Source organism: Algoriphagus sp. CAU 1675, from assembly GCF_029222925.1.
Lineage (GTDB): Bacteria > Bacteroidota > Bacteroidia > Cytophagales > Cyclobacteriaceae > Algoriphagus.
The window spans coordinates 1-359,684 of the sequence record NZ_JARHUI010000006.1 but is presented as its reverse complement, the minus strand read 5'-3'; the positions used below and the strand labels follow the sequence as shown (position 1 = coordinate 359,684).

At 42.7% G+C, this 359,684-nt stretch carries 305 protein-coding genes, 3 tRNA genes, 4 pseudogenes and 1 riboswitch; of the genes and pseudogenes, 136 read left to right on the top strand and 176 right to left on the bottom strand.

Annotated features, from left to right (window positions below; all coding sequences use genetic code 11):
• Positions 1–306: 306 nt before the first annotated feature.
• The 6 genes from P2G54_RS15475 to P2G54_RS15450 all read right to left on the bottom strand — a co-directional run bounded on the left by P2G54_RS15475 (position 307) and on the right by P2G54_RS15450 (position 8,278).
• Positions 307–1,329: a type IX secretion system membrane protein PorP/SprF gene (locus P2G54_RS15475; protein WP_275872452.1), complete on the bottom strand. Its 1,023-nt coding sequence runs from the start codon at positions 1,327–1,329 to the stop codon at positions 307–309.
• Complete coding sequence (locus tag P2G54_RS15470; protein ID WP_275872451.1) at positions 1,326–3,653, bottom strand: PKD domain-containing protein; 2,328 nt, start codon at positions 3,651–3,653, stop codon at positions 1,326–1,328. Before P2G54_RS15470 ends, P2G54_RS15475 begins: the two co-directional genes overlap by 4 nt.
• A gap of 105 nt (positions 3,654–3,758) precedes the next feature.
• Entirely contained in the window at positions 3,759–5,030 is a 1,272-nt protein-coding gene (locus P2G54_RS15465; RefSeq protein ID WP_275872450.1) for an adenylosuccinate synthase, read from the bottom strand.
• Positions 5,031–5,191: 161 nt separating this feature from the next.
• Positions 5,192–5,533, bottom strand: a complete 342-nt coding sequence (locus P2G54_RS15460) for an STAS domain-containing protein (RefSeq protein WP_275872449.1) — start codon at positions 5,531–5,533, stop codon at positions 5,192–5,194.
• 3 nt (positions 5,534–5,536) lie between these two features.
• Positions 5,537–6,004: a transcriptional repressor gene (locus tag P2G54_RS15455; RefSeq protein ID WP_275872448.1), complete on the bottom strand. Its 468-nt coding sequence runs from the start codon at positions 6,002–6,004 to the stop codon at positions 5,537–5,539.
• A gap of 54 nt (positions 6,005–6,058) precedes the next feature.
• On the bottom strand, positions 6,059–8,278 hold the full coding sequence (locus tag P2G54_RS15450) for a bifunctional (p)ppGpp synthetase/guanosine-3',5'-bis(diphosphate) 3'-pyrophosphohydrolase (protein WP_275872447.1): 2,220 nt from the start codon (positions 8,276–8,278) through the stop codon (positions 6,059–6,061).
• Positions 8,279–8,440: 162 nt separating this feature from the next.
• Here P2G54_RS15450 and P2G54_RS15445 point away from each other — a divergent pair.
• The 4 genes from P2G54_RS15445 (at position 8,441) to clpX (ending at position 11,919) form a co-directional block, all read left to right on the top strand.
• Positions 8,441–8,522: transfer RNA gene (locus P2G54_RS15445), tRNA-Leu, on the top strand.
• A gap of 93 nt (positions 8,523–8,615) precedes the next feature.
• Complete coding sequence (tig, locus tag P2G54_RS15440; protein ID WP_275872446.1) at positions 8,616–9,944, top strand: trigger factor; 1,329 nt, start codon at positions 8,616–8,618, stop codon at positions 9,942–9,944.
• 74 nt (positions 9,945–10,018) lie between these two features.
• Complete coding sequence (locus P2G54_RS15435) at positions 10,019–10,693, top strand: ATP-dependent Clp protease proteolytic subunit (protein ID WP_275872445.1); 675 nt, start codon at positions 10,019–10,021, stop codon at positions 10,691–10,693.
• A complete protein-coding gene (gene clpX, locus P2G54_RS15430; protein ID WP_275872444.1) occupies positions 10,693–11,919 on the top strand; it encodes an ATP-dependent Clp protease ATP-binding subunit ClpX in 1,227 nt (408 codons plus the stop codon). The genes P2G54_RS15435 and clpX overlap by 1 nt, the downstream gene beginning before the upstream one ends.
• A 67-nt stretch (positions 11,920–11,986) precedes the next feature.
• On the opposite strand, the gene P2G54_RS15425 is transcribed toward clpX, so the two are convergent.
• The 3 genes from P2G54_RS15425 to P2G54_RS15415 all read right to left on the bottom strand — a co-directional run bounded on the left by P2G54_RS15425 (position 11,987) and on the right by P2G54_RS15415 (position 14,505).
• Complete coding sequence (locus P2G54_RS15425) at positions 11,987–13,480, bottom strand: trypsin-like peptidase domain-containing protein (RefSeq protein ID WP_275872443.1); 1,494 nt, start codon at positions 13,478–13,480, stop codon at positions 11,987–11,989.
• Between the two features lie 152 nt (positions 13,481–13,632).
• The gene (locus P2G54_RS15420) at positions 13,633–14,061 is read right to left on the bottom strand and encodes an Hsp20/alpha crystallin family protein (protein WP_275872442.1); all 429 of its coding nucleotides are present in this window, start codon (positions 14,059–14,061) and stop codon (positions 13,633–13,635) included.
• 252 nt (positions 14,062–14,313) lie between these two features.
• Complete coding sequence (locus P2G54_RS15415) at positions 14,314–14,505, bottom strand: cold shock domain-containing protein (protein WP_275872441.1); 192 nt, start codon at positions 14,503–14,505, stop codon at positions 14,314–14,316.
• 89 nt (positions 14,506–14,594) lie between these two features.
• On the opposite strand from P2G54_RS15415, the gene P2G54_RS15410 reads away from it, so the two are divergent.
• Positions 14,595–15,086 (top strand): histidine phosphatase family protein, encoded by a 492-nt coding sequence (locus P2G54_RS15410; RefSeq protein ID WP_275872440.1) that lies wholly within the window; start codon positions 14,595–14,597, stop codon positions 15,084–15,086.
• Here P2G54_RS15410 and P2G54_RS15405 read toward each other — a convergent pair.
• The 5 genes from P2G54_RS15405 to P2G54_RS15385 all read right to left on the bottom strand — a co-directional run bounded on the left by P2G54_RS15405 (position 15,083) and on the right by P2G54_RS15385 (position 22,661).
• Positions 15,083–15,817, bottom strand: a complete 735-nt coding sequence (locus P2G54_RS15405) for an SDR family NAD(P)-dependent oxidoreductase (RefSeq protein ID WP_275872439.1) — start codon at positions 15,815–15,817, stop codon at positions 15,083–15,085. The genes P2G54_RS15410 and P2G54_RS15405 overlap by 4 nt on opposite strands.
• A gap of 148 nt (positions 15,818–15,965) precedes the next feature.
• Entirely contained in the window at positions 15,966–17,363 is a 1,398-nt protein-coding gene (hslU, locus tag P2G54_RS15400; RefSeq protein WP_275872456.1) for an ATP-dependent protease ATPase subunit HslU, read from the bottom strand.
• A gap of 171 nt (positions 17,364–17,534) precedes the next feature.
• Positions 17,535–20,003, bottom strand: coding sequence for an endopeptidase La (lon, locus tag P2G54_RS15395; RefSeq protein ID WP_275872438.1), 2,469 nt, complete (start codon positions 20,001–20,003; stop codon positions 17,535–17,537).
• Positions 20,004–20,175: 172 nt separating this feature from the next.
• Positions 20,176–21,495, bottom strand: coding sequence for an RIP metalloprotease RseP (gene rseP / locus P2G54_RS15390; RefSeq protein ID WP_275872437.1), 1,320 nt, complete (start codon positions 21,493–21,495; stop codon positions 20,176–20,178).
• Positions 21,495–22,661, bottom strand: coding sequence for a 1-deoxy-D-xylulose-5-phosphate reductoisomerase (locus tag P2G54_RS15385; RefSeq protein ID WP_275872436.1), 1,167 nt, complete (start codon positions 22,659–22,661; stop codon positions 21,495–21,497). Before P2G54_RS15385 ends, rseP begins: the two co-directional genes overlap by 1 nt.
• A gap of 229 nt (positions 22,662–22,890) precedes the next feature.
• On the opposite strand from P2G54_RS15385, the gene P2G54_RS15380 reads away from it, so the two are divergent.
• Together P2G54_RS15380 and P2G54_RS15375 are read left to right on the top strand one after the other, a co-directional pair.
• Positions 22,891–24,336: a trypsin-like peptidase domain-containing protein gene (locus P2G54_RS15380; protein ID WP_275872435.1), complete on the top strand. Its 1,446-nt coding sequence runs from the start codon at positions 22,891–22,893 to the stop codon at positions 24,334–24,336.
• A gap of 91 nt (positions 24,337–24,427) precedes the next feature.
• Complete coding sequence (locus P2G54_RS15375; RefSeq protein WP_275872434.1) at positions 24,428–24,844, top strand: nucleotidyltransferase substrate binding protein; 417 nt, start codon at positions 24,428–24,430, stop codon at positions 24,842–24,844.
• Between the two features lie 12 nt (positions 24,845–24,856).
• Here P2G54_RS15375 and dnaA read toward each other — a convergent pair whose 3' ends face one another.
• The gene (gene dnaA / locus P2G54_RS15370; protein WP_275872433.1) at positions 24,857–26,281 is read right to left on the bottom strand and encodes a chromosomal replication initiator protein DnaA; all 1,425 of its coding nucleotides are present in this window, start codon (positions 26,279–26,281) and stop codon (positions 24,857–24,859) included.
• Between the two features lie 357 nt (positions 26,282–26,638).
• Between dnaA and P2G54_RS15365 the strand changes: the two genes are divergently transcribed.
• The 3 genes from P2G54_RS15365 to P2G54_RS15355 all read left to right on the top strand — a co-directional run bounded on the left by P2G54_RS15365 (position 26,639) and on the right by P2G54_RS15355 (position 32,130).
• On the top strand, positions 26,639–28,048 hold the full coding sequence (locus P2G54_RS15365) for a methylmalonyl-CoA mutase family protein (protein ID WP_275872432.1): 1,410 nt from the start codon (positions 26,639–26,641) through the stop codon (positions 28,046–28,048).
• The gene (gene scpA / locus P2G54_RS15360; RefSeq protein ID WP_275872431.1) at positions 28,045–30,165 is read left to right on the top strand and encodes a methylmalonyl-CoA mutase; all 2,121 of its coding nucleotides are present in this window, start codon (positions 28,045–28,047) and stop codon (positions 30,163–30,165) included. The genes P2G54_RS15365 and scpA overlap by 4 nt, the downstream gene beginning before the upstream one ends.
• A 78-nt stretch (positions 30,166–30,243) precedes the next feature.
• Complete coding sequence (locus P2G54_RS15355; RefSeq protein ID WP_275872430.1) at positions 30,244–32,130, top strand: TIGR00341 family protein; 1,887 nt, start codon at positions 30,244–30,246, stop codon at positions 32,128–32,130.
• Between the two features lies 1 nt (position 32,131).
• Here the strand turns inward: P2G54_RS15355 and P2G54_RS15350 are convergent, their stop codons facing one another.
• The 11 genes from P2G54_RS15350 to P2G54_RS15300 form a co-directional block, all read right to left on the bottom strand.
• Positions 32,132–32,437, bottom strand: a complete 306-nt coding sequence (locus P2G54_RS15350) for a hypothetical protein (RefSeq protein WP_275872429.1) — start codon at positions 32,435–32,437, stop codon at positions 32,132–32,134.
• On the bottom strand, positions 32,434–33,756 hold the full coding sequence (locus tag P2G54_RS15345; RefSeq protein ID WP_275872428.1) for an acyclic terpene utilization AtuA family protein: 1,323 nt from the start codon (positions 33,754–33,756) through the stop codon (positions 32,434–32,436). Before P2G54_RS15345 ends, P2G54_RS15350 begins: the two co-directional genes overlap by 4 nt.
• Positions 33,757–33,759: 3 nt before the next feature.
• Positions 33,760–35,049 (bottom strand): citrate:proton symporter, encoded by a 1,290-nt coding sequence (locus P2G54_RS15340; protein WP_275872427.1) that lies wholly within the window; start codon positions 35,047–35,049, stop codon positions 33,760–33,762.
• A 2-nt stretch (positions 35,050–35,051) separates the two neighbouring features.
• Complete coding sequence (locus P2G54_RS15335; RefSeq protein ID WP_275872426.1) at positions 35,052–36,584, bottom strand: carboxylesterase family protein; 1,533 nt, start codon at positions 36,582–36,584, stop codon at positions 35,052–35,054.
• Positions 36,585–36,651: 67 nt separating this feature from the next.
• Positions 36,652–37,029: a hypothetical protein gene (locus P2G54_RS15330; RefSeq protein WP_275872425.1), complete on the bottom strand. Its 378-nt coding sequence runs from the start codon at positions 37,027–37,029 to the stop codon at positions 36,652–36,654.
• 135 nt (positions 37,030–37,164) lie between these two features.
• Positions 37,165–37,485 carry a 2Fe-2S iron-sulfur cluster-binding protein gene (locus tag P2G54_RS15325; protein ID WP_275872424.1) on the bottom strand — a complete coding sequence of 107 codons (321 nt, stop codon included), beginning with the start codon at positions 37,483–37,485 and terminating at the stop codon, positions 37,165–37,167.
• A gap of 15 nt (positions 37,486–37,500) precedes the next feature.
• Positions 37,501–38,505, bottom strand: coding sequence for an NAD(P)/FAD-dependent oxidoreductase (locus P2G54_RS15320; protein ID WP_275872423.1), 1,005 nt, complete (start codon positions 38,503–38,505; stop codon positions 37,501–37,503).
• Between the two features lie 76 nt (positions 38,506–38,581).
• A complete protein-coding gene (locus P2G54_RS15315) occupies positions 38,582–39,028 on the bottom strand; it encodes a MarR family transcriptional regulator (RefSeq protein ID WP_275872422.1) in 447 nt (148 codons plus the stop codon).
• Between the two features lie 115 nt (positions 39,029–39,143).
• Positions 39,144–40,112 (bottom strand): ABC transporter ATP-binding protein, encoded by a 969-nt coding sequence (locus tag P2G54_RS15310; RefSeq protein WP_275872421.1) that lies wholly within the window; start codon positions 40,110–40,112, stop codon positions 39,144–39,146.
• Between the two features lies 1 nt (position 40,113).
• Positions 40,114–41,139, bottom strand: a complete 1,026-nt coding sequence (locus P2G54_RS15305) for an iron ABC transporter permease (protein WP_275872420.1) — start codon at positions 41,137–41,139, stop codon at positions 40,114–40,116.
• A complete protein-coding gene (locus P2G54_RS15300; RefSeq protein WP_275872419.1) occupies positions 41,126–42,331 on the bottom strand; it encodes an ABC transporter substrate-binding protein in 1,206 nt (401 codons plus the stop codon). Before P2G54_RS15300 ends, P2G54_RS15305 begins: the two co-directional genes overlap by 14 nt.
• Positions 42,332–42,373: 42 nt before the next feature.
• Positions 42,374–42,594, top strand: a riboswitch (cobalamin riboswitch).
• 128 nt (positions 42,595–42,722) lie between these two features.
• Between P2G54_RS15300 and P2G54_RS15295 the strand changes: the two genes are divergently transcribed.
• On the top strand, positions 42,723–44,573 hold the full coding sequence (locus tag P2G54_RS15295) for a TonB-dependent receptor (protein WP_275872418.1): 1,851 nt from the start codon (positions 42,723–42,725) through the stop codon (positions 44,571–44,573).
• A complete protein-coding gene (locus P2G54_RS15290; protein WP_275872417.1) occupies positions 44,570–45,622 on the top strand; it encodes a DUF5074 domain-containing protein in 1,053 nt (350 codons plus the stop codon). The genes P2G54_RS15295 and P2G54_RS15290 overlap by 4 nt, the downstream gene beginning before the upstream one ends.
• A gap of 82 nt (positions 45,623–45,704) precedes the next feature.
• On the opposite strand, the gene meaB is transcribed toward P2G54_RS15290, so the two are convergent.
• A complete protein-coding gene (gene meaB, locus P2G54_RS15285) occupies positions 45,705–46,709 on the bottom strand; it encodes a methylmalonyl Co-A mutase-associated GTPase MeaB (protein WP_275872416.1) in 1,005 nt (334 codons plus the stop codon).
• Positions 46,706–47,113, bottom strand: a complete 408-nt coding sequence (locus P2G54_RS15280) for a hypothetical protein (RefSeq protein ID WP_275872415.1) — start codon at positions 47,111–47,113, stop codon at positions 46,706–46,708. The genes meaB and P2G54_RS15280 overlap by 4 nt, the downstream gene beginning before the upstream one ends.
• A 52-nt stretch (positions 47,114–47,165) precedes the next feature.
• Between P2G54_RS15280 and P2G54_RS15275 the strand changes: the two genes are divergently transcribed.
• Genes P2G54_RS15275 through P2G54_RS15265 form a run of 3 tightly spaced genes read left to right on the top strand, consistent with a single transcriptional unit; the run spans position 47,166 to position 48,809 of the window.
• Positions 47,166–47,702, top strand: coding sequence for a CopD family protein (locus tag P2G54_RS15275; protein ID WP_275872414.1), 537 nt, complete (start codon positions 47,166–47,168; stop codon positions 47,700–47,702).
• Positions 47,703–47,706: 4 nt separating this feature from the next.
• Positions 47,707–48,360 (top strand): SCO family protein, encoded by a 654-nt coding sequence (locus tag P2G54_RS15270; protein ID WP_275872413.1) that lies wholly within the window; start codon positions 47,707–47,709, stop codon positions 48,358–48,360.
• The gene (locus P2G54_RS15265) at positions 48,357–48,809 is read left to right on the top strand and encodes a cytochrome c (RefSeq protein WP_275872412.1); all 453 of its coding nucleotides are present in this window, start codon (positions 48,357–48,359) and stop codon (positions 48,807–48,809) included. Before P2G54_RS15270 ends, P2G54_RS15265 begins: the two co-directional genes overlap by 4 nt.
• Here the strand turns inward: P2G54_RS15265 and P2G54_RS15260 are convergent.
• Positions 48,803–49,228: a hypothetical protein gene (locus tag P2G54_RS15260; RefSeq protein ID WP_275872411.1), complete on the bottom strand. Its 426-nt coding sequence runs from the start codon at positions 49,226–49,228 to the stop codon at positions 48,803–48,805. The genes P2G54_RS15265 and P2G54_RS15260 overlap by 7 nt on opposite strands.
• A 129-nt stretch (positions 49,229–49,357) precedes the next feature.
• Between P2G54_RS15260 and P2G54_RS15255 the strand changes: the two genes are divergently transcribed.
• Entirely contained in the window at positions 49,358–50,179 is an 822-nt protein-coding gene (locus tag P2G54_RS15255; RefSeq protein ID WP_275872410.1) for an aminotransferase class IV, read from the top strand.
• Positions 50,180–50,215: 36 nt separating this feature from the next.
• Here P2G54_RS15255 and P2G54_RS15250 read toward each other — a convergent pair whose 3' ends face one another.
• Genes P2G54_RS15250 through P2G54_RS15230 form a run of 5 tightly spaced genes read right to left on the bottom strand, consistent with a single transcriptional unit; the run spans position 50,216 to position 57,233 of the window.
• Positions 50,216–50,659, bottom strand: coding sequence for a hypothetical protein (locus tag P2G54_RS15250; RefSeq protein WP_275872409.1), 444 nt, complete (start codon positions 50,657–50,659; stop codon positions 50,216–50,218).
• A gap of 24 nt (positions 50,660–50,683) precedes the next feature.
• Complete coding sequence (locus P2G54_RS15245; RefSeq protein ID WP_275872408.1) at positions 50,684–51,937, bottom strand: FtsX-like permease family protein; 1,254 nt, start codon at positions 51,935–51,937, stop codon at positions 50,684–50,686.
• Positions 51,934–52,566, bottom strand: a complete 633-nt coding sequence (locus tag P2G54_RS15240; RefSeq protein WP_275872407.1) for an ATP-binding cassette domain-containing protein — start codon at positions 52,564–52,566, stop codon at positions 51,934–51,936. The genes P2G54_RS15245 and P2G54_RS15240 overlap by 4 nt, the downstream gene beginning before the upstream one ends.
• A 1-nt stretch (position 52,567) precedes the next feature.
• Positions 52,568–53,743, bottom strand: coding sequence for an ATP-binding protein (locus tag P2G54_RS15235; protein ID WP_275872406.1), 1,176 nt, complete (start codon positions 53,741–53,743; stop codon positions 52,568–52,570).
• A 46-nt stretch (positions 53,744–53,789) separates the two neighbouring features.
• Positions 53,790–57,233, bottom strand: a complete 3,444-nt coding sequence (locus P2G54_RS15230) for an ATP-binding protein (RefSeq protein ID WP_275872405.1) — start codon at positions 57,231–57,233, stop codon at positions 53,790–53,792.
• A gap of 113 nt (positions 57,234–57,346) precedes the next feature.
• On the opposite strand from P2G54_RS15230, the gene sucD reads away from it, so the two are divergent.
• Positions 57,347–58,228: a succinate--CoA ligase subunit alpha gene (sucD, locus tag P2G54_RS15225; protein ID WP_275872404.1), complete on the top strand. Its 882-nt coding sequence runs from the start codon at positions 57,347–57,349 to the stop codon at positions 58,226–58,228.
• Positions 58,229–58,327: 99 nt separating this feature from the next.
• Positions 58,328–59,959, top strand: a complete 1,632-nt coding sequence (locus P2G54_RS15220; RefSeq protein ID WP_275872403.1) for an ABC-F family ATP-binding cassette domain-containing protein — start codon at positions 58,328–58,330, stop codon at positions 59,957–59,959.
• 76 nt (positions 59,960–60,035) lie between these two features.
• Here P2G54_RS15220 and P2G54_RS15215 read toward each other — a convergent pair whose 3' ends face one another.
• The 22 genes from P2G54_RS15215 to P2G54_RS15110 all read right to left on the bottom strand — a co-directional run bounded on the left by P2G54_RS15215 (position 60,036) and on the right by P2G54_RS15110 (position 87,696).
• Positions 60,036–60,773, bottom strand: a complete 738-nt coding sequence (locus P2G54_RS15215) for an NIPSNAP family protein (protein WP_275872402.1) — start codon at positions 60,771–60,773, stop codon at positions 60,036–60,038.
• Between the two features lie 152 nt (positions 60,774–60,925).
• The gene (locus P2G54_RS15210; RefSeq protein WP_275872401.1) at positions 60,926–61,120 is read right to left on the bottom strand and encodes a DUF6728 family protein; all 195 of its coding nucleotides are present in this window, start codon (positions 61,118–61,120) and stop codon (positions 60,926–60,928) included.
• Positions 61,121–61,203: 83 nt separating this feature from the next.
• The gene (gene ispG, locus P2G54_RS15205) at positions 61,204–63,186 is read right to left on the bottom strand and encodes a (E)-4-hydroxy-3-methylbut-2-enyl-diphosphate synthase (RefSeq protein ID WP_275872400.1); all 1,983 of its coding nucleotides are present in this window, start codon (positions 63,184–63,186) and stop codon (positions 61,204–61,206) included.
• A 4-nt stretch (positions 63,187–63,190) separates the two neighbouring features.
• Entirely contained in the window at positions 63,191–63,895 is a 705-nt protein-coding gene (locus P2G54_RS15200) for an SDR family oxidoreductase (protein ID WP_275872399.1), read from the bottom strand.
• 64 nt (positions 63,896–63,959) lie between these two features.
• Positions 63,960–67,430, bottom strand: a complete 3,471-nt coding sequence (locus tag P2G54_RS15195; RefSeq protein WP_275872398.1) for a hypothetical protein — start codon at positions 67,428–67,430, stop codon at positions 63,960–63,962.
• A gap of 40 nt (positions 67,431–67,470) precedes the next feature.
• The gene (locus tag P2G54_RS15190; protein ID WP_275872397.1) at positions 67,471–71,175 is read right to left on the bottom strand and encodes a HAMP domain-containing sensor histidine kinase; all 3,705 of its coding nucleotides are present in this window, start codon (positions 71,173–71,175) and stop codon (positions 67,471–67,473) included.
• Positions 71,176–71,231: 56 nt separating this feature from the next.
• Positions 71,232–71,483 (bottom strand): hypothetical protein, encoded by a 252-nt coding sequence (locus P2G54_RS15185; RefSeq protein WP_275872396.1) that lies wholly within the window; start codon positions 71,481–71,483, stop codon positions 71,232–71,234.
• Positions 71,484–71,529: 46 nt separating this feature from the next.
• Positions 71,530–72,084: a DUF420 domain-containing protein gene (locus P2G54_RS15180; protein WP_275872395.1), complete on the bottom strand. Its 555-nt coding sequence runs from the start codon at positions 72,082–72,084 to the stop codon at positions 71,530–71,532.
• Entirely contained in the window at positions 72,071–72,739 is a 669-nt protein-coding gene (locus P2G54_RS15175) for an SCO family protein (RefSeq protein ID WP_275872394.1), read from the bottom strand. Before P2G54_RS15175 ends, P2G54_RS15180 begins: the two co-directional genes overlap by 14 nt.
• 70 nt (positions 72,740–72,809) lie before the next feature.
• Positions 72,810–73,139 carry a cytochrome C oxidase subunit IV family protein gene (locus P2G54_RS15170; RefSeq protein ID WP_275872393.1) on the bottom strand — a complete coding sequence of 110 codons (330 nt, stop codon included), beginning with the start codon at positions 73,137–73,139 and terminating at the stop codon, positions 72,810–72,812.
• Between the two features lie 19 nt (positions 73,140–73,158).
• Positions 73,159–73,935 (bottom strand): cytochrome c oxidase subunit 3, encoded by a 777-nt coding sequence (locus P2G54_RS15165; RefSeq protein WP_275872392.1) that lies wholly within the window; start codon positions 73,933–73,935, stop codon positions 73,159–73,161.
• Between the two features lie 27 nt (positions 73,936–73,962).
• Entirely contained in the window at positions 73,963–74,544 is a 582-nt protein-coding gene (locus P2G54_RS15160) for a cytochrome c oxidase subunit 3 (protein ID WP_275872391.1), read from the bottom strand.
• Position 74,545: 1 nt separating this feature from the next.
• The gene (gene cyoE / locus P2G54_RS15155; RefSeq protein ID WP_275872390.1) at positions 74,546–75,451 is read right to left on the bottom strand and encodes a heme o synthase; all 906 of its coding nucleotides are present in this window, start codon (positions 75,449–75,451) and stop codon (positions 74,546–74,548) included.
• Positions 75,452–75,453: 2 nt separating this feature from the next.
• A complete protein-coding gene (locus P2G54_RS15150; RefSeq protein ID WP_275872389.1) occupies positions 75,454–76,530 on the bottom strand; it encodes a COX15/CtaA family protein in 1,077 nt (358 codons plus the stop codon).
• Positions 76,514–78,400 carry a cbb3-type cytochrome c oxidase subunit I gene (locus P2G54_RS15145; protein ID WP_275872388.1) on the bottom strand — a complete coding sequence of 629 codons (1,887 nt, stop codon included), beginning with the start codon at positions 78,398–78,400 and terminating at the stop codon, positions 76,514–76,516. The genes P2G54_RS15150 and P2G54_RS15145 overlap by 17 nt, the downstream gene beginning before the upstream one ends.
• Positions 78,401–78,429: 29 nt before the next feature.
• Positions 78,430–79,449: a cytochrome c oxidase subunit II gene (locus tag P2G54_RS15140; RefSeq protein WP_275872387.1), complete on the bottom strand. Its 1,020-nt coding sequence runs from the start codon at positions 79,447–79,449 to the stop codon at positions 78,430–78,432.
• Positions 79,450–79,471: 22 nt separating this feature from the next.
• Positions 79,472–80,767 carry a quinol:cytochrome C oxidoreductase gene (locus tag P2G54_RS15135; RefSeq protein WP_275872386.1) on the bottom strand — a complete coding sequence of 432 codons (1,296 nt, stop codon included), beginning with the start codon at positions 80,765–80,767 and terminating at the stop codon, positions 79,472–79,474.
• Positions 80,768–80,772: 5 nt separating this feature from the next.
• The gene (locus P2G54_RS15130; RefSeq protein WP_275872385.1) at positions 80,773–81,396 is read right to left on the bottom strand and encodes a cytochrome c; all 624 of its coding nucleotides are present in this window, start codon (positions 81,394–81,396) and stop codon (positions 80,773–80,775) included.
• A gap of 13 nt (positions 81,397–81,409) precedes the next feature.
• Entirely contained in the window at positions 81,410–81,940 is a 531-nt protein-coding gene (locus tag P2G54_RS15125; RefSeq protein ID WP_275872384.1) for a DUF3341 domain-containing protein, read from the bottom strand.
• Between the two features lie 2 nt (positions 81,941–81,942).
• Positions 81,943–83,307, bottom strand: a complete 1,365-nt coding sequence (gene nrfD / locus P2G54_RS15120; RefSeq protein WP_275872383.1) for an NrfD/PsrC family molybdoenzyme membrane anchor subunit — start codon at positions 83,305–83,307, stop codon at positions 81,943–81,945.
• Between the two features lie 17 nt (positions 83,308–83,324).
• The gene (locus P2G54_RS15115; RefSeq protein WP_275872382.1) at positions 83,325–86,408 is read right to left on the bottom strand and encodes a TAT-variant-translocated molybdopterin oxidoreductase; all 3,084 of its coding nucleotides are present in this window, start codon (positions 86,406–86,408) and stop codon (positions 83,325–83,327) included.
• A gap of 34 nt (positions 86,409–86,442) precedes the next feature.
• Positions 86,443–87,696 carry a c-type cytochrome gene (locus P2G54_RS15110; RefSeq protein WP_275872381.1) on the bottom strand — a complete coding sequence of 418 codons (1,254 nt, stop codon included), beginning with the start codon at positions 87,694–87,696 and terminating at the stop codon, positions 86,443–86,445.
• 366 nt (positions 87,697–88,062) lie between these two features.
• Between P2G54_RS15110 and P2G54_RS15105 the strand changes: the two genes are divergently transcribed.
• Positions 88,063–88,136, top strand: a tRNA-Cys gene (locus tag P2G54_RS15105).
• A gap of 80 nt (positions 88,137–88,216) precedes the next feature.
• On the opposite strand, the gene P2G54_RS15100 is transcribed toward P2G54_RS15105, so the two are convergent.
• On the bottom strand, positions 88,217–88,819 hold the full coding sequence (locus P2G54_RS15100; RefSeq protein ID WP_275872380.1) for a hypothetical protein: 603 nt from the start codon (positions 88,817–88,819) through the stop codon (positions 88,217–88,219).
• Between the two features lie 109 nt (positions 88,820–88,928).
• Positions 88,929–90,689 (bottom strand): 30S ribosomal protein S1, encoded by a 1,761-nt coding sequence (gene rpsA, locus P2G54_RS15095; RefSeq protein ID WP_275872379.1) that lies wholly within the window; start codon positions 90,687–90,689, stop codon positions 88,929–88,931.
• A gap of 318 nt (positions 90,690–91,007) precedes the next feature.
• Here rpsA and P2G54_RS15090 point away from each other — a divergent pair, with 318 nt between their 5' ends.
• The 3 genes from P2G54_RS15090 (at position 91,008) to P2G54_RS15080 (ending at position 94,442) form a co-directional block, all read left to right on the top strand.
• Complete coding sequence (locus P2G54_RS15090) at positions 91,008–91,733, top strand: lysophospholipid acyltransferase family protein (protein ID WP_275872378.1); 726 nt, start codon at positions 91,008–91,010, stop codon at positions 91,731–91,733.
• Positions 91,734–92,173: 440 nt separating this feature from the next.
• A complete protein-coding gene (locus P2G54_RS15085) occupies positions 92,174–93,772 on the top strand; it encodes a hypothetical protein (protein WP_275872377.1) in 1,599 nt (532 codons plus the stop codon).
• Complete coding sequence (locus P2G54_RS15080) at positions 93,762–94,442, top strand: hypothetical protein (RefSeq protein WP_275872376.1); 681 nt, start codon at positions 93,762–93,764, stop codon at positions 94,440–94,442. Before P2G54_RS15085 ends, P2G54_RS15080 begins: the two co-directional genes overlap by 11 nt.
• 256 nt (positions 94,443–94,698) lie before the next feature.
• Here P2G54_RS15080 and P2G54_RS15075 read toward each other — a convergent pair whose 3' ends face one another.
• From P2G54_RS15075 to P2G54_RS15065, 3 genes are all read right to left on the bottom strand, one after another.
• Positions 94,699–95,361, bottom strand: coding sequence for a hypothetical protein (locus P2G54_RS15075; RefSeq protein ID WP_275872375.1), 663 nt, complete (start codon positions 95,359–95,361; stop codon positions 94,699–94,701).
• Between the two features lie 7 nt (positions 95,362–95,368).
• On the bottom strand, positions 95,369–96,736 hold the full coding sequence (locus P2G54_RS15070) for a pyridoxal-phosphate dependent enzyme (protein ID WP_275872374.1): 1,368 nt from the start codon (positions 96,734–96,736) through the stop codon (positions 95,369–95,371).
• Positions 96,737–96,935: 199 nt separating this feature from the next.
• Entirely contained in the window at positions 96,936–98,567 is a 1,632-nt protein-coding gene (locus P2G54_RS15065; protein WP_275872373.1) for a M28 family metallopeptidase, read from the bottom strand.
• Positions 98,568–98,671: 104 nt separating this feature from the next.
• Here P2G54_RS15065 and P2G54_RS15060 point away from each other — a divergent pair, with 104 nt between their 5' ends.
• Together P2G54_RS15060 and P2G54_RS15055 are read left to right on the top strand one after the other, a co-directional pair.
• Positions 98,672–99,781 (top strand): Gfo/Idh/MocA family oxidoreductase, encoded by a 1,110-nt coding sequence (locus P2G54_RS15060; RefSeq protein ID WP_275872372.1) that lies wholly within the window; start codon positions 98,672–98,674, stop codon positions 99,779–99,781.
• Between the two features lie 120 nt (positions 99,782–99,901).
• A complete protein-coding gene (locus tag P2G54_RS15055) occupies positions 99,902–100,348 on the top strand; it encodes an Hsp20/alpha crystallin family protein (RefSeq protein WP_275872371.1) in 447 nt (148 codons plus the stop codon).
• A 72-nt stretch (positions 100,349–100,420) separates the two neighbouring features.
• On the opposite strand, the gene P2G54_RS15050 is transcribed toward P2G54_RS15055, so the two are convergent.
• On the bottom strand, positions 100,421–101,785 hold the full coding sequence (locus P2G54_RS15050; protein ID WP_345795479.1) for a M28 family peptidase: 1,365 nt from the start codon (positions 101,783–101,785) through the stop codon (positions 100,421–100,423).
• Between the two features lie 137 nt (positions 101,786–101,922).
• Between P2G54_RS15050 and P2G54_RS15045 the strand changes: the two genes are divergently transcribed.
• The gene (locus tag P2G54_RS15045; protein WP_275872369.1) at positions 101,923–102,381 is read left to right on the top strand and encodes a heme-binding protein; all 459 of its coding nucleotides are present in this window, start codon (positions 101,923–101,925) and stop codon (positions 102,379–102,381) included.
• On the opposite strand, the gene P2G54_RS15040 is transcribed toward P2G54_RS15045, so the two are convergent.
• The gene (locus P2G54_RS15040; RefSeq protein ID WP_275872368.1) at positions 102,378–105,053 is read right to left on the bottom strand and encodes a carboxypeptidase-like regulatory domain-containing protein; all 2,676 of its coding nucleotides are present in this window, start codon (positions 105,051–105,053) and stop codon (positions 102,378–102,380) included. The genes P2G54_RS15045 and P2G54_RS15040 overlap by 4 nt on opposite strands.
• A 21-nt stretch (positions 105,054–105,074) precedes the next feature.
• Positions 105,075–105,914 (bottom strand): GLPGLI family protein, encoded by an 840-nt coding sequence (locus P2G54_RS15035; RefSeq protein ID WP_275872367.1) that lies wholly within the window; start codon positions 105,912–105,914, stop codon positions 105,075–105,077.
• 115 nt (positions 105,915–106,029) lie between these two features.
• On the opposite strand from P2G54_RS15035, the gene P2G54_RS15030 reads away from it, so the two are divergent.
• On the top strand, positions 106,030–107,574 hold the full coding sequence (locus P2G54_RS15030) for a HAMP domain-containing sensor histidine kinase (RefSeq protein ID WP_275872366.1): 1,545 nt from the start codon (positions 106,030–106,032) through the stop codon (positions 107,572–107,574).
• Entirely contained in the window at positions 107,571–108,251 is a 681-nt protein-coding gene (locus P2G54_RS15025; RefSeq protein ID WP_275872365.1) for a response regulator transcription factor, read from the top strand. The genes P2G54_RS15030 and P2G54_RS15025 overlap by 4 nt, the downstream gene beginning before the upstream one ends.
• 68 nt (positions 108,252–108,319) lie before the next feature.
• Here P2G54_RS15025 and P2G54_RS15020 read toward each other — a convergent pair whose 3' ends face one another.
• From P2G54_RS15020 to P2G54_RS14990, 7 genes are all read right to left on the bottom strand, one after another.
• A complete protein-coding gene (locus P2G54_RS15020) occupies positions 108,320–108,829 on the bottom strand; it encodes a family 16 glycoside hydrolase (RefSeq protein WP_345795478.1) in 510 nt (169 codons plus the stop codon).
• A gap of 303 nt (positions 108,830–109,132) precedes the next feature.
• Positions 109,133–109,717 carry a Crp/Fnr family transcriptional regulator gene (locus P2G54_RS15015; protein ID WP_275872363.1) on the bottom strand — a complete coding sequence of 195 codons (585 nt, stop codon included), beginning with the start codon at positions 109,715–109,717 and terminating at the stop codon, positions 109,133–109,135.
• Positions 109,718–109,758: 41 nt separating this feature from the next.
• The gene (locus P2G54_RS15010; protein WP_275872362.1) at positions 109,759–110,553 is read right to left on the bottom strand and encodes a sulfatase-like hydrolase/transferase; all 795 of its coding nucleotides are present in this window, start codon (positions 110,551–110,553) and stop codon (positions 109,759–109,761) included.
• A complete protein-coding gene (locus tag P2G54_RS15005; RefSeq protein ID WP_275872361.1) occupies positions 110,550–111,173 on the bottom strand; it encodes a sulfatase-like hydrolase/transferase in 624 nt (207 codons plus the stop codon). Before P2G54_RS15005 ends, P2G54_RS15010 begins: the two co-directional genes overlap by 4 nt.
• A gap of 41 nt (positions 111,174–111,214) precedes the next feature.
• Entirely contained in the window at positions 111,215–112,081 is an 867-nt protein-coding gene (locus P2G54_RS15000) for a sugar phosphate isomerase/epimerase (protein ID WP_275872360.1), read from the bottom strand.
• Positions 112,082–112,126: 45 nt separating this feature from the next.
• Positions 112,127–113,833, bottom strand: a complete 1,707-nt coding sequence (locus P2G54_RS14995; protein ID WP_275872359.1) for a GMC family oxidoreductase — start codon at positions 113,831–113,833, stop codon at positions 112,127–112,129.
• Between the two features lie 188 nt (positions 113,834–114,021).
• Positions 114,022–115,494, bottom strand: coding sequence for an arylsulfatase (locus P2G54_RS14990; protein WP_275872358.1), 1,473 nt, complete (start codon positions 115,492–115,494; stop codon positions 114,022–114,024).
• Between the two features lie 844 nt (positions 115,495–116,338).
• Between P2G54_RS14990 and P2G54_RS14985 the strand changes: the two genes are divergently transcribed.
• Together P2G54_RS14985 and P2G54_RS14980 are read left to right on the top strand one after the other, a co-directional pair.
• Positions 116,339–117,796 (top strand): mechanosensitive ion channel family protein, encoded by a 1,458-nt coding sequence (locus P2G54_RS14985; protein WP_275872357.1) that lies wholly within the window; start codon positions 116,339–116,341, stop codon positions 117,794–117,796.
• Positions 117,797–117,853: 57 nt separating this feature from the next.
• Positions 117,854–118,405 (top strand): GNAT family N-acetyltransferase, encoded by a 552-nt coding sequence (locus P2G54_RS14980; RefSeq protein ID WP_275872356.1) that lies wholly within the window; start codon positions 117,854–117,856, stop codon positions 118,403–118,405.
• A 7-nt stretch (positions 118,406–118,412) separates the two neighbouring features.
• Here the strand turns inward: P2G54_RS14980 and P2G54_RS14975 are convergent, their stop codons facing one another.
• The 4 genes from P2G54_RS14975 to P2G54_RS14960 all read right to left on the bottom strand — a co-directional run bounded on the left by P2G54_RS14975 (position 118,413) and on the right by P2G54_RS14960 (position 122,378).
• The gene (locus P2G54_RS14975; protein WP_275872355.1) at positions 118,413–119,420 is read right to left on the bottom strand and encodes an SMP-30/gluconolactonase/LRE family protein; all 1,008 of its coding nucleotides are present in this window, start codon (positions 119,418–119,420) and stop codon (positions 118,413–118,415) included.
• A gap of 90 nt (positions 119,421–119,510) precedes the next feature.
• Positions 119,511–120,788, bottom strand: a complete 1,278-nt coding sequence (locus tag P2G54_RS14970) for a TIM barrel protein (RefSeq protein ID WP_275872354.1) — start codon at positions 120,786–120,788, stop codon at positions 119,511–119,513.
• A gap of 10 nt (positions 120,789–120,798) precedes the next feature.
• On the bottom strand, positions 120,799–120,978 hold the full coding sequence (locus P2G54_RS14965; RefSeq protein ID WP_275872353.1) for a hypothetical protein: 180 nt from the start codon (positions 120,976–120,978) through the stop codon (positions 120,799–120,801).
• Positions 120,975–122,378: a hypothetical protein gene (locus P2G54_RS14960; RefSeq protein ID WP_275872352.1), complete on the bottom strand. Its 1,404-nt coding sequence runs from the start codon at positions 122,376–122,378 to the stop codon at positions 120,975–120,977. Before P2G54_RS14960 ends, P2G54_RS14965 begins: the two co-directional genes overlap by 4 nt.
• Before the next feature lie 267 nt (positions 122,379–122,645).
• On the opposite strand from P2G54_RS14960, the gene P2G54_RS14955 reads away from it, so the two are divergent.
• From P2G54_RS14955 to P2G54_RS14930, 6 genes are read left to right on the top strand one after another with little or no spacing between them, the layout of a single operon-like run.
• Positions 122,646–124,766, top strand: coding sequence for a bifunctional aldolase/short-chain dehydrogenase (locus tag P2G54_RS14955; protein WP_275872351.1), 2,121 nt, complete (start codon positions 122,646–122,648; stop codon positions 124,764–124,766).
• Between the two features lie 29 nt (positions 124,767–124,795).
• On the top strand, positions 124,796–125,830 hold the full coding sequence (locus P2G54_RS14950) for a GntR family transcriptional regulator (protein ID WP_275872350.1): 1,035 nt from the start codon (positions 124,796–124,798) through the stop codon (positions 125,828–125,830).
• Positions 125,831–125,851: 21 nt separating this feature from the next.
• Positions 125,852–127,177, top strand: a complete 1,326-nt coding sequence (locus P2G54_RS14945) for an FGGY family carbohydrate kinase (protein WP_275872349.1) — start codon at positions 125,852–125,854, stop codon at positions 127,175–127,177.
• 20 nt (positions 127,178–127,197) lie between these two features.
• Positions 127,198–127,956, top strand: coding sequence for a (Fe-S)-binding protein (locus tag P2G54_RS14940; protein WP_275872348.1), 759 nt, complete (start codon positions 127,198–127,200; stop codon positions 127,954–127,956).
• Positions 127,953–129,311: a lactate utilization protein B gene (locus tag P2G54_RS14935; RefSeq protein WP_275872347.1), complete on the top strand. Its 1,359-nt coding sequence runs from the start codon at positions 127,953–127,955 to the stop codon at positions 129,309–129,311. Before P2G54_RS14940 ends, P2G54_RS14935 begins: the two co-directional genes overlap by 4 nt.
• A complete protein-coding gene (locus tag P2G54_RS14930; protein WP_275872346.1) occupies positions 129,308–129,868 on the top strand; it encodes an LUD domain-containing protein in 561 nt (186 codons plus the stop codon). The genes P2G54_RS14935 and P2G54_RS14930 overlap by 4 nt, the downstream gene beginning before the upstream one ends.
• Before the next feature lies 1 nt (position 129,869).
• On the opposite strand, the gene P2G54_RS14925 is transcribed toward P2G54_RS14930, so the two are convergent.
• The 5 genes from P2G54_RS14925 to P2G54_RS14905 all read right to left on the bottom strand — a co-directional run bounded on the left by P2G54_RS14925 (position 129,870) and on the right by P2G54_RS14905 (position 133,711).
• Positions 129,870–130,250 carry a VOC family protein gene (locus tag P2G54_RS14925; RefSeq protein WP_275872345.1) on the bottom strand — a complete coding sequence of 127 codons (381 nt, stop codon included), beginning with the start codon at positions 130,248–130,250 and terminating at the stop codon, positions 129,870–129,872.
• A gap of 60 nt (positions 130,251–130,310) precedes the next feature.
• Complete coding sequence (locus P2G54_RS14920; RefSeq protein ID WP_275872344.1) at positions 130,311–131,351, bottom strand: 6-bladed beta-propeller; 1,041 nt, start codon at positions 131,349–131,351, stop codon at positions 130,311–130,313.
• A gap of 151 nt (positions 131,352–131,502) precedes the next feature.
• A complete protein-coding gene (locus P2G54_RS14915; RefSeq protein WP_275872343.1) occupies positions 131,503–132,462 on the bottom strand; it encodes an ABC transporter ATP-binding protein in 960 nt (319 codons plus the stop codon).
• Positions 132,459–132,809 (bottom strand): MmcQ/YjbR family DNA-binding protein, encoded by a 351-nt coding sequence (locus tag P2G54_RS14910; protein ID WP_275872342.1) that lies wholly within the window; start codon positions 132,807–132,809, stop codon positions 132,459–132,461. The genes P2G54_RS14915 and P2G54_RS14910 overlap by 4 nt, the downstream gene beginning before the upstream one ends.
• Before the next feature lie 266 nt (positions 132,810–133,075).
• Positions 133,076–133,711 carry a class I SAM-dependent methyltransferase gene (locus P2G54_RS14905; protein ID WP_275872341.1) on the bottom strand — a complete coding sequence of 212 codons (636 nt, stop codon included), beginning with the start codon at positions 133,709–133,711 and terminating at the stop codon, positions 133,076–133,078.
• Between the two features lie 185 nt (positions 133,712–133,896).
• On the opposite strand from P2G54_RS14905, the gene P2G54_RS14900 reads away from it, so the two are divergent.
• Positions 133,897–134,628, top strand: a complete 732-nt coding sequence (locus P2G54_RS14900; protein WP_275872340.1) for a CHAD domain-containing protein — start codon at positions 133,897–133,899, stop codon at positions 134,626–134,628.
• An 18-nt stretch (positions 134,629–134,646) separates the two neighbouring features.
• On the opposite strand, the gene P2G54_RS14895 is transcribed toward P2G54_RS14900, so the two are convergent.
• The 3 genes from P2G54_RS14895 to P2G54_RS14885 all read right to left on the bottom strand — a co-directional run bounded on the left by P2G54_RS14895 (position 134,647) and on the right by P2G54_RS14885 (position 137,273).
• The gene (locus P2G54_RS14895) at positions 134,647–135,009 is read right to left on the bottom strand and encodes a transmembrane 220 family protein (protein ID WP_275872339.1); all 363 of its coding nucleotides are present in this window, start codon (positions 135,007–135,009) and stop codon (positions 134,647–134,649) included.
• 39 nt (positions 135,010–135,048) lie between these two features.
• Complete coding sequence (locus P2G54_RS14890; RefSeq protein ID WP_275872338.1) at positions 135,049–135,576, bottom strand: gluconate 2-dehydrogenase subunit 3 family protein; 528 nt, start codon at positions 135,574–135,576, stop codon at positions 135,049–135,051.
• 269 nt (positions 135,577–135,845) lie between these two features.
• Positions 135,846–137,273, bottom strand: coding sequence for an amidohydrolase (locus P2G54_RS14885; protein WP_275872337.1), 1,428 nt, complete (start codon positions 137,271–137,273; stop codon positions 135,846–135,848).
• A 269-nt stretch (positions 137,274–137,542) separates the two neighbouring features.
• On the opposite strand from P2G54_RS14885, the gene P2G54_RS14880 reads away from it, so the two are divergent.
• The 8 genes from P2G54_RS14880 (at position 137,543) to P2G54_RS14845 (ending at position 147,138) form a co-directional block, all read left to right on the top strand.
• Complete coding sequence (locus tag P2G54_RS14880) at positions 137,543–138,526, top strand: c-type cytochrome (RefSeq protein ID WP_275872336.1); 984 nt, start codon at positions 137,543–137,545, stop codon at positions 138,524–138,526.
• Positions 138,527–138,724: 198 nt separating this feature from the next.
• Positions 138,725–140,401, top strand: a complete 1,677-nt coding sequence (locus P2G54_RS14875) for a 5'-nucleotidase C-terminal domain-containing protein (RefSeq protein ID WP_275872335.1) — start codon at positions 138,725–138,727, stop codon at positions 140,399–140,401.
• A gap of 296 nt (positions 140,402–140,697) precedes the next feature.
• Positions 140,698–141,369: a peptidoglycan recognition family protein gene (locus tag P2G54_RS14870; RefSeq protein ID WP_275872334.1), complete on the top strand. Its 672-nt coding sequence runs from the start codon at positions 140,698–140,700 to the stop codon at positions 141,367–141,369.
• A 3-nt stretch (positions 141,370–141,372) separates the two neighbouring features.
• Positions 141,373–143,016, top strand: coding sequence for a family 10 glycosylhydrolase (locus P2G54_RS14865; protein WP_275872333.1), 1,644 nt, complete (start codon positions 141,373–141,375; stop codon positions 143,014–143,016).
• A complete protein-coding gene (locus P2G54_RS14860) occupies positions 143,013–143,501 on the top strand; it encodes a GNAT family N-acetyltransferase (protein ID WP_275872332.1) in 489 nt (162 codons plus the stop codon). The genes P2G54_RS14865 and P2G54_RS14860 overlap by 4 nt, the downstream gene beginning before the upstream one ends.
• Entirely contained in the window at positions 143,488–144,750 is a 1,263-nt protein-coding gene (locus tag P2G54_RS14855; RefSeq protein WP_275872331.1) for an MFS transporter, read from the top strand. The genes P2G54_RS14860 and P2G54_RS14855 overlap by 14 nt, the downstream gene beginning before the upstream one ends.
• A gap of 41 nt (positions 144,751–144,791) precedes the next feature.
• On the top strand, positions 144,792–146,306 hold the full coding sequence (locus P2G54_RS14850) for a glycoside hydrolase family 3 N-terminal domain-containing protein (protein ID WP_275872330.1): 1,515 nt from the start codon (positions 144,792–144,794) through the stop codon (positions 146,304–146,306).
• Between the two features lie 157 nt (positions 146,307–146,463).
• Positions 146,464–147,138: a hypothetical protein gene (locus P2G54_RS14845; RefSeq protein WP_275872329.1), complete on the top strand. Its 675-nt coding sequence runs from the start codon at positions 146,464–146,466 to the stop codon at positions 147,136–147,138.
• Positions 147,139–147,396: 258 nt separating this feature from the next.
• On the opposite strand, the gene P2G54_RS14840 is transcribed toward P2G54_RS14845, so the two are convergent.
• From P2G54_RS14840 to gndA, 3 genes are all read right to left on the bottom strand, one after another.
• On the bottom strand, positions 147,397–148,533 hold the full coding sequence (locus tag P2G54_RS14840; protein WP_275872328.1) for an aldose epimerase family protein: 1,137 nt from the start codon (positions 148,531–148,533) through the stop codon (positions 147,397–147,399).
• Positions 148,534–148,561: 28 nt separating this feature from the next.
• On the bottom strand, positions 148,562–149,932 hold the full coding sequence (locus P2G54_RS14835; RefSeq protein WP_275872327.1) for an amidohydrolase family protein: 1,371 nt from the start codon (positions 149,930–149,932) through the stop codon (positions 148,562–148,564).
• A gap of 144 nt (positions 149,933–150,076) precedes the next feature.
• Positions 150,077–151,972, bottom strand: coding sequence for an NADP-dependent phosphogluconate dehydrogenase (gene gndA / locus P2G54_RS14830; RefSeq protein WP_275872326.1), 1,896 nt, complete (start codon positions 151,970–151,972; stop codon positions 150,077–150,079).
• 111 nt (positions 151,973–152,083) lie between these two features.
• On the opposite strand from gndA, the gene P2G54_RS14825 reads away from it, so the two are divergent.
• The 4 genes from P2G54_RS14825 to P2G54_RS14810 all read left to right on the top strand — a co-directional run bounded on the left by P2G54_RS14825 (position 152,084) and on the right by P2G54_RS14810 (position 158,130).
• Positions 152,084–153,538, top strand: coding sequence for a DUF294 nucleotidyltransferase-like domain-containing protein (locus P2G54_RS14825; protein ID WP_275872325.1), 1,455 nt, complete (start codon positions 152,084–152,086; stop codon positions 153,536–153,538).
• A gap of 237 nt (positions 153,539–153,775) precedes the next feature.
• Positions 153,776–156,103, top strand: a complete 2,328-nt coding sequence (locus P2G54_RS14820; RefSeq protein ID WP_275872324.1) for a glucosamine-6-phosphate isomerase — start codon at positions 153,776–153,778, stop codon at positions 156,101–156,103.
• Positions 156,104–156,192: 89 nt separating this feature from the next.
• A complete protein-coding gene (locus P2G54_RS14815) occupies positions 156,193–157,053 on the top strand; it encodes an ROK family protein (RefSeq protein WP_275872323.1) in 861 nt (286 codons plus the stop codon).
• Between the two features lie 123 nt (positions 157,054–157,176).
• Positions 157,177–158,130, top strand: coding sequence for a carbon-nitrogen hydrolase family protein (locus P2G54_RS14810; RefSeq protein WP_275872322.1), 954 nt, complete (start codon positions 157,177–157,179; stop codon positions 158,128–158,130).
• Positions 158,131–158,234: 104 nt separating this feature from the next.
• On the opposite strand, the gene P2G54_RS14805 is transcribed toward P2G54_RS14810, so the two are convergent.
• Complete coding sequence (locus tag P2G54_RS14805) at positions 158,235–159,605, bottom strand: Gfo/Idh/MocA family oxidoreductase (RefSeq protein WP_275872321.1); 1,371 nt, start codon at positions 159,603–159,605, stop codon at positions 158,235–158,237.
• 142 nt (positions 159,606–159,747) lie between these two features.
• Here P2G54_RS14805 and P2G54_RS14800 point away from each other — a divergent pair, with 142 nt between their 5' ends.
• From P2G54_RS14800 to P2G54_RS14750, 11 genes are all read left to right on the top strand, one after another.
• Positions 159,748–160,620 carry a geranylgeranylglycerol-phosphate geranylgeranyltransferase gene (locus P2G54_RS14800; protein WP_275872320.1) on the top strand — a complete coding sequence of 291 codons (873 nt, stop codon included), beginning with the start codon at positions 159,748–159,750 and terminating at the stop codon, positions 160,618–160,620.
• Positions 160,621–160,773: 153 nt separating this feature from the next.
• The gene (gene proB / locus P2G54_RS14795; RefSeq protein ID WP_275872319.1) at positions 160,774–161,856 is read left to right on the top strand and encodes a glutamate 5-kinase; all 1,083 of its coding nucleotides are present in this window, start codon (positions 160,774–160,776) and stop codon (positions 161,854–161,856) included.
• On the top strand, positions 161,849–163,090 hold the full coding sequence (locus P2G54_RS14790) for a glutamate-5-semialdehyde dehydrogenase (protein ID WP_275872318.1): 1,242 nt from the start codon (positions 161,849–161,851) through the stop codon (positions 163,088–163,090). Before proB ends, P2G54_RS14790 begins: the two co-directional genes overlap by 8 nt.
• Positions 163,091–163,180: 90 nt before the next feature.
• Positions 163,181–163,738, top strand: a complete 558-nt coding sequence (purN, locus tag P2G54_RS14785) for a phosphoribosylglycinamide formyltransferase (RefSeq protein ID WP_275872317.1) — start codon at positions 163,181–163,183, stop codon at positions 163,736–163,738.
• A 14-nt stretch (positions 163,739–163,752) separates the two neighbouring features.
• On the top strand, positions 163,753–164,295 hold the full coding sequence (locus P2G54_RS14780) for a dihydrofolate reductase family protein (protein WP_275872316.1): 543 nt from the start codon (positions 163,753–163,755) through the stop codon (positions 164,293–164,295).
• 50 nt (positions 164,296–164,345) lie between these two features.
• Positions 164,346–165,452, top strand: a complete 1,107-nt coding sequence (gene xerA / locus P2G54_RS14775) for a site-specific tyrosine recombinase/integron integrase (RefSeq protein WP_275872315.1) — start codon at positions 164,346–164,348, stop codon at positions 165,450–165,452.
• A 109-nt stretch (positions 165,453–165,561) separates the two neighbouring features.
• The gene (locus P2G54_RS14770; RefSeq protein ID WP_275872314.1) at positions 165,562–166,341 is read left to right on the top strand and encodes a hypothetical protein; all 780 of its coding nucleotides are present in this window, start codon (positions 165,562–165,564) and stop codon (positions 166,339–166,341) included.
• Between the two features lie 175 nt (positions 166,342–166,516).
• Positions 166,517–167,353 carry a hypothetical protein gene (locus tag P2G54_RS14765; RefSeq protein ID WP_275872313.1) on the top strand — a complete coding sequence of 279 codons (837 nt, stop codon included), beginning with the start codon at positions 166,517–166,519 and terminating at the stop codon, positions 167,351–167,353.
• Between the two features lie 184 nt (positions 167,354–167,537).
• On the top strand, positions 167,538–167,837 hold the full coding sequence (locus P2G54_RS14760) for a type II toxin-antitoxin system RelE/ParE family toxin (RefSeq protein ID WP_275872312.1): 300 nt from the start codon (positions 167,538–167,540) through the stop codon (positions 167,835–167,837).
• Positions 167,834–168,115 (top strand): addiction module antidote protein, encoded by a 282-nt coding sequence (locus P2G54_RS14755; protein ID WP_275872311.1) that lies wholly within the window; start codon positions 167,834–167,836, stop codon positions 168,113–168,115. The genes P2G54_RS14760 and P2G54_RS14755 overlap by 4 nt, the downstream gene beginning before the upstream one ends.
• Before the next feature lie 187 nt (positions 168,116–168,302).
• The gene (locus P2G54_RS14750; RefSeq protein WP_275872310.1) at positions 168,303–169,961 is read left to right on the top strand and encodes a hypothetical protein; all 1,659 of its coding nucleotides are present in this window, start codon (positions 168,303–168,305) and stop codon (positions 169,959–169,961) included.
• A 411-nt stretch (positions 169,962–170,372) separates the two neighbouring features.
• Here P2G54_RS14750 and P2G54_RS14745 read toward each other — a convergent pair whose 3' ends face one another.
• Positions 170,373–170,516: a hypothetical protein gene (locus tag P2G54_RS14745; RefSeq protein WP_275872309.1), complete on the bottom strand. Its 144-nt coding sequence runs from the start codon at positions 170,514–170,516 to the stop codon at positions 170,373–170,375.
• A 627-nt stretch (positions 170,517–171,143) separates the two neighbouring features.
• On the opposite strand from P2G54_RS14745, the gene P2G54_RS14740 reads away from it, so the two are divergent.
• From P2G54_RS14740 to P2G54_RS14690, 11 genes and pseudogenes are all read left to right on the top strand, one after another.
• A complete protein-coding gene (locus tag P2G54_RS14740; protein WP_275872308.1) occupies positions 171,144–171,752 on the top strand; it encodes a fibrobacter succinogenes major paralogous domain-containing protein in 609 nt (202 codons plus the stop codon).
• 30 nt (positions 171,753–171,782) lie between these two features.
• Positions 171,783–175,295, top strand: a complete 3,513-nt coding sequence (locus tag P2G54_RS14735; protein WP_275872307.1) for a WG repeat-containing protein — start codon at positions 171,783–171,785, stop codon at positions 175,293–175,295.
• A gap of 79 nt (positions 175,296–175,374) precedes the next feature.
• Positions 175,375–175,542, top strand: a complete 168-nt coding sequence (locus tag P2G54_RS14730) for a hypothetical protein (RefSeq protein ID WP_275872306.1) — start codon at positions 175,375–175,377, stop codon at positions 175,540–175,542.
• A 199-nt stretch (positions 175,543–175,741) separates the two neighbouring features.
• On the top strand, positions 175,742–176,689 hold the full coding sequence (locus P2G54_RS14725; protein ID WP_275872305.1) for an SUMF1/EgtB/PvdO family nonheme iron enzyme: 948 nt from the start codon (positions 175,742–175,744) through the stop codon (positions 176,687–176,689).
• Positions 176,690–176,699: 10 nt separating this feature from the next.
• The gene (locus P2G54_RS14720; RefSeq protein ID WP_275872304.1) at positions 176,700–177,413 is read left to right on the top strand and encodes an SUMF1/EgtB/PvdO family nonheme iron enzyme; all 714 of its coding nucleotides are present in this window, start codon (positions 176,700–176,702) and stop codon (positions 177,411–177,413) included.
• Positions 177,414–177,868: 455 nt separating this feature from the next.
• Positions 177,869–178,204 (top strand): annotated as a pseudogene (locus P2G54_RS14715) (type II toxin-antitoxin system RelE/ParE family toxin).
• Positions 178,205–178,208: 4 nt separating this feature from the next.
• The gene (locus P2G54_RS14710) at positions 178,209–178,508 is read left to right on the top strand and encodes a helix-turn-helix transcriptional regulator (RefSeq protein ID WP_009033879.1); all 300 of its coding nucleotides are present in this window, start codon (positions 178,209–178,211) and stop codon (positions 178,506–178,508) included.
• A 588-nt stretch (positions 178,509–179,096) separates the two neighbouring features.
• Entirely contained in the window at positions 179,097–179,582 is a 486-nt protein-coding gene (locus P2G54_RS14705) for a mechanosensitive ion channel domain-containing protein (protein WP_275872303.1), read from the top strand.
• Positions 179,579–180,157 carry a hypothetical protein gene (locus tag P2G54_RS14700; protein WP_275872302.1) on the top strand — a complete coding sequence of 193 codons (579 nt, stop codon included), beginning with the start codon at positions 179,579–179,581 and terminating at the stop codon, positions 180,155–180,157. Before P2G54_RS14705 ends, P2G54_RS14700 begins: the two co-directional genes overlap by 4 nt.
• 144 nt (positions 180,158–180,301) lie before the next feature.
• Positions 180,302–180,835: a DUF2490 domain-containing protein gene (locus P2G54_RS14695; protein ID WP_345795480.1), complete on the top strand. Its 534-nt coding sequence runs from the start codon at positions 180,302–180,304 to the stop codon at positions 180,833–180,835.
• 1,118 nt (positions 180,836–181,953) lie between these two features.
• Positions 181,954–182,688: an alpha/beta hydrolase gene (locus P2G54_RS14690; protein WP_275872301.1), complete on the top strand. Its 735-nt coding sequence runs from the start codon at positions 181,954–181,956 to the stop codon at positions 182,686–182,688.
• 778 nt (positions 182,689–183,466) lie between these two features.
• On the opposite strand, the gene P2G54_RS14685 is transcribed toward P2G54_RS14690, so the two are convergent.
• The 3 genes and pseudogenes from P2G54_RS14685 to P2G54_RS14675 form a co-directional block, all read right to left on the bottom strand.
• Positions 183,467–183,964, bottom strand: a complete 498-nt coding sequence (locus P2G54_RS14685) for a hypothetical protein (protein ID WP_275872300.1) — start codon at positions 183,962–183,964, stop codon at positions 183,467–183,469.
• A 701-nt stretch (positions 183,965–184,665) separates the two neighbouring features.
• Positions 184,666–185,286: a PAS domain S-box protein gene (locus P2G54_RS14680; RefSeq protein WP_275872299.1), complete on the bottom strand. Its 621-nt coding sequence runs from the start codon at positions 185,284–185,286 to the stop codon at positions 184,666–184,668.
• A 7-nt stretch (positions 185,287–185,293) separates the two neighbouring features.
• Positions 185,294–186,019: pseudogene (locus tag P2G54_RS14675) on the bottom strand (alpha/beta hydrolase); the annotation flags it as partial.
• A 723-nt stretch (positions 186,020–186,742) separates the two neighbouring features.
• On the opposite strand from P2G54_RS14675, the gene P2G54_RS14670 reads away from it, so the two are divergent.
• Positions 186,743–187,354 (top strand): alpha-ketoglutarate-dependent dioxygenase AlkB, encoded by a 612-nt coding sequence (locus P2G54_RS14670; protein ID WP_275872298.1) that lies wholly within the window; start codon positions 186,743–186,745, stop codon positions 187,352–187,354.
• A gap of 324 nt (positions 187,355–187,678) precedes the next feature.
• Here the strand turns inward: P2G54_RS14670 and P2G54_RS14665 are convergent, their stop codons facing one another.
• Positions 187,679–188,572, bottom strand: a complete 894-nt coding sequence (locus P2G54_RS14665) for a LysR family transcriptional regulator (protein WP_275872297.1) — start codon at positions 188,570–188,572, stop codon at positions 187,679–187,681.
• Between the two features lie 333 nt (positions 188,573–188,905).
• On the opposite strand from P2G54_RS14665, the gene P2G54_RS14660 reads away from it, so the two are divergent.
• From P2G54_RS14660 to P2G54_RS14590, 15 genes are all read left to right on the top strand, one after another.
• Positions 188,906–190,573 carry a proton-conducting transporter membrane subunit gene (locus P2G54_RS14660; RefSeq protein ID WP_275872296.1) on the top strand — a complete coding sequence of 556 codons (1,668 nt, stop codon included), beginning with the start codon at positions 188,906–188,908 and terminating at the stop codon, positions 190,571–190,573.
• A 27-nt stretch (positions 190,574–190,600) separates the two neighbouring features.
• Complete coding sequence (locus tag P2G54_RS14655) at positions 190,601–193,093, top strand: DUF2309 domain-containing protein (RefSeq protein ID WP_275872295.1); 2,493 nt, start codon at positions 190,601–190,603, stop codon at positions 193,091–193,093.
• A gap of 234 nt (positions 193,094–193,327) precedes the next feature.
• The gene (locus P2G54_RS14650; RefSeq protein WP_345795477.1) at positions 193,328–193,456 is read left to right on the top strand and encodes an alpha-ketoglutarate-dependent dioxygenase AlkB; all 129 of its coding nucleotides are present in this window, start codon (positions 193,328–193,330) and stop codon (positions 193,454–193,456) included.
• A 120-nt stretch (positions 193,457–193,576) separates the two neighbouring features.
• A complete protein-coding gene (locus P2G54_RS14645; RefSeq protein WP_275872294.1) occupies positions 193,577–194,254 on the top strand; it encodes a DUF4386 domain-containing protein in 678 nt (225 codons plus the stop codon).
• The gene (locus tag P2G54_RS14640; RefSeq protein WP_275872293.1) at positions 194,254–195,687 is read left to right on the top strand and encodes an amidohydrolase family protein; all 1,434 of its coding nucleotides are present in this window, start codon (positions 194,254–194,256) and stop codon (positions 195,685–195,687) included. Before P2G54_RS14645 ends, P2G54_RS14640 begins: the two co-directional genes overlap by 1 nt.
• Positions 195,688–195,890: 203 nt before the next feature.
• Complete coding sequence (locus tag P2G54_RS14635; RefSeq protein WP_275872292.1) at positions 195,891–196,721, top strand: AraC family transcriptional regulator; 831 nt, start codon at positions 195,891–195,893, stop codon at positions 196,719–196,721.
• Positions 196,722–196,808: 87 nt separating this feature from the next.
• Positions 196,809–197,600 carry a glucose 1-dehydrogenase gene (locus P2G54_RS14630; protein WP_275872291.1) on the top strand — a complete coding sequence of 264 codons (792 nt, stop codon included), beginning with the start codon at positions 196,809–196,811 and terminating at the stop codon, positions 197,598–197,600.
• Positions 197,601–197,618: 18 nt separating this feature from the next.
• Entirely contained in the window at positions 197,619–198,497 is an 879-nt protein-coding gene (locus tag P2G54_RS14625) for a pirin family protein (RefSeq protein ID WP_275872290.1), read from the top strand.
• Positions 198,498–198,509: 12 nt separating this feature from the next.
• Positions 198,510–199,397 (top strand): pirin family protein, encoded by an 888-nt coding sequence (locus P2G54_RS14620; protein WP_275872289.1) that lies wholly within the window; start codon positions 198,510–198,512, stop codon positions 199,395–199,397.
• 50 nt (positions 199,398–199,447) lie between these two features.
• Positions 199,448–200,281: a 4,5-DOPA dioxygenase extradiol gene (gene ygiD / locus P2G54_RS14615; protein WP_275872288.1), complete on the top strand. Its 834-nt coding sequence runs from the start codon at positions 199,448–199,450 to the stop codon at positions 200,279–200,281.
• Between the two features lie 238 nt (positions 200,282–200,519).
• A complete protein-coding gene (purH, locus tag P2G54_RS14610) occupies positions 200,520–202,046 on the top strand; it encodes a bifunctional phosphoribosylaminoimidazolecarboxamide formyltransferase/IMP cyclohydrolase (protein WP_275872287.1) in 1,527 nt (508 codons plus the stop codon).
• Positions 202,047–202,242: 196 nt separating this feature from the next.
• Positions 202,243–203,733 (top strand): cysteine--tRNA ligase, encoded by a 1,491-nt coding sequence (gene cysS, locus P2G54_RS14605; protein ID WP_275872286.1) that lies wholly within the window; start codon positions 202,243–202,245, stop codon positions 203,731–203,733.
• Positions 203,723–204,700 carry a M28 family peptidase gene (locus P2G54_RS14600; protein ID WP_275872285.1) on the top strand — a complete coding sequence of 326 codons (978 nt, stop codon included), beginning with the start codon at positions 203,723–203,725 and terminating at the stop codon, positions 204,698–204,700. Before cysS ends, P2G54_RS14600 begins: the two co-directional genes overlap by 11 nt.
• Before the next feature lie 90 nt (positions 204,701–204,790).
• Entirely contained in the window at positions 204,791–205,816 is a 1,026-nt protein-coding gene (locus P2G54_RS14595) for a LacI family DNA-binding transcriptional regulator (protein ID WP_275872284.1), read from the top strand.
• Between the two features lies 1 nt (position 205,817).
• Positions 205,818–206,963, top strand: coding sequence for a galactokinase (locus P2G54_RS14590; RefSeq protein ID WP_275872283.1), 1,146 nt, complete (start codon positions 205,818–205,820; stop codon positions 206,961–206,963).
• 83 nt (positions 206,964–207,046) lie between these two features.
• Here the strand turns inward: P2G54_RS14590 and P2G54_RS14585 are convergent, their stop codons facing one another.
• A complete protein-coding gene (locus tag P2G54_RS14585) occupies positions 207,047–209,380 on the bottom strand; it encodes a glycoside hydrolase family 3 N-terminal domain-containing protein (RefSeq protein WP_275872282.1) in 2,334 nt (777 codons plus the stop codon).
• 226 nt (positions 209,381–209,606) lie between these two features.
• Here P2G54_RS14585 and P2G54_RS14580 point away from each other — a divergent pair, with 226 nt between their 5' ends.
• Positions 209,607–213,050 carry a ThuA domain-containing protein gene (locus P2G54_RS14580; RefSeq protein ID WP_275872281.1) on the top strand — a complete coding sequence of 1,148 codons (3,444 nt, stop codon included), beginning with the start codon at positions 209,607–209,609 and terminating at the stop codon, positions 213,048–213,050.
• A 631-nt stretch (positions 213,051–213,681) separates the two neighbouring features.
• Entirely contained in the window at positions 213,682–213,915 is a 234-nt protein-coding gene (locus P2G54_RS14575) for a hypothetical protein (protein WP_275872280.1), read from the top strand.
• 23 nt (positions 213,916–213,938) lie between these two features.
• Here P2G54_RS14575 and P2G54_RS14570 read toward each other — a convergent pair whose 3' ends face one another.
• From P2G54_RS14570 to yiaK, 5 genes are all read right to left on the bottom strand, one after another.
• A complete protein-coding gene (locus P2G54_RS14570) occupies positions 213,939–215,234 on the bottom strand; it encodes a TRAP transporter large permease (RefSeq protein ID WP_275872279.1) in 1,296 nt (431 codons plus the stop codon).
• Between the two features lies 1 nt (position 215,235).
• The gene (locus tag P2G54_RS14565; protein ID WP_275872278.1) at positions 215,236–215,724 is read right to left on the bottom strand and encodes a TRAP transporter small permease; all 489 of its coding nucleotides are present in this window, start codon (positions 215,722–215,724) and stop codon (positions 215,236–215,238) included.
• Positions 215,725–215,742: 18 nt separating this feature from the next.
• Complete coding sequence (locus P2G54_RS14560; protein ID WP_275872277.1) at positions 215,743–216,726, bottom strand: TRAP transporter substrate-binding protein; 984 nt, start codon at positions 216,724–216,726, stop codon at positions 215,743–215,745.
• A gap of 180 nt (positions 216,727–216,906) precedes the next feature.
• The gene (locus P2G54_RS14555) at positions 216,907–217,941 is read right to left on the bottom strand and encodes a Gfo/Idh/MocA family oxidoreductase (RefSeq protein WP_275872276.1); all 1,035 of its coding nucleotides are present in this window, start codon (positions 217,939–217,941) and stop codon (positions 216,907–216,909) included.
• On the bottom strand, positions 217,938–218,951 hold the full coding sequence (yiaK, locus tag P2G54_RS14550; RefSeq protein WP_275872275.1) for a 3-dehydro-L-gulonate 2-dehydrogenase: 1,014 nt from the start codon (positions 218,949–218,951) through the stop codon (positions 217,938–217,940). The genes P2G54_RS14555 and yiaK overlap by 4 nt, the downstream gene beginning before the upstream one ends.
• Before the next feature lie 228 nt (positions 218,952–219,179).
• Here yiaK and P2G54_RS14545 point away from each other — a divergent pair, with 228 nt between their 5' ends.
• Positions 219,180–220,592 (top strand): tagaturonate reductase, encoded by a 1,413-nt coding sequence (locus P2G54_RS14545; RefSeq protein ID WP_275872274.1) that lies wholly within the window; start codon positions 219,180–219,182, stop codon positions 220,590–220,592.
• On the opposite strand, the gene P2G54_RS14540 is transcribed toward P2G54_RS14545, so the two are convergent.
• The 9 genes from P2G54_RS14540 to rpsT form a co-directional block, all read right to left on the bottom strand.
• Positions 220,581–221,345 (bottom strand): zinc-dependent peptidase, encoded by a 765-nt coding sequence (locus tag P2G54_RS14540; protein WP_275872273.1) that lies wholly within the window; start codon positions 221,343–221,345, stop codon positions 220,581–220,583. The genes P2G54_RS14545 and P2G54_RS14540 overlap by 12 nt on opposite strands.
• 62 nt (positions 221,346–221,407) lie before the next feature.
• Positions 221,408–222,973 carry a ribonuclease Y gene (gene rny, locus P2G54_RS14535; protein ID WP_275872272.1) on the bottom strand — a complete coding sequence of 522 codons (1,566 nt, stop codon included), beginning with the start codon at positions 222,971–222,973 and terminating at the stop codon, positions 221,408–221,410.
• A gap of 68 nt (positions 222,974–223,041) precedes the next feature.
• Positions 223,042–223,326 carry a cell division protein ZapA gene (locus tag P2G54_RS14530; protein ID WP_275872271.1) on the bottom strand — a complete coding sequence of 95 codons (285 nt, stop codon included), beginning with the start codon at positions 223,324–223,326 and terminating at the stop codon, positions 223,042–223,044.
• Position 223,327: 1 nt separating this feature from the next.
• On the bottom strand, positions 223,328–223,612 hold the full coding sequence (locus P2G54_RS14525) for a hypothetical protein (RefSeq protein WP_275872270.1): 285 nt from the start codon (positions 223,610–223,612) through the stop codon (positions 223,328–223,330).
• Between the two features lies 1 nt (position 223,613).
• Complete coding sequence (gene pheT, locus P2G54_RS14520) at positions 223,614–226,028, bottom strand: phenylalanine--tRNA ligase subunit beta (protein WP_275872269.1); 2,415 nt, start codon at positions 226,026–226,028, stop codon at positions 223,614–223,616.
• Positions 226,029–226,162: 134 nt separating this feature from the next.
• On the bottom strand, positions 226,163–227,203 hold the full coding sequence (locus P2G54_RS14515; RefSeq protein WP_275872268.1) for a 6-bladed beta-propeller: 1,041 nt from the start codon (positions 227,201–227,203) through the stop codon (positions 226,163–226,165).
• A gap of 355 nt (positions 227,204–227,558) precedes the next feature.
• The gene (locus P2G54_RS14510) at positions 227,559–228,176 is read right to left on the bottom strand and encodes a DUF1684 domain-containing protein (RefSeq protein WP_275872267.1); all 618 of its coding nucleotides are present in this window, start codon (positions 228,174–228,176) and stop codon (positions 227,559–227,561) included.
• A 3-nt stretch (positions 228,177–228,179) separates the two neighbouring features.
• Positions 228,180–228,875, bottom strand: coding sequence for a DNA repair protein RadC (radC, locus tag P2G54_RS14505; protein WP_275872266.1), 696 nt, complete (start codon positions 228,873–228,875; stop codon positions 228,180–228,182).
• 97 nt (positions 228,876–228,972) lie between these two features.
• Positions 228,973–229,227, bottom strand: coding sequence for a 30S ribosomal protein S20 (rpsT, locus tag P2G54_RS14500; protein WP_275872265.1), 255 nt, complete (start codon positions 229,225–229,227; stop codon positions 228,973–228,975).
• Between the two features lie 211 nt (positions 229,228–229,438).
• Here rpsT and P2G54_RS14495 point away from each other — a divergent pair, with 211 nt between their 5' ends.
• Both P2G54_RS14495 and P2G54_RS14490 read left to right on the top strand, forming a co-directional pair.
• Positions 229,439–230,374: a zinc dependent phospholipase C family protein gene (locus P2G54_RS14495; RefSeq protein ID WP_275872264.1), complete on the top strand. Its 936-nt coding sequence runs from the start codon at positions 229,439–229,441 to the stop codon at positions 230,372–230,374.
• 56 nt (positions 230,375–230,430) lie between these two features.
• Positions 230,431–230,802, top strand: a pseudogene (locus P2G54_RS14490) (four helix bundle protein).
• Positions 230,803–230,855: 53 nt separating this feature from the next.
• Here P2G54_RS14490 and P2G54_RS14485 read toward each other — a convergent pair.
• A complete protein-coding gene (locus P2G54_RS14485) occupies positions 230,856–232,172 on the bottom strand; it encodes a pyridoxal phosphate-dependent aminotransferase (RefSeq protein ID WP_275872263.1) in 1,317 nt (438 codons plus the stop codon).
• Between the two features lie 160 nt (positions 232,173–232,332).
• Complete coding sequence (locus P2G54_RS14480; RefSeq protein WP_275872262.1) at positions 232,333–233,493, bottom strand: hypothetical protein; 1,161 nt, start codon at positions 233,491–233,493, stop codon at positions 232,333–232,335.
• A gap of 427 nt (positions 233,494–233,920) precedes the next feature.
• Between P2G54_RS14480 and P2G54_RS14475 the strand changes: the two genes are divergently transcribed.
• From P2G54_RS14475 to P2G54_RS14455, 5 genes and pseudogenes are all read left to right on the top strand, one after another.
• Complete coding sequence (locus P2G54_RS14475) at positions 233,921–235,156, top strand: metallophosphoesterase (protein ID WP_275872261.1); 1,236 nt, start codon at positions 233,921–233,923, stop codon at positions 235,154–235,156.
• 248 nt (positions 235,157–235,404) lie between these two features.
• Positions 235,405–235,833 carry a hypothetical protein gene (locus P2G54_RS14470; protein ID WP_275872260.1) on the top strand — a complete coding sequence of 143 codons (429 nt, stop codon included), beginning with the start codon at positions 235,405–235,407 and terminating at the stop codon, positions 235,831–235,833.
• A 47-nt stretch (positions 235,834–235,880) separates the two neighbouring features.
• Positions 235,881–236,097, top strand: a pseudogene (locus tag P2G54_RS14465) (metallophosphoesterase); the annotation flags it as partial.
• Positions 236,098–236,189: 92 nt separating this feature from the next.
• Positions 236,190–236,711 carry an Imm40 family immunity protein gene (gene imm40 / locus P2G54_RS14460; protein ID WP_275872259.1) on the top strand — a complete coding sequence of 174 codons (522 nt, stop codon included), beginning with the start codon at positions 236,190–236,192 and terminating at the stop codon, positions 236,709–236,711.
• A 59-nt stretch (positions 236,712–236,770) separates the two neighbouring features.
• Entirely contained in the window at positions 236,771–237,373 is a 603-nt protein-coding gene (locus tag P2G54_RS14455; protein WP_275872258.1) for a hypothetical protein, read from the top strand.
• A 230-nt stretch (positions 237,374–237,603) separates the two neighbouring features.
• Here P2G54_RS14455 and ettA read toward each other — a convergent pair whose 3' ends face one another.
• On the bottom strand, positions 237,604–239,283 hold the full coding sequence (gene ettA, locus P2G54_RS14450; RefSeq protein ID WP_275872257.1) for an energy-dependent translational throttle protein EttA: 1,680 nt from the start codon (positions 239,281–239,283) through the stop codon (positions 237,604–237,606).
• A 130-nt stretch (positions 239,284–239,413) separates the two neighbouring features.
• Between ettA and P2G54_RS14445 the strand changes: the two genes are divergently transcribed.
• Complete coding sequence (locus tag P2G54_RS14445; RefSeq protein WP_275872256.1) at positions 239,414–240,661, top strand: DUF349 domain-containing protein; 1,248 nt, start codon at positions 239,414–239,416, stop codon at positions 240,659–240,661.
• Between the two features lie 78 nt (positions 240,662–240,739).
• Positions 240,740–240,961, top strand: a complete 222-nt coding sequence (locus P2G54_RS14440) for a DUF2795 domain-containing protein (protein ID WP_024284896.1) — start codon at positions 240,740–240,742, stop codon at positions 240,959–240,961.
• A gap of 67 nt (positions 240,962–241,028) precedes the next feature.
• On the opposite strand, the gene P2G54_RS14435 is transcribed toward P2G54_RS14440, so the two are convergent.
• The 5 genes from P2G54_RS14435 to queA all read right to left on the bottom strand — a co-directional run bounded on the left by P2G54_RS14435 (position 241,029) and on the right by queA (position 245,594).
• Positions 241,029–241,757 carry a LytTR family transcriptional regulator DNA-binding domain-containing protein gene (locus P2G54_RS14435; protein WP_275872255.1) on the bottom strand — a complete coding sequence of 243 codons (729 nt, stop codon included), beginning with the start codon at positions 241,755–241,757 and terminating at the stop codon, positions 241,029–241,031.
• Positions 241,754–242,794, bottom strand: a complete 1,041-nt coding sequence (locus tag P2G54_RS14430; RefSeq protein WP_275872254.1) for a histidine kinase — start codon at positions 242,792–242,794, stop codon at positions 241,754–241,756. Before P2G54_RS14430 ends, P2G54_RS14435 begins: the two co-directional genes overlap by 4 nt.
• Before the next feature lie 33 nt (positions 242,795–242,827).
• Positions 242,828–243,622, bottom strand: a complete 795-nt coding sequence (locus P2G54_RS14425) for a DUF5668 domain-containing protein (RefSeq protein ID WP_275872253.1) — start codon at positions 243,620–243,622, stop codon at positions 242,828–242,830.
• Positions 243,623–243,748: 126 nt separating this feature from the next.
• Complete coding sequence (locus P2G54_RS14420) at positions 243,749–244,435, bottom strand: 2-C-methyl-D-erythritol 4-phosphate cytidylyltransferase (RefSeq protein WP_275872252.1); 687 nt, start codon at positions 244,433–244,435, stop codon at positions 243,749–243,751.
• A gap of 109 nt (positions 244,436–244,544) precedes the next feature.
• Positions 244,545–245,594 (bottom strand): tRNA preQ1(34) S-adenosylmethionine ribosyltransferase-isomerase QueA, encoded by a 1,050-nt coding sequence (queA, locus tag P2G54_RS14415; RefSeq protein WP_275872251.1) that lies wholly within the window; start codon positions 245,592–245,594, stop codon positions 244,545–244,547.
• A gap of 134 nt (positions 245,595–245,728) precedes the next feature.
• Between queA and P2G54_RS14410 the strand changes: the two genes are divergently transcribed.
• The gene (locus P2G54_RS14410) at positions 245,729–246,982 is read left to right on the top strand and encodes an ABC transporter permease (RefSeq protein WP_275872250.1); all 1,254 of its coding nucleotides are present in this window, start codon (positions 245,729–245,731) and stop codon (positions 246,980–246,982) included.
• 60 nt (positions 246,983–247,042) lie between these two features.
• Here P2G54_RS14410 and recA read toward each other — a convergent pair whose 3' ends face one another.
• Positions 247,043–248,071, bottom strand: a complete 1,029-nt coding sequence (gene recA / locus P2G54_RS14405; RefSeq protein WP_275872249.1) for a recombinase RecA — start codon at positions 248,069–248,071, stop codon at positions 247,043–247,045.
• Between the two features lie 178 nt (positions 248,072–248,249).
• Here recA and P2G54_RS14400 point away from each other — a divergent pair, with 178 nt between their 5' ends.
• From P2G54_RS14400 to tsf, 8 genes are all read left to right on the top strand, one after another.
• Complete coding sequence (locus tag P2G54_RS14400) at positions 248,250–249,038, top strand: DUF3108 domain-containing protein (RefSeq protein ID WP_275872248.1); 789 nt, start codon at positions 248,250–248,252, stop codon at positions 249,036–249,038.
• 152 nt (positions 249,039–249,190) lie between these two features.
• Entirely contained in the window at positions 249,191–249,880 is a 690-nt protein-coding gene (locus tag P2G54_RS14395; protein WP_275872247.1) for a response regulator transcription factor, read from the top strand.
• A gap of 2 nt (positions 249,881–249,882) precedes the next feature.
• Positions 249,883–250,968, top strand: coding sequence for an ATP-binding protein (locus tag P2G54_RS14390; protein WP_275872246.1), 1,086 nt, complete (start codon positions 249,883–249,885; stop codon positions 250,966–250,968).
• A gap of 70 nt (positions 250,969–251,038) precedes the next feature.
• Positions 251,039–251,749 (top strand): pseudouridine synthase, encoded by a 711-nt coding sequence (locus tag P2G54_RS14385; RefSeq protein WP_275872245.1) that lies wholly within the window; start codon positions 251,039–251,041, stop codon positions 251,747–251,749.
• A gap of 176 nt (positions 251,750–251,925) precedes the next feature.
• Positions 251,926–252,369 (top strand): 50S ribosomal protein L13, encoded by a 444-nt coding sequence (rplM, locus tag P2G54_RS14380; RefSeq protein ID WP_275872244.1) that lies wholly within the window; start codon positions 251,926–251,928, stop codon positions 252,367–252,369.
• Positions 252,370–252,381: 12 nt separating this feature from the next.
• Positions 252,382–252,768 carry a 30S ribosomal protein S9 gene (gene rpsI, locus P2G54_RS14375; protein ID WP_275872243.1) on the top strand — a complete coding sequence of 129 codons (387 nt, stop codon included), beginning with the start codon at positions 252,382–252,384 and terminating at the stop codon, positions 252,766–252,768.
• A gap of 40 nt (positions 252,769–252,808) precedes the next feature.
• Complete coding sequence (rpsB, locus tag P2G54_RS14370; protein ID WP_275872242.1) at positions 252,809–253,570, top strand: 30S ribosomal protein S2; 762 nt, start codon at positions 252,809–252,811, stop codon at positions 253,568–253,570.
• Positions 253,571–253,770: 200 nt separating this feature from the next.
• A complete protein-coding gene (tsf, locus tag P2G54_RS14365; RefSeq protein WP_275872241.1) occupies positions 253,771–254,601 on the top strand; it encodes a translation elongation factor Ts in 831 nt (276 codons plus the stop codon).
• Positions 254,602–254,727: 126 nt separating this feature from the next.
• Here tsf and P2G54_RS14360 read toward each other — a convergent pair whose 3' ends face one another.
• The 12 genes from P2G54_RS14360 to P2G54_RS14305 all read right to left on the bottom strand — a co-directional run bounded on the left by P2G54_RS14360 (position 254,728) and on the right by P2G54_RS14305 (position 266,083).
• Entirely contained in the window at positions 254,728–255,927 is a 1,200-nt protein-coding gene (locus P2G54_RS14360; RefSeq protein WP_275872240.1) for a phosphoglycerate kinase, read from the bottom strand.
• 107 nt (positions 255,928–256,034) lie between these two features.
• Positions 256,035–257,000: an L-threonylcarbamoyladenylate synthase gene (locus tag P2G54_RS14355; RefSeq protein WP_275872239.1), complete on the bottom strand. Its 966-nt coding sequence runs from the start codon at positions 256,998–257,000 to the stop codon at positions 256,035–256,037.
• Complete coding sequence (locus tag P2G54_RS14350) at positions 257,001–257,693, bottom strand: tetratricopeptide repeat protein (protein WP_275872455.1); 693 nt, start codon at positions 257,691–257,693, stop codon at positions 257,001–257,003.
• 45 nt (positions 257,694–257,738) lie between these two features.
• Positions 257,739–258,188, bottom strand: a complete 450-nt coding sequence (locus tag P2G54_RS14345; protein WP_275872238.1) for a thioesterase family protein — start codon at positions 258,186–258,188, stop codon at positions 257,739–257,741.
• On the bottom strand, positions 258,188–258,739 hold the full coding sequence (locus P2G54_RS14340) for an NUDIX hydrolase (protein ID WP_275872454.1): 552 nt from the start codon (positions 258,737–258,739) through the stop codon (positions 258,188–258,190). The genes P2G54_RS14345 and P2G54_RS14340 overlap by 1 nt, the downstream gene beginning before the upstream one ends.
• Positions 258,739–259,332, bottom strand: a complete 594-nt coding sequence (locus P2G54_RS14335) for a hypothetical protein (RefSeq protein ID WP_275872237.1) — start codon at positions 259,330–259,332, stop codon at positions 258,739–258,741. Before P2G54_RS14335 ends, P2G54_RS14340 begins: the two co-directional genes overlap by 1 nt.
• The gene (locus P2G54_RS14330) at positions 259,325–261,247 is read right to left on the bottom strand and encodes an ATP-dependent DNA helicase RecQ (RefSeq protein ID WP_275872236.1); all 1,923 of its coding nucleotides are present in this window, start codon (positions 261,245–261,247) and stop codon (positions 259,325–259,327) included. Before P2G54_RS14330 ends, P2G54_RS14335 begins: the two co-directional genes overlap by 8 nt.
• The gene (locus tag P2G54_RS14325; protein ID WP_275872235.1) at positions 261,248–262,024 is read right to left on the bottom strand and encodes an enoyl-CoA hydratase-related protein; all 777 of its coding nucleotides are present in this window, start codon (positions 262,022–262,024) and stop codon (positions 261,248–261,250) included.
• Between the two features lie 65 nt (positions 262,025–262,089).
• Positions 262,090–263,916 carry a ComEC/Rec2 family competence protein gene (locus P2G54_RS14320; RefSeq protein WP_275872234.1) on the bottom strand — a complete coding sequence of 609 codons (1,827 nt, stop codon included), beginning with the start codon at positions 263,914–263,916 and terminating at the stop codon, positions 262,090–262,092.
• Positions 263,917–264,095: 179 nt separating this feature from the next.
• The gene (locus P2G54_RS14315) at positions 264,096–264,659 is read right to left on the bottom strand and encodes a DUF3575 domain-containing protein (protein WP_275872233.1); all 564 of its coding nucleotides are present in this window, start codon (positions 264,657–264,659) and stop codon (positions 264,096–264,098) included.
• Between the two features lie 31 nt (positions 264,660–264,690).
• Complete coding sequence (locus P2G54_RS14310) at positions 264,691–265,125, bottom strand: GNAT family N-acetyltransferase (protein ID WP_275872232.1); 435 nt, start codon at positions 265,123–265,125, stop codon at positions 264,691–264,693.
• The gene (locus P2G54_RS14305; protein ID WP_275872231.1) at positions 265,094–266,083 is read right to left on the bottom strand and encodes a PhoH family protein; all 990 of its coding nucleotides are present in this window, start codon (positions 266,081–266,083) and stop codon (positions 265,094–265,096) included. Before P2G54_RS14305 ends, P2G54_RS14310 begins: the two co-directional genes overlap by 32 nt.
• 104 nt (positions 266,084–266,187) lie before the next feature.
• On the opposite strand from P2G54_RS14305, the gene P2G54_RS14300 reads away from it, so the two are divergent.
• The 5 genes from P2G54_RS14300 (at position 266,188) to P2G54_RS14280 (ending at position 269,646) form a co-directional block, all read left to right on the top strand.
• Entirely contained in the window at positions 266,188–266,958 is a 771-nt protein-coding gene (locus tag P2G54_RS14300; RefSeq protein WP_275872230.1) for an SAM-dependent chlorinase/fluorinase, read from the top strand.
• Positions 266,959–266,961: 3 nt separating this feature from the next.
• Complete coding sequence (locus P2G54_RS14295) at positions 266,962–267,261, top strand: antibiotic biosynthesis monooxygenase family protein (protein ID WP_275872229.1); 300 nt, start codon at positions 266,962–266,964, stop codon at positions 267,259–267,261.
• Positions 267,262–267,343: 82 nt separating this feature from the next.
• Positions 267,344–267,427, top strand: a tRNA-Leu gene (locus tag P2G54_RS14290).
• Between the two features lie 511 nt (positions 267,428–267,938).
• Positions 267,939–268,580 (top strand): hypothetical protein, encoded by a 642-nt coding sequence (locus P2G54_RS14285; protein WP_275872228.1) that lies wholly within the window; start codon positions 267,939–267,941, stop codon positions 268,578–268,580.
• Positions 268,581–269,292: 712 nt separating this feature from the next.
• Positions 269,293–269,646, top strand: a complete 354-nt coding sequence (locus tag P2G54_RS14280) for a hypothetical protein (protein ID WP_275872227.1) — start codon at positions 269,293–269,295, stop codon at positions 269,644–269,646.
• 14 nt (positions 269,647–269,660) lie between these two features.
• On the opposite strand, the gene P2G54_RS14275 is transcribed toward P2G54_RS14280, so the two are convergent.
• Together P2G54_RS14275 and P2G54_RS14270 are read right to left on the bottom strand one after the other, a co-directional pair.
• Positions 269,661–270,356 carry an ABC transporter ATP-binding protein gene (locus P2G54_RS14275; protein WP_275872226.1) on the bottom strand — a complete coding sequence of 232 codons (696 nt, stop codon included), beginning with the start codon at positions 270,354–270,356 and terminating at the stop codon, positions 269,661–269,663.
• Entirely contained in the window at positions 270,353–271,840 is a 1,488-nt protein-coding gene (locus P2G54_RS14270) for a DUF5687 family protein (RefSeq protein ID WP_275872225.1), read from the bottom strand. Before P2G54_RS14270 ends, P2G54_RS14275 begins: the two co-directional genes overlap by 4 nt.
• A 97-nt stretch (positions 271,841–271,937) precedes the next feature.
• Between P2G54_RS14270 and P2G54_RS14265 the strand changes: the two genes are divergently transcribed.
• Entirely contained in the window at positions 271,938–272,663 is a 726-nt protein-coding gene (locus P2G54_RS14265) for a nitroreductase family protein (RefSeq protein WP_275872224.1), read from the top strand.
• A 33-nt stretch (positions 272,664–272,696) separates the two neighbouring features.
• On the opposite strand, the gene P2G54_RS14260 is transcribed toward P2G54_RS14265, so the two are convergent.
• The 12 genes from P2G54_RS14260 to P2G54_RS14205 form a co-directional block, all read right to left on the bottom strand.
• A complete protein-coding gene (locus P2G54_RS14260; RefSeq protein WP_275872223.1) occupies positions 272,697–273,692 on the bottom strand; it encodes an adenosine kinase in 996 nt (331 codons plus the stop codon).
• 95 nt (positions 273,693–273,787) lie between these two features.
• Entirely contained in the window at positions 273,788–274,951 is a 1,164-nt protein-coding gene (locus P2G54_RS14255; RefSeq protein ID WP_275872222.1) for a hypothetical protein, read from the bottom strand.
• 56 nt (positions 274,952–275,007) lie between these two features.
• Positions 275,008–275,898 (bottom strand): glycerophosphodiester phosphodiesterase family protein, encoded by an 891-nt coding sequence (locus P2G54_RS14250; protein ID WP_275872221.1) that lies wholly within the window; start codon positions 275,896–275,898, stop codon positions 275,008–275,010.
• 6 nt (positions 275,899–275,904) lie between these two features.
• Positions 275,905–277,224 (bottom strand): toxin-antitoxin system YwqK family antitoxin, encoded by a 1,320-nt coding sequence (locus P2G54_RS14245; protein WP_275872220.1) that lies wholly within the window; start codon positions 277,222–277,224, stop codon positions 275,905–275,907.
• A gap of 77 nt (positions 277,225–277,301) precedes the next feature.
• Positions 277,302–278,615 carry a 30S ribosomal protein S12 methylthiotransferase RimO gene (gene rimO / locus P2G54_RS14240; protein WP_275872219.1) on the bottom strand — a complete coding sequence of 438 codons (1,314 nt, stop codon included), beginning with the start codon at positions 278,613–278,615 and terminating at the stop codon, positions 277,302–277,304.
• Between the two features lie 361 nt (positions 278,616–278,976).
• A complete protein-coding gene (locus tag P2G54_RS14235; RefSeq protein ID WP_275872218.1) occupies positions 278,977–280,536 on the bottom strand; it encodes an arylsulfatase in 1,560 nt (519 codons plus the stop codon).
• 18 nt (positions 280,537–280,554) lie between these two features.
• On the bottom strand, positions 280,555–282,282 hold the full coding sequence (locus P2G54_RS14230) for a right-handed parallel beta-helix repeat-containing protein (RefSeq protein ID WP_275872217.1): 1,728 nt from the start codon (positions 282,280–282,282) through the stop codon (positions 280,555–280,557).
• 33 nt (positions 282,283–282,315) lie between these two features.
• The gene (locus P2G54_RS14225; protein ID WP_275872216.1) at positions 282,316–283,728 is read right to left on the bottom strand and encodes a sulfatase-like hydrolase/transferase; all 1,413 of its coding nucleotides are present in this window, start codon (positions 283,726–283,728) and stop codon (positions 282,316–282,318) included.
• An 87-nt stretch (positions 283,729–283,815) separates the two neighbouring features.
• Positions 283,816–285,351: a RagB/SusD family nutrient uptake outer membrane protein gene (locus P2G54_RS14220; protein WP_275872215.1), complete on the bottom strand. Its 1,536-nt coding sequence runs from the start codon at positions 285,349–285,351 to the stop codon at positions 283,816–283,818.
• Positions 285,352–285,446: 95 nt separating this feature from the next.
• Complete coding sequence (locus P2G54_RS14215) at positions 285,447–288,602, bottom strand: TonB-dependent receptor (protein ID WP_275872214.1); 3,156 nt, start codon at positions 288,600–288,602, stop codon at positions 285,447–285,449.
• Positions 288,603–288,749: 147 nt separating this feature from the next.
• Positions 288,750–292,775, bottom strand: coding sequence for a two-component regulator propeller domain-containing protein (locus tag P2G54_RS14210; protein ID WP_275872213.1), 4,026 nt, complete (start codon positions 292,773–292,775; stop codon positions 288,750–288,752).
• Between the two features lie 254 nt (positions 292,776–293,029).
• Entirely contained in the window at positions 293,030–296,899 is a 3,870-nt protein-coding gene (locus P2G54_RS14205) for a glycosyl hydrolase (protein ID WP_275872212.1), read from the bottom strand.
• A gap of 280 nt (positions 296,900–297,179) precedes the next feature.
• Between P2G54_RS14205 and P2G54_RS14200 the strand changes: the two genes are divergently transcribed.
• Positions 297,180–298,652, top strand: coding sequence for a sulfatase (locus tag P2G54_RS14200; protein ID WP_275872211.1), 1,473 nt, complete (start codon positions 297,180–297,182; stop codon positions 298,650–298,652).
• A 9-nt stretch (positions 298,653–298,661) separates the two neighbouring features.
• On the opposite strand, the gene P2G54_RS14195 is transcribed toward P2G54_RS14200, so the two are convergent.
• Positions 298,662–299,432, bottom strand: a complete 771-nt coding sequence (locus P2G54_RS14195; RefSeq protein WP_275872210.1) for a tRNA pseudouridine(38-40) synthase TruA — start codon at positions 299,430–299,432, stop codon at positions 298,662–298,664.
• A gap of 92 nt (positions 299,433–299,524) precedes the next feature.
• Between P2G54_RS14195 and P2G54_RS14190 the strand changes: the two genes are divergently transcribed.
• Genes P2G54_RS14190 through P2G54_RS14180 form a run of 3 tightly spaced genes read left to right on the top strand, consistent with a single transcriptional unit; the run spans position 299,525 to position 302,264 of the window.
• Positions 299,525–300,106 (top strand): hypothetical protein, encoded by a 582-nt coding sequence (locus P2G54_RS14190; protein ID WP_275872209.1) that lies wholly within the window; start codon positions 299,525–299,527, stop codon positions 300,104–300,106.
• A gap of 6 nt (positions 300,107–300,112) precedes the next feature.
• The gene (locus P2G54_RS14185) at positions 300,113–301,063 is read left to right on the top strand and encodes a hypothetical protein (protein ID WP_275872208.1); all 951 of its coding nucleotides are present in this window, start codon (positions 300,113–300,115) and stop codon (positions 301,061–301,063) included.
• Positions 301,064–301,070: 7 nt separating this feature from the next.
• Positions 301,071–302,264, top strand: coding sequence for a PQQ-dependent sugar dehydrogenase (locus tag P2G54_RS14180; RefSeq protein WP_275872207.1), 1,194 nt, complete (start codon positions 301,071–301,073; stop codon positions 302,262–302,264).
• 91 nt (positions 302,265–302,355) lie between these two features.
• On the opposite strand, the gene leuB is transcribed toward P2G54_RS14180, so the two are convergent.
• From leuB to ilvD, 9 genes are all read right to left on the bottom strand, one after another.
• Positions 302,356–303,423 (bottom strand): 3-isopropylmalate dehydrogenase, encoded by a 1,068-nt coding sequence (gene leuB / locus P2G54_RS14175; RefSeq protein ID WP_275872206.1) that lies wholly within the window; start codon positions 303,421–303,423, stop codon positions 302,356–302,358.
• Entirely contained in the window at positions 303,392–304,951 is a 1,560-nt protein-coding gene (locus tag P2G54_RS14170) for an alpha-isopropylmalate synthase regulatory domain-containing protein (protein ID WP_275872453.1), read from the bottom strand. Before P2G54_RS14170 ends, leuB begins: the two co-directional genes overlap by 32 nt.
• 93 nt (positions 304,952–305,044) lie before the next feature.
• Positions 305,045–305,635: a 3-isopropylmalate dehydratase small subunit gene (gene leuD, locus P2G54_RS14165; protein WP_275872205.1), complete on the bottom strand. Its 591-nt coding sequence runs from the start codon at positions 305,633–305,635 to the stop codon at positions 305,045–305,047.
• A gap of 18 nt (positions 305,636–305,653) precedes the next feature.
• The gene (gene leuC / locus P2G54_RS14160) at positions 305,654–307,054 is read right to left on the bottom strand and encodes a 3-isopropylmalate dehydratase large subunit (protein WP_275872204.1); all 1,401 of its coding nucleotides are present in this window, start codon (positions 307,052–307,054) and stop codon (positions 305,654–305,656) included.
• 2 nt (positions 307,055–307,056) lie between these two features.
• Positions 307,057–308,565, bottom strand: coding sequence for a 2-isopropylmalate synthase (locus P2G54_RS14155; protein WP_275872203.1), 1,509 nt, complete (start codon positions 308,563–308,565; stop codon positions 307,057–307,059).
• A gap of 21 nt (positions 308,566–308,586) precedes the next feature.
• Complete coding sequence (gene ilvC / locus P2G54_RS14150) at positions 308,587–309,630, bottom strand: ketol-acid reductoisomerase (protein WP_275872202.1); 1,044 nt, start codon at positions 309,628–309,630, stop codon at positions 308,587–308,589.
• 84 nt (positions 309,631–309,714) lie between these two features.
• Positions 309,715–310,215, bottom strand: a complete 501-nt coding sequence (gene ilvN / locus P2G54_RS14145; protein ID WP_275872201.1) for an acetolactate synthase small subunit — start codon at positions 310,213–310,215, stop codon at positions 309,715–309,717.
• A 9-nt stretch (positions 310,216–310,224) separates the two neighbouring features.
• Positions 310,225–311,919 carry a biosynthetic-type acetolactate synthase large subunit gene (gene ilvB, locus P2G54_RS14140; RefSeq protein ID WP_275872200.1) on the bottom strand — a complete coding sequence of 565 codons (1,695 nt, stop codon included), beginning with the start codon at positions 311,917–311,919 and terminating at the stop codon, positions 310,225–310,227.
• Between the two features lie 4 nt (positions 311,920–311,923).
• Positions 311,924–313,603 (bottom strand): dihydroxy-acid dehydratase, encoded by a 1,680-nt coding sequence (gene ilvD / locus P2G54_RS14135; RefSeq protein ID WP_275872199.1) that lies wholly within the window; start codon positions 313,601–313,603, stop codon positions 311,924–311,926.
• Between the two features lie 529 nt (positions 313,604–314,132).
• Here ilvD and ispE point away from each other — a divergent pair.
• Positions 314,133–314,942: a 4-(cytidine 5'-diphospho)-2-C-methyl-D-erythritol kinase gene (gene ispE, locus P2G54_RS14130; protein ID WP_275872198.1), complete on the top strand. Its 810-nt coding sequence runs from the start codon at positions 314,133–314,135 to the stop codon at positions 314,940–314,942.
• A 34-nt stretch (positions 314,943–314,976) separates the two neighbouring features.
• On the opposite strand, the gene P2G54_RS14125 is transcribed toward ispE, so the two are convergent.
• Genes P2G54_RS14125 through tgt form a run of 3 tightly spaced genes read right to left on the bottom strand, consistent with a single transcriptional unit; the run spans position 314,977 to position 318,094 of the window.
• Positions 314,977–315,888 carry a DMT family transporter gene (locus P2G54_RS14125; protein WP_275872197.1) on the bottom strand — a complete coding sequence of 304 codons (912 nt, stop codon included), beginning with the start codon at positions 315,886–315,888 and terminating at the stop codon, positions 314,977–314,979.
• A complete protein-coding gene (locus tag P2G54_RS14120) occupies positions 315,889–316,962 on the bottom strand; it encodes an LptF/LptG family permease (RefSeq protein WP_275872196.1) in 1,074 nt (357 codons plus the stop codon).
• 1 nt (position 316,963) lies between these two features.
• On the bottom strand, positions 316,964–318,094 hold the full coding sequence (tgt, locus tag P2G54_RS14115) for a tRNA guanosine(34) transglycosylase Tgt (protein ID WP_275872195.1): 1,131 nt from the start codon (positions 318,092–318,094) through the stop codon (positions 316,964–316,966).
• A gap of 122 nt (positions 318,095–318,216) precedes the next feature.
• Here tgt and P2G54_RS14110 point away from each other — a divergent pair, with 122 nt between their 5' ends.
• The 8 genes from P2G54_RS14110 (at position 318,217) to P2G54_RS14075 (ending at position 328,728) form a co-directional block, all read left to right on the top strand.
• The gene (locus P2G54_RS14110; RefSeq protein WP_275872194.1) at positions 318,217–319,356 is read left to right on the top strand and encodes a glycosyltransferase; all 1,140 of its coding nucleotides are present in this window, start codon (positions 318,217–318,219) and stop codon (positions 319,354–319,356) included.
• Positions 319,347–319,958 carry a sigma-70 family RNA polymerase sigma factor gene (locus tag P2G54_RS14105; RefSeq protein WP_275872193.1) on the top strand — a complete coding sequence of 204 codons (612 nt, stop codon included), beginning with the start codon at positions 319,347–319,349 and terminating at the stop codon, positions 319,956–319,958. The genes P2G54_RS14110 and P2G54_RS14105 overlap by 10 nt, the downstream gene beginning before the upstream one ends.
• Positions 319,958–320,602, top strand: a complete 645-nt coding sequence (rsmG, locus tag P2G54_RS14100) for a 16S rRNA (guanine(527)-N(7))-methyltransferase RsmG (RefSeq protein WP_275872192.1) — start codon at positions 319,958–319,960, stop codon at positions 320,600–320,602. Before P2G54_RS14105 ends, rsmG begins: the two co-directional genes overlap by 1 nt.
• A gap of 224 nt (positions 320,603–320,826) precedes the next feature.
• On the top strand, positions 320,827–325,113 hold the full coding sequence (gene dnaE / locus P2G54_RS14095; RefSeq protein WP_275872191.1) for a DNA polymerase III subunit alpha: 4,287 nt from the start codon (positions 320,827–320,829) through the stop codon (positions 325,111–325,113).
• Between the two features lie 130 nt (positions 325,114–325,243).
• The gene (trxA, locus tag P2G54_RS14090) at positions 325,244–325,564 is read left to right on the top strand and encodes a thioredoxin (RefSeq protein WP_275872190.1); all 321 of its coding nucleotides are present in this window, start codon (positions 325,244–325,246) and stop codon (positions 325,562–325,564) included.
• A gap of 138 nt (positions 325,565–325,702) precedes the next feature.
• Positions 325,703–326,740: a tRNA 2-selenouridine(34) synthase MnmH gene (gene mnmH, locus P2G54_RS14085; protein WP_275872189.1), complete on the top strand. Its 1,038-nt coding sequence runs from the start codon at positions 325,703–325,705 to the stop codon at positions 326,738–326,740.
• Positions 326,730–327,773 (top strand): selenide, water dikinase SelD, encoded by a 1,044-nt coding sequence (gene selD, locus P2G54_RS14080; protein WP_275872188.1) that lies wholly within the window; start codon positions 326,730–326,732, stop codon positions 327,771–327,773. Before mnmH ends, selD begins: the two co-directional genes overlap by 11 nt.
• A gap of 46 nt (positions 327,774–327,819) precedes the next feature.
• Positions 327,820–328,728, top strand: coding sequence for a DUF5050 domain-containing protein (locus tag P2G54_RS14075; RefSeq protein WP_275872187.1), 909 nt, complete (start codon positions 327,820–327,822; stop codon positions 328,726–328,728).
• A 59-nt stretch (positions 328,729–328,787) separates the two neighbouring features.
• On the opposite strand, the gene P2G54_RS14070 is transcribed toward P2G54_RS14075, so the two are convergent.
• The 9 genes from P2G54_RS14070 to cmk all read right to left on the bottom strand — a co-directional run bounded on the left by P2G54_RS14070 (position 328,788) and on the right by cmk (position 336,558).
• Positions 328,788–329,345, bottom strand: a complete 558-nt coding sequence (locus P2G54_RS14070) for a DUF502 domain-containing protein (protein WP_275872186.1) — start codon at positions 329,343–329,345, stop codon at positions 328,788–328,790.
• A 73-nt stretch (positions 329,346–329,418) separates the two neighbouring features.
• The gene (locus P2G54_RS14065; RefSeq protein WP_275872185.1) at positions 329,419–330,045 is read right to left on the bottom strand and encodes a DUF1080 domain-containing protein; all 627 of its coding nucleotides are present in this window, start codon (positions 330,043–330,045) and stop codon (positions 329,419–329,421) included.
• A 123-nt stretch (positions 330,046–330,168) separates the two neighbouring features.
• Positions 330,169–330,780: an NADH:ubiquinone reductase (Na(+)-transporting) subunit E gene (gene nqrE / locus P2G54_RS14060; RefSeq protein ID WP_275872184.1), complete on the bottom strand. Its 612-nt coding sequence runs from the start codon at positions 330,778–330,780 to the stop codon at positions 330,169–330,171.
• A 14-nt stretch (positions 330,781–330,794) separates the two neighbouring features.
• A complete protein-coding gene (locus tag P2G54_RS14055) occupies positions 330,795–331,478 on the bottom strand; it encodes an NADH:ubiquinone reductase (Na(+)-transporting) subunit D (protein ID WP_275872183.1) in 684 nt (227 codons plus the stop codon).
• A gap of 30 nt (positions 331,479–331,508) precedes the next feature.
• Positions 331,509–332,273 carry an NADH:ubiquinone reductase (Na(+)-transporting) subunit C gene (gene nqrC / locus P2G54_RS14050; protein WP_275872182.1) on the bottom strand — a complete coding sequence of 255 codons (765 nt, stop codon included), beginning with the start codon at positions 332,271–332,273 and terminating at the stop codon, positions 331,509–331,511.
• Positions 332,260–333,474 (bottom strand): NADH:ubiquinone reductase (Na(+)-transporting) subunit B, encoded by a 1,215-nt coding sequence (locus P2G54_RS14045; protein WP_275872181.1) that lies wholly within the window; start codon positions 333,472–333,474, stop codon positions 332,260–332,262. Before P2G54_RS14045 ends, nqrC begins: the two co-directional genes overlap by 14 nt.
• Before the next feature lie 5 nt (positions 333,475–333,479).
• Positions 333,480–334,835 carry a Na(+)-translocating NADH-quinone reductase subunit A gene (locus P2G54_RS14040; RefSeq protein ID WP_275872180.1) on the bottom strand — a complete coding sequence of 452 codons (1,356 nt, stop codon included), beginning with the start codon at positions 334,833–334,835 and terminating at the stop codon, positions 333,480–333,482.
• Between the two features lie 138 nt (positions 334,836–334,973).
• A complete protein-coding gene (locus P2G54_RS14035) occupies positions 334,974–335,870 on the bottom strand; it encodes a 4-hydroxy-3-methylbut-2-enyl diphosphate reductase (RefSeq protein ID WP_275872179.1) in 897 nt (298 codons plus the stop codon).
• Positions 335,854–336,558 carry a (d)CMP kinase gene (gene cmk / locus P2G54_RS14030; RefSeq protein ID WP_275872178.1) on the bottom strand — a complete coding sequence of 235 codons (705 nt, stop codon included), beginning with the start codon at positions 336,556–336,558 and terminating at the stop codon, positions 335,854–335,856. The genes P2G54_RS14035 and cmk overlap by 17 nt, the downstream gene beginning before the upstream one ends.
• Before the next feature lie 132 nt (positions 336,559–336,690).
• Here cmk and ade point away from each other — a divergent pair, with 132 nt between their 5' ends.
• The 3 genes from ade (at position 336,691) to P2G54_RS14015 (ending at position 341,233) form a co-directional block, all read left to right on the top strand.
• Entirely contained in the window at positions 336,691–338,322 is a 1,632-nt protein-coding gene (gene ade, locus P2G54_RS14025) for an adenine deaminase (protein WP_275872177.1), read from the top strand.
• 138 nt (positions 338,323–338,460) lie between these two features.
• Positions 338,461–338,661, top strand: coding sequence for a hypothetical protein (locus P2G54_RS14020; protein ID WP_275872176.1), 201 nt, complete (start codon positions 338,461–338,463; stop codon positions 338,659–338,661).
• 133 nt (positions 338,662–338,794) lie between these two features.
• Positions 338,795–341,233, top strand: coding sequence for a TonB-dependent receptor plug domain-containing protein (locus tag P2G54_RS14015; protein ID WP_275872175.1), 2,439 nt, complete (start codon positions 338,795–338,797; stop codon positions 341,231–341,233).
• Positions 341,234–341,297: 64 nt separating this feature from the next.
• Here the strand turns inward: P2G54_RS14015 and P2G54_RS14010 are convergent, their stop codons facing one another.
• Both P2G54_RS14010 and P2G54_RS14005 read right to left on the bottom strand, forming a co-directional pair.
• Positions 341,298–342,878, bottom strand: coding sequence for a peptide chain release factor 3 (locus P2G54_RS14010; protein WP_275872174.1), 1,581 nt, complete (start codon positions 342,876–342,878; stop codon positions 341,298–341,300).
• 118 nt (positions 342,879–342,996) lie between these two features.
• Positions 342,997–344,229, bottom strand: coding sequence for an ATP-binding protein (locus P2G54_RS14005; RefSeq protein WP_275872173.1), 1,233 nt, complete (start codon positions 344,227–344,229; stop codon positions 342,997–342,999).
• A gap of 145 nt (positions 344,230–344,374) precedes the next feature.
• Between P2G54_RS14005 and P2G54_RS14000 the strand changes: the two genes are divergently transcribed.
• The gene (locus tag P2G54_RS14000) at positions 344,375–344,845 is read left to right on the top strand and encodes a DNA starvation/stationary phase protection protein (RefSeq protein WP_275872172.1); all 471 of its coding nucleotides are present in this window, start codon (positions 344,375–344,377) and stop codon (positions 344,843–344,845) included.
• A 41-nt stretch (positions 344,846–344,886) separates the two neighbouring features.
• On the opposite strand, the gene P2G54_RS13995 is transcribed toward P2G54_RS14000, so the two are convergent.
• The 9 genes from P2G54_RS13995 to P2G54_RS13955 all read right to left on the bottom strand — a co-directional run bounded on the left by P2G54_RS13995 (position 344,887) and on the right by P2G54_RS13955 (position 352,927).
• Positions 344,887–346,194 carry an ABC transporter permease gene (locus P2G54_RS13995; RefSeq protein WP_275872171.1) on the bottom strand — a complete coding sequence of 436 codons (1,308 nt, stop codon included), beginning with the start codon at positions 346,192–346,194 and terminating at the stop codon, positions 344,887–344,889.
• A complete protein-coding gene (locus tag P2G54_RS13990) occupies positions 346,191–347,081 on the bottom strand; it encodes an ATP-binding cassette domain-containing protein (protein ID WP_275872170.1) in 891 nt (296 codons plus the stop codon). Before P2G54_RS13990 ends, P2G54_RS13995 begins: the two co-directional genes overlap by 4 nt.
• Positions 347,082–347,088: 7 nt before the next feature.
• Positions 347,089–347,976 carry a hypothetical protein gene (locus P2G54_RS13985; protein WP_275872169.1) on the bottom strand — a complete coding sequence of 296 codons (888 nt, stop codon included), beginning with the start codon at positions 347,974–347,976 and terminating at the stop codon, positions 347,089–347,091.
• 81 nt (positions 347,977–348,057) lie between these two features.
• Positions 348,058–349,164, bottom strand: a complete 1,107-nt coding sequence (dnaJ, locus tag P2G54_RS13980) for a molecular chaperone DnaJ (RefSeq protein ID WP_275872168.1) — start codon at positions 349,162–349,164, stop codon at positions 348,058–348,060.
• Between the two features lie 3 nt (positions 349,165–349,167).
• The gene (locus tag P2G54_RS13975; protein WP_275872167.1) at positions 349,168–349,737 is read right to left on the bottom strand and encodes a nucleotide exchange factor GrpE; all 570 of its coding nucleotides are present in this window, start codon (positions 349,735–349,737) and stop codon (positions 349,168–349,170) included.
• Between the two features lie 80 nt (positions 349,738–349,817).
• The gene (obgE, locus tag P2G54_RS13970) at positions 349,818–350,813 is read right to left on the bottom strand and encodes a GTPase ObgE (protein ID WP_275872166.1); all 996 of its coding nucleotides are present in this window, start codon (positions 350,811–350,813) and stop codon (positions 349,818–349,820) included.
• 76 nt (positions 350,814–350,889) lie between these two features.
• Positions 350,890–351,462 carry an adenylate kinase gene (locus tag P2G54_RS13965; RefSeq protein ID WP_275872165.1) on the bottom strand — a complete coding sequence of 191 codons (573 nt, stop codon included), beginning with the start codon at positions 351,460–351,462 and terminating at the stop codon, positions 350,890–350,892.
• A gap of 16 nt (positions 351,463–351,478) precedes the next feature.
• Entirely contained in the window at positions 351,479–352,015 is a 537-nt protein-coding gene (gene hpt, locus P2G54_RS13960; RefSeq protein ID WP_275872164.1) for a hypoxanthine phosphoribosyltransferase, read from the bottom strand.
• Between the two features lie 3 nt (positions 352,016–352,018).
• Complete coding sequence (locus P2G54_RS13955; protein ID WP_275872163.1) at positions 352,019–352,927, bottom strand: M20/M25/M40 family metallo-hydrolase; 909 nt, start codon at positions 352,925–352,927, stop codon at positions 352,019–352,021.
• Positions 352,928–353,098: 171 nt separating this feature from the next.
• Here P2G54_RS13955 and P2G54_RS13950 point away from each other — a divergent pair, with 171 nt between their 5' ends.
• The 4 genes from P2G54_RS13950 (at position 353,099) to P2G54_RS13935 (ending at position 356,602) form a co-directional block, all read left to right on the top strand.
• On the top strand, positions 353,099–354,388 hold the full coding sequence (locus tag P2G54_RS13950; protein WP_275872162.1) for an OmpA family protein: 1,290 nt from the start codon (positions 353,099–353,101) through the stop codon (positions 354,386–354,388).
• A 172-nt stretch (positions 354,389–354,560) separates the two neighbouring features.
• Complete coding sequence (gene upp, locus P2G54_RS13945) at positions 354,561–355,205, top strand: uracil phosphoribosyltransferase (protein WP_275872161.1); 645 nt, start codon at positions 354,561–354,563, stop codon at positions 355,203–355,205.
• Between the two features lie 3 nt (positions 355,206–355,208).
• Positions 355,209–356,147 (top strand): calcium/sodium antiporter, encoded by a 939-nt coding sequence (locus tag P2G54_RS13940; RefSeq protein ID WP_275872160.1) that lies wholly within the window; start codon positions 355,209–355,211, stop codon positions 356,145–356,147.
• A complete protein-coding gene (locus P2G54_RS13935; RefSeq protein WP_275872159.1) occupies positions 356,144–356,602 on the top strand; it encodes a hypothetical protein in 459 nt (152 codons plus the stop codon). The genes P2G54_RS13940 and P2G54_RS13935 overlap by 4 nt, the downstream gene beginning before the upstream one ends.
• On the opposite strand, the gene sdaAA is transcribed toward P2G54_RS13935, so the two are convergent.
• The gene (gene sdaAA / locus P2G54_RS13930; RefSeq protein WP_275872158.1) at positions 356,591–357,499 is read right to left on the bottom strand and encodes an L-serine ammonia-lyase, iron-sulfur-dependent, subunit alpha; all 909 of its coding nucleotides are present in this window, start codon (positions 357,497–357,499) and stop codon (positions 356,591–356,593) included. The two genes, P2G54_RS13935 and sdaAA, sit on opposite strands and share 12 nt — an antisense overlap.
• Before the next feature lie 373 nt (positions 357,500–357,872).
• Between sdaAA and P2G54_RS13925 the strand changes: the two genes are divergently transcribed.
• On the top strand, positions 357,873–358,601 hold the full coding sequence (locus P2G54_RS13925) for a hypothetical protein (protein ID WP_275872157.1): 729 nt from the start codon (positions 357,873–357,875) through the stop codon (positions 358,599–358,601).
• 59 nt (positions 358,602–358,660) lie between these two features.
• The gene (gene lipA, locus P2G54_RS13920; protein WP_275872155.1) at positions 358,661–359,539 is read left to right on the top strand and encodes a lipoyl synthase; all 879 of its coding nucleotides are present in this window, start codon (positions 358,661–358,663) and stop codon (positions 359,537–359,539) included.
• Positions 359,540–359,684 lie beyond the last annotated feature (145 nt).

The following is a 359,684-nucleotide window of genomic DNA, read 5'->3' as shown; positions in this document are numbered from 1 at the left end:
TAAAAATCAGAACCGCCAAACAGCAAGCCCCTCATCTCTTTACCCTGTAAACTTTCCCTCTACCAAAATTTCAACTTCCAAACCCGCCGTTCGCGTCGATTGGGAGTGCAAATATCCGGGAAATTATCGATCTAACAATAGCTAAAGCAAAAAATCAGTACAGGAACTTATAATTCTCTGATATTGAAGCTGAAAAATTTACCAAATTATCATCCGTTTTTATCCGACTTAGTGACAATCAATCAATAGTTTATCATAGAAATCATGAATTTTTCAGAATATTCGTCTTGAAAACTTCTGTAAAACCTAAAATCTGAAAGCAGGAAGGGCCGACAAATAACCTTTTCGATGGTCTTTGGATGAAAATACATATCGAACCGAAATTTCATGCGCCCCTCCAGAGTAGGATTGACCTAACTTGGAAACAGAAAAATCAAAACTATACCCAATATCTAGTCCGGAAGACAAGGCGACACCAATCAAAGCGACCAATGATTCATTATTAGGCAAATTATACTTTGTTGGTAAACCACGATACCACAAACCCAAAACCAAAGGCTCAAAATAAAATTCAAAGCCTAAATCCAATTGTGAAAAAACTCCTTGCTCCTTATAGTTGAATGCCAAAGCCATGGAACGCTCCTGGTCGGTATTATTGAAATAATCATTGATATCCCCAGGAGAAAGCAGAAAACGATATCCCCCATGAACTGAATACCTAATGGGCAATGAATTCCTGTCAATTTCCAAATAACTATTGGAAGGCTCCAATAGATGAAAGGCGGAAACCCCAAACCAAACTTTCTTCCCATAGAAAAGTAATCCTGCATGAAGATCAGCTGCACGGATTTTACTATCTTCTTCAAAACCAGCTCCCGGCTCACCAATGACCACTCCTCTGTCTATATCCAACTGAGATCCTAATATCACTTCGTCAAAAAAAGCATCTCTCATCAAAAAACTCCCCTGCATACCTGCCTGCAAGAAGTTATGTTCACCAAGATGTAATCTATAACTATAAACTGATCCAATTTCATTGTACTGAGTTTGTGTAAATGATTCTTTGGCTCCGGAGATCACCATTCCAAATCCAGAATTTATTTCCGGTGAAAAAAAATCAGCATAGGCCGTATAGGCAATAAAACTTTGATCCAACGCAGGCCATTGATTCCTGAAATTAATCCCCACTCTTCTTTCATCAGTACTTCCGACAAAAGCCGGGTTTATATAAAAAGGGTTGGCATAAAACTGCGAATACTGGACATCTTGAGCATTTGAAAAAGTCAAAGGCAACAATAGTAATCCCAAAACCCATAGTAACCTCTTCATCTTACCAATTTGAATTTACCGGTCTTGACAATCTTTTCCCCATCAACTGAAACCGCATTGAAGCGAAATACAAACCAACCCGCATCCAGCAATTTACCCTCAAGCTTCCCATCCCAACCTTGGCCATTTAATTCCTCTGATCTGAAAATCAGATCTCCCCAAAGATTAAACACCAATAATTCCACACATACTAAGCCCTTATACTTTGGAGTGAAATACTGATTCTCAGAATCATTTGGAGTAAAAGCATTGGGAACCATGATCCTGTAGCTTTTGGTAATGGAAAGCAGCTTGCTCACGGACTTTTGACATCCGTATTCATCCGTAATTGTCAAGGTAATTTCAAAGTCTCCTTTTTTTCCAAAAACATGAGTAGGATTCTTTTCTGAGGAAAAACTACCGTCTCCAAAATCCCAAAACCATTCTATTGCCCGGTCGTCTGACAAATCCATGAACTGCAGTATATCATCGGAAAAAATCCCGCCATCCTCATCATTCTGAATACCAGTACCTTGAACTTCAAATTCAAAATCCGCAAGTAACTCCCTTTCCAGAATCACAATTTCAAAAGGAAAAGGTTCGGAAAAACAACTCAAGTCCTTATGTTTCAACCTTAATTCATAAATACCTGATTGAAACAATTCTTCGATTTCCTCATTGACCCAGGTATTTACTCCATCGGACAATTGATAATCAAAAGCATTTAAATCAAAATTTAGAATCCCTGTTCTACCATCCACAGGCTCCCCAGGTACGCACCCAACTACTGGAAGCCTCAAGACTGGTTCAGGGAATTCGGGATATTCAATCTTGACGATATTTGATACACTGGGGCAATTTTTTCTATTATATACAACAGCATAATATTCTCCTTCACTGTCCAGTGTCAATATAGCGTCTTCTTCCCCTGCCAAAAGTTCTCCATCTTTATACCACTCAAATCGTTCATAAACTTCTTCTCCCCTAGCTTCCAAGGTGAAAGTTTCCTCAGGACAGAGTCTCACCAATTCTTTGAGCTCAGCGGCACCTTCCGGGAATACACTGACCGGCTCAGGAGATTCCTGAATCAGCAGAGTCATAGAATTTCCCTCAGAGGTCTTTCCATAGCTATCGGTGATGGTATAGAAAACTGTCACAGTTTGTCCAGTAAATCCTTCAAAGGGAAAAAAAGTGAAATCACCACCCACATCTCCAGCTCTAAAAATCCCCTGATCCAATACCAACTCCCTATTTTCTTCTCTGCACTTCCCTTGTGAACAAATGTCTGAGCTTTCTTCTTCAATATCATCTAGAGACTTGTAAAACTGTAGACAGCGGATCACGCTGTTTGGATTTGGCAGTACCACCTCCTCATCCGTTATAAAATAAGTGTTCTCCTGTCCCTCACAGGAAGCTATATCCGAAAAGTCCACTCCCTCGGGATCTAAAAGTCCCTCATCATTGGATACCTCCACTATCAAATTTTTGATTTCATGAAAATTAGTACTTCCTCCAGTTGAGGCAGAAAAGCCCACCTTCAAATTATCCGGAGCGCTAAACTGATAAGGTATTTTATCAAAAATCGTCACCAAACGAGGGTTATTTGGCTCAGTAGTCACTTCCATTTCTAAGGTAAGAAGGTAACCCACATCATTTGGGTTGGGCTCCAAATTAATGAACACCTTTCTATATCCTGCCTGATTAGGGGTTGTAATCCGGGAAGTTCCTGTTCCTCCCGAACTGATAGGAAACTGTTGATTAATGGGTAGTCCATTTACACCGTCTTCCATTGTCCTTTTACCCATTATGAAGTCATACCCCAAAAAACCATTTCCCGGGCCTCTTACTACAATGGCATCAGGGGCCAAACCATCTCCAACTCCGGGAAATCCTCCCGATTTTCCTTCTGAAGTATTTCCAAAATTCCCATATTCATCGAAGCCAATTCCTAAATAAGCTCCCGCCAACCCAGGTTCATTGCCCCTCTTGGAATAACCTAAAGAACCTCCGAATCCCCCAATTGCAAAATTTGGAACTGCAGCATCAAACAGAAAGAATGTCAATCCATCTGCTCCTGTTCCTCCATAACTGAAATACTCAAAGGAAGCCTTGATTCCAAAAAGTGAAGAAAAAGGAATATCCACATAAACGTAGCCCCTTTGACCAGTTTCATTGGAGGTCAATCTCAGAACTCCGGACACCAAAACCGCATCAGCACCATAGATGGTGGCCGATTGGGTAGTACTACCCCCAAAAGTCTCGCAATAGGGAAAGCCTACCTGACCATATGAATTGAGACTGATCAAGCACAGGAAGAAGGCTGAAAATAATATCCGAAAACTCAAGGAATAAAGGTCTGAATCTTCTTCCAAGATAGAGTTAAAAACTCCATAATTAAAAAAAAGCCTCCAAACTTGTGTTTAGAGGCTAAATTTTGAAACCCTTTTCAGTCAACGCTGAATAGTCTGGGTTCGGTCAGGACCCACAGAAATCAATTTGATTGGAACTTTCAATTCTGATTCCAAATAATCCACATAGGCTTTGAGCTCATCGGGAAACTCCTCATAAGAGCGGACGTTTTCCAATGAACAGTTCCATCCCTTCATTACTTTATAAATTGGCTTCACTTCTGATTCAGAAATTTCAAAACTTAAACGGTCTATTTTTTCACCGTTTGGCAATTCATAATGAGTACATATTTCGATTTCTTTAAAAATATTCAAAACATCAGCCTTCATCATAAACAACTGCGTAACACCGTTGATCATAATGGAGTATTTCAAAGCAGGCAAGTCCAACCATCCGCATCTTCTTGGACGTCCAGTTGTACTCCCGAACTCATTCCCTTCTTTCCTCATGTCTTCACCTGTCTTGTCAAAAAGCTCTGTAGGAAAAGGTCCGCTTCCAACACGGGTGCAATAGGCCTTGAAAATACCAAACACTTCACCAATTTTAGATGGAGCAACTCCCAAACCCGTACAAGCGCCTGCTGCCATTGTACTGCTACTGGTCACAAAAGGATAGGACCCAAAATCCACATCCAGCAATGAACCTTGCGCTCCCTCAGCAAGGATCCGCTTATTGGATTCCAAGGCATCATTAACTACGTATTCGCTGTCAATCAAATTGAGGGTTTTGAAAAACTCAATTGCGGCAAAAAACTGTTCCTCCATTTCCGCAAGGGCATCAAGCGGGTATTGATGAAATGAAAGGGTAGTTTTATGTTTTTCTACAAGAGTATTGTATTTTTCTTTAAAATCATTAGCCAAAATATCCCCAACTCTCAACGCTGACCTTCCAATTTTATCTTGGTAAGTTGGCCCGATCCCCTTCAGTGTGGAACCGATTTTTTTATCCCCTTTTGACTGCTCGTAGGCAGCATCGAGTAATTTATGGGTAGGAATAATGATGGTGGCTTTCTTGGAAATCACCAGGTTTTTCATGTAATCGATGGAAAACTTCCCGAGGCCTTCAATCTCCCTTTTCAAAACAATAGGATCCAAAACGACCCCGTTTCCAATGATATTTAGGATTTGGGATCTAAAAATCCCAGAGGGTATTTGATGTAGTACGTGCTTGATTCCATCGAATTCAAGTGTATGTCCTGCATTGGGTCCTCCCTGAAATCGAGCAACAATTTCATATTCAGGAGCCAAAACATCTACAATTTTTCCTTTTCCTTCATCTCCCCATTGGAGACCCAGAAGTACGTCCATCTTCATTTGAAGTGCGGTCTAATCAGTTATGCAAAGTCTTTTTGAAGGGCGAAATTTGCGATAAGCCCAAAGAAAACCAAGGGAAAAAGGCTATTTATTATTTCTGGTAGTTCAAGAAACAAAAAAAGCCCTCTTCCGAGAGCTCTCATTAATCAAGAGGTTTCCTTTCAAATGGCATCTTTAGCTGCCTGAATCGAATCATAAACCGTGAATATATTATTGAGCTTTGTGATGATTAGCAATTTTTTTACATGCTCTGAGGGAGAAGTCAGCAACACTTCCCCTCCTACATTTCTCATTTTTGTCAGCATGGTAATCAATAATCCAATTCCACTGGAACTGATATATCTAACTTCACTAAGGTCTACCACAAAATTCCTGACACCTTCCTGAACCGCATCAGACACCAACTCTACAAGTTTGGGTCCTACCTCATCTCCAATCAAATCTCCTTGTATATGTAAGTAATGAGCCTTTGGACTCTTTTCTAGCTGGTAAGTCAATTTCATGGGTTATTCACTTGGTCTGTTTTCACAATTTTCTTTGGAGCAGGCACCATACAAAATCAGGGAATGGTGCAGCACCTTGAAGTTTAAGATATCTCCTACGGTATTTTGGATATTTTGGATACGCGGATCACAAAATTCAAGTACTTGATTGCAATCAACGCAAATTAGGTGATCGTGCTGCTTATAGCCGTAAGATTTCTCGAACTGAGCCAGATTTTTACCAAATTGATGCTTGGTAACCAAATCGCACTCCACCAATAGATCCAAGGTATTGTACACCGTTGCCCTACTGACCCGGTAATTTTTGTTTTTCATGCTGATGTAGAGAGACTCTACATCAAAGTGTCCTGTACGACTGTAAATTTCTTCGAGAATCGCATACCGCTCCGGAGTTTTCCGGAGTTTTTGATTTTCAAGATATGCGGTAAAAATTTTTTTGACCTCTTCGAAAAGGGTGGCATTCAAAGACATTGCAGGCTATTTTTTTCAAATATAACTTTTGTTGGACAAAATTGATTCAAGCTTTTAATCAAAACGTGTAACCTTAATTATCCCTTCCACTTGGGAAAGGTTTTTCATCAATTGATCCAAATGACTGGTACTGTGTACGTACAACTTGATAGTTCCTTCAAAAACACCCGCATCAGAATCTACGGTAATAGAGCGCATATTTACTTTTAATTCATTGGAAATCACCTTGGTCAAGTCATTGATCAAACCAACCCGATCTGTACCAATTATATGAAGCCCAGCCAAAAAGGCAATTTCCTTTTGGCTAGTCCATCTAGCTTTGATCACTCTATTCCCATGATTGGACAAAAGCTCCAAGGCATTTGGACATGAAGTTCTGTGAATTTTAATCCCCTCGTTGACGGTTACAAAACCAAAAACATCGTCTCCTGGTATGGGGTTACAGCACTTTGCCAAAATATAGTCCACCACATCCATATCCTCTCCTATCAACAATTGATCATGATCAGGACCTTTGAGGCTTTTGATTTCCTTGGTAAAAGATAACTCGTCTTTTACTTTTTCCTGCATGGATTTTTGTCGGAGTTTTTGGGTATCCTTGAAGTCCTTAAAGGATTTGATTGAGGTAGAATCGATGATCCCTTTTCCAACCCGATAATAAAAGTCATTCGCGGTCTTCAGTTCAAAATAAGCTCTCAATTTCTCCACCGTTTCGGAGTTGAACTCCATCTTCATCTGCTTGAGCTTACGCTGGACAATCTCCTTACCATCCAAAATCGAAGATTTTTTTTCTTCCCTTAGCGCATCTTTAATCTTCGCTTTAGCCCTTGAGGTCACCACATTGTTTAGCCAGTCCTCTGTAGGCTTCTGCTTATTGGAAGTGAGTATTTCTACCTGATCTCCATTTTTTAATTTATGATTGATTGGGACAAGTCTCTGATTGACCTTGGCTCCTATACACTTGGCCCCCACCTCTGTATGGATCTCAAATGCAAAATCCAAAGCCGTGGCTCCGAAGGGCAAAACTTTCAAATCTCCTTTTGGGGTAAAAACGAAAACCTCCTCATGAAACAAGTTGCCCCTGAAATCATCCATAAACTCAATGGCATTCCCATCATTGGATTCCAGCATACTTCTTACCTGCCCGATCCAATCATCCAATCCTGAAGTGGATTTTCCTCCCGAGTCTTTTTCCTTGTATTTCCAATGGGCAGCATACCCTCTTTCTGCAATATCATCCATGCGGGTAGTCCTTATCTGAACCTCAACCCATTGGCCAGTATTGCTCATAACAGTCGTATGAAGAGACTCATAACCATTGGAACGGGGAGTACTGATCCAGTCTCTCAATCTGTCTGGATTAGGCCTATAAAAGTCCGTGACGATAGAATAAACCTGCCAACAATCTGCTTTTTCATTCTCTAAATCACTATCCAATATTATTCTTACTGCAAAAAGATCATATACCTCCTCAAAAGGAATTCCCTGTTTCTTCATTTTATTGTAAATGGAATAAACAGATTTGGGCCTTCCTTTGATGGTGAATTTAAAACCTTGCCTTTCCAACTCCTCTTCTACAGGTTGAACAAAACTTCTGATAAATTTATTTCTGTAGGATTTAGATTCGTTGATCTTTTGGACTATGTCCCTGTAACTTTCCGCTTCGGTATACTTTAGGTAAAGATCCTCCAGCTCAGATTTTATGGCATACAAGCCAAGTCTGTGGGCGAGCGGAGCATACAGGTACATTGTCTCAGATGCAATCTTCAACTGTTTATGCCTAGGCATTGAAGACAAAGTCCTCATATTGTTCAACCTGTCGGCCAATTTTATTAAGATCACCCGAACATCATCGGATAGGGTCAGGAGCATCTTCCTAAAGTTTTCGGCCTGTTGAGAACTTCCGTATTCAAACACACCTGCAATCTTGGTCAGTCCATCTATAATCGTCATGACCTTGTGCCCAAATTCTCTTTCGATGTCTTCAAGTTCCCAATCGGTATCCTCAACCACGTCATGCAGCAGTGCAGAAACAATGGATGTAGTCCCAAGACCGATTTCTTCCACACAAACCAAGGCCACCTCTAAAGGATGGTATATATAAGGTTCCCCAGATTTGCGACGCATGTGCCTATGAGCCTCCAAGGAAACATTAAATGCCTTTTTTATTAGCTTGGCATCACCATCTTTCAGAAAGGGTTTGGCTAACCGGAGCAATTTCCGATACCGTTTGAGAATCTCTTTTCTTTCTTCTTCTAAATCCACTTGAATCATACAATAGGAATTTACTACAAAAATGGGAAGGGGCAATCAAGGAAACATGCTTTTTGAAAATATTTTTTTTTCATCAGCACTTGCAAATTGTAAATTAGTATCTACCTTTGCATCCACAATTTGAAACCGGAAAATCAACTCGGCGAAAAATTGAGATTTATTGCGGATGTGGCGAAATTGGTAGACGCACTAGACTTAGGATCTAGCGCCGCGAGGCATGGGGGTTCGAGTCCCTCCATCCGCACAACATACCGAACCCTCAATCACTACACTGTCTTTGCGAAGCAGGAAAGAGATTGGGGGTTTTTAGTTCAACTCATCTTAAATTTTAAGCGCCTTGGAAATCACACTAGACAAGCATTCAGCAAATCAAGCTTCTATTAAAATTAAACTAACAGAAGCAGATTATCAACCTAAGGTTGATGCGAAACTGAAAGACTATGCCAAGAAAGCCAATATCAGAGGCTTTAGACCTGGCAAAGCGCCTGTTTCTATGGTGAAAAACATGTATGGGACTTCCCTTTTGGTTGAGGAAATCAATACCATTTTAGGAGAAGCTCTAAATGGATACCTTAAGGAACAAACTTTCAGAGTCTTGGGAGACCCTCTTCCTGTTGAGTCTACAGAGGACAAAATCGACTGGAAAAACCAGAAGGATTTTGAATTCGAATACAAAATCGGATTTATTGAGAATTTCGAACTTCCTTTGGATTCCAAAATCAAGGCGACCAAATATTCCATTAAAGTTGACGATAAGCTGGTCAATGAAACCATAGAAAACCTGAAGTCCCAGTACGGCGAAAGCAGCAATCCAGAGACCTCTGAAGCCGGTGACAACATCTATGGTGACTTGAAATCAACTGAAGGAGACTTCTCTAAAACCCTTTCTCTTCCTTTGTCAAAGGTCACTAAGAAATTTGCAGGAAAATTCATCGGAATCGGAAAAGATACCGTTGTGGAATTTGATGGCAAAGAGGTTAAAAAAGGAGAATGGTCTGAGGCATTTGGCCTTTCCAAGGATGAATTGGAACACACCAAAGGTGCTTTCACTTTTACCGTGAAAAACATCAACCGCACCAAAGAAGCCGAGATGAACCAAGAGTTCTTCGACAAAATCTTCGGTCCTGACCAAGTGAAAACTGAAGAGGAATTTACTGAAAAAGTAAGAGAGACACTTCAAGCCAGCTATGACAGAGAGTCAAAGGTGTTTACAGAGGAAGAATTGAAAAAGGTTTTGGTTGAAAAAGCAAACTTGGATCTACCTGAAGACTTTTTGAAAGAGTGGTTGTTCAAAGCGAATGAAGGTAAGGTTACCGAAGAAGATGTGGAAAAAGAATTCCCTATCTATGCCAAGCAACTAATCTGGTCATTGGTTTCCAATGAGCTTGCAAAAGCAAATCAAATCCAGGCAGAGCATGCTGATGTGATCGAAAAGACCAAAGAAATGATCCGAGAACAATTTGCTTCTTCTGGACTTGGATCCCAAATGGAAGAAAGCATGGATATGTTTGTTGACAATTACCTCAAAGGTAACGACGGTCAAAACTATATGAACATGCTGACATCTGTTCAAAATGACAAAGTTTTAGCCTTCGTTCAAGAAAAAATCGCGATGAAGGAAAAGGATATCAGTATTGATGATTTCAAGGAACTTTTAGAAAAGTAATCCACTTTAAAACATATAAAAAAGTCCTTATTTAAGGGCTTTTTTTATTTTTGTTTACCACAACAAACATTATCATGATCAATAAAGAAGATTTCAGAAAGTTCGCCATACACAATCAAGGCGTCAGCGGAACGGCATTTGACCAATATACGCAGCACATCGAAAACATGACACGTTCTGTGATCGAGGAAAGACCTTCCAATTTCCGTGAAATTGATGTGTTTTCCAGGCTTATCATGGACAGAATCATCTTTTTGGGGACCCCGGTAGATGACCATATCGCAAACATTATCATTGCTCAACTTTTGTTTTTGGAATCTGTTGACTCCAAAAAAGACGTCTTGTTGTACATCAACAGTCCGGGTGGCTCAGTTACTGCAGGGCTCGGCATCTATGACACTATGCAGTACATAGGACCAGATGTGGCTACCATCTGTACAGGTATCGCTGCTTCTATGGGTGCCGTATTGCTGGCAGGGGGCGCTAAAGACAAAAGATCTGCTCTTCAGCACTCAAGGGTTATGATCCACCAGCCATCAGGAGGAATGCAAGGTCAGTCCAAGGACATGGAAATATCCCTTAAGCTTATCCTTTCCATGCGTCAGGAACTGTATCAGATTTTAGCAAATCACACCGGCAAAACCTACGAGGAAATCGAAAGAGACTCAGACAGGGATTACTGGTTGAAGGCTCCAGAGGCCAAAGAATACGGCCTAATTGATGAAGTATTAGTTAAAAAACCAGTTTAATGGCTCAAGTTACCTGCTCATTTTGCGGTAGAAATAAAAAGGATGTGGACCTCATGGTCTCCGGTATATCGGCACACATCTGTAATTTCTGTATAGAACAAGCTCATACGATTCTTGGGGAAGAAGAAAAAACCAAGAAAAGCAGTTCTGGAAAACCGAAATTCAAACTTAAAAAACCAAAGGAATTGACTTCCTATCTAAACCAGTATGTTATTGGTCAGGAAGACGCCAAAAAGGTTTTGACAGTTGCCGTTTACAACCATTACAAGCGTCTTCAGCAGAAAGCTGATCCTGATGAAGTAAAGATTGAAAAATCGAACATCATCATGGTTGGAGATACCGGCACCGGAAAGACTTATTTAGCAAAAACCTTGGCAAAAACCTTGGAAGTACCTTTCTGCATTGCGGATGCAACAGTTTTGACTGAAGCAGGATATGTGGGTGAAGACGTGGAAAGTATTCTGACAAGATTACTTCAATCTGCTGACTACAATGTGGAAGCAGCGGAACGAGGAATTGTCTACATCGATGAGATCGATAAAATTGCCAGAAAATCAGATAACCCATCCATTACCCGCGATGTAAGTGGAGAGGGTGTTCAGCAAGCTTTATTGAAGCTTTTGGAAGGGACCGTTGTAAATGTCCCACCACAAGGAGGCAGAAAGCATCCTGACCAGAAAATGATTGCAGTTAATACGGAAAACATTCTATTTATCTGCGGCGGCGCTTTTGACGGAATTGGAAGACACATAGCCAAACGACTGAACACCCAACCTTTGGGCTTCAGCAAGGAAAAAGGCACGATAATCGCAGACCGCGAAAATCTTTTGCAATACGTGACAGCACAGGACTTGAAAGCTTTTGGTTTGATCCCTGAGTTGATCGGAAGACTTCCGGTCCTCACTCACCTTGATCCTCTGGATAGGGAAGCTCTTAAGAAAATCCTTACTGAACCAAAAAATGCTCTGGTAAAGCAGTATACCAAATTACTGGAAATGGAAGGTGTTAAACTGACCTTTGCAGAAAGCGGTATTGATTTTATTGTAGACAAAGCCGTAGAATTCAACCTTGGAGCAAGAGGGCTGCGTTCCATCTGTGAAGCTATCATCACTGATGCGATGTATGAGCTTCCATCTGATGAAAATGTAAAAGAGCTCATCATCAACGAGGAATATGCTCGTACAAAATTTGATAAATCTAAATTCAAGCGCCTTCAGGTAGCCTAAAGGTCTATAAAAAACAAAAATGCCCGGATTTTAACCCGGGCATTTTTTTTTATGCTTTTTTGAAACTTTACTCTAGTTCCACCTCAAAATAGTATTCAGTACCGTCCTGGAACATTCCCAAAACTACAATTTCTTGTCCGCTCAGATCATTGAGGGTTTCGATTAGACCTTCGGCATCGCTTACACGGATTCTACCGTCATTCCCAATCAGTGAAGTAACAATAAAACCAGGTCTTGCTCCTGCCCTTCTCCAGTTCATTCCATTTACTGAAGAAATCATCGCTCCACCAGAAATATCAAGTGACTCTTTTTGTTTGGCAGAGAGGTCTTCAAATATTACTCCCTCGAAGGAATAGGTTTTAGGAATTTCCCGCTTCACTATTTCTGTGTCTCCGGCAAAATTTTTCAGAGTAGCTCTGGTGCTGTATTTTTTACCGTCACGGATATATTCCAAGGAAACTTCATCCCCTGGCCGCTTTCTAGCCACCATTTCCTGAAGAGTAGCTACATTGTTGGTTTCTCTTCCATCTACAGACACAATCACATCTCCAATTTCCAAACCCGCTTCTTTTCCTCCACTGTTGTCATTAACCCCTGCTATATAAACGCCCTGATCCACAGGAAGCTCAATTTTCAGGCTTTCTTGCAACTCAGGAGACACATCCTGAATGCTAACCCCAAGAAGTCCTCTTTGTACAGCACCGTACTTCATCAGGTCATCCATAACTTTTTTGACCAAACTACTAGGAACAGCAAATGAATACCCTGCAAATGAGCCTGTGTTGGAGGCAATGGCTGTATTAATCCCAATCAATTCCCCGGCAAGGTTCACCAAAGCTCCACCTGAATTCCCAGGATTCACAACAGCATCTGTTTGGAGAAATGATTCAACCTGTAAGTTATTCTCGACCGAACCTCTCAAAATGCCGATATTCCGAGCTTTTGCAGAGATAATCCCGGCAGTTACTGTAGAGTTCAGGTTAAAGGGATTGCCCACTGCCAACACCCATTCTCCTACCTTCATGTCATCAGAGTTACCAAATTTTACAAATGGAAGATTCTCTGCATCGATTTTTAGAAGAGCAAGATCTGTGGTCGGATCGGTTCCAATCACTTGAGCTGTATACCTTTTGTTGTTTTCCAGAGAAATATCTATCTGAGACGCATCCTCTACCACGTGATTGTTGGTAACGATGTAACCGTCAGAAGAAATAATAACTCCGGAACCAGTGCTCATAGGCACCTGCATTCCCTGATTTCCCCTTGGAGGAAAGCCGAAAAGTTCCTGCATAGGGTCTCTTTCCGATCTACCTGAATAGGAAAGTGTACTTTTTACATGGACTACAGCCGGAGTGACAATTTCAGCAGAGGCAACGAAATTGATGCCGTCTGGTATATTGAAGTTTTCTCCAGACAATAAGTTGACAAAACTAGTCTGTTGTTTTTCATCAAAACTGCTTGCCTTTTGGGGTTGAATCAAAAAACTCAACCCTGCCAAAGCAATAAAACCTCCGATCACAGAGGCCAGTAGCATTCCAAGAAAGAATTGTTTTTTGCTCATAATGTATTTGTATCTAATTTAAGGTTCATAAGTTAAGACTCAAATAAAGTGCTTTAGGGTTAACCAATAGGTTCAAATTAACAAGAATTAACCGCTTTTTACTTCCCTTTAGAATAAAGCTAAAAAAGAAGAGTGGGTTCCTCCACTCTATATTATTTCACCTCGATTTTTGCCTTGGTGACTTTTTGTTCAGCCTTAGGCAGAGTGACTTTCAGAACCCCATCTTCATAGAAAGCTTCAACTTTTTCCACTAAAATATTATCAGGGACATAGAAGGATCTTGAAAATGATCCAAACTGGGTCTCCATACTATGATAGTTCTTACCTTCTTTTTTTTCTTCGAACTTTCGCTCACCAGAAATCGTCAATCTTCCATCCGTCAAGTCCACATTGAAGTCATTTTTTTTCATACCCGGAAGTGCCACTTCGATTTCAAATGCTTTTTCATCTTCGGAAATATCTACAGCAGGGCTGAATCTCCTACTCACATCATTGAAGGACTCATTGATAAACTTGTTTAAAATCCCATTGAATCCAGAAGGAAAAACTGGATCAAGTTGGTTAAATCTTGTAAGTTTCATGGTTTTGTTGGTTTAATGTTTACAGACTCTATTCAGAGAATTGCGTACCAAGCAGAAAAACAAGTCATTTTGTCTTCTTTACTTAAGAAAACTCTACAAAAACTGTCATTTTATCCGCAAAACCAGTTGTTTCTGCTGTCTTAGAACTTCATAAGAAAGCTCGAAAAAAGTCAGCAACAAGGAATCTAAAATAAAAAACCCCTGAAGGAAAACTTCAGGGGAATCACTAAAACAAGAACTTCAAAAGCGCAATTAGGCTTTTTTGACGTTGATGGCGTTTGGCCCTTTTTTACCATCCTTGACGTCATATGTTACTTTGTCATTTTGAGCAACTTTATCCACCAAGCCGGTTGCGTGTACGAAGACATCGTTTTGAGACTCATCGTCAACGATAAATCCAAAACCTTTGGCTTCATTGTAAAATTTTACTGTTCCGGTAAACATAATAAATTGTTATAAATTGTAATTGAAAGTGCATTAAATGTAAATATTCATTCAAAAAAAACAAAATAATCATTTTTTAATTTGAGAAAATGAAAAAAATTATTTTGATAAGACATGCGAAATCCTCCTGGGACAACCCTTGGGCCGATGATTACGAACGTCCACTTGCTGAGCGGGGACTTCGGGATGCACCAAAAATGGGGAAAAGATTAAAAAAAAGGCAGGTTTCACCTGACCTGATTTTAAGCTCTTCAGCGCTCAGGGCCATTCAAACGGCGGAAATAATCGCCAATGAATTAGGCTATCCTTCCCATAAAATCATTAAAGAAAAAAATCTGTATCACGCCTCCCCAAATACCATTCTTAAATACATCCACCAACAGAAAGACTCCATCAAAACCATTGTGCTAGTAGGACACAATCCTGGACTAAATGATTTGATTGCCTACCTAGGTGGAAATCTTGAAAATCTCCCCACAGCAGGACAATATGCATTTAAGCTCAAGGAAGATAGCTGGAGGAGGCTTTCACCTTCTACTGTGGATTTTTGGTTTTTGGATTATCCCAAATTAAAACCCTAAGCAACTTCAAAATTACGAACATCTTGAATTACCTCCGGGAATTTTTCCACATGGGAAAGCATGAATTCGATTTTAGCCGCTACATCCTGTGCTTTACTCAAATCGCCATTGGATTTATATTTTTGGAACTTATCCAATTCTGGAAAATCCTCCTTTGAGGCCTCTCGTATGTTTTGCTGCATATCGGTATCCACGACTCCGGGAGCCAAGCTGTAAAATTTAAAATTAGGACTTGAAGATTCCTTTGCAGCTACCATGGTAAACATAGCAAGGGCTGCTTTGGTACTGCAATAGCCTCCCCAACCAGAAACCGGCCTGCTTGCAGCACCCGAACTGATATTACAAACAACTTTTTTCCCTGCTGTTGTCTTGTAAGCTTTGATAAAAGCATTGGTAAGATACATGGGAGCCAATAAATTGAGATTTATTTGCTTTCTAAGCTCAGCAGGATGCAATTCCCCGATCGGCTTAATCTCTCCAATCCAACCTGCATTATTGATCAAAACAACCTCCTCAAAATCTTCTTGGGGAAAAATAGTCCTAAGGTTATTTTCCAAAACATCCAACTCAGAAAGATCAAGATCAAGCTGAGTCAGGTTCTCTGCAGAATTTTCCAGATTGGTCCTAGAAATAGCAATAACTTGAAATCCAGGTTTTTTCAAATATTGATCCAAGGTAGCTTTTCCCAAGCCTTTGGAATGACCAGTAAGAATAAGTAGAGATTTTTTCATGCAATTGGGTGATTTTGCAAATCTCTAACAAGATTCATCCCAATTTTTCATTTTTGGAGAAATAAAATGAAAAAAAATCAAAAAAGTGGATTTAAAAAGCAATAAACCCGATACAAAATGCATTGATTTCGGGTTTATCGCTTTTTATTTAAAGAATATATTGGGACAAATCCCTGTTTTTGACCAAGGTGTTTAGACGCTCCTCCACCATTTCCTTGGTTACCATAATCCTTGAATTTGGCTCAATTGTATCTGGAACCTCAAACAGAAAATCATTCAACAATTGACTCATTACCGTGTGCAGTCTTCTAGCCCCAATATTTTCTACTTCCTGATTAATCAAAAATGCCAATCGAGCAATTTCTTCAATGGCCTCCTCATTAAACTCCAAATACACCTTCTCTGCTTCGAACAAAGCTTGGTATTGTTTTGTCAGAGCATTTTTAGGTTCTCTTAAAATCCTGGAAAAATCTTCTTGAGTCAAGCTATTCAATTCCACACGGATCGGGAATCTTCCTTGGAGTTCAGGGATTAAATCCGAAGGTTTGCTAACATGAAAAGCCCCCGCTGCAATGAACAAAATGTGATCTGTATTGATTACTCCGTATTTGGTATTTACCGATGAACCCTCCACAATAGGAAGCAGGTCACGCTGAACCCCTTCCCTGCTGACATCGGGTCCCCCACCGTTTTTTCCGGATTTAGAAGCAATTTTATCGATCTCATCGATAAAAATAATCCCATTATTTTCAGCCAATCGAATCGCTTCTTCCTTTACTTCATCGAAGTCTATCAGCTTGGAGGTTTCCTCTTCCATTAAAACCTTCCTTGCCTCAGCAATACTAAGTTTTCTTTTCTTAGTTTTCTTGGGCATCATCCCTGAGATCATATCCTGCAAGCCTGCCATACTCGCATCATCGATCAACCCGTTTCCAATCATTCCGATTCCAACTGGTGAAGTTGCCTTTACATTGATCTCAATCTTTCTTTCATCCAGTTCCCCATTTCTTAATTTTTCTCGGAAACGTTCACGGGTCCTTTCATTCAACTCCGAATCAGAAGTAAGCTCTTCTTCTTGAGAAGCCGTCGAAGGAAGATTGCGGGTAATTCCGGAACCTTTGACAGGCGGAATCAAAATATCCAAAATAATCTCTTCAACCGATTCTGCCGCTTTGGTCTTTACCGCTTCATTCTTCACTTCCCTCACCAAATGAATAGACTGCTCAACCAAGTCCCTTACCATACTTTCTACATCTCTGCCTACGTACCCTACCTCAGTGAATTTGGATGCTTCAACCTTGGTAAAAGGAGCTTGGGCAACTTTTGCCAAACGGCGGGCAATCTCTGTTTTCCCCACCCCGGTAGAGCCAATCATTAAGATATTGTTTGGAACTATGTCTTTCTGAATTTCAGATTTCACCATCATTCTTCGAATCCTGTTTCTCAGTGCAATGGCTACATTCCTTTTGGCGTCATTTTGACCTATAATATATTTATCCAGTTCAGCGACTATCTGTCTTGGAGTAAGTGAGCTAATTTGATCCATCATTGAGTTGTTAAAATGATCTGTTTTTGATTTTCTGGGTGAATGATGCTGGCCGTTTAATATCTTGACTTCCACACCCAATATCAATTGAAGGCTTGAAGTCCGGATTATTGAAAAAAATCCTAATAAATGCGGGGAAATGCTAGTTGAAACACTTCCCCTGTTTTATTCTTATTTAGACTCCTGATTAAAGACAAACTGCAAGGGATTATCCACTTTCGACTTCAAAAGGGCAATATCCAAAACCTCATCTACCTTGTCCACAAAGTGGAAAACTATACCTTTCACATATTGAGGATCTATCTCTTCAATATCTCTGAGATTCTTTTTGCAAAGGATGATTTCCTTGATTCCAGCACGCTTGGCTGCAAGAATCTTCTCTTTGATCCCTCCAACTGGCATCACTTTACCGATCAAACTGATCTCCCCAGTCATGGCAAGTTTGGCTTTCACCTTCCGTTGGGTAAATACGGATGCCATGGCGGTCAACATGGTAATACCCGCAGAAGGCCCATCCTTCGGAACCGCTCCGGCTGGAACGTGGATATGAAGATCATATTGGTCAAAAACCCTATGGTCTATTCCCAAAGTTTGAGCCTTGGACTTCAAATAGGAAAGAGCTGTCATTGCAGATTCTTTCATCACATCCCCCAATTGGCCGGAAAGGGTCAATTTTCCTTTACCTCTGCTCAGACTTGATTCAATAAAGAGAATTTCGCCGCCTACACTGGTCCAAGCGAGTCCTGTTACCACTCCGGCTACAGAATTATCCTGATAAATCTCTTTATCGAATATCTCAGAGCCTAATATTTTGCGAACAGCTTCTGGGGTGATTTTTGGATCATATTCCTCTTCCAAGGCTATGGATTTGGCGATATTCCTCACCACTTTCCCGATCGCTCTCTCAAGACTTCGAACTCCAGATTCCCTCGTATAATCTTCAATGATCTTAACCAAAGCAGTTTTTTCAAAAGAAATCTGTTTTGCCTTCAACCCATGTTCTTTTCTCTGCTTGGGAACCAAATGTCTCTTTGCGATTTCTACCTTTTCTTCTTGAGTATATCCGGTTACTTCTATGATTTCCATCCTGTCCCGAAGTGCAGGCTGAATAGAATCCAAAGAATTGGCAGTTGCGATAAACAGAACTTTGCTCAAGTCATATTCCACCTCAAGGTAATTATCCATAAAAGCAAAGTTTTGCTCCGGATCAAGCACCTCCAAAAAGGCAGAACTAGGATCCCCTCTAAAATCTGAGGAAAGTTTATCGATTTCATCCAGCACATAAACCGGGTTGGAAATCTTCACCTTTTTCATGTTCTGGATGATTTTTCCAGGCATAGCTCCCACATAGGTTTTCCTATGGCCACGGATCTCAGCCTCATCATGTAGGCCTCCAAGAGACATCCGAATATATTTCCTTCCCAAAGCTGCAGCTATGGATTTTCCTAAAGAGGTCTTACCGACCCCTGGAGGGCCATATAGGCAGAGAATAGGTCCTTTCAGGTCATTTTTCAACTTGAGCACAGCCAGATATTCGATGATTCTATCCTTCACTTTTTCCAATCCAAAATGATCGGAATCAAGGATTTTTCTGGCATTTTTCAGGTCAAAATTATCCTGAGTAAACTCATTCCATGGCAGTTCAACCATGGTTTCAGCATAATTGAGCGCGATGGGGTATTCAGCCGCAGATGGATTGATTCTAAGAATTTTATCCAGTTCCTTTTCAAAATGCTTTGCTACTTCAGGAGGCCAGTTCTTCTTAGCTCCTCTCGCTCTGAGATCTTCAACTTCTTTTTCCGGTCCCTCTTCTCCCAATTCGGTTTGAAGAACTTTCATCTGCTGACGCAGGAAATAATCCCGTTGCTGCTGATCTATATCTGTATGAACTTTCTTTTGGATTTCAGATTTCAGCTCCAGCATCTGGATGTCTTTCATCATAAATTCCAAAAGAAGTGTAGCACGCTCAACTCCATCGTTGATTTCCAAAAGCCTCTGCTTGGATTCAACCGGTGCATTGATATTGGATGAAAGGAAATGTGTCAGAAATGGAGTATTGTCAATATTGTCCAAAGCCACCTGAGCTTCCCTTGGAATTTCTGGGTTAAGATGCAATATTCTGGTTGCCGCTTCCTTCAGAGACTCTTCCAAAGCTTGAATTTTTTTCGAACTCTTTGGGAAATTTTCATCCAAATAATCGACTTTGGCGATAAAATAAGGATCATCGGTGACTTGCTCTTTGATCCTAAATCGTTTTTTCCCCTGGATAATAATGGTGGTATTTCCATCTGGAAGGACAATCATTTTTATGATTTTGGCCAAAGTTCCAACCTGATAAATATCCTCCCAGGCAGGGTCATCATTATTAGGATTGATTTGGGCACAAACCCCAATCAGCTTATCACCTTTTTGGGCTTTTTTGACAAGTTTAATGGACCGTTGTCTTCCTACGGTAATCGGGATAACTACCCCTGGGAAAAGAACAGTATTTCTTACGGAAAGAACAGGAATTTCTTCCCCAAAAACCTCTTTACCCTGATCTTCACCTTCTTCATCAGTGATTAGTTGGATCAGATCTCCTTCTCCGGTATAATCACCATTCATTAGATTTTCAAACAAGGAATTTTCAAATTGACTCATATAGACAGATTGACAGACCAGCTGTCGGTTTAACTCAAAACATATTAATAACCTTCAAAATACAAAGGTTCTCCCTTAAAGTTCAATGCCTATGCCAAACCTACAATGGGTCAGAATGGCAGAAAAAAACCAGACTTCTCAGCCTGGTTTCAAAATTTATTCAGTTGAAATTTTACCAACCAGTAAAGAATTTCAAAATATCATTTCCAATCGCGAAAACCATTAGGGCCAATAGAATCACCATTCCAACTTTCTGCGCATTCTCCAGGAATTTGTCTGAAGGAGCTCTACCTGATACCATCTCATACAGCAAGAACATTACGTGTCCTCCGTCCAATGCCGGTATAGGCAACAGATTCATAAACGCCAGAATCATGGAAATCAAGCCTGTAATGCTCCAAAATTTAGTCCAGTCCCAAGTATGTCCATAAATTTTAGCCATACCGATCGGCCCACTGACGTTCTTGGCAGAAACTTCCCCCGTGAACATTTTACCCAGGGCTTTTGCATTGACAATGACTACTCCGAATGCACGGGCAGTCCCTTTGTTTAGCGCCTCACTTATCCCATAACTTCTTCTAACTGGCTCAATCAAGGCATTCACCCCAATATCAATGGTACCCCTATCAGTGACCGCAACAGTAGTAGAAGTGGTGTCTCCGTTGGAAAGCAAGGTAATCTCTGCATCCTGATTCTTTGATTTTGCCAAAGCGGACTGCAACTCGTCAAAATAAGTGACAGGTTGACCATTAACGGCTAGTATTTTGTCCTCAACTTTGATTCCAGCCTTTTCAGCTGCTCCTCCCTGGTCTATGGCACTAAGCTTAAAAGGGAAACGTACACTGATAAATTTATCGAAAGCTTCCTCATTGTTAAAAACATTGATAAAGCCTTTCGGAATTTCCACCTTAATCTGCTCCCCATCTCGATCAACGGTATAGTAAGCATTCTCTGTCAGCAGTACATTCCCACTACTGAGTTCATTTAGTCCCTGATATTCCTGCCCATTTACATTCAGGATTTTATCCCCGGTTTTCAATCCAATGGACTCCCCGTATTCATAGGCTACTATACCATTTTCTATGATCTGGTCTTTTGAGAAATAAGTTTCTCCATTTTGGTAAACCAAAAAGACAAATATGACAATCCCTGTAATCACATTCACGATAATCCCACCAAGCATCACAATAAGGCGTTGCCAGGCTGGTTTGGACCGGAACTCCCACGGTTGAGGCTCAGAGGAGAGCTGTTCGGTATCCATGGATTCATCCACCATACCTGATATTTTCACAAAGCCACCCAAAGGAATTGCTCCTATGGAGTACTCTGTTTCTCCCCACTGGAATCCTGCGATTTTCGGAGGAAATCCAATGGAAAATTTTTCCACTCTCATACCAAACAGCTTTGCTGTCAACAAGTGACCCAATTCATGCAAACCCACCAGAATTGACAATCCCAGGAGTAACTGGCCCACCATAATCAATGTATCCATTATACTTTACGCTTTATTAATTCTTTTGTAATCTCTCTCGCCCTCTGATCAGTCTCCACGTAGTCTTCCAAACTTGGATGACCTATAAATTCAATTTTAGTCAAAGTTTCCCCAATCAAGTCAGACATTTCCAAAAAGCCTATTTCTTCTTTCAGGAATGCTTCCACAACGATTTCATTGGCGGCATTCAACACACAAGGAGCATTTCCTCCCTTAGCTAAAGCGTCAAAAGCCAGCTGAAGGTTCCGGAACGTCTTTAAATCTGGTTGTTCAAATGTTAAATTGGGGTACTTGAGAAAATCAAATCTCTCAAAATCACTTTTCAATCTATGAGGATAACTCAGGGCAAACTGAATGGGAATACGCATATCGGGAAGTCCGAGTTGCGCTTTCATCGACCCATCCTCAAACTGCACCAAAGAATGAATGATAGACTGAGGATGAACAACCACTTCTATTTGTTCACTTTTTAACCCAAAAAGCCACTTTGCTTCAATCACCTCCAGGCCCTTATTCATCAGTGAAGCGGAATCTATGGTGATTTTGGCTCCCATGTCCCAATTGGGATGCTTCAAGGCCTGAGCCTTGGTGACATTTTGGAGAAAATCACGATCCTTACCCCTGAATGGTCCTCCTGAGGCTGTAAGAATGATCTTTTCTATAGGATTATGGAATTCCCCAACCAAGCATTGGAAAATTGCGGAATGCTCAGAATCTACGGGGTAAATATTCACTCCTTTTTCTTTTGCAATCGCAGTGATAATCTCCCCTGCAACCACTAGAGTTTCCTTATTTGCCAAGGCAATCTGCTTGCCTGCCTGAATTGCATTGACGGTCGGAATCAGTCCGGAATAGCCCACCAAAGCAGTTAAAACAACATCAATGGTCTCCATTTCAACGATTTGGGCAAGTGCCTTTTGTCCGGCAAAAACCTTGATATCATGAGGGATCAAAGCCTCTTTGACTTTTTGATAACTTGCCTCATTTCCGATTACCACAGCATTGGGCTGAAACTCCAAGGCCTGAGCAATCAATAAATCACAGTTGTTTTGGGCTGTAAGGACCTCCACCTCGAATTCCTCCGGGTGCTGACGAATTACCTCCAGGGTTTGAGTACCAATACTTCCGGTGCTGCCCAGGATGGCTACACGTTTCGCTTCAATCATTCATTTGGGATTTTGAGGATAAAAACTTCTGCAAGATGCAGAAGGTTTTCTCAATAAGCTGACAAAATTACAAGATGCCTAGACTTTTCCTTGCCCAATTCGTCAGTTTTTAGCCTTAGGATTAATTTTTGATGTTTGGACGCATGAGAGCAGTGATTCCAATCCTTAAAAGATGTGAAATTGAAAAACTGAACCTAAACTAAGTCGTCAAATTCTAAAAAATTCATCCATGAAGAATTTCCTAAAGAATATCGCGTCGGCCTTTCTGGCAGGTCTTGCAGGAGCTGCACTTTGGACATCTGTGGATTTCAATAAACAAGAAGCAGATTACCCTACAAATGAAAAGTTCTCGACTGCACCGACTCAATTTATCAGCCAAACCTCGGCAACCAACTCTGGTTTGAGCAGCGATTTACCGACCTCATTTGTGGAGGCTTCCGAAAAAAGCACAGGCTCTGTGGTCTTTATCAAGAATTTCTCCGGAACCGATCCTAGACGTTACAGCATGTTCGACTACTTCTTTGGAACCGGTCCCTCACAGCAAGTCAGTTCTGGATCAGGAGTGATCATTTCCGAAGATGGATTTATCATCACCAACAACCATGTCATCGATCGTGCTGAAATTTTGGAAGTAGTCCATCAAAAAAGAACCTATCAAGCCAGATTGGTTGGGACTGACAAAAACACAGATATAGCAGTACTAAAAATTGAAGCTGAAAATCTACCAGCCATTCACCAAGGAAGCAGCAGGGATCTTAAAATAGGAGAATGGGTTTTGGCCGTAGGAAATCCCTTCAATTTAACCTCCACTGTTACAGCAGGGATTGTTTCTGCCAAGGAACGCCAAATCAATATCTTAGGAGGAGACTTCCCTCTTGAGAGCTTTATCCAAACTGATGCCCCAATTAATCCTGGAAACTCAGGAGGTGCTTTGGTCAACATCAAGGGAGAATTGGTTGGAATCAACACCGCCATTTTATCGAGAACGGGTTCGTATACGGGATATGGTTTTGCTGTCCCTGTGGATATTGCCATGAAAGTGGCCAATGACCTCATCCAATATGGTGAGGTGCAAAAGGCTATTCCAGGAATTGAAGCTGTGGAAATCACTCCGGAACTAGCAGAAGAAATGAAAATTAAATCTTTAGACGGAGTTATCGTGACTCATGTCATTCGATCAGGAGCTGCAGAGCAGGCAGGAATCCAACGAAATGATGTAATTACCCGATTGGGTGACCAACCAGTGAAAGGAATGGGGAGTTTTGAGGAGGCCCTCTCCTATTATTACCCGGGAGATGAATTGGCCGTCACTTTCTTAAGAAATGGGGCACCTAAAACCACAACCCTTCTCCTCCAAAATCTGGAGGGAGGAACAGGCGTTCTGAAGAGAGAATATTACAGTTCAAGATTACTTGGAGCTAAACTTGAAGCCGTCAACACTATAGAAAAAGATAAATTAGGAATTACCCATGGCATTAAAATTACTGGCCTTACCCGAGGGTATTTGCGAGACCTCGGTCTGAGGGATGGATTTGTGATCACTCGGATCAATGAAAAGGATGCTCTGGATCCGGAGGCTGTAGGCAAGTTCTTGGAGGAGTTCAGCGGCCGGCTTCTTTTGGAAGGTGTAGCACCAAATGGTCAACCATTTATGCAAAGTTACTCTGTGAAATAATCATAAAAGGAAGCCTTTCGGCTTCCTTTTTTTTGCTTATATCACCACTTCTATTCCTTCTTTTGTCTAAATTGAAAGAAAAGAATTAGCTATGAAAACCTTACCTCAAACCTGTGAACAGTGCCTGGACGAGTTCAGTAACGCACTGGAAGATCTTCGCTCCTATGCTAACCGGAACAATCACAAACCCATGACTGAATCCCAATCCAGAGATTTAATCATCAGCTTTGAAGTGGCCCATGAAATTGCCATGAAACTGATCCGCAAATATTTTGAAAAACTGGGAAAAGGCCCCTTCTCTGGATCAAGAGACGCTACATTGGAGGCCTTTCATGCGGATCTGATTGACGATGGGAAAGCTTGGCTGGATATGATTATAGATAGGATTCAGTACAATCCGGTTTATTCAATTGATACCCAGGGAAAATTTCTGGAAAACATTCAAAAACAATACATCGGCCTTTTTGAAAAGTTTGAAGACACGATGGAAAAAAAGCTCAATGAATAAAAAGGGCTTGACTTAATAAGACCTCATTTTGAATTTTTTCTTCAGCTCGTTTACTGAATTTCTAAATGAGCTGTCTGTTTCCATCAGGTCATTAACTGTGTGTACAGCATGGATTACGGTAGAGTGGTCCCTTCCTCCAAAATGATATCCAATGGATTTGAGCGAATGATTGGTAAACTCTTTTGAAAAATACATAGCCACCTGTCTCGCCACTACGATTTCTTTCTTACGGGTTTTGGCTTTCAAATCTTCTGCTTCAATGCCATAATATTCAGAAACTGACTTCTGAATAAAATCTATTCCAACCTCGGTTTCAATATCCTTAATGATATTTTTCATCACCGTCTTGGCAAGTTCCAAGCTGATTTCTACCCGATCCAATGAAGCATAAGCTATAAGGGAAATCAATATCCCCTCCAACTCACGAACATTCGTGTCAACCGTGTAGGCCAAATATTCCACTACATCATCTGGAATAAAAATACCTTCTGACTGCATTTTTCTTCTGATGATGGCAACCCTAGTTTCAAAATCGGGCATTTGAAGATCTGCGGTCAAGCCCCACTTGAATCTGGACAACAATCGTTCCTCCAAACCTTTCAAGTCTCTAGGAGGACAATCAGAAGTCATGATAATCTGTTTCTTATTTTGATGCAGATGATTGAAAATATGGAAAAACATTTCCTGAGTTCGATCCTTTCCTGCAAGAAACTGGATGTCGTCAATAATCAACACATCCACCTGCATGTAAAAATTAGTAAAACTCTTTACGTTTCCATCCTTGATTGCATCCATAAACTGGTTTACAAACTTCTCGGAAGACACGTACAATACAAACTTGTTTTCAGGGCCATTTTTGATTTCGTTGCCAATGGCTTGAACCAAGTGGGTTTTACCGAGTCCAACTCCGCCATACACCATCAAAGGATTAAATGAAGTAATTCCCGGCTTGGTAGCTACTGCAAACCCGGCAGATCTGGCGAGTCGGTTACAGTCTCCTTCGATATAGGTACTAAAGGTGTAATTTGGATTTAAGTTGCTTTGCGTCAAGGCCTCGGCCCCCAAAGACTGCATTTCAAAAGGAGTAACTTTCTGTTCTACAGGTTGGGTTGCACTGTTTTTTTTCACCCCGTTGTTGCCCTGCGGGTAAGAAACCACGTAAGGCTGGTTTGACGAATTGCCACGGTCCACAACCACAGCATATTCCAATCTTCCACTTTGCCCTAAGGTAGTCTTGATGGCAAGTTTTAATTCCTGAACATAGTTATCCTCCAACCATTCGTAAAAAAACTGGCTTGGCACTTGGATAGTCAAACTTGTTCCCTCAAGTTTGACTGGATTGATAGGCTTAAACCAAGTTGAAAAGCTCTGCTCATTGACGTGCTGTTCAATAACACGTAAACATTCATTCCAAACTGCGCTAGCTTCTGAACTCATTTGAGAAGGTTTCTGAAAACAATGACCCGGACGGATTTCGCAAGGGTGTCAAATTTGAGTAAAAATCACTTAAATAAAAAATCCAAATCGGGTTGAAAATTTAAAAATTTCTACCTCTACAAAATCTTATCCACATAAACTTTTCCGCAGAAGTCTTATTAGGTTCCTACCTTCCGGAAAAACACACAAAACAACTACAAAAGCCTTGAATCGACTATTTTCACAGAATCCTTACTCCAATTGAGGAATTTCTGGCTATTCACCTATCAAATTGAAGCAAACTAACGCCATGACAATCCCCTTGAATTTTCTATTTTTGAATCTATAGATTAACGTTTAAAAACGTCGAACCCAAATATGACTAAACCAGACTTTTATCCCTTTACCGGCATTTCAAAATCCGAATGGAAAGCAAAGGCCGTGAAGGATCTCAAAGAAAAAGACTTTGAAAAGACATTGGTTTCCACCCTATGGAAAGAGCTGAAAATCCAGCCTTACTACGGTATAGAGGACAAACCTGCCGAAAAAACCGAAACCCTTTTTAACCCCGAATCCGGAATCCCAGGCTTACCTCCCCGTATTTGGAGCAATGCTGTTTCAATTTTCCCTACAGATCCCAGTTCTTCCAACAAAGAAATTCTCCATAACCTTGAAAACGGAGCAGACTCCCTAATCATCCATTTTCAAGGAAATGAAAACCTAGAAAAATTATTGGAGGGAGTATTCCCTGAATTTATAGAGATCAATTGGGTGATCGAAGGAAACTCAAACCAGGAGGCCTTTTCCCTAATCAAATCATGGGTTGAAAAAAAGTCCATTCAAAAAGAGCAATTGAAAGGATCAATCCTTTGGTCTCCATTTGACTTTGCTTTTTCAAATTCCGGAACCCTAGAAGAGGCTTTTGAATTAGCAGAAAAGCTGATCGAGGATTGGAAAGAATACCCAAATTTTCGCCCCATCACTCTTGATTTTGCCCGATATTCCAATTCTGGGGCAAATGGAATCCAAGAATTAACCTTTGGAATGGGGGAACTTATCGAATTGATAGATGCTCTCACGGAAAAAGGGATTCAACCTGAGAAAATCTTTCAAAATCTTGCTTTTCACACCACAGCCGGTCAGAATCACTTTGGGGAAATTGCCAAAATCAAAGCGCTAAGAAGATTTCTAGTCGAATTAGCTGCACAGTATAAGTTGGAAATTTCGCCTGAATCCATACACCTGGTTGTTTCAAGCAGCCTTTGGAGCAAAACACTCATGGATAAAAACTCCAATTTGATTCGTCAAACTTACGAAGCCATGGCTGCCATTCTCGGAGGTTGCAATACACTTTGGGTTCGACCGCTTGAAGAAACAACGGCCTCTGTAATGGAAAAGAGAATTGCGAGAAATGTTTCTTCCATACTGAAGGAAGAAAGCTATCTGGATAAGGTTATGGATCCTTCAGCAGGATCATATTTTTTGGATTCACTGGAAACTGAACTAATCCACCTGATCCGAAACAAGATCGTGGAGCTGGAAAAAAGAGGTGGCTGGATCTCCGATTTTTCCAGCCGAAGGATTCATCAAGAAATCCGTGAAACCCGAAAGGCAGTTCAGCTGGCAGTTTTAGAGGGAAAAGAGCTAAAAGTGGGTACCAATAAATTCCCAGCTAGCGGATCGCTTATCAACAACCTCCCTTTTGTGCACATTGAAGAAAAGGAGCAAGATCTGCAGCCCTCTCGAGCTAGTTATTTGGTGGAACTTCAAAATCTCGGAAAGCTATGAGACCTGATTTGAAAAACTGGGAATCCCCCGCCATAAAGGACATTGACTCTTCCGGATTTAAAAGCTGGAATGCACCCGAGCAGATTGAAATCCCTCCTGTTTTTGACAGCAAAAGAATCTTAAAACTCCCTCATCTCAATTTTGGTGCTGGGGTTCCGCCTTACCTGAGGGGTCCATATAGTACCATGTACGTCATAAGACCATGGACCATCCGACAGTACGCTGGGTTTTCTACTGCTGAGGAGTCCAATGCATTTTACCGAAGAAATTTAGCGGCTGGCCAAAAAGGTCTTTCCGTAGCCTTTGACTTAGCCACTCACCGAGGCTATGACTCAGACCATCCTCGAGTAGTGGGCGATGTGGGGAAAGCAGGTGTGGCCATCGATACAGTTGAGGACATGAAGGTACTCTTTGACCAAATTCCTCTGGACCAAATGTCCGTTTCCATGACTATGAACGGAGCAGTGATCCCCATTCTGGCTTTTTACATCGTCGCAGCGGAGGAACAAGGGGTGAAGCCAGAAAACCTTAGCGGAACAATTCAAAATGATATTTTGAAGGAGTTTATGGTGAGGAACACTTACATCTACCCTCCTCAAGCAAGCATGCGGATCATTGCGGACATTTTTGAATATACTTCCAAAAAAATGCCTCGTTTCAATTCCATTTCCATTTCCGGTTATCACATGCAGGAAGCAGGTGCCACGGCAGATTTAGAATTGGCCTATACCTTGGCAGATGGACTTGAATATCTAAGAACAGGAATCAAAGCAGGTTTGGACATTGATGACTTCGCTCCGAGACTTTCCTTTTTTTGGGCAATTGGAATGAATTACTTCATGGAAATTGCCAAAATGAGAGCGGGACGACTTCTTTGGGCCAAAATCGTCCAAGAGTTCAAGCCTAAAGACCCCAAATCCCTCGCTTTGAGGACGCATTGTCAGACTTCCGGCTGGTCCCTGACCGAGCAAGACCCTTTCAATAATGTGACCAGAACAGCAATTGAAGCTTTGGGAGCTGCCATGGGGCATACCCAATCTTTGCATACCAACTCACTCGATGAGGCCATTGCTTTGCCGACGGATTTTTCGGCCAGAATTGCGAGAAACACCCAGTTGGTTTTGCAGGAAGAAACAGGAGTCCCAAAAATTGTGGACCCCTGGGGAGGATCCTTGTATGTGGAATATTTGACCGATCAATTGGTGCAAAGAGCATGGACCTTGATCGAGGAAGTAGAAAATCTAGGCGGAATGGCCAAAGCCATAGAAGCAGGACTTCCCAAACTCAGAATTGAAGAGGCTGCAGCTAAAAAACAAGCCCGAATAGACAGCGGGAAGGACATCATCGTCGGAGTCAACCGCTATCAAATCGAAGAAGAATCCGAAATCGAACTACTTGAGGTCGACAACCAATCGGTTCGGGAATCCCAAATCAGAAGACTAGAAGAAGTAAAAGCCAAACGAGATTCCAAAGAAGTTGAAAAAACCTTGGATGCTATTACCCAAGCCGCAAAAAACCAAACCGGCAACTTATTGGATCTCGCAGTGGAAGCCGCTAGAAAAAGAGCTACTTTGGGAGAAATCTCAGAGGCTATGGAAAAAGCCTTTGGAAGGCATCATGCAAAGACACTTTCCATCACCGGAGTATATGCAGCAGAAGTGAAAAATCAGGACTCTTTCAAAAAAGCAACAGAGCTTTCGGATAAGTTTGCAGCTCTTGAGGGCCGTAGACCCAGAATCATGGTAGCCAAAATGGGCCAGGACGGACATGATCGTGGAGCCAAAGTAATTGCCACGGGTTTCGCGGATTTGGGCTTTGACGTAGATATAGGCCCCTTGTTCCAAACTCCTCAGGAAGTCGCAGAACAGGCCATAGAAAATGACGTCCACATTGTTGGAGCGTCCTCTCTTGCCGCTGGACACAAGACTCTGGTTCCACAACTCATCCAGGCACTCAAAGATCTGGGCAGACCGGATATCATGGTGGTGGCCGGCGGGGTCATACCCCCAAAGGATTATCAATTCCTTTACGACTCGGGAGTGGCTGCGATATTCGGCCCGGGCACGGTTTTATCAGAGGCCGCAACGGAAATCCTGGAAAAGTTACTGAACCAATAAACCTCAGCCCACCTTCGGGTGGGTTGTTGTTTCTGTAAAATCATCCTACTTTGATTCAAAGCTTCTGAACTACTTGGTATGGATAATTACCTACTTATATACGACCCAGGGATTCCTGAAACAGAAAGGAACAATTTTTTTGAAAAACTAAATCCTGCCCCAGCATCTTACATTTCTCTGGATGACTTTTCCTTGGAGCAACATCCCAAAGACGAGATCTTGCTTTTTTGGCTATCCGACTCACAAAGTCTATCGATTCTTGAACAACTCAACGAAAACAGCGCCGAAATTGCTTTTCTACCGCACCCGGAGCTAGTGCAATTGGCAAAAGGATTGGGCATCCCTGCTTCAAAGGAAGATGCCTTCTACCGATTCAAAGAATCAGAAAAATTCCAGGAAGTCGACCTTTTGGAAGTCAATGATCAACTAGTCCTGAATTCTTTGGTTATAGGAGAATCATTGGGAGTTTTTTATGATCCTCAATCAAAGGGATTTTTCAAAGGACTTCGGGAAAGAATCCTTCATTTTTCCAAACTTTTAAGAAAAGTGAGTCTTCAAAAATTCAGCATTTCCTTTGGAAAAATAAAAGAGGAAAAACGCAATCTGGATATCGCCGCAATGGGAATAATGGCAGTGGCTCACTGTGAAACAAATTTTGTATTTCGAAGATTAATTAAGGATTCCGGCCTCCATGATGGGCAAATCCACCTGTTGATATTGGCTCCCAAAAGCCTTTCGGATTTGATATACTTTGGATTGAAAAATTTGTTCTTCCCTTCCAAGAGCAATCAATTACCGGATTTTGTCAGCTATCTGGCTGTTGAGGAACTGGAAATCAAATCACCTGACCCCATTCATTTTGCATGTGATGGAAAAGAATCCCAAAGTCAGCAACTCCAATTGAAAATCTCTCCAAAAAAAGGGAGAATCCTGACTGGGTTTATTCCTTCGGAAGAAAGTGGAAAGCCTAAAAAGGAATTGAATTTGGGGATTTTGCCAACAGGAGACCTAAGAGAAGAATTGACAAAGGGTTACCTTCCTTGGACCCGGCATGCCACCACAGAGGAATTCAAGGAGCTTTTTCTTTTGCTGAAAGAAAACGCGCAAACCTCCTCCACTTTTTTGGTGCTCATGGCCCTTTCCACCTTGATTGCCACTTTTGGACTTTTCGCCAACTCCACACCTGTGGTAATCGGAGCCATGATTTTGGCTCCCTTGATGGGACCGATCATTTCCCTGGCAATGGGAATGCTCAGGCAAGACGGGACTTTGATTAAAAACAGTCTAATCACTGTTTTTTGGGGAGTTCTCTTTGGATTGTTTTTTTCAGTGATGATCACCTGGTTTACTCCCTTGAAAACCATGAATACCGAAATTCTTTCCCGGATCCGGCCCAATCTTCTTGATTTGGGAATAGCAGTGGCCTCCGGAATTGCAGGTGCCTATGCCCATTCCAAAGAAGAAATTGCCAAAACACTGGCAGGAGTGGCTATTTCAGTAGCTTTGGTCCCTCCTCTTGCAGTAGCAGGAATTGGTTTGGGTTGGAACAACTGGAATGTATTCGGTGGGGCCATGCTTCTCTGGGGCACCAACCTAGCTGGAATTGTAATGGCTGCGGCAGTCACTTTCCTTTTTTTGGGTTTTAGCCCCTTTAGACTTGCCCAAAAAGGGCTGCTCGTTAGCATTTTGATCCTAATTGGAATCACCACCCCACTTGCACTGAGTTTTCGGGAAATGGTTCGGGAAAATGCAATCATCCAAAACCTAAGTGGAAGAGAAATTCCACACGGCCTGCTCCGGGATGTAAATGTGATCAGTTTCAGACCTCTAAGACTGTCCGTAACCATCTTGTCCGAAAAAGAGCTAAATGCACAGGATTTTAAGGAAATCAAAACTGAAATCGAATCCAGAATCGAGGAACCAGTCCAACTGGAGCTGACCTTGGGTGCAAAAATTTTAGAATAAATCAAACCTCCATTTCCAGCAAGGCATAACTCAGACTTTTCCCATGGGAATCCATTGCTAAGGAGGTAGTGACTCCTCCTCCCAATGCATTAAAACAAGTAAACTGTATAGCTTTTAAATCCGGTAAAACATACCGGACCACTTCCCCATGAATTTGATGCACCAAATGTTCTTTCACTTTTTCAGTGGTTACCTTCTCCATCAAAAAATCGAAATCTGCCGGATCAAAGGGGATGAGAGATAGGATCAGGGTATTTCCCTTATCCCCTGCTCTGCTGTGTGCTATTTCTGCTAATTTTCTGCTCATGATTCAAAAATTTGGATTCCCAATTCGATCTTTTCCCTTTCCAATAAGGTAGAAATTACACCGATTACTTCCTGAATCGATTTTCTAGCTCCTCCACCTCCTGCAGGCCCATTGGTATAAAGCGCCTCCACCTCTTCCCCAATTAACCTGGCCAAGTTTTCCTCCCTGCTAATTCCTGCCACCCTTAATCTAACTTCATAGGGATTTGAATTTTTGGATAGCTCATCCCCATGCAAGGAATTCATCCCAATAAAGTCTACCCGAAGTTTTTCAAAAAGAGTCCCAATCCGTTTTCTAATAATCTCACCTGCCAGTTCAGCTCTTTCCAGGGCATGTGCTCCCCCGTATGAAATTTCCCCCTCTCCCAAAAACCCTGCATGATACCCCACGCTCACCTTAAGTTGCTCAGGCTTGCTCTTGCCTCCTCCACCAGTCACCTTGACCAGATCTTTTCCAACTTGCTCAAAGCCTACACTTGTAAAATCGGCAATCACATCGGGTGTATAATAATTGGATGGGTCGATGACTTCGTACAACAATTGCTCTTTAACGGTTTGTAGGGTGATGGCACCTCCGGTCCCCTCCACCTTGGAGATCAGCCCCGTTCCATCAGAAAACACATCTACAAAGGGATGACCAAGGATATGCATATCAGGTATGGGCTTGGAAAGGGGATCAGCAAAATAGCCTCCGGTAATCTGTCCTGCACATTCCAAAAGATGGCCCAAAACAGTCCCTTTGCCTAGTAAGTCAAAATCATCTTCTTTCCAACCAAATTCATGGATCATGGGAGCCAGAAACAAAGAAGGGTCAGCCACCCTACCGGTCAATATGATCTGGGCATCGGTAGCCAAGGCCGGCAAAATAGAAGACACGCCCAAGTATGCATTGGCAGAAATTATAGGTCCGTAACTCTCAAGAGCCTTATTTCCCTCCAAAGAGGGTTCTCCACCAGAAACAAATGAGGCCACATCATCTCCAAGGACTACTGCAACCTTTACTTTCAAACCCTTTGAGCGGGCTATCTCAAGGATTTTTTTTGCTCCTGCCATCGGGTTAGCTGCACCCATATTGGAAATAAGCCGGGTATCGTGTTTCAACAAAAGGGGCAAGAGACCTTCTATTCTTCTCTCCAAAAGAATATCAAAACCAGTCTCCGGATTTTGTTTCTTTCGTTTCTGCGCCAAAGCAATGGTACGCTCTGCCAGGCATTCCAATACCAAATAATCCAAGTTTCCCTTTTCGGTCAGTATCAAAGCAGGTTCCAACCGGTCACCCGAAAACCCAGCCCCACAACCAATTCTTAATTTCTGTTTCATTCGTCAAATGGATATAATTCCCATTAAAACCGATACCAACAATATCACCAAGGTTACCAAAAATGCCAAGGGAATGGTTTTCTTTTGGTGCTCACCCAAATCCACTCCTGCCAATCCGATGAGCAAAAATGTAGACCCTGTCAAAGGGCTGACTGGGAATCCCGTCGTCATTTGCCCCATGATTGCGGCCTTACCAACCTCAATAGAACTCACCTGAAAAGTCTCTGCTGTGGAAGCCAACAACGGTAAAATCCCAAAATAGAAGGAATCGGGATCAAAGACCAAACTAGCCGGCATGGCAAGAATTCCGGTCATTAAAGGCAATTGTGTCCCTATCTGTTCAGGAAGGAGGTTTTCTATACTACCCGCCATGGCCTCCATCATCCCACTTCCCTTTAAAATCCCAGTAAAGCACCCTGCAGCAAAAAGAATACTAGCCATGAGCATAGCCTCCTTTGCATGCGCATCTATCCGCTTTTTCTGATCCTCCACCTTGGGATAATTGATCATCAGCGCTAAGGCAAATGCTACCATGAAGACCACAAAGGGAGGTGCCCATCCCAAGACTATAGAACTGACTGCCAGCAGAATCAAGAGAATATTTATCCAAAAAAGCCTAGGTCTGTGAGTTTCCAATTGCTTACCCCTATCCTGATTCTCAATCTCACCTAGATTGACGGGATTTAAGGTGCTTCTCTCCTTTTTTCCCAGATAATACGCTATTCCAAATACCGTGAATAAACCTACAAGAAATGGAATAAAAATGGGATTAAACAATTCAGTAACAGAAACACTCAAAGCTGAAGCTGCCCGAATCGTAGGGCCTCCCCAAGGCAAGATATTCATGGTCCCTGCTGAAAGTGCCACCACGCTTGCCAAAGTAAGCCTACTCATTCCTAACCTGTCATAAACTGGCAGCAAAGCTGGAACAACCACTAAAAAGGTAACCGCACCCGACCCGTCCAAATGGATCATCATAGCCAATAAAGCTGTGGCAAGACTGATCTTAACGGGATCATTCCCGGCAAATTTCAATAGTTTAGATATTATGGGTTGAAATGTCCCTGCATCCAACAAAACCCCAAAAAACAAGATCGCAAATACAAACATGACCCCTGTGGGTGCGATGCTTGTAAGTCCTTGGGAAATCATAGCCGGCAATTCCTCCAGCTTTCCTGCTAAGACACCACTCATAACCGGCACCAGTACCAAAGCGATAACCGGAGAAGCTTTTTTGGAAATCACCAAATAAAGCAATAAGAGGATGGTAAGTAGACCTAATAATGCTAGCATGCTTATTGGTTCAGGCTTTCCATAAATTGCAATTGGGGCCAATACCGAACCGGTCTGGATTTTACCTCATCTCCCAATTCCATAACCATGGGGTTTTGAGGATCAAAAACCGGCCATTCCGGCCATCCATCTCCATTGGGATTTCCTGTTTTGATAAAATTGAGCCAGTATGAACTCATGGCTTTTTCCAAGTCATAGTCAACTTGCTCAAAGGGCCGGTTCCAATTCCTCAAAGTATGAAGGGCATAGCTAAACTCGGCAGAATGGAAAGCACCATAATTTGGCTCACCGGGAGGAATCCTAGTGAAATAATACAAATAGGCAGGGTAACTCCCCTTCTCGGTCTGCATTTTGGCCCAGGTATAATTTTGGAAACCAAATTGCAACTCTCCGATTATCCCTTGGGTTTCTTCTAATTCTACTTCATTTCCCGCAGGGAAAAGTTCGAGATATTCACCCGCTCTTCCTCCATATTGCTTCACAGCATTTTTACGGAATTCCTCAGGTGTTGGCTTTGGCCCAAAGGAAACATTATCATCCGCATTCCATCCTGTCAAAAGTGGAACATCGGATTGTGAAGATTGCTCAAAGGTTTCCCTGACAGAAGGAATAACTTTGCCATCAACCACAGGGCCGAATCTTCCTGGAATTTTCAACAGGCTGTCAGCGTCAAGAAGTCGAAAATCCTGAATGGATGCTATTCCCAAATCCTTCATCAGGGTTGCTCCCCTTTCTTCAGCTCCTGTGAATCCTGAGACCAATCCTCCACCACGGTTAAACATTCCTCCACTTTGAGCAATAGCTTTTTGAAAAAGACCTTTTGCCTGTGGGGACACCACAAGGGCATTGACACTGAAAGCTCCTGCGGACTGACCGGCAATGGTCACATTTTCAGGATCTCCTCCAAAAGTTGCAATATTAGACTTGACCCATTCCAAGGCTGCGATCTGGTCCAGGATTCCATAGTTTCCGGATACCGCATTATCACTTTCTTGAGAGAGTTCAGGATGGGCAAAAAATCCAAAAATCCCCAATCGATAGTTGATCGTAACTACAACGATACCTTCTTTGGCCAAATCCAATCCATCATACAATGGAACAGTTCCCGATCCCCCACTGAATCCTCCCCCATGGATCCACACCATGACGGGTCTTTTTTCATCACTCTTTTCCGCACCGGTCCATACATTCAAGTACAGGCAGTCCTCAGAAATCGGTTCTTTTGGGATTAGAAATTCCTCTGACCATGCAAAAAATGGAACCGGAGGATTTTGCATAGCTGAAGCAGGGTTTGCTACACAGGCTTTAATCCCGTCCCAAGGCAAAACAGGCTGTGGAGCCTTCCACCTCAATTCCCCAATTGGAGGAGCTGCAAAAGGAATTCCTTTGAAGATTTTGACTTGAGAAAGAGAGTCCTGAGTTCCTGAAACCTTTCCTCCTGTGACTTCAAGAGATTGGACTTGAATCAGATTTTCAGAAGAAGGTTTGGAACAGGCCAGTATTCCAAGAAATAGAATCAGATGCAGTTTTTTCATGGGATGCGGATTTGCATCCTGAAGAAAAAGAAAAAAAATATTGTATCAAAGTGAAACAATATTCCTGTCAGTACACGAACACAGGATTACCGTTTTCACAGACCACACTCTTAGGAGGCCCCACATACATGCAATCTGAATAGATTTTGTTTTTGATGTTGTATTCTTCCTGTAGCAGGTTGTATTGCCTCACTTTTTCCAAAAAATCCGGCACGTCTATTTTTTTGGAATAGGCAACATATTCCCAAGGACCTCCACATGGCTTACTTCCCAGGGCCACAAAGTCCCAATCTGAAGAATTGGAACAAGTTTGGGATCCTGCAAGGGATTTTATTTCTGCATAAAGTTCTTCGAGTTCATCAAGGGAATATTCCTTGGTATCGGATTCAAAAAGTTGACAACCCACCATCAGGAATAATAATACTGAAAAAAGGAAACGGTTCATGTTTTTCGGAGGCTTTTTCCAATTAACGAAAAATGGAAAGGTATCGCTACATCAGTTTTTGGGCAAGCACCAAAATCTTTGAAATAAAAAAGCCACCCAAATGGATGGCTTAAATTGAAAGCTAATCTTTATATCTTATTGATCTTCTCCTCTTAATTTTACTACTGCCCCTTCCAGCAAATCACTGATCCGGATTTGGCAGGAAAGTCTGGATGTGGGGAAATATTCAGGAAGGTTTTCCAACTGATCCAATTCTATATCGGTAGCGTGTTTCAAGTCATCATTTCCTTCTAGGATTTCAACATGGCAGGTAGCGCAAAGGGCCATTCCACCACAAGTTGCCAAAATCGGATATTCTGAGGCTTTCAGAATTTCCATAAGGCTAAATCCCATATCAACCGGAGCTTCGATTTCCTGTCGGTTTCCGTCGTGATCTTCTACTGTAAAGTTTACCATGGCGCAAAAATAGAATTAAAATGAATTGACACCGTTGACGGTAGTGTATTTGAAGCTTAATTTCTGATCCGGATACACAAACTTGAAGGCTGAGTGCATCATAATTGCCGCCTCATGGAAGCCACAAAGGATCAATTTCAGTTTACCCGGATAGGTATTGATATCTCCGATGGCATAGATTCTTTCCACTCCGGTAGAATAATCACGGGTATCCACTTCAATGGCATTTTTATCAATGGAAAGTCCCCAATCAGCGATCGGACCCAACTTTGGACTCAAACCGAAAAGCGGGATGAGGTAGTCGGTTTCAATCTTGATTTCCTCTTTGTCCTTTCCCTCCAATGTCACGGAATCAAGGCTTCCATTCCCATTTACACTTTTCAAGTTGGCAGAAAGAATCAAGTCTATCTTTCCTTTATTTGCTAAATCAAAGACTTTCGCAGCAGAATCAGGAGCTCCTCGGAACGTCTCATTTCTATGAACAAGTGTGACACGCTCTGCAACTTTGGAAAGGTAAAGTGTCCAGTCCAATGCAGAGTCTCCTCCACCAGCAAGGACCACTTTCTTTCCTCTAAAAGTCTCAGGGTTTTTCACCATATAGGTAATTCCCTTACCTTCAAAAGCCTCCAAATTTTCCAATACCGGCTTGCGTGGCTCAAAACATCCCAAGCCACCGGCAATGATGATCACCTTTGCGTGCACGTGGGTCTTATCGCTGGTGGTCACCAAATAACTTCCGTCTTCCTGCTTATCCAGATGATCCACTCGCTCTCCCAAAGTAAAGGTTGGCTTGAAAGGCTTGATCTGTTCCATCAGGTTGTCCACAAGTTCCTGAGCCTTTACTTCCGGATATCCAGGGATATCATAGATGGGCTTTTGTGGATAGATTTCCGAAAGCTGCCCTCCTACCTGAGGCAAGGCATCAATCAGGTGGCAGCGCATTTTGAGCAAACCTGCTTCAAAAACCGCAAATAGGCCCACTGGGCCAGCTCCGATGATGCAAATATCTGTGTGAATCATGCTATGTGAACTTTATGGGAAAATTCCCTGATTTTCAATTTTATTCTTCTTTGTAACTTAGAATCCTACCTATCTGTTATTCGATTCCCTGCCCGTCGAGATTTTGATAAATCGTATTCAAGATTCTCTTAAACTCCTCGAAATCTTGCTCGCTGAGGTTCTCCCAGGCTTTCTCACGAATTTCTAGAATTTTGGGGCGTAAGGATGTGACTTTCGATACCCCTGAATCTGTTAGATGCAACTGAAAACTCCTGCGATCCTGAGGATGAGGCACGCGTTCCACGTATCCTTTTTTACAGAGTAAGTCAATAATCCGAGTCAAGGTAGGATGGTCTTTAAAAACCAAATTGGCCAACTCAGTCTGACTCAAATGCCCGTTTTCAGAAAGGTTTTTGAGTACTAACCATTGATCTACTGTGACATCAAAGTCACCTTCCTTGAATTGCTGCTGAGCATACTGCTTCACCTTTCGCGCGGTGCGATCCAGTAGAAATGAATACTTGGCAAACTGCTCCTGTGTCATACAAATAATTAGTATGACAAATATATGAAAAATGTCAACATAATTACCAATACCCGAGTCAAATCCAAGGTTTAATAGAGTGGATAAATAATTTCAAACTGGAGATAGGGTTTCCTTACTTCAACAAAAACCGAATCAAATCATCGAGGGAATCGAAGCTGGTTCCATCATAAAAAATTGAAAATGGATCTTTCACCAATCGAATTGGTGAAGCTATCTGTTTAACTCCTGCTTTGTTCAAGGCCTTTTGAACCCAATAAACCATATCTCCAGGCCCCTCTATTTCCAACTCAGCCTGAGGATGTTGAAACTCAACCCTCCCTCTTTTCATACTAAAGTGAAATTGTCCCCCTGCTATCAGTTCGTTGATCTCACCGCTAAAAACCAAATCCTCTGGCCTCCCACTGATCAATGGAGTTCCACAGTTCATCAACCAGAATCGGTCTGCAGTTTCCAAGGCGATATCCAAATCATGAGTTACAACCAGTATGGCTTTTTTCTCCTTTTGGGCTATTTCTCTTAATAAGTACATAACCTCATATCGGTTGACCAGGTCCAAATGTGCTGTGGGTTCATCCAAAATCACTACATCACAATCCTGAGCCAAAGCCCTTGCAATCAAAGCTTTTTGCCTTTGCCCATCACTGATTTCCCCTAACCTTTGATCTCTCAAGTACTGAATTTTGGTATTTGATAACGCCTCTTCTACTGCTTCCTCATCCTGATTGTTCAAGGAGCCCATCCAGTCAGTATAGGGAGCCCTTCCCAAACCAACCAATTGATATACCGTCATCTGTGCTGGCAATACGGGTTCGGTCAAAACCACTGCCATTTCCCTGGCCAATTCCTCTCTGGGATAGTCCTCAATTCTTTTCCCATTCAGCAATATCTCTCCCCTCCAAGGTTCCAGCCTTCCCATAATGGATTTGACCAAAGTAGACTTCCCTACCCCATTTGGTCCCAACAAACAGGTCAATTCACCTGAATTCAAGCTGAAATTCAAACCAGACAGGACTTCCTTCCTGATTTTCCCTTGGGTATATCCCAGGCTTAGGTTTTTTCCTATCAAAGCGGGTCCTTTCATTTCAAAATTCCTTACTGAAGTTTTTACGAAGAACCAGACTTACCACAATAGGGGCTCCTACCAATGAGGTGACTGCATTGATCGGAAGAGTTTGAGCCGAACCAGGCAATTGCCCAACAGAGTCACAAAGCAATAACAAAACAGCTCCCATTACCGCTGATGCAGGAAACAACACCCTGTGATCGGGAGTTTTCCAAATCATCCTGGCCAAATGAGGAACCGCAATTCCGATAAACGCAATTGGACCGCAAAAAGCAGTCACTGCTCCGGCTAACAATCCTGTACTTAGAATCATTGACCAACGCAGGCGAATTGGATTTATCCCCATACTCTGAGCGTAGGCTTCACCAAGAAGCATCACATTGTAGGCCTTGACCGAAAAAATCATAGGAATCATCCCAATAAGCAGGATAAGTGACAGAATTCCGACTTGTGACCAACCCAAAGACCCAAGACTTCCCATAGACCAAACTGTAAACAATTTGAGGGCTTCAGCACCCGAAAAATAAGAAAGTAGAGAGATTACTGCTGAAACTGCCGACCCAAACATCAAACCGACAATCAAAAGGGTCATACTATCTTTTACCTTCCATGCTACAAGGCTCACTAAAAGCAGAACTGACCCTGCTCCCAGTGTTCCCGCAAAAGCAGTAGCCCAAGTATTGAGAATCCCAGCAGACAAGCCAAGCCCTGTCCCTGCAAGAATTAAAACTGCTACTCCCAATCCTGCCCCCGAACTGATCCCCAATACAAATGGTCCAGCAAGTGGATTCCTGAAAAATGTCTGCATCTGAAGGCCACTCAAACTCAAGCCAATTCCAGCAATCATAGAAACTACAGCCTTGGGAAGTCTGAAGTGAAGTACAATCTGCTCGTGGGACGGTCGTTCCCAATTACCGAATAGCAGTCCTTCAAAAATTTCCTGTACCGAAATATGCACTGAACCCAAACTGATATTCAGCATAAAAACCAGAACAAGGACCATTAGCCCTGTAAAAATCCAAATACCTGTTTTAGTGTTTTTCATCGAGTTGATTATAAAAATACAACTCATAATCAGGAAGTAATTCAGGGTGAAGGATTTTGATCAAATCTTTTAAAACCAAATCCGGTCTCATATAGCCCAATTCAAAATACTCCAAGCCTCCCTGGGGGCCTTTTTTTCCTGTATAAGTGTAAACCTCTCCTGATTTGAAAGCTTCGAAGGCCTGATACCTTGGCTCAGCTTCCCCCATACTTTTCAGACCTTCAAAGTCCGCCGAACCAATCCAAAATTCTGCATCCATGGCATTCTCAAGTACAAATTCATAACTCAACTGAAGACTACCCAATCCTTCCTGATCCCGGAACACATAATTGCCTCCTGCATTTTCAAGGATTTCGGTCCCCCAACTTTCACTTCCGGGAGCATACCAGATATCCTGGTACAAAACCCCGCTGAGCACCGTAGGTCGCTGAGTTTCTAAAAGGTTTTCCACCAATTTCCCCGCATTCAAATAAGAGCTTTCAATTCCTTCAAATATTGCTTTTGCTTCTTCGTACTTTCCCAAGAGCACCCCTGTAAACTTGATCCACTCAGCTCTTCCCAGGGGATGTTGCTCCACATATTCCCCGTTGATGGGGCAAGGTACACCGGCCTTTTGCAGAAGATCGAGATACCTCAGGTCATCCCCGAGTGTAGAAATCATCACCCAGTCAGGTTCCAAGTTCAAAATCATTTCAGGATTAGCCGAAGGACCGGAACCAAGGTCCTTGATCTTTCCTGCCTCGATCCTTTCCCAAACTTTATGGGAAGAAATCAAACTTAAATTTGGAAAGCCAACCAAAGCGGAAGTATTTCCCAATAGGTCCAAATGAGGGATTTGCGTAGTAGAAGTCAACACCACCCGTTCTATTGGCAACTGGACTACTGCATCAAAATCTCCTTCAGGTCCCTCAATTCCCTCTTCCAATACCAAATAGGAGAACCCCTCTTCCGCACCTATCCAGGGTTGGATAACATCCAGCCTCCAAAACCCTTCCCCCTTGTAAATGGAAAAACCTTTCGCATAAGCCAAAGAGATTTGCTCTACTGCATCCTCAGGTTTGTTTTCCTTTCCTGAACAGGAAGTCAAAAAACTGATAATCAAAAGATAAAGAAGAACACTAGGGCTAGTTGGCACTTGGAGAGGGATGATTTTTAAACCTTCAAAATAAAGGAGTCCTGATACTGAATCCAAAAAAGATTTTTTTATTCCCTTTTTTCCAAAACAAAATGCCCTATGTTTGTGGGAGAAATAGGTTCCCAATTCACATCGTGAATTTTGGGATTAAAAGGGAATCCGGTGAAATACCGGAGCTGTCCCCGCAACTGTAAGTCTTTCTTGATCCAATCGAGAATACGCTTTTGTCACCCCAAGCCATTGGTCAATAATCTTTCTGACTGAGAAGGCCGACAAAAGTAAGACAAGCCAGGAGACCTGCCTAATTCTATTGATTCTGTGCTTTCGGAGGAAAAGCGATGAAGACATGCATGCCAAGGCAGTGTTTTGAGTTCAAAACCTGCAACAGTTACATTTCTTCCCATTTCTCTTCAAGCCCGAGTCGAATTGACCATTAATTCGTTCAGGCATGATTCTATTTATTTGGGTTATTTCCCTTTTCAGCCAAGCGTCTGAAAAGCTGGACACTCTTGCATTGCAAGAGGTGCAAGTGAGTGCTCCTGCATTTGAGCGATTTGGTCAAGGACAGAAAGTCCTTTCTTGGAATACAACCCAATTGGCAAGACTGCAAAACCAAACCCTATCGGATCTCCTTTCAGAACAAAGTCCTGTTTTCGTCCGAAGCTATGGCCCAGGAATGTTGGCTTCCCCATCTTTCCGGGGTACTTCCGCTGGGCACACAGCCATTTACTGGAATGGTCTCCCCCTAAACAGCCCTTCTTTGGGACAAAGTGATCTTTCCCTTTTCCCTTTAATAGCCGTAGACCATGCCAGTCTGCAGTTTGGATCGGCAGGAGCATTAGTCGGCAATGAGGCGATTGGAGGAAGTGTTCACCTCAACTCCAAGATTCCTTTCAACCTTTCCAGCAAGCTTCTGTTTTCCCAGGAAATCGGAAGTTTTGGGCAATCCAATACCCATTTGAAATGGAGTCGCTCCTGGAAAAAAACAGCTCTTCAGAGCAAGTATTACCGTCATTTTGCAGAAAATGACTATCCCTTCAAAGACCTTTCCCTGCCAGGTACACCAGAAAAAACCCAAGAACATGCACGTGTCCTTCAAGAGGGCTTTGTTCAGGACTTTTCCTGGAGAATCAAACCCGACAAACTATTTAAATCCTCCTTTTGGTACAACCGGGCCGATCGAGAAATCCAAGCTCCCATGGGATCCTCCACTCAGGATCTACAAAAAGATGAGAGTTTCAGATGGGTAGCAGATTATGAAATCATCAAATCCCAATCCCAGTGGATTTTAAAATCCGGTTTGGTCAGTGAAAAGCAGTTTTTCAATCAATCGCTTAACCAAACCCGTCAATTCTTACTCTCCGGAGAATGGGATTATGCAAGCAAGGGAAATTGGTCCTTTCACATGGGATCGAGAATTTCTTTGATCAAGGGAGAATTAAGTACCTATTCAGCTACAGACCAACGAATTGAATTCTTCCAGTTTTCAAAATATCAGGCAAGTGAAAAACTCATTCTTTCTCTGAACTTGAGACAGCAGGTATTTGGAGACACATTTCAGCCATTTATTCCGGGCGCGGGACTGGACTGGAAAATCTGGAAAAAGGAAGAACAAGAACTTACGTTCAAATTCTCAGGTGGAAAAGGCTTCAAAGTCCCCACACTCAACGACCGCTTTTGGAGTCCAGGAGGCAATCCGGATTTACTACCCGAGAAAAGTTGGAGTGCCGAGTCAGGGTTTGAATGGAAAAAAAATAAGCTGGGTCAAACCCTAACTTTTTATACCCTGAATGTGGACAATTGGATCATCTGGCTACCCCAAGGTTCGATTTGGACTCCTCAAAACATCAAACAAGTCATTTCTAAAGGCATAGAATATTCGGGAAATACAGGATTCACTCTTGGTCAAAGCATTTGGGAAAGTAACTGGAGTTTCAGCTTTAATAAGGCAGTACCCATCCGGGGAACCTCTAAAAATGACGCTTCAATCGGAAAACAATTGCCTTATACCCCCATCCATCAAGCGGCCATTGGTCTAAAGGGAACCTGGAAACATTGGCTTTTATCCTTGCAAGGGAATTATACGGGACAAAGAAACATCACCGCAGATAGTCCCAAAACCATGGCTGCCTATAAGCTTTTTCATTTGGCAGCAAGTTTTAAAGGGTTGAAAATGGGGAGACTGCAAATTCCCATGCAATTCCGAGTTCAAAATATATTCAACACCGATTACCAAGCTATCTATCTGCGGGCTATGCCGGGAAGATCTTATCATTTTAATTTATCAATACAACTATGAAGTTTAATTACATTCGATTCAGCAAGGTTCTTGCACTTTTCTTTATTCTCTTTTCCTGTGTGGAAAATGAACCTGAAAGACCTTTGGGTGAATATGATTCAGGAATTTTAATTATGAATGAAGGTTCCTTTGGAGCAAATGACGGCGAAGTCTATCATCTGAACCCAACTACCGGAACACTCAAATCAGACATTTTCGAAGCGGCCAACGGAAGACCTTTCGCGGGTTTGCTCGAGGACCTAATTTATGAAAATGACAACATGTATCTCGTAGCAAATACCGGAAAGGTAGAGGTAGTCAACCCAGGAGATTTTACAAGTTTGGGTGCTGTCACTTCAGGTTTGGATCAGCCCCGGTCTTTAACGGTAAACTCAGGAAAACTTTTTATCTCAGACTATGGTCCCTATGACCAAAACTATGGAACTCCCGATTCCTACATCGCCGTAGTGAGAAACACTTTAGGTGGAAATGTCGCAAAAAAGATCTCCGTATCAAGAAAACCAGAAGACATGATCTCATTTGGAAAGTATATTTTGGTTGCGGGATCTGAGGAAAGTAAAGTCGAGGTAATCGATGCGGAAAAAGAGGAAGTCATCAAAACAATTGAAGTAGGAGGAAATCCTTCCGTATTTTATGAAGCTGCGGGGAAAATCTGGCTTTATTCCACTGGACTAAGCGAGGTGTATTTTTACAGTTTTCATCTAGACAATTTCACGCTGGCTACCACCAATATTTACCCAATTGCCAATGCTACTGGAAAAATTGCCTTTGGAAATGATGACATTATGTACCTCCTGACCAGCTCGGGGTGGCCAGATTACAATGACGGTATCGCTCAGGTATCTGTACTTGGTCCTGAACTAAATCCCAATTGGTACAGCGGATCCGGTTTTTACGGAATTGGGTTTGACAAAAACAGAGGAGAATTGTATTTGGCCAATTCCAATGGATTCCAAGGAAACGGCACCATTACCGTTTTGGATGAAAATGGTTCTGAACTTCGAAATTTAGATTCCGGAAGAGGGCCTTCTGGTTTCATGATGCGATAATCTTCTCTGAAAATCCAAAATGCCTCCTTTCCAAATAGAAAGGAGGCATTTTTAATTTAGTAGCTATGGAGAATTTCAATAGCTACGAGTTTTTTGGCTTAAAATTCTCAAAAAAGACATTCACCAGCTTTCTGGCAAAAGTCATTGGGTTTAGGGTTCCGTCTTTCACATGCTCCTTTTCATTTGCCAACAGATTTTGAACCTTCACTTGCTCATGAAAAGCTTTCCCCAATAAGTATTGCACATATTCATCCAACCACTTGAGTCGCTGCCCAGCACGGTTTTTTTCGAAGTACCCTGAACCCTGCATTTTTTCCTGATAATCCTGAATTTTCATCCAGCAATCTTTCAATCCCTCTCCAGTCAAAGAGGATCCTGTCATCACAGGAGGAGACCAATTATTTTCCCCTAAGGGAAATAAATGCAAAGCATTTCGATAATTCGCACGTGCTATTTTAGCCGCTTTCAAGTTATCCCCGTCTGCTTTATGAACCAGAATCCCATCGGCCATTTCCATAATTCCCTTTTTGATTCCTTGGAGTTCATCTCCGGCACCGGCCAGCATCAACAATAGAAAAAAATCAACCATGCCCTTCACGGCGGTTTCGGATTGCCCTACTCCAACGGTCTCCACCATGATCACATCAAAACCCGCCGCTTCACAAAGAAGCATTGCTTCCCGGGTTTTGGCACTAACTCCTCCTAAAGTGAAACCGGACGGACTAGGCCTGATAAAAGCTCTTTTGTCTGCCGAAAGCTTTTCCATCCGGGTTTTATCCCCGAGTATGCTTCCTTTACTTTGTTGACTGCTCGGGTCCACTGCCAGCACAGCTACTTTCTTCCCTTCCTCAAGCAATATTTTTCCAAAAGCCTCAATGAAGGTACTTTTCCCGACTCCAGGAACACCCGTAATCCCTATTCTTATTGATTTTCCAGAAAAAGGCAACAAGTCCTGAACCAATTTACCCGCAAGATGAATATCAGATTCCAGAGTACTCTCTACCAAGGTAATTGCTTGGGAAAGCAAAACCCGGTTACCAGAAAGTACTCCCTCTTTGTATTCTTCTAAGGATTTTCGCTTCATCATTGCTTCACACCTTTTGTAAACCTCACCTCCCCCATGGGCGTCTTTTCATAGGATCCCAAGAGGGAAGCATTGAGCTCAGCATCAAAAAACGGTTCTTTCGGGTTCAAGTCAATAGGACCCTTGACATCCTCAGAAAAGAAGAAAACCAAGGTCCTGCCATATTTGGTATGAGGCTGGGCATTTCCAAAATCCTCCATCCAATCTTCTTTGGAGTCCAAACACCTCACCGCATACACTCGAATTACCGGACCGGTATTGTTTTCATTTCTGAAAAATCCGATCTGTTCGTATTTTCCCTCAAATCGCTCCAATCCAGGCTGACTGAAGCTTTCCATGAAAATATAGGCGATCAAAACCACCAAACCGGCGGCAAGAATCAAGAAAATCAATTTAGAGCTTTTCAAAAACTTTAGGGGCTAATGGATTTAGAGTTTAATTTAGCCGAAAATTCTGAAAATGGGTTTCGAATATATCAAAGCACTTCACATCATATTTGTAGTCACCTGGTTTGCAGGGCTTTTCTACATCGTCCGACTTTTTATTTACCAAACAGAAGCAATGGAGAGGCCGGAAGAGGAGAAAAACATCCTAAAGCCCCAACTGGACTTGATGGCTTCCAGACTTTGGTACATCATCACCTGGCCATCTGCGATTCTTACGCTGATTTTTGGAGCTTTGGTCCTAAGCTACCGAATGGGATACCTGGAATTGGGATTCATGCAAGCCAAATTGGCTTTTGTAGTATTGCTTTATGCATATCATATTGGCTGCCACAAACTCTTCAAAGAATTGCAATCTGGACGAACTCGCTGGAGTTCTACTCAGTTAAGAATCTGGAATGAAGCCTCAACTTTGCTTCTTTTCGCCATTGTATTTCTGATCGTACTTAAAAATACCTTAAGCATGGTATGGGGTATCGCCGGTCTGATTGGATTGGCGATAGTATTGATGTTGGGAATCCGGATTTACAAAAAATACAGAACAAAATCCTAATCAAATGTTTAAACTCAAGTCTAGCTTAATTACCATTTTGGCCTCTGGTCTTCTTTTATTGAACTGCAAGCCAGCTTCCGAAGCAGAGTCTGAAACCTTACCCATATTAGGAAACTGGCATATCGAAGAGATCGAAATTGAAGGCAAGATTCTAAAGGACACAGTATACCACAAAATCGCTGACTTTTCTTTCACTAACCAGCTTGGTGAGACGGTGGACAATTCTGTTGTGGAAGGAAAGGTTTATGTGGCAGACTTTTTCTTTACAACCTGTCCGACCATTTGTCCTATCATGAAGAAGGAAATGCTCCGGGTATACGATGCCTACAAGGACAACCCTAATTTTAAGATTTTGAGTCATTCCATAGACCCCAGCCATGATACTCAGGAAGTATTGAAGGATTATGCTGAAAAACTGGGAGTAGACAATGCCGACACCTGGAACTTCCTCACAGGAGAAGCAGAGAAAATTTATGAAATCGGGCAAACCAGCTATTTGACCACAGCCATGGAAGACCAAAACGAGCCTGGAGGATTTCTTCACAGCGGTGCCTTTGTATTGGTTGATCAAAAAGGCAGAATAAGAGGAGTATATGACGGAACCAAAGCTGATCAGGTAGACCGCTTGATTCGGGACATTCCAAAGATTCTGAAATGATGCGCGTAATTACCCTAATTTTCGTATTGCTTGCAGCCTATTCCTGTGCACCAAAATCTTCAAATGAAGCTAATACCCTTGCCGGAATATCCGACCCAGAGGTGATGAAATTTGCCATCACTGGAAAAACCCTATACGAAAACTACTGTGGCAACTGTCATCAAAGTGATGGGATGGGATTAGGAAAGCTCATCCCTCCTTTAAAGGATTCGGACTACTTCAAAGAAAGTCTTCACCGAAGTGTTTGGATCATGAAGTATGGACAAACAGGAGAAATTGAGGTAAACGGTCAACTATACAACCAACCTATGCCTGCCAATCCCCAATTGACTCCATTGGATATAGCCCAAATCAGCACATATCTGTATAATATCTGGGGAATGGAAGAAGGGGTTATCACTTCCTCGGATGTAGAAAAATTATTGGGAGAAAGGCCGGAAGGTTATTGACCTTCCAGTACCTTTGAAGCCCTGTCAAGGGCATTTTTGATGTCCTCATTTACCTGATTGACCTGATCCATTTGGCCTTGAAGGTAGGTTTTGAGTTCTTCAGGGGACATATCTTCATCATCAACTTTGTACTGCCTCATCCAAACAAACATCCCCTCGTAGGCCTGACTGAGTTCCAAAGCTACGGCTTTCAACTCCTCGATTTGAAGAGAGTCCGGTTCTGGAGAAGATTCCAATTCTTTTACTTTTTCATTCGCTGCCTTTTCCAAGGACTTTAGTTTTCCCATAAGAGGCATCACCTCGTCATGAACAGCGATGACATCATCTCTAAGTTTTTGATTTTCTGAACTTGGGTTTGGACCACAAGCATTTAAAAATAAAGCTGTTATAATAATTAAAAATGAAGGTAATCTTTTCATAAATACTGTATTTAGTCTGTCAAAGATACTATTATTTCCTTTTTAAGTCTTATTGAATAGTATTTTTAAGTAGATGTATAAAATTCAACTATGCATTCTTAATTTTATCACATCTTAAAAATGCGCTTTATGAAACCATTTTGCTTTGCGGACGGCCAAATCATCCCAACAGAATCTGCAACCATACATCCTATGGATCTGGGATTAATCCGGGGGTATGGGATTTTCGATTTCTTTAGAACAGTCAATTACAAGGCTCTTTTTCTGGATCATTACCTAGATAGATTTATTGCCTCTGCAAAGAAGACCTACTTATCCCTGGACTATTCAAGGGATGAACTGAAGGGAATTATTCAGGAACTTATAGACAAGAACGACCTCAAGGAAGGTGGAATTCGCATGGTTTTGAGCGGAGGAATGTCGGAAAATCATTTCTCTCCGGGAAAAGGCAAACTATACATCTTTGCCGAATCCCTAATCTTCCCTTCCCAACAAAAATATGAGCAAGGGGTCAAGTTACTTTCCTTGGAATACGTCAGGCCCATCGCTGAAATCAAAACCACCAATTATGCTTTGGCGGTTTGGCATAGTGCACAATGGAAACAACAGGGAGCCGAGGATGTAATCTACCATCTCAATGGATACATCAGTGAGAGCTCCAGAAGTAATTTCTTCATCGTAAAGGATGGAGTCATAAGTACCCCTGACCGTCATATATTGATGGGGATTACCAGAAAGCACATTTTGGAATTGGCCGAAAATGTAGAAGTCCGCCCTATTACCATGCAAGAAGCTTTGGCAGCTGACGAAGCCTTTATAACCAGCACCACCAAAGTCTTACTGCCGGTAACCCAGATTGATGATCTTAAAATCGGAAATGGAAAAACCGGGCCTGTTTCTCTCGACTTGCTGGAAAGGTTCAAAAAAATGGAAAAAGAACTATGTGGATAATTAAAAACAAAACCCGGCTGAGACCGGGTTTTGTTTTTAATTATCCACTAATTGGGCATCTTTTAAAATGTACATCAGCTTCTCCGGATCGGAGGAATTTAGTGTAAGTTTTCCTCTGACTTTTACCCGCTTAGAGGTATATTTTATAGGACTGGAAAGCATGACTTCCATGACGGTTTCCGGTCCTCCTGACCCACAAAAAAAACATTCAGCCAGAGGCAAGCTGGAGAGGATAATATGCTCCGGCTTGAACATCCCCTCAAAAGGAATGATATAGCCATCTGCCTCCACCACTTTTCCTTCCAGTTTCTTGATGTTCTCAGAAAATACCGGAACATACAATTCCCCAAAATTATCCTCGCTGATTTTATAGCTTACTTCTGAGAGACTTTTCCATACATTGGTCTGCTGTGCTTGAAGGGAAACTGATCCCAAAACAGAAATCAACAGGAATAAGCCAAGGAATTTTATTCTTTTCATACGCTAATTAAATTTCGGCCCTAGTTAAGCCTTTGTCAGCTGCTTTGCAATACTTGTTTGATAAGCTGACCAAGCTGGGATAAGGGAGGCCACAATACCCACTAATAACGCATATACCACTATCCAAAGTTCTTGCTTTAGGAAAATCCATGCCTGAAGTGAGGATACAACCCCTTGATCATTATTGGAAATCAATACTGACAAAAAGGTATGCCCCAATAAAATTCCCAAAACAGCTCCCAAAAAAGTCAACATGATCCCTTCCAGAAACACCAAGATCAACAATTGAAATCTGGATGCGCCAAGCGTTCTTAAAATCGCTAAATCATATTTTCTCTCCTTTAAAGAATTATATAAGGCTATGAATATTCCCAATCCCGAAATAATAATCAGTACAAAGGCCAATCCCTGTAAAAGGCTAACGCCCACACCGAGCAGTTCGAATAAGCGTGACATTTCGAATGAAGGGGAAGCCGCTTGCATGGAAGTTCCGGAATTGATCATTCTTGGAAGTTGAACTGCTGCCATTGGGCTTCTGTATTGAACTAGAAGGGTGGTGATTTCCTTTCCTTCTCCATTTTCAGGGAATCCGGAAATAGCCACAGGGCTATGGTATTTTTCTTCATGAGAACTGGCCTCTAAACCAGCATCCTCCTCAGCCTCATCCTCGTGCATATACCAAACGGATTCTATACTGGTTATAATCAAGCGATCAAGCACTGTTCCCGTTGGCTGAAGTATTCCAGTGACCTGATAGGCATGTACCTCGTGCTCATGACTTCCAATACTGATTCCGTGGCTTCCTGTAAACTTATCTCCTACCCGAAGCCCTGACTTTTTTGCAAACTCAGCACCTAGTACCACCTCAAAGGGGAGCTCCCAAATTTTCCCCTCTGAAAATTCGACTTGATATAAATCCAGGTAATCGTAATTGGCTCCTACAATTCGGTAGCCTTGGAAATTATCCCCCAAAGCCAGAGGAATCACCCGTTTGACAAGACGGTTTCTGGATAGCTTTTTGGCCTCATCGATTGGAATATTACCGGTTGGAAAATCAATATGATACACACCAGATAGGATGAGTTGCAGGGGGCTCCCTTTGGCTCCGACCACCAAATCTATCCCTTCGGCATCCTGGGTCATTTTTTTCTCAAACTGATCCTGAACCAATATTAGCACAGTAATAATAGCCAGCCCCAGTGCAAGTAAAAACACATTCAAGCCTGTGGAAAGAGGCCTGAATGTCAAATATTTCCAGCTTAATCTAAAAAGATTCATAAGGTATTTACTTCTATGAAATTGGAAATATGGTTTTTTACCCGCTGATCGTGGGTTACGATAATTAAAGCCGCACCGATTTTTGCAGCCTGATTTTTAAGAAGTTGGATGACTTTTTCTGTATTTTCATCATCCAAGCTTGAGGTTGGTTCATCAGCGAGAATGAGTTTCGGCTTGGTGATGACTGCTCTGGCTATGGAAACACGCTGAGCCTCACCTTCACTTAGAGTTTGAACTCTTGAATTGGCCTTTTTTCCAATCCCCAACTCCTGAAGCAATTGAAAAATATCCTGTCCCTTATTATGAGAAAAATGACTGGCAACTTCAAGATTCTCTTTGACATTCAGGGGAGCCAATAAATGTGGCTTTTGAAATACAATCCCAATGTTTTTTCCACGGAACCGATCTGCCTCGGCACCTTTCAGGGAAGCCACATTTACTTGATCCAGAAGTACCTCTCCTGCTTCTGGCACAAGCAAACCTGAAAGCAGATTGAGCATTGTGGTTTTTCCGCTTCCGGATTTCCCCAACACAAGAATAGCTTCCCCTCCCTCCAGTCGGATATCAGGGAAAGTCAGGGGATTTTGTCCGGGATGGGAATATTTTAAATTTCGGGATTCAAACAGCATTTTACTTAGCAGGGATGGTAACTTCAAAGGTAGTACCTTTGCCTACCTCACTCACAAAAGTGATATCACCTTTGAGCACATCCAAACATTTTTTTACGATTGACAAGCCAAGACCAGAGCCTTCTACAATTCCCACATTTTTGGCACGAAAGAAACGGTCGAAAAGCTGTGGTTGTTCACTTTTGGGTATTCCGATTCCTTGATCACTTACCTTTCCTACAAGATTTCCGTCAACATAATCAAGTTCAAAAAGCACTTCCCCTCCATCCTTGGAGTATTTCACGGCATTGGATAGCAGGTTTTCAAAAACCTGATATAGAAGTTCACTATCTGAAGTGATGGTTTTCGGCAAGTTGCCAAACTTTGTTTTGATGGTGGCATCGTTTTCTATACCGGCTTTAACCGTGTCCAAGACCTCCTTAAGAAAAGCTCCCAAAAACATTTTTTTGGGCTTGTACTCCATCTTATTTGCATCCGCTTTTCCAAAGAACAATACACTGGTAAGAAGATTGTTCAGGGCACGAACGGAGTTTTCAATTTTAAGTGCATGCTTGGCGATCTTTTGCTTAAAAGGGTGCTCCTTCTCGGCATACATCTGCAGAAGTTGTGCTGAACTCAGTATAGAAGTCAAAGGGGTTTTGAATCCGTGGGAAACGTTAAGCACGATTCGGGATTTAAGCTCATTGATTTCTCTTTCCTTTTCAAGTGCCTTGGTCAGCTCTTTATTCGCTTCGTAGAGTTCAGCGGTTCTGATTCTTACCTTTTCCTCCAACTCATTATTGAGTTTTTGGAGTTCCTTTTCCTTTCTATCCTTATAGATGGCCAATTCGATCACCATATTCAACTCCCTGATATTGAATGGCTTGATCACATATGCACTGGGATTTGTGCCCACCACCTTATTGAGGGTCTCGGCATCTGAGCTGGCACTGAGGTAGACTACAGGAATATCATATTTTTCATTGATGATTTCAGTAGTTTTTATTCCATCCAGTTCACCTGCTAGATTGATATCCATCATGACAATGTCAGAATGATTTTCCTCTAACAGGTCCAAGGCCTTTTCCCCTGAATCGGCAATACCTATGATTTCATGATTGTTTTTTTCGAGGGCTCTCTGAAGTAAAAGTGCAGAAACGGAGTCATCTTCAACGATGAGAATTTTGAGACTAAACATGCAAAATAATCTGGTTAGCAAAGATTAAGGTCTGAAAATACAAAAATTATGATTCCGGCAATGGAATCTTTACAACAACCAAAGTCCCTTTGTTTTTTTCTGTCTCTACCCGAATCTCACCGTTCAATAGATCCACCAGGTTTTTAGTGATAGTCATTCCCAATCCAGTTCCTTCATATAATCTTTTGTTACCGGTACTTTCTTGCTCAAAGGGACTAAAAACCTTTCTTAAAAACTCCTCCGACATACCCACTCCCTGATCTTCAAGTTCAATTACAAGACTGGAGTTCTGAAGCGCTACAGAAAGTCTGATTTCTCCCTTTTCGGAATATTTGATCGCATTGCTCACCAAGTTATTGATGATCATCTCCATAAACCTCTTGTCAATATTTCCATGAATATCCTGGGCTGGGTACTCCTCCCGGAGTTTCAAACCCTTTCTCTCTGCCATAGATCGAAGCGGCGACATGATTTCCCTGAAAAACGCGAGAATATCCGTATCGGAATATACTACCTCCATTTTATTGGCCTCAATTTTAGCCATGTCCAAAATGGAGTTGATGGTTTTCAAAAGTCGTTCCCCACTTTGCAGGATGATGTCCAACTGGGAGATGAGCTTTGCATCATCCTGTCTCGTCATCATGATATGCTCGGTTCCGCCCAGTATACCATTGAGTGGAGTCCGGATTTCATGACTGATGTTTGAAAGTAAACTGGTCTTGAATCTGTTGGCCTGCTCGGCTTTTTCTTTGGCGTCACGTAATTTATTTTCAATTGCTTTTTCGGATGAAATATCTCGTACCACACTCAAAATAATTTTTCTTCCTTCACTATCCTTTTGAATAATCCGGTTGAAAATCTCCACTTCAAATGTTCCGGAAGGCCATGGAACGGTGGCCTCAAATGAAAACCCCTCCTCGTCTATTTCACTGATCTTTTCTCTAAAAACCGGAAAAAAGGATTCCTCAAATTCTTTATTCACGATGAGAGTGGTGACGTTCCTTCCCACGAGATCTTCCGGCTTCATTTTCAGCAATTTTGCAAATGCAGGATTCGCAGCAATCAGTTCTTCTCCGTCAAAACTCAGGACCAAACCGTCTTTAGAGCTATCCCACACGTTTTTAAACTGCTGTTCGGCAATGAGTTTTTCCTGGTTTTTCTTATCAAAGGCAGTTTCCAGCACTCCTACTTTTCGTAATTGGCGGTAAAAAATATTAATCAAAATTCCAGCGCCAATCAACAGAATGACCGTCAAGGCCAAAAACCAGAACTGTAGGTAAAAAGGTTTGGCAATCTTAAATCCGGAAAGTAAAACAGTGGATGAGAACACTTTTCCCCCATAGGATGCTTTCAGTTCAAACTGATAGGATCCCGGTGGAAGATTTCCATAAAAGATCCGTGTGGAATGAGGGTCTTTGACAATCTCCCAATCATTGGAATACCCTTTCAGCCTGTAGTGAACCCAAAGCTCCTCTTCCTCATTAAAGCCAATAGCTGAATAATCCACTTCCAGGAAGTTTTTCGTAAAGGGAGCTTCCAATCCCGGATTTTTCACCAAGGACTCTCCTCCCACGCTGGCAGACTTAATAAAAACATTGGGGCTGCCAAAGGCTTCAAAGCCCTCGTCCTCGAGAAAAATGGAAAAACCCTTCATGGTGCCAATCATGATCCTACCATGATTCCCTTCAACCAAGGCGCCTCTATTGACTTCATTCCCAACTAGCCCACTTGTTTCATTGTAATGTGTGAGTTGACCCTTTTCAATGACAAAAACCCCATCATCTGTTCCCAACCAAATCCGATCTTTACTATCCTCCAGTATCGCGTAAACGGGGCGGTCAATTTCACGGTCATTGATTAGGTATGGCGAGAGCTTTCCGTCTTTGATGATTTTGAAACCGGATTCGGCCCCCAACAAAATACCATTTTCAGTTTCCAGATAATCATAGCCTTCTACAATAATCATCCGCTCATTCTCCAATACCGGCTGTTGGTTTTCCAGCTTACTGGCTTGAATCACGATAATTCTTCCATCACTGAGTTTTGCAGCTTTCCTAAGGTAATAAAATGAGCCCCCCAATAAATCCTGAATTTCTTGGTCTAGGTTTTTTTGATAAAGCTGATCCCCTCTAGCTGTCACAGGTGCCACAAACAATGTTTTTGGACTGGTGATGTAAATACTATCCTGAACCACCACCGAAGAAATGTTGATTTCAGGAGGAGCTTTGTAGAATTCCAATTTTTCAGTCTCCACATCAAATCGTCCTACCCCTCCATAGGTGGCAGACAACCATACATCATTGGCCTTTCCTGCAGAAAAATTGACAATTCTCTGAGTCGGAATACCTCCCGGACTCTGATCATTGTAAATGGTTTTTATGTTGTTTCGGCTGGACTTCTGCACTCCATTGTTAAAGCCAAACAAAAATGTACCATCCGGAAGCTTATGGATTGCGGTAATTTCCTCAAGAAGAAATTCAGATTGCCAAACTCCATAATTTTGAAACTTCAGGCTGTTTAGATTTGCCAGACCGCGAACGGTGCCAATCCACAAAATCCCTTCCCTATCAATCAAAAATGATAAGATTGAAAATGAATTGAAAACATATTCCAAGTCGATTTCCAATGGCAAATTCCCTGAATAGGGAAGTTTCTGAAGTGAAGAATTGAAATGGTAAAAAACATTGCCACCAAAGAAATCCAGGCCAAATTCGTCATTGGCAAAGAAGAATTCCTTTTCAAAACCAGTAGCTATTATTTCACTGGGTTTTAGTGCAGCCTTCCCCCTTGCCAGATAATTTTTACCTAAAAAATAATAGTCCCCAGTTTCTGGGGATTTCCTAATCAAAACGGGTAGAGAGGGAAGTTTAATCCCTTCAAAATTCACATCCTCTAACCCCTTGCCTTTCCATAACTTGACCTCATATGTGAAATTCAACAAAACACCTTCTTCCAAAGGCGTAATGGAATTGAGAGGACCTGTGGATTCAGAATCCCTATCTATTTCAAAAGGAAGCTCATCATTACTCCAGCTAAAAAGCTGGAATCGGGTATCCAAAAAATATTGCTTCTCAGCACCTGTACCGTCCACAAACAATTTGATCCCTGAGCTATATCGGGGGTCTATTTTAAGATTTAACTCTACCTCTTCCCAGGAGCCATAGCCACCCTTAAACATTTTGGGCAAGCCTCTATCATTATAAAGCCAAATGCTTCCATCCGGATCCTTTAGAATAGAAACCTGAAAATCAAACTCTGAAAAAAGGGAATCCGGCAAGGAAAAAGTTTGTATTCCATCAGAGTAATACACTCCTCTTGGAGTGGAAAACCACATTCTACCCAAAGTATCCTGCTCAATTTCAACAATTGTCTGAACAGGAAGCTTTATCCCCTTGGGTTTTGTATTTACTTTGAAATTTTGAGCTGAAGCATTGAATATGAACAAACTACCCAGCCACACCCCTAAGATGAACCCCAATCGAAATCCCATAAAACGAATATAGAAAAAGAAACTACATGTCAAATTCCGAGTATAATGTTAATCAATTCTTTTGTCAGCGGTGGGTTTCTCTTATTTTTGTGGCAAACTTTAAAAACCGAAGCATGAGTGTACTAGTCAATAAAAATTCAAAGGTGATCGTACAGGGTTTCACCGGATCTGAAGGCTCTTTTCACGCACAACAAATGATTGAATATGGAACCAATGTTGTGGGTGGTGTAACTCCAGGAAAAGGGGGATCAACTCATCTGGAAAAGCCAGTTTTTAATTCTGTAGAAGAAGCCGTTCAAAAGACTGGTGCAGACACTTCAATCATCTTCGTACCACCTGCTTTTGCAGCTGACGCGATAATGGAAGCTGCCGATGCGGGAATTAAAGTGATCATTGCTATCACTGAGGGTATCCCTGTAGCCGATATGATGAAAGCCAAGCCTTACATCAAGGAAAGAGGAGCCATCTTGATCGGACCAAACTGCCCAGGGGTGATCACTCCGGGAGAAGCAAAAGTGGGTATCATGCCTGGCTTTGTCTTCAAAAAAGGAAGAATCGGTATCGTATCCAAATCCGGAACCTTGACTTATGAAGCAGCCGACCAGGTAGCAAAAGCTGGCTTGGGCGTGTCTACTGCGATCGGTATCGGAGGAGATCCTATCATCGGAACATCCACCAAGCAAGCTGTACAAATGCTAATGGAAGACCCTGAAACTGATGCAATTGTAATGATCGGTGAAATCGGAGGAAACTACGAAGCCGAAGCTGCACGCTGGATCAAAGAAACCGGAAACAAAAAGCCAGTTGTAGGTTTTATTGCAGGACAAACTGCTCCTGCCGGTCGTAGAATGGGTCATGCCGGTGCTATCATCGGTGGTGCAGATGATACGGCTGCTGCCAAAATGAGAATTATGAGAGAAAATGGCATCCATGTCGCAGAATCTCCTGCAGAAATCGGAGCTACAATGGCTAAGGCCCTGGGTATCGAAGCCTAATTCTCCATTCAATATATTTCAAAAGCCGTCCCGAAATTCGGGACGGCTTTTTTGATTCCAATCCGATATCCTACCTTTGCGCCTTCAAAAGACCAATTCATGATTTCAGTTGATAATGTGACCGTTCAACATGGCGGCACGGCCCTATTCAGTAATATTTCCTTTGCCATCAATGACAATGACAAAATCGCCTTGATGGGAAAAAACGGAGCAGGAAAATCCACCTTGCTCAAAATCATTGCCGGACAGAGCAAACCTACCTCCGGGGCGGTTTCCGCTCCTAAAGGCTATGTGGTCGCTTACCTTCCTCAGCATTTGCTGACTGCAGATGACTGTACTGTATTTGAGGAAACCGCCAAGGCCTTTTCCAGCTATCTGGGCATGAAAGAAGAAATTGAACGGATCAACGAAGAACTGACTGTCCGAACTGATTACGAATCAGAAGATTATTACAAACTGATCGAAAAGGTCTCTGAACTCAGCGAAAAATTTTACGCTATTGAGGAAATCAACTACGAGGCAGAAGTTGAGAAAGTTCTTCTGGGCTTGGGTTTCGTACGGGATGATTTTCAAAGATCCACTTCTGAATTTTCAGGGGGCTGGAGAATGCGAATCGAGCTGGCCAAAATCCTTCTTCAAAAACCAGACTTGATCCTCTTGGACGAACCAACCAACCATCTGGATATTGAATCTATCCAATGGCTTGAAGAGTTCTTGATGAATAAAGCAAAGGCAGTAGTGGTCATCTCTCACGACCGAGCATTTGTGGACAATATTACCACCCGGACCATTGAGGTCACCATGGGGAGGATCTATGATTATAAGGCAAAGTATTCCCATTATCTAGAACTTCGAAAAGAGCGCAGGGAACAGCAGCAGAAGCAATACGAGGAACAGCAAAAGTTCATCGCCGAAACCACCCAGTTTATTGAGCGGTTCAAAGGGACCTATTCCAAAACTCTCCAGGTACAATCCCGTGTCAAAATGCTCGAAAAATTGGAAATCGTCGAAGTGGATGAAGTGGATACCTCCGCTTTAAAACTCCGATTCCCTCCCTCTCCTAGATCAGGAAAATACCCGGTGATCGTCGATGAGATGAGTAAATCTTACGGAGATCATGTGGTTTTCAAAGATGCATCCATGACCATTGAGCAAGGACAAAAAGTAGCTTTCGTAGGAAAGAACGGGGAAGGCAAATCCACCATGATCAAGGCTATCATGGGAGAAATTGACTTCAATGGAAAATGTGAATTGGGACACAATGCCATGATTGGTTACTTCGCCCAAAACCAAGCCTCGCTACTGGATGAAAGCCTGAGCATTTTTGAAACAATTGATCAGATCGCAGTAGGCGAAATCCGAACTAAAATCAAGGATTTATTGGGAGCCTTCATGTTTAAGGGAGATGACATCAACAAAAAAGTCAAGGTCCTTTCCGGAGGAGAAAAAACCCGTCTCGCTATGATCAAATTACTATTGGAACCTGTAAACCTTTTGATCCTTGACGAACCTACCAACCACTTGGACATGAAAACCAAGGACATCATCAAGGATGCGCTGAAAGATTTCGACGGGACCTTAATTGTGGTTTCACACGACCGGGACTTCCTGGATGGTTTGGTGACCAAGGTTTTTGAATTTGGCAATAAACGGGTGAAGGAACATTTTGAGGACATCAATGGATTCCTCAGAAACAAAAAAATGGAAAGCTTAAAAGAAGTGGAAAGATAAACCCACCATTTTTTTTAGAATTGGTCAAAATGAAAAATCCCGGCAAATAACCGGGATTTTTTCTTGCAATGCTTTCTCATTTCATAGGTGAAAAAGGAAGAGTCTTCAGGAATTTGGCATCTACTTTTTCAACGATTTTCCCATCTGCCTCTGAAGCATCTCTAGCTTTGATCCATTCTGGGTCTTTGATGAATGCCTGGAATGCTTCCTCAAACTCCGCTTGGTTTTCGGCTCCCAGTAAATAAACCAATTTTGATTGGGCTCCATCCTTCTCAACCGTCAGAAAATATGGATAATTTCTCAATCCTTGCTTTTCAAAAAGTGCCTGAGTATGGTCTCTAAACCTCGCTACCAAATTATCAACCCTACCCTCAAAGCAATGATAAACACGGAGTTGAAAAACGCCGCTTGGAGAGGGCTTCGGTCTATTATTCAGGCCCGGAGCCAAAGTCATAAAGACCTCCTCGATGCTTTTTACCAAATTTCCGTCCTTGATAGACTCCTGGTATACTTTTTTCCATTCCGGATCGTTCAAAAACACCTCCCACATCGCATCTCTGGAAGCTTGATCTGGATAGCCTAAAATATAGGTCAGTGTATTATCCGTCTCATCCACTGGCAGAAAATAGCCTACATTTTCCATCCCAATTCTTTCAAATATGCCCGCAGTATGATTCTGAAATCGTTTGATCAGGTCTGGCATTTTCCCTTCGTGAGCGGTATAGGTCCGCATTTCGAAATAGGTAGACTGTTGCTGGCCCAAAGAGGGAAGAGCAAGAATTAAAGCAACAAGAAGGTTAAATAATTTCTTCATAGGTTGATTTTAGGTTTTAAGTGAAATTTTAACACTTAAAATACCGGATAAAAATCAATTCCTATACTTTTTATGAAAAAGGGGAGCTAAAAAATAAAGCCTGCTTACGGCATGGAAACCAGAAGCAGGCTCTTTAGTTTAAATAGGAACTATTAGATCAAGCGTTTGACCGTCCAAATGATCAGGGCTAGTAGAAAAACAATGATGGAAATCTTATTGATTCCATGCATCATCCTAAGATTGAGATTTGTCTTTTTATTTGGGTCGGGCTTTTGAAATACCCGGATGAAATATCCACCAACCTCACCGAGTTTGAAGAATTCCTTTAATTTATTTTCTGATGCCATAGTATCTGAATTTGCTTTAGAACAGAGACTCAGGAAAATAAGTTTACCACCTTAATCCAATTCCTCCTATTCATTGAATTTAATCAAATGGTTTCCGGTTCGATCCACATTCCGTCTTCCCTGATGATATTGATCAGCTCATCAACCGCTTTTTCTGAAGGGACCGATCTTTTCATAACCTCTTTTCCTTTATACAAGGTAATCTTACCCTTTCCTGAACCCACATATCCATAATCCGCATCTGCCATTTCTCCAGGGCCATTAACAATACAGCCCATTATACCGATTTTAACTCCTTTCAAATGATCGGTTCTCTTTCGGATCATAGCAGTAGTTTCCTGAAGATCAAACAGGGTTCTTCCACAGGAAGGACAGGATATATACTCTGTTTTAGACATTCGGGTGCGAGCGGCTTGCAAGACTCCAAAGGAAACGGAATTATGCAGTTTGATTTGATCCAAAAGCTCGGCGCGGCTGTGCTCTCCCTCCTTCTCGAGGGAAATAAAGATTCCGTCTCCCAAACCATCAACCAACAATCCTCCAACGTCCGTTGCGGCATAGAGCATAGTCAGGTCTTCCGATTGATCAGGATAACTCACCTTCACCACAACCGGGATGATACAGTCTGATTCCAACAATCTCACGAATGATCTTCTGACAGCCGGCATTGCATGTTGATTGGCTGTTTTTAAGATCAGCACGGTATCTTTTCTATCCTTCACCAAAGGAATAGCTTGCTCAATTTCAGTATCGAAAATCTCTAAAAAATTCAATTCAGAATGAAGCTTATTGGCTTCTTTGTAATCCGAAAGTGTAAACAGAGGGAACTTATTCAACTGATCTGGGGCCTGTCTCCAGATTTCAGAGTCTTGGATTTCCTTCATACCATTGGGAAGCATGAAAGGAATAGGGTTTGACCCAGAATAAACAAAATCACATCCCTGGTCATTCATTTTCCATTTATCCAGCTCTGGCAAATAGAAATGCCCTACCGCTTTCATTTCCTTCTCCGATATTTGTTGGATTCTGGAAATATCCGTAATCACTCGGGGCACATTGTGATCTCCGAAATTATATACTTCTGCCGCTGGCCTTTTGCTGTACTCAAAGGGATTAATCGGGTAATTGGAGATTTCAGGTATGGACTCATGGCCAGCCCTGTGGAGATAGCGATCAATCAATGCCTTGGCAACAGGTGCTTCAAACTCTGGATCTTCTGTCAGTGATACCCTAACTGTATCTCCTAATCCATCTTCCAATAGTGTCCCGATCCCAACAGCAGATTTGATTCTACCGTCTTCTGCCTCACCGGCTTCTGTGACTCCCAAATGAAGAGGATAAGGCTTGAATCCTCCTTCATCTAGTTTTTGAACCAACAACCTATAAGCCTGAACCATCACTTGTGTATTGGAGGACTTCATCGAAATCACGATGTCGTGGAAGTTCTCAGCTTCACAAATCCTCAAAAATTCCAAGGCAGATTCTACCATTCCAAGGGGTGTGTCCCCATAGCGGCTCATGATCCTGTCAGAAAGCGAACCGTGGTTGGTCCCAATACGCATGGCAGTACCATTCTCCTTGCAGATTTTCACCAAGGGAAGAAAGCGCTCTCGGATCCGTTCGAGTTCCTCCTGATAGCTTTGGTCCGTGTACTCAATTACCTCGAACTTTTTCTTATCGGCATAATTCCCGGGATTGATACGAACCTTTTCCACAATTCCCGCTGCGATTTCGGCCGCATTGGGAGTAAAGTGAATATCTGCCACCAAGGGCGTATTATACCCTCTTTTTCGGAGCTCAGCCTTGATGTTTCTTAGGTTTTCCGCCTCTTTTATACTTGGAGCCGTAATACGTATCAGCTCACATCCGCTATTGATCATTCGGATGCACTGCTCTACAGACCCCATGGTATCCATAGTGTCAACCGTAGTCATAGATTGAACCACAATTGGATTATCCCCTCCAATAATGACATCTCCCACTTTCACGGGAATGGTTTTTCGGCGGGAATAACGCGTAAGGCTATCGCAATAAAAAGAGTCAGCTGATTTGATTATTGGCTCCATGAACTTAAATATCTCCTAATTGGGGACGGACAATTAATTCTTCAACAACAGATTGGGGGGAAAGGTTATAAGCAGCCCAAACAGATTCTGCCACGTCATCTGCACGCATAAATCGCTCTTCAGGCAGATCTATACCCTCCCAGCTTGCCGTGAAGGTAGCTCCCGCCAAAATAGATGTGACTTTGACTCCATGAGGCTTCAGTTCCTCTCGCAGGCATTTGGTCATCCCCAACATAGCCCACTTTGAAATTGCATAGCTACCTCCGTTTGGATACGCTTTTGTACCTGCAACAGATCCCATACTAAAGATATGCCCGGATTTCCGTTGGATCATTTCTTTGACAAAACAACGGGACAAATAATAGGCAGAAAACAAATTGGTATGCATGATAAACTCAAAGTTTCCCTCGGGCTCATCGTGTATAGCTCCTGGAAGAAAAATGCCGGTATTGTTCACCAATACATCTGGGTTGGAAAAGCCCTTTACTTTTTCGGCAAAAGCATAAACCTCCTCTTTTTTGGATAGGTCAGCAACTTCAGCCAATACCTGAATACCCGGATAATGAGCCTCCAATTCTGCCTTCAGTTCTTGAAGTTCCTCTCCATTTCTGGAGCAGGTCGCAATATCAAACCCTTCCTTGGCAAAGCGCTTAATTATAGCTCTTCCAATTCCTTTTGTCCCTCCTGAGACAAGGATGCATTTCCGCATTTTTGTTCGTGTTTTAATAGTTAGTATGACAACTATCTAGCTTGGACAAAGTTACATTTTTTTATCAAAACGGTGCTGAAACCTGCATCCTTCCGATATGTACTATTCTATCCAATCCTTGGGAATTCCTTCCTTCGTATACCAAATTCAACTGAAGTCCTTCTCCGATCTTTTGCAGCCAATTCACAGTCCATGTGACATTACTTCCGGGAGTTAGTGCCTGGAGCATTTCGTAACCTACTGGAGAATTGCTCTTTCCATTGTAATCAATCTGGATCCATTTCACGTTCCCGTTAAGCGTTGTTCGGATTGCCTTGGCATAGCGTATCTCTATTCCAACCTGATGGATACTTGCCAACTCTTTAAATTCTTCATTAGCTATATTTTCCTTACCTGTAAAAGAGTAGGTTGCTGTGGTTCTAAAAAAAGGACTGGGTTGCCAAGCAAATTCAGGTCCCAGGGAACTCTGCTGAATGGTATAATTCCTGTTTTCGAAAAAATCAGAGGCGGACTCCCGTTCACCGGTTCCCGCCAGAATTCTCAAGGTAGTTTGAGAACTGAAGTTATATCGAGCGTTCAATTTCCAATCTTTTTGGATCAAGTCTTCAAAACCTCCCGACAGCAACTGCTTCAACTGGGAATCAAAAAGAGAAAGGTCAAATCCATAATTTGCTGATGCCCGGTTGAAGAAAAAGCTACTTCGGATCACCTGTCTTACCGAAAGAATATCGTCCCTACTAATCCCGCTTACGAAGGGATTGATTCTGTCTTTGAAATCCTCCGAAGTCACTTTTTTCTCCACACTCAAACTGCTGGTGTTTGAAAATTTGGACAGAAATGCCTTCAGCCCTCCCGACTCTCTCCAAGTCTCTGGAAGTTGTGCCTGAATCCGGTAATTCAGCAAGGAACTGTAAGCTTGAATGTAGGTATCAGTAGGAACAAAAATCTTGATGTATTGCTTCTCCTCTGGATTGATTGCAAGATAAAATTCGTTCAGTTGTTGAATACCATCCTCATTATCATCCCTCCAAGTATGGGTACCATCTCCGTTTGGGGCAGGTAAAAAAACAAATTCCCGCCGGAGCTCCCTCCCGTTCCCAATGGCATAGCTTAATTCATTTCGGATGAGATTTTTCCCCAAAGTTCCCGAATAATCCAACTTTCCCATGACCGTCAACTCGTTGGGCAAATCCCGCATGATATATTCCATTTCACGATAAGTAAAAGTGCTGGTTAAACTGTGTTGACTCCACCTCTTTTGAAAAGTGAAATTTGAAGTAAATGCTCTCGTGTCATTTTCCAACTTTCCATCATAAGGAGCCTTATCCTCTCTCCAAGCCGCATCTGCTCTAAATTTCAACCCAAGTGTGTCATTACTTTGGAGAAACACTAAATGCTCCTGAAAATTCATAGCTGTACTGATGACTGAGTCGGTCCTTGCCCTTTTTAGGATATTCCTATCCAATGAAAACTGGTAACCGGGAACCAGAATTTTGGATTGAAAGGAAAGATTGCCCAAATACCGGGTCCAATCCGAGTCTAGAGAATCGCGCCCACTGTTCATTCGGAAAAACTGCTGTCGAACCCTCCATCTTTTTCCAAGCTCCACATTCCAGTTGGCAGTATGCTGCGCCCCGTCCAAAACTTCCGCCCGATTTCTTAAATACAGTTGATAATCCAAGCGGTTTTTTTCATCCTTTTCCATACCCAAGCCGGCTTTAAAAAATCGCTCTGCCGCAGCCTGCCCCAATTCCTGGGCTGTCAATCCCCAATCCCGGTCAAACTCTATGTACCGGAAGCGGTCTATAAAATTGAAATTGGTGGAATTAAATTCGAACTCAGTCAAGCCTTTAAACTCATAGCCTTCCAAAAAGCCAACAGCCCTTTTTTCAGATTGAAGACCTATTTTCCAACCAAACCCCTCGTTGTTTTCATCTCCGATTTCTGAAAAGAGATTTTGATCCTTGGAGGAAAGGGCAAATTCTGTATATACTTTTTCATACTCCCCCAACTTTACCCTTGTTCCTGCCGTGAGCATTCTTTTGCTATCAGGAGTAGGCAAGCGGGTCAAAATCGAATAATCCCCCTGTGCTTGTCCATCCACCCTGGGGACATATTCATAGACTGTTCCGTTGGAAAGCTGGTTCAACCTTCTATAATCTCCCTGACCTGCCCCAACTTGAGTAAATGAAAGTGCAAAGTGTGCTCTTTCGGGATCAGTGGAATATTCGTAATAGACGACAGAATTGCCTTGGGAATCCATCTCGGTAACCCTTTTATAAAGAATTCTATTGGGATCATAGGCAACGCTATCAATTCTGGGAATTCTGGCATTATCGACTTGATCTCCAACTGAGGCAAGCAAGGCCAATTCTTCTTGGGTAAAATCAGTAAACAAAGGGCGGTTCCTGTTATCCTTTTCTTGATAAAAATTCAAATAGACATCTACTTTCCCATTGCTTTGCAAATGATTTGCTCCCAAAATAGACCGGGAATAGTTTCGCTCGGCATACTCAAAATCAACACGGACACGGGAATATTGGGTAATGAGCACCTTGGGAGTAAAGGTGATCTCAGCCTGATTGTAATCAATCACATAGTCTGCATTGAAGCCCCTTTGAAGAAGTTTTCCATCCAAAAACACACGTTCTGAATTTGCCATAATGATTACAAACCGTTCATTATTAGGACCACTCAGTCTGTAAGGCCCTAAAACTCCCTCAAGTATGGGAACCTGAATGGATGCGAATTTTCCTTTTGCCACCGAAGCAAATCCCTGGGAACTGGCACTCCAATTACCTTTCATCTTGTAATTGGAAGTAATTTGAAGCCCTTGGACATTCTTGTAATAGCGCAAAAATTCCGACTGCCTTTGCTGCAAGACTATATCCCCAGCTGCCAGCTTGAAATCATCATTATAAAGTTCGATCAACACATTGTCAAAATCCTGAATCTGTTGGGTGTTCCCTTCCGGTTGAAAGGGCACATTCTGGTCGGTGATACTTGCCCGAATATTAAGATTTTCGGCTATTTCTCCCTCCAACTGAAGGTTGAGTGCCGAGTTGACAAAGACATTTTGGGTATTCCCAAAAGATACCCCCCTAGTCAGACTTCCAGATTTATACAGATTGGTCGATGGAAACAATTCTTCCCTGTAATCAAAGGAGGGAGTTTCAACAAGTCTGTTGTCCCTAAACCGGGCAGTAGAATCATAATTCTCAACAAGAGTCCTTCTGGAAATACTCTTGTCAAACCGGATCCCAAATGTCCGATAGCATACCTGCAATGAATCAGGCATTTTTTCCCCCTGATCCAAAATTCTAAGTGTATTCCCGTTCAGGTTGAATTCATAAGAGTAAGTTTTTCCTGCTTGATCCTTTACCCGGATACTTTCTTCAATCACAGAAAGGGAATCGAGTTCTCTATTCTCCTTAAAAAAATCCGCTCTTACCCAACGGCATTTCTCCTGTGCCTGTAAGCTAGTGAGGCTAAGGAGCAATAAAAAACAGGAAATAAAAATTACGCGTATTTTCAAAGCGATCCCTCTTTTCAAAACAAGGTACTAAAAAGAGCTGTCATTCAGCCAAAGGAAAAGTCAAGTAAAAGGTGGTGCCTTTGCCGAGCTCCGTCTCAAACCAGATCTTTCCTCCTGCAGTTTCCACACCACTTTTGGCAATAGCCAAACCCAACCCAGACCCGGTTGATTTGGTACTGAAATTTGGAACAAAAATCTTGTCCCTCAATTCGGGGGGAATACCTTTTCCATTATCGGTGATTTCCAGGAAAACAGCTTTTTCGGTCAACCACAACCAAACCTTGATCGATGGCCGCACACCGGGGGCAACTGCCTGCACTCCATTGATGATCAAATTGGAGATCACCCGGCCAAACAATTTATCGTCTCCAAAAATTGGGATGTTATCAGTATAGGAGTCGTCTTGAAAAGACAGATCCAGTCTTTGGTCATTTTTAAACAAATCCAAAACCTTCCCCAATACCTCCTTGAAATTCATCAACTCATTTTTAGGGAGAGGCATTTTTGCAAAAGTGGAAAAAGAGGAAGCAATCCCACTCAAAGCGTCCACTTGATGAATGAGCGTTTCCAGAGATTTTTTCAGCTTTTCCAGATCGTCCAGCCTTCCTGCCTCCTGCAATCTCAAAAGATGCTGCAAGGTCAGTTTCATGGGAGTCAGAGGATTTTTGATTTCATGGGCTACCTGCTTTGCCATTTCCCTCCAAGCCGACTCTTTCTCTGTAGAAGCCAAGACCTTCTTACTAGCCTCAAGCTTGTACAACATGTTATTGTATTCATTGACCAGCAATCCAATCTCATCCTTGGAGTCCCAATACATGGGCTCGTTGTTTTCCAGATTGGTAGTTTTCAACTTTTGTGTCAAAAGCCTGAATGGGAAGGTCAGGTTTTGGGAGACAAAATAGGAAACCACCAAAAAGAGAATAAAAATGACCACAAACGCATTGAAAATATTGCTTAGCACATCCGCAATCAAGGTATTTAGTTCTGTTTCGGATTCAAAAAACGGAACAGAAAGAATAGCACTGTTCTGCTGTCCATTTGCGGAAGGGATGGATAAATAAACGGATTTATAATGAAGCTTACCCACGGTTTCATCAGCCAAGAACTGAATCTGGTTTTTTTCAACCAATTCCGACAAAGCTTCAGGGTTGATCCATTCCGATAGAATTTTCTTGTCAAAAATATTAGGTCGGTTGGTGGACTCAAGTTTGCCGGAGGCAGAATACAAATAAATATCCGAGCCGATGGTATTGGCAAGGTTGGACACCTCCTCATTTAGGGCATCTTGATCCACTTCCTCAGCTCCCCTATTCCCTAAAAAGCTAGCTAAGTTTCCTCGAATCAAGGCGGCTTTTTGGATATACTGCCTGTCCAAGTCTTCCCTGTAGCTATTGGCCAGAAGTCCAACCGTAATGATACTGATAATGATGATTGGAAAGAAAAAAGCAAAATTGAGGTACAACTGAAGCTTGGTTGAATAGTTGAACTCAAAATTTTGATAGCCCTTCAAAAGGGTATGGAGCAAAATTGAAATAAATGTTAGGAATACAAATACCACAAAAAACAGGGAGATATTCCCGAAGAAATAGGAAAAGGGCCTGTTTTCAGAAGAAATCACAATAATATCTCCTTCATTTTGGATTCCAAAATGATGAAACCCATTCGCGTGGATCCCTTCAGTGAGAAGTTTTTTCTCGGCAAGTCTTCCCTTCAGTCCAGCACTGAGATAATTAAAAGTACCGGAATTGCGGATGAGTTCTTCATCCTTGAAAATTGCATAATCAAATTGGATAGGGTTCAGCTTCTCGCTGTATTTCTTATCAAGTAAAAGCTTAGGATACACACTGCCGGGCTGAATCCTCAATTGGTTCAACTCTAAAAACAAGGTTCCCAAGGAACTCCCATCCTTTGTCAGATTGATAAAAGCAATAAACTTGTTTCCAATATTCCCTTCCCGACCTCGGATAAAATACAAATCCTTCACTCCAGTGAGGTAATCGGATTTGATGTATTTGTCCCTGAGTTCCTTTAGACCGGCACCACTCATGGCATTGAGATAATCCTGCCCTGTTGGAGAAAAGAGACTGACTTTCACTTCAAACTGATCAAAATAATTATCCAAATAAATTCTCCTGATTTTGGCATCTATAGGATCTTTGGAAAGAAGAGGATCGGCCATCCTGTTCTGGATGAATAGGTCACTTTTGATCCTGGTGAAAATTTCTCCCAAGAAAAACTCAGTCATTACATCGCTTTCGATGAGGTTTTGATTGGCAAAGCGGGTCTTGGCCTGTATGAGTTGTTCTTTTTCAGTTTGGAAAATTGCCATGCCTGAAATTCCGGCTGTGATCAGACCTGCAAAGAAAAAGGTCAAAAAAGTATTCAATCCCAACCTAAACACATTCTTGAAAAGGCTAAACTTAATTGTGAGAGCCAGAAACACAACATGAAGAAACCAGGCAATTCCTAGCCAAGTGTCAACCAATAAAAATAAAATCAATACCGGAAAACCCAATACTGCCAACCCTTTGAAGTACTCCTTTTTGTCCGCTCTGACTTCCAGCAAAAGGCTACTCAAAGTAATGCCCAGAAGGACATAAACTGCTGCCCACAGAAAAACGACAGTGAAACTTATCCCCTCAAAAAAACCAAATGTAGGGATGGCGCTGATGTCCAAAGGCCATTGGGAATTTCTGACTAAATCCCCTGGTAAATACCAAATAAGCCCAAAGCCAAGAGAAGAAATCAGGAAAGCCGCTCCAGAAATGATTTTAAACTCCTGGTCCTTATCAAAAATCTTAATCTTCTTATGGGTCTTAGGGGAAGCAAGTTGGAAAATTATCATCCCAAAAATGAAGACTCCACATATGGAGTTGATCAAGAGATCTCCCAGACTTGGGTTCAACCAAGAAGAGGCATAATTTGCCGGATCAAAAAGAGGAAAATTAAAATAGGTCCCTGGAAAATTGAGCACCAGCATAACCAATCTGAAGCCCAATAGAACCAAAGCTCCATAGCCTATGGCCTGCCACCGTCTACCTTTTCTCCATTTTTTAAGAACAAATCCTGAACTCAAAATAAAGTACAATAAAAAGACAGAGGTGAAGAATATCAAAATTGCAGGATTGGCAATTCTACCGGAAGGTAAATACCCCAGCTTGAAATCAATTCCGAAAAGCGGGATTCCTGCCGGGTTTTTCACCACAAAGGAGGCTTCCTCCTCTGGAGCTTTCAGCTCGAAAAGATTATTGCCAAAAACCAGTGGATTGGCCCCTGTTTCCAAAAAATCATTCTCTATTGATCCAGGCCAGATCAGACGAAAAGCATGAACCATCCAAAATGTCTTTCCATTCCGGCTGATTTTTCGATTTTTGACAAGAAAGGTACCATAGGGATCAGTGAGTAATTGATATTCTTTTCCTCCCTCAATGGTGGAAAAATCAAAGGACAGCGTGAAATCTGACCAAATGATCAATCTTTTCTCAGAATCCAGAATAAAAAAAGGATGACGGAATTGGTTGGATGAAACCGTTTCAAAAGTCACTGATTCTTCAGGCGAGACCGCCATAAGAAGCTGGATGTAATCCTCATCAAACTCTTTGTCAATTTCCCGAACAGTCTCCTGGATTTCTTCAAAGTATGATTCCTCATCACTTTTCTGAAAGAAAAAGAAATTAAGGATCAATACTGCCAGGAGAGAAAATGCACTGATCAAGATAATCAGGCGCCGATGGTCTTGGTTCATTTACCTTAAAAATAAAAAAAGCAAAGTCCGCTATCAAACTTTGCTTCTTGAATGCTTTAACGAATAGCCATTTTGGCCTTTCTTTTTTTTGCAGCCCTGTACCAAAGCACTCCAATAACAGTAGCAATCAGATACGGCATCGCAAAGAGGTAAAGAATGCCATTATTCAAGCCAGCACCTATGCTGGTGTCTCCATTGCTCACATTATTCTCTACCGAAGCCCTGCACATGGCACACTGGGCGAAACTCATTCCCTGAACAAGAAGTAAGAGTCCAATCGTCAAAACTATTCGAGTAATTCTTTTCATTTCAATCCCTCCTATCTTTTCAATAAATATTAGGACCAACCCCAGTTTAATGAACGTAATAAGGACTAATCATAAAATAGACAATCACGCCCGTTACCGAAACATACAACCAAATCGGATATGCAAATTTAACAACTTTTCTATGCTTTGTCCGCTGATCGGTGTAGCCATAATAGTACGCAAACAAAATGGGAAACAGTGCCACTGCTGCGAAAACAATATGCGTGATCAAAAGAAAATAATAAACAGAACGAATCCAGCCTTGACCTCCAAATGGAGTGCTCTCTGCGGCACCGTGGTATATCACATAGGAAACCAGAAAAATAGCCCCAAGCGTAAAGGCAACAGTCATCGTAGCACCGTGGTAACTGTACATTTTATTTTTAACAAAATACAAGGCTAGTAGTAGTGCCAGACTTGCAGCTGTGTTAATAACCGCATTGAGATGAGGAAGAAAATACACCCACTCAGCTCCGACATCAATTTTGGCAGGCATAAACAATAGGACAGCTACTGCTAATGGGATAATCACTGAAATAGCAATGATCCAATTTTTTACTTTGGCTTCATTCTGAAGCAAGCTTGTGTTAGTTTTTTCCATGTAATAATACTTTTGTTTCCAGCATTAACAAATCCACATCCTCTCTGTTCGTTCCGCTGTAATATCCACGGATTCTGCCCAACTCATCGATAAGGACAAATTTATCACTATGCACAAAATCATCCGGTACTCCGAAGCCATCCAAGGTAGGCAAAACAAAGCCACACCTGGCCAATTGATAGGTTTCCTCCTTAGGACCTGTTAGAAAATCCCACTTTCCTGCTTGAGCCCCATGTTCATTGGCATAGTCCATCAGGATTTTTGTTGTATCATATTCAGGATCAATACTTATGGACATAATTTGCACCATTGGTTCGTCCCGAAACATATCATTCACACGTTCCATCTCTTTGGACATAACCGGACAAATGCTGGGACAAGAAGTAAAGAAGAAATCAACAATAGTGATTTTCCCTTCCATTTGAGCCCTTCCTACAGGATTGCCTTCCTGGTTGGTAAAGGTGAATTCTGGAATAAAATGCTGTGTGGTGTCTGTAACAGGACATTCCTGAAAAGGATTATCCACACCGTGCTCAAAATAAATGGGTAGGTCGTAATTATTGGTCCCAAACCCCTTTAAAAAAAGGATGATCAAAATCGGGATTAATAAAATACAAACTAGTACCAACCCCTGAAGTATTCTTATGCCTCTCATGACTTACACAACAAAAAAGAAGGTTGAAGTGTCACACCTCAACCTCTTTTTTTTTGAAATATTTTTAATTCTACCAACGCATCATAAAGATGTCGGTACCTTCTTTTACTAGTGCGATTACCAACCACACCAAGAAAATCAAGGGAACAATAATGGAATAAAACAAAGGCTTTACTTCATCGCCCAAATGCATGAATTCCATCATGATGTACTTAGCTTTCCAAATAGTCAAAGCAATGAACAGGAAGTATAGCAACAATCCTCTGTCCATGGTGAATGCCATGATAAATTCGGCAACGGTAATTGCAAGTAGAATTCCTGCAGTTTTCCAGATTTTTTTGATTTTCTCGTTGTTTCTAGGGATTACCTCTAGGGTCGACTTGTTTTCCTGAATTTCCATATTACAAGATTTTAAATGCTTAGATCAAATAGAACAAGGTAAATACGAATACCCAAACCAAGTCTACAAAGTGCCAGTAAAGACCGATCTTTTCAACCATTTCATAATGTCCTCTTTTGTCGTAAACTCCGACAGCAGCTTGATAGAAGCAAAGGAACAACAACACTACCCCGATTGTCACGTGGAAACCGTGGAAACCGGTAATGAAGAAGAATAGCTGTGCAAAGGCTGCCGGTCCGTATTCATTCACGGTAAGATTAGCTCCGAATACAGTTTCGGTTACCTCTCTATTTAAGCTATTGATATAAGTTAAAACAGAGCCTCCGTCTGTACCATGGATAAAGTGGGACCATTCCCAAGCCTGACAACCTAGGAAGGTGATTCCTCCGACCATAGTCCAGAGCATCCATTTTACAACGTCATTTCTATCGTTTCTGTGACCGGCTTCCACTGCAAGCACCATGGTAACAGAACTTGAAATCAAGATGAAAGTCATGATCCCAACAAACACCAACGGAGCATGTACCCCATGTAAGAAAGGCACTGCCTCAAATACCAATTCAGGTATAGGCCAGTATTCGTTTGATCCCACAAAAGAATCAGCAGGACCAGCATATGCCGGATAGCTGACGCGAATTGCAAGATAGCTGATCAAAAACGCAGCGAAGGTGAAGATGTCGGAAAGCAAGAAAAACCACATCATGAGTTTTCCGTAGCTTGCTTTTAGAGGTTCATTACCACCTCCCCAAACTCCTCTTTTTGAGCTGACTCCTATAGCAGTAGAATGCGCAGACATAAATTATTGATTTGTACTAGGTTTATTTTAATGATTCAGAAGCAAAAACATGAACAGATAAATCCATAAGCCGCCTAGAAAATGCCAATAGGTTGTAGCCATTTCCATTGTATCCAAAGCTTTAGAATGGACTTTATATCTGAAAGTCGAAATTAACACAATAATCAGAAATATCACACCGCTGATTAGGTGTAAAGCATGCAATCCGGTGAAAACGTAAAGGAATGAGCCGGCTGGGTTTCCAACAAAGAAAACCTCTCTGTCTACCAAAGCTACCCAACTGTACCATTGGCCTACCAAAAACACCAATCCTAATATTACGGCCAAAACCATCCCTGTCCTGAGTTGGGCAAAGTTGTCTTTTTTAGCAGATAAGTAGGCCCAATGTAGAGCTATTGAACTAAGCACTACAACTCCTGACGTAAACCAAAAGATTTCTGGCAACTCATAATCCAACCAATTACCTTCTGCCTGGCGGACAATATAAGCACTGGTAAGTGCCGCAAAGATCATTACAACAGTCACCATGAAAAGCCACATCGCAAACTTCTTAGGATGCATTGAAATGGGCTGTTCAACTATATCAACGTATTTAAGCTCTTTCTCCATATTAAGGCATTTTGTCCAGTAAATAAGCAATTTGGACGATTGGCAAATAAAGGAATGAACCAAACATGATTTTCAAGGCTGACTTGCGCGAACAATCTCTCATCAAAGAGAATGTCTGAGCTAGAAACAAAACCCCGCAGACAGTTGCCACCACACCAGAATTCAACCCCGTCAATCCGAAATAACTTGGCAATAAACCCAAGGGAAGAAGGAATAGGGTATATATCATTATCTGAATGGCTGTATTGAGATCCTGTCCACCACCACTCGGAAGCAATTTGAATCCTGCACGTTTATAATCCTCATCACTTACCCAGGCAATAGCCCAGAAATGGGGAAACTGCCAAATAAACTGGATTCCAAAGATGATTAAAGCTTCATAAGTAATGGCACCAGTTGCAGCTGTCCAACCCAATAAAGGTGGCATAGCTCCGGGAATTGCACCAACAAAAACAGCAACCGGACCGACTCTCTTAAGAGGAGTGTACGCGAAAACATACAGGAGCATGCTCAGAATTCCAAGTCCTGTAGTCAATGGGTTGGTAAAAATCCAGAGAAGTACAATTCCTAAAATAGCAACAAAGGTGGTGAACCAATAAGCTTCAGAAAGAGATATAATATGAAGAGGAAGAGGACGGTTTTGGGTACGCTTCATCAACTTATCTAAATCACGCTCCATGATTTCATTTGCGGCACCAGATGCACCGGAAATCAAAAACCCTCCCAAGGCTAAACCTAAGAAACCAGACCAGCCAAAGCTTGCCCCACGATCCCCGAGTATATAACCAAAGACTGCTGAGAATGTAACCAAGGCTGACAATCTAAGCTTCAGGAGATCTGAATAGGCTTTGATTCTCCCGGTAACAAGGTTAATTATGTTATGGCCAGTTATTCCAACTGCACTCATTGTCAATTTGAATTAATCTTAAACTGAACACGGTCCCTGAGCTGAAGAATCAATCCAAATTGAATTCCTAAGATCAGAGATCCAAGTAATAAATGTATGGGTTGGAGAAATGCAGGAATACCAAAATAGGCCATCCCAACTCCAGTTGTTATTTCCAATAGGATCAATAGCAACAAAACCTGAGACCACAAGTTTACTTTTGATCTGCGGTCGCTAAACCTAAATGCCCAAAAGAAATACAGTACATGAAGCACAAGAAGAACCAAGGAAAATGATCTATGGATCAGAAAATCCATACCTACTCTTCCTATCCATTCTTCTCTCAGGAGATTTCCAAGTGAAAAGGAAATCTGATCTATCTGCTCCCTAACTTGAGTACCAAGAATAACCTGAACAAACATCAGTACGAACCCAAGGAAAAGGATACCTTGAACTTTGAAAGGAATCACTTCAGAGGTTTCCCCTGATGAAAGGAGTTTTACAGAACGGTGATTCACATACAATAGAAGCCCCACCAGAAGAAGAGCTAAAACCATATGGAATGTAATCATCCAAGGCAATAGATTGGTTGAAACAACCAAAGAGCCAATCCAGCCGGTAAACAAGACCACTATCAAAGAAGCAATGGATAGTACCGGGATGGATTTGTCAAATTTTGCCAATTTGAAGGATTTCCAAACCGTCAGGAGAATCAGTAATCCTATAGCCACACCTACAAGCCTATTGATATATTCAATCCAAGTTTTGGTAGCATTGAATTCCTCTTCTACCAAAATGGATTTGTCATTGGCTATTTCGTTAGCTGTTTTCTCAAAACCCATTTTTTCAAGTGTGGCTACGAACCTTTCGTTCTTAGCTAATCTTTTCTCAAGATAAATTTCTTGATAATTTTTTGGGAGCTGATCCACACTCGTTGGCGGAACCACACTCCCAAAACATTTTGGCCAGTCAGGACAGCCCATACCGGATCCGGTACTTCGAACTATTCCACCGACTAGAATAAGAAAATAAACAGCTATCACCGTCACCATAGAGGTACGGCGAAAGCTGTTTATAGTAGTATCACGCTTTTGATTCATTTGCTTCCAGAAGATCAGCCTCTTCTTTCATGATTTCCAATTCCAACTTCACTTGCTCTTGCTCATGTGGTAGGTTGGATTCAGGAGTAGCGGAAAGAGGAACAGTCTGTGGAATGAAATCCTCTTCAGCTCCTGGTTTGGAGTAATCGTAAGGCCATCTGTAAACAGTTGGAATTTCTCCAGGCCAGTTTCCATGACCAGGGTTGATTGGAGTAGTCCATTCCAAAGTAGTAGATCTCCATGGGTTTGCAGATGCTTTTCTTCCTTTGAACATGCTGTAGAAGAAATTGAACACAAAGATGAACTGCGCTGCGAAGGTGATGATGGCGGCTGCAGATACAAACATGTTCAAATCAGTATACATATCTGTAAAGGCAAAGTTTGTCCAGGAATAATATCTTCTTGGGAAACCTGCAATTCCAATGTAGTGCATTGGGAAGAATACCATATAAACACCCACAAAACTTATCCAGAAATGAACGTAACCCAATCTTGCATCCATCATTCTTCCAAACATCTTAGGGAACCAGTGGTAAATACCAGCCAACATACCAAAGAAGGAAGCTGAACCCATTACCAAGTGGAAGTGTGCAACTACGAAATAGGTATCATGCAATTGTATATCGATAGCTGAGTTTCCAAGGAAAATACCGGTCAGACCACCAGAAATAAAGAATGACACCAAACCAATTGAGAAAAGCATAGCTGGCGTAAACACCAAGTTACCTCTCCAAAGCGTGGTCAGGTAGTTAAATACTTTTACAGCAGATGGAATAGCAATAATCAATGTCAAGAACATGAAGATCGATCCCAAGAATGGGTTCATACCTGACACGAACATATGGTGCGCCCATACGATAAATGAAAGGATAGTGATACCCAACATGGAAATAATCATCGCCTTATAACCGAAAATTGGCTTTCTGGAATTAGTGGCAATTACCTCAGAAGTAATACCCAAAGCTGGTAACAATACAATATATACTTCTGGGTGTCCAAGGAACCAGAACAAGTGCTGGTACAATACAGGGCTACCTCCGGTATTTGGAAGAGCTTCACCTCCAATGTAGATATCTGCTAGATAGAATGAAGTTCCAAAACTTCTGTCAAAGACCAAAAGCAAAGCAGCTGCAAACAAAACCGGGAAAGAAAGCAATCCGATAACAGCTGTCAAGAAAAAGGCCCAGATTGTCAAAGGAAGTCTGGAGAAAGACATCCCTTTTGTACGCAAGTTGATAACAGTGGTAATGTAATTGATACCCCCCATCAAAGACGATGCAATAAAGAAAGTCATCGCAATTAACCAAAGGGTCATACCAAGACCAGATCCAGGAATCGCTTGTTCAAGAGCTGAAAGAGGAGGATAAACTACCCATCCACCTGCTGCAGGTCCTGTCTTGATAAATAGGGAAATGAACATGATTACACCCGAAATGAAGAACAGCCAATAGGATAGCATGTTCATAAAGCCAGATGCCATGTCCCGTGCTCCAATTTGCAATGGAATAAGGAAGTTTGAGAAAGTACCGCTCAAACCAGCTGTCAATACAAAGAATACCATGATGGTACCATGCATTGTCACCAAAGCAAGATAAAAGGTAGGATCAAGCTTACCACTCTCATCAATCCAACCTCCAAGAAGAGGACGCAGGAATTCAAGATCCATATCTGGGAAACCCAGTTGCAATCTGAAAAGAATGGAAAGGAAACCACCAATAACTGCCCAGAAGATACCTGTTACCAGATATTGCTTGGCAATCATTTTGTGATCGATACTGAAAATGTATTTGGTTACAAAATTATCATGATGCTCGTGATCGTGGTGATCGTGAGCTGCTGCGTCATGATTTGCGACAGTTGCTGTTGCCATAGTTTATAATTTTGTTTTTTGCTTTCGCCTTATTTAATCTCTGCCAGTTCCTTGGATTCAACCTCTCCTCCCTTTGCAAGGGCAGGGTTCATTTGAATAAAGGATTTCTGTTCCGTCAACCACTTTTGGTAAGCCGCAGGCTCTACCACTTCAATCACTTTCTTCATAGAGAAGTGTCCACGACCACAGATTTCAGTACAAGCAATTTCATATTCGAATTCCGGATCATCCAATTCAGCCCTCATCTCTTCAGTCGTCTTGGTAGGAACAAACCAGAAGCGCGTTGGCATACCAGGAACTGCATCCATTTTCAACCTCATGTGTGGAGCGAAAACAGAATGCAATACATCTCTCGCTCTGATCTTAAACAAGACAGGTTCTCCTTTAGGGATTACAATTTTCGGAGCAGGGAAATCATCCAGTGAGTTTTTATCTGTGAAATCAATACCATGTCCATTGGAAGCCGTGATCAATCTATAATCATGATCTCCCAAAACATTGTCTTTTCCAGCATAGCGAACATCCCAGGCAAATTGATATCCCATGATTTCAATCACATGGGCCTTTTCAGGAGCTGGTGCAGTAATATCAGACCATGCCATCCAACCGGAAATAACCAAACCAGCAAGCACAACCCCTGGAACAGCAGTCCAGATCACTTCTAGTTTGTTGTTATCAGGGTAGAAAGATGCTTTTCTTCCTTCCTTATACTGGTACTTATAAGGGAAAATGAAAAGAAGGACATGAGTAATAAGAAACACCACTCCGGTAACCGCCATGGTGATCCAAAACAAACGGTCAGTAACAACCCCGTGCTCAGAACCGATTGGCAAATGATAATTGTGGAATTCTTTGATAGAATACCAGAACATCAAAGCACCAATAGCCACAAGGAAAACGATAAACAAAATAGCATTAACCTTATTGCTTCCCGTAGCGATTTTCTTGTCTGAACCTTTTACTACTGAAACCAAGGTTTGGATTCGGTATACCATCCAAATGATGGACAGAAGCAAAAGAACCCCAACTGCAATTAGAAATCCGTACATATCTTAAACTTTTCGCCTTTAATTAAATGTGATGATGATAACTCTCTTCCAACATTGGGTGATTCTTTGGAATCAAGTTACCCTTGGCCAATCCACCCAAAACTACCATCGCAGCTGCTGAACCAAATACAAGGAACATTCCAACTTCCATCAAACCAATACCTCCGTTATGCCCCAAAGTACCTGGCTGAACCATCAGGAAGAAATCAACCCAATGTCCAACTAATAGTAGGGTACAAACCAATTTCAAGAAAACTCCATGTCTTTTAGCATCTCTAGTCATTAATACCAAGAAAGGCAGGAAGAAGTTCATTCCAATATTTACAAAAATAAAAGATCCATAAACATCACTGCTTAGTCTCTCGATGAAGTAGACCGTCTCTTCAGGGATATTTGCATAGTAGATCAATAGGAACTGGGAAAACCACAGATATGTCCAGAAAATAGAGAATCCAAACACGAATTTACCAAGATCATGAATATGGTTCTCATTTACCATTTCTAGATATCCTTTTCCTTTAAGGAAAATAGTGATCAGAGTGATGGCAGATAAACCTGCTACAAACCAAGATGAGAAAACATACCATCCAAACAGAGTGGAGAACCAGTGAGTATCAATAGACATCACCCAATCCCATGCACTTACAGAAGATGAAACTGCAAAGAAGATCAAGAAATAAGCTGACCAGCTTCTCATTTTGTACCAATAACCGGTTCCTCCCTGAATATCTTCAGCATAGGAAAATGACTTCAACTTATTGAAGAAGAACACCCAAAAACCAAAGAACAATACCATTCTCAAGATATAGAAAACGGGGAAGGATCCCTTTTCCATTGGCCAATAGAAAAACGCTCCCTTACCATCAATGATGGAATCGTACTCAGGAGAATTTTTGTCAAAAAGATAGCTATGAGTCCAGTGGAAAATATCGTGATTGGCAATAAAGAAAGTTACAATCATCAATACAGCAGCATAAGGAAGCCAGCTTCCCAAAGAAAGCATTACTCTTAGAATTGGTGTAGACCAACCTGCCTGAGCAGCATATTGAATTGCAAAAAAGAATACACCGATAATTGCAATACCTGTGAAATAAACATTGTTGATCCAAAGGTTGGCATACAGTCTTTCATACCAATGGAAGGCATGACCGGCAGCTTCTCCGCCTTCTTCATGATGCCCACCACCGAGCATAGCCATCACAATACCAATAGCAAGTAAAGCAGCACCAATAATCAATACAGTCATGATAGACTTTTTGATGCCCGCGTTGAAATCAAATTTTTGATCCAAATTATAATGTTGTGCGTCGTGAGCCATGATTATTACTTCTGAATTACTTGTTTAACATAGTGAACAATCTTCCATCGATTCTCAGGAGTAATTTGAGAGCCATGAGCACCCATTCTACCTTTTCCTTTGCTAATCACGTGGAAAATATGACCTTCTGGAAGAGTAAGGTAAGCACCACCTTTTAGGTTAGCTACACCTCCAATAACTTCACCGGCCTTGCCATCACCTTCACCGTTTTTACCGTGACAGGTTGAACAATACTGCTGAAACAAAACTGCTCCTTCTTCCAAAACAGCATCAGAAAGTTCAATTGGATTTTCTACAAGAGCAGCTTCTTCCAATTCAAAAGCCTTCAAACGATAAGGAAGATAACCATTTTTATTACGTGGGACCGTATTGGCTACAGGTTCACGCATATTCATATTGTGAGGGTTATAAATGTTACTGTTATAAAACTCACCTTTACCATCTTCTCTGTTGGACAGCCAGTCTCCTTGGGTTTCGTCTGTAATTTGAGTCAAAGGCTCATAGGCTACAGAGTGGTACATTTGAGGGGAATATTCCAACCCTTGGTTTTCGCCTCCGGCTCTACAGCCTAGCAAAGCAACACCAAAAGCGGCAATACCCAGAATACTAAGTGTTTTAGCAATCTTCATATCTCCGGAATTACTATTCAAAACTTTTATTATTAACCTCTGTAGCTCCAGAAGACTTCAAAATCTCTTTGATTTTTTCGACTTCCAGGGTACTGTTATTTGCGATATCGATAGCCATCACATGCTTGTCATCCGTGATTCTCAAATCAAAGATTCTCGGCTGAGCCCAAGGCTTCAGATCTGAACTGATCATAAACACTCCCACCATTCCGAAAGCAGCCAAAAGAACAGTCAATTCGAAAGAAACAGGAATAAAATCAGGAATAGCTGCGAAATCTTTACCACCAATAATCATTGGCCAATCAAACTTCATCATGTAAAGCTGCATGGTCAATGCGAGAGTTGTTCCCAACAAACCAAACAAGAACGCCGCAATAGGCAGACGGCTTCTCTTATATCCCAAAGCATGCTCAAGGCCGTGCACAGGATAAGGAGAATAAACTTCATGGATTTTTACACCACTTGTTCTTACGTCCTTCACAGCATGAAGCAGGACATCTTCGTCCTCGTACACTCCAAGAATAAAATGAGTATCTCTTTCCATGATTATTTAGCTGCTTTTTCAGATGAAGACTTCAATACAGATTTTACTTCAGCCATGTTGATTACCGGGAAGAACTTCGCAAACAAGAAGAACAGGGTAAAGAAAAGACCGAAGGTGAACAGATATACCCCAACATCAGCCCAGGTTGGATAGAACATAGCCCAAGATGAAGGAAGGAAATCTCTGTGAAGTGAGGTTACGATAATTACAAATCGCTCGAACCACATTCCTGTGTTTACTACCAAGGAAAGAATAAAGGTAGCCGCGATAGAAGTCCTGATTTTCTTAATCCAGAATAACTGAGGAGAAATCACGTTACAAGTCATCATAGACCAATAGGCCCACCAATAAGGACCAGTAGCTCTATTGATGAATGCATATTGCTCTGCTTCTACTCCTGAATACCAGGCGATAAAGAATTCAGTAATGTAAGCGATACCTACAATTGACCCAGTGATGATGATTACAATATTCATCAATTCAATGTGTCCCATGGTAATGTAATCCTCCAATTTGAAGACCTTACGGGTGATAATCATCAAGGTCAATACCATCGCAAATCCAGAGAAAATCGCTCCGGCAACGAAGTATGGAGGGAAAATCGTAGTATGCCAACCTGGAATAACCGAAGTAGCAAAGTCAAAGGATACGATTGTGTGTACAGAAAGTACAAGTGGAGTAGCCAAACCTGCCAAAATCAGCGAAACTGATTCGTATCTCATCCAAGTTTTTGCAGCACCATCCCATCCAAAAGAAAGCGCACCATATATTTTCTTTCTCAAACCCGTCGCTCTATCACGAATGGTAGCAAAATCAGGGATCAAACCGATGTACCAGAATACAAGAGAAACAGAGAAATAAGTAGAAATCGCAAACACGTCCCAAAGAAGAGGTGAGTTAAAGTTAACCCAAAGCGAACCAAATGTGTTTGGAAGTGGTAAAGCCCAGTATGCACCCAACCAAGGGCGACCCATGTGAATTACCGGGAACATGGCTGCACAGATAACGGCGAAGATGGTCATCGCTTCAGCTGCACGGTTGATAGATGTTCTCCATTTTTGTCTGAAGAGCAACAGTACCGCTGAGATCAATGTACCAGCGTGACCGATACCAACCCACCACACGAAGTTGGTGATATCCCAAGCCCAGCCAATTGTTTTATTTAGACCCCACATTCCAATTCCTTCCCAAAGTGTTGCAATCAATGCAATGGACCCAAGGACCAAAACACCAACTGCTGTTAGAAAGGCCAGAAACCAAGCCATCGTTGGCTTGCCTTCTACCTGTCGGGACACGTCATGTGTTACGTCATGGTAGGTTTTACCACCGGTAACTAACGGCTGACGTACGGATGAAGTAACCTGCATAGTTTATAAAATTATGATTACGCTTCGTTTTTGTCTTTATTTCTGATTTTGGTGAAGTACCAAACGTTAGGACTAACGTTGATCTCCTCCAATACGTGGTAGGCTCTTTCCTCATTCACTTCTTTCAAAGCTGAGGTAGTGTTCTCTTGAATCTGCAACAACTGAGAAACTCGGCTACCTGGATCGTTCATATCTCCGAATACCAAAGCATCGGTAGGACATGCTGTAGCACAAGCCACATTGATTTCTCCATCCTGAACCTTACGCTTCTCACGCTTAGCTGCCAGTTTACCGGCCTGGATTCTCTGCACACACATAGAGCATTTTTCCATTACTCCACGTACTCGAACCGTTACATCCGGGTTCAATACCATCTTACCCAAATCATCGTTTTGAGCTACGTTGACTCCAGCGAAGTCTTTGTTGTCATGATATTTGAACCAATTGAAACGACGTACTTTATACGGACAGTTGTTGGCACAATATCTTGTACCGATACATCTGTTGTAAGTCATCTGGTTCAAGCCTTCAGAGGAGTGAGTAGTAGCGGCAACAGGACATACAGTCTCACAAGGAGCGTTGTTACACTGCTGACACATCATAGGCTGGAAGGTAACCTCAGGATTTTCTGCAGCTACTTCCATTCCGCTCAAGTCATCTGCTGGTGCATCCGAAGAATAGTACCTGTCAATTCTTATCCAGGCCATTTCTCTTCTGTTCAATACTTCTTGCTTTCCAACTACCGCCACGTTGTTTTCAACCTGACAAGCAACCGAACAAGCAGAACATCCAATACAGGAGTTCATATCGATAGCAAGACCCCAGTGATGCTGAGAGTATTGATGGCCTTTCCAAAGGGAAATTTTGGAAGGTTTTACAAATTCACCGTCTTTATAAATTTTAGGATGGCTGCGTCCTGCAGAAGGATCTATTTGATATTCTGCCAAGGTAGCTTCCTGAATCACATTCTCACGTCCCATGAAGGTTTGGTGAGTCTGAGTTCTTGCAATCTTGTAGGAATCACCAGTTACTGCAATTTCAACTCCTGAAGTGATGTCAAAATTCACAAAGCCATTTGAAGCATCAAGAAGGTCAAATGCGTTTACACCTACACCGTCAGCAACTCTACCAGCTTTGGTTCTACCATAACCCAAAGCCAAACCGAAAGTACCATCTGCTTGACCTGGCTGAATTAGGATTGGAACAATAAGCGATTTTCCATTTACAGTGATGGAAGCTTTTTGGGTATTCTCCTCAACCATGGTCACTCCATTTTCAGAAGCCCATTTTTGAGAAACTGTCAGATAGTTATCCCAAGTTGCTTTGGTGATTGGATCAGGCATTTCCTGAAGCCAAGGGTTATTGGCAAATGTACCGTTACCGATACCTACTTTTGCATAAACAACCAATTCAGCTCCGGCATTGTCTGTCTTGTATGCTTTTGCAACAGCGGAAGCTGCAGCAGCTACATCACCAACTGGTGAAGGAGTAGTAGAAGAGGTTTCTACAGCAACAACCCCGTTGTAAAGAGATCTATCCCAGAACTCCTGGAAAGAAACTCCATTGCCAATAGCGGAATACAAAGTGCTATTCCAGTTAGCCTGAAGGAAGTCGTAGTAGTTGGTTGAAGCTCCAGCCCAAGTCAGGAAAGAATCCTGAGCCTGTCTTGTATCAAAAAGCGGAGAGATCGCAGGCTGAGCCAATGAATAATATCCTTGCTTTGGCTGGAAATCATTCCAGGACTCAAGGAAATGGTGATCAGGAGCAACCACTTGTACATGGGAAGCAGTTTCATCCATAGTTCCGTTCGTCGCCAAGCTGAATTTCGCCTTGGAAATACCTTCGGCAATTTCAGTTCCTCTAGCGTGATCATAAACCGGATTACAGTTATAGAAGATAACTGCACCTACTTGACCACCTTTAAGTTCGTTTACAAACTGGTTCATTCTAGCATCATCCCCTTTTCTGTAATAAGCAGGAGTCGAGAAGTCAACAGTTGAACCATTATTTCCGAGCAATTCGTTGATTGCGTTTATCACAACCTGAACGTTTGGATCATTGGATCCGGAAACAACCAAAGAAGCTCCTTTAGAAGCCCAAAGATCATTTGCTGCTTTATCAATATTAGCAACTTCCACAGCTGGAGCCGATACAGTTGCTGCGCCCGCCTTCTTTGCGATTGCATTATACAATGCCAAAACAGCCAATCCACTTTGAGAAGCCTTGATTGGTGTTCTGTAATCAGCATTGGCCCCAGTCAAAGATAGATTGGACTCAAACTGATAATGACGGGACATTTCCGGCTTATCCTTGCTAATTTTTCTGGTTTTGGCATATTGACCAGCAAATTCAATAGGAGAAATCCAGGTTCCTAGGAAATCAGCACCAAAAGAAACGATGGTCTTTGCCTTGTCAAAAGAATAAGAAGGAAGTACAGCAGCACCATAATAGGTTTCTGCTGCCTTGGTGATACCATAATTGGAAAGTGCATCATACATGATCACCTCAGCTCCACCAAAAGCATCAGCAAATTGCTGAATAGCCTTCTCTGTGGATGGAGAAAGGATGGTATTTGCAACAATCTTAATCGAACCTGCAGCAGCAAGTTTTGATTTTACCTGGGAATCAACTGTAGCCCAGTCAGATTTTTCACCATTTACATAAGGTCCGGCCAATCGCTGCTTGTCGTACAAGGAAAGTACGGAAGCTTCTACAATTGCATTGACTTTGCCTTTATTTATAGGAGACAATTCGTTACCGTCAATTTTGATCGGACGGCCTTCTCTGGTTTTTACTACCACAGAAGCATAATCTCCTCCTGATGCGAAGGTTGATGCGTAATAGTTTGGAATTGAAGGGTTGATGTCAACAGGCTTATTCACATAAGGAATAGCCTTTCTAACCGGAGCTTCACATGCTGCCAAAGATGCTGCGGCTAAGCTGAATCCCATCAATTTAAGAAAATCTCTTCTGGAAGCACTGCCATCCTCGCTCAAAGCGGAAGGAAGCTCAGGGAATTCCCTGTCGGCTTGCTTTACAAACTCTGGATCGTTTTTGAGCTGCTCAAGCCCTTTCCAGTACGTTTTTTTAGTTTCCTTCATTTTATGATATAGGAATGAATTAGCAATTGATGAATTAATAGTGGCACTTAGCACACTCTAGACCTCCGATGTCTTTTACTTTCAAAGCATCTTTGGAATCAGAGTGAAGTTGAACCAATTTATCGTAGTAAGCATTGCCATCAGCGGCAATCTCAGTTTGTCTGTGGCAATCAATACACCAGCCCATGGTTAGGGAAGAATGTTGGGATACCACTTCCATTTCCTGGATAGGTCCGTGACATGTTTGACACTCAATACCTCCTACCTTCACGTGCTGTGAGTGATTGAAGTAAGCCAAGTCAGGCAAGTTGTGAACTCTGACCCACTCAATAGGCTTATTTTGCTCAACAGCATCGTAGATTTTCTGAATTTCAGGAGAGATACCATCCTTACCGCCTACGTTTTGAACGTGCATGTGGCAGTTCATACAAATGTTAGCAGATGGAATGTTGGCTGATTTACCGATTTCAACTCCGGTATGGCAATACTGACATGCAATTTCCAACTGGCCTGCATGCAGAGCGTGGGAATATGCAATTGGCTGAGACGGAGCATAGCCCTGCTGCACACCTACTGAGTACAATCCATCAATTGCAGTTTTGGCAACCAACGCAACAACAAGAGCTGTTACGATGATCACAAAACCATCACTCTTCAAGATTTTACCAAATTGGAATTTTTGTGAAACAAATTCACGGTCATCTTCGTCCAAGTCTTGTTTGTTGACATATTTGGTCAAAACCGAAATGATCAGTCCCAAAACCACCAAGATCAACAATAGAACTACAACCAAAACAACTACAATGATGGTAAGGTATTCACTTGGAATTCCCCCTCCTCCACCAGCGGCGGCACCTTCAGTGGCAGCAGCTGCTGCAGGATCTACCTTGTCACCATACTCGATGTAGGAGAGCAAGTTGTTTAAATCATCATCACTCAAAAATTCATGAGACGGCATCACTATATTATTGTACTCCTTGAAAAGGGAGTTCGCATAGGAATCGCCGGAAGCTATTACAGCTTGTGAATTTTTAATGAAACTTTTAGCCCAATCTAAAGACTGTCTGTCTGTAATTCCTCTTAGAGCAGGACCGGTATATTTTTGGTCCAGCTTATGACACTGCTTACAGTTTGAATTAAATACTGTTTTACCTGCCGCAATTGCATCATCGGTTTGTGCAAGAGAAGGATCCACAGCAAAAGCCTGTGTTCCAATCAGCATAAAAAACAGCACTGCCAGTGTGTGGAATTTCGATCGAACCCCTACTAACGAGCGTTTGGATAACATATTATAGCTAATTAAATAGTTTAATCGGTTTTCAATAACCCCTGCAAAGGTAGTATGCGAAGCCAATTTTTCAAACAAGAGTTTATGGCAGATTTCTTTCTGCTAAATTCCCCCTAATTTATTTTATAATTTTGATTTACAACAACTTAGCCCCCATTAGATGCAATTAATTCAATTTAGAATCTTTATAAATAAATAGACGGTAATTATATGGGGTTGACTAGCATATCCCTTTAAAAAACCCTAGGATTTTAATAGAAAAAAAGCCCCTTATTATCAGCTAGATAAAGCCTATAGGGCAAAAATTAACTTCACTTTTTTGCTTCAAAATAGAATATCTCTACATTTGCAATCCGATTCAAAAACGGTCGCGTGGCCGAGTGGCTAGGCAGAGGTCTGCAAAACCTTGTACAGCGGTTCGAATCCGCTCGCGACCTCCACAAAAAAAGCATCCACCTTGGTGAATGCTTTTTTTTTTGAGCAACTATCTTTTTTACAATTCACATTACCTCGGAGCACCTTAAAAGCTATATCCTACCCCAAACTGCAATCCAAACTCCTGAAGAACCTCATTTGAAGTCAATGAATCCTCAAAAGGAATAACTCCATGCCTTTTATAATTCGGAAACAGAGAAAAGACAAAATCGCCCACCGGCACCTTTGCTCCTATTCCAGCGAGATAACCTATACCACTCTGATCCGAAAAATTATTCCATTCTGATTGCTGAAAATCCAAAACAGGGCCTGCTGCAAAGTAGAGGGCTTTGCCAATGGAGTATTCCAGATATACGGGTATTGAAATCATTTTAAAATTCTTTTCGTGTCGATAAAGAATTTGAGGCATAAAACAAGCTGGGCAAGATGGTGAAAATTTCACCTCTCCGTATGTATAACCTATCCCTGAGCTGATCCTAAACTTGGTGCCGATGGATTTGGAAACCAGTATCCCAAATTCATCTACCCGGTTCATTTCCGCATAGCCTATTCCGATGAAATCCACTTTTCTTGCTACACTCGATCCTGAGATGCCGTAAAAGGCTTTGACAGAAAGCCCTGATTGGGCAATTGCAGAAAATCCCGTAATCAAAAAGATTAGTATTAGATTATATTTCTTCATTCGCATGGAAGTTACGTTTTTACAATCACGAAAAAATTGCAAGTTCCGCTACAGGCACAAAAAAACGCCGACTTTTTAGCCGGCGTTTTCTATCTATAATGGGAGTTGGTTAGAATTACTTCTTTCCTTCCATTTTCTCTTTCAACTCTGCCAAAGCATCCAAATCACCTAGTGTGGATTTTTCTGCTGGAGCTGGCATGTCTACGCCATCTTCCTTCTTCTTGGAAGCTTTCTTTGCAGGCTTTGCTTCCTCACGGAACATTGCCGTGTGAGAAAGAACGATACGCTTGTCGTCCTTGGAGAATTCAGTCACTTTGAAATCCAAAGATTCACCAACTTCAACCTGAGAACCGTCTTCTTTCTCCAAGTTTTTAGAAGTAGCAAAACCTTCTAGACCATATGGAAGCTCAAGAACTGCACCTTTGTCGTTTTTGGAAACAACAGTACACTTATGAACAGAACCGATAGGGAAAACAGATTCGAACGTATCCCAAGGGTTCTCTTCCAACTGCTTGTGACCCAAAGCCAATCTTCTGTTTTCTACGTCAAGTTCCAAAACAGCTACTTCTAGCTCGTCTCCTACTTTCACGAATTCAGAAGGATGCTTGATTTTCTTAGTCCAAGAAAGGTCAGAAACGTGTACCAATCCGTCGATACCTTCTTCCAACTCAAGGAACAAACCGAAGTTGGTCAAATTACGAACCACACCTTTGTGCTTGGTACCTACGGCATACTTGGTAGCCATATCTTCCTTAGTCCAAGGATCTTCAGTCAATTGCTTGATACCCAAAGACATTTTTCTTTCTTCTTTGTCAAGAGTAAGAACTACAGCTTCGATTTCATCTCCTACTTTCACGAAGTCAGCAGGGTTTCTCAAATGCTGAGACCAGCTCATTTCAGAAACGTGGATCAAACCTTCAACTCCAGGAGCCAACTCCAAGAACGCTCCGTAGTCAGCTACGTTAACAATCTTGCCCTTCACTCTGGAACCTACTTCAAGGCTGGAAGCCAAAGAATCCCATGGATGAGCAGTCAACTGCTTCATACCCAAAGAAATTCTCTTCTTGTCATCGTCGAAGTCAAGAACCACAACCTGAACTTTCTGATCAAGCTGCAATACTTCTTCCGGATGGTTGATACGACCCCAAGAAATATCGGTAATGTGAAGCAATCCGTCTACACCACCCAAATCGATGAATACACCGAAATTGGTCATGTTCTTGATCACACCTTCCAATACCTGACCTTTCTCCAGGTTGTTCAGGATTTCTGCTTTTTGCTTCTCGAGATCCTTCTCGATCAACACTTTGTGAGATACAACTACGTTATCGTTGGTGTGGTTGATCTTAACCACTTTCACTTCCATCTTCTTACCTACATAAACATCAAAGTCTCTGATAGGCTTCACGTCAATCTGAGAACCTGGCAAGAAGGCTTCTACACCGTATATATCTACGATCAAACCACCTTTGGTTCTTCTCTTCACAAGACCTTCGATCACGCTGTCATTTTCAAGCGCACTCTCGATGTCCTGCCAAGCACGAACGATCTTCGCTTTCTTACGGGAAAGGATCAACTGACCCAAGGCATTTTCCTGCTCTTCGATGAATACCTCCACCTCGTCACCAGGCTTGATAGACTCTAGGTCACGGAATTCGTTCACAGGTACCAAACCGTCAGATTTGAAACCAATGTTGATGATGACATCCTTGTCATTCACACCAACAACTACCCCCTTGATCACTTCTTTCTCAGTGATCTCGTTCAATGTACCTTCGTACATTGCAGCCATCTGCTCACGCTGAGCTTTGGAGTAGCCTTCTCCGAACCCTTTGGTTTCGAAGTTTTCCCAGTTAAATTCTTCTTTGTTAGACATAATAATAAAACTCTGAATTTCAACAGCCCTAGAGTCATCAGGCTGAGGTTTTTTAGTTATGGATTTAGCCATTTGGACAAGCCAAAAAGCCCCGCTCACCCGAACGGACTGCAAAGGTACTGATTTTCTGCCATTTCATAATCATCCTGTTTAAAAATGAATATTTCTTTTCATGGACCTTTCTGGCCACAATTGGATAATAAAAAGAGATGGCTTAAAATTGATTTCAAATAAAAAGCCCCGAAACGCTTCGGGGCCTGTGCAAGCAAAGAGTTAAGAATTAATTATAAACCCAAAATTACACCATATTCTTAGCAAATGAAAATCCTGAGAATCCTTTACACCTGCTATGCCGCTATCCTCTTTGTCGCCCTAATGCTGGTTTTTGGGTTATTCATCGTCTTACCGGTTCTCCTCAGTCCGAAGGGTGGCAAACTTTCCATAAAATTCATTCGCTATTGGGCTGGAATATGGTCATTCCTATGTGGGATAAGATATGAGATATATGGAAAAGAAAATATCGATCCTTCCCAGCCCTATATCTATATATTCAACCACCGCTCTTTTTTGGATGCCCCTATTATTCCTATAGCGATCCCTCAGGAAATTAGAGCTTTGGGAAAGAAGGAACTTTCCAAAATTCCTGTCTTTGGGCAAATAGTTGGCCGCCTCGCGGTATGGGTAGACCGCTCCGATGCAGAGTCCAGGAAAAACAGTGTCAAGAAACTGGTAGGGATACTGGAAAAAGGAATATCTATTGTTGTAGCACCTGAAGGGACCCGAAACAACACGGATGCCGAATTATTACCTTTTCAAAAAGGAGCTTTCAGGCTCTCTGTGGAGACCGGAATTCCCATCATGCCTCTAATCGTCCTAGGAGCTGATAAACTCATGCAAAGAGGTTCTCTATTGTTGAGACCTGGGAAAGTCAGAATTTATTTTTCAAAGGCCATGAATCCACCCAAAGCATCGGATTCCGCAGTCAATGATTTTACTATGAATTGCCGATCACGGCTGGAAGCAATGATTCTTACTCATGAGTGATCAGATTATCAAGTGATTTGATTTATTAAAAAAATTTTCATCCTTTTACTAAGAGAATAGTAAATTTTAAAACTTTTATTACTTTAGGATCAATTATTTAATCTACTCAAAATCATTTTTATGAAAAACATTAGAAAACACTTTGCAATTTTCTCTTTTTTTCTCATCAGCGCTTGTACGGTAGAGAATCCCCCCCCCTTTTTCAAGCGGAGAAGAAGTAACCGGAAAAGGGGATCCTGAGAGTCTTATGGTCTTAGGGAAAAAAAAAAGAAAACCCATTTACGATTGAGAATGTAAAGGCTGCAATCGAAATTCTTGAAAAAGAATACCAAAAAGAGAATAAGAGGCTTAATTGTTCCAATTGCTCATCAAGTCTAAGTCCAACTCACAGATATGTCAAATTTAAGCCTCAAAATTATGACCAGCTTGCTGCTTTAGATTTGACTAATTATGATTTATGGGATTACCCATTAGATCAAGACGTGCAATTTATCGGGGATTATTACCATGACCCAGCGGTCGGACCGGACGGCATCACATATTTTTACACCTTAGTACCATTCCAATACCCGATATCAGTCAATGTTCCATACGACATAATTTCTGATGTTTATTTATATCATGAGGACGATGGCGATATTCAGGATGCGGATCCATGGGATCCAACAGGTCCAGGATGCTATGATCCTGCAGACACGGATCCTGCTTGTGCTGTAGCTAAGAAAAAATCAGTCAACAACACATTGGAAGCCACAAAAGCACTAGATAACATGGGAATTGACCGGATAGAACTTTACAATGTAATGATGGAACTGTCTGGAAACAAGGATGAAATCCTGGATCCAACCGAAGTAAAAGCAAGAATTAATACAACCAATACCGCTGCTGGAACTATAAAAATCAGGGATAATTCAATTAATGTAGATGTACCATTGGGAGGACTTTTGGTCAAAACCAGAAGATGGTTTAAACTTCGAAGAGCGCTGACTAGATCCAATGGGCAATACTCAATCTCTGTCAATTATCGAAAAAAAGCAATTGTTTCAGTTCACTTTACTGATGGGTCCAAAAAAATTAGAGGGCTTAATAATCTCTGGAAATTTTGGCAGTTTGCTATTCCTGTTAAAAAGACTTTGGGAGAATTCAGTACGGCAGAGCTGGAGAATGTTTCTTATACATTCCCATATAATTCCGACCCCAATAGCAACGCGGCTGCACAGTGGGTAGCAGGTCATACTTGGAATACAATTAGAGGTGCCAGCCTCAAAAACGGCCAATTTGGAATAAACTATGCGACTGATGCTTTAAATATCTGGATCTCTTCTCGAATTACAAGTTCGGCTTCAGCCCCTATGCTTAGAACTTTATTCAATACTTCCTTAATATCTAGTGGTATTGATTTTTTCTTGTTGGGCACAAGCGGATCAATGGGGGTAGCTGCAAAACAAATCCTGCAAAACCTATTACCTGATATCACCTTAAGATACGGTGATAGTGAAACTCAAACTAGATCTGCTGCCCAAATAACAGAAACCATATACCATGAAATGGCTCATGCTACCCATTATACCCTTGTTGGGAACGGTTATTGGACAGATTATATTTCCTACATTATATCCAATGGAGGATATGGTACCAAAAATTCAATAGGTAGTGGCCGAATCGCTATTGCGGAAGCCTGGGGAGCTTATATTGGAGGGCTATATGGAAGTATGTATTATGGAAGTTTTACTGGAAATAGTAATGCCCAGTTTGTGTATAATAATTTACTAAACAACTTAGAATCACAGAAACCATCAGACACATCCAACTCAAACTATTGGATCCCTAGAGGGTTGTATTATGATCTCACTGACACAGGTGAACCTTCAAGCACAGGAGTTGTAGACAACGCCAATCTTTATACTCCTGCTATGATTTTCCAAAGTCTAAATAGTGAAGTGCTTTCAGTCGGACAGTTTAAAACAGACCTTTTGAGTAGAAACAATAATCTGCAATCCACTCAGGTAAACCAATTAGTACAAAGCTATGGGTACTAGCAAAATAATAAAAAAGGCTGGGCTAATTGCCCAGCTTCTTTCCTTATTAATGCTGGCTTCATTTTCTTGCGCAGATGAGGATACACTGTATCTGAGCAAAGAATTTCAGTTGCCAGTGGAAGTTATGCCCCAAAAAGAGATTTACAAAGTTGGTGATACCATCATTGTTAATATAAATTTCTCCAAGATCTTATCGGATAGAGAAAACACTATAACATACCTCTTTGAAGAATATGATTTTGGTACTTCCGTAAGGATAGTTGAGCTTATTGATAAATCTCAACCCTTAGGTGGACAACCAGGTGCAATTGAATCGTTTCAGTTTATTAATCAAATTGGAGGAATTTATCCTTTCGGATCTGGAGGAGGAGAACTAGAACTTGTTTTTACTGGCGAAAATTATGTCTTCTCAGGTAAAATGATCGTGAAAAAACCGGGAGTATTTAATATTTCATTTTTATGTGACTTTTCAAAACCTGCTATTGCATTAGATGCTCCCTCTGGCTACAAAAATATAGTTGCTGGTGTTGGTCCAAGTTTCACTTTGGTAAATTCTGGTATTCCATTTAATTATCACTTATTTCCCAAATATACAGCTTCCCAATTTGATACATCTGATAATTCAAGCTCGCAAGCTAGAAGCTTTTTCCCTTTTGTGGTTGAAGAATAACATAATAAATAAGTATATATTAAGCCAATTCAAAGTTAACCTTTTAGGTAGAAATAATAATTTACAATCCACCCAGGTAAATCAATTGGTACAGAGCTATGTTTACTAAATCAATAAAACCCGTTTTTGTTAAATTTGTCAATCTATTTTTATTGCTTGGGTTGTTTTCATTTTCCTGCACCGAGGAGGACACCTTATACTTGAACAAGGAATTTTCTTAATATTTAGAGTAAAAAGCCAATGGAGGCAATGATTCTTACTCATGAATAATCTGAGGTGCTTCGGGCTCTTCAACCAAAAGATCCCCCGTCAAATCCTCAAATGCCACATATATCGCCATATAAGAAAAAGGTCCCGTAATCAGCAGGCCAACTCCCAAAAAGAGTAATCCAACAATATTAATCACCAAAAGCAATAAGAGGAAGGCAAAAAACCTCCACCATATTTTAGTAATCAGCTTTCGGCTCAACTCCATGGAAGTCCAAAACTCCGTTCCTGCAAAAAGCACAAAGGGCATGGCAAAGCTATAGGCAACGCCCAGATAAATTCCCGGTAAAATCAAGGCTAAAGCTCCCAGAACGGTAATAATTCCCACTACGATATTTACCCCAACTACAGGCAACCAAAACTTGAAGCCGTCAAAGCAATTCCCAAATTGAACTTCCTCTCCCCTACTGATCCGGTTGGCTACCAAATAGAACCCCGCCGTAAGTGGAGGACTAACCAAGAGACTGATTATTGTGGAAAAGTCCTCTAAAAAAAATGCAGACCCCGCAGAAATTGCCACAATCAGCACAAAAAAGGAAATCAAAATCAGGGGCTGGGCTTTAAATAATTCCCAACCCCTCTTGAGGGTATGATCTATATCAAAATTAATCGGTGAATTGAGCAATTGCTCTACTTTTCTGGGATTGACCAATGCTTTATTATTTGGTGAATACTTCTAATATATCGTGCTTGGTAATGATATGAATTTTTTCGTTTGAATCACGGACCAAAACGGCTTTTTCTTTTTCTATCATGGAAGAAAGCACATCCAAAGTACTATCCAAAGCCACAAACTGCATGGATGGCTCCATGATTTCCTCTACTTTTCCATCCTTCAATTCGGGACTTTCTATGATTTTGGAAAGCAACTTGGTATCTGTCAGACTACCTACTACTTCCTCTCCATCTACGACTGGGATTTGGGAGACACTTGCACGGTTCATCAATGCAATTGCAGCTTTTACTGAGTCTGATTTATTCACAGCGATCAGCTGATAATTTGCAGGTCGCTGTGCAATGATATCCCTGGCGGTAGAGAAGTTTTTATCCTCCAAAAATCCATGGTTCCTCATCCAGTCATCATTGTACACCTTTCCAAGATATCGGGTACCATGATCAGGAAGAATGATGACCATTGTATCCCCTTCTTTCAGGTTTTCTTTGGCATATTCCAAAGCCCCATGAACAGCGGAGCCACATGACCAGCCCACAAAAAGGCCTTCTTCTCTCGCCAGTCTTCGGGTCATGACGGCCGCATCCTTATCCGTAACCTTAACAAAATGGTCAATTACATCAAAATTGACATTCTTGGGAAGAATATCCTCCCCTATTCCCTCGGTGAGATAAGGGTAAATTTCCTTCTCATCAAAAATCCCGGTCTCCTTGTACTTTTTGAAAACCGAACCATAGGTATCAATCCCAACAGTTACGATCTCAGGGTTTTGTTCCTTTAGAAATTTGGCCGTTCCGCACATGGATCCGCCTGTTCCCACACCCGCTGCATAATGGGTGATCTTTCCGTCTGTATCTCCCCAGATTTCAGGCCCTGTAGTTTCATAATGAGCTGCAGAATTGGACATATTGTCGTACTGGTTCGGATAAAAAGAGTTGGGAATATCCCGGTTCAGTTTTTTGGCAACCGAATAATAGGATCTGGGGTCGTCCGGTGTGACATTGGTTGGACAAACAATCACCTCTGCCCCCACAGCCTTCAAAATATCTATCTTTTCCTTGGACTGCTTATCCGCCATGGTGAAAATACACTTGTAGCCTTTAGCCACTGCCGCCAAGGCCAAACCCATTCCTGTATTCCCGCTTGTCCCTTCGATAATCGTCCCCCCGGGCTTCAGCAATCCTGCTTTTTCTGCATCCTCCACCATTTTCAAAGCCATCCGGTCCTTCATAGAATTTCCAGGATTGAAGTATTCTACTTTCACCAAAACTTCACCTTTGATGTCTTTGGCAAGTTTATTCAACCGGATCATCGGGGTATTCCCGATGGTTTCAATGATAGAATTATAAATCATGGTAGTTATAATTTGGGTCAGTCAAAATTAAAGTTTTTTTCCATCCCCTGAGGGAAGAAAGGGTATTTAACCACATAGATCAATTTTTATATCCCAGAATAAAGGGATAAATCCGAAAAATCCTAAAATCAAAAGCCGGAATCTTACTCCCGGCTTTTGCTTCTTTCTTTTTTCAAATGCGAAAAAAAACATTTTCCGATTAGTTCATATAACTATCCCGGATAGACTTAAACTCGGAAGTTGCTTTCCAACCCGGCCACAAGGAACTGTTTGCAAGATATTTTCCCACATTATAAAGTAACTGTACATCATCAACAGCCCCGTCCAGATTCCATCTTGAAGGATCGTATTCATCTGAAGGCTTGTGATAATACTGTGCTGTATAGTTGCTCTGGAGTTCTTTTCCATACTCTGGCCCTTTTTCAAAATGGTCAATCCCGGTACCAAAATACAGGGCTGGAATTCCAATTTTGGCAAAGTTGAAATGGTCTGAGCGGAAATAATACCCAGCAACTGGATTAGGCTCCGGAGCACTATATCGTCCCAGTTTTTCCAATTCCTGATTCAGCAGATCTTCCATCTCTGACTGTCCCACACCAATGATGGACACATCCTTCATTTTACCATAAGGATTGATCCCATCCATATTGATATTGGCTACGGTTTTCTCCTTGGGATAAATCGGATTTTGGGCATAATACGCAGAACCCCAAAGCCCTTGCTCCTCAGCTGTCACAGAAAGAAAAACCACCGACCGCTTCGGTGTCGGATCGGTTTTAAAGGCATTGGCCAAAGCCAACAAAGCTGCAGTACCTGATGCATTATCCAGGGCACCATTGTAAATACTATCTCCTGTTTCATCAGGTTTACCAATTCCGAGATGATCCCAATGCGCAGTATAAATAATGTATTCATCCGGTTGTTCTGCACCTGTCAATTTCGCCACCACATTTTTGGATGTACTGTAGGTAGCATTGACCTTCATAGATGAACTTGCCTTCATATTCATAGGAACAGGCTGAAAATCTGCTTTTCTTGCCTTTGCAAGCATTTCACGCTCATTCATTCCTGCCATTTCAAAAAGCTTATTGGCTACCGGAAGGGTAACCCATCCCTCAAATGCAAGCTTATATCCTTCTTTACCTCTATCATCTAGGAAAAGCTTAGGAGAATTCCAGTTATTCTGCACCACATTGAATCCATATCCAGCCGGTATGGTATTGTGAACGATCAAACAACCTAAAGCTCCTTGACGGATTGCTTCCTCATATTTATAGGTCCATCGTCCATAGTAGGTCATGGTATTCCCTTTGAAAAGGGAAACATCCTCTGTTCCAAAGCCAGGATCATTGACCAAAACAACCACAATTTTTCCTGTGACGTCGATATTCTTATAATCATCCCAACCATATTCAGGAGCGACTATTCCGAATCCGGCAAAAACCATTTCCGCATCTTCAAAACTAAGCTCAGGGTCTGTCCTTTGAGTCCAGATGACATAGTCCTTCAAACCTTCCAATTCCAGACTTTCAGTACCTGACTGGATTGTCATGGTAGAAGCAGGAATTGTTTGGATGGATACCATTGGTACATCTTGGAAGTAAGAATCTCCATTTCCTGGTTCCAAACCCATATTTTTAAACTCTGCCTCCAGATAGTTTACGGTGATTTCCTCTCCTTCTGTAAAAGGCATTCTTCCCATAAATTCATCAGAAGCAAGTTTTTGGATACTGGGCTCCAAGTCAGCCACCTTGAATTGATAGGGTTCTTTTGTCCCACAACTCCAAAGAGTAGCTCCAATAAGGACTGCTGCGATCAATTGATTTTTCATAGAATTGGTGATTTTTCAGCTTATACTACTCACAAAATAAAGGGTTTTGGGATTCCCATAGACTTTCCTGAATTTAAGTTCTTCAAATCTATCAAAAGTCAAGCATGAAACCCTCATCCAAAAACCTAATACTCCTATTATTTCTATTTGTCCACATTCATGGATTTTCCCAGGAAAAGAAACTCCGACTAGCTATTGCCGGACTTACCCATGGGCATGTGGGCTGGGTACTCCAAAGTATGAATAGAGGCGATTATGAAATTGTCGGTATTGCGGAGAAAAACACCCAGCTTGCCCAAAAACTGGCCAATCAATATGGTTTTTCCATGGATTTGGTTCACGAAGATCTCCAGCAAATGCTTGAAAAAACCCAACCGGAGGCAGTTGCAGCTTTTGGAAACACCTTTGACCACTTGGCTGTAGTAGAATCGGCTGCCCCGCGAGGTATCCATGTGATGGTGGAAAAACCCCTTGCTGTAAGCCTGGAGCATGCCATGAAAATGAAAGAACTGGCAGACAGACATCAAATCCACTTGTTGACCAATTATGAAACGAGTTGGTATCCCAGCAACCATAAAGCCTATGAGCTGGTTCGAACCGGAACAGTAGGTGAAATCCAAAAAGTCATCGTTCGAGACGGTCACCGGGGACCAAAAAAAATCGGGGTCAGTCCGGAATTTCTGGAATGGCTCTCGGACCCCACCTTAAATGGCGGGGGAGCTTTGATGGATTTTGGATGCTATGGAGCCAACCTCATGACCTGGCTGATGAATGGGGAAGTTCCGATATCAGTCACAGCAGTTACCCAGCAACTTCAACCAGAAAACAACCCGAAGGTAGAAGACGATGCTACGATTATTGTCAATTATGCACATGCCCAAGTAATCATTCAGGCATCCTGGGACTGGCCTATTGGAAGAAAAGATATGGAAATCTATGGGATGACCGGGGCAATATTTGCAGACAACAGAAACCAACTGAGAGTTCGGATTGCCCAGAGATACGACGGTTTTGATGAACAGATTTTCAAGCTTCCCGAAATGGATCCTCCCTACCCTGATCCATTTTTATTGCTGAAGGCAGTAGTCCGAAATGAGCTGGAACTGCCCGAATACGACTTGTACGGGCTCAAAAACAACATGGTAGTAATGGAAATTTTGGAAGCAGCCCGAATAAGTGCTTATGAAGGGAAAACCATTTTTCTCAGCAGATAAAAGTGCTTTCTAAATGACTCTAAAATATTGGTTTCCTGATTTATATCATTGGATTGACGGTAAGGATTTTTGAGTTTTAATCAAGATTAAAATAGGTTTTAAAACTAAAAAATTACAACCATGGGCACAGTAGCAAGAAAAGACAGAGGACTTTGGCCAAAAATGGTTAAAGACTTCTTTGGTGCAGAAAATCCATTTGATTGGACTGATAAGTTTTGGTTACCGGAAAACTCAGTGGAGGTTCCCTCTGCCAACGTAATCGAAAATGAAAAGGAATTCAAATTGGAATTGTCTGCTCCGGGTTTTGGAAAAGAAGATTTTAAAGTAGACGTTGAAGATGGAGTTTTATGCATCTCAGCAGAAAAAGAAAAATCTTCCGAAGAGGAAAAAGAAAATTACCGTAAAAAAGAATTTTCCTATTCCAGCATCAGGAGATCTTTCACCCTTCCCGAAAATGTGAAGGAGGATAAGATTGACGCCAAGTATGAAAATGGTATTTTAAAAATTGTTCTCCCTAAAATGGAGGTTATGACAAAAAAACCTGCCAAAGAAATCAAAGTGGGTTAAAAGCAGTTTGTTGGCAAAAAAGAAAAATAGCCCTGGAAATTTCCGGGGCTATTTTTATGCTATATACCATTCTTATTCCAAACCTTCCCTATCCAAAAGATAAACCAAAGCTGTCATTGCTGCGGCTCCTAACTCCAACTCCCTTTGATCCACTGCCTCAAACACATCTGCAGCAGTGTGGTGATACATAAAATAACGCTGGGAGTCCGGATGTAAACCAACGAGCAAAGGTCCCTGATCTCGAAGAGGTCCAATATCTGCTCCTCCTCCCGGCACATCCAATTTCCAGATATTATACGGCGTAAAATACGACTTCCAGGATTGAAGTTTTTGACGCTGCTTGTCTGTACCGGTTGAAGAGAATCCAATTGGTAAAAAACCTCCTGAATCAGACTCAATGGCCGCAATGTGATTTTCACCTTTTTCCTTTGCCACACGGGCATATTCAGTACCTCCCCGCAATCCATTTTCCTCATTCATCCACATCACTGCACGAAGCGTCCGTTTTGGTTTCCAACCCAGTTCACGGTACAACCTCAACACCTCTATTCCCTGCATACAACCTGCTCCGTCATCATGAGCTCCTTCTCCAACATCCCAGGAATCCAAATGCCCCCCTACTGCAATAATCTCATCCGGTCTCTCACTTCCCCGGATTTCCCCTATCACATTATAGGAAAGCACTTCTTCATGCATCTTACCATGGGACTCCAAATAGACTTTCAAATCCTTCTGGTCCTTCAATAAACTCGAAAGAAGTTCAGAATCCTGGGTACTGATCGCCAACGCCGGAATTTTGGGATAATCCGGATTATATCGCTGATTTCCGGTATGAGGGATATCGTCTATTCTGTTGCTCATGGATCGTACCAAGACTGCTTTGGCTCCCAATTTTGCTGCTTCTGCCGCTCCGGAACCACGCTGTCCCACTGCTCCGCTATAGGCCTGAAAGGTATTGACCAAAGTAGGGTCCATAGGACCATTGAGGAAAACAATCTTTCCTTTCACCAGATCACCAGCGGCTTTCAAACCATCCAACCCTTTGACTTCCACTACCTCTCCAACCAAGCCCCCTGTCCCCGTTCCCTCGGTATTCCCCAGCGCAAGAGCACTCAACTCAACAGACCCCAGTTTATCGGAATTAAGGACTTTCACCTCATCCTTTTTGCCCCTCACCCATTTGGGTACCATCACTGGTTGCAGGTAAACGGTATCAAATCCATAACTTTCCATTAGCTGCTTGGTATACTCCACAGCAGCGGCGGCTTGAGGAGATCCAGATATTCTATTGCCAATTTCTTTGCATAGATACCTCAGGTTTTCATAGGTATGCCCATTGGAAAGCTCCGTATCAAAAATGAGTTTGATATTTTCCTCATGGGATTGCGACCACACCAGATTGGGCAATAAGATTAGACTCAGTAATATTTTTTTCATCATAACCAGGATTTGTTCAGAATTTAGGGAAAGTTCAGAAAGTCAAAAAAAAGAATCTGTCAAAGCCTTAAAAAAGAAATGTAAGGGGCTATCAGGGAATTTCAGTAATTTCCGTTTCTACTTATTCCAACAATCACATGAAGCACCTACTCCTTCTTTTCTTTCTGAGCCTGCCTTTTGTTACAGCCGCCCAAAACCAAACCAAACCCTATCTCAATCTTGAAGATGCCCGTAGGATTACTGCCGCCGCTGAGGAAAAAGCCAAGGCAGAAGGCCGGAACGTAGTCATTGCCATCTTGGATGATGGAGGCCATTTGCTTTCCCTGATCCGAATGGATGGCGTACAAATCGGCAGCGTGGATGTAGCCCAGGCCAAAGCGAAATCCGCTGTCTATTTCAAAAGGCCCACAAAAGTCTTTGAAGATGCTATGAAAGGTGAAGGCAGCGCCAGAATAGGTGGACTTCCTGGCGCTGTAGGTGTGGAAGGAGGACTTCCAATTTTCAAAGACGGGATAATCGTCGGATCAATTGGCGTATCCGGTGTCACTTCTGCACAAGATGGAATCATCGCTGCAGCTGGATTGGCAGCTTATTAAATATCCCATTTGATAGTGAACAGCCCATACCTAGGCTGCACTAAGTAAGAATAGGTACTGATCAGGCTTTCGCTAAAGCTATCTCTACGAATGGATCGGGTATCCAGGATATTCCAAACAGAAAGTTGGAATTCCCATGGACTCTTTTTCCCTTGGTAAATCAAAAAAGCATTTAGAAAATCAAAATCGCTTTGAGTTCCGGTAGCCTTGTTGAGGTAGGCATTATAGGTATAATCAGACTTGAGCTTTAACCCTTTGAAGATATCCAAGTCGATTTCCAGCTTTGGGCTATGGGTGGTAAAGGTGTTCTGAATATTTCCTGAATTGTAATTGTTGGCAGTAATCGCATATCCCAAATCCACCTCCAAAACTTTGAAAAAAGTCGTTGTCAACTTGGTATCATAAGTTTGTGAAAACTGTCTGTTTTCAGTGGGAAGATTCCCAAGAAACAAATTGGTTTTATAGGCATTCCATCTTCCTCCAACCTCAAACTTCATTTTATTGAGGGATTTATCCAGTCGAATATCTCCATTCAAAGTTTCATTGATCGGTTCCACATTGATCAGACTCAACAGCCTGTTAATTCCGGAGAAATCAGTGATGGTGGTGATTTCATTTCGCTTTCTTTGGTAATTCATATTTCCAAAAAGAGTCAGTCCGGAAAACATGTCAAAGTGATTATAACTCAAACTATGGTTGGAAAACAGTCCATTGTCAAGCGCTCGGTTTCCCTGGAAAATGGCATTGTAATCCTGTAAAACATACCCCTGAGCAAGCTTTTGGATATCCATGAAATTGGCTTCTGTTTGGAATCGATAGGTCAGGGATTTGTTGGATTTAATATTCCACTTCGTATAAAGTCCCGGAAGAATCAGAGTCTTATCAAAATTCATTTCATCGGTAAATTGAAGGTCTCTCCAAGCGTATCGATGTAAATATGCGGAAGGACTGATAATCCATTTTCCCCACTTGGTCTTCCAAGTCATCCCCAGATAAAAGTCCTGAAGGCCAAATTCATTGTCATTGTCAAATTCCTCGAAATTTTCCTGACTTCCCTCCTGATTCAAATTACCGGTAAGGGATTGAAAAAGGTTTTGATATCCCAAAGACCAGTTCAAATGATTGGTAGGGTTTAAGATGTAATAGTAATTCAAAGCTCCTTCCAAGGTATGGCTACTAATTTCCTGATTTTGGAAAAATCGGTAAGATTCCGAATCCTGAATCGGATACATTCCTGCCAAAGGCTTTAGGTTGGAGGTTAAATCAAAAAGAGGATCGTTGAATTTCCTTTCCGCGTTAAATTCCATGGAAAAAACATGGCTTTCATTGGGAGCATGAAACCAATCCAACCGATGCTGCCAGCTGTATGGATTTCTGGTATTTACTGCTCCGATATTTTGCTGATTTTGACCAACTGTAGAGTTCAACCAGTTGCTGTTTTCAATATCAGACAGTTTTCCAAAGAAGCTGTACTTCAGGTAGGTTTCTTCTTTTGGGGTATAGGTCAAGGAATATTTCCCCAAACCCGATTTATTATTGACCCGACTTGCAGAATTCAAAACCTCCTGGGTATTCTCTTCGGAATTTAGGTAGGTCCGAAGGGAAGAACTTCCAAGTTGATTATCTGAAGTGGATGCAATCAAAAAACCGGAATGTCTCCACTTTTTGCTGGGTGAAAAATTAAAATTCAAGGCACCCAAGGTAGTTTTCAGATCAAAGGCATTGGTGCGAGTGGCCATGGGAATACCCAAATCATCGCTGTTGAACTGAACTCTGGAGCCTGATCTTCCACCAAGACCAGCCATTCCTCCACTAAATCGGAAATAATCCTGCAAGGTGAAGGTTTGCTCGCCTACATTGTTGGTTCCTCCGATGAGGTTTATATTCAATTTTGGAGCATAGTAGAAGGTATTTGCATGTCCAAGGTATCTTTCCTTAGGTCCTGCCCCGGCGGTCAAATCACCGAAAACCATGTTCTTTTTCCCATCCTTCAACTGAATATTCAAGGCTAAAGTCTCGTCATTGTCCAAACCTCGAACAGGAGCGATTTCATTGAAGTTTTTTAATACCTGGACTCTATCGACAGCATTTGCAGGCAGGTTTTTGGTGGCCAATTTGGTATCTCCATCAAAGAAAGTTTTGCCATCCACAAGCACTTTATCCACCTTTTTACCCTGAACTTTTACTTCCCCGTTTTCGTCCACTTGAAAGCCCGGTAGCTTTTCTAAAACATCTTCCAGTTTCCGCTCATTTCCTGTTGTAAAAGCATCCGTTTTGTAGGTCAGCGTATCCCCTTTCATAGTGACAGGCAATTCCGAAACCACCTCCACCAAACCCAACTCGGTATCGGCCTGCTCCAAAACGATCAACATGGGGACTTCAGAATCCCATTCCTTTACAGGCATTTCAAATTGTCGATAACCCACAAAAGATACCCGCAACAAATATTCATTGCCTGGAGCCAAGGTGATTTTGAATCGTCCTTCGTCATTAGAAATACCAAAGCCTCCGATCTTTTGAGTGCTTTGGTTGATGGCGACCACATTGGCATAGGCAATGGGACGGTTAAGCGAATCCAAAACCTGACCCACAAGGGGCTTATTTTGGGCAAAAGCAGAAAAGGTAATTCCCGTAAAAAAGAGAATCACAAAAAACCGGTTCAAAAAAGGCATAGTTGGTTTTGCTTTTTGGTATTAGTTGCCAATTCTGATCGTGAACTGATTTCCTTCTCCTGGTTTACCCTGGTAACGGTTCATCATCTGCTTCATACTTTCTTCCTGAACCTCTCTAAATTCTTCCCGGGTCACCTCTTTTCCTCTTTTGGGTCTGACAATGGCCACAGGTTCGGCGGAAGGATTCAACTCGATTTTTTCGCAGATGAGCGTTCTGCCGGAGTTTTGCAATTCCAGAATCAATCCTGGCAATCCAAAATAATTTTCAGGGCCATGTGGAACCGGAATTTCGGGTGTAAACCAAGCCGTCACTTGGATGGTATCCTTCACATTTTCCATTTCCGTCATTCCGGTGGAAAATCGCTGGGAATCCACAATCCGTGTATACGTGGCCTTTTGGGCAGAATAATTCCCAATTTGTTTGGTCTCCCCGGTCAATTCCCATTCGGCATTCTCCAGAGCGTCCTTGATCAGAAATTCCTTTCCCATGATTTCCTGCTCCTGTTCAAAAGTTTGGTCAGCGATGTTTTTATACAATACCCGATCCTGGCTACCTGTATTGATCACAATTTGCATCCCTCCTGAAGAAGCTGTTGCCGGGCCTCCCCCCAAACTTTCAACTTGCTTCCAGTTGGATTCGATTGGATTGAATGACAATACGTATTCCCGCTCCATCTGCTTTTTAAGCTGGGCCTGGATTTCTGCCATTTGCTCCGGAGCCATCTGAGTGGAGTCCAACGAAAATTTGAAAGTAGAGGAGGACTTATAATAGGCTCTTCCCGTAATCCCTTGTGCAAATCCTTCTGATGTCAAGGTGACAGCGGCGAAAAGGGAGATAAATAGAATAAATTTTACTTTCATACTTGTTTCGTTTACCATGCAAATCAATATAAGCATTCCAAAACACTGCGTTAAGCACTGTTAACGTGTGTTAAGGTGGGTTTTATCCCTTTAATAATGCCCCTAATTTAGCAAAATGAAAAGGCTGGAATTCAAGCGAATTGGTATTCTGATCGGAGTGACCTTACTCTTTGCGATTGGCATTCAGGCGTGGCGCATGGTTTCCCAGTTTAAGGTCATTCAGTCCCAATTAACCAGTGACATTCAGGAAAGCTTGGACAATGCGGTGGAGAATTACTATGCGGACTTGGCAAAAACTGACTTTGTGGCCATTACTGATTTTTCCGGACCGGAAGACTTTCAGAATCTAGATAGCCTTTCAAATTCCGGTCGGATCACAAAGGTTAAAATTGATCATGTGGACACCTTGGGGGGATTCTTGAATAGGGTAACGGAACACAATAAAATTTTTGAAACTTTAAGTAAATCGAACGGAAAAGGGTTCGATTCCATTTTTTGGTCCGAAATAAAATCTGATACTTCCTCCAAATTAATCATCGTGGACTCTACCAAACGAATAGCGGTAGACAGGAAAAATGATCTTCAAATTTTCTTTGGAAAAAATCAAACGGATAGCATCGATCAACTCAAATTCCTAACCAGTAAAATCATTATTTCCATCACACGAGATAGCTTGGATTTTGACAGAATCAATGGCTTCCTTTTCCAGGAACTGGAACGGCGAGGAATCCATATTAATTACCGATTGGTTCAGTTAGGAGGAAATTCCAAAGAAGACAGCACGCTCCTTGCCAATACTCCGAAAATGCCATTTAAGACTGTTTCGAGATCAACTTTCCTTCCTGCTGGTCAGAGTTTGATGATGTATTTTGAAAATACCGCCGCCACAATTTTGAAGAGAGGTCTGGTGGAATTGCTAACCTCATTGGCATTTTTGGCCATCATAGCTTTTGCCTTCTATTACCTCTACCAAACCATCAAAAACCAGAAGGAAATCGCTGAAATCAAGCAGGACTTGATCGCCAATATTACTCACGAGTTTAAAACTCCGATTGCCACGACCCTTTCTGCTATTGAGGGAATTGAGCAGTTTAATCCCGGAAATGACCCACAAAAAACCTTGAGATATCTTGGGATTTCCAAGTCACAAATGCACAAACTCAACCAGATGGTGGAAAAGCTTTTGGAAACGGCAACCTTAGATACCGATCAATTGGTATTGAAAAAAGAGGCGATTGATCCGGAACCTCTCTTACGCCAACTCGTCCAGAAGTTTCAGACTTTGGCACCGGAGAAGCAAATTGACCTGATTCTTCCGGCGAATTGCAAGCCTATTTACGCTGATCCTTTCCATTTTGAAAATGCTCTCTCCAACCTTCTGGATAATGCCAATAAATATGGGGGAAATGAAATCAGAATTTGCTTGGATCAGAATGGGCTGAACAAAATCCGAATCCATGATAACGGAGGAAATATCAGTTCTGAGCAAAAGGAGCGGGTTTTTGAGCAGTTTTACCGAATACCGAAAGGCGATATCCATGATGTCAAAGGCTTTGGAATCGGATTGTACTACGTGAAAAAAATCCTGGAGAAGCACGAAGGCAAAATCGAACTCGAAACCGGGAAAAACTCCACCACCTTTATCACTTATTGGCCATGAGCAAAATCAACGTACTGCTGGCAGAAGACGAACTGGCCCTCGGAATGATCATTCAGGAAAGTCTGGAAAGCCGGGATTTCAAAGTCCGCCTATGTCCCGACGGGCAAAAAGCCTGGGAATCCTATCAGGCCCAAAAGCCAGATATTTTGGTTCTCGATGTGATGATGCCCAAAAAGGACGGATTTACTCTGGCTGCCGAAATCCGCAAAATCGATCCCCATACTCCGATCATATTCCTGACTTCCAAGAGTCAGACCGAGGATGTGGTCAAAGGCTTTGGCTTGGGAGCCAATGACTACGTGCGCAAGCCTTTCAGCATGGAGGAACTGATCGTACGGATCAAGGCCCATTTGGATCGACTCCGAACCCGACAAAATCAAAGCGACTGGATTGGAGTGGGCAAGTATGAATTTCATCCCACTCGTCAACTGCTCAAATTGGAAGAAACTGAAACACCCCTTACCGCTCGGGAAAGCCAACTGCTTCAAATGCTTTTGGAAAATGCAAATGACATCACTGATCGGACGCTGATTCTAAATCAAATCTGGGGTTCAGACGACTTTTTCAATGCCCGCAGCATGGATGTCTTTATCACCAAGCTCCGCAAAAAACTCCAGGACGACCCAAATATCCAGATCCTGAATGTGCGGGGGTATGGGTTTAAGTTGGTGTGTTAACAAGAAAGCCTTTCCAAAACACGAAGCTTTGGAAAGGCTCAAAATATAAATTTAATGAGTAGACCTTTTTAGATCGCAATCTCCTTTTCCCCTGCCTTCTTCACCTGTAAAGCTCGCTTGGTTACTTTCAAATCCCGGAAATACCCGATCGTTCCGATATCGACATAGAGACCTACAAAGCCTTTCTTGGTTTTGCCCACCATTTTGTCCACGATAAAGGAAGAATACTTCAGGTCGTTGATAAAAAGCTCAGCAGTTTCTCCATTAACTTCAATTCGCATGGTGATCCACTCGTTCAAGGCCACAGGAGCAGATCCTTCATATTGATAGGGAGCGATCTTTCTTAACGTATCAAACTTGTAATCCGGATAGGAAAAATACTGCACTGCATGGTTTCTAAATCGCTGATTGGAGGACCTTCCAACCTTTGGCCGTACATAAATGCTTTCAAAAGCAGAATCATCAGGTGCAACTCTGAAAAATAGACCAATAAATCCTGCGATTCCGGAATATGGAGCTGGGTCTTTCAATTGGCTGTACATTTTTACTTCGATTGTACCATTCTCAAAATCCTCCAAGCCAATCAATCGGGCATAGTGAGGCTCATCGACCGTTGCTTCGACTCGTGTAGAATCAAAAGGAATTGCATTAAGATCGCGTTCTATCTTTAGTACTTTTTTGCCTTGGAATTTAACGATCTCGCCGGTGACATTGTGAAGTTCAAACTCTTGGTTTTTGAGTTTGAGTACTTAGGCATTTGCAAGAAATCCTATTCCCAAGGTCAGCAAAAATGTATTTAGAATTTTCATGTCATTTTATTTAACTGATGCCACAAAATTCCTAAAAAGGGCTCATCCCTACCCTTAACCTAGATTAAGAAATCAGCCTTTGATTTGGATATTCTTCCGGATTTTGCTCAGAAACTCAGGGGTGATTCCCAAGTACGAGGCAATTTGGGTATTGGGTAGTCGATTACTTAAATGGGAATACTGTTCCAAGAAGTCCAAATACCGCTGCTCAGCAGTGGAACTGAAGTTTTGCAGGACCCGATTCTGAAGCTCGATGTACTTGTGCTCTATCATCACTTTAAAAATCCGGTTAAGCTTGGGCACCTCGATAAAAAGAAAGAATAGATCCTGCTGCTGAACCTGAAGGATTTCTGAGACCTCCAGCGCTTCGATATTCAGTTGGCTAGTTTTCTGGGTGTAAAAACTGGAAATATCAGCAATCCAATCATTCTCTGCCGCAAACTGAATATTGTGCTCAAAACCTTTGTCATCAACCCCATACATCCGAAAGCAGCCTTTCACCACAAAGGTGTAGACTTTGCACACCTCTCCAGCTTTCAGGAGTTTTTCCTTACGCTTGATTTTCTTTGGAAAAAATTTGGCATCGATCAATTCCCTTTCCTTTGAGGAAAACGGCATGAATCCTTCCAAATACTGAATCAAATCCTGGTTAATCATAGAGAAAATTAATCAATAAAATATGATCTAGAATTTAGAACTCACTTTTCTACCGGCAATCTGGCCCCAGTTTCTTCCCACCAAGATTCGATCTTTGCTTTTAATCCAGAAACCATTTCAGGCATTTTTCCAGAGAGATTATTTTCTTCCATCGGGTCATTCTTCAAGTCAAAAAGCTCAACCTTTTCCCCTTCGAAATAATAAATCATCTTGAAATCTCCAGATCTAACGATGGTGTGGGGAGTCACATCCGGTTCCCGATAATGTGGAAAGTGCCAGAATAAATCTCGATTCAACTCCTCTTTTTCCCCGATCAAAATTGGCCAAAGACTACTTCCCTCAAAACCAGCTTGGTTTGGATTTTCACCCAAGGCATCCAAGATCGTGGAGATCCAATCCATGGAGATGGTAGGCATTGAGGAGGAAACATTGGATGGAATTTGATTGGGAAGACTGACAATAGTCGGAATGCGAATCCCCCCTTCATAAGGATATCCTTTATACTCCCTTAAGCCGATATTCCAGGTTACAGGATTGTTCTTGTTTCCAATAAGCCCCCCATTATCTGAGGTGAAAATCACCAAGGTATTTTCTCTTAATCCTGTTTGATTTAGGTAATCCAGTAGCTTTCCAACATTACTATCCAGGTTTTCAATCAAAGCTGCGTACACCGGGTTTCTTTGTTGTCCGGGAGTTTTTTGACGGTATTTTTCCACCAATCCCTCAGGCCCCATGATCGGAGTATGCACCGCATAGGGCGCCCAATGCACAAAAAAAGGCTTTTTGGAATTGCTCTTCAAAAATCCGATGATTTCGTCAGATTCCCGATCGGTCAAGAATTCATCGGTTTTCCGAGGGGGTAAATTTTTGATTTGGTAAAATTCTCGTGGGGTTTGAGGGATGTAAGGATCAAAATAGCTGGGAGGTTGCCCCAGATCATTTCTCCAATATTCACATCAAAACCCTGGTCCTCTGGATGGATTCCTTCCTCACCCAAATGCCACTTACCGACATGAAGACTGGTATATCCCAAAGGTTTCAGTCGTTCAGGAATCGTTTTTTCTTCCAAGGGCAGAAAACCTTGAATCTTTGGAGTCTTCAACGGTTTATCTTTAAACTCCTCGTATTCCCCGGGTAATCCAGAAGTGGAATACCCCTGAAATTTTGCCCGAATCCAATCGGTAATCCCGATTCTAGCTGGATATTTCCCGGTCATCAAAGCCGCTCTGGAAGGAGAACAAATCGAGGCTGCCGCATAAGATTGCGTAAACCTCATCCCCTCTTTTGCCAATTGATCCAAATTGGGTGTTTCATAAAAATCACTTCCAAAAATACCCAGATCCGTAGCCCCCAAATCATCCACATGGATCAGGAGTACATTCAGTTTTTTATTTTCCTGTGAAAAAGCCTGGTTGACAAGAAAAACCAAAGCCAAACATAGTAATGAACATTTCATAGGGACAATAAAAGAAAAAGTCCGGAAAACCGGACTTCAAATTAATACTTTAGACTTCTTAGATACGCAATACTTTTGGGCAAAGCCTCCAGTTCGTGGTCGCTTTCATCTTCGATAAACATGTGCTTGATGCCGATTTTATTGGCTTCTCTTAGAATGGCCGGAAAATCCAATTCTCCCTCACCCAAAGGCACATCGTTTTCAGGTCCTGTGAGTCCGGTCATATCCTTAGGAGCTCCCTTTTTGAAATCTTTGAGATGCAAAGACACCCATCGTTTGCCGTATTTTTTCAACAGAGCCGCCGGATCTCCTCCACCAAAATGCGTCCACATCACGTCCATTTGTAGGGATACATATTTAGGATCCGTGTTTTTTACCAAATAGTCAAATAGGGTCTCGTTTCCATAGGGCTGAAACTCGTACCCATGGACATGGTATTTGAAGGTGATTCCATTCTCCCTCAGTACTTTTCCACCTTCATTGAATACCTTGATCGCACGGTCTGCGTCCTCCTTGGAGAACTGACCCCGCTTGTGAGGAATCCAGGCACACATCACATACTTGGCTCCCAATGCTTTTGCCCGATCAGCCACGGCTTGTGGGTCTGATTCCAATTGCTCAAAACCTGTCCCGGTTGAGGGAATGGAAATCCCCCGATCTGCCAACATATTCTTAAACTCCTCTGGACTTACGCCTTGAGGTGCTCCACCTTCAAATTCTGTAAAACCCATTTGTTGGATAATATCTAAGGTAGGTTCTACTCCATTTTTCCAATGGTTCCTGAAAGTGTAAGATGCAATCCCCAAAGGAACTTGAAACATGGGATCGCCCTTTTTCTGGGCATTAGATTCTTGTGGAAACAGGGTCCAAGCCAAGGCCAGGATCAATAGGAAATAGGTTTTTTTCATAGGGTTTATTTTAAGTCAATTGATATTTCAATAATCAATTGACAATTAAAGATTCTGCTTTTTCAATTCCTCCACTGCATAATTTGCCGCTCGGGCCGTCAAAGTCATGAAAGTCAGTGTAGGGTTCTGGGTACTTGCACTGGTCATGCTCGCACCATCCGTTACGAAGACATTTTTACAATGATGAAGTTGGTTGTATTTATTGAGCAAAGAGGTTTTGGGATCATTACCCATCCGGACTCCACCCATTTCATGGATATCCGAGCCGGGAGGTGATTTACGATCAATAACGTTTATATTTTTGAAGCCCATTCGCTCAAACATTTCGCTTTGCTGCTCTACAAAATCCTGGGTCATCTTATCATCGTTCTCTTTCCACTCCACCGACATGATGAGTTTTGGGATTCCATATTTATCTTTTTCATCTGGTGAAAGACGGATGTGGTTGGATTCTTCAGGCACCATCTCTCCCTGCATCCAAGCTGCCATGCTCCATAAACCATATTTAGGATTGAGCAAATTATCCCTTAATTCATCACCTATCAATTCTCCATTTCCATCCAATTGTCTGCTTGCTGACATGCCGATGGCATAACCTCTTAGGAAATCGGTTTCCTGACGATAAACATTCCGGAATCTAGGGACATAAGCATGACCGGGATTTCTACCGTCATTGAATTTATCCTGAAAACCTTCGAAAGTGGCATTTCCACTTCCCCGGTAATTATGACAAGTGATGAATTTACCCATCAGACCATTGTCATTCCCCAGACCATTTGGAAATCTTGAAGATTTTGAATTCAACAAGATGGCATTGGAGTTTAGAGTGGAAGCATTCAGGAAAATAACTTTCGCATAAAACTCTATTGCTTCCTTCGTATGCCGATCAATGACTCTTACTCCGATTGCCTTACCCTTTTGTTCGTCATATAGTACGGATTCTACTACAGAATCAGGCCTTATGGTCAAGTTTCCTGTTTTTTCTGCCCAAGGTAAGGTGGAAGCATTCGCCGAAAAATAACCTCCAAATACACATCCTCGGTTACACATATTTTGGTTTTGGCACTTATTCCTGCCCTGATCCTTGTGAATTTGCTGAGGGTCGGTCAGGTGAGCACATCGACCCTGCACCAAGTGCCGGTCATTTCCATAGAGTTCTTTGAGCTTTTCCTTGTAATATTTCTCAACACAACTCAGTTCAAATCCTGGCTGAACCACCTGATCTGGTAGCACATCCAAGCCATCTCTGTTTCCCGCAAAACCTACAAAAGTCTCAACATAGTTATACCAAGGCTCCATGTCCTTGTATCGGATCGGCCAATCCACCGCGTACCCATCTCTAGCAGGACCTTCAAAGTCAAAATCAGACCAACGCTGGGTTCCTCTCGCCCAAAGCAAGGATTTCCCCCCTACATGATATCCACGGAACCAACGAAATGGCTTTTCCTCAATATAAGGTTGCTCATCTTCTGCCAAAGCCCAATGCATGGTTTCCTCTCTTCTCCAGTTGGCAGCACCGATCCCGGATCTTTTCTCAATGGGGACCACACCACGAAATTCAAATTCCCAGGGGGCTTTGGAAGCTGTTGGATAGTCTTCAATATGCCGAACCATTCTTCCCCTTTCCAAAACCAGGGTTTTCAGTCCTTTTTCACAAAGTTCTTTGGCTGCCCAGCCTCCACTGGCTCCCGATCCGATTACTATCGCATCATAAGTGGTTTCTTGCCTGGCTTTCAGGTTAAGATTTGACATGGTGTGGTGATTTTGAGTTTTTGAAATCTGACAGAAAGAAATAAAAACCCTTTCTTTCTACCAGTCTTTAATTACAAAAGGTAGGAATTTGCTTTGAGCTGGTCAAATGGAAAGGATTCACCAAAAACCTCGATGCCTTAGGTGATTTTACAGATTTAAAGACTTATTTAACAACCTAACCCAGCTTTTCATTGATCCGAACCTTCGGATGAAAAGAGCCTGAAGACGGGGTTAGGTTGGTGAGCCTGATTTATCAAGGCCTCAAGCTCCTTTACTCTTTCTGGGAATTTGCCCGAAAGATCCGTGCTTTCAGACACATCCTCATTTAGATTAAATAACTCAATTTGAGTTTTCTCCGGGTCTTTAACATTTAGCTTGACCAACTTCCATCCATCTTTAAGGACGGCTTGCCTTCCTCCCAATTCATGAAATTCCCAATACAGGAAATCGTGCTTGGATTGATTTTCATTTCCAAGCAGGGTGGGTAAAAATGAAATCCCATCTATCCCCTCTGGAACTTCTGATCCTGTAATTTCTGCAAAAGTTGGCAACCAATCCCAGAATGCAGAAGGATGCTCTGAATGACTCCCTGCCTGTACCTTTCCCGGCCATTTCACAATCAAAGGCACTCGGATCCCTCCCTCGTACAAATCCCTTTTATATCCTCTGAAAGAAGCATTGCTATCAAAGAAATCCGGGTCAGCACCACCTTCCTGATGTGCTCCATTATCCGAGGTAAATATGACGATGGTATTTTCCTCAAGACCTAATTCCTCTAGCTTGTCCATTACAGCTCCAACATATTGGTCAATCCGCTCAACCATGGCGGCAAATGTCGCATGTGGATAAGCTTGGGACTGATAGGCAGGTATCACCATATCATCCCCATAATCCGAGCCCTTCCCGCCAATATGAGGGATTTCTTCTCCAAATTTTACCCTATACTTCTTCATCAGCTCATCATCCGGGGCTGCCAATTCTGCATGAGGCATCACTATGGGCATAAAAAGAAAAAATGGGGCATTTTGGTTTTCCTCAATAAAAGCCAGAGTTTTTTCCTGAATCATGTCCGGAGCATAAGTTGATTTCTCTGTCCAGCCATTTCCCGGTAGATTTATTTTTTCCTGATTATCCCAAAGGTATGCCGGATAGTAGCGATGTGCATAGCGCTGACAGTTGTATCCAAAAAACTGATCAAATCCTTGTCGAATTGGATCACCTGATGTACCGACAAAGCCAAGCCCCCACTTTCCAAAAGCACCTGTCACATAGCCTGCATCTTTCAGGATTTTACTTAGGTTTTGAAGAGTGTCCGGTAGAGGATACTGACCTTCTGGTTGAACTTCAAAATTCCCTCGAACAGGTGTATGACCCGTATGGAGCCCGGTGATGAAAGCCGACCTCGAAGGCGCACAAACCGGAGCTCCAGCGTAATGATTGCTGAAAAACATCCCTTCTTTAGCCAAGTGATCAAGGTTGGGGGTTTCTATATACTGCTGTCCAAGAAAACCCAAATCGCCATATCCCAAGTCATCGGCAAGGATAAATACAATATTCGGATTGGAGAATTCTTCTTCAGTCTTGGGTGGAGTTGAACAGGAAGCCAGAAGATTCAAAAAGCAGATTACAAGAAAAAAGGGGAACAAGGATAAATGCTTCATATTCAAATGTAAAAATTTATCCCAGTCAGGATAGCCCTAAAACAGAAAGAGGGAAGAAATTCCTTAGAATTTTTCCCTCTTCATGACTTGAAAATCGTAGTCCTCAAACCATGCCAAGCTACAGTTATTGTGACTATCATCCAGTTTCCCGGAATCATAACCTTAGGTCTTAAAATCTCACTCTTTAATATTTCAATTAAGAGCTATAGAAAATACTACTTCTGCGGATTAACCCGTCTCAGATAAGCATACTAAGATGCCGAACCCTTCATAGTTTATCATCAATTTTTCAACCTTAGTCCGGAAGCTTATTTCCGGCCTTTTATCTCTTACTTGGTATGTATAAAGTTGGCTAAATCATGGCTTTTTTGCAAATTTTGAGCAGGTTATTTTTACTGATTTTTTCCCACAAAATCGACTGATAAAAACACAGGTTATAAACAAAAAATCAATGGTTTGTGAACATTTTATCAACAAAAATTCAAGAAATCCTTTTTAAAAAATCCGACACAGTGAACTTCTAACAATTATAGGCTTTTGTTAAGAAATAACCATCTTCCCAAAATCGTTTTCCCAATTATCAGATCTGGGGAATTTTAGTAATTTCAATTTCTGTTCCCGAACCTTAATTATGCCTGTTTCTGAAATTTCCGTTCTAACTCTTCAAAATTTCAATCCTTTTTCCCAAAAGCACTATCGGGTACTGTTAAATTTTATTCTGAAAATAAGCTTGGTTCTTTTCTGTTTTCTGGGCCATCAGAACACTTTTGGCCAGGAGCAGTCTATAGATAGGGTTTCTTTTCCTGAAAAATCGCCAGTTGTATTTTTGAATGACACACTTTTCATGATCAGTGAACAAATAGGAGCATTTTCCCCTGCTGATCGGGCACAAATTTTCAGTTCAAAACTCAATCAACTTCTGGAGAAAAACGAATTCGACACGACTTCGCTCAAAATAAAAAAATCAGATCATGGCTATGAGATTTTCCATTCGGAATTAGCCTTGGGCAGCGTGACCCTTGAGGATGCAATAGCAGCTGAAAAAGGGGAACTGGAGTTAGCCTCAGAATATCTGAAAGCCATTAAATCCGCCTATGCACAAAAGAACGAGCAGCGTACTTTCACCCAACAATTGACAAGGACAGGAATCCTAATAGGGGTTTTTGTTTTGGTAATTATTCTGGTTCGACTGATCAACAATGGACTCAACAAATTGATTGATTACAGCCTAAGTAGATGGCACAGATTTTTCCATGGAATCAGTATAAAAAACTTTGAATTGCTTTCGGCTGAAAAAGAGGAAAGACTGTTAAAATCCCTTTTCAATTTTGTGAAGGTCTTGATCATCATCATCCTCCTGTATCTTGCATTGCCGATCATGTTCAGCATTTTTCCTTCAACAAAAGGAATAGCCCACACACTTCTTGGCTACATAACCAATCCGGTCAAGTCCATATTAAATTCCTTCTTCGGATATATCCCAGAGCTTTTTATGATTTTGATCGTGGTAACGATCACTTATTATGTAAGAGAGTTCATCAATTTTATTTGTGTTGAAATCGAACAGGAAAACCTCCATATTCCGGGGTTTTATCCGGATTGGGCGAGACCTACCTTCAATCTACTGAAAGTAATTCTCTATGCCTTTTCCTTTATCGTAATTTTTCCATACCTGCCCGGCTCTGACTCCCCTGCATTTCAGGGAGTCAGCGTATTCTTGGGGCTTTTGATCTCCCTAGGCTCTTCTTCAGCAATCAGTAATATCATTGCTGGATTGGTGATAATATACATGAGGGCTTTTAAACTGGGAGATCGGGTAACCATAGGAGACACCACTGGGGATGTAGTGGAAAAAACCATGTTGGTCACTCGCGTTCGAACTATCAAAAACGAAGAAGTCACCATCCCCAATTCTGCAATTCTAAATGGAAAAACCATTAATTATTCTGTAGAGGCAAATGGTCCTGGACTGATCTTACATAGTACCGTCACCATTGGATACGATATACCTTGGAGACAGGTGCACGAGCTTTTGATCAAAGCCGCATCGAAAGTCAATCTTCTCCTCAAAGAGCCAAAACCTTATGTACTGCAAACCAGTTTGGATGACTTTTATGTCAGTTACCAAATCAACGCCTATACCAAAAATCCGGAAAAAGCATCCCTAATTTATTCTGAACTCCATGCGGCTATTCAGGATGCATTCAATGAGGCTGGGGTGGAAATCATGTCTCCCCACTATCGAGCAGAAAGAGACGGAAACCAGATCACCATTCCTCCCACCTACCTTCCAAAAGGATAATAATTACCAAAATACCCAAAATATATCCGTGCCAAATTAATCTCCCAAACCACAAAAATGGCATCAATCATTCAGGCTAGCAGCATTTCCGATTTGAAAGGAATCCTGGACTTACAACAGAAAAACCTGTTACAAAACATCAGTCTTGAAGAGCAAAAAGATCAGGGCTTTGTCCGGGTGGAGCATGATCTGGCAATCCTAAAAAAGCTTAATGACCTGGGAGGCCATATTATTGCAAAGGATGCAGATCAAGTGGTGGCTTATGTATTAGCGATGACCAAGGAATCCAAAGAAGATGTCCCCATGTTAATTCCTATGTTTGAGCAGTTTGACCAAGTAGCCTATAAAGGCAAAAAAGTCTCTGATTTCAATTACATGACCGTTGGCCAAGTCTGTGTGGGAAAGAGCCATCGGGGAAAAGGGCTTTTTTATTCCTGCTATCAGGCGTACCGAAAGGCCTTTGAAGATCAATATGAATTTGCCATCACGGAAATTTCCCTGTCAAACACCCGGTCCTTAAAAGCCCATGAAAAAGTAGGGTTCGAAATCATTCACACTTTTAAGGATGAATACGAAAACTGGGCAATCGTGGCTTGGGATTGGAGATAATCCCGCTTTATTTCAGAGCCAAACGCATCAAATACATGTCAGCCGTCATGTAGAGATATTTTTCCTCCTTATCGAAGGCACAATTTGCGGTCCCTTCTCCGGTTCTGATAGTTCCTAAATGTTTTCCCTCTGGACTGATCACCAATACACCACCGGGTCCTGTCGCAAATAAATTACCCGCTTGATCCACCTTTAAACCATCCGGCAAGCCTTTATTTTCCCCACCCACCAAATTTGTCACATCCAGAAGTATCCTCCCTGAAATCACATTCCCATTATCGTCCAAGTCAAAGGCATAGTATCTCGCCTTCTCGGGATCGGATTGACCAATGTATAGCGTGCGCTCATCCGGGCTGAGCCCTATTCCGTTGGGCCTGCTCAAACTGTCAATCTGAAGGCTCAGACTCCCGTCCAGACCTATCTTGTAAACTCCCTGAAAATCCAATTCTTTCTCATCCCACTCATCCAGCCCATAAGGAGGATCTGTGAAATAAAGCTCCCCTTTGGTGTTGAAAACAAGATCATTGGGGCTGTTGAATTTCTTCCCTTCATATTCCCCAACCAAGATTTCAAATTCAGCTTTTGGATTCTGCAAAGAAGAGTTCATCCGGGCTACCTGACGCTCTCCATGCTGACAGAGAATTAGGTTTCCGTTCAAATCCAATGCAAGTCCATTAGCTCCAGGCTCACGCTTATCGCTTCTTTCTCCCAAATATCCAGAGGGCTCCAGATAAAGACTCAAACTATCTGATTCTGTCCATTTCCATACCTTATTTGCAGGTACATCGGTAAACAGCAAGGCTTGCTCCTCTTCCAACCAAAGAGGTCCTTCAGCCCACTCAAAACCGGAAGCCAATACCTCAATTTTTGACCCTTCGGGAATAAGGCTATTCAAAGCGGGATCCAACCTTTCTATGGAGCCCGTAAAGCCAAAGGGTGGGAGCTCCTCATTAACCTTTGGCGAAGAACAGGCCACTATTCCAAAGGCCAGCAATGATATCAGATTCTTTTTCATGGGGATTTGGGTCAATTGGGTGATCACTTCAATTTCATAAAATTCCCCAAAATCAGGAAACAAGACCCTGATTTTTGGGAAAAACAAAATTTATAAACCGGTAGCTTGGGCTGATCTCCCACGTTCAGACACCAGTTTTTCACGGATATTTAGCTTTCGGAAAGCTTCCAAAGGGGATAACACTCCTCCGGATCTTAACCTAGCTTCTCTTACCAAGGGTCTTACATCGGTTAAAAATGCTTCCTGCAAAACCTCTTGCGCTCCGACCAAATCCCCTCCCATTTGACATTCATGAAGTTTTATTCTGTCAATAAGCAATGCCTTTGCATAGCTGACCGCAATAGCTTCCAAGGCTTGAATCAGATCTTCCAGAGGATCTTTGGTATTGTGGCTTGCATCGATCATCCAGGAGATGCTTTCCCAGGATTGAACCCCGTCTTCACTTCCTCCAATCAGCTCGTTGAAAATCAGAAAAAGCTGATAAGGTTTAACACTTCCTGTACTCAGGTCATCATCCCCATATTTGCTGTCATTGAAGTGAAAACCTGCCAGCATGTTTTGATACATCAGAGTAGCGACGATTTGCTCAATATTGGTATTCGGAAGGTGATGTCCCAAATCCACCAATACTTTTGCCTGCTCTCCCAATTCCCGGCAAAGCAGGGCTGAAGTACCCCAATCCGGAATCACTGTATGGTAAAAGTTAGGTTCGTATGGTTTGTATTCTAAAAGGAGTTTCCAATCACTTGGCAACCCGGAATAAATTTCCTTGAGGGATTGACCAGTCCAATCCAAGGCCTTTCTGATGTTGGCCTGACCTGGAAAATTACTTCCATCCGCCAACCAGACTGTCAAACCCTTACTTCCCAAACTTTTTCCGATTTCAATTACATGAAGATTATGTTCAACTGCTTGTCTTCGGACACTTGGATCAGCATTGCTAAGCGAACCAAACTTATAGCTCAATTCCTGACCATAATCCTGAAAAGTATTGCTGTTCATGGCATCGAAACCAATCCCGAGCTCGGAGGCCTTTTGCTTAATGGCTTTCGGATCCTCAGGAATATCCCAAGGGATATGAAGAGATACCGCATCAGTCTTCTTGGTCAATTGTGCCAACAATCCGATATCTTCCAGCTTCTCATCCAGATTTCTGGGCTCTCCACCAATTGAAAATCTTCCAAAACGGGTACCTCCAGCACCCAATGCCCAACTGGGCACAGCTATTTGAAATTGCTGTATTTTGGCAATCAGTACCTCTACGTCTTTCCCTTCCCAATTCAGTTGATCTGAAAGCCGGTCCCAAGACTTGGAATGCTGGGGATCTATAGTAATAAAAGACTCAAGTTGAGCTTGACTAATTTTCATAATTCCAGATTTAAGATTTTTCGGTTTTGGAATTGATCCAAAAAGGAGCGGTGACAAACCATAAGCCCATCCCAATCGCCATAAACAAATGACAGGAGGATAGCTCCATCTTCCCTAAAAAGTAAAAGACGGAAGGACAAATGGTAAGCACCAAGCCTAGGTAAGAGCCAATTTTAAGTAGCGTTTTCATACAGTTTGGAATTTTGAAAGAGGATATTTAATCCTGGAAAGGACAACAAAAATCAATACGGCGACAAACCATCCCGGCAAGCCCAAGAAGAAGATTTCAACCCCGTAATACAAATTCAGAAATAGGCAGAAACCCAGTGTCAAAATCCAACTCAGGAAGGCTGGCAAACTAAAACCACTTCCTGAATTGAGAGCCTGTTCCTCTTGAAAACCCATTTTCCGGGAAAAATAAAAATCAGCAAAAATCACGGCACCCATAGGCATCAAGAGAAGCCCATATAAGGCCACAAAGTCCAAAAGCTTCATAACTAAAGCAGGGAAGCAAGCCGCCAAACTTGTAATTCCTCCCACAACCGCGGTGATTTTCCAAGTGGAGACTTTTGGGAAAATTGCCTGTAGTGCCAGGCCAGCCCTGTAAATGGTAGGATTTGCTGTAGTCCAGCCAGCCACCACTACACAAACCGCTCCTGCCACTCCCAAGGTTTGATAAGCAATGGCACCGGGCGCAAATTCCTGAGAAGAAGAATCCGCCTGAAGAAATACCGCGTATAAGATTCCAGAGGCAATCCAAGCAAAGAAATGTCCCAAATAAACCCCGGCAAATGAGAAAAACCCATACTTCCAGGACTTGGCATAACGAAGAATGGTTAGGTCTGACATCCCAATATGCATGGCCATGTTACAAAACCAGGCAAAGAATATTACATGCCAGATGGTAAACTTTGACATTCCGGCCAAAGGTATTCCAGTCCAGATCACCTCCTTAGCAGTGGCTATAAAGCCATCAAGGGAAGTCACCCCCAATTGGCTGAGGCCGGTAATTCCGGCAGCCAAAAAAATCAAAATCATCCAGGGAGACATAACATTTGCAAATCGGGCTACCTGATTGTATCCCTGAATTGCCACCAGCGTAATAATCCCTCCCATCAACAAAACAGTCAATACCCAACCGGAAGTCCGAGGCATCCAATCCTGTAAAGTAGGCATTTCCAAATCAAAGGGAATCCCTACGGCGGTTGCAGAAACTGCGATCATGGAGCCGGCCAAAAAACAAAACATCAGGGCATTGACCAGATTGTACCATCTGACCACCTGCTTGCCTGAAATCCGCTCCAATTGATAGTAAAGTGTCATTCTTTTTTTGGTGGCAATAGGCCCTGTAATTAGCCCCCAACTGAGTACTGCCAGTAAATTCCCGATCAACAAACCAAAGATCAAATCCCCTGCACTTACTCCATGGGCAACGAACAAAGGGCCAATCACAAATTCGGTTCCGGCTGTATGCTCACCGGCATACATTCCCAGAAAACTCCTGCTTCCTTTCAGCTTGTTTTCCGGTACAGGCTCCCGTTCGTATTCATTGGTCTCAGCTACGATTTTTTGTATGATAGATTTCTGCATCTTTTCTTAATTTCATTTTAAAAAACCAGAATTGAAGTAATTTCCCTATCCTGCACTATCCTTAAAACCCATATTAACCAAATAACCGAAAAATATTTTGCCAAAAACTCATAGTACCTTAGATTATGGAATAAAGCCATATTTCAGAGAAAAAAATCGAAATCAAAGTACAAACACCAATAAAAATTCATTTACTCACGACAGCACAGGATGCATGAATTTTTGTTTTGATTCAACTTCACAATCCAAACCAGTTAGCCATTAACGATGAATACAAGTTCTAGAAAATTCAACCACGTCAGTTACTTATGGGACGAAGCCAAAGCAGCGGCTTTGGAAGGAAATGAAGTTGATCTCCTCATCTACCGCTCCAATATTTTGGGAGCAGACCTGAGAATCACCAATTATGGAGGGGGTAATACCAGCTGTAAAACCATGGAGCCTGATCCATTGACTGGAGAATCCGTGGAAGTGATGTGGGTTAAGGGCTCGGGGGGTGATATCGGAACCCTTACCAAATCCGGGCTTGCTGGTTTGTATGTGGATAAACTAAGATCCTTAAAAGGCATCTACCGAGGACTTGAATTTGAAGATGAGATGGTAGAGCTTTTCAATCATTGTATTTATGATTTGAAATCAAAAGCTCCATCTATTGACACCCCCTTACATGCTTTTCTTCCTTATAGACACATAGACCATCTGCATCCAGACGCAGCAATTGCTATAGCCGCTTCCAAGGATGGAGAGAAAATCACCAAAGAGCTTTGGAAAGGCGAAATCGCCTGGGTGCCTTGGCAGAGACCTGGATTTGATTTGGGACTAAAACTAAAGCAGGCTCTGGATGACAATCCCGGAATCAGAGGAATCATGCTGGGTGGACACGGATTGTTTACCTGGGGGAATACTGCCTATGAATGCTATATCAACAGCTTGGAAGTAATTGAAAAAGCCTCTTCCTACCTTGCTGAAAATTATGGAGTCAGCAGGCCTGTTTTTGGAGGACAAAAAGTTGAGTCGCTGGATCCGGATGCACGAAAAAGACAGGCGGCTGAAATCGCCCCAATCCTCAGAGGCTTAGCTTCCTCAGAAAAAAGGATGGTCGGGACCTTTACTGATGCACCAGAGGTGCTTCAATTTATCAACAGCCATGATCTGGAAAAACTTGCCCCAATGGGCACTTCTTGTCCAGACCATTTCCTCAGAACTAAAATCAGCCCATTGGTTTTGGATCTACCTGCCGACACAGGCTTTGTCGACACAGATGCACTGAAGAAAAAAATCGGGGAGGCCTTTCAGGCCTACCGGGAAATGTACGCGGACTATTACGAAAAGCACAAGCATCCCAACAGTCCAGCCATGCGAGACCCTAACCCGGTGGTCATTTTATGGCCGGGAGTGGGGATGTTCAGCTATGCTAAAGATAAACAGACCTCCAGGGTAGCAAGTGAGTTTTATATCAATGCCATCAATGTAATGAGAGGAGCTGAAGCTGTTTCTCAATACGTATCACTCCCTTTGCAGGAAGCCTTTGATATAGAATACTGGCTATTGGAAGAGGCCAAGCTTCAGCGCATGCCAAAAGAAAAACCACTTTCCAGAAAAATCGCGCTGATTACTGGAAGTGCAGGAGGAATAGGTAAGGGAATCGCTGAAAAATTCATTCAGGAAGGTGCCTGCGTAGTCATCACAGATATAGATTCCGAACGACTCCATACCACTGAACAGGAGTTTGAAAAAAAATATGGGAAAGACGCATTCCTCGCAGTCCGACTTGATGTCACCAATAAACAAAGCCTTGAAGAGGCAATAGCTGCTTCCTGTCTCAAATTTGGAGGGTTGGATATCATCGTAAACAATGCCGGAATTTCCATCAGCCGCACTTTTGAAGAACATAGTGACCAGGATTGGGAAAAGTTAAACAACATCTTGGTAATGGGACAATACCATGTATCAAAGGCTGGAGTGGAAATTCTCAAGGAACAGGGATTAGGTGGAGACATTGTCAATATTGTAAGCAAAAATGCCCTGGTAGCAGGACCTAAGAACGTAGCCTATGGCACCGCCAAGGCCGCCCAGCTACACATGTCCCGTCTGATGGCCGCCGAACTCGCAGAGGACAAAATCAAAGTGAATGTTGTAAACCCAGACGCTGTAATTGAAAATTCCAATATCTGGGAAGGCGGATGGGCTGAAAACCGCGCCAAAGCCTATGGAATAGAGGTAAAAGACCTTCCGCAATACTATGCAAACCGAACCTTGCTAAAAGAAAGTGTCAAGGTCAGCGATATTGCCAATGCCACTTTTGCTTTCGTCAGCGGGCTTTTGGACAAATCCACCGGAAACATGCTCAATGTCGACGGGGGACTTGCGGCAGCATTCCCTCGATAAGCAAAACCACCCAATAAACCCACGAACCTATGCTTTTGGACAAGTCTGAAAAAATCAACGATTCCCGAACACCGAAATACCTTCAGGTTGTGAATTTGATTCTGGAGGAAATCGATACGGGAAAACTCAAGATCGGTGACAGAATCCCCTCCATCAACGAAACCAGCTTTGACCTACTATTATCCAGGGATACGGTAGAAAAAGCCTACAACGAACTGAAGGACCGGGGAATCATCACTTCAGTAAGAGGTAAGGGCTTTTACATCTGCTCTACCAATATGTCCAACAAGCTCAAGGTATTGTTGCTTTTCAACAAGTTGAGCTCTTATAAAAAGATCATTTATTATTCCATCATAGATACTCTGGGAAGCCAGGCATGCGTGGACCTGCACGTGCACCACTACAACAAAAATGTACTGGAGGAGCTATTGGAGCAACATTTGGGGAAGTATCACTATTATGTGATCGCTCCTCATTTCTTTGATACTGAATCACATCCTGAAACAGCCTGTGACCTCCTCAAAAGAATACCCAATGACAAATTGCTCATCATAGACCGGGCAGTAAAAGGCTTTGAAAACTCATTCGCCGGAGTATATCAGGATTTTGCCAAGGATATTTTCGAGGCTTTGGAGTCTGGTATTATACACTTGAGAAAATACAACCGTCTGATTTTGGTGTTCCCAAAAGGTGATCTTTATCCTGTAGAAATCATGGATGGCTTCAAGCGTTTTTGTTTCTTCCATGATTTCAAAAACCTCATAGTGGATGGTATAGATGATGATGAGCCTCTGGTGGAAGAGGATTGCTATATCGTTCTGTCGGAATCCGATTTGGTGAATATTGTGAAAAAATCAAGAGAGCAATCCTTGCGACTTGGACTGGACATCGGTTTGATCTCCTATAACGACACTCCTCTCAAGGAAATTCTCGCCGACGGTATCACCACAATTTCCACGGATTTTCAACATATGGGCAAACTCATAGCCAATCAAATTTTGGGACATGAGGACAAAATTCCTTTGAAAAACCCATTTAGAATGACCATCAGAAAGTCCCTTTGATTCAACCGAAGCCTTTGCATTATGAGTAAAATCCCGGTTACCGCCATTTTTGACATTGGGAAAACGAATAAAAAATTCTTTCTGTTTGATGAAAATCTGGATGAGGTCTACCACACTTATACAAGACTGCATCCCATTCCGGACGAAGATGGCTTCCCAAGCGAACCTGTTGGGCCACTGAAGGATTGGATGCGGCAGACATTCAAAGAGGCGCTGGAGTTTCCTCAATATGAAATCAAAAGGCTGAATTTTTCGGGACACGGAGCTTCTTTTGTACATGTGGATGAATACGGCAATCCTGCCACTCCGCTCTATGACTACCTGAAACCTTTCCCAAGCGAACTACTGGATCGGTTTTATGAGGAAAACGGAGGAAAAATGTCCTTTTGCAGGGCGACTTCCTCTCCTCCATTAGCCATGCTCAACTCCGGTCTACAGATCTATTTCATCAAATATGCCAAACCGGATTTATTCAAAAAAATCAAGCACAGCCTCCATTTACCCCAATACCTGAGCTTCCTTTTTACAGGAACTATGGTTTCAGACTATACCAGCATAGGCTGCCATACCGGGCTTTGGGATTTTGAGGCTGATGATTACCATGAATGGGTCAAAAGAGAGGGCATTGAGGCTTTGTTGCCTCCTATAGTCCCCGGAAACACTGTGCTCAAAACCACAAAGGAATTTGGAGAAATACCCTGTGGAATAGGAGTTCATGACTCTTCAGGTGCACTTTTGCCTTATCTCCGACAAGAAACCGAACCTTTTGCCCTGCTCTCAACAGGAACTTGGGCCATCAGCATTAACCCATTCAATAAATCTAAACTCAAAAAGAAAGAACTGAAACGAGATTGCCTGCAGTTTCTCAGTATCAGTGGACAACCTATCAAGATTTCCCGCCTCTTTATCGGCGAGGAACACAAATTCCAGGTAGATGAAATGTATTCCCATTGGGACCTTCCGCTAGGCACCTATAAAAAATTACAATTCGATGAATCCCTGTTTGAAAAAGTTCGGAATATCGGACAGAAAAAAATCCATTTTCATTACCTCAAGCCTGAGGATTTTGATTTGGAACAGGCCGAAAAAACGGACTGGAACAGTTTCTCGGATTTTGAAGAAGCCTATTATACTTTCCTTCATGAACTGACCGAAATCCAGGTAGCCTCTTTGGAATTGGTCTTGGATGACACCGGAGTGAAGCGACTCTTTGTGGATGGAGGCTTCAATGCCAATGAGGTATTTCTCGGAATGCTGCGCAAAAAGCTTCCCGCTTTGGAAATCATCCCCAGTGATTTTCCCAACGGTTCCGCATTAGGTGCCGCAATGCTGGTTACAATGACCTAGAAGGCTTAAATTCACTTTCCATGAATTCCATCTCCCCGAACATAGCCCTATTTATACCCTGCTACGTGGACCAGTTTTTCCCAAATGTGGGAATTGCCTCTCTAGAACTTTTGGAAAAACTAGGGTGTAGCGTAACCTACCCCATTGGTCAAACCTGCTGTGGGCAGCCTATGGCAAATTCCGGCTACGAAAGAGACACTGCAGGGACAGCAAGGCATTTTACAGAAATATTCAAGGGTTTTGATTACATCGTTGCTCCTTCAGGAAGTTGTGTCCTTCATGTCAAAGAACATTCTCCAAAGATTGCGGGAATGGAAAAAGAACAGAAAGGAATCCAGGACAAAATCTTCGAACTCACAGAGTTTTTAACCGATGTTCTCAAAGTTGAAAATCTTCAGGGAAGCTATCCGCATCGGGTGGGCTATCATGCATCCTGCCATGGACAAAGGGGACTGCGCTTAGCCTCCAGTTCAGAGTTGCAGGAAGCTCCGTACAACAAAGCACATCACCTTCTGAAAAACCTGAAGGGGCTGGAGTGGGTGGAGCTCAGCCGAAAAGACGAATGCTGTGGCTTTGGAGGGACATTCGCCGTTACAGAGGAGGCTTTATCCATACAAATGGGCAAGGATCGTCTGGAAGACCACCTGAGCCACCAGGTTGAGATTCTCACCGGTGGAGACATGTCCTGCATCATGCACCTGCAGGGAATTGCCAGTCGAAATAGAGAAAATATCAAGTTTAAGCATATCGCCGAAATCCTAAACGAAGCGATCTCATGAGTCATCCCGAAAATGCCAGCGCCTTTTTAAAAGATCAATCCAAAGCAAAATGGCACGATGAGACACTTTGGTTTGTACGGGACAAACGCGACCGGATCAGCAAAACTGTACCTGAATGGGAATCCCTTCGAAACCTAGCTTCCCAGATCAAAGACAATGTCCTTTCCAACCTGGACAACTATCTTGAAGAATTTGAAAAAAACGCATTAAAAAACGGAATCCAGGTCCATTGGGCAAAAGATGCAGAAGAACACAATGCCATCGTTCTGAAAATCCTAAAAGAAAAAAACTGCCCTGCAATTGTCAAAAGCAAATCCATCCTGACCGAAGAGTGCCATCTCAATCCTTATTTGGAAAAAAATGGAATCGAAGTCGTCGATACGGATCTTGGGGAAAGAATCGTACAGTTTCTCAATCAACCCCCAAGTCATATTGTCCTGCCAGCTATTCACCTGAAAAAAGGAGAAATCTCTGAGCTTTTCCACGAAAAATTACAAACGGAGAAAGGCAATGAAGACCCTGAGTACCTTACGCATGCTGCAAGGACACATTTACGGGAAAAATTTTTGGGAGCAAAAGTCGCGATCACTGGTGTAAATTTCGGAGTGGCAGAGACCGGTGAATTCGTAGTTTGCACCAACGAAGGCAATGCAGACATGGGTGTTCATTTGGCGGAAACCCATATTGCCTGCATGGGGATTGAAAAAATTATTCCTCGGAGAAAAGACCTTGGGGTATTTTTACGACTTTTGGCAAGGTCGGCTACTGGCCAACCCATTACCAATTATAATTCCCATTTCAGAAGCCCCGCTACCGGAAAAGAGATTCATTTGGTCTTAGTGGACAATGGGAGGACCGCTCAACTTGCCCGTGAAAAATTCAGAAACTCACTCAAATGTATCCGTTGCGGGGCCTGCATGAATACGTGTCCGATTTATAGAAGAAGCGGAGGATATAGCTATGGCAGTACTGTTCCGGGACCAATCGGCTCCATTTTATCTCCAGGGATAGATCTAAACAAATACAGCAGTTTGCCCTTTGCCTCCACACTCTGTGGAAGCTGCTCGGATGTATGTCCTGTGAAAATCAATATCCACGAGCAGCTTTATGAATGGAGACAGGAAATCACCAAGGCTCAGGGAACGAATGGCAAAAGCCTGAGCATGAAACTGGCAAACGGGATATTCAGGAGTCCACTTGCCTATAGAATTTCAGGTAAGCTGATGCGAATCGCTCTCAAAAACCTCCCAAACAGCCTGATCTATCATCCGATCAATTCTTGGGGAAAAGGCAGAAACCTTCCCGAAACACCCAAAGAGACCTTCAAAGAATGGTATCATAAAAACCGATCATGAGCAGCCGTGAACAAATATTATCAGCCATCAAAGGGATTGAAAGGGAATCAAAGCAGCTTCCTGATATTCCTGAATTTCCCCAAACTGAGAATCTCCAAAAGGTTTTTAAGGACTCCATTCAGGGCAACAAGGGAGAAGTTTTATCTGCTATTGAATTTGAAGAATGGATTGCATCTTTAGGTGACCAAAAAATAATCAGCGTCTCAAGCAGATTTCCAAACCTATCAACTATCAAGCTCCCCTCTGATCCCCATCAACTGAATGACCTGAACCTGGCAATCATTGACGGACAATTTGGAGTATCGGAAAACGGAGCCATTTGGTTAGAAGAGGAAAACCTCAAACTCCGAGCCTTACCTTTTATCACCGAGCATTTGGTGATTGTCTTGGATTCTCAAAAACTGGTTCCTTCCATGCATCAGGCCTATGAATCAATCGGCTCAAAACATTCAGGCTTTGGCCTTTTCATTGCAGGGCCTTCCAAGACTGCGGATATTGAGCAATCACTGGTTATTGGTGCCCATGGTGCAAAAAGTCTAAGGGTAGTGTTACTCTAATTTATTTTTGGGAAAAGACAGCGACCCGGTTCCCTTCAGTATCAAAGAACACACCCATATAGCCAACTTCAGGAGAGATCATCCGCTTTGGATAAAGCAATTTTCCTCCAGCTTCCTCTACACGTCCCAGTTCGACATCGCAATCCTCGGAAGAAAAATAAACCAGAGTTCCTGCTTTTGGGCTGGGTTCATAAAACTCCTTTTGATAAACCAGACTTCCACCCGCTCCTTTTGCGGAGGAGTCCATTGGAAACATAGCCATCTGAAAGTCTCCCAAAACCTGTTTGTTCAGATGGCAATCAAATACTTTTTGGTAAAAAGAAATGGCCCTATCCATGTCCCTGACAGGGATTTCAAAATAAGCTAGAGTGACTGATTTCATATTCAAATTGGTTTTGGTTTTATTTCAGCAAACTCTGGTTTTCCCCTTGAAAAAAATCGATTATACGCGGGTCAGTTTAATTGGGTAAGTTTTGCCTGCATTCCACTGACACACATAAATATTTTCATCTTGGTCTATACAGACATCATGACAATGTTTAAAAACAGGTTCTTTTTGCACCATCAGTTGTAACTCGCCATTCAAATAGGAAGGCTCAGTACCTCCCGGATTGGATACCACCCGGCTATCCCTGTCCAGTATGGTCACAAAACCCGAATTATCCATTTGCTCTAAATATTTGAGTCTGGACCAGCAGACCCCGGCATAGAGATTTTCTCCGTGGATGACTGGTCTGCACACAAAGGCACCCGGTAGAAAAATCGTCTCTAAATATTCTCCATCCAGGGTAAATTGCTTGAAGGAATTGTGTCCTCTCGAAGTACAAAGCAAAGTTGGCTCTTTGCCTCCACGGCTATCTATCGTAATCCCGTGGGCTGTTTTAAACTGGGCATCTCCATGTCCATCTCCTCCAAACTTCCGAATGAAATTCCCATTTTTATCGTATTGCAAAAAAAACTGGGAACCATACCCATCAGCTATATATAAATCACCGTTGGGTGCCACAGCAGTTTCCGTTGGCGTATAGCGCATTTTTTCTGAATAAATCCCTTCACTTACTGGATGGGAAATCTCGCTTACAACTTTTCCGTCCAAAGTGGTTTTTAATACCTTCCCACCATTGTCCACTACCCAGAGATACTCGGCATCCCCTTCATCGACTAAAGTGAGTCCATGGGCAGCTGACAAATTAAGTGTCCAAGTATCCAGGAGCTTTCCTGATTGGTCATAAATAATGACATTGTTTTTGGACTCATCTGTAAGCAGAATCATCCTCCCTTTCCGGTCCATCACCATTTCGTGACAGTTGTTAACCGGCACTTTACTAGGGTCTAGATTGCCCCAAGTGGGATCCAGTTTGTATTTGAAATCGCCGTGACCAAGAATGGTTTCTTGGCGGGCCAAAAGGGATAAATCAGGATTAATGCTCATTGCTAAACCAAAAAGAGAGGAGGTTTGGATAAATTTTCTTCTGGAGTTCATAATAGGGTGATAAGGTTCAAATTAGGTAATTTACCCTAAAACCGGAACCACACAACTCCTCGGATTCCAGCTTCCTTAAGATAAGGAATAAATTCAAAGTCCACATCCTGTTTGAGCATTTCCCAGCCCTTCTTCTCCTCGGTCAGGGATTTTATCTAGCTAAAACCAATACACTTTCCTCATCCCAATGGAGGTACACCCTGTCTCCTTTTTTATACTTTCTGAAAGGATCATCCACTTCCCAGATATCCCCTCCGTTTTTCAGACGAATCTGCAGTGAGTTGTAATGAACTAAAAATCTGGAATCCACCACATGTCCCAAAACCGACCCTTTGGTACGCAACCTCACATCACATGGACGGACAAAGGAATCAAAACGGTCGGGAATCAAATTGATCGGTGAAAAAAGACTGGCTACATAGCGGGTTTGGGGTCCTTGACACAAATCCTGAGAATTTCCCTCCTGTACCATTTCACCTTTTTGAAGAATAATCAAGTTGTCTGTAAGCCGCAGCGCATCATCCAGATCGTGGGTTACAAAAATTACCGTGGTCTCCAGTTCTGTAAACAAGTCCTTCAATTCAGCAATCAACTGGTGTTTTTGGATAGTATCCAAGGAAGAAAAGGGCTCATCCAACAAAAGCACCTCTGGCTCTATGGCGAGGGCTGTGGCAATGGCCACCTTTTGCTGCTGACCACCGGAAAGCTGCCTTGGAAGACGTTCCTTAAAAGCTTCCAAACCCAACTGCCTTAAAAGAGATTCCACCCTACTTTGAGTATAGGCCTTATCATAATGGAGTAAAGGCCGGGCGATATTTTCTGCCACACTGCTATTGGGGTACAAGTGATAGTCCTGATGGATCAATTTGATTTCATCATATCCCGCGACCAACTTCTTTTTGGGCCCAAGAATTTGCTGACCATCCAAAAAAACCTCACCACTGTCCTGTTCCTCCAAACCGGCCATAATTCTCAGCAGGGTACTTTTCCCAGAACCGCTTTCCCCAACAATTGAGACAAACTCCCCTTTTTTCAAGGAAATTGAAAAATTCTGAAGTGCTGTCTGCTGATTGTAGGATTTGGACAGATTTTGGGCGACAAAGTTACTCATGGACAGATTTCTAATTGTACTTTTTGGGGCAATGAGGCAAAGATCAACTCGTAGGAATGATCTGCCAAATCCAGAATCAATTTATCAGGTACATTTCCCAATACTGAAACCGAATTCCACCATTTTTTATTCATATGGTAACCGGGCGTAATCCCTTCATACCGTTCCCTCAATTCTTCTGAGCGCTCTGGATCGCATTTCAAATTGACAAAATCAAAAACCTCCAGGTCCAGAATGGCAAAAATCTTCCCTCCCACCCGGAAACAAAGCGTCTTTGCATCAAAAGGTGTATCCTCGGAAAACCCGGGCTTGGTCATGCAGTGATTGCGAAAAGCATCTAGAGTCATGAAAGGGGATTAGAAGTAAATATTGATTCAGGAGAACACTCCTACAAAATGGAAAAAATTTTGGGGAATTCCTCAGTAAGGGAGCATGAATCCCTTCCCCATAAAACCCTAAAAAACGAAAAATGGAGGACACAATGCATCCTCCACTTTCTTTCCAAAAAATCCTTCTCTTATTCCAAACGCCAAAAAATTCAAAACCATAACTGAACTCAAATGAACAGTTATTTCAACCAATCAACCATCATTTACTTCTAATTTCCGTCTAACTATTTGCAGGCACGGACCACTACAAAGGACCCTTCTCCAAAACCTTCCCGAGGGATTTGAACCATCTTGATGTTTTCAATTTCCCCAAAAATCGTCTGCGTAAAAACCGGTTCCTTGAATCGGGCTTCCTTCAACAGCTCTTTCACATCTTCCACAGAATAAAAATGTGCCTGTCGATAAAAGGTGCTTCGTTTTTTGTTTTTTTCATAGAGCTGACCAACTTGGCTATGTCGGTCTATAAACCCAATTATCAGAGACCCTCCAGGCTTCAAAACCCTATAGGCTTCCTTCAAGGCCCTGTGTATATCATCCAAATGGCAAATTGTCACAAACAGGACAAAATCAAAGGAAATATCCTTGTAGGGAAGACTCTCTGCCTTTGCATCCATCACTTCAATCCCTCTATCAAGGGCTACTATTCTCATATTCTCCGAAGGCTCTACTCCTTCCTTAATGCCTAATTCCATGGCATACCTTCCCGTACCTAATCCTACTTCAATTCCGATCAGGTCCTCGGGTAATTCTTGCATCTGTGAGCGAATAGCATTTATCTCAGTTTGATAGGCATAGGGGTACTTTTCAAACCAAGCTTCATATTCCTCAACATGGGTTTCAAATGGAGATATCGCAGTCATGGCTTTTTGTTTTTTTGTTATCCATCAAATGACAGCTTTTCAGGAAAAAAACCGAATGATTAAAATCACTCTGTCAAGTGATTTTCTGATGTAACACCCTAATTTTCTGAGATAAAAAGAAAATTAGGGCTAAATTATTAAAACTAGTCCCAAGGCCTGGATCCTGAATTATCCATCCTCCCAATATGAAAACAGATATTCTGAACGGTCATCTATCCGAAAGTCTAGACAGACTTGAAGTCTATCTTCAGGAATATGTGGAAAATGATCAGGAAGAAGCCCTCCACCAACTCAGGGTTGAGATCAAAAAAATCAAAGCTGTGCTGGGCTTTGCCAAAGAGGTATTTGAGAAAAACTATAGCTGCTTCAAACTCAAGTATCTTTTTGATAAGGCGGGAAAAATCCGGGAAATCCAAATCAACAAGCAGCTTCTAGAGAAAATCGGAGGGGAAACCAGCCGACTTTTTAACCAACTGACCCAAAGAGAAAACACCCTTCGAAATCAATTTTTAAAGGCTGCCCCTAGATATGTGGCTAATCTTCATAATTTCAAGCAAAAACTTCAACTTCCTCCCCATTTACCAGAGTTGTACCATATTCAGGATTACTTTAAGAAAAAAGAAAAAAAGGCCGAGGAATTATTAATCCAAAAGGATAGGGAAAAGCTTCATGGATACAGGATCCAAATCAAGAAAATGATGTATGTCTATGAATTCCTCCCTTCCAAAATTCAAAAAGAACTGAACATCCAGCCTGAAAAAATAAACAAGCTGCAAAAGCGTCTGGGGAAATGGCATGACACTTTTGCAGCTATTGAATTTCTCACTGAATTAAATTTCAAGAATAGCAACCCTGGAATTATGGCACATCTCAAAATCAAGGAGCAAAAGCAATTTGAGAAGTTTTTCGCCGACTGATTCCGGGCTGATTATGCTTTATTTTCTCCAGGATTTGATCAGCCCCGGCAACATCACCAAAGCAATGATCATCAAGCCAAAGGTCTCCCTGGCCTCTTCCATCTGAGGGGTTTTCATGGCTAGATTTTTCTGTTCCAATTCTTTGGAAACCCATCCAGTCACGGAGTCCGGCCAATAATAGACCGCTCCAATCAAACAGGCTACGACCAGAATGGTCAGAGGGATTTTAGGAAAAATCCCACGAATACCTAATAGACAAAATATGATTGCAACGGCGTAGATGCTTACCCAAACTTCAGGGTCGGGATCGTTGAACTGCCAATAAGCAAATAGAACAAAAAACAGGATCCAAAGTCCGTAGAATAGTTTATTGAATTTCATAGGTCAGGGGAATTAAATATTGTTAGTCAAAGAAATGGATCAGGCTACATCCACACAACCGTGATAATAACCAGGAGCAACTTTATATCCTCTATAGTCCGCCATAACTTCCTTGACAGTCGTAAAACCAAAAATGGTCTGAGACCTCATCAAATTGAAGAATTTCTTTTCCTCCTCCTTGTCGGACCTCCCCAAATCAAGCAGGATTTTCTCTCTTTCTTTCTGATCGACACTCAGGAAACCTTTGCCATCCAGTAAAGCCAATTGGGATTTGATCAATTCCTGATCTTCTTTCTCGTAGCATTTCTCAAAAAGCTTGATCAGAAACTTATCGGTACCAGTACTCAAAGCTCCAATGGGTCGGGCTTCCGGGGATGGAGTTTTGGGAGGTAATCCCTCAGGAATAAAAGTATCCGCTATAGCTGCAATTAACTGTTCCTCTTTAAATGAAAAGAAACCATTATGGGTCAGATGATCCACTATTTGCCACTTCCAGTCAGCCAAAACCAATCCTGCGATTCCAACCCCAGCAGCACCAAGAATTTTTAGAGATTTTCTACGATCCATGGGTTTATCGGTCAATTAAGATTTCAATATAAGTTTTTCCAGATATTTCAACCACAGCAATCCTTTAAAGGAAAAAGATAGATTTTAATGGTTGATAAAAAACTAAACCTGAATGATCCACCGGAAATCATTCCAACTCTTTTTCTGACAAGACTGATTTGAAACTGAAATTCCAGCACCAAAATCAGGGGATCATCCCGTAGATTGTAAAATAGACAGCAATAAAAAAGGCAGCTAAAATGCTGCCTTTCCGATTCCGATTATTCCTCTTATTTTCTGTAATCCAAAGGAGCTTTTCTATCTCCAACCAATGCTTCATACTCAAAACCTTCACCTTGTCTTTTGCTCAGCTCCTCTTTTGCTTTCTGGGCAATTTCTGGTGCTTGGAAAATATCCATAGCCGTCAGGGTCAATGTCTTTGCAGCCACCATCATTCCCTTTTGTCCTATAGAAGTACCACCAGCCGCTACAGCCTGCCAAGTATGTGCAGATGTACCCGGTACCCAAGTAGCAGTACCCAAGCCTGCAGTGGGCACCAGCCAGCTCACATCTCCAACGTCAGTAGAACCTCCGCTGCCTTTTTCGTTGACCATAAACGGATCGATTTTGGCAGCGTCTTCAGGAGAGGCCTTTACCCCAGCAGGGAATGTTTTGAAAATCTCCTCAGCGAATTTTCTTTCTTCATCATCATATACCACGCCACCTACTTTTTCCAGGTTTTTTTGCATTACTCTGGCCAGAGTCTCGTTTGGCAATAGATTGTAAACGCCATTGATCACCTCATATTCCATGCGGGTTTGCGTTCCTTGTGCCGCACCTTCAGCAGCATCTACCAATTTTTTGAAGATCTCCTTAACTACCATCGCATCCGGATGACGTACATAGTGGTAAGATTCGGCAAAGGCAGGAACCACGTTTGGAGCTTCTCCGCCCCGGGTAATGACATAGTGCATTCTGGTTTCCTGTGGCACGTGCTCACGAAGCAAGTTCACCATAAAGTTCATCGCCTCTACGCCATCCAAAGCTGATTTTCCACGATCTGGGGCCGCCGCTGCATGAGAGGCTTCTCCATAGAAGCGGAATTTGGTTGAGATATTTGCCAAGGAAGAATTTGCTCCGGCATTGTTTCTGGAACCTGGATGCCAGTGTAGCATGGCGTCCACATCATCCATTAAGCCAGCTCTTGCCATGTAGACCTTTCCTCCACCACCTTCTTCAGCAGGAGTTCCATATACGCGAATCGTCCCTTTGACACCGTTGGACTGCATCCATTCTTTAACCGTGATCCCCGCTGCAACAGAAGCCGTACCAAACAAGTGATGCCCACATGCATGACCTGATCCACCCTCAACAACAGCTGATCTAAATGGAACTGCGTCCTGAGAGACACCAGGCAAGGCATCAAATTCTGCCATGATTCCAATCACGGGAGCACCCGAACCAAATTCAGCAACAAAGGCAGTGGGAATATCTGCCACTCCAGCAGTTACTTTAAAACCGGCATCAGTTAGAGTCTTTTGAAGAAGGACAGAGCTTTCTGTCTCTAAATATCCCAGTTCAGGATTGGACCAGATTTGCTTTGCAATAGATCCATAAAAGTCGGATTTTTCATCCAGCTTTTTGATAACATCCTCTCCTTGAGCAAGGATGCCTGCAATAGGTAGAAGGAATGCAATTAGGGTGAATAATTTTCTCATATGCTAAATATTTGCGGTTAAAATACTAATACTTTGATTTGGAACAGAATAAAATTACACAGATTACCCCCAATACTTCATCTTTCCCATAAAATCCAATTTTAAAGGTAATCCGGCTTTCAGGCTACAACAAAGAGTCTCTCTCAACTTCTCAAAATCCTATTCTTCTTTGACTTTTTAATAAATACATTTACTTTTCAGACTGCAAGTTTTCAAAAACATATATTTTATTGTAATTTTTGAACATTACTATCTAACCATTACGCATTATGAAGAAACTGTTTAAAATCATTGCTTGGATTTTGGGTGCAGTAGTGATTCTTTTTGTGGCATCCATTGCTTACGTTCAATTAGCTTTCCCTAATGTTTCCGCAGCTGAGGAAGTTTCCATTGAATACAGCCCTGAGCGAATCGAACGTGGCGCTTATCTGGCAAACCATGTAACGGTCTGCATGGACTGCCATTCTACCCGGGACTTTTCTGTCTTTTCCGGCCCTCCCATTCCAAGCACTTTAGGAAAAGGCGGTGACCGTTTTGACCACAGTATGGGCTTCCCAGGAGTTTTCTACGCGAAAAACATAACTCCTTTTGGGATTTCTGACTATACCGACGGAGAACTTTACAGGCTAATCACCACAGGAGTGACCAATGATGGCAGAGCTATGTTCCCACTTATGCCTTATACGTATTATGGAAGAATGGACCCGGAGGACATTTTTGATATCATCGCCTATATCAGAAGTCTTCCTTCCATAGAAAGTGACATTCCTGATTCTGAAGCAGATTTTCCTGTAAACATCATTCTGAAGACCATCCCACACGATGCTCAGCCCTCCAAAAGACCAGATCCTTCCGATCAGGTCGCATATGGAGGATATCTTCTCAATGCCGCAGGTTGTATGGAGTGCCATACGCAGGCTGACCCACAAGGAATGATTATTCCTGAATTGGCTTTGTCAGGAGGAAGAAGTTTCCAAATGCCGGGTGGAACAGTTAACTCTTCCAATATCACCCCTGACCCCGAAACCGGAATCGGAAACTGGAATGAGGCTGCCTTTGTAGCACGGTTTAAACAATATGTGGATTCAGGATACGTAGCTCCAAAAGTGGCTCCGGGTGAATTCAATTCCATCATGCCATGGATCATGTATGCCGGTATGAAAGAGGATGATCTTAAGGCCATTTATGCCTACTTAAAGACCGTCAAGCCCATCAAAAACGAGGTGGTTAGATTCACCACTGCCGCCGAGTAAATCCTTTAAAACAAACTAGTTAAGCCCGGACCTTGGTGTGGTCCGGGCTTTCTTTTTTTGATATATGTAACCAAAGTCACCAAATTGATTGAAATTGAAACCCTACTTTTAGAGCGAGCTTGGATCAATATCACCCTCTCAAAATTGCTCCAATAAACACCAAGATTTTACCATTACAAATAATCAATTTAACAATAGATGAAATCCTCTAGAAGAAAGTTTATGGCCCAGCTGGGTGCCTTGGGAGCGGGGACCGGCATACTCAGTCTTGCCCCTGAAGCTGCTAAAGCTGAAACCAAAAACAAAAAATCAAACCCAAAATCCTTTACATTAACTATCCTTCAGACTACAGACGTTCACTGTCAAATCCATCCCCATGATGAATTATTCTGGGAAAATGGAAAGGCCGTTTACCGTCAAACCGGAGGATACTCCCATCTAAAAACTTTCCTTGATAAGGAAAAAGCAAAAGCAGAACACAGCTTTACAATTGATACAGGGGATATGTTCCAAGGATCGGAGCTTTCGGTTAAATCTACCGGCGAAGCCATGGTTCCAATCCTGAATGAAATTGGATATGATCTTTACCTTCCAGGAAACTGGGAAGTAGTATATTATAAAAAAGCCATGCAGCACCTTCTTGGATCCCTGCATGCACCAAAGATCTGTGCTAATATGTACCATGACCTTGGTGATGGAAAAAGAGGAGAGTTAATCTTTCCTCCTTATCATATCTGGACAGTGAATGGAGTGAAAATCGGATTCCTGGGATATACAGACCACCTGGTTCCTTTACGTCAGTCTCCCAACTATAGTAGAGGAATTGTATACACCAAACCAGAAGAAAATCTGGAACACTATGTAGATGTATTGAGAAACCAGGAAAAATGTGCCTTCGTGGCAATCATTGCGCACCTTGGTCTTTCCCAGCAAATCAATCTGGCCAACCTTCCTGAATGTGAGGGTGTGGATTACATTTTGGGTGGTGATACCCATGAGCGAGTTCGTAAACCAATCGTTGCAAAATATTCCAAGGTAGTTGAACCAGGAGCCTTTGGTTCTTTCGTTGGAAAACTTGAACTGAAGATCGAGGACGGAAAAGTGGTAGAAGACACCTACGAACTCCTTGAAGTAAGTGCAACAGAAAACAAGCCTGATCCGAAAGTTGATAAAATCATTGCTCAAAACGAAGAGCCTTTCCAGGAAGACATTTACCAAATAGCAGGATACAGTACCGTTCCGCTTTACAGGTATTTTGTCATAGAAAACCCCATCGACACCATGATTTTGGATGCGGTGAGCTGGCAGGTACCTGAGGTTGACATTGTACTTTCCAATGGATTTAGATTCTGTCCTCCTAGAACCACCCCTGATCATACTGGAAATATCCCAATCACACATGGTTTCATCTTTGACATGCTTCCTGTGGACAGCCAGATCCGTACCGGAAAGGTAAAGGGAAAGCAGATCTCGGCCTGGTTGGAAAAGGAACTGAACAACGTGTTTGCTAAGGAAGCTTCCAAGAGATTTGGTGGCTGGGTAATCAAGTTCAGAGGTATGGAAGTGAAATTCAATGCCTTTGGAGACGAAGGAAAGCGAGTGCAGTCTGTAATGGTTCATGGAAAACCACTTGAAGCAGAGAGAGTATACAGTATTTGTGCCTGTGAAAGAGACGGTGATCCAGACGACATGCTTTGTAGATTCAGAGGTGTAATGGATACCAAAAACACTCCTTTCACCCTGCATCAGGCAATGAAGAATTATCTGGGAGCTAATTCCCCAGTTACCCCAATCCCTCCAAAATCAGCCGTTGCCCTTGATGCACCGGAAAACCTTCTGACTCAGGTTTATGGAGTGGACTATGAGTTCAGATAAAAACACATTTCGAAAAAGGACGAGAAAAGTGTTTAATCACCCCAAAAAACCGGCCCAAAAGCCGGTTTTTTTTTGCTATTATGGATTCCCAAATGGTCTCTAGGGAAGCACCCACATTAGAATCATGCTCATTTAAAACTTCCCCGATCCAAATGCACTTGACCAAAATATATTTTCGCCTCTTTTCTTTCAGCATGTACTTTGTATTGGGTACTGCAAAAAATAGCGGAAATTCATTCCCAATCCTGCATTTTTCTGGGTAGTTTAGCTGTGAAAAGTGCTGATCCCCGTAAAAAATGAATCTCAAGAAATACAGTCTCTATCTGCCTCTCCTACTGACTATGTCCCAATTGGCCTGCAGTTCCAAGTCCACTTTCCGAATTTTCGAAAAGCCGATTACCTGGAATTCCGAGCGGGAGCAGCTTTCCATTCAATACCTAAAAGATCGCCATGGGATTGAAAAAAGCAACGCTAGCATTGAACCTCAAATGGTGGTGGTGCATTGGACCGCAATCAACTCCGCGGAAGTAACTTTTGATGTTTTTGACGCTCCAACTTTGGGAGGAAGACCTGAGTTGACCGGGGCCAGCAACCTGAATGTTTCCAGCCAGTTTTTGATTGACCGGGACGGCACGATTTTCAGACTTTTACCGGACACCACCTTTGCAAGGCATACCATAGGATTGAACTACTGCGCCATCGGGATTGAAAATGTAGGGGGACCTGAAGCTCCACTCACCAAAGAGCAACTCAAGGCAAACGAAGAACTCATCCGATACTTAAAAAACAAATATCCCATTGACTATGTGATCGGGCATCACGAATACCAACTCTTTCAGTCTACAGATCTCTGGAAAGAGGCTGATCCAGACTACAGAACCGTAAAAACAGACCCAGGGGATGAATTCATGGAAAAGCTGCGCAAAAACCTTGAAGATCTGAATTTGAAACCCATGCCCAAACTCTAATCCATGAGAACCTTAAGCAGATTTTTTGGCATAATCCTTTTCTCTACCGTTTTACTTCTATCCTGTAAAACCCAACAAAACAGTCACCGAACGTTGGGCAAAACGGGAATTGAAAGCACTATTCCTGCAAAACCTGAGCAACAGCTTCCTTCAAAACCAATTCCATCGGCTGCAATTGCCCTCCAGCCTCTGAATGTGGATTTGCCTGAAATACCCCGCGAATTCAGGGGGGTCTGGATTGCCACAGTGATGAATATTGACTGGCCCGAAAGAGGAACGGATTCCTGGGAAAAGCAGAAAAAGGATTTTAAGACCCTCTTAGATTATTATAAAGACCTGAATTTTAATACCGTTATCGTTCAGATCCGAGCCGCAGGAGATGCATTTTACCCAAGTAGCCTAGCTCCTTGGTCTCGATACCTGACTGGAAAGGAGGGGCAAGCTCCTGCCACCCGGGAAAATCCTTTAACCTGGATGATTCAGGAAGCACACAAGCGCGGATTGGAATTTCATGCCTGGCTCAATCCCTATAGGGCGACATTCGATTTAAAGACCGAGTCATTGAGCCCAGACCATGATTTCAACAAACACCGGGATTGGATGCTGAAATATGGCAGCAAATACTATTACAACCCGGGTTTACCGGAAGTAAAATCCCATCTGACTGCAATCATCAAGGAAATCGTGGACAATTACCAAATAGACGCCATCCATTTCGATGATTATTTTTACCCATACAAAGTCGGAACCGAGATTTTCCCGGACAAAAAAACTTATGAGCAGTATAAAAAAGCAGGACAATCGATAGAGGATTGGAGAAGGGCAAATGTAAACGACCTAGTCGAGGCAGCTCATCACACCATCAAATCCAGTAAACCCTGGGTACAGTTCGGCATCTCTCCTTTCGGAGTATGGAGAAATCAGGACAAGGACCCAAATGGTTCAGCTACCCGCGCAGGACAGACGAATTATGATGACTTGTATGCTGACCCGCTCACCTGGATGAAAGAAGGATGGATAGACTATCTCATTCCTCAACTTTATTGGAGCATGGACTATGAACTGGCCAGCTACAGAAAACTCAACGACTGGTGGTCAAACCAGAGCCACGGCACGAATATCTATATCGGCAATGGACCTTATAAAATCCGGGACAATGCCGATGTAGCCTGGAACAACCCACAAGAAATCAACAACCAGATCCATTACAGCAGGACTTTGCCTCAGATCCAGGGGAATGCCTTTTTCTCAGCAAAAAGTCTCTTTTCCAAAAATCAGGATGTAGCTGGGCTACTCAAGGAGGAACTGTACAACCTTCCCACCCTGCCTCCGGCTTATCAACCCACCAAAACCAGCAGAATAGAGCATCCTAGAGTACTGGTCGTTGACAGCAATCCGGATTTCACCAAAGTACAACTTGAAAGACCTTTGGATCCGGCTATTCGATACGCCATGATTCAGGGCTCAGATGACTTGGGCCAATTATCCAACTCCCATATCCACACTGTTTGGGTGGCGGGAAGCAGTATCCGAAACCTAGAAGTCAGCAGCCTCAATACAGCTTATTTAGCCATCCGTTGGGTGGATCATTTTGGCAGGATTGTGAGCACACAGGTTTTCCAAACCCCGAAAAAATCACGCCCATGAAAGACATGCTCGTCCGACTGCTTGCATTGCCGGACTTGGCAGAAACCGAAAAACGACTTTTCGACCGGGAAAAAATCATATTTCGAAGAGCAATTGCTCCTGAAAAGCACCTGGTGAGCGAATGGGTTTTGGAAAACTTCGGAGCCTATTGGCACTCCGAAGTGGAAGTTTCCTTTAGCAGACAGCCCGTATCCTGTTGGCTTGCCCAAAGAGGAAATGAAATTTTGGGCTTTGCCTGCTATGAGAGTACCGCCCGTAATTTTTTCGGCCCAACAGGCACCAAAGAATCCGAAAGAGGAAAAGGAATCGGAAAAATCCTTTTGGTCAAGGCTCTGGAATCTCTACGAGAGATGGGCTATGCCTATGCCATCATCGGTGGGGTTGGTCCTGCGGAATTCTATGAAAAAACAGTCGGAGCCACTACCATAAGCGGATCCGAAACCAGCATATACCAGCATTTACTTCGAAAAAATGACCCAAAATAATTCCAAAAACCCCTGGCTATGGGTTCCCTCCCTTTACCTGACAGAATCCATTCCTTATGTCATCATCATCACGGTATCGGTAGTGATGTACAAAAGCCTGGGAATCTCCAATGCAGACATTGGATTGTATACTTCCTTTCTCTACCTGCCCTGGGTGATCAAACCCATCTGGAGCCCCATTTTGGAACTTTTCGGAAATAAGAAAAAATGGTTTTTGAGCATGCAATTGATTCTATCCCTAGTCTTTTTAGGTGTTGGATTGACCACAGGACTTGACCAGTTTTTCATCATCACTTTGGCTTTTTTCTGGATGGGAGCCTTTGCTTCAGCTACCAATGACATTGCCTCCGATGGCCTATATCTGATTGCCCTCAAGCCCGATCAACAAAGTTTTTTTGTGGGTATGCGAAGTACCTTTTATCGTGTCGGGATGATCACCGGGCAAGGCCTGATTGTCATCATCGCAGGGAATTTGGAGAGCAGTTTGGGTGATCCAACCAAAGCCTGGTCCTGGACCATGATCATCGTTTCGGTATTGATGCTGGTTCTTACCCTACTCAATCTCATCACCACTCCCAAGGTGCTGGAAGAGCGTTCCGAAAAAACGGAACAACCCAGTATAGGAAAGGTTTTTCAGACCTTCTTCACCAAGAAAAACATCGGACTCTCCCTTGCCTTTGTATTGCTGTATAGACTTGGCGAGTCCCAATTGGTCAAAATGGCTTCCCCCTTCTTTCTTGACGAGAGAAGCCAAGGTGGACTGGGGCTGAGTGTAACGGAGGTCGGTTTTCTCTACGGTACACTTGGGGTCATCTCTCTTTTGGCAGGGGGAATTCTAGGTGGAATACTCATTTCCAGAGATGGATTGGGCAAATGGATGATGCCTATGGCATTTGCCATCAATGCTCCCAATATTGGCTATATCCTCCTTTCCTGGCAACAACCTGACAGCATCACCTTGCCTGCAGTGGTAGTGGTACTCGAGCAATTAGGCTACGGATTTGGATTTGCTGCCTACATGGTCTTTCTGATTTTCCTTGCAGAAGGGGCCTTCAAGACCGCCCACTATGCACTGGCTACGGGTTTCATGGCCATGGGAATGATGTTTCCGGGTATGCTTTCCGGATATATGCAGGAATGGCTGGGTTATCCGGGATTCTTTATATGGGTTGTATTGGCTACCATTCCGGGTTTTCTGGTTGCCTTTGCTGCTAAATACCCCAGAGATTTCGGAAAAAAAGCAGCCTAAACTGACAGATAAACTTCTATTAATTTCAAAACTGAATTCCCTTGAATACTGCACTCACAACCCTGAATAAAAAACAAAAAATCGCACAGGCCTTTTCCCCGGCTGCTTTCATCCATGACACGGAGGAAAACTACCGGGAAATTGAACGCATGATCCTGGAGGAGGAAATCGGCGGATTGACCTTCTTCCACAGTCGACACTCCGCAGCGGCCAATTTTGAAAAAAGAGCTGAAGTCCTGGACGAAAGTGGAACCTTTGAAAAATTGATCCAATTGATCAACCGCTACCAAAAACTAGCCAAAATTCCACTTTTGATCAGTATTGACGGGGAATATGGACTGGCAATGCGGGTAGAAAACACTCCCCAATATCCCTTCAACATTACCTTGGGATCCATTCAAAAGGACGCGGAAAAATGGGTAAAGGAAGTTGGTTTCCGAATGGGAAGAGACATGAAGCGCTCTGGGATCCACTTGAACTTGGCCCCTTGCGCGGATGTAAACACCAATCCCAACAATCCCGTCATCGGCTATCGCTCCTTTGGAGATCAGGCAGAAAAGGTTGCCAAGCTTTCACTTGCGGCCTATCAGGGAATGAAAAAAGCAGGAATCGGTGCCTGCCTCAAGCATTTTCCAGGACATGGGGATACCGAAGTGGACTCTCATTTGGGCTTGCCTATCCTTCATAAAACCAAGGAAGAACTGGAAAAAGAGGAGCTATTACCTTTTCAATATGGGATTGAGCATGGAGTGGAAATGATCATGGTAGGACATTTGGCCGTGCCTGCATTGACAGGCGGAAGGGATATTCCCGCCAGCATTAGCCGTGAGCTAATCACCGATTTATTGAAAAAGGAAATGGGATTTGAAGGCTTGGTCATTTCCGATGCCCTGAATATGAAAGCGGTCGCCAAGTATTTTCCGGAACCAGGCCAGTTGGAATGGGAAGCATTTTATGCAGGAAACGACATTCTTTGTTTTTCCGACCATGTCAAAGAAGGAATTGAAAAGATCGCAGAAAATGCAGCTGAGGAAGATATTGAAACAGTTTTCGGGAAAATCATGGATTTGAAACAGAAACTGGGAGTTTTTGATTTTCAAGCTCTGGAGGTTCCTGAGTTTGATTGGACAAGCCATTCCCAACTTCAAAAAGACCTGGCAAACAACTATGTCTCCGTAATCTCAGGAAGCATAAACAAAACCCAACTTCAAGAATTTGCCCAAGCTGGAAAATTGGGATACAAGGAGTTTTTCAGTCCGGGAAAGAGCCGTTTTTCTGAATTGCTGGATTTGCCCTTCGTATCCATGGATCAAGCGGAAAAGGCCTTGATCGCAGTCTTTGTTCCCACCCATAAACCCCTCAATCAATTTGGGATGGATTCGGAAATCTTAGAAGAAATCAAAGCAATTGCACAGAGCAAGACCAGCATCCTTATCCATTTCGGAAACCCATTGGCCTTAAAGCATCTGGGGAATCTGAAGGATTTCGAGGCAGTGATCTGTGCCTATCAGGGATTTGGGGAAGTGCAAAAGGTTGCAGTAAAACTTTTAGTTTGAGAAGCAGGGGAATTCGGGAAAAGAAGCTATTTTACTTAAAATAAACGCTATTAAATAATTGAATTTATGGCGCTTAGCCGTCCAAAATAGAGGGATAATCGAACCTTTATGGCGTAAATAAACAAGTTACCGCCAATTGTAAAAGACAGATAGCAACATGAATTGGGACTTAATAATTTTTCTAATAATACTAATCTGCTTTTTTGTAGGGTTAATCCTCTTTGTAAAGAAAGCACCAGTTTATTTTGCAAAGTATAGAGCAAAGACATTTGGACTAGATTTGACCATCGAAGAAGCCAAGATTGCTCAAAAAAATTTCTGTATAAAAAAAGAATTTTTTGAAGGTGTTAAAGGAATTAGGGAGCAACATAAAATACCAATCGAAAAACTGGCTAATCATTTTTTAGCAAACGGAAACCTATCCAACATTCTAGAAGGAATTAAAGAACTCAAAAGTAGAAATAGGAATGTTGATTTTAATATCCTATCCGCTATTGATTTGGCAGGTAAGGACTTAAAAAGTGAAATAATTGCATGTGACCAAGAACAACTTTTACAAACCAGTGAACAAGTGAATGATTCTTTGAAAATTTCTCTTGAAGCTAAATACAAGTTTGGTTTTCCAGAATCAATTTGGGCAGACAAACAACCCGAAGAGATTCAAAGAAAGATTGAAGAGAAAATAGTCCGATTTCTAAATTCATGGGAACATACAGAACCATTAAAAACCGAACAATTCTTAAGGGAAAACATACTTAATATCGACTTTTGGGAAAAAGAATTAAGAGTCGTCTTGGTTCAACAAACCATAAATTCAAAAAAGAAGAAATGAACAAATGGCGGTAACATTGGCTAAGAGCAAGCGGGCGGAAAGTGCTAATTTGAAAGTGATTACATTTAATAAACTATAACCGTTGCTGACAGTGAATCGGGTTTTAATGCCCGCCGTCTCCAAGCTGAATCCCGTTTCCAACCATTTGACAAAAAACCGAACAACATTTGACAACGGTGAACTTATTAAGCCTAAAAAAAAACTCCCCAGGATGTTCATTCACCTTGGGGTGTTTGCTAATATAGATACCGTGAAAGGTTATTGCTCCACTGAAAATTTATATTCAATGGTATGCTCATACTTTTCACCTGGATTCAAAACCGGGCTTGGGAAGTTGTCATGGTTGATGGCATCAGGCCAGTTTTGAGATTCCAGGCAGAAACCCCAATGCTGCCCATAGGTGATTCCGTCAGCACCTGCAAAATCGCTCAGGAAGTTTGCCGTGTAAAACTGCACTCCATTATTGTCGGAATACATATCCATCACACGTCCTGACACAGGATGTTTGACTCTGACAAAGTGCTTCATGTCCGGAGACTTTTCCAGTTTCATCACCATGTTGTGATCAAAGCCCTCTCCATTGGCCTCCATCTGATCGCCCAGGATCTTTGGAGTTCGAAAATCAAAAGGAGTTCCGGTCACATCCTTCACCTCTCCAGTTGGGATCAACTCCTCATCCACTGGGGTGTAATAGTCTGCCCAAAACTGGAATTCATGGTCTTTGACATCTCCTTTTACCCCAGAGAGGTTGAAGTAGGTGTGATTGGTCAGATTGACAATGGTCTTCTTATCGGTTGTGGCCTCAAAGCGAATTCGAAGTGTATTGTCTGTAGTCAGTTCCATCCAAAGGGTTGTTTCCAAATTACCGGGATAGCCTTCTTCCCCATCCGGACTCAAATAGGTCATCTTTACCCCAATGGTGGAATCATTGGAATAGGGTTCACCTGTCCAGACTTTCTTGTTAAATCCTTCCACTCCCCCATGCAGGTGATTGTCCCCGTTGGTTTTTGCCAAGGTATATTTTGTCCCATCCAGGGTAAATTCCGCATTGGCGATTCGATTGGCTACTCTCCCAGCCGTAGCACCAAAGAAAGGATTCTGTCTGGTCAAATATTCCTCCACAGAATCCATGGTCAGGGTTACATTTTCCAGGTTTCCGTTTTTGTCAGGTGCTTCGATTCGTGAAATCAGCCCTCCAAAATTGGAAAGCTCCACTTGCATGGTTCCGTTGTTCAGGGTGTATTTAAACACGTCCTTGCCGGCATATTCACCGACTTTTTCACTTTTGATCATGAGATTTATTTCTACTTTTTCTGGTTCTTGGGTAGGTTTTTGAGAGCATGCGACTCCAGTAATCAATAAAGCCGCAAAGGTTATTTTGGATAGTATTTTCATGGAAAAAAGGGGTTGAAAGCCAAGAGATTTATTTTCTGAGATGATTTTGTTCGATCTGGTCCAATTGAGCCTGAAGTTCCTCCTGTCCAATCCACTTCCCTCTAATTACCACACCCATTGGCTTCTGCATGGTTTTCAAATCCTCCAAGGGATTCTTCTCCACCATCACAAAATCCGCAGCCATTCCTTTTTTGATCATTCCCCATTCGGCTTCTTGTCCCATGTATTTTGCCGGCTCTACGGATCCGGTTTTCAGGATTTCATAATTGGACATTCCTGCCTCAGACATCAGAGCGATTTCATGATGAATGGAAAATCCAGGGACATTGAAAACCTGTGGGGAGTCAGAGCTCAAAATCATGGGAACTCCTGAATTGTGGAGCTCCATAAATAGCTTTCTACGGAAAGCCAGATAAGGGGCCACATTTTCCTTGTCCAAAACTCCGGTTCTCTCCAACTGCTTTTTGGTGTTGACCCACTGCTGGATCAATAAGCCGGGAAGATATTTCATCTCGGGAGCTTTTCTGAATTCATCCGCAGGGATGTATCCAAAATATCGGTCAAACAAAGTCAAAGTAGGTGCTACCCAGGTTCCCTTATCCAAAGTCAACTGAATCAAACCGGGTAATTTATCCATCTGAACCTGCCCTACGAGTTTCAGGTTGAAAGGGCCCGAAGTAGTTGGATCTATGACCAAATCATCCGGAAGCAGAGTTTCCAGATATCCATCCATATGTTCGACAGACTTGTAACCACTATTAAGGGCATTTTTCAGTCCTACAGCTAAAGGAACATGGCCTCCAAAAGGAATCCCCACTTCCTGTGCGGTTTTGGAAATAGCCCACATTTCATTCAGCTCAACACCGGGATGGATTTTCAGATGGTCATATCGCGCTTCTTTTTGATCCTTTACCATTTGAGCAGCCTGCTCCGGGCTGGTCACGGAATTTGCATTGAAAGAAGGTCCTGAAATAAAAACTCGTGGACCGGGAATTTCCCCTGCATTGACTTTATCCCTCAAAGCAATGTGCGTTGGATTTCCCAACATGCTTCGGATTCTCAGAACTCCATTGGCTAGATAAAGCCACATGGATTCTTCCTGCAACTGAGTACTGCCATCACTGGCAACTGGAAGATGCGCATGAAACTCAGACAAACCCGGGAAAACATAAGCCCCTTTTCCGTCAATGATGATTTCACTGTACATTCTGGGAGTTTGGGCAGTCAGCGGAATGATGTCTTTGATCTTTCCATCAACCACATAGATGGCCTGATTTTCCAAGATCTGGTCATTTTCCATACTGACCACATTCACATTGGTGACCAACATATCTTGGGCTAGCACCGGATTCAGCGCAACTAACAAGACGAAGAAGAAACCCATTAAAGGAGTTTTCATAAGGGATGACAATTGATTGAATTCGGAATTTCGGCCATTAAGGACTGGAAAACAATCCAGTGGTGGAAAATATTGGCTTCAATAACCGGAGAAGTAATATTCCAAAAACAAGAGGGAATGAATCCCTTCATCCCCTCTTGGATATTAAGTCCACTTGGTATGGTAAAACTTTCCGCTGGGATCATCCTTTCTCTGATAGGTATGCGCTCCGAAGTAGTCCCGTTGAGCCTGAATAACCGAGGCACTGGACTCGGCTGTGATCCTTCCGAGAAGATAATTGATTCCGGCACTCATCACCGGCATGGCAAATCCATGGGCAATTCCCAACCCCACCAATTCTGCCAAATCCTTTCTTCCGGAAATCACCTGCTCTTTCACTCCCGGCATTTCAAAAAACTCAAGGGAAGGGGAATAATGAACTGAAATATTTTCCATCAATCCGGAACGGATGATACAACCATTGGTCCAGATGCGTGCGATTTCATTGAAGTTGAGGTTCCAGTTTTTTGAATCGGAAACAGTCTTCATCAGCCCAAATCCCACCTCATGGTTAATCACCCGGGCTAAGGCATAGGCGGATTTGAGTTTGGGAAGCCAGGATTCCAGGGAAGCCTGCACTGGGATAAAAGAATGCTCGAATGTTTTTGAAAAAGCTCTTCTTAACTCCTTTCCCCCTGAAACTCCACGGGCATTGACCGCTTCAGCAAGCGGGCTGTAGGGAACCCCATATTCCAGTGCTGTGGTCAGGGACCAGGCCCCTGTTCCTTTCTGCCCCGCCTGATCCAGAATTTTGTCCAGCAGCAACTCTCCATCTTCCTTAAACAGAAGAATGTCGGTCGTGATTTCCAGCAAATAAGACTTTAACTCCCCTTTCCCCCAATCCGAAAAAATTCCCGAAACCTGCTCAGGGGAACAGCCAAAACCGAAGCGAAGCAAATGGACCAATTCTGCCAACACCTGCATTTCTCCATATTCAATGGAATTATGGACCATCTTGATAAAATGCCCAGATCCTCCCGGACCTACATAGGTGACGCAAGGTCTGCCTTCTTTGTCTTTCGCAGAGATCCTGCCCAGAAAATCAGCCACCATTTCATAACCTTCCGCATTTCCACCGGGCATGATGGAAGGCCCTTTTCTGGCCCCTTCTTCTCCGCCGGAAACTCCCATGGGAAGAAAGCGAAGATTTAATTGATCCATGCGCGCTACCCTTCTCTCGGAATCCTTGTAGAAGGAATTTCCCCCATCTATAACCAAATCTCCTGCATCCAATAGCGGGATCAGGCTGTCCAGTTGCGCGTCAATTGCCTCACCTGCCGGGATCATCATCAGGATTTTTCTGGGTTTTTCAAGGGAGTCCAAAAAAAGCTTCAAGTCTTCAAAAGCCTGCATATTGGCAAAGTCCGGGTTTTCATCCAGAACTTGTTGAGCAACTCCTTCTTCTTGTCCTTTTACAAAGCGGTTGTACAGGGAAACAGGCACACCTTTCTCGGCTAGGTTTAAGGCAAGGCTTTTCCCCATCACGCCCATGCCGATCACGCCCATTTTCATTTTCATGCTTTCCTTTTTTAGATAATCCAAAGCCTCATCCAGCATCTCCTCAGGACTTTGGTCAATACTCAAGTGATATCCATAGCTTGGTTCTTCCCAGGTGGCTATTTGAGAATCCAGCATCCCAGCCTTCATGTAGTGGTTTTGCCGGGCCTGCATTCTGGCCCAGATCAAATCCCGATCGCCCTTCAGATGAATCCACCGGAGATTATCATCTACAGACAATTCCTTACGGTAAGATTCTTTAAGGGAACTGCAAGCCAATACGGCCCCTCCTGAAAGTTCAGATTCCCGAAGTTGGGCTGCCAGTGCTTTTAGCCAAGGTTGTCTATCCTCATCATTAAGAGGAAAGCCCTGGCTCATTTTATCAATATTCTCCTTGGGATGGAAATGATCCGCATCAAAAAATGGCAAATGCAAGCGCTCGGAAAGCGCTGTTCCCAATGTAGTCTTTCCGGTACCGGATACCCCTGTGACAATAATTAACATGAAGCGAAATTAAGAAATTAGAGGCTAGGCAATCCTGATCTTAGGACTCAATTTTTAGATCAGAGAAAATAAATGCAGAATTGAGAACAAACTTTGTCTAATTTGAGACAAATGAATGCCAAGGAAAACATTATTTCAGACCAATTTTATTCTAAACGGGTTCGTGAACTTCATTTTCGACACCTTCGCATGGCCAAGCCAGAAAGCGACATTCAGTCCTGTGCTGCCCAAATGGCCAGGGAGCAAGTCAGCTGTCTTTTTATAGGAAACTCCCCGCAGGACATTCAGGGGTTTATCACGGACATCACCTTACGAGATAAAGCCTTGGCAAAGGGACTACAGTTAGATACTCCTGTTTCAGAAATCATGGAAAAATCCATGGTATCCATACATCCTGACTCGAGTTTGGTCGAAGCCCTCCTTTTGATGTTCCAAACCAAATCCCGCTACCTCCTTGTTCGGGAAAACCAAGAATTCATTGGTTGGATCAGCCGAACCAAAATCCTTACCGAACAAAGTCAGGGACCATTTATGTTTATCCAATCCGTAAAGGAAGCACGACAAATCCCAGAACTAAGAGAAAAATGGGGAAGAATGCCGGAAATCATCCATTTGCTTCTTTCCAGAGGCATGAAGGCGGGGCTGGTCAATCAGATCATTACCACGGTTGCCGACACCATCACCCAACGTGTCATCGAACGGGTGATCAAGGAAATCGGTCCGGCTCCGGCCCAATTTGTCTTTTTTGTTTTAGGTAGCGAGGGCCGGGGTGAACTGACGCTGAAAACCGATCAGGACAACGCGATTATCTACGAGGACAAAGCCAACGAGCATCGGGAAGAAGTCCGGGCATATTTTCTGGATTTTGCCACACGTGTTTCCACTGCCCTGGATCAGATAGGAATAGATTTCTGTGAAGGTGAGCTCATGGCCATGAATCCCAAGTGGACCCATTCCCTATCTCATTGGAAACGGAATTACGAACAATGGATCTCGGATGCCTCCCAGGAAACCGCGATGAATTATGCGACCTTTTTTGACTGTAGGGCTATTTACGGAAAAGAAAGCCTGCTCGAGGAACTCAAGAATCACATGGGAAACTTACTGGAAAAAGCCCCGGAACGTTTCTTCATCAACTTAGGCTACAATGCACTTCAATACGAAGCTCCGCTTACCTTCTTCAAAAAAATAAAAACCGAAGAAATCGAAGGAAAAAAACAGCTCAATCTCAAACAGACGATGCGACCCATGGTCGACCTTGCACGGGTTTATGCTTTGAAGCATAGAATTTTCGAAACCAATACCGTCCAGAGAATTGAGTTGCTCGGAAAGAAGGGCGTCTTTTCGCCTGCAGAAACCCAGGAACTGATCCATGCATTCAACTACCTGATGTCCATGAGACTGGAAAATCAGGCCGAACTCATTCTTCATCAACATGCAAAGCCAAAAAACTACCTGAACATAGACTCTCTCACCAAAGTCCAATCCGTTACCCTAATCGAAATTTTTAAAGTGATCCGGGATTTTCAATTAAAGATCCGAATCGCCTTTACCGGAACTCTATAAAATTTCCAGAAAGCAGATACTTTTTTAAATTTTTTATAAAAGTCATTTTTTATTATCCAAAGTTTTTTAATTTTGTTAAAACAATTATTTTAGAATTGAGTAAAGTTTGAACCGAAATATGATTCTGAAATATTTCATTTCACGGATTATATTTTTGGAAAGCGCTTAGAATCAATACTAATTGTTTGCCAACACATCTAAATCCAAATCTTACCTAACCTAAACTGTTCCTTCAGTATGCTCAGTAAGTATCCACTTTCAGAAGTTGAAAAAGCTTTTCTTCAGGAATCCGGTGTAGAAAAAATCACCACCAAGATTCCTTACCTCACTGTTGACAATTTCCCAAAAATGGGACTTTTGACGGCTTGCCGCTTTCTGGAATGGGCAGCCGCGAACCCCAATGGGGTGATCAGTTTGCCAACGGGAAAAACCCCGGAGTTTTTCATCAAATGGACACAGTATTTACTGGAAAACTGGGAAAGTAAAAAAGGCAAGGAAATCCGGGAAAAATATGGGCTTGGGAATACCAAAAAGCCAGTATTGAAAGACCTGACTTTTGTACAGATCGATGAATTTTACCCGATCTCTTCCTCCCAGCACAACAGCTTCTACGACTACGTCAACAAATTCTACATTCAGGGATTCGGCCTTTCCAAGGAAAAAGCCATCCTGATCAATTCTGATGAAATCCCTCTTGCCAACGGCATGCATTACTCCGAGGTATTCCCGGACATGAAAGTAGACCTTTCCCTGAGATTCCGGGACCCTCAAAATGATCTGGAAAAACTGCAGCAGAAATCCATCTACATGATTGATCAGTGGTGTGGAGAATATGAGCAGAGAATCCGGGATTTGGGAGGCATTGGTTTCTTTCTGGGAGGAATTGGACCTGATGGACACATCGCATTCAACACACGGGGATCACATATTTACTCCGTTACCCGATTGACCGAAACCAACTTCGAAACCCAGGCGGTAGCAGCAGGGGATTTGGGAGGTATTGAAGTTTCTGCAAACAGACTGGTAATCACCATCGGTCTGGACACCATCGTCTACAACCCAGATGCTGTTGCCATCATCATTGCAGCAGGAGAGGCCAAAGCCGGAATCGTCAAGGATTCTCTTGAGACCGAACTCAACAATATTTACCCGGCTACAGTACTTCAGAAACTAAAAAGCGGACGTTTCTACCTGACTAAGGGAGCTGCCGTGAAATTGACGGATTCCATGGATGCCTATTATGAAAAAGGCGAATGGACCTGGGAAAAGACCGAAAGATCAGTCATTGAGCTTTGTAAAAAACTCAACCGCTACGGCCACAGAATCAAAATGGAACACCTGAAGGCCGACAAATACACCAAACTGATTCCGGACCTTTCTGAGGATACGGTAAATCAGGTGATGAAGAGTATCGAAAACAAGCTTGCAAAAGGTCTGGAGCAGGAAAAAAATGAAGTTTTACTTCATACAGGCCCGCACCACGATGATATTTCCCTGGGGATTTTGCCGCATATCACCAATCAGCTCCATGAGCCTAGTAATGAAGCGCACTTCTCCGTACTGACTTCTGGTTTTACGGCAGTTACCAACACCTTTGTCATCGAAACACTCCAATACACCAAGAAATTGTTGGATGAGGATAAGATCCAAATGGTCAATTATGATGACTTTTTCGAAGTGGGCTACAGCCTCAAAACCGACAAAGACGTCTATCACTACCTGACCAATGTGGCTTCAGAAAATGCTGAGGCCAGAAAGCGTGGCCTGAGCCATCGGGTAGTAAGAGCATTGGTAATTATCTACGCTATCAAAAACAAAACCCAACTCCGGGAAACCATCAACGATGTGATCAGCATCCTGAGAAAGAGCTATGACGGAGAAAAGAATCCGGCTAAAATCCAAAAGCTAAAGGGTATGATCCGGGAGTTTGAAGAGGAACTCGTTTGGGCACACTTTGGGGTGCAGGTAAAAAATGTACACCACCTGAGACTGGGCTTCTACACCGGGGATATTTTCACCGAACAGCCCGACAAAAAACGGGATGTGGAGCCCATTTTGGATATGTTCAGAAAAATCAATCCAACAAAAATCAGCTTGACCCTCGATCCCGAAGGTTCCGGACCTGATACCCACTACAAGGTTTTGCAGGCTACCGCAGAGGCAGTACGTCAGTGGTCAGAGGAAAAAGATCTGAGCAACTTAAGAATAATAGGCTACCGAAATGTCTGGTTTAAATTCGAGCCGCACGAGGCCAATGTAATTGTTCCAGTATCTCTTGGAGACATGTCCGTCATGGAGGATTCCTTCTCCAACTGCTACCTTAGCCAGGTAAATGCATCATTCCCGAGTTATTCCCATAATGGAAAATTCAGTACAGTAGCGAAAAGAACATGGGTGAGTCAACTCGATGACATTCAGCTATTGTTGGGTAAAAACTACTTCTATCTCCATGAGCGTGCAAAAGTAAGATCCAGCCACGGCCTGATTTTCTTCCGCGACATGAATGTAGAAGAGTTCCTTGCTACAGCCAGGGAATTGGAAAAATCCATCGAGGGAATGCTTTAAGAATTTCAATTACCCAACCTATCTAGTGGAGAGCTGGCGCAAGTCAGCTCTCCGATTAACCTTAAACCAAATTAATCAATCAACAAGGAATGGAGAAGGCCATTTTGGGATTAGATATCGGAGGAACCGGCATTAAAGGCGGGGTACTGGTCAATGGGCATTTGGAAGATATTCGAAATATCCCCACTCCAGCCCATGAGGATCAGGAATTCATTCTGGAAACCATTGCCTTATTCATTGAATCTTATCTGCACCATGATATAGCGGGAATAGGGATAGGAATCCCCGGCCTGGTCAATGTTAAGGAAGGAATAGTATTGGGACTTGCCAATATCCCTGCCTTTCAGCATGTGGAGCTTAAAAAATTTCTAACCGAACGTTTCGGGAAACCCGTTTTCATCAACAACGACGCCAATTGTTTTGCTTTGGGCGTGCATAAATTCGGTGTAGGTAAAAAATTCCAAAATTTGGTCGGAATCACCCTGGGAACAGGTCTTGGAGGAGGAATCGTGATCAACGGACACTTGTATTCCGGAGTCAATTCAGCTGCCGGAGAATGGTGCAGTGCCTCCTATCTGGAACATAATTTCGAGCATTATTGCAGTGGAAAATTTTTCGCCAATTATTACCACAGCAAGCCAAAGGCGCTGGCAAAACAAGCTTTGGCAGGAGACCCTGTAGCACTTAAAGCCTTTGAGGAATACGGACATCATCTGGGAGAGCTTTTCAAACATATTCTCTATGCCTTGGCTCCTGAGGCAATTGTTTTGGGCGGATCCATCCGTAAAACCTATCCTCTATTCAAGAAGTCATTACACGAAACACTGTCTACTTTCAACTACCCAACCGTCCTGGAAAACCTGCATATCCTTCTTTCAGAACTGGACGAAACAGCTATCCATGGAGCTGTGGCCTTAGTAGATATTGAAACCGAGACTGTAAATAATTAAGAAAAAGTTGGTTTAGTAAATGAAAAAGACGACTCCTTTTTTGGAGTCGTTTTTTTTTTGACAGAACGCCTTCTGGACATTGTACCTGATTGGATTAACTTGCAATTGAAAAATAACCTGAATATGGAAGCTCCAAACCTGCTCAAAGTAGCCTTAGCCCAAATTGCACCCGTATGGTTGGATAAGGCAGCCACCCTCAAAAAAATAGAGGATTCCATCAAAGAAGCCGCATCTCACGAGAGCGAACTGATCGTATTTGGAGAAGGACTTTTACCAGGATATCCTTGGTGGCTTTCCATCACCCACGCCTCTGCCTGGGACAATAAAATCCAAAAGGAGATCCACGCCCACTATGTGCGCAATTCGGTGCAAATCGAAAAAGGAGATTTGGAATCCATTCAGGCTTTGGCCAAAACCCATTCCATAGCGGTTTATCTGGGTATCATCGAACGAGCACAGGACCGCGGAGGGCATAGTCTTTATTGCTCCTTGGTTTACATAGATCGGACAGGGGAAATCCGATCGGTACACCGCAAGCTCCAACCCACTTATGACGAAAGACTGACTTGGTCCCCTGGAGACGGCAAGGGACTTCAGGTCCATCCCCTCAAGGAGTTTACGGTAGGAGGACTCAACTGCTGGGAAAACTGGATGCCTCTGGCAAGAACAGCTTTATATGGTTTGGGTGAAGATCTCCACATTGCCGTTTGGCCGGGAGCGGTACGAAACACGGAAAATATCACCCGAATGATCGCCCAGGAAGCCCGGTCTTTTGTGATTTCAGTTTCCAGTTTGATGAGAAAAAGTGATTTCCCGGCCCATACCCCACATCTGGATATCATTTTGAAAAACTGTCCCGACGTACTCGCAGATGGAGGAAGTTGCATTGCCGGACCGGATGGAAAATGGATTTTGGAACCTGTTGCCCATGAAGAAGGTCTAATCTATCAAACCTTGGATTTCAACCGCGTTTTGGAAGAAAGACAGAACTTCGATGCCGTGGGACATTATTCCAGACCGGATGTGCTTCAATTGAAAGTAAATAGGGAAAGACAAGAATCGGTACGCTTTGACTGAGAAACAAAGCTATAATCGAAAAGCTATCCACAATAAAAAACACCTAGGCCCTATGCTCTAGGTGTTTTTTCGCTTAATACTTCACTGTTTAAGTCCGGATCTGGTTAAGCCCCTCTCCCGCTTTCCTTTAATTCAATATCCGTCAGATCTTCGATTCGGATTGGCTTTTTCTGTTCTATGCTGTTTCGTGCAGCGATCCCCACCAAAATCGACATGGCACCATCCCGGCTTCCTGCAGATTGTCTCCAAGGATCTGCCATATTCGGGTCTTTAAAGAGCTTATCCTTCAGTCGGGTATCTCCACCCCCATGGCCTCCTCCCCCATGAGGGATAGTGATGATTTCCCGCTCTCCAAAATTTTTGGTCAAGTGGATTTCGTCCTCGGCTTTTTCGTCCCAAGGCTGACGCTCCTTGATCCAGGCTTCCAATCTTCCCTTGGTGCCATTGAAGGCAATTCGGTAGCCTTCATAGGGGGAATAAGTCGTAAGGGAATAGCTGACCTGTACTGCGTTTTTGTATTTGATCTGAACAGCCATCTTGTCATAAATATCCACGTCATCCCGGAAAACACAGCCATCTCTGTGGTACCCGTCGTATTGCTCATTTTCAGTATACAGTTTGACCAAATGCTCATTCTTGGTGATATCCCAAAAGAAATCACAGTTGGAAGCATGGGGACAACCTCTACAGGTGCTGTGACGGAACGGACCTTTCTTTCCATAAAACTCCAAAGAGCCATAGGCAAAAACCTCCTCAGGATCAGAATTGATCCACCAGTTCAACAAATCAAAATGGTGGGTGGACTTATGTACCAAAAGTGATCCCCCAAATTCCTTTCTTCTATGCCATCTTCGGAAATAATCTGCCCCATGATGAATGTCCAGATACCAGTGAAAATCCACAGAGGTCAGGTCTCCGATTTCCCCTGCCCTGAGCAATTCGTAGAGCTTTTGACGATGCGGGGAGTAGCGATAATTAAAGGTTACGATCAGTTTCTTGCCGGATTTTCGCTCCGCATCCAATATGGATTGACACTTGAATTCATCCGTGGTCATGGGCTTTTCGGAGATCACATTGATCCCTGAATTCAGGCCCTTGATGATAAATTGATGATGGGTGCTGTCCATTGTCGTCACGATCAAAACATCCGGCTTGGCTTCCGAAAGCATCTGATCAAAATCCAGATAAAGAGGACAGTCTACTCCTATAAATTCTTTGGCGTACTTCAGGCGCCCCTCGTTTTTGTCACTAAGCCCTACAAACTCCACCAGATCCCCATACGTTCGGACCACATCCCTACCAAACATGGAGCATCCTCTCACTCCGGTCCCTACGAGAGCTATTCTCATTTTTTCTCCGGGCCTGTCAAACAAGGTCAAAGCCTCCGATACCGGATGAATCAAAAAACTACCGGCCAAAAGACTGCCGGATTTTGCAATAAAGTCTCTCCTCGATTGGGATGTTTTACTGATCATGGTTAAGTGGGTTTAAAAGATTGATAGGTAGTAAGATAATGAAAAGCCCAATCATCCCTCTGAAAATTTACGGAATCGTTTTTTCTGCCTGATAAAAGGGAAGGGACAACGAAAAAGTCTTGAATTCCTCTATTTTTGGACCATGGAGATCAGCCAGGCGACCCAATCCGTTTCTATTTCCGGACTTTTCCGGATCAGCAGACCCATCAATCTGCTCATGGTCGCATTTGCCCAAATCATGGCCTCCTATTTTTTGGTAAAAAACACCCAAGCAGGAATGCCTGTTCTTGAAGACCTTAAGCTTTACGGTCTGATTCTATCTACCTTGATGATTACCGCCGCCGGTTACATGATCAATGACTATTACGATGTGAAAATCGATTACATCAACCGGCCCCAAGAAGTGGTGGTCGGGAAAACCATCAAGCGACGCGTGGTGATTTTTCTCCACTCCCTGATCAATTTCACCGCCATTGGGCTGGGATACCTGGTTTCTCCCAAAATAGCCCTGGTCAATTTCGGAGCAGCTTTTTTACTTTGGCTATACAGCAACCAGCTTAAAAGAATGCCCTTCATTGGAAACTTAACCGTCGCTTTCCTGACTGGTCTGGCCATTTATCTTCCTGCTTTTTTCTATCAAAAATCCGTGTTGCTGGTACTTACCTATGCTATTTTCGCTTTTTTTCTCAACCTCATCCGTGAAATCATCAAGGACATTGAAGACCGGGACGGGGACCGTAAACACGGATGCCGCACTCTACCCATTGTCCTGGGATTCCGTAAAACCAAGCAGGTGATTTTTATAATTGCACTGGGCTTTGTCGCCTCCATCCTCTTTGTGACTTTCAAAATCCAGAATTTCCATCTCTTTATTTACTTCGGAATTTTGGGATTGGCCTTCGGCTGGTTTATGTGGAAAACCTATCAGGCAGACCGAAAAGAACACTTTACCAAATTGAGTTCCATTTCCAAAATCCTGATGCTGGTCGGCACCTTGAGCATGGGCCTGATTTAAAAAAAGAAGATATACACCACTTCAAAAAGCAATCTTCACCTATTTGCCAAAGATCCGAATCAGCAGATAGAAATTTTGAATTTTACCATAAAACCCATGGTTTCTTAGCAATTCACCAACATTCGCTGTAATTTCATGCGAATTTCTCAATCCATGCAAGACAGCAAAGTCATCGTTATCAAAATAGGATCCAACGTCCTGACCCAGTCCAACGGCCTGCCTGATCTGGAGAGGATGGAGCATTTGGTCAGTCAGATCAGCAAGCTCAGCTCCTCCGGAAAGAAAGTCGTGCTGGTCAGTTCGGGTGCTGTTGCATTTGGAAGACAGACCGTCTCCCTTCCTGAGAAACTCAATCCAGTGACGAAAAAACAGATCTGGGCCTCCACAGGACAGATCCGGCTGATCAATCAATACCAGCAGTTTTTTCATTTCCAGAAACTGCCCATCGCGCAGATCCTGGTGACAAAAGAGGACTTTCGGGACCGAAAGCACTTCCTCAACATGAAAAACTGCATTGAGGCTTTGTTGCAACAGGGGATTTTGCCCATCATCAATGAAAACGACACGGTGACCATCACGGAACTGATGTTTACCGACAACGATGAACTGGCAAGTTTGGCGGCTGCCATGATCAATGCAGACACTCTCCTCCTCTTGACCAATGTGGACGGGATTTTCACCGGAAACCCATCCGATCCCGAATCCAAACTCATAGAAAAAGTCGAAGCCTCCATGCCGGAGGTTGCCAGCTATATCTCAGCAACCAAGTCTTCCTTTGGCCGGGGAGGAATGCTCACCAAGTATGCCATGGCCAAAAAATCAGCTGACTTGGGCATTCAGGTGATCATAGCCAATGGCAAGCGCCCCCATGTATTGGAAGCATTCGCTGAGAAAAGCCTCCGATGCACTTGGTTTGAGCCTAAGAAAGTCAAGCAGGCTCCAAAAAAATGGCTGGCCCATGGCAGTCAATATTACAAGGGAGAACTGACCATCAATGCCGGAGCCAAAGCTTCCCTGACTTCGGCAATTATCAGAAGCCTCCTACCCGTGGGAATCACGGAGATTAACGGGGAGTTTTCCAAGGGAGACATTCTGCTGATCAAAGATGAAACCGGGGAAAAAATCGGCTTGGGAAGGGCTGAATATTCCTCCAAACTCGCCCAAGAGCGACTGGGACAAAAAAACCAAAAAGCATTGATCCATTACGATTACCTCTACCTATTTGACCATGACTGAGTATTCCCAAGTATTTGAATCCGTCCAAGCCAGTAGCCGAAAGCTCATTGGACTCAGTCCCGAAGAGGTCAATGAGGTCTTGGGGGATTTGGCGGATCTTGCCGAACGGGAAATTCCTTTTTTGCTGGAAGCAAATCAACAGGACCTGGAACGCATGGAGAAAAACAATCCCATGTATGACCGGCTTTTGCTCAATGAAGAGCGCATCAAGGGAATCGCAGGAGAAATAAGGCAGGTCATCACTTTGCCTTCTCCCCTGCAAATCCAACTGGAACATAAAACACTTCCCAACGGACTTTCCCTGGAAAAAATCACCGTACCTCTGGGAGTGGTGGGTATCATTTACGAAGCCCGCCCCAATGTGACTTTTGATGTATTTTCCCTGGCTCTCAAATCCGGAAACGGACTGGTCTTGAAGGGCGGTTCGGATGCGGATTTCTCCAACCGGGCCATTCTTCAACTCATTCACCGGGTATTGGAAAAACGTGGATTGCCTACCGAGGCTTTTCAGCTTTTACCTGCGGACCGGGCGGCCACCAAGGCCTTACTGGAAGCAGTTGGCTATGTGGATGTGCTCATTCCCCGGGGCTCTCAGGGCCTGATCAACTTTGTGCGCCAAAACGCCAAGGTTCCCGTAATCGAGACTGGCGCCGGAATCGTCCATACCTATGTGGATGAAAGTGCCGACCTGGAAAAGGCAAAAGCCATTATCCTCAATTCCAAAACGCGCAGACCCAGTGTCTGCAACTCCCTGGACTGTCTGATCATTCACGAAAGTAGACTTCCAGAGCTCAATGAGTTGATCTCCCCACTGTTGGAAAGCGGAGTTCAGCTTTTTGCCGATGCAGCCTCCTTTGGGTCACTGAGCCCACATTCTCAGATTGCAAAAGCAGAAGAAAGCCATTTCGGAACAGAGTTTCTCAGTTTGAAAATGGCGATCAAAACCGTGAAAAATCTGGATGAGGCGCTGGAGCATATCGCCCGCTATTCTTCCAAACATTCCGAAGCCATCGTTTCGGAAAACCAGACCCATATCGACCGCTTCCTCCTGGAAGTGGATGCTGCAGCAGTCTATGCCAATGCCTCCACTGCCTTTACCGATGGGGCCCAGTTTGGATTGGGAGCGGAAATCGGCATCAGCACTCAAAAACTCCATGCCCGGGGCCCCATGGCTCTCCGCGAACTGACTTCTTACAAATGGGTGATCCGCGGCAGCGGACAGATCAGAAGCTGAGCATGGACTGGCGGAAGTTTAGGGATTCTGAGCTCTAGTGAAGCTGAGATAATTCCTTAATTTTACTACCTCAAACCAATCCCCCAAGCCTTGAAACGCATAGCCATACTCGCATCCGGAAGCGGCAGCAATGCCGAAAAAATCATGGAACACTTCCAAAATTCCACCAAAGCCCAAATTGCTTTGGTAGCTTCCAACAAGGCCGATGCCTTTGTACTTCAGCGTGCCGAGAAATTCAAGGTACCTACATTTACCTTTACCAAAAAAGAGATGGATGCCGGGGTTCTTTTGGAGAAACTTCAGAAAGAACAAATCAACTGGGTGGTTTTGGCGGGCTTTTTACTGAAAATCCCCGAGGAGCTGATCCGGGCCTTTCCGGACCATATGGTTAATATACACCCTGCCCTGCTTCCCAAATACGGAGGAAAAGGCATGTACGGACATCATGTACATGAAGCCGTCAAAGCTGCCGGAGAAAAAGAAACCGGCATCACCATTCACCTGGTCAATGAAAATTACGATGAGGGAAAGATCATTTTTCAGGCCTCCACTCCCCTGAGTCCCGAAGACAGCCCGGAGGACATCGCCCAAAAGGTGCATGCACTGGAGCATCGTCACTTCCCGGAAGTGATTGAAAGTTTGTTGTAAAACCCTTTAGGCTCATGGAAAAAAGCAACAAAGTCTTTATTGCCACCAGTCTGGATGGGTATATCGCAGACTCCAAAGGGGGAATTGATTGGCTGGACACCTTTCCGGAGATCAACCAGGTGGACACTGGCTATGCGTCTTTCACAGCGGATATTGATGCCTTGGTGATGGGAAGATCCACCTTTGAAACTGTCTGTGGATTTGATATGGACTGGCCCTATCAGAAGCCCGTTTTTGTGCTCAGCACTACCTTGACCTCCCTGCCCGAAAAGTACCAGGACAAGGCCGAACTGGTAAAGGGAAGCCTGAGCGAAATCTTGGAATACATCCATAATAGAGGATTTTTCCGGCTCTATATAGATGGAGGCAAGACCATCCAAAGCTTTTTGAAGGAAGATCTGATCGATGAACTGATCCTGACCATAATTCCGGTGCTGCTGGGAGGAGGAACTCCGCTTTTTTCAGAATTGACGCAGTCCTTGATTTTTGAATGCAAAAACACCAACCTCTTTTTTGAAAAAGTGGTACAAAACCATTTTGTACGGAAAAGAAACTAAAGCAACAAAAATTACTTATTTTTTGGTTTTCAATCTGATTTTTCAATAAGATGAAGACCATTTTTGTCAAAAGCGGCATTTGGAAGAATAAGGGCTTGGTCCTGTTGGAATTTGCATACGATGAAGAGCTGAAAGAACTAGTCAAAACCCTATCGGGAGCTGTTTGGAACGGAAAAAGAAAGGCCTGGATTCTTCCGTATCAGGAAACGATTCTGGAGCAACTTCTCGCGCTTTTTAAAAGCAAAGCCTGGCTGGACTACTCGGAATTTAAAAAAATACAGCCCGAACAACTTCCTGCCGAACTTCCTGAATTAAGCAAAGGTCTGAACCAAGAGATCCGGAAATTTGCTGAATGGATGCAAAACCGGCGCTATGCTGAATCCACCATCAAAACCTACAGCCAAAGCCTGAGTCTATTTTTCCGATTCATGAACAACAAAAATCCGGAAGAAATAAGCAGTGAAGATTTGGAAAACTTCCATCAAAATTATATCCTTAGGAGAAAATATTCAGTAGCCTTTCAATCCCAGGTAATCAGTGCGGTAAAGCTGTATTTTTCAAACAAACTGAAGCGGAAGCTTGAACCAATGGAAATCGAGCGACCTAAGAAACCGAGACTATTACCCCATGTACTCAGCAAAGAAGAAGTGAAAGCCATACTCCAAGCTCCTAAAAACATCAAACACCGGACGATGCTCAGTCTGATCTATGCCTGTGGGCTGAGAAGGGGAGAGCTGCTGGGACTGAAACTCATCGATGTGGACTCAAAGCGGGGTCTTCTACGTATCAATCAGGGCAAGGGTGCAAAAGACCGGATGGTTCCCATCAGCGGAAAGACAGTGGAAATGTTGAGGGAGTATTACCTGGTGGAAAAGCCAAAAGAGTACCTGTTTGAAGGAATGACCAAAGGACAAAAGTATAGTCCGAACAGTCTGCAGGAAGTATTAAAAGCTGCTGTCCATAAAGCAAGAATCAAAAAGCCTGTCACACTTCACTGGCTAAGACATTCCTATGCCACTCACCTCTTGGAAAGCGGAACGGACCTGAGGTATATTCAGGAGCTGTTAGGGCATAACTCTAGTAAAACCACGGAAATATATACTCACGTCAGTCAAAACAGCCTTCAGCGGATAAGGAGTCCTTTTGATGATTTGTGAAAAATAAAACAACAAAAACCCGTACTTATCCACCCGATTTCGGGAAATATGTACGGAAAACCCGTATAAATAAACAAGTTGTAGCCAATTTTAGGAAACCGAACTGCATATGAGACACATATTTACAATATTGATTTTTTCAATTTCATTTTTTACTTACGGACAGAATTTAAATGATATTTCTGTTCGGATAAATAGTGAGCCACTTGATTCGTTACCTAAGTTTGTAATCAAGTTGAATGAGACTGAATATTTTTTAGATACTATTCCAGATACAATAAATCCAAGCTGGATTGAAAAAATTGAAGTTTTAAAAAGTGAGAAGCAAAAATACATTTATGGAAATGATAATGGAGTGGTTTTAATTTACCCCAAGAAAAAATATTTCGAACAAATTAGCTTTTTGCTTAAAACAACTCCAAAGAATCAAGAGCCAATTGACAAACCGACATTGGATAGTATTTATTTAAAAGCCCTAAACAGTAGGATTGACTTACAATTATCAAGTGGATGGAAATTCATTGAGCCAAACGAGCAGACTGAAAGGATTAAGAATAAATTTGACAAAAATAGCGTTTATAAATTCCTTTCAGCAGATGAATTATTTGATTATGCCTATAAGCACGGCAAGACTTTAAAGTTATATAGAGTTACGCATAAACAGATTTCAAAAGATACGATTGACATAAACTTCGGAGATTTGGCATTAGAAGTAAAAAAAGGAATTTTCTTTAAAGGTGGATTACATTTTAGAGAAGCAAATTATACTATTGCTTGTGGAGGGACAAATGGATACATACCTGATTATAGATTTGTTTATGACAAACAAACTAAGACTTGGAAAATAATTGGTGGTAGTTGTAAATCACCAGATTGGGAAGATAAATAGATGATTAAAAAATTAAAAACTGGCTACAACACGCGGTATAGTTAATTGCCGGTGCAGTGCGTATTCGAGCGGCACAGCTCGTATCAAAAGTAGTTGTAACTTGATAGGAAAGTGCTTCGAAATCGGCAACTAACCATACCGCCAAACGTTAGCGGTAATTTGAACCCAAAACAGAATGAGAGAACAAATAACAGTTGATAAAGCCATAAAACGAGGTCATTTAATAGTGAATGTTCCTGTATTTATCGCAATTATTGGCTGTCCAGCGTTAGCTATATACTTATCAAAACAGAATTTAATTCCTGGTTGGGGAATTGGAATAGCTTTTTTAATAGGGTTTGTTTTAGCTTGGTTAATTTGGAGTTTTATGATTACCAAGTGGAGAATTTGGGCATTTGAGAATGTGAGAAACGTACACGAATTAAAGAAAAGAGCCATCCAAGAAAAATTGATTTGGAATGACGGAAATATTTTCGAAAAAACTGAAATCAGAAATAACGAGGATAAGAGTAAACTTAAAAAACTTGAAAAGAAATTTGAGCAAGATGATGAATATAGAGAAGATTATTCTCTTCCACCAAAAATGGAAATTCACTATTCGAAAGCTTATAACTATTTTGAACTCGGAGTTTCGATTTTAATAATTGGAGTTGGAATCTATTTTTTCACTAAAGGAGAAACCAAACAATATATTTTGGGTGCAATAATGACTGGAATTGGACTTTACAGCACTATAAAGGAATCTCGAAAAGCACTTGATAAAAAACCAAAAATAATAATTGACTCGAAAGGAATCCAAACTAAAAATGTGGAATTTAAAAATTGGTCGAATATAGAAAGTGAGGAAGTAGTTCAGGAAGGTTATGGCAAATCAGCTAAATCCTATCTGACTTATTTCTACGATGAAGACGAGTTTGAAAAAATAGAAATTGACTCTCTGAATGTAACACACAGAGAATTAGAAAATATAATAAGAACATACAGAATACGAAATAATAAAAACTACCGCTAACAATGGCTATAAGTAATTGCTTGTTCTCGCCTACTTCTGAAAATCCTTGCGGATTTTCAGTTCGGTGTGTACTTGCAAAGTTAAGTGCTAACCCACGCAACTACTCATAGCCGAGACCGTTGTGTGCATGAATTCCCCGAAGAAAACAATTTGCAAAAGTGTATCCAAGTGACTACATTTGAAGATGTTTCTAATTGAGAAAACAGACGAGTTTGATAAGTGGTTTCGAAAACTCAAAGACTTCAAAGCCAAAGCGAGAATCTTATTGCGACTTCAACGCGTCGAAGATGGAAATTTAGGTGACATTTCATCTGTTGGCGAAGGCATTGAGGAAATGAGAATTCATTTTGGTCCTGGTTACAGGATCTACTTCAAAAGACATCAAACTCAACTCATCTTACTTCTAATAGGAGGAGACAAAAGCTCTCAAGAAGAAGACATAAAAAAGGCAAAAAAACTTTGGGATAAATATAAAGCATCATGAAAGCTTCAAAATTCGATATAGCTGAATACCTTGACAATGAAGAAATGGTTCAAGAATATCTCAACCATGTTCTAGAAGAAGGAAATGCAAATGAAATCGTTGCTGCACTCGGTCATGTTGCTAAGGCTATTGGTATGTCCAAAATAGCCGAACAAACCGGATTGAGCAGACCAAGTTTATACAAAGCACTTTCTGAAAATGCCAAACCACAATTTGACACTATTCTCAAAGTCTTAAGAGCTATTGGTGAGAACTTTCATTTGAAGCCAAGTCTATAATCACGCACACCAACACCGTGCTAGAGCCAGGCTCTCTTTGCGTTTTCAAACTCAAGTCTTTTACCTAAAAAGAACTCTGTTTCCAAACTAGCGAACCGAGTCAAAATCGCCCGGCGCCAGCACGGGGCCCGTTATGCTTCATAATTAGTGCTTTGATTAAATAATTGTAGGAATCAATTCCAATAGAATGATATATATAAAAAGATCTTTTAGTCTTTTATCGTTGTTAATAGTAGTTCTCTCCTGTTCACAGCCTAAAGAAGAAGATGATAAGATTAAGATTTTGTTTATCGGAAATAGTTATACCTACTATAACAGCAGCCCGGAGTTACTAAAGGCATTAATACACGAGAAATTTCCGGATCAGGTAGTAGAAACTCAGTTGATAAGTGGTGGTGGTATGACCCTTGCCGATCATTGGCAAAATGAAGGTACAATTCAAACCATAAGAACCGGTGATTGGGATTATGTGGTACTCCAAGAGCAAAGTAAGCTGGGTATGGGTGTGATGATCGATAACGACATATTTTTTGGACAAACAGAGCGATTTTATGAACATGCCAGAAAATTCGATACTGAAATTAAAAAAGCGGATGCTAAGACAGTGTTCCTGATGACTTGGTCAGTTAGGGATAAACCAAAAGAACAAGCCATATTGACACATGCTTACACAGCCATTGCCAAAGAACTAAAGGCCATTCTGGCCCCTGTTGGTTTGGTATGGGATGAACTGCGTGCAAATCCGAAGATTGAATTATATGCCGATGATGGAGGACACCCATCACCAATGGGCTCCTATTTATCAGCTGTTACACTTTACGCAACTTTGATGGCTGATGATCCACTAGGACTTCCGAGTGCTCTCTCAGGCTATCGTCTATCGAGTAGTGGTGAGCCTTCAATAGACCATGAATTACTAATTGATCTTTCTAATGAGGAAGCTCAATTGATACAAGAAGCAAGCTGGAAAGTGGTCAAAGCCCTACAAGAGTCAAATGATTACCCTGATATCGTACAGCCAGAACCAAGTTATTCCATTCCTGTCTTGAGCAAAGGTGAACCCCTTGAGCTAAAAAACATTATCGGAAAATGGTATGGAACCAGCACTTATGGGTCTGACTATCTTGGCCAAATAATGGAGATTAAAGATGTTGATGGTAAACCTGAAGCGAGCCTTTCATTTTACTCACCTCATGTACAAGATCAAATTCGAGTAGATAATGCTGTTATTAAGGAGGATCAATTGATTTTGACCCTTTATGACTCTTTAAGAGCCATAAACTCTGAAGTACGAATTTCAAAAAGCGGAGGTAATATGGAGGGGATATTAGAATCCTCAGGTAATTTACAGATGTATAAGCATTTATATTTTTCAAAAGAATCTTCTCTTAACGAAATTGATCTTTCAGAAATAGAGTTGCTGATGGAATCCTTCCAATCTAACATTGTAAAAGAGGGTTATGTAAAAGCTGCCTTAAAACATTACGAACAATACAGCGAACTGATTGGTGAAACATACAAGCCAGAAGAATTTTATTTGAATGCCGTGGGATACAATTTTCTGAGAGATGATAAAGTGAATGATGCCCTCAACGCTTTTGAATTGGCTATGGTTTACTATCCCATGTCAGTCAATGCTTATGACAGTTATGCAGAGGCTTTGATTGTTGAGGGTCGAACAGATGAAGCATTGGAAGTTTATACTAGAGCTTATGAACTTGCTAAAAAGACAGGCTATGAAAATCTGGCCTATATTGAAGAGAATCTGAATAAATTGAAAAATAATATTGCTGTAGATTTGGAAGGAGAAGCAACTCCGCCACCCCCTCCTCCTCCATCTCAATAATTACTTTTTATCAATTCTAATAATCTTCTCTGTTCAAAGTGAGTTAGCCAAGCCGGTCTGAGTTCCTTCCTTTCTATGAAGAACTTCAAACATTACAGATTAAAGACGAATAATCGAGTAGACGGCCTCACCAACCGTTAAGTTAGCGAGGTGCACCTCTCACTATTTATCCCGAAAATCGGGGCCACCGTATCCCAATTTTCGGGACAGTCGGTACGGGTCTTCCCGATAAATCGGGACAGGCTGTATACGGCGGTTCACTGGATTATTGGTTGCGATTTGAGGTAATAGGAAAGCATGGATTCATAGCCCTTCTTTCTCAGTCTTGACAAGGTGATCGTAGTGCTTAAAATTGGACTCTGGGCAATAGCCCATCCTCCTTTTTCACCTCCCCTACAGTCTGGCCCTCAGCTAAAAACTCCCACAGGAAGTTTTCTTGACGCTCAGTCCTCTCACGGCAAACCAGCTTGCCACTTGCTTGGCTTCGGGACAGCCTGTCCCGAGAATCGGGATTACCCCCGCGCTTAAGGGACTTTCACCCGTTGGAACGGTCATCGTTTTGACCTATATTCACCATTCAAGGCACACACATCACCTATATGCAAGCAGGGGTTTCGTGCTTCGTAGGACAGAAAAGTGCTAAATTTTAAGTTCAGTTCTTCGTAGGAAGTTCAGTGGTGAAAATCCCTGCCTGCGTATAGCTGAGAACCGGTAATGCATTTCAGATAAAGATAAATAACCAATTAACATGAAATAAAATGATGAAAACATGTTTCTCAATTTTTGCTATTCTAATATCTATTACAATCAATACTCAGGATTTTTCTGGAAAATATTTAGATCCCGACTTTTATCATACTAAAGAGTATTAGAAATTGAGAACTCAGATTATTGAATTATCAAAAATGTATTATGAGGCTTATGTGGAAACGCCGGACATAGTATACCACCTTAGCCGGATAAAATTGAGCACCCTCAAGATTAACGCAAAAGACTGATTTTAAAATCACTAAATCCAAAAATTAGGTGGCTCACATTTTCCGGTTTTGGTGGTCTCAACCATTCGGCTCATCCACCTCTGGGTCCATCATGGCAAAAAATACCCAATATTGGGTATTGTGGACAAGCCAGGCCCCACCTTAATTTGAAAGAAACCTAAATCATTACCATAAAAGACCGATCATGAGACAAGCTGTTTTTATTCTTTTCCTATTGTTTTCCATCCAAGGAAATGCGCAGACCCAAACAGTGACCATTGGCACCCAAGTCTGGATGGTTAAAAACCTGGAATCTTCAAGTTTTCAAAACAACACCGCAATCACACATGCCCAAAGCTTGGAAGCCTGGCAGCAGGCCACCGAAAACGGTCAACCTGCTTGGTGTTGGTACTATGACGAAACCACCGGAAGGCAATATGGCCACCTGTACAACATACACTCCATGACCAAGGGCAATCCCTGCCCCCAAGGCTTTCGGGTGCCCACCAAAGATGATTGGGAAGCCCTTTTCTCCCATGTGGCCAACGACCCTAAGGCATTGAAGAGCCTAGAGGGCTGGAGTGATGGGAGCAGCACCAACAGTTCGGGTTTCAATGCATTGCCCGGCGGTGTAAAAAGTGGCTACGGCGGGTTCAACGAATACAAAAAGACCGCTTATTTCTGGTCCTCAACAGCACATCCCGATGCCGCTTACGGACTGTATTCCGTGCCCATTGCCTGGCATGCCTCCAAACTGGCCCTCGTCCCTTCGGGAACAAAGGGAGGGTTGAATTGTAGGTGCATTAAGGAATAAACCAGTATCATCAGCATCATGAAATTAAAAATGTTACCATTTCTGTTCCTTGTCCTGATAGGAACAAAAACCTTTTCCCAGAAAGGGGATGTCAAAAGCCTGACTTTGGACCTCAACAGGGGGTCATTGAACTACAAGGGTCCTGCAACCGGATTTGAGTTTTCCGGTGTGGAATTCCGGTACCAGTTCGTGAACTGTGGCGGCGATGTGCAACTGGGCATAGGCTATACAAAAAATGCCAATTTCACGGCCTTCATGATGGATGGCCAACGCTACTACAAAGGCACAGTTGATGAAATAGCTCCAGGTATTTGGCCTTCTGCATCCAATGTCAGTATAGATGAAGTGCAGGCCGACCTCTATTATGGGAGTACTTTCTTTGGAAAAGTCAACCTCAATTACATCGTAGGGAATTTTGGAGGCTGTTTCGGGGAAACCTTTGATGTCCTGAAACAGGTGGGGAAGGATCCCAAAAAAGAAGAGTACAAAAATAATGTCAACAATTTTCGGCTAACCAATGTAATGGTTTTGAGGGGAGACGCCACTGGCGACAGAAGCCTTAAAGTTGCCTCTGCCCTAAAGGCCGATAAAAAGAAAAAGGAGGACACTGCCAAAGCAGACTCCCATTTGCGCCAAGGGCATGTGGAATATGGAATCGGCAACTTCAAAAAGGCAAAGGAACACTACCAAAAAGCCTATGCCCTCACCCAAAACACCAATACCTTAAAACTGATTGAAGATACCGATAAGGCCATTACCCATAGAGCAGAACAAGAGCGATTGCAAAAAGAAGCCGCAGCAAACCAAAATTCGACCAGTAGTGCTTCCCCAAGTTCATCTTCCATCGGTCCGGTTTTGACCTCAACGTCCACCACAACAGCCAAAACCGCTACTTCCCAAAGAAAGAGTACCCCTTCATCCCAAAGTTATTCAAAATCCAACAGTGCTTCGAAGGATGTTTACAAAAAGGCCGAAGAGGCTGGCAAAACCTTAAGGCAAATGGAATATGAAAGGGAGGCATACATAAGGCAACAGCGTGAAAAACTAAAATATGCCACAAATCCGGGCGCATACTATTTGGAAAAAAGCGGTGCATGGGACACTTTCAATAAACTGATAGACCAAATTGAACAGCGTGATCGAAAAACCGAGGAACAGTTAGATCGGGAATGGCGCGAAAGGCAAAGGAGGCAACGCTTGGCAAGGAAAAGGCAACAAGAAGAGAATGCCAGACAAGATGCGCTTGCCAAACAAAGGGCAGCGTATTTTCATTCCCTGCCCAGCGAGGAGTTGCCCTATAATGGGATCAATTCAAGCTATAACAAGCTTTATTATTTCTTCTATCACTACACCGGGGGGTTCAGGGATTTGGAAAACATCCACGTATCCAATGTTTTTGCCATTGGCCAATACCCCGATGGCAGTTGGCCCGATAGCAAGGAAATCATGGAAGACATTTATAAAGTCTCCATTGACCCAAAAAATTACACCAATGTTTATCATGACATCGTGGGCTATTTCCAATCCGAATCCGAGGCCCTTTCAGCTTACACAGCGTTCAAGAACAAATTAAATGCCCTTGACCTCAATACAAAATCGCTATATTATCTAGGGGAAAACGCCAATGTGGTTTATGGGGGGAACGAGGCAGTGAAACCCATTAACCAACTATTTGCAAAGGCCGCCACGCTTTTCAACCAAAAAAACTATCCCGAAGCACTCAAGATCTACAAGGAAGGTCTCAAGCAGAATGGTGGGAATTTTAACAAGGGGCTTTTCATGAACATAGACATGGAGGCCATTGGATACATCCACTATCTTCAAAAAAACTATACCGAGTCCAAAAAGTGGTTTGAAAAAGCCGCTGAAAATGGCTCGGTCTATTCCCTAAGGACTTTGTCCCAAATGTATTTTTCAGGTATTGGCTCGGAAAAAAACCCTGAAAAGGCCATCACCTATCTTTCAAAGGCAGTGGAATTGGGCGATCTGCAATCAGAAAGCGACCTTGCCCTTTACTATTTCAACAATAACCGTCCTCTTTTGGCCGAAAAGATGATGGTGCAGGTGGCCAACAATTGGGAACAGCCCATGGAGGTGAGAAACCGGTTCAAACTTTTGCTCGCCAAGGCCTTTGCTTATGGACAAAATGGTTTTTTGAAAATTATCGATAGATCTAAGGACTATTTCAGTGAACTGGTGTTTGATCAAAAGGTACTGGAAGCCCAATACGAATATGCCATGGTGAGTGTGGATGTCGGGTTATGGGATTCCTGTTTGATCAATCCTTTGCAAGATGTCATCAATAATCCAGAACAACCTGAAGACAAAAGAAACAATTGTCGTGTGGTAATGGCCGATGCCATTTTGTTCAAACATGAACGGACAAAGAAATGCAATACCACCATAGACCGTGCGATGGAACAATATTTGATCTTAAAGGAAAAAGGGTATGACGTGGATGATAGGTTGGGATTGTGCTATCTGGAAAAGAAAAATTCCTTAAAAGCCTTTGACATCCATAAAGATGGGATCTATTCGGGTTTTTATCATTACGATGGAAAAGATGTCCCACAAGACTATGCCAAGGCTGTGGCCGTTTGGGAGCAACAATCTTCGCAATATCCCGAGGCCAATATCTTTTTGGCGGTTGCCCACTTTGCCGGAAAAGGTGTCCCAAAGAATGTGGAACTTGCCAAAGACCTATTTCAAGAAGCATACGAAGAGGGTGACGAGGATGAATTTATGGCGTATTACAACAATAATTTCAAACTGTTCCTGCGCCATTTCCCCGAATTCATGAAAGACCATGATGCCTTATTTTCATTTCTTGAAGAAGAAAATCCCAGTATTGCAAAGACCGGTAAAACCGTACAAGAAGAGACGGGACAGAGTCCATACGATGCAGTATGGAAAGCGACGAGAACTTATCCCACCATGGAAATGAAAGGTTACTATTTTGCAAGAAAGGGAGATAAGATGGCCCTGCTGGATTCTGTTTACAATTTCGTGGTCCCATTTAAGTACGAGTCCATCGAACTGGTGGGCAGGGGTGCAAAAGGAGTCGTAAGGCTCAACGGAAAATATGGGGCCTTGGATAAAAATGGGGTGGAGACCATCCCACCCAAATACGAAGCACTTAGAATGGATGAATATGACAATCAATATATTGTGGCAAAATTGAACGGAAAATATGGACACATTGACAACCATGGCAACATCAAGACTCCGTTCATGTATGAAAGAGCGGATTTCTTTTACAACGGCTTGGCGAAGGTAGTATTGAATGGAAAAGCAGGGTATATCAACTTAGCCAACCAAATGGTTGTTCGAAATCAGTTTGAGGATGGATATGCATTTATTGGGAGCGAGGGCGTGACCGCTGCCAAAAAAAATGGAAAATGGGGCTACATCGATCGGCAAGGAAAAACAGTGATCCCCTTCAAGTTTAAGGAAGCAGGGCATTTTAGTTCCGGTAAGGCATGGGTCAAGGATTACAAAGGGGAAGGGTTTTATATAGACATGAAGGGCAAAAAAATAAAATAAAGAGCCTGTAACCATCCAGGCATTGTCCTGACCATTTGATGATCGACCCGTACATGCCGCTGCTAAGGCCGAACCTTTTTTGGAAATCTACCGATCGGTTTTCAAAGAACAGGTAAAGGAATCCAAAATGCATGAACTATTGGAACAGGACGATTTGCCTGAACGCTGGCATGAAATGGAAAAAGAGCTGCAAATGAGGCTTAGGGAAGAAATGATCGTGAACTATTCAATCAAACGGAACCGATGAAACACGCCCTCCAGATATGCAACGAATGCCAAAGAAACAATTTTGGCCATTCCTCACCAATACAGGGGCTTTGCCCAGAGTGCGCACACATACTATACGGGCATGACAATGGTCAACATGGGTTTAGCCGTGGCCGATGTGTAAAATACCATTGGGAAGGCAGCTGTTCAGAGTACATCAGAACCATTAAAGAAAAAACATGAACCTGAATCTGAAAAAAATCGAAATCCTTACGCTGCTTGCCACTTTTTCATTGGGTCTTGGCGCCACGGCACAGCAAGGTGGTTTTCTGGAAGATTTTGTGGAAATCAAAGCGGATGGGCACCATTTCTATATGTTCAAATATGCCATCAGTGCAGGTGAGTTCTATGACTTCCTGAAATTCTGGAACGATACTTCGACCCAAAAGCTGTCCGATGAAGCGGCCAATCTGCCCGCTCTGGTAAACAAAGAGGATGCTGAAAGGTATCTGGAGCATATTTCGGACACCTACCTCACCCATTTCCGCCTGCCCACCGAGACCGAATGGGAATTGGCCGCCAAAGGAACATCCGCCCCCAAAAGAGCGAAGAAACCCCGTTGTGTTGAATGCACAAAGCCCAATGGAAATGGATTGTATGGTATGTTGGGCAATGTTTGGGAATGGACATCCACACCCGAACCCGAAGGAGACGAGCGCTACTTCATTATCAAGGGCGGTGACTACCAAGAACACCCAAAAAGCCTGTCCCCAAAAACAAGGTTTGCCGTGAGCAAGGACATGGAGGATATGAGCATAGGCTTCAGGCCTGTGGCCAATGCCCAGGATTTTGAGACTACATTGCACATCAACAGGGCCAATACCATAGTTAAGGTACTTCTGCCCAATAAAGACATCACCATTTACGAGCATGATATGCAAGTTGAAGAATTTAACATGGGATATGGGGACACACCTCCTGAAAGTTTTCCAATCAGTGTGGATGAGGATAACCATAAGATCATTTTTTGTTGTATGCAAAACTTCGAATTTGAACAAGATGGTACAATGAAAATCGAAAGGATCCTCCACATCGGCCTGCCTTTCGATTTTGACCCCTCCCAACTTTCCTTGGCCAAGGAATTGGAACAACTCGTAAAACAACTTATGGAAACCCAGAACGAATAATACCAAAACAATGAACACCTACAAAAAACTGTTGATGATTCTAGCCATCTTGCCAATGGCCCTCCATGCCCAGAACAACCTGCCAGTGGATATGGTGTATGTAGAGGGTGGCCTGTTTGGCACACAGGTATATGACAGTATCACCAATATCACTAAAACCTATTTTTCCCATGATATTCCAAGCTTCCGGATTGGCAGTACCGAGGTCAGTGTCCAAGATTTCAAACAATTCTGTAAGGAGACTGGCCGTAACATGCCCCCCGAACCCGACTGGGGATGGAAAGACCCCAAACGGCCCATTGTAAATGTTACTTATGCCGATGCCCTGGCCTATTGTGATTGGTTGTCCAATAAACACGGTATACTTTTTACCCTACCCACCCGACAACAATGGGAATATGCGGCCCGTGCCGGAAATTTCGACACCCCAGACTTCATGAACAACCAAGAACTCCCCAATCCCTATGTGGTCTATATTGGAAACAGCAAGGAAAAACCTGAATGCATCACCTGTATGCAGCCGAATGAGCTGGGACTCTATGCGCTTTGTGGGAATGTGTGGGAGTGGGTACTTGCCGAACCGAGGGACCAGGGGCAGTCCACTGTGGTAGGTGGAAGTTTTTTTGAATCAGCGGACCATGTCCGCATAAATTCAAGCCAGAGATACAGCAAAGATTTGCGCAGGCAGGACATTGGTTTCAGGGTGGTCATTAATACGGACTGATTCCGAATTGGGATGTGCAATCAATTACCAACGAAGGTATTCAATCAACGATAGATGTCAACCTTTTGCACAAACCAAGCTGATTTCCTAAGGCAATCCGCAGGCTTCAAATAAAAAATACCTAGCTCATAGTGTTTAAATACGATTGAGAAGATCTTTGTGCTCTAGCCATGGACATTCATTACACATTTCAAGTATCGGAAAATAACATACCCTCAACTTCTTAATTCCTGTGAAGCATAAAATCTGATTTTGGCCCTATTTACTTATCGAAGGTGCTTTCGAAACAATTGGGAAATCTTGTGGTAGGAAAACTATCAAACTGAATTAATTCTTACATAAACATTGAACTTTCCTCAAAGATAAAACTATATATGAATTGTATATTTTCCTTAAAATAACGTTTAGAGATAGACATTTTGGAAAATGTTATCTTTTGAGATAACTTTGTAAGTATGGTAAGAAAGATAATTTTTTATGAAAACCACTTTATATAGTTTTACCAAAGCCAGAATGTAAAGGTCAAGAGTAAGATTCAGTATGTTTTTGAACTGATCAAGCAAGTGGAAAGGGTACCCGAGAAGTTTCTCAAGCATCTTGAAGGAACTGAAGGGTTATTTGAAGAGAGGGTGGAATACCATTCAAATATTTACAGGATATTCTGCTGCTTTGATGAAGGAAAGCTGGTAGTCCTTTTCAACGGATTTCAAAAGAAGACTCAGAAGACCCCAAAGAAAGAAATAGAGAAAGCAGAAAGATTAATGAAGGAATATTTCCAAACCAAGAAATAAGATTATGAAGGATTATAGCAAAGTCAAAACATTCGATGAACTGATTGAACTGGAACACGGCAAGATTGGAAGTGAAAGCAGGAATAAGTATGAAGAGAATGCCCAGATGTTCATTATCAGCGAAATGCTAAAAGAAGCCAGGAAGGAAGCGAATTTGACCCAGGAGCAATTGGCGGAAAAGGCTGGAACAAAGAAAAGTTATATCTCAAAGCTTGAAAATGGAAAAGGAAATATCCAGTTGTCAACTTTGATCCGGATATTTGAACAAGGATTGAATAAAAGAATTGGGTTAACATTCCTGTAAGCACTCGAAAGGAATAACGCACTCTAATCGAGTAGACGGCCTCGCCAACCGTTAAGTTAGCAAGGTGCGCCTCTCACTACTTATCCCGAAAATCGGGACAGGCTATATACGGCCGTTCATTGGATTATAGATTGCGATTTGAGGTAATAGGAAAGCATGGACTCGTAGCCTTTCTTCCTCAGTCTTGACAGAGTGATCGTAGTATTTAAAATTGGATTTTGGGCAATGGCCCATCCTCCTTTTTCACCTCCCATACAGTCTGGCCCTAAGCTAAAAACTCCCACAGGAAGTTTTCTTGACGCTGAGTCCTCTCACGGCAAACCAGCTTGCCACTTGCTTAGCTTCGGGTCAGCCTGTCCCGAGAATCGGGATTACCCCCGCACTTAGGGACTTTCACCCGTTGGAATGGTCATCGTTTTGACCTATATTCACCATTCAAGGCACACACATCGTATATAGAACATTTGGCATTCAGAGGGTTATCAAGCATTTCAGCCCGTATCAAATGCACTAGTAACTTGACTGGAAATTGGTTCGAAATGCAAAACGTTACATATACATAACCGTTGTATGCAATTATCATAACTTATGGAAATAAAATTCATAGAATCAGGTGCAATTGTAGCACTTTATTTATTGATGCGTCTAATAACTGGTAAAGTCATTGATAAAACTATTAACAACAACTTACTACAAAAAGGAAGAGGTAAAATAATTAAAAAAGCAATCAACATACTTGGTCTGGTTATTACAATATTCATTTTCTTTTTAATCTGGGGAGTTAATCAATCCGAACTTATTAAGTTTCTAAGCTATGGTATTACAGTCGTTGGTGTGGCTATGTTTGCACAATGGTCTATTTTATCGAACATAACTGCTAGCGTCATAATTTTCTTCTCTCACCCAATTAGAATAGAAGATAGAGTAAGAATTTTCGATAAAGATTATGAAATTGAAGGTAAGATTAGTGATATAGGTCTGTTTTTTACCAAAATTAAAAATAGTGATGGTGAAATAATTACGATTCCAAACAATGTTTTTTTGCAAAAAATGATAAAAAAAGAATCGAAATGAACAGATATTATCTAACTCTAATCGTTTATATATTAATCTATTACAAATCTGTTTTTGCTCAAGAAAAATATGAAAAAGAAGAACGTATTCATGCCAACAGCGTTCATACCTCTGCAACCGAATTTATAAATGAAATTTGCATAGGTTGTAAAGTAAAATGGTATTTAGAAGAAGGATTAACATCTAAATCTATTGAAGCAAAGTTTACAAATGATAAATCTAAATACAGCATAGAGTTTGATACACTCGGAAACATTGAAGATACTGAAGTAGAAATTTCAATTATTGATTTAGACCACCCCCTGCGTGACTCTATTAATAATTACCTATCTAAAAGCTACAACAAGTATAAAATTCAAAAAATACAGATTCAATATTCGGGTCATATATCGCACATCATTAACAAACTTAATAATGATGTGCATTCAGACAATCTTTTAATAAAATACGAATTAATTGTTAAATGCTCTGAAAAAAAAGAAAAGGCCCTTTATGAATTCCAATTTAGTAATAGTGGCAGGATGGAGTCAATGTCAAAAATAATATTTAAATCTTCTAGTCATCTTGAATACTAAATGTTTACACATTTTATTGATTTTTATACTGTTCGGTAGCAGTAAATCATTTGCACAAAGTACACATCAGGTCGGCATCCTACCCTCGATTAATATCAATGGAAAAATGATTGGTCTTATAATTTTAAAAAAGAATCACGTCACATTTTTTACAAGAAAGATATAAACGGAGATACAGACAGCGATTACGATTTTTCCTTAATTGATTTTACTTCTATCGCTTCTAAAAAGGTAGGCTTAAACTCACGTATATCTGTGGGTTATTTAATTAGAATACGTGATGATGGTGAAATTAATCACAGGTTTATTCAACAATACGCTTTTACCCAAAAACTCAATAGTTTCAGACTGGCTCACAGGTTTGTGTCAGACCAAACTACAAGCAAATCAGAACCTATTGAATTTCGTTTGCGGTATCGAATTGTTGCAGAAATTCCTTTAAATGGTCATTCTGTGGATATAAAAGAACTTTATCTCAAACTGGGCAATGAATATTTAGGTAGTTTTCAACAAGAAAATGGAGCCAATTTGGAAACACGACTTCTTCCTTTTTTAGGATATGTCATAAATGACAACCATAAATTTGAAATCGGGCTTGATTATCGAATCGGGTCATTATTAAATCAGCCAACCAGACATAGTTACTGGATGAATATAAATTGGTTTATCGAAATATAAAACTGCATACAATCGAGTAGACGGCCTCGCCAACCGTTAAGTTAGCAAGGTGCGCCTCTCAATACTTATCCCGAAAATCGGGACAGGCTATATACGTCGGTTCACTGGATTATAGGTTGAGATTTGAGGTAATAGGAAAGCATGGACTCGTAGCCTTTCTTCCTCAGTCTTGACAGAGTGATCGTAGTATTTAAAATTGGACTCTGGGCAATGTCCCATCCTCCTTTTTTACCTCCCATACAGTCTGGCCCTCAGCTAAAAACTCCCACAGGAAGTTTTCTTGACGCTGAGTCCTTCCAGGCGTAGGTATGGTCAGGATCAACTCCTAATCTGATCAGATTTTTACCTTTCAGCTCAAGCCCAGCCCGCTACTACTGGCACAAAGCTCCCCCTTTGCCCTTGAAGGTTTTGCTATTTAAAGGAATTTGTAATTCCCTTTGCCCAAGCTTTACGTCCTCTGCGCCTCCTATGTTAGCATCAGATTAAAAAATCACATTTTCTGAGCTCTTTTACCGAACCTGTCGAAGTATGCCTTACCTAAGTTCATGAGCTGGTCGAACCACAAAATCTTAGAAAACTTACCCAATTCCTCCCACTCAATCCGGAGCTCCCCTAAAATGCCCCTAGGATAATTTCTTTACCGTCAAAAGCAGACGTTTACTTAGGGTTTTTATAGGGTTTATTTAGGGTATATTAGGGTTTTATTTATTTTGAAAATATATAAAGGCTATAGAAAACGTATATAATATCACCAGATAAAGGACATTTACTTACTGGTATCCCTGACCTCCCCCCACTTGGTGAGTTCTTGTACAGAACTTGCGTATGCCTAAACCTAAACTTTACCCAAAATCTCTTTGGTTATTCAGAACTAAAGATTAATTTCAATCAATTATAAACCTACCAGGGAAGCGTCCCTGATTTTTGAAAAAAAAAATAGCATACCGAAGGTGCACAAATTAATAATTCATGCCACCGATAAAAGAAACAAATATCCAACTTAACCCACAGAAACTATGTTTGGAATTTGGCTCCCAAAAAAAGAAAGACTGAAACATTACAAATCTTAATAATTCCGTCCTCATTTATTATAGGAATGGCTATACTGATGTGATTTTATGAAAATCAAGAAATGGAAAATTTTCAGGCTGATTTGGTTTAGCCTTGTTTCTGTCTTTTTTATTTGGCAATGGTCAACCTATCAATCACGGAATTTGCCAGAAAATATATACAAGGAAAACGAGAAAGTTGCAGTAATCGAAAGTAGCGACAAAATCACATTTTTATCAAAAAACTCAAACCATAAAAGTGAAATCATTTTTTTTCAAGGCGGGTTGACTGACCCAGAAGCCTATGCACCACTATGTCGAAAGATCGCTGAAAACGGGTTTACTTGCCACTTGATTAAAATGGATTGGCGAATGCCTCAATGGGATTACAAGAAAATTGAGGATTTATTTAACCTACAGAATGACAATTACATACTTGGTGGTCATTCCCAAGGTGCAAAAATGTCCGCTCAATTTGTTTACGAAAATGCCAATTTGATGAAAGGACTTTTCCTTTTAGGAACATCCCATCCTAGAGATTATAGTTTATCAAACAGGAAAATTCCAACAATTAAACTGTATGCAGAATTTGACGGATTGGCCAGTGTTTCAGAGGTAATGGAAAACAAAGACAAGTTGCCAAAAAATGCTATCTTAAAAATTATAAAAGGCGGGAATCATTCGCAATTTGGGTATTTAGGCAACTTGTTGACCGATGAAACCGCCACAATTAGCTTGAATGAACAACAAAAAATGACCTTGGAATACTTGATTGATTTTTTCCAAAAGATTGAAAACCATTAAATACGTGGCAACATTGGCTTCCATGAATAATCAAAAGTTCATTTTCTAGCATTTTTTCCTTCTTTAGCCTGTTTTTGACTTGATTACCTGTTTTTCAACCCAGATCAGATCAGCCCAAAGTCTTTTCCTATAGCGGAAAAGCTGACTGCCCCTTCTGTTTCCAGGGATAGGATGTAGATTCCTTGAAGCAGTGCTTCTCGGACCTATTTGGCCATTTTACGGCTATCCACGGGACCTGTCTTTTCACTGCTTTCTTTATTGGGAATAGGGATTCTGCTGGATCAACCACCAGCCATTCGTTGCCAAAGGCTATTAAATCACGATAGATCCAAAAACCCAACTTAAAGTCTTTAAAGCAACAGATGACTAGATGTTTTGGGATCAGGTGCCTAACTGAAAGTTTTATGTGGCTATTGGTAGTAAAGATGGAAATGCTCCACTGCCGTTTGTGCACATCGATACCAATGAAAAACCTAGGGAATACTTCGGTGGCAAGGATATGCTCTTTTTGGTTCTAAACTTAAAACGAACCGGATTATATCATGGGAACTAAGAGCAAGCGGGCGGAAAGAGCTAAATTGAAAGTGATTACCTTTAATAAACTTCGGTCGTGGCGGACAGTGAATTGGGTTTTAATGCCTGCCTGCACTTAGCCTTGACCGTTAATCACGAATTTAGAACCCGGTCTTAAACCACGACCCACTTACCAAATAACAAACAACTGAAATACTACCCGGTATTTTTTTATACTACTGTCTATAAACCTCCAAATAAATGGCTATAAAAAAAGAGAAAGGCTGATAAACAAGGTGTTTGTTGCCATATGAACTAATAGCGGATACTGAAAACCAAAGGCAACGCGGGTATACCCTGCTATAGTCGCACTGAATAATTGGGGCAAAGTTAAAATTGGAAGTAAAAGAACATTAAGTAAAGTGAGTTTAAAATTAAAAATATGCAACCAGGCAAAGAGCACACAGGATGCATAATAAATAAAGCGGAAGTTTTCCGCCCAAAACCTGATGAGGTAATTTTTAATCGGCTTATACGAAACGATAATAAATGCAACAAACCCAACAAGTAAAGCACTAATCAGCCTTTGAAAAAAGCTTTCATCAACCATACTTAATTTAGTGCTATACACAAGTTTTGTGACTAAATAATAAGTCAGCCCGGCAGAGGTAAGACTTAGATAAATTGGCTTAAAAAGCAGTGATAGCCGAAAATTGATTTCCTCAAGAAAGGGTAAAAACATTCCACCAACGACTAGAAACATAATGGGTGACAGTCTTTCATTCAAGGATTGGACTGCTTCGTTTTCCGGCTCATAAAAAGCGCCTACAACCGCTCCTACAAAAACCGAGAACGTTACTTTTATTAAAAAAATACGATCGTTTCAATTGTTTTTCTTCCTGTTGACTTCCTTTGACTGATTGTTAAAGAGGGGTTCTTTATAAAGTTTATTAAATCTTTTACAAGTTGAAGGAGAAAAGAAAACATTTGATTTAAAAGTCTCATTTTATTGATTTAAGGTTTCGAAATCTATTATTTACGTTTCTTTTCTGAAGCAGAACTAATAGGTACGCAAGGAATCTATATATGGTTGACCGGATGAGATTGCCCAAAAAAAAAGATACATCTGAGCCCTTTTCATTTCCAGCGCCTTTTCACCGAATGGGCTTGAGTAAGCCTAAAGAAATTCATGCAATCCATCAGTATAGGATATGCCAAAGGACTATTAAAGGACCATCAGGCCAGTTTATTTGATATTGGTAAGCAAAGCAGTCTGGCACAGGTCGTCTGCATAATTTGTTTGTAAGCGTTGAAGGAATGACACCCGGTGAATTGAAAAACGGTGGAGAAAATCTCTCTATCAATTACAGTTTTGTGGAAAGCCCATTTGGAAAAATTATCGTTGCCTACACGAAAAAAGGAATATGCTACATGACATTTTTCGACAAGGACCAAGAAGTGGATTTACTCGCTGATTTTTTGGAGCAGCCTTTTGTTTTTAGCCAAAAACGTATTCATTTCCCTGATTTCCTCATCTATATCCTGTACAGCCCCTTTAAAATAATCTAGAAAAGTACGGATTTCTTCAACGGTAAGCTCTTCTGGGCTTTCCAATAAATCAATCAAACCGAGGCATAATGAAACGGGATGACGAACTCCATGGGAGAGTTTAAACAAAGCGTCATCCAAGGTCTTCAAATGCTCAAGCTCGGCAGTTTCCAGGAGAATTTTACTCTCAACATCCCGTAATTGAATGATCACGTATACATTTTCACTGAAACTAACCTTATTTGCTCTGAGCAGGAAGTGTCTTTTTTGACCAGATGCCAGCTCGAATCCAAAGTGCGGTATTTCTAATTCCTCCTGTTCGATATCCTGAAAGAACTGATAAAAAGAATCGAAGGAATTACCGGACATCCGCGGTTTAAAAAACCCGAGAAAATCTATAGACATGAGCTCGAAATACCCAAACCCTATTGACTTTACAAATTGGGTATTTAAGTAACGCAGAAACCCACTTCCATCCAAAATGGCTATTGGATCCGGAAAGTCTTCGATGATGTTCTTTATGGAAAATTCCTTCACTGCTGTTTTAATTTTGGAAAGTAAAATCTTCAATGAGAGAAGCCACTAAATCAAAATTTTTCACATGAGGAAAGTGTCCACTCGATTGAATCGTCTCACAACGTACATCCTTAATGTTTGAACACAAATACTGGGCTGCTTCATCACTAACCACTGGATCAGGACTGCTGTGAATGACTAGAGTTGGTATCTCCAGAAATTGCAATTGATCTCTATAATCTGATAAGAAAATTGCTTTTGCGATCGCTAGGGCACGCTTTGGCCCCATTCTAAGGATGGCCCCCTGAAAATTATCACTATTTACCGCGCCTTCCTCCAAAACTACCTCTTTAAAATCACTTACCCAGTTAATGAAATTATCCGAAATATCCTTAAATATTTGGTCGACCATCTCCAGGGTAATTCCCCCATGATAATCCCCGTCATTTAGGAAACGGGGGTTGCACCCAATAAGAACCATTTGGTCAATTAAGCCTGGTTCCGCCAAGCAGGCATTTACTCCCAATAATCCACTGTAGCTATGAGCCACTAAACAAACTTTCTTTTTCTGTGTAGTTTTCTTAATGATGGAGATCAGTAATTCGGTATGAAACTCGGAGTCCGAAAAGCGGGCATCAACCATTTCCTCTGGAACATCGATATGAATGCTTCCAAGATGGTCAAATGTGAAAATGGTAGCTTTTGATTTGAAATAATCCACATAAGGTATCCAATCTTCCTTGCACCCTCCAAAACCATGGGCAAAACTATGGCTAACTCTCCTTCTCCTGAAATATCAATTGGAAGATTTTGAATCAATTTATCCAACATTTTTACTGCTTTCGAGTCAAATTATAAAATCTGAAGGCTTTAGGCAACCCATTTGAGATTTTTTTAGTTGTTGAAATCTTCTATAAACCGATAAAATGAAAAAAATAGTATATAAAAAACACCTTAATTTTTGAAACGCAAAAAAAGGATACCAAAGACTTGATTTTCATTGCTTTAAACCCTAAAAAGCGCCTACAAGACAGCTTCTACTTCCAAAAACTTATTGACTTCGGAATAGGGATTCCGCTTTTTTCGGAAATGACCCAATCTTTGGTCCTTTAATGCGAGAAAAAACATTCCCCGACTGCGTGTTGTTTAAATTTGATTAATAAAATTGCGATGACTCGGTGAAGTTTGGAAGCCTCCATTTGGCCTCTCACAAAAAAGTTTTGCAACAGCTTTGCTAACGCTCGATCCTGCCTTGGTTTCCATTCGAATTTATAATCCGCACTAAACACAGATTCAAAAATTGATACATTTCAACCAATTGCAAAAAGGATGAAATTGCTAATTTCTCACATCGCAGGATTGAACTCAAGAGGTACGGAGAAGCATCTTCGATGAAAATGAGAAAAAGAACGTTAAGAAGTATTTGAAATTAAGAGCCAAATGCCCCTTCTGCGGTTTTACCCTAAAAACCAAAAAAATGACTTTGTTTGATCTGGAAATAAACCCCTCGAAAAACTGGCTCCCAAAGGAAGGGATTGTCAACTACTATGGCAAAGTGCTGAATCCAATGGAGGCTGATCACTTTTTGAAGGTTCTGCTAAGCACAATCGAGTGGAGAAATGACGAAGCGGTGATTTTCGGCAAGAAAATAATCACCAAAAGAAAAGTAGCCTGGTACGGAGACAAGCCTTTTGAATATACCTATTCCAACACCACCAAATCCGCTCTGCCCTGGACCGAGGAATTGCTGGAGCTAAAATCCCTGGTGGAAAAACAATCCGATGAAACTTACAACTCCTGTCTGCTGAATCTTTACCACGACGGAAGCGAAGGAATGGCTTGGCACAGTGATGGGGAAAAGGAATTGAAAAAGAACGGGGCCATTGCCTCTTTGAGTTTGGGTGCGGAACGGAAATTCGCCTTCAAGCATAAGGAAAGTCTTGAAAAGGTGGAGCTGTTTTTAGAAAACGGAAGCCTTTTGGTCATGAAAGGAACCACCCAAACCCATTGGCTTCACCGTCTCCCTCCCACCAAAAAAATCTCACTTCCCAGAGTAAACCTGACTTTTCGTACCATAGATGAAAGGTAAAGCCTTGCTCAGGGGACTTGACAGAAGGTCTAAAAAGATGTCCATTCTTTTACTCTCAGAAATCTTGGTTAAAACCTTCACATTCCTTGAGAATTAAATGAATTCCACTTCAAGTAAACAGCGACTCTGTCGCAAGCAATCAAGAACTGTTTACAAGTTCAGCCCAAAAAAATTCAAGTGAAGCCTAGTATTGATGGTTTTTCTAGTTGATCAAATATCCGGGCAACCAAGAAAAATGTGCCAAAGTCAGATCCAACAGGAAGCAAGCAACTTGTAAAGGAAGGATCTCAGGCGGTTGGTCTTAAGAGCCCTACTTCAGCTCGTTCAGAACTTCAAATACCAATCAAAATGCTTAGCTAGGATGTTTTCTTTTTCCATTCTCAAATAGTCCAAGAAAGCCTGCCCCACAGGTGACAGCTTTTTTCCTTTTTGCCAAACCAACCTCCATTCCGTTTTTAAAGGTAGTCCCGGTGCAGGCAAAATGTGTATTTCCTTATTCAGGAGTTCATTTTTCATCCCTATCAGGGGCATAATAGAAAGCCCGAGCCCAGCCAATACTGCCTGCTTTACGGCTTCGTTCGAGGTGAGTTCCATACGCTTTCTTTTTTTGCCCTCCTGGGTCTCAAAATAGTGTTCCATCGCAATTCGAGTAGCAGATCCCTCCTCCCGGTAGATGAGGGGTTTGCCTTCATTTCTGATGGGCTCACTTCCCATTAAAAAAAGTTTATTTTCCAGTAGGAGTTCTTCCTCAACGTTCATTTTCTCCGGAACAACAGAGACCAGAGCAAAATCAATTTCATTTTTTCTCAGACTGTCGATCACCATGCTTTTGTTGGTCACATCGAGTACCAGATCAATACCGGTGTGCTGCGCCATAAAATCACTTAAAAAATAGGGAATCACATATTTACCCGTAGAAGCAGAAGAAATTTTGAGTTTTCCGGTCAGAATCCCCTGAAAAGCCTGGGTTTTGTAATTGATATTTTCCACCTCCTGTATTACCCTTTCGGCAATTAAGGCTATTTCCTTTCCAAAATCGGTCACATAAAGTTGCCTCCCCAAGACTTCGGTGAGAGGAATATCAAACTGATCCTGAAGATTTTTTAGCTGGATCGATACGGCTGGTTGGGTCATAAACAGCTCTTCAGCAGCTTTGGTGATACTTTGAGTCTGAACCACTTTCAAAAAGATCTTGAGTTGGTGAATGGTGTAATTCATAAATATTGTTCATGCGTTCCATATCAAATATAAATGAAAATTTATAGGTTCTTTTCATAAAATTTGCCCCAACAAAAAAAAGTCATGGGCAATCTTTCAGTTAAGAATCGAATCCATACCCGAACTGATTCAGTTCTCGATTCACGGAAAGGAAAATACCTTCTGGAAAAAGCAACAAAAATCTTTCAGAAGCTCTCCCAAAAGAAGCCCCATTCCGAACAAGCCCATCAATTCAACCCAAATCCAGGACTAATTAAAAGCGAAGGAACTGGGAAAACCCTATCACTTCTTGAATCCAGAAATTTTATTGGAATGATATAACCCCCTCTCAATATGTCACAAAACCTAATACCTCTTATTACCCTGCTTTCACCGGCCTTGTTTGCAGCCATTGCTCTTGCATCCTGGTTTCAGCCCGGATCAAGACCCAAGCAAATCATTGCTTTGAGTAAAACCACCACCCTACTGAGTTTGATTAGTGTTGGATTGAGCTGCTTCTATGGATTTCAGGAGGGACTCATAGAGTCCTCATTTATTGGGTTCAAAGAGATAGGCTGGAGCATCCGGATAGATTCGCTTAGCCTTGTGATGCTGGGCATGATTGCTCTGCTGGGATTTATTATCGTAAAATTCAGCATCAATTACTTAGACGGTGATCCGCGTCAAGGTGCATTCCTTGGCAGGTTGGCAGCGACCATAGCATCGGTACAATTACTTGTCCTGTCCGGAAACTTGGGACTACTCTTCCTTTCATGGGTCCTGACCAGTATTTCACTGCACCGATTGCTGATTTTTTACCATGAACGCCCGGGTGCACAAATTGTCGCCAAAAAGAAGTTTATTCTTGCCCGCTTAGGCGATGCATCACTATTAATAGCTCTGATATTACTCTACAAGCAGTATGGAACAGGGAATCTGGAGTTGATATTTTCAACGATCAAAAGTGGATTCCAAACCGAAAACACCCCAGTACTGTTGGAATTAGCCGCCTTGTTTTTAGCTATAGCTGCTATTTTGAAATCAGCACAATTTCCAACACATGGCTGGCTTATTGAAGTCATGGAAACGCCAACGCCGGTTTCTTCCTTGTTGCATGCAGGTCTACTAAATGCCGGACCATTCCTCATCATCCGAATGGCATTTGTAATGGATGCCAGTACCCTCGCTCCGATTGTTTTAATGAGCATTGGCGGATTTACAGCCCTCTTTGCTTCGGTGGTTTACCTTACCCAACCCTCTGTAAAAACAGCCTTGGGTTATTCAAGTGTAGGCCACATGGGCTTCAGCTTGCTGGTTTGTGGCTTGGGAGTCTATCCGGCCGCCCTGCTTCATTTGGTAGCCCATTCATTTTACAAGGCTCATGCCTTTCTTTCCTCCGGAAGTGTGATCGAGGCTCTGCGCAGCACCAAAGTGATAAAGATGCCTCCACGTACCAAGCCTTTAAAAATAGCCTTTGGAATTGTACTAGCAGTTCTTTTGTACACCGGTTTCGCGATCCTCTGGGGCATAAATTTGGAAAATGAACTTTCTCTTTTAGCCATTGGAGCCGTAATAGTCCTGGGGCTGTCAAGGCTTTTTACCTCGGCTTTGGCGAGTAACTGGAATGTAAAATTATTGGCTCAGGCCACCTTGATGGCATTCATTGTGACTGTGGCTTTCTTCTCCTTGGAATCAGGCACACATTACCTGATCAAAACCGAAGTACCCGCATTAACGAGGCCCGACTTCAGCAAGATAATACTGGGCGGAATTATCCTACTTGCCTTTGGACTGACTGTCTTTGTTCAGATTCTGGCTCCTCAACTTGAAATGAAACCTGCCTATCAGAGGATAGCCATTCACATTCGAAACGGCTTTTACGCAAATGCATGGTTTGACCGATTTGTCAATGCATTGCATGTTCACTCCATAGAAAGCAAACAGACTATTACAGCTCCCAAGCTCAGCAAAGTGACGTCAGAGGACAGCGAAGTGAAAGAATTAGAAGAGCAATTGGCCTAAATCGAGGAAGCCTTCAAATCCAGAAAATTGATTCATAGAAAAATGGAAAACAACGTGATATCAAAAACCAAAGAGGAAACAAACGCCGTGCTTTTAGAAAGCCTAAGACAGGCCTGCAAAAAAATTGCACCGGTATGGCCATTGGAAAATTTTGTTGCGGTAAATCCTTACCTGGGGCTTACTGACCAAAAATTTGAAACAGTCGCACAGCAGCTGGAAACTTTGGGGGGTATTCAAATGACCTTGCCTCCTTCCTTTTACCTAACTAAAATCAGGGAAGGAAAAATCACAGAAGAAGACTTAAAGGCCGCAATTGCTAAAAAATCGGTCAGAAAAATAGACCTTGATACATTTATTGACCAACTGGAAAACACAGCTCTCGCTGAAGAACCTGCTGTAGGATTGGCCACGCTGGTGGATGTTGCCACGAAGGTTACTGGAAAAGACTGGAACCGTTTTGTAATCTCCAGAATTTCTAACTGGGCTGCCTCCTATTTTGATGCAGGCCAGGCAATTTGGAAAGCATCTGATCCAAAAACCGGAATCTTTGAGGCTTGGAAAACCGAATCCCAAGTAGACCTCAGTCCGGAAATTGCCGGGCTGACAGATTTTAGAAAGACTGTAAAAAATTTACCTAATCAGCATCTAAAAGCAACACAACAAGCCCTTGAAATACTGGATATCCCGCAGGAAGCCTTAGACACTTATTTCCATCGCTTACTGCTGAGGGTAGGTGGCTGGTCGGCCTATGCCGCTCGCCTCGATTGGGAAAAAGAGCTGAACGGTGGGAAAGATGGAGCATTGATTGAGTTTTTGTCAATTCTCATCAGTTGGGAAGCTTGTTTACTTCAATGTTTGGACAGTCCAGAAGTTCAGGTATTGTGGTCAGTTGCAAAAGAGCAGCTCCTGGAAGCCAGTGCTTGCAATGAGATCAGCTGGGAGCTGAGCGAAAAGCTCATTCTGCAGGAAGCCTTTGACTTGGCGACTCAGCGCGAACTCATCTCAAAATTTAACCGCAATGAAAGCCCTGAAAAGCAAGTCACGGAAAGACCAAATGCGCAAGCCATATTTTGCATAGATGTGCGCTCTGAAGTTTTCCGCAGAAATTTAGAGCAGGCTGATCACACTATAGAAACCATAGGATTTGCAGGTTTCTTTGCTTTCCCCATCAATTTCGTTCCCCTTGCGCATGAAAGAGGAGAATCCCAATGCCCGGTACTGATTCCCCCAGGGCCCACAATTCTGGAAGCGATAAAGGACAAAAAGAGGAATCAAGAGGCTTACGAAAGTAAAATCCTCCGGAACCAGGTAAAGCAAGTTTGGAAATCCTTTAAATCCGGTGCAGTCACCTGCTTTAGCTTTGTGAGTCCTATGGGCTTATTTTACCTACCCAAACTGATAACAGATTCTTTTGGACTCACTCGGCCTGTTTCAAATTCTGAAAACAAAAGTTTGAATTCAAAAGCTTCCACACAGAAAAGTATCAGCCTGGAAGTAAGCTATCACCAGCACCAAACCGTAGGCATCCCCTTGGAGCAACAAGTTCAAATGGCAAAAAACGCTTTGAACGCGATGTCACTGACCGAAAATTTTGCTCGCTTCGTTCTGATCGTTGGACATGGCTCTTCATCAGTCAACAACCCGCATGCCACTGGACTTGATTGCGGTGCATGCGGAGGGCATTCCGGGGAAGCAAATGCCAAAGTGGCCGCTGCGGTCCTCAATGACAAAGAAGTGCGCAAGTCTCTATTGGCGGAGAACATTGCAATAACGGATGACACTGTGTTTTTAGCCTGTCTGCATGACACCACTACGGATGAAATCACAATTTATAATCAACAAGATGTGCCGGCTAACCAAACAAAATCGCTGGTTGACTTGAAAGAATCCTTAGAAAAAGCAGGCAAAGCGGCCCGGGCAGAAAGAGCCTTGCGAATGAGCCTAAACGGAGATATAGACGAGGCGATTATTGCAAGAAGCAAAGACTGGTCTCAAGTTCGCCCAGAGTGGGGACTGGCAGGCTGCTCGGCTTTTGTTGTAGCAAACAGAACAAGAACCAAACATCTCGACCTGGAAGGCAAATCTTTTCTCCATTCCTATGATTGGAAAAAAGACAAGGGATTCTCTATACTCGAACTGATAATGACCGCACCGATGGTTGTGACCAGCTGGATTAACCTGCAATATTATGCCTCCACTGTGGACAACAAGAGCTATGGTTCCGGTAACAAGACCTTACATAACGTAACTGCAGGGCTAGGTGTCTTGGAAGGGTTTTCGGGAGACTTACGAGTAGGATTACCCCTACAATCCTTACACGATGGTGAAAATTACCAACATGAACCAGCAAGGCTCAACGTGCTAATTGAAGCTCCATTGGAGGCTATGAATGGCATCTTAGAAAAACATGCTTCTGTAAGGAACCTTTGCGATAATGGCTGGATCCAATTACTCGCATTGGACGAAAGTGGAAAGGTTTCGTATCGGTACTCAGGAGACCTCTATTGGGAAGCCTTGTAAGTATTGATTCATCCAAGCTTCGGGTCATAATCCTCTTCTTGCGGAAAATTGATTTACGAAGCTAAAACAAAAAGGGCATCTTAGGCAGAATCCGGATCAGCGGCATTGCCTCTGATGCCCTCGAGGTTTGATAGCTATTTTTTGAAATATTTTCAGTCAAACTTCGGAATTCCTAACAACCCTTGAAACTGGAAAAAAAGAAGTTGACAGAAGCTTGGAACAATGTAGCTGTTATTGGAAGACGGAAGCCTTTTGGTGATGAAAGGAACCTCCCAAGCCCATTGGCCTCACCGTCTTCCTCCCAGCAAAAAAGTGTCAATTCCCAGAGTAAACCTGACTTTTCGCAGGATAGATGAAAGGTAAATTAAGTCCATGAGTTTCCAAATGAGATTAGGAAATTGAAAATTGGACCCTCCCTTTTGCACGTTATTTTTTAGATTTTTGAATTTGCATTTCGGTTGGAATTGGATAATTTAAATCCAAATGAAATTCTACAATCCAAAAAAGCTAGCTTTGATTGCAGGGTTTTCTCTGTTACTCATGGCGATCGTGGCTGGATATTCTTACGGCTATGTGTACAATAGCTTGATCCTCCCTGAAGACCCTACACAAACCCTCCAAAATCTTCAATCGGCTTCCGGTTTGTTTCTAAGCGGAACTCTAGGATGGGTAGTGATTCTGATCTTGGATTTATTGGTTTCCTGGACATTGTACTTTTATTTCAAAGAAACCCAAAGGGACATATCCGCATTGACTGCCCTTTCCCGAGTCTTATATTCCGTATTCCTGGGATACGCCATTTCCTATCTTTTTATTGCCGGTTCCTCGCTAAAAGCAGATGCTGACGCACAGGAGGTGATGGCTGCCCTTCACTCCTTTGAATCCATTTGGTCTTTGGGCTTGATTGTTTTTGGATTTCATTTGATAGGCTTGGGTTGGTTGACTTGGATCTCTCCCGACATGTCCAGACTTTTTCCAATCCTGTTGATTTTCGCAGGCATCTGTTATGTGGGGATTCACAGTGCCAAGGCATTTCTTCCCAATTCGGAATCCCTGGTAAAAGAATGGGAAACTATCCTCATGCTTCCCATGGCTTTGGGTGAGATCGCCTTTGCGGTCTGGCTGGTGATCCGAGGTTTCAAATCAAAAAACACCGTCTAATGAATATTCTAAAGAAATTCTTTTTGGGACTTTCCATTCTGATAGGCTTTATTCTATTTTTTCTTCTTGGTGCTCTCTTATTAGATTCCTTTAACTCTTCCTACCTCAAGGTGAACAAAAATCCGGAGGCAAGTACCAGCTCTTATCTCATCCAAAACGTCAACCTCATTCCTATGTCGGGGGATACTGTGCTGGCAAATACCCAAGTCAAAATTGTCAACGGGATCATTGAAGAAATTGGAAATCAACTGGAAGCGGATAATCTGGAAATCATCGATGCTCAAGGGGCTTTTCTTTCTCCGGGACTGATGGATTTGCATGTACATGTCTGGGATCGCTACGAGTTGGGGCTTTATCTCGCCAATGGAATTACTGCCATTCGAAATCTCTGGGGACAGCCCCAGCATTTACGGCTCAAAAAAGCCATTGATCAGGGTGAAATTCTCAGCCCCCTATTCTTTACCTCCGGGCCCAAACTCACCGGCCCTGATTACTTGGGCGATGACAACCTTCAGCTGACAAGTCCGGAGCAGGCAAAAGAAAAGATAGCCTTCTACAAAAAAAGAGGCTATGACTTCATCAAAACCTACAATGGTCTGACCGAAGAGCTTTTCGAAGCAGTAATGGAGCAAAGTGAAATAGAGGGATTGGATTTGGTGGCCCATCCCAGTGCGGAACTCCCCTATGAGTTTCACTTTGATCCCCAAATCATCACCATTGAGCATGCGGAGGATATTGTGCAACAGCCTTTGGCCTATCAACTGGACACGGCAAAACTGGAAGAGGTGGTAGCAGGTTTTGCTGCCCACCCCAACACAGCCCTTTGCCCGACCTTAGTGGTGTATTACAATATTTACCGCCTACTTACTGAAGAGGGTATCCTGAACGAGAAAGAGTTGGCCTATATGAATCCCCTGATCCGAAGAGTGGACAGCAAAGCTCAGTTTGAACGTTGGAAAAACACAAAAAAACAGGACCCCAGCATAGTGGAGCAAATCAAAAAACAGCATGAATTCCATATTCTGGCCATCCGGAAACTCCACGAAAGTAAGGTCAACATTGTCTGTGGAACAGATGCCGGCATTGGGGTCACACTGCCCGGCTACTCCATCCACCAAGAACTGGAGTTTTACACAGAAGCTGGAATGAGCAATTACGAAGCATTGAAAACGGCTACGGTCAACCCCTCCAAAACACATGATTTTTTGAAAAACATGGGCACCATCGAAGAAGGAAAAATTGCCAACCTTGTGTTGACTCGAGAAAACCCACTTCAGGATCTCTCCACACTTCGAAAGCCTCAATTCGTAATGGTTCAGGGAAGGAAAATCAGTAGGAAAACCCTGGATGAGTTCGAAGAAAAAGCCCTAGACAGAAGCAATGAAGTCGTATCCGGTTTAAGATATGCCGAATACCTTTTGGTGGAAAAATAAACCAAATCAAGCTTAAGGGCTTGCAATAGGAAAGGAAGTGTCTATTGAAAGAGAAAAGGTTTAATCTTAACCCACCTGCACCCTTAATTTTCCTATTTTAGGCAACCTTTCAGGTGATCCTCTTTGTTAGTAAGCACAAATCGCCATCCTTTCACCGGTTTTTTGGCAAAACAGCAAAGATTTTAAATCCTCCCATTCCAACAATGAATCAACTTTTCAAAATATTTAAACTGGAAGAAGCGGAAGCTCTCAAAATAAGTGCTTCGCCTGAAGAACCGCACACCCACGATTTTGAAGAGTTGATTATCGGCATTGAAGGGCAATTGGAACACTTTATTGATTTCAATACTACAGTTCTCGACGCCCCTCTTGTAAGTTTTGTAACCAAAGGAAAAGTCCACCGAGTGATCCCCAGGCTGAAAAACGGAAAATGCAATATGTGGGTACTTCGTTTCAAAAGTGAATTTATCCCCGAAACTACCTTTCAGCTTTATTCCAACTTTCATGATCATGCAAGCCTGAAATTACAAAGTGGTGAATGTTTCAATCGCCTACTGACAATCTGCGAAATCATCTTCGGGGAAATGCAGCAAAAAAGCCCCGATCTAAGCGTGGTGAAGCATTTGCTCAGTGCCTTGTTCATAATGATTGAATCGGAAAGAAGGAAAATTGAAAAGGACTTTAGTGCGTTGGAGGTGAATCAAAACACAACGATCCAGAACTTTCTGAAAATCCTTGAAGCCAACTACCAAAGACCTGTCGGAGCTGAGTTTTACGCAGAAAAACTTTTTATGTCGGCGAGAAATCTAAACCTGATCTGTAAAAAGGTCCTCCACCAAACGGTCAGTGAAATCATTGAAACACGAAAACTCATTGAAGCCAAAAATCAACTCACTCACAGTGATAAAAACATATCAGAAATAGGCTTTGATCTTGGCTTTAAAGAAAAAGCATATTTCACGAAAGTCTTCAAAAAACGCACAGGGCAGACTCCATCCGAGTTTCGGGATGACATGAAAAAGCTCCTTTCCTGATTTTACAACTCTTCTTCCGAATACTGTTACCCATGTCCTTTTAAAGGATTGGATATTTATGTTTCAAACCAATTCATTTAAAAAGCCATGAAAAGTTTAGAGAATAAAGTGATCATTATTACTGGTGCAGGGATGGGACTCGGATATGCTACAGCAAAAGAACTCGTTGCAAAAGGTGCTCACCTAGTACTGGTTGACTACCATGAAAAAAGCTTGTTGGATGTAAAGGAAGAACTATCCCAAGAGTATCCCCAGTTGAAAATCATCTCCTTTGTTGCGGATGTTTCGAATGAAGAAGCCGTGAAAAATTATGTAGACGAAACCGTCAAAGCATTTGGAAAGATTGACGGGCTTTACAACAATGCCGGCATTGAAGGGAAGCAAGCTCCTATGACCGAATACGATATAGCTATTTTCAAAAAGGTAATCGATATCAACCTGATGGGTGTATACTACGGAATGCGTTATGTAATTCCGGTAATGCAAAAACAGAAGTTTGGCCGAATTGTTAATGTCGCGTCTGTTGGGGGAATTCGTGGTGTACAATATCAAACCGCTTATGTAGCCAGCAAGCATGCAGTTTCCGGAATGACAAAAAATGCTGCACTAGAATACGGCAGAGACGGTATTCTCACCAATGCAATTGCACCGGGCGCCATCCTGACACCAATGGTAGCCGAAGCCTTCAAGCAGGTAAATCCTTCTGATCCAAAAGCTGCAGAAACTGAATACGCCCAACGTAATCCAACCAAACGATTGGGACAGCCCCATGAAGTGGCTACCTTAGTCGCATACCTATTGAGCGAAGACAACGGTTATGTAAATGGACAAACCATCGCCATTGATGGAGGTGAGTCCAATATTTATGGCAATTCGTAAATAAAAGAGATAAGCAGGATGAATGTAAAAAACATAGAGTTAGTAGTACCACCAAGGGAGCCTCACTTTGTTGGTGATGGCTTCAGGGTGCATAATTTCATCCCAAGTGGATATCGCTTGGATATGCAAAGAATGAACCCCTTTATCATGCTGGATTATAATTCTAAATTTTATTTTCCTCCCTCTGATAAACCAAAAGGTGTGGGTGTTCACCCCCACCGGGGATTTGAAACAGTCACCATTGCATACAAAGGCAGGGTAGCACACCATGACAGCGCCGGAGGTGGTGGAGTGATTGGTGAAGGTGATGTACAATGGATGACAGCCGCATCAGGAGTCTTACACAAAGAGTATCATGAGGAAACTTTCAGCAAAACAGGCGGGGATTTTCAAATGGTACAGTTGTGGGTAAACCTTCCTGCAAAATACAAAATGTCAAAACCTAAATACCAGGCAATCACCAATGACCAAATCAACAAAGTCAAATTGCCGGAAAACGGTGGAGAAATTGAAATTATAGCAGGAAGCTATGGGGATGTAAAAGGTGCTGCCTCTACTTTCACACCTGTACATCTACACAATGCAAGGTTGAATAAGGGAGCAAAAGTAGACTTTTCATTTCCCGCCGATTACAATACAGCCTTATTGGTAATTGAGGGAAAGATAAGAGTCAATGGTTCTGAAGATGTCAATGTAAATCATTTTGTCTTGTTTGAAAATGAGGGAGAAGAGTTCAAAATTGAAGCAATTGAGAATGCGGTAGTGCTGGTACTAAGCGGCCAACCAATCCTCGAGCCAATAGCCGCACACGGTCCATTTGTGATGAATTCCCACAAAGAATTAATAGAGGCATTTGAAGATTTTCAAAACGGAAAATTTGGACACCTCGAGGATTAATCCGGTTGAAGTATGTCAAATATCGATTTAATCATTGAAGAAAGAGCAGCTGATCTGGGCAAGTTTTTGGTAGGTCGGCTGCTCCCTTTTCGTCAAAAACGAATGGTAGGCCCCTTTATTTTCATTGACCATATGGGACCTGTGAAGCTGAGCGATCGCAATAATTTTGATGTTTTGCCCCATCCCCATATCGGACTCTCTACGCTTACCTTCCTGTTTGAAGGCAGCATCATGCACCGGGATTCCATTGGCACTGAAGTGGAAATTAAGCCCGGCGAAGTAAACTGGATGACAGCTGGAAAAGGCATTGTTCACTCCGAAAGGACCCCTGAGTATCTTCGCCATTCTGAAAAGCACCTACACGGTCTGCAAATTTGGGTAGCCCTCCCAAAAAATCTGGAGCAGATGGATCCCGAGTTTTGCCATATCACATCAAGCGAAATTCCAACTTGGAAACAGGATGGGATCGAGTTTAAGTTGATTGCAGGGGAAGCGTTCAACAGGAAGTCGAATGTTCCGGTTTACAGTCAGCTTTATATGATTGAGATAAAAAGCAAATCCACCCAGCAAGTTTCTCTTGGAAAGCACCTGTATGGGGAGTCGGGTTTATACATTTTGGAGGGGGGAATAGAAAGTGACGGCCATAGATATGGCCCAAAGCAAATGCTGGTTACCAAGGACAGCCACCTCTGCGAGTTTACCATTCTAGCAAACACCACAGTGTATATTTTTGGTGGAGAACCCTTTCCTGAAGGGCGGTTTATCGATTGGAATTTTGTTGCATCGGATAAAAAACTCATTGAAGCAGCCAAACAAAAATGGAATGCACAAACAATGGAAAAAGTAAAAGGCGATGAAACCGAATTCGTCCCTTATCCAACCTTCAAAAACCCAGGCTAAGAACTAAAAACTAAGCATCGAATATTTTGGGTTACTTATACTCAACAACCATGAAACTGAATGCGCTAAATAAACTGACTGAAAATTTGGGCAACACGGAAAAGATGCCTGTGTTGTTTTTGGGTCATGGAAGCCCTATGAATGCTATTGAGGAAAATGAATTTGTGGCAGGATTCAGGAATGTGGCAAAGGAAATCCCCACTCCCAATGCCATTTTATGCATTTCTGCCCACTGGGAAACCAGAGGCACCTATGTAACGGCTATGCAAAACCCACCCACCATTCACGACTTTGGCGGGTTTCCAAGAGAATTATTTGAAGTGCAATATCCGGCACCGGGAAGTCCTGACCTGGCTAAAGAAACCCAATCTCTGATCCAAAAAACAGAAGTTGGCTTAGACGATAAATGGGGGCTTGATCACGGCGCATGGAGTGTGATCAAACATTTGTACCCGAAAGCGGATATCCCCGTGATTGAAATGAGCTTGGACTACTACCAAACTCCCCAATTTCACTATGAATTAGCCAGGGAAATAAAATCACTTCGGGAAAAAGGCGTGCTGATTGTAGGAAGTGGCAACATGGTTCACAACCTGAGAATGTTGGCTTGGGACAAATTGAACAGGCCTGATTATGGTTTTGACTGGGCGATTGAAGCCAATGAGAAAATGAAAAAATTCATCCTGGATGGCGACCATCAGCAGTTGATCAATTTTCGGTCCCGAGGAAAAGCCTTTGACTTAGCCATTCCAACTCCAGAGCATTATTTGCCTCTGCTATATGCATTGGCATTGCAGGACAAAAATGAAGCTGTAAACTTGTTCAACGACAAAGCCGTTGCAGGTTCACTGACGATGACTTCATTGAAAATCGGAGGAAGTTGAACTGATTTGGTCCAAAAACTAAAATCGTTGGGAGATAGATTTAAATAAAAACTCCTGTCCCAATGGCTTTATTTATCCACCTTTTTAAATCATATAAGGGCCCAATCCCTAAGTCCATATTTTTTCTTGTTTGGAACAGTTTCGGAATCCCGAAAATCCCAAAGCCCAAACACTCAGCCTTCCAGGCTTTTTTCTTACCTTTGCAGCTTCCAAAGATTTCATCTCAAACCATTTAAAAATGGCCGTAAAAAAAATCCAGTCTGCCCTAATTTCTGTTTACTACAAGGACAATCTTGAACCAATCATCGCCCTATTGAAAAAACACGGAGTAAAAATCTACTCCACGGGCGGCACCCAAAAATTCATCGAAGAACAAGGAGCTGAAGTAATTCCCGTAGAGGAACTGACCAGCTATCCTTCCATTTTCGGAGGAAGGGTAAAAACCCTTCACCCAAAAATCTTCGGCGGAATCCTGTATAGAAGAGAAAATGAAGGAGATGTGGCTCAGGCTGCCGAATACGATATCCCGGCCATTGACCTGGTAATCGTAGATTTGTACCCATTTGAAGAAACTGTTGCCTCTGGAGCTTCTGAGGCTGACATCATCGAGAAAATCGATATAGGCGGCATCTCCCTGATTCGTGCAGCGGCTAAAAACTTCAAGGATGTGATCATCATCGCTTCCAAAGCCCAGTACGGGGAGTTGGAGGCCAAGCTTTCCGAGCAGGACGGCGGCACCACTATGGAAGACCGCAGATACTTTGCCGCGCAGGCATTCCAAGTATCTTCCAATTACGACACCCATATTTTCAATTACTTCAACCGCGCAGAAAACATTCCGGCACTGAAGGTTTCCGAAAGCCATTCCAAGGCTCTTCGTTACGGAGAAAACCCCCATCAAGCGGCTCATTTCTATGGTAAACTGGAAGACCTTTTCGACCAATTGAATGGCAAGGAACTTTCCTACAACAACCTGGTGGACATCGATGCAGCAGTCAACCTGATTGCAGAATTCCCTGACCAGACTGCTTTTGCCATCCTGAAGCACACCAATGCCTGCGGATGCGCCACGGCTGAAACTGTACAGGAAGCTTACCAAAAAGCATTTGCGGCAGATACCGTTTCTGCATTTGGAGGAGTTTTAGTGACCAACAAAACTGTGGATTTGGCAGCTGCCGAAGAAATGCATTCGCTATTCTTCGAAGTATTAATCGCTCCTGATTTCACCGAGGATGCTTTGGCTCTTTTGAAAGGCAAGAAAAACAGAATCTTGCTTCGTCAGAAAATGGCACTTCCTGGCACCAAGCAGATCAAGACTTTGCTGAACGGAATCATCGAACAGGACAAGGATTTGGCGACCGAAAACAAAGCCGATTTCAAAGTGGTGACCAAAGTTGCTCCAAGCGAGAAAGAATTGGATGCTTTGGTATTTGCTGCCAAAGTATGTAAGCATACCAAGTCCAATACCATCGTATTGAGCAATGACTCCCAGTTATTCGCTTCCGGAGTGGGACAGACTTCCCGAGTGGATGCATTGAAGCAGGCGATCATCAAGGCCAAAGAATTTGGATTTGATCTAAAAGGCGCCGTGATGGCATCTGATGCTTTCTTCCCATTCCCGGATTGTGTGGAAATCGCAGACCAAGAAGGAATCACGGCGGTTGTCCAGCCTGGAGGATCTATCAAAGATCAGGACAGCATTGACTATTGTGATGCCCACGGGATGTCCATGGTCATGACTGGAGTAAGACACTTTAAGCATTGATAAAAAAGCCCCGCCTCAAGAAAGGGTAAGTTGTAATAGACAAGGCCTCCCGAAAGCATATTCGGGAGGCCTTTTTGTTAAAAACCCTATACCTCTTATTTCCTTTCATTTACCGGCCTGAATCCCCTATTTTGCAAGCGAATTCGAAACCTATACTCTGAATTCCTAGTTTTGTATTTTGTACTTTTGCAGTCCTATGAAGTCTCATCAACTCAAACTATACAATACCCTTTCCCGTCAAAAGGAAGATTTCCAACCCCTCAACCCTCCCTTTGTGGGCATGTATGTCTGTGGCCCCACTGTTTACGGAGATGCACATTTGGGCCACGGAAGACCAGCGGTCACTTTTGATACTGTCAATCGCTATCTAAGCCATTTGGGATACAGGGTGCGTTATGTCCGCAACATCACCGATGTGGGTCACCTGACCGGGGATGCCGATGAGGGGGAAGACAAGATTGCCAAAAAAGCCAAGCTCGAGCAGCTCGAACCTATGGAAGTTGCCCAGCAATATACGGACACCTACCACAGGGACATGCAGCTGCTCAATACCTGGAAGCCCAGCATTGAACCCCGGGCAACCGGACATATTCCCGAGCAGATTGCCCTGGTAGAGGCCATTTTGAATGAAGGCCTTGCCTATGAAGTCAATGGCTCGGTTTATTTTGATGTATTGAAATACAACAAGACCTACCGCTATGGAAAACTTTCCGGCCGTGTGTTGGATGAGTTGATGAGCGGAAGCCGTGATCTGGACGGCCAGGGAGAAAAGCGCAATGCGGTAGATTTTGCCCTTTGGAAAAACGCTGCTCCCGAGCACTTGATGAAATGGGATTCCCCTTGGGGAATAGGCTTTCCTGGATGGCACTTGGAGTGTACAGCCATGAGTTCCAAATATTTGGGAACCCAATTTGACATCCACGGTGGTGGGATGGACCTGATGTTTCCACACCACGAATGTGAAATTGCCCAAGGCAATGCCTGCAATCACCGGGATCCGGCCAAGTATTGGATGCACAATAACATGATCACCATCAACGGGCAGAAGATGGGTAAGTCTTTGGGGAATTTCATTACCCTTCAGGAACTCTTCACGGGGAATCACCCCTTGCTGGAACAAGCCTACAGTCCGATGACCATTCGCTATTTCATGTTGACGGCCCACTACCGGTCTACTTTGGATTTTTCCAATGAGGCACTCAAAGCCGCCCAGAAAGGATACAAGAAAATGATCAATGGGCTTCGAATAGCAAAAATGCTGGAATACCAGCATGCTGATGTAGCTCAGGATGAAAGTCAGGTCAAGCAGATCGAACAACTCATCAGCAATGCCTACCGGGCCATGGATGACGATTTCAATACTGCCCAAGCCATTGGCCACCTATTTAACCTATTGAAAAAAATCAATTCCATTTTCACCGGACAACTCCAGTCGGCAATCCTGGGCAAGGAAGTGTTTGACAGGCTAAAAGGCACTTTCATCACCTTTGTGGAAGATATCCTGGGACTGATTGAGGAAAAAAGTGAGGTTCAAAACTCCATGTTGGACTTGTTGCTAAAACTTTATTCTGAAGCCAAAACAGCCCGGGATTATGCCAAAGTAGATGAAATCCGTGCCGGACTGAAGGACATGGGCTTTGTGGTTAAAGACATGAAAGACAAAATTGACTGGGCATATGAAGAATAGATTTTGGCTTCTGGGGATTCTCCTAGTTGGTTTGGCCTGTTCCTCTGAAAAAACCACAGAAAACAAAGTTCCTGAGGTAGTGATCAAGCCCTATCCGGCTTTCAATGCAGATTCTGCTTATTCATTTGTTCAGAAACAAGTGGACTTCGGACCTAGGGTACCGGGAACAACAAGTCATTCCAATACCAAGAACTGGATTCTTCAGACATTGGAGAAATATGGTTGGGCTGTGCAGACCCAGGATTTCCAAGCTAAAACCTATGACAAACTAACTTGGGATCTCAGCAATATTATCGCCTCTTACAATCCACAAGCGAGCAAGCGAATCTTATTGGCCGCCCATTGGGACACCCGCAGGATTGCCGATAAAGATACCGAGCGTTTGGATGAACCCATAGATGGTGCCAATGACGGTGCTTCAGGAGTAGGGGTATTGATGGAAATCGCAAGAGTGGTCGGAACTCAAGGTCTCAAACCTGATGTAGGTATTGATATCATCCTTTTTGACGGGGAAGATGACGGGGAACCTGAGACAGCCCGAATCCGGGACAACTCCCAAATCTGGTGGTGCCTAGGCTCACAATATTGGTCCAAAAACAAACACGTCCCCAATTACTCCGCTTATTATGGCATCTTGGTGGATCTGGTAGGAGCCAAAGGAGCCCAGTTTTTCAAAGAAGGTTATTCCAGACAATATGCCTCAGGCATTGTCAAAAAAGTCTGGGATCATGCCGCCCAACTGGGGCACAACTCCTTTTTCGTCAACAGAAACTCCCCTGAAATCCTGGATGATCATGTTTTCGTCAACGCTAATGCCGGCATTCCTATGATTGACATCATTGAGTTTTCCCCGGACTATGGTTTTGGGCACTATCACCACACCCATCAGGACAATATGGACGTGATTGACCGTCGGTCCTTGCAAGCTGTTGGAGAAACTGTTTTATTTACAGTTTACCAGGAATAGCAAAACAAACTCGATTTTCCATCCGAGCTGTATGGAACAGGGAAGTTGGCAAGATGGGAGATTCTACCTTAGCTGTAAATCAAATTACGCATGAAAAAAGGGCATCAGGTTACCATGAAGGAGATCGCCAAGAAACTGGGAGTTTCAGTTTCCACGATTTCCCGGGCATTGAAGGATTCTCCAGAGCTCCATCCTGAGACGAAGCGCAAAATCGTCGAAATGGCCAAGGAGATGAATTACCAACCCAATCTGCTGGCACAAAGTCTCCGGATCAGCCGCACCAAGACATTGGGCGTAATCGTTCCGGAAATCACTTCCCATTTTTTCGCATCCTGTATCAGTGGAATCCAGGATTTTGCTACCAAACGGGGCTACAATGTGATGATATGCCAGTCCAATGAGTTCATAGACCAGGAAATCGCAAATATTAGAACTTTGGTAGCCAGCCAAGTGGACGCCCTTTTGATTTCCCTTAGCCGGGAAACCAATCATTTCGAGCACCTCTTCGATCTATACAACCGGGAGATACCCTTTGTTCTTTTTGACAGGGTACAGGAAGATATTCCTGTCTCCAAAATCACTTTCAACGATGCCGGAGGAGCCTATCAGGTCACCCATCATATGTTGGAGCAAGGATGTAGAAGAATCGCTTATGTATCCGGCCCGGAAGATCTTTATATCAGTAAAAAACGAAAGGAAGGCTACCTAAAAGCCCTGGATGAGTACGGGATTACTGAAGAGGAGTCCATTATCAAGGTCACTGATCTTACCTTGGAAGGCAACAGAAAAGTGGCCAAAGAAATCGCCGAAATGAAGCCCAGACCTGACGGCGTTTTTTGTATGATTGATCCGGTGGCAGTAGATGTTTTGACCTACTGGAAAAGCATTGGGGTGAAGGTTCCTGAAGAAATTTGCCTTGCAGGGTTCACTGATAATCCAACTGCAGCAGTTGTGGAGCCTCCACTGACCACCGTTTCCCAACCAGGGTACGAAATGGGAAGATTGGCAGTAAGCCACTTACTGGACCAACTGGAAGGCCTAGCCTCAGACGACCCAATATCCATAGTCTTGGAAACTACACTGGTCCCTAGAAAATCCACCCAAAAAAAGCATTGAATTGAAAGCCCTTGTTGAAAAGGCCTTTTTCGATTTGTTCGAACAAAGACCTATTTTGTCTTTTGCTCCCGGTAGAATCAATCTCATCGGAGAGCATACGGATTATCAGGAAGGTTTTGTATTTCCGGCAGCTGTAGAGCAGGGAATTTGGGTAGCCATCCAAAAAAACCAACTTGGGAAATGCCGCTTGTATTCGCTGGATTTCCAGGAGGAATTCAGTTTTGACCCCACCGCTTTTTCACCAAAAAAAGGACACTGGGCAAATTATGTGATGGGCTTTTTGGCTCAATTAAAGCAGGCCGGGTACGAATTCCAGTCCTTTGATATGGTAATTGGAGGAAATATTCCCGTAGGCGCGGGCCTCTCCTCATCAGCTGCCTTGTCAGTAGCCATAGGGACAGCTCTTTCCGAATTGTTTGACTTGTCTCTTTCCAAAAAATCCATTGCCCTTTATTCCCAAAAATCCGAGCACCTCTATGCGGGAGTTAATTGCGGAATTATGGACCCCTATGCATCGGCTTTTGGAGTAAAGGGGAAAGCATTGCTCTTGGACTGCCGAACCAATACCCATGAAGAAATCGAAGCGGATTTTGGTGATTATTCCCTGATTCTGGTCAACTCCAAGGTGAAACATTCCCTGGCCGATTCCGCCTACAACCAGCGTAGAGCCGCTTGTGAAGAAAGTGTTCGTATCCTTCTTTCTGAATTTCCTGAAATCAAAACACTGAGAGATATCCCTGTTTCCCAACTGGAAAAAGTAAGCCAACTTCTTTCTGCAGAACTTTTTCCAAAGGCCAAACATGTCATCACAGAGGATGACAGGACACATCGTGCTGCCGAAAGCCTGAAATCCGGAAGGCTGGAAGAGTTCGGGACTCTGCTGAAGGAATCCCATCAAAGCCTTAGCGAGGACTTTGAAGTGAGCTGTAAAGAATTGGATTTTCTGGCGGAAACTTCCTGGAAGATCCCCGGAGTTCTGGGATCAAGAATGATGGGAGGAGGTTTTGGAGGCTGCACCATCAACTTGGTCAAAAATTCAGAAATCAATCATTTCCAGGATATCCTTGGAGAGGCCTACGAGAATGAATTCGACATTCAGCCCGAATTCATCCCTGTCAAAATCGGACAGGGAGCCAGAATAGTCTAAACAAAGAAAGGGGGCCTAGAAAAGCCCCCTTTCTTTGTGTTTTAACACCTTGAATCACTTCCTAACTGAGCATATGCTTTGCCTTACTTGTGTTTATAGGTTTTCACCCGCTCATCGTTAATTACCCCAGACCAGTTGAGCCCAAAGGCAAAATCATAGGCATTTCCGGCTTTGTCCACATGAACCTCCATGTCATGAGGAACGTCTTCCAATTGGGTCTCCACCGTGGCCATATCTGCCGGAAGTTGCACAGGAAGCAAAGCTGAAGGTTCATTTTTCCCGCTCAACAAATCGAATACCACCTGGTCCTGGACTCCAAAATGGAACAAGATCCCCTGAACCTCGGATTCGAATTCGGCAAAGACCATGGGGGTTGCGGCTTTGACCACAACGATCACTGGCTTGTCCTTCATTTTACTTTTGGTTTCGAGGATGGTTTTCAGGTCCTGCTCATTTTCGGTTTGGACAGATTTGTTTTTGTAAGATCGATTCAACACCTCAGGAGCCACCACCGGATCCCCGGCAGCAATACTTGAATCCCTGGCTAAAACCGCCTTGTAAGGTTGATACTGCAAGGAAATCGGAACATAGCCATTTCCCCCGGCTTCCCTGTCTGCAGGATCATACCCAGTTCCTGATTCGGGACTATTGACAAAAACCAAAGCCAGTTCTGCCTCTTCGGGATTCTGGACCAGTTCAAAATAATTTGAGGCGATGGCAAGATTCACTGGATCCACCCAAGAAGCTTCAGAGCGGATCCCCCACCAATTGACAGTAGAAGGAATGTACTTTTGAGGAATAAAAACCTTCTTCTTTTCCCGAATGGGCAGGACCTGATCTTCATTTTTCAGCAAGACCACAGACTTCAGCTGAGCCTGATACCCTTCTTCCATAAAATCCGGGTTCCCCACTTTAGCTTGGGAAAGCTCAGGGTCCAGATATGGATTTTCAAACAAGCCTACCGAGAAAATATTCCGCAACAGACGAACCGCTGATTTTTCGATTCGGGCTCGGGTAGCCTCAACTCCCATTTCCTTTTCCATCATAGCAAAAGCCTCCAAAACCGGGATTTTATCATTATTCCCTCCAAACTGATCTCCACCTGCCATCAACACTTTGAAATGTCTCTCGGCAATGCTCTGCTCCTCCATTCCCCAAGGCTTTCCAGCAAAAACCTCAGGACCAGGACCTTCATCCCCAGTCACCAACCAATCGGTACAAACCACTCCGTCATAGCCATACTCCCCTCTCAACAAGTCCGTGATCAGGTATTTAGAATATCCATTGGCCACTAACTCTCCATTTTTATCCTGACCAAAAGAGATCGTATAATAAGGCATGACCGCTGTTGCTTTTTGTGTAGGTCCCGAAAGTTTAAAAGCACCTTCTGTAAATGGAATCAAATGCTCTGCAAAATTATTTCCGGGATAAACCGCGAATTTCCCATAGGCGAAATGCCCGTCTCTTCCTCCTTCCTCAGGACCTCCACTCGGCCAGTGCTTCACCATGGCATTGACGCTGTGATATCCCCAGCCTGAGGAAATCTCACTGGCTCCAAAGGAAGTCTGGAAGCCATCCACATAGGCTCTGGCCATATCTGCACTGAGTCTGGAATCCTCTCCAAAAGTCCCTTTGATTCTGTTCCATCGGGGTTCGGTTCCCAAATCGATCTGGGGAGAAAGAGCTGTAGCAATACCAAGAGCCCTATATTCTTCAGAGGCAACTTCACCAAAGCGCTGAACCAACTTGGGATCAAAAGTTGCCGCCAAGCCCAAAGACTCTGGCCACATGGAAATCTTCCCTCCTGCTCCGGCATTGTATTCTGTACTGGCCACCGGACCGTGACGGGGATCAGAACTATTATTGGCGGGAATCCCCATTCCAAGTCCTTCCACAAAAGCCTGAACCTGGTTGTTCCATTCGGCGGCAACCTTGGGGCTTTCCACACTGGTGATCAGGACATGACGCAGGTTGTCTTCTTCCAAAAACTTCATTTGCTGATCGGAAAGACTGGAAGTAGGCATACCGCTTTCGTGAATGGGTTTACCTCCATAGGTTCCGGCTCCAAATCCTGCAGGATTGGCAGGAATAGCCTGATGCTGGCTATAGAGCATAAGTCCTGCGATTTGCTCTTGGGTCATTTTGGACGCCAAATCCTTGGCTCTTTCCTCCACCGGAAGCCGCCAATCCTCATAAGGATCCAACTCCCCATTTTTATTGAGGTCTTTGAAAGCAAATCCAGCCTTCTTCAAAACGGAAACCCCGGATTTCAGGGAATATCCCAAAGTAGGACCCTGGGTCTGCTGGATCAATTTAATATCTGTGCCTAAGGATTGCTCAGTGATTTCATTGCTATTGCAGGCGAAAAGCACCAGGATTCCCAAGGCAACAGCCCCATTTAACTTAATTCGTTTCATGGCTATAGTTTTTAGGGTTCAGAATCCTTGATAAGGGTATTCATTTCAGCTTCAGCTCCACTCTTTTCAGAATTTGACAAACATCCTTTCAAGACAGCTACAATTTCAGAATTTTTAATGTTTCAATTTGAAATAATAAAGTGATTTATCCTTAAAAATGACCGAATTTCAGTTACTTAGCGCTGCAATTTTCAGAATTCTCTATTTTGCCAAAAAATTACCTAATATGAATTTCCCAAAAAGCCTAAGAAACCTTGTAGTTCTCCTCTTGGTGGCTACTGTAGGGCTAGTTTCCTGTAACAAGCGTTCAGGCAAACCAAAAGTCCTGATCTTCAGTAAAACCGCCGGTTTTTACCATGAATCCATTCCGGATGGAATCGCTGCAATCCAAAAACTCGGAGCCGAAAACGGCTTTGAAGTGGACGAAACCAAAAATGCAGAGGACATCAATGAAGCCAATCTGGAACAATATTCCGCGGTAATCTTCCTAAGTACAACCGGAGATGTTTTAAACCAATTTCAGGAAGCTGATTTTGAGCGTTACATCCAAGCAGGTGGTGGCTATGTGGGGATTCACGCCGCTGCAGACACAGAATATGATTGGGCTTGGTACAACCAATTGGTAGGAGGCTATTTCGCCGACCACCCTGGAATCAATGACCCGCATCCAAATGTGCAGCCGGGAGTGGTCCACAAGACTGCCGAAAAACACCCATCTACTGATTTCCTTCCTGATCCATGGGAAAGAACCGATGAATGGTATAGCTATAAGCAAGTCAGCCCAACTACCAAAAAACTCCTGATGCTGGATGAAGCTTCGTATCAGGGAGGTTTGGATATGGGAGAGCATCCTATTGCCTGGTACCATGATTTTGACGGTGGACGGGCCTTCTACACCGGAGGTGGACACACCAAAGAATCCTTTTCAGAAGAATTGTTTTTGAAGCATATGCTAGCTGGTATTCAGTATGCAATTGGAGACAATGAAAAACTGGATTACAGCGCTGCAAAAACCAAGCGTGTACCTGAAGAAAACAGGTTTACAAAAACCACTCTATCCGTTGGCGGATTTACCGAACCAACAGAAATGACCATCCTTCCCAATCTGGACATTCTCGTTGTGCAGCGTAGAGGAGAAATCCTACTTTTTGACAATGAGACCGAGGAACTGAAGGAAATCGCCAAACTCGATGTATACTGGAAAAGTGGTGTACAGGGCGTCAACGCAGAAGAAGGCCTGATGGGAATCCAGAAGGACCCTAACTATGCGAAAAACAACTTCGTGTTTGTTTATTACTCCCCAGCAGGAGATGAGGAGATCAACCGACTTTCCAGATTTGTTTACAAGGACGGAGTTTGGGATATGGACTCCGAAAAAGTCATTCTTGACATTCCTTCCCAGCGCTACATCTGCTGCCATACCGGTGGATCCATCGCTTTTGACAGTGAAGGAAACCTTTTCCTTTCTACAGGGGACAACTCCACTCCATTCAATCAAAATGATTCCAAATTCATCTTGAATGGCTATGCACCCTTGGATGGACGCGAAGGAAGAAAACAATGGGATGCCAGACGAAGCTCAGGAAACTCCAATGATTTGAGAGGAAAAATCATAAGAATCAAGGTCAATGAGGACGGATCCTATACCATCCCAGAAGGAAACCTTTATCCTCAAGGAACAGAAAAGACGAAGCCTGAAATCTATGTTCAGGGCAACAGAAACCCTTACAGAATTTCAATTGACCAAAAAACAGGCTTCCTATACTGGGGAGAAGTAGGCCCTGATGCCAGAGCCGACTCTTTGAGCAGCAGAGGACCAAAAGGATATGACGAAGTCAACCAAGCTAGAAAAGCGGGTAACTTTGGCTGGCCTTATTTTGTAGGAAACAACTACGCATACCATGAGTTTGACTTTGAAACAGGAACTCCAGGCCCTGCCTTTGATCCTGCCAAGCCTGTCAACAACTCTCCTTACAATACCGGTTTATCAGAACTGCCTCCCGCTCAACCTGCCTTCATTTGGTATCCATATGATATATCTCCTGAATTTCCTCAGGTAAATACTGGAGGTAGAAATGCAATGGCAGGTCCGGTTTATTATTCCGATATGTATCCGGCGGAAACCAGATTCCCGGATTATTATGACGGCAAACTGTTCATCTATGACTGGATAAGAGGCTGGATCAAAGCCGTGACCATGAATGAAGCTGGGGACTATGTGAAAATGGAACCCTTTATGGCAGGGACTAAATTCAATGCCCTGATTGACATGGAGATGGGACCTGATGGTAAAATGTACGTTTTGGAATACGGAAATGGATGGTTTACCAAAAACCCGGATTCCGGTCTTTTCAGAATTGATTACAATGGAGGCAACAGAGCTCCGGTTGTAACTGAGATCACCTCAGACAAGACTTCTGGAAGAACTCCTCTAACTGTCAACCTTTCTGTGAAGGCTTCAGATCCTGAAAATGACGCCTTGACCTATACCTGGAGTCTGGGTGATGGAAAAACCGAATCCACTACCGAACCTTCTTTGACCTATACCTACAATGAAATCGGTGAATACGAAATCCAGGTTATGGCAAAAGACCCTGCCGGATTGACCGGAGAAAGCTTAGTGGCTTCAGTATATGCAGGAAATGTAGCTCCAGTGGTAAGCATCCAGATCAAGGGCAACCAATCCTTCTACTTCCCTGGCAAAAAAGTAGCTTATGAAGTAACTGTCTCTGATGAAGATCATCCAGGAGCTTCCAATGACTTGAGCAACCTTTATGTTGCGGCTGATTATTTGGAAGGAATTGACATGGCCGAGGCCGATATGGGCCACAAAGTCATGAGTGAAGCCATGACCGGAAAAGCCCTGATCTCTTCTTTGACATGTAAAACCTGTCACAAGGAAAATGAAGAGTCCATTGGTCCATCTTTTGTAAACGTGGCCAAAAAATACAGAGGTAGAAACGCAGACTACCTGATGAACAAAATCAAGAATGGTGGCGGAGGTGTATGGGGTGAAACCGTAATGCCGGCCAATCCTAACCTCAAAGAATCTGAGTTGAGAGCATTGGTGAGCTATGTATTCTCCCTAGCTGAAGATCAAAAACCAAGCCTTCCTGCAAGCGGATCTTTGGATCCGACCCTAGGAAAAGCTCCAGCACCAAACGGTGCTTTGGTGATCAACGCATCCTACACCGATGCAGGTGGAGAAAACATCAAGCCTCTATCCGGAAGCAGTTCTCTGGTTCTAAAAGCGAATACCCTGAGCTTCGCATCGGCTGGAGATATGACAGGATATACCAGCATGACCTATGATGGCAATCACCTCATGATGGTTCCTAGTGAAAAAGCTTCCTTCTCTATGCCAGCTACAGATCTGACGGATGTAGGCTCTATTACTTTCACCGTTGCATCCGTTGAACCGATCAAGATTCCTTTGAACTTTGAAGTCAGACTTGACAGTCCGGAGGGAGAAGTGGTTGCAAAAGGAACCTATGTACAAGGTCCAGCAGTCAAAAGCCCGGACCTTCCAGTGATGTATGGACAGGCTACCATTCCGGTTACCGGCTCGACTAATGGAAAAAAGAGAAAACTGTTTATTGTCAGTGAGCCTCAGGATGGAGGGGAACTGGGAACCTTTATCCTTGCAGCAATGACCTTCAATGCCAAATAAGAAAAACGCATTATCTAGAAAGCCGGATCCTCTTGGGTCCGGCTTTTTTATTGGAATAAAGGCCAACCGTTCATTTCCCCCCTTCTGGGAGTAGAAGGAATATGGTTAGGACTAGGTGTAGTTTTACAGCCCTGCACCTGGCCTCTCGCCAAAAAGCTTCACTGAAGCTTTTCTGACACTCTAACCTACCTTTCTATTCGAACAAATTTGTAATTTGTTTTAGTTTAGAAAAAGAGATCAGAAGGATTAGAACCAATTGCAAATTGGCTTGGATATTAGGGTGATTTACAAACTTGACCCAGCGCCCCACTTGGGTATAATATATGATGGATTATTAAAAAGGTGTTTGCCTGAGCGTAGTCTTTGCCTGAGAGTAGTCTCCAGACTACGCTCGACTATTTAAGGGAATTTGTAATTCCTGGCTCCGGAGGCCTATATGGGCTATGCCCTTTATAGCCTGTCCCGATGAGCGAAGCGATATCGGGAATGCCGACAGTAATCTGTACAAACAAGAGGACCGAGCGTTAAGAATCAGTCCTGTGGACTGTTTTAGCGAGGGGCCGGCTTGTAGGGAAGGGTCCTAAGCAAAAAAGCCCGAAACAAGCACGAGGAACTGGTCCAAAAGATCGCTGTGCCTAAGGATGGATACATCGAGACTTTCCTAGTAAATGAAACAAGTGAAAACGTATGGTTTGACCAGTTCCGCATCCTGAGCACAGGCCCTGTGATCGTACAGGAAACCCACGGAGCCTGTCCCGATGAGTGCAGCACAGCGAAACGATATCGGGAATCCCTGGGGAGTGGAATTGTCAGGACTGGGTTACCAGTATGGTGGTATCAAGGTGAATCCCCGAGTGGCTCTTAATTCTTCAAAAGGAGGCTCCTCTTTTAAACTCCAAACACCCTTGGCAACCAAAGGGAGATTTCCGGGAACAACATGATCAGTATCAATGCCAGAATCATCGCAAAAAAGAAGGGCAAAAGTGGCTTAATCACTTTTTGAATACTGGTCTGAGCCACACCAACTCCAATAAACAAAATGGAACCAACCGGCGGAGTACAAAGCCCAATACAAAGGTTGAGCACCATCATAATTCCAAAATGCACCGGGTCCACTCCCAGGGCTGTGACTACCGGAAGAAATATAGGAGTGAAGATCAAAACCGCCGGAGTCATGTCCATAAACACCCCCACAAAGAGAAGAATCAGGTTGATCATGATCAGGATCACGATGATATTGTCACTCAAAGACAACAGGGAGTTGGAAATATTTTGGGGGATTTCCTCGGCAGACATCACCCAGGACATGGCCATGGAAGTAGCGATCAACAGCATCACCACCGCGGTAGTCTCAGCGGATTTGAGTAGTACCGAAGGCAGATCCTTTACCTTCAACTCCTTATACACCAAGGAAAGTCCCAAAGCATAAAGCACTGCAATTGCGGAAGCTTCCGTGGCGGTAAACACCCCTGCTATGATCCCTCCTATCACCACGATCAACAAAAACAGACTTGGAATAGCCTTCCAAAAAGTCTTGAAAAGATGTCCCAAAGAGGAAGCCTCTCCGGAGGGAAGTTTTTTGATTTTCACCAAAACGGCAGCGGTAATCATCAGAAACAACCCTACCAACAATCCCGGTAGATATCCAGCCACAAACAAAGCTGCAACCGATACACCTCCCGAGGCGAGGGAATAAACGATCAAGACATTGGAAGGTGGAATAATCAAACCTGTGGTGGAAGAAGTGATATTGACTGCTGCTCCCAGTTCCTTGGGATAGCCTTCCTTTTCCATTCTTTTCCCCAAAATGCCTCCCATAGAGGATGCCGCTGCTACTGCGGAACCTGCGATTGCGCCCATAAGCATTGCCGCAATCACGTTTACATGAAGTAGTCCGCCTGGAAGCCTTCCGGTCAGTGCTTTTGCAAATTCAATCAGTCGATTGGCTATGCCTCCCCGGTTCATCAACTCCCCTGCAAGGATAAAGAATGGGATGGCCAATAAGGAAAAACTGTCCAAACCTGTTCCCATGCGCTGAGCTATGGTCGTCATCGCCGGCAAAGAGGAAACGGTCACCATCAAAGTCAGCAAACTGGACAAACCCAAGCTCCAGGCAACAGGCACTCCAATACCCAGTAAAAAGAGGAAAGACAGGACTAATATCAATACACTTAAAGTTTCCATATCAGCTTGTCTTTTGATCCTTAAAAAGTTGAAGAATTGCTCCTATCTGGTAATAAATCACAAGCAAACCACTAAAAGGGATAATGGCATACACATAAGCCAGAGGAATTCGAAGTGCAGCGGAGGTTTGATCTAGAATAAAAGTAATATATACCAAATTGATCCCCCCAATCACCATGGCTGTCAAAGCAAAAACCAAAACACAGGCATGGATCAACACCTTGGTCTTGAACACATTTCTGGGACTCATTTTGGTCATTACTATATCAATGGCCAGGTGTTCATTTTTCCCTGCAACATAGGCCGACCCCAGCATTCCTACCCAAATCAGCATATAGCGGGCGAGTTCATCCGTAAAGGAACTCGGATCTTTCAAAATATAGCGGGAAGCTACCTGCCAACTCACATTGACGACCATAAAGGCCATTAGAAAAATCAGAAAAGCGGCTACCCACTTATCCAATGAATTCTTTATACCAGGTGAAAACATGTTGTTCTTTTAGGTTTATTATTTGACTGCCTGTATGGCCTCTACAATTTTATAAATCTCGGGTTGTTCCCGTTTCACTTGCTCATACATGGCGGATACTCCTTCCCGGAAGGGTTCCTTATCCGGATAGGTAATCTCTACTCCGGCTTTTTTCAATTCTCTGAGAGATTCTTCGGTGGACTCAGCCCAGATTTTATACTGGAATTCTGAGGATTCATCGGCTGCCTCCTGCAACCATTGCTGTTCCTCTTCATTGAGGCTATTCCAAACCTTGGTACTCACAATCACCACATCCGGAAGAGAGGTATGTTCATCTATGCTGTAATATTTGCAAATCTCGTAATGCTTGGAGGTGTAGAGACTGGGAGGATTATTCTCTGCTCCGTCCACTATTCCCTGCTGCAAGGCGGTATATAATTCCCCATAGGAAACCGGAGTGGGAGAACCTCCCATGGCCTTTACCATATTGGAAGCTGTATTGCTTTCCATCACGCGGACCTTCAGCCCAGCGAGATCGGCTGGAGTTTCTACAGGTTTTTCCTTGGTATAAAAACTCCTTTTTCCGGCATCGTAGTAACACAGTCCCCTCAACCAATATTTTTCCGGATCCAATAGTAACTGTCGGCCTATTTCCCCCTCCAAGACCTTGAGCTGATGTGCATCATCCCTGAACAGATAGGGCATTCCAAAAACCTGCATGGTTGGAGCAAAGCCCTCTAAGGCCGCAGACGAAACCTTGGTCATTCCCAGACTTCCGATCTGCAATAGCTCCACCAGCTCACGCTCTGTGCCCAGTTGCTGGTTGGGATAGACTTTCACAATGAGTTTGCCTCCCGACTTTTCCTCTACTCTCTTGGCCAAAAAAAGCATGGCTTCGTGAACAGGGTGACTGGGAACCTGGGCATGTCCCATCTTTATCACCCGATGGTTCAGAGCACTTTCACAGGAAAAAGCCAAAAATACACTTAGCAGTCCAAGTAAGGCAAAAGGAGTTATTTTCATGGGTTATGGTTAATTATCCAGCTTCAAAGACCTACGGGGAAAAAATTCATTCCCTTTTAGCGTAATCCGGGTTCTACTTTTTAGCGGCATGTCAAATTATTAAAGTGAGGATTGATTTCCTTACAATCTTCTTTCGAATTGCGGAAACGATTGCGATTTTCTTTCATTTCCGAATTCAGTTCAACTATCCTCAAAAGGAAAGAAAAGCTCTTGGTTGAGCTCTGAAGACTTATAGATCGCCCGAATCAATTCCACGGATTTTCTTCCTTCCTTCCCGTTTACCAAGTTTGGAGAATCATTTTGGATGGCCTCCAAAAACCTACTCCATTGCGCAGCATGCAATTCAGAACCAATAGCTGTGGGATCAGAGGCTCCGGAGGAGGAAGTATCTTTTGAAGAAACCAAGGACTCTTTGCCCTTGATATTCCATGCTACAATTTTACCGGCTTCCAAAATCGCACTTCCTTCAGTCCCGTATATTTCCAACCTTTCGGGATAGCCTGGATACAAAGAGGTAGCCGCCGTGATATTTCCTATTGCCCCATTTTTGAAAGTCACCATGGCAGCTCCCAAATCTTCTCCTTCAATTGGATAGAGAGCAGTCTTGACCTTGCCAAAAACGCTTTTTACATCTCCCATGATATCCAGCAATAGGTCTAGGGTGTGAATTCCCTGGTTGATAAAGGCTCCCCCACCGTCTCCCTCAAGAGTACCCTTCCATATACTTTGGGAATAATATTCAGGGGTCCGAAACCAGTTGATATAGGCATTCCCCATGAGAAGTCTACCGAATTCCCCTCTTTCTACCGCCTCTTTTAACTTAAGGTAGTCGGGTGAAAAACGGTTCTGGAAAATCACTTCCAGCCTGACCCCGTTATCCTCACAAGCAGAGACCAGCTGGTCCACACGGCTAAGATTGATCTCCAGAGGTTTTTCAACCACGACATGCTTTCCCGCTCGGGCAGCTGCCAATGCCGGCTCCAAATGCAATCCGCTTGGTGTGCAGACACAGACTATGTCCAATCCCGGCAAGGCCAAAAACTCCTCTAAATCCGAATACACGGGCAAGCCAAATGTAACTGCTGCTTTTTGGGCACTCTCGAGTTTAGGATTATGAAGAGCCAGCACCTTGGCATGATCCAAAGTAGCGATCGCCTCCAAATGCTTCCCGGTGATGGATCCCGTGCCAATAATTCCGATTCCTAAATCTTTCATATGTTGAATTGATTTTTCAACTGTTCCCAAACAGATGGATCTACTGGGATCCCTAATTCCATATTTTCCTTTCGGGTTTTCAAAGTCTGTTCACCGGGATACCTGATTTCTTGCTGATCAAATGTTTTCGAGGCCTTCAGGTTTTCCAAAATCGAATCCGCTTTTTCCTCCATCCAGTTCACCAAACCCAATTTGACTGGATCTATGGCAAAAAAGGCCTGGGAAAGCCCGGTTTCATCCCCAGTACTTCCAACCTGATGGGTAGCATCCCCTCCGGATAGGATTGAAGCCAGCATATCCAAAACCAAGGACAAACCTGCACCTTTCCACATGCCTGCCGGTAAGGCCAGTTCATTTTGGATGATTTCTGTTGGTGATTTACTGAGCTTTCCTTCCGAATCGAATCCTGCAAAATGAGGAGCTTGCTCCCCTCTTTTGGCATAATTGGCCAATTTCCCATAGGCAAATTGAGACATGGCCATATCCAATACCACAGGACCTTTTTTCCTGGGAATTCCTACAATCAAGGGATTATTCCCCAATCTAGGTTCTGCCCCGCCCCATGCCGGCATATTGGGTTTGGTATTGGTAAAGGCAATGGAAATACATCCAGCATCTGCTGCCTGCCAACCGACATTCCCTCCCCGCATCCAGTGGTTGGTGTTTTGCAGGGCCACACAGCCCATCCCATGAATCCCTGCTAACGCGATGGCCCTACCCATTCCAAAATCCGCATTGAGATTTCCCGGACCTCGCTGTCCATCCCATCGCTCAAAGAAACCAAATCCATCCAATCGAATAGGAGATTGGTCTATTTTCACTATTCCTCTAGCGATATAGTCCAAAAAGAGCAGAAATCTATTGATCCCATGGGAATACACCCCATCCCTATCTGCATTGACAAACAATCTTGCACAGGCCATCGCCCTCTCGGGAGTAAATCCTTTGTCCTCCAATATTCCGCCCAATAGAGTGTGAATTTTATCGTAGGGTATTCGAAGGCTTTCCATGGGCAATGAAGAAATTTGTATTTATGGTCCTTTCGGATCAAACTTGCTGAATATTTTCCATTAAAAAGTAGGAAGAATTTGCTCATCCTGAAACAAAAAACTGTTGGACGGAGAAAGGAACTTAAAAAATTCGGACAATTGGGAAAAAGCTTCCAGACTTAGACTGGGCTCTTTGCCATGACATTATTTTTTTCTTTTTTGTCAATTCAACACCCCTAGCTACTGACCTTGAAAAAACTGAACCGAAGTACTGCATCCAAAAACCAAGAAAAAACACGCATCCTACAATTCGGAAATGGAAATTTCCTGAGGGCTTTTGTGGACTGGATGATCGATATCGCCAACGAAAAGGGTGTATTTGAAGGGAATATCCATACCCTTCAGGTTCACAGCCCCAACAAAGATCCCAACATGGTGGCCCAAGACAATCTTTTCCATGTGGTAGAAGAAGGGCTAAAAGATGGGAACATATACCAGAAGAGTCGTCTAATCACTTGTATTCAAGATTACTCCTCGATTTATGTAGATTACGAGGCTTACCTGAAACTTGGAGAAAATCAGGATTTGCGATTTGTAATATCCAACACCACGGAGGCAGGAATAGTATTCGATCCAGATGACCGAGACTATAGGCAAATCCCCAAGACTTTTCCGGGAAAGCTAAGCTCCTTGCTGTACCATCGCTTTTATTTTTTTAAAGGAGACCCGAAAAAAGGCCTGATTTTCCTTCCCTGCGAACTGATAGAAAACAACGGTATCCAACTCCGGGAATGTATCCTGGACTATGCAAACCTGTGGAATCTCCCGACTGAATTTTCAAATTGGATCCGTGAATCCAATTATTTCTGCAATACCCTAGTGGACAGAATTGTTCCGGGTTTTCCTAAAACAAGGATCAGTGAAATACAGGAATCTCTTGGGCTGGAGGACAATTTGGTGGTCGTGGCTGAGCCATTTCACTTTTGGGCAATTGAGGGACCAGAACTTGTAAAAAAAGAATTCCCTCTAGATCAGGCTGGGTTGAATGTGAGTTTTGTAGAGGATCTTCAACCCTACCGAACCCGAAAAGTCAGGATTTTGAATGGAGCACATACGGCCTTGGTTCCTTTTGCTTACTTAAAAGGACTTAGAACGGTTCGGGAATCTGTGGAGCACGCGGAAATAGGCGTTTGGCTCAAAAGTCTGATTTTTGAGGAGATCATTCCTACACTGGATATGCCCAAGGAGGAACTGGAACTATTCGCCGGACAAGTTCTCGAGCGCTTTGCCAATCCATTTATAGTCCATGAACTTCAATCCATTGCCTTAAATAGTATTTCAAAATTCAGGGTGCGAGTCCTTCCTTCTTTGCTATCCTATTTCGAAAAAACAGGAAAATGGCCTGAAAAATTAACTGTTTCATTCGCTGCTTTAATCCTGTTTTACAGAGGAGAGCTACATGGAGAAAAACTGCCCTTAAAGGACAATCCCGAGATACTGGAGTTTTTTAAAAGAACATGGGAAATACCTGGGCGAGAGGAATTGCTCGCTGAAGTTCTGAAAAAGCAAGAACTATGGGGAAGTGATCTCAACCAACTTTCTGGCTTAAGTACAAGCCTACTCCATGCAATGGAAAATTTGGAGAAAGATTTAGCCTCCTGACTTGAGGGTAATCGGATCTTGGCGAAGTAAAAAGACCAAAGTCTTATAGAAAGTCGGTTTGAGTTCCTTGAATTTTTCCGGTCTTTCGAAGAAGTTTTCCAAAGCCACTGCAAAAAATTCGTGGTCGTCCACACCTCCCCTTTCCCTGAAAAAATCATCTGATCCATTCTTCAGATTTTCTCTCTCTTGACGGGACTGTTCCAAGTATTTCTCCCAAAGAACGGGGTTAAAAAAATCACTCTCTCCATTGTAACGGATTTGGTTTTCCAACTTCAGGGCATGAGCTACCTCATGAATCCCCAAATTCACTCCATCATTAGAATCCGCTAAACCACTCACAAAACTTTGCCAAGAAAGCACAATCAGGCCATACCTTGGATTGACTTCTCCTCTATGGTAGGCTTTTGAAATCCGGGAATAATATGAATCCGGATAAATCAGGACCTTCTTAAAATGACTTAAGGCTACTTTTTCCAAGCCAAAAGTCACTTGGACTATAGTCGCTCCAATCAACACCTTCATCTCTTCGGTGACCACTTTCATTCCTCCTCTACCGATGAATTGTTTGGTAGAAAGGATTGCTTCGAGCTTAGTCAAAAACTCTTCCTGATGACGAGGCCGGAGGGAAGAATAATACAAGAAATGTTTTGCCAGAATCTCCTTTTGCTTTGGAGAAAGCCGATAGCGAAAAAATCTCCCCGAAATTTCCTGGATGAATTGACCGAGAATAAAAAAAGATTTTAGCAGAAGCATAAATTAAAAATGGCAGTTACTTTTGATAACTGCCATTATTCTAAGTAAAAATTTTGTTCCGATTATCGGGCGTAGTTCACGGCACGCATTTCACGAATCACCGTAATTTTGATCTGACCCGGATATTGCATCTCCTTCTCGATTTTTTGAGAGATGTCATAAGACAATTTACCTGCAGTTTGATCGTCCACATTATCTGCATCAACCAAAACCCGGAGTTCACGTCCAGCCTGCATTGCAAAACATTTATTGACCCCATCGAAGCTAAGGGCTAGTTCTTCCAACTCCTTCAGACGCTTGATGTAGCTATCCATGATTTCACGGCGGGCACCAGGTCTGGAACCAGAAATGGCATCAGATGCCTGAACAATCGGAGAAATCATGGAAGTCATTTCAATCTCATCGTGGTGGGCCCCAATGGCGTTGCATACTTCTGGATGTTCCTTGTAACGTTTGGCCAGTTCCATCCCCAAGATGGCGTGAGGCAACTCCTGTTCTTCAGGATACACTTTACCAATATCATGAAGCAAACCAGCACGTTTAGCCAACTTGGCATTCAAGCCCATTTCCGCAGCCATAGTTGCAGATAGTTTGGCTACTTCTCTGGAGTGCTGAAGCAAGTTTTGACCATAGGAGGATCGGAATCTCATTCGTCCCACCAATTTGATGAGTTCAGGATGCAGTCCATGCACTCCCAAATCAATACAAGTTCTCTCTCCGATTTCAACAATCTCTTCCTCTATGTTCTTTTCGGTCTTGGCAACTACCTCCTCGATACGAGCCGGGTGGATCCTTCCATCCTGCACCAATCTATGTAGGGAGAGTCTTGCAATCTCTCTTCTTACCGGATCAAACCCAGAAATGATAATTGCTTCCGGTGTGTCATCAACCACGATTTCAACTCCTGTGGCAGCTTCCAAAGCTCGGATATTTCTTCCTTCACGACCGATGATTTTACCCTTGATATCGTCACTTTCAATATTGAAAACAGATACACAGTTTTCAACAGCATGCTCAGTAGCAGTACGCTGAATCGTATCCAATACGATCTTTTTTGCCTGTTTGGTAGCGGAGAGTTTTGCCTCATCCAAAATGTCCTTGATCTGAGAAGATGCCTTGGTATTGGCCTCATCTGTCAGCATCTGAATCAGCTGATCCCTGGCCTCCTCACGGGTCAGGCCCGCGATTTTTTCCAGGTCCGCAATTCTCTGATTGGTGATTTTGTCAAGTTCCTCTTTTTTGACTTGTACCGCATGAAGCTGGGCGTTTAGGTTTTCCTTTTTACTGTCAAGTTCAGCTTCCTTGCGCTTCAGCTGCTCCATTTCTTTGGCCACCTGCTGTTCACGCTGCTTAACTTTGTTCTCGTTGGTGATGATGATGTTCTTTTTGTTGGACATCTCTTCATCAAATTCCGACTTAAGTTTCAGGTATTTTTCCTTGGCCTCCAAGATCTTATCTTTCTTCATGGACTCGGCAGAAATTTCCGCTTCCCGAAGCATAGACTTCACGCGCTCCCGCGTTTCTTCCTCTAGTTTTTGATGCTTGTTTTTTATGAAAACGCCCGCAAGCGCAGCTCCTGCACCCAGCCCAACCAGGCCAGCCAGGATTATATATAATAGTTCTCCCATAGGTTATTTTAAGATATTTAAACCTGTAGGAATCTAAAAATTCGGTAAAATCAGTGGGTTTTCAATAATTACACAACTTTGGAAAGCAGGGCGTTGATGTTCGCCAAGCTGGCACGAATATGCTCGCTATCTTCCGCCTTTACTTCATTCGTTTCCAGCGACTCGACCATGCAGTCAAAAGCTACCATCGCCAGAAGGTCCTGATTATCATCCAGTCCAAACTCTGCTTTATACTTTCTCAATTTTTCATTTATCAACTTGCCCGCATGTCGGATTTTCCCTTCATCCTCCATCTTCACGCGCATGGGGTATTCTCTATCCCCTATTTTCACACGAATGGCAAGTGTTTCCATATCACTCGGATAAGTAAGTGATCAAATGATCGATCTCTTGTATATAATTATTGATTAATTCACTCATTTCGACCGAATCCCCAGGATTCACAGGTCGCTTGTCTACAATGTTACTAATTTTAATTTTATTTTTAAAATGCTCGATTTCCTGCTCTTTATTTTCCAAAGTGGCGCTTACTTCTGCCAATTTTTCTCTTAACTGCCGGTTTTCCTCTGTGGCTTCCAGCAGCTTTTTACTGGCCAGATGAGCCAGTCTTTCAAGTTTTTGCAGTTCGTCGTGAATCATTTTAAGTCCTGATTACAGCCCCTACTTCATTTTGGAAGGCCTGAATCAATTTACTCATTGTTTTATCAATTACCTTGTCCGTCAGTGTATTTTCCTGATCCTGAAGATGGAAACTCAAAGCATAAGCTTTCTTGCCTGCATCAATCTTATCTCCCTGGTATACATCAAATACCCCGATTCTTCTCAGCAACTTCCCTCCGGCTTTAAGAGCTACTGACTTTACCTGATCGTAAGTCAATGCCTTGTCTATAACCAAGGACAAATCTCTTCGAACCTCCGGGAATTTGGAGATCTCCTGATACCGTTTCAGTCCTCCAGCCTTCTTGCAAAGCAAATCCCAGTTCAGTTCTGCATACCAAACCTCCTGACGTACCTCGGCGAGTTTGAGGATTTTTTCATCCACCAAACCAAGGCTTGCAATTTCCTTTTCACCTAGACCTAACGTCAATCCATAGGTAAATGGTGCCTTTTCGACCATGGAAATTTCTCCTGGCTCTATATTCAGTTTCTCAAGGATCTTTTCAACTGTGGTATATAGATCTGCAAAACCAAAAGGTACAGCAGGTTTGAGCCAGCTTTCAGAGGAGCTGTTTCCGGAGTGAAAAATCCCCAGTTTTCTGCTTTCTTTATAGCCATCCTGAGTCTTCTGATATACAGTCCCGAATTCAAAGCATTTCAGGTCAGTCTGTCGACGGTTGATGTTGTGCGCCAAAACCTCCAAACCACTGAAAAGTAAACTCTGCCTCATAACCCCTAGGTCTTCGCTGAGTTTGTTGTAAATCTCCACATTCAGGTTTGGATCCAAATAGCCGGACTTTTCCGCATAAGACGGCTTGGTCAGACTATTGGTAATGATCTCAAAATAGCCTTGGCCTGATAGAATTTCAGAAAGTCTGTATTGGAGCTTGTTCAAGTCCTTCACCGGATGCTCGGCCAAATAATCCGTTTTTAGATTCTCTGAAAGTTCCACCTGATGAAATCCATGGATCCGTAGGACTTCCTCAATAATATCAGCTTCCCTTGTCACATCCACTCTATAAGGTTTGACCAGAGCTCTAAATCCTGTCTCTGACTCGTCCACCACCTTAATATCCAGACTTTCAAGTATGGATTTCACCTCAGTGGGCTCGATTCTCTTCCCTATCAGTCGGTTGATATGTCCATAGTCTACTTCTACCTCAAAGTCCTGGATAGGATTTGGGTAAATGTCCACGATTTCAGAACACACCTTGCCGCCTGCAATTTCCTGAAGCAACTTCACGGCCTGCTTCAGAGCATAAACCGGCATATTGGGATCTGTTCCTCTTTCGAATCGGAAGGAAGCATCGGTTTTCAATCCGTGGAATTGAGCGCCTTTTCGGGTCACATCCGGGGAAAAATAAGCAGACTCCAAAAAGATCGTCTTTGTATTCTCACTTACTCCTGAATTTTTTCCTCCAAAAATTCCGGCAATACACATTCCTCCATTGGGGTCACAGATCATCAGTTCCTCGCCGGAAAGTTTTCTTTCCTTTTCGTCCAAGGTGATGAATTTGCTGTCTTTAGGAAGTTTTTTGACAATGATTTTTCCTTCAGAGATCTGATCGGCATCAAATGCATGAAGGGGTTGTCCCAAATCATGCAAGATGAAATTCGTGATGTCAACCACATTGTTGATAGGCTCCAATCCCAAGGCCCTTAGGAAATCCTGCAACCACTGTGGTGAAGGTGCTATTTGAAGATCCGTGATCGTGATCCCGGCATAGCGGGGACAATCTTCGGAATTTTCCACTTCCACACTGATCTTTGGACCAGCTGCCTCGATTTTAATTTCCGGTTCCGGATCTATACTAAGATCTTTACCCAAAAGAGCCTTCAGGTCACGGGCTACCCCCAGATGAGAAGCCGCATCCGCCCTGTTTGGTGTAAGTCCGATTTCCAAAACCTGATCCTGGGTCACAGGGATCAACTCTGAGGCAGGAGCACCATTTGGCAAGTCAGTATCCAACACCATGATTCCGGCATGGCTGTTTCCTAATCCCAACTCATCTTCCGCACAGATCATCCCCTCAGATACCTGTCCGCGAATTTTTGCTTTCTTGATCTGAAAGGAATCTCCTTCAGTGGGATAGAGTGTCGCTCCCACGGTAGCTACCAAAACCTTTTGGCCCTTTGCCACATTGGGTGCTCCGCAGACAATCTGGGAAGGCTCTTCGGCTCCGATATCCACTGTAGTCAAGCTCAACTTGTCTGCGTCGGGATGTTTTTCGCAGGTCAAAACCTCACCGATAACAATTCCCTCCAAAGCTCCGGGCACGGAAACAAACTCTTCTATACCTTCTACCTCAAGACCTGATCGAGTCAGCAAGGCCGCGATTTCCTCAGGGCTTTCAGTTAAAGGGATGTATTTTTTTAATCGATTGATTGAAATTTTCATGGAATCCTGGTAATAGACAAAACTTATTTTTTGTCTGGATAAACAAAAAGGGTTCGAAAACCCTTTTTAAAATATTCACCCCAAAAGTAAAAAATACTCTCCATTTATCCCTCACTTACCTGAATTGTTCCAATTCAATTTTTGAAGAGGAAATCAAAAACATATATATTTTGAGTAATTAGTCCTTGGGTATAAATTTTATTAGCCCCTCTGTCAACAAAAAAGGTAAATGGATGCAAATTATCATCAGGACTACCTGTTTCAAATCTAAACATCCGCTGGAAAATCAAACTATCCTCAAAAAATTTAAACTCAAGCAAATGCCGCGCTTTTGCCCTATCAAGGCCCACTCTATCGGTAAAGGTCAAATATAGGTGTTCATCGGTATATTGAGCATCAACTAAAATATGCTTAATTTCTTTCTCCCCTCTTTCATACCCTGGTTTTTTAAAATCGTTTTCCAGGGAATCCAATGCCCTTTTGATAGGTTCAAATTGATCCAAGCGGTGTCTTCTCAAAAGTTCCCCTTTTTCAGAAATTATATCCAAATAGGGAAGGTTAATTCCCAACAACATTATTTTACCATCTTCAAATGGCTGGATTAATCTGGATTGCCTGTTGAAATCATTATCATTTTGAGGCATCCAAACTCCGACTTTACCGAGTGGTTCCCCTTTTAAATTAACCTTTAAAACAGAATTAGAATCACTTTTATACCCTCTTAATGGAAAATAAAGAATACTATTCCCATCGTAAAAAAACCTCCAAATACTAACTGGCTCCGGAAGGTTAATTTGTTCTAAAAATTCACCGGTAATTGGATGATAAATACTAATTCGATTATTTCCCCTATCCTCAACCATTAAACCATGCTCTGTGGACTCCACCTGAACAGGATTCAATATGCTTCCTGGTCCATCTCCACGGTCCTCAATCACTCTTAACAAGTTAAAATCCTTATCTAGGAAGAATAAAGTTGCTGGATTTTGGTTGGCTACATAAACCCGCTCTGTATCTGCAGTAATAGCTACTCTTGTAAAAAACACTCCATCTCCGAAATCATCCAACACCTTTTCAGGCTTTAAAACAACCAATTCTGGCTCCAAGGGCACAAGGATTTCACTATCCATCCTACATCCAAGCATAAAAAGAAGAACTACAGAAAAATATCTCATTGAATTAAAATCTAAATAAAAAGACTGGGAGACCCCAGTCCTTTTATGCTTAAATGAAAATAAAACTACTAGCAATCTGCGGACGAATAAGTCCCATCTGTGTTAGTGCAATATACAAATCCGATCCCAGAATGGCATGTAGAATTTCCTTCACACGAAATTCTAGAACCATCAGCACATTGAAATTCCACATCGCAAGGCACAGCCTGGATACTAAAAAGGAAAATAAACCCAAGACTTAAAAACATTAATTTTTTTCATAGAAATAAAATTTAAATTGAACAATTATTTAATAACAATTCTTCTAGTTAAAAAAAAAAATCGACTTAACCAAATCTACAGCGCTGATAACTAGTTATTTCCCGTAATTTTTCTCCCCTGCCTCAACAGGAATCGTCAAAAGGTTTTCCCTCGGAGGAAGGGGGCAGGCATAATCCGGATTATAGGCACAATAGGGGTTATAAGCAAGATTGAAATCCAAAGTGATGCTGTTTTTTCCATCCTGTCTCACATTGAGAAAGCGTCCTCCACCATACGTATCCCTGCTACTGGTTTCATCCGCAAAGGCCAGGAAAAAATTCTTTTTATCGGACTCATCCACTGATTGTAACAAAAGTAAACGATTGGTCTTCCCTCCCAATTCAAACTCCGCAAAAGCATGCTCAATATAGCGTTCTTTGGTTCCGTCGGTCATTGGCACTTCTCTGATTTTTTGGTTTTCTACAGGAAGCAATCTCGCCTTTACTTTGTAGGCAGGATCTATTGGATAGAAGTTGAGTTGGGAAAAGCTTTTCTTTTGCTCCTCGGAAAGGGGGGAATCAGCACTAAAGCGAATAAACTTAAACTGCCGCTCACGCTCGGCTTCGATTTTCTCCTGGTAAACTTCCGGATTATCAGTTCCTGTGAGTGTATAAAGCACCGCAGCAAGCACAACCACAGAAACGAAAATTATAAGAATGGAATTCGTCTTCATTTTTTAAAGTAAGGCTTCATCAGCGAAGCTAAAATAACCAGTATCGGTAAAAATCACATGATCCAATACGGGTAAATCCAATTCCCGACCGACTTTAACCAGCCGTTCGGTTAATTTCTTGTCCTGCTCGGAGGGGCTGAGGCTCCCCGAAGGGTGATTGTGCACCAAAATGAGGGATTGGGCCAAGTGCTCCAAGGCTACCTTAAAGACCAGCTTTGAATCGACTACAGTACCGGCAGTACCGCCTTTGGAAATGGGATGCTTCTTGATCACCTGATTGGAGCGACTGAGCAGAAGGAGATAAAAATGCTCAACAGACTCATCCATCAACTCAGACTTCATCAGTTCATACACATCCCTTGAACAGGTGATTTTGGGCTTTCGGATCGGTTCAGACTCTTTTCTTCTTCTTCCCAGTTCCAAGGCACTTACAATGCTGATGGCTTTTGCCTCCCCTATCCCTTTGAATTTCTTAAGATCCTGAATACTCATTCGCGCCAAGGCTCCCAAATCATAATTGACCGAGGCTAAAATATATCTGGACAAATCAACCGCACTCACCGAAGGGGTGCCCGAGCCAATCAATATGGCAATCAGCTCAGCATCCGATAAAGCCGCTTTTCCTTTGAGCAATAATTTTTCCCGGGGCCTATCCTCTTCTGCAAGCTGGGAGATTTTTAGGGAAGTGTAGTTTTCCATGCCTTGTATTTATTAAAAAGTGAAAACTAAATTTATCGATTTTAAGGCAATAAAAAAACCCTGACTAGCAGGGTTTTAATTGAGTCTTTATCAGGAATTAACCAAGAGCGTTGACGAACTTGGCCAATTTTGATTTCTTGTTACTAGCGTTGTTCTTGTGAATCACATTCTTCTTAGCCAGTTTGTCCAACATGGAAGAAACTTTCTTAAACAATTCCAATGCCTCTACTTTATCAGTAGCAGCCTTCAGTCTTTTGATGAAAGTTCTGGTGGTCTTGGCCTGATATCTGTTTCTCAAACGCTTCGCTTCGTTGGCACGAATTCTCTTAAGAGCTGATTTGTGATTTGCCATATCTTGATATTAATAAATTTCTTAAACGTTCCCCTGATCCGAATTGGAGTGCAAAGTTATTGTAAATAATTAATTCTGCCAAAGGAATTTTAAACATTCCTTTTCAAAGGCCTTAAAACCATCCAAAATCCATGGATTAAACCCTAAACAGGCTGCAAATATAGCTATAATTTATACGAACCTTCTACGGGAATTTTGATTATTTTCAGGAATGAAATTTTTTATTCTCTGGTCATTCAGCTTCTTTTTTATTTCTGATTGGGATGAAAGATGGGGCTTTTATGCGCATTCCCTGATCAACCGAATGGCGGTTTTCTCCCTTCCACCGGAGATGATTGGGTTTTACAAGAGGGAAATCCAATTTATTACTGAAAAGGCCGTCAACCCGGACCGGCGCAGATATGCAGTGGAAGGGGAAGCGGAAAAGCATTACCTGGATTTGGACCATTACGGGGACAGCGCCCTCCAAGTACTTCCAGAATATTGGCATGAGGCAGTCGAGAAATTTTCAGAGGACAGCCTTCGGGCAAATGGAATTGGCCCCTGGGCAGCCTACCAGACTTTTTTGGGGCTGACCAAAGCCTTCAAAGAGAAAAACCTCGGCGGAATTCTCAGGCTATCTGCAGATTTGGGACATTACTTGGGGGATTTAAACGTCCCTCTCCACACCACCAAAAACTACAACGGTCAACTCACCGGGCAGGACGGAATCCATGGCTTTTGGGAAAGCAGAATCCCGGAACTCCAAGCCAGCAACTATTCTTTGTGGGCTGGAAAAGCGGAGTATGTGGAAAAACCCCAACTTGCCATTTGGGATGCAATTCGGGAGGCTCACTCCCAAGTGGACAGTGTGCTTCGGATTGAACGTGAGCTGAGTTCCCAATTTCCGGAGGATCAAAAATACAGCTACGAAGAGCGGAATAGGCTGACCGTCCGTGTGTATTCGAGGGAATTTACCACCGAATATGCATCTGCCCTTGATCAACAAGTAGAGCGACAAATGCGCAAATCGATTAAAATGATTGCGGACTTTTGGTTTACGGCTTGGGTAAATGCAGGACAGCCGGATCTCATTCAACTAAATGGCCCCTTGCCTGAGGACGAGGATTTTTCGATAAAAGTGAAGAAGAACCTGAGGGAAAATTGAGTTGGCAGTCTCAGTTCGCAGTACTTCCAATAATATGAGCCATAAAAACACAAAGAATGAACTACCAGGATCTAATTGCCTATCAAAAGGCATTCAATCTAGCCATGAGGATTTTTGAAATCAGCAAGTCATTTCCACGTGAGGAAATTTATTCCTTAACTGACCAAATCAGGAGATGAAGTAGATCAATTTGCACCAACCTAGGAGAAGGTTACCGAAAAAGAAGATATCCAGCTCACTTTATTTCAAAACTGAGTGACGCAGATATGGAAAATACAGAAACTCAAGTCTGGTTAAATTTTGCGTTATCATGTCACTACATTTCAGAAGTGACATTTGCTGACTTAAACAAAGAAGTCGAAGAAATTGGTCGGCTTTTGAATTTCATGATCAAAAATCCTGAAAAATTTGGTTCCAAAAACCATTGAGCAACCTGCGACTACTGCCTACTGAGACTGCCTACTACATCCCAACTAAGCCTTCAGATTTTAGTGTCTGAATTCAAATACTCCCTTATAGCCTTCCCCAATCTCTCAAAGGTATTTTTAAAAACAGCTTCATCCTCCTCTAACAAGGTCACCCGAAATCCTCTCAGATCCGAACAAAAAGAAGATATTGGCACCACACAGATTCGCTCAGATGCCAAAAGATAATATACAAATCGCTTATCCAAGGGCATCTCCGGATCGGCTAGCCACCCATCCAACAAGGTCTGCAAGCGCGCATCCTCTATAGGAAGACTTTGTTTGGGATTCAATACTCCTTCATCAAAAACAATGGTATTGTAGAAAGCTCCTTGAGTTGGGTTGAACTTAATACCTGGAATATCCCCCAATATTTCACGCATCCAATCAGAACGCATCCCAATTTGAGTATTGGCCTGAACCCGATACGCATGGTATTCAGGATGGCTCATGATTCTTGGAATGGCCAACTGAGGAAGAATCGTGGAGCAAACCTCTATCATTTTCGCATTCTCCAGGGTTTGACAGAGTTTGGAAAACTCACGAGAAGCCTCTCTGTTGTAAAATTCCATCCATCCACATCTTGCACCGGGCCAGGGAAATTCCTTGGAAATCCCTTTCAAAGAGATCGCAGGACGGTTACCAACCACTTCGCCAAGCGCTACAGCTTTCACGCCATTGTAGGTTATATTTTGATAGATTTCATCTGCGATTAGTAAGAGACTGAATTCCTCCGCTATTTTCACAAATCCCTCCAAAACCTCTTTTGGATAAACCATCCCGGTTGGATTGTCCGGATTGATGATGAGAATACCTACAATGGAGGGGTTGTATTTTACCTTCAGATACAAATCCTCCATATCCGGCAGCCACTGGTTATCCGGGTCCAATTTATAGGTAATCGGCGCTGTATTGGCGTGAGCAGCTTCTGCGGAACTGTGGGTGGAATAGGCCGGGGAAGGTCCAATAATCCGTGCGGTAGGCACAAGGAATTGATACAATTTGGCAATAGCATCCCCTAATCCATTGAAAAAAAGAATGTCCTCGGCAGTGATTTGAGTCCCCTTCTTTTCGTTATTGAGGTCTGCCAAAAACTTACGGGTTTCCAACACTCCCTTGGAGTCGGCATACCCATAGGTTTTGTCCTCTTTTAAAAGATCCGCGATGATGGATTTCATCCAATCCGGGACATGATTGCTTTTTTGGATGGGGTCCCCGATGTTTTCCCAAGTCATGGGATAGCCCAAGGACTCGATTTGCCGGGCTTTTTTTACAATGCCCCGAATTTCATAGGAAAGCTCCTCTGCTCCGGGTCTAAGGAGTAACTGTCTCATAGGTTAATAGGCTGATAGGAAATAAATTCCTATGCAAAGAAAGGGAAAAGAGAAAGGAAATTCCGAGAAATCACACAGAAAGAAAATAAAAGTCTCACTGAGAAGCACCAATCTGTTTAAATCATGAAAAGGGAATTTTTAATTCAGATTTCAACTTAGCTCAATCTTTTTGCCTTAATTCATAGATATAGTAACACTGATACTCTTTTTCAAATGCATGGATCTCTGCCTGATCTGCATATTGTAAATATCTGCCCTTACCCACATTCAACTTAAGGCTTCCCGGAAATGTCCATGGGATCGGATTGCCCATTAGTTTTCCCTCCTTGATAAAATAGTAGAACCGTTTTCTTGTAGGTAATATTTCATCATCTTTCGCCCTGTTTTGATTTAGAGCAACTATATCCAAATCTTCTCCCGTTCTGTACCCCACCAATACCTCGTTTCCATTCCCCATCATTTCGTCAAAAGCTCCCGCAAACTTCACATTATCCTCTGTAAATTCTTTTACGGTGGCTAAACTGGCTTCTGCCATCGGAACCGAAATGAGCACATCCGGTTTCAGCCTGGGCAAGGCCACTTTGTTGACTACCTGGAACCCCTTCTGAGGATCTAGCTGATAAAAAGTAGAATCACCGTATAGGATTGTTGAAATTAAATTGGACTTCCCGTCAGAAAAGAAAACCGGTTTGTCCATCAATGGATAGAACTCTCCCGAACGGAACTTACCGCTTTCTTCCAATCTCCCTCCCCTGATTACCTGACCTGAATTTACATTCACAAGGTGTACAAGATTCAGCGTATCAAAATAGTCCATTGGATATTGAGATAAATAGCCATCATTGAGATTGGAAACTACCCAATTTCCCCCATCCGAAAAACGAAACGTACTCAGATTATCGAGAGAAAAATGAACCAGCCTTACTCTTGGGTTTTGCTTGAATGGATAATTTCTCAGAGGTTTCAAGTTCAAATCATACAAAAAGGCCTTTCTGTCAGATAAAAATAAAATCTCGTCCCCAACAAATCCTGCCCGTAACAACACCATACCAAAAGCATCAGGCCCTTCGGAAAGCTTGTTTTCGGCCAAAATTTCCCCAGAATCATTTACCACAAAATAATGCCCTTCCATACTTGCCTGCTTTACCAAAAGATAAAGCCCCTTCTCTTTATGATAGTCCATGACATGGACAGTCTCCAAGATGTCGAGGACCAGGGAATCTACTTTGACGAACTCATACTCAAGGCCTGAAGATGCCGATTTCTCTTGACAAGACAGCATCAAAAACGCCACGCAAACAAATACAAAATATCGAAACATGGGACAATTATATATTTAGCCAATATACGATAATCACGTAATGCAAGGCAAATATCTTCCGCCTGATAAAAACAACCTTCTTTTCTAGAACCATGAGAGGCCCAAATGCAACCCTGCACAGGGCTAACTGTATTTCACCTCAATTCCCTATGTATAAAATCCGGGATATAGAATCAGAAATTGCCTATCCAAAAGCGAAAAAGAGAAGAATTCTAATTTCAGCTTTTTGACACCTTCTTTCTGAATTCTCCCTCTTTGGCTCTATTTTAGACCTTTCCAGCTGGTTTTATCCCTACTTTCCATTCCAACTGCTTTCTTTCTCTTTTCTGACCTTAGGATTCTGATTCCATCTTTTTTACCAACTTGCTATTATCCTCCCCGTACAAGTACTTTAAAGTCAAAAAATTAAGCAAATATCCTCCCTCAAGTGGTCCCTATCCTACTCCGAATTCTCATCTTTCTGATTTTCATCGCCTTGATCGACTGGTATTCCTTTCAGGCTTTCAAAACCCTATTCCCTAACCAAACTTGGGTAAAAGTCGCATTTTGGGTCTTTTCGATCTCGGTTTACCTTTTTGTCGCTTACGGTTTTCTGACATTCAACCGCGGCCCGATCAATCCGAGTTTTGGGAGAATGATTTCCTTGCTGATACTCTCATTGATTCCAAAGCTGATCATCTTGGTATTCATGTTTGGAGAGGACATCACCCGTTTTTTTACAGGGATTTTTCAAACTGTAAGCGGAACCCGAAAGGGTGATTTTTTGGCTGATCGAAGAAAATTTCTAAGCCAAACCGCCTTGGTGCTTTCTGGGATTCCTTTTTTGGGTATTCTCCATGGGGTTCTAATTGGAAAATATCGTTACCGGGTAGTAAAGCACACACTGGAATTTGACGACCTCCCGGAGGAGTTTGACGGATTTACCATCACCCAGATTTCGGACATCCACTCCGGAAGTTTTGACGACAAAAAGAAGCTGGAATATGGCATTGATTTGATCAACCAGCAGGAATCTGATGTCATTCTTTTTACAGGGGATCTGGTCAATAACCAAGCCGAAGAAATGGAACCTTGGATAGATACCTTTAAAAAACTAAAGGCGCCGTTGGGCAAATATTCCATCCTCGGCAACCATGATTACGGGGACTATATGTCTTGGCCGAATCCGGAAGCCAAGGAAGCCAATATGGAGCGGCTGTATGATATTCAAAAAGAACTTGGATTTAGGCTCCTTCGAAATGAAAACGTCAAAATCGAAAAATCCGGAGCAAGCATAGACTTGATCGGCGTGGAGAACTGGGGAAAGGGATTTGTACAGCATGGAGACCTGACAAAAGCAGCCGCAAACCTCAGAGATCAGAGTTTTAAGATTCTAATGAGTCACGACCCATCGCACTTTGACGAGGAAGTAAAGACCTTCTCCCAACTAATCCACCTCACACTTAGCGGGCATACCCATGGCATGCAGTTTGGAATAGAGATTCCGGGGTTTATCAAATGGAGTCCTGCCTCCCTTCGCTATCCCAAATGGGCAGGATTGTACGAAGAACTAGGTCGCTACCTGCACGTGAACAGAGGATTTGGATTTTTGGCTTTTCCGGGACGAGTTGGTATCTGGCCGGAGATTACGGTACTGAAGTTGAAGAGGAAATCAGCTTTTTAAGTCAAAAGTTTGAAGTGAAAAACCTAAAAAAATCTAAACTCGCTTTTCAACTATCAATAAACAAACCTTTAACCAATGTCCAAGGGTTCAAAATCCGCATGATTTTTATTGCAGGTTTTTAATTTTCTCTGACCCATCTTAGAAATTTCATCCCCGATATTCACCAGAACTAGAATATCTGCAGTATTTTTCTAGATTCGGACTTTTAATAAAATAATGTTCCCGAACAATATTCAACCCTCTATCCCATGAGAATCCTCATTTTAATTTGTTTTGCATTCCTCACGTATAATGTCAAAGCTCAATCAGAAAAAATTTATGATTATTCAAACCCTTCATTGACTATTAAACCTGCTCCTTCCGAAGAATTTGAAATTTGGTTAAAAGAAAATAATCAAAAATTAGGTGTAAAAGCTCCCTATAGCTCGAAAAAAGGAACAAAAGTTACCTTGGTTTTTATAGTTGATGAAAATGGAAGAATTCAGAATCCAAAAATCTGGAGGGGAATTGGTCAAGGTTATGATGAGTATGCTTATGAATTAATTAAAAGCAATCCTAATTATTGGATATCTGGAAAAACAGATGCCAGTAATGTAAAAACTGAGGTTTATTATCAATTAGACTTTATGAAAAACAATAATTCAATTCGAACCAAAGAAAACGATCTCATGAAATAAATCGTATCTTTTTGTTTTTCAATAAACACAAAAAGACCACTCAATTTATCCACTTGAAATTGAGTAGTCGTAGCCATGGAATGCAATTTGGGAAAGAGATTTCTGAAATGGAGTCCTGCCTCCCTTCGCTACCCCAAATGGGCCGGATTGTACGAAGAACTAGGCCGCTACCTGCATGTCAACCGTGGCTTTGCTTTTTTGGCATTTCCGGGACGGGTTGGGATCTGGCCGGAGATTACGGTGCTGAAGTTGAGGAGGAAATAAATACTGGGGGATCCGTATATATCCAACTACATGTAAGATATATGCACGTAAAAAACGTATAAATAAACAAGTTATCTGTAATAAGCCATAGTATGCAGTTCTCGAAGGACACTATACAAAATAGCATCCAGTCAACCAGCGGTGAATACGCATGGCGTAAAAGTGACGTCCTAAAGGCAATTAATGAGCTTGCGGATAATGACTGCGCTATCCTTGGAGGTGACGTGTGGTTACTAAAGAATGTTTATGAAAACAATCAAGCACCATTAGCACAAATCTCTCAAGATAATATTGTAATTGGTGTAATAGAATGCAAAGATGGGACAACCGGAGTATTCAACTGGTATAGTAATAAAACGCCTAAGGAAAATTGGAGTGATTATGTGAGACGTTCTATGAACGAAACTGAAGATGCTATTAGGAAGTTACGTACAGAAAATCAGGTAAAAGAAGAATATCGTGATAGAATATTCTACAATTTGGTGTATTGCAATGAAAAAGAATTTGAAGAACTACATAAAGATGATCTACAGATAACAGCACCTACACCTCAGCGCGGAATGTTTGGATGGTTTAAAAATCTATTTCGCTCAAAAAAATCTAATTTAGAATAAAAATTAGTTTTCTACCGCGCCGCAGGCGTAGCCGCAAAACGTTGGGGTTAATACCGAAAATGAAGATACATTTATACATTTATATTCTTTTAATATTAATCCTTCAATCGTGTGGGCAAGAGGGATCTAATGAAGAAGTGAATCATGTGCGAAGGGAATTGGATGATGAAATTCTACCTGCTAATAAAGAAGTTTATGATTTGATAAATGCTGCAATCCAATTAAACGAAATAGGAGATTTGGGAAATTTAAAATTCAGAATACTCGATAGTTTACCAGCAGACCCTTATGGCTACAGTTTTTTGGATGACAATGAGTTATTAAAAAAATACAGCAGATTTGATACAGTTTCATTATACCAGGCTGAATTATTAGTAAGATTGAGTAAACTGAAAACCTTTAAACTAGACTCTAATAAACTGCCTCAATTTGAGATATTTTCTTCCGATTCTATAGACTTTAACAGATCATTCTCAGAAAATATAAATACAGAGCCATTTCTATTGTTTTATTCCCCTTTAATAAGTGTTGACGGAAAATTGGCAATCATATCTATTGACCATATATGTTTTGGTTTATGTGGTGAGGGATGGAGTTTAATCTTGATAAAAGAAAATGATAAATGGATTAAAATTGGTGAAATATTTAGGTGGGTTTCATAAAAAGGGTGTAATAAACCCAACATTGTATAAGCGTAATGCGGACTGAATGTCAAAATGGATGATTTATGATTCTAAGAGACTTTGCTGTAGGCAGACAGAGAACGTCTCCAAATCCCCCGCAATACGCTTATACTTGACCGTTCAGAAAAAGCAAAAAACCTCCGAATTATCAGATACTTCGGAGGTTTTCTTTTTGACTGCTTCGTCCCTCGCAGAGACGAATTCTATATTTATTTCAAATTCTTATATCGAATTCTTTTTGGCGTCACATCACCCAGACGCTTCTTCTTGTTTTCCTCGTAATCGGTGAAGTTGCCTTCGAACCAATACACCTGAGAATCTCCTTCAAAAGCCAAAATATGGGTACAGATTCTATCCAGGAACCAACGGTCGTGGGAAATGATCACCGCACAACCCCCGAAGTTTTCCAAGGCTTCTTCCAAAGCCCGGAGTGTATTCACATCCAAGTCGTTGGTAGGTTCATCCAAAAGCAGCAAGTTTCCGCCTTCTTTTAAGGTCAAAGCCAAATGAACCCGGTTTCTTTCTCCTCCGGAGAGAACCCCGACTTTTTTCTCCTGATCAGAACCCGCAAAGTTAAACTTGGAAACATAGGCTCTGGAATTGACTTCCTTATTGCCCAGCTTCATCAGTTCATTACCTTCTGAAATAGTCTGAAACACCGTTTTATTGGGATCCAGATGATCATGTTCCTGATCCACATAAGCCAGTTTCACAGTTTCTCCTACTTCAAAATTTCCCGAATCAGGCTTTTCCTGACCGGTGATCAATTTGAACAAAGTCGTCTTACCTGCTCCGTTTGGTCCAATAATACCTACAATGCCTCCTTGGGGTAAGGCAAAGCTCAAGTTTTCGAATAATAGTTTATCGCCATACGCTTTGGAAACATGATTAGCTTCGATCACTTTGGCTCCCAATCTAGGTCCCGGCGGGATAAAAAGTTCGAGCTTGGCTTCTCTTTCTCTGGCTTCTTCACCCACCAATTTGTCATAGGCATTCAAACGTGCCTTTCCTTTTGCTTGACGGGCTTTTGGAGCCATGCGGATCCATTCCAATTCCCTTTCGAGAGTTTTCTGACGCTTGGATTCCGTTTTTTCCTCCTGTTTCAAACGGTTTTGCTTTTGCTCCAACCAAGAAGAATAATTTCCTTTCCAAGGAATGCCTTCACCCCTGTCCAATTCTAGAATCCAGCCGGCCACATTATCCAAGAAGTAACGGTCGTGAGTCACTGCGATGACAGTTCCCTTGTATTGCTGAAGGTGTTGTTCCAACCAAAGTACCGACTCGGCATCCAAGTGGTTGGTCGGTTCATCCAGCAACAAAACATCCGGTTCCTGCAACAAGAGACGGCAAAGCGCAACTCTTCTTTTCTCACCACCGGAAAGATTTCCCACGACAGCATCACTAGGCGGAAGGCGAAGTGCATCCATGGCCTTGTCCAACATCACATCCAGTTCCCAAGCATTGGCAGCATCCAATTTCTCCTGGACTTCACCTTGGCGTGTGATCAATTTGTCCATGGCATCCGGATCTTCCATCAGGGCAGGATCCATGAACTTTTCATTGATTTCTTCAAATTCCTTTAGGAGGCCCACAGTTTCTGCAACAGCCTCCTCCACAATTTCCTTTACGGTTTTGTTGGGATCAAGCTTGGGTTCCTGCTCCAGCATTCCCACAGTATAACCGTGAGAAAAAACCACCTCGCCGATATAATCCTTATCTACGCCGGCAATGATTCTGAGCAAAGAAGACTTTCCCGAACCATTGAGACCCAAAACACCAATTTTGGCGCCATAGAAAAATGAGAGGTAAATATCTTTGAGGACTTTCTTCTGAGGGGGGTAAACTTTGGACACCCCGGCCATAGAAAAGATGATTTTTTCTGCACTCATGCGTATTATTTTGCGTTAGTTATTCGATAAACAGCAAAGATGGCAAAAAAAGCCCTTTCTTAGGATAAGTGCTTTTGAATTAATTAATTTGCGGAAAATTGAAAACGACCACCTAACCTACTGTAGAACAATGGAGCATCCGTATGGATACATTAAAGACGGCAAAGTTTATTTAAAGGGATTTTTGGGGCATGCAGATAGAGTGATTGGTGAAGTGAAAGAAGACGAAGCCTCCACCATCAGTTATTTTGAGGCACGTTTTGAGCAGCTCAAAGAAAAAGTTGAAAAACTGAAAACCGACATACAGGAAAACCAGAACAAAGGATCTTTCCTGATGAAGCTGATACATTTACGCGATTCCCTTTATCAATCCGATGCTTTGGGTGATTTTGTTCCTCTGATCGAAGAGCTCAATCAACAAGAGACCTTTCTCAACGAAATCATTCAGGTCAACAGGACCAAAAACCTGGAGGTCAAGAAAGACCTCATCCAAGAAGCTGAAGCAATGAAAGACAATACCGACTGGAAAGAAGGAACTGAAGCTTTTAAGGATCTCAAAATGCGCTGGATCAAAACCGGCCCCGTTGAAAAGGAATTCCAAGACCAAATGGAAACCCAATTCAATGATGCTGTACAGCATTTCTTTGAAAATAGAAGGCATTTTTTCGAAGGCATGGCCCTTCAGGCGGAAGAAAACATCAAAGTTTACGAAGCCCTTGTCGAGCAAGCCCGGGAAGCCCATGATCTTCCTGATGCCAAAATGGCCTTCGAAATCAGTAAGAAAATCCAAAAAGAATGGAAAGCGGCCGGAAAAGTCCCGGCAGAAAAAAGACAACCGCTTTGGGATGAATTTTCCAAACTGAACAACCGTATATTTTCCCGCTACAAGCGCACCTTAAATCCGGGGCCTCAAATGCACCCTAGAGAGGTGATGAAAAAAGTGGAAACCCTTACGGATGAAATCAAAAAGCTAGCAGGGAAGCCCACTACCTTTGATTTGATCAATCGCGCCAAGGAAATTCAGCAGGAATGGAGAAAACTTCCTCCCAGAAAACCTAAAGACGCAAATTTACTGGCAAGATCCTTCCAGTTTTTCTCAGATATTGTATTCGAAAAGGCCTTTTTAGAAAAATTGGTGCACGGAAAATACCCTGACTTTGATCAAAAAAGCCAAGAGGAACAATCACAGATAAAAATAGCCTTGCTCAAAGATCTGCTTCACCGCGATCAAACGGAATATGATACTGCCCAATCCAATTCTGACAACTTCAGGGTACAGACTGGGGATTTTGAGATAATGATGAAGAAAAAGTTATCGGGTCTTAAGCGAAAAGTTGATGTAAAAAATTATATTTTAAAGCAACTTTCTTTCAAATAATAAGTACACGATTACATATCTAAAAAAAAAGATAATTTTGCAACCCTATAAAATCCGGAACACTTTAAAATTAACACTATGTACTGGACACTTGAATTAGCATCCTACCTTGAGGACGCTCCCTGGCCAGCCACCAAGGATGAGCTGATCGATTACGCAATCCGATCAGGAGCTCCAATGGAGGTAGTAGAAAACCTACAGGAACTAGAAGACGATGGTGAACCTTACGAGACCATCGAAGAAATCTGGCCGGACTATCCGACCAAAGACGACTTCTTTTTCAACGAGGACGAATATTAATTAACAAAGCCCCGCCCCGATAGCTATCAGGGCGGGGCTTTTTTCTTTTAATGAAAACGCTTTTCTCTTATAAACCAAGCACTTGACGCAACCGAGAATACCCAGTCTTGCTCACTGGAACTTTTTCTCCATTTTTCAGATGCACCAAGTAGTTATCCCTTTCATAAGGCTCTATTTGAGTAATTTCATTCAAATTGAGAATATAGGATCGATGCACCCTGACAAAATGCCCTGAATCCAATGCTTCCTCCAAGGACTTCATTCTCATCTTTTTTAAAAATTTTCCAGAGGCAGTATGGATCAGTATGTAATCATCCTGAGCCTCAAAAAAAATCACATCTGAGACCGGAATGACTTTGATCTCATTCTTCACACGAACTACAAGTCGATTGCTCTTCTCTGCTAAATCATGCATTTCAGCACTGGGCTCTCGGTTTGAAGCACCATGCTGTTGCAGGAATTTGTCCAAGGCCTGGTTGAACCTCGTTTGGGAGAAGGGCTTCAACAGATAATCAATCGCGTTGGCATCAAATGCTTTCAGCGCATATTCATCAAAGGCAGTGGTAAATACCACTGCAGGAGGCTCATCCAACAACTCCAGCATTTCAAAACCTGTGATCTTGGGCATCTGCACATCCAAAAAAATCAAATCCGGCTCATGCTTTTGAATTGCTTTCAGCCCCTGGAACCCATCATAGCAAACTTCCAACAACTGAAATTGTGGATATCCTGCCAAAAACTCCTGAACAATCCCGGCTGCCAGAGGCTCGTCGTCTATAATTAGTGTCTTGATCATTTCTGCAAGGGAATTTTGAGCGCCACTTGAAACAGGCCTTCCTTCTTTTCTTTGGTCAGTAAATCATTTCTTCCAAAGAGTAAATACAATCTACGTTCCACCGAGCTTAATCCAAAGCCCATTCCCTTCGGAGCTGGAGTTTCGGGATCAAATGAATTGGAGAGTTGAAGCATCAAGTAATTCTGTGATTTTTCCGCTTTAAGCTCAATACGAACCTCTCCGGTAGTTCCGTAAAGCCCGTGCTTGATGGCATTTTCCAAAAGTGGCTGAATAAGTAACTGAGGCAAGGTCAAGGATTTCGCTTCCTCACTGATCACAAACTCCACCTGCAAGCGATGTCCAAACCTTACCCGCTCTATATCCAGATACATTTTCAAATACTCTAATTCCCCACTTAGGTCCACCCAGTTTTTCAGATCCTTGCGAATGGTGCCTCTTAAGAACTCAGCAAGCTGTAGGACCATCTCCCTTGCCCTTTGGGGCTGAGAGATAATCAGTGCGCTTATTGAATTCAGACTATTGAAAAGAAAATGGGGTTGAAGTTGCTGCCTCAATTGAGCCAGTTCCACTTCTCTGGACAATTCATTCATCTGGATTTCCCGCTTCCGGCTTTCCTCTTGTTGCTCTAATTTAGAAATCACGATGGCTAAAAGAGCAACCAGTACCTCGGCCAAGGCCAAAATAGCCCATCTTAAAAAAAAGTGGTCATTGAGGAAATCCCTATACACTTGATCCTCCCCAAATACCAAAGACAATAAAAGCTTATGCAAGTAAGCCCCTACCAAACTCAACAGAACAGGAAGGATCAGGAGCAACCAATTATTCCCTCCTTTGGGAATGTAAAAGCTAAATATTCTCTCCAAAACAAAGACTGCTCCCAAAAACACAAGGCTAAATACAGTCGCATCAGCCAAGGAGACCATTCGGTCCAATCCATAAAAATTAAGGATCAAAAAGGAAGCAAGGAGCCAAATTAACCCGGCTCCCTGAACAACCCAAGTGGCTTTAGACGGAGATGAAAATGCGTTAGAAAACAAAACTCAGTCTGATTTTAATGAATAGGAAGGTCGTTAAAATGATTTGATTTCCAAACCTCCAAACAATACAGTGCCTCTTAGAACCAATACTTTATCAGGATCCACCTCCGATTGACGGTATATCCGCTTGTCCTCCACTCCTGCCGCGATGTTGCTTACCTCTGTTCGTACATCCCAATGTGGTGGCACAATAATTTTCATTCCTCCAAATATCACATCCACCTGAAGGGTTACCAATCCTTTGAAATCAGCCTGAGTAAGATCTAAATCAACCCCTCCGAAGGCTGCCGTCAGCTTTCCTCCCTGAAAATTTTTGGACAATACACGCTTATTAACGCCACTGAAAATCGCATCAATATTTAACCTGTCAGAGAAGGTAAAACCTGAGCCAGCTGAAGCAGTTCCCAAAGGTTCCGTCCCCGTACTCCCTTCCTCTGTTGATGAGGAAGACTTTCTGGACTGCATTTGTTCCCGAATACTTTCTATTACCTGTTTTTCTTTTTGCTTTTGGGAAATCAGATAGAGCCCAAGTATGATCAAGCCAATTGGAAGAATGTAATTGTGAAGGCCAAAATCAAAATCAAATTCCCGTTCTAAGAGGAAGTAGACCCCTGCAAATAAGGTAAGTCCCCCAAACAGACTTTTAAACTGGTGTTTGATCAAGGTAAAAACACCAATCACGATCAGAATCATGGGCCATGTAAGCATCCATGCCGGATAGAATACGCCCAACTTTTTTAACAACAACAGCAAGCCTAAACCCAGAATGATAAATCCGAATATGATGCCGCCATCACTGTTTTTACGAGGTGTTGAATAATTTGCCATCAGTCAAATAGTTTAAAGTAATGGTCAAATCTATCCCTGGATCAAGGTTTAAAAAACACGAAATAGGCCATTCGTTTGGAAAAGTAGGTGAGTCCGCACAAAAAGTCGGTAAATCTGCAGGCTTCTTTACTCAGCCTTCTTTCTTCTTGAAATCAGAAACTCCGCATACTCCATGTCTTCCGGAGTGGTGATCTTGATATTTTCAGGATTCCCCGCAATCAGGTTGACCTGCCACCCCTGATGCTCGTAGACTGTAGCATCATCTGTAAACTGTGGCAATTCTACAGTTTCAAATGCCTTTTTGATTTTATCCAACTGAAAAGTCTGGGGTGTCTGAACCAATCTGAAATATTGCCTTTCCTGATAGATGGACCCGTCATTATCCATCAGTTTGCGGATGGAATCTTTCAGGGATACCACTGCAATTGCACTTCCGGATTTTTCTGCCTCCTCAAAACTATTTTGGATCACTGCTGGACTAACAAAGGGACGGACTCCGTCATGAATCGCTACCAGCCCCTCTTGAAAACTCACGGCTTGAAGCCCATTGCGAACAGACTGGAACCTTGAATTTCCTCCGGCTACCAGCTTGTAGGGCAAAACAAATCCATACTTTTTACAAAGAGATTCCCAATAAGAAAAATCATCCTGGGGCAAAACTAAAATAAGCTCCATGGAAGGATCCACTTCATGAAATACATTCAGCGTATGCATCAGGATTGGTTTTCCCCCAATGGGTAGATATTGCTTGGAAACCGGCCCACCCATTCGGGTTCCTCTTCCTCCTGCCACTACTATTGCCGCTTTTTTCATAATTGGAATTTTGGGACAAAGGTAATTTCTCAACCTTCAACCCCTATTACCGAAAGATAAAATTCTTATGAAACAAAAAAAAAGCCCCATTTAAGGGGCTCATTAATTTTTAAAGGATCAACATCGCGTCCCCATAAGAGAAGAAGCGGTATTTTTCCTTGATGGCTTCTTTGTATGCTTTCATGATCAGGTCGTATCCTCCAAAAGCAGCCGTTGTCATCAACAAGGTCGATTCCGGCAAATGGAAGTTCGTGATCAGGGCATTCGCAATTTTAAATTCATAGGGAGGTATGATGAATTTGTCTGTCCAGCCGCTGGAAGCTTTCAGGCGTCCATTTGCTGTCACTGAAGATTCAATGGTCTTCAAGGAGGTAGTTCCTACAGCCACTACCCGCTTCTTATGATCCAAAGCCTCATTGACCAACTTCACAGTCCCCTCAGGAATATTGTAATTCTCGGAATCCATCTTATGCTTGGTCAGATCCTCTACATCAACCTGACGGAAAGTACCAAGACCTACATGAAGCGTGATAGGGGTTACTTCCACTCCTTTCAACTCCAGTCTCTTCAATAGATGTGGAGTAAAATGCAAACCAGCAGTTGGTGCTGCTACTGCCCCAACATTTTCAGCAAAAACTGTTTGATAACGATCCCGATCTTCAGGCTCAACCTTTCTTTCGATGATTTCCTTCAAAAGCGGGGTCTCTCCCAAAGAGTCTATCGTTTTCTGAAACTCCTCTTGCGAACCATCGAACAGAAAGCGAATGGTTCTCCCTCTGGAGGTAGTATTGTCAATTACTTCTGCAACCAAGTCGGAATCTCCAAAGTAAAGCTTGTTTCCTACTCGGATTTTTCTGGCTGGATCTACCAAAACATCCCAAAGTCTAAGTTCAGGATTAAGTTCTCTCAAAAGAAAAACTTCAATTTCGGCTCCTGTCTTCTCCTTGTTGCCATAAAGTCTAGCAGGAAAAACCTTCGTGTCGTTGGCAACAAACACATCCCCTTCTCCAAAGTATTCAATGATATCTTTGAAAACTCTGTGTTCGATTTCTCCAGTTTTGCGATGTACCACCATCAATCTGGATTCATCTCGATTGTCGGTGGGATAAAGGGCGATTAACTTTTTTGGGATGTCAAATTTGAAATCTGATAATTTCATAGAGAAGCTTTAGATGTCTACGCTTAACGCTTGGTTTATTTAATTCAGAATTACTCTAAAAAATGCAAAGATAATAACAATAGTTCCCAATTTCAGCTAACTTGACAATTTGTTTTCAACCAACTATTGATCGCATGCTCTTTTTCCAACTCACCTGGGAAAGTTTAAGGTTTGCTCTTACAGCCTTGAAATCCAATCTGACACGCACAATTCTCTCCCTTTTGGGGGTTACAGTCGGGATTTTTGCCATTATTGCTGTTTTTACTTTGGTTGATTCCTTGGAAAACAACATCAAATCCTCTCTGTCTTTTTTAGGGACCAATGTTATCCGGGTGGATAAATTCCCTTTTTCCACTGGCCCAAGAAGTAATTATCCTTGGTGGAAGTATTTTCAAAGACCTTCCAATACCGTAGCAGAGTATAAATTTCTAAAGGAAAACCTTAAAAATGCCAATGGGGTCACCATTGCAGCATCAGCCAACACTACGGTCAAAGCAGGAAATAATGCCTTTGAAGGAATGCAGCTGACCGGGGTATTTGAAACTTACGATGAGGTTTATGATGTACCCATTGAGGAAGGGAGGTTTTTCACGGAATCTGAAATCAACGGAGCCAGAAATCTAGCCATCATAGGCAGGACCATTGCCACCACACTTTTCCAAAACGAAGACCCCCTTGGAAAGGAGATGAAAATAAAAGGTCTGAAATTCACAGTTGTGGGGATTTTCGAAGAAGAAGGCAGTGGAGTTTTGGGGGAACTTCCATCCAAGGATGAAGCTTGCCTTATTCCTTATGGAGCATTTACCAAAATGTTCAATACTGGCAAAAACGGAATCAACCCAACGATTGCCGCCAAAGGCATGGAGGATGATATCGGCATGGTAGCCATTGAAAACGAAATGATCGGCCTGCTTCGGGCCAAAAGAGGACTGAAACCAACAGAAGAAGATAATTTTTCTCTCAACAAAACCGAATTCCTCCAAAATGCCATCGGATCTATCTTCGATGTAATTTCAGTAGCCGGATGGGTGATTGGAGGCTTTTCCATTCTAGTGGGAGGTTTTGGTATCGCCAATATCATGTTCGTCTCCGTTAGAGAAAGGACGAATATCATCGGAATCCAAAAATCCCTTGGGGCCAAAAATTATTTCATTCTTTTTCAGTTTTTGTTTGAAGCCATCGCCCTTAGCCTGATCGGGGGACTCACGGGCATCTTATTGGTATATTTCCTCAGCTTTATCCAACTAGGCAGCCTGGATCTGATCCTTTCAGTCGGCAATATAATTTTGGGCCTAGGGGTATCATCTGCCATAGGAATTGTCTCTGGAATCATTCCTGCCACCCTCGCTGCAAGGCTGGATCCGGTGGAAGCGATACGAACAACTTAAAATAAAAAGGGGAGCCAAATGGCTCCCCTTCTTTATGTTTATACTTCTAAGAATAGAAAATTAATCCTCCATCTCCCCTGCAGGCTCAGTCGGCAAAAGTCCAGAAGCAGCCTTGATTTTCACTTCCAATTCTTCCATAAGTTCCGGATTGTCCAAAATCAAATTTTTCACGGCATCCCTTCCCTGCCCCAATTTTTCGCCATTATAAGAGAACCAAGAACCTGCCTTCTTGATAATATCAAACTCGACACCAAGATCGATGATTTCACCTACCTTGGAAATACCCTGACCATACATGATATCGAATTCCACCACCTTGAAAGGAGGGGCTACTTTGTTTTTGACCACTTTCACGCGGGTTCGGTTGCCCAGGATGGAATCTGCACCCTCTTTGATCTGGCCGATCCGGCGAATGTCCAAGCGGACAGAAGCGTAAAACTTCAATGCATTACCACCGGTGGTGGTTTCTGGGTTACCAAACATCACCCCGATTTTTTCACGCAGCTGGTTGATGAAAATACAGGCGCATCCAGTTTTATTGATTGCCCCGGTCAGTTTCCTTAAAGCCTGGGACATCAACCTGGCCTGAAGCCCCATTTTGCTTTCACCCATTTCACCTTCAAGCTCCCCCTTAGGTACCAAAGCGGCAACCGAGTCAATCACGATGATATCAATGGCTCCGGATCGGATCAGATGCTCGGCAATTTCCAATGCCTGCTCCCCATTGTCCGGTTGAGAAATGAGGAGGTTCTCCGTATCAATGCCCAACTTTTCAGCATAGGTTTTATCAAAAGCATGTTCCGCATCAATAAAAGCTGCAAGCCCACCTGCTTTTTGTGCCTCCGCAATACAGTGCATCGTCAGGGTGGTTTTACCGGAAGATTCGGGTCCATAGATTTCGATCACCCTTCCCCGGGGAATTCCTCCTACCCCCAGTGCCATATCCAAACCAAGAGAGCCAGTGGAAATAGCCGGCACGTCCTGCACCTTATTGTCACTGAGCTTCATTACAGTGCCTTTTCCGTAGGCTTTTTCCAACTTATCAATGGTCAGTTGGAGCGCTTTCAATTTTTCTGCGTTATTACTCATGTATTTCTTATTATTAGGTATCGAATCAGTGAATTTAGTCAACGGAAAACCCATTAGCAACGAACAACCCCTTATTGGATTGGAATACCAAATTCGTATTTTTAATCACTATTCGGCACGCTTTTTCGTAATACTTACAAAAGTACCCGCATTTTGTCAGGTATTGTCACCAAAAATTATGAATATCTTCAAATCGCTTATCCTTTGCTTCCTGATCTTGGCTGGTCATTCCCTCCATGCCCAGGAAAATAGCAATGAGGCCTTTACCTTTGGAGAGGAGTTGAACTTTGAAGTGAGCTATGGTTGGTTAAACCTTGCAGATGCAAAAATGCAGATTTCACGAAGAGCTCACCAAGAGGACAACAGGGATCATTTCAAGATCGATGTGTTCGGTAAAACAAAGGGAGCCGCGACCATATTCGGAAGAGTAAATGACAACTGGGGAACCTACCTGGATGTTGAAACCAAGCTTCCAAAAATTTCCTACAGACATATAGAAGAAGGAAGATACCGTAAACACGAAAAAGTATTTTTTGACCAAAAAGACCACAAGGCCTTTATGCAGCTTTTTGACAGGGAAAACAAAACCCTTCAAAGGGAAATGGAATTTGCGCTTCCCGGACAAGTTCAGGATATCGTGAGCGGATTTTATTATTTGAGGACCCTGGATTTGGGAAAACTCAGCCCAGGAGACACTGTATTCATTAAAGGATTCTTCGATAAGGAAATATATAACATAAACTTAATCTTTGAAGGAGAAGAAAAGCTGGATACCGAGCTTGGAAAGGTGGAAACTTACATTTTCTCTCCCCAGGTACCTGAAAACAAACTCTTCAGAGGAGAATACCCCGTCAAGGTCTGGGTCACAAAAGACAAGAACAAAATACCCGTAAAAATAAAGGCGAACTTATTCTTGGGTTCCTTGAATTTTGACATCGTATCAGCGAAAGGCTTAAAGAACAATTGAAAACCGGCAGGTAACATTCCGGTAACAGTTATGTCCAAAATATTGGGATTTCAGACAATAAACCCGCTTGAAGAGGTATATTAGGCAGGATAAGTTTGGCGTCAATCTTTAAATATTGCTTAATTTTAACCTGAACATTAAGGAAAATCCGAATGGGTGAGAAACAAAAAATCAAGGTTCTGGTAGTAGACGACGAGCCAGATATTGTAGAAATTCTCAAGTACAACCTCCTTAAAGAAGGCTATGAGGTAGCCACTGCTGAGGATGGAATCAAAGGCGTAAAAACGGCTACCAAATTTTTGCCGGATGTCATCTTGTTGGACATCATGATGCCCAATCAGGACGGTGTAGAAACCTGTCTCCAGCTCCGCCAAATCCCCGAACTAAAAAACACCTATATTATATTTCTAACCGCAAGGATGGAAGAGTATTCAGAGGTGGCAGCTTTTGACGTAGGTGCAGACGACTACATCACCAAACCGATCAAGCCCAGAGCCCTGATGAGCAGGATAGCTGCCCTCTTCAGAAGAGAATCCAAAAAGGAACAAGAGCAATCCCAGATCAAAATCAAAGACCTGGTCATTGACCGGGGAAGTTATACGGTAGAAAAGGGAGGCAACACCATCTCCTTGCCTAAAAAGGAATTTGAATTACTGTATTTTCTGGCCAAAAACCCCAATATGGTTTTCAGCAGAGACGAACTCCTTCAAAACATCTGGGGAACGGATGTCTTTGTTTTGGCCCGAACCGTGGACGTTCATATCCGAAAAGTCCGGGAAAAAATCGGGGAGGACTACATCACTACGGTAAAAGGAGTTGGTTACAAATTTGACCTTGGCTAAATATGCTAGCTACCTCAAGGGGAATTTCTTTACTATTGGCTCTGGCCATTTCAGTTCTGGTGGCAGCATTTCTTTCTTTATTGGAAGATGCCACCCCAACCCTATTACTGGTAGCAGGAGGCTTATCCTTTTCCGCATCTTATTTATTGATCAGTATTACTCTGGAGTTCCTTGTTTTCAAAGAGATCGGAAACATTTATGCGCTTTTGGAGAAAATCCAGAAGAAGGAACTCTCTGAAATAAAAAAGAAACAATCCAAATCCTCTGTTTCTCCACTGAAGAACATCAATGAAGTGATCAACTCCTATGCCATGGCCAGGCAAAAGGAAATTGAGACACTTCAGAAAAACGCAGAATTCAGAAGGGAATTTATTGCGGACATTTCCCACGAATTGAAAACACCAATCTTTGCCGCTCAGGGCTATGTCCACACGCTTTTGGATGGTGCGATTGAAGATAAGCAGGTCCGGATGAAATTTTTGAAGCGGGCTGCCAAAAGTTTAGACTCCCTGGACGTCCTGGTCCAGGACATCCTGACCCTTAACCAGATGGAAAGCGGGGTAATCAAATTTGTCTTTTCGGATTTTGATCTCAAAGAGCTTATTCTTGAAGTAATTGAAGAACTGGAACACAAGGCCAGCAAGCGACAGGTAAGTATTGATTTCAAATTCGAAGCCGACAAAAATTACATTACCCATGCCGACAGAGGCAAAATCTACCGGGTCTGCCAAAATCTGATTTTCAATGCGGTCAAATACAACCACGAGGGCGGGGAAGTAAAAATCTCCATGAAAACCCAAAAGAACTCCATTCAGATCGACATCAAAGACGATGGACAGGGGATTCCTCCGGAGGACTTAAAGCGGATTTTCGAACGCTTTTACCGAGTGGAAAAAAGCCGCTCCAAAAAAGAAGGAGGCACTGGTTTGGGATTGGCTATCGTCAAACACATCCTGGAAGGACACAAAAGTAAGATCTCCGTCAGCTCTACTGTGGGCAAAGGTTCGATATTTAGCTTCTCTTTGCCTTTGGCAAAAAACCCAAATCCAGAGGGGGTAGCCAAATCTGAATCCGGCCCATCGAAATAATCCGGCCACATTTTTTTACTGCCTAATTTTCACCTACCTTTGCAGCCTCTTTGAAGAGGCAGGAGAATCCATGAAGAAAGTAGATTTTCAGAACCTGATTCTGTTTGAAAACGCGGATTACCTGGTAATCAACAAGCCGCCTTACCTATCGAGCTTAGACGACAGGCACGAGGCGCAGAACATCCTGGACCTAGCCAAGATGCATACAGCGGATGCCCAGCTGTGTCATCGATTGGACAAGGAAACATCCGGATGTCTGGTGATTGCCAAGAATCCAGAGGCCTACAGGCACATGGCCATCCAGTTTGAAAACAGGAAGGTGGAGAAAGTCTATCATGCCGTAGTGGAAGGGATCAAGGATTATGAGCATCTGCTTGTAGACCGAAACCTGGTAGCTAGCAATAAAGGAATCGCCAAAGTCAGTAAAGAAGGAAAGCCTGCGCAAACGGAATTCAATACTTTGAAAACCTATTACGCGCACTCGTTGATCGAATGCAAGCCTATTACAGGGCGACTGCACCAGATCCGGGTTCATTTGGCCTACCTGAAGTCTCCGATATGCGGTGACACTTTGTACGGCGGCAAGCCCTTGTATCTTTCTTCACTCAAGCGCCGCTTCAATCTCAAAAAGAACACGGAAGAATTACCCATCATGCAGCGGGTATCTCTTCATGCCTATTCCATAGGATTTGAGGGCTTGGACGGACAAAGAATCCAAGTTGAAGCTCCCTATCCCAAGGATTTTCAGGTTTTGGTCCATCAGTTGGAAAAGAACTCCTGAAACTCATCGGAATCAGTGCATTTGGAGTCCAAAAAAAATCGACCAAATGGCTAAGCCTGTGAAAATTAGGACTTAGCCTTGGAAATATTTTGCATGAAAAATAAAATACTTCTATCTTTGTGTCCCTTTTTGAGGGTGAAATATATTTAACAAGCTAAAAATTAAACAGTTACACAGTGGATACTTTGAGCTATAAGACCGTATCAGCCAACGCCGCGACTGTAGAAAAGCAATGGGTAGTTGTGGATGCCCAAGCTGCAGTTTTGGGTAGATTGGCTAGTGAGGTAGCAAAAATCTTGAGAGGTAAGACGAAGCCAAGCTTCACTCCTCATGTGGATTGCGGTGACAATGTGATCGTAATCAACGCAGACAAAGTCAGATTGACTGGTGACAAGTGGGACGCGAAAGTATATGTACGTCACACCGGTTACCCAGGTGGTCAGCGAATCTCTACTCCTAAATTATTGAAGGCAAAGTCTTCAGCAATTTTGGTTGAGAAAGCTGTAAGAGGCATGCTGCCTAAAAACAGATTGGGAAGAAAATTGTACGGAAATCTGTACGTGTATGAAGGATCTGAGCATCCACATGCAGCACAGCAGCCAAAAACCATCACTCTTTAATCGACTTAATTCATGGAAATGATCAACAAAATCGGTAGAAGAAAAACCTCTGTAGCCAGAATCTACATGGCTCCAGGAAATGGTAAGATCACCGTAAACAATCAGTCATTGGAAGTTTACTTCCCATTTGATTTGCACCAGATCGTAGTAAAGCAACCATTGGCTCTTGTTGGGGTTGAAGGAAACTACGACATCCAAATCAACGTGGACGGCGGAGGTATCAAAGGCCAGGCTGAAGCAGCCCGTATGGCTATCTCCAGAGCTTTGTGTGATTTCAACGAAGAGCACAGAGGTCCTTTGAAGAAAGAAGGTTTCTTGACTCGTGACCCTAGAATGGTAGAACGTAAGAAGCCAGGACGTAGAAAAGCAAGAAGAAGATTCCAGTTCTCCAAGCGTTAATAGGAATACTCCTTCACTCAATAGAAAAACTATTTTATTCATGTCAAAAATCGAATACAAAGACTTACTGGATGCTGGTGTTCACTTCGGACACTTGACGAGAAAGTGGGATCCGAGAATGGCTCCATATATCTTCATGGAGAAGAACGGAATCCATATTATCGACCTTAACAAAACGCTTGCTTGCCTCGACGAAGCATCCAACGCAATCAAGCAAATCGTACGTTCCGGCAAAAAAGTAATGTTTGTCGCTACTAAGAAGCAGGCCAAAGACTTGGTAGCAGCAGAAGCTCAGCGTCTGAACATGCCTTACGTAACCGAAAGATGGTTAGGTGGTATGTTGACCAACTTCGCTACTATCCGCAAGTCCCTGAAGAAGATGTCCTCCCTTGATAAATTGATGAAGGAAGACTCTTATAAAAACCTTGCGAAAAAAGAGCGTCTGATGGTAAGCCGTCAGAAAGACAAAATGGAAAATGTATTGGGCGGTATTGCCGACCTTAGCAGACTTCCTGCTGCTCTTTTTGTAGTAGACATCAAAAGAGAACACATTGCAATTGCCGAAGCACATAAGCTTGGTATCCCTGTTTTCGCATTGGTAGATACAAACTCCAACCCTAACGAGGTGGATTTCCCTATCCCAGCCAATGACGATGCTTTCAAATCAGTTTCTTTGCTGGTTAAAGCGTTCGGTGCAGCAATCGAAGAAGGTCTATCTGAAAGAAAGAAAGACAAAGACGAAGCTAAACTTTCTGAAGAGGAAGAAGCTAAGAGAGCTGTAGACGCAGAAACAAAAGAATAATCCACAATCGATTTGAAATACAAAAAAATTGAACATCTGGCTCCGGTCGATGTTCAATTTTTTGTTTCTACCTGACTTCTGAGCTTTGCCTCAAAGTCTTAAAAATAAACCACAACCACTCTAGTCATCTCGAAATTAGAGGGATACTAGGATGGTTCTATCAAGAAATAAAAATCGTTTAATCATAAACTGATCACACAATGGCAATTACTGCACAAGAAGTAAACAAACTGAGACAAATGACCGGTGCCGGTATGATGGACTGCAAAAAGGCTTTGACCGAAGCAGAAGGTGACTTCGAAAAAGCTGTAGACATCCTCAGAAAAAAAGGCCAAAAAGTATCTGCTTCCAGAGCTGATCGCGAAACAAAAGAAGGAGTTGTAGTAACAAAAGTTTCTGAAAACGGAGCTCAGGGAACTATCCTTTCTTTGACTTGCGAAACTGACTTCGTAGCTAAAAACGAAGAATTCGGTGCTTTCGCAAAAACTTTGATTGACCTGGCTGTTGAAAAAGGTGCTTCTACTACTGAAGAAATCCTTGCTCTTCCTTTCGAAAACATCACTGTAGCAGAGAAAATCGTAGAAATGACCGGTAAAATCGGTGAGAAAATCGAAATCTCTCATTTCGAAACTGTAAAAGCTGAAGCAGTAGTTCCTTACATCCACTCCAATGGCAAATTGGGCGTGTTGGTAGGATTGGTAAATACAAGCGGTGCTGACGTAGAAGAAGCTGGAAAAGACGTAGCAATGCAGATCGCAGCTATGAATCCAATTGCTGTTGATAAGGACGGAGTAGATTCCTCAACTATCGAAAGAGAAATTGAAGTTGGAAAAGAGCAGGCAAGAGCTGAAGGTAAGCCAGAAGAAATGCTTGAGAAAATTGCTATGGGCAAACTGAACAAGTTCTACAAGGAAAACACCCTATTGAGCCAGCAGTTTGTAAAAGACAATTCCAAGTCTATCGCTCAATACCTTGACAGTGTAAGCAAAGGCTTGACTGTAAATGCATTCAAGAGAATCTCTATCGGTTAATTTTTTCCGATCAATTGATATCAAAAAACCTTCCTGGGAGATCAGGAAGGTTTTTTTATGGTTAACCAATAAAAAACGGTTGTATTGCTACAACCGTTTCCAATTTGGAATAGCGATTTTTTTCTATCAAGGTTCCAAAGCTGCTACACCTGGAAGCACTTTTCCTTCCATATGCTCAAGTAAAGCTCCTCCACCTGTAGACACAAAAGACACCTGATCTCCGAATCCAAACTTATTCACTGCAGCTGCGGAGTCACCTCCACCGATCAGGGAATAAGCTCCGTTTCTGGTAGCCTCGGCCACAGCTTCAGCCACGGCTTTGGTTCCTTTGTCAAAAGAATCCATTTCAAACACACCCATTGGACCATTCCAAAGGATAGTTTTGGACTTCAAAATCACGTCAGCAAAGAGTTCTCTTGTCTTTGGTCCAATATCCAAGCCCATCCAACCATCAGGAATCTCTCCCTTATTGGCCAAGCCCTGCTCTGCATCATTGGCAAAGGCCTTGGAAATAACCGTATCTACAGGAAGAATTAGATTCACGCCTTTTGCTTTGGCCTTATCCATCAATTCCAAAACAAAGTCCAGCTTATCAGCTTCCAACAATGAATCCCCAATGGTTCCTCCCTGTGCTTTTGCAAAGGTGTAGGACATACCGCCACCAATGATCAGATTATCTACTTTATCCAGAAGACGCTCAATGATGAGGATTTTGTCAGAGATTTTAGCTCCACCCATAATGGCAGTGTAAGGACGCTCAGGGTTCCCCAAAACCTTGTCTGCATTTTCAAGCTCAGAAAGCATAAGGTAACCACATACCTTATTGTCAAAATACTGAGCGATTACCGCAGTAGAGGCGTGTGCACGGTGAGCAGTTCCAAATGCATCATTGACATAAACATCCCCCAAACGGGCAAGTTTTTGCGCAAACTCAGCATCTCCTTTTTCTTCTTCCTTGTAAAATCTAAGGTTCTCAAGCAATAAAACCTCTCCGGCTTTCAATCCCGTTGCAAGGCTTTCAGCTTCAGCGCCAATACAGTCAGGAGCGAATTTAACGGGTCTCCCCAATGCCTTTTCCAAGGTTGGGATAATGTGTTTCAGAGAAAACTTATCCTCAGGTCCGGTCTTTGGGCGACCCAAATGGGACATCAAAATAGCAGAACCCCCGTCTTTTAAGATCTTATTGATTGTAGGAAGAGCAGCTTGAATCCGGGTATCGTCAGTGACATTTAAACTCTCATCCAAAGGCACATTAAAATCCACTCGGATCAATGCCTTTTTGCCCTCGAAACTGAGGCTATCGACATTTTTAATTTTAGAATTCATGATTATAGGTTAATAGATTGTTTTAGGATTCTTGAAATCAGGCCTGAATTTATCAAAGATTCAGGCAAAAAACGATCTTCTAGCCGGTCAATTTAATTTACCGCCATTTATCCTTGAGCAGCAGCCCTTCGGAGACGATCATTGATCGCCCTACCTAGCCCCTTTTCAGGCATCAATTCAGTAAGAATCACTTCAGCGGGGCTTTCATCCAGTTTCCTCATGGAAGAGAACAGACATTGTGCTGCTTCCCGAATATCTCCAGCAGGGCTCAATTGGATTTGAAAGTCCTTCGCTAGCTCATCAAAGTATTTCTGAAAACTTAAAACGGCAATTTCCTTTCCTTGCTTTAAATACTGAGGAACCAAAATTTCCAAATCACCCAGTACAAAAGGCTTGCGGGGAGCATAATGGCTTTCCAACAAACCGGGAGCCTGTGGGTTGCTACTGCTATGGTTACGGACTTTTATGGGGCCAACTACACCCTCTATTTCGGATAGATCCAGGCCTCCCAATCTATAGACAGTCACATCTCCGTTTTCAATACCCACGATGGTACTTTCCAATCCTACCTGACAAGAACCTCCATCCAAAATATAGGGAATTCTTTCTCCAAGTTGTGCATTGACGTGCTGAGCGGTGGTAGGGCTGATGTATCCAAATGGGTTGGCACTTGGGGCCGCCAGAGGATAGTCCAGGCTTTCCAGCAATTCCAAAGTCAAAGCATGACTTGGAACCCGAACCGCCACCCTATCCAATCCCGAAGTAACGAGATCAGGAATGATGTTTTTTCTGGGAAGCAGCAGAGTCAAAGGCCCTGGCCAAAATTTTAATGCAAGCTTTTTTAAAACCTCAGGAAAGTCCAAAACATATGCTTCGACCTTTTCTATGGAAGAAGTATGGATAATCAGAGGATCAAAAGAAGGTCGGTTTTTAGCTTCAAAAATCCCTGCTACTGCATGAGGACTCAAGGCATTACCGGCAAGACCGTATACAGTTTCTGTGGGGATTGCAACTAACAATCCCGCATCCAATAGCTGTTTAGCTTTCGCAATGTCTTTACCGATTTCAGCCATTTACTTACAAAATTCGTCGATCCAGGACTGAGCTTCTGTATAACCCAGGGAAAGAGCCATTTTCAACTCCACACAGCCTTCTTCCTTTTCTCCCAAAGCACTCATTCTGGTCACCCCAAGTAGGTAATAAGCTGCTGCATTCTTTCCATCGAGGTTTACAGCATTGGTCAGGGATTCCAAAGCGCCCAAGGGATCATTATTGCCCAATTGAGCTTTACCCTTGTTGAAATAAACCAAAGATTGGTTAGGGTTTACCTGCAAAGCAGCATCAAAATCAAGCAGTGCATCCTCATAAGCCTCTATGCCTAAAAGTGCCAGTCCTCTATTGTAATAAATATCTGTTTGGGATGGATCCAAGCCATTGGCCATGTTATAATCCGAAACTGCTTCCTTAAATTTCCCCAATTCGAAATTTGCGTTGCCCCTGTTAAACCAAGGTCGGTAATCCGAGGAATCTGCCTCTATGGCATTTGTAAAAACGGGAACAGCTTCTTCAAAATCTCCCAGTTCCACCAAAGCCGCACCTTTTGCATTCAAGGCTCTTGCCTGCTTGGGGTTTTGCTCGATCACGCGGTCAAAATAAGTTATAGCTTCTTCCCAGGATCCGGTTTGCATTTTGGCAATACCAGCCTCCATCAATTCTTCCTCACTTGGACTGCAGCCAATCAGTCCCAGGGCCAAAAGCCCAATCATCCAAAGTTTTTTCACGGGGTTTAAATTTTGGGCAAAGATAGGGATTCAGCCTCTTTTTTCAGGCTTTTGTTGAAGTTTTACCCGGTATACTTCAGGCACAGGAACCGGCTTCATGCTTTTCATATCCACAGAAACCAAAGTACAGCGGCATCGGGAATAGACCACTTCTTCCCCGGTCTTACATTTTCCAATTAAAAACTGATCCAACTCAAAGGAGGTGTTACCCACTCGTGTACAAGCTACCAAAGCCTCAACCTGGTCTTCCAGATGAATGGGACGCAAATAATCAATAGTAATACTCGCTACCACGGTACCGGTATCCATCACATTCCAACCACAGTACTCCAAAAGATAGATGGCTCTGGAATGCTCGTAATAATTGAAATATATCCCGTTATTGACGTGGAGATACCCATCTATATCCGAAAACCTGATTTGAATGGGGCTTGAAAAATCCAGCTCGGACCTTAGCTTTTGGATGTCAAACTTCTGCATTACAGCAAAATTTCAGACTTACTGGTTTTTTCCAGCATCCTCAGAATTGAAGGATTATACCCAATCATATCCACTACCGAATCAAAGGCAATCCAAGCAAGAGAGATGCTCTCGTCACTCATCTGCAAAGGCTCGTTGATATCCGCTTCAATCAAAAAACGGACGTCGTAATGAAAATGCTCTGGAACATGGGGACGCTCTGGAATTATATGTTTATCCAGATCAAAAATAGTTGACTCCACCAATTTGAGTTTACTCAATCCACTTTCCTCTCTTGCTTCCTTCAGCGCCACTTCGATTAGGTTTTCTTCTCCATCGGCATGCCCTCCCAACTGCAACCATCTACCAAGTTTCCTATGCAAGGTCAACAAGGTATGGGTGCGTTCGGCATTGACTATCCAAGTAGATGCAGTGAAGTGTCCTGCGAGTCTTTCCCGCTTGTAGGCCAAGGGATCTTCTGTCAGACTGATAAAATCAGCAATGAAGTTTGACTCCTCTTCATAAGGAGTCCTGTATTTGGTAAGTTGGTCTTTCAGAGAAATTCTATCCATCATGTAGTTTTAAACACACTATCAATTAATAGGTCATAGGGTTGGGCCTGTTGGTAAAGCCTATCTGAATAAACCGTAGCCAGAAATTTGATATAACTGGGCTGGTTATCTACACTGACTTTTTCAATGCTAATATTCCCAAATAACTGGGAAATCAATTCATTTTCTTCAGGATTTTGCAAGGGAGGTTTGAAATAGAACTTTTCGGTAACCTTTACCTGCTCGTTGATTTCTTCAAACTTCCTATCCAGACTTACCTGCCTATATCCCAAATCTAGGATGCGTCGGGAAAAAGCCAAGAAAAGACTGGAAAAAGATTTGATATCCAAGGGCGGTTCATAGCTTACTGCAAAGCCATTTGCGTAGGGAGATTCAAAAAGATGGACTTGTGGACTCTCGTTGATTTGAGTTCTCTTGAAATGAATATTCTTATAAATTAAGCCCATAAGCTCTATCCCTTGCTGGGAATCCAGCCACGTATTTATCTCATAAATCTCCTCTTCTTTCAGGCTGAAATTCTCCTTGTAATTCACAGGTGTTTTCCCGGAATCTCTGAAAATTTTCTTCAACAAGTCATCCAGAAAATTACCCATGATTCTTAATTGTAAGTTTGCCATCCGGAAGTAAACTGATCAAACCAGAATCAATTAGACCTCGGATTATTCCCAAAGTGAACTCCCCTGAAGGGAGTCTCAATTTTTCCAATAAATTTTGTTGAGTTAACTCTCCCTCAACTTTTAAAGCTTCCAGAATCCGAGATTTCAAATTTTCAGCCCTCTTTTCGGGATCCGAATTTTTCTTATCCTCCACACACCAATCACAAATTCCACAGGTTGCGTCGCTTTTCTCTCCAAAATATTCCTGAATAAACTGCGTTCTGCAAATTACCTTTTGACTGGCATAGGTGACCATGCTATTCGCCTTATCCAAGGTCAGCTTCCGTCTCATCTCAATTCGTTTGGTATTCAAAGGCAATTTACCCGCATCAAAGCGTGGAGTTAAAAAAATAATCTGGGGCTTATCTTTCCTTTTTTCATAATCTACGACTTCCATTTGCGCCAGTTGATCGAGCAATAATACGAACTCCTTTTCCGATATTGATAAGGTCTTGGCCAATTTGGATTCATTGATTTTTAGGTATTCAGAAAAGAGATTTCCCCCGTAAGTTCTCAACAAAACTTTGATTACAGGATCCAGCTTTGCCTGTGCGATCTGAACCTCATAGAGTCGTTGAGGATTCACAAGGAAATGAAGTTTAGAGGGGCTGAAATAGCTTTCACTAAGTCCAATAAAACCTTCCTCCTCCAAAACTTTCAGAGCATAGAAGGTATCCAAAACCTCAAGCTGATAGGTCTCTGCAAACTCACTCCATTCAAAATCATAGCTACTCAGGAGATTGCTCCCCACCGCGATCCGGTAGTAATTGGCTAGGCATTGGTAAACTCGCTTCACAAAATCATTAGGAGGATAAACTAAAGCAGCACGATCCAACAAAGTCTCAAAGTCTCCCTCATTACAAAGTAGAACGGCATAGGACTTCTTCCCGTCCCTTCCGGCTCTTCCAGCTTCCTGATAGTAATTTTCCAGATTTTCGGGCATATCGGAATGAATTACAACCCGAACATCTGGCTTGTCTATCCCCATCCCAAAGGCATTGGTACTGACCATGACCCGGATTTGATTATTCATCCAGGCCTCTTGCTGTTGGGCCCGTACTTCCATGGAAAGTCCCGCATGATAGGCCCCTGCGCTAATCCCCATTTGATTCAATGCCCTGGTGATCTGATGGGTATGCTGCCGGTTCCTGACATACCAGATCGCAGTACCTCCGACACGATTTAATATCTCTACGCCTTTTTCAAGCTTGTTTTCAATAAGCCGAACACTATAACTCAGATTTTTTCTGGCAAAACTTTGCCTAAAAAAAGCAGGTTGCTTCATCTCCAGTTTCTCCAGAATATCGGCACAAACTTCTGGAGTTGCCGAGGCGGTCAAAGCCAAAACGGGCACATTGGGGTGGTAAACTTTTATCTGTGCGATCTCCAAATAAGGCGGTCTGAAATCATATCCCCATTGAGAAATACAATGGGCCTCATCCACTGCAATCAAATTGATGTTCATTTGGCGAAAACGCTCAATAAAAAGCTCCGATTTTAAGCGTTCGGGAGAAACATAAAGGAATTTATAGCCTCCAAAGATGCAATTGTCCAAAGTGCGGTCAATTTCCCGGTAACTCATGCCCGAATAAATTGCTGCCGCAAAAACTCCTTTTTTGCGAAGATTATCCACCTGGTCCTTCATCAGGGCAATCAGTGGGCTGATGACCAGACAAACCCCTTCATTTACCAAAGCAGGAACCTGGTAGCACAGGGATTTACCTCCCCCTGTTGGCATCAAGGCAAGTGTATCTTTCCCGGAAAGAACCGAATCGATCACCTGCTTTTGAACCGGGCGAAATTCACCCCATCCAAAGACTTCTTTTAAGATTTGGAGTGCACTTGTTTCCACCTACCAGTTTGGGGTCTCTTTATTTAAAAATGAGTTGATTCCTTTTACACAGTCCGGATGGGCCCTGGCATCTGCATTCACTTCTGCTGCACGGTTCAGAGCTTCTTCTCGGGAAGCTTGATGAATTGACCTCATGAGCTTTTTAGTCTCGGAAATGGAATTGGCAGAATTTTGACTGGCAAGTTTGTGGGAAAAATCCAGCACTGCTTTTTCCAAAAATTCAGCATGCACCACTTCGGTAATCAACCCCAATTCGGCTGCCTTTGAAGCGGATATCAACTCCCCTGCCAAGAGAAGTTCCTGGGCTTTGGCGACACCGATCTGTTCCTGCAAAAAAACCGAAACCAAAGCCGGAACGAAGCCAATTTTAGCTTCGGTATATCCGAACAAGGCCGCCGGTACAGCAAAGGCAAAATCACAAACCGTCACCAAGCCACATCCACCGGCTAGCGCATGCCCCTGAACCTCCGCAATGACCACTTTAGGGATGTTGTAAATCAGGGAAAACAACTCTTTGAGCCTATGACTGTCTTCTAGGTTTTCTTCCTTCGAGAAGTTCTGCAATTGCTGCAGATAGGCCAAATCCGCCCCTGCACAAAAAGCCTTCCCCTCTGCCCGTAACCGGATGATTTTTACATCCTGGTTTTCGGCCATCTCTTCAAAAGCCACAAACAAATCCCGGATCAGTTCGGGACTGAGGGCATTTCTTTTTTCGGGACGATTCATTGTAATCGTTCCTATTCGGTCACTTACATTGGTTTGTACGGAAGAACTCATGAATTTCTGATTAAATTCTCAGGAATCAAGTTAGGACGAGAATGAAGGATTCACAAAATCCAAGCTTAAAAAAGTATCCGAATAGCCGATCCGGAAAAATCCAGACTGTCTTTTCTAGCATAATTCTCCCAGAAACCATCCTTCCAGACCTGCGCTTGGGAAGGGATCTTGGGGTCTAAGAAAAGTATCTGATTGCTTTTGCTTAATTTGACTCCAACCTCTGGAAAATAAAGTTTCAAGTCCCCTTCTTCAATGGCCTTTAAGGATCCAGGAAATCCGCTCCATCCCATTGCGATCCGGTTTGGCTTGACTAAATAATCTATATCTTCATTACTAATCCCCTCATTCCAGGATTGGAGACTTTTCCCGTTCCAAAAATCCATCATCCAACCTTTCTGAGATCGGTAAACTACCAAAGCAGAATCCGGTTTATCCAGTTCTTGATGGAGACGATACGCAGCCCAAACAAAGAGAAAAAGGAATGCTGTTTGGATAAGCTTCTTTTTGGAAAAATGATCCCAAAGCCCCCAAACCAACAATAATCCCCAAATAGCGAGCATAGTTGGGAAAAAGATTGTCAGTCCATCCATTCTGCTTCCGGGTAGAATCTGGATGAACTGCAGTACCCAAAACTGGATTTTCAGTAAAAAATTCAAAACCATCCCCAATGCATCCCCCAAATAGGGAACAAAGCCAAGAACTAAAAATGGGATTCCCACATTCATGGCCAAAAAGGTAAGCGGAACCACCACCAAATTGGCCATTAAAAAATAGGGAGGAAAGGAGTGAAAGTACCAAACAGAAAGGGGGAAAGTCGCTAATTGAGCAGCGACACTGACACAAATCAATTGCCAGATATATTCCATCACCTTGTTGGGTGGAAGCCACCAGCGGAGGATCAAAGGCTGAATAACAACGATTCCAAGCACGGCTAAATAGGAAAGCTGAAATCCCACTTCAAACAAAACCTCAGGATCAATGACAATCATCAGCATGGCAGAAAAAGCGAGAATATTAAAAATGGAAGGCTTTCTTTCCCGCATCTGCCCCAAGACAATCAAGGAAAACATCACTGAAGCACGAAGCACAGATGGAGACAGTCCCGTCAGAAAAGCATAAACCCAAATGACCAGTACCACTCCCAACAAGTAGAATTTTTTCTTCCTCCTTCCCAAACTCAATGGTTTGATTAAGAGAATTAAAACCCCGACCAAGATTCCCACATGCAAACCAGACACAGCCAATACATGCATCACCCCCGTCTCAGAATAAGCCTTTCTGGTATCCCTGTCCAGATGTTGTTTTTGTCCCAGTAACAAAGCCAAAGCAATATTCTGGCTTTGCCTGTCAGACACCTTGGACTGGATAAGCCCTTTGAGCTTTTCACGGAGGTTCTCCACCCAAAAGCTTGAGGTTTTAGTGGCATTTGAATCCAACAAAAACAGCTCGTCTTTCACGAACTGCCTATTTGCTATCCCCTTTCTGGCTAAAAAACCTCGATAATCAAACTCATGGGGATTCACCGGGGGAGGCACGGATTCAGGAGCTTTTGCAATGCTTATGATTTGTCCGGGTTTAAGCTTGGCTTCAGTTCGGTGATAGAGCAATACTTTCCCCTTGGCACTTTCCCAAGTCCCATCCTTCTTAATAAATTTTACTTCAAGTAGGTTTTCTCGGGAGTTGGGCTTTTCTTGATCATATTGAAGAACTTCGGCGATATAGGGATAAGCAATTTCATTTGAATAGGGCTGGGTCAACAAAAACCCAGACTGCCACGCAAGTATCCCAAGTAAAACCAGTTGGGAATAAGGAAGCCAAAACTGTTTGAAGCCTTCTTTCCTGTACAGCACCAAAAGCAGATAGGCAATCCAGTTGATACTTAGGAGAACCATTGTAATCCATAAGGGGAAAGCCCAGTGTGTTTTTCCTAGAAAAACACCGGAAAGCAAAAAAGGGAGATACCTTAAAAATGGAAAATCAGAAAAGCTCATGGCAAAAAGTAAAACCTTAAGCTACTGATTTTTAAGCAAAAAAAAAGAGCCTCTTCAGGCTCTTTGTGTTTTATGACGTTTCAGAATCTATATCCTAATGAAAATCCACCATTGGGTTCAATTCTGGAAAATCTTTCTGCTACTTCATCGTTGAATCCTCGGGAGACGCTTGCGTAAGGCCCAAAGGCAAAGTGCGAAGAGAATTCCCATTTGTACCCCAATCCAACGCCCAAGAGAAAGGTATTCATATTGGTAGTCTGAATCCCTCCATTTTTGGTTTCTTCAAAATCCCCAAAGCGAACTTTGGCCAAAGGATAAATGTAAAATCTCCCATTTGGATTATCCCCAAAGTAGAAATTCATAGATGCCTGAAGGGAATTGGTTTTGTAGTTTTTTCCTTTTCCCTCAAGATTATATCCAAATCGGTCATTGATGTGGGCCTGAAAATCCAGGGAATGATCCTCACTCAGGTATTTTTCATATCCCACCTCTATGGAGCCCAGAACAATCATGTTGAGGAAATTCATCTTTACCTCATTGGAAAATTCTCCTCTCACACCACTGCTGCTGGATATAAGCTCCTGTGCCTTTATGAATGGGGACAAGGCCAAAATCAAAGCTGTTGTAAAAATCAGTCTTTTCATAAGAAAATAGTTTAAGTTGGTTTAATCAAATTTATTTCAACTGCATCTTGTAATGCAGAATATTACACTCCTCAAAAATATCTCCAACCTTTTCGAAGCCAAATTTGGCATACAAAGGAACTGCCAATAACTGAGCGTGGAGATATTTGATCTTTTCCTTGGTTTCCTCCTGAGAGGCAATATCATTCAAAACTGCTCTAACAAGTCCCTGCCCCACTCCTTTCCCTCTGGCTTCCTGAAGTACTGCAAACCGCTCCAGTTTAACCCCATTGGAAGTATATCTCCATCGGGCGGTACCGACCGGTTTCCCATCCAATTTCGCCAAAAAATGGCTAGATGAATCCTCAAACTTGTCGTATTCTGCTGCGGGGTCCACTTCTTGTTCGAATACAAATACTTTCTCGCGAATGGCAAAGGCAAAATCCAGTTCTTCTTTACTGGTTATTTTTTCTACCTGCAGACTCATTTTTGTACTGATCTTTTTCTATTTGATTTTTTTCGTAGGCCTCGATAATGGCCTTAACCAATTTATGACGAATGACATCCTTGCCACTTAGATTCACTATTCCAATGCCTTTCACGTCTTTCAATATCCGTAAGGCCTCAGACAAGCCTGATTTCTGTCTTACTGGCAAATCCACCTGGGTCTGATCCCCTGTGATGATTACCTTGGAGTTGGGTCCCATTCGTGTCAAAAACATTTTGATCTGCTCAGAGGTGGTGTTTTGGGCCTCATCCAACAAGACAAAGGCGTCATGTAGAGTCCTTCCGCGCATGTAGGCCAATGGGGCAATTTCAATTACCCGGGTCTCCTGATAGTATTTCAACTTTTCAGGTGGCACCATATCCTGAAGGGCATCATAAATCGGCCTTAAATAAGGATCCAGCTTTTCCTGCAAGTCCCCCGGCAAAAAACCTAAATTCTCTCCAGCTTCTACTGCTGGACGCGTGATGATGATGCGTTTGACCTCTCTGTTTTTCAGGGCACGAACTGCCAGAGCCACTGCGATATAGGTCTTTCCCGTACCAGCAGGCCCCAAGGCAAAAACAAGGTCATTTTTGACTGCTGCTTCTACTAGTTTTCGTTGATTGGGGGATTTCGGTTTGATCACCAAGCCCTTGTTGCCAAACACAATCACCTGGTCCCGGTTGGCTTCCTGAAAAGGAACCCCTTCGACATCCAGATAATCCTTGACATTTTCGGGAGTCAGGTGCCCAAAGCGATCTACATGCTCCAAAAGGAGATTAATCAGATTATTGATCCGAAGGATTTCCGGAGCTCCCCCCTGGATTCGGATTTCATTTCCGCGGGAGATGATTTTACTCTGGGGAAAAGCCTGTGCAACCTGTCGGATATTTTCATTTGCCTGACCTAAAAACTCAGCCAAGGGCACATTTTCCAGTGTAATTACTTTTTCTACCAATCTGTTTTCTTTGATGTGAGAATGTTAGAGTGGGTACCAATAAAATTTTTATTTTTGCCTACACCCCATTAACAAAAGTACATAAATTTAATTGACTTGCTTCTATGGCATTGGTGACATTCCTCTCAGACTTTGGGGATAAAGACTATTACGTACCGGCAGTAAAAGCCAAAATGCTTGCCATCAATCCGCAACTGAATATCATTGATATTTCTCACAATATTGAAACCTTTGACCTAGCGCATGCGGCCTTTATTTTAAGGGCGACTTTCAGGGATTTCCCAAAGGGAACTGTTCATCTAGTTGCGATCAATACAACAGGCAGTATGACCCAAGGATACATTGGGGTCAAATTGGAAGAGCATATTTTCATAGGACCAAACAATGGGATCTTGAGCCTTTTGGCCGATCAGGATCCGGGGATCATGGTTCAGTTTGCGGATATCCATATCAAAGACACTTCCTTCCCCACCAAGGACATTCTTGCTCCCATAGCTGCCAAAGTAGCTTCCGGGGCTGCCATTCATGATTTTGGAGGTCCTCTGACGAAATTCAGAAAACTGATGCCTAGAAACGCCAAGGCAACCCGGGAACAAATCATAGGGCATGTGGCCCGGATAGACCGCTATGGCAATCTGATCACCAACATCAAGAAGGAAGTTTTCGAAAAACTAAACCCCGGCAACTTCACCATAGAATTTGGCAGGGAAACCCTCCAAAAGCTGAATACTGGGTGTGATCAGGTAGAACCGGGAGATTGCTTTGCTTATTTCAACAGTCTGGACCTTTTAGAAATCGGAATCAACCACGGACATGGAGCCAATTTACTTGGTCTGAGAGTGGACAGTGTTGTTCATATCAATTTCAACTCCTAAGCCATGCTGATCCGAATCGTCAGAATGACTTTCCGGGAAAATGAGACCGGTGCTTTCCTGAAAATCTTCGAGGAGAGTAAGCATTTGATCCGAAATTTCCCGGGTTGTAAGCATTTGGAGCTTTGGCAGGACGAAAATCAAAAAAATATTTTCATCACCTATTCATTTTGGGAAGACGAGAGCGCATTGAATCAATACCGTGATTCTGAGCTTTTTAAATCCGTCTGGAAAGACACCAAGAGGCTTTTTTCAGACAAACCCATGGCATTTAGCTCAAAAAAAATGCAGGAAGTGAAAGTCTGAAGTTGTAGGAAAAAAAAATTGTTTTCATATTTGCATCCCGTTCGGAAAGGAACGGGAAAGGTTTAGAAAACCTACTTGAAATGCCCAGGTGGCGGAATTGGTAGACGCGTTGGTCTCAAACACCAATGAGGTTACACTCGTGCCGGTTCGACTCCGGCCCTGGGTACAAGAAACCCCTTCAGAAGCAATTTTGAAGGGGTTTTGTATTTTTTGGCAAACATATTTCAATTCTCCGCTCATAGCAGACTGCCCTCCTCCTTAGAATGGACTTGGAATCTTCAATTTTTTAATAAACCTTAATAGGTTAACTCTATCACTCCATAAAATTTTCCCCGGTATCCGGGTCTTCGATTACTATTGTGGAGAATCCTCGATCTATCAAATATACCTACTTCTCAGAAGAAAAAGCTCTAACCTCATCATACACTAGAATTTGATTAATCTTTTGGGTATCATTCAATCTGGGAGCATCCATTAGCCTCCCCAGTCCAAGTTTTAACTTTGGCAAGAGTATTGAAAGTGGTAAAAGAATCCGATAAATTATATTTTTAAATTGTAAAGATTAAGAAAGAAATATCCAAGAGAGAACACCTTGTTCGGTGTATTTTTTAGTAACTTCTCACTTTAGATATTTATCCAACTTAATTTTTAAACAATTCAATTTAAAATTATAACCTATGAAAAAGTTCCTTTTCCCCATTTTCCTTCTTTTTATTTGCGCAAATGGATGGGCTCAAACACATCTTTACGAACACCCAAACATAGACCAGTACATTGCCCGTCAGAATAAAGTCGCCATTTTACCCTTCAAGACTTCAATCACTCTACGACCAAAAGACATGAAGTCGATGACCAATGAGCAAATAATGAAATTGGAAGAAGATGAAGGTTACAGCATCCAAAGTGCAATGCATTCCTGGTTCCTGAAAAGAGAAAAAACAGGAAAACTGAAAGTAAGCTTTTTAGACCCTATGACCACGAATGCCAAACTTAGAAAAATGGGAGTGGATTTCACAAATTTACAGGATTACACACCTGATGAATTAGCAGACATGTTAGAGGTTGATGCGATCATTATGGGCACCTTTGAAACCAACAAACCTATGTCCGAGGGGGCTTCCCTTGCATTGGGGCTCTTAGCTGGATTTTATGGAAGCACTAATAAAGCCGTCTTGAACATGTCAATTTATGACAGCGAAGATGGCACGCAAATCGCAAATTACAATAAAGGAATTTCTGGATCTATGGGATCCTCTACGGAAGATTTAATCAACATACTCATGAGGAAAGCATCAAGGAGGATTTCATATACTGAATAAAGATTTTTCAGGGCGATTGAAAAAAATCCAGTCGCCCTGATTTTTATTTAAACTAAGGCCCCATTTCTTGATCTTTTTAAGATACTCCTCGTGAATCCTGCTTTGTGCGTCTACATTGCCACTACCAAGCCTGATTGGTTTTAGGTGGCCCCTTTTTGTAATAGTTCGGAGCAAATGACCTACAGCATGTATGGGAGGCAATCAGCTAAAACTTTGGATACTTCCCAAGTAGCTTTCTTTTCGGTTCCTTAAAATACTTCTTCCATTCAATTATTTCATTGATCCCTGCATCTTGAACTACATCTTTGATTTAGTCATTGAAGTTTTATAGAGAAATTTCTTCACTCTTTCGGAAATTAACACGGGGTTAATCTCCTATGGCCTGATTTCCATAATCAATACAAATCACCGGACCAGTAAATCGGAACTCTTCGAGAATTTCTAAGTCAAACATGAGACAAAATTTTAGACAGATGAATTTGTCGCTTTAGCCATTGCGACTTTTTAAATGCTGCTAACTCCTGATCAGAAATGGGAGAATTTTTCTTATTCTATTAAAAAAAGAAAAACTTTAAACTAATAAAACATTAACACTTTGTTATCTAAGCAAAAATGGACATCAACATGGATAGATCATTCCTTCGTTTCATTTGAATGAGTTATCGAATTACCTTTATTGACTTTTAATTCAATTTCAACTATCTAACAAACAATGAAAAAACTCACCCCTCTTTTTTTGATCCTATTTGGCTGCAATATCATTCCGCCGGAGCCCTCCGATTTCACCATAGAGGAAGTAACAGTCGTAGATGGCCCCAATTTCCGAGTGCAGGACAGTGTAGGCCTTTTGCTCGTAGTTAAAGGGCTTCCTTCCACTAATGAATGGCGGATGGTATGGGAAGTAAACGGACAGGATGTGTTTAGCGAAAGTGTAGCGGGAAAGTCTGGAAGAATTGTCAGCCTGAAAAAATTCAAAGGATCTCAGACAGGTGAATACCTTTACCGAGGCTGCATTGAATCCAAATTAATGCGGGTTTGCGGTGAACAGCAATTTTTCCTTCAGTAAATCCCCCAGCCGAATTAACCCGTGAAGTATGCCTCCAATTCGCTCATCATGGCGGATTTGTCATTCAGGTCACGGATGATCTTCCCTTTTTCAAGCAATACAATCCGGTCACAGAGTTCCGTGACATGGTTTAGGTCATGGGAGGAGATCAGGAAAGTGATCCTGGAATTCTCCTTTTCCTGAAGAATGAGTTTTTTCAGCCTGATCTGTGAACTTGGATCCAGGTTTTCGAATGGCTCATCCAACAATACCACCTCTGGTTTACCCATCATCGCGGCTGCAATCCCAACTTTTTTTAGATTCCCTTTGGACAAATCGCGGATGTATTTTTTCTTTCCTAACACTTCCTCATTGAATAGCTCCACAAACTTGTCCAGATGCAATTTCAAATCGGACTCCGACATTCCATAAATCTTCCGCAGTGTCTGAAAATACTCATCCGGAGTCAGGTACCCCAACAACATATGCTCATCTAGATAAGCGCCTGTACTGGCTTTCCATTCTTCGGATTTACTCACCTCCACCCCGTTGATCTCCACATAACCGGATGTAGCCCTTACCAGATCTAAAATGATTCTGAACAAAGTGGTTTTCCCTGCCCCATTATTTCCTACCAACCCAAAACACTGGGAGCCGGGAATGAAAAGTTCCTCCACATCCAACACCACATTTTCTTTGTATTGCTTTTTCAGATTCTTTACAGTGATCATAATTCTTGTCGAAAAGAAGATGAGATTTCGTATTTATTGTTGTATACCCGGTTGACATTAATCCTGCTAAGTGGCTTAAAAGCCAGGATCCCGACCACACCACATATCCCCAAAGCCAACAGGCCTGCATAGTCATTGATCAACAGGGAAAATGGCAGGTAAACCAGATAAGGCAGGCCCATCAAAGGAAGTACCATCAACCATTGGGCAGCGCCAACCCCTTCATAGTTGAACATGGCTCCCTTATTCAGGTCAAATGGTTTCGGCTTCCAAAGTGCCAGGTAAATGATAACATGAACCAAAATGCCAACATTGAACAAATAGGTTGCAACGTGAATTAGCAAAATATGCCAGCCAAAATACACATAGGGAACGGAGGCCAAAAAACAGAGCCCCGATATCCCAAAAAACAACAGGTATTTCCCCTGAATTAAGGCCTCTACTCCGGATTTTTTATTAAGGAAAAAATCAAAATTGCCTGAATTCCAACCGAGAAACAATTGCCCATACTGGATCATAAAAATCCCGGTGATGAAAATCCCCACAAATATGTAAATCGGAGAAATTTCCCCTGCCACACCATAGGCAGGATTGGTATAAAAAATCAAACCGTAAAGCAGGAAGAAGGCCGAAAGCGTCAGGAAGGTCCGGCTTCTTTTATGCCTGATGATGAGTTTCCATTCCAAATTGGCCAACTCCCCAGCCAAGCCAAACCTCGAAAGCAGACCGATAGATTTCCCCACAAACCTGACATCCTCTTCCTCTGAGAGGTCCTCCAAATACGCATGATCCAGATAATAGCCAAAACACAACCAATAACTCAAAGCTGCCAGCAAAAGCATTCCCATGACAGATACAGGGTGGAGAATTGCAAAATCAAATACCGGCTTCATAAGCTCTCCCAAGTTGTACCAGCCAAAGTAACTTGAGCCTGCACTTGCCAATAAAACGGCGAAAACGCCGGCCAAGCCCCAAATACTGTCTTCAAAGCGCTGCTTAAACCAAAGCATAAACCAATGAAGTGTCCAGCTGGTCAGCAATATGGATCCAATCCACCCCAACAAGGACATCAGTCCAAACTCCGGAAAAATCACCTGCACTCCAAAAGGGAGAAAAAGAAGCAAGGCGATGAGATTGATAGGAGAAATAAAGGAGCGGACGAGAAGCATGTGAATGATCTTGTTCTTTCCTATGGGAAGATGAAGAAGGCTTTCTAACTCCACCACCGGAAGCTTTTGGATAAAATACCGGTACATGAATTCCGTCAGGAAGAAAAAGACCAAGTAACTGTTCAATACAGTCAAGGGATCCTGCCCTTCAGCCAGTTGCTCAATGATTCTCCCTAAAAACAATCCTGCCAAAAACACATAACTCAACAAGAGCAAAATGACAAAGCCAACGAAAATGCCCGTGAGTAAACTTTTGGCAAAGGAGGTGGATCGAGCGGTTTTCAGAAACTGCAACCGAATCAATTCGAAAAACATAGGCCAAATCTTTCTATGAAAATTATATCTTGCCCAAGATATGGATATTTTGGGTCAATCATAGTTTGATCCATTCTGAGATTCAAAATTGAGGCAAATGGTACAGGAAATTGGTTTCTTTGAAGCGGTGGAACAGCGCAGGTCTATTCGCATATTTGATCAGGAAGCTCCCTTTGATCACGACATAGTCAAAAAATGTCTGGAAGCGGCCATTTTGTCCCCCAATAGTTCCAACCTCCAACTGTACGAGTTTATCAGGGTTCCTGAGAGTTCAGCATTGAAAAATCCCTTGGCCCAACTTTGCATGCACCAAAAAGCAGCAACTACAGCCCGCGAATTAGTGGTAGTAATTACCCGGAGGGATCTCTGGAAATCCCGGGCAAAGGCAAACTATGAGTATATCAAACACTCCCGGCAAAATCAGTCCCCGGAGAAAATCAAAAGGGCATTGAGCTATTACGACAAATTGATTCCCAAACTATTTGGAAAATATCCCGGATGGTCCACTCTGAAAAAAATCGTGGCCTGGTGGGTTGGTTTGCGAAGACCTATGGTCAGGGAAGTCGGTGAATCCGAAGTGCGAATATCCGTCCACAAAAGTGCCGCCTTGGCCTCCATGACTTTCATGCTGGGAATGAAAGCCTCAGGCTATGACACCTGCCCCATGGAAGGCTATGATTCCAAACGGATCAAAAAACTGTTAAACTTGCCCAAGGCATCTGAAATCTGCATGATCATAGGCTGTGGCAAGGGACTTCCGGAGGGAATCTATGGAGAGCGCTTCCGCTTGCCAAAGGAGGAACTCATCTTTACCAAGGCATAAAAAATCCCGGAAGGTTTGTTCCGGGAATTCTTATCAGGGATTCAATCTCGCCAAAATATCCTTGGCCTGATGCCATTGTAGGCGGGGCCCAAACTGACTTACGATTTGTGAACTGGCCATAGAAGCCAGTTTTCCACTAGAAGCATAACTGTGCCCGTTGGTAACCCCATACAGAAATGCTCCCGCAAACATATCTCCTGCCCCATTGCTGTCGATGGCGGTGGTTTTATAGGGTTCGATGTCTATAAAAGTATCTCCGTCAAAGATCATCGCTCCGTTTTTGCCTTGAGTGATCACAAAATGCTTTGCTGCTTTTTTCATTTCCTCACGGACCTCCATCAAATTACTTTTTCCGGTATACAGCATAGCTTCTTCCTCATTGGCAAAAAGCAAATCCACACTCGGACCGATGACATCATCAAAATTCCCTTTAAAATATTTGACCATGGCTGGATCAGAAAAAGTCAATGCCACCTTGGTTCCGGATTCCTCCGCTACTTTTTTTGCATGAAGCATGGCTTCTTTTCCATTGGGAGAGGTCACCAAATATCCTTCAATAAATAAAAACTGAGAGTCTTTGATCGCAGAATCATGAATATCCTTTACGGAGAAATTCTGAGTGATTCCAAGAAAAGTATTCATCGTCCTTTCAGAGTCCTCAGTCACCATCACCAGACATTTACCTGTTACCCCGTTTTCCAAAAGTTCCGGAACCAAGGCAACATCAACACCTGAATCAATTAAATTTTGCAAATAGAAATGTCCCAAGTCATCATTGGCCACCCGAAAACAATAAAAGGACTTCCCTCCAAATTGACTCACAGCTACCACAGTATTGGCAGCAGAACCACCAGCTTGCTTTTTCGCAACATCATGGTTGATGGTTTTCATCAGGTGATTTTGCCGGTCTTCGTCCACCAAAGTCATCAGGCCTTTTTCCACGCCATTGTCAGCAAAAAACTGATCATTTACCTCAAACTCAATATCTACCAAGGCATTTCCTATGCCCGCTACGTCGTATTTTTTCATTTATGGAATTGTATTATTGAAAGATTACCTTGGAAAGCTAATGGAAATCATAAATAGGACAAGACTACCAGCTTTAGCCTCGTCAAAGTTCTTGTTTAATCAAAGATGGGATGTCTCTCGAAGGGCTTTTCCCGATCGAACAAATAACGATAGGTATGATGGGTCTTGTAGATGGTCGCCAGAAGCTGTTCACAAACCCGCATCATCTTCGGATTGAAATCCCCGATCCAGTTCATCTCAATGGTCTTGTAAGGGAAAGAGGATTTTCCGCTCATTTTGTCGTAACTGATGATCATCGCACTTTCCACTCCCTTGCCCTGGTGCTCAGGAACCACACCAAAAACTAAACCCAGCATTTTATTGGGTGGAGAAAAGGTCTTGTACCAGAGAAACTTCAACTTCCCAATCAAATCCATCTTCCCGTTTACATGTTTGAAAATCTGGTTGATCTCCGGGATTTGAATGAAAAAGGAAACGGGCTCCCCTTTGTAAAACCCGAAATAAATCAAACGGGCATCGATGATGGGTTTCATTTTCCCAAACATCAGCTGAGCTTCTTTCAGGGAAAGGGACTTCCCCATGTGACGGGCCCAAGCTTTATTGTAAACGGTCATGAAATATTCCGGCGCTTTCTCCTGAAGTTCCTTCCCCTTGATATAGCGAAATGAATAATCCGGATTATCGATTACGGCATTGGCCCTCTTGATCATTTTCTCATCAAAGCCCAATTCCTGCACCGGACGCATGTAGGTAAACTGCTTGAAATACAGCTGAAATCCGTAATCCTCGAAGAACTTCTGATAGTAACTGAAATTATAAGGCATATTGTAGTTGGGCTCGGTAAACCCATCTACCAACAAGCCCCACCACTTGTCCCGTTCGCCGAAATTGATCGGGCCATCCATGGCTTCCATCCCCTCGCTTTGCAACCAATCCTTAGCCACGTCAAAGAGCATAAACGCTGCTTCCTCGCTATCAATACATTCAAAAAAACCAACCCCGCCTGTAGGTTGCTTTTCTTTCATCTTGGGATTGATAAAGGCTGCAATCCTACCAATGGTCTTTCCGGCATCATCCTGAAGCAGCCAGCGTTTGGCTTTGGCTCCGTTTCTGAAAAGCTTATTGGTCTCCGGATGAAAAAGTCCTTCGATGTCATTGTCCAGGGGACGGATCCAGTTTTTTTCCTTTTTATACAGCCTGACCGCCATCTCAATAAATTCCTTCTGATGGGCAGGCGTGGTCACTTCAATCAGCTTCATTCGGGGGGGGGGATTTTAGTCGGCTAAATTAACCCAAGGAAGTCAAACGGCAAAAATTAACGCTTAGGAGCCAGGTTAGGATAATCCGTAATAATCCCATCCACTCCCATATCCAGTAAGGCATTCATCTGTTCGGCAGTATTGACTGTCCATGGGACAATCTTCATTCCTCTTTCATGAAGGACTTGAACCGCCTCCTTGGACAGCGCACTGAAATGGGGAGAATAAATTTCGGGCTGAAATCCCAACTCTTCCAGTTGCTTTTCATATTCTGCCGCATTGGAAACCAACATGGCAAGTTCCACATCTGGATGCTTTTTGTGGAGATATTGCAGCACCCTAAAGTCAAAGGACTGGATATTCACCCGCTCCAAACCTATGGTTTCCTGGATTAGTTTCAGAACTATTTCCGAAAACTCCCCGACTTCCGGATGGTAAACCCCGTCTCCTTCAGGAGAGCTTTTGATTTCAATATTGTAATTAGGTTTCAAGTACCCAAAGTTATCCGCATACTGATCCACTACTGCAAAAACATCCTTCAACCTAGGCTTGGTCACATGGAATTTAACCTGCTGAGGAAATCCCGGATGTATTTTGCTTCCACAATCATAAGTCTGGATTTCCTGATAGGTCATTTGATAAATATTGTGTGATTTATCATCAGAGAGAATCTCGGCTCCTTCCGGATCCCAACATATCAGCGGATTCATGTATGGCTCATGGGAAACGATCACCTCTCCGTCTTTGGAGATTGCCAAATCCACTTCCAAACGGGTAGAACCTAACTCCAGGGCTTTGATCATAGCCGGGATGGTGTTTTCCGGCATCAAGCCTCTTGCTCCTCTATGGCCTTGCATATCATAGGAAAATTGAGCAAAACCGGAAATCGGAAAGCCCCCCAAAAGTACTATGAGAATATTTTTCAAAAACTTCATGTTGGATGTCATATAAACTTAATTTCTTAAAAGGAAGAATGAATTCAAATCGACTTGTGATCTAAACATACTTTCCTGTGCTGACTGAATGGCATCAACCGCACCTCTCGGAGATGACCGATATCCCTTCGAACTATGAATTCTTAAAGGTTGAGAATTAAAGTCGGAGTCAATGGAATTTGAATAATCGGGAGCATAATTTTGTTGGTCTATGATTTTACCTTCAAAGCTATAGAAGTTCCATAATCCGATCCGATCAGGACCGACCATTCTCCCCGCAGCAGTAACTCGATCTGATTTTGGAAAATAAAAGTACCAGTCGCCCTTTGGAATTCCTTTGGAATATTTACCCTTCGCTATAATGTGCCCCTCTGAATCATAGAATATTCGCTGGCCGGTTCCTTTCTTCAACTTGCCCCCTTTTAATTCCTTTACTCCAACCATAAATGGCCCCACCGAAACCAATTCTCCTTTTTTGAAATATTCAACTTGTGAAGTTTGTCCGGATTCATCAACCAGTATCCATTCTCCTTCTTTTTGTCCATCCACATAGCTTCCTTTTCTATAAAAGCCATTGACAACATCAACCTGCTCGGTCCATTCACCGGAAGCTATTCCTTGATTAAAAGTCCCTTTGAAAACTAATTTTCCATTTTTGTCATAAGAAACCCATTCGCCATTTGGACTTCCGTTCAAAAAGTTCCCACGTAAAATCAGCTTTCCTTCATAGGTTCCTCTTTCTTGCAAATTACCATTTCCAAAAAATACCCGGTACTCTCCATTAATTTTGCCATTTTGATAAGGTATCTCCCATTGGGACTTGCCGTCAGGGAAATAACCTTTTGAATTGCCTTGCATCAAGCCTTCTTTATATATGACTTCAAACTTGGTGATTCCAGTTTCATAAAACTCTTCCCAACTCCCTTCTCTTTTTCCATCGAGATAGGTTCCTTGGGTTTTTATTTCACCATTTTTATGAAACTCCCGAAAATCACCACTTTGCTTTCCTTCCTCGAAGGATGTGATAGACTTAATTTCCCCTGACGGATAATTTTCTTGAAACAAGCCATCCGGAAGATCTCCTTTGAAATGGATTTGAAATACTACTCGTTCTGGAGTGAATTTCTCTTCGAATACTTTCTGATTTGCTTTCAGCAAACTCGGTTCGGGATTGTCTAGTGGATTATTTGAATAGTAAACCCTCCACAATCCTTCTTTTTTTCCATTTAAAATTTTACCCACTCCCAATAGATTGGTATTCCCGAAATACAAATAACTCAGTTGCTCTGAATCAGGGGATGAAAGAAAAAGAAAAATAGATGCAATAAGTGACCACATATTAGTCCTGTTAAATAGCTATTCAAATAAAAATAACAGTCCCTTCGAATAACTCCAACTTTATTTCAATCTGATTTTTAGCCAATTACATCGGCATACAAATCAAACTCCGTCGCCTCGAAGACCTTGGCTTGAACAAAGTCCCCTACTCTGCAATAGAATTTGGAGGCATCGATCAGCACCTCATTGTCCACTTCTACGGAGTCAAATTCAGTTCGGCCCACGAAGTACCCCCCTTCTTTTTTATCAATCAGGACTTTGAAAGTCTTTCCAACTTTTTCCTGATTGAGGTCATAGCTGATCTGCTCCTGAATATCCATCAGGTGATTCGCTCTTTCTTGTTTTTCTTCCTGAGAGAGCTTGTCTTCCATGCCGTAAGCATGTGTATTTTCCTCATGGGAATAGGTAAAGACTCCCAAGCGCTCAAACTTCATTCGCTCGACAAAGTCCACCATTTCCTGAAACTCTTTTTCTCCTTCACCAGGATGCCCGGCAATCAGGGTTGTACGGATCGCAATCTCAGGAATCATCTCCCGGATACTGTGAATCAGTTCTTCCTGCTTTTCCCGGGTAGTCCCTCTTCTCATGGCTTTCAGCACATCAGTTGAACCGTGCTGCAAAGGAATATCTAGGTACTTGCAGATATTCGGGCGCTCCTTCATCACTTCAATCACATCCATCGGGAATCCTGTAGGATAGGCATAATGCAAGCGGATCCAGTCAATCCCCTCCACATCGGAAAGTTGGCGAAGAAGCTCGGCAAGGTTTCTCTTTTTGTATAAATCCAATCCGTAATAGGTGGAATCCTGAGCAATCAAAAGTAATTCCTTGGTACCCTGGGATGCTTTGTGCTGGGCCTCTTTGACCAACTCCTCAATAGGTCTTGAGATATGTCCTCCACGCATCAAAGGAATCGCACAGAAAGAACAAGGCCGATCACATCCTTCGGAAATCTTCATATACGCATAGTGTGCCGAGTGGGTCAAAAGACGTTCACCCACCAATTCATGCTTGTAATCCGCCTTGAATTTTTTCAAAATCGCGGGCAAATCCCTGGTCCCAAAGAAAGCATCCACTTGAGGGATTTCTTTTTCCAAATCGTCTTTGTAGCGCTGAGAAAGACAGCCGGTGACGTAAACTTTATCCACCAATCCCTGTTCCTTGGCATCAACGTATTGCAAAATCGTGTCGATGGACTCCTGCTTCGCATTGTCAATAAACCCACAGGTATTGATAATGATGATATTGTTGTCGTCAGAGTTGGACTCATGACTGGCATTAATTCCGTTTCCTTTGAGTTGGGTCAAAAGCACTTCGGAATCCACCAGGTTTTTGGAGCAACCCATGGTGATGATATTGACCTTGTCTTTCTTTAATGTTCTCGCTTTCACAGATATTCCTCGATTTGGGAGCCCAAAGGTAAGGAAAAAAGACCTGAAAAGGTTCCAAATCTACCACATGAAGACAGGTTCATCTCTAATTCAAAAATTACAGGGTTTTTGGTCTTGAATCTTTAAAAAGAGATTTGATTCAACCCATTTTCGAAACGTCAACGTGTTTTTTTCAGCAAGGAAATCTTGCTTAATGATGAGTAATTCAGCTGATATTCAACTTGAATGTGCCTCTGGCCAAACCTGTTCTATTTTAGAAGAAAGCATTCACATAAAACCTTTTAAATTAACCAGACCTTAAAAGATTATCATAAAAGACAAAGAGCCTAGAAAACCGGTTTCTAAGCTCTTTGCCTGTTAATTATTTCAGTTCTACTTGTTCAATTTTGCTATTATCGCCTCTGATGTTTTCAAACAAACTGATCATTTCTTGGAGTTTATCAGGATTTGATTCAGCTAGATTATTTTGTTGTCCAGGGTCCTCTCTCAAATTGTACAACTGATACTCCGGGGAATTACCCATCTCGATATTCACATTTTTTTCTATTGCTGGCCCAGGATAAGGAGGAATCATCACCCAATCCCCAGAGCGAAGGGCCGTTTTGGTATAGGCCTCCAAGACAAAGGCATCCCTTCCCTGCTGACTATTACCTAGAAAAGCATTCATTAGATTCTGACTGTCCAATGTTTTCTTATCACTACCCACTAAAGCTGCCAAAGAAGAGAGCAAATCAATCTGTGTTACCAAGGCAGTGGACACACCGGGCTGGATTTTCCCTTTCCAATACGCAACAAAAGGAACCCTAGTTCCGGCTTCAAAGAGCGAATACTTGCCACCCCTGAAAGGTCCGGCCGGAGTATGGTCACCTAGTTTCTCAACAGCATCATCAAAATATCCATCATTCAAAACAGGGCCATTATCGCTGGATAAAAAAATCAAGGTATTCTCCAACAATCCTTCATCTTCGAGCGTCTTCAAAAATTCTCCAATAACCCAATCCGCTTCCAAAATCACATCTCCTCTAGGACCCATACCGGATTTCCCTGCAAATCTCGGATGGGGAGTACGAGGAACGTGTGGCTGCTGGAGTGCATAAAACAGGAAAAACGGTTTGTCCGAATTCCCTTTTTCTCTGACATAAGCCTGGGCCTTTGCCAGAAAATGGTCAGCCATATCGACATCACTCCATTTGGCACTATGACCTCCTTTCATAAATCCGATTCTTGGAATTCCATTGACAATGCTGTTATTATGTCCATGGTGCCATTTCATAGTCAACAATTCCGGGTTGGTCAGGGCTGTAGGCTCCCCTTCAAAATTTTGATCGTAATCTACCTGAATAGGATCATTGGGGTCCAAATTGACCACATTTCCATTTTCAATATAAACAGTGGGGACTCGGTCCTGTGTAGCCGCCATGATATGAGAATAATCGAATCCTACCTGGTTGGGGCCTGGGCTGATTTCCTGGTTCCAGTCAACATTTCCCAAGCCCAATCCTAAATGCCATTTCCCAACAACGGCCGTATGATATCCTACCTCCTTCAATAATTTTGGAAGGGTCAGCTGGGTTGTATCAATCAGCAAGGGAGCTGTTCCGGGTAGAATTTTTGCGTTTTGATTTCTCCAAGGATAGGTACCTGTTAGGATGGCATATCTACTGGGTGTACAGGTTGCAGAAGAGGCATATCCATTGGTAAACCGAACTCCCCCATTTGCCAAGCGATCCATATTTGGGGTTTGAAGCGTTCCGGCTTGGTAAGCACTTACATCTCCATAGCCCAGATCATCCAGGTAAATAAAAACAATATTGGGCTTTTGATCAGGCTTTTCCTCCTGTACTGGAGCTTGGGAACAGCTTAGGATAAAAAAAGCAGCAATCGAGCAAAGCAGCCAAGCAAAAGGATTCGTTTTCTTCATCTTTGTTGGGGATTAGGTTTATTGTTTAATCGGTCTTTGAGTCATTTTTGAGTTTGATAATTTTCTCTGGGGTCCTTTCAGTTGTTGCTCTAAACGACTTGGATCAACCTGAATCGCTCCAATGCCAGGGTTTCCCTGAATTGGATTGCCCAGAAAATCAGTTTCCATTTCAAGCCCCCCTGGCAATCCAAAAGCATCATCTGAAAGCTTTCTTATGGGAATTCCCTCTTGAACCAATTTGAGGTTAAAGGGTATGTAATCCTCAGGATTTAATCCACCTGGATTGGAAAATTGAGGATCTCCAAATCGGCTTTCTTCCGACTGAATTATGGCTTGCTCAGGCCAGGTATTTTGTTTCAGAAAAAGGTTATTCTTAAAAAAAACATGTTCTATTTTTCTTTCCGAACTATCATCAGGAAGGTATTGATCACCAGATACCTGCTCGGTCTTTCCTTGAATATAAAAAATGTTATTTGCCAATAAAATCCCACTCGAACGATTATCAATGGCAATTTTAGCTACCAAATCCTCCGAAACAAAAATGGTGTTGTTGTAGAAATAAGAGTTCACGGGACCTTTTCTTGGTCTTTTCTCACCCTGATATCCGCTGAGCCAAAATATTTTGCCTTCTTGAAAAGCCCCATCCTTTCCTTTTACTCTATGTCCATCATTGACAGAGATATTATATCGATAGGCACAATTGTAATTATTGCCCAAAACTTCTATAAATCCCCCAGCATTGTAGGCACTGATGTTATACTGGAGCACAATATTGTCACAATTAAAATCGATATGGGCACCGGCTGAATCTCCGGGTCCATTGGCATACAAAAATTTGTTTTTTTCGATCAAAACCATGGAGGATCCCCAGGTCCAGAGACCACTTCCCCTACCCCATTTTCGACTGTCATCTGCTGAACCAGAATAGGTCACAGTATTATCTGCAACATGTACAAATTTGACCCCTGACATTTGAATGCCAGGTCCACCTGTTTTATTGAGAGTATTTCCAAGGATCCTGACTCTTCTGATATTTTGATTTGGAGATCCGGTAAGCTTGATGCCCGTATGACTTACATCAGAGATTTCCGAATTCAAAATCTCGATCTCTTCAATGAATTCATTGTCTGATTGATTTATGACACGAATCCCCCAGCCATAGCGCTGGGTTCCATTTGCAGTCTTGACTTCTTCGGCGCTTCGTTTTACTTCCTTTTCTTCAAAGAAAACCCTGGAAATCTTCAAACCATCCAAGGTAATTCCTTTTACCCCATGGTTATTGGCAGAGCGGATCATGACTCCCACCCGCATAGAGCCTATTGCGAGCATTGTCCCATAGCCCTCCGCAGTGATCTCCAGATTTTGGACATTGACAAAATTGGAATTCTCGATCAGTATGCCGTTCAAGTACCCCTTTGCATTAATTTTAGCCTTAGGGAATTCAGAAATTGCATTATCAAAGTAAGAATCAATTACCAGTGGATGTTCTGCACTTCCCTGAAAACCAACAATCTCCAAGCTCCCTTCAAAAACCTCTCCTGCAGCAAGCAGGATTCTGTCACCCTCCTGTAGCCTCAATGACTTTACTTTTTCCAGCGTGCGAAATGCATCTTTTCTGGCAAGTCCAGAGTTACTGTCTTTCCCAAGCCTGGGATGGAAATAGTAATCTGTGGCATTAGCCAATGGAATTGAAAAAAAGAGCAGCAGAATCCCAAATATGGATTTAGGTCTTGTGATAAAATTCATGGCAATGAATTCTGTTAAAAATGAAAACACGAATTAATTATCCTCCTTTGAAGACTGAGTAAATCGATCTGGATTTAATCGGCTATATTCAGCATCCTGTAACAAGCCCAAGAATATGGGGTCCATCAATTGCTTTTTCCAGACTTCTACCTTTTCTGCGAGTCTTCTTGCTAAATCTTCCTGGATGGAAAATCTGTTTTGTGATTCAGAGATATCCCTACCTAAATCAAAAAGGAAATTTTGATTGCTCTGAAGGATAATCTTTGAATCTGCAGCACGCATCGCGAAGCGGTTGGCATCGAAATTTCTCCAATAAAGTTCCTCATGGGGTACACCTTGTTTTTGTCCCTTTAGAAATGGGATTAAATCCACTCCATCCAAATCATGCTTGGGCTGGACTTTTGAAACTGAGGCCGCAGTTGCAAAAATATCTAGAGAAATTACCGGAGAATCGAATATTTGCCCTCCAGGGATTTGTCCTTTCCATTGCATGGCAAAAGGAACCCTAACTCCTCCCTCAAAGAAATCCCCCTTAAATCCTCTCAAGGGTTGATTATTTGAGGCATTATCTTTGGTCGGCCCTCCGTTATCAGAGAGAAAAAAAACGATGGTATTTTCTTCTATTTCAAGCTCTTTCAACAGATCCAACAAAGCATCAACTCCATCGTCAACAGCACTCACCATAGCGGCGTATGTTTTCCTCTTAGGATCCTGAATATGCGGAAATCTGCTGAGGTACTTTTCGGTGGCCTGCATCGGGGTATGAGGGGCATTGTATGCCAAATACAGGAAGAATGGATGAGCCTGATTTGTCTTGATGAAGTTCAAAGCTTCCCGGGAAAAAGCATCTGTAAGATATTCCTGCTCATCAACCCTAACCTCATTTTTAAGAAGCTTCGTACGATACCCATCAAACTGGGTCTTCGCTTCCGAAAGGTCTTCAAGAGTCCATTTTTCCGGGAAATAGTGATGCCCTCCTGAGAGAAAACCAAAAAACTCATCAAAGCCCCGACGGTTGGGAACTAGGCTAGGATGAGCTCCTAAGTGCCATTTACCAATTGCGCCTGTCTTGTATCCGGCCCTTTTCAATAGATCAGCGATGGTTTCTTCACTTAAGGGAAGTCCCATTGTGGAATCTTTGGGAGCCAATAATGGATTTCGGGAAAAACCAAATCTGTCTTGATACCTTCCTGTGATCAAACCTGCCCTGCTTGGACCACAAACGGCATAAGAAACATATCCTGATTTGAATACCACTCCATCATTAGCTATTCGATCTATCCCCGGAGTAGAAATATCCTTGCTCCCGTTGAAGCCAACATCTGCATACCCCTGGTCATCAGTAAGTATGACTATAATGTTTGGCCTTTCCAATGCAGGCCTTATTTGGGCAAAGGCGTAATTTTCCCAAAACAGAATTAATGCTAGACAAATTAGATTTTTCATTTTTAAATGCTAAAAGGAACCACCCCCACCTTTATAAAGATGGGAGTGATTAACCCAATCTACCCTATTTATAACCTTGGCACGGGATTAATTCCAAACAGGATTCTGGATCAAATTGGAATTGGCATCGATTTCAGATTGAGGAATTGCAAAAACCTCAGATTGTCTTCCTCTGTATACCGGATTGTAAGGACCAACAGGGTCAGCCTTTGCCCTCGCGTAAGCTGCCTCCACTTCCCCCCAGCGCTTTACATCAAAGAATCTTAATCCCTCAAATGCTAATTCGACCCTTCTTTCCAACTTCACCATATCGAGGAGTTCCTCCTGGCTTAAACCAGTACCATTTACCTCTGTGACAGTTGGCATTCCTGCTCTTTCCCTCAATTGATCCAACAGTGTATAAACCTCCGAAAACTGGCCTGACTCAACCAAAGCCTCAGCTCTCATCAGAAGTACTTCCGCATAGCGAATGAGATAAAAATCCTGACCTCCCGGAGATGCTGGTCCTATTCCGTCTGGAGACTGGTCATCCCTGACATATTTTTTCAAACCAAACTTAGTCGCTGTATTACCCCTAAAAGGCCGATTCAGATATTTAAGAAAGATATCTCCTTCAAAATAGACAGATGAAGTTAAACGGGGGTCCCTGTTTTCATTTTTCTTAGCAGCATTGTAAAGAGGAGATTCTGTTATCGGAAGTCCGTCAATACACAGATATGCGTTCACCATGTTGGGCATGGGTTGAATATTTACCTTAGGAATTCCTAGATAAGTGGCCGAGAAAGTCTCTCCATTATTGGATTGATCTTGAATAAATCGAACTGAAAAGACAATTTCCTTGGACTGCTCTCCTGCTTCGGTAAATAATTGACCATAGTCTGGATGAAGTTCATATCCCAACCCCATGATTTCAGATGTCAGCCTCAGTACTTCACCGTAGTTTTTATTATACAGCTCAAATCTCGCAAGTAAGGAAAGGGCCGCTCCCCTAGTAGCATAACCAAATTGGGAGGCAGGATAAGAATCAGGCAAATCATCAGCAGCCATTCTCAATTCAGAGATAATAAAAGACTTTACCTCTTCATACGTGTTTTTTGAAACATAAGCTTCTTCCAGAGTCTGAGAGTTTTGGATAAGCGGTACGTCTTCAAAATAAACAGCCAAATTAAAATAGAATAATGCCCTCAGAAATCTTGCCTGCGCTACCAATGCAGCACGAGATTCCGGATCAATATGGCTATCAGGAATCCTGCTGATATTTTCTATGGCAACGTTTGCCCTGGCAATTCCTTTATATAGAGAAGTCCAGAAGTTTAAGAAATACCCGTAAGAAGGATCTGCCCTCCCCTCCACAAAGTTTCCCGGGCCTTCAAATTTATAATTATTGAAGGTGTTGTCAGCAAAACTATCATGGGAAGGTAAACCTGCCACTTCATTGAGACCTCCACTATATAGTACTCTATCCTGAAGAACCTCATAGACACCATTTAGTCCCAATTGGGCATCTTTTTCATTTTGCCAAAAATTACCTTCGGCTAACTGGGTAAGAGATCCACGCTCAAGGTAATCTTCAGCGCAGGATGCCAAACCAATGAAACATAGTATATATAATATCTTTTTCATCTGTTTATTTTTTGTTTAAATGGTCAGGTGGAATCTCGCATGGTCAATAATCATCTTCCTATTTGACGCTTTCAACATGCTAGATTTCATATCAATTAGAATTTGATGTTGATACCTGCAGAAATCACTTTGTACAAAGGAGTAGTTCTGTCTGTCCCTCCTCCTCTCTGACGTTCTGGATCAAAATTTTTCACCTTAGTGAAAGTGAGCAAATTTTGACCACTCAAGAATATCCTGGCTTTTTGCAACAGTGCTTTTTGGGAAAGAGAAGCAGGAAGGGTATAACCGATTTCCAGATTTCTAAGTCTCAGATAGGACATATCCTGAATATAAAATGAGGAGATAACGGCATTATTCACACCTCCCAATCTCGGAAGTGATTCGGAAGGATTTTCGGGTGTCCATCTATCGATCCAATAAGCCAGGGCATTGTTTCGATCCCCTTCCATTGGAGTTTGACCATTGCTATTCAAGAGTCGATCGATTTTGCCCACACCCTGAAATACCATGTTTACATCAAATCCTTTGACTGAGAAGTTGGCGTTGAATCCATAGATCCACTTTGGAAAAGGATTGCCTATAATAGTTCGGTCAAATGCATTGATTACTCCATCCGGTTCTCCCTCCGGCCCGGATAAGTCAGCATATTTCAAATCTCCAGGGGCAGTGAGATTGCTTCCAAATTGCTGAGGGGAATTATCTACCTCTTCTTGGGTCTGAAATACGCCTAAAACTTGGTACCCAAAGAAAGCATTGAACGGAGCTCCGATTCTGATAATTGTATTTCCACTGATGGTTTCCTCTCCTCCGGGACCCAAATCGGTGACTTTATTGTCGGCCATTTTGGTCACGTTACCGGAGAGGGTCATCATCAGGCTCCCTATTTTCTGTCTGTAGTTTACTGCCATTTCAATCCCCTTGTTTTCCATCCCGGCAGCATTTTGAGCAGCTAAGTTGGTCACCCCAATGGTATTTGGAATCGGGAAGTTGGTATAGAGTATATCCGAACTGATTCTCTTAAAATAATCGGCGGTAAAACCGAGTTTATTATTGAAAAACGAGGCGTCTATCCCAATGTCAAACTGCTCGATTTTTTCCCAAGTAATGAATGGATTGGCAAGAGAAGTCAATGCTACAGCAGGCACAATAATATCCTGTCCCAGGTGATAGTCCAATCCGGTATTGTAGGTCTGTTCAAAGATGTAATTTCCAATTCGGTCATTACCGCTGATTCCCCAGCTCGCTCTAAGTTTCAATTCAGAAAGCATTTCAGATCCCTGCAAAAAATTCTCTCTGCCGATGTTCCAGCCTGCAGAAAGGGAAGGGAAAGTACCATATCGTTTGCTAGGACCAAATTTGGAAGACCCATCCCTTCTTAGGTTGGCTTCGAAGAGGTATTTTTCCTGATAATTGTAATTAACTCTACCAAAAAAGGACTGCCAAGCTTCCTCAGATGCTCCTCCATTTACAGACGGGTTGATTACTCCCCCTCCATTAAACTCCTGAATAGCATCGGAGGGAAAACCTTGAAGAGACCCGGAGAATCCGTCTACTTTGTCATATATCACGGAATGACCGACCATAAAAGCCAAATTATGAGACTCTTTGATGGAAGTGTTATACCGAAGTATATTTTCATTCATCAACCGGTAATTAAAATTCAGATCATTGTTCAGGGAATTCAAATCATTTTGCAATACCACATTCCCCTCCCAGTCATTCAGAGCGAATGTGGGACGAAAATTGGAGATATTGGCAAAATTGATGATGGCACTTCCACTGGTTTCAAAGAACAATCCTTCGGTAATTTTGGCATTTAACCCGATTCGCTCACTGATATTGATATTGTCATTATTGTAATCACCAAAGTTCCCCGTAAACAAGACGTGATTTATGGGATAAGAAAAATTCACATTTTGGTAAGCTCCATCTACTACTGCCAGTTCTCCATTGGAATAATACACAGGAACAACCGGTGAGGATCTTTGGAATTGATTGATTATTCCGGTTTCTCCGGTGATGGCACTGGCACCACCCGCAGGACCCTCAAATCTGGACCAGTAGGCATTGGTAACATTGGAAACTGAAAGCCAATCGTTTGGCTTAACAGAAAGATTGATACCGAGATTATATCTGTCCGATTTGAACTTTCCTCTCACAATAGCCTCTTGGTTGAGATAGCCCAGTGAAAGTCTAAACGTAGTGCGATCTGTCCCTCCGGAAAAGGAAAGGTAGTGATTTTGAATAGGAGCATCCCTGAGTGCTACATCTGCCCAATTGGTATTTGCAAATTGTTCCAGATTGGTTCCATTTCGGATGGCCTCTATATCTTGCTCGGAGAATCTCAGGGGAGCATTTGGACCATTTACATTCCGGTCACGCTCATTTCTCAGAAGGGCATAATTTACTCCATCCAAATATTCAGGAACTACCGTGACTCTCTGAACCCCAAAATAATTATTGTAATCAACCGTAAACTTTCCTTTGGTTCCTTTTTTAGTGGTCACCACCAAAACTCCATTTGCTCCACGGGCTCCGTAAATTGCCGACGCTGAAGCATCCTTCAAAACAGAAATACTTTCTATATCGGAAGGTGCTAGATTATTGAATTCTGCCAAGCCATCGTATTGTATATTGTCGATGACTACCAAAGGATTGGTTCCACCAAAAGAACCTATTCCTCTTATGATGATGGAAGATCCATCATTTCCGGGGAGTCCTGTAGACTGTGTCAATTGAACTCCGGAAAATTTGCCGTACATCAACTGAGCAGAATTTGTAACAGGCTGGTTGACCGCCTCATCAAATTTGATCGTTTCTACGGCTCCGGTTAAGTTGAGCTTTTTCTGCTCTCCATATCCGACCACTACCACTTCCTCTAGTAAGGATTCTGACTCTGCCAAAACCAGGTCAATCTGGCTTTGATTACCTACTTGGATTTCTTGAGATTCATATCCCATTAAACTGAACACCAAAACCGATTCACCGGAAGGAGCAGAAATGGAATACCTTCCATCCAAATCTGTCACGGTTCCCACATTTGTGCCTTTCACCAAAACAACTACCCCGGGAATAGGAGCTGCATCTGCTTGGGAAGTGACGGTACCTTTGATTTCCCTTGAGTTTTGTCTTGCAAGGGCAGAAATACTGCTTAATAGGAATATGCCCAAAACGAAAAGGCAACTCCTGGAAATAATCCCTAGTCCTAACCTCTTTTTGGCAGGGAGGACATTTGTAAATATTCTATCCATGAAAGGAATTTTTTGGGTTATTACTAATTTCAACTAACCCAAAGTTTGCTTTTCCCTTTAAAAAATGGGGGGATGAATCAATCAAAAGGAAGGACAAATCAATCAATTATGGAAAAAAAACCTTATGAATCGGTCCTCTAGCCATATTTAATCAGTCTTTTGAAGCATTAGCGCCTTATATTCCGAAGGTAGACAGCCAAACTGCTGCTGAAAAGATTTCTTGAAGTGTTTGTAATCGTTAAACCCAACTTCCAAGGCAACCTGACTCAGTTTCATATTGCTTTGAAGGATAATTTGAGCTGCATTTTTCAATCTAACCGAACGGATAAATCCTGTAATGGAAAGCCCTGTTAAGGATTTGATCTTCCTAAATAGAGTGGATTGACTCATAAATAGCTTTTCAACCATCGTTTCAATACCAAAACTTTCGTCCTGAAGATTCTCATTGACCAATTGAATTGCCTTTTCTATAAACTGGGCATCAATATCATCTTCAGCGATCTGTTGGGAATCAGGTTCAAACCGTACCTTGTTCTGGTAGTATTCCCGAAGTTTGGATCTATTTTCAAGAATATTGGAAATTCGGGTCTTGACTATGCCCGGATTGAAAGGCTTGGTAATGTAATCTTCCGCTCCTGTTTTAAGTCCCTCCATTTCGTAAGCCAAGGAGGTTCGGGCGGTAAGCAAAATCACCGGAATATGTGAAGTTGTAATCTGGCTTTTGAGAACTTCACAAAGCTTGATTCCGTCCATTTGCGGCATCATTACATCACTTATAACTACATCTGGCAGTGTTTTATTGATCAATTCCAAAGCAGCCAAACCATCACATGCTTCCAGAACATGGTATTTCTCCTCCAGAAGATTTCGGAGATATCTCCGAATGTCTTCATTATCATCTGCAATCAAAATAGTCGCGGCTTTTGGATTCGACTCGATCTGAAGGTTCATTTTTTCCTCCAAAGATTCATCTTGTATAAAATCAAGACTCAATTCTTCGAGCGAATCCTTTCCTTCATATTCATCTTGGACATCCTCCAATGGGAAAAGAATTTTCACCTCGGTACCGACTCCCTTGGAACTGTAGATTTTGATTTCTCCTTCATGGAGATCCACTATATTCTTGGAAAAGGCCAGACCTATACCACTTCCCGATAGATTGGCTGTCTCTGAGTTTTGAACCTGATAGAACCTGTCAAAAACCTTTTCCACTTCTTCAGGCCCCATTCCGATGCCAGAATCAGATACAGTCACTGTTAGGTATTCATGATCACATCGAATCTTCAAGGTAATTTTTCCTTTCTCCTTGGTGTATTTAAAGGCATTCGAAAGCAAATTATAAAGTACAATTTCCATTTGGTTGCGATCGAACTCAATGGAAAAAGTCTCAACCTCCGACTCAAAATGGTATTCGATCTGATTTTTATGGGCCAAATTATGAAAACTAAGAAATACTTCTTTTGCAAAACCTATAAAGTCCGAGTAGGTTTTATTCAGCTTCAAAAGTCCATGCTCAGACTTTCGGAAATCCAACAATTGATTAATCAGCCTCAGCATTCGCTTACCATTCGATTCCACCAGCAGTAATTTTTCGCGAATCGACTCCTTCAGGTCATATTGCTCCAATAGCTCAGTGACTGGACTCAATATCAAAGTCAACGGAGTCCGGAACTCATGGGAAATATTGGTGAAAAAGGTAATTTTTGCCTCGTTGAGCTCATGTTCCTTTTGCTTTTCAATCTGGATAACCTGAAGAGCAGCGCGAAGCCTTGCCTGTCTGATGGATATATATCTAAACAGGGTCAATATTCCGACCGCCAAAAGAATATAGAATACAAATGCATACCATGATAACCAGGGCGGAGCTTGAATTTGAATCATTACTCTTCTGACGGGACTCCAATCCTGATTATTTCTGCTAGCTCGAAGCAATAATTCATATTCCCCCCAGGAAAGTCCCGTGAAACTGATCTGATTGAGACGTCCCAAATTGACCCAATCCTCATTGATCCCTACCAATCGATAGGAATACGAAATATTATCCGCCCCCAAAAAATCATTGGCGGCAAAAGAAAGCGAAAGATGATTTTGGGAATAATCCAGAACGATACTTTCAGTGTTTTGGATCGATTTCTCCAAAATGACGTGCCCGTTCACCTCATCTCCCACCTGCAGGACTTCGTTGTTTACGATCAATTTTGTAAGCACTACCTCAGGTACATTGAAGTTCTCTGTGATACTGTCCGGAAAGAAAGAAATCATTCCATTGGACCCTCCAAAATAAATATTCCCCCTTTCATCCTTGAAGGAAGACCCGGTGTGAAAAGAATTCACTAGAACCCCATCCTCCCTATCATAGTTGATGAAGTTTTTCAAACCTGACTGGAATTTGCTGACAGTGGTTGTAGTGCTGATCCAAAGATCTCCATGTGCATCTTCCTCGATGGCACAGATAAAATCATGGTTCAAACCGTCATCCTTATCAAAAAAATCGAGTAGGTGTAGCCGATCTTGGGATGATAAAAGCTTCGAGAGTCCATTTGGAGTCCCAAGGAAAAGCGTATCCCCTTTGACAAACAAATCGTTGATAATAGGGCTAGGCAATTGATCTCCAAGTACCTCCCGATGGTCTAACACCTTACCTTTCTCCTCATCGAAGCGATTGATTCCCGAGTAGGTCCCAATCCAGATTTCCCCGTTCCTTCCTTCTTTTATCTGACTGATCCGGTTGTTTTCCAATGGATTGTCTTTGCTTTTTTCATCAAAAACAATCCATTCGTTCAGGTTGGGATACTGTGAAAATTCAACCATTTTCAAACCCGACTGCTGTGTACCAACCCAAAGTCTGTTTTTAGAATCCCTTAGAACAGAAGTAATCTTTTGGTTAGGGAAATAAAGTTTTGAATTTAAAAAGTCTCCTTGCTTCACCACATAAAGACCATTTCCTGTCCCTACAAAAAGAAAATCTCCAGATTCATAAATCGTGTGAATCTTTGATTTGACTACTTGACTGACTTCCTTAAAGCCTTCCTCAGATGAAGCGCTATAGAGCCCTTCTGCCAAGGTTCCAAAATAAGATTTTCCCGATTTTGAAATCAAAAGCGAGGTGATGTTTTTGTCGACCGTTTTCTCCTGCCCTTTAATGGAAGAAAAAGCAAAACCTTTATTGGGATAAAGAATTAAAACACCACCGTGGGATGTGCCCAACCAGGCAATCCCATTCTTGTCAAAATCAATACTAAGGATAATCGAATAATTGATACTTGCCTCGGAAACACCCTGTGGGTTTGTGTTTACTTTTCTGAATTGCTCCAGATTGGGATCACTGATATGCAATCCATCTCCCCAACTCCCGATCCATATTCTTCCCTGTCTATCTAATCCAAGACTTACAATAAACCGAGCATTGAAATTGGTTTCTTTTTGCTCTAAATCTTGAGTTTCAAAATCAAAACCAGTCAAAATGGCTTTATTCCGGTCATTACCGATCATCCAGATTTTATTCCTACCTGGATCTTCAATCAAGTTATAATGATTTCTTCCTGTCTGAAAACGAATCAAGCGGCTTTCTGAGGGGTCAAATTTACAGAGGTGTGTTCCCGCTAAAAACCAAATATTCCCAAATCGGTCCTTAATAATATTGTATATGGGCTGATCGAAATTGAAGTGCTCTTCAACTTTCTCATTTTCGGGGTTGAAAACAAAAACACCCTCATTCCAGGTTCCTACCCATATTTTACCATCATCACCCTGATTGATGGAAATAACTCTAAGGGCCTTCTCGGAAAAAGAAGTGAAGGCAGAATTGAAGGATTCAATCTGATTCTTACTTGGATCCAGCCTAGAAACTCCTCCACCTTTGGTTCCTATCCATATCAAATTATCCCTATCCTTGAATAAAGTTTCGATATTCTCATTTTCCAAACCAGGATACTCAGGACTGGGCTGATATCCAGTAAAATCATACCCATCGTATTTGGTTATCCCGCCTTCTGTCGCAAAATACTTGGTATTGAATTCATCACTGACCACCTTGGTCACATAGTTACTGAGAAGACCTCTCCGGACATTGAGCACATCAATGGAAAATTCAGCTTCCAGATGTTCCTGGAAAGCCAATACAGGCAAAGAGTAAATACAAAAAAAAATGATTAGGGCAGAAAAGCGTATCATTTTTCTGAAATGGAGGTTAAGTTGGGAAAACCAAGTTAAATCTTTTTTCAAAACTCAAATTTGTCCCAACTGGTTTTAAACCATTAAAGGCAATTTGAATAGAAAACAGGGTGTTTAAAAGTAATGCTTATTAAATCCTCGAATTGGGGCAAATCAGTCAAAACAGGGGTAAAATAGTTCATCCAACAGGATCAGAAATACAGGATGTAAAAAAGTAGGGGTTGCTCCCCGGAACAACCCCTGTGATTTTTGGATTATTGAACGATCAATTTCTTGCTTTGCCAGATTTGTCCCTGTTGGACAAGTACAATATACATCCCTCGGGACAAGCCTTCAGTTAGCTGAAGTTCATTCGCAGATCCATCGGTTACGCTTTGAGCATAAATCACCTTTCCTGTTAGGTCCGTCACCTGCACATAGGCTTCTCCTATTTGGTCAAATAGTTGTGGGATTTCCAAAACAATGGGATTTCCTACCTGAACTGGATTTGGATAAACTTTAAACTCTTTCGCTCTCAACTCAGCTTCAAAAGAAACTTCAGATTGGACAATCTCGAGTGTTCTGAGATTTTGTCCTTCCCCTACAGTTTTGATTACAATCTTATCTAATATTGGGGATGCGGTTCCAGTCGGCCTAAATTCCAAAACATTATTGCCCTGCGTGAAGTCAAGCTCAATGGTTTTCACATTGGTCTGCCCCCCATTAAAGCACCACTCGCCAGAATCCTGAAAAGACTCATTGACAAATTCACCTCCATTTACAGAATAGCGAAGAATACGATCCACTGCTGACATATAATGAATTTCTACTTGGTATCTGCCAGCAAAAGGCACATTAATTCCCGAGAATCTGACCCCATTCGATACATTTGATCCCATATTGATCATTTGACTGTTTGAGGCAGAGGCACAATTCACCAGAGTATTACTTCCTATTAATTCCGCCAGCTCCGCTTCCAAAGAAACCCCTGCAAACGAAGCCTTTTCCAATTTGATTTTATCTATGAATGGGGCATCTCCATTAAAAGGAGTAATATCAATCACATTGACACCTTTTTGAAGAGTAATCTCAACTTGATAATCTGCTGGAGACCCTCCGCCAAAACACCAAGCGCCGGAAGATTGAACCGTTTGCTGACCGAGAATCTGACCATTTACAATAAGTCGGAAACTCCTGGTCACTGCACTCATATAGGACACATTTAAGATATAGCTTCCCGATTCCTGGGCTATGATCTGGTCAAACCTCACTCCGTTGGAATTGACATTTCCCATATTTACTTGCTGTCCGTTGGAGGAGGATCCACAATCAACGATTTTCGCAGTCCCCAAAATTGTAGCATGCTCCGCTTCAAACTCCAGGTTTTCCTTCACGAAGATTACGTTGGGATCGGTTTCCTCTGGTAGCTTTCCTTTGCTGGCTATCGCAATTCGGTCTACGGGAACATTACCGCTGGATACTGCCATACGAATTTCATGAGAACCAGCGGTTAAGAAATAGGAGAAAATACGTTCCTCTCCCTCATAACTATGAAACACCTTCTTCCAATACCACTCAAAAAGCTCATTTTTCAAGCCATCCCACTTGCGGAAAGGCTCTCCATCTACTGAAACCCAAAGACTGAAATCCTCATTCTCGTAGGCTTGGATTTTTGCCCAAAGCTCATATTCATCAGCTTCGGGCACTTCCACATTGAATGTCAACACCCCCTTTGATCCAGGAGCCTCTGCCAATGATTTCTGTCCCTCGATGGATTGGGAGAAAAGGCCTCCTCGGGCGCTTTGGGCAGCTTGAATTTCCCACCAAAGCCCTAATTCAGCCACTTCTGCTTCATAAAACTCTATAAGATCTGTTTGGGTAATTCCCCATCTTAGGTCTGAGGGTTGGCATGCCCCTCCCGCTTGTACCGCTTGCTCCAAATCCGATGGGCCATTTAAAAGAACAACTTGATCGAGGAGCATATTGGTGTTCGGAAACTCGATGGTCAAACGGTGAGTCCCGATTCCCAAATCGTAAAACCGAGGAACCTGAAACCAAGTGAAGGATGCAGCATTGAACGGAGCAATCTGCTCCAGGTCTTTACCATCCACTGCAATTCGAATGGCAGCATTTTCTCCTGTATTTTTAGCCCTGATCCATATCCGGTACTGGCTTGCTTCGGCAAGATCAAATTCAAAATGAACTTGCTTGGCGATCGGACCGGCACCTTCCTTTTGGGAATTACCTTTTATATACATGCCATTTGAGGCAGTTTCATCTATGAGAATATCCCACTGATTGCCTAGATAGTTGCCACATTCTGCTTCAAAAACCAATGAATTCACAGGCTTTTGGAGGAAGGGCAGGTCCATTCCTTCGAGGTTATTCGGTGCAGCATAAGTCTCCATCGGGATCGAAGGGGTGGACTCATGGGCCAAATACAATTGACCTATATTGGTCAGGTTTCCTTCAGCATCCCGGTAATCAGACTTTTCGGGATTGTTTTGGGAACTGGCATTTGCAGGATTTGGCTGGAAATACGCATAGCGCTCAACATAATCCAAACTTTCCAAATAAGGCAATGCCAACTTCAAAAAGCCCTCCTGAATCGCATTTCCTCGGTTTGGATTGGCATTGAATTCGGTGATCCAAATCGGAAGTTGATAGATTCGATACACGTTTTCAAGGTAGGCTTTGAATCGATTGAAAATCTGCTGAGGATCAGCATTGGGGGTATTTGCAGGATTGCTCGCCCAGTCATACCAGTGCACCGCCACAAAGTCAAAGCGTACATCTCGCTGCTTGGCGATTTGGTTGAATTCCAACAACCACCCAGTCGGGCCGTTTTCCCGAGGCGCTGGAGAGCCCAAACGGACACCCGTTGCCATTAGATTTTCATAATAGGCAACTGCTACGGCAGGCTGGCAAAGATTATTATACTGACCTGATTCACCATTACAATTGTCAGACTCATTGAAGCCCAGCACATGGGTGGTGGACTTTTTACTGATCATGGATTGGACATTGGCTGGGGAAGCACCTCCTGCACCCCATGCCATCGGTACATAATCATAATTGGGATAAGAAATCCCGGTCAGATTCCAATTGTAAAACCAACCTGCATCCAATTCAGGAAAGCTGAAACCGGTCCCTTTTTTAGTCACCCAGTTCCAAGGTACAACTCGAATAAAGCTCACATTTCCTTGCAGGGCAGCTGGCAAAGCATCTACCTCCAGATCTTTTTCAGAAGCTATATAGACTTTGCTTTTTCCCGTACCGTCAGAGTTATTTGCAAAAGTGGCCATAAAACCTCGTTTCAGCACAAAGGACCGAACCGAATTGTCACCCGTAGGAATTGAACTCCCACGATAAATCAGATCTTCTCCCACTGAAGCAGGGGTGCCTTGAAAAGCCAAGCTGGAAAAAACCTGAAGCGGAGCATAACCGCTATCCAGCGGACGAATCACAGCACCTTTTTGATAATATTGCTGAGTTCGGAAATTACCACCGGGAATCCCAACAGTATGGTTGACGTAAATTTGCCCCAATTGGGATTGTAATTCCTGAGGATTGATCTGCTTCAGGTAAACCCAAGAAGCGGCATCTAGAAAATTGAAGATCAAAGTTGAAGACAAGGATTCCCCTCCCGTTTTAACTGTACTTTCCCCGTCCAAAGAGACTACTCCCTGGGAAATCTGCCCTGCCTCAAGCAAGCTATTTACCAAAGTCATTCCCTTCTCAGCACAGGCAAAAATGATTTCTCCATTCGCCTCCACTTGGGCACCTGAAATGATCAAATTCATGCCAATCGGCTTGCCCGGATCAATTGTTCCTGAACCTGGTTTTTTGTCCTTAGCCAAGTCAGGGACATTGGGGCAAATGGTGTAAGGTTTTTTATTGGCACCGGGTAGACAAACCGAACTGGATTCGCTACCCTCTGCGGGAGGGTTTGGGATTTGAACAGACTCTCTCCAATTGTTTTCATTAAAAAAATCAGTATTTACTTCTCCTGTCCAATAAAGATATTTGGCAGAAGAATTACATGGATCCCCTTGCTGCTCAATCGCCAAAGCATGAAAGCTTATCCCAAGCCAGCAAAGAAAAATCATCGATACCACTAATAAGTTTAAGTAAAGTTTATTCATGGTCTTTTTGGGTTTGTTTGCACAGAATCTATTGATGCAAAACTAGAATGGACCCTTCGCTTTCATGGGGGCAAATCGATCAACCCACTAGCCTTATCTGTCTTATTTTTAATCTTTAAGCAAAAAAAACAAAAAGGAAGTCCGGCTTGACAGGGCTTGTCTTATGGGTGAATTCATTCAAAAGAAGAGTCAAATCATTCTGATTGTCACATTCGGAATCTGTGAATTGGATTTTTAAAAAAAGGTGCTGTAGTATTCGGAAAATAAGACCTGGATAAAAATGAGAACTTTACTTTCCATTACCATTTGTTCACTCTTCTTGGGTTGTTTCGAAGAAACTAAAGCACAAACAAACTCATCTCCCAATGTGGTTTTTTTCTTAGTGGATGATTTAGGATGGACAGACCTAGGGAGTTTTGGAAGTGAGTTCTATGAAACTCCCAATTTGGACAAATTGGTTAACTCAGGTATCAAATTTACACAGGCATATACAGCTTCCCCAGTATGCTCTCCCACCCGAGCGAGTATTATGACTGGAAAGTACCCTTCCAAAATATACAACACGGACTGGTTTGGTGCTCCGCAGCCAGATGAAATCCAAGGTCATTGGACCCGAAACAAACCTCTCAAGCCCGCTACCTATGACCCTAATCTTTCTTTGGATGAAATTACTTTAGCAGAGGCTTTCAAGTCGGTTGGATACAAAACATTTTTTGCCGGGAAATGGCACTTAGGCGAAGAAGAAAGTCACTGGCCTGAAAACCAAGGCTTTGATTTTAACAAAGGAGGAAATAACAAAGGGGCTCCATCTTCGGGAAACAAATATTTTTCCCCTTATGATAATCCAAGATTAGAAAACGGACCTGAAGGAGAATATTTACCGGAAAGACTGGCGATGGAGACCGTCAGGTTTATTAGGGATAACAAAGACGCTCCGTTTTTTGCCATGCTCTCCTTTTATTCGGTACATACTCCCCTGATGACTAAACCAGAATTGGAGAAAAAATATCTTGATAAAAAAGTCTCCTTGCGTTTGGAAGACAAATTTGGGCCGGAGGGGAATAACCAGGCCCGCATGACTCAATCCCATGCAATCTATGCGGGAATGGTAGAAGCAATGGATCAAGCTGTAGGTAGAGTTATAGATGAAATAGAAGTCTCCGGTCTGCGAGAAAACACGATTTTTGTATTCTTTTCTGACAATGGTGGACTTTCTACTGCGGAAGGAAGTCCCACTAGTAACCTACCTCTTAAAGCTGGTAAAGGTTGGCTATACGAGGGGGGCATCCGAGTACCTATGATCCTTTCCTGGAAGGGGCAGCTTGTAGAGGGAAAAGAAATCCATACCCCTGTAATCTCCAATGATATATTTCCCACCCTTTTAGACCTCAGCGGAAATCCTCAAGTACTGGATTCCATTGAGGATTTAGATGGAAAAAGTCTAAAGAGCTGGGTTTTTAATACAGAAGAGAAGAAAATACGAGAACCTCTTTTCTGGCATTATCCTCACTACGGGAACCAAGGAGGTTCACCAGGATCTGTGATTCGAGAGGGGGATTGGAAACTGATCTATTTCTACGAGAATCAAAAATCCGAACTGTATAATCTAAAAGAGGATATCGGAGAACAAAACAATCTGGTGGATAGTAGAGCAGACTTGGCAGAAGAAATGAAAAATAAACTATTCCAATGGCTGATCAGTACCAAAGCTGGACTTCCAAGACCAAATGAGGATTATGATCCCTCAAAATAGTAACTTAATTCAAATAGATAAGACGGTTTCCCAAAGTATCAGTCCATGTGGGGGCGCTGTAGGCACAGGTTCCCAGCTCTGATCTGGGTTTTCCAATCTCTCCAGAATTTGACCCGGAGTAGAATACCAGATGGCACTGATCATTTTTCGAACTTGGTTGTATAAAAACCCATTTCCTCTGACTTCGAAACAGTAGCAAGTTTTTGGGAAAAAATCACCTTGGAACTCCTTGGTTTCAAAAACTGACACTTCGAAAACTTCCCTTACGAAATCCGTTTTGTTACCTGTCACTTTGCAAAAGGCCTTAAAATCATGCTTTCCAATAAAAAGAGCTGCATTTTCCTTCATTTGCTCCAAACTGTTGATTCCTGGAGCAAGAGTCAAAAAGGCAGAAGCAAAAGGCTGAAAAGTATTTGAATCAGAAAAAAAGTATCGATAGGTCTTCTGCTTCACTGAATGGATCAAGTTGAATGTTCTGGATACTTCCTGCCATTCGAGCAATCGGATCTCACCTCCCAAATTTAAATTGAGTGCATCAAGCACTATTTCAAAATCCATCTTTTCCCGAAGGAAAAGCTGAAAATATCCCTTTCGGCAACTCACCCCAGAATCTGTACGACTTGCTCCCAAAAGGGTAAAATCCTCATGACCCAAAACATAGCGGAATACCCGCTCGATTTTTCCCTGAACCGTAGGTTGGCCTTTTTGCGTAGCCCAACCCTTAAAACGAGCCCCAAAATAAGAAACAGTAAACAAGTAGGAATAAGGTCTGGTGAGCATGAAGATCTTTGAAAAGAGAATTGAAAACCCTACTTGGACTTTGAAAGGCCTGAAGAGTTTCTTAATTTCATTTAAACCCAAAATTACTGACTATGAAAGCATTTCTCAGCTTAATCTTGATTTTTGTTGGATTTCCAGCTTTTTCCCAAAATCAACCTTCAAAAGAAATCCAAATCAAATTGGCACTTCTGGCAGCTCCTGAAGATCAGCGTTCGGAGGCCACTGTGTATGGATACCAAAACGGTGATATCGTCCTGCTCAAGCAAGGAAGTAATGAAACAATCTGCCTTGGTGATGACCCCAGTAGAGAAGGCCTGAGCGTATCGAGTTACCATAAGAGTGCACAGCCTTTCATGGCTCGGGGATGGCAGCTTCGAAAAGAAGGAAAAGATGCAAAGGAGATTTTTGACATCCGGGAAGCAGAGGCCAAAGCAGGCAAACTTCCGCTTCCGGATCAGGGCAGCTTATTGAATGCTCTCGTAGCGGACGACAAAGACGTAAACTGGACGACAGGAGAAGCCCAAAACACCTATACCCGTTCGGTGATCTATATCCCGTGGGCTACCGCTGAAAGCACCGGACTCCCGCTAAAACCTGCAGGACCAGGACTTCCCTGGATTATGGACCCAGGAACGCATAGAGCTCATATTATGATTAACCCACCTCGTAATTAAATCTGTATGAAAACCCAACTCTTTTCTTTTGTCAAAAAAATAACCTTCTCTTTTGTTATAGCTACTTTTTTTGGAGCCTGTCAATCTAAAACCACTGAACAGGCAGAAGAGAACCCTCCTATTTCCCAATCCATTGTGGAAGTAAAAACAGTGATGATGGATTTTCAGATGAAAGACAGCATCCCTTCAGGCTGGAATACCTTTCGGTATCTGAATGAATCCAATGAAGTCCACTTTTTTGTTTTGGAAAAATTACCCAGTGGAATTCGACTCAGCAATTATGAAAACGAATTACTCCCGGTTTTCAAAGAAGGATTTTCCCATCTTGGAAAGGGAAATATAGAGGAAGGAATGAAAACCTTCGAGAGACTTCCTGAATGGTTCTTGGGGGTTCAAAATCACGGAGGCGTAGGATTGCTTTCTGGAAAATCAATTGGGGAAACTACCCTAAATCTTGAGCCGGGCACCTACGCCATGGAATGTTATGTGCGTATGCCTGACGGAACCCCACATGTGTTTTTGGGTATGCTTCGGGAAGTCATTGTTACTGAGGAAAATTCCGGAATGGAAGCTCCTTCGGCGGATGCCCGGATCACAATCTCATCTCAAGATGGCATCCAACTACTTGACAGTCTCACTGCAGGGGAAATACAGTTTTCGGTAGAGTTCAAGGATCAAAAAATGTATGAACATTATGCGGGACATGATGTCAATCTGGTAAAGCTGGAAGAAGGATCCGATTTGGAGCATCTCGTCAAGTGGATAGATCCCTCCGATATGCTTGCGCTCTCTACTCCTGAGCCAAAAGGGTTTTATTTTCTTGGAGGGGTAGAGGATTTACCCTCCGGAAAAACCGGATACTTCAAAGCAATGTTGGAGCCTGGAGACTATGTATTGATTTCGGAAATCCCCGATGCCCAAAACCGAAAAATGGTCAAGCGCTTTGCAGTTCACTAGGTAAAGAATGGGAAAGCCAATTCTGTATATTACCCTAGTTTCCATTTTTGCAGTTCTAGTTGGATGCAAGGAAAAGGAAACAGTGATTGATTCGCTCGACTCTCCCTATCCAATCAACGAGGATGAATTTTCTACAGACACGCTGACAAGCGGATTTGCAGTCCCCTACGGACTGGTTTTTCTCTCGGAAAATGACTTTCTGATTTCTGACAGAGTGGGGAAACTCCTTCGTTTTCGAAATGGAGTCTTAGGTGAAATCAGTGGAGGTCCTGAGGTTATTACCTTTGGTGATCCCACACAACCCATGATTGTTCATGGGGGATTGATGGATCTCAGCCTCCATCCTCAATTCCCCCAAATTCCATGGATCTATGTGGCCTATTTTGCCAAAGACGAACATGGAAAAGTTGCGCGATTTCAATTGGTAGATAATGAAATTGTCAACTTCGAACACATTTTTCAGACTCGAACCCCTGGGTATTATGGAAATGGAATGCGGATAGTATGGCAAGATGATTCTCACTTTTTTCTCAACATTGGAACCTCCAACTATACCACAAGAAATGAACCTATCCTCGTTGCTCAAGACCTGAATGAAGATTGGGGGAAAATTCATCGATTAAATCAAGATGGAAGCACACCTGAGGACAACCCAATTCTTGAGGACCAAACAAGTCCAACTTCCATTTACAGCTATGGGCACAGGGACGTACAAGGATTGGTGTTTGAACCAAGTTCCCAGACACTTTATGGAATAGAACATGGACCAAAAGGCGGGGATGAATTGAACATTATAGTACCGGGAAAGAATTATGGATGGCCACTATTTACTTATGGCACTCACTATGACGGTCAGCCCGTATCCTTGATTTCAGAAGATTCTGCCGCACAGATCTCGGTATTACCCCAGCATTTTTGGACCGTTCCTACCTCGGATGGAGGGCGGGCAATCGCCCCTTCAAGCGCCATTTTGGTAAAAAACAGCAATTTCCCAGAATGGAATGATCATTTTCTGGTATCATCCCTAGCTTTTAGACGATTGTTGAAATATGATCCTGAAAGTCAGGAAACCTATGGCTTAAAAATCAAAGGAAGGATCAGATCCTTGTTTCAGGAAAAAGACGGTACTATCCTGCTCTTGGAAGAAAGAAATGATTTGACCAGAGATAATGGCATGTTGGTGAGAGTCAGGAAACCATAAAAAACCACCCCATTCCTGAGGCGGTTTTTTTGTTTATAAAATCGAGATTACAAATCTCGAATAGCGAGAAAGCTACAATGTAGGATTTATATTATCCCAAAATCTTAGCCGCCAGCCAATCTCCTACTTCGGAGGTTTTGTAGGCTTTCCCTCCTTCAGCGATATCTTCAGTCACTACTCCCTCGGAAAGAGAAAGGTTCACCACATCGCTGATAGCCTGGGCTTCTTCCTTCAATCCGAAAGCATAGTCAAACATCATCGCAGCGGACAATACAGTCGCCAATGGATTGGCGATATCCTTTCCTGCAGCCTGAGGATAGGAACCGTGGATCGGTTCGAACAGCTTCACTTTAGATCCCAAAGAAGCGGAAGGCATCAAGCCCATGGAACCTGAAATCACAGATGCTTCATCAGTCAGGATATCCCCAAACAGATTTTCGGTGATCAACACATCATAGGCTTTAGGCCATTGGATCAATCGCATGGCTACTGCATCTACGAATTCGTATTCCACCTTTACATCTGGATATTCAGCTGCCAATTCCTGTACAGTTTCTCTCCAAAGTCTGGAAGTTGCCATTACGTTAGCCTTATCCACACAGGTCAGGAGTTTTCTTCTTCCCTGAGCAGCTTCAAACCCCATTCTAGCTAATCGGGTGATTTCCTCTTTGCTATAGACATTGGTATCAAAAGCCTTGGTTCCTTGCTCGTTTCTACCTCTTGGCTCTCCGAAATACACCCCTCCGGTCAGTTCTCTGAAGAATACGAAATCCACTCCTTCCACTCGATCCAATTTCAAAGGAGACTTATGGACCAAAGATGGAAAAGTGAAAGTCGGGCGTACGTTGGCGAAAAGCCCCAGTTTCTGGCGCATTCTCAACAGACCTTGTTCCGGACGAACTTTTGCCTTGGGGTCATTGTCGTATTTCGGGTCACCGATAGCACCGAAAAGTACTGCATCGGAAGCGGCGCAGATTTCATGAGTCGCATCAGGATAAGGATCCCCGGTTGCATCAATTGCTGATGCACCAACCAATCCTTCTTTAAAAGTGATGGTATGTCCAAACTTCTTACCGATTGCATTAACAACCTTTACTGCCTGAGCTACTACTTCAGGGCCTATGCCGTCACCCGGCAATAGCGCGATATTCATTTCCATAAAACTTGGATTCTTCTTTCTTTGGATTTTGATTAAAAGATTCGACGATGTTCAGCATTTTTTCTGTGGCCATCATCGCTGCCACGGTCTGGTCAGGGTCAAGCCCCTTCGTCTTAAATATTTTGCCATAATCCCAGGTTACCACCGTCTCCACAAAGGCATCGGTTTTTCCTCCCGGGGGAATGGATACATGATAATCGGTTAATTTGGGAAGTTCCTTTTTCAAAGATTTATAGATCTTTTTCAAGGCTCTCATAAAGGAATCATATTGTCCGTCTCCGGTGGCATTGGCATCATAGGATTTGCCATGGATATTCATTCTCAACTGGATGGAAGGTTTCAGCCCCTTGGAATGGGTCATGTGATACCCCTCGATGTAAATGTCCTTGGAAATGGAATTGTTCTGCAGCACATCGGAGATGATATAAGGCAAGTCCTCTGTTGTGACTCTTTCCTTTTTATCCCCCAATTCAATGATGCGCTGAGTCACTTTTGCGAGTTCATCTTTCTCCAATGAAATCCCCAATTCCTCCAGATTCTTGAGGATATTGGCTTTACCGGAAGTTTTCCCCAATGCATATTTCCTCTGTCTTCCAAATCGCTCCGGAAGGAGGTCGTTGAAATAGAGATTCTTCTTATTGTCTCCATCGGCATGGATTCCGGCAGTTTGGGTGAAGACATTTTCCCCAACAACGGGTTTATTGGCTGGAATATGCTGTCCGGAAAACTGCTCCACCAACTTACTCACACGGAAAATCTTCTGCTCGTTTACTCCAATCTGAAGATCAGTAAAATCCTCAATGACCGCAATTACGGATTCCAAAGGTGCATTTCCAGCACGTTCTCCCAAACCATTGACCGTTGTATGGATTCCGGAAGCTCCATGAAGCACCGCCTCCATGACATTTGCCACGGAAAGGTCGTAATCATTGTGCGCATGAAAATCAAAATGGGTATTCGGGAACTTCTCAATGATCAGATCAAAGAAGTCCTTCACTTCGTCTGGAGAAAGCAAGCCTAGCGTATCCGGAAGCATGATACGCTTCACTGGAAGCTGGGTCAAAAACTCAATCAAACTGAGTGTATAATCTCTGGAATTCCGCATTCCATTGGACCAATCTTCCAGATAAACATTGACCGAAATACCCTTTTCCTGAGCAAAGGCAATATTCTTGGCAATGTCAGAAAAATGTTCCTCAGGAGTTTTTTTCAATTGGTGGACCAGGTGATTCAAAGAGCCTTTGGTCAGCAGGTTCATCACTTTGGCGCCAGCCTTCTCAATCCAGTTGACTGATGCAGGCATATCCACAAAGCCCAAAACTTCTACTCTTTGCAGGTATCCTTTATCTTTAGCCCATTGAGTGATCTTCTGCACTCCCTCCAATTCTCCTTCCGAAACGCGGGCTGAGGCAACCTCAATCCTATCCACACGCAATTCTTCAAGCAATAGCTTGGCGATTTGCAATTTTTCAGAAGGCAAAAAGGAAACACCCGAGGTCTGTTCTCCATCCCTCAGGGTTGTATCCATTATTTCTATACTCCTCCTGCTAAGCCCCTCCGTGGATTGAGAACCCTTTGAAGCTTGAACAGGCCGGTTTTTATTTGCCTCCATTTTGGTCAATTATCTATTTGCTACAAAAGCATCTATTTCCGATGACATGTTCAATAGATAGTCTATATCATCGAATCCATTTTCCATATTATCTTTCTTATATCCGTTGATATCGAAAGACTCCGATTCACCGGTAGAAAGCAAGGTGATCTTTTGATCTGGTAAACTCACTTCGATTTCTGTAGAAGGATCAGCTTCAATTGCCGCCAACAACTTGTCAGCAAACTCAGGAGATACTGTCACAGGAAGCACCCCGATATTGAGGCAGTTATTTTTGAAAATGTCAGCAAAAAAGCTGGAAACGACACATCTGAAACCATAATCATAAATAGCCCAAACTGCGTGCTCCCGGCTGGAGCCTGAACCGAAGTTTTTCCCGGCAACAAGGATCTTACCGCTGTAGGTTGGGTTGTTTAGGACGAAGTCCTTTTTAGGATTTCCCTCCACATCATATCTCCAGTCACGAAACAGGTTGTCCCCGAATCCTTCGCGCTCAGTAGCCTTAAGAAATCTCGCTGGAATGATCTGGTCAGTATCCACATTTTCAGTAGGCAAAGGAACAGCCGTACTAATGAGGGTAGTAAATTTATCGTAAGCCATGATTTTGTCTTTTAAATATTAGAATACTTCCCGTGGGTCGGTGATTTTTCCGGTAATTGCCACTGCTGCAACTGTCAAAGGAGAAGCAAGCATGGTACGGGCTCCAGGACCCTGACGTCCCTCGAAGTTTCTGTTGGAAGTGGAAACCGCATATTTTCCGGCAGGAATTTTATCATCATTCATAGCCAGACATGCAGAACATCCGGGCTGACGCAGTTCGAAACCTGCTTCTTCCAGAATTTTCACCAATCCCTCTTCATGGGCCATTTTCTCAACCTCACGGGATCCCGGCACAATCCAGGCTGTAATATTGTCGGCCTTTTTATGACCTTTTACAAATTGAGCCACGGAGCGGATATCCTCAATCCGACCGTTGGTGCAGGAGCCTACAAACACATAGTCAACTTGCTTGCCTTTTACGGGCTCACCCGGTTCAAAGCCCATATAATCGAGAGACTTGAGGAAAGAAGTTTTGTTTGATCCTTCCAAACCTTCAGTAGAAGGGATAGTGCCTACTACCTTGATCCCCATTCCAGGGTTAGTTCCGTAAGTGATCATTGGTTCGATGTCCGCTGCATCGAAGTGATATTCTTTGTCGAAGGTAGCTCCTTCGTCAGTTTTCAAAGTTTTCCAATAAGCGACTGCCTTGTCCCACTCTTCTCCTTTTGGAGCATATTGCTTTCCTTTGAGATAATTGAAGGTGGTTTCATCCGGAGCAATCAAACCACCTCTGGCGCCCATTTCAATAGACATGTTACAGATGGTCATTCTAGCCTCCATGGAAAGGCTTTGGATCGCAGAACCGGCATATTCCACAAAGTATCCAGTAGCCCCAGCCGCGGAAATCTTGGAAATTATGTATAAGATGATATCCTTGGAAGTCACTCCTTTACCAAGTTCACCATCTACGGAAATCCGCATTTTCTTTGCCTTGGACTGCATGATACACTGTGTAGCCAAAACCATCTCCACTTCTGATGTACCGATACCAAATGCAATGGCACCAAAAGCACCGTGGGTAGAAGTATGGCTATCCCCACAAACAATGGTCATACCCGGCTGAGTCACCCCAAGTTCAGGACCGATCACGTGCACGATACCATGATGAGCAGAACCCAAGTCATGCAATTCGATTCCGTACTTTTTACAGTTTTCCCTGAGTTTTTCCACCTGCATACGGGACAATTGGTCCTTGATAGTTTTATCCTGGTCCACTGTAGGCACGTTGTGATCCGGAGTAGCAATGGTTCTTTCAGGATACTTTACCCCAATTCCACGCTTTTCCAGATTCAGGAAAGCCACAGGAGAAGTAACTTCATGGATAAAGTGTTTATCAATGAAGAACACATCAGGGCCTGATGGCACGGATTTCACAACATGTGAATCCCAGATTTTATCAAATAATGTTTTCTTTTCCATAATTAAGCAGTCGCATATTCTTTGACCGGAATTTTATTTAACGCATCGACAAATGCCTGAGCAGATGCCATGACAATGTCTTGATCCGAAGCGAAGCCATAGTAGGGCTTATCTCCTTTGATTAATCTCATATGAACTTTAGCGACATCATCGCTGCCATGGGTAATTGCCTGGATCAGAAATTCCTCCAAGTCCACCTGAGGGGTTACGATTTTCTCAATGGCCTTCAAAACAGCATCCACCGGACCTACTCCCGGAGAAGAAGCTTGATGGGTTTGATTGCCTATTTTCAAAGTGACATTCGCATTGATGGAACCATTGGAAGAATAGGAGATTTTTTCAAGTTCAATGAAGTTGGATTCCTCCATGTACTTACCTACCAATTCGAGTAGGTCTTTCCTCCCAATATCCCGCTTGCGGTCTGCCAACACTAAAAATGCCTCATAAACCTCTCTCAACTCATCTCCTTCCAATTCCACACCCAAAGCATCCAAATGGTGCTTCAGAGCTGCTCGTCCGGATCTGGCTGTCAACACAATGGAAGATTCCTCAACACCAACTTCCTTAGGGTCAATGATCTCATAATTCTCTCTATGCTTCAGAACCCCATCCTGATGGATTCCAGAAGAGTGCGCAAAAGCATTTCTACCCACAATTGCCTTGTTAGGCTGCACCGGCATATTCATCAGTTTGGAAACCAAGCGGCTTGTGTGGTAGATTTTCTGAGTTACGATATCGGTATGAACAGGAATGGACTGATGGCACTTGATAGCCATTACTACTTCCTCCATGGAGGTGTTTCCTGCTCTTTCACCGATGCCGTTGATAGTTACCTCGACTTGTCTGGCACCATTCTGAACTCCGGCAACTGTATTGGCGGTGGCCATTCCCAAGTCATTATGACAATGAGTAGCAATGATCGCCTTGTCAATATTGGGAACATTGTTTTTCAGGCTCGCGATAATAGCTCCATATTGTTCCGGAAGACAATAACCGGTCGTATCCGGGATATTGACCACGGTGGCTCCTGCCTTGATCACTTCCTCTATGATTTTGCATAGAAAATCCGGTTCGGATCTTCCGGCATCCTCTGCGTAAAACTCCACGTCCTCTACAAACTTCTTGGCAAACTTCACCGCAGCCACTCCCCTGGCAATGATGTCCTCGGGAGTGGAGCGGAGTTTGTATTGGATATGATAAGGAGACACCCCGATCCCGGTATGAATCCGTCCTTTCTTGGCGAATTTGAGCGCTTGAGCGGCTACTTCAATATCTTTCTCAACTGCTCTGGAAAGGGCACAAATGATGGGGTTAGATACCGCCTTGGAAATCTCAACCACAGAGTTGAAATCCCCTGGGCTGGAAATCGGAAATCCGGCTTCGATAATATCTACACCAAGATCTTCCAATGCTTTTGCTACCACGATCTTTTCCTGGGTGTTAAGTTGACACCCCGGTACTTGTTCCCCGTCTCTCAGGGTCGTATCAAATATCCATAGCTTATCACTCATAACTCTAAGGGTTTTTGGGTATTAATTATTTTCTGGTCTCAACTGACGGACGACAGCACCTGCCTGCCACATTTCAGACTCTCTCAATTCTTTCAATTCCTCTTCCAACTTCTCTCTGTAATCGGGCTTGGAGTTGGAGTCGATGGACTTTTGTGCTTCTTTTCCGGTCTTAACGGAGTCATACAAAGCCTCGAATACTGGCTTGGTAGCATCACGGAATGGTTTCCACCAATCCAAAGCACCTCTCTGTGCAGTTGTAGAACAGTTGGCATACATCCAGTCCATCCCGTTTTCTGCCACCAATGGCATCAATGACTGGGTCAACTCTTCTACAGTTTCGTTAAACGCCTCTGAAGGAGTGTGACCATTCGCTCTCAATACCTCATACTGAGCGGCGAAAATCCCCTGGATGGCTCCCATCAAGGTTCCTCTTTCGCCAGTAAGGTCAGAAGTTACTTCTCTATAAAAATCAGTTTCGAACAGATATCCGGAACCCACACCAATACCCAAGGCAATTACTCTGTCTTTGGCTCTTCCGGTAGCATCCTGATAAATTGCAAAAGATGAGTTCAAACCTCTTCCCTCCACAAACATTCTTCTCAATGAAGTTCCGGAACCTTTTGGTGCAACCAAAATCACGTCCACATCCGCTGGAGGAACGATTCCTGTTTTATCCTTGTAAGTAACCCCAAATCCATGGGAGAAATAAAGCGCTTTTCCAGGAGTCAGATGCTTTTTCACAGTTGGCCAAAGTGCAATCTGTCCTGCATCGGAAAGCAAAAACTGCAAAATGGTACCTCTTTCACATGCTTCTTCCAATTCAAAAAGAGTTTCCCCGGGAACCCATCCGTCTGCAACGGCCTTGTCCCAAGTTTTGGATCCTTTTCTTTGTCCGACGATCACATTGAAGCCATTATCCTTCAAGTTCAAAGCCTGGCCAGGTCCCTGTACTCCGTAACCCAAAACTGCGATCACTTCGTCTTTCAGGACTTCACGTGCCTTTTCCAAAGGAAATTCTTCTCTGGTTACTACATTTTCCTCAACGTTTCCGAATTTTAATTTCATGAGTTTGCTGTTTAATTTTTAAAGCCAACATGGAACTCTTTCATTCCATGGATTTTAGATTTAATATGTATTGGTTTGAGATTTTTATTTCACATATGAGTCGATGGTAAGCATTCGCTTTGCCACTGCGACCCTACCGGATCGGGCAAATTCCAAAAGGCCATAGCCTTTGAGGATTTCCAACAATTCCTGGGTTTGCTCTTTATGACCGGTAAGCTCCAAAACCACAAATTCAGGTTCTGCGGCAATGATCTTTGCATTGTGTTGCCGAATGATTTTTTCCAATCCCCCATCCAATCTGGAAACTGGAATTTTGTACAATGCTATTTCTTGGTAAACCACCGCATCATCTTGGTGATGGAAAGCCTTGATCACATCGATGATCTTTTCGATCTGATTGACCAATTGGATCACTGTTTCCTCGGAGGCGGTCACTTCAATGGTAATTCTGTGAATCCCATCCAAACGACTTTCTGAAGCAGTAAGAGCATCGATATTGATCCCTCTTCTGGTAAAGATGATGGTGATCCTATTGAGAATTCCAATGAAATTCTCAGTTATAACGAATATTGTATAGCGTTTCATAGGTTTTGATTAGCTAAGTCTTACCTCTTCTACCGAACAACCGGTAGCAATCATAGGGAACACATTGTCTTCTTTTTCCACAACTACCTCCAGGAAGAATGGACCATCATGGATCAGCATATCTTCGATCGCCTCTGTCAAATCCCCTCTATCTGTCACTTTTTGAGAACGGATATTGTATGCCTCAGCTATTTTGATAAAATCAGGGTTATCCAGTTCCGTAAAAGAATAACGCTTATCAAAGAACATCTGCTGCCACTGACGTACCATTCCCAGATAATTGTTGTTCAGCAAAACGATTTTAACAGGAGCCTTGGTCTGCATGATAGTCCCCAGTTCCTGAATGGTCATTTGGATTCCCCCGTCCCCAACTACACAGATCACCTGTCTGGAGTAATCGTACAACTGGGCTCCAAGCGCGGCAGGAAGAGCAAAGCCCATGGTCCCCAGACCTCCTGAAGTCACCTGAGTTCTGGTTTTCTTATAATTGAAATACCTCCAAGCGATCATTTGGTGCTGTCCCACATCAGTCACCAATACTGCATCATCCGCCTTGTATTGGTTGATCTGATTGATTACTTCTCCCATAGTCAATCCGACTTTGGTAGGGGCAATGTCATGCTGCATCACAGCATCCTTTTCCATTTGCTCCAACTCGCGGAATTTGCTTAACCATTTCGGGTGGGTCTTGGCTTCGATGGCCTCAGTCAACATGGATAAGCTCTCCTTACAATCTCCCAAAATCGGAATATGGGATTTTACATTCTTGTTGATTTCGGAGGGGTCTAGTTCCAAATGGATTATCTTGGCTTGCTTTGCATAACGTTTCAAATCCCCTGTAACTCTATCGTCAAATCTCATCCCAACAGCAATCAGAACATCGCATTGGTTGGTTAGTAAGTTGGGAGCATAGTTGCCATGCATGCCCAGTTTCCCAACATAATTGGGGTAATCCTGAGACAGGGCTCCCGAACCCAACAAGGTGGACGCCGCAGGAATGCCGGATTTGTCGAGGAAAAATTTCAGTTCAGTTTCTGCTTTTCCCAAAACCACTCCCTGACCAAACAATAAATAAGGACGCTCTGCTTTATTGATCAATTCAGCAGCTTCTTGGATTGCAGATTTTTCAACCGGAATATGGGTTTTGTATGACCTGAAACTCTGGCAGGGCGCATAGTTAAACTCGCCAAAATCTACCTGAGCATTTTTGGTAATATCGATCAAAACCGGTCCGGGTCTTCCAGATCTGGCTATGTAGAAACCCTTCGCAATCGCCGGTGCAATATCTTCTACTCTTCTAACTTGAATGTTCCACTTAGTTCCCGGCATGGAAATACCCACCACATCGGTTTCTTGAAAGGCATCTGTACCCAAGAGGTGGGCAGCTACCTGACCTGTAATACAAACCAAAGGAGTACTGTCAATCTGAGCATCAGCCAAACCAGTAATCAAGTTTGTAGCTCCTGGACCCGAGGTGGCTAAGCAGACTCCCACTTTTCCGGAGACTCGTGCATATCCCTGAGCTGCATGGATTGCTCCCTGCTCATGTCTTGTCAGTACGTGCTTAATCTGTTCGTGATAATCATAAAGTGCATCATAAACCGGCATAATAGCGCCTCCGGGGTAGCCGAAAATGATTTCCGCCTGCTCCGCAATGAGTGATCGCACTACGATATCTGCCCCTCTGATCATGGAATCCTTCATAGGCTTAGAATTTATCTGTCACGCAACCTTCGGATGCAGTGGCAACAAGTTTATTGTATTTTTTAAGGGTACCCTGAAGACCAGGGATTTCCTTTTGTTTCCAGTTTTTCTTTCTTTCAGCAAAGGTGTCATCCGTGACATCCACGGAAAGCACCAAATTATCGGCATCAATAGTCACCATATCCCCATCCTGGATCAGGCCAATAGGACCTCCAGTCCAAGCCTCTGGTGTCACGTGCCCTACAACGAACCCGTGAGTACCTCCCGAAAACCTCCCATCAGTAATCAATGCCACATCTGAACCCAATCCTGCCCCAATAATCATGGAGGTTGGCTTCAGCATTTCAGGCATCCCAGGAGCACCCTTTGGGCCGACATTTCGGATTACGACCACATCACCAGCCTGGACTTTATGGTCCCGGATGGCATCATTCGCCTCCTGCTCGGAATCAAAAACCCTTGCCGGACCTGTAAAAGATGTCCCTTCTTTTCCGGTGATTTTTGATACCGCACCTTCAGGAGCCAAATTTCCTTTCAGAATACATAGGTGGCCTGTCTCCTTGAGTGGTTTTTCAATTGGGTGAATTACATTGACGATGGAAGGAACAATAGGGTCGATGTTCTCCAGGTTTTCAGCAACAGTCTTTCCGGTCACAGTCAGACAGTCTCCGTGAATGAAACCATTGTTCAACATATATTTCATAAAGGCAGGAAGACCACCCTGCTCGAAAAGATCCTCCATCATGAATTTTCCAGAAGGCTTGAAGTCACCAAGCATTGGGGTCTTGGCATTGATAGCTTTGAAATCCTCCAAGGTAAAGTCCACTCCTGCTGTTTTTGCAATAGCCAGAATATGCAAAACTGCATTGGTGCTTCCACCTAAAGCAATTGCAACGGTTACCGCATTTTCTATGCTTTTCCGGGTAACAATGTCTTTCGGCTTGATGTCTTTTTCCAAAAGAACCCGCATGTACTTATTAGCCTCTTGACACTCCTTAAGTTTCTCCGCCGAATTAGCAGGATTGGAAGAAGAATAAGGCAAGGACATCCCCATGGCCTCAATTGCAGAAGACATGGTGTTTGCGGTATACATACCTCCACAAGCCCCCTTTCCAGGACAAGCATTTCGGATCACTCCATCGTAATCCTCATCAGAAATAGTTCCTTGAATACGTTTTCCAAAAGCTTCGAAGGCAGAAACGATATTGAGCTTTTCTCCCTTATAATTTCCGGAAGCAATAGTACCTCCGTAAACCATGATTGAAGGTCTGTTGACTCTCAACATCCCCATCACGGCACCTGGCATATTCTTGTCACATCCAGCTACAGCAACACAGCCGTCAAAGGAATGCCCCAGAATAAATGACTCTATAGAATCAGCGATGATATCTCTGGAAACCAGGGAATAGCGCATCCCTAATGTCCCCATGGAAATGCCATCTGAAATCCCGATGGTATTAAAAACCAAACCGGTCAGATCGTATTCTTGGGAGGAATTTTTGATCAGACCGGCAAAATCGTTCAGGTGCATATTGCAGGGATTACTTTCATAGCCACAACTCGCTATCCCTACAAAAGGCTGTTTCATCTTTTTATCGCTCATGCCTGTGGCATAAAGCATGGCTTTTCCTGCGGGGTGTTCTGGATTGTCGGATATCTCCCAACTGTATTTCTTCAGGTTCATAGATTTGGGTATAAAAAAAGTGCCTCAATTCGGTGAGGCACTTCAATTTTTATTTCATTTTGACAAATAGTCTAGTGCCTCACATTAAGATCCAATGAGAATAATAAAGCTTAGCAAAAAGACCACTTGATACATGCTGTTGTCGAGATTATGTTGAGTTCGAAATCGAATCACAGCTCAAACTTAAAGCTGTTTTATCAGACTTACAATATTTAATTTTAGATTTAACTCAAAAGACAAAAATTAAATGGAAGTTTTTATATTTTTTTCAAAATTATAATCTGCAATATTTTCAATAGACCCTACTTTCAATTAACTCAGTTTTATTTTTTTTTAAAATTCGAAATTTTATACTGATTTTCAGTTTTTTCAATTTTTTTGAATATTAATTTTCTTTTTTTTAACAAAAAAATTCTTAGGCATCCATCTATCTATAAAACTCTGAATTCTTTTAGTAATTCTTCAATTCTTGAACAGCAAGTTTTTCCGCCAAATTTTATTCTAATTTTGTCCAAAGCACCGCTCCATTATGATCACTTTTCCCAACGCGAAAATTAATCTTGGCCTACACATCACTGCAAAACGGAAGGATGGTTACCATGAAATAGAAACCTGCATGGTTCCCATTCCTCTTTACGATGCTTTGGAAATGATCTTGGATCCCAAAAAGCAAAGTTGGAGCTCTACAGGACTCCCCATCCCCGGAGACCCCAAAGACAACCTGATCCTGAAAGCCCAGAACATCCTAAAGAAAGATTTTCCGGGCCTTCCCAATCTCCAAATCCACCTGCATAAAAACATCCCTATGGGAGCCGGGCTTGGCGGAGGATCTGCGGACGGAGCTTTTGCTCTCAAACTGATGAATAACCTTTATGACCTGATTTTGGATGATTTTTTCCTGGAAGAGTATGCTGCCCAACTTGGCAGCGATTGTCCCTTTTTCATAGAAAACACTCCAAAAATCGCCAAAGGAAGAGGGGAAATTTTGGAACCCATAGACCTTTCCCTCAAAGGAGATTTCCTGGTACTGATCAATCCGGGAATACATATCGGAACCAAGGAAGCCTATGCGGGTATCACTCCTGCTCCTCCAAAAGTTGATTTAAAGGAAGTATTGGCTGACCGAAAAAGATGGAAAAGTGAATTGGTCAATGATTTTGAGCCCAGCATTTTCCAAAACCATCCAGAACTGGCAGAGATCAAAAGTAAACTTTATGAGATGGGAGCTTACTATGCTGCAATGTCCGGGTCAGGATCGAGCATGTTTGGTCTTTTTGACAAAAAACCACATGAAATGCCCTGGGATGAAAAGTTTTTTGTGTTCCAATCTGAACTGTAACTCTCCTAGTTATAGGATATTCTTATCAGATTAATTATTGAATAGTCCTTATTGCCTTTCTTCTTTTATTCAAAAAGTTGAGAACCGGATAGATCAATACCGAAACCAGAATAATCAGAGTTCCCAGATAAAACTCCTGGGTCATTTTTTCCTTTTCCCCGAAAACCAAAACAGCCAGTACAATTCCATACACTGGCTCCAGATTGATGGTCAGATTGATGGAAAAAACAGAAAGACGCTTCATCAATTCTACAGAAACAGAAAAGGCATAAACGGTGCAAACCCCTCCCAAAATCAGCAACCAAAGCCAATCCAGCCCCTGCCAAACCCACTGCACTCCAGCACCATCGGTGAGATATACACTATATACTGGCATGAAAAGCAGAGTGAATAAACAAGCCCCTGCCATTTCATAGAAAGTTATGGTGTAGGGATTATGTCTTTGTGTCAAGCGTCCATTGATCACAGAGAAGCAAGCAGCCAAGAATGCCGATGCCAGTGCCATGGCAAGTCCCAGCCAATAACCGGTTTCGAATTTGAAAATCACCAAAAGACCTGAGATAACCAGGAAACCAAGCGCCACTTCATACCATTTGATTTTGCTTCGGTTGAAAAAAGGCTCTACGAATGCCGTCCACAACGAGGTGGTCGCCATCCCTGCTAGACAAACCGAAGCAGTTGAAACCCTGGCCGACCAAAAAAACAGAATCCAGTGCAATGCAATCAGGAAACCTGTCCCTACCACCTTTACCATCTCTGAGGTAGGGATCAACATGGGCTTCTTTTTCCACCAGAACAATAAAGCAACTCCAAAAGAAGCAATCAGAGTCCTGTAAAACACAAGCTCCAGGGCAGGAAGGCTAATCAACAAACCCAGAATGGCTGTGAATCCCCAAATCAGCACAATCATGTGCAGCATGAGATAGTCTTTGATAGAACCTTGCATTTATCTTGGGACGGTTTTATAAAGGATCAGGCCTGTCAGGGCGAACACTATATTGGGCATCCAAACTGCCAAAATCGGATGATCCGATCCAGTTTCAGCAAAAGTTCTGGAAAGCAAAAACAGAAGGATGTACAAGAAGGCAAGCAAAAATCCCATTGCAATCTGAAAGCCAGATCCTCCTCTCGTTTTTCTAGCAGACATGATCACTCCTATGAAAGTCAGGATCAATGCGGCAAATGGGGACATAAACCGTACGTAGCGCTCGATCTTATAATAGCTGACATTATCGGCTCCCCGGTCTTCCAAAATTTCGATTTGCCGGCTGAGCTGAGGCAGTTTTAAAGTTTCATGGTGATTGTTCGGAACCCCAAAATCATCCGGGACAATGGACAGAACGGTATCCAAACTTTCCCCTACACTATAGGTTTCTACCCTATCCTTGATCTCGCGAAGCCTCCAATTCCTGAGTGTCCAGGCATTTTTCGCTGTATCCCATTCAATTCGGTCCGAGGAGATTTTGGCCAAAAGCTCCCCATCCTTTATAGTTTCAAGTGTAAAACTGTAGCCTGTATTTCCGGTTTTGTAAAAGCGGTTCAAATAAGCATAGCTATTTTCCCCAACCTTAATATGAATATTTTGCTCACTCGAAGGGGCTCCTTTTTCCAAATAGAGCAACTTAAAGACCGTCATGTTTTCCGTAGCAGTCGGGAGCACCCATCCGTTGAGGTAAAAACTGATTGTCCCAATCATCGCCGCACCAACTAAAAAAGGGACCAACAAACGCAAAAAACTAACCCCGCTACTCAGAATTGCAACAATCTCAGTCCTCCCTGCCATTTTGGAAGTGATAAAAATGACAGAAATAAAAACCGTAATTGGGGTCAGAAGATTATTGAGATACAGCCCATAATTCCCCATATAGCGGAGAATTTCCCCTGCGGGCACCTGATTGGAGATGTATTTATCGTTCTTTTCGGTGAAGTCCAAAACCAAGACAACAAGAATCAACAAGACCACCACAAAAAAGTAGGTCTTGAGAAAATCCTTGATGATTAGCTTGTCTAGTAACTTCATATCAGAGTCTGGTGCTCACTTTTTTAACCATTTGATCTTTCCAAACGGCAAAGTCCCCTGCAAGGATATGCTCTCTTGCCTGCCCAACCAACCAAAGGTAAAAAGCAAGATTATGAATGCTTGCAATTTGGGCTGCCAGGATTTCCTTGGAAACAGTCAGGTGTCGAAGATACGCTTTTGAATAGAAAGTACTCACGTAATTTCCGATAGCCGGGTCAATCGCTGAGAAATCATCCTTCCATTTTTCATTTCGGATATTGATGATTCCTTCTGAAGTGAACAGCATTCCATTCCGGGCATTTCTTGTCGGCATCACACAATCAAACATATCTACTCCCAAGGCAATACACTCCAGAATATTCGCAGGTGTACCTACACCCATCAGATACCGGGGCTTGTCCGATGGAAGAATATCCGTCACCAGCTCGGTCATCTCATACATCATCTCTGCAGGTTCTCCCACAGAAAGGCCTCCAATCGCATTCCCTTCTCTTTCTCTCGAAGCTATGAATTCAGCACTTTGCCTTCTCAAGTCTTTATATACAGATCCTTGAACAATTGGAAAAAGAGTTTGGGAATAACCGTACTTCCCTTCCGTACTGTCAAATCGATCAATGCAGCGGTCCAGCCAGCGGTGAGTCATATCCATGGATTTGCGGGCATAGCCATATTCACAGGGATAGGGAGTACACTCGTCAAAAGCCATAATGATATCAGCACCTATGGTTCGCTGAATGTCCATGACATTTTCAGGGGTGAAATGATGCTTGGATCCGTCGATATGGGATTTAAACATCACCCCCTCCTCCTGGATTTTACGGGTTCCTGAAAGAGAAAAAACCTGATATCCGCCACTATCTGTTAGAATAGGTTTATCCCATCCATTGAATTTGTGGAGCCCTCCTGCTTTTTCCAACACATCCAGACCTGGACGAAGATACAAGTGGTAGGTATTGCCCAGAATAATCTGTGCATGGATATCTTCTTTGAGTTCCCTCTGGTGAACAGCCTTGACACTTCCGGCTGTACCAACCGGCATGAAAATAGGTGTTTGAATCGTTCCATGGTCTGTTTCTACCAAGCCTACACGGGCTTTGGACTGGGGATCAGAATGCTGTAAAGTAAACTTCATCTATTGGGTTTTCAGGGCTCTGAACTGCCTGTACAAATTACTGTATTCAGCCTGCAAAAATATCCACTTATTCTTAAATGAATGCTGAAATTGATTTTATATTTGCCCTGCAAATTCGACCTATGGGCCTTTTTTTACTTTGGTTTCTATTCGGAATCGGCTTAATCATCCAGATCATTTACCTCTTGCTGATTTTCGGGCGTACCGCCCTGTTTAAGTCCTCCGCTTCCGGCGCATCCTCCTCCATGAACGAGGAAGGCGTGACCGTATTGGTGGCAGCCCATAATGAATTTCGAAATCTCAAAACGCTTATACCCAAACTTTTTGAGCAGGATTACCCAAAATATGACGTATTAATCGTCAATGACAGAAGTACAGACCGAACCGAGCGCTACCTTCAGGAAATGATGGCGGTTTATCCCCGCTTGCGGTCTGTCACCGTGAAATATACCCCTTCCCATGTCACTTCAAAAAAATATGCGCTGACACTTGGGATCAAAGTGGCAAAAAACGATGTGATCCTCCTGACCGACGCAGACTGTATGCCTGCAAGTGACCAATGGATCCGTAAAATGACCCTACCGGTACGGGAAAGAAAAAAAACCTTTTCCATTGGCTATTCGGGCTACCAGATCAAAACCGGATTTCTCAATAAATGGATGCAGTTTGAAACTCTTTTGACGGGCCTTTTCTACATCTCATTTGGTTTATGGAAGTCCCCATTCATGGGAATAGGCAGAAATTTGTGCTATAGAAGAAGTTTTTTCATGGATGCTAAGGCATTTAAAGGCCTTTGGCAAATCGAGGGTGGAGATGATGATCTTTTTGTCAATCTTTATGCAAACGGGAAAAATGCAGAATTGGTCATAGACCCGGAAGCTACCACCGAATCCATTCCCAAGGAAAACTGGAAAGATTATTTCATCCAGAAAAAACGGCACCTGAGCGTAGGAAAGCACTATCGGTCAGGAGATAAACAAAAGATTGGGCTATACGCCATATCTCATGCCCTTTTTTGGATTGGAGGCATAGGATTGTTGATATATTTGGGACTTGAGCAGAACTGGGAACATTTTCTGATTGTTTTCGGTATTATTCTCGTAAGGTCTTTGCTACTTTGGGGTATTGCCTCCAAGGCGAGCAAAAAAATCCAAGGTTCAGGCTTCCCTGCAACTATTCTGGTCAATGATTTTCTGTACTTAGGATATTTTTGGATTTTAGGACTTATATCCTACCAGGCAAAAACAATTCAATGGAAATAAACGAAAGAGGTTTTTCTAACAAGGCACTTGAGGATTTCGATCTGATTGATCAGGCCGTAGAAGAAAAAGATCAGCAAGCCTATGCCACGCTCATGAAGCGGTACAAAAAGGCCGTTTATTTCATGATCCTGAAAATGATCCGGGATGCAGATGATGCAGAGGATCTGACTATGGAGGCTTTTGCCAAGGCCTTTAAAAACCTACACCGCTTCAAAAAAGATTATACCTTTTCGACCTGGCTTTTCCGAATTGCCACTAACAATACTATTGACTTTATCCGAAAGAAAAAGCTTAAAACCATGAGCTTAAACAACACCCTATCGGATGACAGTGGCAATTCCGTAAACATTGATGTGGAAGACGATGACGACAATCCACAGGATGTCTTCATCAAATCCCAGCGTAAGGAAATGGTACGGGTATTTGTGGACAAGCTCCCGGCCAAATACCGAAAGCTGGTTCAACTCCGCTATTTTGACGAATTGTCCTATGAGGAAATTGCACAGGAACTGGACAAACCCTTAGGCACGGTCAAAGCCCAACTTCACCGCTCCAGGGAGCTATTGTACGAAATTGCCTCCGGTAAAGAAAAACACATCTGATGAATTCCGGCACTGCCCTAATCCTATCCTACTTTCCCAAGCTGAGCGAAAAGCAAATCGAGCAATTTGATCGGCTACAGGATCTTTATACCGACTGGAACTCCAAGATCAATGTGATCAGCCGAAAGGACATGGACCAGTTTTATATCCGTCATGTTCTGCATTCATTGGGTATTGCCAAGGTGATGGGATTTCAGCCCGGGACCAAAGTTTTGGACATTGGGACAGGAGGAGGGTTTCCGGGAATCCCTCTAGCCATCCTTTTTCCAGAAACCCATTTTCACTTGGTGGACAGCATAGGCAAGAAAATCACTGTGGTCAAAGATGTGGCCAAGCAACTTAAACTTAGCAATGTAGAGGCCCAACAATGCCGGGCTGAAGAGCTTGTACGAAAATATGACTTTGTAATCAGCCGGGCCGTGACCCGCATGATCAACTTTTACCCTTGGGTCAAAGGAAAAATCAAAAAGGAAGACTTCAATGAATTCCCGAATGGCATTTTGTACCTAAAAGGTGGAGATGTGGATGAGGAAATGGAAGAAACAGGCAAGTCTTACGTCGTTTATCATCTTGAAGACTATTTCAAGGAGGATTTTTTTGACACCAAAAAGGTGGTCTACATGCCTTGGGAGGACAAGCGTTAAGCAGAATTTCTGTTTCCTTACGGAAATTTATCGCTAAACATTTCTAAATAAGGATTTGCAGTAAATCCTTAATTTGAATTACTTCATTTGATTGAGAATCAATCCTATTCAAGCAAAAAACCAAGAGTAATAGACATTTACAAAATCTTGTCTGACAATTCCCGCCAATCGGTTTTTTGCTTCATCTGAATGCCCTAAATTAAGGGCTCATTTTCCGAAAAAACATGTACATCATATTTGATACCGAGACTACGGGTTTACCCAGAGATTACAATGCCCCCATGTCCGATGTGGACAACTGGCCCCGATTGGTACAGCTGGCCTGGCAACTCCATGATGCCAAGGGTAAGCTTCTCTCGAATCACAATTACATCATCAAGCCGGAAGGCTTTACCATCCCCTACAATGCCGAAAAAGTCCACGGGATCTCCACCAAAAGGGCCTTGGCAGAAGGACATGTGCTTCAGGAAATCCTGGCCATTTTCGAAAAAGACGTTGCTGAAGCCAAGCATCTTGTAGGGCATAATATTGAGTTTGACATCAATGTAGTCGGTTCCGAATTTCTACGTGCAGAGTTGGGGATGCCCCTCAACGCCAACCGACTGGACACCAAGGATATTTCCACGGATTTCTGCGCCATTCCCGGAGGCAAGGGAGGAAAATTCAAATGGCCTACGCTGACTGAACTACACCAGAAGCTTTTCGGTCAAGGCTTCGGAGATGCCCACGATGCTGCCTATGACGTGGATGCAACGGCACGCTGTTTCTTCGGATTGATCACTCAGGGTGTGCAAAGCCCGGAAGAGGGCATCGGAATCACTGAGGTGATTTATGAAGCTCCCAAGCTTGCGGAAGCCAACTTTGCCCAAGCAAAGGACAGCCAGAAGGCCGCTGCTAAGGAAATCCTCAAACAAGCAGGAAAGGCAGATATTTCAGATTTGGTGGATGTCCCGTTCACCCACCTTCATGTGCACACCCAGTATTCTGTATTGCAGGCGACCTCAGAAATCCCCACGCTGATCGCCCGAGCCAAGTCCTTTGGAATGCCGGCCATAGCCATGACAGACCATGGAAATATGATGGGGGCTTTTCACTTTGTCAAAGAAGCCATGGCCAAAGAAATCAAACCGATTTTGGGCTGTGAGTTCAACCTTTGCCGTGACAGAAAAAACAAAGCCAACAAAGACGATGGTTTTCAAACCGTCCTCATTGCCAAAAATAAAAACGGCTATCACAATTTGGCCAAACTGGCATCCTACGCCAATATTGAAGGGTTTTACTACGTACCCCGTATTGATAAGGAACTCTTGGTCCAATACAAATCGGACCTGATTGCCACAACAGGAGGACTATGGGGGGAAATCCCCTACCTGATCCTGAATGTGGGAGAAACCCAGGCTGAAGAAGCCTTTGTCTGGTGGAAAGAGCAGTTTGGAGAGGATTTTTATGTGGAACTCAACCGCCACGGCATCCCAGAAGAAGAAAAAGTCAACGAGGTTCTGCTCGAACTGGCCAGAAAATACGATGTGAAGTATTTCGCTGCCAACAACACCTACTACAACGACAAGCCTGACGCCAAAGCCCATGACATTCTACTTTGTGTCAAAGACGGGGAATTGGTAGAAAAACCAAAAAAATACATAGGCAAGCGTGGACGGGAATTCCGTTATGGTTTCCCTAATGAGGAGTTTTACATCAAGAGTCCTGAGGAGATGAAAAAGCTTTTTGCGGATCTCCCTGAGGCCATCGAATGCACCCAGGAAATTGTAGACAAGATAGAGGCTTACAAACTGGCACGGGAAGTATTGCTTCCCAAGTTTGACATCCCTGAGGAATTCAAGCATCCGGAAGATGATGTGGATGGAGGGAAACGAGGGGAAAACGCCTATCTACGCCATCTGACCTACGAAGGAGCCAAGAAGCGATACAAAGAAATCACTCCGGAAATCCAAGAGCGTCTTGACTTTGAATTGGCTACAATTGAAAAAACAGGCTATCCGGGTTACTTCCTGATTGTACAGGATTTCACAGGAGCTGCCCGACAAATGGGAGTGTCCGTTGGCCCGGGCCGTGGATCGGCTGCTGGTTCAGCGGTCGCCTATTGTATCGGCATCACCAATGTGGACCCGATTGAGTACGATCTCCTTTTTGAGAGATTCCTGAATCCTGACCGGGTTTCCCTACCCGATATTGATATTGACTTTGACGATGAAGGAAGAGGAAGGGTCATTGATTATGTGATCAAGAAGTATGGCTCAAACCAAGTGGCACAGATCATCACCTATGGCACCATGGCTGCCAAATCCGCTATTAGGGATACGGCAAGAGTCCTAAACCTACCCTTATCGGAAGCCGGGAGATTAGCCAATTTGGTTCCAGACCTCAAATTAAAAACCCTCTTCGAACTGTCTAAAAATAGACCTGCCTTATCTGATAAACTCAAAGGCCAGGCTGAACTGATCCAAAAAGCTGAAGAACTATTGCGGATCGCTCAGGGTCAAGACGAACTGGCCAAAACCGTAAATCAGGCTACCATTCTGGAAGGGTCTGTGAGAAACACAGGAATCCATGCCTGTGGGGTGATCATCACACCGGATGACATCACCAATTTCGTTCCTGTGGCATTGGCCAAAGATTCAGACATGGTTTGTACCCAGTTTGACAACTCTGTGGTAGAATCCGCAGGACTACTTAAAATGGACTTCTTGGGTCTGAAGACCCTGACCCTGATCAAAGATGCCTGCAAAATCGTCAAAGAAAGACATGGGATTGACTTAGATCCTGACTCTTTCCCCATTGATGATGAAAAGACCTACGAACTTTTCCAACGAGGAGAAACCGTCGGCATCTTCCAGTATGAATCCACCGGGATGCAGAAGTACATGCGGGAACTGAAACCCACTGTTTTTGCGGATCTGATTGCCATGAACGCCCTGTACCGACCGGGACCTTTGGCTTATATACCTTCCTTTATCAAGCGAAAGCACGGTACCGAGCCGATCACTTACGACTTGGATGACATGAAGGAATACCTGGAAGAAACCTATGGAATTACGGTTTACCAGGAACAGGTAATGCTTCTGTCCCAAAAACTGGCCGGCTTTACCAAAGGTGAAGCTGACGTACTTCGAAAGGCAATGGGTAAGAAGCAAAAGGACGTACTGGACAAAATGAAGCCCAAGTTTGTCGAACAGGCAGTAGCAAAGGGCCATGACGCCAAAAAACTGGAGAAAATCTGGACAGACTGGGAGGCTTTTGCTTCCTATGCCTTCAACAAATCCCACTCTACCTGTTACGCTTGGGTAGCCTATCAAACTGCCTACCTTAAGGCCCATTATCCGGCAGAGTATCTGGCTTCTGTTCTGAGCAACAACATGAATGACATCACCCAGGTGACCTTCTTTATGGAGGAATGTAAGCGCATGGGAATCCCGGTTTTAGGGCCTGATGTCAATGAATCCAAAAATGGATTTACGGTAAATACTGCCGGAGAAATCCGCTTTGGGATGGCCGCAATCAAGGGAGCTGGATCCTCAGCAGTGGATGCCATCATCGAGGAAAGAGAGAAAAATGGCCCTTACAAAAACATCTTTGACTTTGCGAAGCGGGTCAACTCCAAAGCCCTCAATAAAAAAACCATGGAAGCTTTGGCCATGGCTGGAGGGTTTGACTGCTTCAAAGAACATCACCGAAGACAGTATCTAGAAGCCCCTGAAAACGACGTTACTCTAATCGAGAAGGCTGTAAAATATGCCCAGAAAGTTCAACAGGAAGAAGAAAGTGCCCAAGTCAGCCTATTTGGAGGCGGGAGTGGAAGCATGAGCATCCCAATGCCAACCGTGGCAGCTATGGAGCCTTTTTCCCAGCTTCAACAGCTCAATATTGAAAAAGAGGTGGTGGGACTTTATATCTCCGGCCACCCTCTGGATCAGTATAAGCTGGAAATAGAATCCTTTACCAATACTGCGCTTCCTGATCTCAATGACCTGGAAAGCCTAAAAAGCAAAAAAGACATCCGGTTGGCAGGCTCTGTATCTTCCTTTGCGCACCGAACAACCAAAAACGGGAAACCGTTTGGCACCCTCACTTTGGAGGATTATCAGGGAGGCTTCACCTTCTTCCTGTTTGGAGACGATTATGTAAAGTTCAAAGAGTACTTCATGACCGGATGGTTTTTGTTTATAACAGGATCCGTGGGTCAGAAAAAATGGGATGAAAACTCATTGGAATTCAAGGTAAATTCCATCATGCTCCTCTCAGAAGTTCGCGGCAAGATGGTCAAAGGTCTGAGAGTGAACATCGATTTGGACGATTTGAGTTATGACCTGATGGAAAAGCTGGAAGGTATCACTTCCAAATATAAGGGAGACGCCAAACTGTATTTCGATGTGGTGGACCGAAAGGAGAATATAACCTTGGAGCTTTTCTCCAAAAAATTCTCTATCGATCCCAGTGCAGAAATGATACAGGAATTAAAAGAAATACCGGAGATCGTCTATAAAATTGTCTAGGGGACTTATCTTCATTTTGAGAATCTATGAGCAATTGATAAAAAAATACAGGAAGCCGGAACTTATTGGGACTCAATCCGCTTTTCTCTCATATATTTGAAAAACTGAATTCATTTAAACGCATTATACAATGGCAAAAGCAATTGAAATCACTGACGCTAACTTTGAGGAAGTAATCAAAACTGACAAGCCTATCCTGGTGGATTTTTGGGCAGAATGGTGTGGACCTTGTAAAATGATCGGACCTATCGTAGAAGAAATGGCCGGTGATTACGAAGGAAAAGCCATTATTGGAAAAGTAGACGTGGATACCAATCCAGGTGTTGCCCAGGCTTTCGGAATCCGTTCTATCCCTACCCTCTTGTTCTTCAAAGGTGGACAGATCGTAGACAAGCAAGTTGGAGCAGTTCCAAAAGCTATCCTAACTCAAAAACTAGACGCTCATCTTTAATATAAGGATTAGTGATAAAATAGAGCCGTGAGGAAATCCTTACGGCTTTTTTTGTGAGTCCAGACAAAAGGAACAACAAACCAACCGGGAAGCTTTTTCATTTTATTCCCTTTTCTGAATAGTTATATTCACATCCCCATGCAAGAAACCCTGATATCATTGGATCGTTTTTTTGAGCTTCGAAAGGAGCTCCCAATCATCGATGCCCGAAGTGAGGGGGAATTTGCACAAAGTCATATTCCAGGCGCCTTCAACCTTCCCATTCTCAACAATCAGGAAAGAGTCATCGTCGGCACTCTTTACAAACAAAAAGGCTCGGAAGAGGCGACTTTGAAAGGGTTTGAACTGGTCGGTCCCAGGTTTCATCAAATCCAAAAAGAGGCGATTTCTAAATTTCCTGACAGGAAAGTGATTCTTTACTGTTGGAGAGGAGGCATGAGAAGTCAGATCCTTTCCTGGCTTTTGGGGATGGTCGGTTTTGAAGTATTCCGCCTAAAAGGAGGATATAAGACTTACAGGAGTTTTACTTTCGAAGAAGTCAGAAAAGAAAGAAAACTGATTGTCCTTGGAGGGAAAACCGGAACCGGGAAAACCGTTTTATTGAAAGCTCTTCAGGCCAAAGGAGAGCAACTTTTGGATCTGGAAGATCTGGCCAATCACAAAGGCTCTTCTTTTGGTGCCATTGGTCAAGCCCCACAGCCTACCGTAGAGCAATTTGAAAATCTGATGGCAGAGGCTCTTTTGGACACTGATCCAGCCATGCCACTTTGGGTGGAAAATGAAAGCCGAAAAATCGGAAAGAACATCATTCCAGATGCATTTTTCGATCAGATGGGTCTGGCTTATCTTATCGAGATCCAAAAATCCCAAGAGGAACGGATTCGGCACATAGAACTGGAATATGCCCAACTCCCCAAGGAGGAATTGATCCAAGCTGTACAGCGCCTCCAAAAAAGGTTGGGGGGATTAAGAACCCAACAAGCAATTGAAGACATTCAGAACGGAAACCATGCTTCCTGGATCAGCAACCTCCTGATCTATTATGACAAAACCTATGAATTTGACCTTCAGCGGCATGAACAATCCAAAATGGTAACTTTGGATCTCAGTAATCTAACCGAAGAAGCTCAAACCGAGCAATTACTACAAGCCAAAAACCAACTTTATGGAAACTAATCCCATCCGATTGACTGAATGGAGTGAAGGCTCCGGCTGCGGATGCAAAATTGCTCCTGCAGTCCTTGACCAAATCCTTGCTGCCAGCGGCTCATTTTCCCAAACAGACCCAAATTTATTGGTTGGAAATTCCCAGAAGGACGATGCTGCTGTCTATCAGGTTTCTGATGATTTGGCATTTATCAATACTGTGGACTTTTTCACACCAATAGTGGATGATGCTTTTGATTTTGGCAGGATCTCCGCAGCAAACGCCTTATCCGATGTCTATGCCATGGGGGGCAAACCGATTTTTGCCAATGCTATCTTGAGTTGGCCGGTGGAAAAAATCCCCATTGAACTTGCAGCCAAAGTTCTGGAAGGGGCTAAATCCGTTTGTAAAACAGCCGGAATTGAACTCGCCGGAGGACACAGCATTGCGGCAAAGGACCCGATTTTTGGACTTTCTGTCAATGGAGTCATTCATCCCCGAAAGATCAAAACCAATCGGGAATCCAAGGAAGGAGATTTGATTTTCCTCACCAAACCACTTGGAATCGGAGTCCTGGCTACAGCTTTGAAAAGACAGAAAATCCAAGAGAAAGATTACCTCAATTTATTGGATACAGCTTGTAGGTTGAACACCATAGGTTCGGTTTTGGGAAACCATGAGGAAGTCCATGCCATGACGGATGTGACAGGCTTTGGACTCCTGGGCCACCTGATAGAAATGGCGGAAGGTGCCGGACTTTCTGCCAAAATCGAACTCAACAAGCTTCCCCTGATCGAGGGAATACAGGAATACATCAATCAGTTTATATTCCCGGATAATACCTATAGAAACTGGAATGCCTACAGCCCCAAAACCAAGGGCGTGCAGGGCATGGATTTGGTCAAACTCTGTGATCCCCAAACCAGCGGAGGGCTATTGATCTCTGTTTCTCCGGAAAACAAGACCTGGTTTGAAGAGACGATTAAATCCCAGAACCAAGTAGCTTGGGAGATCGGCTGTTTTACAGCAAAGGAGGAATTTGTAGTGGAGGTGGTTCAATAAATCTACTTTGAAATTGTAAATTGATGGTTCATTAAACTCACCCAAAATGAACCTAAAACCTATCAACCTACTCTCAATCTTCTTTCTTGCTGTAAGCTCTCAGGTATTTGCTCAAGTGCCAAAGGATCTGAAAAGCGAATTGGTGATCCTCCAAGTAGAAACTCTGGAAGAAAAAACCATCCTACTGGAGCAAAGACATTTTGAAGCTCCCAACTGGTCCCGGGAAGGGGATTATTTATTGATCAACGCCGGAGGGAAGTTGGAGAAAATCGGACTGGATGGATCCAAACTCGGAGAGGTCTCCCCTGAGCAGATTTCCAGAGTCAACAATGACCATGGACTCAGTTTTGATGGTAAAACTCTGGTATATAGCAGAAACGATGAGGGACTCAGTTCCAGAATTTACACTATCCCCTTAAAAGGAGGAAAACCCAAACTGATCACCGAAAACTACCCTAGCTACTGGCATGGAATCAGTCCGGATGGCAAGACTTTGGTGTATTGTGCAGAACGGAATGGAGAATGGGACGTCTGGGCAATCCCTACAAAAGGAGGAAAGGAAGTGCGCCTGACCAATGCCTCGGGATTGGATGATGGACCAGAATATTCCTACGACGGCAAGTATATCTATTTCAATTCTCATAGAACCGGGCGCATGCATGCCTACCGAATGAAACCTGATGGAACGGAACAGGAGCAATTGACTTCCGATGACTTGGACAATTGGTTTCCCCATCCTTCTCCGGACAACCAGTCAATAGTATACATTTCCTATTTGGAGGATCAAAAAGGAGCCCATCCATTTGGTAAGGATGTCAAGCTTAGACTGATGGATCTGAACACCCGTGAAATCAAGGATTTAACCCCGGTCTTTTACGGAGGCCAAGGTACAATCAATGTGCACAGTTGGTCGCCTGACGGAAAATGGATCGCCTTTGTCCGATATCATAAGTAAAACAAAAAGCCCGGAGGCAATTCAGTTGAATCCTCCGGGCTTTCATTTTTTTTAACATGTTAATGCCCAAGAGGAGAGACCCCTCCTGAAACCATAAACTTCATCACCTCAGAGCTTTTGACCCCTTTAAGAGGCTTGATCTTGTCTTTGGAAACAAGGAACACATTTCCGGACACATTGTAGCTGTGGGGAAAATACACCGCAACCAAATCCGGCTCTCCTATCCCTGACATATCCTCTTGTGTGATAAATCCTAGACGGGACATGCTATCTGAGATCTGAACCAAAACAGGTGAGTTGAATTTTTTCTTTTCCCCCACAAAAGCCCCCATCAGGTCTTTGATAGAGGTATACAAAAGATTTACAAAGGGGATTTTAAAGACTCCCCGTTCAAACCACTCAAAAATGGGTTTGGTGAAAAACAGACTGGCCAAATATCCAATAAAGGTGATCAAGCCCAAAACCATCAAAATCCCGATCCCCGGAAAGGGAACAGGGATCAGATTATCCAGAAAGACAAAAATGGCATACATGACATAGATCGTAACTGACAAGGGAGTCAGAAACAGCAAGCCTCTCAGGAAATAGGAAAGAATTCTACGATAAGTGAAAGCCATACCAGATCAATTTTTCAATAAAAAATGCCTAACCGAAAGGCTAAGCATCTTTCATTGCATGACACAAAATTACTCAATCAAGAAGTTTAACCTTAACGCTTCTGTAAAAAATCACGGATTCAGGATCATGCGCCTGCAAGGCGATGGTTCCATGGCTGAGTTTCTTGGTTCCTAAATCAGCTCCGCGTTTATCGTCCTTGGACTCATCGTATTCGTTGATTGTCTTGCCATTGATCTTCACGGTGATCTTAGATCCTTGAACGATGATATGCTCGGTATACCATTCTCCATCCTCCACATAGACCTCCTTTACATCCTGGAAGGAATAAACACTTCCGGTCTTTCTCCAGTCTCCATGACTTTGGTTCACTTGGATTTCATAGCCCACATTTGGCCAACCGTCTTCTTGGTATTGGGTATGGATAAAAATCCCGGAATTAGCCTTGGGCATAGTCTTGACCTCCACCATTAATTCAAAATTCTTAAAATCATGATTGCCGACAGGTCCATCGTAAAAGAGGTGAGCACGTGGCCCATCAACCTTGATCTCCCCATTGATTACCTGAAAGGAGGCAGGGTTTTCGGATATTTTCCATCCGTCCAGATTTTTGCCGTTGAAAAGTTCAATCCAGTCCCCACCTTGGGCAAAGGAGACAAGAGAGAGAGAAAACAGAACTAAAATTGAAAACAGTTTTTTCATAGGTTTTGGGTTTGATTGATAAGAAATTAAAAGTTAATGGATTTCCAAGAAAAATCTCAAACCATTGGAAACAAAAAAGGCTCTGAAATGATCAGAGCCTTTCTTTTTAAAGTCAGGAATTGCTTAGAGGTCAATTCCCATAAAGGACATAAAGGCCATCCCCATCAATCCCGTCAAAAGCATGGTAATCCCCAACCCTTTCAAACCATTTGGAACATGCGAATACTTCAGTTTTTCACGAATCGCCGCTAAGGCTACGATTGCCAAACAGAAACCTGTACCTGAACCGAATCCATAGACTGCGGATTCAGCCAAAGTATAATCTCTCTGGGCCATGAAAAGTGAACCACCCAAGATCGCACAGTTTACAGCGATCAAAGGCAAGAAGATACCCAAGGCACCATAAAGAGCAGGAGCAAATTTTTCAACAACCATTTCCACCAACTGCACCATGGAGGCGATGATGGCGATGAACATGATAAATCTCAAGAAAGTCAGGTCAATGGATGCCAAATCAGCACTGATCCAGCTCAAAGCTCCTTCTTTCAATACATATTCATTCAAAAGCCAGTTGACCGGTACTGTCACTGTCAATACGAAGATTACAGCGGCACCCAAACCCAGAGCTGTGCTTACTTTTTTGGATACGGCCAGGAAAGAACACATGCCGAGGAAGTAAGCGAAAACCATATTGTCGATAAAGATCGACCGAATACCTAAGTTAAATAATTCCATTTCTTCTATCGGTTTTAGTGTTCAACATAACCTGTTTTGGTACGCTGTACCCAAACAATCAGACCTAGGATAATGAAGGCTCCAACCGGAGAAACCATCAAACCATTGGTAGCCAATTTGAAATCAGGACCAAAGATACCGGACACATAATCAAATACAGGAATTCCAAACACAGATCCTGAACCCCAAAGCTCTCTAAAGAAAGCTACAGTCAGGATAATCCAGGAATAGCCCAATGCAGATCCAAAACCATCCAAAACGGAATCGTAAGGCTTATTACCCAAAGCAAAGGCTTCGAGACGGCCCATTACGATACAGTTGGTAATGATCAGACCTACGAATACCGCAAGTTCTTTGTACATGTCATAGGCAAAGGCTCTAAGCACCTCGGATACCAAGGTTACCAAAGTTGCTACTACTGCCAACTGAACGATGATACGTACTCGGCTTGGGATGGTGTTTCTCATAATGGAGATCACCAAGTTGGACATCACCACCACAAAAATCACAGAGATCGCCATTACCAAGGTTGGCTTCATCTGTGTGGTTACCGCCAAGGCAGAACAAATTCCCAATACCTGAATAGTAATCGGGTTTTCATCTACCAAAGGGTCTGTTACTAACTTTTTTCGGCGCTTGGAAAGCAATGCCTCAGCAGGCTTTTTCTCAATCGCTTTTTCTATTGTTTCAGCACTCATAATGATTGAATTCAGTGAGTTGATTGATAATTAAAGAGCGGCTACTGCCTGTGAGGATTTCTTTGATTCGATGTAAGCTTTGTAATGCTCCAGGTAATTTTTCACCATGGCGTTTACTCCCTTACCTGTGATGGTTGCACCGGACATCCCGTCGATTTGGTGCGGATTGGAAGTATAGTCCTTGCCTTCGCCCTTCTGCATTTCAACAGCTACCAATTCACCAGACTCATCGAAGATCGTTTTACCTACATATCTGCTCTGAACTGTTGGGTCGGTGATTCTTGCACCAAGACCAGGAGTTTCACCAGCGTGTGCAAGTGTGATACCTCCCACAGTATTCATATCTGTTTTGATAGCGATAAAGCCCCAGATAGCATCCCAAAGTCCTGCTCCATAAAGTGGAAAAATATAAGATTCCACGTCATCGGAGTTTCCTTCCGCATGGTAAATGAAAACAGGGTACAATCTCTGGTCAGCAGGTCTCTTGTAATTTTTTGCAATATCTACGGTTTCAGCAGATACAGCCACACCGTCTTGCTCAGTTACTTCCTGTCCATTGATATCTACAACTACGGATGCGATTCTGCTTGTATAGTACTGATTCACCTCTTCTGGGGTCATCGCACTGATTTCTTCACCGCTGATTACTGCACCCAGAATCTGTTTTTTCTTATCCAAAGCTTCTGCTTCACGCTGCAATGGTCCCAATACCTGAGAAGTACCGGAAAGAAGCAGCCCAAGAAACACGGTCAAAATGACCGAGAATGTAATGATATATGCGTTAGACTGTTGCACGTTGTAACCTCCTTGTTTTGTTAGCTTTTACTACATAATAATCGATCAGTGGAGCAAACACGTTCATGAATAGAACCGCAAGCATGATGCCCTCTGGGTATGCAGGGTTGGTCACCCGGATAATCACGGTCAGGAATCCGATCAACAATCCATAGATCCACTTACCAACCTCAGTCTGAGCGGCAGATACAGGGTCAGTTGCCATAAATACGATTCCAAACGCAAGACCACCCATTACCCAGTGATACTGAGGAGGCATAGCCATGTATTCGTTTACAGCAAACAAGTTCATCACCACGCCCATGATATAGGCACCCGCAAATCCAGAAACGATGATTTTCCAGCTAGCTACACCGGTAGCGATCAAAATCAAAGCACCGATCAAAGCCATCAGGGTAGAGGTCTCTCCAATTGAGCCAGGAATCCAACCCATAAACATATTAGCAAAGCTGAACATATCAGTTCCCAAAGCAGTATTGTGACTGGCCAAAGCCTCCGTCACAGGGACACCGTCTACGCCGGCATTGTAGGCTACTGAAAGGGCAGTCGCACCGGAGAATCCGTCAACGGACATTTTGTCTCCCAAATACGTCCAAACCTGATCACCAGAGATCTGAGCTGGGTAAGCGAAGTATAAGAACGCTCTAGCAGTCATCGCTACGTTCAGGATATTCATCCCTGTGCCTCCAAATACTTCCTTTGCGATCACCACGGCAAAAACAGTAGCCAAAGCTACTTGCCACAAGGGTGTAGTAGCCGGGATCACCAATGGAATCAACATACCTGTTACCAGGAAGCCCTCATTGATTGGGTGCTTGCGGACCACCGCAAAAACAGCTTCTACCAAACCACCGGCAGCATAGGCTACGATAATTATAGGAAGAACCAGTTTCAAACCAACCAGGAGTTTGTCTCCAAAGTCAGCCCAAAGTTCGGCAGTTTCCCCGGTAGCCAACATATGCTGGTGACCGGTGTTGTAAATACCGAAAAGTAAAGCAGGAATCATGGCCACCACAACGGTGATCATCATACGCTTCAGGTCGATTGCATCTTTTACCTGAGCTCCTTTGATTCCAGTAGTATGATTTGGGGAAAACAAAAATGTTTCTCCAGCCTCAAATGCGTAATATAAACTTTCAAGCTTTCCTCCCTTTTCGAAAAGAGGACGCTGCTTGTCCATTAAATCTCGTAGAAACTTCATATGGATTAACTGTATTGGATTAATTCTATACCTTTTCTTACCAACTCCTGAACAGGGTGCTTGGATACATCAACGAATTCGCAAAGTGCCAAGTCCTCTTCAACAATTTCATAGATCCCCAATTCCTCCATTTCATCGAAATCTTCTGCCATGATGGCTTTCAACAAATAAACGGGAAGGATATCCATAGGAGTCACCGATTCAAAAACACCGGTCTGAACGAATGCGCGCTCCTCACCTCTACAGTTGGAGTCCAGCACATATTCTTTTTTCGGATTGAGGAAAGACAACAATCCCAATGCTCTATGGTAGCTCAGTTTTTTGGCGGTAGGCTTAGCCCATCCTAAAAACTCATAGTAGTCACCTTCAGGGATTACCGTGATCTGATTGTGATAAAAACCAAGGAAACCGTCTAGGGCGATTTTCTCGCCTGTCAACACGTTGCCGGAAATAACGCGAACATGTCCTGAATTCAGGTTACCCTTCACGAAGGTGGAGACATTGGCGCCGGAAATGGTCTTTACATAAGCCGCATTAGTCACCTCAGAACCTGTAACTGCGATCACTTTGGACGCATCATAGATTCCTTCGAGGATGAACTTACCGATTTGAACGACTCCATTAGGGCTTACAGTCCAAGCAATTTCCCCTTTGTTGATGGGATCCAAATGATGAATCTGAACACCTACGTTACCCGCTGGATGTGGGCCGGAAAACTGATTGATCTCCACTCCTTTGGCTCCGGAGAAAATAGCCGGAACAGACTTGGATCCGTCAACATTCAAATGGACTTTACCAGAAGTCAGTTTGGCCAAAGCGTCCAAACCCGCCTGAAAATACTTCTCCTCACCCTGAAGAGCAAAACCGTAATCGGGAGCAAGAGGGTGGGAATCAAAAGCGGAAATGAAGATGGCTTTGGGAGTGTCAGCCGGGTTGGCCACAATTCCAAAAGGTCTCTGAATGATATTCGGCCAAACACCAGAAGCAGCAAGTTTTGCTGCCAAAGCGTCCCGGTCCAGAGAATTCAGATCCGTTTTTTCTTGATTTTCGTAGGAGATGGATTGATCAGCCAAAATTCTGATCTCAAGTAGCTTTCGCTTTTCACCTCGCAAAACAGCGACGATTTCGCCGGATACCGGTGCAGCATACACTACCTGGTCCAGGGCTTTGTCGATCAGGATGGGAGTACCAGCCTTTACGGTATCTCCTTCATTGACAAGGACTTTTGGCCTCTGAAGACCGATAAAGTCAGTCGGCTTAATGGCGAAGGTCTGAGCTGGAGCAAAATTAGCCAGCTTTTGCTTGGCCTTTCCTGCTAGGTTGATGTCAAAACCTTTCTTAAGCTTCACTATTTTAGACATATGCGTATTTGAACTATGAGCTTTTGAAAAACGCCTCAAATCTAATAAATAACCTTTTTAAAAGAAGGATATATCTGAGATTATGTTGGAAGAAACGAAAGAATAGTCCCCGTTTTTTTCAAATGGCGGTATTTGAGTTTAGGCAGGAAGAATTTTGGTTTCTAGGGAATCCAGGTAATCCTTTACTTTCTCCATCAGCCACATGGGCGTAGAAGTGGCTCCACAAATCCCTACCTTATCGGAAGGGTTAAACCAGTCCGGATCCAGCTCAGTCTCGTTTTCCACAAAATAACTCCGAGGATTTTGACTCAAGCAAACCTGGTAAAGAGCTTTCCCATTGGAACTTTTCTTGCCGGAAACAAACACGATCACGTCATTCTCCTGAGCAAAGTGCTGCAACTGGGGCTCTCTATTGGACACTTGTCGACAGATGGAATCATTGGCATTGAAATCCACTTCTGTTAATTCCCCTTTAGCAGTTTTGATTCTTTCCTGGATTTTTTGGGAAATCTCATAAAAGCCCTTGGTGCTCTTTGTAGTCTGAGAAAATAGGGTGACCGGGCGATTGAAATCAATTTTGTCCAAATCGGATTCTTCCATAATTACGATGGCTTTCTCCAATGTCTGACCGGTAAGCCCTATGACTTCAGCATGCCCTTTTTTACCATAGATCACAATCTGCCCATTTTCTCGCTCCATCTTATCAAAGGCGGTTTTCACCCTATGCTGAAGCTTGAGTACTACAGGACAAGAGGCATCGATTAATTCGATGTTGTTTTCTATAGCCATTTTGTAGGTTTCAGGTGGCTCACCATGAGCGCGGATCAAAACCTTGCAGTTGCTCAACTCAGCAAGTTTCTCACGGTCAATGACGACCAGACCTTTTTCGCTGAGGCGCTTCACCTCCATATCGTTGTGAACTATATCTCCGAGGCAATACAGGTGCTCGCTCTGCTCCATTTCATCCTCTGCCATTTTGATAGCAAACTCCACTCCAAAGCAATAGCCTGAATTCTTGTCAATCGTTACTTGCATACTCCTCTTCTTTTTTTATTGTATTCCGGGCCAATTCCACAATTTGTCCCACTTGCTCCAAAAACGACAGGTGACTGGTATCGATTTCCACAGCATCCGGCATTTTCCTCAAAGGGCTTTCCTTTCGGGTAGAATCTATTCTGTCCCGTTCAGCCAGGTTATTGCTGATTTCCTGCAATTCCACCAACTCTCCTTTTTCCAACAACTCCTGCTGCCGGCGAATAGCCCGAGTTTCCAAATCAGCGCTCATGAATATCTTCAGTTCAGCATCCGGAAATACAACGGATCCTATGTCCCTTCCGTCCATGACCACTCCCTTTTTCTTACCCAGTCTTTGCTGTTGAGCTACAAGCTCCTTTCGAATTTCGGGGATAGCGGCTATTTCGCTGACTTTCTCAGACACCCGCATGCTTCGGATTTCATCCTCCACATTCAATCCATTGAGATAGGTTTCCTGTCTATGGGTATCTGGGTTTAACTGAAAAGTAATCTCCAGGGATTTGAGCCCTTTTTCCACATCGTGGGGATTTGCCGGAGACAGGTAGTGGTTCAAAAAATGAAGGGTCGCTGCCCGATACATTGCCCCTGAATCAATATAGGTATATCCCAATTCCTTAGCTACAATCTTGGCGGTGGAACTCTTTCCGCAACCCGAATATCCATCAATGGCGATGACGATTTTACCCATCCAAAAAACCTATTTCGGTTCGTTTTTTTATTACTCGGCAAATATAGTAGTTTTAATCCAATCCCCCCCGGAAGAAGGAATCCGAAAACCTGAAGAGGGATTTTTAAATTCGAATTTTTAAAAGCGTAAAGTATGGAAATCAAAGGGCAACTGGTAGACATTGAGAACAGGTGCATCTACCCGGCAAAAATCCAGATCCAAAATCAAAAAATCACCCAGATAGAACGCATAGACGACGAAAAGGACCTTCCCTATCTGATGCCGGGGTTCATCGACGCTCATGTCCATGTGGAATCCTCCATGCTGGTCCCATCTGAATTTGCCCGATTGGCGGTAGTCCATGGCACGGTAGCCACCGTATCCGACCCACACGAAATAGCCAATGTCTGCGGCATGCAGGGCGTAGAGTATATGATTGAAAACGGAAAACAAGTTCCTTTCAAGTTCTACTTCGGAGCTCCTTCTTGTGTGCCGGCCACTCCTTTCGAAACAGCCGGAGGAGAAATTGATGCGGCCGACATAGAAAACCTGATGAGCAGACCGGAAATTGCTTATTTGGCCGAGATGATGAATTGGCCGGGTACGGTGAATCGAGATCCCTTGGTCATGGAAAAAATCCGAATCGCAGAAAAATTCAATAAACCCATTGACGGACATGCGCCTGGGCTCATAGGGGAATTGGCAGAAAAATATGTATCCGCAGGTCCAAACACAGACCATGAGTGCTTTACCTATGAAGAAGCCTTAGGAAAAATTAAACTGGGAATGAAAATAGCTATTCGAGAGGGCTCTGCTGCCAAGAACTTTGAAGCATTGATCGACCTCATTGATGACTACCCGGAGATGATTATGTTCTGCTCAGATGACAAGCATCCCGACAATCTGGCTGTCGGACATATCAATGAACTGGTAGCTCGGGCGGTGGCCAGAGGAAAGGATTTATTTAAGGTACTTCAGGCCGCCTGCCTTAATCCGATCCATCATTATTCGTTGGAAGTGGGGCAATTACGCATAGGTGATCCAGCAGATTTCATTTTTGTCAATAACCTGAAAGATTATCAGGTACTAGCTACTTATATAAATGGAGAAAAAGTAGCTGAAGATGGAAGGACCCTAATCCCTTCCGGTGTAAATGAGATCATTAATAATTTCAATACCAGCACAAAAAAACCAGAGGATTTTCAAATTACTGCTTCAGGTAAAAAAGTGAGAGTGATTGAGGCTTTAGACGGACAATTGATTACGCCAGAAATCGAAGGGGAAATATTAACCAGAAACGGTTTTGCGGAACCCAACCCTGAAAAGGACATCCTAAAAATCACCGTAGTCAATCGGTACCAAGACGCTCCGCCCGCTGTAGCTTTTATCAAAAACTTCGGTTTAAAAGTCGGAGCCATCGCCTCTTCCGTCGGCCACGACTCGCATAATATTATAGCAGTAGGAGTAGATGATGAATCCATTTGCCGGGCAGCTAACCTGATCATCCAAGCCAAAGGTGGGGTTTCCGCAGTATCTGGAGATAGAGAAGAAGTGCTTCCATTGCCTGTAGGAGGCATCATGTCTCCAGAAGATGGCTATGAGGTCGCCAAAGCTTACACCCGAATTGATCAAATGTCCAAGAAAATGGGATCCACTCTGAATTCTCCATTTATGACCCTGAGCTTTATGGCTTTACTGGTGATTCCGGACTTAAAATTGAGTGATAAGGGGCTGTTTGATGGACAGAAATTCAAATTCTCAGAACTATTCCTGAAGCAGAATTAATTATTTAAAATATTTTTAAAAAATAGTTGATTTTTACCCCCCCCTATCACTACATTGCTAGTGATCTTTTTGGCCAAAGTGATTAGGAGTTGAATCCGCCTACTCAAAGGGATTTTTTAAACCTTAAACTCTTTAAAAATGAAAAAATTAAAATTCATGACAATCCTAACAATGGGACTTATTTTAAACTTTGTAGTGCCATTCCAGCCAGGGTTTGGACAAGGTTCTTGCATCAGAACTGATTATTACGATGGATGCGGTGAATTGATTTGGACAACAGGGGACCCATCCTGCCCCTATGTAAACATTGTAATTATTGAAACTGAATGCGATACCTAATTATACAAGGATTTATTTTTCAATAACAAGTAAGTTTTTAATTCAATTCGTAAAAAGCACAGCCCATAATTGAATTTGGGCTGTGTTTTCGAATTTGTCAATAACAAAGACCTCCCTTTAAGCCAACTACAAAATGAAATTGAGTATTTCTAAAAAGATTAAGTACAGTTTCGGGGTTCTACTATGCGTTACTTCCGTATTTTTACTCTCTTTTTCTCCTCCAACTAACCCCTTTGAAAGAATAATCGCCGCATTCGAGCGATATATTTCTGAAATGCCTCAGGAGAAGGTTTATCTTCATTTGGACAGACCTTTTTACGCAGCCGGGGAGACGATCTGGTTTAAAGCCTATCTCACTGCCGGCCCCTATCACGAACCTTCCCTACTCAGCCGGACCATTTATGTAGAACTGATCAATGCTGAGGGGGAAATCATCCAGCATCTCAAGGTCTTTTCCCCGGACGGATTTGCTTCCGGACATCTTGATTTGCCTGATTCTCTGGCCTATGGCAACTATTTGCTGAGATCTTATACCAATTGGATGAGAAATTCCGATGAAGCCTATTTTTTCCACAGGCCCCTGAAAATCCTGAGTAATTCCACTCCAGTTAGTACGCAATTTCATTCGGGTGAATTGGACATTCAGTTCTTTCCTGAAGGAGGCAATCTGGTCAATGGGATCATGAGTAAAGTAGCTTTCAAGGCTGTAGGAGAAAAGGGTTTGGGCGAAGTGGTCAAAGGAAAAATCCTGGAAGACGGAATCGAAATTACCGAATTTGAAAGCAATCAACTGGGAATGGGTGTCTTTCCACTGCTTCCTAAAAAAGGCAAACAATACAAGGCAGTGATTGAGGAAATAGACCTAGAAGTGCTCTTGCCGAGTCCCTTAGACTCCGGCATCGTCATGGCGGTGAACAATTCCACTTCGGCTTCAGATCTTGTGGTGAAGATTCAGGCTTCGGAAAATTACCCTATTCAAAATCTCCATCTTTTGGCCCAGACCAGAGGGATAGTCTGCGCCTCCAGTCAGGTAGACCTTTCTAAAAAGGTTCTGATTGCCAAAATCCCCAAGAAAGAATTCCCTTCAGGTATTGCCCAAATAACAGCATTGGATGAAAAGGGAAATCCATTGGCCGAACGACTGGTATTCATAGACCATCAAGATCAACTCAACATCACGATATCCACCGAGAAATCGGTCTTTGCACCAAGAGACTCCGTGCGAGTCAACATAGAGGCGAAAACCAAAGACGGTCTTCCGGCAATGGCCAATTTGTCACTGACTGTATTTGATGGAGGGCAGACCGGAATTAATGAAAACAAGGAAACGATCCAATCCAATCTTTTGATCTCGTCGGAGCTAAAAGGATATATTGAATCTCCCGGGTATTATTTCAATCCTGAAAACTCAGACCGGGAAGAAGCTTTGGATTTCCTCATGCTGACACAGGGCTGGAGAAGATTCACCATCAAAGAAGCTTTAGGTGTCGAAAGCGCAAAACCTATCTACAGAGTGGAAAAGGGCTTGACGATCAGAGGGCAACTCACTGATCAAAACAAGAAACCTGTAGAAGAAGGCACGGTATCTTACCTTTCCTTATTCCCCCTTCCTGAAACAAAAACAGCGACAAGTAACTCCAACGGCATGTTTGAAATCCATGACCTGATATTTTTTGATTCAACGAAGTTCGTCTTGCAGGGAAAACCAAATAAGGGTCGCTCACCAGTTGAGGTTTTGACTCATAGTTCCCATGAAGCGCCAGAATTATCTTATCCAATCTTCTCTAGCATACCTGAGCCTACAATTTCGGAAAAGGATTTCCTTTCCAAATCTGTAGAGCGAAGGGAAATCGACAAAGCCTACAACTTTGAAAATCCCGAATATATTCTCGAGGGGGTAGAAGTAAAGGACACAAAAATCAAAGAGGAAAACACCGGTGCGAGAATCTATGGAAATGGCACCGTAAATATCCAAGTCGCAGACAATCCCGCCCTTGAGAACCAACAGCATCCACTCAATTTGGTGCAGGGAAGAGTTCCCGGGGTTCAGGTGTGGGGCAATGGGGAGAATTGGACTGTTTTAATCCAAGGAGTTTCTTCCATCCATAATAAAATTGAACCTTTGATTATGGTGGACGATCTACCGGTCCCCCTAGAAAGTTTAAGCAACATTCCGGTTTATGAAATCGAAAGCTATAAAGTTTGGAAGGGACCCGATACCGCTATTTTTGGTGCAAGAGGTGCAAATGGCGTAATTGGCTTTTACACCCGCAGAGCAAAGGTAGGGACAAGCCTACCAAAGGAGGAAGTGACAAGTCCTTCGGTAAGTGGATATCAGCTTGAGAAAGAATTCTATTCGCCCAAATATTCTCCCCAAGAGCCTCTACTGGTCAAACCCGACAGGCGTATCACGCTATTTTGGGCACCAAGCATTCAGACTGATTCAGAAGGAAAGGCTTCTGTCCTTTTTTACAATCATGATGTAGAAAGTGAAATTCACGGGGAAATCGAGGGGATTGGTATAGATGGAACCCCTGGAAGTTCTAGATTTCAGTATAGGATCAATAAATAGGAAAGATGGATTTAGAACAAAAAAACCTCCAGATTTTGAAAATCTGGAGGGGTTCTTTTTCATCTTAAAACTCCGAGGTAAAGTGAAACTCAATCTCGGGATAATTGTCCTGTACCATTTGCAACCAGGCTTTGGACTCGGCCATAAAGACCAGCTTTCCATCCTTATCTCTGGCGATATGTCGGTTTTTGGAGCGCACAAATTCATCCAGCTGCTTTTTATCAGTACTGCTGATCCAGCAGGCCTTGTAGAGGTTCATAGGATGAAACTCCACCGTGGCATTGTATTCGTTTTTCAGACGGAACTGGATCACCTCAAACTGGAGTTGTCCCACAGTTCCCACTACTTTTCTGGACCCCATTTCAAAGGTAAACAACTGGGCTACCCCTTCCTCCATCAGCTGCTTCAGCCCCTTCTCCAACTGTTTGGTCTTCATCGCATCCTTATTGACTACTTCCCGGAAAATCTCCGGTGAGAAACTCGGAATTCCTGTAAACACCATGTTTTCCCCATCGGTCAGGGTATCGCCGATTTTCAGGTTACCCGTATCATAAAGACCTACAATATCTCCCGGAAATGCCTCATCGATGATTTCCTTATCCTGAGCCATAAACTGGGTCACATTGGAAAAACGAAGCGGCTTGGCCCCTCCTACATGGTTGTAGGGTTTATTCCGTTCAAATTTCCCGGAACAGATTCTCAGGAAGGCAATTCGGTTACGGTGATTGGGATCCATGTTGGCGTGAATTTTAAACACAAAGCCTGAAAATTTAGGCTCCTCGGGTTTCACCTCCCGTACATCCGTCATTCGGCTTTTGGGTGGAGGAGCAATCTGAATGAAGGTATCCAGCATCTCGTTGACCCCGAAATTATTGACAGCCGAGCCAAAGAAAACCGGAGCGACTTTTCCCTCCAAATAATCCGAAATCTCAAACTCAGGATAAACTCCCTCGATCAGCTCCACGTCCTCTCTTAACTGGTCTGCAGGATTCTGTCCAATCAATTGATCCAGTTCAGAATCTTCCAGATTCTCAAATGTTTTTCTATCGTCACTTAGTTTTCTCTGGGAAGGCGTAAAAAGGTTCAACTTTTGGTCATAGAGGTTGTACACACCCTTGAAGCTTTTCCCCATGCCGATGGGCCAGGAAAGAGGTCTTACTTTGATATTGAGCTTTTCCTCCACCTCATCCAATAGATCATAGGGATCTCTTCCTTCCCGGTCCAGTTTGTTGATAAAGCAGATCACGGGCGTATTTCGCATACGACAGACCTCCATGAGTTTTTCAGTCTGAATCTCTACCCCTTTTACGCAGTCAATCACCATAATCACCGAATCCACAGCGGTCAGCGTTCGATAGGTATCCTCCGCAAAATCCTGGTGACCTGGAGTATCCAAAAGATTGATCTTAATGCCTTTGTATTCGAAGCCCATGACGGAAGTAGCCACAGAAATACCTCTTTGCTTTTCGATTTCCATCCAGTCGGACTTGGTTGCCGTGTCGATTTTGTTGGATTTAACGGCTCCTGCTGTATTGATCGCACCACCGAACAAAAGCAATTTTTCGGTCAGTGTGGTCTTACCTGCATCCGGGTGAGCAATGATGGCAAAAGTTCTGCGTTTTTGGATTTCTTCTTTCAAACTCATGGGACTCGAATTTCAGGGGGCAAAGGTAAGCAAAAAATTCCTTGAGGGCTTTGCTTTACGGATAAAGACCCAATACCCAAATCCAATCAAAAAAATCTATAGGAAGTGTTCCCCTTTTTTATTCAAGAATCCCCTCGGTCACAAATTGCCCCACTCCTTCCAGGGTACTATGCAGCACGATCCGGAAAGTAGTTCCTTTTCCCAGTTCGGAAGATTTCACAAAGATTTTTCCTCCGTGATAGCTTTCGATGATACGTTTGGCAAGAGTCAATCCCAACCCCCAACCTCGCTGCCGGGTAGAAAATCCGGGATTGAAGACTTTTTTAAACATTCTCTTCTCCATTCCCTTTCCCGTATCCGTAATATCCACCAAGACGAATTTATCACTGTCCTGAAGGATTTCTACGGTAATCTCGCCCTTTCCTTTCATGGCATCCACGGCATTTTTACAGATGTTCTCTACCACCCATTCAAACAGGGGCTTGTTCATCATGGCTTCCAGGTCACGGGAATCTGCTTTGATTTTCAGATCCACCTTAGTGGAGATTCTAGGTCTCAAGTAAGTGATGGTCTCTTCGATTACTTCATAGAGATTTTCTGCCTGAATGACCGGTTTACTCCCAATGCTGCTAAATCGCTCTGTCACCATGCGAAGCTTCATTACATCCTTGTCCATTTCCGTAATGATCTCCTTGTTTTCTTCCCAAACAGGAGAATTCCGCAAGTAGTCAATCCAAGCCATTAGGGATGCGATCGGTGTTCCCAACTGATGCGCAGTTTCCTTGGTCAAACCAGCCCAGACCCGGTTTTGCTCTGCAATCTTGCTCTGGTTGAACAGGGTATAGGCCAATACCCCGAAAATCAGAATCACTGCCAATTGCACATAAGGATAGTATTTGAGATTGGTCAGCAACTCCGAGTTGCGATAATAAATATGGATATCAGCCTCTCTAAGTAGGATGGGTTCATATTCCGCCTTCATTTCTGCCAATTCGATTTCCAGAGTTTTAAGACTGTCCCCTGCGTTGGCATTTTTCTGAAAACTGATATTCCGGAATTCCATGGGTTCTCCGGAAGCATCTACCATAATGATAGGAATAGAATAGTTTTGCTGGATGATCTCCTGATTGATAAAGGTCAGGTTTTCGGTGTTGACGGCCGCATATTCCAAGGCGCTGGAAAGCAATTCAATCTGTCTTCTTTCTCTTTCTCTGAGCTCATCCACCAAACTGTTTGTGTACCAAATAGAACCTGCACCGATGATCAATGAGACGATAAAAACCAGCCATTTGACCTGTTTTCGGTTTTGGTAAAAATCGATAGAAGTAAGATCCTGGAAACGGTTTTTCATGGACAATCTTTATGCGGGTGCACAAGCTATAAACTGCTTAATCCCATAGATAGTATATCTCGGGTATAGATTTTATCAGTTGGCTTCTGGCTGCGATATTTCGTAAATTTATAGTATAAATAAGTAACAAAAACCAGCTATTGATATGAAAACAAACGAAATAGGATTACAGGCAAAAGAGAGCAGAATCCTTGTTGACAAACTCAACATCTTGCTCGCAAACTATCAGATTTATTATCAAAATCTAAGAAATTTTCATTGGAATGTTACCGGTCCCAATTTCTTTGAGCTGCATGCAAAGTTTGAGGAACTTTACAATGCTGCAAACCTGGCTGTTGACGAGACTGCGGAGCGTATCCTTACCCTGGGAGGAAGACCTTTTTCCTCCTATACTGAATACATAGATAATTCACATATCAAAGAAGCCAAGGAGGTGACTGAACCAAAAAGAATGGTAGAAATCGTTAAGGATAACCTCAACACTTTGCTCAATTCGGAGCGTGTGGTTTTGGAAGCAGCAAGCGAGCATGGGGATGAGGGCACAGTTTCCCTGATGAGTGATTATATCACCACGAAAGAAAAAATCGTCTGGATGCTTTCCGCATACCTTCGATAAAGAAAAAACCGGGTTTCTCAACCCGGTTTTTATTTTTTCTATCAGTTGTTAGTCTTGATCCACTTCCAAAGGGTTTTATAGCCGGGCTTGGTACCGTGCATCAGAATGCCAATTCTGTAAATTTTTCCGGCTAGCCAAGTTGTCGCCAAAAACCCCAGAACCAACAAAACCATAGATAGCCCAAGTTCCCAAAAAGGCACCCCATAGCTTACTCTTCCCATCATGGCAATTGGCGATGTCAAGGGAATAATAGACAACCAAAAGGATGTGGTACTATTGGGGTCCTGAAGTACAAATACAAACAAACCCATGTAAGCGGCAATCAAAGGAACTGTCACTGGAAGCATAAACTGCTGTGCATCCGAAGGTGTCTCCACTGCTGAGCCTATTGCTGCAAACAAAGCTCCATAGAGCAGATAACCTCCCAAAAAGTAGAAGACAAAACTGGAAACAATTTGTAGGAAATCTATTCCAGACAAAACCTGTAAAATCTCGGAAACCTCAGAATTTGGGACTGCTTGGGTCATGTCCGGATTGATCATTTCCATAGCTTGTTGCTGGGGCATTTGCATCCCTAAATACCCAGTCACCAGACTGGTAAGCGTGCCAATCAAAACTATCCAAATCAATAATTGGGTCAATCCCACTCCTGCTATCCCCACGATTTTTCCCATCATGAGCTGAAAAGGTTTGAGTGAGGAAACCAGGATTTCTATAATTCTACTGGATTTTTCTTCAATGACTCCCTGCATGATCTGGTTGCCGTAGATGAAAATGAACATGTAAATCAAGATCCCCGCAAGAAAGCCTATTGCATAATTCACTGTGGAATCGGTGACTTTTTCCTGTCCCCTTTCATCAATGGTAATAGACTTGATGTCCACATTGGTACGGATATCACTGAGAATTGAAGGATCCACCCCACTATCGTACAAGCGCTGATCTTCAATTTTTTTCTTCAGGCTACTTTCCAGATAGCCAGTCAAATTCATACTTGGATTTTCATTCCCGTAAAAAACTATGCCTTCAGGATGCTTAAGATCAAAGTCTGGAAGATATAAAACCCCATAACGTTCCCCTTTATGTACCATTTCCTTTGCCTCTTCGAGATTTTTGTCTGAAAAGGAAAAAGCATATTGATCTGAACTTTCCAGAAAAAACTGCCTGTTCTCGTCTACCACCTCAATGATGCGGAGGGATTGGTTTTCCTTTTCCTCCACTGCTATCCAAACAAATATTCCCATGATGGCTGGGAAAATCAATGGAGTCAAAAGAGTGGCCAGCAAAAAAGATTTTTTCTTTACCCTAGCCAAATACTCTCTCTGAATTACTAACCAGATTTTGTTCATTGCTCTGTTGATTTGACCTGGTAAATAAATATTTCCTCCATGGTAGGGAAGACTTCCTGAAACTTCAGTACCTGTCCATATTGCATCAATTCCCCTAGTAGCTCATTTGGGGATTTACCGCTGAGTGGAAGTGAAAAATGATAGGAATCATCCTCCTGTTCAGCAACCCATTCGAAGGGAAGGGGCTGGCGGAGGTTTGTCAAAGTGACACTAAATACTTCAGGTCTATAAGAGTTTTTGACTTCCCGGATTGAGCCATCCAGGATTTTTCGGGAGCGGTTGATCATGGCTACTTGGTCACAGAGTAATTCAACCGACTCCATTCGATGAGTACTTAAAACTACAGTAGTTCCGTTCTTTTTAAGCTCCAGAATTTCATTCTTGATTATTTCGGCATTCACGGGGTCAAAACCTGAAAATGGCTCATCCAAGATCAGAAGTGAAGGCTTATGAATAATAGTGGAGATAAATTGAACCTTCTGCGCCATTCCTTTGGAAAGATCTTCGATCTTCTTTTCCCTCCAGGTATTCATTTCCATTTTGTCAAGCCAATCGCTGATTCTATGCTTGGCTTCCTTGTCACTGAGTCCTTTCAGTCTGGCAAAATACAGCATCTGATCCCAGACCTTCATTTTTTTGTAAAGCCCTCGTTCCTCAGGCAAATAACCAATTTTCCCAATATGAGCAGGAGATAGACGATTCCCTTCAAAATGGATAGACCCGGAATCAGCTTCTATAATTTGATTGATGATTCTAATAAGGGTAGTCTTCCCTGCTCCATTCGGACCTAGCAGGCCGAAGATCACTCCTTTCGGCACTGATAAATCTATTTCGGTAAGCGCTTTGGTCTGGCCATAAGCCTTGCTCAGCTGTTTGATTTCAAGCATTCAAAAATTATTCTACAGTCAGTGAGCCCACTCCAACATCGATGATCAACTCCAGTAGTTTGGGATCATTTTCCTTATACCCCTTGGTTACATAGGTCTCTTTGTCGATCATTTTGAGATATTTCGGAACCGTGGTTCGGCACATTGGGGTGGTTTTCATTTTCAATTTGATCGGGTAGGAATCTGATGGGAGATGAAGGTTTAATTTTCCCGCACCCACAGCAGCAATGACTTGTGAGGAAGTAGACATTCCGTTTGAAAAACTCAAATTGAGAGTCCCATAGTTTACCTCAAAAATCATCTTCTTCGCATTGGTGAAGTTTGCGGAACTGACATCAACCGTCCCCATATTCAAGGTCACCAATAGGGTATCCATCAACACCCGATTAGGTTCTTCGCTGCTGTAATGGATATAAACATCTGAACTGGCACTTTTCACTTTTAGCTGACTGATTGGCAATAATGCCAAATCAAAATTTGCAACCCCCATCCCCAAGGAGAAGTCCAAATGGTACAAAAAATTGGATGCCAATCCCACATCCCAAGAATGCTGAAAATCTGACCTTTCCCCAGAAAAAAGCTTAGAAGTGATGCTTTTCCCCAGATTTTCGGATTCAACATTTTTATGGACGAGTGAGGCATATAGAACATTCCCCTCTATCCGATGGCTAAAAGCAGGCAAAATATTGGTTTGCTCTAAATGACCATGAATATTAACAGGCTCAGATGCTCGAACCCTTCTCAGGTTCATAGCGCTTTTGTAGGAAGAAAAGCCTAAGAGAACAAGATCAAAGCCGTCTTTTTCAGGGGCTTTGTATTCCTTTATCAACTGTGCCTGACTTACACTTATCCCTACAAAAAATCCCAGAAATAGCAGACAGAATTTCCTCAGCATACGGATAGGTTACGACTCGACTCTCAAAAGGTTTTTTAAAAATATAAAAAAAGCCAGAATTGCTTCCGGCTTTCATTTTTTTTAGAAAAACTCCTTCATTTTATCAAAAAAGGATTTTTCGAACTTTCCTGGATCGGGCTTGAAGTTTTCTGATCCTTTCATGGCCTCCAAAGCTTGACGCTCCTCTTTGGAGAGCTGAGTTGGTGTCCAAACATTCACCATGATCAACTGATCACCTTTGGAATACCCATTGATATCTTTTATTCCTTTTCCTTTAAGACGCAGCATTTTTCCGCTTTGAGTCCCGGGATCAATTTTTATCTTGACTTTACCATCTATGGTAGGCACTTCCACAGACGAGCCCAAAGCCGCATCCAAGAAGGATATGTATAGGTCATAGACCACATTATTACCATCTCTCTGCAGGATTTGATCCTCAACTTCCTCAATGACTATGAGCAGGTCGCCGGGGATTCCACCAGGGATTTCATTTCCTTTTCCGGACATGCTTAATTGCATTCCTTCAGAAACACCTCCCGGGATATTGATGGAAATAATCTCCTCCTTCACAATAAGGCCTTTGGAATCGGCTTCTGCAGGCTTCTTGTCCACAATTTGCCCACTACCTCCACAAACTGCACAGGTACTTGCTGACACCATCTGTCCAAGCATGGTATTGACTACCTTCTTTATCTGACCGGTACCCTGACAAGTTGTACAAGACTTAAAGGTCACTCCCGGAGCAATGACATGCCGCTTTACTTTGATTTTTTTCTCTACGCCGTTTGCGATCTCTTGAAGGTTCAGTTTCAGTTTTACACGGAGATTGGTTCCTTTTCTGGCTCTACGGCCTCCGCCGCCACCTCCAAAGAAAGACCCAAATCCTCCTCCTCCGAAAATATCCCCGAACTGAGAGAAAATATCTTCCATATTCATCCCGGCGCCACCATAGCCTCCACTTCCCCCTACACCTTGGTGACCAAACTGGTCATAGCGTTGGCGTTTTTCGGGATTGCTTAGCACCTCATAGGCTTCAGCTGCCTCTTTGAATTTGTCCTCAGCTTCCGGATTGTCCGGGTTTTTATCCGGATGGTATTGAATTGCAAGTTTTCGATAAGCCTTCTTAATCTCCTCTGGAGAGGCAGACTTAGAAACTCCCAATACCTCGTAATAATCTCTTTTTGCCATATCTTATGCTCCAGTCACTACTTTTGCGAATCGGACTACCTTTTCACCCAAAGTATATCCTTTCTCAACCACATCGATTACCTTTCCCTTCATCTCCTCTGTTGGAGCAGGGATTTGGGTGATTGCCTCCTGAGTATCTGCATCAAAAGGTTTACCAATCAAATCCTCCATGGGCTTTAGGCCTTTGCTTTCCAGGATTCTTGAAAACTTATGGAAAATCAGCTGATTCCCTTCTCTAACTTTCAGTGCATCTTCTTCGTTTTCACTGGCCTTCAAAGCTCTCTCAAAATCATCTAACACCGGAAGCAATTCACGAAGTACATCCTCTGAAGCTGTCTTGATCAATTCCAAACGCTCTTTTGCATTGCGCTTTCTGAAGTTTTCAAAATCCGAATACAAGCGCAGATATTTATCCTTCATCTCAGCCACATCTGCCTCGAGTTTTTTCACAGGATTCTCAGCTTCTTGCTCCTCATTATTGGATTGGGAATTATTTTCAGCGCCAGCGGACTGCTCATCTACCAGTTGTTCTTCTTGCTGGTTTTCGTTCAGGTCTTGCTCTTTATTTTTCATAAATCTTATTTATCAATAGCTGGTTTGAAGTTTGAATAACAATATTGTTGCCATTGGGATTAAACTGACAAACTGACACCTCAATCCTCTTGGATAGCCTGCCAGATCAAGTCTTTCAGCTTGTCGAGGTTATATTGGGATACTGAGGAAATGAAAACGTGAGGAATTCCTTTCGGAATTTCTCGTTCCATTTCATCCATCAATTCCTGATCCAAAAGATCGGACTTTGAAATCGCCAGAATCCTTCTTTTGTCAAGTAATTCGGGGTTATATTTTTCCAACTCTCCCAAAAGAATCCTGTATTGTTCCCCTAAATCGGGGGCATCGGCAGGAATCAAAAAAAGAAGGATTGAATTTCGCTCTATATGCCTCAAAAACCGGATTCCTAAGCCCTTCCCTTCCGCGGCACCTTCTATGATCCCTGGAATATCCGCCATGACAAAGGACTTGTCGTCCCGGTAACCAACTACACCTAGATTAGGAACAAGGGTAGTAAATGGATAGTCTCCAATTTCCGGCTTTGCGGCAGAAATGGATGAAAGAAGCGTGGATTTTCCTGCATTTGGGAAACCTACCAAACCCACATCCGCCAATAGTTTGAGTTCAAGGATAATCCATTCCTCAATGCCCGACTCTCCAGGTTGAGAATAATGAGGGGCTTGATTCGTAGCTGTTTTGAAATGATCATTTCCTAATCCTCCTCTACCACCCCGTGTCAAGATTACTTCCTGGCCGTCTTCAGTGATTTCAAATCTCTTTTCCCCGGTTTCGGCATCTTTGGCAACCGTACCCAAAGGCACCTCCAGAATCACATCCTTTCCGTCAGCACCTTTTCTTCTTCCTCCTTCACCGCCTTTTCCGGGATCTGCGATTACATGTTTTTTATATTTCAAATGCAGCAAAGTCCAAAGCTGGGAGTTTCCTCTCAATATAATATGTCCCCCACGACCACCGTCACCCCCGTCAGGACCTCCTTTTGGAACATGCTTTTCCCTTCGGAAATGCATAGAACCTGCCCCTCCTGCTCCTGACCTGGAGCAGAATTTTACGTAATCAATGAAGTTGGAATCCGCCATTTGTTGAGAAAAGAAAAAGGCTAAGCAAAAAGCCTAGCCTAAATTTGAAATGCAAAATTAGCGAAAATAAAGGAAATCAGTATTGATCAATCACAGCACAGATATTACCAAATATTTCATCTATTTCTCCTACACCATAAATACTTTTGAATTTCCCTTGCTTTTCATAATAATCTGCCACGGGGAGGGTTTCTTCAAGATATACTTTAATTCTTGTATTTATTTTTTCATCATCCTGATCATCAACACGTCCGGATGTTTTTCCTCTTTCCTTTATTCTTTCCTTCAAAATGTCTTCGGGCACATCCAGCGCTATCATACCGGAAATTTGCAATTGATGACTTTTCAACATAGCATCCAATGCCTCAGCTTGGGCCGTTGTTCTTGGAAATCCATCAAAAATAAAACCTTTGGAATCTTTGGTTTCGGCAATTTTGTCCTCTACCATCCCGATGACCACCTCATCAGGAACCAGTCTTCCTTCATTCATATATTTTTTGGCGAGCTGACCTAATTCAGTCCCTTCCCCCAAATGTTTTCTGAAAAGGTCTCCGGTAGAAAGATGAGTCAAGCCATACTTGGCTATCAGTTTTTCACTTTGAGTACCTTTTCCAGCACCCGGAGGGCCAAATAACACGATATTGTACATATTTATTTAGTAAAGATTAAGAATTGCGAAGCTGGTATATTTCAGGAAGATTTCTCCCCAAACCATCGTAATCCAGACCGTAACCGACAACAAATTTATTGGGAATTTCAAAACCCACATAATCAACAGCATAATTAAACCGGAAAGCTTCAGGTTTAAACAACAGCGTTGCAATAGAAATGGACTCAGGATTCATGGGTTTGAGTTGGGCCAATAGCTCTTTCATACTGAACCCTGTATCCACGATATCTTCCACTATCAGGACTTTTTTTCCCTCGATATTCTCCGATAAACCAAAAATGGTTTTGACCTTCTCGGTGCTTTTGGTACCCTGATAGGAGGACACCTTTATAAAAGTAGTAACCATAGGCATCTCGATAGCTCTACACAAATCAGCAAAAAACATAAAACAGCCGTTGAGCACCCCGATTACAATAACATCCTTTCCTTGGAAATCAACAGCAATTTTTCTTCCCAACTCAAGTACTCTGCGTTGAATCTGTTCTTTGGAAAGGAAAACTTCAAAGGTCTTGTCTTTTAGTACCACAGACATTTTTTATAGATTTTTCATTAAGTACTTGTGCATTTCTACCATGGCATGCAAATCACGAAGAGAAACTTTCTCGTCCGGCGTATGGACATTTTCCTCAGCCGCACCCACAAAACACCAATCGATAGCATAGGGTGAAAACTGTACTTCCCTTCCATCGCTGCCTCCATAGGCTTCCACCTCTAATTGATAGGGAATTCCGCTTTTCTCAGCAAGATTAATTATTCGGTCCATAATTTTTTTTCTTGGGATGAATTTATCACGGATGGAAATAACCACGCCTTCATGGGGCAATACTCCTTCTGTGATCCAAGTGATATCAGCAATCAGTGCATGGTGGACCGGAGCATTTTCTTGGATGAATTTAAGAAGAAAGGGCATACTTCCACCTCCATGTTCTTCATAAGTGGTAAAAACCACCCACCCATCGGTCAGGTTCTCACAAACTTCCAAAGCAGCATAAAGTCCCAATCGGTTATCCAAATAGGCTGCTTGAATAAAATCAGAGTCAATTCTGATATTTTGTTCAAAGGCCAACCGAGTTCCTCGATCAATTCCCCGTGCAAAATCATGGAAGAAATGTTCCTCATCTCCCTTCAAAGTGCAGCGTATATCCCCCATAGAATCACGCCCAACCAGTTTTGTGCCATCGATAATTTCAGGACCTCCAACACTAATTAATTGATTTTCATAACGAGACATAAACCCTATGGTGTCCATGTGGGCAAAAAGAGCAGTTCTAGGATTCCCGAATTTCAACAAAATACAATCATGAAATTCTTCTCCGTGATATATACTGGGCACAACTTTCCAAGACCTTTTACGTCTTTGGATGTAATTAATTAAAAAATCGGAAGTTGGAGTTTCTTCACCAGACACCCCAAATAATTGAAGTAAGTCAAATAATAATTTCATTTTGGCATTAATAATGTGATAAGTTTTATGTTATTTGTTTGAAAGGATGAAATTATTCGGCTAAGAGAATTGGCATTTAAATAATTCGTCTAGATTTGCAGTAAAATAAAAGTTTATAAATTTGTATTAACATCAATCTAACACTTAAAATTCGGACAAAAATTTTTTGTTATGAAAAAACTAATACTCTCAACTCTAATGGCTGGAGCCTTGGCTTTAGGAGCCAATGCGCAAAGCGAATTTGACAAATGGTCTTTGGAAGTGAACGGAGGCTTCAACAAGCCAATGGCTCCACTTACCCCTGGATACTTGTCTCCAACCCTGAACCTAGGGCACGTTGACTTCGGTGTTCGCTACATGTTCAACGAGAAATTCGGAATGAAACTTGACTACGGTTTCGGATCATTCAAACAAGCTGATGGAAATGGTTCCATGAGTCCAGATTTCGATACCAAATACAACAGACTAAATCTTCAAGGAGTTGCCAACATCGGTAGAATAATGAATTTCGAGTCTTTCTCAAGATCTTTCGGAATGTTGTTACACGGTGGTGCCGGAATAGGTATGGTTAACCCGCAGATGAATACTTACAGTGATTTCAATGATGATGTATACACTTTAATCTTCGGTGTTACTCCTCAATTGAAATTATCCAACAACATCGCCTTGGTTGGTGATATCTCTACTGTTCTAAACGGACGTCAGGATGTGGCATTTGACGGTGCTTCCTTGATCACTCCAGCTTCCAACAACGGTTACTACGGTACTAACGGAGTAATGTGGACTGGAACTCTTGGTTTGAACTTCTACCTTGGAAAATCTGAAGAGCACGCTGACTGGTTCATCGCTGCTGACAAGTATGCTACCAAAGAAGAACTTGCTTCTCAAATCAATGGCATCAAAGATATGTTGAAGGATTCTGACGGTGACGGTGTACCTGATTACCTAGATAAAGAAGCTAACACTCCATCTGGAGCAAGAGTTAACTCTTCTGGTGTTACTTTGGATTCTGACGGTGACGGAACTCCTGACCACATGGACAAGTGTGTATTCATGCCAGGTCCAGCTTCTACAAACGGATGTCCAGTTGAAGAAGTTAAAGAAGAAGTTGATTACTTGAAGAAGGCAATCAATGATGGATATGTGAATGTGTATTATGCATTTGACAGCTCCAAGCCATTGGCTTACTCTATCAGTGCTGCGAATTATGTTGCAAACTTCTTGAAGAGAAATCCAGGTGTAAGCGTAGAAGTAAAAGGATATGCTGACGAATTGGGTCCAGAAGATTACAACATCAAGCTTTCTGAAAGAAGAGCTAAGGCAGTATACGATATTCTTATCGCTGCTGGTGTAGATGCTTCTAGAATCTCTTATAAAGGATACGGTGAAGATACTAGCGTAGATAAGTCTTCTGCTGACGCAAGACAAATGGCAAGAAGAGCTAGCTTTGAAGTGAAGTAATTCAAATAATCATACTAAGAAATCCCGGCCAATCGGTCGGGATTTTTTTTGCGTATAGGGCATCCAAATGCCAAGGCATCCTTGGGGGGAAATTATTGAGAAAAAGACCTACCCTTGAACCAGAAAGGGAAAGCAATTTCTAAGATGCCACAATTTCTATTAACTTCGCAACATGTTTGTCTTATCAGAAACACCTTCCATTGCAAATCAATTTTTGGCAGAAATGCGCAATGTTGACATTCAAAAAGACCGAATGAGATTCAGGACCAATCTCACTCGACTTGGGGAAATTTTTGCCTACGAAATTTCAAAATCATTCACCTTTGTCCAGACGGAAGTACAGACTCCCCTTAGCATGGCTACGGTTCTTACGCCAAATATCCAACCTGTCATAGTAGCGGTGCTCAGAGCCTCCCTGCCATTTTATCAAGGTTTTCTCAATTTCTTTGACCATGCAGAAAGCGGGTTTATCGGTGCGTTTAGACAAGAAAAGGAAGGAGAAGACATTTCAATCAACTTGGGATATCATGCCAGCCCATATTTGGAAGGCAAGGAGGTGATTTTAGCCGACCCGATGTTGGCCACAGGAAAATCCTTTATTTCTTCCATCAACAAACTTTGTGAGCACGGAAAACCATCGAAGATTCATATTGCGGCAGCTTTTGCTGCACCAGAAGGAATTCAGTATATCCAGAACAACTTGAAGCTTCCCTATTCTCTTTGGATTGGGGTTATTGACGAAAAACTGAATGACAAATCCTACATTGTCCCTGGACTGGGAGATGCTGGGGATCTGGCTTTTGGAACAAAACTTTGATTTATGGCCGCATATTTTCTTCTGGTCTTAGGGCTAATAATTTTACTATATGGAGGAAAAATCTTAGTTGATGGTGCATCTGCAATCGCCGTCAAACTGGGGATGAGTACTGGCCTAATTGGCCTGACTATAGTTGCCTTCGGAACCTCAGCCCCAGAACTCCTGGTAAGTATCAATGCCGCAATTAAAGGGAACAGTGACATTTCGGTAGGAAATGTAGTAGGTTCCAATATTGCAAATATTGCCCTTGTCCTTGGACTCAGCGGCTTATTTTACCCGATACTGATCCGAAAAAACCACGTTCGTTTTGAATATTTGATAACTGTTTTGGTTTCAGTTTTATTTTATATACTCAGTTACAACAATCGAATCGGATTATGGGAAGGCATATTACTATTTGGGCTTTTCATTGGTTTCAATGCCTATTTGTTCAAAAACATAGGAAAAGGAATTGGAGATGAAGATGCTGGAGAATCTGAGGTTGAGCAAGTAAAAGGATATTCCTGGTGGGTTTCAATTGCTTTATTTTTTGGGGGAATTATCGGCCTTTATTTTGGATCGGAGCTTCTTGTTGAGAATGCTGTTTTGATCTCCAGGGAGTTTGGAATATCCGAACGTATAATTGGAGTTACGATTGTAGCAATAGGAACAAGTCTTCCTGAATTAATCACCTCAATCATTGCCGCACTTTCAAAAAGGACGGATCTGGCACTTGGGAATATTCTGGGAAGTAACATTATGAATATCCTATCAATTATTGGTTTGACTGCCATTATCAAACCAATAAGTGTTTCTGAGGAATTTATCCATTCCGATTATTTATGGATGATCGGAATTACCTTGCTGCTATTCCCTCTCATGAAAACAAAAATGAAAGTTTCAAAATTTGAAGGTTTTGTCCTGCTAAGCAGTTACGCAGCTTACCTTTTCTTCCTTTTATGAGTGAATCACTAATTACATTTATCGGTATATATTTCCTGACCTATTTCAAGTTCATTGCTGGACCTGTCTTAGGGCATGCCGCCGGATATTCTGTATTAGAAACAATTCTGGTAACTGTAATGGGAACCATGTCAAGTGTTTTGATTTTCACTTTATTGGGAACAAAATTTCGGAAAAAATTAGCGCTTAGATTCAAGAAAAAAAAGCCTGTATTCACCAGAAAGAACAGAACTATAGTCCAGCTTTGGCGCAAGTATGGTGAAATAGGAATTGCTTTGATCACCCCCCTATTACTTACTCCAATAGGTGGAACTCTTATCCTTGTTTCCTTTGGCACCAAGAAAAGAAAAATCTACTTCCATATGCTGTGGAGTGCGACCTTATGGGCTGTATTTTTCAGTATGACAATTGATCAACTCCTACAAATTCCATTTTTAAAGAGTTTACTCGGGTAACTCTTCGTCCGGAAGTATTTCTATATCCTGAATAAGTACCTGCTGGGCGATGGACTGCCCCGTAAGCGTGGCCGCCAAGCCACCAAGAGCAGTTTCCTTATATCTACTTTCCATCGACGCTCCAATCTCACCCATTGCATCAATGCATTCATCCACAGGAATAACTGCATTCACGTTAGCTAGGGCTATTTGAGCAGAACTAAATGCTATTGCTGCCGCGCTGGCATTCCTAACTACGCAAGGAACTTCAACTAAGCCAGCCACTGGATCACAAACCAAGCCAAGCATACACTGAATTGTCACGGCAACAGCAGTAAACACCTGGTCTATAGAACCTCCAAGGCAATAAACAATTGCACCAGATGCCATGGCTGCAGCAGAACCTGTTTCTGCCTGACATCCTCCAACTGCTCCCGCCAAACTGGCTTTTTGTTCTATAATCAAACCAATCCCCGCAGCAACCAATAGTCCTTCTACTAATTTTTCATCTTCCAGGCCGTGAATTTCCTGGAGGGTCACTAGGGTCCCGGGTAAAATACCGGAGGCTCCCGCTGTTGGAGCTGCAACTACTCTTCCCATGCAAGAATTAACCTCTTTAGCTGCCAAAGCTCTAGCAATTAACTTTTGAAATTCAGGAGACAAAACGGCAAGTGGATGATTAAAAACTTTTTTGGCACCATTATTAACCATTCCCGAATATGACTTCATTTCCTCGGTAAGGCCGGTTTTAACGGCATCCTTCATCACTGAATAAGCCTGAATCAATCCATCCAAGATTTGTGATTTTTCAGCTGATTTCTGAACACATTCGTATTCAATAACTGATTGGGGAAGATCCATGGATTTCTCTTCACAATAGCTTTTCCAGCCACTGAAGCTTTCAAATAAAAAACACATGAGGAATAATATTTGGGTTTAACAACTCGAATTTACGATTAAAAATGAAAGTGAATAGATAGCTCAACCTGCAAATCAAAACTATCAGTCACAAAACAAAATCCAGGTTTAGTTTGACCTTCAATTAGACTGGAATAAAAAATATGTGCACCTATAACATCCAATCGCAAAGGGCAGTTTAGCTGAAAAGAAGATGCTGTTCCAACTACAGATCATAATTCCAACTTCAATAGCTTTTACACTGTTTTATAAAGTGATTGTATTATCAATTTTCCTGAATACGAACTTTTTATCGTGGGTATAAACCCTTACTTTTAATTTTCAGTTTAATTGTATGAGTTCAAAAATAGGTCAACAATTATCAGCAATACGAATGCATAAAATTAAATTAATCCTGACTTTTTCACTGCTGACTCTAGCCCAACTTTCCTATGCCCAAAGGGAAGATGTAGGGAATTATGATTACGATATGGAATATCTTTTTGGGGTCAACAAAAACACGAATGGAGGCTTAATTGGAGGATTGAGTTTTAAAGTAGGAAGCAGATTAGATGATTCACAATTCAGTTTTTTTTCCTTGGAATTGGCCAATGTAAAAAACCCAAGAGAAGTTCGTTACAATACGGTACTAGGAAATAGTTACATTTTCGGAAAAAGCAACTATCTGTATTCTATACGACCTCAATACGGAAGAGAAATCATTCTTTTCAAAAAAGCACCCAATCAAGGTGTTCAGGTGTCAGCTCTGGCAGCATTTGGGCCAAGTCTTGGTTTAATTGCGCCCTATTACATAGAATATGCGATCAACAGATTGGAAACAGTCAGAGAACAATACGATCCGGAAATCCATCAAAGCCGCTTTAATATTCTTGGAGCAGGTAGGCTTTTTGAAGGAATAGGACAATCTGAATTTGCAATTGGAGGGAATGTTAAAGCAGCTGTAAATTTTGAATTTGGGGTATTTAAATCAAGTGCTACTGGTTTGGAACTTGGCTACATGTTAGAAGGTTTCACAAAAGAAATACCTTTAATCCCTACCTCTGAAAACAGACAGATTTTCCAGTCCGTATACTTTACTTTCTTTTACGGCTTTAGGAAATAACTGAATTGGGTTTTAAAGCTTATTAGCTGTAATTTTGTTCCAACCATTTGAGAGAAGCGATGATTGAATTACCCGTTATATCAGAAGAGAGTACGCGCAGAAAAAAACCCGATTGGCTAAGAGTAAAATTACCGGTAGGGAAAGAATATGCAAAAGTTCGCAAACTTGTAGATGAACATAAGCTACACACCATTTGCGAAAGCGGAAACTGTCCCAATATGGGTGAATGTTGGGGAGCAGGAACTGCAACTTTTATGATTCTTGGAAATGTTTGTACAAGATCCTGTTCATTCTGTGCAGTAGCAACAGGCAGGCCGCCAGAATATGATACCGATGAGCCTAGACGAGTTGCAGAAGCTATTAAACTAATGGGTGTAAAGCATGCCGTCATTACTTCTGTAAACAGAGATGAGCTTAAGGATAAAGGTGCAGAGATTTGGTATCAGACAGTAGTTCAAACCAAGGAATTATCTCCTGAAACAACCATTGAAACATTGATCCCTGATGTAAAGTCAAACTGGGATGCCTTGTATAGAATGATCAGTGGAGGACAAGAAGTAGTTTCACACAATATGGAGACTGTTGGAAGCCTATACCGAAGAGTAAGACCCCAGGCTAAATACGATAGATCCTTAGAGCAAATCCGACTGACGAAGGAGTTTGGAAAAAGAACAAAGACTGGGATCATGCTAGGATTGGGAGAAACCAAAGAAGAAGTATATAAAGCAATGGATGATTTGGCAGCTAATGGTTGCGACATTTTGACATTGGGTCAATACTTACAACCAACCAAGATGCATATAGAAGTTGCAGAATTCATCCATCCGGATCTTTTTGCACATTACAAAGAGGAGGGATTAAAAAGAGGATTGAAGTACGTGGAATCCGGTCCCTTGGTTAGATCATCTTACCATGCTGAAAGACACGTTAATGTTTAAAATTAAACGATCTAAAAAAAGAAAGCCTGAATTGAATTCAGGCTTTTTTTATGGGCTAAGATGGGGGTTGTGTTTTCAGGTTTAGGGCATAAAAAAAGCCCCGTAAAGTAACGGGGCTGAATAATGTGGCGGCGACCTACTCTCC

Excerpts from the sequence above, each read along its gene's own strand:
- P2G54_RS14740 (WP_275872308.1), top strand. The coding sequence starts at position 171,144 with ATGAGACAAGCTGTTTTTATTCTTTTCCTATTGTTTTCCATCCAAGGA.
- P2G54_RS14950 (WP_275872350.1), top strand. The coding sequence starts at position 124,796 with ATGCTTTTGGACAAGTCTGAAAAAATCAACGATTCCCGAACACCGAAA.
- purH (WP_275872287.1), top strand. The coding sequence starts at position 200,520 with ATGGCCGTAAAAAAAATCCAGTCTGCCCTAATTTCTGTTTACTACAAG.
- P2G54_RS13975 (WP_275872167.1), bottom strand. The coding sequence starts at position 349,737 with ATGAAAAATAAAGAGCAAGACCTGAACGAAAACCAGCAAGAAGAACAA.
- P2G54_RS15235 (WP_275872406.1), bottom strand. The coding sequence starts at position 53,743 with ATGTTTAGTCTCAAAATTCTCATCGTTGAAGATGACTCCGTTTCTGCA.
- P2G54_RS14865 (WP_275872333.1), top strand. The coding sequence starts at position 141,373 with ATGAGAACCTTAAGCAGATTTTTTGGCATAATCCTTTTCTCTACCGTT.
- mnmH (WP_275872189.1), top strand. The coding sequence starts at position 325,703 with ATGCAAGAAACCCTGATATCATTGGATCGTTTTTTTGAGCTTCGAAAG.
- P2G54_RS15450 (WP_275872447.1), bottom strand. The coding sequence starts at position 8,278 with ATGATTCAAGTGGATTTAGAAGAAGAAAGAAAAGAGATTCTCAAACGG.
- P2G54_RS15315 (WP_275872422.1), bottom strand. The coding sequence starts at position 39,028 with ATGACACAGGAGCAGTTTGCCAAGTATTCATTTCTACTGGATCGCACC.
- P2G54_RS14765 (WP_275872313.1), top strand. The coding sequence starts at position 166,517 with ATGAGAGAACAAATAACAGTTGATAAAGCCATAAAACGAGGTCATTTA.
- ade (WP_275872177.1), top strand. The coding sequence starts at position 336,691 with ATGGAAATCAAAGGGCAACTGGTAGACATTGAGAACAGGTGCATCTAC.
- P2G54_RS14930 (WP_275872346.1), top strand. The coding sequence starts at position 129,308 with ATGAGCAGCCGTGAACAAATATTATCAGCCATCAAAGGGATTGAAAGG.
- P2G54_RS15455 (WP_275872448.1), bottom strand. The coding sequence starts at position 6,004 with ATGTCTTTGAATGCCACCCTTTTCGAAGAGGTCAAAAAAATTTTTACC.
- P2G54_RS14390 (WP_275872246.1), top strand. The coding sequence starts at position 249,883 with ATGCTAGCTACCTCAAGGGGAATTTCTTTACTATTGGCTCTGGCCATT.
- P2G54_RS14895 (WP_275872339.1), bottom strand. The coding sequence starts at position 135,009 with ATGAAATTCAATAAACTATTCTACGGACTTTGGATCCTGTTTTTTGTT.
- P2G54_RS14525 (WP_275872270.1), bottom strand. The coding sequence starts at position 223,612 with ATGATTCACGACGAACTGCAAAAACTTGAAAGACTGGCTCATCTGGCC.
- P2G54_RS14250 (WP_275872221.1), bottom strand. The coding sequence starts at position 275,898 with ATGACATCCAACATGAAGTTTTTGAAAAATATTCTCATAGTACTTTTG.
- P2G54_RS14200 (WP_275872211.1), top strand. The coding sequence starts at position 297,180 with ATGAGAACTTTACTTTCCATTACCATTTGTTCACTCTTCTTGGGTTGT.
- P2G54_RS14120 (WP_275872196.1), bottom strand. The coding sequence starts at position 316,962 with ATGAAGTTACTAGACAAGCTAATCATCAAGGATTTTCTCAAGACCTAC.
- ilvB (WP_275872200.1), bottom strand. The coding sequence starts at position 311,919 with ATGAAGGATTCCATGATCAGAGGGGCAGATATCGTAGTGCGATCACTC.
- P2G54_RS14820 (WP_275872324.1), top strand. The coding sequence starts at position 153,776 with ATGCTCAGTAAGTATCCACTTTCAGAAGTTGAAAAAGCTTTTCTTCAG.
- P2G54_RS14700 (WP_275872302.1), top strand. The coding sequence starts at position 179,579 with ATGAACAGATATTATCTAACTCTAATCGTTTATATATTAATCTATTAC.
- P2G54_RS15015 (WP_275872363.1), bottom strand. The coding sequence starts at position 109,717 with ATGATTAACCAGGATTTGATTCAGTATTTGGAAGGATTCATGCCGTTT.
- P2G54_RS14770 (WP_275872314.1), top strand. The coding sequence starts at position 165,562 with ATGAGACACATATTTACAATATTGATTTTTTCAATTTCATTTTTTACT.
- P2G54_RS13995 (WP_275872171.1), bottom strand. The coding sequence starts at position 346,194 with ATGAACAAAATCTGGTTAGTAATTCAGAGAGAGTATTTGGCTAGGGTA.
- P2G54_RS14340 (WP_275872454.1), bottom strand. The coding sequence starts at position 258,739 with ATGGATAGAATTTCTCTGAAAGACCAACTTACCAAATACAGGACTCCT.
- P2G54_RS14870 (WP_275872334.1), top strand. The coding sequence starts at position 140,698 with ATGAATCTCAAGAAATACAGTCTCTATCTGCCTCTCCTACTGACTATG.
- P2G54_RS14660 (WP_275872296.1), top strand. The coding sequence starts at position 188,906 with ATGTCACAAAACCTAATACCTCTTATTACCCTGCTTTCACCGGCCTTG.
- trxA (WP_275872190.1), top strand. The coding sequence starts at position 325,244 with ATGGCAAAAGCAATTGAAATCACTGACGCTAACTTTGAGGAAGTAATC.
- P2G54_RS14070 (WP_275872186.1), bottom strand. The coding sequence starts at position 329,345 with ATGGCTTTCACTTATCGTAGAATTCTTTCCTATTTCCTGAGAGGCTTG.
- rpsB (WP_275872242.1), top strand. The coding sequence starts at position 252,809 with ATGTCAAAAATCGAATACAAAGACTTACTGGATGCTGGTGTTCACTTC.
- P2G54_RS14190 (WP_275872209.1), top strand. The coding sequence starts at position 299,525 with ATGAAAGCATTTCTCAGCTTAATCTTGATTTTTGTTGGATTTCCAGCT.
- P2G54_RS15405 (WP_275872439.1), bottom strand. The coding sequence starts at position 15,817 with ATGAAAAAATCTCTACTTATTCTTACTGGTCATTCCAAAGGCTTGGGA.
- P2G54_RS14260 (WP_275872223.1), bottom strand. The coding sequence starts at position 273,692 with ATGAAAAAATACGACGTAGCGGGCATAGGAAATGCCTTGGTAGATATT.
- leuC (WP_275872204.1), bottom strand. The coding sequence starts at position 307,054 with ATGGAAAAGAAAACATTATTTGATAAAATCTGGGATTCACATGTTGTG.
- P2G54_RS15270 (WP_275872413.1), top strand. The coding sequence starts at position 47,707 with ATGTTTAAACTCAAGTCTAGCTTAATTACCATTTTGGCCTCTGGTCTT.
- P2G54_RS15180 (WP_275872395.1), bottom strand. The coding sequence starts at position 72,084 with ATGGAAAAAACTAACACAAGCTTGCTTCAGAATGAAGCCAAAGTAAAA.
- P2G54_RS15375 (WP_275872434.1), top strand. The coding sequence starts at position 24,428 with ATGAAAACCTTACCTCAAACCTGTGAACAGTGCCTGGACGAGTTCAGT.
- P2G54_RS14350 (WP_275872455.1), bottom strand. The coding sequence starts at position 257,693 with ATGATTGGGCTTTTGGCCCTGGGACTGATTGGCTGCAGTCCAAGTGAG.
- P2G54_RS14345 (WP_275872238.1), bottom strand. The coding sequence starts at position 258,188 with ATGCAGAAGTTTGACATCCAAAAGCTAAGGTCCGAGCTGGATTTTTCA.
- P2G54_RS14945 (WP_275872349.1), top strand. The coding sequence starts at position 125,852 with ATGAGTAAAATCCCGGTTACCGCCATTTTTGACATTGGGAAAACGAAT.
- P2G54_RS14635 (WP_275872292.1), top strand. The coding sequence starts at position 195,891 with ATGAATCAACTTTTCAAAATATTTAAACTGGAAGAAGCGGAAGCTCTC.
- P2G54_RS14960 (WP_275872352.1), bottom strand. The coding sequence starts at position 122,378 with ATGCAGAAATCTATCATACAAAAAATCGTAGCTGAGACCAATGAATAC.
- P2G54_RS14195 (WP_275872210.1), bottom strand. The coding sequence starts at position 299,432 with ATGCTCACCAGACCTTATTCCTACTTGTTTACTGTTTCTTATTTTGGG.
- P2G54_RS14000 (WP_275872172.1), top strand. The coding sequence starts at position 344,375 with ATGAAAACAAACGAAATAGGATTACAGGCAAAAGAGAGCAGAATCCTT.
- P2G54_RS14395 (WP_275872247.1), top strand. The coding sequence starts at position 249,191 with ATGGGTGAGAAACAAAAAATCAAGGTTCTGGTAGTAGACGACGAGCCA.
- P2G54_RS15125 (WP_275872384.1), bottom strand. The coding sequence starts at position 81,940 with ATGGAAAGAGATACTCATTTTATTCTTGGAGTGTACGAGGACGAAGAT.
- P2G54_RS14320 (WP_275872234.1), bottom strand. The coding sequence starts at position 263,916 with ATGGTTCTCCTAAGTATCAACTGGATTGCCTATCTGCTTTTGGTGCTG.
- P2G54_RS14925 (WP_275872345.1), bottom strand. The coding sequence starts at position 130,250 with ATGAAATCAGTCACTCTAGCTTATTTTGAAATCCCTGTCAGGGACATG.
- rsmG (WP_275872192.1), top strand. The coding sequence starts at position 319,958 with ATGAATTCCGGCACTGCCCTAATCCTATCCTACTTTCCCAAGCTGAGC.
- ygiD (WP_275872288.1), top strand. The coding sequence starts at position 199,448 with ATGAAACTGAATGCGCTAAATAAACTGACTGAAAATTTGGGCAACACG.
- P2G54_RS14230 (WP_275872217.1), bottom strand. The coding sequence starts at position 282,282 with ATGAATTTTATCACAAGACCTAAATCCATATTTGGGATTCTGCTGCTC.
- lipA (WP_275872155.1), top strand. The coding sequence starts at position 358,661 with ATGATTGAATTACCCGTTATATCAGAAGAGAGTACGCGCAGAAAAAAA.
- P2G54_RS14245 (WP_275872220.1), bottom strand. The coding sequence starts at position 277,224 with ATGTGGTCACTTATTGCATCTATTTTTCTTTTTCTTTCATCCCCTGAT.
- P2G54_RS15240 (WP_275872407.1), bottom strand. The coding sequence starts at position 52,566 with ATGCTGTTTGAATCCCGAAATTTAAAATATTCCCATCCCGGACAAAAT.
- P2G54_RS14015 (WP_275872175.1), top strand. The coding sequence starts at position 338,795 with ATGAAATTGAGTATTTCTAAAAAGATTAAGTACAGTTTCGGGGTTCTA.
- P2G54_RS14915 (WP_275872343.1), bottom strand. The coding sequence starts at position 132,462 with ATGAGTAACTTTGTCGCCCAAAATCTGTCCAAATCCTACAATCAGCAG.
- P2G54_RS15045 (WP_275872369.1), top strand. The coding sequence starts at position 101,923 with ATGAAGCACCTACTCCTTCTTTTCTTTCTGAGCCTGCCTTTTGTTACA.
- ispE (WP_275872198.1), top strand. The coding sequence starts at position 314,133 with ATGATCACTTTTCCCAACGCGAAAATTAATCTTGGCCTACACATCACT.
- P2G54_RS14890 (WP_275872338.1), bottom strand. The coding sequence starts at position 135,576 with ATGGATCGTAGAAAATCTCTAAAAATTCTTGGTGCTGCTGGGGTTGGA.
- P2G54_RS14670 (WP_275872298.1), top strand. The coding sequence starts at position 186,743 with ATGACTTTGTTTGATCTGGAAATAAACCCCTCGAAAAACTGGCTCCCA.
- P2G54_RS14755 (WP_275872311.1), top strand. The coding sequence starts at position 167,834 with ATGAAAGCTTCAAAATTCGATATAGCTGAATACCTTGACAATGAAGAA.
- P2G54_RS15130 (WP_275872385.1), bottom strand. The coding sequence starts at position 81,396 with ATGAAGATTGCTAAAACACTTAGTATTCTGGGTATTGCCGCTTTTGGT.
- P2G54_RS15365 (WP_275872432.1), top strand. The coding sequence starts at position 26,639 with ATGACTAAACCAGACTTTTATCCCTTTACCGGCATTTCAAAATCCGAA.
- P2G54_RS15005 (WP_275872361.1), bottom strand. The coding sequence starts at position 111,173 with ATGAAATGTTCATTACTATGTTTGGCTTTGGTTTTTCTTGTCAACCAG.
- P2G54_RS14515 (WP_275872268.1), bottom strand. The coding sequence starts at position 227,203 with ATGAGATATTTTTCTGTAGTTCTTCTTTTTATGCTTGGATGTAGGATG.
- P2G54_RS15135 (WP_275872386.1), bottom strand. The coding sequence starts at position 80,767 with ATGGCTCACGACGCACAACATTATAATTTGGATCAAAAATTTGATTTC.
- P2G54_RS14920 (WP_275872344.1), bottom strand. The coding sequence starts at position 131,351 with ATGAACTCCAGAAGAAAATTTATCCAAACCTCCTCTCTTTTTGGTTTA.
- nqrE (WP_275872184.1), bottom strand. The coding sequence starts at position 330,780 with ATGGAATTATTTAACTTAGGTATTCGGTCGATCTTTATCGACAATATG.
- P2G54_RS15245 (WP_275872408.1), bottom strand. The coding sequence starts at position 51,937 with ATGAATCTTTTTAGATTAAGCTGGAAATATTTGACATTCAGGCCTCTT.
- P2G54_RS14270 (WP_275872225.1), bottom strand. The coding sequence starts at position 271,840 with ATGTTTTTCGAATTGATTCGGTTGCAGTTTCTGAAAACCGCTCGATCC.
- P2G54_RS15255 (WP_275872410.1), top strand. The coding sequence starts at position 49,358 with ATGAAACCATTTTGCTTTGCGGACGGCCAAATCATCCCAACAGAATCT.
- dnaA (WP_275872433.1), bottom strand. The coding sequence starts at position 26,281 with ATGAGTTCAGAAGCTAGCGCAGTTTGGAATGAATGTTTACGTGTTATT.
- P2G54_RS14935 (WP_275872347.1), top strand. The coding sequence starts at position 127,953 with ATGAGTCATCCCGAAAATGCCAGCGCCTTTTTAAAAGATCAATCCAAA.
- P2G54_RS14210 (WP_275872213.1), bottom strand. The coding sequence starts at position 292,775 with ATGATACGCTTTTCTGCCCTAATCATTTTTTTTTGTATTTACTCTTTG.
- P2G54_RS14690 (WP_275872301.1), top strand. The coding sequence starts at position 181,954 with ATGAAAATCAAGAAATGGAAAATTTTCAGGCTGATTTGGTTTAGCCTT.
- P2G54_RS13965 (WP_275872165.1), bottom strand. The coding sequence starts at position 351,462 with ATGTACAATATCGTGTTATTTGGCCCTCCGGGTGCTGGAAAAGGTACT.
- P2G54_RS15040 (WP_275872368.1), bottom strand. The coding sequence starts at position 105,053 with ATGCCTTTTTTGAACCGGTTTTTTGTGATTCTCTTTTTTACGGGAATT.
- P2G54_RS15415 (WP_275872441.1), bottom strand. The coding sequence starts at position 14,505 with ATGTTTACCGGAACAGTAAAATTTTACAATGAAGCCAAAGGTTTTGGA.
- P2G54_RS14815 (WP_275872323.1), top strand. The coding sequence starts at position 156,193 with ATGGAGAAGGCCATTTTGGGATTAGATATCGGAGGAACCGGCATTAAA.
- rpsI (WP_275872243.1), top strand. The coding sequence starts at position 252,382 with ATGGAAATGATCAACAAAATCGGTAGAAGAAAAACCTCTGTAGCCAGA.
- P2G54_RS14995 (WP_275872359.1), bottom strand. The coding sequence starts at position 113,833 with ATGTCAAATCTTAACCTGAAAGCCAGGCAAGAAACCACTTATGATGCG.
- P2G54_RS14255 (WP_275872222.1), bottom strand. The coding sequence starts at position 274,951 with ATGAAGCTGATTGAAGTGACCACGCCTGCCCATCAGAAGGAATTTATT.
- P2G54_RS14275 (WP_275872226.1), bottom strand. The coding sequence starts at position 270,356 with ATGATCACTGTAAAGAATCTGAAAAAGCAATACAAAGAAAATGTGGTG.
- P2G54_RS15070 (WP_275872374.1), bottom strand. The coding sequence starts at position 96,736 with ATGATTTATAATTCTATCATTGAAACCATCGGGAATACCCCGATGATC.
- P2G54_RS14875 (WP_275872335.1), top strand. The coding sequence starts at position 138,725 with ATGAAATCCTCTAGAAGAAAGTTTATGGCCCAGCTGGGTGCCTTGGGA.
- P2G54_RS15380 (WP_275872435.1), top strand. The coding sequence starts at position 22,891 with ATGAAGAATTTCCTAAAGAATATCGCGTCGGCCTTTCTGGCAGGTCTT.
- P2G54_RS14445 (WP_275872256.1), top strand. The coding sequence starts at position 239,414 with ATGGAGCATCCGTATGGATACATTAAAGACGGCAAAGTTTATTTAAAG.
- P2G54_RS15230 (WP_275872405.1), bottom strand. The coding sequence starts at position 57,233 with ATGGGATTTCGATTGGGGTTCATCTTAGGGGTGTGGCTGGGTAGTTTG.
- P2G54_RS15275 (WP_275872414.1), top strand. The coding sequence starts at position 47,166 with ATGGGTTTCGAATATATCAAAGCACTTCACATCATATTTGTAGTCACC.
- rpsA (WP_275872379.1), bottom strand. The coding sequence starts at position 90,689 with ATGTCTAACAAAGAAGAATTTAACTGGGAAAACTTCGAAACCAAAGGG.
- P2G54_RS14045 (WP_275872181.1), bottom strand. The coding sequence starts at position 333,474 with ATGAAGTTTCTACGAGATTTAATGGACAAGCAGCGTCCTCTTTTCGAA.
- P2G54_RS15425 (WP_275872443.1), bottom strand. The coding sequence starts at position 13,480 with ATGAGCAAAAAACAATTCTTTCTTGGAATGCTACTGGCCTCTGTGATC.
- P2G54_RS14035 (WP_275872179.1), bottom strand. The coding sequence starts at position 335,870 with ATGCAAGTAACGATTGACAAGAATTCAGGCTATTGCTTTGGAGTGGAG.
- P2G54_RS14560 (WP_275872277.1), bottom strand. The coding sequence starts at position 216,726 with ATGAAAATAACTCCTTTTGCCTTACTTGGACTGCTAAGTGTATTTTTG.
- P2G54_RS15090 (WP_275872378.1), top strand. The coding sequence starts at position 91,008 with ATGAAAATCCTGAGAATCCTTTACACCTGCTATGCCGCTATCCTCTTT.
- P2G54_RS15175 (WP_275872394.1), bottom strand. The coding sequence starts at position 72,739 with ATGAGAGGCATAAGAATACTTCAGGGGTTGGTACTAGTTTGTATTTTA.
- P2G54_RS15290 (WP_275872417.1), top strand. The coding sequence starts at position 44,570 with ATGAAGTTTAATTACATTCGATTCAGCAAGGTTCTTGCACTTTTCTTT.
- cyoE (WP_275872390.1), bottom strand. The coding sequence starts at position 75,451 with ATGAGTGCAGTTGGAATAACTGGCCATAACATAATTAACCTTGTTACC.
- sucD (WP_275872404.1), top strand. The coding sequence starts at position 57,347 with ATGAGTGTACTAGTCAATAAAAATTCAAAGGTGATCGTACAGGGTTTC.
- P2G54_RS14595 (WP_275872284.1), top strand. The coding sequence starts at position 204,791 with ATGAAAAAAGGGCATCAGGTTACCATGAAGGAGATCGCCAAGAAACTG.
- P2G54_RS15170 (WP_275872393.1), bottom strand. The coding sequence starts at position 73,139 with ATGGAAATTCAGGAAAACAAGTCGACCCTAGAGGTAATCCCTAGAAAC.
- rny (WP_275872272.1), bottom strand. The coding sequence starts at position 222,973 with ATGGGAGAACTATTATATATAATCCTGGCTGGCCTGGTTGGGCTGGGT.
- pheT (WP_275872269.1), bottom strand. The coding sequence starts at position 226,028 with ATGAAAATTTCAATCAATCGATTAAAAAAATACATCCCTTTAACTGAA.
- P2G54_RS13925 (WP_275872157.1), top strand. The coding sequence starts at position 357,873 with ATGCATAAAATTAAATTAATCCTGACTTTTTCACTGCTGACTCTAGCC.
- P2G54_RS15305 (WP_275872420.1), bottom strand. The coding sequence starts at position 41,139 with ATGAAAAACACTAAAACAGGTATTTGGATTTTTACAGGGCTAATGGTC.
- P2G54_RS14010 (WP_275872174.1), bottom strand. The coding sequence starts at position 342,878 with ATGAGTTTGAAAGAAGAAATCCAAAAACGCAGAACTTTTGCCATCATT.
- P2G54_RS15410 (WP_275872440.1), top strand. The coding sequence starts at position 14,595 with ATGAAAAAAATTATTTTGATAAGACATGCGAAATCCTCCTGGGACAAC.
- clpX (WP_275872444.1), top strand. The coding sequence starts at position 10,693 with ATGGCTCAAGTTACCTGCTCATTTTGCGGTAGAAATAAAAAGGATGTG.
- P2G54_RS13985 (WP_275872169.1), bottom strand. The coding sequence starts at position 347,976 with ATGCTGAGGAAATTCTGTCTGCTATTTCTGGGATTTTTTGTAGGGATA.
- P2G54_RS15160 (WP_275872391.1), bottom strand. The coding sequence starts at position 74,544 with ATGGAGAAAGAGCTTAAATACGTTGATATAGTTGAACAGCCCATTTCA.
- P2G54_RS13940 (WP_275872160.1), top strand. The coding sequence starts at position 355,209 with ATGGCCGCATATTTTCTTCTGGTCTTAGGGCTAATAATTTTACTATAT.
- yiaK (WP_275872275.1), bottom strand. The coding sequence starts at position 218,951 with ATGGAAAGCCTTCGAATACCCTACGATAAAATTCACACTCTATTGGGC.
- P2G54_RS15355 (WP_275872430.1), top strand. The coding sequence starts at position 30,244 with ATGGATAATTACCTACTTATATACGACCCAGGGATTCCTGAAACAGAA.
- P2G54_RS15110 (WP_275872381.1), bottom strand. The coding sequence starts at position 87,696 with ATGTTATCCAAACGCTCGTTAGTAGGGGTTCGATCGAAATTCCACACA.
- P2G54_RS14990 (WP_275872358.1), bottom strand. The coding sequence starts at position 115,494 with ATGAAGCATTTATCCTTGTTCCCCTTTTTTCTTGTAATCTGCTTTTTG.
- P2G54_RS14845 (WP_275872329.1), top strand. The coding sequence starts at position 146,464 with ATGAATTGGGACTTAATAATTTTTCTAATAATACTAATCTGCTTTTTT.
- P2G54_RS14385 (WP_275872245.1), top strand. The coding sequence starts at position 251,039 with ATGAAGAAAGTAGATTTTCAGAACCTGATTCTGTTTGAAAACGCGGAT.
- P2G54_RS14825 (WP_275872325.1), top strand. The coding sequence starts at position 152,084 with ATGAATGCCAAGGAAAACATTATTTCAGACCAATTTTATTCTAAACGG.
- P2G54_RS15310 (WP_275872421.1), bottom strand. The coding sequence starts at position 40,112 with ATGAAAGGACCCGCTTTGATAGGAAAAAACCTAAGCCTGGGATATACC.
- P2G54_RS15035 (WP_275872367.1), bottom strand. The coding sequence starts at position 105,914 with ATGAAAGTAAAATTTATTCTATTTATCTCCCTTTTCGCCGCTGTCACC.
- P2G54_RS15215 (WP_275872402.1), bottom strand. The coding sequence starts at position 60,773 with ATGAAGAAATTATTTAACCTTCTTGTTGCTTTAATTCTTGCTCTTCCC.
- P2G54_RS14435 (WP_275872255.1), bottom strand. The coding sequence starts at position 241,757 with ATGATCAAGACACTAATTATAGACGACGAGCCTCTGGCAGCCGGGATT.
- P2G54_RS15025 (WP_275872365.1), top strand. The coding sequence starts at position 107,571 with ATGAGCAAAATCAACGTACTGCTGGCAGAAGACGAACTGGCCCTCGGA.
- P2G54_RS14265 (WP_275872224.1), top strand. The coding sequence starts at position 271,938 with ATGGTACAGGAAATTGGTTTCTTTGAAGCGGTGGAACAGCGCAGGTCT.
- ilvN (WP_275872201.1), bottom strand. The coding sequence starts at position 310,215 with ATGAAACGCTATACAATATTCGTTATAACTGAGAATTTCATTGGAATT.
- P2G54_RS15165 (WP_275872392.1), bottom strand. The coding sequence starts at position 73,935 with ATGTCTGCGCATTCTACTGCTATAGGAGTCAGCTCAAAAAGAGGAGTT.
- P2G54_RS14185 (WP_275872208.1), top strand. The coding sequence starts at position 300,113 with ATGAAAACCCAACTCTTTTCTTTTGTCAAAAAAATAACCTTCTCTTTT.
- P2G54_RS14315 (WP_275872233.1), bottom strand. The coding sequence starts at position 264,659 with ATGAAAAGACTGATTTTTACAACAGCTTTGATTTTGGCCTTGTCCCCA.
- P2G54_RS14205 (WP_275872212.1), bottom strand. The coding sequence starts at position 296,899 with ATGAATAAACTTTACTTAAACTTATTAGTGGTATCGATGATTTTTCTT.
- P2G54_RS14480 (WP_275872262.1), bottom strand. The coding sequence starts at position 233,493 with ATGTTTCGATATTTTGTATTTGTTTGCGTGGCGTTTTTGATGCTGTCT.
- P2G54_RS15140 (WP_275872387.1), bottom strand. The coding sequence starts at position 79,449 with ATGTACGGATTTCTAATTGCAGTTGGGGTTCTTTTGCTTCTGTCCATC.
- P2G54_RS14725 (WP_275872305.1), top strand. The coding sequence starts at position 175,742 with ATGAACCTGAATCTGAAAAAAATCGAAATCCTTACGCTGCTTGCCACT.
- P2G54_RS14555 (WP_275872276.1), bottom strand. The coding sequence starts at position 217,941 with ATGAAAGATTTAGGAATCGGAATTATTGGCACGGGATCCATCACCGGG.
- P2G54_RS14360 (WP_275872240.1), bottom strand. The coding sequence starts at position 255,927 with ATGAATTCTAAAATTAAAAATGTCGATAGCCTCAGTTTCGAGGGCAAA.
- sdaAA (WP_275872158.1), bottom strand. The coding sequence starts at position 357,499 with ATGTGTTTTTTATTTGAAAGCTTCAGTGGCTGGAAAAGCTATTGTGAA.
- P2G54_RS15335 (WP_275872426.1), bottom strand. The coding sequence starts at position 36,584 with ATGAAAAAACTGCATCTGATTCTATTTCTTGGAATACTGGCCTGTTCC.
- P2G54_RS15260 (WP_275872411.1), bottom strand. The coding sequence starts at position 49,228 with ATGAAAAGATTACCTTCATTTTTAATTATTATAACAGCTTTATTTTTA.
- P2G54_RS14110 (WP_275872194.1), top strand. The coding sequence starts at position 318,217 with ATGGGCCTTTTTTTACTTTGGTTTCTATTCGGAATCGGCTTAATCATC.
- P2G54_RS13990 (WP_275872170.1), bottom strand. The coding sequence starts at position 347,081 with ATGCTTGAAATCAAACAGCTGAGCAAGGCTTATGGCCAGACCAAAGCG.
- radC (WP_275872266.1), bottom strand. The coding sequence starts at position 228,875 with ATGGAAAACTACACTTCCCTAAAAATCTCCCAGCTTGCAGAAGAGGAT.
- P2G54_RS15465 (WP_275872450.1), bottom strand. The coding sequence starts at position 5,030 with ATGAAGATGGACGTACTTCTGGGTCTCCAATGGGGAGATGAAGGAAAA.
- rseP (WP_275872437.1), bottom strand. The coding sequence starts at position 21,495 with ATGGATACATTGATTATGGTGGGCCAGTTACTCCTGGGATTGTCAATT.
- P2G54_RS14295 (WP_275872229.1), top strand. The coding sequence starts at position 266,962 with ATGCTGATCCGAATCGTCAGAATGACTTTCCGGGAAAATGAGACCGGT.
- P2G54_RS14425 (WP_275872253.1), bottom strand. The coding sequence starts at position 243,622 with ATGGCAAATTATTCAACACCTCGTAAAAACAGTGATGGCGGCATCATA.
- P2G54_RS14745 (WP_275872309.1), bottom strand. The coding sequence starts at position 170,516 with ATGACCGTTCCAACGGGTGAAAGTCCCTTAAGCGCGGGGGTAATCCCG.
- ilvD (WP_275872199.1), bottom strand. The coding sequence starts at position 313,603 with ATGAACCTGAAGAAATACAGTTGGGAGATATCCGACAATCCAGAACAC.
- P2G54_RS14540 (WP_275872273.1), bottom strand. The coding sequence starts at position 221,345 with ATGCTTCTGCTAAAATCTTTTTTTATTCTCGGTCAATTCATCCAGGAA.
- P2G54_RS14980 (WP_275872356.1), top strand. The coding sequence starts at position 117,854 with ATGGCATCAATCATTCAGGCTAGCAGCATTTCCGATTTGAAAGGAATC.
- P2G54_RS14125 (WP_275872197.1), bottom strand. The coding sequence starts at position 315,888 with ATGCAAGGTTCTATCAAAGACTATCTCATGCTGCACATGATTGTGCTG.
- P2G54_RS14235 (WP_275872218.1), bottom strand. The coding sequence starts at position 280,536 with ATGAAGAAAACGAATCCTTTTGCTTGGCTGCTTTGCTCGATTGCTGCT.
- obgE (WP_275872166.1), bottom strand. The coding sequence starts at position 350,813 with ATGGCGGATTCCAACTTCATTGATTACGTAAAATTCTGCTCCAGGTCA.
- P2G54_RS15295 (WP_275872418.1), top strand. The coding sequence starts at position 42,723 with ATGATTCTATTTATTTGGGTTATTTCCCTTTTCAGCCAAGCGTCTGAA.
- P2G54_RS14810 (WP_275872322.1), top strand. The coding sequence starts at position 157,177 with ATGGAAGCTCCAAACCTGCTCAAAGTAGCCTTAGCCCAAATTGCACCC.
- P2G54_RS15150 (WP_275872389.1), bottom strand. The coding sequence starts at position 76,530 with ATGAATCAAAAGCGTGATACTACTATAAACAGCTTTCGCCGTACCTCT.
- P2G54_RS14940 (WP_275872348.1), top strand. The coding sequence starts at position 127,198 with ATGAATTCCATCTCCCCGAACATAGCCCTATTTATACCCTGCTACGTG.
- P2G54_RS14155 (WP_275872203.1), bottom strand. The coding sequence starts at position 308,565 with ATGAGTGATAAGCTATGGATATTTGATACGACCCTGAGAGACGGGGAA.
- P2G54_RS14005 (WP_275872173.1), bottom strand. The coding sequence starts at position 344,229 with ATGAAAAACCGTTTCCAGGATCTTACTTCTATCGATTTTTACCAAAAC.
- P2G54_RS14440 (WP_024284896.1), top strand. The coding sequence starts at position 240,740 with ATGTACTGGACACTTGAATTAGCATCCTACCTTGAGGACGCTCCCTGG.
- upp (WP_275872161.1), top strand. The coding sequence starts at position 354,561 with ATGTTTGTCTTATCAGAAACACCTTCCATTGCAAATCAATTTTTGGCA.
- P2G54_RS15330 (WP_275872425.1), bottom strand. The coding sequence starts at position 37,029 with ATGAACCGTTTCCTTTTTTCAGTATTATTATTCCTGATGGTGGGTTGT.
- P2G54_RS14800 (WP_275872320.1), top strand. The coding sequence starts at position 159,748 with ATGGAGATCAGCCAGGCGACCCAATCCGTTTCTATTTCCGGACTTTTC.
- hslU (WP_275872456.1), bottom strand. The coding sequence starts at position 17,363 with ATGGATCAAATTAGCTCACTTACTCCAAGACAGATAGTCGCTGAACTG.
- P2G54_RS15100 (WP_275872380.1), bottom strand. The coding sequence starts at position 88,819 with ATGCGAATGAAGAAATATAATCTAATACTAATCTTTTTGATTACGGGA.
- scpA (WP_275872431.1), top strand. The coding sequence starts at position 28,045 with ATGAGACCTGATTTGAAAAACTGGGAATCCCCCGCCATAAAGGACATT.
- P2G54_RS14335 (WP_275872237.1), bottom strand. The coding sequence starts at position 259,332 with ATGGGTAATTTTCTGGATGACTTGTTGAAGAAAATTTTCAGAGATTCC.
- P2G54_RS14665 (WP_275872297.1), bottom strand. The coding sequence starts at position 188,572 with ATGAATTACACCATTCACCAACTCAAGATCTTTTTGAAAGTGGTTCAG.
- rpsT (WP_275872265.1), bottom strand. The coding sequence starts at position 229,227 with ATGGCAAATCACAAATCAGCTCTTAAGAGAATTCGTGCCAACGAAGCG.
- dnaJ (WP_275872168.1), bottom strand. The coding sequence starts at position 349,164 with ATGGCAAAAAGAGATTATTACGAGGTATTGGGAGTTTCTAAGTCTGCC.
- recA (WP_275872249.1), bottom strand. The coding sequence starts at position 248,071 with ATGAGTAATAACGCAGAAAAATTGAAAGCGCTCCAACTGACCATTGAT.
- P2G54_RS14285 (WP_275872228.1), top strand. The coding sequence starts at position 267,939 with ATGAAAAAGTTCCTTTTCCCCATTTTCCTTCTTTTTATTTGCGCAAAT.
- P2G54_RS15385 (WP_275872436.1), bottom strand. The coding sequence starts at position 22,661 with ATGATTGAAGCGAAACGTGTAGCCATCCTGGGCAGCACCGGAAGTATT.
- nrfD (WP_275872383.1), bottom strand. The coding sequence starts at position 83,307 with ATGCAGGTTACTTCATCCGTACGTCAGCCGTTAGTTACCGGTGGTAAA.
- P2G54_RS14055 (WP_275872183.1), bottom strand. The coding sequence starts at position 331,478 with ATGAGTGCTGAAACAATAGAAAAAGCGATTGAGAAAAAGCCTGCTGAG.
- cysS (WP_275872286.1), top strand. The coding sequence starts at position 202,243 with ATGAAGTCTCATCAACTCAAACTATACAATACCCTTTCCCGTCAAAAG.
- ispG (WP_275872400.1), bottom strand. The coding sequence starts at position 63,186 with ATGGAGCCAATAATCAAATCAGCTGACTCTTTTTATTGCGATAGCCTT.
- P2G54_RS15065 (WP_275872373.1), bottom strand. The coding sequence starts at position 98,567 with ATGAAAAATCAATTGATCGCAGCAGTCCTTATTGGAGCTACTCTTTGG.
- P2G54_RS14625 (WP_275872290.1), top strand. The coding sequence starts at position 197,619 with ATGAATGTAAAAAACATAGAGTTAGTAGTACCACCAAGGGAGCCTCAC.
- P2G54_RS14965 (WP_275872353.1), bottom strand. The coding sequence starts at position 120,978 with ATGAAAACGCTACTTAAAATTGGCTCTTACCTAGGCTTGGTGCTTACC.
- P2G54_RS15320 (WP_275872423.1), bottom strand. The coding sequence starts at position 38,505 with ATGATTCACACAGATATTTGCATCATCGGAGCTGGCCCAGTGGGCCTA.
- P2G54_RS14585 (WP_275872282.1), bottom strand. The coding sequence starts at position 209,380 with ATGAAACGAATTAAGTTAAATGGGGCTGTTGCCTTGGGAATCCTGGTG.
- P2G54_RS14835 (WP_275872327.1), bottom strand. The coding sequence starts at position 149,932 with ATGAAAACTCCTTTAATGGGTTTCTTCTTCGTCTTGTTAGTTGCGCTG.
- ettA (WP_275872257.1), bottom strand. The coding sequence starts at position 239,283 with ATGAGTGCAGAAAAAATCATCTTTTCTATGGCCGGGGTGTCCAAAGTT.
- P2G54_RS15345 (WP_275872428.1), bottom strand. The coding sequence starts at position 33,756 with ATGAAACAGAAATTAAGAATTGGTTGTGGGGCTGGGTTTTCGGGTGAC.
- P2G54_RS14640 (WP_275872293.1), top strand. The coding sequence starts at position 194,254 with ATGAATATTCTAAAGAAATTCTTTTTGGGACTTTCCATTCTGATAGGC.
- P2G54_RS14400 (WP_275872248.1), top strand. The coding sequence starts at position 248,250 with ATGAATATCTTCAAATCGCTTATCCTTTGCTTCCTGATCTTGGCTGGT.
- P2G54_RS14530 (WP_275872271.1), bottom strand. The coding sequence starts at position 223,326 with ATGGAAACACTTGCCATTCGTGTGAAAATAGGGGATAGAGAATACCCC.
- tgt (WP_275872195.1), bottom strand. The coding sequence starts at position 318,094 with ATGAAGTTTACTTTACAGCATTCTGATCCCCAGTCCAAAGCCCGTGTA.
- P2G54_RS14805 (WP_275872321.1), bottom strand. The coding sequence starts at position 159,605 with ATGATCAGTAAAACATCCCAATCGAGGAGAGACTTTATTGCAAAATCC.
- P2G54_RS14905 (WP_275872341.1), bottom strand. The coding sequence starts at position 133,711 with ATGACTGCGATATCTCCATTTGAAACCCATGTTGAGGAATATGAAGCT.
- P2G54_RS14225 (WP_275872216.1), bottom strand. The coding sequence starts at position 283,728 with ATGAAAAATCTAATTTGTCTAGCATTAATTCTGTTTTGGGAAAATTAC.
- hpt (WP_275872164.1), bottom strand. The coding sequence starts at position 352,015 with ATGTCTGTGGTACTAAAAGACAAGACCTTTGAAGTTTTCCTTTCCAAA.
- P2G54_RS14325 (WP_275872235.1), bottom strand. The coding sequence starts at position 262,024 with ATGAGTTCTTCCGTACAAACCAATGTAAGTGACCGAATAGGAACGATT.
- xerA (WP_275872315.1), top strand. The coding sequence starts at position 164,346 with ATGAAGACCATTTTTGTCAAAAGCGGCATTTGGAAGAATAAGGGCTTG.
- proB (WP_275872319.1), top strand. The coding sequence starts at position 160,774 with ATGCAAGACAGCAAAGTCATCGTTATCAAAATAGGATCCAACGTCCTG.
- P2G54_RS13935 (WP_275872159.1), top strand. The coding sequence starts at position 356,144 with ATGAGTGAATCACTAATTACATTTATCGGTATATATTTCCTGACCTAT.
- P2G54_RS15350 (WP_275872429.1), bottom strand. The coding sequence starts at position 32,437 with ATGAGCAGAAAATTAGCAGAAATAGCACACAGCAGAGCAGGGGATAAG.
- P2G54_RS13950 (WP_275872162.1), top strand. The coding sequence starts at position 353,099 with ATGAAAAAACTAATACTCTCAACTCTAATGGCTGGAGCCTTGGCTTTA.
- P2G54_RS14855 (WP_275872331.1), top strand. The coding sequence starts at position 143,488 with ATGACCCAAAATAATTCCAAAAACCCCTGGCTATGGGTTCCCTCCCTT.
- P2G54_RS14020 (WP_275872176.1), top strand. The coding sequence starts at position 338,461 with ATGAAAAAATTAAAATTCATGACAATCCTAACAATGGGACTTATTTTA.
- P2G54_RS15200 (WP_275872399.1), bottom strand. The coding sequence starts at position 63,895 with ATGCGGAAATGCATCCTTGTCTCAGGAGGGACAAAAGGAATTGGAAGA.
- P2G54_RS15250 (WP_275872409.1), bottom strand. The coding sequence starts at position 50,659 with ATGAAAAGAATAAAATTCCTTGGCTTATTCCTGTTGATTTCTGTTTTG.
- P2G54_RS15115 (WP_275872382.1), bottom strand. The coding sequence starts at position 86,408 with ATGAAGGAAACTAAAAAAACGTACTGGAAAGGGCTTGAGCAGCTCAAA.
- P2G54_RS14280 (WP_275872227.1), top strand. The coding sequence starts at position 269,293 with ATGAAAAAACTCACCCCTCTTTTTTTGATCCTATTTGGCTGCAATATC.
- P2G54_RS15325 (WP_275872424.1), bottom strand. The coding sequence starts at position 37,485 with ATGGTAAACTTTACAGTAGAAGATCACGACGGAAACCGACAGGAAATC.
- P2G54_RS14885 (WP_275872337.1), bottom strand. The coding sequence starts at position 137,273 with ATGAGAAAATTATTCACCCTAATTGCATTCCTTCTACCTATTGCAGGC.
- P2G54_RS14105 (WP_275872193.1), top strand. The coding sequence starts at position 319,347 with ATGGAAATAAACGAAAGAGGTTTTTCTAACAAGGCACTTGAGGATTTC.
- P2G54_RS14760 (WP_275872312.1), top strand. The coding sequence starts at position 167,538 with ATGTTTCTAATTGAGAAAACAGACGAGTTTGATAAGTGGTTTCGAAAA.
- P2G54_RS13955 (WP_275872163.1), bottom strand. The coding sequence starts at position 352,927 with ATGAAATTATTATTTGACTTACTTCAATTATTTGGGGTGTCTGGTGAA.
- lon (WP_275872438.1), bottom strand. The coding sequence starts at position 20,003 with ATGAGTCAATTTGAAAATTCCTTGTTTGAAAATCTAATGAATGGTGAT.
- P2G54_RS14900 (WP_275872340.1), top strand. The coding sequence starts at position 133,897 with ATGAAAACAGATATTCTGAACGGTCATCTATCCGAAAGTCTAGACAGA.
- P2G54_RS14780 (WP_275872316.1), top strand. The coding sequence starts at position 163,753 with ATGGAAAAAAGCAACAAAGTCTTTATTGCCACCAGTCTGGATGGGTAT.
- P2G54_RS15420 (WP_275872442.1), bottom strand. The coding sequence starts at position 14,061 with ATGAAACTTACAAGATTTAACCAACTTGATCCAGTTTTTCCTTCTGGA.
- queA (WP_275872251.1), bottom strand. The coding sequence starts at position 245,594 with ATGAAATTATCAGATTTCAAATTTGACATCCCAAAAAAGTTAATCGCC.
- P2G54_RS14630 (WP_275872291.1), top strand. The coding sequence starts at position 196,809 with ATGAAAAGTTTAGAGAATAAAGTGATCATTATTACTGGTGCAGGGATG.
- P2G54_RS14485 (WP_275872263.1), bottom strand. The coding sequence starts at position 232,172 with ATGAGACAGTTACTCCTTAGACCCGGAGCAGAGGAGCTTTCCTATGAA.
- leuB (WP_275872206.1), bottom strand. The coding sequence starts at position 303,423 with ATGGAAATGAATATCGCGCTATTGCCGGGTGACGGCATAGGCCCTGAA.
- P2G54_RS15050 (WP_345795479.1), bottom strand. The coding sequence starts at position 101,785 with ATGAAAAAAATATTACTGAGTCTAATCTTATTGCCCAATCTGGTGTGG.
- P2G54_RS15000 (WP_275872360.1), bottom strand. The coding sequence starts at position 112,081 with ATGAAAAAAACCTATTTCCTATTGATCCTGGCCTTGGCTTGGACCCTG.
- P2G54_RS14860 (WP_275872332.1), top strand. The coding sequence starts at position 143,013 with ATGAAAGACATGCTCGTCCGACTGCTTGCATTGCCGGACTTGGCAGAA.
- selD (WP_275872188.1), top strand. The coding sequence starts at position 326,730 with ATGGAAACTAATCCCATCCGATTGACTGAATGGAGTGAAGGCTCCGGC.
- P2G54_RS14565 (WP_275872278.1), bottom strand. The coding sequence starts at position 215,724 with ATGTTTTCACCTGGTATAAAGAATTCATTGGATAAGTGGGTAGCCGCT.
- P2G54_RS14065 (WP_275872185.1), bottom strand. The coding sequence starts at position 330,045 with ATGAAAAAACTGTTTTCAATTTTAGTTCTGTTTTCTCTCTCTCTTGTC.
- P2G54_RS14570 (WP_275872279.1), bottom strand. The coding sequence starts at position 215,234 with ATGGAAACTTTAAGTGTATTGATATTAGTCCTGTCTTTCCTCTTTTTA.
- P2G54_RS15190 (WP_275872397.1), bottom strand. The coding sequence starts at position 71,175 with ATGAACCAAGACCATCGGCGCCTGATTATCTTGATCAGTGCATTTTCT.
- P2G54_RS14310 (WP_275872232.1), bottom strand. The coding sequence starts at position 265,125 with ATGAGTCTGCAGGTAGAAAAAATAACCAGTAAAGAAGAACTGGATTTT.
- P2G54_RS14910 (WP_275872342.1), bottom strand. The coding sequence starts at position 132,809 with ATGACTCTAGATGCTTTTCGCAATCACTGCATGACCAAGCCCGGGTTT.
- P2G54_RS14180 (WP_275872207.1), top strand. The coding sequence starts at position 301,071 with ATGGGAAAGCCAATTCTGTATATTACCCTAGTTTCCATTTTTGCAGTT.
- P2G54_RS15265 (WP_275872412.1), top strand. The coding sequence starts at position 48,357 with ATGATGCGCGTAATTACCCTAATTTTCGTATTGCTTGCAGCCTATTCC.
- imm40 (WP_275872259.1), top strand. The coding sequence starts at position 236,190 with ATGCAGTTCTCGAAGGACACTATACAAAATAGCATCCAGTCAACCAGC.
- P2G54_RS14455 (WP_275872258.1), top strand. The coding sequence starts at position 236,771 with ATGAAGATACATTTATACATTTATATTCTTTTAATATTAATCCTTCAA.
- P2G54_RS14985 (WP_275872357.1), top strand. The coding sequence starts at position 116,339 with ATGATCAGTGAACAAATAGGAGCATTTTCCCCTGCTGATCGGGCACAA.
- P2G54_RS14410 (WP_275872250.1), top strand. The coding sequence starts at position 245,729 with ATGCTCTTTTTCCAACTCACCTGGGAAAGTTTAAGGTTTGCTCTTACA.
- P2G54_RS14705 (WP_275872303.1), top strand. The coding sequence starts at position 179,097 with ATGGAAATAAAATTCATAGAATCAGGTGCAATTGTAGCACTTTATTTA.
- P2G54_RS14580 (WP_275872281.1), top strand. The coding sequence starts at position 209,607 with ATGAATTTCCCAAAAAGCCTAAGAAACCTTGTAGTTCTCCTCTTGGTG.
- P2G54_RS15460 (WP_275872449.1), bottom strand. The coding sequence starts at position 5,533 with ATGAAATTGACTTACCAGCTAGAAAAGAGTCCAAAGGCTCATTACTTA.
- meaB (WP_275872416.1), bottom strand. The coding sequence starts at position 46,709 with ATGATGAAGCGAAAATCCTTAGAAGAATACAAAGAGGGAGTACTTTCT.
- P2G54_RS15185 (WP_275872396.1), bottom strand. The coding sequence starts at position 71,483 with ATGAAAAGAATTACTCGAATAGTTTTGACGATTGGACTCTTACTTCTT.
- cmk (WP_275872178.1), bottom strand. The coding sequence starts at position 336,558 with ATGGGTAAAATCGTCATCGCCATTGATGGATATTCGGGTTGCGGAAAG.
- P2G54_RS14040 (WP_275872180.1), bottom strand. The coding sequence starts at position 334,835 with ATGTCTAAAATAGTGAAGCTTAAGAAAGGTTTTGACATCAACCTAGCA.
- P2G54_RS14075 (WP_275872187.1), top strand. The coding sequence starts at position 327,820 with ATGAACCTAAAACCTATCAACCTACTCTCAATCTTCTTTCTTGCTGTA.
- P2G54_RS15055 (WP_275872371.1), top strand. The coding sequence starts at position 99,902 with ATGGGCACAGTAGCAAGAAAAGACAGAGGACTTTGGCCAAAAATGGTT.
- P2G54_RS15220 (WP_275872403.1), top strand. The coding sequence starts at position 58,328 with ATGATTTCAGTTGATAATGTGACCGTTCAACATGGCGGCACGGCCCTA.
- P2G54_RS14645 (WP_275872294.1), top strand. The coding sequence starts at position 193,577 with ATGAAATTCTACAATCCAAAAAAGCTAGCTTTGATTGCAGGGTTTTCT.
- P2G54_RS15060 (WP_275872372.1), top strand. The coding sequence starts at position 98,672 with ATGAAACCCTCATCCAAAAACCTAATACTCCTATTATTTCTATTTGTC.
- P2G54_RS14620 (WP_275872289.1), top strand. The coding sequence starts at position 198,510 with ATGTCAAATATCGATTTAATCATTGAAGAAAGAGCAGCTGATCTGGGC.
- P2G54_RS14750 (WP_275872310.1), top strand. The coding sequence starts at position 168,303 with ATGATATATATAAAAAGATCTTTTAGTCTTTTATCGTTGTTAATAGTA.
- P2G54_RS14170 (WP_275872453.1), bottom strand. The coding sequence starts at position 304,951 with ATGGATACAACCCTGAGGGATGGAGAACAGACCTCGGGTGTTTCCTTT.
- P2G54_RS14720 (WP_275872304.1), top strand. The coding sequence starts at position 176,700 with ATGAACACCTACAAAAAACTGTTGATGATTCTAGCCATCTTGCCAATG.
- P2G54_RS14420 (WP_275872252.1), bottom strand. The coding sequence starts at position 244,435 with ATGAAAAAAGCGGCAATAGTAGTGGCAGGAGGAAGAGGAACCCGAATG.
- P2G54_RS15210 (WP_275872401.1), bottom strand. The coding sequence starts at position 61,120 with ATGGCATCAGAAAATAAATTAAAGGAATTCTTCAAACTCGGTGAGGTT.
- P2G54_RS14840 (WP_275872328.1), bottom strand. The coding sequence starts at position 148,533 with ATGAAAATACTATCCAAAATAACCTTTGCGGCTTTATTGATTACTGGA.
- P2G54_RS14685 (WP_275872300.1), bottom strand. The coding sequence starts at position 183,964 with ATGTTTCTAGTCGTTGGTGGAATGTTTTTACCCTTTCTTGAGGAAATC.
- P2G54_RS14355 (WP_275872239.1), bottom strand. The coding sequence starts at position 257,000 with ATGGCTGAAATCGGTAAAGACATTGCGAAAGCTAAACAGCTATTGGAT.
- P2G54_RS14735 (WP_275872307.1), top strand. The coding sequence starts at position 171,783 with ATGTTACCATTTCTGTTCCTTGTCCTGATAGGAACAAAAACCTTTTCC.
- P2G54_RS14220 (WP_275872215.1), bottom strand. The coding sequence starts at position 285,351 with ATGAAAAAGATATTATATATACTATGTTTCATTGGTTTGGCATCCTGC.
- P2G54_RS14790 (WP_275872318.1), top strand. The coding sequence starts at position 161,849 with ATGACTGAGTATTCCCAAGTATTTGAATCCGTCCAAGCCAGTAGCCGA.
- P2G54_RS14470 (WP_275872260.1), top strand. The coding sequence starts at position 235,405 with ATGAGAATCCTCATTTTAATTTGTTTTGCATTCCTCACGTATAATGTC.
- P2G54_RS15145 (WP_275872388.1), bottom strand. The coding sequence starts at position 78,400 with ATGGCAACAGCAACTGTCGCAAATCATGACGCAGCAGCTCACGATCAC.
- P2G54_RS14970 (WP_275872354.1), bottom strand. The coding sequence starts at position 120,788 with ATGAAAATTAGTCAAGCTCAACTTGAGTCTTTTATTACTATAGATCCC.
- ilvC (WP_275872202.1), bottom strand. The coding sequence starts at position 309,630 with ATGAAATTAAAATTCGGAAACGTTGAGGAAAATGTAGTAACCAGAGAA.
- P2G54_RS15475 (WP_275872452.1), bottom strand. The coding sequence starts at position 1,329 with ATGAAGAGGTTACTATGGGTTTTGGGATTACTATTGTTGCCTTTGACT.
- P2G54_RS14300 (WP_275872230.1), top strand. The coding sequence starts at position 266,188 with ATGGCATTGGTGACATTCCTCTCAGACTTTGGGGATAAAGACTATTAC.
- P2G54_RS14600 (WP_275872285.1), top strand. The coding sequence starts at position 203,723 with ATGAAGAATAGATTTTGGCTTCTGGGGATTCTCCTAGTTGGTTTGGCC.
- P2G54_RS14880 (WP_275872336.1), top strand. The coding sequence starts at position 137,543 with ATGAAGAAACTGTTTAAAATCATTGCTTGGATTTTGGGTGCAGTAGTG.
- P2G54_RS14495 (WP_275872264.1), top strand. The coding sequence starts at position 229,439 with ATGAAATTTTTTATTCTCTGGTCATTCAGCTTCTTTTTTATTTCTGAT.
- P2G54_RS14975 (WP_275872355.1), bottom strand. The coding sequence starts at position 119,420 with ATGAAAAAGAATCTGATATCATTGCTGGCCTTTGGAATAGTGGCCTGT.
- gndA (WP_275872326.1), bottom strand. The coding sequence starts at position 151,972 with ATGTTAATTATTGTCACAGGGGTATCCGGTACCGGAAAGACTACATTG.
- tsf (WP_275872241.1), top strand. The coding sequence starts at position 253,771 with ATGGCAATTACTGCACAAGAAGTAAACAAACTGAGACAAATGACCGGT.
- P2G54_RS14955 (WP_275872351.1), top strand. The coding sequence starts at position 122,646 with ATGAATACAAGTTCTAGAAAATTCAACCACGTCAGTTACTTATGGGAC.
- P2G54_RS14710 (WP_009033879.1), top strand. The coding sequence starts at position 178,209 with ATGAAGGATTATAGCAAAGTCAAAACATTCGATGAACTGATTGAACTG.
- P2G54_RS15340 (WP_275872427.1), bottom strand. The coding sequence starts at position 35,049 with ATGCTAGCATTATTAGGTCTACTTACCATCCTCTTATTGCTTTATTTG.
- P2G54_RS15030 (WP_275872366.1), top strand. The coding sequence starts at position 106,030 with ATGAAAAGGCTGGAATTCAAGCGAATTGGTATTCTGATCGGAGTGACC.
- dnaE (WP_275872191.1), top strand. The coding sequence starts at position 320,827 with ATGTACATCATATTTGATACCGAGACTACGGGTTTACCCAGAGATTAC.
- P2G54_RS14215 (WP_275872214.1), bottom strand. The coding sequence starts at position 288,602 with ATGGATAGAATATTTACAAATGTCCTCCCTGCCAAAAAGAGGTTAGGA.
- P2G54_RS15080 (WP_275872376.1), top strand. The coding sequence starts at position 93,762 with ATGGGTACTAGCAAAATAATAAAAAAGGCTGGGCTAATTGCCCAGCTT.
- leuD (WP_275872205.1), bottom strand. The coding sequence starts at position 305,635 with ATGGCTTACGATAAATTTACTACCCTCATTAGTACGGCTGTTCCTTTG.
- P2G54_RS14510 (WP_275872267.1), bottom strand. The coding sequence starts at position 228,176 with ATGAAGACGAATTCCATTCTTATAATTTTCGTTTCTGTGGTTGTGCTT.
- P2G54_RS15435 (WP_275872445.1), top strand. The coding sequence starts at position 10,019 with ATGATCAATAAAGAAGATTTCAGAAAGTTCGCCATACACAATCAAGGC.